This is a genomic window from Agrobacterium sp. V1 (assembly GCF_030518355.1).
Taxonomy (GTDB): domain Bacteria; phylum Pseudomonadota; class Alphaproteobacteria; order Rhizobiales; family Rhizobiaceae; genus Agrobacterium; species Agrobacterium cucumeris.
The window spans coordinates 1,426,994-1,878,992 of record NZ_JAULSF010000001.1 but is presented as its reverse complement, the minus strand read 5'-3'; the positions used below and the strand labels follow the sequence as shown (position 1 = coordinate 1,878,992).

Annotated in this window: 444 protein-coding genes, 8 tRNA genes, 2 other RNA genes, 2 pseudogenes and 1 riboswitch (2 of these 457 cut by a window edge); of the genes and pseudogenes, 258 read left to right on the top strand and 198 right to left on the bottom strand. The window is 59.1% G+C overall.

What is annotated here, in order from left to right; genetic code table 11:
- Together QSV77_RS09180 and QSV77_RS09175 are read right to left on the bottom strand one after the other, a co-directional pair.
- A protein-coding gene (locus QSV77_RS09180; RefSeq protein WP_302733214.1) for a hypothetical protein crosses the window boundary here: on the bottom strand, positions 1–135 show its start. It extends 174 nt beyond the left edge of the window; only the first 135 of its 309 coding nucleotides appear in the window; it begins with the start codon at positions 133–135; its stop codon lies off the left edge, out of view.
- A 146-nt stretch (positions 136–281) separates the two neighbouring features.
- Entirely contained in the window at positions 282–1,211 is a 930-nt protein-coding gene (locus tag QSV77_RS09175; protein WP_302733213.1) for an EAL domain-containing protein, read from the bottom strand.
- 211 nt (positions 1,212–1,422) lie between these two features.
- On the opposite strand from QSV77_RS09175, the gene QSV77_RS09170 reads away from it, so the two are divergent.
- Positions 1,423–2,625: a pyridoxal phosphate-dependent aminotransferase gene (locus QSV77_RS09170; protein ID WP_142840345.1), complete on the top strand. Its 1,203-nt coding sequence runs from the start codon at positions 1,423–1,425 to the stop codon at positions 2,623–2,625.
- Positions 2,626–2,678: 53 nt separating this feature from the next.
- Here the strand turns inward: QSV77_RS09170 and QSV77_RS09165 are convergent, their stop codons facing one another.
- Entirely contained in the window at positions 2,679–3,785 is a 1,107-nt protein-coding gene (locus QSV77_RS09165; protein ID WP_302733212.1) for a calcium:proton antiporter, read from the bottom strand.
- A 194-nt stretch (positions 3,786–3,979) separates the two neighbouring features.
- Here QSV77_RS09165 and QSV77_RS09160 point away from each other — a divergent pair, with 194 nt between their 5' ends.
- Positions 3,980–4,246: a DUF2188 domain-containing protein gene (locus QSV77_RS09160; protein ID WP_142840343.1), complete on the top strand. Its 267-nt coding sequence runs from the start codon at positions 3,980–3,982 to the stop codon at positions 4,244–4,246.
- Positions 4,247–4,354: 108 nt separating this feature from the next.
- On the opposite strand, the gene QSV77_RS09155 is transcribed toward QSV77_RS09160, so the two are convergent.
- A complete protein-coding gene (locus QSV77_RS09155) occupies positions 4,355–5,299 on the bottom strand; it encodes a LysR family transcriptional regulator (protein WP_142840342.1) in 945 nt (314 codons plus the stop codon).
- A 90-nt stretch (positions 5,300–5,389) separates the two neighbouring features.
- Between QSV77_RS09155 and QSV77_RS09150 the strand changes: the two genes are divergently transcribed.
- Complete coding sequence (locus tag QSV77_RS09150; protein WP_302733211.1) at positions 5,390–6,424, top strand: NAD-dependent epimerase/dehydratase family protein; 1,035 nt, start codon at positions 5,390–5,392, stop codon at positions 6,422–6,424.
- Entirely contained in the window at positions 6,424–6,813 is a 390-nt protein-coding gene (locus QSV77_RS09145; RefSeq protein ID WP_302733210.1) for a DUF6220 domain-containing protein, read from the top strand. The genes QSV77_RS09150 and QSV77_RS09145 overlap by 1 nt, the downstream gene beginning before the upstream one ends.
- 54 nt (positions 6,814–6,867) lie before the next feature.
- Here the strand turns inward: QSV77_RS09145 and QSV77_RS09140 are convergent, their stop codons facing one another.
- The 4 genes from QSV77_RS09140 to trxB form a co-directional block, all read right to left on the bottom strand.
- Positions 6,868–7,980 carry an alkene reductase gene (locus QSV77_RS09140; RefSeq protein ID WP_142840339.1) on the bottom strand — a complete coding sequence of 371 codons (1,113 nt, stop codon included), beginning with the start codon at positions 7,978–7,980 and terminating at the stop codon, positions 6,868–6,870.
- 127 nt (positions 7,981–8,107) lie between these two features.
- Positions 8,108–8,398: a helix-turn-helix transcriptional regulator gene (locus tag QSV77_RS09135; RefSeq protein WP_142840681.1), complete on the bottom strand. Its 291-nt coding sequence runs from the start codon at positions 8,396–8,398 to the stop codon at positions 8,108–8,110.
- Between the two features lie 602 nt (positions 8,399–9,000).
- Positions 9,001–9,897, bottom strand: a complete 897-nt coding sequence (locus QSV77_RS09130) for a LysR family transcriptional regulator VtlR (RefSeq protein ID WP_046798419.1) — start codon at positions 9,895–9,897, stop codon at positions 9,001–9,003.
- Positions 9,898–9,921: 24 nt separating this feature from the next.
- Positions 9,922–10,896, bottom strand: coding sequence for a thioredoxin-disulfide reductase (gene trxB / locus QSV77_RS09125; RefSeq protein WP_052818057.1), 975 nt, complete (start codon positions 10,894–10,896; stop codon positions 9,922–9,924).
- A 249-nt stretch (positions 10,897–11,145) separates the two neighbouring features.
- On the opposite strand from trxB, the gene QSV77_RS09120 reads away from it, so the two are divergent.
- Entirely contained in the window at positions 11,146–11,613 is a 468-nt protein-coding gene (locus QSV77_RS09120) for an Lrp/AsnC family transcriptional regulator (RefSeq protein ID WP_161991241.1), read from the top strand.
- A gap of 30 nt (positions 11,614–11,643) precedes the next feature.
- On the opposite strand, the gene QSV77_RS09115 is transcribed toward QSV77_RS09120, so the two are convergent.
- A complete protein-coding gene (locus QSV77_RS09115) occupies positions 11,644–12,699 on the bottom strand; it encodes a glycosyltransferase family 4 protein (protein WP_302733209.1) in 1,056 nt (351 codons plus the stop codon).
- Between the two features lie 87 nt (positions 12,700–12,786).
- Complete coding sequence (gene greA / locus QSV77_RS09110; protein WP_026363859.1) at positions 12,787–13,263, bottom strand: transcription elongation factor GreA; 477 nt, start codon at positions 13,261–13,263, stop codon at positions 12,787–12,789.
- A gap of 221 nt (positions 13,264–13,484) precedes the next feature.
- Here greA and QSV77_RS09105 point away from each other — a divergent pair, with 221 nt between their 5' ends.
- The 3 genes from QSV77_RS09105 (at position 13,485) to QSV77_RS09095 (ending at position 17,459) form a co-directional block, all read left to right on the top strand.
- Positions 13,485–14,717, top strand: a complete 1,233-nt coding sequence (locus QSV77_RS09105; RefSeq protein WP_302733208.1) for a putative DNA modification/repair radical SAM protein — start codon at positions 13,485–13,487, stop codon at positions 14,715–14,717.
- Positions 14,717–16,171 carry a UdgX family uracil-DNA binding protein gene (locus QSV77_RS09100; protein WP_302733207.1) on the top strand — a complete coding sequence of 485 codons (1,455 nt, stop codon included), beginning with the start codon at positions 14,717–14,719 and terminating at the stop codon, positions 16,169–16,171. The genes QSV77_RS09105 and QSV77_RS09100 overlap by 1 nt, the downstream gene beginning before the upstream one ends.
- A 148-nt stretch (positions 16,172–16,319) precedes the next feature.
- Positions 16,320–17,459, top strand: a complete 1,140-nt coding sequence (locus tag QSV77_RS09095) for a GGDEF domain-containing protein (protein WP_302733205.1) — start codon at positions 16,320–16,322, stop codon at positions 17,457–17,459.
- Here the strand turns inward: QSV77_RS09095 and QSV77_RS09090 are convergent.
- From QSV77_RS09090 to QSV77_RS09080, 3 genes are all read right to left on the bottom strand, one after another.
- Positions 17,456–17,644: a hypothetical protein gene (locus QSV77_RS09090; protein ID WP_271362211.1), complete on the bottom strand. Its 189-nt coding sequence runs from the start codon at positions 17,642–17,644 to the stop codon at positions 17,456–17,458. The genes QSV77_RS09095 and QSV77_RS09090 overlap by 4 nt on opposite strands.
- A gap of 287 nt (positions 17,645–17,931) precedes the next feature.
- Positions 17,932–21,420, bottom strand: coding sequence for a carbamoyl-phosphate synthase large subunit (carB, locus tag QSV77_RS09085; RefSeq protein WP_302733204.1), 3,489 nt, complete (start codon positions 21,418–21,420; stop codon positions 17,932–17,934).
- 157 nt (positions 21,421–21,577) lie between these two features.
- The gene (locus tag QSV77_RS09080) at positions 21,578–22,399 is read right to left on the bottom strand and encodes a LytTR family DNA-binding domain-containing protein (RefSeq protein WP_302733203.1); all 822 of its coding nucleotides are present in this window, start codon (positions 22,397–22,399) and stop codon (positions 21,578–21,580) included.
- 92 nt (positions 22,400–22,491) lie between these two features.
- Here QSV77_RS09080 and QSV77_RS09075 point away from each other — a divergent pair, with 92 nt between their 5' ends.
- Together QSV77_RS09075 and QSV77_RS09070 are read left to right on the top strand one after the other, a co-directional pair.
- Positions 22,492–22,980, top strand: a complete 489-nt coding sequence (locus QSV77_RS09075) for a DUF2306 domain-containing protein (protein WP_302733909.1) — start codon at positions 22,492–22,494, stop codon at positions 22,978–22,980.
- A gap of 98 nt (positions 22,981–23,078) precedes the next feature.
- On the top strand, positions 23,079–23,987 hold the full coding sequence (locus QSV77_RS09070) for a neutral zinc metallopeptidase (protein WP_142840329.1): 909 nt from the start codon (positions 23,079–23,081) through the stop codon (positions 23,985–23,987).
- A gap of 41 nt (positions 23,988–24,028) precedes the next feature.
- Here QSV77_RS09070 and QSV77_RS09065 read toward each other — a convergent pair whose 3' ends face one another.
- Entirely contained in the window at positions 24,029–24,508 is a 480-nt protein-coding gene (locus QSV77_RS09065; RefSeq protein WP_142840328.1) for a DUF2938 domain-containing protein, read from the bottom strand.
- Between the two features lie 289 nt (positions 24,509–24,797).
- Complete coding sequence (locus tag QSV77_RS09060; RefSeq protein WP_302733202.1) at positions 24,798–26,888, bottom strand: methyl-accepting chemotaxis protein; 2,091 nt, start codon at positions 26,886–26,888, stop codon at positions 24,798–24,800.
- Between the two features lie 329 nt (positions 26,889–27,217).
- Between QSV77_RS09060 and QSV77_RS09055 the strand changes: the two genes are divergently transcribed.
- Positions 27,218–28,615, top strand: a complete 1,398-nt coding sequence (locus QSV77_RS09055) for an MATE family efflux transporter (protein WP_302733201.1) — start codon at positions 27,218–27,220, stop codon at positions 28,613–28,615.
- Positions 28,616–28,704: 89 nt separating this feature from the next.
- On the opposite strand, the gene carA is transcribed toward QSV77_RS09055, so the two are convergent.
- A complete protein-coding gene (gene carA, locus QSV77_RS09050; RefSeq protein ID WP_142840325.1) occupies positions 28,705–29,910 on the bottom strand; it encodes a glutamine-hydrolyzing carbamoyl-phosphate synthase small subunit in 1,206 nt (401 codons plus the stop codon).
- Between the two features lie 338 nt (positions 29,911–30,248).
- Between carA and QSV77_RS09045 the strand changes: the two genes are divergently transcribed.
- On the top strand, positions 30,249–30,698 hold the full coding sequence (locus QSV77_RS09045; RefSeq protein WP_170979832.1) for a GatB/YqeY domain-containing protein: 450 nt from the start codon (positions 30,249–30,251) through the stop codon (positions 30,696–30,698).
- A 353-nt stretch (positions 30,699–31,051) separates the two neighbouring features.
- On the opposite strand, the gene QSV77_RS09040 is transcribed toward QSV77_RS09045, so the two are convergent.
- Together QSV77_RS09040 and QSV77_RS09035 are read right to left on the bottom strand one after the other, a co-directional pair.
- On the bottom strand, positions 31,052–31,381 hold the full coding sequence (locus QSV77_RS09040) for a BrnA antitoxin family protein (RefSeq protein WP_302733200.1): 330 nt from the start codon (positions 31,379–31,381) through the stop codon (positions 31,052–31,054).
- A complete protein-coding gene (locus QSV77_RS09035) occupies positions 31,344–31,625 on the bottom strand; it encodes a BrnT family toxin (RefSeq protein ID WP_302733198.1) in 282 nt (93 codons plus the stop codon). Before QSV77_RS09035 ends, QSV77_RS09040 begins: the two co-directional genes overlap by 38 nt.
- A 198-nt stretch (positions 31,626–31,823) precedes the next feature.
- On the opposite strand from QSV77_RS09035, the gene dnaG reads away from it, so the two are divergent.
- The 3 genes from dnaG (at position 31,824) to QSV77_RS09020 (ending at position 37,439) form a co-directional block, all read left to right on the top strand.
- Entirely contained in the window at positions 31,824–33,809 is a 1,986-nt protein-coding gene (gene dnaG / locus QSV77_RS09030) for a DNA primase (protein ID WP_302733197.1), read from the top strand.
- Positions 33,810–34,202: 393 nt separating this feature from the next.
- Positions 34,203–36,257 (top strand): RNA polymerase sigma factor RpoD, encoded by a 2,055-nt coding sequence (rpoD, locus tag QSV77_RS09025; RefSeq protein ID WP_142840321.1) that lies wholly within the window; start codon positions 34,203–34,205, stop codon positions 36,255–36,257.
- A 258-nt stretch (positions 36,258–36,515) separates the two neighbouring features.
- Positions 36,516–37,439: a DUF930 domain-containing protein gene (locus tag QSV77_RS09020; RefSeq protein ID WP_302733196.1), complete on the top strand. Its 924-nt coding sequence runs from the start codon at positions 36,516–36,518 to the stop codon at positions 37,437–37,439.
- A 164-nt stretch (positions 37,440–37,603) separates the two neighbouring features.
- On the opposite strand, the gene QSV77_RS09015 is transcribed toward QSV77_RS09020, so the two are convergent.
- Positions 37,604–40,156 (bottom strand): HWE histidine kinase domain-containing protein, encoded by a 2,553-nt coding sequence (locus QSV77_RS09015; protein WP_302733195.1) that lies wholly within the window; start codon positions 40,154–40,156, stop codon positions 37,604–37,606.
- A 266-nt stretch (positions 40,157–40,422) separates the two neighbouring features.
- Here QSV77_RS09015 and QSV77_RS09010 point away from each other — a divergent pair, with 266 nt between their 5' ends.
- Together QSV77_RS09010 and QSV77_RS09005 are read left to right on the top strand one after the other, a co-directional pair.
- Positions 40,423–40,845 carry a secondary thiamine-phosphate synthase enzyme YjbQ gene (locus QSV77_RS09010; protein ID WP_302733194.1) on the top strand — a complete coding sequence of 141 codons (423 nt, stop codon included), beginning with the start codon at positions 40,423–40,425 and terminating at the stop codon, positions 40,843–40,845.
- Positions 40,846–40,994: 149 nt separating this feature from the next.
- Positions 40,995–41,336: a hypothetical protein gene (locus QSV77_RS09005; RefSeq protein ID WP_142840317.1), complete on the top strand. Its 342-nt coding sequence runs from the start codon at positions 40,995–40,997 to the stop codon at positions 41,334–41,336.
- Between the two features lie 163 nt (positions 41,337–41,499).
- Here the strand turns inward: QSV77_RS09005 and QSV77_RS09000 are convergent, their stop codons facing one another.
- On the bottom strand, positions 41,500–42,243 hold the full coding sequence (locus tag QSV77_RS09000) for an SIMPL domain-containing protein (RefSeq protein ID WP_269703268.1): 744 nt from the start codon (positions 42,241–42,243) through the stop codon (positions 41,500–41,502).
- 181 nt (positions 42,244–42,424) lie between these two features.
- Here QSV77_RS09000 and QSV77_RS08995 point away from each other — a divergent pair.
- Positions 42,425–42,500, top strand: a tRNA-Ile gene (locus QSV77_RS08995).
- 96 nt (positions 42,501–42,596) lie between these two features.
- Here the strand turns inward: QSV77_RS08995 and QSV77_RS08990 are convergent.
- The 4 genes from QSV77_RS08990 to QSV77_RS08975 form a co-directional block, all read right to left on the bottom strand.
- A complete protein-coding gene (locus QSV77_RS08990; protein WP_302733193.1) occupies positions 42,597–43,436 on the bottom strand; it encodes a hypothetical protein in 840 nt (279 codons plus the stop codon).
- A gap of 64 nt (positions 43,437–43,500) precedes the next feature.
- The gene (locus QSV77_RS08985) at positions 43,501–43,872 is read right to left on the bottom strand and encodes a hypothetical protein (protein ID WP_302733192.1); all 372 of its coding nucleotides are present in this window, start codon (positions 43,870–43,872) and stop codon (positions 43,501–43,503) included.
- Positions 43,873–44,276: 404 nt separating this feature from the next.
- Positions 44,277–44,648, bottom strand: coding sequence for a hypothetical protein (locus QSV77_RS08980; RefSeq protein WP_302733191.1), 372 nt, complete (start codon positions 44,646–44,648; stop codon positions 44,277–44,279).
- Positions 44,649–44,864: 216 nt separating this feature from the next.
- Positions 44,865–45,497 (bottom strand): outer membrane protein, encoded by a 633-nt coding sequence (locus QSV77_RS08975; protein WP_302733190.1) that lies wholly within the window; start codon positions 45,495–45,497, stop codon positions 44,865–44,867.
- A gap of 442 nt (positions 45,498–45,939) precedes the next feature.
- Between QSV77_RS08975 and QSV77_RS08970 the strand changes: the two genes are divergently transcribed.
- On the top strand, positions 45,940–46,392 hold the full coding sequence (locus tag QSV77_RS08970) for a hypothetical protein (RefSeq protein WP_142840314.1): 453 nt from the start codon (positions 45,940–45,942) through the stop codon (positions 46,390–46,392).
- A 211-nt stretch (positions 46,393–46,603) separates the two neighbouring features.
- Complete coding sequence (locus QSV77_RS08965; protein ID WP_271362197.1) at positions 46,604–47,164, top strand: dual specificity protein phosphatase family protein; 561 nt, start codon at positions 46,604–46,606, stop codon at positions 47,162–47,164.
- A 144-nt stretch (positions 47,165–47,308) separates the two neighbouring features.
- Here QSV77_RS08965 and QSV77_RS08960 read toward each other — a convergent pair whose 3' ends face one another.
- Positions 47,309–48,568 (bottom strand): AGE family epimerase/isomerase, encoded by a 1,260-nt coding sequence (locus QSV77_RS08960; protein ID WP_302733189.1) that lies wholly within the window; start codon positions 48,566–48,568, stop codon positions 47,309–47,311.
- 179 nt (positions 48,569–48,747) lie between these two features.
- Between QSV77_RS08960 and metH the strand changes: the two genes are divergently transcribed.
- Positions 48,748–52,521 (top strand): methionine synthase, encoded by a 3,774-nt coding sequence (metH, locus tag QSV77_RS08955; RefSeq protein ID WP_302733188.1) that lies wholly within the window; start codon positions 48,748–48,750, stop codon positions 52,519–52,521.
- A 67-nt stretch (positions 52,522–52,588) separates the two neighbouring features.
- Here the strand turns inward: metH and QSV77_RS08950 are convergent, their stop codons facing one another.
- Together QSV77_RS08950 and QSV77_RS08945 are read right to left on the bottom strand one after the other, a co-directional pair.
- Entirely contained in the window at positions 52,589–53,920 is a 1,332-nt protein-coding gene (locus QSV77_RS08950) for an MFS transporter (protein WP_302733187.1), read from the bottom strand.
- A 79-nt stretch (positions 53,921–53,999) separates the two neighbouring features.
- Positions 54,000–54,776 (bottom strand): AAA family ATPase, encoded by a 777-nt coding sequence (locus QSV77_RS08945; protein ID WP_142840680.1) that lies wholly within the window; start codon positions 54,774–54,776, stop codon positions 54,000–54,002.
- A gap of 333 nt (positions 54,777–55,109) precedes the next feature.
- Here QSV77_RS08945 and QSV77_RS08940 point away from each other — a divergent pair, with 333 nt between their 5' ends.
- Positions 55,110–55,754, top strand: coding sequence for a hypothetical protein (locus QSV77_RS08940; RefSeq protein WP_271362193.1), 645 nt, complete (start codon positions 55,110–55,112; stop codon positions 55,752–55,754).
- A 42-nt stretch (positions 55,755–55,796) separates the two neighbouring features.
- On the opposite strand, the gene QSV77_RS08935 is transcribed toward QSV77_RS08940, so the two are convergent.
- The 6 genes from QSV77_RS08935 to QSV77_RS08910 form a co-directional block, all read right to left on the bottom strand.
- A complete protein-coding gene (locus tag QSV77_RS08935; protein WP_302733185.1) occupies positions 55,797–56,840 on the bottom strand; it encodes a zinc-dependent alcohol dehydrogenase family protein in 1,044 nt (347 codons plus the stop codon).
- 77 nt (positions 56,841–56,917) lie between these two features.
- A complete protein-coding gene (locus QSV77_RS08930) occupies positions 56,918–57,976 on the bottom strand; it encodes an ABC transporter ATP-binding protein (protein WP_302733184.1) in 1,059 nt (352 codons plus the stop codon).
- 13 nt (positions 57,977–57,989) lie between these two features.
- Positions 57,990–58,772, bottom strand: coding sequence for an iron ABC transporter permease (locus QSV77_RS08925; RefSeq protein WP_065113804.1), 783 nt, complete (start codon positions 58,770–58,772; stop codon positions 57,990–57,992).
- Positions 58,769–59,653, bottom strand: a complete 885-nt coding sequence (locus QSV77_RS08920) for an ABC transporter permease subunit (RefSeq protein ID WP_302733183.1) — start codon at positions 59,651–59,653, stop codon at positions 58,769–58,771. The genes QSV77_RS08925 and QSV77_RS08920 overlap by 4 nt, the downstream gene beginning before the upstream one ends.
- A gap of 102 nt (positions 59,654–59,755) precedes the next feature.
- Entirely contained in the window at positions 59,756–60,862 is a 1,107-nt protein-coding gene (locus QSV77_RS08915; RefSeq protein ID WP_271362190.1) for an ABC transporter substrate-binding protein, read from the bottom strand.
- A 290-nt stretch (positions 60,863–61,152) separates the two neighbouring features.
- Positions 61,153–62,031, bottom strand: a complete 879-nt coding sequence (locus tag QSV77_RS08910; RefSeq protein WP_302733182.1) for a MurR/RpiR family transcriptional regulator — start codon at positions 62,029–62,031, stop codon at positions 61,153–61,155.
- 177 nt (positions 62,032–62,208) lie between these two features.
- Here QSV77_RS08910 and QSV77_RS08905 point away from each other — a divergent pair, with 177 nt between their 5' ends.
- From QSV77_RS08905 to QSV77_RS08870, 8 genes are all read left to right on the top strand, one after another.
- A complete protein-coding gene (locus QSV77_RS08905) occupies positions 62,209–62,982 on the top strand; it encodes an N-formylglutamate amidohydrolase (RefSeq protein ID WP_142840304.1) in 774 nt (257 codons plus the stop codon).
- A 213-nt stretch (positions 62,983–63,195) separates the two neighbouring features.
- Positions 63,196–64,710, top strand: coding sequence for an amino acid permease (locus tag QSV77_RS08900; protein WP_302733181.1), 1,515 nt, complete (start codon positions 63,196–63,198; stop codon positions 64,708–64,710).
- Between the two features lie 63 nt (positions 64,711–64,773).
- Complete coding sequence (locus QSV77_RS08895) at positions 64,774–66,141, top strand: glutamine synthetase family protein (RefSeq protein WP_302733180.1); 1,368 nt, start codon at positions 64,774–64,776, stop codon at positions 66,139–66,141.
- Between the two features lie 18 nt (positions 66,142–66,159).
- Positions 66,160–67,548 carry an aldehyde dehydrogenase family protein gene (locus tag QSV77_RS08890; protein ID WP_302733179.1) on the top strand — a complete coding sequence of 463 codons (1,389 nt, stop codon included), beginning with the start codon at positions 66,160–66,162 and terminating at the stop codon, positions 67,546–67,548.
- A complete protein-coding gene (locus QSV77_RS08885) occupies positions 67,545–68,690 on the top strand; it encodes an iron-containing alcohol dehydrogenase (RefSeq protein WP_302733178.1) in 1,146 nt (381 codons plus the stop codon). Before QSV77_RS08890 ends, QSV77_RS08885 begins: the two co-directional genes overlap by 4 nt.
- A gap of 381 nt (positions 68,691–69,071) precedes the next feature.
- The gene (locus QSV77_RS08880) at positions 69,072–69,788 is read left to right on the top strand and encodes a ParA family protein (protein WP_302733177.1); all 717 of its coding nucleotides are present in this window, start codon (positions 69,072–69,074) and stop codon (positions 69,786–69,788) included.
- A gap of 145 nt (positions 69,789–69,933) precedes the next feature.
- A complete protein-coding gene (locus QSV77_RS08875; protein WP_302733176.1) occupies positions 69,934–70,581 on the top strand; it encodes a TetR/AcrR family transcriptional regulator in 648 nt (215 codons plus the stop codon).
- 46 nt (positions 70,582–70,627) lie between these two features.
- Entirely contained in the window at positions 70,628–71,833 is a 1,206-nt protein-coding gene (locus QSV77_RS08870) for an MFS transporter (protein WP_302733175.1), read from the top strand.
- 69 nt (positions 71,834–71,902) lie between these two features.
- On the opposite strand, the gene QSV77_RS08865 is transcribed toward QSV77_RS08870, so the two are convergent.
- Positions 71,903–73,294 carry a L,D-transpeptidase gene (locus QSV77_RS08865; protein WP_142840296.1) on the bottom strand — a complete coding sequence of 464 codons (1,392 nt, stop codon included), beginning with the start codon at positions 73,292–73,294 and terminating at the stop codon, positions 71,903–71,905.
- 156 nt (positions 73,295–73,450) lie between these two features.
- On the opposite strand from QSV77_RS08865, the gene QSV77_RS08860 reads away from it, so the two are divergent.
- From QSV77_RS08860 to QSV77_RS08850, 3 genes are all read left to right on the top strand, one after another.
- Entirely contained in the window at positions 73,451–74,284 is an 834-nt protein-coding gene (locus QSV77_RS08860) for an aldose 1-epimerase family protein (RefSeq protein ID WP_302733173.1), read from the top strand.
- Positions 74,285–74,411: 127 nt separating this feature from the next.
- Positions 74,412–74,750 carry a TIGR01244 family sulfur transferase gene (locus QSV77_RS08855; protein WP_065113791.1) on the top strand — a complete coding sequence of 113 codons (339 nt, stop codon included), beginning with the start codon at positions 74,412–74,414 and terminating at the stop codon, positions 74,748–74,750.
- Between the two features lie 49 nt (positions 74,751–74,799).
- On the top strand, positions 74,800–75,141 hold the full coding sequence (locus QSV77_RS08850) for a RidA family protein (RefSeq protein ID WP_052818029.1): 342 nt from the start codon (positions 74,800–74,802) through the stop codon (positions 75,139–75,141).
- 210 nt (positions 75,142–75,351) lie between these two features.
- Here QSV77_RS08850 and QSV77_RS08845 read toward each other — a convergent pair whose 3' ends face one another.
- The 4 genes from QSV77_RS08845 to QSV77_RS08830 form a co-directional block, all read right to left on the bottom strand.
- The gene (locus tag QSV77_RS08845) at positions 75,352–76,116 is read right to left on the bottom strand and encodes a HugZ family protein (protein ID WP_302733172.1); all 765 of its coding nucleotides are present in this window, start codon (positions 76,114–76,116) and stop codon (positions 75,352–75,354) included.
- A gap of 187 nt (positions 76,117–76,303) precedes the next feature.
- On the bottom strand, positions 76,304–77,956 hold the full coding sequence (locus QSV77_RS08840; protein WP_302733171.1) for a thiamine pyrophosphate-binding protein: 1,653 nt from the start codon (positions 77,954–77,956) through the stop codon (positions 76,304–76,306).
- Positions 77,953–79,155, bottom strand: coding sequence for a CaiB/BaiF CoA-transferase family protein (locus tag QSV77_RS08835; RefSeq protein WP_142840292.1), 1,203 nt, complete (start codon positions 79,153–79,155; stop codon positions 77,953–77,955). Before QSV77_RS08835 ends, QSV77_RS08840 begins: the two co-directional genes overlap by 4 nt.
- A gap of 168 nt (positions 79,156–79,323) precedes the next feature.
- Positions 79,324–80,304 carry an alpha/beta fold hydrolase gene (locus QSV77_RS08830; RefSeq protein ID WP_302733908.1) on the bottom strand — a complete coding sequence of 327 codons (981 nt, stop codon included), beginning with the start codon at positions 80,302–80,304 and terminating at the stop codon, positions 79,324–79,326.
- 147 nt (positions 80,305–80,451) lie between these two features.
- Here QSV77_RS08830 and ettA point away from each other — a divergent pair, with 147 nt between their 5' ends.
- The 3 genes from ettA (at position 80,452) to metF (ending at position 84,170) form a co-directional block, all read left to right on the top strand.
- Entirely contained in the window at positions 80,452–82,101 is a 1,650-nt protein-coding gene (gene ettA / locus QSV77_RS08825) for an energy-dependent translational throttle protein EttA (RefSeq protein WP_046798039.1), read from the top strand.
- A 160-nt stretch (positions 82,102–82,261) separates the two neighbouring features.
- Positions 82,262–83,275 (top strand): metalloregulator ArsR/SmtB family transcription factor, encoded by a 1,014-nt coding sequence (locus tag QSV77_RS08820; RefSeq protein WP_142840290.1) that lies wholly within the window; start codon positions 82,262–82,264, stop codon positions 83,273–83,275.
- A 1-nt stretch (position 83,276) separates the two neighbouring features.
- The gene (gene metF / locus QSV77_RS08815; RefSeq protein ID WP_161991240.1) at positions 83,277–84,170 is read left to right on the top strand and encodes a methylenetetrahydrofolate reductase [NAD(P)H]; all 894 of its coding nucleotides are present in this window, start codon (positions 83,277–83,279) and stop codon (positions 84,168–84,170) included.
- Between the two features lie 465 nt (positions 84,171–84,635).
- Here the strand turns inward: metF and QSV77_RS08810 are convergent, their stop codons facing one another.
- From QSV77_RS08810 to QSV77_RS08775, 8 genes are all read right to left on the bottom strand, one after another.
- Positions 84,636–85,862 (bottom strand): lytic murein transglycosylase, encoded by a 1,227-nt coding sequence (locus QSV77_RS08810; protein WP_046798042.1) that lies wholly within the window; start codon positions 85,860–85,862, stop codon positions 84,636–84,638.
- Between the two features lie 123 nt (positions 85,863–85,985).
- Positions 85,986–86,765 carry a GH25 family lysozyme gene (locus QSV77_RS08805; protein ID WP_142840289.1) on the bottom strand — a complete coding sequence of 260 codons (780 nt, stop codon included), beginning with the start codon at positions 86,763–86,765 and terminating at the stop codon, positions 85,986–85,988.
- Between the two features lie 252 nt (positions 86,766–87,017).
- A complete protein-coding gene (locus QSV77_RS08800; RefSeq protein WP_302733168.1) occupies positions 87,018–87,734 on the bottom strand; it encodes a class I SAM-dependent methyltransferase in 717 nt (238 codons plus the stop codon).
- Positions 87,731–88,981, bottom strand: coding sequence for a DUF3419 family protein (locus tag QSV77_RS08795; protein ID WP_046798044.1), 1,251 nt, complete (start codon positions 88,979–88,981; stop codon positions 87,731–87,733). Before QSV77_RS08795 ends, QSV77_RS08800 begins: the two co-directional genes overlap by 4 nt.
- Positions 88,982–89,239: 258 nt before the next feature.
- Positions 89,240–90,322 carry a lytic transglycosylase domain-containing protein gene (locus tag QSV77_RS08790; RefSeq protein ID WP_302733166.1) on the bottom strand — a complete coding sequence of 361 codons (1,083 nt, stop codon included), beginning with the start codon at positions 90,320–90,322 and terminating at the stop codon, positions 89,240–89,242.
- A 125-nt stretch (positions 90,323–90,447) separates the two neighbouring features.
- The gene (locus QSV77_RS08785) at positions 90,448–91,083 is read right to left on the bottom strand and encodes a LysE family translocator (protein WP_269703204.1); all 636 of its coding nucleotides are present in this window, start codon (positions 91,081–91,083) and stop codon (positions 90,448–90,450) included.
- A gap of 51 nt (positions 91,084–91,134) precedes the next feature.
- Complete coding sequence (locus tag QSV77_RS08780; RefSeq protein WP_302733165.1) at positions 91,135–92,346, bottom strand: pyrophosphate--fructose-6-phosphate 1-phosphotransferase; 1,212 nt, start codon at positions 92,344–92,346, stop codon at positions 91,135–91,137.
- Between the two features lie 24 nt (positions 92,347–92,370).
- Positions 92,371–92,640, bottom strand: a complete 270-nt coding sequence (locus tag QSV77_RS08775) for a hypothetical protein (protein WP_269703200.1) — start codon at positions 92,638–92,640, stop codon at positions 92,371–92,373.
- 37 nt (positions 92,641–92,677) lie between these two features.
- On the opposite strand from QSV77_RS08775, the gene QSV77_RS08770 reads away from it, so the two are divergent.
- The 21 genes from QSV77_RS08770 (at position 92,678) to QSV77_RS08670 (ending at position 114,012) form a co-directional block, all read left to right on the top strand.
- Entirely contained in the window at positions 92,678–93,418 is a 741-nt protein-coding gene (locus tag QSV77_RS08770; protein ID WP_035220735.1) for a DnaJ family molecular chaperone, read from the top strand.
- Entirely contained in the window at positions 93,415–94,194 is a 780-nt protein-coding gene (locus QSV77_RS08765; RefSeq protein ID WP_302733164.1) for an N-acetylmuramoyl-L-alanine amidase, read from the top strand. Before QSV77_RS08770 ends, QSV77_RS08765 begins: the two co-directional genes overlap by 4 nt.
- Before the next feature lie 247 nt (positions 94,195–94,441).
- Positions 94,442–94,981 (top strand): lytic transglycosylase domain-containing protein, encoded by a 540-nt coding sequence (locus tag QSV77_RS08760; RefSeq protein ID WP_302733163.1) that lies wholly within the window; start codon positions 94,442–94,444, stop codon positions 94,979–94,981.
- Between the two features lie 153 nt (positions 94,982–95,134).
- Positions 95,135–96,322, top strand: coding sequence for an FAD-binding oxidoreductase (locus tag QSV77_RS08755; RefSeq protein WP_302733162.1), 1,188 nt, complete (start codon positions 95,135–95,137; stop codon positions 96,320–96,322).
- A 59-nt stretch (positions 96,323–96,381) separates the two neighbouring features.
- On the top strand, positions 96,382–97,572 hold the full coding sequence (locus QSV77_RS08750; RefSeq protein WP_302733161.1) for an FAD-binding oxidoreductase: 1,191 nt from the start codon (positions 96,382–96,384) through the stop codon (positions 97,570–97,572).
- Between the two features lie 56 nt (positions 97,573–97,628).
- An RNA gene (gene rnpB, locus QSV77_RS08745) (RNase P RNA component class A) lies at positions 97,629–98,030 on the top strand.
- A gap of 124 nt (positions 98,031–98,154) precedes the next feature.
- Positions 98,155–98,412: a type II toxin-antitoxin system ParD family antitoxin gene (locus QSV77_RS08740; protein WP_302733160.1), complete on the top strand. Its 258-nt coding sequence runs from the start codon at positions 98,155–98,157 to the stop codon at positions 98,410–98,412.
- A complete protein-coding gene (locus QSV77_RS08735; RefSeq protein WP_302733159.1) occupies positions 98,405–98,695 on the top strand; it encodes a type II toxin-antitoxin system RelE/ParE family toxin in 291 nt (96 codons plus the stop codon). The genes QSV77_RS08740 and QSV77_RS08735 overlap by 8 nt, the downstream gene beginning before the upstream one ends.
- 380 nt (positions 98,696–99,075) lie before the next feature.
- Complete coding sequence (gene mraZ, locus QSV77_RS08730) at positions 99,076–99,516, top strand: division/cell wall cluster transcriptional repressor MraZ (protein WP_142840279.1); 441 nt, start codon at positions 99,076–99,078, stop codon at positions 99,514–99,516.
- A gap of 14 nt (positions 99,517–99,530) precedes the next feature.
- A complete protein-coding gene (rsmH, locus tag QSV77_RS08725; protein ID WP_302733157.1) occupies positions 99,531–100,556 on the top strand; it encodes a 16S rRNA (cytosine(1402)-N(4))-methyltransferase RsmH in 1,026 nt (341 codons plus the stop codon).
- Position 100,557: 1 nt separating this feature from the next.
- Positions 100,558–101,112, top strand: coding sequence for a hypothetical protein (locus QSV77_RS08720; RefSeq protein ID WP_271362167.1), 555 nt, complete (start codon positions 100,558–100,560; stop codon positions 101,110–101,112).
- The gene (locus QSV77_RS08715; RefSeq protein WP_142840277.1) at positions 101,112–102,854 is read left to right on the top strand and encodes a penicillin-binding protein 2; all 1,743 of its coding nucleotides are present in this window, start codon (positions 101,112–101,114) and stop codon (positions 102,852–102,854) included. The genes QSV77_RS08720 and QSV77_RS08715 overlap by 1 nt, the downstream gene beginning before the upstream one ends.
- A gap of 59 nt (positions 102,855–102,913) precedes the next feature.
- A complete protein-coding gene (locus QSV77_RS08710) occupies positions 102,914–104,374 on the top strand; it encodes a UDP-N-acetylmuramoyl-L-alanyl-D-glutamate--2,6-diaminopimelate ligase (RefSeq protein WP_302733156.1) in 1,461 nt (486 codons plus the stop codon).
- Positions 104,371–105,804: a UDP-N-acetylmuramoylalanyl-D-glutamyl-2,6-diaminopimelate--D-alanyl-D-alanine ligase gene (locus tag QSV77_RS08705; RefSeq protein WP_302733155.1), complete on the top strand. Its 1,434-nt coding sequence runs from the start codon at positions 104,371–104,373 to the stop codon at positions 105,802–105,804. Before QSV77_RS08710 ends, QSV77_RS08705 begins: the two co-directional genes overlap by 4 nt.
- Before the next feature lie 23 nt (positions 105,805–105,827).
- Positions 105,828–106,928 (top strand): phospho-N-acetylmuramoyl-pentapeptide-transferase, encoded by a 1,101-nt coding sequence (mraY, locus tag QSV77_RS08700; protein ID WP_046798061.1) that lies wholly within the window; start codon positions 105,828–105,830, stop codon positions 106,926–106,928.
- A gap of 3 nt (positions 106,929–106,931) precedes the next feature.
- Positions 106,932–108,341, top strand: coding sequence for a UDP-N-acetylmuramoyl-L-alanine--D-glutamate ligase (gene murD / locus QSV77_RS08695; protein WP_302733154.1), 1,410 nt, complete (start codon positions 106,932–106,934; stop codon positions 108,339–108,341).
- A gap of 5 nt (positions 108,342–108,346) precedes the next feature.
- Positions 108,347–109,501, top strand: a complete 1,155-nt coding sequence (ftsW, locus tag QSV77_RS08690) for a putative lipid II flippase FtsW (RefSeq protein WP_142840273.1) — start codon at positions 108,347–108,349, stop codon at positions 109,499–109,501.
- A gap of 6 nt (positions 109,502–109,507) precedes the next feature.
- Positions 109,508–110,644: an undecaprenyldiphospho-muramoylpentapeptide beta-N-acetylglucosaminyltransferase gene (gene murG, locus QSV77_RS08685; protein WP_269703154.1), complete on the top strand. Its 1,137-nt coding sequence runs from the start codon at positions 109,508–109,510 to the stop codon at positions 110,642–110,644.
- Positions 110,641–112,056: a UDP-N-acetylmuramate--L-alanine ligase gene (gene murC, locus QSV77_RS08680; RefSeq protein ID WP_142840271.1), complete on the top strand. Its 1,416-nt coding sequence runs from the start codon at positions 110,641–110,643 to the stop codon at positions 112,054–112,056. Before murG ends, murC begins: the two co-directional genes overlap by 4 nt.
- Complete coding sequence (gene murB, locus QSV77_RS08675) at positions 112,053–113,018, top strand: UDP-N-acetylmuramate dehydrogenase (protein WP_046798066.1); 966 nt, start codon at positions 112,053–112,055, stop codon at positions 113,016–113,018. The genes murC and murB overlap by 4 nt, the downstream gene beginning before the upstream one ends.
- A gap of 184 nt (positions 113,019–113,202) precedes the next feature.
- Entirely contained in the window at positions 113,203–114,012 is an 810-nt protein-coding gene (locus QSV77_RS08670; RefSeq protein WP_302733153.1) for a GGDEF domain-containing protein, read from the top strand.
- Between the two features lie 75 nt (positions 114,013–114,087).
- On the opposite strand, the gene QSV77_RS08665 is transcribed toward QSV77_RS08670, so the two are convergent.
- Complete coding sequence (locus tag QSV77_RS08665) at positions 114,088–115,392, bottom strand: MFS transporter (RefSeq protein ID WP_142840268.1); 1,305 nt, start codon at positions 115,390–115,392, stop codon at positions 114,088–114,090.
- 543 nt (positions 115,393–115,935) lie between these two features.
- Here QSV77_RS08665 and QSV77_RS08660 point away from each other — a divergent pair.
- The 9 genes and pseudogenes from QSV77_RS08660 to QSV77_RS08620 all read left to right on the top strand — a co-directional run bounded on the left by QSV77_RS08660 (position 115,936) and on the right by QSV77_RS08620 (position 128,236).
- On the top strand, positions 115,936–116,862 hold the full coding sequence (locus QSV77_RS08660) for a D-alanine--D-alanine ligase (protein WP_271362419.1): 927 nt from the start codon (positions 115,936–115,938) through the stop codon (positions 116,860–116,862).
- The gene (locus QSV77_RS08655) at positions 116,859–117,782 is read left to right on the top strand and encodes a cell division protein FtsQ/DivIB (RefSeq protein WP_269703289.1); all 924 of its coding nucleotides are present in this window, start codon (positions 116,859–116,861) and stop codon (positions 117,780–117,782) included. The genes QSV77_RS08660 and QSV77_RS08655 overlap by 4 nt, the downstream gene beginning before the upstream one ends.
- Entirely contained in the window at positions 117,779–119,110 is a 1,332-nt protein-coding gene (gene ftsA / locus QSV77_RS08650; RefSeq protein WP_003522206.1) for a cell division protein FtsA, read from the top strand. Before QSV77_RS08655 ends, ftsA begins: the two co-directional genes overlap by 4 nt.
- A 92-nt stretch (positions 119,111–119,202) precedes the next feature.
- Positions 119,203–120,954 carry a cell division protein FtsZ gene (gene ftsZ, locus QSV77_RS08645; RefSeq protein ID WP_302733152.1) on the top strand — a complete coding sequence of 584 codons (1,752 nt, stop codon included), beginning with the start codon at positions 119,203–119,205 and terminating at the stop codon, positions 120,952–120,954.
- A gap of 270 nt (positions 120,955–121,224) precedes the next feature.
- Positions 121,225–122,184 carry a UDP-3-O-acyl-N-acetylglucosamine deacetylase gene (lpxC, locus tag QSV77_RS08640; RefSeq protein WP_142840265.1) on the top strand — a complete coding sequence of 320 codons (960 nt, stop codon included), beginning with the start codon at positions 121,225–121,227 and terminating at the stop codon, positions 122,182–122,184.
- 235 nt (positions 122,185–122,419) lie between these two features.
- On the top strand, positions 122,420–123,286 hold the full coding sequence (locus QSV77_RS08635; protein WP_142840264.1) for an outer membrane protein assembly factor BamD: 867 nt from the start codon (positions 122,420–122,422) through the stop codon (positions 123,284–123,286).
- Positions 123,287–123,301: 15 nt separating this feature from the next.
- Positions 123,302–124,975, top strand: coding sequence for a DNA repair protein RecN (gene recN / locus QSV77_RS08630; RefSeq protein WP_269703144.1), 1,674 nt, complete (start codon positions 123,302–123,304; stop codon positions 124,973–124,975).
- 126 nt (positions 124,976–125,101) lie between these two features.
- Positions 125,102–127,276 (top strand): NAD-dependent DNA ligase LigA, encoded by a 2,175-nt coding sequence (gene ligA, locus QSV77_RS08625; RefSeq protein WP_302733151.1) that lies wholly within the window; start codon positions 125,102–125,104, stop codon positions 127,274–127,276.
- A 64-nt stretch (positions 127,277–127,340) separates the two neighbouring features.
- Positions 127,341–128,236, top strand: a pseudogene (locus tag QSV77_RS08620) (aminoglycoside phosphotransferase family protein).
- 4 nt (positions 128,237–128,240) lie between these two features.
- On the opposite strand, the gene QSV77_RS08615 reads toward QSV77_RS08620, so the two are convergent.
- Positions 128,241–128,777 carry a GNAT family N-acetyltransferase gene (locus QSV77_RS08615; RefSeq protein ID WP_302733150.1) on the bottom strand — a complete coding sequence of 179 codons (537 nt, stop codon included), beginning with the start codon at positions 128,775–128,777 and terminating at the stop codon, positions 128,241–128,243.
- A 293-nt stretch (positions 128,778–129,070) separates the two neighbouring features.
- Positions 129,071–129,997 (bottom strand): DMT family transporter, encoded by a 927-nt coding sequence (locus QSV77_RS08610; RefSeq protein WP_065113750.1) that lies wholly within the window; start codon positions 129,995–129,997, stop codon positions 129,071–129,073.
- 198 nt (positions 129,998–130,195) lie between these two features.
- Between QSV77_RS08610 and gcvA the strand changes: the two genes are divergently transcribed.
- The 3 genes from gcvA to QSV77_RS08595 are packed head-to-tail and all read left to right on the top strand — an operon-like array spanning position 130,196 to position 132,288.
- Positions 130,196–131,098 (top strand): transcriptional regulator GcvA, encoded by a 903-nt coding sequence (gene gcvA / locus QSV77_RS08605; RefSeq protein ID WP_302733149.1) that lies wholly within the window; start codon positions 130,196–130,198, stop codon positions 131,096–131,098.
- Positions 131,099–131,141: 43 nt separating this feature from the next.
- Positions 131,142–131,750 (top strand): 3'-5' exonuclease, encoded by a 609-nt coding sequence (locus QSV77_RS08600; RefSeq protein ID WP_174029814.1) that lies wholly within the window; start codon positions 131,142–131,144, stop codon positions 131,748–131,750.
- Positions 131,751–131,796: 46 nt separating this feature from the next.
- A complete protein-coding gene (locus tag QSV77_RS08595) occupies positions 131,797–132,288 on the top strand; it encodes a CreA family protein (RefSeq protein ID WP_302733148.1) in 492 nt (163 codons plus the stop codon).
- Positions 132,289–132,500: 212 nt separating this feature from the next.
- Here the strand turns inward: QSV77_RS08595 and QSV77_RS08590 are convergent, their stop codons facing one another.
- Positions 132,501–132,968, bottom strand: coding sequence for a chemotaxis protein CheW (locus tag QSV77_RS08590; RefSeq protein WP_003522339.1), 468 nt, complete (start codon positions 132,966–132,968; stop codon positions 132,501–132,503).
- A gap of 224 nt (positions 132,969–133,192) precedes the next feature.
- Here QSV77_RS08590 and QSV77_RS08585 point away from each other — a divergent pair, with 224 nt between their 5' ends.
- The 3 genes from QSV77_RS08585 (at position 133,193) to QSV77_RS08575 (ending at position 135,065) form a co-directional block, all read left to right on the top strand.
- A complete protein-coding gene (locus tag QSV77_RS08585) occupies positions 133,193–133,351 on the top strand; it encodes a hypothetical protein (RefSeq protein WP_302733147.1) in 159 nt (52 codons plus the stop codon).
- A 142-nt stretch (positions 133,352–133,493) separates the two neighbouring features.
- Positions 133,494–134,093, top strand: coding sequence for a cytochrome oxidase assembly protein Sco (gene sco, locus QSV77_RS08580; RefSeq protein WP_046798081.1), 600 nt, complete (start codon positions 133,494–133,496; stop codon positions 134,091–134,093).
- A 93-nt stretch (positions 134,094–134,186) separates the two neighbouring features.
- Complete coding sequence (locus QSV77_RS08575) at positions 134,187–135,065, top strand: 50S ribosomal protein L11 methyltransferase (protein WP_271362154.1); 879 nt, start codon at positions 134,187–134,189, stop codon at positions 135,063–135,065.
- Between the two features lie 148 nt (positions 135,066–135,213).
- Here QSV77_RS08575 and QSV77_RS08570 read toward each other — a convergent pair whose 3' ends face one another.
- Positions 135,214–135,387, bottom strand: a complete 174-nt coding sequence (locus tag QSV77_RS08570) for a hypothetical protein (protein WP_193559508.1) — start codon at positions 135,385–135,387, stop codon at positions 135,214–135,216.
- Between the two features lie 293 nt (positions 135,388–135,680).
- On the opposite strand from QSV77_RS08570, the gene QSV77_RS08565 reads away from it, so the two are divergent.
- Positions 135,681–137,522, top strand: coding sequence for an aminopeptidase P family protein (locus tag QSV77_RS08565; protein WP_302733146.1), 1,842 nt, complete (start codon positions 135,681–135,683; stop codon positions 137,520–137,522).
- Here the strand turns inward: QSV77_RS08565 and QSV77_RS08560 are convergent.
- On the bottom strand, positions 137,519–137,833 hold the full coding sequence (locus tag QSV77_RS08560) for an AzlD family protein (RefSeq protein WP_302733145.1): 315 nt from the start codon (positions 137,831–137,833) through the stop codon (positions 137,519–137,521). The genes QSV77_RS08565 and QSV77_RS08560 overlap by 4 nt on opposite strands.
- Positions 137,830–138,549, bottom strand: coding sequence for an AzlC family ABC transporter permease (locus tag QSV77_RS08555; RefSeq protein ID WP_302733144.1), 720 nt, complete (start codon positions 138,547–138,549; stop codon positions 137,830–137,832). The genes QSV77_RS08560 and QSV77_RS08555 overlap by 4 nt, the downstream gene beginning before the upstream one ends.
- A gap of 179 nt (positions 138,550–138,728) precedes the next feature.
- On the opposite strand from QSV77_RS08555, the gene QSV77_RS08550 reads away from it, so the two are divergent.
- Positions 138,729–138,965, top strand: a complete 237-nt coding sequence (locus QSV77_RS08550) for a DUF2164 domain-containing protein (RefSeq protein WP_046798086.1) — start codon at positions 138,729–138,731, stop codon at positions 138,963–138,965.
- 8 nt (positions 138,966–138,973) lie between these two features.
- Here QSV77_RS08550 and pncA read toward each other — a convergent pair whose 3' ends face one another.
- Complete coding sequence (pncA, locus tag QSV77_RS08545; protein WP_302733143.1) at positions 138,974–139,600, bottom strand: bifunctional nicotinamidase/pyrazinamidase; 627 nt, start codon at positions 139,598–139,600, stop codon at positions 138,974–138,976.
- 451 nt (positions 139,601–140,051) lie between these two features.
- Here pncA and QSV77_RS08540 point away from each other — a divergent pair, with 451 nt between their 5' ends.
- Positions 140,052–141,320, top strand: coding sequence for a DUF2778 domain-containing protein (locus QSV77_RS08540; RefSeq protein WP_302733142.1), 1,269 nt, complete (start codon positions 140,052–140,054; stop codon positions 141,318–141,320).
- Positions 141,321–141,336: 16 nt separating this feature from the next.
- On the opposite strand, the gene QSV77_RS08535 is transcribed toward QSV77_RS08540, so the two are convergent.
- The 5 genes from QSV77_RS08535 to QSV77_RS08515 form a co-directional block, all read right to left on the bottom strand.
- The gene (locus QSV77_RS08535) at positions 141,337–141,762 is read right to left on the bottom strand and encodes a DMT family transporter (protein ID WP_302733141.1); all 426 of its coding nucleotides are present in this window, start codon (positions 141,760–141,762) and stop codon (positions 141,337–141,339) included.
- Complete coding sequence (locus QSV77_RS08530; protein WP_302733140.1) at positions 141,759–142,241, bottom strand: DMT family transporter; 483 nt, start codon at positions 142,239–142,241, stop codon at positions 141,759–141,761. The genes QSV77_RS08535 and QSV77_RS08530 overlap by 4 nt, the downstream gene beginning before the upstream one ends.
- Before the next feature lie 285 nt (positions 142,242–142,526).
- Positions 142,527–143,339: a glycosyltransferase family 25 protein gene (locus QSV77_RS08525; RefSeq protein ID WP_302733139.1), complete on the bottom strand. Its 813-nt coding sequence runs from the start codon at positions 143,337–143,339 to the stop codon at positions 142,527–142,529.
- A 105-nt stretch (positions 143,340–143,444) separates the two neighbouring features.
- Entirely contained in the window at positions 143,445–145,919 is a 2,475-nt protein-coding gene (locus QSV77_RS08520) for an ATP-dependent helicase (RefSeq protein ID WP_302733138.1), read from the bottom strand.
- A gap of 102 nt (positions 145,920–146,021) precedes the next feature.
- Positions 146,022–146,432, bottom strand: coding sequence for a carboxymuconolactone decarboxylase family protein (locus tag QSV77_RS08515; RefSeq protein WP_302733137.1), 411 nt, complete (start codon positions 146,430–146,432; stop codon positions 146,022–146,024).
- Between the two features lie 225 nt (positions 146,433–146,657).
- Here QSV77_RS08515 and QSV77_RS08510 point away from each other — a divergent pair, with 225 nt between their 5' ends.
- Positions 146,658–147,824, top strand: coding sequence for an efflux RND transporter periplasmic adaptor subunit (locus tag QSV77_RS08510; protein WP_302733136.1), 1,167 nt, complete (start codon positions 146,658–146,660; stop codon positions 147,822–147,824).
- Positions 147,821–150,970 (top strand): efflux RND transporter permease subunit, encoded by a 3,150-nt coding sequence (locus QSV77_RS08505; RefSeq protein WP_302733135.1) that lies wholly within the window; start codon positions 147,821–147,823, stop codon positions 150,968–150,970. Before QSV77_RS08510 ends, QSV77_RS08505 begins: the two co-directional genes overlap by 4 nt.
- A 191-nt stretch (positions 150,971–151,161) precedes the next feature.
- Here QSV77_RS08505 and QSV77_RS08500 read toward each other — a convergent pair whose 3' ends face one another.
- Positions 151,162–152,064, bottom strand: coding sequence for a hypothetical protein (locus QSV77_RS08500; RefSeq protein ID WP_302733134.1), 903 nt, complete (start codon positions 152,062–152,064; stop codon positions 151,162–151,164).
- Between the two features lie 311 nt (positions 152,065–152,375).
- A complete protein-coding gene (locus QSV77_RS08495; protein WP_302733132.1) occupies positions 152,376–153,308 on the bottom strand; it encodes a hypothetical protein in 933 nt (310 codons plus the stop codon).
- Between the two features lie 263 nt (positions 153,309–153,571).
- On the opposite strand from QSV77_RS08495, the gene QSV77_RS08490 reads away from it, so the two are divergent.
- Both QSV77_RS08490 and QSV77_RS08485 read left to right on the top strand, forming a co-directional pair.
- Positions 153,572–154,984: an FAD-binding oxidoreductase gene (locus QSV77_RS08490; protein ID WP_302733130.1), complete on the top strand. Its 1,413-nt coding sequence runs from the start codon at positions 153,572–153,574 to the stop codon at positions 154,982–154,984.
- A gap of 91 nt (positions 154,985–155,075) precedes the next feature.
- Positions 155,076–158,777 carry an AsmA-like C-terminal region-containing protein gene (locus QSV77_RS08485; RefSeq protein WP_302733129.1) on the top strand — a complete coding sequence of 1,234 codons (3,702 nt, stop codon included), beginning with the start codon at positions 155,076–155,078 and terminating at the stop codon, positions 158,775–158,777.
- Positions 158,778–159,022: 245 nt separating this feature from the next.
- On the opposite strand, the gene QSV77_RS08480 is transcribed toward QSV77_RS08485, so the two are convergent.
- The 5 genes from QSV77_RS08480 to ssrA all read right to left on the bottom strand — a co-directional run bounded on the left by QSV77_RS08480 (position 159,023) and on the right by ssrA (position 161,243).
- Positions 159,023–159,352, bottom strand: a complete 330-nt coding sequence (locus QSV77_RS08480; RefSeq protein WP_302733128.1) for a hypothetical protein — start codon at positions 159,350–159,352, stop codon at positions 159,023–159,025.
- 213 nt (positions 159,353–159,565) lie between these two features.
- Positions 159,566–159,775, bottom strand: a complete 210-nt coding sequence (locus QSV77_RS08475; RefSeq protein ID WP_142840239.1) for a ribbon-helix-helix domain-containing protein — start codon at positions 159,773–159,775, stop codon at positions 159,566–159,568.
- Between the two features lie 106 nt (positions 159,776–159,881).
- Positions 159,882–160,085 (bottom strand): DUF4169 family protein, encoded by a 204-nt coding sequence (locus tag QSV77_RS08470; protein ID WP_269703085.1) that lies wholly within the window; start codon positions 160,083–160,085, stop codon positions 159,882–159,884.
- Between the two features lie 42 nt (positions 160,086–160,127).
- Positions 160,128–160,640, bottom strand: a complete 513-nt coding sequence (locus QSV77_RS08465; protein WP_046798099.1) for an SspB family protein — start codon at positions 160,638–160,640, stop codon at positions 160,128–160,130.
- A gap of 229 nt (positions 160,641–160,869) precedes the next feature.
- Positions 160,870–161,243: a transfer-messenger RNA gene (gene ssrA / locus QSV77_RS08460) on the bottom strand.
- Positions 161,244–161,385: 142 nt separating this feature from the next.
- Between ssrA and QSV77_RS08455 the strand changes: the two genes are divergently transcribed.
- The 7 genes from QSV77_RS08455 to QSV77_RS08425 all read left to right on the top strand — a co-directional run bounded on the left by QSV77_RS08455 (position 161,386) and on the right by QSV77_RS08425 (position 167,986).
- Positions 161,386–161,694 (top strand): DUF2853 family protein, encoded by a 309-nt coding sequence (locus tag QSV77_RS08455; RefSeq protein WP_035242256.1) that lies wholly within the window; start codon positions 161,386–161,388, stop codon positions 161,692–161,694.
- A 91-nt stretch (positions 161,695–161,785) separates the two neighbouring features.
- A complete protein-coding gene (locus QSV77_RS08450) occupies positions 161,786–162,580 on the top strand; it encodes a thymidylate synthase (RefSeq protein WP_142840236.1) in 795 nt (264 codons plus the stop codon).
- Positions 162,577–163,104, top strand: coding sequence for a dihydrofolate reductase (locus tag QSV77_RS08445; RefSeq protein ID WP_302733126.1), 528 nt, complete (start codon positions 162,577–162,579; stop codon positions 163,102–163,104). The genes QSV77_RS08450 and QSV77_RS08445 overlap by 4 nt, the downstream gene beginning before the upstream one ends.
- A gap of 143 nt (positions 163,105–163,247) precedes the next feature.
- Positions 163,248–164,369, top strand: coding sequence for an FtsH protease activity modulator HflK (hflK, locus tag QSV77_RS08440; protein WP_142840234.1), 1,122 nt, complete (start codon positions 163,248–163,250; stop codon positions 164,367–164,369).
- A gap of 1 nt (position 164,370) precedes the next feature.
- Positions 164,371–165,297 (top strand): protease modulator HflC, encoded by a 927-nt coding sequence (gene hflC / locus QSV77_RS08435; RefSeq protein WP_142840233.1) that lies wholly within the window; start codon positions 164,371–164,373, stop codon positions 165,295–165,297.
- Between the two features lie 305 nt (positions 165,298–165,602).
- Positions 165,603–167,147, top strand: a complete 1,545-nt coding sequence (locus QSV77_RS08430) for a Do family serine endopeptidase (RefSeq protein WP_302733125.1) — start codon at positions 165,603–165,605, stop codon at positions 167,145–167,147.
- Positions 167,148–167,236: 89 nt separating this feature from the next.
- Positions 167,237–167,986, top strand: a complete 750-nt coding sequence (locus QSV77_RS08425) for an SDR family oxidoreductase (RefSeq protein ID WP_271362134.1) — start codon at positions 167,237–167,239, stop codon at positions 167,984–167,986.
- A 24-nt stretch (positions 167,987–168,010) separates the two neighbouring features.
- On the opposite strand, the gene QSV77_RS08420 is transcribed toward QSV77_RS08425, so the two are convergent.
- Together QSV77_RS08420 and serB are read right to left on the bottom strand one after the other, a co-directional pair.
- Positions 168,011–168,583 (bottom strand): GNAT family N-acetyltransferase, encoded by a 573-nt coding sequence (locus tag QSV77_RS08420; RefSeq protein ID WP_302733124.1) that lies wholly within the window; start codon positions 168,581–168,583, stop codon positions 168,011–168,013.
- Positions 168,580–169,470 carry a phosphoserine phosphatase SerB gene (gene serB / locus QSV77_RS08415; RefSeq protein WP_302733122.1) on the bottom strand — a complete coding sequence of 297 codons (891 nt, stop codon included), beginning with the start codon at positions 169,468–169,470 and terminating at the stop codon, positions 168,580–168,582. The genes QSV77_RS08420 and serB overlap by 4 nt, the downstream gene beginning before the upstream one ends.
- On the opposite strand from serB, the gene miaA reads away from it, so the two are divergent.
- Positions 169,469–170,365 (top strand): tRNA (adenosine(37)-N6)-dimethylallyltransferase MiaA, encoded by an 897-nt coding sequence (gene miaA / locus QSV77_RS08410; RefSeq protein ID WP_302733121.1) that lies wholly within the window; start codon positions 169,469–169,471, stop codon positions 170,363–170,365. The two genes, serB and miaA, sit on opposite strands and share 2 nt — an antisense overlap.
- Positions 170,366–170,374: 9 nt before the next feature.
- Here the strand turns inward: miaA and QSV77_RS08405 are convergent, their stop codons facing one another.
- Positions 170,375–172,384 carry an ATP-binding protein gene (locus tag QSV77_RS08405; RefSeq protein ID WP_302733120.1) on the bottom strand — a complete coding sequence of 670 codons (2,010 nt, stop codon included), beginning with the start codon at positions 172,382–172,384 and terminating at the stop codon, positions 170,375–170,377.
- 381 nt (positions 172,385–172,765) lie between these two features.
- Here QSV77_RS08405 and QSV77_RS08400 point away from each other — a divergent pair, with 381 nt between their 5' ends.
- Positions 172,766–174,559: an acetolactate synthase 3 large subunit gene (locus QSV77_RS08400; RefSeq protein WP_269703068.1), complete on the top strand. Its 1,794-nt coding sequence runs from the start codon at positions 172,766–172,768 to the stop codon at positions 174,557–174,559.
- A 19-nt stretch (positions 174,560–174,578) separates the two neighbouring features.
- On the top strand, positions 174,579–175,151 hold the full coding sequence (gene ilvN, locus QSV77_RS08395) for an acetolactate synthase small subunit (protein WP_003507555.1): 573 nt from the start codon (positions 174,579–174,581) through the stop codon (positions 175,149–175,151).
- A 71-nt stretch (positions 175,152–175,222) separates the two neighbouring features.
- Here ilvN and QSV77_RS08390 read toward each other — a convergent pair whose 3' ends face one another.
- A complete protein-coding gene (locus tag QSV77_RS08390; protein WP_302733118.1) occupies positions 175,223–176,359 on the bottom strand; it encodes a hypothetical protein in 1,137 nt (378 codons plus the stop codon).
- A gap of 365 nt (positions 176,360–176,724) precedes the next feature.
- Here QSV77_RS08390 and QSV77_RS08385 point away from each other — a divergent pair, with 365 nt between their 5' ends.
- Positions 176,725–177,093, top strand: coding sequence for a helix-turn-helix transcriptional regulator (locus QSV77_RS08385; protein ID WP_302733907.1), 369 nt, complete (start codon positions 176,725–176,727; stop codon positions 177,091–177,093).
- Complete coding sequence (locus tag QSV77_RS08380; protein ID WP_302733117.1) at positions 177,086–177,619, top strand: SRPBCC family protein; 534 nt, start codon at positions 177,086–177,088, stop codon at positions 177,617–177,619. The genes QSV77_RS08385 and QSV77_RS08380 overlap by 8 nt, the downstream gene beginning before the upstream one ends.
- Positions 177,620–177,764: 145 nt before the next feature.
- Here the strand turns inward: QSV77_RS08380 and QSV77_RS08375 are convergent, their stop codons facing one another.
- Positions 177,765–178,610, bottom strand: coding sequence for an aldo/keto reductase (locus tag QSV77_RS08375; RefSeq protein WP_302733116.1), 846 nt, complete (start codon positions 178,608–178,610; stop codon positions 177,765–177,767).
- 163 nt (positions 178,611–178,773) lie between these two features.
- On the opposite strand from QSV77_RS08375, the gene QSV77_RS08370 reads away from it, so the two are divergent.
- Positions 178,774–179,367, top strand: coding sequence for a LysE family translocator (locus QSV77_RS08370; protein ID WP_302733115.1), 594 nt, complete (start codon positions 178,774–178,776; stop codon positions 179,365–179,367).
- 6 nt (positions 179,368–179,373) lie between these two features.
- Here QSV77_RS08370 and QSV77_RS08365 read toward each other — a convergent pair whose 3' ends face one another.
- Genes QSV77_RS08365 through QSV77_RS08355 form a run of 3 tightly spaced genes read right to left on the bottom strand, consistent with a single transcriptional unit; the run spans position 179,374 to position 181,074 of the window.
- Positions 179,374–180,162 carry an anti-sigma factor gene (locus QSV77_RS08365; RefSeq protein WP_302733114.1) on the bottom strand — a complete coding sequence of 263 codons (789 nt, stop codon included), beginning with the start codon at positions 180,160–180,162 and terminating at the stop codon, positions 179,374–179,376.
- Positions 180,159–180,716, bottom strand: coding sequence for an RNA polymerase sigma factor (locus QSV77_RS08360; RefSeq protein WP_302733113.1), 558 nt, complete (start codon positions 180,714–180,716; stop codon positions 180,159–180,161). Before QSV77_RS08360 ends, QSV77_RS08365 begins: the two co-directional genes overlap by 4 nt.
- Entirely contained in the window at positions 180,700–181,074 is a 375-nt protein-coding gene (locus QSV77_RS08355) for a hypothetical protein (protein WP_302733111.1), read from the bottom strand. The genes QSV77_RS08360 and QSV77_RS08355 overlap by 17 nt, the downstream gene beginning before the upstream one ends.
- Positions 181,075–181,222: 148 nt before the next feature.
- Between QSV77_RS08355 and QSV77_RS08350 the strand changes: the two genes are divergently transcribed.
- Together QSV77_RS08350 and QSV77_RS08345 are read left to right on the top strand one after the other, a co-directional pair.
- Positions 181,223–181,582, top strand: a complete 360-nt coding sequence (locus QSV77_RS08350; RefSeq protein WP_302733110.1) for a helix-turn-helix transcriptional regulator — start codon at positions 181,223–181,225, stop codon at positions 181,580–181,582.
- Positions 181,579–182,061 (top strand): SRPBCC family protein, encoded by a 483-nt coding sequence (locus QSV77_RS08345; RefSeq protein WP_302733109.1) that lies wholly within the window; start codon positions 181,579–181,581, stop codon positions 182,059–182,061. Before QSV77_RS08350 ends, QSV77_RS08345 begins: the two co-directional genes overlap by 4 nt.
- Positions 182,062–182,067: 6 nt before the next feature.
- Here QSV77_RS08345 and QSV77_RS08340 read toward each other — a convergent pair whose 3' ends face one another.
- Both QSV77_RS08340 and QSV77_RS08335 read right to left on the bottom strand, forming a co-directional pair.
- Positions 182,068–182,550, bottom strand: a complete 483-nt coding sequence (locus QSV77_RS08340) for a DUF2269 domain-containing protein (protein ID WP_302733108.1) — start codon at positions 182,548–182,550, stop codon at positions 182,068–182,070.
- Complete coding sequence (locus QSV77_RS08335; protein ID WP_302733906.1) at positions 182,550–183,836, bottom strand: SDR family oxidoreductase; 1,287 nt, start codon at positions 183,834–183,836, stop codon at positions 182,550–182,552. The genes QSV77_RS08340 and QSV77_RS08335 overlap by 1 nt, the downstream gene beginning before the upstream one ends.
- Positions 183,837–183,960: 124 nt before the next feature.
- On the opposite strand from QSV77_RS08335, the gene QSV77_RS08330 reads away from it, so the two are divergent.
- Positions 183,961–185,088 (top strand): ATP-dependent RecD-like DNA helicase, encoded by a 1,128-nt coding sequence (locus QSV77_RS08330; protein ID WP_046798120.1) that lies wholly within the window; start codon positions 183,961–183,963, stop codon positions 185,086–185,088.
- Between the two features lie 77 nt (positions 185,089–185,165).
- Here QSV77_RS08330 and QSV77_RS08325 read toward each other — a convergent pair whose 3' ends face one another.
- Positions 185,166–185,861 carry a MerR family transcriptional regulator gene (locus tag QSV77_RS08325; protein ID WP_302733107.1) on the bottom strand — a complete coding sequence of 232 codons (696 nt, stop codon included), beginning with the start codon at positions 185,859–185,861 and terminating at the stop codon, positions 185,166–185,168.
- Positions 185,862–186,095: 234 nt separating this feature from the next.
- Here QSV77_RS08325 and QSV77_RS08320 point away from each other — a divergent pair, with 234 nt between their 5' ends.
- Positions 186,096–186,851 carry a pyridoxine 5'-phosphate synthase gene (locus tag QSV77_RS08320; protein WP_302733106.1) on the top strand — a complete coding sequence of 252 codons (756 nt, stop codon included), beginning with the start codon at positions 186,096–186,098 and terminating at the stop codon, positions 186,849–186,851.
- A 71-nt stretch (positions 186,852–186,922) separates the two neighbouring features.
- A complete protein-coding gene (locus tag QSV77_RS08315) occupies positions 186,923–188,188 on the top strand; it encodes an NAD(P)/FAD-dependent oxidoreductase (RefSeq protein ID WP_271362125.1) in 1,266 nt (421 codons plus the stop codon).
- Positions 188,189–188,415: 227 nt separating this feature from the next.
- Here the strand turns inward: QSV77_RS08315 and QSV77_RS08310 are convergent, their stop codons facing one another.
- A complete protein-coding gene (locus QSV77_RS08310; RefSeq protein ID WP_142840213.1) occupies positions 188,416–189,462 on the bottom strand; it encodes an NAD(P)-dependent alcohol dehydrogenase in 1,047 nt (348 codons plus the stop codon).
- 189 nt (positions 189,463–189,651) lie between these two features.
- Here QSV77_RS08310 and QSV77_RS08305 point away from each other — a divergent pair, with 189 nt between their 5' ends.
- On the top strand, positions 189,652–190,590 hold the full coding sequence (locus QSV77_RS08305) for an AraC family transcriptional regulator (protein WP_271362124.1): 939 nt from the start codon (positions 189,652–189,654) through the stop codon (positions 190,588–190,590).
- A 60-nt stretch (positions 190,591–190,650) separates the two neighbouring features.
- Here the strand turns inward: QSV77_RS08305 and QSV77_RS08300 are convergent, their stop codons facing one another.
- Positions 190,651–191,535, bottom strand: coding sequence for an SDR family oxidoreductase (locus tag QSV77_RS08300; RefSeq protein ID WP_302733905.1), 885 nt, complete (start codon positions 191,533–191,535; stop codon positions 190,651–190,653).
- Positions 191,536–191,646: 111 nt separating this feature from the next.
- On the opposite strand from QSV77_RS08300, the gene QSV77_RS08295 reads away from it, so the two are divergent.
- From QSV77_RS08295 to ilvC, 3 genes are all read left to right on the top strand, one after another.
- Entirely contained in the window at positions 191,647–192,060 is a 414-nt protein-coding gene (locus tag QSV77_RS08295; RefSeq protein WP_302733105.1) for a helix-turn-helix domain-containing protein, read from the top strand.
- A 166-nt stretch (positions 192,061–192,226) separates the two neighbouring features.
- Positions 192,227–192,880, top strand: a complete 654-nt coding sequence (locus QSV77_RS08290; RefSeq protein ID WP_003507581.1) for a TetR/AcrR family transcriptional regulator — start codon at positions 192,227–192,229, stop codon at positions 192,878–192,880.
- A gap of 49 nt (positions 192,881–192,929) precedes the next feature.
- A complete protein-coding gene (ilvC, locus tag QSV77_RS08285; RefSeq protein WP_142840209.1) occupies positions 192,930–193,949 on the top strand; it encodes a ketol-acid reductoisomerase in 1,020 nt (339 codons plus the stop codon).
- Positions 193,950–194,072: 123 nt separating this feature from the next.
- Here the strand turns inward: ilvC and QSV77_RS08280 are convergent, their stop codons facing one another.
- Complete coding sequence (locus tag QSV77_RS08280; RefSeq protein WP_302733104.1) at positions 194,073–194,522, bottom strand: RbsD/FucU family protein; 450 nt, start codon at positions 194,520–194,522, stop codon at positions 194,073–194,075.
- Between the two features lie 276 nt (positions 194,523–194,798).
- Between QSV77_RS08280 and QSV77_RS08275 the strand changes: the two genes are divergently transcribed.
- From QSV77_RS08275 to QSV77_RS08255, 5 genes are all read left to right on the top strand, one after another.
- Positions 194,799–196,043: a PLP-dependent aminotransferase family protein gene (locus QSV77_RS08275; protein WP_302733103.1), complete on the top strand. Its 1,245-nt coding sequence runs from the start codon at positions 194,799–194,801 to the stop codon at positions 196,041–196,043.
- Between the two features lie 331 nt (positions 196,044–196,374).
- Complete coding sequence (locus tag QSV77_RS08270) at positions 196,375–197,358, top strand: ABC transporter substrate-binding protein (protein ID WP_302733102.1); 984 nt, start codon at positions 196,375–196,377, stop codon at positions 197,356–197,358.
- Positions 197,359–197,367: 9 nt separating this feature from the next.
- Entirely contained in the window at positions 197,368–199,062 is a 1,695-nt protein-coding gene (locus QSV77_RS08265; protein WP_302733101.1) for an iron ABC transporter permease, read from the top strand.
- Entirely contained in the window at positions 199,050–200,078 is a 1,029-nt protein-coding gene (locus QSV77_RS08260) for an ABC transporter ATP-binding protein (RefSeq protein WP_142840203.1), read from the top strand. Before QSV77_RS08265 ends, QSV77_RS08260 begins: the two co-directional genes overlap by 13 nt.
- Positions 200,079–200,137: 59 nt before the next feature.
- The gene (locus QSV77_RS08255) at positions 200,138–201,247 is read left to right on the top strand and encodes an endonuclease/exonuclease/phosphatase family protein (RefSeq protein WP_142840202.1); all 1,110 of its coding nucleotides are present in this window, start codon (positions 200,138–200,140) and stop codon (positions 201,245–201,247) included.
- Between the two features lie 91 nt (positions 201,248–201,338).
- Here the strand turns inward: QSV77_RS08255 and QSV77_RS08250 are convergent, their stop codons facing one another.
- The gene (locus QSV77_RS08250; protein ID WP_302733100.1) at positions 201,339–203,078 is read right to left on the bottom strand and encodes a GGDEF domain-containing protein; all 1,740 of its coding nucleotides are present in this window, start codon (positions 203,076–203,078) and stop codon (positions 201,339–201,341) included.
- 210 nt (positions 203,079–203,288) lie between these two features.
- Between QSV77_RS08250 and QSV77_RS08245 the strand changes: the two genes are divergently transcribed.
- Positions 203,289–203,364, top strand: a tRNA-Thr gene (locus QSV77_RS08245).
- A gap of 60 nt (positions 203,365–203,424) precedes the next feature.
- Here the strand turns inward: QSV77_RS08245 and QSV77_RS08240 are convergent.
- Positions 203,425–203,778 carry a nuclear transport factor 2 family protein gene (locus QSV77_RS08240; protein WP_271362118.1) on the bottom strand — a complete coding sequence of 118 codons (354 nt, stop codon included), beginning with the start codon at positions 203,776–203,778 and terminating at the stop codon, positions 203,425–203,427.
- Between the two features lie 397 nt (positions 203,779–204,175).
- Here QSV77_RS08240 and QSV77_RS08235 point away from each other — a divergent pair, with 397 nt between their 5' ends.
- Positions 204,176–204,778: a J domain-containing protein gene (locus QSV77_RS08235; protein WP_046798137.1), complete on the top strand. Its 603-nt coding sequence runs from the start codon at positions 204,176–204,178 to the stop codon at positions 204,776–204,778.
- A gap of 7 nt (positions 204,779–204,785) precedes the next feature.
- Here QSV77_RS08235 and QSV77_RS08230 read toward each other — a convergent pair whose 3' ends face one another.
- The 5 genes from QSV77_RS08230 to uvrB form a co-directional block, all read right to left on the bottom strand.
- Positions 204,786–205,397, bottom strand: a complete 612-nt coding sequence (locus QSV77_RS08230) for a DUF922 domain-containing Zn-dependent protease (RefSeq protein ID WP_302733099.1) — start codon at positions 205,395–205,397, stop codon at positions 204,786–204,788.
- Between the two features lie 160 nt (positions 205,398–205,557).
- Positions 205,558–206,013 (bottom strand): PRC-barrel domain-containing protein, encoded by a 456-nt coding sequence (locus tag QSV77_RS08225; protein ID WP_302733098.1) that lies wholly within the window; start codon positions 206,011–206,013, stop codon positions 205,558–205,560.
- A gap of 98 nt (positions 206,014–206,111) precedes the next feature.
- Positions 206,112–207,170 carry a DUF4917 family protein gene (locus QSV77_RS08220; RefSeq protein ID WP_302733097.1) on the bottom strand — a complete coding sequence of 353 codons (1,059 nt, stop codon included), beginning with the start codon at positions 207,168–207,170 and terminating at the stop codon, positions 206,112–206,114.
- 84 nt (positions 207,171–207,254) lie between these two features.
- A complete protein-coding gene (locus tag QSV77_RS08215) occupies positions 207,255–208,223 on the bottom strand; it encodes an alpha/beta hydrolase family protein (RefSeq protein WP_302733096.1) in 969 nt (322 codons plus the stop codon).
- A gap of 50 nt (positions 208,224–208,273) precedes the next feature.
- Positions 208,274–211,234: an excinuclease ABC subunit UvrB gene (uvrB, locus tag QSV77_RS08210; RefSeq protein WP_302733095.1), complete on the bottom strand. Its 2,961-nt coding sequence runs from the start codon at positions 211,232–211,234 to the stop codon at positions 208,274–208,276.
- Between the two features lie 256 nt (positions 211,235–211,490).
- On the opposite strand from uvrB, the gene QSV77_RS08205 reads away from it, so the two are divergent.
- The gene (locus tag QSV77_RS08205; protein WP_302733094.1) at positions 211,491–211,844 is read left to right on the top strand and encodes a DMT family protein; all 354 of its coding nucleotides are present in this window, start codon (positions 211,491–211,493) and stop codon (positions 211,842–211,844) included.
- Positions 211,845–211,950: 106 nt separating this feature from the next.
- On the top strand, positions 211,951–212,373 hold the full coding sequence (locus tag QSV77_RS08200) for a GNAT family N-acetyltransferase (RefSeq protein ID WP_302733904.1): 423 nt from the start codon (positions 211,951–211,953) through the stop codon (positions 212,371–212,373).
- 36 nt (positions 212,374–212,409) lie between these two features.
- Here the strand turns inward: QSV77_RS08200 and QSV77_RS08195 are convergent, their stop codons facing one another.
- Positions 212,410–212,793: a helix-turn-helix domain-containing protein gene (locus QSV77_RS08195; RefSeq protein ID WP_302733093.1), complete on the bottom strand. Its 384-nt coding sequence runs from the start codon at positions 212,791–212,793 to the stop codon at positions 212,410–212,412.
- Positions 212,794–212,950: 157 nt separating this feature from the next.
- On the opposite strand from QSV77_RS08195, the gene QSV77_RS08190 reads away from it, so the two are divergent.
- Both QSV77_RS08190 and QSV77_RS08185 read left to right on the top strand, forming a co-directional pair.
- On the top strand, positions 212,951–213,562 hold the full coding sequence (locus QSV77_RS08190) for an NAD(P)-dependent oxidoreductase (RefSeq protein ID WP_302733092.1): 612 nt from the start codon (positions 212,951–212,953) through the stop codon (positions 213,560–213,562).
- Between the two features lie 12 nt (positions 213,563–213,574).
- Positions 213,575–214,051: a nuclear transport factor 2 family protein gene (locus QSV77_RS08185; protein WP_302733091.1), complete on the top strand. Its 477-nt coding sequence runs from the start codon at positions 213,575–213,577 to the stop codon at positions 214,049–214,051.
- Between the two features lie 74 nt (positions 214,052–214,125).
- Here QSV77_RS08185 and QSV77_RS08180 read toward each other — a convergent pair whose 3' ends face one another.
- The 5 genes from QSV77_RS08180 to rlmB form a co-directional block, all read right to left on the bottom strand.
- On the bottom strand, positions 214,126–215,490 hold the full coding sequence (locus tag QSV77_RS08180) for a PepSY domain-containing protein (RefSeq protein WP_302733090.1): 1,365 nt from the start codon (positions 215,488–215,490) through the stop codon (positions 214,126–214,128).
- A 45-nt stretch (positions 215,491–215,535) separates the two neighbouring features.
- On the bottom strand, positions 215,536–215,937 hold the full coding sequence (locus QSV77_RS08175; protein WP_142840190.1) for a DUF2946 family protein: 402 nt from the start codon (positions 215,935–215,937) through the stop codon (positions 215,536–215,538).
- 70 nt (positions 215,938–216,007) lie between these two features.
- Positions 216,008–216,601: a hypothetical protein gene (locus tag QSV77_RS08170; protein WP_142840189.1), complete on the bottom strand. Its 594-nt coding sequence runs from the start codon at positions 216,599–216,601 to the stop codon at positions 216,008–216,010.
- Between the two features lie 5 nt (positions 216,602–216,606).
- Entirely contained in the window at positions 216,607–216,999 is a 393-nt protein-coding gene (locus QSV77_RS08165; protein ID WP_142840188.1) for an acyl-CoA thioesterase, read from the bottom strand.
- Positions 217,000–217,070: 71 nt separating this feature from the next.
- Positions 217,071–217,958: a 23S rRNA (guanosine(2251)-2'-O)-methyltransferase RlmB gene (gene rlmB, locus QSV77_RS08160; protein ID WP_271362108.1), complete on the bottom strand. Its 888-nt coding sequence runs from the start codon at positions 217,956–217,958 to the stop codon at positions 217,071–217,073.
- Positions 217,959–218,167: 209 nt separating this feature from the next.
- Between rlmB and QSV77_RS08155 the strand changes: the two genes are divergently transcribed.
- From QSV77_RS08155 to QSV77_RS08145, 3 genes are all read left to right on the top strand, one after another.
- A tRNA-Tyr gene (locus QSV77_RS08155) sits at positions 218,168–218,252 on the top strand.
- A gap of 25 nt (positions 218,253–218,277) precedes the next feature.
- A tRNA-Gly gene (locus QSV77_RS08150) sits at positions 218,278–218,351 on the top strand.
- Positions 218,352–218,860: 509 nt separating this feature from the next.
- Positions 218,861–219,550, top strand: a complete 690-nt coding sequence (locus tag QSV77_RS08145; RefSeq protein WP_142840186.1) for an alpha/beta hydrolase — start codon at positions 218,861–218,863, stop codon at positions 219,548–219,550.
- Between the two features lie 54 nt (positions 219,551–219,604).
- On the opposite strand, the gene QSV77_RS08140 is transcribed toward QSV77_RS08145, so the two are convergent.
- Complete coding sequence (locus tag QSV77_RS08140) at positions 219,605–219,931, bottom strand: BA14K family protein (protein ID WP_302733088.1); 327 nt, start codon at positions 219,929–219,931, stop codon at positions 219,605–219,607.
- Positions 219,932–220,265: 334 nt separating this feature from the next.
- Here QSV77_RS08140 and QSV77_RS08135 point away from each other — a divergent pair, with 334 nt between their 5' ends.
- Together QSV77_RS08135 and QSV77_RS08130 are read left to right on the top strand one after the other, a co-directional pair.
- Positions 220,266–220,715: a hypothetical protein gene (locus QSV77_RS08135; protein WP_142840184.1), complete on the top strand. Its 450-nt coding sequence runs from the start codon at positions 220,266–220,268 to the stop codon at positions 220,713–220,715.
- Between the two features lie 638 nt (positions 220,716–221,353).
- Entirely contained in the window at positions 221,354–221,722 is a 369-nt protein-coding gene (locus QSV77_RS08130) for an MliC family protein (protein WP_302733087.1), read from the top strand.
- Between the two features lie 481 nt (positions 221,723–222,203).
- On the opposite strand, the gene QSV77_RS08125 is transcribed toward QSV77_RS08130, so the two are convergent.
- Complete coding sequence (locus tag QSV77_RS08125) at positions 222,204–222,836, bottom strand: TerC family protein (RefSeq protein WP_142840181.1); 633 nt, start codon at positions 222,834–222,836, stop codon at positions 222,204–222,206.
- A gap of 401 nt (positions 222,837–223,237) precedes the next feature.
- Between QSV77_RS08125 and tuf (QSV77_RS08120) the strand changes: the two genes are divergently transcribed.
- Positions 223,238–224,413, top strand: coding sequence for an elongation factor Tu (gene tuf / locus QSV77_RS08120; protein ID WP_080824790.1), 1,176 nt, complete (start codon positions 223,238–223,240; stop codon positions 224,411–224,413).
- Positions 224,414–224,480: 67 nt separating this feature from the next.
- Here tuf (QSV77_RS08120) and QSV77_RS08115 read toward each other — a convergent pair whose 3' ends face one another.
- On the bottom strand, positions 224,481–225,068 hold the full coding sequence (locus QSV77_RS08115) for a histidine phosphatase family protein (RefSeq protein ID WP_302733086.1): 588 nt from the start codon (positions 225,066–225,068) through the stop codon (positions 224,481–224,483).
- 194 nt (positions 225,069–225,262) lie between these two features.
- On the opposite strand from QSV77_RS08115, the gene QSV77_RS08110 reads away from it, so the two are divergent.
- From QSV77_RS08110 to rpoC, 9 genes are all read left to right on the top strand, one after another.
- Positions 225,263–225,338, top strand: a tRNA-Trp gene (locus tag QSV77_RS08110).
- Between the two features lie 183 nt (positions 225,339–225,521).
- Complete coding sequence (secE, locus tag QSV77_RS08105) at positions 225,522–225,722, top strand: preprotein translocase subunit SecE (protein WP_003523719.1); 201 nt, start codon at positions 225,522–225,524, stop codon at positions 225,720–225,722.
- A gap of 32 nt (positions 225,723–225,754) precedes the next feature.
- A complete protein-coding gene (gene nusG, locus QSV77_RS08100) occupies positions 225,755–226,285 on the top strand; it encodes a transcription termination/antitermination protein NusG (protein ID WP_046798156.1) in 531 nt (176 codons plus the stop codon).
- Between the two features lie 142 nt (positions 226,286–226,427).
- A complete protein-coding gene (gene rplK, locus QSV77_RS08095; protein ID WP_027677153.1) occupies positions 226,428–226,859 on the top strand; it encodes a 50S ribosomal protein L11 in 432 nt (143 codons plus the stop codon).
- Positions 226,860–226,861: 2 nt separating this feature from the next.
- Positions 226,862–227,557, top strand: a complete 696-nt coding sequence (rplA, locus tag QSV77_RS08090; RefSeq protein WP_142840179.1) for a 50S ribosomal protein L1 — start codon at positions 226,862–226,864, stop codon at positions 227,555–227,557.
- 356 nt (positions 227,558–227,913) lie between these two features.
- Positions 227,914–228,432, top strand: coding sequence for a 50S ribosomal protein L10 (gene rplJ, locus QSV77_RS08085; protein ID WP_142840178.1), 519 nt, complete (start codon positions 227,914–227,916; stop codon positions 228,430–228,432).
- Between the two features lie 59 nt (positions 228,433–228,491).
- The gene (gene rplL / locus QSV77_RS08080) at positions 228,492–228,869 is read left to right on the top strand and encodes a 50S ribosomal protein L7/L12 (protein ID WP_142840177.1); all 378 of its coding nucleotides are present in this window, start codon (positions 228,492–228,494) and stop codon (positions 228,867–228,869) included.
- Between the two features lie 262 nt (positions 228,870–229,131).
- Positions 229,132–233,268: a DNA-directed RNA polymerase subunit beta gene (rpoB, locus tag QSV77_RS08075; protein WP_142840176.1), complete on the top strand. Its 4,137-nt coding sequence runs from the start codon at positions 229,132–229,134 to the stop codon at positions 233,266–233,268.
- Positions 233,269–233,446: 178 nt separating this feature from the next.
- Positions 233,447–237,655: a DNA-directed RNA polymerase subunit beta' gene (gene rpoC, locus QSV77_RS08070; RefSeq protein WP_269704007.1), complete on the top strand. Its 4,209-nt coding sequence runs from the start codon at positions 233,447–233,449 to the stop codon at positions 237,653–237,655.
- A 129-nt stretch (positions 237,656–237,784) separates the two neighbouring features.
- On the opposite strand, the gene QSV77_RS08065 is transcribed toward rpoC, so the two are convergent.
- The 3 genes from QSV77_RS08065 to QSV77_RS08055 all read right to left on the bottom strand — a co-directional run bounded on the left by QSV77_RS08065 (position 237,785) and on the right by QSV77_RS08055 (position 239,618).
- Positions 237,785–238,867 carry a helix-turn-helix transcriptional regulator gene (locus tag QSV77_RS08065; protein ID WP_302733084.1) on the bottom strand — a complete coding sequence of 361 codons (1,083 nt, stop codon included), beginning with the start codon at positions 238,865–238,867 and terminating at the stop codon, positions 237,785–237,787.
- A 97-nt stretch (positions 238,868–238,964) separates the two neighbouring features.
- On the bottom strand, positions 238,965–239,315 hold the full coding sequence (locus tag QSV77_RS08060) for a VOC family protein (RefSeq protein WP_302733083.1): 351 nt from the start codon (positions 239,313–239,315) through the stop codon (positions 238,965–238,967).
- Between the two features lie 9 nt (positions 239,316–239,324).
- Positions 239,325–239,618, bottom strand: a complete 294-nt coding sequence (locus tag QSV77_RS08055; protein WP_003523731.1) for a hypothetical protein — start codon at positions 239,616–239,618, stop codon at positions 239,325–239,327.
- Positions 239,619–240,146: 528 nt separating this feature from the next.
- On the opposite strand from QSV77_RS08055, the gene rpsL reads away from it, so the two are divergent.
- The 31 genes from rpsL (at position 240,147) to rplQ (ending at position 259,796) form a co-directional block, all read left to right on the top strand.
- Positions 240,147–240,518, top strand: coding sequence for a 30S ribosomal protein S12 (gene rpsL / locus QSV77_RS08050; RefSeq protein ID WP_003507760.1), 372 nt, complete (start codon positions 240,147–240,149; stop codon positions 240,516–240,518).
- Between the two features lie 77 nt (positions 240,519–240,595).
- Entirely contained in the window at positions 240,596–241,066 is a 471-nt protein-coding gene (gene rpsG, locus QSV77_RS08045) for a 30S ribosomal protein S7 (protein WP_046798164.1), read from the top strand.
- A gap of 34 nt (positions 241,067–241,100) precedes the next feature.
- Complete coding sequence (gene fusA, locus QSV77_RS08040; protein WP_052817949.1) at positions 241,101–243,200, top strand: elongation factor G; 2,100 nt, start codon at positions 241,101–241,103, stop codon at positions 243,198–243,200.
- 64 nt (positions 243,201–243,264) lie between these two features.
- Complete coding sequence (gene tuf / locus QSV77_RS08035; RefSeq protein ID WP_080824790.1) at positions 243,265–244,440, top strand: elongation factor Tu; 1,176 nt, start codon at positions 243,265–243,267, stop codon at positions 244,438–244,440.
- 310 nt (positions 244,441–244,750) lie between these two features.
- Positions 244,751–245,059, top strand: coding sequence for a 30S ribosomal protein S10 (gene rpsJ, locus QSV77_RS08030; RefSeq protein ID WP_003495158.1), 309 nt, complete (start codon positions 244,751–244,753; stop codon positions 245,057–245,059).
- Positions 245,060–245,227: 168 nt separating this feature from the next.
- Positions 245,228–245,869, top strand: a complete 642-nt coding sequence (gene rplC, locus QSV77_RS08025) for a 50S ribosomal protein L3 (protein ID WP_046798167.1) — start codon at positions 245,228–245,230, stop codon at positions 245,867–245,869.
- Between the two features lie 12 nt (positions 245,870–245,881).
- Positions 245,882–246,502 (top strand): 50S ribosomal protein L4, encoded by a 621-nt coding sequence (rplD, locus tag QSV77_RS08020; protein ID WP_010971963.1) that lies wholly within the window; start codon positions 245,882–245,884, stop codon positions 246,500–246,502.
- Positions 246,499–246,792: a 50S ribosomal protein L23 gene (locus tag QSV77_RS08015; protein WP_003495178.1), complete on the top strand. Its 294-nt coding sequence runs from the start codon at positions 246,499–246,501 to the stop codon at positions 246,790–246,792. The genes rplD and QSV77_RS08015 overlap by 4 nt, the downstream gene beginning before the upstream one ends.
- 43 nt (positions 246,793–246,835) lie before the next feature.
- Positions 246,836–247,672 carry a 50S ribosomal protein L2 gene (rplB, locus tag QSV77_RS08010; RefSeq protein ID WP_003507771.1) on the top strand — a complete coding sequence of 279 codons (837 nt, stop codon included), beginning with the start codon at positions 246,836–246,838 and terminating at the stop codon, positions 247,670–247,672.
- Positions 247,673–247,687: 15 nt separating this feature from the next.
- A complete protein-coding gene (gene rpsS / locus QSV77_RS08005) occupies positions 247,688–247,966 on the top strand; it encodes a 30S ribosomal protein S19 (RefSeq protein ID WP_003507772.1) in 279 nt (92 codons plus the stop codon).
- Between the two features lie 2 nt (positions 247,967–247,968).
- Positions 247,969–248,358, top strand: a complete 390-nt coding sequence (rplV, locus tag QSV77_RS08000; protein ID WP_006313972.1) for a 50S ribosomal protein L22 — start codon at positions 247,969–247,971, stop codon at positions 248,356–248,358.
- The gene (gene rpsC / locus QSV77_RS07995; protein WP_003516138.1) at positions 248,358–249,089 is read left to right on the top strand and encodes a 30S ribosomal protein S3; all 732 of its coding nucleotides are present in this window, start codon (positions 248,358–248,360) and stop codon (positions 249,087–249,089) included. The genes rplV and rpsC overlap by 1 nt, the downstream gene beginning before the upstream one ends.
- A gap of 38 nt (positions 249,090–249,127) precedes the next feature.
- Positions 249,128–249,541 carry a 50S ribosomal protein L16 gene (gene rplP / locus QSV77_RS07990; RefSeq protein ID WP_006313973.1) on the top strand — a complete coding sequence of 138 codons (414 nt, stop codon included), beginning with the start codon at positions 249,128–249,130 and terminating at the stop codon, positions 249,539–249,541.
- A 12-nt stretch (positions 249,542–249,553) separates the two neighbouring features.
- Positions 249,554–249,754, top strand: coding sequence for a 50S ribosomal protein L29 (gene rpmC, locus QSV77_RS07985; protein ID WP_003495193.1), 201 nt, complete (start codon positions 249,554–249,556; stop codon positions 249,752–249,754).
- Positions 249,755–249,765: 11 nt separating this feature from the next.
- Positions 249,766–250,002, top strand: coding sequence for a 30S ribosomal protein S17 (gene rpsQ, locus QSV77_RS07980; RefSeq protein WP_006313974.1), 237 nt, complete (start codon positions 249,766–249,768; stop codon positions 250,000–250,002).
- Between the two features lie 234 nt (positions 250,003–250,236).
- Positions 250,237–250,605, top strand: coding sequence for a 50S ribosomal protein L14 (gene rplN, locus QSV77_RS07975; RefSeq protein WP_003495199.1), 369 nt, complete (start codon positions 250,237–250,239; stop codon positions 250,603–250,605).
- A gap of 12 nt (positions 250,606–250,617) precedes the next feature.
- A complete protein-coding gene (gene rplX / locus QSV77_RS07970) occupies positions 250,618–250,926 on the top strand; it encodes a 50S ribosomal protein L24 (RefSeq protein ID WP_046798168.1) in 309 nt (102 codons plus the stop codon).
- Positions 250,919–251,473, top strand: a complete 555-nt coding sequence (gene rplE / locus QSV77_RS07965; RefSeq protein WP_142840172.1) for a 50S ribosomal protein L5 — start codon at positions 250,919–250,921, stop codon at positions 251,471–251,473. Before rplX ends, rplE begins: the two co-directional genes overlap by 8 nt.
- A 33-nt stretch (positions 251,474–251,506) precedes the next feature.
- A complete protein-coding gene (gene rpsN, locus QSV77_RS07960; RefSeq protein ID WP_003495202.1) occupies positions 251,507–251,812 on the top strand; it encodes a 30S ribosomal protein S14 in 306 nt (101 codons plus the stop codon).
- Between the two features lie 12 nt (positions 251,813–251,824).
- Complete coding sequence (gene rpsH, locus QSV77_RS07955) at positions 251,825–252,223, top strand: 30S ribosomal protein S8 (RefSeq protein WP_003507786.1); 399 nt, start codon at positions 251,825–251,827, stop codon at positions 252,221–252,223.
- A 42-nt stretch (positions 252,224–252,265) separates the two neighbouring features.
- A complete protein-coding gene (rplF, locus tag QSV77_RS07950; RefSeq protein ID WP_006313979.1) occupies positions 252,266–252,799 on the top strand; it encodes a 50S ribosomal protein L6 in 534 nt (177 codons plus the stop codon).
- Positions 252,800–252,811: 12 nt separating this feature from the next.
- Positions 252,812–253,174 carry a 50S ribosomal protein L18 gene (rplR, locus tag QSV77_RS07945; RefSeq protein ID WP_046798170.1) on the top strand — a complete coding sequence of 121 codons (363 nt, stop codon included), beginning with the start codon at positions 252,812–252,814 and terminating at the stop codon, positions 253,172–253,174.
- Positions 253,175–253,293: 119 nt separating this feature from the next.
- Positions 253,294–253,863 carry a 30S ribosomal protein S5 gene (gene rpsE, locus QSV77_RS07940; protein WP_046798171.1) on the top strand — a complete coding sequence of 190 codons (570 nt, stop codon included), beginning with the start codon at positions 253,294–253,296 and terminating at the stop codon, positions 253,861–253,863.
- Between the two features lie 11 nt (positions 253,864–253,874).
- The gene (rpmD, locus tag QSV77_RS07935; RefSeq protein ID WP_003495212.1) at positions 253,875–254,081 is read left to right on the top strand and encodes a 50S ribosomal protein L30; all 207 of its coding nucleotides are present in this window, start codon (positions 253,875–253,877) and stop codon (positions 254,079–254,081) included.
- A 16-nt stretch (positions 254,082–254,097) separates the two neighbouring features.
- On the top strand, positions 254,098–254,577 hold the full coding sequence (rplO, locus tag QSV77_RS07930) for a 50S ribosomal protein L15 (RefSeq protein WP_046798172.1): 480 nt from the start codon (positions 254,098–254,100) through the stop codon (positions 254,575–254,577).
- A gap of 334 nt (positions 254,578–254,911) precedes the next feature.
- Complete coding sequence (gene secY / locus QSV77_RS07925) at positions 254,912–256,252, top strand: preprotein translocase subunit SecY (protein ID WP_142840171.1); 1,341 nt, start codon at positions 254,912–254,914, stop codon at positions 256,250–256,252.
- On the top strand, positions 256,249–256,839 hold the full coding sequence (locus tag QSV77_RS07920) for an adenylate kinase (protein ID WP_142840170.1): 591 nt from the start codon (positions 256,249–256,251) through the stop codon (positions 256,837–256,839). The genes secY and QSV77_RS07920 overlap by 4 nt, the downstream gene beginning before the upstream one ends.
- 308 nt (positions 256,840–257,147) lie before the next feature.
- On the top strand, positions 257,148–257,516 hold the full coding sequence (gene rpsM / locus QSV77_RS07915) for a 30S ribosomal protein S13 (protein ID WP_003507791.1): 369 nt from the start codon (positions 257,148–257,150) through the stop codon (positions 257,514–257,516).
- Positions 257,517–257,654: 138 nt separating this feature from the next.
- Positions 257,655–258,044: a 30S ribosomal protein S11 gene (gene rpsK / locus QSV77_RS07910; RefSeq protein WP_003495225.1), complete on the top strand. Its 390-nt coding sequence runs from the start codon at positions 257,655–257,657 to the stop codon at positions 258,042–258,044.
- 195 nt (positions 258,045–258,239) lie between these two features.
- Positions 258,240–259,250: a DNA-directed RNA polymerase subunit alpha gene (locus QSV77_RS07905; RefSeq protein ID WP_003495228.1), complete on the top strand. Its 1,011-nt coding sequence runs from the start codon at positions 258,240–258,242 to the stop codon at positions 259,248–259,250.
- Positions 259,251–259,370: 120 nt separating this feature from the next.
- Positions 259,371–259,796, top strand: coding sequence for a 50S ribosomal protein L17 (gene rplQ / locus QSV77_RS07900; RefSeq protein WP_006313985.1), 426 nt, complete (start codon positions 259,371–259,373; stop codon positions 259,794–259,796).
- Positions 259,797–259,986: 190 nt separating this feature from the next.
- On the opposite strand, the gene QSV77_RS07895 is transcribed toward rplQ, so the two are convergent.
- The gene (locus QSV77_RS07895) at positions 259,987–260,859 is read right to left on the bottom strand and encodes a DUF817 domain-containing protein (RefSeq protein WP_271363571.1); all 873 of its coding nucleotides are present in this window, start codon (positions 260,857–260,859) and stop codon (positions 259,987–259,989) included.
- 55 nt (positions 260,860–260,914) lie between these two features.
- Between QSV77_RS07895 and QSV77_RS07890 the strand changes: the two genes are divergently transcribed.
- Positions 260,915–261,343, top strand: coding sequence for a DUF2809 domain-containing protein (locus QSV77_RS07890; protein WP_302733052.1), 429 nt, complete (start codon positions 260,915–260,917; stop codon positions 261,341–261,343).
- Here the strand turns inward: QSV77_RS07890 and msrQ are convergent.
- Positions 261,297–261,944 (bottom strand): protein-methionine-sulfoxide reductase heme-binding subunit MsrQ, encoded by a 648-nt coding sequence (gene msrQ, locus QSV77_RS07885; protein ID WP_302733051.1) that lies wholly within the window; start codon positions 261,942–261,944, stop codon positions 261,297–261,299. The genes QSV77_RS07890 and msrQ overlap by 47 nt on opposite strands.
- Before the next feature lie 2 nt (positions 261,945–261,946).
- On the bottom strand, positions 261,947–262,888 hold the full coding sequence (gene msrP / locus QSV77_RS07880) for a protein-methionine-sulfoxide reductase catalytic subunit MsrP (protein ID WP_142840166.1): 942 nt from the start codon (positions 262,886–262,888) through the stop codon (positions 261,947–261,949).
- A gap of 312 nt (positions 262,889–263,200) precedes the next feature.
- Between msrP and ilvD the strand changes: the two genes are divergently transcribed.
- The 3 genes from ilvD (at position 263,201) to QSV77_RS07865 (ending at position 266,495) form a co-directional block, all read left to right on the top strand.
- On the top strand, positions 263,201–265,036 hold the full coding sequence (gene ilvD, locus QSV77_RS07875) for a dihydroxy-acid dehydratase (protein ID WP_142840165.1): 1,836 nt from the start codon (positions 263,201–263,203) through the stop codon (positions 265,034–265,036).
- Between the two features lie 189 nt (positions 265,037–265,225).
- The gene (locus QSV77_RS07870; protein WP_302733050.1) at positions 265,226–265,441 is read left to right on the top strand and encodes a hypothetical protein; all 216 of its coding nucleotides are present in this window, start codon (positions 265,226–265,228) and stop codon (positions 265,439–265,441) included.
- A gap of 52 nt (positions 265,442–265,493) precedes the next feature.
- Positions 265,494–266,495, top strand: coding sequence for a serine hydrolase (locus QSV77_RS07865; protein ID WP_302733049.1), 1,002 nt, complete (start codon positions 265,494–265,496; stop codon positions 266,493–266,495).
- A 15-nt stretch (positions 266,496–266,510) separates the two neighbouring features.
- On the opposite strand, the gene QSV77_RS07860 is transcribed toward QSV77_RS07865, so the two are convergent.
- Positions 266,511–266,864, bottom strand: a complete 354-nt coding sequence (locus tag QSV77_RS07860) for a lysozyme inhibitor LprI family protein (protein WP_302733048.1) — start codon at positions 266,862–266,864, stop codon at positions 266,511–266,513.
- Positions 266,865–267,036: 172 nt separating this feature from the next.
- Between QSV77_RS07860 and QSV77_RS07855 the strand changes: the two genes are divergently transcribed.
- On the top strand, positions 267,037–268,443 hold the full coding sequence (locus QSV77_RS07855; protein WP_302733047.1) for a DegQ family serine endoprotease: 1,407 nt from the start codon (positions 267,037–267,039) through the stop codon (positions 268,441–268,443).
- Entirely contained in the window at positions 268,440–269,756 is a 1,317-nt protein-coding gene (locus QSV77_RS07850) for a replication-associated recombination protein A (protein WP_269703927.1), read from the top strand. Before QSV77_RS07855 ends, QSV77_RS07850 begins: the two co-directional genes overlap by 4 nt.
- A gap of 176 nt (positions 269,757–269,932) precedes the next feature.
- On the opposite strand, the gene QSV77_RS07845 is transcribed toward QSV77_RS07850, so the two are convergent.
- Positions 269,933–270,247: a DUF1883 domain-containing protein gene (locus tag QSV77_RS07845; protein ID WP_046798183.1), complete on the bottom strand. Its 315-nt coding sequence runs from the start codon at positions 270,245–270,247 to the stop codon at positions 269,933–269,935.
- Between the two features lie 252 nt (positions 270,248–270,499).
- Here QSV77_RS07845 and QSV77_RS07840 point away from each other — a divergent pair, with 252 nt between their 5' ends.
- From QSV77_RS07840 to QSV77_RS07820, 5 genes are all read left to right on the top strand, one after another.
- The gene (locus tag QSV77_RS07840; protein ID WP_302733046.1) at positions 270,500–272,314 is read left to right on the top strand and encodes a methyl-accepting chemotaxis protein; all 1,815 of its coding nucleotides are present in this window, start codon (positions 270,500–270,502) and stop codon (positions 272,312–272,314) included.
- Between the two features lie 397 nt (positions 272,315–272,711).
- Entirely contained in the window at positions 272,712–273,992 is a 1,281-nt protein-coding gene (locus QSV77_RS07835; RefSeq protein ID WP_302733045.1) for an extensin family protein, read from the top strand.
- A gap of 433 nt (positions 273,993–274,425) precedes the next feature.
- Complete coding sequence (locus QSV77_RS07830) at positions 274,426–275,247, top strand: sulfite exporter TauE/SafE family protein (RefSeq protein ID WP_035242351.1); 822 nt, start codon at positions 274,426–274,428, stop codon at positions 275,245–275,247.
- A gap of 104 nt (positions 275,248–275,351) precedes the next feature.
- Complete coding sequence (locus QSV77_RS07825) at positions 275,352–276,278, top strand: ABC transporter ATP-binding protein (RefSeq protein WP_142840157.1); 927 nt, start codon at positions 275,352–275,354, stop codon at positions 276,276–276,278.
- Complete coding sequence (locus QSV77_RS07820; RefSeq protein ID WP_142840156.1) at positions 276,275–277,036, top strand: ABC transporter permease; 762 nt, start codon at positions 276,275–276,277, stop codon at positions 277,034–277,036. Before QSV77_RS07825 ends, QSV77_RS07820 begins: the two co-directional genes overlap by 4 nt.
- A gap of 139 nt (positions 277,037–277,175) precedes the next feature.
- Here the strand turns inward: QSV77_RS07820 and QSV77_RS07815 are convergent, their stop codons facing one another.
- The 5 genes from QSV77_RS07815 to QSV77_RS07795 all read right to left on the bottom strand — a co-directional run bounded on the left by QSV77_RS07815 (position 277,176) and on the right by QSV77_RS07795 (position 282,316).
- Entirely contained in the window at positions 277,176–277,961 is a 786-nt protein-coding gene (locus tag QSV77_RS07815) for an SDR family oxidoreductase (RefSeq protein ID WP_302733043.1), read from the bottom strand.
- A 23-nt stretch (positions 277,962–277,984) separates the two neighbouring features.
- Entirely contained in the window at positions 277,985–278,944 is a 960-nt protein-coding gene (locus QSV77_RS07810) for a sugar-binding transcriptional regulator (RefSeq protein ID WP_046798190.1), read from the bottom strand.
- A 20-nt stretch (positions 278,945–278,964) separates the two neighbouring features.
- On the bottom strand, positions 278,965–280,434 hold the full coding sequence (locus QSV77_RS07805) for an FGGY family carbohydrate kinase (RefSeq protein ID WP_302733042.1): 1,470 nt from the start codon (positions 280,432–280,434) through the stop codon (positions 278,965–278,967).
- 116 nt (positions 280,435–280,550) lie between these two features.
- Positions 280,551–281,507: a transketolase family protein gene (locus tag QSV77_RS07800; RefSeq protein ID WP_302733041.1), complete on the bottom strand. Its 957-nt coding sequence runs from the start codon at positions 281,505–281,507 to the stop codon at positions 280,551–280,553.
- The gene (locus tag QSV77_RS07795) at positions 281,507–282,316 is read right to left on the bottom strand and encodes a transketolase (protein WP_302733040.1); all 810 of its coding nucleotides are present in this window, start codon (positions 282,314–282,316) and stop codon (positions 281,507–281,509) included. The genes QSV77_RS07800 and QSV77_RS07795 overlap by 1 nt, the downstream gene beginning before the upstream one ends.
- Before the next feature lie 229 nt (positions 282,317–282,545).
- Between QSV77_RS07795 and QSV77_RS07790 the strand changes: the two genes are divergently transcribed.
- From QSV77_RS07790 to QSV77_RS07775, 4 genes are all read left to right on the top strand, one after another.
- Complete coding sequence (locus QSV77_RS07790) at positions 282,546–283,526, top strand: ABC transporter permease (RefSeq protein WP_127758017.1); 981 nt, start codon at positions 282,546–282,548, stop codon at positions 283,524–283,526.
- A gap of 132 nt (positions 283,527–283,658) precedes the next feature.
- Positions 283,659–284,588 carry a sugar ABC transporter substrate-binding protein gene (locus tag QSV77_RS07785; RefSeq protein ID WP_065115989.1) on the top strand — a complete coding sequence of 310 codons (930 nt, stop codon included), beginning with the start codon at positions 283,659–283,661 and terminating at the stop codon, positions 284,586–284,588.
- A 117-nt stretch (positions 284,589–284,705) separates the two neighbouring features.
- On the top strand, positions 284,706–286,184 hold the full coding sequence (locus tag QSV77_RS07780; RefSeq protein WP_271363556.1) for a sugar ABC transporter ATP-binding protein: 1,479 nt from the start codon (positions 284,706–284,708) through the stop codon (positions 286,182–286,184).
- Between the two features lie 14 nt (positions 286,185–286,198).
- Positions 286,199–286,987 carry an SDR family oxidoreductase gene (locus QSV77_RS07775; RefSeq protein WP_065115987.1) on the top strand — a complete coding sequence of 263 codons (789 nt, stop codon included), beginning with the start codon at positions 286,199–286,201 and terminating at the stop codon, positions 286,985–286,987.
- 241 nt (positions 286,988–287,228) lie between these two features.
- Here QSV77_RS07775 and ribB read toward each other — a convergent pair whose 3' ends face one another.
- Positions 287,229–287,870 (bottom strand): 3,4-dihydroxy-2-butanone-4-phosphate synthase, encoded by a 642-nt coding sequence (ribB, locus tag QSV77_RS07770; RefSeq protein WP_302733038.1) that lies wholly within the window; start codon positions 287,868–287,870, stop codon positions 287,229–287,231.
- A 121-nt stretch (positions 287,871–287,991) separates the two neighbouring features.
- Positions 287,992–288,142: riboswitch (FMN riboswitch) on the bottom strand.
- A gap of 294 nt (positions 288,143–288,436) precedes the next feature.
- Here ribB and QSV77_RS07765 point away from each other — a divergent pair.
- The gene (locus tag QSV77_RS07765) at positions 288,437–289,039 is read left to right on the top strand and encodes a hypothetical protein (RefSeq protein ID WP_302733037.1); all 603 of its coding nucleotides are present in this window, start codon (positions 288,437–288,439) and stop codon (positions 289,037–289,039) included.
- 267 nt (positions 289,040–289,306) lie between these two features.
- Here QSV77_RS07765 and QSV77_RS07760 read toward each other — a convergent pair whose 3' ends face one another.
- From QSV77_RS07760 to QSV77_RS07750, 3 genes are read right to left on the bottom strand one after another with little or no spacing between them, the layout of a single operon-like run.
- Entirely contained in the window at positions 289,307–290,014 is a 708-nt protein-coding gene (locus tag QSV77_RS07760) for a TIGR02281 family clan AA aspartic protease (RefSeq protein ID WP_302733036.1), read from the bottom strand.
- Positions 290,011–290,202 (bottom strand): DUF1289 domain-containing protein, encoded by a 192-nt coding sequence (locus QSV77_RS07755; protein WP_302733035.1) that lies wholly within the window; start codon positions 290,200–290,202, stop codon positions 290,011–290,013. Before QSV77_RS07755 ends, QSV77_RS07760 begins: the two co-directional genes overlap by 4 nt.
- A 19-nt stretch (positions 290,203–290,221) precedes the next feature.
- A complete protein-coding gene (locus QSV77_RS07750) occupies positions 290,222–291,007 on the bottom strand; it encodes an adenosylcobinamide-GDP ribazoletransferase (protein WP_368045851.1) in 786 nt (261 codons plus the stop codon).
- Positions 291,008–291,159: 152 nt separating this feature from the next.
- Here QSV77_RS07750 and cobT point away from each other — a divergent pair, with 152 nt between their 5' ends.
- Together cobT and QSV77_RS07740 are read left to right on the top strand one after the other, a co-directional pair.
- Positions 291,160–292,194: a nicotinate-nucleotide--dimethylbenzimidazole phosphoribosyltransferase gene (gene cobT / locus QSV77_RS07745; protein ID WP_110757180.1), complete on the top strand. Its 1,035-nt coding sequence runs from the start codon at positions 291,160–291,162 to the stop codon at positions 292,192–292,194.
- Between the two features lie 8 nt (positions 292,195–292,202).
- Entirely contained in the window at positions 292,203–292,607 is a 405-nt protein-coding gene (locus QSV77_RS07740; protein WP_142840147.1) for a diacylglycerol kinase, read from the top strand.
- Between the two features lie 12 nt (positions 292,608–292,619).
- Here QSV77_RS07740 and pdhS2 read toward each other — a convergent pair whose 3' ends face one another.
- Positions 292,620–294,155: a two-component system sensor histidine kinase PdhS2 gene (gene pdhS2 / locus QSV77_RS07735; RefSeq protein ID WP_046798204.1), complete on the bottom strand. Its 1,536-nt coding sequence runs from the start codon at positions 294,153–294,155 to the stop codon at positions 292,620–292,622.
- A 107-nt stretch (positions 294,156–294,262) separates the two neighbouring features.
- Between pdhS2 and QSV77_RS07730 the strand changes: the two genes are divergently transcribed.
- From QSV77_RS07730 to QSV77_RS07720, 3 genes are all read left to right on the top strand, one after another.
- Entirely contained in the window at positions 294,263–294,856 is a 594-nt protein-coding gene (locus tag QSV77_RS07730) for a thermonuclease family protein (RefSeq protein WP_302733032.1), read from the top strand.
- Positions 294,849–295,502: a uracil-DNA glycosylase family protein gene (locus QSV77_RS07725; protein WP_302733031.1), complete on the top strand. Its 654-nt coding sequence runs from the start codon at positions 294,849–294,851 to the stop codon at positions 295,500–295,502. Before QSV77_RS07730 ends, QSV77_RS07725 begins: the two co-directional genes overlap by 8 nt.
- Before the next feature lie 70 nt (positions 295,503–295,572).
- Entirely contained in the window at positions 295,573–296,061 is a 489-nt protein-coding gene (locus QSV77_RS07720; RefSeq protein ID WP_003507846.1) for an Lrp/AsnC family transcriptional regulator, read from the top strand.
- Positions 296,062–296,379: 318 nt separating this feature from the next.
- Here the strand turns inward: QSV77_RS07720 and QSV77_RS07715 are convergent, their stop codons facing one another.
- The 5 genes from QSV77_RS07715 to QSV77_RS07695 all read right to left on the bottom strand — a co-directional run bounded on the left by QSV77_RS07715 (position 296,380) and on the right by QSV77_RS07695 (position 300,239).
- On the bottom strand, positions 296,380–297,204 hold the full coding sequence (locus QSV77_RS07715) for a class I SAM-dependent methyltransferase (protein WP_269699818.1): 825 nt from the start codon (positions 297,202–297,204) through the stop codon (positions 296,380–296,382).
- A gap of 83 nt (positions 297,205–297,287) precedes the next feature.
- Positions 297,288–297,554 carry an usg protein gene (locus tag QSV77_RS07710; RefSeq protein ID WP_142840668.1) on the bottom strand — a complete coding sequence of 89 codons (267 nt, stop codon included), beginning with the start codon at positions 297,552–297,554 and terminating at the stop codon, positions 297,288–297,290.
- A 168-nt stretch (positions 297,555–297,722) separates the two neighbouring features.
- Positions 297,723–298,553 (bottom strand): ABC transporter permease, encoded by an 831-nt coding sequence (locus QSV77_RS07705; protein WP_302733028.1) that lies wholly within the window; start codon positions 298,551–298,553, stop codon positions 297,723–297,725.
- A complete protein-coding gene (locus QSV77_RS07700; RefSeq protein WP_142840142.1) occupies positions 298,550–299,353 on the bottom strand; it encodes an ABC transporter permease in 804 nt (267 codons plus the stop codon). The genes QSV77_RS07705 and QSV77_RS07700 overlap by 4 nt, the downstream gene beginning before the upstream one ends.
- Before the next feature lie 112 nt (positions 299,354–299,465).
- Positions 299,466–300,239: an ABC transporter substrate-binding protein gene (locus tag QSV77_RS07695; RefSeq protein WP_142840141.1), complete on the bottom strand. Its 774-nt coding sequence runs from the start codon at positions 300,237–300,239 to the stop codon at positions 299,466–299,468.
- 341 nt (positions 300,240–300,580) lie between these two features.
- Between QSV77_RS07695 and QSV77_RS07690 the strand changes: the two genes are divergently transcribed.
- Entirely contained in the window at positions 300,581–302,818 is a 2,238-nt protein-coding gene (locus QSV77_RS07690; RefSeq protein ID WP_302733026.1) for an OmpA family protein, read from the top strand.
- A 179-nt stretch (positions 302,819–302,997) separates the two neighbouring features.
- Here the strand turns inward: QSV77_RS07690 and QSV77_RS07685 are convergent, their stop codons facing one another.
- Positions 302,998–303,921 carry a pseudouridine-5'-phosphate glycosidase gene (locus QSV77_RS07685; RefSeq protein WP_142840139.1) on the bottom strand — a complete coding sequence of 308 codons (924 nt, stop codon included), beginning with the start codon at positions 303,919–303,921 and terminating at the stop codon, positions 302,998–303,000.
- 29 nt (positions 303,922–303,950) lie between these two features.
- A complete protein-coding gene (locus QSV77_RS07680; RefSeq protein WP_302733025.1) occupies positions 303,951–304,892 on the bottom strand; it encodes a carbohydrate kinase family protein in 942 nt (313 codons plus the stop codon).
- 246 nt (positions 304,893–305,138) lie between these two features.
- On the opposite strand from QSV77_RS07680, the gene recA reads away from it, so the two are divergent.
- From recA to QSV77_RS07650, 6 genes are all read left to right on the top strand, one after another.
- A complete protein-coding gene (recA, locus tag QSV77_RS07675; RefSeq protein ID WP_046798211.1) occupies positions 305,139–306,230 on the top strand; it encodes a recombinase RecA in 1,092 nt (363 codons plus the stop codon).
- A 234-nt stretch (positions 306,231–306,464) separates the two neighbouring features.
- Positions 306,465–309,128, top strand: a complete 2,664-nt coding sequence (gene alaS, locus QSV77_RS07670; RefSeq protein WP_302733022.1) for an alanine--tRNA ligase — start codon at positions 306,465–306,467, stop codon at positions 309,126–309,128.
- A gap of 113 nt (positions 309,129–309,241) precedes the next feature.
- Positions 309,242–309,625: a VOC family protein gene (locus tag QSV77_RS07665; protein ID WP_302733021.1), complete on the top strand. Its 384-nt coding sequence runs from the start codon at positions 309,242–309,244 to the stop codon at positions 309,623–309,625.
- A gap of 225 nt (positions 309,626–309,850) precedes the next feature.
- The gene (locus tag QSV77_RS07660) at positions 309,851–310,102 is read left to right on the top strand and encodes a hypothetical protein (protein WP_302733020.1); all 252 of its coding nucleotides are present in this window, start codon (positions 309,851–309,853) and stop codon (positions 310,100–310,102) included.
- A gap of 44 nt (positions 310,103–310,146) precedes the next feature.
- Positions 310,147–310,581, top strand: coding sequence for a hypothetical protein (locus QSV77_RS07655; RefSeq protein WP_302733019.1), 435 nt, complete (start codon positions 310,147–310,149; stop codon positions 310,579–310,581).
- Positions 310,582–310,741: 160 nt separating this feature from the next.
- Complete coding sequence (locus QSV77_RS07650; protein ID WP_302733018.1) at positions 310,742–311,458, top strand: hypothetical protein; 717 nt, start codon at positions 310,742–310,744, stop codon at positions 311,456–311,458.
- A gap of 105 nt (positions 311,459–311,563) precedes the next feature.
- On the opposite strand, the gene QSV77_RS07645 is transcribed toward QSV77_RS07650, so the two are convergent.
- A complete protein-coding gene (locus QSV77_RS07645; protein ID WP_302733017.1) occupies positions 311,564–312,196 on the bottom strand; it encodes a glutathione S-transferase family protein in 633 nt (210 codons plus the stop codon).
- 350 nt (positions 312,197–312,546) lie between these two features.
- Between QSV77_RS07645 and QSV77_RS07640 the strand changes: the two genes are divergently transcribed.
- Positions 312,547–312,792 (top strand): hypothetical protein, encoded by a 246-nt coding sequence (locus QSV77_RS07640; RefSeq protein ID WP_302733016.1) that lies wholly within the window; start codon positions 312,547–312,549, stop codon positions 312,790–312,792.
- A 19-nt stretch (positions 312,793–312,811) separates the two neighbouring features.
- Here QSV77_RS07640 and QSV77_RS07635 read toward each other — a convergent pair whose 3' ends face one another.
- Positions 312,812–314,026, bottom strand: a complete 1,215-nt coding sequence (locus QSV77_RS07635) for an NADP-dependent isocitrate dehydrogenase (RefSeq protein ID WP_302733015.1) — start codon at positions 314,024–314,026, stop codon at positions 312,812–312,814.
- Positions 314,027–314,241: 215 nt separating this feature from the next.
- Here QSV77_RS07635 and QSV77_RS07630 point away from each other — a divergent pair, with 215 nt between their 5' ends.
- The 9 genes from QSV77_RS07630 to QSV77_RS07590 all read left to right on the top strand — a co-directional run bounded on the left by QSV77_RS07630 (position 314,242) and on the right by QSV77_RS07590 (position 321,290).
- Positions 314,242–314,772, top strand: a complete 531-nt coding sequence (locus tag QSV77_RS07630; protein WP_161991228.1) for a hypothetical protein — start codon at positions 314,242–314,244, stop codon at positions 314,770–314,772.
- 280 nt (positions 314,773–315,052) lie between these two features.
- The gene (locus QSV77_RS07625; RefSeq protein WP_302733014.1) at positions 315,053–315,898 is read left to right on the top strand and encodes an RNA methyltransferase; all 846 of its coding nucleotides are present in this window, start codon (positions 315,053–315,055) and stop codon (positions 315,896–315,898) included.
- Positions 315,882–316,703, top strand: a complete 822-nt coding sequence (gene murI / locus QSV77_RS07620; RefSeq protein WP_271363543.1) for a glutamate racemase — start codon at positions 315,882–315,884, stop codon at positions 316,701–316,703. The genes QSV77_RS07625 and murI overlap by 17 nt, the downstream gene beginning before the upstream one ends.
- Before the next feature lie 392 nt (positions 316,704–317,095).
- On the top strand, positions 317,096–317,335 hold the full coding sequence (locus QSV77_RS07615; RefSeq protein WP_302733013.1) for a hypothetical protein: 240 nt from the start codon (positions 317,096–317,098) through the stop codon (positions 317,333–317,335).
- A gap of 92 nt (positions 317,336–317,427) precedes the next feature.
- Complete coding sequence (locus QSV77_RS07610) at positions 317,428–317,706, top strand: type II toxin-antitoxin system RelE/ParE family toxin (RefSeq protein ID WP_271363542.1); 279 nt, start codon at positions 317,428–317,430, stop codon at positions 317,704–317,706.
- Positions 317,707–317,720: 14 nt separating this feature from the next.
- Complete coding sequence (locus tag QSV77_RS07605) at positions 317,721–318,008, top strand: HigA family addiction module antitoxin (RefSeq protein ID WP_302733012.1); 288 nt, start codon at positions 317,721–317,723, stop codon at positions 318,006–318,008.
- 74 nt (positions 318,009–318,082) lie between these two features.
- Positions 318,083–318,721 carry a LysE family translocator gene (locus QSV77_RS07600; RefSeq protein WP_142840129.1) on the top strand — a complete coding sequence of 213 codons (639 nt, stop codon included), beginning with the start codon at positions 318,083–318,085 and terminating at the stop codon, positions 318,719–318,721.
- 37 nt (positions 318,722–318,758) lie between these two features.
- Positions 318,759–319,646 (top strand): EamA family transporter, encoded by an 888-nt coding sequence (locus QSV77_RS07595; protein ID WP_142840128.1) that lies wholly within the window; start codon positions 318,759–318,761, stop codon positions 319,644–319,646.
- 126 nt (positions 319,647–319,772) lie between these two features.
- Positions 319,773–321,290, top strand: coding sequence for an ATP-binding protein (locus QSV77_RS07590; protein WP_302733011.1), 1,518 nt, complete (start codon positions 319,773–319,775; stop codon positions 321,288–321,290).
- A 238-nt stretch (positions 321,291–321,528) separates the two neighbouring features.
- Here QSV77_RS07590 and QSV77_RS07585 read toward each other — a convergent pair whose 3' ends face one another.
- A complete protein-coding gene (locus QSV77_RS07585; RefSeq protein ID WP_302733010.1) occupies positions 321,529–322,512 on the bottom strand; it encodes a TerC family protein in 984 nt (327 codons plus the stop codon).
- A 451-nt stretch (positions 322,513–322,963) separates the two neighbouring features.
- Here QSV77_RS07585 and rpsD point away from each other — a divergent pair, with 451 nt between their 5' ends.
- From rpsD to QSV77_RS07560, 5 genes are all read left to right on the top strand, one after another.
- Positions 322,964–323,581 carry a 30S ribosomal protein S4 gene (rpsD, locus tag QSV77_RS07580; RefSeq protein WP_046798221.1) on the top strand — a complete coding sequence of 206 codons (618 nt, stop codon included), beginning with the start codon at positions 322,964–322,966 and terminating at the stop codon, positions 323,579–323,581.
- Positions 323,582–323,650: 69 nt separating this feature from the next.
- Positions 323,651–324,580: a glutaminase gene (locus tag QSV77_RS07575; RefSeq protein WP_302733009.1), complete on the top strand. Its 930-nt coding sequence runs from the start codon at positions 323,651–323,653 to the stop codon at positions 324,578–324,580.
- 61 nt (positions 324,581–324,641) lie between these two features.
- Positions 324,642–325,580: a tRNA 2-thiocytidine(32) synthetase TtcA gene (ttcA, locus tag QSV77_RS07570; RefSeq protein WP_302733008.1), complete on the top strand. Its 939-nt coding sequence runs from the start codon at positions 324,642–324,644 to the stop codon at positions 325,578–325,580.
- Between the two features lie 19 nt (positions 325,581–325,599).
- Positions 325,600–326,427 carry an inositol monophosphatase family protein gene (locus tag QSV77_RS07565; protein ID WP_269699806.1) on the top strand — a complete coding sequence of 276 codons (828 nt, stop codon included), beginning with the start codon at positions 325,600–325,602 and terminating at the stop codon, positions 326,425–326,427.
- 29 nt (positions 326,428–326,456) lie between these two features.
- Positions 326,457–327,281 (top strand): inositol monophosphatase family protein, encoded by an 825-nt coding sequence (locus QSV77_RS07560; protein WP_302733007.1) that lies wholly within the window; start codon positions 326,457–326,459, stop codon positions 327,279–327,281.
- A gap of 227 nt (positions 327,282–327,508) precedes the next feature.
- On the opposite strand, the gene QSV77_RS07555 is transcribed toward QSV77_RS07560, so the two are convergent.
- From QSV77_RS07555 to QSV77_RS07545, 3 genes are all read right to left on the bottom strand, one after another.
- Positions 327,509–328,717, bottom strand: coding sequence for a multidrug effflux MFS transporter (locus QSV77_RS07555; RefSeq protein ID WP_269699839.1), 1,209 nt, complete (start codon positions 328,715–328,717; stop codon positions 327,509–327,511).
- A gap of 136 nt (positions 328,718–328,853) precedes the next feature.
- Positions 328,854–329,189 (bottom strand): Grx4 family monothiol glutaredoxin, encoded by a 336-nt coding sequence (grxD, locus tag QSV77_RS07550; protein WP_142840122.1) that lies wholly within the window; start codon positions 329,187–329,189, stop codon positions 328,854–328,856.
- 147 nt (positions 329,190–329,336) lie between these two features.
- Complete coding sequence (locus tag QSV77_RS07545; RefSeq protein ID WP_302733006.1) at positions 329,337–329,585, bottom strand: hypothetical protein; 249 nt, start codon at positions 329,583–329,585, stop codon at positions 329,337–329,339.
- A 210-nt stretch (positions 329,586–329,795) separates the two neighbouring features.
- Between QSV77_RS07545 and QSV77_RS07540 the strand changes: the two genes are divergently transcribed.
- Positions 329,796–330,944 (top strand): hypothetical protein, encoded by a 1,149-nt coding sequence (locus QSV77_RS07540; protein ID WP_302733005.1) that lies wholly within the window; start codon positions 329,796–329,798, stop codon positions 330,942–330,944.
- A gap of 134 nt (positions 330,945–331,078) precedes the next feature.
- On the opposite strand, the gene QSV77_RS07535 is transcribed toward QSV77_RS07540, so the two are convergent.
- From QSV77_RS07535 to QSV77_RS07525, 3 genes are all read right to left on the bottom strand, one after another.
- Positions 331,079–331,312, bottom strand: coding sequence for a BolA/IbaG family iron-sulfur metabolism protein (locus tag QSV77_RS07535; protein ID WP_003507909.1), 234 nt, complete (start codon positions 331,310–331,312; stop codon positions 331,079–331,081).
- A gap of 16 nt (positions 331,313–331,328) precedes the next feature.
- On the bottom strand, positions 331,329–333,563 hold the full coding sequence (purL, locus tag QSV77_RS07530) for a phosphoribosylformylglycinamidine synthase subunit PurL (RefSeq protein WP_302733001.1): 2,235 nt from the start codon (positions 333,561–333,563) through the stop codon (positions 331,329–331,331).
- 152 nt (positions 333,564–333,715) lie between these two features.
- Positions 333,716–335,134 carry a PLP-dependent aminotransferase family protein gene (locus QSV77_RS07525; RefSeq protein ID WP_302733000.1) on the bottom strand — a complete coding sequence of 473 codons (1,419 nt, stop codon included), beginning with the start codon at positions 335,132–335,134 and terminating at the stop codon, positions 333,716–333,718.
- A 93-nt stretch (positions 335,135–335,227) separates the two neighbouring features.
- Between QSV77_RS07525 and QSV77_RS07520 the strand changes: the two genes are divergently transcribed.
- Positions 335,228–335,533 (top strand): DUF1127 domain-containing protein, encoded by a 306-nt coding sequence (locus tag QSV77_RS07520; RefSeq protein ID WP_271363532.1) that lies wholly within the window; start codon positions 335,228–335,230, stop codon positions 335,531–335,533.
- Between the two features lie 240 nt (positions 335,534–335,773).
- On the opposite strand, the gene QSV77_RS07515 is transcribed toward QSV77_RS07520, so the two are convergent.
- From QSV77_RS07515 to QSV77_RS07450, 14 genes are all read right to left on the bottom strand, one after another.
- Positions 335,774–336,178: a hypothetical protein gene (locus tag QSV77_RS07515; RefSeq protein ID WP_271363531.1), complete on the bottom strand. Its 405-nt coding sequence runs from the start codon at positions 336,176–336,178 to the stop codon at positions 335,774–335,776.
- 78 nt (positions 336,179–336,256) lie between these two features.
- Positions 336,257–336,928 (bottom strand): phosphoribosylformylglycinamidine synthase subunit PurQ, encoded by a 672-nt coding sequence (gene purQ / locus QSV77_RS07510; protein ID WP_052819707.1) that lies wholly within the window; start codon positions 336,926–336,928, stop codon positions 336,257–336,259.
- 120 nt (positions 336,929–337,048) lie between these two features.
- On the bottom strand, positions 337,049–337,291 hold the full coding sequence (gene purS, locus QSV77_RS07505) for a phosphoribosylformylglycinamidine synthase subunit PurS (protein WP_003507918.1): 243 nt from the start codon (positions 337,289–337,291) through the stop codon (positions 337,049–337,051).
- Positions 337,292–337,346: 55 nt separating this feature from the next.
- Positions 337,347–338,111, bottom strand: a complete 765-nt coding sequence (purC, locus tag QSV77_RS07500; RefSeq protein WP_003516002.1) for a phosphoribosylaminoimidazolesuccinocarboxamide synthase — start codon at positions 338,109–338,111, stop codon at positions 337,347–337,349.
- Between the two features lie 202 nt (positions 338,112–338,313).
- The gene (locus tag QSV77_RS07495) at positions 338,314–338,877 is read right to left on the bottom strand and encodes an alpha/beta hydrolase (protein ID WP_142840116.1); all 564 of its coding nucleotides are present in this window, start codon (positions 338,875–338,877) and stop codon (positions 338,314–338,316) included.
- Between the two features lie 69 nt (positions 338,878–338,946).
- Positions 338,947–340,254 carry an adenylosuccinate lyase gene (purB, locus tag QSV77_RS07490; RefSeq protein WP_142840115.1) on the bottom strand — a complete coding sequence of 436 codons (1,308 nt, stop codon included), beginning with the start codon at positions 340,252–340,254 and terminating at the stop codon, positions 338,947–338,949.
- Positions 340,255–340,367: 113 nt separating this feature from the next.
- Positions 340,368–340,874, bottom strand: a complete 507-nt coding sequence (locus tag QSV77_RS07485; RefSeq protein WP_302732998.1) for a hypothetical protein — start codon at positions 340,872–340,874, stop codon at positions 340,368–340,370.
- 55 nt (positions 340,875–340,929) lie between these two features.
- Positions 340,930–341,607, bottom strand: coding sequence for a ribulose-phosphate 3-epimerase (gene rpe / locus QSV77_RS07480; RefSeq protein ID WP_302732997.1), 678 nt, complete (start codon positions 341,605–341,607; stop codon positions 340,930–340,932).
- Positions 341,608–341,739: 132 nt separating this feature from the next.
- Positions 341,740–342,819 (bottom strand): ABC transporter substrate-binding protein, encoded by a 1,080-nt coding sequence (locus tag QSV77_RS07475; RefSeq protein ID WP_302732996.1) that lies wholly within the window; start codon positions 342,817–342,819, stop codon positions 341,740–341,742.
- Positions 342,820–343,704: 885 nt separating this feature from the next.
- Positions 343,705–344,121 carry an NUDIX domain-containing protein gene (locus QSV77_RS07470; protein ID WP_142840110.1) on the bottom strand — a complete coding sequence of 139 codons (417 nt, stop codon included), beginning with the start codon at positions 344,119–344,121 and terminating at the stop codon, positions 343,705–343,707.
- A 13-nt stretch (positions 344,122–344,134) separates the two neighbouring features.
- Entirely contained in the window at positions 344,135–345,634 is a 1,500-nt protein-coding gene (locus QSV77_RS07465; RefSeq protein ID WP_269699799.1) for a DEAD/DEAH box helicase, read from the bottom strand.
- A gap of 219 nt (positions 345,635–345,853) precedes the next feature.
- The gene (locus QSV77_RS07460; RefSeq protein ID WP_302732993.1) at positions 345,854–347,152 is read right to left on the bottom strand and encodes a M23 family metallopeptidase; all 1,299 of its coding nucleotides are present in this window, start codon (positions 347,150–347,152) and stop codon (positions 345,854–345,856) included.
- A gap of 111 nt (positions 347,153–347,263) precedes the next feature.
- Complete coding sequence (locus tag QSV77_RS07455) at positions 347,264–348,091, bottom strand: ferritin-like domain-containing protein (protein ID WP_302732992.1); 828 nt, start codon at positions 348,089–348,091, stop codon at positions 347,264–347,266.
- Positions 348,092–348,108: 17 nt separating this feature from the next.
- A complete protein-coding gene (locus QSV77_RS07450; RefSeq protein WP_142840106.1) occupies positions 348,109–348,576 on the bottom strand; it encodes a peroxiredoxin in 468 nt (155 codons plus the stop codon).
- A gap of 235 nt (positions 348,577–348,811) precedes the next feature.
- Between QSV77_RS07450 and QSV77_RS07445 the strand changes: the two genes are divergently transcribed.
- Complete coding sequence (locus QSV77_RS07445; protein ID WP_302732989.1) at positions 348,812–352,195, top strand: DUF3971 domain-containing protein; 3,384 nt, start codon at positions 348,812–348,814, stop codon at positions 352,193–352,195.
- 195 nt (positions 352,196–352,390) lie between these two features.
- Here the strand turns inward: QSV77_RS07445 and tyrS are convergent, their stop codons facing one another.
- A complete protein-coding gene (tyrS, locus tag QSV77_RS07440) occupies positions 352,391–353,644 on the bottom strand; it encodes a tyrosine--tRNA ligase (protein ID WP_269712131.1) in 1,254 nt (417 codons plus the stop codon).
- Positions 353,645–353,792: 148 nt separating this feature from the next.
- Between tyrS and QSV77_RS07435 the strand changes: the two genes are divergently transcribed.
- On the top strand, positions 353,793–354,914 hold the full coding sequence (locus tag QSV77_RS07435) for an anhydro-N-acetylmuramic acid kinase (RefSeq protein ID WP_302732987.1): 1,122 nt from the start codon (positions 353,793–353,795) through the stop codon (positions 354,912–354,914).
- A 239-nt stretch (positions 354,915–355,153) separates the two neighbouring features.
- Here the strand turns inward: QSV77_RS07435 and QSV77_RS07430 are convergent, their stop codons facing one another.
- Positions 355,154–355,831: an alpha/beta hydrolase gene (locus tag QSV77_RS07430; RefSeq protein WP_020012833.1), complete on the bottom strand. Its 678-nt coding sequence runs from the start codon at positions 355,829–355,831 to the stop codon at positions 355,154–355,156.
- Between the two features lie 212 nt (positions 355,832–356,043).
- Between QSV77_RS07430 and QSV77_RS07425 the strand changes: the two genes are divergently transcribed.
- The 8 genes from QSV77_RS07425 (at position 356,044) to sufA (ending at position 363,605) form a co-directional block, all read left to right on the top strand.
- Positions 356,044–357,213 (top strand): cysteine desulfurase family protein, encoded by a 1,170-nt coding sequence (locus QSV77_RS07425; RefSeq protein ID WP_302732985.1) that lies wholly within the window; start codon positions 356,044–356,046, stop codon positions 357,211–357,213.
- A 198-nt stretch (positions 357,214–357,411) separates the two neighbouring features.
- The gene (gene sufB / locus QSV77_RS07420) at positions 357,412–358,881 is read left to right on the top strand and encodes a Fe-S cluster assembly protein SufB (protein WP_006698793.1); all 1,470 of its coding nucleotides are present in this window, start codon (positions 357,412–357,414) and stop codon (positions 358,879–358,881) included.
- Positions 358,882–358,936: 55 nt separating this feature from the next.
- Positions 358,937–359,278 carry a GIY-YIG nuclease family protein gene (locus tag QSV77_RS07415; protein ID WP_302732984.1) on the top strand — a complete coding sequence of 114 codons (342 nt, stop codon included), beginning with the start codon at positions 358,937–358,939 and terminating at the stop codon, positions 359,276–359,278.
- A 111-nt stretch (positions 359,279–359,389) separates the two neighbouring features.
- Positions 359,390–360,145 (top strand): Fe-S cluster assembly ATPase SufC, encoded by a 756-nt coding sequence (sufC, locus tag QSV77_RS07410; RefSeq protein ID WP_003522658.1) that lies wholly within the window; start codon positions 359,390–359,392, stop codon positions 360,143–360,145.
- 24 nt (positions 360,146–360,169) lie between these two features.
- Positions 360,170–361,441 (top strand): Fe-S cluster assembly protein SufD, encoded by a 1,272-nt coding sequence (gene sufD, locus QSV77_RS07405; protein WP_302732983.1) that lies wholly within the window; start codon positions 360,170–360,172, stop codon positions 361,439–361,441.
- Entirely contained in the window at positions 361,434–362,684 is a 1,251-nt protein-coding gene (locus QSV77_RS07400) for a cysteine desulfurase (RefSeq protein WP_302732982.1), read from the top strand. The genes sufD and QSV77_RS07400 overlap by 8 nt, the downstream gene beginning before the upstream one ends.
- Before the next feature lie 36 nt (positions 362,685–362,720).
- Positions 362,721–363,104 carry an SUF system Fe-S cluster assembly protein gene (locus QSV77_RS07395; protein WP_065115927.1) on the top strand — a complete coding sequence of 128 codons (384 nt, stop codon included), beginning with the start codon at positions 362,721–362,723 and terminating at the stop codon, positions 363,102–363,104.
- Positions 363,105–363,215: 111 nt separating this feature from the next.
- The gene (gene sufA, locus QSV77_RS07390; RefSeq protein ID WP_035224262.1) at positions 363,216–363,605 is read left to right on the top strand and encodes a Fe-S cluster assembly scaffold SufA; all 390 of its coding nucleotides are present in this window, start codon (positions 363,216–363,218) and stop codon (positions 363,603–363,605) included.
- Between the two features lie 21 nt (positions 363,606–363,626).
- Here the strand turns inward: sufA and QSV77_RS07385 are convergent, their stop codons facing one another.
- Positions 363,627–363,905 carry a hypothetical protein gene (locus tag QSV77_RS07385; protein WP_302732980.1) on the bottom strand — a complete coding sequence of 93 codons (279 nt, stop codon included), beginning with the start codon at positions 363,903–363,905 and terminating at the stop codon, positions 363,627–363,629.
- A gap of 390 nt (positions 363,906–364,295) precedes the next feature.
- Here QSV77_RS07385 and QSV77_RS07380 point away from each other — a divergent pair, with 390 nt between their 5' ends.
- Complete coding sequence (locus QSV77_RS07380) at positions 364,296–364,811, top strand: DUF6714 family protein (protein ID WP_302732979.1); 516 nt, start codon at positions 364,296–364,298, stop codon at positions 364,809–364,811.
- An 84-nt stretch (positions 364,812–364,895) separates the two neighbouring features.
- On the opposite strand, the gene QSV77_RS07375 is transcribed toward QSV77_RS07380, so the two are convergent.
- The 3 genes from QSV77_RS07375 to QSV77_RS07365 are packed head-to-tail and all read right to left on the bottom strand — an operon-like array spanning position 364,896 to position 368,123.
- The gene (locus QSV77_RS07375) at positions 364,896–366,104 is read right to left on the bottom strand and encodes an ABC transporter permease (RefSeq protein WP_142840097.1); all 1,209 of its coding nucleotides are present in this window, start codon (positions 366,102–366,104) and stop codon (positions 364,896–364,898) included.
- Positions 366,094–366,813: an ABC transporter ATP-binding protein gene (locus tag QSV77_RS07370; protein WP_302733903.1), complete on the bottom strand. Its 720-nt coding sequence runs from the start codon at positions 366,811–366,813 to the stop codon at positions 366,094–366,096. Before QSV77_RS07370 ends, QSV77_RS07375 begins: the two co-directional genes overlap by 11 nt.
- An 11-nt stretch (positions 366,814–366,824) precedes the next feature.
- Positions 366,825–368,123, bottom strand: a complete 1,299-nt coding sequence (locus QSV77_RS07365) for an efflux RND transporter periplasmic adaptor subunit (protein WP_302732977.1) — start codon at positions 368,121–368,123, stop codon at positions 366,825–366,827.
- A 238-nt stretch (positions 368,124–368,361) separates the two neighbouring features.
- On the opposite strand from QSV77_RS07365, the gene QSV77_RS07360 reads away from it, so the two are divergent.
- Positions 368,362–368,517: a hypothetical protein gene (locus tag QSV77_RS07360; RefSeq protein ID WP_302732976.1), complete on the top strand. Its 156-nt coding sequence runs from the start codon at positions 368,362–368,364 to the stop codon at positions 368,515–368,517.
- 381 nt (positions 368,518–368,898) lie between these two features.
- Here QSV77_RS07360 and QSV77_RS07355 read toward each other — a convergent pair whose 3' ends face one another.
- Positions 368,899–369,561, bottom strand: a complete 663-nt coding sequence (locus tag QSV77_RS07355; RefSeq protein ID WP_065115921.1) for a bifunctional 2-polyprenyl-6-hydroxyphenol methylase/3-demethylubiquinol 3-O-methyltransferase UbiG — start codon at positions 369,559–369,561, stop codon at positions 368,899–368,901.
- Positions 369,562–369,706: 145 nt separating this feature from the next.
- On the opposite strand from QSV77_RS07355, the gene QSV77_RS07350 reads away from it, so the two are divergent.
- Positions 369,707–369,925, top strand: a complete 219-nt coding sequence (locus tag QSV77_RS07350; RefSeq protein ID WP_302732974.1) for a hypothetical protein — start codon at positions 369,707–369,709, stop codon at positions 369,923–369,925.
- A 54-nt stretch (positions 369,926–369,979) separates the two neighbouring features.
- Here QSV77_RS07350 and QSV77_RS07345 read toward each other — a convergent pair.
- Positions 369,980–370,056: transfer RNA gene (locus tag QSV77_RS07345), tRNA-Arg, on the bottom strand.
- 49 nt (positions 370,057–370,105) lie between these two features.
- On the bottom strand, positions 370,106–370,411 hold the full coding sequence (locus QSV77_RS07340) for an ETC complex I subunit (RefSeq protein ID WP_010971882.1): 306 nt from the start codon (positions 370,409–370,411) through the stop codon (positions 370,106–370,108).
- 267 nt (positions 370,412–370,678) lie between these two features.
- Between QSV77_RS07340 and QSV77_RS07335 the strand changes: the two genes are divergently transcribed.
- Positions 370,679–370,755 (top strand) — tRNA-Pro (locus QSV77_RS07335).
- 53 nt (positions 370,756–370,808) lie between these two features.
- Here QSV77_RS07335 and QSV77_RS07330 read toward each other — a convergent pair.
- A complete protein-coding gene (locus QSV77_RS07330) occupies positions 370,809–371,951 on the bottom strand; it encodes a ceramide glucosyltransferase (protein WP_302732972.1) in 1,143 nt (380 codons plus the stop codon).
- 215 nt (positions 371,952–372,166) lie between these two features.
- Positions 372,167–372,436 carry a DUF982 domain-containing protein gene (locus tag QSV77_RS07325; protein WP_035224285.1) on the bottom strand — a complete coding sequence of 90 codons (270 nt, stop codon included), beginning with the start codon at positions 372,434–372,436 and terminating at the stop codon, positions 372,167–372,169.
- A 211-nt stretch (positions 372,437–372,647) separates the two neighbouring features.
- On the opposite strand from QSV77_RS07325, the gene QSV77_RS07320 reads away from it, so the two are divergent.
- Entirely contained in the window at positions 372,648–372,896 is a 249-nt protein-coding gene (locus tag QSV77_RS07320) for a BON domain-containing protein (RefSeq protein ID WP_003522642.1), read from the top strand.
- A gap of 61 nt (positions 372,897–372,957) precedes the next feature.
- Here QSV77_RS07320 and QSV77_RS07315 read toward each other — a convergent pair whose 3' ends face one another.
- Both QSV77_RS07315 and QSV77_RS07310 read right to left on the bottom strand, forming a co-directional pair.
- A complete protein-coding gene (locus tag QSV77_RS07315; RefSeq protein ID WP_302732971.1) occupies positions 372,958–373,440 on the bottom strand; it encodes a DUF192 domain-containing protein in 483 nt (160 codons plus the stop codon).
- The gene (locus QSV77_RS07310) at positions 373,440–374,018 is read right to left on the bottom strand and encodes a cold-shock protein (RefSeq protein WP_046798259.1); all 579 of its coding nucleotides are present in this window, start codon (positions 374,016–374,018) and stop codon (positions 373,440–373,442) included. Before QSV77_RS07310 ends, QSV77_RS07315 begins: the two co-directional genes overlap by 1 nt.
- 192 nt (positions 374,019–374,210) lie before the next feature.
- On the opposite strand from QSV77_RS07310, the gene QSV77_RS07305 reads away from it, so the two are divergent.
- The 4 genes from QSV77_RS07305 (at position 374,211) to QSV77_RS07290 (ending at position 376,954) form a co-directional block, all read left to right on the top strand.
- Complete coding sequence (locus QSV77_RS07305) at positions 374,211–374,651, top strand: VOC family protein (RefSeq protein ID WP_302732970.1); 441 nt, start codon at positions 374,211–374,213, stop codon at positions 374,649–374,651.
- Between the two features lie 158 nt (positions 374,652–374,809).
- Positions 374,810–376,057, top strand: a complete 1,248-nt coding sequence (locus QSV77_RS07300) for a YcbK family protein (RefSeq protein WP_302732969.1) — start codon at positions 374,810–374,812, stop codon at positions 376,055–376,057.
- Positions 376,058–376,217: 160 nt separating this feature from the next.
- A complete protein-coding gene (locus QSV77_RS07295) occupies positions 376,218–376,736 on the top strand; it encodes a glycosyltransferase family 25 protein (protein ID WP_302732968.1) in 519 nt (172 codons plus the stop codon).
- Positions 376,736–376,954 (top strand): hypothetical protein, encoded by a 219-nt coding sequence (locus QSV77_RS07290; RefSeq protein ID WP_271363509.1) that lies wholly within the window; start codon positions 376,736–376,738, stop codon positions 376,952–376,954. The genes QSV77_RS07295 and QSV77_RS07290 overlap by 1 nt, the downstream gene beginning before the upstream one ends.
- Before the next feature lie 148 nt (positions 376,955–377,102).
- Here the strand turns inward: QSV77_RS07290 and QSV77_RS07285 are convergent, their stop codons facing one another.
- From QSV77_RS07285 to QSV77_RS07265, 5 genes are all read right to left on the bottom strand, one after another.
- Complete coding sequence (locus tag QSV77_RS07285) at positions 377,103–378,383, bottom strand: TRAP transporter large permease (protein ID WP_302732966.1); 1,281 nt, start codon at positions 378,381–378,383, stop codon at positions 377,103–377,105.
- A 2-nt stretch (positions 378,384–378,385) separates the two neighbouring features.
- Positions 378,386–378,952, bottom strand: coding sequence for a TRAP transporter small permease (locus QSV77_RS07280; protein ID WP_302732965.1), 567 nt, complete (start codon positions 378,950–378,952; stop codon positions 378,386–378,388).
- 117 nt (positions 378,953–379,069) lie between these two features.
- Positions 379,070–380,164 carry a DctP family TRAP transporter solute-binding subunit gene (locus QSV77_RS07275; RefSeq protein ID WP_302732964.1) on the bottom strand — a complete coding sequence of 365 codons (1,095 nt, stop codon included), beginning with the start codon at positions 380,162–380,164 and terminating at the stop codon, positions 379,070–379,072.
- Positions 380,165–380,244: 80 nt separating this feature from the next.
- Positions 380,245–381,012, bottom strand: coding sequence for an SDR family oxidoreductase (locus tag QSV77_RS07270; protein ID WP_302732963.1), 768 nt, complete (start codon positions 381,010–381,012; stop codon positions 380,245–380,247).
- Between the two features lie 12 nt (positions 381,013–381,024).
- The gene (locus tag QSV77_RS07265) at positions 381,025–382,224 is read right to left on the bottom strand and encodes a mandelate racemase/muconate lactonizing enzyme family protein (RefSeq protein ID WP_142840083.1); all 1,200 of its coding nucleotides are present in this window, start codon (positions 382,222–382,224) and stop codon (positions 381,025–381,027) included.
- Positions 382,225–382,434: 210 nt separating this feature from the next.
- On the opposite strand from QSV77_RS07265, the gene QSV77_RS07260 reads away from it, so the two are divergent.
- A complete protein-coding gene (locus QSV77_RS07260) occupies positions 382,435–383,154 on the top strand; it encodes a FadR/GntR family transcriptional regulator (protein ID WP_302732962.1) in 720 nt (239 codons plus the stop codon).
- A gap of 170 nt (positions 383,155–383,324) precedes the next feature.
- On the opposite strand, the gene QSV77_RS07255 is transcribed toward QSV77_RS07260, so the two are convergent.
- Positions 383,325–383,400 (bottom strand) — tRNA-Lys (locus QSV77_RS07255).
- Between the two features lie 281 nt (positions 383,401–383,681).
- On the opposite strand from QSV77_RS07255, the gene QSV77_RS07250 reads away from it, so the two are divergent.
- Entirely contained in the window at positions 383,682–384,428 is a 747-nt protein-coding gene (locus QSV77_RS07250) for a cytochrome c biogenesis CcdA family protein (protein WP_271361397.1), read from the top strand.
- A 129-nt stretch (positions 384,429–384,557) separates the two neighbouring features.
- Positions 384,558–385,496: an AEC family transporter gene (locus tag QSV77_RS07245; protein ID WP_269699753.1), complete on the top strand. Its 939-nt coding sequence runs from the start codon at positions 384,558–384,560 to the stop codon at positions 385,494–385,496.
- On the opposite strand, the gene QSV77_RS07240 is transcribed toward QSV77_RS07245, so the two are convergent.
- Positions 385,480–386,688 carry a UbiH/UbiF family hydroxylase gene (locus QSV77_RS07240; RefSeq protein ID WP_302732961.1) on the bottom strand — a complete coding sequence of 403 codons (1,209 nt, stop codon included), beginning with the start codon at positions 386,686–386,688 and terminating at the stop codon, positions 385,480–385,482. The two genes, QSV77_RS07245 and QSV77_RS07240, sit on opposite strands and share 17 nt — an antisense overlap.
- Positions 386,689–386,897: 209 nt before the next feature.
- On the opposite strand from QSV77_RS07240, the gene pcsA reads away from it, so the two are divergent.
- The 10 genes from pcsA (at position 386,898) to QSV77_RS07190 (ending at position 398,141) form a co-directional block, all read left to right on the top strand.
- Entirely contained in the window at positions 386,898–387,623 is a 726-nt protein-coding gene (gene pcsA / locus QSV77_RS07235; RefSeq protein ID WP_174031711.1) for a phosphatidylcholine synthase, read from the top strand.
- A 211-nt stretch (positions 387,624–387,834) separates the two neighbouring features.
- A complete protein-coding gene (locus QSV77_RS07230; protein WP_302733902.1) occupies positions 387,835–389,394 on the top strand; it encodes an ABC transporter ATP-binding protein in 1,560 nt (519 codons plus the stop codon).
- Entirely contained in the window at positions 389,384–390,475 is a 1,092-nt protein-coding gene (locus QSV77_RS07225) for an ABC transporter permease (protein WP_302732960.1), read from the top strand. Before QSV77_RS07230 ends, QSV77_RS07225 begins: the two co-directional genes overlap by 11 nt.
- On the top strand, positions 390,475–391,395 hold the full coding sequence (locus tag QSV77_RS07220) for an ABC transporter permease (RefSeq protein WP_052819852.1): 921 nt from the start codon (positions 390,475–390,477) through the stop codon (positions 391,393–391,395). The genes QSV77_RS07225 and QSV77_RS07220 overlap by 1 nt, the downstream gene beginning before the upstream one ends.
- A gap of 38 nt (positions 391,396–391,433) precedes the next feature.
- The gene (locus QSV77_RS07215; RefSeq protein ID WP_142840078.1) at positions 391,434–392,507 is read left to right on the top strand and encodes a BMP family ABC transporter substrate-binding protein; all 1,074 of its coding nucleotides are present in this window, start codon (positions 391,434–391,436) and stop codon (positions 392,505–392,507) included.
- 213 nt (positions 392,508–392,720) lie between these two features.
- Positions 392,721–393,455 carry a FadR/GntR family transcriptional regulator gene (locus tag QSV77_RS07210; protein ID WP_302733901.1) on the top strand — a complete coding sequence of 245 codons (735 nt, stop codon included), beginning with the start codon at positions 392,721–392,723 and terminating at the stop codon, positions 393,453–393,455.
- Between the two features lie 213 nt (positions 393,456–393,668).
- Positions 393,669–395,030, top strand: a complete 1,362-nt coding sequence (glmU, locus tag QSV77_RS07205) for a bifunctional UDP-N-acetylglucosamine diphosphorylase/glucosamine-1-phosphate N-acetyltransferase GlmU (protein WP_302732959.1) — start codon at positions 393,669–393,671, stop codon at positions 395,028–395,030.
- 102 nt (positions 395,031–395,132) lie between these two features.
- The gene (gene glmS, locus QSV77_RS07200; RefSeq protein WP_302732958.1) at positions 395,133–396,959 is read left to right on the top strand and encodes a glutamine--fructose-6-phosphate transaminase (isomerizing); all 1,827 of its coding nucleotides are present in this window, start codon (positions 395,133–395,135) and stop codon (positions 396,957–396,959) included.
- On the top strand, positions 396,956–397,459 hold the full coding sequence (locus QSV77_RS07195; RefSeq protein ID WP_302732957.1) for a GNAT family N-acetyltransferase: 504 nt from the start codon (positions 396,956–396,958) through the stop codon (positions 397,457–397,459). The genes glmS and QSV77_RS07195 overlap by 4 nt, the downstream gene beginning before the upstream one ends.
- A 13-nt stretch (positions 397,460–397,472) precedes the next feature.
- On the top strand, positions 397,473–398,141 hold the full coding sequence (locus tag QSV77_RS07190) for a DUF502 domain-containing protein (protein WP_142840074.1): 669 nt from the start codon (positions 397,473–397,475) through the stop codon (positions 398,139–398,141).
- 2 nt (positions 398,142–398,143) lie between these two features.
- Here QSV77_RS07190 and QSV77_RS07185 read toward each other — a convergent pair whose 3' ends face one another.
- The 4 genes from QSV77_RS07185 to recG are packed head-to-tail and all read right to left on the bottom strand — an operon-like array spanning position 398,144 to position 401,227.
- Complete coding sequence (locus QSV77_RS07185) at positions 398,144–398,527, bottom strand: type II toxin-antitoxin system VapC family toxin (protein WP_302732956.1); 384 nt, start codon at positions 398,525–398,527, stop codon at positions 398,144–398,146.
- Positions 398,524–398,781, bottom strand: coding sequence for a type II toxin-antitoxin system Phd/YefM family antitoxin (locus QSV77_RS07180; protein WP_302732955.1), 258 nt, complete (start codon positions 398,779–398,781; stop codon positions 398,524–398,526). Before QSV77_RS07180 ends, QSV77_RS07185 begins: the two co-directional genes overlap by 4 nt.
- A gap of 53 nt (positions 398,782–398,834) precedes the next feature.
- On the bottom strand, positions 398,835–399,107 hold the full coding sequence (locus QSV77_RS07175; protein ID WP_302732954.1) for a hypothetical protein: 273 nt from the start codon (positions 399,105–399,107) through the stop codon (positions 398,835–398,837).
- A 14-nt stretch (positions 399,108–399,121) separates the two neighbouring features.
- Positions 399,122–401,227 carry an ATP-dependent DNA helicase RecG gene (gene recG, locus QSV77_RS07170; protein WP_302732953.1) on the bottom strand — a complete coding sequence of 702 codons (2,106 nt, stop codon included), beginning with the start codon at positions 401,225–401,227 and terminating at the stop codon, positions 399,122–399,124.
- Between the two features lie 189 nt (positions 401,228–401,416).
- Between recG and QSV77_RS07165 the strand changes: the two genes are divergently transcribed.
- The 3 genes from QSV77_RS07165 (at position 401,417) to QSV77_RS07150 (ending at position 406,031) form a co-directional block, all read left to right on the top strand.
- Entirely contained in the window at positions 401,417–401,728 is a 312-nt protein-coding gene (locus QSV77_RS07165) for a succinate dehydrogenase assembly factor 2 (protein ID WP_142840069.1), read from the top strand.
- Positions 401,729–401,731: 3 nt separating this feature from the next.
- Complete coding sequence (gene mfd / locus QSV77_RS07160; protein ID WP_302732952.1) at positions 401,732–405,229, top strand: transcription-repair coupling factor; 3,498 nt, start codon at positions 401,732–401,734, stop codon at positions 405,227–405,229.
- Positions 405,230–405,692: 463 nt separating this feature from the next.
- A complete protein-coding gene (locus QSV77_RS07150; RefSeq protein ID WP_142840067.1) occupies positions 405,693–406,031 on the top strand; it encodes a hypothetical protein in 339 nt (112 codons plus the stop codon).
- Positions 406,032–406,127: 96 nt separating this feature from the next.
- Here the strand turns inward: QSV77_RS07150 and QSV77_RS07145 are convergent, their stop codons facing one another.
- From QSV77_RS07145 to QSV77_RS07125, 5 genes and pseudogenes are all read right to left on the bottom strand, one after another.
- Positions 406,128–407,066, bottom strand: a complete 939-nt coding sequence (locus QSV77_RS07145) for an AraC family transcriptional regulator (protein WP_302733900.1) — start codon at positions 407,064–407,066, stop codon at positions 406,128–406,130.
- Positions 407,067–407,151: 85 nt separating this feature from the next.
- Positions 407,152–407,968, bottom strand: a pseudogene (locus QSV77_RS07140) (oxidoreductase).
- 126 nt (positions 407,969–408,094) lie between these two features.
- Positions 408,095–409,027, bottom strand: a complete 933-nt coding sequence (locus tag QSV77_RS07135; RefSeq protein WP_302732951.1) for a DMT family transporter — start codon at positions 409,025–409,027, stop codon at positions 408,095–408,097.
- A gap of 52 nt (positions 409,028–409,079) precedes the next feature.
- Positions 409,080–409,748: a DsbA family oxidoreductase gene (locus QSV77_RS07130; RefSeq protein ID WP_142840064.1), complete on the bottom strand. Its 669-nt coding sequence runs from the start codon at positions 409,746–409,748 to the stop codon at positions 409,080–409,082.
- A gap of 27 nt (positions 409,749–409,775) precedes the next feature.
- Complete coding sequence (locus QSV77_RS07125) at positions 409,776–411,623, bottom strand: extracellular solute-binding protein (protein ID WP_302732950.1); 1,848 nt, start codon at positions 411,621–411,623, stop codon at positions 409,776–409,778.
- Between the two features lie 327 nt (positions 411,624–411,950).
- Between QSV77_RS07125 and QSV77_RS07120 the strand changes: the two genes are divergently transcribed.
- A complete protein-coding gene (locus QSV77_RS07120) occupies positions 411,951–412,607 on the top strand; it encodes an invasion associated locus B family protein (protein WP_142840062.1) in 657 nt (218 codons plus the stop codon).
- Positions 412,608–412,697: 90 nt separating this feature from the next.
- Here QSV77_RS07120 and hspQ read toward each other — a convergent pair whose 3' ends face one another.
- From hspQ to QSV77_RS07100, 4 genes are all read right to left on the bottom strand, one after another.
- Positions 412,698–413,027 (bottom strand): heat shock protein HspQ, encoded by a 330-nt coding sequence (hspQ, locus tag QSV77_RS07115; protein WP_046798283.1) that lies wholly within the window; start codon positions 413,025–413,027, stop codon positions 412,698–412,700.
- 90 nt (positions 413,028–413,117) lie between these two features.
- The gene (locus tag QSV77_RS07110) at positions 413,118–414,038 is read right to left on the bottom strand and encodes a DMT family transporter (RefSeq protein WP_302732949.1); all 921 of its coding nucleotides are present in this window, start codon (positions 414,036–414,038) and stop codon (positions 413,118–413,120) included.
- A gap of 95 nt (positions 414,039–414,133) precedes the next feature.
- The gene (gene glnA / locus QSV77_RS07105; RefSeq protein ID WP_080816817.1) at positions 414,134–415,543 is read right to left on the bottom strand and encodes a type I glutamate--ammonia ligase; all 1,410 of its coding nucleotides are present in this window, start codon (positions 415,541–415,543) and stop codon (positions 414,134–414,136) included.
- 71 nt (positions 415,544–415,614) lie between these two features.
- Entirely contained in the window at positions 415,615–415,953 is a 339-nt protein-coding gene (locus QSV77_RS07100; RefSeq protein ID WP_003508042.1) for a P-II family nitrogen regulator, read from the bottom strand.
- Positions 415,954–416,042: 89 nt separating this feature from the next.
- On the opposite strand from QSV77_RS07100, the gene QSV77_RS07095 reads away from it, so the two are divergent.
- Both QSV77_RS07095 and QSV77_RS07090 read left to right on the top strand, forming a co-directional pair.
- Positions 416,043–416,315 carry a hypothetical protein gene (locus QSV77_RS07095; protein WP_302732946.1) on the top strand — a complete coding sequence of 91 codons (273 nt, stop codon included), beginning with the start codon at positions 416,043–416,045 and terminating at the stop codon, positions 416,313–416,315.
- A complete protein-coding gene (locus QSV77_RS07090) occupies positions 416,312–417,787 on the top strand; it encodes an NAD(P)H-hydrate dehydratase (RefSeq protein WP_302732945.1) in 1,476 nt (491 codons plus the stop codon). Before QSV77_RS07095 ends, QSV77_RS07090 begins: the two co-directional genes overlap by 4 nt.
- 241 nt (positions 417,788–418,028) lie before the next feature.
- Here QSV77_RS07090 and QSV77_RS07085 read toward each other — a convergent pair whose 3' ends face one another.
- On the bottom strand, positions 418,029–419,069 hold the full coding sequence (locus QSV77_RS07085; protein WP_142840059.1) for a GlxA family transcriptional regulator: 1,041 nt from the start codon (positions 419,067–419,069) through the stop codon (positions 418,029–418,031).
- Between the two features lie 271 nt (positions 419,070–419,340).
- A complete protein-coding gene (locus tag QSV77_RS07080) occupies positions 419,341–419,559 on the bottom strand; it encodes a hypothetical protein (RefSeq protein ID WP_302732944.1) in 219 nt (72 codons plus the stop codon).
- A 240-nt stretch (positions 419,560–419,799) separates the two neighbouring features.
- Here QSV77_RS07080 and QSV77_RS07075 point away from each other — a divergent pair, with 240 nt between their 5' ends.
- A complete protein-coding gene (locus QSV77_RS07075) occupies positions 419,800–420,738 on the top strand; it encodes a LysR family transcriptional regulator (RefSeq protein ID WP_170979853.1) in 939 nt (312 codons plus the stop codon).
- Between the two features lie 53 nt (positions 420,739–420,791).
- Here QSV77_RS07075 and QSV77_RS07070 read toward each other — a convergent pair whose 3' ends face one another.
- Together QSV77_RS07070 and QSV77_RS07065 are read right to left on the bottom strand one after the other, a co-directional pair.
- Positions 420,792–421,712, bottom strand: a complete 921-nt coding sequence (locus QSV77_RS07070; protein ID WP_302732943.1) for a methylenetetrahydrofolate reductase — start codon at positions 421,710–421,712, stop codon at positions 420,792–420,794.
- 88 nt (positions 421,713–421,800) lie between these two features.
- Positions 421,801–422,577, bottom strand: coding sequence for a formyl transferase (locus tag QSV77_RS07065; protein ID WP_302733898.1), 777 nt, complete (start codon positions 422,575–422,577; stop codon positions 421,801–421,803).
- Between the two features lie 190 nt (positions 422,578–422,767).
- Here QSV77_RS07065 and QSV77_RS07060 point away from each other — a divergent pair, with 190 nt between their 5' ends.
- Entirely contained in the window at positions 422,768–422,929 is a 162-nt protein-coding gene (locus tag QSV77_RS07060; protein WP_003495552.1) for an entericidin A/B family lipoprotein, read from the top strand.
- 107 nt (positions 422,930–423,036) lie between these two features.
- Positions 423,037–423,801, top strand: coding sequence for a phosphodiester glycosidase family protein (locus QSV77_RS07055; protein WP_302732941.1), 765 nt, complete (start codon positions 423,037–423,039; stop codon positions 423,799–423,801).
- A gap of 107 nt (positions 423,802–423,908) precedes the next feature.
- Here the strand turns inward: QSV77_RS07055 and QSV77_RS07050 are convergent, their stop codons facing one another.
- Entirely contained in the window at positions 423,909–424,259 is a 351-nt protein-coding gene (locus QSV77_RS07050; protein ID WP_302732940.1) for a hypothetical protein, read from the bottom strand.
- A gap of 407 nt (positions 424,260–424,666) precedes the next feature.
- Positions 424,667–424,972 (bottom strand): hypothetical protein, encoded by a 306-nt coding sequence (locus tag QSV77_RS07045; protein WP_302733953.1) that lies wholly within the window; start codon positions 424,970–424,972, stop codon positions 424,667–424,669.
- Between QSV77_RS07045 and QSV77_RS07040 the strand changes: the two genes are divergently transcribed.
- Both QSV77_RS07040 and QSV77_RS07035 read left to right on the top strand, forming a co-directional pair.
- The gene (locus QSV77_RS07040) at positions 424,971–426,374 is read left to right on the top strand and encodes an L-serine ammonia-lyase (RefSeq protein WP_142840054.1); all 1,404 of its coding nucleotides are present in this window, start codon (positions 424,971–424,973) and stop codon (positions 426,372–426,374) included. The two genes, QSV77_RS07045 and QSV77_RS07040, sit on opposite strands and share 2 nt — an antisense overlap.
- Positions 426,375–426,439: 65 nt before the next feature.
- The gene (locus tag QSV77_RS07035; protein ID WP_207134749.1) at positions 426,440–426,877 is read left to right on the top strand and encodes a DUF1489 family protein; all 438 of its coding nucleotides are present in this window, start codon (positions 426,440–426,442) and stop codon (positions 426,875–426,877) included.
- Between the two features lie 89 nt (positions 426,878–426,966).
- On the opposite strand, the gene QSV77_RS07030 is transcribed toward QSV77_RS07035, so the two are convergent.
- The 4 genes from QSV77_RS07030 to QSV77_RS07015 all read right to left on the bottom strand — a co-directional run bounded on the left by QSV77_RS07030 (position 426,967) and on the right by QSV77_RS07015 (position 429,707).
- Positions 426,967–427,572, bottom strand: coding sequence for a transglutaminase-like cysteine peptidase (locus QSV77_RS07030; RefSeq protein WP_046798293.1), 606 nt, complete (start codon positions 427,570–427,572; stop codon positions 426,967–426,969).
- 333 nt (positions 427,573–427,905) lie between these two features.
- Positions 427,906–428,247, bottom strand: coding sequence for a hypothetical protein (locus QSV77_RS07025; RefSeq protein WP_302732939.1), 342 nt, complete (start codon positions 428,245–428,247; stop codon positions 427,906–427,908).
- A gap of 100 nt (positions 428,248–428,347) precedes the next feature.
- On the bottom strand, positions 428,348–428,965 hold the full coding sequence (locus QSV77_RS07020) for a PilZ domain-containing protein (RefSeq protein WP_142840051.1): 618 nt from the start codon (positions 428,963–428,965) through the stop codon (positions 428,348–428,350).
- A gap of 184 nt (positions 428,966–429,149) precedes the next feature.
- On the bottom strand, positions 429,150–429,707 hold the full coding sequence (locus QSV77_RS07015) for a PAS domain-containing protein (protein ID WP_302732938.1): 558 nt from the start codon (positions 429,705–429,707) through the stop codon (positions 429,150–429,152).
- A 357-nt stretch (positions 429,708–430,064) separates the two neighbouring features.
- Between QSV77_RS07015 and QSV77_RS07010 the strand changes: the two genes are divergently transcribed.
- Together QSV77_RS07010 and QSV77_RS07005 are read left to right on the top strand one after the other, a co-directional pair.
- Positions 430,065–430,802 carry a rhomboid family intramembrane serine protease gene (locus tag QSV77_RS07010; RefSeq protein WP_142840049.1) on the top strand — a complete coding sequence of 246 codons (738 nt, stop codon included), beginning with the start codon at positions 430,065–430,067 and terminating at the stop codon, positions 430,800–430,802.
- Positions 430,803–431,002: 200 nt separating this feature from the next.
- Complete coding sequence (locus QSV77_RS07005; RefSeq protein ID WP_142840048.1) at positions 431,003–431,437, top strand: CBS domain-containing protein; 435 nt, start codon at positions 431,003–431,005, stop codon at positions 431,435–431,437.
- A 98-nt stretch (positions 431,438–431,535) separates the two neighbouring features.
- On the opposite strand, the gene QSV77_RS07000 is transcribed toward QSV77_RS07005, so the two are convergent.
- The 4 genes from QSV77_RS07000 to folE form a co-directional block, all read right to left on the bottom strand.
- On the bottom strand, positions 431,536–431,865 hold the full coding sequence (locus QSV77_RS07000) for a hypothetical protein (protein ID WP_302732937.1): 330 nt from the start codon (positions 431,863–431,865) through the stop codon (positions 431,536–431,538).
- Between the two features lie 79 nt (positions 431,866–431,944).
- Complete coding sequence (locus QSV77_RS06995; RefSeq protein ID WP_269699729.1) at positions 431,945–432,880, bottom strand: patatin-like phospholipase family protein; 936 nt, start codon at positions 432,878–432,880, stop codon at positions 431,945–431,947.
- 94 nt (positions 432,881–432,974) lie between these two features.
- The gene (hisI, locus tag QSV77_RS06990; RefSeq protein ID WP_302732936.1) at positions 432,975–433,427 is read right to left on the bottom strand and encodes a phosphoribosyl-AMP cyclohydrolase; all 453 of its coding nucleotides are present in this window, start codon (positions 433,425–433,427) and stop codon (positions 432,975–432,977) included.
- Between the two features lie 128 nt (positions 433,428–433,555).
- Entirely contained in the window at positions 433,556–434,182 is a 627-nt protein-coding gene (gene folE / locus QSV77_RS06985; protein WP_142840045.1) for a GTP cyclohydrolase I FolE, read from the bottom strand.
- Positions 434,183–434,463: 281 nt separating this feature from the next.
- Between folE and QSV77_RS06980 the strand changes: the two genes are divergently transcribed.
- The 4 genes from QSV77_RS06980 to thrS all read left to right on the top strand — a co-directional run bounded on the left by QSV77_RS06980 (position 434,464) and on the right by thrS (position 437,924).
- Entirely contained in the window at positions 434,464–434,910 is a 447-nt protein-coding gene (locus QSV77_RS06980; RefSeq protein WP_142840044.1) for an iron-sulfur cluster assembly scaffold protein, read from the top strand.
- Positions 434,911–434,913: 3 nt separating this feature from the next.
- Complete coding sequence (gene yidD / locus QSV77_RS06975) at positions 434,914–435,273, top strand: membrane protein insertion efficiency factor YidD (protein WP_142840043.1); 360 nt, start codon at positions 434,914–434,916, stop codon at positions 435,271–435,273.
- A complete protein-coding gene (locus QSV77_RS06970; protein ID WP_302732935.1) occupies positions 435,270–435,794 on the top strand; it encodes a DUF1697 domain-containing protein in 525 nt (174 codons plus the stop codon). Before yidD ends, QSV77_RS06970 begins: the two co-directional genes overlap by 4 nt.
- Before the next feature lie 126 nt (positions 435,795–435,920).
- On the top strand, positions 435,921–437,924 hold the full coding sequence (thrS, locus tag QSV77_RS06965; protein WP_302732934.1) for a threonine--tRNA ligase: 2,004 nt from the start codon (positions 435,921–435,923) through the stop codon (positions 437,922–437,924).
- 194 nt (positions 437,925–438,118) lie between these two features.
- On the opposite strand, the gene QSV77_RS06960 is transcribed toward thrS, so the two are convergent.
- On the bottom strand, positions 438,119–439,111 hold the full coding sequence (locus QSV77_RS06960) for a hypothetical protein (protein WP_302732933.1): 993 nt from the start codon (positions 439,109–439,111) through the stop codon (positions 438,119–438,121).
- Between the two features lie 110 nt (positions 439,112–439,221).
- Here QSV77_RS06960 and QSV77_RS06955 point away from each other — a divergent pair, with 110 nt between their 5' ends.
- The 3 genes from QSV77_RS06955 to QSV77_RS06945 all read left to right on the top strand — a co-directional run bounded on the left by QSV77_RS06955 (position 439,222) and on the right by QSV77_RS06945 (position 441,681).
- The gene (locus tag QSV77_RS06955; protein WP_302732932.1) at positions 439,222–439,803 is read left to right on the top strand and encodes a nitroreductase; all 582 of its coding nucleotides are present in this window, start codon (positions 439,222–439,224) and stop codon (positions 439,801–439,803) included.
- Positions 439,803–440,414 (top strand): flavin reductase family protein, encoded by a 612-nt coding sequence (locus QSV77_RS06950; RefSeq protein ID WP_302732931.1) that lies wholly within the window; start codon positions 439,803–439,805, stop codon positions 440,412–440,414. The genes QSV77_RS06955 and QSV77_RS06950 overlap by 1 nt, the downstream gene beginning before the upstream one ends.
- A gap of 112 nt (positions 440,415–440,526) precedes the next feature.
- Positions 440,527–441,681, top strand: a complete 1,155-nt coding sequence (locus tag QSV77_RS06945; RefSeq protein WP_302732930.1) for a DUF2336 domain-containing protein — start codon at positions 440,527–440,529, stop codon at positions 441,679–441,681.
- Positions 441,682–441,818: 137 nt separating this feature from the next.
- Here QSV77_RS06945 and QSV77_RS06940 read toward each other — a convergent pair whose 3' ends face one another.
- On the bottom strand, positions 441,819–442,244 hold the full coding sequence (locus QSV77_RS06940; protein WP_142840036.1) for a hypothetical protein: 426 nt from the start codon (positions 442,242–442,244) through the stop codon (positions 441,819–441,821).
- 106 nt (positions 442,245–442,350) lie between these two features.
- Here QSV77_RS06940 and QSV77_RS06935 point away from each other — a divergent pair, with 106 nt between their 5' ends.
- Entirely contained in the window at positions 442,351–442,806 is a 456-nt protein-coding gene (locus tag QSV77_RS06935) for a GNAT family N-acetyltransferase (protein WP_302732929.1), read from the top strand.
- Positions 442,807–443,061: 255 nt separating this feature from the next.
- Here the strand turns inward: QSV77_RS06935 and QSV77_RS06930 are convergent, their stop codons facing one another.
- Complete coding sequence (locus tag QSV77_RS06930) at positions 443,062–444,300, bottom strand: AI-2E family transporter (protein ID WP_142840034.1); 1,239 nt, start codon at positions 444,298–444,300, stop codon at positions 443,062–443,064.
- 231 nt (positions 444,301–444,531) lie between these two features.
- Between QSV77_RS06930 and QSV77_RS06925 the strand changes: the two genes are divergently transcribed.
- Positions 444,532–446,265, top strand: coding sequence for an ABC transporter ATP-binding protein (locus QSV77_RS06925; RefSeq protein WP_142840033.1), 1,734 nt, complete (start codon positions 444,532–444,534; stop codon positions 446,263–446,265).
- A 32-nt stretch (positions 446,266–446,297) separates the two neighbouring features.
- On the opposite strand, the gene QSV77_RS06920 is transcribed toward QSV77_RS06925, so the two are convergent.
- Together QSV77_RS06920 and QSV77_RS06915 are read right to left on the bottom strand one after the other, a co-directional pair.
- On the bottom strand, positions 446,298–446,525 hold the full coding sequence (locus tag QSV77_RS06920; RefSeq protein ID WP_142840032.1) for a hypothetical protein: 228 nt from the start codon (positions 446,523–446,525) through the stop codon (positions 446,298–446,300).
- 198 nt (positions 446,526–446,723) lie between these two features.
- Positions 446,724–447,089, bottom strand: coding sequence for a VOC family protein (locus QSV77_RS06915; protein WP_302732928.1), 366 nt, complete (start codon positions 447,087–447,089; stop codon positions 446,724–446,726).
- Positions 447,090–447,403: 314 nt separating this feature from the next.
- On the opposite strand from QSV77_RS06915, the gene QSV77_RS06910 reads away from it, so the two are divergent.
- On the top strand, positions 447,404–448,729 hold the full coding sequence (locus QSV77_RS06910; RefSeq protein WP_302732927.1) for an Nramp family divalent metal transporter: 1,326 nt from the start codon (positions 447,404–447,406) through the stop codon (positions 448,727–448,729).
- Between the two features lie 116 nt (positions 448,730–448,845).
- Here the strand turns inward: QSV77_RS06910 and QSV77_RS06905 are convergent, their stop codons facing one another.
- A complete protein-coding gene (locus QSV77_RS06905) occupies positions 448,846–449,589 on the bottom strand; it encodes a hypothetical protein (protein ID WP_302732926.1) in 744 nt (247 codons plus the stop codon).
- A 282-nt stretch (positions 449,590–449,871) separates the two neighbouring features.
- Positions 449,872–451,999: the 3' portion of a vitamin B12-dependent ribonucleotide reductase gene (locus tag QSV77_RS06900; protein WP_302732925.1), read on the bottom strand. It continues 1,691 nt past the right edge of the window; only the last 2,128 of its 3,819 coding nucleotides appear in the window; the start codon falls outside the window, past its right edge; it ends in the stop codon at positions 449,872–449,874.

Here is a 451,999-nt window from a genome sequence, read left to right as displayed (position 1 = left end):
CGCTGCATTGGCGGATGTCGCGATACCTGCGGCCATGGTGATGATGACAAGAAAAGCAGCCGCTGCCATCCAGAGGGAAAACAGCGTTCTCTGCGCCCTTAACCTTTCAACGGAAGTCCGGTCGTTGGTAAACATGGCGATTGCCTCTTGTCCCTATCCATGAAGGATAAAAGAGGCTTTGAAATGGACGGCTTGGAGACCGAATTCTGGCGTTCCGCGGCATTTATTGCGGCAATATTGTGGCAAGTGCGATTACAGGCGGCTGCTTGCCGCAGATAGCCTCAGAGGCCGCGTTTTCCAAAGGTGCGGGTCTGGCGCTGCGGATGCGGCTCAGCCGGGCGCTCTTCGCGCAAAAATGGCGGCGTCGTGCCGTTCCGGTCCGTCCGCGGCGCGGTGTTGAAATAGGCGCTGCCGAGTTCGGGAAAGCGTGCGTCGAAGCTTGTGGGTGCGAGTTCCGGTTTGGCGAGAGCATAACCCTGCATCAGCAGGACGCCGAGGTCCTCACACAGATCGACCTGCCAGCCGCTCTCCAGCCCTTCGAATACCGGCTCTATTCCATCGTCGCGAAACTGGCTGACGATGACGCGCAGAAGGGCGGCTCCGGCGGAATTCTGCATGAAATCGCGCACCCAGCCGGCTTCGAATTTGACATAATCGGGCTTGATGAGCTTTACCCGGTCGATGTCGGAATCGCCGGCGCCGTAATCGTCCAGCGCCACGCGAAAACCGATGTCATGCATGTGGTAGGCGAAGTCTGCGACCATCTGCGTGTCGGAGGCCTTTTTCTCGGAGATTTCGCAGACGATGCGCTCTGCCGTCATGCCGGCCTCGTGGGCGGCAAGACGCATGCGCTCCACTTCCTGGCGCATCTTGGCCGGGGTCTGGAACAGGCCCGGATGGAAGTTGACGAAGATACGGGCGCGGGATCGGTTGAGCCTGCCGGTATTGAGAATGTGAATGGTGCGCAGGATGCTGTCGATAGTCTCGATATCGTCAGGCTCCACCAGCGAGAAGAATTCGCCTGGCGTCACCGGTTCGCTGTTGCGATGGGGCCGCACCAGACCTTCGAAGGAATCGATGTCGAGCGCGCCGCTCGGTGTTCGACGGAAAATGGGCTGCAGGGCCGATTTCAGGTTGAATGTTTGGTAGGCCGTGGACCATGTGCCATCGACCTCGCGGACAAGACTGGAAAAGATGCTTTTGGGCGCCATTTTTCAACCAGCTATAGAGACACGACCCCTAGGCTCGCGAATGTAGCGTATCAAGCGTTACTTCCGGGTTAAGGAAGGTTTAAATTCTCTGCTACAGCACATAAGCCGGCTTTTGACCTTGAAAGACGGCCTTTCTTTCGACATAGAAAGTGCCGCAGAAAACAAGTTTTTCAGCTTCTACCGATGTCAACCCCAATAGGACCGATTAAAAATGGCCTTCCTTGCCGACATTCTCTCCCGCGTAAAGCCATCCGCCACCATCGCCGTTACCCAGAAAGCCCGCGAGCTTAAAGCGAAGGGCCGCGATGTGATCAGCCTTGGCGCCGGCGAGCCGGATTTCGATACGCCCGAAAATATCAAGGAAGCGGCCATTGACGCCATCAAGCGCGGCGAAACGAAATACACGCCCGTTTCCGGCATTCCGGAACTGCGCAAGGCTATCGCTGAAAAGTTCAAGCGCGAAAACGGCCTCGACTACAAGCCGGAGCAGACGATTGTCGGCACGGGCGGCAAGCAGATCCTTTTCAATGCCTTCATGGCCACCCTCAACCCGGGTGACGAAGTCGTCATTCCCGCACCTTACTGGGTCAGCTACCCGGAAATGGTGGCGATCTGCGGCGGCACGCCCGTATTCGTCGACACCACGCTTGAAGACAATTTCAAGCTGACGGCGGCAGCACTGGAAAAGGCGATCACGCCGAAGACGAAGTGGTTCGTCTTCAACTCGCCTTCCAACCCCTCGGGTGCCGCCTATTCGCATGACGAGCTGAAGGCACTGACGGACGTGCTGGTCAAGCATCCGCATGTCTGGGTGCTGACGGACGACATGTATGAGCACCTGACCTATGGCGACTTCAAATTCGTCACCCCGGTCGAAGTCGAGCCTGCGCTTTATGACCGCACGCTGACGATGAACGGTGTTTCCAAGGCCTATGCCATGACCGGCTGGCGTATCGGCTACGCGGCCGGCCCGCTGCCGCTGATCAAGGCCATGGACATGATCCAGGGCCAGCAGACCTCGGGCGCAAGCTCGATCGCGCAATGGGCGGCTGTTGAAGCGCTGAACGGCACGCAGGATTTCATTCCGACCAACAAGAAGATCTTCGAAGGTCGCCGTGATCTCGTCGTCTCCATGCTCAACCAGGCCAAGGGCATCAATTGCCCGTCACCGGAAGGCGCATTCTACGTCTACCCGTCCTGCGCCGGCCTGATCGGCAAGACCGCGCCATCTGGCAAGGTCATCGAGTCGGATGTGGACTTCGTCTCCGAGCTTCTGGAAGCCGAAGGCGTTGCCGTCGTGCAGGGATCGGCTTTCGGCCTCGGCCCGAACTTCCGCATTTCCTACGCCACGTCGGAAACCCTGCTGGAAGAAGCCTGCAAGCGCATCCAGCGTTTCTGCGCCGATTGCCGCTGATCGGTTTGTGATATCAATTGAAAAAGCCCGGCAGCGATGCCGGGCTTTTTTGTTTAAAGCCCCAGAAACAGCAGCATGACGAAGGTGGCGAATAGGATGAAATGCGTCATTCCCTCAATCGCATTGGTCTCACCATCATTGAGATTGATGGCGGCGGCGATGAGGGTGATGAAGACCATGACGGTTTGAACCGGTGTCATCGCCATGATGAAGGGCTGGCCGGTGTAGAGCGCGATGCCCTCCATGACAGGCACTGTGAGAATGACCGTCGACAGCGATGCGCCCATGGCGATGTTGACCACGGCCTGCATGCGATTGCGCAAGGCGGAGCGGAGTGCGGTGAGGATTTCCGGTGATGCCGAGATTGTCGCCACCACGACCGCCATCAGCGCCGGTGGCGCGCTGGTGCCTTCGAGGCTGACGCTCAAAAAGCTCGACATGAATTCCGCCAGCACGCCGATCAGCACCACACCGGCGATGATGAGGCCGATGGAGAGCGGCACGCTGCCTTCGTCTTCTTCCTCGGCATGGCTCTCCGATGGTTGACCGGCCGGATGTGTCTTGCGGGGATAGGCATAGCTGAAGAAATAGCTGTGCGGACCGACCTGCATTTTCAGGAACAGGGCATAAAGCGCGATCATGGCAACGATGGTGAAGGCGGAATAGACGTGCCAGCTTTCATCGGGAATGAATTCCGGCACGATCATCGAAATGCCCATGGCGGTAAGGATCATCACCCCGTAGGTCTTGCCGGAATCATCATTATAGGGCTGTTCGCCGTGGCGCAGCCCGCCGAGCAGGGCGGCTAAGCCAAGAATGCCGTTGATGTCGATCATCACGGCGGAATAGATCGTGTCGCGCACCAGTGTCGGTGAGCTGGATTCACTCATGATGATAGCGAGGATCAGCACTTCCACCGCAACTGCCGAGAGTGTCAGGATCATCGTGCCATAGGGATCGCCGACCTTGGCGGCGAGGATTTCGGCGTGATGGGCAACCCGCATAGAGACCAGAACGATGAGCCCGATCAGGGCGATCGCGGCAATGAGCGATGCCGTTTTCCCGCCCTCGAATATTGCATGTTCGGCCATATAGGCAACGATTGCTGCCGGTATCGCGAGCAGCAATATGCGCTCCTGCTTCAGAATAGAACCCACCATTGATTTCCCTTCCCCTGACAGCCGCAGGCTGTGACGTATCGTCCCTCAGATCAAGCAGGATTTGCGCTTGAGTGCTTTTGGTAGGATAGTGATGTCGCAGGACATGCTGCTCATGCCGCGGTGTCCCCGTTGGGTGCAATGCTTGAAACGCGGTTGTGGTTGCCATGTCGCCTACTGAAACAGGAGGAACATGCATGACCAAAGTGGTGTATGAAATCGTCGAACATGACGGAGGCTTCGCTTACCGCATGAACGGCGCTTATTCTGAAACCTTCCCTTCCTATGCGGATGCCGTCGAGGCTGCGCGTATCGTTGCCGCTGAACAGCAGGTGGGCGGCGATGACGAAGAAATCAGCTATCAGGACGAACGCGGCCAATGGCACGAAGAATATAGCCAGGGCGGCGACCGGCCGGAAGCTGAAGTCGTGGACAAGACTTTACCCTCGGCCAGACCGTTTTGATGACAGAGCCGGCATTTCCGGTCAAATCGGCATCACGTTACATGTTCCGCAAGTTGGTTTTACATCATCGCGGACCGAGGTCCGTGCGGCAACCGCTTCCCAATAGTCCTAGCGCCGTTGCGGCGGGGCGCCCGGGTCGGTCTCCTTGAGATGTGCCTTCAGGCCTTCGACGAGGGCGCTGAACACGGCACGGCATCGTGGCGAGGTTTTCAGGTTTTCATGCATCGCCACCCAGGTATGCAGCGGGATGTCGATATCAGGCAGAACCTGCACCAGCCGCGGGTCCTTGCGCGCAAGGCCGATCTGACAGACGCCGATGCCTGCGCTGGCGCGGATCATGGCAAGTTGGGCGAGATTGCTGTCGGCGCGGATTTCGAAGCAGATATCCTCAATATCGGGTATTTCCGGATCAAGGGCGCGCATCCGCTGGATGGCCGCCCTGATGAATGGCGTCTTGCGGTCGAAACCGACCATCCGGTGCTCGTTTAATTCTTCCATGACCTTCGGAATACCGGCTTTCGCCAGATAATCGCGCGTTGCATGAAAGCCCAGACGGAAATTGCCGATGTAGCGCATGACGATCGCATCCTGCTGCGGTTCGGTCATGCGGATGGCGATATCGGCCTCGCGCCGCAAAAGGTCTTCCAGCGTATCCGATAGCGAAAGCTCGATTTCGAGCCGGGGGTGAATTTCCTGCATGGCCGCAACGATGGGCGGCAGCATTTCCACGCCGATGATGTCAGATGCGCTGATGCGCACGGTGCCTTCGATCTTGCCGACTTCGCCGGATGCCGCACGCATGAGCGCTGCCGCTGTCGCTGCGAGATTTTCCGCATAGGGGCGGAGCGCAAGGGCAGCTTCCGTCGGCATCAACCCGTGCGGTGAGCGGATGAACAGCGGAAAACCGACCGCCTCTTCCAGCGCGCCGATATGGCGCCCCGCAGTCGGCTGAGTGATGCCCAGTTCACGCGCAGCCGCAGACAGCGAGCCGTCACGCAGCACACTGAGGAAGGTGCGGTAAAAATCCCAGCTGACATCCCGGCTCTTGATCATAAATTTTTGTATACCTGCTCCACCCATTTCGACAATTTCGTATATCGCAGGACGGGAGGATACTCCAGCCCACAAGAAGGAGTGATGGCGATGATATATGAAAAACACGCAGATACAGCAGAAAATCAGCCTCTGGCGCTGATCGTCGGGGCGAATGGCGGTGTAGGCAGCCATGTAGCAAAGATGCTGTTGCAACGCGGCTGGCGGGTGAGGGCGCTGACGCGCCAGCAGGCACCATCCGGTGCGACGGATGGTATTGAGCGCGTGACCGGCGACGCCATGAACCGGCAGGACGTGGTGGAGGCCGCGAAGGGGGCAACGCTCATCGTCCATGCGGTCAACCCTCCGGGATATCGCAACTGGGACAGGCAGGTGCTGCCGATGCTCGACAACACCATCGCGGCGGCTGAGGCCTGCGGGGCGAGGATCGTGTTTCCCGGCAGCGTTTATAATTTCGGGCCGGATGCTTTTCCGCTCCTGACGGAGGACAGCCCGCAAAAGCCTTTCACCCGCAAGGGCACGTTGCGGGTGGAGATGGAGCGGCGGCTGAAGATGGCGTCGATGCGTGGCGTGCCGGTGCTGATTGTCCGCGCCGGGGATTTTTTCGGACCCGATGCGAAAAACAACTGGTTTTCACAGATGCTGGTGCGACCGGGCAAGCCGGTGCGCAGCGTCCAGAACCCAGCGGCGCCCTATGCCGGACATCAATGGGCCTATCTGCCTGATGTGGCGGAAACGATCGGCCGGTTGCTCGACCGCTTGGGCGAACTTCCGGCTTTCGCCGTTTATCACATGGAAGGTTTCTGGGATTTCGATGGGTTACAACTGGTTGCGGCGATCGAGCGGGTCGTTGGCCACCCGGTCAAGATGCGTCGGCTTTTCTGGCCGGGCATAAGGCTGGCCGCACCCTTCGTTCCGCTGTTTCGCGAAGTGCTGGAAATGCAATATCTCTGGCAGATGCCGATCCGCATGAGCAACCGCAAGCTTGCAGATTTTCTCGGCGCGGAACCACGGACGCCGATTGATGCAGCCGTCTCGGCGACATTGGCGAGCCTGGGCTGCCTCCAGCAGGTGCCGCAACCGGCGAGCCAGCATCATACGGCGGATGCCGGGGGCAGGGTGTGATGGCCACCGCGGCAAATGGGATGTCAGCTCGGCGTCGTGTGTTCGCGGTGATTTCGGCAGGGGTGCCGGTGCTGATTTTTGCACAGGTGCTGCTGGCGGGGTTGTCGATCTATTATGACGGATCGCTGCTTTCGGTGCACAAGGGGCTTGGCATGTTTATCGCCATCCCCATCGCATCGCTGGTCTTTCTCGCGCTGCGTTACGGCGATCTACGGCCGAACCTCAATCGAGCGCTGGTGCTGCTTGCGCTCTATTGCCTGCAGGTGGTGCTGATGAGCATCGGTCGGGAAACGGGCAATGGCTTTCTGCAGGCGCTGCATGTGGCAAATGCCTTTGTCATGGGGGCGTTTTCCGATTTCGCCGCCCGGCAGGCACGCACCGCATCCTGAAACGGAAAACGCCGCACTGCGGAGAAGCAGTGCGGCGTTTGGTTTTATCAATGATCAGCCGAGCGCCGGATAGTCGGTATAGCCTTCTGCGCCGCCGCCATAGAAGGTCGGCTGGTTCGGCTCATTCAGCGGTGCATCGTTCTTGAAGCGGCGCACCAGGTCCGGATTGGCGATGAAGGCCTTGCCGAAGGCGACAGCATCGACCTTGCCGCTTTCCACGGCTTCGATGGCGCTTGCACGGTCGTAGCCGTTATTGGCGATCCACAGCCCCTTGCCGCCGGCATTGCGATACGCACCCTTGAAGGCGGCGTAATCGAAGGGCTTGTCGCCCTGCTTGAAATCACGCGGGCCGCCGGTCGCACCCTCAACGACATGGATGAAGGCGAGATTGCGCTTGCCGAGCTCTTCCGCAACGTAATTGTAAAGCGGCTGCGGATCAGCCTCGAAAATATCGTTGGCGGGGGTGACGGGGGAGAGGCGAATGCCGGTGCGGCCCGCGCCGATTTCTTCCGTAACCGCATCCACCACTTCCAGAAGGAAGCGGGCGCGGTTTTCGATCGAACCACCATAGTCGTCGGTGCGCTGGTTGGTGCTGGATTTCAGGAATTGCTCGATCAGATAACCGTTGGCTGCGTGGATTTCGACGCCGTCGAAACCAGCTTCCAGCGCGGCACGGGCGCCGCTGCGGTAATCCTCAAGGATGAGGCCGATATCGTCGATGGTGAGCGCACGCGGCTCGGAGGTTTCCGCAAAAGCGCCGGTGCCGTCATCATTGATGATATAGGTCTTCGATTTGGCAGGGATGGCGGAAGGGGCGACGGGCTGGCCGCCATGCGGCTGCAGCGACGTATGCGAAATGCGGCCCACATGCCAGATCTGCGCAACGATCTTGCCACCGGCCGAATGTACGCCGTCGGTGATCTTCTTCCAGCCTTCGACGGCTTCCTGCTTGTAGAGGCCCGGAACATCCGCATAGCCCTGTCCCTGCTGGGAAATCGGGGTGCCTTCGGTGACGATCAGCCCCGCCGTGGCGCGCTGCTCGTAATAGGTGGCGTTGAGATTGTTGGGAATTGCCCCCGGCGAACGGTTGCGGGTGAGGGGAGCCATGACGATACGATTGGCGAGTGCGATATCGCCGGCCTGTGCCGGTTCGAAAAGACTGGTCATGCGACTTCACTTTCTGGTCGGTTGGCGAAATTGCGCTTAAGGCGCGCTGTCTTTCGGTCTGGGTGCCGGAAGGAGAACCACTTGCTGGTTTCCAGTCCGGCACCCCAGGGCTCAAAGCTTGGGAGGCTCAGAGATTCGCGTGCAGATAATTTCGGAACGCGTCGATGGTTTCCTCGTTGCGTTCGAAAAACACCCATTGCCCGACCTTCTTCGACCTTATCAGGCCGGCTGCCTGCAACACCGCCAGATGCGACGAGACGGTGGATTGTGACAGGCCGCTGATCTGAAACTGGTTGGCGCACACACCCATGCTGAACGGATGGTCCTGACAGAAGTGATTTTCCGGGCACTTCAGCCATTCCAGAAATTTCAGCCTGGCAGGGTGGGAAAGGGCTTTGAGGACTTCCTCCGGGTTCATCGGTGTTTCTCTAATATCTGGCATGAACGATGTTTATATCGATGGTTTCCGATATACAAATCACGTATCCGTGAGGGCCTGTGGGGATGGCGGGGATACTTCCCAAAAAAGAAGGCCGCTGGATGTCTCCGCGGCCCGATAAGTTTGAAGGTTAAAACCTCCAGAGGGGAACAGCTGTCGCGTGCCTTATGGGAGCGTGACAGCCAGCTAAAATATGGGAGCGTCATTAATGCAAAACAAGGTTGCATCGTGCGATATTTCGCCAAATTGGGGAAAATTCTTGCGGGTAAAAAAAGAGGGCCGCCGGATAGATCCAGGGCCCTTTAAGTGTGAAGGTCAAAAACCTCCAGAGGGGAACAGCTGATGCGGTGGAACTGGGAGGAAAAGCCACCGTGTGCATCAGCTGAGAGCGATATGGTGCTTTTTTGTGCACGAAACAACTCTTTTTTGTGCAGGTCAGGCATGCGCGCGATGCAGGCCTCGATATTTCCGGTATATTTTATGTGCAATGCTGGTGAGGGCCGCCTGTCGGCAGCCCTCTTATCCGCATTTTCAAGTGTTTGAATTTAAACGGATATCCAGGTTTTCCGGCTAATTTAGCGTCAGAAGTTCCAGTTCCGCGCCTTGGCGACGATGAAATCGCGGAAAGCTTTCAGCTTTGCGGCATTTTTCATTTCATCGGGATAGCAGAAGTAGGTATCGAATGACGGAATATCTGCGGCCAGCGACAGCTGGATGAGACCAGGATCGCGCCCGACGATGTAGTCAGGCAAACAGGCGATGCCTATTCCCAGCAGGCAGGCGCGTTTGATCGAGGTCTGGCTGTTGATCTGCAGATGCGGGATGCGCGTATTATCTGAAGACCGTCCGGCGTTTTCCAGCCAGTTGACATCAAGAAGGTAGTTGGGCGCCGGTTCACCGAAGGAGATGATCCGGTGATTGTCCAGATCCTCGATCGACTGCGGTTCGCCGTGGCGATTGATGTAGGACGGCGCGGCATAGACATGCATGTGCACCGTAAACAGCTTGCGCTGGATAAGATCCGATTGCTGCGGCTGGCGCAGGCGGATGGCGCAATCGGCGTGGCGCATGTTCACGTCCAGCTCCTCATTGTCGAGGATGAGCTGGATCGACATTTCCGGATAGAGTTGCAGGAACTCCTGCACCTTGTCCGTCAGCCAGCCCTGGCCGAGACCAACCGTCGTCGTCACGCGCAGCTTGCCGCTCGGCTTTTCCGTCGTTTCGGTCAGCTGCATCTTCACCGTTTCGAGCTTCAGCAGCACGTCATGGGCGGTGCGGTACAGCAGCTCGCCCTGTTCGGTGAGGATCAGGCCACGAGCATGACGATGGAACAGCTTGACGCCGACATCCTGCTCCAGCGCGCTGACCTGGCGGCTGATGGCCGACTGGGACAAATGCAGCTTGTCGGCAGCGTGGGTGAAAGACCCTGCTTCGGCTGCGGCATGAAAAATGCGCAGTTTATCCCAGTCCAATGGCATTGCCATGCCTATCCTGCCTTTCGGTTATTCCGCTGCGACCGCGAGCGGTTGTTGCGCGGTGAGATAGCGTTCTGCTTCCAGCGCTGCCATGCAGCCCATGCCGGCGGCGGTGATCGCCTGGCGGTAAATGTCGTCGGTCACGTCACCGGCCGCGAAGATGCCTTCGACGTCGGTTGCCGTGGAATCGGGAGCGGTCCACATGTAGCCGTTGTCTTTCAGCTTCACCTTGCCCTTGAACAGTTCAACCGCAGGCGCATGGCCGATGGCGACGAAGACACCGTCGATGGGCGTATCGCTGATGACGCCGGTTTTGGTGTCGCGCAGGCGTACACCCGAGACGGAGGGTGGCATGGGTGGCTTGGCGGGCGCGCCGGTAATTTCGGCGATTTCCGTGTTCCACAGGATCTTGACGTTTTCCTTGGCAAACAGCCGTTCCTGCAGGATCTTTTCCGAACGGAAGCTGTCGCGGCGATGCACGACTGTCACGGATTTGGCGATATGGGCGAGATAGAGCGCCTCTTCCACGGCGGAATTGCCGCCACCGACCACGATCACGTCCTTGTTGCGATAGAAGAACCCGTCGCAGGTGGCGCAGGCGGAAACACCAAAGCCCTGAAAATGCTGTTCGCTCTCGATACCGAGCCACTTGGCCTTGGCGCCGGTGGCGATGATCAGCGTATCGGCAGTCCAGACCTGACCGGAATCGGTCTTGACCACAAATGGCCGGGTCGTGGTGTCAACTTCGGTCACGAGGTCGCTGACGATTTCCGCGCCCACATGGGTTGCCTGCTTCAGCATCTGGTCCATCAGCCACGGACCCTGAATCGGATCGGCAAAACCCGGATAGTTTTCGACATCGGTGGTGATCATCAGCTGGCCACCCTGTTCCATGCCGGCAATCAGCACCGGCTTCAGCATTGCGCGGGCCGCGTAGATCGCCGCCGTATAGCCGGCGGGACCGGAGCCGATGATCAATACCTTCGTGTGGCGGGCAGACATGGAAACATTCCTTCTCAATAACAGGGTCTTCGCTCAAGGGCCTTCCAGCCGTGGACGGCGGACGGGCCACAACCCCTTCGTTGGCAGGTATTTAAGGTTGTCTAGTGTCTTTATTCAAGGGCAGCCTTGCGTTACCAACAAGGCAGTTGTGGATGCGCGCGCAATTTTGTAACCGGCCGGCGGCATATTGTTGCGAATCCCGTGCCGAATAGTACAAGGAACTTCTACGGCTTAACGAGGAACTTCTCCGTGACCAGCGTCGAACTCGATGCCATCGATCTGAAAATCCTGCGCGAATTGCAGCGCGACGGGCGCATGACCAATGTGGAACTGGCCGAAAGGGTCGGTATTTCCGCGCCGCCATGCCTCAGGCGTGTCCGCAAGCTGGAAGAAGCGGGTGTGATCGAGGGTTATCACGCCATGTTGAACGCGCCGAAGCTCGGTTTTGATCTCGTCGCCTTCTGCATGGTTGGCCTCAAGCGCCAGTCGGACAGCAATCTGAAGGCTTTCGCTGCCGCGACGGGCGGCTGGTCGCTGGTACGGCAGGCATGGATGGTGTCAGGCGAAAGCGATTTCCTGCTGCATTGTGTTGCCAGAAACCTCACCGAGTTTCAGGATTTCGTCATCGAGGTTCTGACGGCTGACGAAAATGTCGACACGGTTCGCACCATGCTCACCATCCGTCAGGTCAAGCGCGTCGGCCTCGTGGAAATCTGAACGGCAGATTTGCAGTTGCTTTGCTAGGCGTTATGCGCGCCTTAGCGCGTCATAGACCGCACCGAGACTTGTCGCCTCTTTTTCCAGCGGGAATGTGGTGCGCACATGCGCAAGCCCGGCCAGCGCATGGTTTTTGGCCAGAGACGGGTCGGCAAGATAGGGCTTTATCGCATCCAAAAGTGCTGCGTAGTCACCCGCTTCGACCACCATGCCGGTCTTTCCCTTGACGATCATTTCCTCGTAAGCGCCGGCATTGCTGGCAACGACTGATGTTTCCGAGGCCATCGCCTCCAGCGGCGTCAGGCCGAAACCCTCATTTCGCGACGGTGCAACATAAAGCGTCAGCCGTCTGTACCAGGGTTTGATATCATTGACTTCGCCCTGAAACACGATCCGGTCGGAAAGGCCGGCTGCGGCAACATCGGCTTTTAGTGCGTCACCAAAGGCCTTGTGTTCCGCCGTCACACGGCCGGAAACCACGGCCGTCCATTCAGGGTGTGCGGGCAGAAGCTCGATCATGGCGCGTACGAAGAGATCGGTGCCCTTCTGGTGGCGCACCCGCCCAAAACAGCCGATCAGATAGTGTCCCGGCAGGCCGGTTGAGGCAATCGTGTCCTCGGGGCTTTCCGCCGGATGAAACAGATCGGTGTCGACGCCATGCATCACGACGCTATGGGGGACTTCGAGAAAAGAGCCGGAACGGCCGCTGGTTGCCACCACGGCATCCATCTTCGAAATCAGGAAACGCGTATAGGCGGAATGTCGCCTTTGCGCGGCCGAGGTGAAGAGCAGCTTTACCTTCATGCGCAGCACATCGCGCATGAAAATGCCCGGCAGCATTTCAAGATTGCGGCGGGCGTGCCAGATGCGGGGGCCGCCGAACGGCCCGTTTTGCCAGAGGCGCCACAGATCGCGGAAGCGCACATGCGGCAGATGCGGCGGCAGGCCGGGGCCGATGACGGCCACTTTTTGTCCCAGCCGGTTCTGCACCGGAATGAGCTGAACGATGGTGGAGGTGACGCCGGAGAGCCTGCGCTTGAAGTTCGGTGCAAGCACCTGCACATCTTTCAGACTGACGTGGGACAAGATGGGCTTCCGTCTCTGCGGCTGGTTTGGCGGTTTGATACGTCAAAAGGCAATGCGCCCGCGAGGGGCGCATTGCGGTGAGGCTCATCAGCCCCACTGTACCGCGAGGATTTCGTAACCCTTGGCGCCGCCCGGAGCATTGACTTCGATGCTGTCGCCAACTTCCTTGCCGATAAGAGCACGGGCGATGGGCGAGGAGATGGAAATGCGGCCAGCCTTCACATCGGCTTCCTGGTCGCCGACGATCTGGTAGGTCTTTTCCTCGTCGCTGTCCTCGTCCACCAGCTTGACGGTGGCGCCGAACTTGATCTTGGAACCGGACATCTTGGAAAGGTCGATGACCTCCGCGCGCGCGGTCAGGTCTTCCAGTTCGGTGATGCGGCCTTCGTTATGGCTCTGGGCTTCCTTGGCAGCGTGGTATTCGGCATTTTCCGAAAGGTCGCCATGGGCGCGCGCTTCCGCAATTGCCTCGATGATACGGGGACGTTCCTCCTGCTGGCGAAAGCGCAGCTCCTCCTGCAGCTTGACGAATCCACCCTGAGTCATCGGTACTTTTTCTACCATTTTTTTATCCTTCGCATTCCGGTCGCTTTACTTGCAGACACAAAAAGAAACAGGTTCCGGAGAGGAACTCCGGAACCATGCCAAAATCATAACTAAGCCGACTATATCAGAAGACGACAGCGAAATGCCAGCAAATTTGAGGCGGGCAATTTTATGCATTCATTCATGAAGTTAGGCGGCATGATTGACATTTCTCAATAGAACATATAGTGAACATAATTATGAAGAAGTCAATCAGGCAACGTCTGGCCATTCTCTCCGATGCGGCGAAATATGACGCATCCTGCGCCTCCAGCGGTACGACGAAACGCAGCTCGGCTGCATCCGGCGGATTGGGCTCCACGGAGGGATCGGGGATCTGCCATGCCTATGCGCCGGATGGGCGCTGCATTTCGTTGCTGAAAATCCTGCTCACCAATTTCTGCATTTATGACTGCGCCTATTGCATCAACCGTTCCTCCAGCAATGTGGAGCGCGCGCGATTTACCGCCGAAGAGGTGGTGTGGCTGACGCTGGAATTTTATCGGCGCAACTATATTGAGGGGCTATTTCTTTCCTCCGGTATTATCCGCTCTTCCGACCATACGATGGAGGAGATGGTGCGCGTGGCGCGTGAGTTGCGCGTTACTCATGGATTTCGTGGTTATATCCATCTGAAATCGATCCCTGAAGCATCGCCGAAGCTCATAGAGGAAGCGGGGCTTTATGCCGACCGGCTGTCGATCAATATCGAGTTGCCGACCGATAGCGGTATCGGCCGTTTCGCGCCGGAAAAGCAGCCCGCCAATATTCGCCGCTCCATGGCCGATATCCGCCTGAAAATCGAGGAGGCCGGCGAGCCGACGGTGCGCACGCGTCGGACCAAGCGCTTTGCGCCCGCCGGGCAGAGCACGCAGATGATCGTGGGTGCTGACGGCGCTGATGACAGCACCATTCTCTCCACCAGCGCCCGGCTTTATGGCAGTTATGGCCTGCGCCGCGTTTATTATTCCGCCTTCAGTCCCATTCCGGATTCCTCCAAAAACCTGCCACTGATCAAGCCGCCCTTGATGCGTGAGCACAGGCTTTATCAGGCCGACTGGCTTTATCGATTTTACGGTTTCGACATTGGCGAAATAACCGCGATTGGTGGCGATGGCATGCTCGATCTCGATATCGATCCGAAGCTGGCATGGGCGCTCAAAAACCGCGACCGTTTTCCGGTGGATGTGAATGCGGCGGATCGGGAAATGCTGTTGCGCGTTCCCGGTTTCGGCACCAAGACGGTGGCGTCCATCCTGTCATCACGGCGGTTCCGGCGGGTACGGCTGGAGGATGTTGCCCGTTTCGGGGTGTCCCTGAAAAAGGTGAAGGCCTTTATCGTCGCGGACGGCTGGACGCCGGGAAAACTGACTGAACGGCCTGATCTGCGGGCGATGTTTGCGCCGCAGCCTGAACAATTGTCGCTGTTGTGATGCATGGCCCGGTTCTCGAAGGGCGGGGCGATTTCGGCGAGTGGCGCGATGCGGCTCGGGCGGCGCTTGCCGCCAACATACCGCCAGAGGCGATTGACTGGCGGCTGCGGGATGACGAAGCCGGTCTGCTGGATTTTGCCGGTGAGCCGTTGCCGATGCCCAGGCCTGGGGAAATCCAGGTCTCCGTTCCGTCCGCTTTCGTGGCGCTGGCACAGGCGGTGATCTGTCACAGCGATAAGGGCCGTTTTGCGCTGCTATATCGGCTGTTGTGGCGGCTTAGGCAGGATCGCGCCCTGCTGCAATTCAAGTCTGATCCGGATGTTTCACAGGCACGACTGCTCGAAAAATCCGTCCGTCGTGACTGTCACAAGATGACGGCCTTCGTTCGTTTCAAGGAGTTACTCTTACCGCAGGGGCAGGGCGGGCGACGGCGCTTCGTTGCCTGGTTCGAGCCGGATCATTTTATTGTCGAGCGCGAGGCGCCGTTTTTTCAGCGGCGGTTCACCGACATGGACTGGTTGATCGCGACACCGCAAGGGTCTGCGCGATGGGATGGGAGCGTGCTGCAAACATCGCGAGAGGCCGCCGCCAAACCCGATTTGACAGACGAGACGGATGATCTCTGGCGGACTTATTACGCCAATATCTTCAATCCCGCCCGCTTGAAGATCAAGGCGATGACGGCGGAGATGCCGAAAAAATACTGGAAGAACCTGCCCGAGGCGGATCTCATTCCCGGCCTCATTCTGGGCGCGGAGGCGCGGGTGCTGGATATGGCGGCCAAGGCGGCAAGCCAGCCGCAACCTTTTCACCACCGCCTGCAGGCCGTTGCCGCCGCGGCGCGGGAAGAGGTCCTGTCGGCGGAACCGGACGGTTCGCTTGCCTCCTTGAGGCGGCAGGCAGGCCAATGCACCCGGTGTCCGCTGCATTGCAAGGCGACGCAAACTGTTTTTGGCGAGGGACCGGAGGATGCGGATGTCATGATCGTCGGCGAGCAGCCGGGCGATCACGAAGACCTTGCCGGAAAACCTTTCCTCGGCCCTGCCGGTCAGCTCTTTGACCGGACGCTGGGCGAGATCGGCGTGGATCGCAGGCGGCTTTACGTCACCAATGCCGTCAAGCATTTCAAATATGAAACACGTGGCAAGCGGCGCATTCACCAGCGGCCGGATGCGGGTGAGGTGCAGCAATGTCGCTGGTGGCTGAGCCAGGAAATTGCACTGGTGCAGCCGAAGCTCATCGTCGCCATGGGTGCAACGGCGCTTTATGCGCTGACCGGTGGCAAGGAGAAAGTCACCGACGTTCGCAGCCGCCCTCTGCCCATGCAGGAAGGGCGGACGCTGTTTGTCACGGTGCATCCTTCCTATCTGCTGCGCCTGCCGGACGCGCAGGCGAAGCACGCGGAAATTCTGCTCTTCAAAAAGGATATGGAGTTTATAAGATCATTCGAATAGATTGTTTTATTAATTTATGAAAATATTGTATTTTATTTTGATTTTTATGAATATAATTTACGATTTTTTGGTTTGCTATTTTTATTGAAATTTTATACTTATAGATGATAATTGAATTCGTTTTATTTATTTATTGCGTGGACATATTATGTTGGGTGAACTCGACCTCACGACAGTCATACTGATGCAAAAGTGCTCTTATATTGTAGGATTGCTGAGTTTCATCTATCTGAAGTTGTCAAATCGTGGATTGCGTGGCCCGGTTGCTCTTGCCGCGGGCTTTGCTGCCATGACAATTGGCTCCACCCTCGCCGGTTACGGCGAATGGGGGATAATGTCACCGGCTTTTTGGCAGCTCGGCAGTGTCGTTTTCGGCATCATCGGTTATGCGCTGATCTGGCTTGGTCTGAAAGTTTTGAGCGATGGACGCCCTGTGGGGCGCCGGACGGTGGTTGTCCTCTGTCTTGCCGCCCTGCTGGCGATTGTCGTCGCGCTGCAGGTGGCTGAAAACAATGCCTATCGTGCGGCGCTGTTCAATGGCTGCGCGGCTCTCGCCTATCTTGCGGGCGCGGGTGGTCTTTTCGCAAGGTGGCGCAAGGAGCGGCTTCTCTCCCGTCTGGCACTCGGCGCAATCACCGGGATTTCCGGTCTGATTTCGCTATCCGTGGTGAAAAGCATATTCTTTCCGGATTATGCCATCATCAATCTGGTCAATGCGTTTTTCTTCATCATCATGCTGAACTTCGCCATCGCGCTGTTCGTGATGATGCTGGTGGCCGAGCGGTCCGAACGGAAATTGCTGGTTCTCGCCAACACCGATCCGTTGACCGGCGTCAAGAACCGCCGCTTCTTTTTCCAGGCCATGCCTGCGGCTCCCGATCCCGCCGATGCGGCCATGCTGCTGGATATCGATCACTTCAAATCGATCAACGACCGTTTTGGCCATGCCGTCGGTGATAGCGTCCTTCAGGAAGTGGCAAAACGCATCGGTGGCAGCATACGCGGTGCCGATGTTCTGGCGCGTTACGGTGGCGAGGAATTCATCATCTTCCTGCCGGGAGCAGGTGGTCAGAAAGCCTCTATGATCGGCGAGCGTATTCGCAATGCGGTTGCCGTCAATGACGTCGATTGTGGTGGATTGCGCGTCGGCGTGACGATCAGCATCGGTGTTGCGACCACCGGCGAAATGCGCTGCGACCTGCAGACGCTGGCGGAAATGGCGGATCGCGCCCTCTACCGCGCCAAGAGCGAAGGGCGCAACTGCGTGCGCGAGGCGCTGGCTGCCTAGCCCTGCTGCTCGCTCACTTCATCCACCGCGGCGCGATGGTGCAGGGCTTCCTTGAGCAAGATCTCGATCTGGGCATTGATACTGCGCAACTCGCCGCTGGCCGTGTTCCTGATCACGTTCAATATTGCGGGTTCGATCCGCAGCGGAAAAGCCACCCGTTCCGGTCCCGGCGGACGTCCTGCCATTGCTTTAACCCCGCAAGGTTTCGGTGCTGATCACCGAGGTTGCGTCAACACGCGCGGAAATGCCCGCGATCATGCGGGCAAGCACAGGCGAAATATATCCGCCTGTGGCCGAGGGCGGTATGTTGGTCTTGGATAAGGGCATCATGAACCTCACGTCGGAATGATGCGTTTTTGATACCGGAAACGGATTGCAGGGGGATTACGCAATGCGAAACGCCGCGGATCTTGCGACCCGCGGCGTTTCGTTTTCACTCAGCACGTGACGGCGCGGATTTCCCGCGGGTCGCTTACTGGAAATAGCTCTGCAGCGGCTTCACTTCCAGATTGCCGGCCTTCAGGGCCTGGATGGCAAGGGCTGCAGCTTCGGCACCGGCCATGGTCGTGTAATAGGGCACCTTCTGCATCAGTGTTGCACGGCGCAGCGACTTGCTATCGGAAATCGCCTTGTTGCTATCAGTGGTGTTGATAACGAGCTGGACCTGACGGTTGCGGATGGCGTCTTCGATATGCGGACGGCCTTCCTGCACCTTGTTGATCTTTTCGGCGTTGATGCCCCGTTCGGCAAGGAAACGCTGTGTGCCGCCGGTGGCCACGACCTTGAAGCCGCTTTCCACCAGAATGCGGATGGCGGGGAGAACACCTTCCTTATCGTCGTCACGCACCGAAACAAAGACCGTGCCGGAGCGCGGCAGGTCAACGCCGGCGCCGAGCTGGCTCTTGGCGAAGGCGAGCGCAAAATCCGTGTCGAGGCCGATGACTTCACCGGTCGAGCGCATTTCCGGTCCGAGCAGGATGTCGACGCCGGGGAAGCGGGCGAAGGGGAAGACGGCTTCCTTGACGGCGATGTGCTTCAGGTTGCGCGGATCAGGCTTTTCGCCATAGGCGGCAATCGCTGTATTGAGCTTTTCACCGGCCATGACGCGGGCGGCGATCTTGGCAATCGGCGCGCCGATGGTCTTGGCGACGAAAGGCACGGTGCGCGAGGCACGCGGGTTGACTTCGAGAACGTAGATCGTGCCGTCCTTGATGGCATATTGCACATTCATCAGGCCGCCGACATTCAGCGCTTTTGCGAGAGCCGTCGTCTGGCGCTCCAGCTCGTCAAGAGTTTCCTTGCTCAACGAACGCGACGGCAGCGAGCAGGCCGAGTCGCCCGAATGGATGCCGGCTTCTTCGATATGCTCCATGATGCCTGACACGAAGACGTTTTCGCCATCGCAGAGCGCATCGACGTCGACTTCGACGGCGTTGGTCAGGTAGCTGTCGAACAGCAGCGGGTTCTTGCCGAGCAGGGTGTTGATCTGGCCGGTCTTGTCGTTCGGGTAACGCTGCTTGATGTCTTCGGGTACGAGGCCCGGAACGGTGTCGAGCAGATAGGTCTGCAGCTGGCCTTCCGAATGGATGATCTGCATGGCGCGGCCACCCAGAACGTAGGAGGGGCGAACAACCAGCGGGAAGCCGATTTCAGACGCGACGAGGCGGGCCTGCTCGACCGAATAGGCGATGCCGTTGTTCGGCTGGGCGAGATCGAGCTTCATCAGCAGCTTCTGGAAGCGGTCGCGATCCTCGGCAAGGTCGATCATGTCAGGCGCGGTGCCGAGGATCGGGATGCCGTTCTTTTCCAGCGCTTCGGCAAGCTTCAGCGGCGTCTGGCCGCCGAACTGCACGATGACGCCAACCAGCTCGCCCTTTTCCTGTTCGGCGCGCATGATCTCTATCACGTCTTCGGCCGTCAGCGGCTCGAAATAGAGGCGGTCGGAGGTGTCATAGTCGGTGGAGACGGTTTCCGGGTTGCAATTGATCATGATGGCTTCGAAGCCGGCATCCTTCAGCGCGAAGGCGGCGTGGCAGCAGCAATAATCGAACTCGATGCCCTGGCCGATACGGTTCGGGCCACCGCCGAGGATGACGACCTTCTTGCGGTCGGAAACCTGCGCTTCCGAGCGGGCTGCGCCAACGAAGGGAATTTCATAGGTCGAATACATGTAAGCGGTCGGCGAAGCGAATTCGGCAGCGCAGGTGTCGATGCGCTTGAAGACCGGGCGAACATTGAGGCTGTTGCGCAGTTCGGCCACTTCTTTCGGGCGCTTGGACGTCAGGCTGGCGAGGCGGGCGTCGGAGAAGCCCATGGCCTTCAGCATGCGCAGGTTTTCAGCATCCTGCGGCAGGCCATGCTCGCGGATACGGGCTTCCATGTCGACGATGGCCTTGAACTGGGCGATGAACCACGGATCGATCTTGGAGTTTTCGTGGACTTCTTCTTCGGTCATGCCCATGCGCAGCGCCTGGGCGACCATGCGCAGGCGATCCGGCGTCGGCGTGCCGATGGCGGCGCGGATGGCGTTCTTGGAGCCTTCGCCTTCCTCAAAACCGGGGATTTCGATTTCATCGAGACCGGTGAGGCCGGTTTCCATGCCGCGCAGCGCCTTTTGCAGCGATTCGGCGAAGGTGCGGCCAATCGCCATGACTTCACCGACCGACTTCATGGCGGTGGTGAGGATCGGCGAGGCGCCGGGGAACTTCTCGAAGGCGAAACGCGGGATCTTGGTGACGACATAGTCGATCGACGGCTCGAACGAGGCGGGCGTCGCGCCGCCGGTGATGTCATTTTCCAGCTCGTCCAGCGTATAGCCGATGGCGAGCTTGGCGGCGATCTTGGCGATCGGGAAACCGGTCGCCTTCGATGCCAGCGCCGACGAGCGCGACACGCGCGGGTTCATTTCGATGACGACGAGGCGGCCATCTTTCGGATTGACGGCGAACTGGACGTTCGAGCCGCCGGTTTCCACGCCGATCTCACGCAGCACCGCAATCGAGGCGTTGCGCATGATCTGGTATTCCTTGTCCGTCAGCGTCAGCGCCGGTGCGACCGTGATCGAATCACCCGTGTGGACGCCCATCGGATCGATGTTTTCGATGGAGCAGATGATGATGCAATTGTCCGCCGTGTCGCGGACGACTTCCATCTCATATTCCTTCCAGCCGAGCACTGATTCTTCGACCAGCACTTCGGTCGTCGGCGATGCATCGAGGCCGCCCGAGACGATGTCGAAGAATTCCGAGCGGTTATAGGCAATGCCGCCGCCGGTGCCGCCAAGCGTAAACGACGGGCGGATGATGGCGGGCAGGCCGACATGGTCGATGGCCTGGGCGGCAATCGCCATGGCGTGGGCCATGTAACGCTGCTTGCGATCGGTTTCGCCGAGGTTCCACTGGTTTTCGAGGTCGTCCAACGCCTTGTCGAGCTCAGGACCGGAAAGCTTGCCCTTCAGTTCGGTGCGGGCGATTTCGTGCTTCTTGCGGTCGGCATCCTTGATTTCGGTGGCGTTGGCGAGCATCGACTTCGGGGTTTCAAGGCCGATGCGGGCCATCGCTTCGCGGAACAATGCGCGGTCTTCCGCCATGTCGATGGCTTCGGGCTTCGCGCCGATCATTTCGACATTGTAGCGGTCGAGAACGCCCATGCGCTTGAGAGAAAGCGCGGTGTTGAGCGCGGTCTGGCCGCCCATGGTCGGCAGCAGCGCGTCCGGGCGTTCCTTGGCGATGATCTTGGCGACGACCTCAGGCGTGATCGGCTCGACATAGGTAGCGTCGGCAAGGCCCGGATCGGTCATGATCGTTGCCGGGTTGGAGTTGACCAGAATGACCCGGTAACCCTCTTCCTTCAGCGCTTTACAGGCCTGTGTGCCGGAATAGTCGAATTCACATGCCTGGCCGATGACAATCGGTCCTGCGCCAATGATGAGGATGGACTTGATATCTTGGCGCTTCGGCATGGCTCTCTCGTTCCGCTTTTTGGTTGCGCAAAACACCGGCCAGGGTGGAAGATCACCGGCCGGGGAGCGCAATTCAAATGTTTTCAGGCTAGAAGCGGCTTATAGGCAAATGTTTTTGAGAACGGAACCCCATAAATTCCGGAATCGACAGAAACTCTTAGCCGGCGGGGGCACGCGCGGCAAAACGGGCCTGCACCGCCGTGCTGTAAGAGCGGCTGACGGGAATTTCCGTGCCGTCTTTTGTGACGATGTGCAGACGTCCTGCCTGCCTGCGCAGCGAGACTATATCGGCATCGGCAACCCAGTGGGATCGGTGGACCTGCCAGCCCTCGGTCTGGCCTATTTCTTTAAGCGCATCGGAAAAACGCAGCAGAACGAGCTGGCGTCCGCGCGTGGTGACGATTTCAGTATAATGGTCCTGCACCGACAGCCGCAGTAATTCTCCGCGCTTTTGCGGCGGCAGCCGCTCCAGCAGCGGCGCGGTGCCTTTTACCTCGCATTTGCCGTCTTCCCCCGTGTCCGTTACGGCAACTGCCGTCGTTTCGAGGGGCTGGCTGGCGGTGAGATAACTCAAGAGGCAAAAGATAGCACAAAGAGGCAGGGACGACAGGCTGCTTTGCAGAAAGGGGCCGAAACCCATTTCCGTGCCTGAAAAGACCCGGTTGGTGATGGTAAGTAAGAGCCCTATTGGCAGCGCGGCCGTCAGCGAGCCGAGCATCATGCGCGCCAGCATGTTTCTGATGCTATCGGCGAAGATGCGGTTGGCGATGATGGAAAAGGATATGGCAAATGTCCAGGCGCCGGCCTGTATGATTGTCCAGTAAAGCAGCCGGTCGGCGAAACTCATGGTTTCGCTCGTCCCGAAGGGTCCGGTCACGATAAAGATCGCCAGCACGGCGAGAAATGTCAGCCACAGCCTGCGCGATTGCAGGATGGCGTGCATTTCACGAAGCGTGGATTGCATATATGGGTGATCCACGAAGTTTTCCTGCTGATGGCGCCAATCCGTTTTCCCTGGACGCATGTTTTGCCGAAATTGCCGGTGATTTCAACAGAGCCGAAACAGCGCCCATGTCATTCCAGCCTTTATTAGATGCACCGCTTGCCGTGCAGTTCCATGTCGCCACCGTCGTGCCCGCAGCCATTCTCGGGGCCTTCATCTTCCTGCGTCCCAAGGGCACCGCCATCCACCGGCTGCTTGGCAAGATCTGGGTGGTGCTGATGGTCGCGACTGCGGCTTCTACCTTCTTCATCCATGAATTGAAGGTGTTTTATGGTTTCAGCCCGATCCATCTGCTTTCCATCTTCACCATCTATGGGTGTCTGCAATCGGTTTATTTCGCCCGCCGCGGTGATATCAGACGGCATATGCGGATCATGCAGAGTGTTTATCTCGGCGGTATCGTGATTGCCGGCGGCTTCACATTCGTTCCGGGGCGCATCATGCATGAGGTTGCCTTCGACGACGGGAGAGCGGGTTTTGCTGCCCTTTCCGCTGGTGCACTGGTGTTCGCCTTCCTGTTTCTGGCGGTGTTGAAACAGAGACGTAGAGCCGTGTGAGAGGTTCCGTTTGCCGCCTCTGCTTTCTTCCGGAACAAGATGTATTATAGTGCCGTTATAAGGCAGCTTGTTGAGGCGGTATTCGCCGGGAGAAGAGCATGGAATGGAGAGGGCGTCGCCAGTCGGACAATATCGAGGACCGGCGCGGCATGTCAGCGGGATCGGGTGATCCTTTTTCCCGCGGCGGGATGCGGGTACCGATTGGACGTCGCGGCGGCGGTATCGGGATTGGCGGTCTTCTGGTCATACTTCTGATCAGCTGGGTGCTCGGCATCAACCCGCTGACGCTGCTGACCGGCGGCGATATGTCGATGGACGGCGGCGGCACGACGCAACAGCAATCCGGCACGCGCCCGCAGGGTCAGTCGTCGGATGAGACAACGGCTTTCGTACGCACCGTGCTGGCGGAAACCGAGGATACCTGGAGCGGTATCTTCCAGTCTGCCGGCGAGACCTATCAGAAACCGACGCTGGTGCTGTTCTCCGGTCAGGTGTCTTCCGCCTGCGGTAACGCCTCCGCCGCCAGCGGCCCGTTTTATTGCCCTGGCGACCGGAAGGTCTATCTCGATACTAACTTCTTCAAGGAACTGGACCAGCGTTTTGGTGCAGCCGGCGATTTCGCGCAGGCTTACGTGATTGCGCATGAAGTTGGCCATCATGTGCAGAACCTGACCGGCGTCCTGCCGGAGTTCAACCGTCGCCGCCAGTCGATGAGCCAGGTGGATGCCAACAAGATGTCGGTGCGGGTGGAGCTTCAGGCGGATTGTTATGCCGGCATCTGGGGCAAGTTCACCGAGCAGAAGGGGATTCTCGAAACGGGCGATCTCGAAGAAGCGCTGAACGCCGCCCACCAGATCGGCGACGACACGTTGCAGAAGCAGACCCAAGGTTATGTGGTGCCTGATAGTTTCAACCACGGCACTTCGGCGCAGCGCATGGAATGGTTCAAGCGCGGCTTCCAGAACGGCCGTGTCGAAGATTGCGATACCTTCTCGGCGAATATCTGAGACAAAGACAGGAGAGGGGGCTTTTCAGCCCCCCTTTTCATTTAGCGCATCAAAAGTGCCACGGCATACATGCCCAGCGCGAAGATCGTGTGGGCCACGAGGTTGAGAATACGGACTTTTGTCGGATTGGGCGTTTTTGATGCCGCCCAGCCGATGCCAAGACCCGGCTGCAACAGGAACCAGCCCGCACCAACCGTGACGATGCCAACGATCCATGGCTGGATGAAGGATGGGTTTGCAAACCATGCAGCCGGCACCACCAGCGCCAGAATAATGCCGTAGAGGATGCCGACGGCATAATGCGAAATCCAGCCGAGCGCCAGTTCATGCTCGTAAGGTGCGGCAGTGGCGATGCTGTCGTGAAAAATCGTGCCTTTTGGCACATGCCAGAACCAGCGGCCAACCGGCGCCCAGTTCGGTGCTGACTGGCCGAAAAACCGATGCAGCACAATCGCCCATATATCCATAAACACGGTGCCGCCAATGCCCATGGCAATGCCGCGCCAAATCAGTTCCAGCATGAATCCCTCCACATATCATGATCGATCAAGCTCTAGCGGATCGGGCCGGTAGAGAGAACGGGGTATCGTTCGCGCGCCAAATAAAAATGGCCGGATCGGTCCGGCCATGAAAGAGGTTGAAACCTTTCCTCCGTCATGCCGGACTTAATCCGGCATCCAGCCACGGCGCGTCTGCGCCGTGAGGAAATGAGTCTTTCGCGATCAAGGACTTGATCGCGCTGGACCCCGGATCTAGTCCGGGGTGACGGGGTTTGTATGCTTTGCCTCCACCAACTAGCAGGCGGTTCTCCTAAGCAGCCCGCCCATATTCCGCCTGCCGCCGCGTCGCCGTGGCAAGCTGGAATTGTGCCAGCAGTTCGTTGAGCGCCGCCGCTTCCGAAGCCAGTCCGTGGCTGGCGGCCGTCTGTTCTTCGACCATGGCGGCATTCTGCTGGGTGCCCTGATCGATGGTGTTGATGGCGGTGTTGATTTCCTGAAGCCCGGTCGACTGTTCGCGCGACGACGTCACGATGGCGTCGATATGGCGGTTGATCTCCTGGACTTCGCGGACGATGGTTTCCAGCGCCTTGCCGGCATTGCCGACGAGATCGACGCCGGATTGTACCTGCGATGTGGAGGCGTTGATCAGCGTCTTGATCTCCTTGGCCGCGTTGGCGGAGCGCTGGGCAAGTTCGCGCACTTCCTGGGCGACGACGGCAAAACCCTTGCCGGCTTCACCGGCGCGAGCCGCTTCCACACCGGCATTCAGGGCCAGAAGGTTTGTCTGGAAGGCGATTTCATCGATCACGCCGATGATGTTGCTGATCTCCGACGATGATTTTTCGATGCCTTCCATGGCGCGAACCGCATCTTCGACGATGATGCCGGATTGTTCGGCATTGCCGCGGGCGCGATCAACCAGACGGCCGACTTCCTCGGCGCGGCGGGCGGAGTCCTTCACCGTGGTGGTGATTTCCTCGAGTGCCGCGGCGGTTTCTTCCACCGAGGCGGCCTGCTGTTCGGTGCGCCGTGCCAGATCGTCGGCGGATTGGCGAATTTCACCAGCACCGGCGTCGATTGCGCGGGCATTCTGGCCAACGGTACTGAGCGCCACATTCAGCTTGGCGACGGAGTTGTTGAAATCGTCGCGCAGGCGGTCGATGCGGATCACGAAAGGCGTGTCGATACGGTAATTGAGATCGCCGTCCGAAAGATGCGCCAGGCCTTTGGCGAGCGAGTCGACCGCGAACTGGATGTCTGCGGCATCTTTTGACGCCAGTCTCTCGCGCTCATTGCGCTCCTGTTCGGAAAGCGTGCGGTTCTCTTCGGCATCACCTTCCAGACGCAGGCGCTCCATGGCGTTCGATCTGAAAACGGCAACCGCTGCGGCCATCGAGCCGATCTGGTCGGTGCGCTCCTGGCCGGGAATGACGACATCGAGATTGCCGGCCGCGAGGCCTTCCATGGCCGAGGTCATCTGCGTGACGGGGCGGACGATGAAACGGGAGAGCACGGTTGCAAGCAGCGCGATCATGATTGCGGCGGCAAGAACCGTGGCAATGGTCGCCGCCAGCCGGAACTGGCCGATTGCGCTGTAGGCGATATCGGAATCGACGACGAAGCCGAGATACCACTCGACCGAGGGCAGGCCGGCAACCGGTATGAAACTGGTGATCTTGCCCTTGCCGTCAATTTCAGTCTGGGAAATTGCCGAGGAGATTGTCGGTGTGTTGACCTTGAAAAGATCGCTCAGCGGCTTTTCGACGAGTTTCGGATCGGGATGAATGAGGATCTTGCCATCTTTGTTGACAAGGAAGGCATAACCGTCCGTGCCGGCATCCACGGACTTGATCATCGTGACCAGCGAATCCAGCGAGAAGTCGCTTCCCGTCACGCCAGCCAACTTGCCGTCAACGGAAACGGGCATGGCGGCAGTGATGACGAGGCCGCCGGTCGAGGCGTCGGTGTAAGGTTCGGTCAGCACCGGCTTGCCGGCCTTGACTGCATCCAGATACCAGGGGCGCTTGCGCGGGTCATAACCTTCCGGCAGCGGTGTTTTCGGGAATGTCGTGAAGACGCCGGTTTCGGCATTGCCGAAATAGGTGGACATGAACTGCGCTGTCAGCACGTCGTTCTGCAGGAACTGCAGCTTGGCGTCGTCCTCCGGAAGCTTCGCAAGCGTTTTCGCCACCGTGTCGGTGAGCATGATGCGGCCGCTCAGCCAGTTGGCGATGCTCTGTGCGGCCTGCTTGCCGGACGAATCGATGTTTTCCGCCACCGCTTCCGTGGTGACCCGGTGCTGAAGGCTATCGATATAGAAAGAAAAGCCCGCAAAGGCGGCGACAACAAGTGATGACGCCGCAAACAGGATGCGCGTCATGAGGTTGGATTTTTTTGGCAAGCTACACGTCCTTGAAACCAGATATGCCCGGTCGGGTCATCTTGGAGAATGGTGGGAAAGACATGCCTCTAAGGCGGGAGTATTCTGCGTCATGCAGCTTATGATTTAAAAGAACTATGCGATGTTCTAATAGGTAAAGCGAAATGGTAAAATTCGACTAAATTTGTTCAGGCTCATGCCGTTTCAGCCGGTGCCGGCAGGGTTTGGAATTCTGCGTAAATTTTGATCATCGGGCCGCAAAGGTTGCGTGCAGGAAGGGAATATTTTATTCATCACCCTGCTGCCGTTGCGCAATTCGCGGGCAATGGCCAAAATTCAGGTGAATTACAATGTCTTCGTCGGTTGTTGCAGAAACCGTTCCCTCCGGATCGGGGTCGTGGCTTTCGCATTTCAAGGCTACGCTTGCGCTTGGAATTCCGCTTATCGGTGCGCAGCTCGCCCAGCTTGGCATCCATACCACTGACATGGTCATCGTTGGACAGCTGGGGGCTGAAAAGCTGGCGGCCATGGTGCTGGCCGGGCAGTTCTTCTTCGTCGTCTTCATTTTCGGCTCGGGATTTTCCGTGGCCGTGGTGCCAATGGTGGCGCAGGCCTACGGGCAGGGCGATGCGACGGCGGCCCGCCGCTCGCTGCGCATGGGTATGTGGGTGGCGATCGCCTACTGGATTCTCGCTTTGCCGGTCTTCTTTAATGCCGAGCGGATTCTGGTCTATCTCGGGCAGAACCCCAACGTGGCGGCGCTGACTGGCCATTATCTCGCCATCGCCAAATTCGGCCTGCTGCCGGCTTTGCTTTTCTACGTGCTGCGCGGCCTTGTCAGCGCCATCGGCCGTGCGGGCATCATTCTTTATGTCACCATCATCATGTTGGTCATGAACGGTTTGATGGCCTATGCGCTGGTGTTCGGCCATTTCGGCCTGCCGGCAATGGGCATGAATGGCGCTGCCGTCGTTGCCGTCATCGTTAATGCCTTCAGTTTCATCTTCATCGTTATCTATGTGCAGACGCGTGAGGAGACGAAGAAATACGAGCTGTTCGTGCGTTTCTGGCGGCCGGACTGGCATGCACTTTTCGAAGTGTTGCGCTTGGGCCTGCCGATCAGTATCACCATCCTTGCCGAAGTGACGCTGTTTGCCGCCGCATCGATCCTGATGGGGCAGATCGGCACCGTGCAGCTTGCGGCGCATGGCATTGCCCTGCAGCTTGCCTCCATCGCCTTCATGATCCCGCTCGGCCTGTCGCAGGCGGCAACCGTGCGCGTGGGCATCGCCCGCGGTCAGGGCGATTTCAAAAACCTCATTCGCGCTTCGATCATGATCTACGCCATTGCCTGTGGCATTGCCCTTTGCGGCGGCATTTTGTTTGCGGTCGTTCCGGATTTTCTGGCGAAATGGTTCCTCGATCCAAAATTGCCGGAAGCTGCGGAAGTGCTCGCTTATGCCAGCAGCCTCGTTGTCATCGCCGGCGTCTTCCAGCTGGTGGATGGCATTCAGGCCGTGACGGCAGGGCTGCTGCGCGGGCTGAAGGATGCGCGCATTCCAGCGATGCTGGCGCTGATTTCCTATTGGCCGATCGGCCTGGCACTTGCCTGGACCATGGCCTTTCCGCTCGGCTTTGGCGGACGTGGAGTCTGGTTCGGTTTCGTGATCGGTCTTTCGACGGCGGCTGTTTTGCTCACCGTCCGCTTCGTCATTCTGGTGAAGCGCGAAATGCAAACGGCCCGCTGATAGCGGGCCGTTGTGTTCTTTCTGGAATGTAACGCTCTGTCGTCATCCTCGCCCTTGACCCGAGGATGACGTCGAACGCGAAAGGCCCATCAGCGCTCGGCGAGCGCTGCCTCACCCTGTCTTTCGCGCAGCAGATTAACGAAGCGGCGGAAGAGGTAGTGGCTGTCCTGCGGGCCGGGCGATGCTTCCGGGTGGTGCTGAACCGAGAAGACCGGCTTGCCGACGATGCGCAGGCCGCAATTGGTGCCATCGAACAACGACGTATGGGTTTCTTCGACGCCATCAGGCAGCGATTTGGCATCAACCGCAAAACCGTGGTTCATCGAGACGATTTCCACCTTGCCTGTCGTGAAGTCCTTGACCGGGTGGTTGGCGCCGTGATGGCCCTGATGCATCTTTTCAGTCTTCGCACCGACGGCGAGACCGAGCATCTGGTGGCCGAGGCAGATGCCGAAGATCGGCAGTTCGCTCTTGATGAGGTTCTGGATAACCGGCACGGCATATTCGCCTGTCGCGGCGGGGTCTCCCGGGCCGTTGGACAGGAACACGCCATCCGGCTTCAGCGCCAGAATGTCTTCGGCCGAAGTCTGGGCCGGAACCACCGTCACCTTGCAATCAAGACCGGCGAAAAGGCGCAGAATGTTGCGCTTGACGCCGAAATCCACGCAGACGACGTGATATTTGGCATCGGCTTCACCGAGCGTGCCGTAACCCTTGTTCCAGACCCACGGCGTTTCAGCCCAGGTGGAGGACTGGCCGGAAGTCGCCTCGATGGCGAGGTCGAGGCCGACGAGGCCGCTCCAGGCCTTTGCTTCCGCCTTCAGCGCCTCTATGTCGAAGACGCCGTTCGGATCATGGGCGATGACCGCGTTCGGTGCGCCGTTTTCGCGGATCCATGCCGTCAGCGCGCGCGTATCGATGCCGCAAAGGCCGATGACGCCGCGGGCCTTCAGCCAGGCATCCAGATGCTTGACGGCGCGGAAGTTCGAAGGGTCGGTGATATCGGCCTTGAAGATGACGCCGACGGCGCCGCGGCGGGCGGCGGGGGTCAGGTCTTCGATGTCTTCCTCATTGGTGCCGACATTGCCGATATGTGGGAAAGTGAAGGTGACGATCTGGCCGAGATAGGACGGGTCGGTGAGGATTTCCTCGTAACCCGTCAGCGCCGTGTTGAAACAGACTTCGGCCTGAACCTTGCCGGTTGCGCCGATGCCTGTGCCCTCAATCACCGTGCCATCGGCAAGAACAAGCATTGCAGTCGGTTTGCGGGTAGTCCAGGGCGCTGTCTCGGTCATCTCGTTCCGTTTCTGCCGCTTCGCACCCCGCCTCTTGAAAGGCAGGGGGTAAGGGGCCATTTTTGTCGCAGGCTTCGTGACATAAAGGGGCGCGCGATAAAGCTCGCGTTCCGACCCTTCGTTAAAATCTCGTGCAGGTGCCGGAAAATAACGAAAGCAGCCCAAGCGGTCAACCATGGGCCCAAGATTTACGCGGATTTAAGATGCCGTGGATTCAAGGGCTTATGCAATTGATTTGCTTGAGCGTAGTTGCTCGTTTATGTCGTTGCGAAAAATAAGGTGGAAAGTTTGCCTATCGCGAAGCTGCGGAATGGGCTTTCCCAAGGAGAAGAAAAATGATGCGCGACACGTTCGCAAATACTTTGAAAGATGCGCTGAAGGCTCGGGACGCCAGACGTACCTCGACCGTGCGTCTCATTCAGGCGGCCATCAAGGATCGCGATATCGCCAATCGCGGCGTGGGCAAGGACCCCGTCAGCGATGAAGATATCATGCAGATCCTGACCAAGATGGTAAAGCAGCGCGAAGAGTCCGCCACCATCTATGACGGTGCCGGCCGACCCGAGCTTGCCGCGCAGGAGCGCGAGGAAATCGTCATCATCAAGGAATTCATGCCGGAAGAGATTCCGGCCGAAAAGGTGCGCGAACTGTGCCAGGCTGTCATCAGCGAGACCGGTGCCTCCGGCCTGCGTGACATGGGCAAGTGCATGAACGCGCTGAAGGAGCGTTATCCCGGCCAGATCGACTTCGCCAAGGCCTCCGGCGTTGTCAAGGATCTGCTGAAGTAGGCTTCCAGCGTGTTGGAAAAAGTAAAGGCAGGGTAGCCACGGCTACCCTGCCTTTTTTCTGTCGACGAAAGCGCATTCCGGCGGATCAAAATGCGGTCCTCACAGGCTTTTTTAGGGGGACGTGCCTGTGGGCGTCGGCAGATTTATGGAAATGTTCACGCACTGCCTTTGACTGTGTTTTGTTTTTACACCGCCGCGACGGGGCGCTCAAATTACAAAAACATAATTTTTGGTGATGTTGCACTGCCATAAATTTGCCGAAAGCAGGCGCAATGGGGACCTACCGTCTCCCAATCGCTCGAAAATGATCCTCGCCTTCTGCGCCGAATTCGGGCAATCCGTGTCGAGACGTTTCAGCCCGGCCGCTTTTTCTGCTCATGCACATAGTGGCGCAGCACCGCATTCATGCGGGTTTGATAGCCTTTGCCGGTGGATTTGAAGAAATCGACGACATCCTGGTCGAGGCGAATGGAGATCGATTGTTTGGCTGTGGGGAAAACCACTTCGGCCTTTGACCAGTCGATGTCTTCAAAGCCGGCCCAGTCTGGATCGTCGCGCATGGCGCGGTTGATATCTTCGTCGGTCATGGCATCGATGCGGGCCAAATCGGTGCGATCTTCACCTTTGGCGATCTTTTCCCGGATCTCATCCAGGGAATATCTGACGATACGTTCTTCGCTCATTTTTCCTTGTCGCTCTTGCTGATATGATCCTGCAGACCTCGCCCCGCATCGTATAAACGATTGCGATGAGATCGTCCGTGTCCGGGCATATCGCCAGAATACGACATTCCCCGTTTTGGTCGGAGCGACTTTCTAGATGGGGTTGTGAAAGCGCTCGTGCCGCCCTTGGAAAGTCGATACCGTGCTTCTCGATATTGCTCAGCCGCTTGTTTTCATCCCAGTCAAAGGAAATGAAATCTTTCATCACGATATCCATGAGTGACCTACCGCTGCTTTCAGCTCACAGGCACTCATGCGTCGAGTTCGTATATATACTTGTATATTCGTCTGTATATACACTTATGTCAATGCCGCCTGTGAATATCGGGTATTATTTGCCTATCCATTTTGTATTGCGGCCTTTATGCGCTTATATGAAAGACTGGCCTCGAACAGGTAACCCATGCGCTTTTCCAATTCTTTTCTCGATGAGATACGCGACCGCGTGAACATCTCCGATGTGATCGGTCGACGTGTGTCCTGGGACAAGAAGAAGACCAATACGCCGCGGGGCGATTATTGGGCCTGCTGCCCGTTTCACGGTGAAAAAAGCCCCAGTTTCCATTGTGAGGACCGCAAGGGGCGGTATCATTGTTTCGGTTGCGGTGTTTCCGGCGATCATTTCCGGTTCTTGACAGACCTTGAGGGCTTGAGTTTTCCCGAGGCCGTGCAGCAGATTGCCGATATGGCCGGCATTTCCATGCCGCAGCCCGATCCGCAGGCGGAAAAGCGTGAGCGTGAGCGCACCTCGCTGCAGGATGTCATGGAAATGGCGACGCTGTTCTTTCAGGATCAGTTGCAGACGGCGCTTGGCGCGCCGGCGCGGGCTTATTTGCGCGATCGCGGGTTGACCGGACGCACCATCGAGACTTTCAGGCTCGGCTTCGCGCCGGATAGCCGTAATGCTCTCAAAGAACATCTGGCCAGCAAGGGTGTGGCGCGCGAGCAGATGGAGGCCTGCGGGCTGGTGGTGCATGAGAACGTGCCGGTTTCTTATGACCGGTTCCGGGATCGCATCATGTTCCCGATCCTGTCGTCGCGGGAAAAGGTGATCGCTTTCGGCGGCCGCGCCATGGCGGCGGATGCGGTGGCGAAATATCTGAATTCCAACGAGACCGAGCTTTTTCACAAGGGCAATGTTCTCTATAATTTTGCCCGCGCCCGCCGCGCCTCGCAGGCTGCCGGCGGTACCGTTATTGCCGTTGAAGGCTATATGGATGTCATCGCGCTTTATCAGGCCGGTGTCGAAAACGCCGTCGCGCCGCTCGGCACGGCGCTGACGGAAAGCCAACTCGATCTCCTCTGGAAAATGTCACCGCAGCCGATTCTCTGCTTTGATGGTGATGGCGCCGGCATTCGCGCCGCCAACCGTGCAGCCGATCTGGCTTTGCCGCATATCAAGCCAGACCGCTCCGTCAGCTTTGCGCTTTTGCCTGACGGAAAAGATCCGGACGATCTCGTGCGGCTGGAGGGACGGGCGCCCTTCGACCGGGTGCTTTCGGAAGCCAAACCGCTTGCCGCGATGGTCTGGAGCCGTGAAACATCCGCCGTTACCTTTGATACGCCCGAAAAGCGGGCCCAGCTTGAAAGCCGTCTGCGACAGATCGTTTCCGTGATCGGCGACGAGACGGTGCGCCGTTTTTACCAGCAGGATATGCGCGACAGGCTGAATGGCTTCTTCCAACCGCGCTTTCAGCAGGGCGGGCAACAGGGCGGGAACTTCCGTCGCGATGGCGGGCAGGGCGCCGGGCGCGGCTTCCAGCGCAATGCGCCGGGGCGGGGCGGGGCGATGTCGGCGCCTGCCAGCAGTATTTCGGACCGGTTGGCGCAATCGGGTCTGGTGAGGGGGTATCAGACCAAGCCCTCGCTCCGGGAAAGCGTTCTTGCCATCACCATCGTCAACCATCCCGAATTGCTGCTCGAGGAATATGACGAGATCGCTGCCATCGATTATGAAAACCGCGATCTGCAACGTCTGTGGTCGACAGTGCTCACCTATGCGGCGGAAAGTGCGGCGGAGATATCGCGGGCAGGGCTGATAGAGCGCCTGTCACAGCAGGACTTCGAGGCGCTGTTGAAGACCATGGACCAGCAGGTGCGCAATGCCCGCCTGTGGACGGCGACTGAACAGGCGGCGATGGAAGATGCGCGCGAAGGTTATGTGCAGGCGCTTTCCTTGCACAAGCGAACCAAATCCCTGCTCTGGCAGAAGCGGGAGCTGGAACGGGAAATCGCCGAGGCGACGGATGACGAGCGCGGCACGCTTCTGGTGCGGGCATTGGCGGAGGTGCAGCTTGAAATCGGCCGAATGGAAAATCAGGAGGCGATCATCGATGGTTTCGGGGTCATGTCCGGCCGGGTGAAGGGGCCGGCCTTCGGCCATGGCTGAAAGGGCTGGCCAAGAATTGAAAGACGTGTGGGGTTGCCTTTTGCGGCAAGCGTCCTAAATAGGGGATAGTCTGGTGATAACCGTGAAATGCGGCCTTTTTTGAGAATTTCCGTGGCTGTCTCGCCCTCAAAGGCTTGACGGGGCGGGAAATAGCGGGAATCACCATTTCAGGAAAAGTAAGGTGGAATGAGCCTTGGCGGATAGAAATTGCATGAGCAAGCATTTCCGGGTGCACTGTCTTTGCATTCTGCCTGAGGCTGCCGTGGTTAATCGGCAATTAAAGATCACTCCGTTAGGTGTCTGACAGTGATTCGCGGCAAACCGCTGGATGCTCAAGGGGCGGACGGCGATGCGGCGGAACAGGTGTTAGCGTCAGGGAAAGCGACGAGATAGATGGCAACCAAAGTCAAAGAAAACGAAGAAGCAGAAAACGAACGCGACGGTGCGACGGACGGTCCGCTTCTCGATCTTTCGGATGACGCGGTCAAGAAAATGATCAAGGCCGCCAAGAAGCGCGGCTATGTGACGATGGACGAGCTGAATTCCGTCCTGCCGTCCGAAGAGGTGACCTCCGAGCAGATCGAAGACACGATGGCGATGCTGTCCGATATGGGCATCAACGTCATTGAGGACGAGGATGCGGAGGAAGCGTCTGGCGAGGCCGAAAGCGACGATTCGGAGTCGGAAGATTCCGAAGGCGGCGAACTGGCGCCCTCCGGCGGCACAGCACTTGCGACCGCCAAGAAGAAAGAACCGACCGACCGTACCGATGACCCGGTGCGCATGTATCTGCGCGAAATGGGTTCGGTGGAGCTTCTGTCGCGCGAAGGCGAAATCGCCATCGCCAAGCGCATCGAGGCCGGCCGCGAAACGATGATTTCGGGCCTGTGCGAAAGCCCGCTGACGTTCCAGGCGCTGATCATCTGGCGCGACGAACTGAACGAAGGCACGACGCTGCTGCGCGAGATCATCGATCTCGAAACCACCTATTCCGGTCCGGAAGCCAAGGCTGCGCCGCAGTTCCAGAGCCCGGAAAAGATCGAGGCGGACCGCAAGGCTGCCGAAGAAAAGGAAAAGACCCGCAAGCTGCGTGCGCCGAGCGGCGACGATGACGTGACCGATGTGGGTGGCGATGGCCTGCCGCCGGAAGAGGAAGAAGAGGACGACGACGAGTCCAATCTTTCGCTTGCCGCGATGGAAGCCGAACTGCGCCCGCAGGTCATGGAAACGCTCGACACCATCGCTGATACCTACAAGAAGCTGCGCAAGCTTCAGGACCAGCAGGTTGAGGCGCGTCTGGCCTGCACCGGCACCCTGTCCTCCGGTCAGGAGCGCCGCTACAAGGAACTGAAGGATCAGCTGATCACGGCCGTCAAGTCGCTGTCGCTGAACCAGAACCGCATCGACAGCCTCGTCGAGCAGCTCTACGACATTTCCAAGCGCCTGATGCAGAATGAAGGCCGCCTGCTGCGCCTTGCCGAATCCTATGGCGTCAAGCGCGACAGCTTCCTCGAGCAGTATCACGGTGCGGAACTCGACCCGAACTGGATGAAGTCGATTGCCAATCTGGCCGCTCGCGGCTGGAAGGAATTCGCCCGCGAGGAAAGCAACACGATCCGCGAAATCCGTCAGGAAATCCAGAACCTCTCCACGGAAACCGGCATTTCCATCGCCGAATTCCGCCGTATCGTTTCGATGGTTCAGAAGGGTGAGCGCGAAGCGCGTATCGCCAAGAAGGAGATGGTCGAGGCCAACCTGCGTCTGGTGATCTCGATTGCGAAGAAATACACCAACCGCGGTCTGCAGTTCCTCGATCTCATTCAGGAAGGCAATATCGGCCTGATGAAGGCGGTCGACAAGTTCGAATACCGTCGCGGTTACAAGTTCTCGACCTATGCGACCTGGTGGATCAGGCAGGCAATCACCCGTTCGATCGCCGACCAGGCCCGCACGATCCGTATTCCGGTGCATATGATCGAAACGATCAACAAGATCGTTCGCACCTCGCGCCAGATGCTGCACGAGATCGGCCGCGAGCCGACCCCGGAAGAGCTGGCCGAGAAGCTGGCCATGCCGCTGGAAAAGGTGCGCAAGGTTCTGAAGATCGCCAAGGAGCCGATCTCGCTCGAAACCCCCGTGGGTGACGAAGAGGATTCGCATCTCGGTGACTTCATCGAAGACAAGAACGCGCTGCTGCCGATCGACGCCGCCATTCAGGCGAACCTGCGCGAGACGACGACCCGCGTTCTGGCGTCGCTGACGCCGCGTGAAGAGCGTGTTCTGCGCATGCGTTTCGGCATCGGCATGAACACTGACCATACGCTGGAAGAAGTCGGCCAGCAGTTCTCGGTCACGCGCGAACGTATTCGTCAGATCGAAGCGAAGGCGCTGCGCAAGCTGAAGCATCCGAGCCGCTCCAGAAAGCTGCGCAGCTTCCTCGACAGCTAAGCGTTTCGCTTCCTTTAAAATTGAACCCGGTCAGTCACCTCTGGCCGGGTTTTTTGTTTCCCGCACTGGCGAACTCTGCGACAAGCCTTATGTGTGAAAATAAAGCGCTCCGTTTTTCTCTGAAAAGCCAGATGCTTTATCCCTTTGTTTTTACGCATTGTCCTGATGTGACGGCGGTTCCGCATTTGACAGGCAATGCTCAGGTTCGATGAGATGGAACAGGTTTCGGCAGAAAAATGGCGGTGGAGAGGTTGGGCTGTGCCCGTCTCCGTGCTGCTGCATCTTGCCGTTGTCGCGATCTTCCTTTTCGAACTGCCGGAACGGATAGCCGAGCCGCAGGAGCCGGAAAGCATCAGCGTCGATCTGGTGCCGCCGCCTGAGGAGAAGAAGGCAGAGGAAGGCAAACCGCCCGGTGCGGAAGAGGCAAAGCAGGAGGAGAAGCCGCAACCTCCGCCACCACCGCCTGCACCGCCGGCAGAGGAAGCAAAACCTTTGCCGCCCATGCCGGCAACGTTGCCCGCCATCGCCATGAGGCCGGAAGAGGCGCAGTCGGACCCCGAAGACAAGCCGGGAAAAGCTGAAGAGGCGGAAAAGACCGAGCCTTCCGAGCAACCAGAAAGCCAGCCGGAAAAAACGGCAGAGGAGAAGCCCGCGCCTGCTGCCGCCAATAGCGACCTTCAGGCTTCCGCCGATCAGGGGGAGATTGCGGTTTCGCCCGCCAAGCAAGAGGCTGAGCCGGATCAAGCACCCGTGCCGCAAGCGAAGCCCACGGAGGAAAAGCCAGCTGACGTGGCGGAAGAAAAGCCCGCAAAACTTCCTGCTGCCAAAAGTCTGCTTTCCTCGTCGCTGCTTTCTCCCGCCCAGAGACGTCAGATGTTCGGTGATCTTCCACCGCGTCGCCGTGTCGTGCAGCTTTGCAGCACGGAGGCCCTGGCCCAAATTCAGGGTGCGGGTTTTGCCGCCAGAGGCATGATACCCTTTTCAGATACCGGTGGCAGGATCTCCGGGAACTCGATCGATGCTTCGGGCGGCGCATTCAACACCGGCAATAACTGGCACGATGTATCGTTCCAGTGCGAGGTTGATCTGGAGAATTATACCGTCACGGAATTCCGGTTTAAAATCGGCAATGCGGTAAGCCCGGATGATGCGAAAAAGCGCGGCTTCACGCGTTTCCAGTAAGGGCAGCAGATTCTGAGGTCGCCGGTGAAACTCCCAACATCTCTTTCGTCATCCTCGGACTTGTCCCGAGGATCTGCAATCGATTGATTTTGTTGGTGTGCTTAAATCCCTGGGACAAGCCCAGGGATGACGCAGTGCAAGGCACTTTTCGCGAACTAAGGACGTTATACCCTCTCCGGATCACCCACCAGCAGCCCGATACCCGCCATGAGCGCATCCTCGTCATAAGGCTTCCGGATCACCGGCACATTGCCGAATTCATCCGGTACCATGCTGCCATCCGCATAACCGGTGGCAAAGAGGAAGGGGATGCCGCGGCGGTGGAGTTCCCGGGCGACGGGGATCGAGGTGTCGGAACCGAGATTGATGTCGAGAATGGCGACGTCAGGCACGTAGCTCTTCAGCTTTTCGATTGCCATCGCCGATGAGGTTGCTGTTTCGATCGTCTTGATGCCGTTGTCTTCCAGCATGTTTTCGACATCCATGGCAATCAGCATCTGGTCTTCGACAAGCAATATCTTCAACGGTTCCTCCCGATTGTAACGTCTGGCCTGCGGCACGATTTCTTCCCCGGTTTTTGCGGTGGAGGCCGCCATGGCCGATGAAACGTGGCGGGAGGGCAGGAGAATGTCCGCCTCCAGCCCGTCCGGCAAATATCGCATCGTGCTGCGCCCACCGAGATCGTAGGGAATGCTGCGGCTGATGAGCGCCGTGCCGAAACCGGCGCGCGACGGCGTCGGCAACTTGGTTGGCAGGGTTTCACGCCACTGGATTTCGCAATCGCCGTTCTCGTTGACTTCCCAGTTTACGTGCAACTGCCCGCCGGTCTGCGAAAGCGCACCGTATTTGGCGGCATTCGTTGCCAGTTCATGCAGAACCAGGGCCATGACGGAGAAAGCGCGCGAATCGAGCGTGACCTGCGGACCTGCAAGCTTCACCGTCGTTTCCGGCGAGCGATGCGGCGACAGTTCAGCTTCCAGCAGATCGCGCAACGCGCCGCCGCCTTCACCGCGAATGATCTGGTCATGGGCAAATGACAGCGCCTGAATGCGGCCCTTCAGCGCGCTCACATATTCCTGCAGCGTCTTGCCCTCCTGCGAGGGATTGCCGACCAGCGATTTGATGATGGCGAGAACATTCTTGACGCGGTGATTAAGCTCCTCGTTCAGCATGCGCTGGCGCACTTCCGCGCGCTCCCTCTCGCCGGCCATCAACTCGCTGTGATGGAAGGCGACCTCAACAAGCGCAATTCTGGCCGCTTCGGCAATTTCCCGATCGGCTTCCGACCAGGGCTGCGCCTGCAGGCGAACGGTTTCTTTCCAGATGGCGAAACTCTTGCGCGGGGTGAGGCGGTCGCCCAACGGGCCGGTCTCATAGGATTTTTCGGGATTGCCGGCCCAGTTCAGATTTTGAACGATCTCCTTGCGGAAAAACAGCAGATAGTCGTTCTTGACCTGCGACAAGGGAATGGCAAGCATCCCGGCGGCGGTGCCGGCATAGATTTCCGCTTCCGGTATGGCGTGCGACAGCGCATGGGTGGCCCAGACCTTACTTTCGGAAGCCGAGGCGACGAAGCGCGCCAGCCTTGGAATGGCATCCTGCGGCGGCGTTGCGCCATGGCCGTGCCAGTTGTTGCCAACCCATAGCCCGACGCCATCACAGGGCATAAGCTCGGCAAAATCCTGGAAACTGTCGATCAGCAACTCTTCGATGTTGGCGTGATGGGCGGCGAGCCGCAGGAAGCGGTCAAGTGCGGCATGGGCGTGGTTGACGGTATCGAGCCGGCGTTTCTGCTTCAGAACCTGCAAATGCATGGAGAAAAACTCTCCGAACATTTCGGCGGCGATCCGGACCGGCATCGTCAGCACGCGCGGAGAATAATGGTGACAGGCGATGAGGCCCCACAGCGCACCATCGACAATCACCGAAATCGACATGGAGGCACCGACACCCATGTTGCGAAGATATTCGCAATGGATGGGCGAGACGCTGCGCAGATGCGCGAAGGACAGATCAAGCGGTTCGCCGGAGGCGTCGAGAGCGGGCAGCACCGCCACGCGCGCACCGCTGGCATCGGAAATGATGCGTAGCGTGTTCTTGAGATAAAGCGCCCGGGCTTGCTGCGGTATGTCGCTGGCCGGAAAATATTGCCCGAGAAAGCTTTCCAGTTCCGGCTGTTTTGCCTCCGACACCACCTTGCCGGCCCCGTCTTCCTCAAAACGGTAGATCATCACCCGGTCGTAACCCAAAGTCGCCTTTATCAGCCGGGTCGTTCTGGAAATCAGGCTTTCGACGCTGTCGGCCTCGCGGATGCGGTCCACCATCTTGCGCGCCGTGCCAAGCGGCTGCGTTTCGCCTTGCGATGGCTCGAACTCGATGATGGTGGTGGATTTGTAACGGTGCAGGGCAATATCGAAGCTGCGGCCATCGCTCATCTGCATGTTTGGAAGCATGGCAGGGCGGGTGGTTCTGCCGGTTACAGTCAGCGCGTTGCGAAGATCGTGGACGAGGTCCTTACCGAGCACCTCTTCGGCAGTCCTGCCGTTCAGATCTCCCTCGATGCCCAGAATGTCGCGGCAGTTTTCCGAATGCCGCAGGACCATGCGCAGGGCATTGTCGCAGGCGATCAGACAGCCATGCGGTTGAATATAACCTGGAATGTGGATGGGTTCGCGATCGCAATTGGTCAGGTCGACTTGATAGTCAGTGGATGCCATGAAGAAGTCTTTCGCACCCTGTGCCCGGCTTGGTACTTGTCTTGTGTCGAAAATAGTCTGTTCGTCGAGGAACGGGGAAGCCTGAATAATTCATTCTGATATTGCCAACCCTTCCCTGTTTTCTTGCAACCGTGACGTCGCTTTTCCGTTAGTTGTTACGGCCCGCCGTCGCGTTATTGTTTTATCTCTACCCCTATCGGATAGAATTTGACATGGCGTAACGTTCGCAGTGCCGATTTTGTTCCAGCCTGTTTGAAAGAAAAAATGTGCCGCAGAAGACAATAACCATCGCCACCCAAGGACAGGGGCTCTACGAGTTCACATCCGAAGCCAATGGTTTCGTGAGAGGGAGCGGTGTGGACGAAGGCTTGCTGACAGTCTTTGTCCGGCACACATCCTGCTCGCTGCTTATCCAGGAAAATGCCGATCCGGATGTCCGGCGCGATCTCTCGATGTTCTTTTCCCGCCTCGTGCCGCCTTCGGACGATGCCTCGATGCGCTGGGTCATCCACACACTGGAAGGCCCTGACGATATGCCTGCGCATATCAAATCGGCCCTGACGGCGGTTTCGATCGGCGTGCCGATCGGGCAGGGCAGGCTCGCGCTTGGCACCTGGCAGGGCATCTATCTTTTCGAGCATCGCGACCGGTCGCACCGCCGCGAAATCGTGCTGCATATCTCCGCCTGATCTTCCATTCATGAATGGGTGTTTTGCCGTTAATAACCATGAACCCCTGCTGAACATGCGGTTCTGTTAATGTTCAGACGGCTGGAACTAGGGTCTCCTCAATCGCTGAGGGACGTTCCCTGCCGGCGAAGAACAAATGGAGTGAGTTCATGTTCAACACCTTTGCAAAAGCCGGCCTTGCCGCTCTCATTGCCTTCGGCGGCATCTCCGCCACCGCTCCTGCGGCTTCGGCTGGCTCGGATGTTCAGTTCAGAGTTCAGGTTCAGGATGGCTATGGCCATGACAGAGGCCGCGGCTGGGGTCGTCCCGATCGCCCGCGCTTTGGCTGCTCGCCGCGCTTTGCGGAAGAAAAGGCAAGCCGCATGGGTCTTCGCCGTGCCCGCGTTGTTGACGTATCGCCGCGCCGCGTCGTGGTTGCGGGCTTCGACCGTCAGGGCCGTGACCGCATCGTCTTCGCCAATGAGCGTGGCTGCCCGGTCATCCGCCGCTAAAGCGGACAATATCGATCCGGTGACATCCCCGTCCGCCGGATGGATAAAAAATGCCCCTCGCTTGTCCGGAAAGGCAGGCGAGGGGCATTTCTTTTTTTAACCGGCCGATGCCGGATTTAAAACGGGCGGGAGGCGGCACGCAGGTGCCGCCTTTGACGTGTTCTTACTGTTCGAGGGCGAAGGTGACGTTGACCACCACGCTGTAATTGTTCTCACCCGAAGCGATCGGCACGCTGTCGGCTTCCTTCATCATCGACGCGCGCATCGCGCCGGCTGGCATCGGCATCGGGCGCTGCGAGTTTTCGCTGATCTGAATGACACGGCCGAGCTTCACGCCTGCCGCTTCCGTCAGCGTCTTCGCCTTGGCGATCGCATCGGCCACGGCCTGCTTGCGGGCCTCGGTAACCGTGGCTTCGGGCTTGTCATTGGTGAAGGTGATATCGCCGCCCTGATTGATGCCAAGCTTGACGGAGGTATCGAGGATCGCGCCGAGCTTCTTCAGGTCGCGCACCCGCACCGTCAGGCCGTTGGAAACCTGATAGCCGGTGATCTCAGGCGCAACATAAACGCCGTCCTTAGGCTCATAATGCTTGTAGAGCGGCTGTACCGAGAAATTGCTGGTCTGCAGATCCCGGTCTTCGATGGCGGCTTCTTTCAGCGCCTTCAGAACATCGGCAAGCGCCTTGGAATTCTCCGTAAGCGCCGCGGCCGCTGTTTCCGCCTGCTTGACGACGCTGAAGGACAGGATCGCCATATCAGGGGCAATGGCCGCCTGGCCTTCGCCGGAAACACTGATGGTGGCTTCGCGCGGGTTGGCTTCCTGTGCAAGCACCTGGCTGGCCAGCGGCACCATTGCTGCTGCGGTCAAAGCGGTGAGTGCGAAAAGGCGGGCCTTTTTTGTCGTCATGGTGTTTCCTCGTTGATTGTGTCCCTTTGGAGGGTATTGCCTTAGATTGTGTAGCTAATACGGCGGCGGTGCCTTGCGGAAGCATCAATGGCTTGTCGGGCTATAAAAATTACGTTAGAGCGTGACCCACCGGATTCGAACCATTGCGAAACCGGTATTTCGGATCACCTTGCTCCGATAAGGGCCTGTAGCTCAATGGTTAGAGCCGGCGGCTCATAACCGCTTGGTTGGGAGTTCGAGTCTCTCCAGGCCCACCAATTTTCTAACGTTTGAAAACAGTTATTTGCTTCCATTTTTATAGACGTCTGCTCGTGGATTCATGCATGCCACTAGCCGAAAGCGCTGACGTTTGCTCATTCTCCAAGCTTTTTTAGATGATCAGAGCACCTTAAATAGAAAAGGAAATATGGCTCTACAAAATCGAGTACATCATCGTTCCATTCTAGAACGGGAGAACTTGCATTAGATTCTTTCGACAGCTCGGTCATCTGTTGGAGCGCCGCGTTTACGCTAGACCCAACTGGGAAGTCATCCAGACATACTGCTCTTATTCGTGCGATAATCTCATCGTAACGTAAGGCGAGTTGGGCAGGCTCGGACGCCATTGCCAGCAGCACAGCGCGATAGACATCACCATTTGTGCCGTCAGCAAGCGCAAATGTTTTTCGTTCGGTTCCACGTTGACGAGGACCTGCATGGATTTTTTCTAGAAGAGATGACCAATCGGTAAAGGTGGAGGTTTGGAGAAAAACCGCTTTGAGATCTTCTTCAGAAACGTCCACGCGGACATGCTGAAGGAGAGTTTCTCGTATGTGTTTTTGGAAGCAAAGGTTCAGGCAAAGGCTTTGCATCAATTGCGGTGATCCAAATGCTTCCTCCGCCAAGCGTTCTATGATGGATGGTGCCAAATCGACATTTAGTTCACGAAAACCGGCTTCCGCAATCATTTTTAGATGCAAGAGCGACCAATAGCCCAAATCGATGGCGGCAAGTCTCCCGCGGAGTTCGGGGTTGGAACGAACGACGTCGTCCGAACGATGTGGTACCGACGCTGTGCAGAATTTAACCCCATTCTCAATTGCGGCCTTAATGTTCCTTCCAATCTCATCTTGATACTCATTGGAAATGTAGTGAAAATCGTCAATAAATACGACAAAATCGCTGCCACCGATTTCTTTGATGACGTCAGTCATTCCCGATTTAGAATAGGTCTTAGTTGTCGAGCTTCCGCTGCGCCTCTCGACTGACACCTCTCCTTCAGCAGACCCTTCGGTTATAAAACGGAATACCAGCCTTGCCGCCTGCTTTAACGGAGGTGCCGTAAGTCATTTCCTTGTCGCCAGAATGTTCTTCGCTCGAGGGAATATCCATCCACTTGAGTATTGTGAGCCAAAGATCGTCGGCTGATTTTAGGGAGGCACCATTGATGTTGATCAAAAGGTCTTTATCAATAACCTTTCGTAAAAGAACCGTTTTGCCCGATTTGGAAGGGCCGGATACTGAGACGGCCATATTTTTCATGGAAAATGCGTTTTGAAGACGTTGTTCAAGATCGAGATCTGCGCGCTCGACATATGTGTAAACTGGGCTGCTATTTGGTGTGAAGACGTCAGTTGCTGAAACTGTCAATGTACTACTCCGGATGTTTGGCCGAAGGTGCACGAAAGTTTTTTGATTCTCAATATCAACTTTAAATAGTGGATATTATGTCTCGTTCTACCGCTCTAAAACTCTGAGGCAGACCTCGAAAACTTCGGATTGCAAGCTGCGAGTTTCCCTTGAAATTTTGAGGCCCGCGCGAGTTTGATAATTGCGGACACTGGCTCGTATCCGCCGCACACAATGAGCGGGATATGATGGAAAGGTTGGGTGAGGCTCAAGCATCTGTCCGAGCGAACTGTTTCTTGTACACGCGAGCTCCGCAACGTCATGGACGCTTACATCATCCACCAGGGAATGGTTCCATCCAACAAAAAATCCGACCAGTCATTCAGACTGATCGGATCATCCGTTTATAAATCTCAGCGATGCGGTCAGTTACAAACCCGCATGCTCTCCGTATGCCAGCCACCGTCATAGGAATTGGGAACGCGGCGGTCTTCGAACCAGCAGCGCGGGCGGGGCGGCGGCGGGGGTTCGTAGTAACGGGGGGCGTTGTTGCTGTTGGCAATCGCGCCGCCGATCAGGCCGCCGATGACGCCTGCGGCAAGGCCGCCGGCGATTGCGGCGCCATCATTGTGGCGGCGGTGTTCGCGGTAGGGCGGTGGGGGTGGGCCGCCACGGTCATAACCACGGTCGTAGCGCGGACGATAGGGATAATCCTGCGCGGCAGCCGTGCCGTAGGATGCGAAAACGCTGCCGGTGGCGACCAGCGCGGCAAGGGTGGAAAGAATGATCTTTTTCATCGGGGCTACTCCATAAGCCTGCCTTGGGAGATAGAGGCTCATTATGCCCGCATGATGGCACGGCTCTGCTGAACGCTTTGTGAATGTTTCGTTGTTGAGGGGTTCATGTTTTTGGCGTCGCTAAGGTCGGCAGATTGAGGCGGCCATTGTTTTTTCAGTGAAGAAAAAGCCCGGCGAAGGGCCGGGCTTTTTTATGCTTGATCCGGTTGGGCAGGATCAGAATTTCACACCGAGGCCCACCTTGACGGTGTGCTGGTCGAAATCGGTATTGACGCCAAAAATGTCCTTGTCGCCATAATCATTGTAGCGATATTCCAGCCGGCCGAACACATTGTCGGTGAAGGCGTAATCAAGACCTGCGCCCACGGTGAAGCCGTTGAATGTGGTGCTGTCCTTGCCGGCGCCGGGGGTTTCGATGAAACCGCGTGTGGCTGTCCAGCCGGCGGTGCCGTAGAGCAGGGCGCGGTCGAAGGCATAACCGACACGGCCACGGACGGAGCCCTGCCAGTCGGTGCCGATCTGCACACCGGCATAGTCATTGTCATTCCAGTTATAATCGACGTCACCTTCGATGCCGACGACGAAATTATTGTCGAACTGATAATTGTAACCGGCAAAGGCACCCAGAATGCCGCCATCGAAATTATCCGAAGCGACGGGGCCGCCAGCCGAAAAATCGCCATTCGCCCAGCCCGCGCCGCCTTGAATACCAAGATAGGGACCAGACCAGGTGAAGACCGGCAGGGTTTCCTGCGCGAGCGGAGGTGCCGGCGTTTCGTAGACGGCATCCGCGGCCATTGCGGTGCTGGCGGAAAGGGCCAGAAGTGACGTTACGATCAGCGTTTTCATCGTTATTCTCCCTGAGCTACTGTCGTCTATAGCATATATTAGTCGCATTTAATATGGTCTCGGGCCTGGCAATTCCAAGAGGCGCTGTGTCCTCCGATGTTCTTGACCGTTGCGCCCGGATCGCGGCGATTTTTCTCGCCCCGCCATGCTGTTCTGATGCGGCGAACGTCCTCAGCGGCGTTTGGTTCCCTTTGTCTTTCCGTCAGTGGCCCGGCGAACTGTCAGTCCGGTGTCACGCTTGGTTGTCTTGACAGCGTGGGGCACGACCATAGAGTTGTGTCTGTCCGTGGCAGGACCGCTGCTTCGCCGCTCCAGCCGCTTCACATCGGAAAGGGTGTGGAGAGCGGTTGAAACGTCGCTATCACGCCGGGTCGCCATGGACGGAAATGGGTAAGGGAGGGCAGCATCGCATGCGGGTTTGTTTTTATGAGGGAGGGGCGACGTGATCGTCGGAGCCGTTCTCAGTGCCATTCTTCTGCTGGTCCTCATTGCATTTCCGCGGCATCTCAAACCCGTCGTCATCTGCCTGCTGCTGATCTGGGGGGCGACAGCGGCCTTTGTCATTTATGACTGGTGGCGTGGCAGCCAGCGGCTCGGTCATGTCATTGCGACAGCCAGTTTCGATGCGGCTTGCCCGGATCCGGCTTTGCCCATTCGCGTCAGCTTCCGCAACGACAATGATGTGGCGGTGCAGCGCCTGACCTATACGCTCGAAGGGTTCGAGCCCGCCTTCCGTGCCTCCGTCGCCTTCGATCCCTATCAGGTGAGCGAAAGACGCATCGAAGCGGGGGAGACTTTCGCTGCGTGCCGGGCTTTCCGGTTGCGCAACAATGAAAGAGTGGAACCGCAGCGGCTGGAATGGCGTGTCACCGTTATTTCGGCGGAGTTCGACTAGGCGGCCGGGCGCGGTTCCCATCATCACGGTATTTTGAGAATTTTCGCGCCGTTGCGCAGCCACCGGTAAACCCTTGCGGCGCAACGGGTCTGCGAGGGCTGTCATCGAGTCAACGGCCATGCCCATGCTTGGTTTGGCCGGTGCCGGACTTGTTTTCGCCGGTTTGCGATGCCATCTCGCCCCCGTCCGATGAATGTCGCGGGTTGATGTTTTGCGTATCGTTTTGAAGTTTTTGAAAATCACGGCCATCGGCCTTGTCGCCCTGCCTGTTCTGGCGGGCGCGCATATGGGTATCGGCCAGCTGACCGGAAATTTCCACGAGGTCATCCCCGGCGAACTTTATCGTTCGGCCCAGCCGAGCGGCAAGGACATAGCAGCCTACGCCAAGTCCTATGGCATCAAGACCATCATCAATCTGCGTGATGAAAAGCGTGAAGGCTGGTATGACGCCGAAAGCCAGGCGGCGAAGAAAAACGGTATCCGGCTGGTCGATTTTCCGATGAGTTCTAGCGAAAAGCTTTCGCCGGAAGACGCGGAAACGCTGGTGGCCGTGCTGCAGAATGCGGAAAAGCCGATCCTCATCCATTGCGAACACGGTGCCAATCGCACGGGACTTGCCTCGGCGATCTATGTGGGCGCCGTGGCCGGCAAGGGCGAGGCTGCGGCCGAATTCCAGCTCTCGCCCTATTACGGGCATGTTCCTATCCCCGGTATCGGCAGATATGAGATGTATCAGTCGTGGGATGATTTCGAGGAAACCATCGGTTTCTGAGGTTTAGCGCGTGGCAGTCACCCCGGACTTGATCCGGGGTCCAGCACTATCCAAGTCCTTGATCGTTAGAAACTCTTTTCACGTCGCAGACGCGCCGTGGCTGGATGCCGGCTCAAGGCCGGCATGACGGAAGGTGTTGACGCCTCAATAATCCCCGCCGTTTTCCGCAATCACCTTCGTCAGGCTTCCCGTGGCCGGGAAAAGCGGAATGAGGCAGGCCTGAAGCGCGTGGTAGATATCGCCCTTGCCGGGGAACAGCGTATGCGCCGGAACCAGATTTTCCGTCAGTTCCTCGTGCCAGCCGCCATTGTCATGGTCGATGAAGTTGTTGGCGATGGTGCTCCAGATGCGGCGGTAGCTGTCTTCATAGAAGGGGTCGGCCGGCAGGTTTTCATTGAGGAAGTGGGCGGCACCGGCTGCCTCGCACATCGGCCACCAGAGTTTTGACCGCTTGTCGGGATTGTCGTTCCAGTCGAGCGTATAAAAGAAGCCGCCCTTTTCGCGGTCCCAGCCCAGCGCCATGGATTGCACGAACAGCGATTTTGCGGCGACCGGCATCCAGTCGTGGCGGCGTTCGCCCAGTATCCATAATTGCAGGATGAGGCGTGCCCATTCCAGCCAGTGGCCGGGGGTGGAGCCGGAGGGGCGGAACATTTCATTGCCGCGATACGCCTTGTCGAGCGTCCAGTTCTCGTCGAAATGCTCCGGCACACGGAAGTCCAGTTCGCCGGCGCGGCGGCGGATGACAAGATCGGTGATGCGTTCGGCCTTGGTGAGATAGTTGCTGTCGCCTGTCGCCTCGTAGGCGGCCATCAGCGCTTCGGTCAGGTGCATGTTGGAGTTCTGGCCGCGGTAATTCTCGATGGGGGACCAGTCGCGGTTGAATTCCTCGGCGATGGCGCCGTGTTTTTCTTCCCAGAAACGGGTTTCCAGCACTTCGGTGATGTCTGCCAGCATCTTGTCAGCCAGCGGATGCCCGACGGTCTTGGCGGAAGAGGCGGCCAGAAGCACGAAAGCATGGCCGTAACCCTGCTTGGTGGCGTCGACAGGGCCGGCATCGTTCACCTGCCAGAAATAACCGCCATGCTCGTTGTCACGATGTTTGTTCCAGAGATAGGTCATGCCGTGGTCGACGATATCGCCGCAGCCAGGCCGGCCGAGCAGATGGCCGATGGAGAAGCAGTGCACCATGCGGGCCGAAGCGTGGATGCCGCGCACGGGATCGTTTGCCTGTAGCGGCGCGCCCTTGGCGTCGAGATCGAAGAAGCCGCCGGCGGAATTCACGGCGCGATACTGGAAGAAATCGAAAAGTCCCTCGGCCTGTTTCACCAGCCATTGGCGGTGCCAGGGAAGGGTGTTCCAGTTGCGGCTGTTATGATCTTCCTCGGGCATTTCGTCCTCCATGCGGTTTGCTGCATTGGCTTATATCCTTGCCGTATAAACCTGTCATCTGTCAGTGAAATTTCGTAGTCTGCCGCAACGGCGCAAAGCTATGCCTGTCCCTTGAAGATATATTGACATAAACATATCTTTATGTGACTTGACGGCTTGCGATCTTGCAAATCGAAATGAGGAGTGTGCCCGTGTTTGACGACCTGTTTGGCCCCGAAGGGGCAAAGCGCGACGGCGCGGAAATTTTCAAGGCGCTGCGCGAGGCCGCAAGCGAACGAATCCTCATTCTCGATGGCGCCATGGGCACGCAGATCCAGGGTCTCGGTTTTGACGAAGACCATTTCCGCGGTGACCGTTTTATCGGCTGTGCCTGTCATCAGAAGGGCAATAACGACCTGCTGATCCTGACCCAGCCGGACGCCATCGAAGACATCCATTATCGCTACGCCATGGCGGGCGCGGATATTCTCGAAACCAATACGTTTTCGTCGACGCGCATCGCGCAGGCTGACTACGAGATGGAAAATGCTGTCTACGACCTCAACCGCGAAGGTGCGGCGATTGTCCGCCGTGCCGCCCAGCGCGCCGAGCGGGAAGACGGACGCCGCCGTTTCGTGGCGGGCGCCATCGGCCCGACCAACCGCACGGCCTCGATTTCGCCTGACGTCAACAATCCCGGTTATCGCGCCGTCAGTTTCGATGACCTGCGTATTGCTTATGGCGAGCAGATCGATGGCCTGATCGACGGCGGTGCCGACATCATTCTCATCGAGACGATTTTCGATACGCTGAACGCCAAGGCGGCGATCTTTGCCTGCGAGGAGCGTTTCGAGGCGAAGGGCATCCGCCTGCCGGTGATGATCTCCGGCACGATTACCGACCTTTCCGGCCGCACGCTTTCCGGCCAGACGCCGTCCGCTTTCTGGAACTCGGTGCGCCACGCCAACCCCTTCACCATCGGGCTTAACTGCGCGCTTGGTGCGGATGCCATGCGTCCGCATCTGCAGGAATTGTCTGACGTGGCAGACACTTTCGTCTGCGCCTATCCCAATGCCGGCCTGCCGAATGAATTCGGCCAATATGACGAAACGCCTGAGATGATGGCGCGTCAGGTTGAGGGCTTCGTGCGTGACGGTCTCGTTAACATCGTCGGCGGCTGCTGCGGCTCGACGCCGGAGCATATCCGGGCGATTGCGGAATCCGTGAAGGGTTACAAGCCGCGCGAGATTCCCGCACATGTGCCCTTCATGTCGCTTTCTGGTCTCGAGCCTTTTGTGCTGACCAAGGACATTCCCTTCGTCAATGTCGGCGAGCGCACCAACGTTACCGGCTCGGCCCGCTTCCGCAAGCTCATCACCGCCGGCGATTACACGGCGGCGCTGGCTGTCGCCCGCGATCAGGTGGAAAACGGCGCGCAGATCATCGACATCAACATGGATGAAGGCCTGATCGATTCCGAAAAGGCGATGGTGGAATTCCTGAACCTCATCGCAGCCGAGCCTGACATCGCCCGCGTGCCTGTCATGATCGACAGCTCCAAGTTCGAGATTATCGAGGCTGGTCTGAAATGCGTTCAGGGCAAGTCGATCGTCAATTCCATTTCGTTGAAGGAAGGCGAAGAGAAGTTTCTCCAGCAGGCGCGGCTGGTCCACAATTACGGCGCGGCCGTCGTGGTCATGGCCTTTGACGAGGTCGGGCAGGCGGATACTTATCAGCGCAAGGTGGAAATCTGTGCGCGTGCCTATAAGCTGCTGACCGAAAAGGCTGGCTTGTCGCCGGAAGACATCATCTTCGACCCGAATGTGTTCGCCGTGGCGACGGGCATCGAAGAGCACAATAATTACGGCGTGGACTTCATCGAGGCCACCAAGACCATCCGCGAAACCATGCCTCTGACGCATATTTCCGGCGGTGTTTCCAACCTGTCCTTCTCCTTCCGCGGCAACGAGCCGGTGCGCGAGGCGATGCATGCCGTGTTCCTCTACCATGCCATTCAGGTGGGCATGGATATGGGCATCGTTAACGCCGGACAGCTTGCGGTTTACGACAATATCGATGCGGAACTGCGCGAGGCCTGCGAGGACGTGGTGCTGAACCGTCGCGATGATGCGACCGAGCGTCTGCTTGAAGTGGCAGAGCGTTTCCGTGGCACGGGCGCCAAGGACACCAAGGTGCAGGATCTTTCCTGGAGAGAGCTTGCCGTCGAGAAGCGGCTGGAACATGCGCTGGTCAACGGCATCACCGACTATATCGAGGCCGATACGGAAGAGGCGCGCCAGAAGGCTGCCCGTCCGCTTCACGTCATCGAAGGGCCGCTGATGGCCGGTATGAACGTGGTCGGCGATCTCTTCGGCTCGGGCAAGATGTTCCTGCCGCAGGTGGTGAAATCCGCCCGTGTGATGAAGCAGGCGGTTGCCGTGCTTTTGCCTTACATGGAAGAAGAAAAGCGCCAGAATGGCGGCTCCGAGCGCAGTGCCGCCGGCAAGGTGCTGATGGCGACCGTGAAGGGTGACGTGCACGATATCGGCAAGAACATCGTCGGTGTCGTTCTCGCCTGCAATAATTACGAGATCATCGATCTCGGCGTCATGGTGCCGACGACGAAGATCCTTGAGACGGCGATTGCCGAAAAGGTGGATGTGATCGGCCTTTCCGGCCTCATCACGCCATCGCTGGATGAAATGGTGCATGTGGCGGCTGAAATGGAGCGGCAGGGTTTCGATATTCCGCTGTTGATCGGCGGCGCGACGACCAGCCGTGTGCATACGGCGGTGAAAATCCATCCGCGTTACGAGGCGGGGCAGGCGATTTATGTGACGGATGCTTCGCGTGCGGTAGGCGTCGTGTCGGCGCTTCTCTCGGCCGAGCAGAAGCCTGCTTATATCGATGGCATTCGCAGCGAATATGCCAAGGTGGCGGAAGCCCATGCCCGCAACGAGCGCGAAAAGCAGCGTCTGCCGCTTTCCCGTGCCCGTGAGAATGCGCACAAGATCGACTGGTCGAGCTACAGCGTCGTCAAGCCGCAGTTCTTCGGCACCAGGGTATTCGAGACCTATGATCTGAAAGAGCTTTCCCGTTACATCGACTGGACGCCGTTCTTCCAGACCTGGGAATTGAAGGGCCGTTTCCCGGCGATCCTTGAAGACGAAAAGCAGGGCGAGGCGGCGCGGCAGCTTTATGCCGATGCGCAGGCAATGCTTGCGAAGATCATCGAGGAGAAGTGGTTCCGGCCGCGTGCGGTGATCGGCTTCTGGCCGGCCAATGCGGTGGGCGACGATATCAAGCTGTTTAAGGATGAAAGCCGCAGGCAAGAGCTCGCCACCTTCTTCACGCTGCGCCAGCAGCTTTCCAAGCGCGATGGTCGTCCCAATGTGGCGCTGTCGGATTTCGTGGCGCCTGTCGATAGCGGCGTTGCCGATTATGTTGGTGGCTTCGTGGTGACGGCGGGTATCGAGGAAGTGGCGATTGCCGAGCGCTTCGAGCGGGCCAATGACGATTATTCGTCCATCCTCGTCAAGGCGCTGGCCGACCGTTTTGCCGAAGCCTTTGCCGAGCGCATGCATGAGCGGGTGCGCAAGGAATTCTGGGGTTATGCGCCGGACGAGGCTCTTGGCGGTGATGACCTGATTGGTGAAGCTTATGCCGGTATTCGCCCTGCACCCGGCTATCCGGCCCAGCCCGATCACACCGAAAAGAAGACGCTGTTTGCCCTGCTCGACGCCACCAATGCGGCGGGTGTGGAGCTGACGGAAAGCTATGCCATGTGGCCGGGATCTTCGGTCTCCGGCATTTATATCGGTCATCCCGAGAGCTATTACTTCGGTGTCGCCAAGGTGGAGCGGGACCAGGTTCTCGACTATGCGCGCCGCAAGGATATGCCTGTCACAGAGGTCGAGCGCTGGCTCGGGCCGGTACTCAATTATGTGCCGACAAATGGCGCTGAGGAAATCGACAGCGCGGCCTGATGTTTCGGGCGTGTTGCTGCAAAAAAAAGCGCGGGTTCTGCCCGCGCTTTTTTGTTGCCCGTTGCGCTTACGATCTTAGCGCCGCCAGTTCCTCGATGCCGACATGGCTCTCAACCTCGCTGCCACGCAGATAGAGGTAAAGGCCGATGCAGAAGGCGAGCACGGCGATGAAGACCAGATACCAGGCATGGGCCATGGGATTGACGGCAAGCGCGGTCGTCACTCCGATCGGCGTCAGCCCACCGAAGACGGCATAGGAGACGTTGTAGGCGAAGGAGAGGCCGGAGAAGCGGACCGATGCCGGGAAGGCGCGGACCATGACATAGGGTACGGCTCCCGCCATGCCGACCGAAAGGCCCATGACGCCGTAGAGAATGAACATGGTTTCAAGCGACGCGCCGGCATAGCTGTAGAAGGTGAAGGTGGCGATGCCAAAGAAGATGCTGGCAGCCATGAAGAAAATGCCGGAGCCGACACGGTCGATCAATGCACCGGCGATAATGACGCCGAAAATCAGAAACAGCGTGCCGAAGCTGGTGCCAGCCAGCGCCTGCGTCGGGGTGTAGCCATAAAGCTTCTGCAGAAAGGTGGCCGTCATCAGCGTGGTCACCACGATGGCCGCCGACAGAACCCAGGTGAGCAGGGCGGAAATGATGACGCCGCGCATATGGTGCTTCAGCACCAGCCCGAGCGGCAGCTTGTCCGTCAGCGACTTCGATTTTTTCATCTCGTTGAAGATCGGCGTCTCTTCCAGCCAGCGGCGCAGATAGACGGCGATGAGGCCGAAAATGCCGCCGAGCAGGAAGGGAATGCGCCAGGCGTAACCGGCCACGTCCTCCGGTGTGAAGAGCGAGTTGATGGCGAAAGCGATCAGCGATCCCAGCATGATGCCGAAGGAAAGGCCCGATGTGAGGAAACCGCAGGCAAGCCCGACACGACGGAAAGGCACGTGTTCGGCAACGAAGGTCCAGGCGCCCGGCACTTCACCGCCAATGGCTGCACCCTGCAGCATGCGCAGGATGATGAGCAGGATTGGGGCGGCGACGCCGATGGTGGCATAGGTCGGCATCAGCGCCATGCCCAGCGTGGAGAGCGCCATCAGGAGGATGGAGAAGGCAAAGACGCGCTTGCGGCCATAACGGTCGCCATAATGCGCCAGAACGATGCCGCCGAGCGGTCGCACCAGATAACCGGCGGCGAAGATGCCGAAGGTCTGGATCATCACCAGCCAGTCTGGCATTTCCGGCGGAAAGAACAGGTGGCCGATGACGGTGGCGAAAAACACGAAAATGATGAAATCGTAAAACTCGAGCGCGCCGCCCAGGGCCGAAAGACCCAGAGTTCTGTAATCCTGGCTGTTCAGGGGCCGGGCAGCTGCCGGTGTGCTGGTGGGAGACATAGGCCTGCTTCTTTTTCTAATTCACATGTTGCTAATGGGCATGCTGCAAGAGAAGCGGGATTTCAAGCTTTATCGGTTCTCAATCGCTTATGAATTTTGATGGACGATCGAGAAAGCGCCGCAGGAAAGTGATGTTCTCCAGCTCGTCATAGAGGCGTTCGGTGATGCCATCCTCATCGAAATAATAGATCGTCGCTTCGGGAATGGCCAAAAGCACCGGTGAGTGGGTGGCGATGATCAACTGTCCGCCACTGTCGGCGGCGTGGCGGATGATGGCCGCAAGCTCCAGCTGTTTTTGCGGTGAAAGCGGGCTTTCCGGTTCGTCGAGGAAATAGAGGCCGGCACCATGTACCCGCTGCTGCATGATATCGAGAAAGCCTTCGCCATGTGACCGCCGGTCGATGGTGTTGTTTCTGACGATCCTTCGAAAGGTCTCCGGGGTTTCTTCCGGAAAGTCCTCGCCTTTTTTTAAGGCTTTTTCCCGCTCCCAGCGAAAGTCGTCCAGCGTCTCTTCATTCAGCCGGCGGACATAGCCAAGCACATCTTCGGCGCGCATGAACATGCGGATCTTCGGATATTTCTTGCGGGCGAAATAAAAGGCCCTTGCCACGGTCTCGGCATGCTGAAGATAAAGATCACCCGAAACCTGGCCATGGTTACCGATGGCATAGGCCGTCATTCCGGCCGCCAGTCCTTCCAGCAGCGTTGATTTACCCGAACCATTATTGCCGGCAAAAAAAGTGATCGGCGTTTTGAACTCGAGGCGTTCCAGATGGCGCACCGCCGGAACCGAGAAAGGATATTCATCCCGTCCGCCCGGGGTTTCTTTCATGGTTACGCTATCGAGAAACAGCATGTCGCGGTCCTTGCATCTCATCCGTCATGTTCACCGACGTTGCGCTCTGTCGCATCATCGCGGCGCTGTGCTCAAAGCAATTGCGTGTGATTGCGGCTTAACGTGGGGCGCTGTTCGCACCAATGGTTTACAGTGTTGGCGGAGATACGTCATGTCGCATAGTTAGAATTCCATTTTATTATAAATTAGTGGACCTAATTCCAAGTAAAAAATCGATATATATTAGATATATACAATATATATCTTAAAATTAAGATGTTATCGTAAGTATATACTTCAAATTAATTCAGTAATGCCAGTTGTCATCATTCTCGTTGTTGTTGGAGAGAGTGAATGAAGCATATTGCGCTTTTTTCGGTCGTATTTCTATTTTCCGCGATATTCGTGGGCGAAGCTGAGGCGCGGAAGTCTCGGTTTTTTGCCATCCCCGGATTCGGTGGCGGCGAGACCATCGATCTCGTTTATGATCTGCCGGACAGCGAGCCTTTTCTTCGCGACGGTGAAGCATTCGACGTTGGTTATCTCAACAGCGGGGATAGGAGCGGTTATGTGCTGTATCGTGACGAGCGTTACAGCAGGCTCAGCGATGCTGACATCGCCAGGCTGAAGGCGACGCTTGGTTTTGATCCGACGACAAAAGATCGCATGGAGCGGGCGGCGAGGGACAGTGACGCGCCCTGGAACCTCGTGATTATCATAGCGGTCGCAATTATTGGCATCTTTGTGCTTGTTCACAAGGGCATGCAGCTCGTGCGGTGGGTTTCGCGATTGGCGACGACCTCCGCAGTCACCGGAAGTAAGCAGCAGCAGGAGGAGGACGTCCCCGACCCGCTTGAGGTCCGCACGAAACAGCTGGTAAACCGTCAGTGGAGCGGTAGCCAGACGGATCACGTGACGCGTATCCCGGCAGCATCGTCGGTCCATGCATCTGCCCCGGGAGCCGCTCCGGTCCGGGCGTTCGGGCGCAGGGGTGCCTGACCTGGACGCAATTCGCGAATCAGGTGGTTGCGGGAGCCTGCACTACTCGAACCGGTCGATGATGCTGATGCCGCTTTCCTGGAAACTGTTCATGGCGGGCAGGGCCGTGATGGCGTCGGAGAGGCTGATGTGGCGGCCGATCAGTTTTTCCGGTGCGAGCTTGCCGCTTTCGATCATGGCCAGCATATCTTCGTAACGCCACGCCTGCATGCCGTGGCTGCCATAAATCTCCAGCTCGTGAGCGATGACCCGGGCCATGGGGATGGCGGGCATGGCATGATCGGCCAACATGAGGCCGACCTGCACATGCCGTCCGCGCCGGCGCAGATTGCTGATGGAATTGCAGCAGGTCTGCGGGTGGCCAAGCGCATCGATCGACACATGCGCGCCGCCGCCCGTTACTTCGCGCACCGCTTCCGAAACATCGGCGACCGAGCGGCTGTTGATGGTGGCCGTCGCGCCGAGCTGTCGGGCGAGTTCGAGCTTGTCTTCGGCAATGTCGATGGCGACGACCTGCGCGCCGAGACCTGCACCGATCATGATGGCGGAGAGGCCGACGCCGCCGCAGCCGTGCACCGCCAGCCATTCGCCACCCTTCAGACGTCCCTGATCGGTCACGGCGCGGAAAGAGGTGGCGAAACGGCAGCCGAGGCCGGCGGCAGTGGCGTAACTCATCGTATCAGGTAGATGCACGAGGTTCTGGTCGGCGTAATCAATCGCGACATATTCGGCGAAGGAACCCCAATGGGTGAAGCCCGGCTGGAACTGCGCCTCGCAGACCTGCTGGTTGCCGGAGCGGCATTCATGGCAGTGGCCGCAGCCGGAAACGAAAGGCACGGTAACACGGTCGCCTGTCTTGAAACGGGTGACGTTCTTGCCGACTGCGGCGATGACGCCGGCGAATTCATGGCCTGGAACATGCGGCAGGCGGATATCCGTGTCATGCCCCATCCAGCCATGCCAGTCGCTGCGGCAGAGGCCTGTCGCTTTTACCTCGATGACCACACCACTATCGGTCGGTTCCGGATCGGGCAGGGATGCAACGACAGGGGTCTCGCCGAATCGTTCGTAAAAAAGCGCGCGCATCATGGCCTCATATCGCTGGCATGCAGGTTCGAGTTCAATACCTGCTCTAGCCTCTTCCCCCAATGGAGAAAAGCGGTTTAGTCCCTGATCACCATCAGATCGCCGGCTGCGAATTTGAGCGTCACCTGTTCGCCAAGGGCAGGCGGCGCGGTGCCGGGATCATTGAACATGTCGAAAGACAGGGTCGAGCCGCCGAGATCGAGACGGGTGCGGATGACGGAGCCGAGGAACTGGCTGGAGGTGACGGTGCCGGAAATGGCGACATCGCCTTTCGCGTCGTTGCCGAGCGAGCCCGCTTCCGGACGAAGCGCGAGGGTGATCTTTTCGCCGTTTGCGGCTTCGACCGGTCTGTGCAGCGTCACGTTTTGCTCTCCGACACGAATGGTGTTGGTGGAGGAGTCCATGACCGTGGCGTCGATGAGGTTCAGCGTGCCGACGAAGGAAGCGACGAAACGGGTCGCGGGCTTGTTGTAGATGTCGAAGGGCGTGCCGATCTGGTCGGCGCGGCCGGAATTCATCACGACGATACGGTCGGAGATCGACAGGGCTTCTTCCTGATCGTGGGTCACGAAAATGGTGGTGATGCCGAGCTTTTGCTGGATCTGGCGGATTTCCTCGCGCAGCGATACGCGGATCTTGGCGTCGAGTGCAGAAAGCGGCTCGTCCAGCAGAAGCACTTCCGGTTTCGGCGCCAGAGCGCGGGCGAGCGCAACGCGCTGCTGCTGGCCACCCGACATCTGGTAGGGATAACGGTCCGCCAGATGTTCCAGATGGATGAGCTGGAGCATTTCCTTCACGCGGGCGTCGATCTCGGCTTTCGGTTTGCCAGCGACTTTCAGGCCAAAGGCGACGTTTTCATAAACATTCATGTTCGGAAACAGCGCATAGGCCTGGAACACCATGCCGATATTGCGCTGGTTGGGGCGCAGCGTCGTCTGGTCCTTGCCGTTGATGACAATCGATCCGCCGGTCGGGATTTCGAAGCCGGCGATCATGCGCAGCACGGTGGTCTTGCCGCAGCCCGATGGCCCGAGGAAGGAGACGAATTCGCCCTTTTCGATGGCCATGTTGAAATCATGCACGACCTGCACGGCGCCGAAGGATTTCTTGATGTTGCTAAGTGTCAAAAAGCTCATGAAAATCTTGTCCTCAGGCCTTGGGAGGCGCGCCCTTCTGGTAACGTGAAACGAGTTGGATCAGACCAAGGCAACCCCAGGTGATGCCGAAGGAAATCACGGCAAGGGCTGCCGGTTCATAGGCGCGGTTGGCGCCAAGCAGCTGCATGTAGGGGCCGAAGGCCGGGCGGTTCAAAAGCGCCGCCATGGTGAATTCACCGATGACGATGGCGAAGGTCAAGAACGCACCTGACAGCACGGCGACCAGAACATTGGGCAGGATGATGCGCGACAGGATGGTCGTCCAGCCGGCACCAAGGCTTTGGGCGGCTTCTGTCAGCGTCGAGACATCGATGGTTCTGAGGCCCGTATCGACGGCGCGGTACATATAGGGCAAAGCGAGCGTGGCATAACCAAACATCAAGAGCAGGTTGGTGCCGGAGGTGGTTCCGGTCAGCGGCAGCCAGCTGGAGGTGTTGTAAAGCCGGATATAACCGAAGACGATGACGATGGCCGGAATGACGAGCGGCAAAAGCGTGATGAATTCGATATAGGGCCGCAGGCCCGGCAGTTTCAGCCGTACCCAATAGGCGGTGGGCACGACCAGCAGGACCCCGAAAACGATGGTGAACAGCGCCATCACCACCGAATAGCTGAAGGTTTCCTGGAAACGCGGATCGGTCAGCACCTTGCCATAGGCGTCGAAGGAATATTCGCCGCGCCGCATTTTCAGCGAGAAGTTGGTCATGCCGATCAGCGGCAGGGCGAAATACAGGAGGCCGAAGATCAGCGCGCCCCAGGCGAAAAAACGCTTCATTTCAGCCACCTTTCGCTGCGGGCACGCAGCCAGATATACAGCGCATTGGCGATGCCGGTGACGACGATCATGCCGAAGGCGAGTGCGTAACCAAGATGCGGATTGCCGAGAACGTCGCCGCGAATCTGCGCGAAGAGCAGGATCGGCACGATGTTGAGCGAGGAGCCGGTGAGCGCGATGGCGGTTGCCACGGCGCCAAAGGCATTGGCAAACAGCAGCGACATGGTGCCGAGCAGCGACGGCAGCAGGATGGGGAAGGCCACCATGCGCCAGTATTGCAGGCCGGTTGCGCCGAGAATTTCCGCAGCCTCGCGCCATTCGCGCTTCAGCCCGTCCAGTGCCGGGGTGATGATGAGGATCATCAGCGGTATCTGGAAGAACAGATAGGTGACCGTGAGGCCCCAGAAGGACAGGATGTTGAAGCCGAGGAGCCTAAGATCAATGCCGATCTGCGTCTTCAGGAAGACGGTGAGCAGGCCGACAGGGCCAAGCGTGGCGATGAAGGCGAAGGCGAGCGGCACGCCGGCAAATTGCGAGGCGACGCCCGAGAAGGTCAGAAGCGGCCCGCGGATGCGCTGCGGCAGACCGCCCAGCACCACGGCGGCGGCCACGGCAAAACCAATCAGGCAGCCGAGAGCCGCCGAGGCGAGGCTGATCTTGATCGAAATCCAGTAGGCCGAAAGAATGGACGGGGTGAAAAGCCCGCCGATGTTTTCCAGCGTGAAGCTGCCATCGGCATGCTGAAACGCGCCGATGACGATCTTCATCGTCGGCAGGATCAGGAAGAGCAGAACAAAGACGGCAAAAGGTACGACGCCTATCCAGTGCAGCGGCAACTTTCTGCCCGCGTCGGATGGTCCGCCGGTGTTGGTTGATGGCATGCCTTGTCCCCAAACGCCGTTTTCGAACGGTCTGTCTATTAAGGTCTTTATTATTAGAGAAACACCCCGGCTTTTTGATCAGCCGGGGTGCGTTTTCAACAATTACTTCACGTTTGCGCCGACGACGCTGTCCCAGCCGGCCGTAACGGCGGCCTTGTTGGCATCAACTTCCTCGAGTGTCGGGAAGATCGCCTTTTCATAGGCTGCTGCCGGCGGCAGGCTGTCGATCAGTTCCTGCGGAACCTTGCCAGCCTTGACCATGGCGTTGAAGCGGATCGGGTGGCAATAGCCCTTCAACCAGCCGAGCTGACCGTCGTCGGAATAGAGGTGTTCCATCCACAGCTTGGCGGCGTTCGGATGCGGCGCGTAAGCGGAGATGCCCTGAACATAAACGCCAGCCAGAACGCCCTTCTCGGGGACGACGACTTCTGTCGGCGGGTTGTCGTTCAGCGTCTTCTTCCAGGACAGGGCGTTATAGTCCCAGGCGATGATGATCGGAGTTGCGCCCTGTGCCAGCGTGCCGGCCTTGCCGATAACTGGCAGGAAGTTACCGGCCTTGTTGAGGTCGGCGAAGTACTTCAGGCCAGCTTCACCGGCTTCCTTGCCGGATTTCGCACCGGTGGAAAGACCAGCGGCGAGAACGCCAAGGATTGCCTGGTTGGAAGCGCGCGGATCGCCTGCGAGTGCTACCTGACCGGAATATTCCGGCTTCAGCAGGTCAGCCCAGTCCTTGGGAGAGTTGGTGACGAGGTCCTTGTTCACGAACATCGACATGACGCCGTAATAGTCGCCGTACCAGTAACCGTCGGCATCCTTGACGTTGTCAGGAATTTCGTCCCACGTGGAAACCTTGTAGGGCTGCAGCAGGCCTTCGGCCTTCATCTGCGGGCCGAAAGCGAGGCCGACGTCGACGACGTCAGGAGCCTGCGGGCCCTTGTTGTCCTTGTTTGCCTTGATTGCTTCCACTTCGTCGGCGGAGCCGGCGTCGGGGTTCAGTTCGTTGACGGTGATTTCCGGGTACTTCGCCTTGAAGGCGGCGATGACGTCGCCGTATCCGCACCAGTCGTGCGGCAGCGCAACGGTTGTCAGCATGCCTTCCTTCTTGGCGGCAGCGATCAGTTCGGCGCTCGGTTCAGCGGCGGCGATCGCGGTGGAGGCGATGACCAGTGCAGTGGTCGTAGCAAGCAGTCGGCGGCAGTGAGAGATCACTTTTTTCTCCTCTTCGTGTTCTCATATTGCGGACGCTGATACGGATTCTAGATGAAGCTAATGTGACGGCTGGATTACAATTTATTTATCCGGATTCCGCCACTTTACGCCCATTTTCCGCCATCGTCAGGCTTTTTGCCTGCAATTGCGGGATAATCCCCTCATCATCCTATTGGCCAGATCTGTTCCCCAGCTTGATTATGTACCCTGTTTTTCGTGCTGGTAGCGATCACAGGTATCCAATCAGCGTGCGGCATTCTCGTCAAGCAAGTTGCCGGCTATATAATTTCTCATGTTCTGTCCGGTCGGCGAAACAGCCGCGTCTGCTCGAACAGGCCCTCCAGCGCGTTCATGCGCTGCTTGGTTTCATCCCAGGTGCCGCTTTGCACCGCTTCGACCAGCGCTTCGACCACGAATAATGTGACGACCGAGGAATCCCAGGCCGAAGGTGCCTCGATCTTCACACGGAAAGTGTGCAGCGCGTGGCGCGCCACCGGCGATGTCCATTGGTCGGTAAAGAGAATGATCTGCACGCCGTTTGCTTTCGCGACTTCGGCGAGCGTCGTCATATCGTGCTCGTAACGGCGGATGTCGAAAATCACCAGAACGTCGCCGGCGCTCATATTCAGCATATATTGCGGCCAGGCGCTGGAATTTGATGACATCAGCGTCGTTTTCGGCCGGATCACCTGCATGTGGGTGAAGAAATATTCGGCAATGGCGCCGGTGATGCGGCCGCCGACGAAATAGATGCTGCGTTTGCGGTCGGAAAGCAGGGCCGCGGCATTGTCGAAGACGGCGGTGTCGAGGTCGCTCAACGTGTCGCGCAGATTGCCGGTGATGGCATCGGCAAAGCGGTTGAGGATATGCAGCCCCGGCGCATTGGTGGCCCAGCGGTCGTGTTTGGCAACCGGGCCGGAGATTGTCGCTTCAAGCTCCTGGTGCAGATGTGCCTGAAATTCCGGATATCCCTTGTAGCCGAGTTTCTGCACCATGCGCGCCACCGTCGGCGTCGAAACGCCGGCATTTTCAGCGATGGTGGTGATGCTGCCGAGGCCGGAGACGGGATAGTTGCCGAGCAGGCTTTCCGCCAGCCGTTTTTCCGAACGGGTCAGCGCATCGTAATGGGCATGGATGACATCCGACACGGTCGCCGTCGTGCTGCGCAAATTTTTCCCCTTCCGGTCTTTCTGCCGGTACTTCCACTAAAATAAACATCTGTGTCGGCGATCGAGTCAATGGGAAAAATGAAGAGAAAATTTCAAAATTCCATTTGACACTGGCAATAATGTGAAGAATTCTTTTCGTCGTTGACGGAACAGCGGGTTTCCGGGTGGGGTTCGTGCATGACGGTGCGTTCACGGTTTTTCACAGAAATGGAAGGACAGGCGGTTGGCGTCGAGAACGCTGCGGGAAAGGGCGACGTCCTTCTCGTCTGCGAACACGCTTCCGCCACCATCCCTGAAAAATACGGTACGCTTGGTCTTTCGCCGGAGGTTCTCTCGAGCCATGCGGCCTGGGATCCAGGTGCCCTTGCCGTGGCGCGGCTGCTTTCGCAGAGCCTTGACGCCACGCTTGTCCATCAACGGTTTTCGCGTCTGGTCTATGATTGCAACCGGCCCCCCGAATCGCCTTCCGCCATGCCGGTGAAAAGCGAGATTTATGATATTCCCGGCAATCTCGATCTTTCCGAAGCGGAGCGATTTGCCCGCACTTCTGCGCTCTATGTCCCATTTCACGACCGCGTCAGCGAGATCATCGCCGAGCGGCAGGCCTCCGGGCGCAGGGTGGTCGTGGTGACGATCCACAGCTTCACACCGGTCTATCACGGCCAGTTTCGCGCCGTTCAGATCGGCATCCTGCATGATAGCGACAGCCGTCTGGCCGATGCGATGCTGGCGGGCGCCGAGGGGTCGGCGCTCACGGTTAAACGCAACGATCCCTACGGCCCGGAAGATGGCGTGACGCATACGCTGAGGCTACACGCGCTGCCGGACGGACTTTTGAACGTCATGATCGAGATCCGCAACGATCTTGTCACCAATGAAGGGGAGCAGGCGGCAATTGCCGGGTTCCTCCACGAGCTTATGGGGAAGGCGCTCTCATCAATCGATGAGTGAGGGAGCAAGGGCTGGCCAATGGTGAAAACACCGGGGCCGGCCACCAAACGAGACTGCCGACATTCAAGAAAAGCCGGAAAGGCATGAAGCGGCAAGGGAACAGCAAGTGCGTGCGGCACAGCGCGGAAACCTTCCGCAGGTGCTGAAAACTGGGGCACAATCGGCCAATAACGGCTGACTGGCTTGTTTTTTTCTTATTCAGGAGAGAAGGGCATGGACAGTTCATCGTCAGGCGTCAGCTATAAGAAGGCTGATGCATCCTATTTCGAAAAACGCGGACTTTCCCGTTATGCGGGCGTCTGGTCGCTCTGGGCGCTCGGCGTCGGGGCGGTTATTTCAGGGCATTTTTCCGGATGGAATTTCGGCTTTTCCACCGGCGGCTGGGGCGGCATGCTGGTGGCGGGCATCATCATCGCCATCATGTATCTCGGGCTGACATTTTCGATCGCGGAAATGAGCCCGGCCTTGCCGCATACGGGTGCGGCCTATTCCTTCGCCCGCACCGCGATGGGTCCCTGGGGCGGCTTCGTCACCGGACTTTGCGAGAATGTCGAATATGTGCTGACGCCGGCGGTCATCGTCACCTTCATCACGGCCTATATAAATTCCATTCTGGGGCTCGATCCGGCCTATTCACCATTTGTATGGATAGGTTTTTATGTGATCTTCCTTGCGCTCAACGTTTTCGGGCTGGAGCTTTCCTTCAAGGTCACATTGGTCATCACGCTGATTTCGCTTGGTGTTCTGGTGTTCTTCTGGATCAGCGCCATTCCGAACATGGATTTCTCGCGTTTTGCGCTGAATATCGGCGTTGGTCCCGATGGCAAGGCCGTGGAGCTGCCGGAGGGTGGCGGTTCGTTCTTCCCATTCGGTTTTTCGGGCGTTCTCGCCACGCTGCCTTTTGCGGTCTGGCTGTTCCTTGCGATTGAACAGCTGCCGCTGGCGGCGGAAGAATCGGTCGATCCGAAACGCGATATGCCGAAGGGCATCATTCTCGGTGTCATCACACTGATGGTTTCGGCCTTCATGATCGTGCTGCTCAACCCGTCGCTGCCGGGCGTCGGCGCCTTCCATCTCGGTTCTTCGCTCGAACCGCTGCTGGATGGCTTCAAGGCGATTTACGGTGATGGCGGCGTGGTGCTGCTCGGTCTCGTGGCGCTCACTGGCCTGATCGCCAGCTTCCATACGATCCTCTATGCGCAGGGTCGGCAGATCTATTCGCTGTCACGCGCGGGCTACTTCCCGACCGTACTGTCGATTACCCATCCGAAATATCGCACGCCTTTTGTGGCCAACATTGCCGGTGCGCTTGTCGGTCTGGCGGTCATGCTGGTCATCTGGTTCTCGCTGGGCGCGGAACAGGGCGGCAGCATCATCGGCAGCGTACTTTTGAACATGGCCGTTTTCGGTGCGATGTTCTCCTATATCCTGCAGGCGATTTCCTTCATTCTGCTCCGCAAGAACCTGCCGCATATCGAGCGGCCGTTCCGTTCGCCCTTCGGCATTCCGGGTGCGGTGCTGACTGTTATCATCGCCATCGTCACGCTGCTTTACCAGATCCAGGATCCCAACTTCAGCAAGGGCGTGCTGTGGGTAGCGGTCTGGTTTGCCGTGGCGATCGCCTATTTCGCCTTTGTCGGACGCCATCGCCTCATCCTGTCGCCGGAAGAGGAATTTGCGCTGGAGCACAAGCAGGCTGCCATGGCAGCGGCGGCTGCAAAGGCCTGATGCCCAAACAAACGGGCGGCCGTATCCGGCCGCCCGGCCAAGACAATAAAGGGAACGGACAAAATGACGAGCTACACATTCGACGCGCTTAAGATGGATGTCGCCGAGGGGCGCATCGACACGGTTCTGGCCTGCCTTGTCGACATGCAGGGGCGTCTGATGGGCAAGAGATTTCAGGCCGAATTCTTCGTTGAAAGCGCCTTTGAGGAAACCCATAGCTGTAATTACGTGCTTGCCACCGACATGGAGATGGAGACCGTTCCCGGCTATAAATCCTCCAGCTGGGAAAAGGGTTATGGCGATTATGTGCTGAAACCTGATCTTTCGACGCTGCGACGGGTGCCATGGCTGGAAGGCACGGCGCTGGTGCTCTGTGATGTACTCGATCATCACACCCATGAAGAAGTGCCGCATTCGCCGCGCGCGCTGTTGAAAAAGCAGGTGGCGCGACTGGAGGCCATGGGGCTGAAAGCCTTCATGGCGACCGAGCTGGAATTTTTCCTGTTCGACCAGACCTTCGATGCGGCGCGCGCCAGCGGCTACAAGGGGCTGAACCTCACCAGTGGTTACAACGAGGATTACCATATCTTCCAGACCACCAAGGAAGAGGACGTGATGCGGGCGCTGCGCAAGGGCCTGCAGGGCGCTGGCATTCCGGTTGAAAACTCCAAGGGTGAGGCGTCTCCCGGCCAGGCGGAAATCAACGTTCGTTATGCCGAAGCGCTGACCATGGCCGACCGGCACGCCATCATCAAGAACGCCACCAAGGAGATTGCCTGGTCCAAGGGCAAGGCGGTGACGTTCCTTGCCAAATGGAACTATAACGCCGCCGGCAGCTCCTCACACATCCACCAGTCGCTGTGGAGCCTCGATGGCAAGACGCCGGCCTTCCTCGACAAGGATGCCAAGCATGGCATGTCGGAACTGATGCGGCATTATGTTGCCGGGCTTCTGGCCCATGCCAGCGAGATAACCTATTTTCTGGCGCCCTATATCAATTCCTACAAGCGGTTCATGGCCGGCACGTTTGCGCCGACCAAGGCGATCTGGAGCCTCGATAACCGCACGGCCGGATATCGTCTCTGTGGCGAGGGCACTAAGGGCATCCGCATCGAATGCCGCGTCGGCGGATCCGATCTCAATCCCTATCTTGCGATGGCTGCTCTTCTCGCGGCGGGCATTGACGGCATCGAAAATAAACTTGAACTTGAACCCGCTTTTGTCGGTGACGCCTATGGCGGCAAGGATGTGCGCGAGATACCCAAGACCCTGCGTGACGCCACTGCCTTTCTGGACGGATCGAAAATGCTGCGCAACGCCTTTGGCGATGATGTGATCGATCATTACGTCCATGCCGGACGGTGGGAACAGGAAGAATACGACCGCCGCGTGACCGACTGGGAAGTGGCGCGCGGTTTCGAACGAGCCTAATCATTACGGGAAAACATCATGACCATGATCCAGAATATCTCGCCCATCGATGGCTCGGTTTATGCCGAGCGGGAGGCGATGTCGCTGGAGGCGGCGCGGGCCGCCGTTTCGAAAGCGCGCAAGGCGCAGAAAGACTGGGCTCGACGTCCACTTGAGGATCGCGTTCAGCTGGTTCTCAAAGGTGTGGCGCGCCTCAACGAAATGGTGGCGGAGGTTGTGCCGGAACTGGCGCATATGATGGGCCGTCCGGTTCGTTATGGCGGCGAGTTCAAGGGCTTCAACGAGCGCTCCAATTATGTCGCGTCGATTGCGGCTGATGCGCTGGCGCCTCTCGTCATCGAGGAAAGCGGCAATTTCGAACGTCGCATCGAGCGCGAGGCGCATGGCGTGGTCTTCGTCATCGCGCCGTGGAACTATCCTTACATGACGGCGATCAACACCGTCGCGCCCGCTTTGATGGCCGGCAATACGGTGGTCATCAAACATGCGGCGCAGACGTTGCTGGTCGGCGAACGCATGGTGCGGGCTTTTGTCGAGGCTGGGGTGCCTGACGATGTCTTCATCAACGTCTTCCTCGACCATGGCACGACCTCGGCGCTGATTTCCGAGGGCCTGTTCAACTTCGTCAATTTCACCGGTTCGGTGGAAGGCGGCCGTGCCATCGAACGCGCCGCTGCGGGCACCTTCACCGGCCTCGGGCTTGAACTCGGCGGCAAGGACCCCGGTTACGTGATGGAGGATGCCGATCTCGACGCCGCCGTCGATACGCTGATGGACGGCGGCACCTATAATTCCGGGCAATGCTGCTGCGGTATCGAGCGCATCTACGTCAATGAAAACCTCTATGACGAATTCGTCGAGAAGTCCGTGGCGTGGGTTTCGAACTACAAGCTCGGCAATCCGCTCGAGCATGAAACCACGCTCGGGCCGATGGCCAACAAGCGGTTTGCCAAGGTGGTGCGGGCGCAGATTGCCGACGCCGTTGCCAAGGGCGCAAAGGCGCTGGTTGATCAGACGCTTTTCCCGGCCGATGATGGCGAGAGTGCTTATGTTGCGCCGCAGATCCTCGTCAATGTCGATCATTCCATGGAATTCATGACGGAGGAGACTTTCGGTCCCGCCATCGGCATCATGAAGGTCAAGAACGACGATGAAGCCATTGCGCTGATGAATGACAGCAAATACGGCCTCACCGCTTCGCTCTGGACGCAGGATGCGACACGGGCAGCAAGGATCGGCCGCGAAATCGAGACCGGAACCGTGTTCATGAACCGCGCCGATTATCTGGATCCGGCGCTTTGCTGGACCGGTGTGAAGGAAACCGGCCGTGGCGGTTCACTTTCCGTCCTCGGTTTCCAGAACCTGACCCGCCCGAAATCCTACCATCTGAAGAAAGTCACGAAATGAATATCGTCGCCAACTGGAGCTACCCCACCGCCGTCAAGCTTGGCCGTGGCCGGATCAAGGAACTGGCGGAAGCCTGCAAGACGCTCGGCATCAAGAAGCCGCTTCTCGTGACGGATCGCGGCCTTGCCAATATGGCGATCACCGCGCATGCGCTGGATGTGCTGGAAGAGGCAGGCCTCGGCCGGGCGATCTTCGCCGAGGTCGATCCGAACCCGAACGAAATCAACATGGAAGCCGGCGTGAAAGCCTATCGCGATGGCGGCCATGATGGCGTCGTCGCCTTCGGCGGCGGCTCGGGTCTCGATCTGGGCAAAACCATCGCCTTCATGGCCGGGCAGACCCGCCCGGTCTGGGATTTCGAAGATATTGGCGACTGGTGGACCCGGGCGGATGCCGCCAAGATCGCGCCCATCGTCGCTGTGCCGACGACGGCCGGTACCGGTTCCGAAGTCGGCCGCGCCAGCGTCATAACCAATTCGCAGACCCATGTGAAGAAGATCATCTTCCATCCGAAGCTCTTGCCGGGCGTCGTCATCTGCGATCCGGAGTTGACGGTCGGCATGCCGAAGGTCATCACGGCCGGCACGGGCATGGATGCCTTCGCGCATTGCCTCGAGGCTTATTCGTCGCCGTTCTTCCATCCGATGAGCGCCGGCGTGGCGCTGGAGGGCTTACGTCTCGTCAAGGAATTCCTGCCGCGCGCCTATAAGGACGGCACGGATATTGAAGCGCGCACCAATATGATGGCAGCGGCAGCGATGGGGGCGGTGGCCTTCCAGAAGGGTCTCGGCGCCATTCACTCGCTCTCGCATCCGATTGGCGCTGTCTACAACACCCATCACGGCATGACCAATGCCGTCGTCATGCCAGCGGTGCTGCGCTTCAACCGCCCTGCCATCGAAGACAAGATTGCCCGCGCGGCCGCCTATCTCGGCATCTCCGGCGGTTTCGACGGTTTTTATGATTACGTGCTGGAACTTCGCAAGGAACTCGGCGTACCGGAAAACCTGACCGCCATGGGCATCAAGCCGGATCGTATTGACGAACTGGCGGCGGAAGCGATCAAGGATCCGAGCTGCGGTGGTAATCCGGTGCCGATGACGCTGGAAAATACCAAGGCGCTTTTTGAGGCTTGCTTTTAAGGATCTACCTTTATTCATCAGGTTTGTGAGAGGTTGAGAGGGTGCTGCTTGTTTCTTCTCCCCGCCGGGGAGAAGTCCGCGGCAGCGGGATGAGGGGGCAAGCTCTCCGAAATCCGGCAAGGTTGCCCCCTCATCCGACCCTTCGGGCCACCTTCTCCCCGGCGGGGAGAAGAAACGAGCGGCAACGTCGTGCCCTGCACCGGGAGCGAGCTACGTACGATCTCTAATCCAGCCCGCGACGACCCGGTCGCGGGCTTTTCGTTGCCCGGCATAACCGTTCTTAGCCTTTTATTAACCCTGTTCGTTAAGATTATGGAAAGCACCATGAATTGCTTCGGTGCGTGAATGAGCATGAAACGGCTCTGACCAACAGGGGGTGTCATGTCAGTCATCACTTTCGCCAACACCAAGGGCGGTGCCGGAAAAACCACGGCCGTGCTGCTTCTGGAAACCGAACTGGCCCGCAGCGGTCACCGCGTGACGGTTCTGGATGCGGATCCGCAATTGTGGATTTCCCGCTGGCACGAATTATCAGGCGATATCGAAAATCTTTCGGTGATTTCGCATGTGACGATGGCATCGCTTGAGGGCCATATTCGCGAGAATAAAACCAGCACCGACTGTTTCATCATCGATCTGCCGGGAGCTAAGACCCCGCTTCTGACCATGGCTCTCGGCATTTCCGATCATGTGCTGATCCCGGTTCAGGGCTGCGCCATGGATGCGCGCGGGGCTGCCGAGGTTCTGGACCATATCGAATTTCTGAACCGCAAGATGGGCAAGGAGATTGCTCATTCCATCGTGCTGACACGGGTGAACGCCATGGTGGCGACGCGTTCGCTGCTGCTGGTCAAGATGCTGCTGGCCGAGAAAAATGTCTCGGTTCTCAACACCCCGATCGTCGAGAGAGCCGCCTATCGCGATATTTTCGACCTTGGCGGCACGCTTCTCTGTCTCGATAAGACCAAGGTGAGCAATATCGACAAGGCGGTCGAGAATGCCAGAGCATTCGCGGGCGAAGTGCTTGGCCTGCTGCCGAAACGCCTGTTGCGGTTCGGCACGCCACCCGCGCGCCTTTTCACTCGTAAAGCCGCGTGAAATATTGCTTTCAACTTTCGATCCGTCTGCGGCGGTCATAACCGCAGACGGATGATGCTGCCTCGGACCATCGGCGGCCATCAGGCTTGCCGGCGTGTCAGCAGTCGCTTTTCAGCGATGGCTTCATTATTTGCTTGATTTGGAAATGATCATTTCCTATATTCCGGCCATGAGCAATGCCAGCCACAACCAGTCCGAGGAACAGCGCCATCGCGGCAGGCCGCGCGAGTTCGATATCGACCGCGCGCTCGATGGTGCGATCCGGGTTTTTTCCAGGCGCGGTTATCACGCCACTTCCGTCGGTGACCTTACCGATGCGATGGAGTTGGCGCAGGGCAGTCTTTACAAGGCCTTCAAGGACAAGAAGGCCGTCTTCATCGCCACGATGGAGCGCTACAGGATTGTACAGACCGAGCGTTTCGAGGCGGCGGTGGCCGGTTACGATACCGGTCGTGAACGCCTGCGGGCAGGGCTGATGTTCTACGCGGAACGGTCGCATGGCGGTGCTGGCTCTGATGGCTGTCTGGTTGTTGGTGCCGCTGCCGATCTGGCGGCGCTGGATGATGACATTGCCGTTGTGGTCGAACGGGCCGTGAAGGCGAGGGAGCGGATCGTCGCCCGCCTCGTTGCCGAGGGGCAGAAGGATGGTTCGGTGAATTCCAAGGCCGATCCCGATGATCTTTCCCGGGCGATGCTGTGCATGATGTACGGCATGCGCGTGGTGGGAAAGACAGGGCGTAGCCTCAAGGACATGGTGGCCGTGGTGGATATCGCCATGAAGCTTGCTGAGTGATTTCGTGTCTATTTAGGAAACGTTCGTTTCCATATTGGAGAAAATGATGACGACGCGTGTAATTGAAGGGGAGGATGTTGATGCAACATCCCTTTCTCCGGCTTTGACTTTTCTGCTGGCGACAGCCTGCGGGTTGATTGCCGCCAATCTTTATTATGCCCAGCCGCTTGCCGGCATCATCGGGGCGGAACTTGGTCTCTCCGCCGGCGCTACAGGCTTGATCGTGACCCTGACGCAGATCGGTTACGGTGTCGGCCTGCTGTTCGTCGTGCCGCTCGGCGATCTCGTTGAAAACCGCAAGCTGGTGGTCGGTTCCGTCTCGATGGCGGTGCTTTCCCTTGTGGCAGCGGCATTCGCGCCGCATGCGGCCCCGTTTCTGATTGCGGCCTTCCTGGTCGGCGTCAGTTCGGTGGCAGTGCAGGTCATCGTTCCCTATGCCGCCCACATGGCGCCGCACGCCATTCGTGGCCGGGTGGTCGGCAATGTCATGAGCGGTCTGATGGCCGGCATCATGCTGGCGCGGCCGGTCTCCGGTCTGCTGTCGGAAGTCGTTTCATGGCGCGGCGTCTTTCTGACGTCGGCGGCAGTCATGGCGCTTCTTGCCGTCGTGCTTTTCCGGCTTTTGCCGCCGCGCATGCCGGAGGCAAGGCTGGGTTACGGCTCGCTGATGGCCTCGATGGGCAGACTTGCCCTCCACACGCCGATCCTGCGGCGGCGGGCAATTTACCATGCCTTCCTGTTTGCCGCTTTCAGCCTGTTCTGGACCACGACGCCGCTTTATCTGAGCGGGCCGCATTTCAACCTGAGCCAGGGTGAGATCGCGCTGTTTGCGCTTGCCGGGGCTGCGGGCACCGTGGCTGCGCCAATTGCCGGGCGGATGGCCGATCGCGGCTGGACCCGTGCGGCGACTTTCCTGGCATTGGTGGCGGTAGCGCTCTCCTTTGCCGTCACGCATCTCGCGCCCGAAGGCTCGCATCTGGCGCTCGCCATTCTGGTAGTCGCAGCCATCGTTCTGGATTTCGGCGTCACCACCAATCTGGTGCTTGGCCAGCGGGCGATCTTCACGCTTGGGGCGGAATTCCGCAGCCGTCTGAACGGCATCTATATGGCGACGTTTTTCATGGGCGGCGCAATCGGTTCCGCCGTGGGTGGCTGGGCTTATGCTGTCGGCGAATGGCAAGCCGCCTCTTGGATCGGTTTCGCCTTGCCGGTGGCCGCCCTGCTGTATTTCCTGACGGAAAAGCGCGACTGAAACACCACTCAATGAAAAAAGCCCGACGGACCAAACCGCCGGGCTTTTTCTCTTTTACTCCGGTCGATCCTATTCCGCGAATTCGACCACAACGCCGGGACGGACCATCTTTGCCAGTTCGGTCGCATCCCAGTTGGTCAGGCGGATACAGCCGTGGCTGTTCGTCTTGCCGATCTTGGAAGGTTCCGGCGTGCCGTGAATGCCGTAGGTCGGCTTCGACAGGGCAATCCAGACCGTGCCGACCGGGCCGTTCGGACCCGGCGGGATTTGCAGGATCTTGTCGTTCTGGCCCTGCTTGAAGTTGATCTTCGGATTATAGGTGTAGCCGGGATTGAGCGCGATGCGCTCGACCGTGTGCGTGCCGCTCGGCGAGGGTGTATCCGTGGAACCGATGGTGGCGGGATAAGCGGCGATCAGATTGCCGTCCTGGCCATAGGCGAAGACCTGCTTGATGCCCTTATGTGCTACGATGCGGGCCACCTGTCCCTTTTTCGTCTCGCCCGGATTGACCACCTTGATGATGGTGCCGGGCACCGTGAAGTCGATGCCGGGGTTCAGTTCCTTCAGATAGTTCTCATCCATATGGAAGCGCTCGGCCAGCGCCTCGGAGGTGGAGGTGAAGGACAGAGCGGGCAGCTGCGACTTCTCGGCATAGTCGTCCGGAATGGAGGCGACATAGGGGCCGGCGGCATCGGCGGCGGTGATGGTGTAGTCGACGATCGGCATGCCGCCGGAAGAGCGCAGGCGTTCCAGAATGTCGTCGGAATTGTTCGGGTCCAGCTTTTCGCCGGTCATGTCCTGCCAGGCGGCAATGGCCTTGTTGACGTTGTCACCCATCTTGCCGTCGATCACGCCGGGCGAGATGCCTTCACGGTCAAGGAAAGTCTGCAGTGCGACGATTTCCTGACGGGAACGGTTGACCGGTGTCGTCACCGGTGTGTGGCGTTCGATCAGGTGATCCGGCTGCGGAACGGCGGCTGTGGTGCTTTCGCCCGGCATGGGCTGGCCGAGCGGTCCGCTTTCCACCGCGCCGGGGCCGGGAACGGAGCCGGTATAGACATTGTCGTCGGAGCCATCACCGCGATATTCGCGGTAATCACGCACGCTGCCATTGTCCTGATAGCCGTAGTCGCGCTGTGGTTCGCGATACTGGCCGCCGGGGGCGGGCGGATAATAGGTGGTGTCGCGCTGTTGGCGTGCCTGCTGCCGCTGCTGATAACCAGAGGGCATTTCGGTGGCGAGCAGATTGCCGTACTGGTCGTAAAACACCGTGCGGCCCATGGTATCGCGGCTGATAACGATATCGCCGCGCTCTGGCATGAAGTCGAGCACGCGACCGTCAGGTGTCACCAGCATCGTCTGCTGGTCGCCATAACGCTGCTGCGCGCCAGCCTGTAGCGGGGCGAAAGCTGCCACTACCGCGACTGTCAGACCCAGAGCTGCGTTAAGAAACTGTTTCACGATTCTGCTATCCTTGCTTTGTTCGCCCATAAACACACCGCAATCTTGACCCTATTGTGAAAAAGGTGAATTCGCGGTTAATGCAATCTTAATTTCCGTCACGACTAGTAGCGTTTCCGTGATTCATGCGTTTTTACTGCCACAGGAGAGGTTGTCTTGCGTTCGTTTCAGGCCGGCAGATCGCCCCGTATTTTCCTCGATGAAACCTCTGTTTTCGATATTGGTTCGTGTATCGTCGATGGCATCGACATTGCGCCTGGCCGCGCCATTCCCGATGATGGCGATGCGCGCATCGATCATTCGCTGGAAGGCTTTCTCTTCACCTGCGGTCCCGATCATATCCGCCATCCCGAGCCGATTGATGGTGACGGTGAGGGGCGTCGATATCCGTTGCATGGGTCCTTTTCCTCGCATCCGGCAAAGATAGTCGCCTTCGACGTTCATGAGACCAATGCACTGGCGCGCGTCGAGGTTCCCGTAAAGCTTGCCGATGGCGGCACTGCGTTGCTGGAGCGCACATGGCGCATTGATGGCGAAAGCGGCGAAGTCAGCCTTGAGGACAAGGTCGTCAATACGTCAGACCGGCCGATGCCGGTGTTCCTGATGTATCACATGAATGTCGGTGCCCGCCTGTTTGACGATGCGGTGCGGCTGGAAGGCGCAATGCTGGATGGCGGCGGCCATGGCTGGCGTTTCGGCGAGGAGCCGGGCAATGTTTTCTGTGTTCCTGCCGGTAATGACGAATGGGCGGAATTGAAGCTTGGTCCCGTCGCGGCCATTGGCGGGAAGACGCTGACCGTGCGTTTTCGCACGGAGACGCTGCCCTATCTGCAGATGTGGCGTAACCAGCAGGAGCCCGCCAATGTGCTCGGCATCGAGCCGGTTTCGCATCGCTGGGTGGGGCGGAGCGAACTTGAGGCTGCAGGCGAATTCAACATTATCCAGCCCGGTGAAAGCCGCTCCTTCGGCCTGCGCTTTTCCATCCTCTGAATGCCGTACCGAATGAGGACACCGCATCATTGACGCATGGGTTTTGAGCCCTTACATCGGATGCGGATTTCTAAGGGTGGCGAGAGCGTGCCAGCGGCGCGGATGCCGATTTCAGCGGAGGCATAAGATGGATATCAGGCGCATAGACGACGAATATTCGGTAACGGGACAGATCAGCGTCGCCGATCTGGATGAGGTCAAGGCACTCGGCTTCAAGTCGATCGTCTGCCACCGCCCTGATGGTGAAGAAGACGGCCAGCCGCTTTTCGCCGATATTGCCGAGCGCGCAGAGCAGCTCGGTATTACCATCATGCATGTGCCTGTCGGCCGTTATGGCGTCGACGCCGATGCCGTTGCCGGCATGGTGGATGCGCTGGACGAATTGCAGCGCCCGATGCTCGGCTATTGCCGTTCCGGCGCGCGCTCGACGGCGATCTACGAAAAGACCCATCACCTGCGCGGCTGATTTTTCGCGCTTCATTTTGTTTTCAAATGCCAATCAACAGGAGTTCTCCATGACCATCAAGCGTATCGAGCCGGGCAAGCGCATGAGCGGCGCCGTCGTTCACGGCAACACCGTTTATCTGGCCGGCCAGGTTGGCGAAGGCACCAGCGTGACGGAACAGAGCAAGTCTGCGCTGGCTGAAGTCGACCGCCTGCTGGCCGCTGCCGGCTCCGACAAGTCGAAGGTCCTGCAGACCATCATCTACCTCTCCGACATGTCCACCTTCGGCGAAATGAACGCCGTCTGGGAAGGCTGGATCGACCCGGCAAACCCGCCGGCCCGCGCCACCAGCGAAGCAGCGCTGGCAACGCCGGACTACAAGGTTGAATTCATCGTCACTGCGGCTCTCTGAGCATCAGTCTGATTTCCAAAGAAAGGCCGGGTCGCGGAATGCGGCCCGGCCTTTTTTGATGGGAAATTCGAAACGCTCGTTTCGTCATCCTCGGCTTGTCCCGAGGATCCACTCACGTATCACAACTTGATAGGTGGCAGATGCTCGGGACAGGCCCGAGCATGACGGAAGAGAGACGATTGTCCCAGGTTTGTGAATCGTTTGCGCCCTTCATTTCAGAAGCAAAGCAAGCGCCTTCTCAAACTGCTTCAACGTCTCCACCCGCTCCGCAAACCACAGCCGTGCCAGATCGCTGGCCGAGGCGAGATCGATACCATCCGGGTCGATGGAGGTGATCGTCCAGCGGCCGGCCTTTGCGCCGGCGAGAACTGCCAACCGCGACGCTTCGCCCTTGATGGCGTTGAGGCGGGTAGCTTCGCTTTCCGTCGCAGCCATCAGTTCCGCCGCGCCTGAGAGATCGGTGCGCAGGTCGGCCGGGGTGATGTTGCTGGCATTGCGGGCCGGGCCGCCATTGATCTGCACACCTTCCGTCCGCAGCCGGTAAAGCCTCGTGTCGGGAAGCGAGAGATAAAGTTTCGCTTTGGGGTAACGGGCAATGTAGCGCCTGATGGCGAGTTGCGTCTCATCCGGGCCGAGCTGTTCCACCTTGCCCACCAGTGTCAGCCGCGGCAGCGTCAGCGCATCGCCCTTGCCGAAGGGCGCGAGCGTCAGCGAGACGCGCGGGTCGGCCTCCATGTTGCGGGCGTGCAGCGTCAGGCCGGCCGCAAAGAAAAACGGCGTACCGTCCGGCTCGATACCGATATTGGTGGCGGTCGTATAGGGATAGCTGCTGACCGGATCGAGCGTGGCGAGCGCCGCCGTGCGGGATGTGTGCAGCACATCGCGGGCCACGCGCACCGCCTCGAAAGGTGCGCCGGCCGAGGGCTCGATCTTCGCGCCGCGTGGGGTGATGACGGGAGGGGCAACGTCCGGCATGTCTTATCCTGAGTTAGTGGATGCTGAGAGAAGCGTAAAACCTCTCCACGTCATGCCCGGGCCTGTCCCGTGCATCTGCAACCGATCGATTTAGCGCGACGTGGTTGGATCCTCGGGACAAGCCCGAGGATGACGTCAAGCGAGCGTCAGGATTTACACCATGCCGGAGGCATGTCCATGCGTCATGTCAGCTTTTTGTCCTGATCTGTGTCAGCGTGCGCGTTGGCGTGATCGCTTCCGGGTCCAGCGTCACCTCGATGATGGCGGGCTTGCCGCTTGCACGCGCCCGCTCGAAGGCAGCGGCGAAGTCTTGCGTTCTTTCCACCGTTTCGCCGTGGCCGCCATAGGCTTTGGCAAAAGCGTTGAAATCGGGATTGACGAGATCGGTGCCGCTGACACGGCCGGGATATTCGCGTTCCTGATGCATGCGGATGGTGCCATAGGTGCCGTTATTCACCAGTACGGTGATGATCGGCAGGCCATAGCGCACGGCGGTGATGAATTCCTGCCCGTGCATCATGAAGCAGCCATCACCGGCAAAGCAGATCACCTCCCGCTCCGGGAACAGGTGCTTTGCGGCAACCGCTGCCGGCAGGCCATAACCCATCGAGCCGGAGGTCGGCGCCGATTGCGTGTTGAAGCGGCGGAAGCGGTGGAAGCGGTGCACCCAGGTGGCATAGTTGCCGGCGCCATTGGTGAAGATGGCGTCCTCAGGCACATTGGCCTCGATCCAGTCCATGATCGGCCCCATCTGCACGGCGCCTGGGCCGGTCTGCGGCGGCGTGGACCAGTTGAGGTAAGCCGCGTGTATGGCGGCCGTGCGTTCGGCCCATACGGCGTTTGCCGGAAGCGAGATGGAGGAGAGGGCGGCGACGAAATCATCCGGCGCGGCGCAGATCGCGAGATCGGGACGGTAAACGCGGCCAAGCTCTTCGGCTTCCGGATAGATGTGGATGAGTTTCTGCGACGGGTAGGGGATGTCGAGCAGCGTATAACCGGAGGAGGGCATTTCGGAGAGGCGGCCGCCCAGCAGGACCACGAGATCGGATTCCTTGATCTCCTTTGCCAGCGCCGGGTTGATGCCGATGCCGACATCGCCCGCATAGGAAGGGCTCAGATGATCGAACAGCATCTGGCGGCGGAAGGAACAGCCGACGGGCAGCTTGTGGTTTTCGGCAAATGCCCTGAAGCTCACCACGCTTTCCTCGGACCAGCGCGTGCCGCCGATAATGAAGATCGGCCGTTTTGCCTCGCCCAGCATTTTCGCGAAGGCCGCGATCTGTGACGGGCCGGGATGCGCTTCGACTGATGTGTAGGGCTTTGCCTCGGGCGCTTCGACCTCTTCCACCAGCATGTCTTCGGGCAGCGTCAAAACCACCGGGCCAGGGCGGCCGGAGGTGGCGACAGTGAAGGCGCGGGTGACGAATTCGGGGATGCGGCGGGCATCATCGATCTCGCCCACCCATTTGGCGAATTCGGTGAAGGCGCGGCGATATTCCACTTCCTGAAAGGCTTCGCGCTCGCGGGCTTCGCGCTGCACCTGGCCAATGAACAGGATCATCGGAATGGAATCCTGCCGTGCGATGTGCAGGCCGGCCGAGGCGTTGGTGGCACCCGGACCGCGGGTCACCATGCAGATGCCGGGTTCACCCGTCAGCCGGCCCCAGGTATCGGCCATCATGGCGGCGCCACCTTCCTGGCGGCAGACCACGGTTTCGATGCCGCTTTCATAAAGCGCGTCCAGCACCGCCAGATAGCTTTCGCCCGGAACGCAGGAAACGCGGGAGACACCATTGGCCTTCAGCGCTTCGACGATCAGTTGCCCACCGGTTCTTTTCATGGCGTCGTGGTCCTTTCGATGTTTTCCAGTTCGGCCAGCACCTGCGCCTGATGTTCGCCGAGCTTCGGGCTCGGGCGTTCATAGTGCAGCGGCGTCTGTGACATTATAATCGGTGTTCGCACACCGGGGATGACCGTGCCATCCTGAGCTTCGAGATCAACACGCAGGCCGCGTGCCTGAACCTGTGGGTCGGCGAACATTTCCTCGATGGAGTTGATTGGCCCGGCCGGCACGGCATTCTGCTCGCAAGCGGTCAGAAGATCGCGCTTCTGCCATTTCAGCGTTTCGGTGGAAATGATCTGCCGGACTTCGACCTTATGCGCCACGCGGGTCTTGTTCGTCGCGTAACGCTCGTCATCCGCTATCGCGCCTATGCCGAGGATATTGCAGAGGCGGCGGAACTGGCCGTCATTGCCAACCGCGAGGATCAGGAAGCCATCGGCCGTCGGCACCACCTCATAGGGGGAAATATTCGGATGGGCATTGCCAAGCCGGATGGGCGGCTTGCCGGAAATCAGGTAATTCATGTTCTGGTTGGCGAGCACGGCCGACTGCACATCGAGAAGCGCCATGTCAATATGCTGGCCTTCGCCTGACCGTATGGCGTGGATCAGCGCGGCCTGAATGGCTGTCACGGAATAGATGCCGGTAAAGATGTCGGCAACAGCTACGCCAGCCTTCATCGGCTGGCCATCCGGTTCGCCTGTTATCGACATGAAGCCCGACATGCCCTGCACGATATAGTCGTATCCGGCGAAATCGGCATAAGGCCCGGTCTGGCCGAAGCCGGTGATGGAGCAATAGATCAGCTTCGGATTGAGCACCTTCAGGCTCTCGTAATCGAGGCCGTATTTGGCAAGCCCGCCGCGCTTGAAGTTTTCGATGACGACATCGGCGGTGCGCACCAGCCGGCGCACCAGCTCGCAGCCCTCAGGCGTCTTCAGATCGGCAATGATGGAGCGTTTGCCGCGATTGGTGGCGTGATAATAGGCGGCGGAGAGGTTTTCGCCTTCCGCGCCTTCAACGAAAGGCGGTCCCCATGTGCGGGTGTCGTCGCCGCCTTCGGGGTTTTCCACCTTGATGACGTCAGCGCCCATATCGGCCAGCATCTGCCCCGCCCAGGGACCGGCCAGAACACGCGCCAGCTCGATGACGCGAATGCCTGATAGTGGCGGTTTCCTGTTCGGCATGTCGGTCATCTGTCCCCCGGTCTTTTGTGCCTGCCGGTTATAGACCGCGCCTTGCCCCGCCGCATGTGATTTTATCTCATGGACTTATTCCGTTTTGGAACGGCACCAAACTGGGGCTGACACGGCAGCTTCGACATTCGTTTTGTTTTGAGACTCCCCTAATTCCGCCATTCCGGCTCAAGGCCGGAATGGCGGGGAGGGCGTTTTACTGTCATCCACGACGCGGCCGCACCAGGCGGCGAAATCCGCCGCTACCGCCTGCCAGCCGATCTCGTTCAGGGTCTCGTGCCGCATGCCCTTGTAGATGGTGTGTTCGACATGGCTGAAACCTGCCTCCCGAAACCGCTCTGCGAGCCAGACGATCTCCCTGCCATCATTGGTCGCGGCGTCCTGATCGCCGCTGACGAGCAAAAGCGGCAGTGTCTTCGGCAGGCGCTCAATGAGTTTCGGGGCGCGATAAGAGAGTTCGAAGACGTCCTGCCACAGGGAAACGCTGGCCTCGAACTGGCAGAGCGGGTCTTGCACATAGGCGTCCACTGCCAGCCTGTCATGGCTCAGCCAGTCGGCATGGGTGCGCTTTTCCGGCATTTTTGCATTCCAGGCGCGAAAGGTTGCTTTCGGCAGGATGGCGCTTGGCACATCGGAGCCTTTCAGCATTTTTTCAAGCCGCAGCACCACCTGCGCGAGGCGGCCCATGACACCGGGATTGAGATTGGAATTCCAGATCGACAGGCCATCGAAGGCATCCGGATTGCTGACGGCGGTGTTGAGCGCCACGAGGCCGCCCATGGAATGGCCGAACAGGATGACCGGCAGGCCGGGATGTCTTTCTCCGACCATGACCCGCATCGCCATGACGTCGGCGACCACTTTTTCGGCGCCATCCTTCCAGGCGAAGCGGCCGATCGGTGCGTCCGCCGCTTTCGTGCGGCCGTGGCCGCGATGGTCGTGGGCATAGACCTCGAAGCCCTGCTGCGACATGACGTCGGCAAAACGCCGGTAACGGCCCGCATGCTCCACCAGGCCATGGCAGATCATCAGCACACCGCGGGCCGGGACAAGGGCGGAAGGCTGGTGGCGAAAGGCGATGGATGCGCCGGAGGGAGCGTCCAGTCTCTGGATCTGGCTGAACGCGAAGTTATCGGTCGTCTCATTCATCATCGCACCCATCGTGTCATCACGCAGCTTGTCATAATCATGGGGTCATAATCGTGCCAGAGGTTGCCCCACGGTCCTATTTACCCTACATAGCGGCAAATTTCCCGATACGTACTCTTAAAAATCCGATGTGGAGCATTCGCTACAATGGCACGTCAATTCATCTATCACATGGCTGGGCTGAACAAGTCCTATGGCGCGAAGAAGGTTCTGGAGAACGTCCATCTCTCCTTCTACCCCGATGCCAAGATCGGTATTCTCGGCCCGAACGGCGCTGGTAAGTCGACCGTTCTGAAAATCATGGCCGGCCTCGACAAGGAATATACCGGTGAGGCCTGGCTCGCCGAAGGTGCGACGCTCGGTTATCTCGAGCAGGAGCCGAAGCTCGACGAAAACAAGACCGTGATGGAAAACGTCATGGAAGGCGTGGCGAGCAAGACGGCGATCGTCGACCGCTACAACGAACTGATGATGAACTATTCCGACGAAACGGCGGATGAGGGCGCAAAGCTTCAGGACATGATCGACAGCCAGAACCTGTGGGATCTGGAAAATCAGGTCGAAATGGCCATGGACGCCCTGCGTTGCCCGCCTGGCGATTCGCCCGTGACCGGCCTTTCGGGTGGTGAGCGCCGCCGCGTGGCGCTTTGCAAGCTGCTGCTTTCGCAGCCCGACCTGCTGCTGCTCGACGAACCGACCAACCATCTGGACGCCGAAACCATCGCGTGGCTGGAAAAGCACCTGCGCGACTATCCCGGCGCCGTGATGATGATCACCCACGATCGCTACTTCCTCGACAACGTGACCGGCTGGATTCTCGAGCTCGACCGCGGTCGCGGCATTCCTTACGAAGGCAACTATTCCGCCTATCTGCAGGCAAAAGCCAAGCGTATGCAGCAGGAAGCCCGCGAAGACGCCTCGCGCCAGAAGGCCATCAGCCGCGAACAGGAATGGATCGCTTCCAGCCCCAAGGCTCGCCAGACGAAGTCCAAGGCGCGTATCCGCGCTTATGACGAGCTGGTGGAAGCCGCTGAAAACCGTCGTCCCGGCGACGCACAGATCGTCATCCCCGTCGCCGAGCGTCTGGGCCGTGTCGTTATCGAGGCGGAAAACCTCACCAAGTCCTATGGTGACCGGGTGCTGATCGAAAACCTCACCTTCAAGCTGCCTCCGGGCGGCATTGTCGGCGTCATCGGTCCGAACGGTGCGGGCAAGACCACACTGTTTCGCATGATCACCGGTCAGGAACAGCCCGATAGCGGTTCGGTGACTGTCGGTGAAACGGTGCAGCTGGGTTATGTCGACCAGAGCCGCGATACGCTGGCGGGTGATAAGACCGTGTGGGAAGAAATCTCCGGCGGCAACGACATCATCAAGCTCGGCAAGTTCGAAGTGAACTCGCGCGCCTATTGCGGCGCCTTCAACTTCAAGGGCGGCGATCAGCAGCAGAAGGTCGGCAATCTCTCCGGCGGTCAGCGCAACCGCGTTCACCTTGCCAAGATGCTGAAGGCCGGCGGCAACGTGCTACTGCTCGACGAACCGACCAACGACCTTGATACGGAAACGCTGGCGGCGCTTGAAGAAGCGCTGGAAGCCTTCGCCGGTTGCGCCGTTATCATCAGCCACGACCGCATGTTCCTCGACCGTCTGGCCACCCACATCCTCGCTTTTGAGGGTGACAGCCACGTGGAATGGTTCGAAGGCAACTTCGAAGACTATGAAAAGGACAAGGTCCGCCGCCTCGGCCCGGAAAGCATCAAGCCCGGCCGGGTGAGCTACAAGCGCCTGACGCGCTAATCCTTTTCCACATCGCTTCAGAAAGGCCCGCCGCAAAGCGGGCCTTTTCTCATGTAATAAGTGGACTTGATGGCGGCGCACCACAGTTTGCGCTTGCATCCAGCCCCACATCGACATAAAGATATCTTTATATGTTGATTAGCTTGCGAGGCGCGGCAGAGTGGCGTTCGGTTTAGACAAATTGGTGGATCTTTTGAAGGCGGCGGGTGAACCGACGCGCTTTCGGTTGCTGGCGCTTCTGGCTGCCGGTGACCTGACGGTTACCGATCTTACCGAAATCCTTGGACAGTCGCAGCCGCGCATCTCCCGTCATCTGAAGCTTTTGACGGAAGAGGGGCTGATCGAGCGTTATCAGGAAGGTGCCTGGGCCTATTTCCGTCTGCGGCAGGATGGTGAGCCCGCCGTTGTGGTCAGGCAGCTGCTTGGTGCTGCATCGCCCTCCGATGCCGTTCTCCAGCGTGACAACGAGCGGCTTTCTACCGTCAAGCGGGTGCGGGCGGAGCGGGCGCAGGATTATTTCAGTCGCAACGCGTCCGCCTGGGACGAGTTGCGCCGGCTGCATGTGAGCGATGAAGCCGTGGAAGGCGCGTTGCTGAAGCTTGTCGGCACCACGCCCGTCGATTCGCTTCTCGACCTCGGCACGGGCACGGGCCGCATTCTCCAGCTTCTGAGCGGCATCTATCGCCGGGCGATCGGCGTCGATGCCAGCCGCGACATGCTGTCTGTGGCGCGCGCTAACCTCGACAAGGCGGGTGTGGTCAATGCGTCCGTCCGCCATGGTGATATTCTCAACCTGCCGCTGGAAGGACAGGATTTCGATCTGATCGTCATCCATCAGGTGCTGCATTTTCTTGACCAGCCGGAAATCGCGCTTTCCGAAGCCGCGCGTATGCTGCGTCCCGGCGGGCGGCTGATCGTCATCGATCTTGCACCGCATTCCTTTGAATATCTGCGTGACGAGCATGCGCATGTGCGGCTCGGCTTTTCGCATCCGTTGATGGAAGAATGGCTGAAAAAGGCCGGGCTTGCGCCTGACCGCGCCGTCGATCTTCATTCTGAAAGGGCGTCCGAGGAGTCTCTGGACGTGACGATATGGGTTGCCCGCGACCAGCGGCTGCTGATGGCAGACGATGTGGTGCAAGAGGCGGTTTTACTTGGCTCCCGGAGGGCATGATATGTTGAGGTCGGAAACCGCGCGCCGTGATGGCGATATCCGGTTATCTTTCGAGTTTTTCCCGCCCAAAAATGCCGAGATGGAGACCCATCTCTGGGAAACGGTTGCCGAGCTGAAAAAATGGAACCCGGATTTCGTGTCCGTCACCTATGGCGCGGGCGGTTCCACCAAGGCGCCGACGCTGGATGCGGTGCGCCGGATGATCGGCGACAGCCATCTGCCGACAGCTGCGCATCTGACCTGCGTGGATGCCAGCCGTGACGATGTGCATCAGGTTGTCGAAGAGTTTCGCAATGCCGGCGTTCGCCATTTCGTGGCGCTGCGCGGCGATCCCTCCACCGGCATCGGTACGGCGTACAAGCCGCATCCGGAAGGTTATGAAAACGCTGCTGCACTGGTGAAGGGCCTGCGCGAGATCGGCGATTTCGAGATTTCCGTATCGGCCTATCCGGAGAAGCATCCTGAAAGCGCAAGCGAGGCGGTTGATATCGACATGCTGAAGCGCAAGGCGGATAATGGCGCGACCCGCGCGCTGACGCAGTTCTTCTTCGATAATGACGTGTTCGAACGTTATATGGAGCGGGTGACGGCGGCTGGTATCACCATTCCGGTGGTGCCGGGCATCATGCCGATCCAGAACCTTACCCAGCTCAAGCGTTTTGCCGGTCGTTGCGGCACCAGCGTTCCCGGTTTTCTGGATGAGCGTTTCGAAGGTTATGATGAAGACCTTGAAGGGCGCGCTCGCGTGGCTGCCGAAGTTGCTGCCGAGCAGATCGCCGATCTGCAGCGGCGCGGCGTGAACGAATTCCATCTCTACACCATGAACCGCGCGCCGCTGGTTGAAGCGGTGCTGGAAAATCTCGGGCTGGAACGTCTGCGCCGCAGCGCCGCCTGATTTTTAAAAACTCTATTTTCGACATGAAAAAAGCGCAGACCCGAAAGGATCTGCGCTTTTTAAATTCGTGTCATCTACGGTTCTTATCTGCGTTTGGTCTTCACGTCTCGTCAGATGAAAAGCATCATCGCTACGAACAAAAACGCCAAACCGACTGCCAAGGCATTGAGAGATTTTGTAAGTCCCATGGGTGCCTCCTGTTGTTGACAGGTTCGATAATATGACCGTTTTGTGGCAGTTGAAAAGCGGTTTCTGTGATGCAGTGCAGCACGCTTTGAGGCGGCATAAAAAAGAAGATTCTGTAATTATCTGAAAATAAAAGATTATTTCTCTTTCACGCAGTGCTTCATACGTTTAAAAAAAGTAAATGACCGGGGTGTTATCCCCAGTCATCCAGTCGAGATTAACGATTTCGCCTTGATTCCGTCGGACAGATTAAAGGCCCGACGGCGTCGTTAAGATTGCTTAAAGCGCCTGCAGAAGTGCGGCTGACGGCCAGCCATCCGCGGGCATGCCGAGGCGCTGCTGTTCCTTCTGGATGGCGACACGGGTGCCGGAACCCAGAATGCCATCGACCTTGCCGACATTGTGCCCGCGAGCCTCAAGCTTGGTCTGAAGTTGCTTCATCGTCGCGTCATCGAAGCCCGGCTCGGGATTGCCCTTGTTGTAGACGGGAGAACCCATCAGGCGGGTGGCGAAATAGGCGGCCGAAGTCGTGTAGATGAACGACTGGTTCCATTCCAGATAGATGTTGAAATTCGGATAGGTGATGAAGGTCGGCCCCTTGCGGCCCTGAGGCATGATGAGCGCTGCGGGCAGGGAGGCAAAGTTTTTGTTGCCGTCACGCGGCGTCACGCCAAGCGCGAACCATTCACCGGCGGTGAGCGGACCGCCGAGGCCGGATTTTTCCCATGGCAGGTTCTCCGGCAGGGAGACTTCCTGAATCCACGGCTCGCCCTTCTTGAAGCCGAGATGCTGGATGAATTTCGCAGCCGTCAGGATGGCATCCGGGGCGCTATCCTTGACGTTGATGTGGCCGTTGCCATCACCGTCAACGCCGAAAGCAATGATGTCCTTGGGCAGCATCTGCACCTGGCCGATTTCACCGGCCCATGCGCCAGTGTTGGCGGCAGGGTCGAGATCGCCATGCTGAACCATTTCAATGAGCGCCAGCAGCTGCGGACGGAAAAGTTCCGGGCGGCGGCAATCATGTGAGAGGGTCACCAGCGCGTTGCGGGTGTTGAAGTCACCCTGGACGGCGCCGAAATCGGTTTCCATGGCCCAGAAAGCGGCGATGACGCCAGCCGGTACGCCATATTCACTTTCGGCGCGGGCGAAGGTGGAGGAGAGCTCCTGCAGCTTCCTGCGGCCGATATCCAGACGGGCCTGGCTGACGGTGCGCTGGGAGAATTCCAGGAAGGTCTGGCGGAAGACGCCCTGTGCCCGGTCACGCGAAAGCACTTTCGGATCGATCTGGGCGCCGGCAAGCGCCTTCTGGATCGCGTCGGCCGGAATGCCCTTGGCCAGCGCATCGGCTTTCACGCCCTCGAGAAATGCCCCGAGATCACCGCCGCAGGCGACCTGCTTGGGATCGTCAGGCGAGGCAACGGGCGGAGTGGCAAGGGCGGAGCCAGTGGAAAGGAGCGACAAAGCGGCGGCAAAAATGATGCTGCGCGACCGGAAGGTAGACATGGGAATTTCCTCAATGGGTTGTAGGCCCGCTTTACCCATATGTTTGCGACAAAAAAACGGGTCTCGCAGCCAGACGACAGGAGAGAACGCGGTTTTTTCGAATGTGTTGCTTCTTGGCCGTGTTTATTTGGCGGAAGCGACCCATTTCCGCCAGTTTTTCTCGCTGCCGGCAAAAACATTGATGTCGGTCGGGCCGTTTACGCCGGGCACAACGCCGGTTGCCGTATATTGCCAGAAGGCCCATTGGCGTTCTTCGTAGATCTTGGCCGGATGGGCTGCGACGGAGCGCACCCAGAAATGGTAATTCTTGAACTGGCCGACGAGATTGTCGCGGTGGAAATCTACCGACGTGTAGATGATCGGGCGCTTGCCGTAATGCGCCTCCAGGCGATCAAGGAAACGCTGCATCTCGGCACGCACGATGCCGGGGGCGGGCCTTGTCTTGCAGGTGGGGGAGGCGGGGTTCCATTCGACGTCGAGAACCGGCGGCAGGGTGACGGCTTCCTTCGGCACGTTGCGAATGAACCAGTCGGCCTGGGCATCGGCCGTTGAGCAGAAATAATAGAAGTGATAGGGCGCGTGGAGGATATCCGCCGCTGCGGCGCTGCGCCAATGGTCGCCGAATTTCGGATCGATGCGGTCCGATCCTTCCGTCGCCTTGATGAAGACGAAGGAAACGCCTGACTTGCGCACGGTCTGCCAGTCGACATCGCCATTCCATTTGGACACGTCGATACCGTGCACCTCGTGGCGATGCGGGTTGTTCATGCCGAAATCCTGCGGGTCGGTATCGGCGAATTTCGGCTTGGAAACGGACGCGGTTTCAAGCAGGTCGTAACTCGTGGACGTGCAGCCGCCGATCAATAGCAAAGCCGACAATAGTGCCGATAAACGCAGCCGCATTGGAACCCTGATGAAAGTGTTGTTGCCCATCCCGCAGCCGCAACATGGTGCGGCGCATCTCCCGATTTACCCATAACATGGTAAACAAACTGATATGGCAAGGGGCAACGGCCCTTTTAGGCTTCGCAAGTCGCTGTATTCGAAGCGATTTGTGGTGCGGTGGCGGGAATAACGGCAAAGCGCCGCAAAGGGGAAGTCGCGTTGGCGGGGCCACACCTTCTCTTGCCAAGGTGCCGGAATCTCTTTCGAGAATCAGGCGTCCGCCAGCATCCGGCTGATTTTCGGCTGCACTTCGGCGACCGGAAGCGTGATGACGGCCCGCCATGCGTAACCGCGGGCGATCTCTTCGAATTCAAGATTACCGTCAAAGCGGCCAGCCATATTCGCCATGATATAACGAAGATTGGCGCGCGGCGTGACGTGGAAGCGGGTGAGCCACGCCTGCAGAAGGCTGCGGAACCACTTCGGCAATTGTTCCTGCTGGCCAAAATCGACAATATGCAGGGAGCCGCCGGGTTTGAGCGCCATGAGCGCCTGTTCGATCGCCTTTTCCCACTCCGGTATCATGGAGAGTGCATAGGGGATCATGACGCGATCGAAACCGTCGGGCTGGCCGAATTCAGCGGCGCGGAAGGCGGTGGCATCGGCGACACGCAGAATGGGACGCTCGGCCTTGCCGGCAAAGTTTTCCGATGCGGTCAGCAGCATTTCGGATGAAATATCGAGGCCGAAGAGTTTCGCATGCGGAAATTTCCGGCTGGCCAAAAGCAGATTACGGCCGGTGCCACAGCCGACTTCGAGCAGCGTGCCGCCATTGGGCACATCGAGACCGGAAATGGTCCTGTCGCGGCCCAGAAGATAATATTTACGGGTCATATCGTAGATATGCCGCTGGTGGCGATACATGCGGTCCATCAGGCCCGCATGCGCGCTGTCTGCAAGACCCACATTCTCGCCGATGGTTTTCATGCCATAGCCCTCTGGTAGATATGGAAACCGCCGTAAATGGCCGATCGATCCATGGCGTTCAGCTCTTGCGAGCGCTCTTCGAGATAGACCCACTGGTTGCGGATGTCGGTGGAGAGCCGGCCTTCGATAACGCTCTTTTCGGCAGCGGTGCGGAAGATGACGCGTGCGCCGGGAGCGGCGGTGCGACTGATCTGTGACCACAATTCGTTGAGCTGCCCGTCTGTCATCCAATCCTGCGCGTCGAGGAGAATGTAGCGATCAACCCCGCTTGCCGGCTTTTTGGAAAGAAGCTCGGTATAGGTGGCGTGGTGCACAGCGACACGGGCGGTATTGTTGCGGATCGTCTCGTAATATTCCGGCTTCAGATAGGCGGGCAGGGCGCCTTCATGCGGCTCGGGATAACGGCGCGCAAAGGCCTGCCAGGCGAAATAATTGTCGCTGAGCGGGAAGTTGCAGGCAAGCTTTTCCAGCCGCTCCTTGAGCACGGCGGCAACCGTGCCGTTAGAGGAAAGGCTCGCCAGTTCGTCATATTGACGGGGCGGAATACCGAGGCCGAAGAGCGAGCTTTTGCGCTTCGTCAGCCAGCGCACCACCGGCTTGTCGAACAGGGGGGCGACCTTGCTGTCGAAAAACTGGCGTTGTTCGTCCAGCGTGCGGGTCTTGGCCATTTCGGTGAGTTTTACGCCGTGCAGGCGCGCCATCAGATGGCCGGCGCCTATGAAACGGCCGAGCAGGCCGGTGCGATAGATGTTCCGGTCGAACACCGAAATCCGGCGGCGGCCGGAGAGGGTGCGCTTCGACCAGTAGGCCTTGGTCGTATCATCGAGATGGTCGGCGATGAAGCGGTCGTAGCCATGGCTGTTGCTGCGCGTATTGGCGCGGCCGAAGTGGCGCACGACGTCCTGATGGGCGGGCAGGTGGCGGAAGGCTGCAAGCTTCAGCTTGTTGAGGGCAATATGATGCGGGTTCAAATCCACGACATCGATGCTGGCAGGGTTGCGAGAGAGATAGGCCAGCATGTTACAGCCGCCCGAACCGATGGTGACGACACGGTGGCCTTCGCCAAGCTCCATCGCTTCCATGTCGATTTCCGGGTCTTCCCAGATTTGCGGATAAACGAGACCGGAAAAAAGAACTCCGAAGAACCGTTCGGAAAGGCCGCTTTTCGAGAGTGCCTTGTGCTGGAGCAATGCGGACTTCAGTTTCGTGTTTTTGCTGAAGCCGGTCTTGGGTGCCGCACTCGTCATATGTTCACCTCTCAGTCGATTGAGAGGCGTCTACAGCCGTGACGCTACAGTTTGATGACAGGGGCTGTGGGTGAAAGCAACGAATCAAAGAGACTGTGGGAAACCATCGGCGTCTACGTTGCGAGCGGGACCTCGTTACACACGACGTCATTCTCGGGCTTGACCCGAGGATGACGGAGAGAAAATTTCAGGCGCTTTTGTCGCCGGCCTCGAGAAGCCGAATGAATTCAGGCGGCATTCTCAATGCAGCCGGAGCTATTACTTCCGCAGAACGTGCAGCATGCCCTTGCGCTTGGCATCGTAATAATAACCGCGGGCATAAAGACGGACCGCGTTGTCGCGGTTGTTATCGGCCACCACCCATGCGCCGCTCAGATATTTGACGGCGTATTTTAGGTTGGTTTCGGCATCGAACAGACCGGAGGCAGGGCCATCAAAGCCCATGGAGCGGGCCGTGGCGTGCCTGATCTGCATCAGGCCGAAGTTGCCGCTGTTATAAGCGCCGGGATTATACATGCTTTCACGCTGCACCACGCGGTGAACCAGATCTTCCGGCACATTATACATGACGGCATATTTGGAAATCAGCCCGCTCAGCTTTTCGCGCCCGGCCGGTGCCGCTTTGAGCGGCGTCGTCATCGCTTCGTTCTGCCGGATGGCGGCAAGGGCAGCGTTGGTGGGGCCGGAGGCGTAGGCGAGAACCGTGCTGTCGGGCTTCGGCAGCGGAATGACTTTCCGCTCCGCCGTCAATTCGGTGCCGATGGAGGGCGAGCCGGGCGGCGGCGGCGCGGGCGGGAAGCTGCCCTTCACGGCAACGACCTGCGGCAGATCGGCTGCGGCATTGTGGATGGTCGGCTGTGCCGCTGCACCAGCGGTTTCAATCGCGGCTGCTGCCGGAGTGACGCCTGTCGGTGCGAGAGCCGCGACCGTGGTCGGCGCGGATGTCATCACCGCAGCTTGAGCCATTTCATTCTGCTGCGGCTGCATCTGCGCGCTGATCGCGGCGGCCGCTGCGATTTCAGAGGCCGGCGGCAGGGCCACGCGTCCGCCCTTGACGGCGACTGCGGTGGGAAGTGCTGCAGGCTGGGAAGAGGTTGCCGCATCAGCGGTCTGGGTCGCCGGTGTGGCGGCTGTTGCGCCGGGTACCGTTTCGGCTGCTGCCGTCTGCGTCGATGCCTGGGCGGGTGCGGTCGCGGGGTTGACTGTTGCGATTTTCGGGCCGTTCGGACCTTCCTTCGCGGTATATTCGACGCTGGTACAGCCGCTTAATGCCAATGCCAGACCCACGGTGGAAGACAGAAGAAGTGCACTTCTTCCGCGGAATTTGCCCGAATTTCGCATGTTGCCGCCTTCGTTATGCCTGTCTCTCGATACCCCCGCGTCAAGCGAAGCAGGCAGTGTCCCGTCGAGCCTTCATTAACCTATTGTAAGGATAGCGGCAAGCCGGGACGTGGCATCGCGGTTTTTCAGGCTGCAATGCGCCTGTAACCGGCGCTGACGGCGCGGCCGGAAATGAAGTGCGTGCGGTACTTTGGCCGGATTTTTTTCTCGCCCGACATGCGGCGCACCAGCGCCAGCGTTGAGCCGGCAAACAGCGCCTGTGCGGTGAGAACGGCAAGTGCCAGAAGCAGGATTGCGGCCTGCGCCACCGCCAGCGTTTCCACGGCGTTACCAGAGGTGGAAATGAATTGCGGCAACAGCGCCAGAAAGAATGTGAAGTAACGCGGGCGCAACGCGGCAATGGCGTAACAATCGCGGAAAATGCCGCTCCATGATTTGCCCGGCAGATTGTCGTTATCGGCATTGGCCGCCTGGGCGGCGGGTGTCGCAAAAGTCCACAACAGGAACAGCATCAGCCAGCCGATGCCGGCCCATTGCACTATGCCTAAGAAGGATTGCGGCAGATAAGCCAGACCGGCCACTGGAATGGCCGAAATCGTCATGGCCGTGACGATGCCGAGCGCCCCGCCGCTGACGGAGGCGAAGATGGTTTTTTTGCCGCGGATGGCGGCATAGGAGGCGACAGAGAATACAAGTGGGGAGGGAAGTGCGAACACAACGGCACATGCTGCACAAAAAATCAGCCAGGCCTGTCCAGACATTCTCTTCCTCCTTGCCCTCCCTGTCACCGCATTAATTAGCCTATCGTAAAATTAGGCCGCTGTGAACGGTTGACCGACGTGTTCCATCACTTCGGTAAACCATTTTGCAGAAAGGTCGAAATGCTTTCCACCCTTGATACGCGGAAACTCGATGGTCCGCAATTTGCCGTTCTGGTCTTCGTCATGGCCGGTGACGCCGGAGACCTTGTTGAGCGCGCTTTCGACGGCGAGATCGACCATGCCCTGAATGAGGCGCAGATCATCGCCATTGGCGGGCGCGGAGCGGGCGAAGTAGCCTGACTTCTGCACCATGGAGCGTTCGGCGCCGATGAGGCCGGCGAATTGCTTCTGGAACCAGCCACCGACGTTGATGGTGTCGATCTTCACATGGCCGAAGGCGTCGCGCTTGACGGCTTCGCCCGAGGCTTCCCGTTCGGCAACGATCGAATCCAGGCCGGCACCTTCGGAAACGAACAGCGTAACGTAGCCGTGTCTGTCCATGATCTCCTTCAGGCGCTCGGCTTCCGCCTCTATGTCGAAAGCCATTTCCGGCAGGTAGATGCCGTCGATGTTCTTCATCTGCGTGTTCATCATCAGGCCTTCGACATATTCATTGCCGCTGGTCTTCTGGATATAGGCGCGGGCGGTTGCCGCCGTCAGCCAGCCGCAATGTCGACCCATCACTTCATGGATGACGAAAGTTTTCGGCGCAGCGCTCTGTTCGTTGCTGACATTGTCGAAGAACGACGCGCCAACTTCGGCAGCGGTCCAGGCGCCGAGAGACTGTTTGATCGGCACCACGTCATTGTCGACGGTCTTCGGCAGGCCGACGACGGTGAGGTCGTAACCATTTGCGCCGAGATAGGCGGCGAGGTCCGCGGCCGTCGTATTGGTGTCGTCACCGCCGATGGTGTGGAGAATGGTGATGCCGTCAGCGGCCAGCCGTTCGGCGGCGACGCGAAGCGGATTGTCGCCTTCCTTGACCAGGCCGCGCTTGGCGCAATCGGCGGCATTGGTAAGCTTGACGCGGCTGTTGCCGATCGGCGAGCCGCCATAACGGTGCAGCAACGGGGCCTTCTCACGCATGTCCCTGGTGATCTCGATGCGATCGCCCAGAAGCACGCCCTGATAACCGGAGCGATAGGCCACGATGTCGATTTCAGGCGCAATGTCGCTATAGCGCTCGATCAGGCCGCCGACGGCCGAAGAGAGACAGGGCGCAAGGCCACCCGCGGTCAGCATTGCGACTTTCTGTTTGGCCATCATGGCTCTCCTTTTTGCATAAACTCAAAGACATGTCTGGCAAATGGATGCGACAGCCGCGTGTAGGTGTAAAGTGAATTTATCAAGAAAAACGCCGATTTCTCGCGGCTTTTCAGCGGCTTGAGGAAACTGACCGAATATAATCGTTTCAATCCGCATCGAGGCCACCAGCTGCCTGTATCCGCTTGCGGCACCTGTGGAAAACCCCGGGCGTGCTGTTTGCCCCGCTCTTGTTCCTGAAGCAAAACTGTCGCAAAGATGAATAAAAGTTAATGCCGCCGCACTGCCGGACATATTGCATTCACGGCAATATCCCGTCATGCTTGACGGCATGATGTTCGATTTTGCCTGTCTGCAAATTTCATCCCTGTGGGAGCGGCTGCTCGGCGCAATCGGCGACGCGGCAGGTGGTGCGCTTGGGCGCGTGGTTGAAGCCATCCGCACCCTCTTTGAGGGGGACCCGGAGACGCGGCGCAAGGTTTCCTTTTCCGTAGCGATTATCGCACTCTCCGCCAAGATGGCGAAGGCTGATGGCGTCGTTAACGACGCCGAGGTGCGCGCCTTCCGGCAAATCTTCGATTTCCCCGAAGAAGAAGCGCGAAACGTTGCCCGTCTTTACAATCTCGCCCGTCAGGACGTTGCCGGTTACGAAGCCTATGCCGAGCGGCTGGCCGGTCTTTGCGGTTCCGGGCACGACAATTGCGAGATGCTGGAAAGCGTCATCGACGGACTGTTCCATATCGCCAAGGCCGATGGGCTGATCCACGAGCGGGAACTGGCCTTCCTTGGCCGTATCGCCGAGATATTCCATATCACCGAAGACCACTTCGAAACGATCATGGCGCGGCATGTCCATATGGACGGACGCGATCCTTATCGCGTGCTTGGCGTTTCGCCCTCGGACGACTTCCTGGATATTCGCAAGCGTTACCGTTCGCTGGTTGCCGAACACCATCCCGACAAGCTGATTGCGCGCGGCGTGCCGATGGAATTGCATGCTGCCGCCAATGAGCGTATGGCGGCTCTCAATGCCGCCTATGCGGCCATCGAGAAAGAACGCCGCGTCGCATGAGTGAATGTCTGCCGGATTTTACCCCGGATTTTCCGGGCGCAGCCGTTGCGCCGTCCCCTAACCATGGCGAAAGACTTGATGTGGCCGGTCCCGATATCATTCTTCTACATTATACCGGCATGACGACGGCGGACGGCGCGCTGTCGTGGCTCCGCAACCCCGAAAGCCAGGTCTCCAGCCACTACTTCGTCTTCGAGGACGGCCGCGTCATCCAGATGGTGCCGGAAGGCCGTCGCGCCTGGCATGCGGGCAAGAGCACCTGGGCAGGGGATCAAGACATCAATTCCCGCTCCATCGGCATCGAAATCGCCAATCAGGGTCATCCTGGCGGCCTGCCGGAATTCCCTGGAAAACAGGTGGCTGCGGTCATCGAATTGTGTCGCGATTGCGGCCAGCGCTGGAATATCGCGCCTGAACGGGTGCTTGCCCATTCGGACGTAGCGCCTGTCCGCAAGGTCGATCCGGGCGAAAAATTCCCGTGGGACATCCTGTCGCAGAACGGTGTCGGCCACTGGGTGGAGCCTGCGCCGATCCGCGGCGGGCGCTTTTTCCAGCGCGGTGACCATGGGCAGCCGGTGGAAGCACTTCAGTCGATGCTGTCCATTTATGGATATGGCGTTGAAATAACAGGCGCTTATTGCGAAAAGACCGAAGGTGCCGTTGCTGCCTTCCAGCGGCATTTCCGCCCGGCTCTGGTGGATGGCATCGCGGATTTTTCCACCATCGACACGCTTCACCGGTTGATTGCCAGCCTGCCGAAATTTTCGGCCGCCTAAACGCGAATTCTGGAAAATAGTTCCCCGTTTTCCGGGCGTTCAAGTCGCTTTTTTTGATGTGCCACAGTTAATCCGCATTGAGGAAGTTTAAGAACAGCACTGCATGCGGTGTCGTTCTTCAGGGGAACCAGCCGTCAATATCAATCAAGGAGACTGGACTGCGGAAGGTCGAGATCGACTTTCCGGGCGCTGAACATTTGTGTCGATTCATTGGTTCAGTCATCCGATCTGGAGACTTTTTCTACATATGAACAGGGTTGTTGTTGCTGTTGCGGCGGGCGTTGTTATGCTCGCTTCACAGGCGGGGATTGCTTTTGCCAAAGACGAGGACGTGAAGACCAAAACCGTGACGCTGGAGACCTTCTTCCGCAAGCCCGGTTATCCCATTCCGGAAAAGAGTCTGCCTGCGTCGCTGAAGAACGACTATTCCGATCTGATCGTCAAATATGCCAAGCGTTATGGCGTTCCCACCAATCTGGCACATGCCGTGGTTTCGGTGGAAAGCAAGTTCAACCCCAAGGCTCGCGGTAGTGCAGGCGAGGTCGGGCTGATGCAGATCAAGCCGGCAACGGCGCGCATGATGGGCTTTCGTGGCACGACAAAAGCGCTCTACGATCCCGAGACCAATATTCGCTGGGGCATGCAATATCTGGCGACCGCCCACCAGCTTGGCGGCGGCCAAGTGTGCAGCACGATCCTGCGTTACAATGCCGGCCATGGCGCCACACGGATGAACCCGGTGTCCAAGCGTTATTGTGGCAAGGTGCAGGCGCTGCTGGCCAGCTGAGGTCTGCGCGGATCTTTTCAGGAAGCATTGCCTGGAAAAGCTGAACCGGTTTTTCCGCCCGGAAATCCGACAGCACTCCACGCTTTTGCGAAAAGCGATTCCGGTTCGTGCGGGCATGCTGTAGTCAGGAATAAATCTGATACGGAGCATGTCATGCCGGATTTCAAATATATCGTGGTCGGGGCCGGGATGATGGGTGCGGCCGCGGCGCGGCACCTTTCGGCGCAAACGGATGGCGTTGCGCTGATCGGGCCGGCCGAGCCCGCCGATCGCAAGACCCATAAAGGCGTGTTTTCGAGCCACTACGACGAAGCGCGCATCACCCGTGGGTTTGACGGTGATCCGGTCTGGGCGGAACTGGCGCAACGTTCGATCCGCCGTTATGCGGAGATCGAAGCCAAAAGCGGCATCCGTTTCTTTACCGAATCGGGCTGCCTGTTCACCGGGAACGGCAAGGGGCTTGCCGGAGATTATGTGTCGCGGGCGCTCTCCTCTGCCAACCGTCTCGGTCTTGGTGTGGAAACGCTCGGCACCGACGCGCTGGCTGGCCGGTTTCCGATGTTCTCGCTGCCCGCCGATCACGGTGGCAGCTTCGAGGCCCGTAACGCCGGGCATATCAATCCCCGCGCCTTGGTAAAGGCGCAGTGCTCGATTGCCGGGGCGCAGGGTACGCATCTGGTGCGCGAGACCGCAGCGCATGTTCGCGATACCTCCCACAGCGTCGAGGTGGTAACGCGGGAAGGTACTGTTCATACCGCTGAAAAGGTCATCGTGGCCGCAGGCGGTTTCACCAACATGGCTGAGCTTTTGCCTTCCCCGGTCGATATGGCGGCCACCGGTCGCACCATCGTATTTTTCGAACTGGATGACGCAAGGCAGGCGATATTCGGCGCCATGCCGTCGACCATCGTGCTGGCGGAGACGGAGGATGACATCGTCTACATCCTGCCGCCGGTGCGGTATCCCGATGGCAAGGTCTATCTGAAGATCGGCGGCGAAAGCGAGAAGGGCAGGCTTGAGACACTGGCCGAGGCGGTGGACTGGTTCCATTCCGACGGCACACCGGGTGAGGTGGAATTCCTGACGAGGAAGGCCCTGTCGCTGATGCCCGAACTTGCCGGCTGCCCCGTGACTTCCGGCTCCTGTGTCGCATCCATTACCCGCAGCGGTTATCCCTATATAGGCTATACACAATCCTCCAATATCGCAGTTCTGACGGGTGGCAATTTCGTTTCCGCCAAGTCTTCGGATGAGATCGGGCGGCTGGGCGCAGTGCTGCTTGCGAGTGGTCAACTGACCGAGGATGAATTCGCGGCCGAAATGTCGCCGGTTTTCGTCTGACATCCTTCTATTAAGCGGCTACAAGGTTGCTACTGAACAGGGCGGATGAAGAGGGCAGCATGTCGGGACATTTCAACTATATCGTCGTGGGTCGCGGCATGATGGGCGCCGCCGCCGCCCGCCATCTGGCGGAAACGGTGGATGGCGTGGCGCTGATCGGCCCCGGAGAACCTGCCGATATCAAATCACATCAGGGCGTTTTCGCCAGTCACTATGATGAAGCGCGGATTACCCGCACCATCGATGGTGATGCCGACTGGGCGCTGCTCGCCAACCGCTCGATTGCGCGTTATGCCGATATTGCCGCGAGAAGCGGCGTGGAATTTTACGCGCCGGTCGGTTGCCTGATGGTGGGGCCTCAGCGGGGCGGCGGCAATCCCTTTATCGATGATGTTTCCAAAGCGGCGACGCGGCTCGGTGTTTCGACGGAATTGCTGGATGGCGAAAACCTGAAAAGCCGGTTTCCCTATTTCTCCTTCGAACCGGGCTGCGAAGGTGTGTTCGAAAGGGACAATGCCGGATACGTCAATCCGCGCGCGCTGGTGAAAGCACAGGCGGTTCTGGCGGAAAAGGCCGGCGTCACGCTGATCGACGATATCGTCGTCTCGACGCGGGAAGAGGATGGCCGGGCATCGGTTCAGACGGCTTCCGGTGCGGTTTACACGGCAGACCGGGTGCTGGTGGCAGCCGGCGGTTTCTCGATCACGAAAGGCCTGCTGCCGCAGCCGGTCGCGCTCAATGTCTATGCGCGGACCGTCGCCTTCTTCGAGATTGATGAAGCCGATCTTGGGCAATATGCGGCCATGCCGTCGCTGATCTACGAGCCGCGCGACACCACGAAACATATCTATCTTTTGCCGCCGGTGCGTTATCCCGATGGCAAGTTCTATCTCAAAATCGGCGGCGATCCCGACGACAAGGCGGTCGGCAGCGACCCGGAAATCCGGGAATGGTTCCGGTCCGGCGGACGTGAAAGCGTACGGGATCATCTGTCGGCCATCGTCGAAACACTGGTGCCTTCCGTCGATCTCTCGCGTGTCTCGATGGCCGCCTGCGTCGTCTCCAAAACCCGGAGTGGTTATCCCGCCATCGGTTTTACCGCCTCACCGCGTATCGCGGTTCTCACCGGCGGCAATGGCACCGCGGCGAAGAGTTCCGACGAGATCGGGCGGCTGGGTGCCACGCTGCTGCGGGATGGAAAAATCACCGATCGTGCTTTCACAACGGATTTCACGCCGGCATTTCTTTGATCCTTGATTGCGCTTTTCGGTGGCTTTCGCTCCGGAACATGGTTATGGAGCCCATGCCAGTTGGCCGGGCAGCCGCGCTTTACCAATGTCGAAAGACGGTAAGGTGAGGAAAGTCCGGGCTCCACGGAAATACGGTGCCGGATAACGTCCGGCGGGGGTGACCCCAGGGAAAGTGCCACAGAGAGCAAACCGCCATGCTTTGCATGGTAAGGGTGAAAGGGTGGGGTAAGAGCCCACCGCGCCGCTGGTGACAGTGGTGGCAAGGTAAACCCCACCGGGAGCAAGACCGAATAGGGATGACACGGGATGGGCGAAAGCCCGTTTACAGCCGGTTTCCGGGTCCGTCATCCGGGTGGGTTGCGAGAGGCGGCATGCAAATGCCGTCCCAGATGAATGGCTGCCACGTTCCGGGTCAAACCGGGGCCATACAGAACCCGGCTTACAGGCCAACTGGCGAATTTTCCCGTGTTTGTAATGCGGTTTGCGTGGCGAGGCGAGGATGCGCAACCTCGTCTGTTTCCTCGGTTTTGGCTGGCCTGATTATCAAAAACTGATAATATGTGTCTGACGAAAGGTGCTGCCATGCCATCCAGCTACAATATTGGTCCTCATTATGAAGGTCTTGTCCGTGCACTGGTGGAAAGTGGGCGCTATGCCAGCGCCAGTGAAGTCATGCGAGACAGCCTCCGTTTGCTCGAGCAGCGTGAGGAAATTCGCCAGATTGAAATTGCCCACCTCAAGAAGGCTTACGAAGACGGTATGGCAAGTGGTGAAGGCCGCGAAATCAAGGCCGATGCGTTTCTGGCCGAATTGAAAGCGGACGCGCGTTCGCGTGGCTAAGTATATTTTCAGCCTCGGTGCTGAAGAAGATTTGCGCAAAATCTGGCGTGATATTACCCATCGTAATGAACCGGCTGCAGATGCATTGCTGCGTCGAATCTTCGACAAGGTGGAACTGGCCGCCGGCCATCCTTTCATGGGCGCAAGCCGACCGGAGTTGAGCCCCACCGCGCGGATTTTGATCGAGGGGCGCTACATTATCATTTACGAACCCACGGCCTACGGCATCTTCATTGTCGCCATTGTCTATGGCCCTCGCGATTTGGACAATTGGCTGGATTAAGCGCGTATTTGGCATCGGCCTAGCCATTTCCTTGTTTCAAAAAAGAAAAACGCCAATTTCACCGCATTTTCTTGTGCCGTGAAAGCGCATCTGTGCGCCCGAAGTAAACCATTCGTTAAACTTAACGGCTTATGAATTTCCGATGCGAAGTCGGTATCGTGCCGGCTTCTCCCATTGACGCCCATAGTGTCCCATGATATCCCAAATACACACCACACTGGGTCGTGTTTTTGACCCGCAATCGCTGAAACGAGTGAGGAGCCTGCAAGGGGCTGCTGCAGGGCATGTTGCCCTGGCGCTTGGTGATGTGTCGTGCGTACCGGTGTTGTCTGTGGGGCGGATGGTTCGCCTGGCGGATTGCGGTTTGGGCGAGTTGAGTAATGGACCGCTTTTTATCGAACGTGACGAACAGGATCGACGCCAAGGGGCGCGTTTCGGTTCCGTCTCCGTTTCGTTCGGTGCTGGTGAGGCGCGGTATCCAGGAGCTTTATTGCCTTCAGGATTTCGCTTTCCCGGCAATCAGTATCGGCGGTCCGGATTTGCTGGAGCGCTACGAGCGGCAGATTGCGTCGATGGATGCCTTCTCGCCGCAAGCGAACGCGATGTCGCTGCTGGTTCACGGCGGCGGTGTCTTCATGAAGCTCGACCAGGAAGGTCGGTTGATGGTGACGGATTTCGTGCGGGAATTTACCGGCATATCCACCGAGGTCACCTTCGTCGGACGGGCGGATCATTTTCAGCTTTGGCAACCGCAGGCGTTTTTGGGCGCGCAGGCGGAAGCAAGAGCGGGGCGCGGTTTTTCGGCTGCTCGCCCCGCATAGGACGGGGACACGGAATGGCGGCGAATTCTGGTGGGCGATCTTCTGATGCCGATGGCGGACCTCAGCGTCACATCCCTGTCCTGCTTCGCGAAGTTATCGCCGCGCTTGAACCCGCATCCGGAAAAATCATCCTTGATGGCACTTTTGGTGCCGGCGGCTACACCCAGGCCATTCTCGATCAGGGTGCCAACGTCATCGCGCTCGACCGCGATCCGACCGCGATAGCTGGCGGTCAGGCGATGGTTGCCGCCAATGGCGGCAGGTTACACCTCATTCAATCACAATTTTCCGATCTGGCGAGGCACGCGCCCGAGGGCGGTCTTGACGGCGTCGTACTTGATATCGGCGTTTCCTCCATGCAGATCGACGAGGCAGAGCGCGGTTTTTCCTTTCAGAAGAACGGTCCCCTTGATATGCGCATGTCCGCCTCCGGCGTTTCGGCGGCGGATGTCGTCAATCGTGCCAAGGTCGGCGATCTGATTCGCATCTTCGGTTTTCTCGGTGAGGAAAAGCAGCCGGGCCGCATTGCCCGCGCCATCGAGAAGAAGAGGGCGGAAGAGCCCTTCCGCACCACGCGTGATCTCGCCGGTCTCATCGAGATCGTCACGCCGCGCAAGGCGAAGGACAAAATTCATCCCGCGACTCGGGTGTTTCAGGCGCTTCGAGTTTTCGTCAATGATGAACTCGGCGAGTTGGCGCAGGCGCTTTTCGCTGCAGAGCGGTCCCTGAAGCCCGGTGGTCGCCTGGTTGTCGTCACGTTCCATTCGCTGGAAGACCGCATCGTCAAGAAATTCTTCTCCGACCGTTCCGGCAAGGCTGCCGGTTCCCGGCATCTGCCGATGGTCGAAGACAAGCCGGCCATTTTCGACAATATCGGCAAGCCGATGATCGCCGCCAGCGACGCGGAGGCGGAGCTCAATCCGCGTGCCCGTTCAGCCAAGCTGCGGGCCGGTCTGCGCACGACCGCGCCAGCGCGCGCGGCGGATTTTTCGATCTTCGAGCTTCCCGATCTCGCCAGCCTTGAAAAGATGGGAGGCTGATATGCTGCGCACTTTCGATGTCATCTTGATGGGGGTCATGGTTGCTGCGGCCGTCGTGACCTATTCGATCAAACACAAGGCCGATCTGAAGCTCGAAGAGGTCCGCAAGCTCGAGGCCGAAATCAAGCTCGAGAAGGATACGATCGATCTGTTGCGGGCCGACTGGGCGCTCCTGACGCAGCCGAATCGTCTGCATCGCCTCGTCAATGCCTATCAGGACGAGCTTGGCCTTTCGCCGACGCTGCCGACGCAATTGGCGCAGCCGCGTGAACTGCCCATGCTGCGCTCGCAACTGCCGCAGCCGCCTGAGCCGGAAGGCATGAGCGTCGAGGATGTGATTGCCGCCGCCGTCAACGGTTCCAAGCCGGGCGCGACGCTTGGCGCAGCCACCAAAAAGAAATCGCCGCCGGCAGGCCAGATAGCCGCCAATGGCGCCCCGGTTCCGACGCCGAGGGCCCGCGTTTCCCGTCCCCCAGCGGCTTCGGCCGTCTCCGCCGTCGCCGGTGATGAAACCGATGACATGGATGACACGATAACAGGATCGGTGAACCGCTGATGTCTTTTCTCTCCCGCGTCATGGTTTTGAAGAGCAAGGCTCATTTTTCCGCCAGCACCACCGGTGTTTATACCGATCATGCGGCTTTCGAGGGTGCCCGCAAGAAGCGTGCTGCCCAGGCGAAAAGCCGGGTTGGCCTGATCATTTTCGGTTTCGTGGCCTTTTATGCCGTCGTTGGTGGGCGTCTCGTACAATATGGCATGGCGGAACAGGAAACCGTTTCGAGCATCGCGCCCGCAGACCGGTTGATGGCGTCGCGCCCGGACCTTCTCGACCGCAATGGCGAGGTTCTCGCCACAGACATCCGCACCGTCTCGCTGTTTGCCGAGCCGCATCGCATCGTCGATATCGACGAGGCGATCGAGAAGCTGCGCACCGTTCTGCCTGATCTCGATCAGCGCGGCACCTATCAGAAGCTCACCTCCAATTCCCGTTTCCAGTGGCTGCGCCGTCAGTTGACGCCCAAGCAGCAGAGCCAGATTCTCGCACTCGGCATTCCCGGTGTGGGGTTCCGTCCGGAAAAACGCCGGTTCTATCCGGGTGGGCCAACGGCTGCCCATGTCGTCGGTCATGTGAACATCGACAATCGCGGCGTGGCGGGTATGGAGCGGTATGTCGACAATCAGGGACTTGCCGATCTGACGGCACTTGGCATGACCAGCGATCAACCGCTGGAGCCGGTAAAACTTTCGATCGATCTGCGCGTGCAGTCCATCGTGCGTGAGGTCGTAACCTCCGCGATCGCCAAATTCCAGGCAATCGGCGCCGGCGCCGTGGTGCTGGACGTGCATACGGGTGAAGTTCTCGCCATGGCCTCGGTGCCGGATTACGATCCGAACAACCCGGCCGAAGGCGCAAAGGAGGGCTGGCTCAACCGCATGTCGAACGGCACGTTCGAAATGGGATCGACCTTCAAGTCCTTCACCATCGCCATGGGCCTCGATTCGGGTCGTGTGCGTCTGGGTGACAGTTTCGATGCCCGTTATCCGATCCGGATCGGCGGTTTCACCATCAAGGACTTCCATGGCAAGAACCGCGTTTTGTCGGTGCCGGAAATCTTCCAGTTTTCGTCCAACATCGGTACGGCCAAGATCGCCGACACTGTCGGTACCGAAGGCCACAAGGAGTTTCTGACGAAGCTCGGGCTTTTGACCCGCATGCAGACCGAATTGCCGGAGGTGGCGCTGCCATCGCAGCCGCGTGAATGGAAGAAGATCAACTCCATCACCATTTCCTTCGGTCACGGTGTTTCGACGACGCCGCTGCAGACGGCGGTTGCCGGCGCGGCGCTCGTTAATGGCGGCAAGCTGATCGAGCCGACCTTCCTGCCGCGCACCCGCGAACAGGCCGATCTGGTGGCCAAGCAGGTTCTGAAACCCACCACCAGCAAGGACATGCGTTTCCTGTTCGAGTGGAATGGTGTGAACGGATCGGGCCGTAATGCGCGCGTCGACGGTTTCAACGTCGGCGGCAAGACCGGCACGGCGGACAAGGTCGTAAATGGCCGCTATGTCCGCGACAAGAACTTCAACGCCTTCCTGTCAGCTTTCCCGATCGACGATCCGCAATATGTGGTGTTGACCTTTATCGATGAACCGAAGACGGACAAGGGCAATGGCGCGGCACTCGCCGGCACCTCCGCAGCGCCGATGGTGCGCGATATCATCGCCCGCACCGCAGCGGTGCTGGGCGTGAAGCCGAAGTTCGGCAAGGATGGCTCGGCCTTGCTCGTGTCTTATTGATTGTTAGAGCTTATGATGTTCCGGCGATTCGCGCCGGGGGGACAAGACGGACACAGTCGATGAATTTGCGAGATATATCCGGAAACGCGTTTCCGGAATTGAATGAATTGCTCCTGTCTGAGATCGGGGCGATCGAAATCGGGGGAATAACCGCAGACAGCCGCAAGGCTGCGCCAGGCAGCCTGTTCGTGGCGGTGGCGGGAACCAAGGCGGATGGCGCGACCTATGTGAAGGACGCGGTCGCCAAGGGTGCGGTTGCGATCGTTTCCGCACATGCGGTGGAGGCCGATGTACCGGTTCTCGCTGTCACCGATCCGCGTCTCTATCTCTCCCTTGCCGCTGCCCGGTTCTACGGAAAACAGCCTGAAACCATGGTTGCTGTGACCGGCACGGCTGGAAAGACGTCCGTCGCCTCCTTCGTGCGGCAGATCTGGGCCTTTGCCGGCCATGCCGCCGCACAGATCGGCACGACGGGTGTCATTGCGCCCGGCCGCGAGGATTATGGCGCGCTGACGACACCCGACCCTGTGACATTGCATGCACTTCTGGCCGAGCTTGCCGACGAAGGCGTAACGCATGCGGCGATGGAGGCTTCGAGCCACGGCCTTGACCAGCGCCGCCTCGATGGCGTGAAGCTTGCAGCGGCCGGTTTCACCAATCTCGGCCGCGATCATATGGATTATCATCCGACCGTTGAGGACTATATGGCCGCGAAGATGCGGCTGTTCGATACGCTGATGAAAAAGGGTGCACCGGCAGTGATCTTCGCTGACGATCCCTGGTCGCAGCAGGCCATCCGCGCCGCTGGTGATGCGGGCCTTGATGTTCGCACTGTTGGCCGCAAGGGCGATTACCTGACGCTGAAACGGGTGGAGCATTTCCGTCATAAACAGATGATCGAAGTGCATCATGACGGCGTGATTCACGAAGTCGATATTCCGCTTGCCGGCGATTTTCAGGTGGCCAACGCGCTCGTGGCAGCCGGTCTCGCCATGTCCACGGGCGTTTCCGCCACTGTGGCGATGAAGGCGCTTGAAAAGCTGATCGGTGCGGCCGGTCGTCTGGAACTCGTAGGCCAGACGAAAAACGGTGCGCTTGCCTATGTGGATTATGCCCACAAGCCGGATGCGCTGGAAAATGTGCTGACCTCGGTCAGGCCTTTCACTTCCGGCCGTATCATCACCGTCTTCGGCTGCGGTGGCGACCGTGACAAGGGCAAGCGCCCGATCATGGGTGAGGTGGCGACGCGGCTTTCTGACATCGTCATCGTCACCGATGACAATCCGCGCTCGGAAGATGCCGCAACGATCCGTTCCGAGGTCATGGCGGCGGCGCCGGGTGCAGTGGAAATCGGCGACAGATCGCAGGCGATCCACCATGCGGTGTCGCTGCTTTCAAATGGCGATACGCTGATCGTCGCGGGCAAGGGGCATGAAGAGGGGCAGATCGTCGGTTCCGTGACGCTGCCGTTTTCCGATCATGAACAGGTGCGCGCTGCGCTGGAAGGATTGAAGATTTGAGCTGGTTATGGACAGTCGCCGACATGATCGCCATCACGGCAGGACGCCCGGTGGGCAACCTGCCGATCGGAATCACCGGCATTTCCATCGACAGCCGGACCGTTAAACCCGGAGAGGCTTTCTTCGCCATCAAGGGTGATCGGGTCGACGGCCATGATTATACCAGCTTTGCCGTTGCCAATGGCGCCGGTCTTCTGGTGGTGGCCGAAGGCAAGCTGCCGGCTCTCGGCCGGCTGACCGTGCCGATGATCGTGGTGGAGGATGTTCTCGCCGCACTTGGCAAGCTCGCGATCGCGGCGCGTGAAAGAACCTCGGCACGCATCATCGCGGTGACCGGTTCGGTCGGCAAGACGACGACGAAGGAGATGCTGCGGCAGGCTCTGGAGCCGTCGGGTCGGGTTCACGCGGCAGTCGCTTCCTTCAACAACCATTGGGGCGTGCCGCTAACGCTGGCGCGCATGCCCGCCGATACCGAATTCGGTGTGTTCGAAATCGGCATGAACCATTCCGGCGAAATCCGGCCACTGGTGAAGATGGTGCGCCCGCATGTGGCGATCATCACCACCATCGCTGCCGCCCATCTCGGCAATTTCAAGAACATCGAAGAGATCGCTGCCGCCAAGGCGGAGATATTCGAAGGTCTGGAGGAGGGCGGCTCCGTCATCCTCAACCGCGACAATGCACAGTTCGAGCAGCTTGAAGAGGTCGCACAGGAGCAGGGCATAGAGCATGTTCTGACCTTCGGGCAGCATGCGAAAGCCGATTTCCGGCTTGCCGATTTCGAAAGCACGCCGTCGGGTTCAACCATCTGGGCGATCCTGAACGGTGAGACCAGCGAATTGCACCTGAACGTTCCCGGTCGTCACATCGCCGATAATGCCATGGCCGTGCTTGGCGCTGTTGCCGTGACCGGCGCCAATCTCGACCGTGCTTTTGAAGCGCTTGGAACACTCGAAGCGGTGAAGGGGCGCGGCCAGCGCCACCGCCTGACGATCGACGGCGGCTCCTTCCTGCTCATCGACGAGAGCTATAATGCCAACCCGGCTTCCATGCGGGCGGCGATTGCCGTGCTGGCGGAGACCGAAACGCAGGGCCACGGCCGACGCGTTGCAGTTCTCGGCGACATGCTGGAAATGGGTGAATTTTCCGCGCAGCTGCATGAAGAGCTGGCCGGGCCGCTGCTTGCGGCGGGTATCGAACATGTCTGGCTGGCGGGAGAGGCGATGGCCGCCCTTCGCGATGCGTTGCCGGACAGCGTCACCGTCATCTGGTTCCCGACGACGGCGGAACTCACCGATTTCGCCCTGCAATGGGTGCAACCGGGAGACGCGCTCATGGTAAAATCGTCACTGGGGCTTGGTTTCGGCAAGATTGTCGCCGCCCTGCTTGACAAGTATCCGGCATTCCCCGAGACGGAACGCCAAGTCTGAAATAGCCTTTTGAAAGGGCAAATATGCTGATCTGGCTCGTCGAACTGTCGGATAAAGTTCAAGTCTTCAACCTCTTCCGGTACATCACCTTCCGGGCGGGCGCCGCAATGTTCACCTCTGCGTTGATCGTCTTCCTGTTCGGACCGGCAATCATCAACTCGCTGCGCGTTCGCCAGGGCAAAGGCCAGCCGATCCGCGCCGATGGGCCGCAGACCCATTTCAAGAAGGCCGGTACGCCGACCATGGGCGGGCTGATGATCCTTGCGGGTATTCTCGGTGGTTCGCTGCTCTGGGGTGACCTGTCGAATGTCTATGTCGTCGCCGTTTTGATGGTGACGCTCGGTTTCGGCGCAATCGGCTTTTACGACGATTATCTCAAGGTGACGAAGCAGAGCGACAAGGGTTTTTCCGGCAAGGCCCGTCTCGGCATCGAATTCGTGATCGCGGCGATTGCCGTGTTTTTCATGATGAAGATGGCGCTCGCCTCCGCACCGCATGGCGGCACGCTCGGCAGCTCCATCGCCTTTCCTTTCTTCAAGGAATTCGTGATCAATCTGAGCTACTTCTTCGTGCTGTTCGGTGCTTTTGTCATCGTCGGTGCCGGCAATGCGGTGAACCTGACGGATGGCCTCGATGGTCTCGCCATCGTGCCGGTCATGATCGCTGCCGCCACCTTCGGCGTGATTGCCTATCTCGCCGGTAACGCGGTTTTTGCCAACTACCTGCAGATCAATTTCGTGCCCGGCACCGGCGAACTTGCGGTCATCGTCGGTGCGGTCATCGGCGCGGGCCTCGGCTTCCTGTGGTTCAATGCGCCGCCCGCCGCCATCTTCATGGGCGATACGGGTTCGCTGGCGCTTGGTGGTCTTATCGGCTCCATCGCAGTTGCCACCAAGCATGAGATCGTCATGGTCATCGTCGGCGGCCTGTTCGTCATGGAGACACTGTCGGTCATCATCCAGGTGTTCTGGTTCAAGCGCACCGGCCGGCGCGTCTTCCTCATGGCGCCGATCCATCACCATTTCGAGAAAAAAGGCTGGACGGAAAGCCAGGTGGTCATCCGTTTCTGGATCATCTCCGTGGGTCTCGCGCTGCTTGGCCTCGCCACCCTGAAGCTGAGGTGAACGATGATCCCGGTCACGTCGTTCAGAGGTAAGAAAGTCGCCCTCTTCGGGCTTGGCGGTTCAGGTCTTGTCACGGCCAGGGCGCTGGTTGCCGGTGGTGCGGAAGTCGTCGCTTTCGACGACAATCCCGACAGCGTTGCCAAGGCCGAGGCTGAGGGCATCGTAACGGCGGACCTTCGAACGATAGACTGGCCCTCGTTTTCGTCCTTCGTGCTGGCGCCCGGCGTGCCTTTGACACATCCAAAGCCGCACTGGTCTGTGGACCTTGCGAAAGCAGCGGGTGTCGAGATCATCGGCGATATCGAGCTTTTCATTCGCGAACGTCGTGCCCATGCGCCGGATTGCCCGTTTATCGCGATTACCGGCACCAACGGCAAATCCACGACGACGGCGCTGATCGCCCATATTCTCAAGGCCTCCGGCCGCGATACGCAGCTCGGCGGCAATATCGGCACGGCGGTGCTAAGCCTCGATCCGCCGAAAGCGCAACGTTTTTACGTGGTCGAATGCTCGTCCTACCAGATCGATCTGGCACCGACGATCAATCCGACTGCCGGTATCCTGCTCAATCTGACGCCTGACCATCTCGACCGGCATGGCACCATGCAGCATTATGCCGACGTCAAGGAGCGGCTGGTGGCGGGCAGCAACACTGCGATCGTCGGTGTGGACGACAGCCATTCGACGCTGATTGCCGATCGCATCGAGCGCGCCGGCGTCAAGGTGGAGCGCATTTCCAAGCGTAACATCGTTTCCGAAGGTCTTTATGCCGAAGGCAGCCGCATCCTGCGGGCACATGGCGGCACGTCTTCGCTGCTGGTCGATCTCGACGGTATCCAGACGCTTCGTGGCAGCCACAATGCGCAGAACGCGGCGGCGGCAATCGCTGCCTGCCTTGCGGTCGGGGTTTCCGAAGACGAGGTTCGCGCCGGTCTCAAATCGTTCCCTGGCCTCAAGCACCGCATGCAGCCGGTCGGCCGGCGCGGTAACGTCACCTTCGTCAATGACAGCAAGGCGACCAATGCCGATGCCGCGGCACCTGCGCTTTCGAGCTATGAGCGGATTTACTGGATCGCCGGCGGTCTTCCCAAGGCGGGTGGCATAACCAGCCTGTCGCCGCTGTTTCCTCACATCGCCAAAGCCTATCTGATCGGTGAAGCGGCGGCGGAATTTGCCGCGACGCTTGGCGAGGCGGTGCCTTATGAAATATCCGGCACGCTGGACAAGGCCGTGCAGCATGCGGCAGCCGATGCAGAAAAAGATGCGACGACCGGCAATGTCGTGATGTTATCCCCGGCTTGCGCAAGCTTCGATCAATATAAGAACTTTGAAATCAGAGGTGATTCGTTCGTCGCGCAGGTCGCGGCGCTCGACGGCATGACGATGCTCGTTCACTCTGGAAAAGGGGGCTGAAGGCCATGGTAAGCCGAGTTGATCGCGGTCCGGTCGCAGAGTGGTTCTGGACTATCGACCGTTTCTTTCTGGCGGCGTTCGTCGCACTGATGGGCATCGGCCTGATGCTGTCGTTTGCGGCGTCGCCTGCGGTTGCCGAGCGTATCGGTCTCAACAGCTTCTTCTTCGTCGAACGTCAGGCGATGTTCATGGTGCCGTCGCTGGCGATCATGGTCGGCCTTTCCTTCCTGTCGCCCCGTCAGGTCAGGCGTGTTGCGGTCATCATGCTGATCGCTTCGCTGTTGATGATGATCTTCGCGCTGTTCTTCGGCATCGAGGTCAAGGGTGCACGACGGTGGATTTCCATCGGCACCTTCTCGATCCAGCCTTCGGAATTCATGAAGCCTGCCTTTGTGATCGTCTGCGCCTGGCTGTTTGCCGAACGGGCGCGCCATCCTGAAATTCCCGGCAATCTCTTCGCCATCATCACCTTCGGCATCGTGGCAGCACTCCTGATCGCCCAGCCGGACTTCGGCCAGACGATCCTGACCTCGGTTGTCTGGGGCGGCATGTTCTTCATGGCCGGCGTGCCGTGGTTCTGGATCATCATGCTCGGCGGCGTTGGCGTTGGCGGCATCATTTCCGCCTATCTGATGTTGCCACACGTCGCCGGTCGTATTGACCGCTTCTGGACCGGCGAAGGCGATACGTTCCAGGTGGATACGGCGCGTGAGGCGATCATTCGCGGCGACTGGTTCGGGCGCGGCCCGGGCGAAGGCATCGTCAAGCGCATCATTCCCGACAGCCATACCGACTTCATCTTCTCGGTTGCGGCTGAAGAATTCGGCATCGTTTTCTGCATGTTCCTCGTTGCGATCTTCGCCTTCATCGTGCTGCGCGGCCTGTCGCACGCCTTCAAGGAAAAGGACGATTTCTGCCGCTTCGCCGTGGCTGGTCTCGTGCTGCAGATCGGCATGCAGTCGATGATCAATATTGGCGTTAATCTGGAGCTGATGCCCGCCAAGGGCATGACGCTGCCTTTGATTTCCTATGGCGGTTCGTCGATGATGGCGATCTGCGTCACCGCCGGCTTCCTTCTGGCGCTGACACGCCACAGACCTGAAAAGCGGGCGCAGGAGCGCAGCTTCTTCCGCGTCGGTTCCGGCGTTCCAGCGGAGTAAACGATCATGAGCAAGGGTATTGTTCTTCTTGCCGCCGGTGGAACCGGCGGCCATGTATTTCCGGCAGAGGCCCTGGCGCATACGCTGACGGCGCGTGGTTATCAGGTGCATCTCGTCACCGACAGCCGCGCCGAGCGTTATGCCGGCAAGTTTCCGGCCGATGAAATCCATGTCGTGCCATCCGCCACCATCGGCTCGAAGAACCCGATTTCCGTCGTGCGTTCGCTCTGGAAGCTGTGGGTGGGTCTTCGCGCAGCGCGTCGGCTGGTTACGAAACTGAAGCCGGTCGCGGTTGTCGGCTTCGGCGGTTATCCCACCGTGCCGCCGCTTCTGGCATCGACCGGGCTTGGCGTTCCCTCAATAATTCATGAGCAGAATGCGGTGATGGGCCGCGCCAACAAGGCGCTGGCTGCCCGCGTGAAGGCAATTGCCGGCGGTTTCCTGCCGCCCGCCAACGGCCAATATTCCGACAAGACGGTGGCGACCGGCAATCCGGTGCGCCCGGCGGTGCTGGCGGCCTCGGAAATTCCCTATACGCCGTCGCAGACGGGGGAGCCTTTCCAGCTGGTGGTTTTCGGCGGCAGTCAGGGTGCGCAGTTCTTTTCGAGCGCCGTTCCGGCGGCGATCTGCCTGATGAAGGACGAGCAGCGCAAGCGCGTCGTCGTGACCCAGCAGGCCCGACCCGAAGACAAGGACAGCGTGATAGCCTCCTACCAGAAGCTCGGTGTGAAGGCTGACGTTTCGCCCTTCTTCGGTGACATGGCCTCGCGCATCGCTGAGGCCGATCTTGTTATCAGCCGCTCTGGCGCTTCGACGGTGTCGGAGCTTTCGGTGATTGGTCGTCCGTCGATCCTTGTGCCCTACCCGCACGCGCTCGATCACGATCAGGCGGCCAATGCGGCCGCACTTTCGGCCGCCGGCGGCGCAAGCGTCATCAAACAGTCGGAACTGTCGCCGCAGAAACTGTCGAGCCTGCTATCGTCAGCACTTTCGGAGCCGGATAGGCTTTCGACGACGGCAGCGGCTGCCAAGGCAACCGGAAAACCGCATGCGGCGGATGTGCTGGCCGATCTGGTGGAAGCGATTGCCGAAGGCCGGTCCGTACAGGAATTTAAAAAGAAGAATGAAGGAGTTGGGGCATGAAGATGCCGAAAGCCATAGGCCTTGTCCATTTCATCGGCATAGGCGGGATCGGCATGAGCGGCATTGCCGAAGTGCTTCATAATCTCGGTCATCGCGTACAGGGGTCGGATCAGGCTGACAGCGCCAATGTGCAGCGCCTGCGGGACAAGGGCATCGAGGTATTTGTCGGACATACCGCTGACAATCTCGGTGATGCGGAAGTCGTGGTTGTTTCCACCGCCATCAAGAAGAACAATCCGGAACTGATCTCGGCGCGCGAAAAGCACCTGCCGATCGTTCGCCGCGCCGAAATGCTGGCCGAGCTGATGCGTTTCCGCAATGCCATCGCCATTGGCGGCACGCATGGCAAGACCACGACGACCTCCATGGTCGCGACCCTGCTGGAAGCCGGCAATCTCGATCCGACCGTCATCAATGGCGGCATCATCAATGCCTATGGCACCAATGCCCGCATGGGTGAGGGCGAGTGGATGGTGGTGGAGGCCGACGAGTCCGACGGTACCTTCCTGAAGCTTCCGGCCGATGTGGCCGTTATTACCAATATCGATCCCGAACATCTCGACCATTACGGCAATTTCGATGCCGTGCGCGCCGCGTTCCGGCAGTTCGTCGAGAATGTGCCGTTCTACGGCTTCGGCGTCATGTGTCTCGACCATCCCGAGGTTCAGGCGCTGGTTGGCCGGATCGAGGATCGCAAGGTCATCACCTATGGCGAAAACCCGCAGGCGGATGTGCGGTTTTCGAATGTGCGCATTGACGGCACGCGGTCCATTTTCGATGTGGAAATCCGTCGCCGCCGCACCGGCAAGATATTCTCGTTCACGGATCTCGTTCTGCCGATGCCCGGCCGTCACAATGTGTCGAATGCGACGGCGGCGATTGCCGTTGCCAATCGCCTCGGTATTTCGGAAGCCGACATCAAGAAGGGGCTTGCCTCCTTTGCCGGGGTCAAGCGTCGCTTCACGTTGACGGGCGAAGCCAATGGCGTGCAGGTCTTCGACGATTACGGTCATCATCCGGTTGAGATCAAGGCTGTGCTGGCGGCTGCGCGGGAAGCCTGCAAGGGCCGCATCATCGCCGTGCACCAGCCACACCGTTACAGCCGTCTTTCAAGCCTGTTTGACGATTTCGCGCATTGCTTTAACGATGCCGACACGATTATCCTTGCTCCGGTCTATGCCGCGGGCGAAGATCCGATCGAAGGCGCAAGTTCGGAAGCGCTGGTTTCGGCCATCAAGGCCGCCGGCCACCGCGACGCCCGTTTTCTTGAAAAGCGGGAGGACCTTGCGTCACAGGTTGCAGCCATTGCGAAACCGGGTGATTTCGTGGTTCTCTTGGGGGCTGGAAATATCACGCAATGGGCAGCGGTGCTGCCTTCGGAATTGAAGAGCATATCAGGAAAGTCTGAATGAGACAGGTCGATGGGGTAAAATTGCTGGGGAGGCTCGGCGACGGGGTAAAGGAATTGCGGGGACGTCTGACACCGGATGCGCCCATGGACCGCGTGACGTGGTTCAGAGCCGGCGGTCTGGCGGAAGTCATGTTCCAGCCGCACGACACGGATGATCTGATTGCCTTTCTGAAAATTCTGCCGGAAGACGTGCCGTTGACCGTGGTCGGCGTCGGCTCGAACCTTCTGGTGCGTGATGGCGGTATTCCGGGCGTCGTCGTCCGTCTGTCTGCCAAGGGTTTCGGCCAGGTGGAGCTTGCCGGCGAGAACCGTATCAAGGCTGGCGCGATCTGCCCGGACAAACATATTGCCGCCATGGCCATGGATAATGGTATCGGTGGGTTCCATTTCTTTTACGGCATTCCCGGTTCCATCGGTGGCGCGCTGCGCATGAATGCCGGCGCCAATGGCGGTGAGACGCGCGATCGCGTCGTGGAAGTCTATGCGGTCGACCGTCAGGGCAACCAGCATGTGCTGTCAAACGCGGATATGGGTTATAGCTACCGCCATTCCGGCGCCGATGCCGGCCTGATCTTCACCGGTGCGCTGTTTGAAGGTTATCCGGAAGACAAGGCGAAAATCCGCGCCGATATGGACGCCGTGCGCCATCATCGCGAAACCGTCCAGCCGATCCGCGAGCAGACGGGTGGTTCGACCTTCAAGAATCCCGAAGGTCATTCCGCCTGGGAACTGATCGACGAGGCGGGCGGCCGTGGTCTCGTTATCGGCGGCGCGCAGATGTCATCACTGCATTGCAATTTCATGATCAATACCGGCCACGCGACTGGCTATGATCTGGAATATCTGGGCGAGACCATCCGCAGGCGGGTGTTCGAGAAATCGGGCATCCGGCTTGAATGGGAAATCAAGCGCCTTGGCCTGTTCATGCCGGGCCGGGAAGTGGAGCCGTTCCTCGGGGCTTAAGTCTCGGCGAATGCTGCCAATTGCAAGAAAAACCTGCTGTTGATCTGGCCGTTTCGTGTATCGTAACGGTCAATCAACAGTTTTTCCGATATTATCGGGGTGAGGCGACGTCTCGTCCTTCAATATTAAATTACTTTTTATCAGGAAATACCAACGGCATTACGTGATCTAGGTGCTTTTGAGCATGATGTTGGGTCTTTGGAAAAAACCGATCGAAATGATAAGTTTTTCGGTCGCCACGTCGGAGGGCCGCAGGCGGCTCGAGCCGCTGGAATTCTCCATTCGTATCGCTTGTCTCGTGACGATCATTGTCATTCTGATGTGCATGGGTGGCCTGACGCTTCTCGCGCGATTCGGGCTGGTAACCGATCTCTTCAACGGCATCATGTTGAGTGTGACGCTCGGTGGTACGGTGGCGTTTACGATTACATTGCTGGTCTGCTGGCTGAATGCCAGGGAAGTGAAAATTCTCGTGCAATCCCACGAGCGCTTCCTGCATCTGAGTCATACGGACGCCCTGACCGGCCTCAGCAACCGGCTCGGCCTTTATGCCGCATGCGCTGAACTGGGCAGCGACTATTGCGTCGCCTTTCTCGATATCGATCATTTCAAGTCGGTGAATGACAGATACAGCCACCTTGCCGGTGATCTCGTCATCTCGAGTGTCGCCCGCAGGATAAGAGAGCAATTCGATCCTTCTGCGCACGTCGCCCGCCTGGGTGGCGAGGAATTTGTCGTTGTGCAGGAAACCAGTCCGCTCACCTTTCTGCAGATGTGTGAAAGGGTTCGCGCAGCCATCGAGACCACCCCGGTGGCGTATCAGGATTTACGGATCACGGTGACGATTTCGATTGGCGTGGCCTTTCGCGGCGACGCCGACATTTTCGACAAGGTCATGCACAATGCCGATCTGGCGCTCTATCGGGCAAAGGGAGGAGGGCGCAATCGCGTCTGCATGACCGGTCACGTCGAGCGACGCCAGGCCGTGGCGTAAGCGTTAAAGCAGGCAAACAAAAGCCCGCGAAACGAAGGTTTCGCGGGCTTTTTAATGTCTGGCAATCCGTTCGGATCAGACTTCGTCCTTGCGGGACAGAAGAATGCAGGCGAGCGTGATGATGGCGGATACGCAGAGGTAATAACCGACGTAACCCATGCCGTAATTCACCTGCAGCCATGTGGCGATATAGGGCGCCAGCGATGCGCCGAAGATGCCGGCCATGTTGAAGGTGATGGACGAGCCGGTGTAACGCACGCGGGTCGGGAAGGGGGCGGCGAGCGCCGTTCCGATCAGGCCATAGGTCATGCCCATCAGCGTCATGGCAAGAGCTGCGAAGATGAAGATCGAGCCTTCGCCACCGGTCATCAGGCTGGGCAGCAGGAAGGAGAACAGGCCGATCAGCACCGTCGTCAGGATCAGGATTTCACGACGGCCGAATTTTTCGGCAAGCTTGCCGGCGATCGGGATGAAGATACCGAAGACGATGGAGCCGAGGATCTGCACTTCCAGCGCGTCGAGGAACGGAATTTTCAGAACCTTGACGTTGTAGGACAGAAGATAGGCAGTACCGATATAGAACAGCACGAAAGTGGCCAGCGCCACGAAGGTGCCGAGCACGAGGCTGCGCTTGTGGTTGCGGAAGAGTTCGGCGACCGGCACGGCAACACGTTCTTCCTTTTCGATGGCCTTCTGGAAATCGGGCGTTTCGGTGATCGACAGGCGAACCCACATGCCGACCGCGATCAGGATGATCGAAGCGACGAAGGGAATGCGCCAGCCCCAGCTGAGCAGCGATTCCTGCGACATGAAGTGCAGGAGGATCCAGAACACGCCGGAGGAAAGGAACAGGCCGACGGGTGCGCCGAGCTGTGGGAACATGCCGTACCAGCTGCGTTTGCCGGGAGGAGCATTTTCGGTGGCGAGAAGCACGGCACCACCCCATTCTCCGCCAAGACCAAAGCCCTGACCGAAGCGGCAAATCGCCAAAAGCAGCGGGGCAAGAACGCCGGCCGTCTCATAGGAGGGCAGAAGGCCGATGACGACGGTCGAGACACCCATGGTCAGGAGCGCTGCGACGAGGGTCGTCTTGCGGCCAACACGGTCACCATAGTGGCCGAAGACCACCGCGCCTAGCGGGCGGGCGAAAAAGGCGATGGAGAAGGTGGCGAAGGACGCCAGAAGCGCCGTCATCGGGTCGTTGTTCGGGAAGAACAATGCCGGGAACACGAGCACTGCGGCCGTGGCGTAAACGTAAAAATCGAAAAACTCGATGGTCGTGCCGACCAGGCTGGCAGTGAGAACTCGTGCAGGCGAATTTGTCTTTACAGCGTTCGAATTGCCAGCTGTCGACGATACCGGAGATATCGCGTCAGTCATGGTTTGGGTTCCATTTCAGATGATTGGAATGTCATGCCTTGGGAGGCAGGGACTGCGTTAACGCAATTTTTGTTCTTATGGAATGCTAAAAAAGAAATAATGCAAATAATGTGATCTTTGAATGCGAGATCCCGACGGCGAAGCTTTTTCACGCGCTCCAGTGATTGAGAGACTGATTCAGGTCGCGGATTTAAAACGCTGAAACGCCATATAATTTTCGCTGGGGAAAAACGCCTTTCGTTAACGTTTCGACCTTGCCTTCAGCGGGGAGGCGCTGGCGCGCTGGCGCGGCTTTATTTCCGATCATTGAAAACCTGCATGTTGCAATCGGTGCAACTCTCTGATTCCAAGGAGGGAATCCGGATCGATGCTGATTCTTTAATGGAACTCGGCATGTTGGGCGCGGCGGTTAACGAAAGTAAACGATTCATTAACCTTAATGGCGTTTAACTGATCTCAAGGATCATGTGCCAGAATCACCGTCCGTCAAATTCGGTCGGTTCGGGCGTGGTTCGTAACGGAGAGTTGGTGTCAGAGGGTTCGATGGGCGGCAAGCACGTAGCTGTTCTTTTGGGTGGGTTTTCGTCGGAGCGGCCGGTCAGCCTCTCGTCGGGCAACGCTTGCGCGCTTGCGCTCGAGGGCGAGGGCTACAAGGTCACCCGGGTCGATGTAGGGCGCGATGTCGCTGCCGTGCTCGCGGAACTGCGCCCGGATGTCGCCTTCAATGCACTGCACGGCCCCTTCGGCGAAGACGGCACCATTCAGGGCATTCTCGAATATCTCGCCATTCCCTATACCCATTCCGGCGTGCTGGCTTCCGCCCTTGCCATGGACAAGGCGCAGGCCAAGAAAGTTGCTGCCGCCGCCGGCGTCCCGGTTGCCGCCGAGCGCGTCATGAACCGCTTCGATTTCACCAGCGAACATCCGCTTGCGCCACCTTATGTGGTGAAGCCGGTACGCGAAGGATCGAGCTTCGGCGTCGTCATCGTCAAGGAAGACCAGTCGCACCCGCCGCAAATCCTCACCTCGTCGGAATGGCGTTATGGGGATCAGGTCATGGTCGAGCGCTATATTCACGGGCGCGAACTGACCTGTGGCGTGCTTGATGGCGAGGCGCTGGGCGTCACCGAAGTGGTGCCGCTTGGTCACAATTTCTATGATTACGATGCGAAATACGCGGCTGGTGGCTCGAAACATGTCATTCCCGCAGAAATTTCACCGAAAATTTACCAAAAGATTCAAACATTGGCGGTTATGGCGCATCAGGCGATCGGGTGCCGTGGCGTAAGCCGTTCAGACTTTCGTTACGACGACCGTTTCTCAGAAGATGGCGAAGTTATCTGGCTTGAAGTGAATACACAGCCGGGCATGACGCCGACCTCCCTGGTGCCCGAAATGGCGGCCCATGCTGGCCGCTCCTTTGGTAACCTTGTCAGCTGGATGGTGGAGGACGCTTCGTGTTTGCGGTGACCGGCAAAAAGTCGACGGCAAAAAAGCGCGAGCAATATGCGGCGGCAGCCAATGCCGACGATCGCAGGGTGCTGCCGCGTCCGCTGCGCCGCTTCGTGCGTTTCGGTGTCAGCCTTGCGACCGGACGCATTCACATTCCCGCCCATACCGGTACGATTTCGGCCATTGCTTTTTACGCGGTGACCGGGCTTTACGGCATGTCGCTTGGCGGACACACCAACATCGTCACCCAGACCACGACATCTGCCGCGGGCTTTGCGGTTGAAGACGTGAAAGTCTCTGGCAATCGCCAGACCTCGGAAATCGAAGTCTTTCAGCTTCTCGGCCTCGATGGCAGCACCTCGCTCATCGCGCTCGATATCGATGCGGCGCGCCGCAAGCTCGTCCAGCTTCCCTGGGTGGAAGATGTCGATATCCGCAAGGTCTATCCGAAGACCGTCGAGGTTCGCCTGAAGGAGCGTGAAGCCTTCGGCATCTGGCAGCACGGAACGGAACTGTCGCTGATCGAAAAAAGCGGCAGCGTGATCGCGCCGTTGCGTGACAATAAATTCGCCGAGTTACCGCTGTTTGTCGGACGTGACGCGGAAACCGGTGCTGCCGGTTTCGTCGGGCAGCTGGCCGACTGGCCGGAAATCCGCAACCGTGTCCGCGCCTATGTCCGCATTGCCGGCCGTCGCTGGGATCTGCATCTCGATAACGGCATCGTGGTCAAGCTGCCGGAAGAAAACCTGCCGCAGGCGCTGCAATTGCTGGCGCGGCTCGATCTCGAGGAAAAGGTTCTGTCGCGCGATGTCGCCGCGGTTGATCTGAGGCTCGCGGACCGCACCACGATCCAGCTGACCGAGGGTGCCACGGAACGCCGTCAGGCCGCCGTCGATGCGCGCACCAAGGCTCTCAAGAAGGCGGAGAAGAACACATGAGCTTATTCGGTTCTTCCCATTTCGGTTTGCCTCGCCTGAAGCCGCTGTCCTCCAAGCGCAGCCACATCGTGTCGGTGCTGGATATCGGCTCGACCAAGGTCGTATGCATGATCGGCCGGCTGACGCCGCGTCAGGAAAGCGAAATTCTGCCGGGCCGCACCCACAAGGTCGAAATCATCGGCATCGGCCACCAGCGCTCGCGCGGCGTGAAGTCAGGCGTGATCGCCGATCTCGACGCGCTGGAAGGCGTCATCCGTCTTTCGGTCGATGCGGCCGAGCGCATGGCGGGTCTCACCGTCGACAGCCTGATCGTCAATGTTTCCGCCGGACGGCTGGCAAGCGATATCTATACCGCGAGCATCGATCTCGGCGGCCAGGAAGTGGAAGCCAGCGACCTGCGCAAGGTTCTGGTGGCGGCAAGCCAGCAGTCCATGCGTCAGGACCGGGCGATCCTGCACTCGCTGCCGACAGGTTATTCGCTGGATGGCGAACGCGGCATTCGTGATCCGCTCTCCATGTATGGCGACCTTCTTGGTGTCGACATGCATGTGGTGACGGTCGAGCGCACGGCGCTGAAGAACCTCGAGCTTTGCGTCAATCGTGCGCATCTTTCGGTCGAAGGCATGGTGGCGACGCCCTATGCCAGCGGCCTTGCAGCGCTGGTGGACGATGAAGTCGAACTCGGCTGCGCGGCCATCGACATGGGTGGCGGCACCACGACGATCTCGGTTTTCGCCGAAGGCCGGCTCATTCACACCGACGCGATCGGCCTTGGCGGCCATCACGTGACGACAGATCTTGCACGTGGCCTCTCGACACGAATCGAAGATGCGGAGAGACTGAAGGTGGTGCATGGTTCGGCTTTGCTGAATGGCGCGGATGAGCGCGACATGATTTCGATCCCGCCGATTGGCGAAGATGATCGCGATCAACCATCGCAAGTTTCAAGAGCCCTTGTAACCCGCATCGTGCGGGCGCGTATCGAAGAGACGCTGGAATTGATCCGTGATCGTATCCAGAAGTCCGGCTTCAGCCCCATTGTCGGCAAGCGCGTGGTCCTCACCGGCGGCGCAAGCCAGCTGACGGGGCTGCCGGAAACGGCACGGCGCATTCTCGCCCGCAACGTTCGTATCGGCCGCCCCATGGGCGTGGCCGGTCTTCCGGTAGCGGCGAAGGGACCGGCATTTTCAACCGCCTGCGGACTGATGATCTATCCGCAGGTGGCGGACATCGAAATTCATGCGGCGCAAGGCGGAATGTTCTCGCCGTTTGGTACGGGCAGCGGCCGGATAGCCCGGGTTGGGCAATGGCTGAAAGAGAGTTTTTGAGTGGCCTTGTGGCGTAAGCCGGAGGTTTCAGAGTTGAGTTTTCAAGAATCGGCCAGCGGGGCGATGCGGCCAGAGAAAGAAGGAATGCTAAAATGACGATACAGCTGCAAAAGCCTGATATCACCGAGCTGAAGCCACGCATCACCGTTTTCGGTGTTGGCGGCGGCGGCGGTAACGCTGTCAACAACATGATCACGGCTGGCCTCCAGGGTGTCGATTTCGTCGTCGCCAACACGGATGCCCAGGCACTGACCATGACGAAGGCAGATCGGGTCATCCAGCTCGGCGTCAACGTCACCGAGGGTCTCGGCGCCGGTTCCCAGCCGGAAGTCGGCCGCGCCGCCGCTGAAGAATGCATCGATGAGATCATCGATCACCTGAACGGCACCCACATGTGCTTCGTCACCGCCGGCATGGGCGGCGGCACCGGCACCGGTGCTGCCCCGGTCGTTGCACAGGCCGCCCGCAACAAGGGTATCCTGACGGTCGGCGTCGTCACCAAGCCTTTCCACTTCGAAGGCGGCCGCCGCATGCGTCTTGCCGAACAGGGCATCGAGGAACTGCAGAAGTCCGTCGATACGCTGATCGTCATTCCGAACCAGAACCTCTTCCGCATTGCCAACGACAAGACGACCTTCGCCGACGCCTTCGCCATGGCTGACCAGGTTCTCTACTCCGGCGTTGCCTGCATCACCGATCTGATGGTGAAGGAAGGTCTCATCAACCTCGACTTCGCCGACGTTCGCTCGGTCATGCGCGAAATGGGCCGCGCGATGATGGGTACCGGTGAGGCTTCCGGTCCGGGCCGCGCAATGCAGGCTGCGGAAGCGGCAATCGCCAACCCGCTGCTCGACGAAACCTCGATGAAGGGCGCACAGGGCCTGCTGATCTCCATCACCGGTGGTCGCGACCTTACCCTGTTCGAAGTCGACGAAGCGGCTACCCGCATTCGCGAAGAAGTCGATCCGGATGCCAACATCATCCTCGGCGCCACCTTCGACGAAGCTCTGGAAGGTCTCATCCGCGTCTCCGTCGTTGCCACCGGCATTGACCGTGTTGCCGGCATCGGCGAACAGAATGTTGCCGAAATGCGCGCTGCTGCTGCGAAGCCGCTTATCCGTCCTTCCGCGGCCGTTGCTCCCGCTCCGGCCGCAGTTCAGCCTGCACATGCAGTATCGCAGGCACCAAAGACCGTAGACCAGATCGCCCAGACCATCCGTTCGGCGGAAGCTGAAATGGAACGCGAACTCGGTTTTGCCGCTCACCAGCAGCCGTCTCAGGACTTCCGTCCGCAGAGCAAGCTGTTCGCATCGTCCCCGGCTGAAGCGCCGGCTGCTCTTCGTCCGGCCCAGCCGGTTCAGCAGGTCGCTCCGGCACCGGTTGCTCCGGCACCCGTCTACCATGCACCGGAACAGGTTGCCGCTCCGGCTCCGCGCATGCAGCAGCCGCAGGCCCCGGTCTACCAGGAGCCTGCTCCGGTTGCCCGCCAGCCAGAGCCGGTACGCATGCCGAAGGTCGAAGACTTTCCGCCGGTCGTGAAGGCCGAGATGGAACATCGCACCCATGCCGCTCCTGCCGCCCAGGAAGAGCGTGGCCCGATGGGTCTTCTGAAGCGCATCACCAACTCGCTTGGTCGCCGCGAAGAAGAAGAAGTTCCCTCCGACATGATGGATGCGCCGAGCATGGCGCCGCAGCGCCGCGCGCCGCTTTCGCCGGAAGCCAGCCTCTACGCACCGCGTCGTGGCCAGCTTGACGACCACGGCCGTGCAACGCCCGCATCGTCCAGCCACCATGACGACGACCAGCTGGAAATCCCGGCGTTCCTGCGCCGCCAGTCCAACTAAAGGCGATTCCATCTGCCTCTTAAAACGCCCGGGTTTCACGACCCGGGCGTTTTGTTTATTTTGCGTGATTAACACTAAATTAATTTGCGTTTTCAATAGTTTACGCGTGTAACAATCCGAAACGAACAGTGATTTGTCGTGGCACCTACATGTGCGTATGTATGAGGCTGGGTAAAGGAAAATACGGACTTGGCCGGTCGCCAAAACCGGCTTTAAAACTTGAACGGCGCTTCACCAAACGGCGCGGTTTGCAAAACAAGGCATATACGCATGACTATCGGACTGCTCGGATTTCAGACAACTATCGCAAATGCTGTTCAGCTTAAAGGCATTGGCGTGCATTCCGGCAATCCGGTCTCTATGACGTTCCAGCCCGCAGAAGCTGGGACGGGCATCGTATTCCATCGCCTTCATGACAATGGCAACGTCACCGAGTTGAAGGCGGTTTCGGCCAATGTCGGCAATACCGACCTGTGCACCGTGCTCGGCCGTTCGCTGTCCCAGTCAGTGGCGACGATCGAGCACGTCATGGCCGCCATCTACGCCATGGGCCTCGACAATCTCGTCGTTGAGGTTGACGGTCCGGAAGCACCGATCATGGATGGCAGCTCTGCTCCCTTCATCGAGGCCATCGAATCGGTCGGCATCAAGAACCTCGGTGCGAAGCGCCGTTATATTCGCGTCACCAAGCCGGTGCGCATCGACTCGGGCGCGTCCTGGGCGGAATTCCGTCCCTATGACGGCACACGCTTTGAGGTCGACATCGATTTCGACACGCCGCTGATCGGGAAGCAGTCCTGGAAGGGCGACCTGACGGCTGAGACGTTCAAGAACGAATTGTCGCGCGCCCGTACCTTCGGTTTCATGCGTGACGTGGAGCGCCTGTGGGCTGCCGGTTATGCGCTCGGCTCCTCGCTTGAAAATTCCGTCGTCATTTCCGACGATAACAGCGTCATCAACATGGAAGGCCTGCGTTACGCCAAGGACGAGTTCGTCCGTCACAAGACGCTGGACGCCGTGGGCGACCTGGCGCTTGCCGGCGCGCAGTTCATCGGCTGCTATCGCTCCTATCGCGGTGGCCACAAGGTCAATGCCAATGCGCTGAAGGCGCTGCTGAGCGACCGTACGGCTTACGAGATCGTCGAAGCACCGGCTGCCCGCAACCAGATGGTGCGCGCCCGCGAATTCGTACCGGTCAACATGCCGGAATTTGCGCCCTGGTCTGCTTGAGTTTGTTCGCAGGCTATCGATTGACAGAAAAAGCCGCTCCCCTGGGGGCGGCTTTTTTATGATGCAGGGCAAGATGTTTCGTCATATCGCCTGATATTCATGCGATTGCGCGCGCGGATGCCATAAAAATGCGTTAATGCGTCATCATTGCGTTGCCCTGCGGATGCTTTTATGGCTAGAAACGCCAGTGCAAAGCCGATGCTTATGTATTTGCGCGGGAAGTGGGAACTGTCGAATGAAGCATGTAGGGTCTGGTGCGATGAAGGGTACGATGCGGGGGATCGCCGTTTCGTTGTTGTTGGTCGGTGCAAGTGTCGCCGTCACGGCCTGCCAGTCCGATCCGGATATCGACATTACCAAGCTCGGTTTTGAATCCGATCCGCCTGACGTTCTGTACAAGCAGGGGCTTGCCAACATGAACGCCGGCAACATGACGGAAGCCTCACGCAAGTTCGAGGCGATCGACAAGCAATATCCATTCACCGAATGGGGCCAGAAGGCGCTTGTCATGCAGACGTTCATTGCGACGCGCACCAACAAGAATGATGTGGCCATCACCAATGGCAGCCGCTTCCTGCGGCAATATCCGCGTTCCAAGGATGCGGCTTATGTTCAGTACATGATCGGCCTTGCCTATTCGAAGCAGATTTCCGACGTGACGCAGGACCAGCGCGCAGCACAGCGTACGGTCGAGGCGATGAGCAAGGTCGTCAACGACTATCCCGATTCGGAATATGTCGCCGATGCGCAGGCCAAGATCCGTTTCGCCCGCGACCAGCTCGCTGGCCGCGAAATGCAGGTCGGCCGTTATTACCTTGAGCGCAAGGAATATCTCGCCGCCGTTTCGCGTTTCCGCATCGTCGTCGAGCAGTACCAGAACACCAACCAGATCGAGGAAGCGCTGGCGCGTCTGACGGAGGCCTATTATGCGATGGGCCTGGTGGAAGAAGCGCAGACCGCGGCCGCCGTTCTTGGCAACAACTATCCCGACAGCCAATGGTATGCGGACTCCTACAAGCTGCTGAAGGGCAACGGGCTGGAGCCGCGTGAAAACAAGGGGTCCTGGATTTCGCGCGCCGGCAAGAAGCTTATCGGCGCCTGAGACGGGGCATAGGCCATGCTGGTCCAGCTCTCGATTCGCGATATCGTCCTGATTGAAAGGCTCGACCTCGGTTTTGAGGCGGGCCTTTCCGTGTTGACGGGGGAAACGGGCGCGGGCAAATCGATCCTGCTCGACAGTCTTTCCCTTGCGCTGGGTGGTCGGGGCGATGGCGGCCTTGTACGGCATGGCGAGGACAAGGGGCAGGTGACTGCCACGTTCGAAGTCCCCAACAATCATCCGACGCGGCTTCTTCTGCGGGAAAACGGTCTCGATGACGACGGCGACCTGATTTTTCGCCGCGTGCAATCCTCCGACGGACGTACCAAGGCCTATATCAACGATCAGGCCATCAGCGTGCAGATGATGCGGCAGCTCGGGCAATTGCTGGTGGAAATTCACGGCCAGCATGATGACCGTGCGCTTGTCGATACCGATGCCCACCGCACGCTGCTGGATGCCTTTGCCGGGCTGAGCGATGAGGCCCGCGCCGTTCAGGGTTTCTACCGCACCTGGAAAGACGCCGAGCGCGCCCTGAAGACTCACCGCGCCAAGGTGGAGGCCGCGGCCCGCGAGGCGGATTACCTGCGCTCTTCCGTCGAGGAACTCGAAGGGCTTTCGCCGCGTGACGGTGAAGAGGAGGAGCTTGCCGAGCGCCGGGCGGTGATGCAGAAATCCGAACGCATTGCCGGCGATATCGCCGAAGCCAGCGAGTTTCTGAATGGCAATGCTTCGCCCGTGCCTGTCATTGCATCCATGATGCGCCGGCTTGAGCGCAAGAGCCACGAAGCGCCCGGCCTGCTGGAAGACACCGTGCAGTTGCTGGATGCCGCGCTGGACAGCCTTTCCAATGCACAGATGGAAGTGGAGGCGGCGTTGCGCCGCACCGAATTCGATCCGCGTGAACTGGAGCGGGTGGAGGAGCGACTGTTCGCGCTGCGCGCCGCCGGCCGTAAATATAATGTCGCTGTGCCTGACCTGCCGGCTCTAGCCGAAAAAATGGTGGCTGATCTTGCCGATCTCGATGCCGGTGAGGAAAAGCTCGGCAAGTTGGAGGCCAATCTCGGCGTCGTCAAAGCTGATTTCGACCGTGCCGCCCAATCGCTTTCCGACAAACGCCGCCATGCGGCGGATGCGCTTTCCGATGCTGTGATGGCCGAGCTGCCGGCGCTGAAGCTGGAGCGGGCACGGTTTACCGTCGAGGTCACCTCCGATACCGAGCAGGCGACGGCCGACGGCATCGATACCGTCGAATTCCACGTGCAGACCAATCCGGGCACACGGCCGGGACCGATCATGAAAGTTGCGTCGGGCGGTGAATTGTCCCGCTTCCTGCTGGCTTTGAAGGTTGCGCTGGCGGATCGTGGTTCGGCGCCGACGCTGGTGTTCGATGAAATCGATACGGGCGTCGGCGGCGCCGTGGCGGATGCTATCGGCCAGCGGCTGCGTCGCCTGTCGAAGACGGTGCAGGTTCTCTCCGTCACCCATGCACCGCAGGTGGCGGCGCGGGCGGCGACCCATCTCTTGATTTCCAAAGGCCCATCCGGCGATGGCAGCGAGCGCATCGCCACCCGCGTGGCGACGATGGAGCCGAAACACCGCACCGAAGAGATCGCCCGCATGCTGGCCGGCGCATCGGTGACCGACGAGGCGAGGGCGGCGGCGGCCCGTCTGCTGGCTGCCAAGGACTGATCGTTCGCCAAAGCGTTGCGAGAGCACCTTCGGCATTGTGGGTCTTGTGAGTCTGGCGGCAAAACTGATTTTATTGCTGTTTTATTTCGGCTAAAAGCGTTCGGTAATTCCGAAAAGAGGCTGCCCATGTCGAAAGATCAGATTCCCGTCGAAAACCTGACTGAACTTGAAGCCTCTTCCGAGCTGGCATTTCTGGCAGCCGAGCTTGCCCGTCATGACGCGCTTTACCACGGCAAGGACGCGCCGGAGATTTCCGATGCTGACTATGATGCGCTGAAGCGGCGCAATGATGCCATCGAGGCGGCTTTCCCGGCATTGGTGCGGGCTGACAGCCCATCGAAAAAAGTCGGTTTTACACCGCTGCCAACCTTTGCGCCCATCGTGCATGCCCGCCCGATGCTGTCGCTCGACAATACATTTTCGGAAGAGGACCTGCGCGATTTCGTCAGTTCCGTCTACCGCTTCCTCGGCCATCTGCCTGACGATTCCATCGCATTTACCGCCGAGCCGAAGATTGACGGCCTTTCCATGTCCATTCGTTATGAGAAGGGCAAGCTGAAGACGGCGGCGACGCGTGGCGATGGCACGACCGGCGAGAACGTCACCGCCAATATCAGGACCATCAAGGAAATCCCGAACGAATTGCCCTCGGACGCGCCCGATGTGGTGGAGGTGCGTGGCGAGGTCTATATGGCCAAGAGCGACTTCATGGCGCTCAACGCCCAGATGGAGGCCGAAGGTAAGCAGACCTATGTGAACCCGCGCAACACGGCATCCGGTTCGCTGCGCCAGCTCGACGCCAATGTGACGGCGAAACGCAAGCTGCGGTTCTTCGCCTATGCCTTGGGTGAAGTCTCGAATGGCGGCCAGCCGGCGCGGATCGCCGATACGCAATATGGCATCGTCGAGAAATTCCGGGAGTGGGGGTTTCCGGTCAATCCGCTGATGAAGCGATTCACCTCCGCCCAGCAATTGCTTGAGCATTATAATGAAATCGGCGTCGCACGGCCCGATCTCGATTATGATATCGATGGCGTTGTCTACAAGGTCGACCGGCTTGATCTGCAGGAGCGGCTGGGCTTTCGTTCGCGCAGTCCGCGTTGGGCTACAGCGCACAAGTTTCCAGCCGAACAGGCTTTCACCACGGTCGAGAATATCGAAATCCAGGTAGGGCGCACCGGGGCGCTGACGCCGGTGGCACGCCTGACCCCGATCACCGTCGGCGGCGTCGTCGTCACCAATGCGACACTGCACAATGCCGATTATATCGAAGGCATCGGCAATAGTGGCGAGCGCATCCGCCCTGAGGATCATGACATTCGCATCGGCGATACGGTCATCGTGCAGCGCGCTGGCGATGTCATCCCGCAGGTGCTGGATGTGCTGCTGGAAAAGCGCCCGGTCGAAGCGGTGAAATATGCGTTTCCGGAGAAATGTCCGGTCTGCGGCAGCCATGCGGTGCGGGAGCGCAATGAAAAGACCGGCAAGCTCGATTCGGTCACGCGCTGCACCGGCGGTTTCGTCTGCCGGGCGCAGGCGGTGGAGCACTTAAAACATTTCGTCTCGCGAAATGCCTTCGATATTGAAGGGCTGGGCACCAAGCAGATCGATTTCTTCTTCGAAAGCGATGATCCGGCGCTCTCTATCAAGACTGCGCCCGATATCTTTACGCTGAAGGCGCGTCAGGAAGCATCGCACCTGACCAAGCTCGAGAATATTGAGGGTTTCGGCAAGGTCAGCGTCAGGAAGCTGTTCGATGCCATCGATGCCCGCCGCGAGATCGATCTGCATCGGCTGATCTTTGCGCTCGGTATCCGTCATGTTGGCGAGACAACGGCGAAGCTTCTGGCGCGCTCCTATGGTACCTATGAACATTTCGAAGAGGCGATGAAGGCTGCGGCGGATCCGGCAAGTGACGCCTGGGCTGAGCTCAACAGCATCGACGGTATCGGCGAGGTGGTGGCCCGTGCCATCATCGAGTTCTATAAGGAACCGCGCAATCTCGACGTCATCGACCGGCTGATACGGGAGTTGCAGCCGAAGGAGGCCGAGAAGCCGTCTACCGAAGGCAGTCCTGTGGCGGGCAAGACGGTGGTCTTCACCGGTTCGCTGGAAAAATTCACGCGGGATGAGGCGAAAGCTCGGGCCGAAAGCCTCGGCGCGAAAGTGGCTGGTTCCGTTTCGAAAAAGACGGATATTCTGGTGGCCGGGCCGGGGGCGGGCTCCAAGCTTGCCAAGGCGACGGAACTGGGCGTGCAGACTATGGACGAGGATGAGTGGCTGGCGCTGATCGGCGGCTGATATGCCGTCATCGCCGTGTTGTCCTGCACCGCCAGAGGTTTGCGCCTGAAACGGGGAACGCATCATGGATGACCGCATTGTCGTCACCACGCAGCAGGCCCGCAGGCTTATTGCCAGCCAGTTTCCGCAATGGGCGGCGCTTGATGTTCAGCCGGTGGAATTGAGCGGCTGGGACAATCGCAGCTTCCGCCTTGGCGACGACATGCTGATCCGCATGCCAAGTGCTGAGCGTTATGTGGCGCAGGTGGAAAAGGAACATCGGTGGCTGCCTGCCCTTGCGCCGTTCCTGCCGGTTCCAATTCCCGCACCCTTGGCGCTTGGACAGCCGGGTGAGGATTATCCGTTCTGCTGGTCCGTCTATCGCTGGCTGAAGGGTGAACCTCTCGCCCGGCAGCTGGACGGCATAAATCTTTCGGCCATCGCCAGCGATGTTGCGGGGTTTTTGAAAGCCCTGCATAACATCGATGCTTCGGGTGGGCCGCATGCGGGCGCGCATAATTTCCATCGCGGCGGATCGCTGGCGGTCTATGATGGCGAGGCGAGAGCCTCGGCGGCGCGCCTTTGCGATGAGGTGGATCAGGGGCTGGCCATGGAGATATGGCAGCTTGCGCTTTCGAGCGTTGGCAGGGGCAGGGCGTGTGGGTGCATGGCGATATCGCCGAGGGCAATCTGTTGGTGCTGGACGGGCGCCTGTCGGCCGTCATCGATTTCGGCAGTTCCGGCGTGGGCGATCCGTCGTCCGATCTCATTCTCGCGTGGAATGTGCTTGATGCGGAAAGCCGGGCTGTTTTTCGCCAGGCGCTGGATCTGGATGAGGCCACATGGCAGCGCGGGCGCGGCTGGGCACTGTGGAAGGCGTTGATCGTGCTGGATGCCGAGCGCGGGCGAAACGAAGAAATGACCGAATGGTCGCGGCGGACCATTCGGCGCGTGTTTGAGGATCATTGCTTGGCCGTCTGAACCATTACCGCAGACGCGCCATGCAATAGGCATCGATATATTCGCCATCGCGGAAGGCGAAGGATTTCAGATGGCCCTCGACCTCGAAGCCGAATTTACGATAAAGCGCCAGCGCCGGCTCATTGTCGGTGAAAACGGTCAGTTCGATCCTTTTCAGGTCCAGCCAGCGATCCGCAATGGCGAGGATTTCGCCGATCATGGCGCTGCCGATTCCCCGTCCCGTATAGGCATCATGAACACCCATACCGATGCTGCCCGCATGGGCCCGGCGGTTGGTGTGGCGCGTCAAGCCGATATCGCCGACGATCTTGTCGTTGAGAATGGCGACCAGCGCAAAGCTGTTGGCCGACTGGGTTTCGATCCCTTTGCGAACATCTTCCGGATTCTGATGTGGCCAGCGCAGCGTCCCGTTGCGAAATCCGGCCATGTTGTGCAGTGCCGTTATCCCCGGAGCATCTGCCGGGGTGCGGGCGCGGATGCACAGGCCTTCGGGCCAGCGCGCATCGGGATCCAGGGGTGAGGGTATATCGCATTCCGGCATGTCTGCTCTCCTTGGATATTTCAGCCGAGGCAGAGCGGGAACACCAGACCCTGCCAATATGCGGCAGGGTGGTGGACGGATGACCAGTTGACTAACGCACTGACACCGCCACGCGCCCTGCGGGGCGAATGGTCACGGTGAGATGCATGTGGGTCGCAAAGCTGGTCATGGCGGCATAAGGCCAGAGGAGCCGCCGGGCGTCAAGACGGCACCGCAGGGCTCATTGCCGGAAAACACCGGGCTGAGAGGAAAAGAACGAGGCCGTCTCGCAAGTTGGCCTCGATCTTCCGGCCTCATTGCAGCCGCTGGCGCGGCTGGCGCAATCTGGAAAGCAATCTGCCATCGATTGCGGCAAGACCGGCAGCGATCATCGCCATGCCGGCGAAATGCTTCATTTCCAGTTGCTCGCCGAGAAGCAGCGAACCGAGCAGGATGGCGCTGACGGGAATGAGGAAGGTGACGAGGGCGAGATTGGTGGCGCCGGCGCTGGCAAGGATGCGGAAGAAGATGAGGTAGGCGAGGGCCGTCGACAACAGGGCGATGCCGATCAGCGCGCCCCAGGTGCCGAGGCTTGGCATGGTGAGTGTCCATGGTCTGTCGACGAGAAGGGCGACCGGGATAAGCATCAGCGTCGAAGAGGATATCTGGCCGGTGGCGGTCATCAGCGGCGGCACGCCCATGGCCTTGAAGCGGCGGCCGAATATGCCCGCGAAGGAATAGGAGATGGCTGCACCGAGAATGGCGATCTGGCCCCAGAGGCCGGATGATCCGCCAAAGGCTGCAGGGCCGATCATCGTCGCCACGCCGGCAAAACCGATCAGCACGCCGACGAGCTTGTTACCGGTCATCTTTTCGTCAGCGGTCAGGAAATGCGCGACGATGACGGTGAAAAGGGGCGTGGTGGCATTAAGGATTGAGGCAAGCCCGCTGGCAATATGGGTCTGGCCCCAGACGATCAGGCAGAAGGGAATGATGTTGTTAAGCAGCCCCATGCCGAAAAAGGCGCGCCACACCGCCCATTGGCGCGGCAGGTGAAGGCCCATGATACGGCAGACGATGAGAAGCGCCGCAGCGGCAAGCGTGACCCGCAACGTGACGATGGTGACGGGTGGCAGTTCCTTGACCGCGACGCCAACGAAAAAGAACGATCCGCCCCAGAGTAGTGAGAGCGCTATAAGCATTGCCCATTCTCGGGCATCCATCTGTTTTTGTATCGCCATCATCGTCTCCCACGCTATATGAATATCGACATGATTGCAGGAAGGCACGCTGCCATCCACCCGATATCGGTTGAGTTTACCTCAAGCCGATATTACGGCCTTTTCTCCGCCCCCATATCCTGTTGCGTCTATTTACTCCCTGTTTTATTGTGTTTTCAAACGATAGTTTCTCTCGCGATAATTGAGCCCAGCTAAATCATGGCAACGGAACTTCCATCGCTTAAAGGGTTGCAGGCCTTTGAAGCCGCGGCGCGGTATCGCAGCGTCACGCTTGCTTCCAACGAGCTGAATGTCACCCCTGGCGCGGTCAGCCTGCAAATCCGGGAGCTGGAGACGCGACTTGGCGTGCAGCTGTTTTTCCGCAAGCCGCGCAGTATCCAGCTGACGCGGGAGGGGGAGCGTTATTACGGCGCGCTCCGCACCGCCTTCCGGATGATGCGCGAGGCGACGGCGGAACTGACGGCACGCTCCGAAATCACGGTTCTGACCCTCAGCTGCACGCCGACTTTCGCCATACAATGGCTGATGCCGAGATTGCCGGCCTTTCAGCAGCAACACCCCTATGTGGACGTCCGCATCAGCGTGACCAACCGGCTCGTGGATTTTTCGCGGGACGATGTCGATCTGGCGGTGCGGCACGGTTTTGGCCGTTATGAAGGGCTGGAGAGCATCCGTTTCATCGATGACAGCACTTTGCCGGTCTGTTCGCCGCAGCTTCTTGAGAAATACGGACCGCTTCAGGAGGCGGGGGACCTGAAAGCCGTGCCGCTTCTGCATGATGAAAACCGCAATGAATGGCGGCGCTGGCTGGAGGCTGCGGGAGCATCCGATGTCGACGCCTCCGGCGGCACGGTGTTCATCGACAGCAATGGCGCGCTGGATGCGGCGAAAGCCGGGCATGGCATTGCGCTGACGCGACGCTCGCTCGTTTCCCGCGAGCTTGCGGAAGGTGCGTTGATCGCGCCCTTCGGGAAAGACATGGCCAGCACGCTTGCCTATTTTCTGGTTTATCCGCGACACATGCTTGATAATCCCGATCTGGTGACGCTCATCGAATGGATGCTTTCGCAAGCGCGTTCAGCCGAGGCCGGTTCTCTTTGATGACAATCCGGTCTATGCCGGAATGAAACAACGGGAATCACTCTTGAAAACCATCGCCATCGATTTCGAGACCGCCAATGAGGAACGGGGCAGCGCCTGCTCCGTCGGGCTTGCGTGGATAGAAGACGGTAATATCGTTCGTGTCGAGGAACGTCTTATCCGGCCGAAGGACATGCGGTTCTCGCCCTTCAACATTGCGGTGCACGGAATTCGGCCTGCTGATGTCGAGGATGCGCCGGAATTTCCTGAGGTGATGGAAGAGTTCATTGATGACTTCCATGGCGCCACCATGATCGCCCATAATGCCGCTTTCGATTTCAGCGTCATGCGGGCGTCCTTCGACAAATACCGGCAATCCTATCCTGATCTTTCCTATCTGTGCAGCGTCAAGATTGCCCGGCATGTCTGGCCACATCTGGAATCACACAAGCTGAATGTGATTGCCCACCATCTGCAACTGCGCTTCGTGCACCATAATGCTGCCGAAGACGCGGTTGTCTGCGCTGCTGCATCGATTGCGGCGGCGAAGGCCTTGCGTGTCGCCCATATCCGCGATCTGCCGGAAAAGATCGGCATGGTCGCCGGCCGTCTCACCTCCACCGGCTACCAGCCCTGCAGCATGAAAAAACGCGCCGTCGCCCGGGTTGCTTAATGGTGTCGCCCACCTATGTTTGAAGCAGCGTAACGGAGAAGATGCGATGACGATGAAAACTCTGTCGGGTTTGTTTGCGGGCTTTCTGGCATTGCTTCCGGTGACAGCGGCGCATTCGCAGGTCGTGGGTGAAGTCGGGGTCGACTGGATCGGCAATGATATCGTCATCGAGGCGATCGCCGATCCCAAGATCAAGGGTGTCACCTGCCACGTTACCTATTTCGAGCGTGGCGTTATCGACCGGCTGAAGAACGGTAACTGGTTCGAAGACCCTTCCAACAACGCCATTTCCTGCAGCCAGACGGGGCCGGTCGAGATCGGCGACATCGATCTGTCGAAGAGCGGGGAAGAGGTGTTCCGGCAGGGCATGTCGCTGGTCTGGAAGAAGCTCGTCGTCAGCCGCGTCTATGACAAGGCCAATGACACGCTGATCTATCTGGTGCATGCGCGGGAACTGACCGACGGTTCGGCCAAGATGGCGATTTCCACGGTGCCGCTCTATAATCAGCAGGTGACGTGGCAGAAGGGCAAGCCGTAAGCTTTTCCGGTATTTTGATAAGGAATTCCAAAGTACTATCCGTCATGCCGGACTTGATCCGGCATCCAGCCACGACGCGTCCGCGTCGTGAAGAGGTTCTTTCGCGATCAAAGACTTGATCGCGCTGGACCCCGGATCAAGTCCGGGGTGACGGGCGCTCAGGTGGTGCCAAACCCTACGGTTCTGCATGCAGCCCGCATGGCTTCAGCTGATCAAGCCGCTTCGCGCGCCAGTTCGTCCGCAATGACGGTATCGAGGTTGAGGAAGCAGACCATGCTCTTTTCCAGCGCCACGATGCCGCGGCAGAAGCTGCGCTGTTCTTCCGGAATGATATCCGGCGCGGGCTGCAGGTCTTCGGAGCGGATGGTCATCATGTCGGAGACCTGTTCTACCAGCAGGCCGACCAGCTTGCCGCCGATATCGGTGACGATGATGGCGGAGCGTTCGGACGGCTCGGTCATCTTCATGCCGAGGCGGCCGGCCATGTCGATGACGGGAATGACGGCGCCGCGCAGGTTGATGAGGCCGAGAACATAAGGCGGCGTGTGCGGCATCGGGGTAACCGGCGCCCAGCCGCGGATTTCGCGGATCGCCATGATGTCGATGCAGAATTCCTGATCGCCCAGATGGAAGGAAACGATTTCGAGATATGCGCCGGATTGCTTGATGGCGTTGGACATGACGGCAGGTTTCCTCTGATGGCTCTCTAACAGGCCCACGCAGGATTGAGCTTTATGCGGTGGCCGGCATGGACCGGGAGACATCATGTCGAGGCTTTAAAAACCGCTATGGTCATAATGCACAGCAAGATTTTAAACTTTCCCTAACAATTGCCGCGCTCTCCCACGCAAAACCCGGTATTTTGGCGGTTTTCGCGTCGGTGCAAAAAGGTTATGATGGCGGCATGAACACACTCGTTTCCAACCCGCTGAAGTTTGTTCTGGCAAGTCTTGCGGTCGTCGCTTCGCTTGCCATCGTGCTTCTTGCCTTCGACGGCTGGGTGCGGCACAGCACGGATATTTTCCTCTCCACCGTGCAGAGCGGTATCGCCTGGTGTCTGTGATCGTTTGGGCCGTCTGCGCTTTGTGACAAATCAGCGCGGCTCCCTGTAAATACGTCCAGTTGATTTGCCGTCGCCGTCGTCGTTCGTTATCAGTCTGCCAAGGCCTGCGATATGCTGCGGGCTTTCGGGGTAGGATTGGACAATGAGAAATATTCGCATCGTATTGTGGGCCGTGGTGGTCGTTCTCGCCGGTGTCGTCAGCTGGCTGACGATCGAAATGACGAAGACCCGTGAGGAGATGGTGGAAACGGCTTATGGCGTGCCTTTCGCGCTTACCGCGCAGGACGGCCAGCCGATCACCGAAAAGGCGTTTCAGGGCAAACCGACGGCCTTGTTCTTCGGTTTCACCCATTGCCCGGAAGTCTGCCCGACGACATTGTTCGAGCTGAACGGCTGGATGGAAAAGGTGGATCCGGCCGGCGACAAGATGCAGGCTTATTTCGTGTCCGTCGATCCAGAGCGTGATACGCCCGAGATCATGCAGCAATATGTTTCCAATGTTTCAAAGCGGATTACCGGCATTACCGGTCCGGCCGACAAGATTGCCGAGACGCTGAAAGGCTATCGCATCTATGCCAAGAAGGTGCCGGTGGATGAGAAGGATCCGAATGGCGATTACACCATGGATCATACCGCGTCCGTCATCCTGCTTGATGCCAAGGGCCGTTTTTCAGGCACCATCGCTTATGGCGAAAACCCTGAAGTTGCCGAGCAGAAGCTCCAGAATCTTCTGAAGGGCTGATAGAGCCGGCATAATTGCGCCAGGCTTATTGGACTGGCGCAGCTTTTGTGGCAAAGGCAAGACAACAACCTCAGCCAGAGAAAGCAGCCCGCCGTGAGCGAAATCCGACTTTACGTCACCACGACCGAAATCAAGGCCGGCGAAATCCTCGATCTCATGTCGGATTATTTCGGCGAGGAGGATGTTGCGATCGCCACGACCGAGGTGGATGAGAAGCGCGACATCTGGGAAGCCTCCGTCTATTTGATGGCCGAGCAGGAGGATGAGTTCCGCGAGCGTGTCAGCGCTTTGCTTGCGCCTGCGTTTCCCGGTCTCGTCATCGAAAAAGAGATCGTTCCTGATGTCGACTGGATCGCCAAGTCGCTCGAGGGGCTGAAGCCGGTCAGGGCAGGGCGGTTCATCGTGCATGGCGCGCATGATCGCGACAAGGTGCAGCCGCATGATCTGGCTATCGAGATCGAGGCGGGGCAGGCTTTCGGCACCGGCCATCATGGCACGACGGCGGGTTGCCTTGAAATGATCGAGGATGTTCTGCGGGCACGGACGGTCCGCAACGCGCTCGATCTCGGCACCGGCAGCGGCGTTCTGGCGATTGCCGTGCGCAAGATGCGCCCCATTCCGGTGCTGGCGACGGATATCGACCCCATTGCCGTCAAGGTGGCCAAGGAAAATGTACGGCTGAACGGCATCGTGTCTGGAATGGCGCTGGAAACCGCACCCGGTTTTCACTCCGATGCTTTCCGCAAGCATGGACCATTTGATCTCATCATCGCCAATATTCTGGCGCGGCCGCTGATCAAGATGGCACCGCAGCTTGTCACGCATCTGGCGCCCGGCGGCACTGTCATCCTGTCGGGTATTCTTGCGTCACAGCGCTGGAAGGTTCTCGCCGCTTATAATGGCGCGCGGCTTTCTCACATCCGCACCATCTGGCGCAACGGCTGGGTGACGCTGCATCTGCGCAAAGACTGACGCTTTTTCGACCTTGCTTTCGGGCAAAAGAAAAGGCGGCGCTTTCGCGCCGCCTGGAACCCGCGAGCATATGGGAGGAGCTTGCTCAAGCGGGTCGACGTATTCCTGTTCAGACGCGGTGGAGGGAGGATCGCCGCGCCTGACTTGATCAGAATACGTAGCTGGACTTTGCCTTGCGACGCAGATCGGCGCGGTTCATGCCCAGCGCTTCGAGCGACTTGTCGTCAAGGTTCAAAAGTGCTGCGTTGACGTGGCGGCTGACCTGACGCTCGCGTGCTTCAACAACACGATCGAAGGCGGCGCGGAGGAAAGATTTTGCCATTGCTTCAAATCCCTTTTTGCCAGGAGAGTGTTTCTCTCGCTGTGTTGATCTTGATATAAGCGATGTGATTTTGTTTGGTTAGATGGGATATTTCACGGTTGATATGCGTAAAATGCATGTCACTTGTTTTCTAGTATTACTTATTTCGCAAAATATGCACAATTTATCGCCGTAATCGGTTCTGTCATATATGGCTTGAAACCGGGTTTGCCCACGTGGCATTGTCGTTGTGCGCCAATGATTTGACGGCGTGAATGAACCGCTTTCCTCATGACAGTTCCCGAAAGACACCCATGTTCCAGACCTTCGAAAACAAATCCGCGCCGCAATTTGGCAAGGCCCGTGTCGAGGCGCTGCGCGCCGGTTTCGACGCGCTGGCTATCGACGGTTTTCTGGTGCCGCGCGCCGATGAATATCAGGGGGAATATGTGCCGGAATGCGCCGAGCGCCTGTCCTGGCTGACGGGCTTCACCGGTTCGGCCGGCATCGCGCTGGTGACACGCAGCGAGGCCGTGGTTTTTGTCGATGGCCGGTATACGACACAGCTCAAATCGCAGGTCGACCAATCCGTATTCACGGGCGGTGATCTGGTCGGGGCGCCGCCCTCTGTCTGGTTATCCGAACATGCAGCGCAGGGCTTCCGGCTGGGGATCGATCCGTGGCTGCATACCGGCGCTGAATTGAAGCGGCTGGAAAAGGCGCTTGCGGCCAAAGGCGGCTCCGTCGTGCTGCTGGAGCGCAATCCGCTTGATGCCCTGTGGCAGGACCGTCCGTCCGAGCCGCTGGAGCCCGTTATTATCCAGCCGGAAGCCTTTACCGGCAAGCTGGCGAAGGAAAAGATCGCGCTGCTGGCGGAGACGGTTTCGGCCAAGCAGGCAGATGCCCTGCTGGTTACCGATCCGTCTTCCATTGCCTGGATTTTCAATATTCGCGGCAATGACGTGCCGCATACACCACATCCGCTTGCCCGTGCCATCATCTATGCCGATGGCAGGACGGATATTTTTCTCGACAAGCGCAAGACCGGCATCGAGGTCGAGGCCTATCTGGCGCAACTGGCGACGCAACTGCCGCCATCGAAAATTGCCGACCGCCTGCATGCGATTGCCAGCGCCAAGGGCCGGGTCATGGTCGATGCCGATCTGACGCCGGTGGCGCTGACGGGCGCAATCACGGCAGCGGGCGGTATATTGGTGGAGACGTCCGATCCGGTCCGCCTGCCGCGCGCCTGCAAGAACAAGGCGGAGCTTGCCGGTTCGGCCGCAGCACACGTGCAGGATGGCGCGGCCATGGTCGAATATCTGAGCTGGCTGGATCGCCAGCAGCCGGGCAGCGTCACCGAAATCGCTGCGGTCAAGGCGCTGGAGGCGGCGCGGGCCAAAGTGGGGCAGACGATGCAGAACCCGTTGAAGGATGTGTCTTTCGACACGATTTCCGGCGCTGGCGAACATGCCGCCATCATCCATTACCGTGTCACCACCGACACGGATCGCACACTTGCCGATGGCGAAATGTTCCTCGTCGATTCCGGCGCGCAATATGTCAACGGTACTACTGATATCACCCGTACCGTCGCAATCGGCACGGTGCCGGAAGAGCAGAAGCGTTTCTTCACGCTGGTGCTGAAGGGAGTGATCGGCATCAGCACCGCACGGTTTCCGAAGGGAACGCGCGGTTGCGACCTCGATCCCTTGGCGCGCATCGCGCTGTGGAAGGCAGGCGCCGACTATGCCCATGGCACCGGCCACGGTGTCGGTTCCTATCTTTCGGTGCATGAGGGACCGCAGCGTATTGCAAGGCTTTCGACGCAGGAGTTGCTGCCGGGCATGATCCTGTCGAACGAGCCGGGTTATTACCGCCCCGGTGCTTTCGGCATCCGCATCGAGAACCTGATCTATGTGCGTGATGCGCAGGAGGTGGCCGGCGGCGACCAGCCAATGTTCTCCTTCGAGACGCTGACCTGGTGCCCCATCGACAACAGGCTTGTCGTCGTGTCACTCCTGACCGACGAGGAACTCGACTGGCTGAACGCCTACCACGCCGGCGTTCTGGAGAAGCTCTCTCCGCTGATCACCGATGAAGAGGTGAAAGCCTGGCTCGTTGCCGCGACCAGGCCACTGGAGAGGGTCGCTTAAAGCAGCCCGAAATGCCTGATGGCGATGACGACGGCCCAGCCGATTGCCAGCATCGTCAGGCCGGGAAACCGCAGGCAGACCAGAAGGGCTGCCACCATGCCGATCTTCACCTCGTATCCGCCTTCGAAAAAGGCGGGTGCGACAAGCGTGGTCAAAACCGCAACCGGTACGGCGTTAAGTCCTGCTTCCATGCGCGGCGGGATGGATTTCATCCGCGTCATCAGCACATAACCGCCGATGCGGGTGAGATAGGTGGCGACGGCGGCGAGCGCGATCAGGATCATCGTGTCGATATGGAGCATGTCACTCATGGCGTTTCCACCCTGTTTTCAGGATTGGCCTCGCCGTTGGGTTTGGGCGGATAAAGGACGGCAACGAGAATGCCGGCAATCGCCCCGAGGCTGACATGCCACGGCGAGCCGACGAAGTGATAGGCGACCGTTGCGCCGGCTGCGCTTGCCAGCATCACCGGGTAGAAATTTTCCCGCTGGCGGAAGCTCAGGACCATGCCCATGAAATAGATCGGCAAAAGCACGTCGAGACCGATGGCCTTGGGATCGCCGACGAGATTGCCGAGCGAGGCGCCGAGAATGGTCATGGCCAGCCACAGCACATAGACCGGTGCGGCAAAGCCCATATACCAGGAAAAGCCGACCGTGCCGGTGTTCTCATATTTGCGGACCGATTCGGCGAATTGCGGGTCCACCAGCACAAAGAAGCCGGCAGCTCTCTGCATCAGCGACCAGCCGGAGATCATTCGGGCAATGGCTGCCGAATAAAGGATATGGCGGAAATTGACGGCGAAGACTGAAAGAACGATCAGCCATGGGGCGACCTTCTGGCCAAACAGTTCGATGCCGACAAGCTGGCTTGCGCCGGCATAGACGGTACCGCTCATGATCGTGGCTTCGGTGACGCTCAGGCCGTTATCGACTGCAACCGCGCCGAACAGCGCGCCAAAGGGGGCGGCGGAAAGGGCGATCGGAAAACCGGTCCTCAGTCCCTCGCGAAATTCTTTATTGAACATTCTCTGGAAACTCCTTGCCGCCGCTCTATCGCCGTCCCGGCCGGCTGGCAAACGAATTGCATGAATGGATCGATTGATTCCCTTGAAGCTTCCGTTACGGTAACGCCGACAGTCAGCGCCGCACGAAAGACCTCATCGGGTTTTGTCTGCGCACCCACACCGTGAATCATGGAAGATCAATGCTCGAAAAGCAGGAAAAGGCGGTCCTGGCCGCGCGTATCAAGGACTATCTTGCCCGGGAGACCGAAACCGAGATGGGGCTTCTTGAGGCGGAAATCTTCGTGGAGTTTCTGGCCGAAGAGGTCGGGTATGTTTTCTATAATCAGGGGCTGAAGGATGCACATGCAGCAATCCTGCGGCGTCTTGAGGACGCCGCCGGTGACATCGACGTGCTGGAAAAACCGCGGCTACGTTGAAATGGCGGTCAGTCGCGCAATATGTCGCGGCTGTTGACGATTGCTGCGCCCTTTTCCCGCATGGCCGCAATCGCGGCCTTTATGCCCTGTGGATCGATGCCGCGGCTTGCATCCTCGATGAAACGGACCTTGATACCGGGCAACATGTCGATGGCATCGAGCACCGAAAAACTGACGCAATAATCGGTGGCGAGGCCGCATATATCGAGCTGCGTCACGCCCTGGCGGGCCAGATAATCGGCAAGGCCTGTCGTCGCCGACTGGTCATTGTCGCGAAAGGCGGAATAGCTGTCGACGGCAGGGTTTTCACCCTTCTGCTGAATATAGTCGAATGCGTCCGTCTTCAGGTCGGGGTGGAATTCCGCATCCTGCGTGCCCTGCACGCAATGGTCCGGCCACATCATCTGTGGTTTGCCGGAAAGCTCGCCCATGTCGAACGGTTTCCTGCCGGGGTGCTGGGAGGCGAAGCTGCCGTGGTTTTCCGGGTGCCAGTCCTGCGATGCGACGATGAGGTCATAACCGCCATTGTCGATGAGGGCATTGGCGGCGGGCACGACCCTGTCCCCTTCGGCAACGGCCAGATTACCGCCGGGGCAAAAGCCGTTCTGGATGTCGATGAGCAGCAGCGCCTTCATGATGTGCCTCCCTTTTGCCAGCAGGATGCCAAGCCGGCTTTGGCGGATCAAGTACCCATTCAACCTTTGTGCCCACACGCCTGGTTGCTGATGACGGCTTGTCCCGTCGCAGTCCTGCCGCATTTACAGCAAATTTCCGGCCAAGTCGGAATTTACCTGACGATGCGGCGACGGAAATTTTAAAGGCCGATGACGCCCCCAGGGGCATTTTTCAGGACGAGCGATGCAGTGCACGCCGTTCCCGCACAGTCATCGTTTCGCCTTCGCCTGACATGCGCAGACCTTAACGAAGTATTTTTGCAGGGACTCGTAAACACTTTGGTTACCATAATTCGTCATGCTTCGAACCAGTCAGTTCCGAAAGCGGCGTGGTGTTCACCCGCTCTTTGGATGCCCCAAAATCCCACCGGCATTGGCCGGGTGTGCGTGAACGGTTCGAGTAACGAGTATCATGGCGTTTTCTGCTGCGGCCTATAATGGCGCCGGTGTTGCCGGGTCGTCCTGCCTCAAGAAAGGCAAATCCTTTTCGCTTGGCCGAATGTCCGCGCTGCTCGGTGGCGGTGCCTTTGCCGGTCTTTTTGCCTTTGCTGCCTTCGCATCGCTGCATAGCATGGCGGCCGCCTCGCATGGCGTCGGGCAATTTGAAAAGACGCTGGTGGCGAGGCTCGATTCCGCCGAGACGGCGATCAGCCATGCGACGGGGCGGGATATTCACGTCCGCAAGTTTTCCCGCCTGAGTGATCACAGCCATGGCCCGCAGAAGGCCGTTCGCCTTGCCGGCATCATGCCCGAAATCGGTGCGAAGGAATTTCGCGAGCGCTTTGGCGCGGCGGCAAATGCCAAAGGGCAGGCGTCGGTGAAGGAACTTGCCGCGCTCAGGCCTTCGGCAATCGTCGATTCGGCGCTTGGGCGCACCACCGAGGTCGCCTATCAAAGCGCTGCCTCGCAACATCCGGCATTCGAAGTCGCGCTGGCACGCCCGCAGATCGAGGAAGAGGCGAGCAGCCTGCTTCCCGATGATGTGCCGCTTCCGAGCTTCCGGCCCGAAGTGGCGGCGGCCGAGACGGTGGAGCCGTCGCCGCGTCCGGCCCTCTCCAAGGCTGCGGTTGCGTCAGCCCCCGATTTTGATGCGCCGGTTCCGCTGCGCGCGCCGCAGCAGCCGAAGCAGAGCACCGGCGCCATGCTTGCCTTTGCAAAGCCTGATAATCCGATGCGCGAGCCGAGCAAGATGGATGCGGTTCCGTGGCCGGATCGCGGCAATGGCACGGCGATTTACGATATTTCCTCCGGAACGGTTCACATGCCGAATGGCGAGAAGCTGGAAGCGCATTCCGGCATCGGCAAGATGCGCGACAATCCCGACTTTGTTCACGTCAGAATGCGCGGCTCTACGCCGCCCTCCAGCTATCGTCTGACGATGCGCGAAGCACGGTTTCATGGCGTCGAAGCCATTCGCCTGACACCGGAAAACGGCGTCAACCCGCATGGCCGCGATGGACTTCTTGCCCATACCTACATGCTGGCGAAACGCGGTGAATCGAATGGCTGTGTCGTGTTTCGGGATTATTCGCGCTTCCTGGCCGCCTTCAAGCGCGGCGAAGTCAAGCGCATGGTCGTGGTGCCGAAACTGAACGGCAACCGCCCGACGCTTGCCAGCAGCGGCGGGAAAAGCGGCGGCAAGACGCTGCTCAGCATGTTCTCGCGCGGCAACGATTCCTGAGTTTATTTGAATTTCATCAACGGCTGCGCCGTTGCGTCAGCACCATGCCGGCGATGATGAGAAGAATGCCAAGCGCGCTTGCCCAGATTTTCGGCGGATGATCGCCGAAGAGATCGAGTACGACGCCTGACACCATCTGGCCGCTGATGACCAGAAGGGCGGTATTGACCGCGCCGATGCGCGGGATGAGCCAGCTTCCCGAGGCGATGAAGACGACGCCGATCGGGCCGCCGATAAAGGCAAGCCAGGGCGCATCGGCCGCGCCGGGCGGAATGAGGCCGCCGACGATGAGGCCGATGACGGTCAGCACGGCAAAGCCAACAATATGGTTCCAGAAGGAAGCTATAAGCGGTGAGTTCGACAGGCTCAAGCGGCCGTTGATCTGACGGCTCAGCGCCACGAAGACCCCGCCGGTAAAGGCCATGGCGATCCAGACGATCATGCCGTTCTCCCAACCAGAATGATGAGCGCGCTGCCGCAGAGGATGAGCGCCACCGCTGCCATGTCCCGCATATCTGGCCGCCGTTTCGGCAAGCCGAAGAGGCCGAAAAGATCGGCCAGCAGGCTGAAGATCACCTGTCCGCCGAGGCCTAGCGCGATGGTGCCGGAAAGCGCCAGCGGTGAATTGACGGCGGTGGAGGTGAGGATGACGATGGCCGCACCCACGACCCCGCCGCAATAGGCCCAGAACGGTGCCTTCGGTTTTGCCGGTGCCGTGGGGTCGTTCTTCGGGCGCATGATGGCGAGATAGATCAGCGCCGCCACCGTACCTGTGCCATGCGCCGTCCACGAGGAAAACAGCGCGCTGCCGTAATGGGCAAGCTGGCCGTTGAAATGCACCATCAACGTCAAAAGACAACCACTCGCGAAGGCGGCGGCAAGATGCAGCGGATTGAGGCGGGGATGCGTCATATCTGTCATGGCGGTCTGTTGTGGCGGGCCGGGAAAGCTGAAGAAGTATCCGAGCTTTAGCCGATATGTGCCTGAAGCGGAATCGAATTGCGCCGTTTCGCGGCTTCAGGTGGCATTATCCTGTGCGCTACGGAACCAGTGACCCTGCCGCGCATTATTCCAGCATGAAGAAAACGACACGCAAGCCATTGAACCGGATGACGATTTTCGTCATTTCGATTTTCATTCTCGCAGCCGTGATCGCTGCGGTTTATCTCATCGGCTTTACGCCCGGCGAGGCATGATCCAGCTGGTTTAATTGCCGGCGGGAGCAGTCTTGCCCTTGCCGCCTTCGAGCGTAACGCTCAGCTTGGCGATGGCGAAGCGGAGGCCGCGCAGAAGAAAACGGCTGGTTTCCAGATAGGCGCGATAGGGCAGCACGGTAAAATAACGCCAGCGCGGCAGTCGATAAATGCGCAGATTGTTCTGAATCTGGCTTTCGCCATCCGCATCCTGCGTGGCGCAGAGGGGATAGATGAAAGCCCCCTTCAGGCCTGCCAGATATTCCAGATCGAATGCGATATCATAGGCCAACCGCATGGGGATCAGTTTCGATATCCATTTTCCGGCGCGACGATTGACGAGATAGGCGCCTGAGCCTTTTTCCCGCGTCAGGGCAATGGCCAGCGAACGGCCATTGGAAAGCGGCCGAAACGGGAATTTGCGGCCGTTGCTGACCGTCGTCAGCCGCAACAGATCCCAGTCGTCGCCGTTCAGTACCGCCTCATCGATTGCATTCAGAAAATCATTGTCGAAAACCACGTCGTCTTCAAGGATGAGCGCGATATCGGCGTCGCCATCCATGAATTTATTGGCGCAGGCGACATGGCTGAGATAACAGCCGATTTCCGGCGGCGAAGTGCGCCGGCCATGCATGAGCATGTAGGAAATCTCGCTGAATTCCGGGATCGGATAATTGAGTTCGCGGCCATTGACGCCGGCGATACGCTCCGCCTGCAGCCCGATGGCGTCGAGCCTGGCGGTCATATCCTCAAGGCGCTTCGTGGCGCTATCCATGTTGATCAGGAAAACGGCAAGCTTGCGCTGGCTTTTCGGTAAAATATGCAAAGCGGTCCTCGCCCGGTTTTCGCTCTCGTGTAGCAATTTCTTTATTGCAACGATGTGACGCGGGCTATGGAAAAAGCTGTCTTGAACCTGTCTTAACCGTTCGAATCAAACCTTTTCCACAAATCCATCCAGCACGCGCTTTTGTCCTGCGCGGTCGAAATCGATGGTCAGCTTGTTGCCCTCGATGGCGGAGATGTTGCCGTTCCCGAATTTGAGGTGGAAGACGCGGTCGCCGACCACGAATTTCGACGGTGTGTCGGCAACGGATTTGGCCACCAGCTCGCCATCAATCGTGCGGGTCCGCGGGCCGCTTTCGCCATAACCAATCCGCTCGACCGCATGGCCGGAGCGTGTGCCCCAGTTGTCGCGGGTGGCATCTGATTTGTTGGCCTGTGCCCGTTTCCAGCCGGGAGTGGAATAATTATTGGCGAAGGGTTCCGCCTTGTCGAAGCGGGACTGGCCATAGCCGCCGCGCCCGCCATAACCGCCATAATTGCTGTCGGATGCCGCGACATCCACATGGGCGGGCGGCAATTCTTCCAGAAAACGTGAGGGCAGGGTGGATTGCCATAAGCCATGGATACGCCGGTTCGATACGAACCAGATATGGCAGAGCTTCTTGGCGCGGGTGATGCCGACATAAGCCAGACGGCGTTCTTCCTCGAGACCGGAGCGGCCGCCTTCGTCCAGCGCCCGCTGATGCGGGAACAGGCCTTCTTCCCAGCCGGGCAAGAAGACGGTGTCGAATTCCAGACCCTTGGCGGAATGCAGCGTCATGATGGATACGGCATCCAGCTCGGCATTCTGTTCCGCATCCATGACGAGTGCGACGTGTTCGAGAAATCCACGCATGCTTTCGAAGGATTCCATCGACCGGATGAGTTCCTTCAGGTTTTCCAGCCGCCCGGGTGCTTCCGCCGTCTTGTCGGCCTGCCACATGGCGGTGTAGCCGCTTTCGTCGAGGATCTGTTCGGCAAGCGTGGTGTGCTCGGTGTTTTCCAGGAGGCCCTGCCAGCGGCGGAAATCCTGCACCACGTCGAACAGCGCCTTGCGCGCCTTCGGTTTCAGCTCGTCGGTTTCGATAATGTCGGCCGCTGCCGCCAGCATCGGAATATCGCGGGCGCGGGCATAGTCATGCAGGTTGCGGATCGTCGTATCACCAAGACCGCGCTTGGGTGTATTGACGATGCGCTCGAAGGCGAGATCATCGGCCGGCTGGCAGACCAGCCGGAAATAGGCCATGGCATCGCGGATTTCGAGGCGCTCATAAAAACGCGGACCGCCGATGACGCGGTAATTGAGACCGAGCGTGACAAAACGGTCTTCGAATTCGCGCATCTGGAAGGAGGCGCGAACGAGAATGGCCATGTCGTTCAGCTTGTGGTTCTTGCGCTGGAGCTGCTCGATCTCCTCGCCGACGGCGCGGGCTTCCTCCTCGGAATCCCAGGCGGCATGCACCATGACCTTTTCGTCATCAGGGCTGCTGCGTTCGGTGAACAGGGTCTTGCCGAGACGCCCTTCATTATGGGCGATCAGATGGCCGGCCGTGCCGAGAATATGTTCGGTGGAGCGGTAGTTGCGTTCCAGCTTGATGACCTTGGCGCCGGGGAAATCCTTGTCGAAACGCAGGATGTTATCCACTTCGGCCCCACGCCAGCCATAGATTGACTGGTCGTCGTCACCAACACAGCAGACGTTCTGCGGCTCGCCCTTGGCGCGCTGTGCGAGAAGCCTCAGCCACATATATTGCGCCGTGTTGGTGTCCTGATATTCGTCCACCAGAATGTAACGGAACTTCTGGTGATACTCCTTCAGAATATCGGTGTGGCGGCGGAAGATACTGATCGGGTGCATCAGAAGATCGCCGAAGTCAGAGGCGTTCAGCGTCTTCAGCCGGTTCTGGTAGGCGGTGTAAAGCTCGCGTCCCTTGCCATTGGCGAAGGCGCGGCTGTCGCCTTCCGGAATATCCGGCGGCGTCAGGCCCTTGTTCTTCCAGCCGTCGATCATGCCGGCGAATTGTTTGGCGGGCCAGCGCTTGTCATCAAGACCTTCGGCCTGGATGAGCTGCTTGATCAGCCGCACAACATCGTCCGTATCGAGAATGGTGAAATCCGATTTCAGGCCGACAAGTTCCGCATGGCGGCGCAGAAGCTTGACGCCGATGGAGTGGAAGGTGCCGAGCCAGGGCATGCCCTCGACAGCGCCGCCGACCAGAACGCCGATACGTTCCTTCATCTCGCGGGCAGCCTTGTTGGTGAAGGTCACGGCAAGGATCTGGCTCGGATAGGCACGGCCGGTTGCCAGAATATGGGCGATGCGGGTCGTCAGAACGCGCGTCTTGCCGGTGCCAGCGCCTGCGAGCACGAGAACGGGTCCGTCAAGCGTCTCCACCGCATCGCGCTGTTCGGGGTTGAGGCCGGACAGATAATCGGGCGCGGCACGTGTCTGGTCGCGCGCCGCCATGGCGCGGGCGGCAATGCCAAGCCCGCCGCCGTTTTCCGAAGGGGCATTGTTCGTCGCCCTGCGCGGTGCGGCGGGTTCTTCATCGAAGAACGGCATATCGTCAAAACTGTTGCTCATGCGGCCCAATGTAGTGATTCGGGATATAAAGGCCAGAACCGTGTTCTGCTTTTATTCCGGTATCATCGGTCAAAACGCCTATTCCAAGGCATTTTCTTCGTCTCAAGCCCGCCTGTCGGCATCGAAAGCCGCGTCAACGGGCACTTGCAGCGCCACGGCAAGCTGGTTGGTCTTGGCTGCAAGCGCGATGATGCGCAACACATCGGCATGTTGTTCGCTGGTCATGCCCTTGGCTTTTGCGGCGGCCGTGTGGGAATGGGCGCAATAGGAGCAGCCATTGGTGACGGAAACGGCGATATAAAGCATTTCCTTGACCACGGGATCGAGCGCCGAAGGCGTCGCCATAACCGCCTTGACCTCGGCCCATGTCTTTTCCAGGAGATCAGGATCAAAGGCGAGGTAGAGCCACATATTATTGATGAAATCCGATTTGCGGGTGGTGCGGATATCATCGAACACGGCTTTGACGCGTGGGTCGGCTTCGGGATTTTCGGCTTTCGTCACGGTGCTCATGGCTTCCTCCGCAAATGGTTTTCGGCTTTTAGAGTAACCGATCGGCGGAGATTTGCGACAGAAACGGTTGCGCCATGCGTCCGACGAAAATTCATCACAAATTACAATTACGTAAGGAACGGTTTTGTGCGTTGCTTTCGTCAAGGCAAGCGGGAATACTTTGCACGTTCCAACAGGGTTCGGTTTGGAACTCCATTTTACTGCGCGGATCAACCGGAGAAATACATGCGGGTCTGGAAACAGGTGGGTGTCAGTGTTGCCGTGGTGGGAGCGGGGCTCTGTCTCTGGGGCTTTTATTCGCCCGATGCCCGCAATGTTCTCGCTGCCATCGGGCTTGGCAAAACGCCGGCCGGTGCGATCGAGGTTGCCGCATCCGGCGCCGGAGCCTCCGGCACGCCAGCGGGCCAGAATGCCGGCGGCGCGCGCGGCAACAGCAACGCGACCCTGGTGGTCATGGCTCCCGTCAAGAAAGGTACGGTCAATGACCGGCTGAACGCCATTGGCAATGGTGAGGCGATCCAGTCGGTCGTCGTCATGCCGCAGGCCTCCGGCACCGTTTCGGAAATTCGCACCTCCTCCGGTGCTCGCGTCGTGAAGGGGCAGGTGCTCGCGCGGCTCGATGATGAGGAGCAGGTGATCGAGCGCGACAAGGCGCAGGTCACACTGCGCAGCGCGGTTGAAAAATCCAATTCCTACAAGAACCTGAAATCCGTGTCCCGGCTTGACGTGCTGGATGCGCAGATTGCCGAAGAGGCTGCCAAGCTTGCGCTGAGCACCGCCGAACTCAATCTCAAGCGCCGCGACATCGTCGCGCCCATCGAAGGTGTGGCCGGTATCGTCGCTGCCAATATCGGCGACAACGTCACCACGCAATCGACCATCGTCAGCATCGATGATCGTTCTGAAATTCTCGTCAATTTCTGGGCTCCGGAGCGCTTCGCAACCGCGATCAAGGTCGGCATGCCGGTGGAGGCGACGTCGATTTCCCGCCCCGGCGAGGCCTTCAAGGGTGAGATCGAGGCCGTCGACAACCGTGTTGACGAGGCAAGCCGGACGATCCGCATCCGGGCGAAGTTCGGCAATGAGAAGGATGAACTGAGGGCCGGCATGTCCTTCGGTGTGACCATGCGTTTTGCCGGGGAGACCTATGCTTCGGTCGATCCGCTGGCCGTGCAGTGGGATGCGGAAGGCTCCTATGTCTGGCGCGTTGCCGACAACAAGTCGAACAAGGTGCGGGTGCAGATCGTGCAGCGCAACCCCGATGCCGTTCTGGTCAAGGCCGAGTTGGCGGAGGGCGAGCCTGTCGTGATCGAGGGTCTGCAGCGTGTGAGAGAAGGCGGCGCGGTCCGCGTCAACAATCAGCCGAAGCCTGAAGAGGTTGCCAGCCAATGACGACGCAGCCACCCTCCGGGCAGGATTCCAAGCTCGCCTTTACTGCCCTGTTCGTGCGCCGGCCCATTCTGGCGGCGGTTCTCAACACGCTGCTGGTCGTCGCCGGCCTTGCCGCGCTGGTTGGCGTCGAAGTGCGCGAATTGCCCGATGTCGACCGGCCGACGATCAGCGTCAGGACCACCTATGAAGGTGCCGCGCCGGAAACCATCGACCAGGAAGTGACGCAGACCATTGAAGGTGCTGTTGCCCGTGTCAGTGGCGTCAAGTCCATCTCGTCCAATTCGCAATTCGGCACCAGCCGCGTGACGCTGGAATTCGGCGACAATGTCGATCTCGCCGTTGCCGCCAATGATGTGCGCGATGCCATCGGCCGCGTCACCAATCAGCTGCCTGACGATGCCGACGAACCGCAGATCATCAAGGCGGATTCCGACAGCCAGCCGATCATGCGCCTTGCCGTCACCTCGACCACACTCAGCATGGAAGACCTGACCAAGCTGGTGGATGACGAGATCATCGACCGTCTGGCCGCCGTTGATGGCGTGGCGGATGTGGAGCTTTACGGCGACCAGGAAAAGGTTTTTCGCGTCGATCTCAATCAGGCGGCACTCGCCAGCCGTGGTCTGACGGTGACGGATGTCTCGAACGCGCTTGCCAGTGCTGCGCTTGACGTGCCGGCGGGGTCGCTGAAAAGCACGACGCAGGACATCGTCGTGCGCGCTACGGCCAGCCTGACGAAGCCCGAAGACTTCTCCAATCTTTTGATCAAGAACAATATTCGCCTCAGGGACGTGGCAACCGTCATGCTCGGGGCGGATGATGAATCCACCTCGCTGCGCTCCAATGGCGTGCAGGGTGTCGGTCTCGGTGTCATCCGCCAGGCGCAGTCGAACACGCTCAGTATTTCCACGGGCGTGAAGGCCGCTGTTGATACCATGTCGGCCAACCTGCCGGAAGGCACGCGTATCGTCGTGACCAGCGATGACGCCGTCTTCATCGAAGGCGCGCTGCACGAGGTTGAACTGGCACTCGGCCTTTCCGCGCTTATCGTCGTCGTGGTGCTTTACCTGTTCCTGCGCGACTGGCGCGCCACTCTAATTCCGGCGATCACCATGCCGGTGGCGCTGATCGGCACCATTGTCGCCATCTATATGGTTGGCTTTTCCATCAATATTCTGACGCTGCTTGCCATCGTTCTCGCGACCGGCCTGGTTGTCGATGACGCCATCGTCGTGCTGGAAAACATCGTGCGCCGCCGTACGGAAGGCATGGGGCCGCGGGCCGCTGCCGTTCTCGGCACGCAGGAAGTCTTCTTCGCGGTCATCGCAACGACGGCGACGCTTGCCGCCGTGTTCATTCCGCTCTCCTTCCTGCCCGGCCAGCTTGGTGGCCTGTTCCGTGAATTCGGCTTCGTGCTGGCCTTCGCGGTGGGCCTGTCCTCGATCGTTGCCTTGACGCTCTGCCCGATGCTCGCCTCGCGCATGCTGAAAGAGGGGCTGAAGGAACCGACGGGGCCGCTCGCCTGGTTCGGCAATGTCTTTGCCTCCACCTATAAGTCAACGCTTTCCGCCTGCCTCAACAATCCGCTGATCGTCATCGTCGTGGCGCTGATCTTCTCCGGCCTGTCGTGGATCGCCTTCGGCATGATCCAGAATGAGCTGACGCCGCGTGAAGACCGCGCCTCGCTCATGATGCGGGTGACAGCGCCGCAGGGCGTCAGCCTCGAATATACCCGTGACCAGCTGCAGCGGATCGAGGAAAACCTGCAGCCGCTGCGCGACAGTGGCGAAATCCGCAATATCTACTCCATCACCGGCATGAACGGTTCGTCCAATACCGGCTTCATGGTGCTGACGCTCGCCCCCTGGGCCGATCGTGAGCGTACGCAGAACCAGATCGCTGCCGACGTCACCTCCGCTGCCAACAGTGTGCCCGCGCTGCGCGGCAATGCGATGCAGCCGAACAGCCTCAGAATTCGCGGCGCCGGCAGTGGGTTGCAGATGGCGATGGTCGGCAGCAATTATCCGGCGCTGACGGCGGCGACACAGAAGTTGCTGCTTTCCATGGAAGAAAGCGGCCTGTTCGACACGCCGCGCTTCGACAACGAGCCCAATCAGGCGCAGATCTCCGTCTCCATCGACCGCGAACGCGCGTCGGATCTCGGTATCGATATCACCGGCCTGTCGCGTGCCATGCAGTCGCTGCTGGAGGGACGCTCGATCGTTGATGTCTTCGTGGATGGCGATGCGATCCCCGTACGGCTCCTGTCTTCGACCCGGCCGATCAATGATCCGACCGATCTGGAAAACGTCTTCCTGAAAACGGGCGATGGCAAGATCGTGCCGATGTCGGTTATTGCCACGCTCAAGGAAAATGCGGTCGCGCCGCAGCTGAACCGCGAGCAGCAGCTTCCCTCCGTTGGCTTTACCGCCAACCTCAAGGATGGCGTTTCGCTTGGTGAGGCCCTTCAAAAGGTGAATGAGCTTTCGCAATCGGTAATGCCGCCCGGCGCCCGCCTGCTGCCGCTCGGCGAAGCGGCGACGCTTGAAGAAAACTCGAGCGGCATGTTGCTGACCTTCGGTTTCGCCATCGCCATCATCTTCCTCGTGCTCGCCGCGCAGTTCGAAAGCGTTCTGAGTTCGGTCATCATCATGACGACGGTGCCGCTCGGCCTTGCCTGCGCAGTCATCGCCCTGCTGGTCACCGGGTCCAGCCTCAACGTCTATAGTCAGATCGGTCTTGTGCTGCTTGTCGGCGTCATGGCCAAGAACGGCATCCTCATCGTCGAATTCGCCAATCACCTGCGCGATCAGGGCGCCACCGTGCGCGAAGCCATCGAAAAGGCCACCAGCATCCGTCTGCGCCCCGTGATGATGACGATGATCGCCACCATTCTCGGCGGCGTGCCGCTGGTGCTGGCGCAGGGGGCAGGTGCGGAAGCTCGCATCGCGCTCGGCTGGGTCATCGTCGGCGGTCTCGGTTTTGCGACGCTGGTGACGCTATACATCACGCCGGTCTCCTATCTGCTGATTGCCCGCTTCGCCAAGCCGCAGGCGGATGAGGAAATCCGCCTCCACCGCGAACTGGAACTTGCAGCCCGTCGCAAGGCGCTGGAGGAAGACAAGCCGCTGCTTGCTGCCGAGTAGGAAGGCGATGGGCAAGCCGGTTGCGAGCTTCGCCATACTTGAGCGGAAGCCTGTTTTCTCAGGCCACCGACAGAAAGTCGGTTGCGGAAAGGTTTGAAACGTAAATGCCGATCAGAGAAAGGTTGTGCGACGGAGTGAGCGAGTTTTCAGAATATCGCGTGATATGCTAACTAAGCAGACCTGCCAGCTGATTAACCTCCGTTCGGGCGATAAATCTGGACACCTTTGTAAGACAGTTCAAAGGCTCCGACGCTGACTCTGCCGTTCGCGTCCGTTTCAATCAGGTTCCCTATTCTGTCATAGCTATTGAACAGGCTGGAAATCGTCCGGTCGAGTTGGTCTTTGGCGCGTTTTTTCCAGTAGTTACTGGTGTCTTCGAGCATTTTACGAGTTGCTCGCTGTTTATCTGTCAGAGTTTCCGAATCTACCTTCTGAATTTCAGTTTTGTGCGTGCTGTTGTAAAAATCGATTGCATTCTGAAGCGTTTGTATGCTTCCGGGAACGCCCATGGCTGCATAGGCCGGGTTGTCTACGCCTGCCACATAGGCGTCGAAATCGCGGCCGTGATATGCCCAACTCTCCCTCTGTTCGCGCTGCGAAGCGTTGTAGTATGCTTTACTTAGCTCAGCTTGATATGCCTCCGGTGTCAGTTCATACACACTCTCTTTGGTCATGCCTTCTGGAACGAAATTGCGAATAATATCTTGAGGCCGTACGCCTAGGATGTGGATAGCCTTATTGAACCGCAATTCCTCTCCCCATATGTCGCGTCTGCTGGAGGCCGGGGAAACATCAAGGCTGGTGGTTCGGATAATTTCTTCCTTCCAATCTGTTTCGCCCTCTGCGCCTGATTTGTCCTTTGCGTTTTCAACATCCGCGCTGCGTTTCTCTGGCATGCTTTCGATTTTGCCTGTCCTGTCGTAGGTGAGGTCGCCGGTTTCATTGTCCAGGTCGGACGCAAGCAGCACGGTAAGAGGATCGACGCCTTTCATGGCGTGTGAGGGGGAGCTTGCCTGGTCTCCGGGGGAAATGTTTTCGGTCAGCGGCCGAAAAGAATTCGATGCGGTGAAGGGCTGACTTGTAATTGTAGTCATCTTGAAACCCTGATGTTTGAACGCGGACATGCTTTTTCAGGATCCGCATTCCGGTTGTAATTCATATGCATTTATGAGTATCGATGAATAAATTCACGTATAAGGTGTATATGGGGCGGAGCTTGCTCGGGGCTGGCAATACGCCGAGCAACGAAGCCGCGGCGGTAGCAGTTCGTTCTTGCCGTTCGGGCGGCTGATCGGCTGGACAAAGCGTTAACCTTATCCCATACCACCTGACGGAATTTCGTAACGGATCTGCTCCGTTACGGGGCGGATGTTGCGGTGGAGCGCTTCGCTCGTTCGGAGACTATTCAATTATTGTTCGGACGATAAATCTGAACACCTTTGTACGATAGTTCGAAGCTTCCGACGCTCACGCGGCCAGCGGCATCCGTTTCAATCAGATTTCCTGTTCTGTCGTAGCTCCTGAACAGGCTGGAAATCGTCTGATCGAGTTGATCCTTGGCGCGTTTTTTCCAGTAATTATTGCTTTCCTCGAGCATTTTAAGTGTTGCCCGCTGTTTCTCCGTCAAGGTTTCCGGATCCACTTGTTGGGTTTTAGCTTTGTGCGTGCTGTTATAGAAATCGATTGCATTCTGAAGTGTCTCTATGCTTCCGGGAACGCCCATGGCGGCATATGCCGGGCTGTCAAAACCGGACCAATAGGCATCAAAATCGATGCCGTGTAACGCCCAACTTTCCCTCTGTTCGCGCTCTGAAGCATTGTGGCTCGCGTTACTTAGCGCAGTTTGATATGCCTCTGGCGTCAGCTCATAAACACTCTCCTTTGTCATGCCCTCTGGAACGAAATTGCGGACAATATCCTCAGGCCGCACGCCCGGGGCGTGCATAGCCTTGTCAAAGCGCAACCTTTCTCCCCACAAATTCATTCTGCTGGAGGCTGGGGAAAGGTCGAGGCTGGTGGTCCGGATGAGTTCTGCTGCCCAGTCATGTTCCCCCTCGGCGCCTAAGTTGCTTTTCACGTTATCAGCGTCAGCGATGATTTTCGTCGACATGGTGTCGATCCTGCCTGTCCTGTCGTAGGTGAGGTCGCCGGTTTCATTGTCCGGGTCGGACGCAAGCAGCACGGTCAGAGGATCGACGCCTTTCATGGCGTGTGAGGGGGAGCTTGCCTGGTCTCCGGGGGAAATGTTTTCGGTCAGCGGCCGAAAAGAATTCGATGCGGTGAAGGGCTGACTTGTAATTGTAGTCATCTTGAAACCCTGATGTTTGAACGCGGACATGCTTTTCCAGGATCCGCATTCCGGTTGTAATTCATATGCATTTATGAGTATCGATGAATAAATTCACGTATAAGGTGTATATGGGGCGGAGCTTGCTCGGGGCTGGCAATACGCCGAGCAACGAAGCCGCGGCGGTAGCAGTTCGTTCTTGCCGTTCGGGCGGCTGATCGGCTGGACAAAGCGTTAACCTTATCCCATACCACCTGACGGAATTCGTAACGGATCTGCTCCGTTACGGGCGGATGTTGCGGTGGAGACAGACGATGGCGCTGAAAGATGTGGTGGCGGGAAAGCGGAACGAAGAAGGTATTGCCTCAGTGCTCGCGATGCTGAAGCAGCAACTGGGCGAAAGGCTCCAGACCGGGCAGGCGTTTCGCGAACAGCACGGCCACACCACCACCTATCTGACCCTGCAGGCGCCTGACGGCGTTGTCTTTGCCGAAAACGCTGATGACGTGAAGGCCGTGGTGAAGGCTTGTGCACAGTACAAGGTGCCGGTCATTCCGTTCGGAACGGGGTCTTCGCTCGAAGGGCAGGTAAATGCGCCCAATGGTGGAATCTGCATCGATTTCAGCCGGATGAATCGCATCATTGAGGTGAATGCCGAAGATCTTGACGTGACGGTGGAGCCGGGCGTGACGCGCGAGGACCTGAATGTCTACCTGCGCGATACCGGCCTGTTTTTCCCGATCGATCCGGGCGCCAATGCCTCGATCGGCGGCATGGCCTCGACGCGGGCGTCAGGCACCAATGCCGTGCGCTACGGCACGATGAAGGACAACGTGCTGGCCGTCACCGCCATCGTCGCCAATGGCGAGGAAATCCGCACGGCACGCCGCGCCCGCAAGTCGTCTGCGGGTTACGATCTGACACGGCTTTTTGTGGGGGCGGAGGGGACGCTCGGCGTCATCACCTCGGTCACGCTGCGGCTGCAGGGCATACCGGAAAAGATCGCCGGCGGGGTCTGCACCTTCGATAGTATCAAGGCGGCCTGTGATGCCGTCATCATGACGATCCAGATGGGCGTTCCGGTTGCCCGCATCGAACTGCTTGATGAGGTGCAGGTGCGCGCCTGCAACGCCTATTCCGGCCTGAACTACGCGGAAAAGCCGACGCTGTTCGTGGAGTTTCACGGCACGGAAGAAACGGCGGCGCTGCAATCGCAGCAATTTGCCGAGATCGCGGCCGAATGCAGCAGCGTCGATTTCCGCTGGACGGGCGATGCTGCCGAGCGCAACAAGCTGTGGAAGGCGCGGCATGACGCCTATTGGGCGTCGCGGGCGCTTGCGCCCCATCTCGATGGGCTTTCCACCGATGTCTGCGTGCCGATTTCAAGGCTGGCAGATTGCGTAGTGGAAACGCAGCGGGATATTGCTGAAAACGGCTTTCTGGCGCCAATCGTCGGCCATGCGGGCGACGGGAACTTTCATGTCCTTATTCTGTTCGATGGCAAGGATGCCGAAAGTGTCGCGAAAACCGAAGCTTTCGTCGCCCGCCTCAACCGCCGGGCGATTGCCATGGACGGCACCTGCACCGGCGAGCACGGCATCGGCCAGGGCAAGATGAGTTTTCTGGCCGAAGAGGCTGGGAATGCACTGGATGTGATGCGTGCCATCAAAACGTCGCTCGATCCGGATAATATTTTCAATCCGGGCAAGCTGTTCCGGCTTGTCTGATCATTCTCACAATTGATTGGTACAAAAGGCTGCTTGCCGTTAAGGCAGAAAAGAATAGGTTTGCAGCGTTCGCGAAGGGAGATGCAGGTCAGTGCTCGGGCGTATTCTGGTTTTTCTGGGCGGACTGCTGGCCTTGGTGCTGTTTTCGGCGCTGCTCATTCCCTATTTCGTCGACTGGACGGATTTCCGTCGCGACTTTGAAGACCAGGCAAGCCGCATTCTGGGCAAGAAGGTGGTGGTGCACGGCCGGGTCGAGGCCCGTATCCTGCCTTTCCCTTCGGTAACCCTGCATGATGTGCGCGCCGGAACGGATGCGGATGGGTCGCCGCTCATCCAGGTTGCCCGTTTCTCCATGGATGCCGAGCTTGCACCTTTCCTTTCCGGCGAGGCGCGTATCTTTGACATGCGCATCGAGGAGCCCAAAGCCAAGATCAGGCTTTTGAAGGACGGCACGCTGGACTGGATGCGTGGCAGCCGGGCGGAAATTCCCGCCCGCACCGTGGTTCTGGAAAGCGTGCAGATCGAAGGCGGGCAAATCGAATTCATCGATGAACAATCCGGCCGCAACCGTGTCGTGACCGGCCTTAACGCCGACATGTCTGCCAATTCGCTGGCCGGGCCGTGGAAAGCGGAGGGGCGTGCTGCCGTTGACGGGCATCCGGGTTCCTTCTCCCTCTCCAGCAGCGAGCCCGATTATGCCGCCGGCCGCATGGGGCTCAGGGTGCGGGTGGTGCCGGATGAACATCCGGTCGAGGTCGATCTTGATGGCGCGATTGCCGCAACGGCGGGCAAGCCTGCCTATAGCGGCTCTTTCGCTTTCAGCTTCCGGGAAGACGAAAAGCAGAAACAGGCCGGACAATCGCTGTTTTCTTCGCCGCGTACACGCGGCAGTTTCGAGCTGACCAATGAAAGCGTGCGCATATCGAGCTACCGCATGGAGCTTGGTGGCAGCGAAAACCCCTATGTCGTGACCGGCGAGGCGACGCTGGATACCGGTGCGAAACCGGAATTCCTGCTGACGGCGGATGGCCAGCAGATCGATGTCGCCCGCTTTGCGCCACCCGTCGTGCAGACGGGCAAGACCTCGCGCCAGCCCACCGTCTCCGTGCGCCAGCGCATTGAGGCCTTGGCGGCGATGGTGGCGCGTATTCCGGTGCCGCAGGTGCCGGGCAAGGCCAGCATCAGCCTTCCGGCGCTGGTTTCCGACGATACGACCATCCGTGACATCAGGCTGGATGTGCGCCCGGAAGGCAGCGGCTGGCAGGTGGTGAATGCGGTTGCGACACTGCCGGGCAGGACGCAGCTGGAAGCCAAGGGATCGCTGACATTGCTTGGCGGCCCGGCCTTCAACGGCAATCTGCTTCTCGCCTCCAACCAGCCTTCGGGGCTTGCCAACTGGCTCTCCGGCTCGGTCGATCCGGCGATCCGGCAGCTGAATGCGGCCGGTTTTTCCGCCGATGTCTCGCTGACGACGCTCAACCAGCGTTTCAACAATCTCGAGCTTGCCATTGGCGACGCTTCGCTGAAGGGTGAGCTGGAGCGGCGCTCCGATGGCAAGACGTCCAATCTCTCCATCGATCTGGCCGGCAATGAAATCGATCTCGATGCGCTGAAGGCGCTCGGCAGTCTGGCGCTGGGCGATCAGGTTGGAAGCTCGGTTCTCGATCATCGCATCGACGCCAAGTTCAAGGCCGACCGGTTCAACATGGCCGGCGTAACCGCAAATCATGTCGAAACCGCCTTCACCATGGCCGGCGGTGTTCTGACGCTTGAAAAGATGACGGCTGGCGATATTGCCGGCGCTGAGGTCAAGGCCACGGGGCAGCTGCAGGGTTCGTTGCTGAAATATGCGGGCAAGGGCACGGTAAACCTGCATGCTCCGGATATGCAGCCGTTCTTCACCATGCTGCAGCAGAAATTGCCCAACCACCCCTTCCTCAGCCGTCTGGCCGCCAGCGCGCCGTGGTACGCCAATTCCGACCTTGCCGTCGATGTTTCGGTGAACAGTGAAAATGGCGGGGCCAATGTGGCCGTATCAGGTACCGTCAATGGCAGCCGCCTGTCGGCCGTTGCCAAGATGCCGGATTTCCTGTCGATCACCGATGATACGGCGATGTCGCTGGAAGCGGTGTTGAAAAACCAGTCGACGGCGATCCTGTTCGGGCAGGCGGGGCTTGATCCGCTGCCGTTCGACGCGGATGGTGAGGGGCTTCTTTCCGTCAAGCTCAATGGCACGCTTGGCTCGCCGGTCCAGACCGATATCCGCTTCTCAACGGAGCGTACGCATTTTTCGATGAGCGGCTCCTTTGCCGTTGCTGCCACCAATTTCGGTGAGGGCAGCGCGGATGTGGCGCTCGAAAGTGCTGATATCGAGCCATATCTCATCATGAACGCGGTGGGGTTGCCGCAACTCGGCGGCGGCATGGCTGTTAAAGCCAATGCGAAAGTGGCGGTCGATGCGCAGAAGATCGCTTTTTCCTCCGTTGGCGGGCAAGTGGGCGGCAATCCGTTCTCCGGCAATCTCGCGGTTCAGCGCGCCGCGCCTTATCCTGTCAGCGGTGATCTGTCGGTCAGGACCGCCGATCTCGCCTGGCTGGGCGATGCGATCTACGGGCCGGTGATCGATCCGGAAAGTGGTGCGCTCAACGCCAAGCCGCTGGCCATGGCCGCGTTCCCCCAGCTCAAGGCCTCGGTGTCGCTGAAAGCGGAGAATTTCGAAGCGGGTCCGTTTGGCACGATCACGGGTCTGGCGGCCAAGGTCACGCATGATTCGGGCAGTCTTTCGCTCGATGATGTCACGGGCGGCTTCATGGGCGGCAAACTGACGGGCCGGCTTGCCATGTCCACGGGTGAAGGGGCGGGGATTTTCCGCACCAAGATCGCGGTGACCGACGCCAATCCGGAGCCTATCCTGTGGGCGAACGCCAATGGCCCGGTGGCGACCGGCCGGGTTGCCATCGACCTGACGGCCGAATCGACGGGCAAGAGTGTCGGTGAAATTCTGAAATCGGCGGGTGGTTCAGGTGAAATCCGTGCTGGCGGCTTGGTGTTGAAGGGGCTCAACCCTGGCGCCCTGCCGCCGATCCTGCAGGCGGCGGATGGTTTGCAGCAGCCGATCGATGCGCCCAAAGTTCGGCCGCTGGTGGACCAGAACCTGTGGCAGGGCGAAATCGGGCTTGGCGATGTGGCCCTGCCGTTCTCGCTGAATGGCGGCGCGCTTCATTTCCAGAATCTGCGCGCCGGGATCGATCCGGTGACGCTTGCTGGCGACGCGACGGTGGATATTGCCGCATCGACCGTGAATGGCGATCTCGATCTTCTCCTCAATCCCGGCACCGAAGCGGTTGCCGGAGCCGAACCGTCTCTGCGCCTCAACTATAATGGCCCGCTGGCGGCGCCGGCTTTGACGATCGATGTTTCGACGCTCAGCAATTATCTCTCGCTCAGGGCTTTCGAAAAGGAGCGCCGTCGGGTGGAGGCCATGCAGGCCAGCGTTCTTGAAAAGCAGCGGCTGCGCCGCGAGGTGGCGCTTTACCGCTCCCAGGCGGCCGAGCGGCAGGCTGAAAAGGAACGGGTGGAGGCGGAAGCCAAAGCAAAGGCGGAAGAGGAGGCCCGGCTGAAGGCTGCGGCCGAGGAGCGTCTTCGCCAGGAAAAAGAACAGCAGGAGCGGTTGCAGCAACAGCAACAGCAGCAACCCGTGCCGGAGCGGCAATCGGCGCCGATTCTGGTCGTGCCGCCGACGGAAAATGCAATCCGGGACCTGGCGCCGGAAAATGCTCCGGTCAATCCATAGCTTGTTTGAAATCTGAGGGTGGATCGCCTTCAGATTTGCAGGATGTCTAGGCTGGTACCCAAAAACGGGGCCATTCCCTTCCCGGGCATGCATGGCCATCGTCGCACCCGGTCGCGCACCCTCGGGTCAAGTCAGAGGAGGGGTGTCTGGCAACGGCTCATGGCATTGCCTCAGAACAATTGTTGGTGCGGTGGTCTGGATAGCTGTGTTTTTTGGCGGCGTTTCCAGAGTTGCCGGGCAGCCGGTTAAATCCAGCTCTCGCGTTCGCCGAAAGGCGTGTCGGCATCGAAGTTTTTCGTGCCAATCCTGCTGCTCTCTCCCGAGAGGCTGGGTTTATCTGTACTGCTGCCCGACGCTGCCGATTTCTCGGCGCTGTTTTCGAGAGCTTCAAGCTGAGCCTTGAGCGAGGCGATGGCGCTCTTCAGTTCTTCCTGGGCTTTCGCTTCGGTCGTCTGGGCCAGCTCCGACTGCTTTTCGGCAATCTTCGATTTCAGCTCGGAAACGCTTGAAGAAGAGGTGGATGAAGAGGAAAGGACGGAAACAGCGGCGCTTGTTCCCGAAATGGCAGAAACCATGGGTCGCCTCGTGGCGGATGTGGGGATTGGAAAAACTATGAAACAAAGACTGAAAACAAGGCTACGCAATACGGGAATGCCTTGCAGCGCAGATTAGGCCGCGAATGTTTAATGAATGCTTTCGCGACGTTACGAGTTTTCTGGCCGGAATGTTTGTAGTCTGTGGGCTGGAAGATCAGGGCCGTTGACCATGTCGTCGGCTGGAGGGAAAGATTACCGGGTCTTCAGCCAGTTCAGCACATAAACGCGCAAAGACGAGGACAGATTGCTGTCGGCGGGCCGGTTGTCATCTATTTCCGCGAGCAGGGCGGCGAAGCTGATCTTGCGCCTTTCGGCAATCGTCTTCAGCTCTTCCCAGAAGGCATCTTCAAGTGAAATGCTGGTGCGGTGGCCGTGTAATGTGGCTGAGTGCTTGCGGATCATCAGATCGGCCTCCGGCTGGAAATCTGAATCATGTTTCGCCGGCAAGCCTCTGTTTCGCGATTGGTTTCCGATTTTGCGGGGGAGTTGGCTGCGGCAGGTCCGATCGTCAGTCCCTGTCGGTCCCGCCATCATCCTTTTCGAGTCGTCCCTGATCGAGTGCCTTTTCAGCTTTCTCATTAAGGGCCGATGTCAGGTTTTTTTCGGTCTTGCTGCGGCCGAAGGACAGGCGGTTCTGTTCCGCCTGTTTTTCCTTTTCGCTGCGGGCTTTCTGCTTCCGAAACTGACGCAGATTGACGATATCGGCGGCCATGCGGATATGTCTCCTTGGGTTTCGGGTGGCGGTAGAACGACCTTATTGCTTCTTGCGGAAGGCATCCAGCGAAACGACGGAGCCTTCCTTCTTTTCCTCGCCGGCCTTGGGGGCCTCGGAGGTGGAAGCGGGCTTTGCCTCGTTGGAAACGGGATAGGCGGTGATTTCGGCCTCTTCCATCTCTTCTTCATCGGCCAGAGGCACGTCGAACTCAAGCTCGAAGTTGACGGAAGGATCGTAGAAACCGCGAATGGCGTTGTAAGGGATAACCAGCTTTTCCGGCGTATCGGAGAAGGACAGGCCGATTTCGAAGCCGGTTTCCGTTACCTTCATATCCCAGAACTGGTGCTGGATAACGATGGTCATCTGCTCGGCATATTTCGACTTGAGGTGCTGGGAAATCCGCACGCCCGGCGCGCCGGTCAGGAATGTGATGAAGAAATGATGGTCGCCGGGCAGGCGGCCGGTGGCGGCCACTTCACCCAAAACCTTACGAATAACGCCGCGAAGGGCATCCTGTGCGAGAATGTCGTAACGGATATGATCCTGCCCCATGCGGTCCTGTCTTTCCCTTATTCGAACGTCTTTTAATGCGCTGCGCGCCTTGCGCGCCAAGGACGCTGTAACACTTTGAATCTTTGCGCAATCCTGAACCGGAGATCGAACTCGATCCAGACGGCTGCGCATTGCCCAAGTATACGCAATGTCCCGAACGGCAGCAACGGAAAAGCCGATGCCGTTCGCAAGTCAGCTATCATATAACCAATTCAGGCAAAATGGAGAAGGTGGAGGTTTCTGTTGCCAGGTACCTCCGAACCCCGCCTTACGGGGCTAACCGTAAGGACTTAGAGCGGAATTCCCGCACCGCCATTAGGCAGCGAGAGCATATTCCTTAGCGTTGTTGTCGTTTGCAACTACACTTGTGACCCGATAACGGCGGTATCATGCCGAGCAAAAGTTCGATCTTTACGCCCTTGTCGATCCTATTTCGCCCCCATCAAAAGCCGGCCTTCCCTTTAAAGAAGTCCGCCGGCTTTTGGTGGAGGCGCCGGGTACCGCCCCCGGGTCCAATAGGTTTATTACACCGACCGTTTATCGCCATAGCCGGGTTGCCCCGGCAAAGCTCATATAGGCGTTTCGCCCGGCGGAGAAAAGGGGGGCTGTGACAATTCCATGAAAAGGTTTCGTGTTTGACGTTGACGATTTAGACAATTCTTGACGACGAGAGATTGCTGTCACATTCTCCATGCAACCGGTCACCAGAAGCAACGTGGCGCCGGGGACACACGAAGGAGTTGATATGACCGACTATCTCGCAGATGTGAAGAAATACGATGCGGCAGCCGACGAAGCCATCGTTGGCAAAATCGTCAAGCATCTCGGCATTGCGTTGCGCAACCGGGATTCATCGCTGGTGTCCGCTTCCGATCCGGAAGAGCTTGCGCGCGTCAAGGCAAGCTGGTGCGGCAAGAAGCTCGGCGTGACAGACGACAGCGCCGACAAGGCGATCGACGCCACTGCGAAAGCCATGGCTGCTGACCGCTCCAAGTCGCGCGTGACCTTCTATTATCTGGTGGCCAAGGAACTGGGCAAACTCCAGTCGCTTTGATTTGAGCCGGGGATAGCCCGCATTAGGTGATTGGTTCTGCCGCCCTGTGCTATTATATTCTCCTGATATCAGGGAATCGGCGGCAGAACGCATGAAACAATATCTCGATCTTCTCCGGCATGTGATGGATACCGGCTCCGACCGCGGAGACCGCACCGGCACCGGCACGCGCTCGGTCTTTGGTTACCAGATGCGTTTCGACCTTTCGCAGGGCTTTCCGGTCCTCACCACCAAGAAGCTGCATCTGCGCTCGATCATCCATGAATTGCTGTGGTTCCTGAAGGGCGACACCAATATCGCCTATCTCAAGGACAATGGTGTTTCCATCTGGGATGAGTGGGCCGATGAAAACGGTGATCTCGGCCCGGTCTATGGCGCGCAGTGGCGCTCGTGGCCGGCACCGGATGGTCGTCATATCGACCAGATCGCGCTTTTGATCGAGGCGCTGAAAACCAACCCCAATTCCCGCCGCCACATCGTTTCGGCCTGGAACCCGGCGCTGGTGGACGAAATGGCGCTGCCGCCCTGCCATTGCCTGTTCCAGTTCTATGTTTCGGATGGCAAATTGTCCTGCCAGCTTTATCAGCGCTCGGCTGATATCTTCCTTGGCGTGCCATTCAACATCGCCTCTTATGCGCTGCTAACGCTGATGGTGGCGCAGGTGACCGGTCTGAAACCGGGTGATTTTGTCCATACGCTTGGCGACGCGCATATCTATGCCAATCATTTCGAACAGGCGCGGCTGCAGATGACGCGAACCCCGAAGGCCTTGCCGACAATGCGCCTTAACCCTGATGTGAAGGACCTTTTCGGCTTTAAGTTCGAAGACTTTACGCTGGAGAATTACGAGGCCGATTCAAGCATCAAGGCACCGATCGCAGTATGAGCGAGCCACGCGTCACCATCATCGTTGCCGTCTCGGAAAACGGCGTTATCGGCCGCGACCTCGATATGCCGTGGAAGCTTTCCACTGATCTCAAGCGCTTCAAGGCGATGACGATGGGCAAGCCGCTCATCATGGGCCGCAAGACGTTTCTGTCTGTCGGTGAGCGCCCCTTGCCGGGCCGGCCGCATATCATCGTCAGCCGCAATGCCGATTACAGGCCGGCGGGCGTGGATGTGGTCTCGTCGCTGGACGAGGCTTTGAAGCTTGCCAAAGACAAGGCTGCGGAACTGGGTGTCGATGAGGTTTTCGTGGCCGGCGGCGGCGAGATTTATCGCCAGGCCATGCCATTTGCCGATCAACTTTCCGTCACCCATGTGGCGGTAAAGCTGGATGGCGACACTTTTTTTCCGGATATCGATCCTGAGGTCTTCGAAAAAACCGACGAGAATGCCGTTCCCGCAGGGGAAAGGGACAATTATCCGGTTCTGTTCACCACTTATTTGCGAAGAGCCGCGTCAAAGTGAACTATTTACCCTGATTGGGTATTTAGTTACCACCTCTGCGTTGAAACGGACGCTTCTCCTTCCTATAACGGGTCGATATTCCCGCCGCACGCGAGCAATCGCTTTCGAACGGAACCGGGAGAGGCTTTTATAAAGAGGTATTGATGCCCTGGAGCAATCAGAATGGCGGCGGCGGCCCTTGGGGCGGCGGCGGTGGAGGAAACAACCAGGGCGGCGGTGGCGGCCCGTGGGGGCAGGGGCCTAACCGGCCTCGCGGCGGCGGTGGCGGCAACAATGGCGGCCCACCTGATCTGGAAGAGATCATCCGGCGCAGCCAGGACCGTTTCAAGAATGTCCTGCCGGGTGGCTTTAACGGCGGCGCGGTTGCGATCCTCGTTCTTGTCATCCTCGTTTTCCTCGGCATCCAGTCCATCTATACCGTCCAGCCGGACGAGCGTGGCGTTGAGCTGCGTTTCGGACGTCCCAAGGATGAAATCTCGATGCCGGGCCTGCATTTCCATCTGTGGCCGATCGAGACGGTTGAAATCGTCAAGGTCACCGAGCAGCAGCAGAATATCGGTTCGCGCGCCTCGTCTTCGTCGTCGAGCGGCGTGATGCTGACCGGCGACCAGAACATCGTCAACGTTCAGTTCTCGGTGCTCTATACCGTTTCGGATCCGAAATCCTATCTCTTCAATGTCGACAGCCCGGCGGAAACCCTGCAACAGGTTTCCGAAAGCGCCATGCGCGAAGTGGTTGGCCGTCGTCCGGCGCAGGATATTTTCCGCGATAACCGTCAGGCGATTGCCGGCGACGTCCGCACCATCATCCAGTCCACCATGGACGGTTATGGCGCCGGCATTTCCATCAATGCGGTCGCCATCGAAGATGCGGCACCGCCGCGCGAAGTGGCCGATGCCTTTGATGAAGTGCAGCGCGCCGAGCAGGATGAAGACCGTTTCGTTCAGGAAGCCAACCAGTATGCCAACCAGAAACTGGGTGCGGCACGCGGTCAGGCAGCACAGATCGTTGAAGAAGCGAACGCTTACAAGTCGCGTGTCGTCAACGAGGCTGAGGGTGAGGCGCAGCGCTTCATCTCCATCTACGACCAGTATCGCACGGCACCTGATGTGACCCGTCAGCGCATGTTCCTTGAAACCATGGAACAGGTCCTGAAGGGCTCCAACAAGGTCATCATCGACGAAAAGCAGGGCGTGGTGCCTTATCTGCCTCTGAATGAGATCATGCGCGGCAATACGGGCGCAGCACAGCAGGGAGGCAACTGATATGGGTAACCGTCTTACGGCCATTCTCGTCGGTCTCGCCGCCGTGCTTTTCCTCGGCTATTCATCGATCTTCGTCGTCAACGAGCGCCAGCAGGCCATCGTCGTGCGTTTCGGTCAGATCCAGGATGTGAAAACCGCGCCGGGCCTCTATTTCAAGCTGCCCTTCGCCTTCATGGATGCCGACCGGGTGCAATATGTCGAGAACCGGGCGCTGCGCTTCGATCACGACAATATCCGTGTTCAGGTTTCGGGCGGCAAGTTCTATGAAGTAGACGCCTTCGTCGTCTATCGCATTACGGACGCACGCCGTTTCCGACAGACGGTCTCGGGTGACCAGATGTCGGCCGAATCGCGTCTTCGCACCCGTCTCGACGCATCTTTGCGCCGGGTCTACGGTCTTCGCGGCTTTGAATCGGCGCTTTCGGATGCACGCGCATCGATGATGCAGGAAGTGCGTGATGATCTGCGTCCTGACGCGGAATCGCTCGGCATCAGCATCGTGGATGTCCGCATCCGCCGTACCGATCTGACGCAGGAAGTGTCGCAGCAGACCTTCGAGCGCATGAAGTCGGAACGTTTGGCTGAAGCTGAACTCATCCGCGCCCGCGGTAATGAAGAAGCCCAGCGTCGCCGCGCTATCGCCGACCGTCAGGTCGTCGAGTTCGAGTCCGATGCGCGTCGTCAGTCTGAAGTGCTGCGCGGTGAAGGCGATGCCAATCGTAACCGCATATTTGGCGAGGCTTTCCAGCGCGATCCGAACTTCTTCGAGTTCTATCGCTCGATGGCCGCCTATGCCAATTCGATGACCGGTACCGGCACGACGCTGGTCCTGTCGCCGGATTCGACCTTCTTCCGTTATTTCAACAACATCAACGGCGCGCCGTCTGCGGCTCCTGCCGCACCCGCGGCGCCCGCGCCGGCGAACTGATATCGGATCAAGAGAGTTTGAAAGGGCCGGTTTTACCGGCCCTTTCTTTTTGACAGCCCCCGCACGACGTCGTCCTCAGGCACGACCCGAGGGATGGCCGAGGAGAGGGCTTGGCGGCCGCTGTTGGTAATCTGAGGACTGGTTTTGGCCGGCCCTTTCTTTTCACTCCCGTTTCGTGCCAATGCTGTGGGCAGGGGCAAGGCATCATCCGCCTGTTCACGAAAAGGTATTTTTACACTTCATCATTCCGCCTTATGCTTTGTCGATATATGCAAGGCGAGACTATCTGAAACGCGAGGACGCTTATGGCCGTGACCCTTCTTTCGCCTTTTCGCAACAGCATTGCCGCAGTCGCGGGCATCGCGCTTGTGGCGGGCAGCCTTTCGGCGCCGGTTGCGGCAAGGGCGCAGAGCCATGGGCCGGAGTCTGTTGCCGATCTTGCCGAGCCGCTGCTGGATGCGGTGGTGAATATTTCGACGTCGCAGAACGTCAAGACCGAGGGCAAGGGTCCTGTTCCGCCAAAGTTGCCGGAGGGGTCGCCCTTCCAGGAATTCTTCAAGGATTATTTCGACAGCCAGAAGCCGGAGGGCGGTGAAAAGGTCAACTCGCTGGGTTCCGGCTTCGTGATCGATCCCGCCGGCTATGTCGTCACCAACAATCACGTCATCGAGGGTGCTGATGCCATCGAGGTGATTTTCCCGAACGGCTCGAAGCTGAAGGCAACGCTTGTTGGCACCGATACCAAGACCGACCTTTCGGTCTTGAAGGTAGAGCCAAAAACGCCGCTGAAGGCCGTCAAGTTCGGCGATTCGCGCAGCATGCGCATCGGCGACTGGGTAATGGCCATCGGCAACCCCTTCGGCCTTGGCGGTTCGCTGACTGTCGGTGTCATTTCCGCGCGCGGCCGCAACATCAATGCGGGCCCCTATGACAATTTCATCCAGACGGATGCGGCGATCAACAAGGGCAATTCGGGTGGTCCGCTCTTCAACATGAGGGGTGAGGTAATCGGCATCAATACCGCGATCATTTCGCCGAGTGGTGGTTCGATCGGTATCGGTTTTGCCGTTCCGACGGAGCTTGCGCAGAATATCGTGCAGCAGCTGATCGAATTCGGCGAGACCCGTCGCGGCTGGCTCGGCGTTCGTGTTCAGCCGGTCACCGACGATGTGGCCGCAAGCCTCGGCATGGAAAGCGCCAAGGGTGCGCTTATCTCCGGTGTGGCCAAAGGCGGCCCGGTGGAGAACGGCCCGATCCAGGCCGGCGATGTCGTGCTGAAATTCGACGGCAAGGACATTCATGAAATGCGTGATCTCTTGCGAATCGTGGCGGAAAGCCCGGTTGGCAAGGAAGTCGATGTGGTGATCCTGCGCGACGGCAAGGAGGAGACCGTCAAGGTCAAGCTCGGCCAATTGCAGGATACGACCGACGAAAAGGCCGCGACCGAAGACCCGCAAGCCGAAGACGGCGATGGCGGCGTGGTCGCCCCTGATGATGATGGCGGCACCGACGATCAGGCGCAGGACCAGACGCCGGAAGTGCGTGAAGCGCCGCAGAGCGTGCTTGGCATGAACCTGGTCGTTCTCAGCAATGAGTTGCGCACGGAAAAGGGCATTGCCGAAAGCGTTGAAGGTGTGCTGGTCGCAAGCGTCGATACGGGTTCGCCGGCCGAACAGAAGGGCATGAAACCGGGCGATATCATCGTCGAAGTCGGTCAGGATTTCATGGAAGTTCCCGGCGACGTGCTGGTTCGCATCAACGGCCTGAAATCCGAAGGCCGCAAGAATGCGCATATGATGGTTGCCGATGCACAGGGCAATCTGCGCGTGGTGGCGCTGCCGCTGGAGTAAGGCGCTTTCCATCCGGTTCGGCAGGAATCGGGTGGTTGTGATCCCGGCCCCTCTCTAATCCTTGGTCTCCATCAATGGAGGTCAAGGATATGAAATTACTCGAAAACAAGGTTGCCATCATCACTGGCGCGTCATCCGGCATCGGCCGGGCGACGGCGAGGTTGTTTGCCTCGCAAGGGGCAGCCGTCGTCATCAATGCGCGGGGTGCTGCGGCACTGGAAGAGGTTGCCGCCGGGATTCGCGAGATCGGTGGCCGTGTCCATGCCGTTGTCGGCGATGTCAATCTTGAGGAAACTCATTCCCGGCTGACGGATGCGGCCGTAAGCATTTTCGGCGGTCTCGATATCGCCGTCAACAATGCAGGCGCGGTCGGCGCCATGAAGCCGCTGGCGGAGATTTCCGCCGAGGAATGGGATCATGTAATCACAGCCAATCTCACTTCCGCATATCTCGGTGCGCGTCACCAGATTCCGTTGATGCTGAAGCGGGGCGGTGGCTCGATCGTCTTTATCTCGAGCTTCGTCGGCACCAGTGCCGGCATACCCGGCATGGCGGCCTATGGCACGTCGAAGGCGGCGCTGATGGGGTTGGTGAAAGGCATTACCGCCGATTATGCCGTGCAGGGCATTCGCGCCAACGGGCTGCTTCCCGGCGGGGTCGACACACCCATGGCCGGAGATGCGGCCCAGAAGGAATGGGCGGCAGGCCTGCATGCGATGAAACGCATCGCCGAGCCGGAAGAACTGGCGCAGGCAGCCCTTTTCCTCGCCAGCCCGATGTCGAGTTTCGTTGCCGGGGCGGCGCTGTTTGCGGATGGCGGCAATGCGGCGGTGAAGTAAGGTTCCAGACTGGCGGGAAGGGCGTTATTGCGACTGTCGTTCCCGCCATTCCGCCAGCGTCAGCGCATAGGTCACATGCGGACGCAGATGCGGATGGGTGTCATCAGGCACGCGCGGATGATCGAAATCGCGTGACGGATCACGCTTCAGGCCGATGCGCTCCATCACGCGGGTCGAGCGGTGGTTGTCGTGGACGGCGAAGGAGACGATTTCCGGCGTTTCCTTTTCATCAAAGGCCATGACGAGCAGCGATTGTGCGGCTTCGGTGACATAGCCGTGGCCCCAATAACGGGTGGCGAGCCGCCAGCCGATCTCCATGGTACCGAGCGGGAAAGGCGGATCGAGGTTCATGACGGGCGATATGCCGCAGAAGCCCATGACTTCGCCGGTTTCGCGCAGTTCCATGGCGTAGAAGCCATAACCGCTGCCACGGATCATGCCGTTGATGGTTTCCAGTACGGTGTCCGCTTCCGCGTGGCTGCGACGGAAGGGAAAAAACTCCATGACCTTTTCGTCTGCGTTGATTTCGCGGAACAGGTCGCGGTCGCTCTCCTTCCACTCGCGCAGAATGAGCCTTGGTGTTTCGCGGATGATCATGGAGTGACAAAATCCGTCTTGCGGTAACCCTGAATGTAAAGAAGCGCGGTCAGGTCGCCGTGGTCGATGCGCATCTGCGCCTCGGCCGCGACGGCGGGCTTGGCGTGCAGGGCAACACCCGCGCCGGCCAGATGCAGCATGCCGAGATCGTTGGCGCCATCGCCGACCGCCATCGCCTCTTCCGGCGAGATGCCAAGCTTTGCGGCGATGTCGTTCAGCGCGTCCACCTTGGCCTGCTTGCCGAGGATGGGTTCGGCAACGGTGCCGTCAAGCTTGCCATTGGCTTCGCCGAGCAGATTGGCGCGGTTTTCATCGAAGCCGAGCATCGCTGCGACGCGGCCGGTGAAAACCGTGAAGCCGCCGGAAACGAGGGCGGTGTAATAGCCCTTGGCCTTCATGGTGGCGATCAGTTCCTTGCCGCCTGATGTCAGCGTGATGCGCTTTTCGATGACGTCGTCGATGACCGAAACCGACAGGCCTTTCAGCAGCGCCACGCGTTCCCGGAGCGCCGGCTCAAAAGCGATCTCACCATTCATGGCGCGGGCGGTGATGGTGGAGACCTTGTCTTTCAGGCCGACTTCGGCGGCCAGCTCGTCAATGCATTCCTGGCCGATCATGGTCGAATCCATATCGGCGATCAGCAGTTTCTTGCGGCGCTGATCCTGTTCCTGAATGACGATATCGATCGGCTGGCCAGCGATCGCGCCGGCAATCGCGGTGCGGGCCTGCTGCGCATCGGTGCCGGAAGGCAGGGAGATATCGCAGGCGATGCCATCCGCCAGCCAGTAAAGACCTGACGCATTGACGGCCTTTGCGGCGGCTTCGCCGAGGGCCGGTGTCAGAACAGGATTTGACGGATTGGCGATAAGCGTGGCAACGAGAGCCATGATGAAAAACCTTGATGAGAATTTTGATGCGATCCTGATAACCGGCCCGACGGCAAGCGGCAAGTCCGCGCTTGCGCTTCGTCTGGCGCGGGAGCGGAATGGCGTCGTCATCAATGCCGATAGCATGCAGGTTTACGACACGCTGCGGGTGCTGACCGCCCGGCCTTCGGAAGATGAAATGCAGGGCGTGCCGCATCTGCTTTACGGCCATGTGCCGGCGAGCAGCCTTTATTCCACGGGGGAATGGCTGCGGGATATTTCGGTGCTGCTTTCGGATCTGAAGGGGCAGAGACGTCTTCCCGTCATCGTCGGCGGCACGGGGCTTTATTTCAAGGCGCTGACCGGGGGGCTGTCGGATATGCCTGTCATCCCGGGCGAAATCCGCGACAGGCTGCGCGGCCGGCTGATTGAATTGGGCCCGGCGGTTCTCCACACGGAATTGTCGAGCCGCGATCCCGAAATGGCAAAGGCTCTGCAGCCGGGAGACGGCCAGCGTATCGTCCGGGCGCTGGAAGTGATCGAAGCGACCGGAAAATCGATCCGGGATTACCAGAAAGCCAGCGGCCCGGTGATCGTTGACCCCGACCGGGCGCAGAAATTCGTCGTTCTGCCCGACAGGCCGGTGCTGCATGACCGTATCAACCGTCGTTTCGAGGCGATGATGGAAAGTGGCGCGGTGGAGGAGGTCGAGGCGCTTCTGGCTCTCAAGCTCGCGCCCGATGCGACGGCAATGAAGGCGATCGGCGTTTCCCAGATCGCCGAGATGCTGGCCGGACGCATGAGCGAGGCGGAGGTGATCGAAAAATCGGCGGCGGCGACCCGCCAATATGCCAAACGGCAGATGACCTGGTTCCGCAACCAGATGGGGGAGGACTGGACGCGTATCCAGCCCTGAAGGCTGGCGTCAGTCCTTGCGATAGAGGCTGCCGAGCGGCTTTTTCAGGAGGCTTTCGCGCAGCGACGGGCGTGTATCGGCCGGCGGGGGACCATTTTGCGTCTGCATCTGGAAACCGGCCCGGCGCAAGTCGTTGACGGCACCGGAGGCGCTGTCGATCCTCTCCGGATTTTGTGGCGGTGGCGCTGTGCGTCCGGGCAGCATGTCCGGGCGATAAGGCTCATAGCCCTCCGCTGCGGGTGTTCCCAATTCTCGCTTCCAGCGATCGATATCGTCCGCTTCTCCCGGCGCTACCAGCGATTCCGGCAGATCGGAAAAGGCCGCTTCGACACTTTGCTGGAAGCCGGTGATAACCGGCCGGGCGGTGGCGCGCATGCGGGTGACAATAGTATTGAGATCGACGGTATCGGGTGTTTCGTGCGGTACGTGGCTGACCGTGCCGCTTGCCTTCGGCAATTTGATTGTCGGCACCCGGTCAAAACGCATGCGCATCGGCACCCCCACGGCTTCACCGAAGGCGATGGCTTCACCATTGCCGATGGAGGACAGAAAGCTGGTGGTCGAGGCCGAGGCGTTGGGCACGGCCGACAGAATGATCTTCTGGTCAATCTCGTTTGACAGCCGCATGGCGAAAACGGTCGAGCATTGCGACAGGATGGTCTGATCCAGCTCGCTGGGCCGCTGACTGATGACGCCGAGTGAAATTCCGTATTTGCGGCCTTCCTTGGCGATCTGGGCGATCGCCTGCCGGGTCGGGAAAAAGCCGCGCTCGGGGTCGGCAGGAACATAACGGTGGGCTTCTTCGCAGACGACAAGCATATGCAGCGAGCCGCGTGCCAGCACCGCCAGCTCAAACGACATGCGGCAGAGAACGGAGACCACCGAGTTCACCACCTCGGAGGGGATGCCCGAGAGCTGGAACACTGAAATGGGCTTGCCTTCCCCGGGAATACGGAAAACATGCGCCACCGTCTCCAGAATGGTGTCGCTGATCGTATTGCTGGAGAACATGAAATTGTAGCGCGGATCGTTGATGGCCGAGAGGATCCGGCTTTTCAGGGAACGGAGCGCCGGCTTTTCACCGCGTCCTTCCAGCCGCCCGATACGCTCGTCGATGGAGGCCAGAAGATCGGCCATGCGGTAGGGCACAGGCGAATCCGGTGTGATCGCGCTCTTGTCGGAGGTGCGGCGGACGGCGGAACCATCCGTGCCGCGAAATGCCTTTTTCGCCTCGGGTATGACGTCACGCAGAACGTCCATCTCTTCCGGCACAGGCTTGCGGCCACGGAAAACCACTTCCGCAAATTCCTCAAGGCGCATCAGCCAGAAGGGAAGGTCGAGCGTATCGGTATCGATGACTACAGAATGATCGGGAAAAGCGGCTGCAAATTCGTTGTGCGGATCGAGAATGAGGACGCGCAGTTTCGGGTCCGTCTCGATTGCCTTGTTCAAGAGCAGCGAAACCGCAGTGGTCTTGCCGACCCCGGTTGAACCGACGACGGCGAAATGCTTCGAAAGCATCTGCGGAATATTGATGGCCGCGCCGATCGTATCATCCTGCGTCAGCTTGCCGATGATGCAGCTGTCACGCTTGCCGCTGTCGTAGATCCTGGCAAGGTCGCCGGTGCGGATGCGGTGGGCCACGGCACCAAGATAGGGATAACGGGAAATGCCGCTGGAAAACCGTTCGCTGCCGTCATCGGTGCGGTAAACCTCTCCCATAAGTTCGACGTCGATCAGCAACCTGTTCGACCTGTCCGAGGACCATTGTCTCTCATCGGTGCGCATGGCGAAGACGAGGGCCGCGACACGGCTCGTGCCCATTTCGATGGAGATCAGCCGTCCGACGGACCAGAGTTGCGCAACATCGGTGGAGCCCGGTTCCGTTTCCGCGGCGATGGTGGCATGGGCGCCGTCGCAGGCGATGACGCGGCCAAGCATGCGGTCTGCCGGTTGCAGAGCGGATCGCCGTTCGGTTTCGTCCATGCCGGACGCTTTATGAAACTCGTTATTACTCACATCTTATCCCGGGACATGCGGATGAGCGCGGTGGTTCGGGCAATACCTGCGCCCTCGATAATAAAAGATTATATTTAACAACAGGTGTATCAATTGCGTTCGAAAATTTCGTCGACTGGGGGTTTTAAGTAATAAAAGAAGCGGTCGCCGATTTTTTCCGCAATATGCGTTGACGGCTGGGGCTTTTGTGGCTAACACTCCGGCCCATGAAAAATCTTAACGTACTTATCGTGGTGGGACGGCGCATGGGCAGGATGGTGTAACCATCCGGCGAAAGCACCCATGCGCTGAACGAGGCTCCTTAAGGGGCCTTTTTTTATGTCTTCAAACAGGCCCTCGGGCTCCTCGATATCCAAAGCCAAAGCGGGATGGAAACAGGCAATGACGGATAAGGACAATACGGAAAACAGCAATCGCATGACAGGTGCGGAGATCGTGCTCCAGGCGCTGAAGGACAATGGCGTCGAGCACATCTTCGGTTATCCCGGCGGCGCCGTGCTTCCGATTTATGACGAGATTTTCCAGCAGGAAGACATTCAGCACATTCTCGTGCGTCACGAGCAGGGCGCCGGCCACGCTGCCGAAGGTTATGCCCGCTCCACCGGCAAGGTTGGCGTCATGCTCGTCACCTCGGGTCCCGGCGCCACCAATGCGGTAACGCCGCTGCAGGATGCGCTGATGGATTCCATCCCGCTCGTCTGCCTGTCCGGCCAGGTTCCGACATCGCTGATCGGTTCCGATGCGTTTCAGGAATGCGATACCGTCGGCATCACGCGCCCCTGCACCAAGCACAATTGGCTGGTCAAGGACGTCAACGAGCTGGCGGGCATCATCCATGAAGCCTTCCGCATCGCGCAGACCGGTCGCCCCGGTCCCGTCGTTGTCGATATTCCCAAGGACATCCAGTTCGCCACCGGCACCTACACGCCGCCCTCTGCCGCCGTTCAGCAGAAGAGCTACAAGCCGAAGGTCCAGGGCGATCTCAATGCCATTCACGCGGCCATCGAATTGATGTCCAAGGCGAAAAAGCCGGTTTTCTACACTGGTGGTGGCGTTATCAACTCCGGTCCGGAAGCTACCCGTTTGCTACGCGAACTGGTCGAGCTGACCGGTTTCCCGATCACCTCGACCCTGATGGGCCTCGGCGCCTATCCGGCATCCGGCAAGAACTGGCTCGGCATGCTGGGCATGCACGGATCCTACGAAGCCAACATGACGATGCATGATTGCGACGTCATGGTCTGCATCGGCGCGCGTTTCGACGACCGGATTACCGGTCGCATCAATGCTTTTTCGCCGAACTCCAAGAAGATCCATATCGATATCGACCCATCCTCGATCAACAAGACGGTTCGTGTCGATGTGCCTGTTATCGGTGATGTCGGCCATGTCCTGGAAGATATGGTTCGCCTGTGGCGCGCTTTGCCGAAGAAGCCGGAGAAAGCCCAGACGGCCGACTGGTGGTCGCAGATCGAGCGCTGGCGCGCCCGCAATTCCTTCGCCTACAAGAATTCCAAAGACGTCATCATGCCGCAATATGCCTTGCAGCGGCTTTATGAGGCTTCGAAGGGACGCGACACCTACATCACGACCGAAGTCGGCCAGCACCAGATGTGGGCGGCACAGTTCTTCGGCTTCGAGGAGCCGAACCACTGGATGACTTCGGGCGGTCTTGGCACCATGGGTTATGGCCTGCCGGCGGCCATCGGCGTGCAGGTCGCACATCCCGAAGCGCTGGTTATCGACATTGCGGGTGATGCCTCGATCCAGATGTGCATTCAGGAAATGTCCTGCGCCATCCAGTACGGTCTGCCGGTGAAGATTTTCATCCTCAACAACCAGTATATGGGCATGGTGCGGCAATGGCAGCAGCTGCTGCACGGTAACCGTCTGTCGAACTCCTATACCGAAGCCATGCCTGATTTCGTCAAGCTGGCGGAAGCCTATGGTGCAGTCGGCATGTATTGCGACGACCCGAAGGAGCTGGATGACAAGATCGCCGAGATGATTGCCGTCAACAAGCCTGTCATCTTCGATTGCCGCGTTGCCAATCTTGCCAATTGCTTCCCGATGATCCCGTCTGGTAAAGCCCATAACGAGATGCTGTTGCCGGATGAGGCGACGGATGAAGCTGTTGCCAACGCCATTGACGCCAAGGGCCGTCAGCTAGTCTGAGCCGGGAGAGGAAAAGGACATGAACGCACACCTACAACCCACCGGCTCCGCCTATTTCATCCAGAAGGAAACGGCTGCCGTCGAAAATCACACGCTGTCGGTTCTGGTCAGCAACGAGCCGGGCGTTCTCGCCCGGGTCATCGGCCTGTTTTCCGGCCGGGGTTACAACATTGAAAGCCTGACGGTTTCGGAAACGGAACACGAGGCGCATCTGTCGCGCATCACCATCGTCACGCGCGGCACACCGATCGTGCTGGAGCAGATCAAGGCGCAGCTTGAGCGCATCGTGCCGGTGCACCGGGTTCTCGACCTCACCGTTCGCGCCCGCGAACTGGGACAGGAGCGGCCGATCGAGCGCGAAGTGGCGCTGATCAAGGTCGCCGGTACGGGCGAAGTTCGCGCCGAAGCGCTGCGCCTTGCCGATGCGTTTCAGGCCAAGGTGGTGGATGCGACTGTCGAGCATTTCATCTTCGAAATCACCGGTAAGTCGTCGAAGATCGATCAGTTCGTGGCCATCATCAAGCCGCTCGGCCTTATCGAGATCTGCCGCACGGGTATTGCCGCGATGAATCGCGGCTCGCAGGGGATGTAAGCCCCGTACTCGAAGCAAGTGCCCCGGAATTATTCAAGCCCGCGCTATGTCGCGGGCTTTTGTTTTTCCAACTACCGTCCGGTGCGTTTTCCAAAAGGAATGATGCGTGCGGTTCCGCTCCGACCGGAAGGCTGCGGTGGCTCATCCGCAGGCCGGGTCACGACGAGACGGCCGCCTATACCTTCGGCAAGCGCTTCGCTTTCGCGCATTTTGCGAAGTTCGGCCCGTGCTTCCAGCGTTGCCGTGCCGATCAGCCGTTCAACGCCGTTGACGCCACCCGGAACCGCCAGCCGGCGTTTGGCATCCTGCGTCGTATAGCCATGTTCACGGGAGTGTCGAAGGGTTAGTTGGTAGTGATCTGGTAGGCTTTGTTCGGCGTTCGCTTCGACATGGCGAACCCGGAAGGAAACGGAATCGTCTTCTATCCCGAAGGTATCGTTATCGGGGATGATATAGCCGTTTTTATGGGTCGCGATTTTGATGAAACTCAAGGCGCCCGCATATAGCTCCGTCCAGGGAACCGGCGCGGCTTCCATGTGGATTTCCCGCCCAATATAGTCTGCTGCTCCCAGAGTGTGAATGCCGATGCATTGTTCCGTGGTGCCTCGCGGCGGCGTTTCACTGTAAATGCGGGGATGAACCGTCAGCGGACCTATCGGCTCTTCCACAAATGTCGTGAAACTCTCCGCAGGAAACACCATGTTGCTCTGCGTCCAGTGGACAAGGCGCGCCGGTGTGCTTGCGCAGATCGTTTCGCAGGCGATAGACAGGGCCCTGATCCGCTCGAGAAACTCGGCAAGCGAATGGCCCGGCTGGTGCATGCCGATCTGGTTGAACAGGTCAGCAATACCCTTTTCCTGCATCACTCCGCCAAACACACCGTGCTGGACATAGACCAGTATATGGGCTTTATGACGCCGGATCCGTTCTGCGGCATCGGGCACAAGCATGTTCGAGATTGGGGAGCCAAGAGTGGGGGCGAAAACGCCATGATCCGCCGGACCCGTCATGAACTCGACAGCGATCTGGAGATCGTTCGGCCCGAACATCTGCACATAAGCCGGCGATATTGCGGGGCACGTCAGGCCGATACCGAGCCGATTGAACACGGTCTGGAACTGCTTGGCCAGGTCCGGCAATGGTGAGGAGGCGATGTCGCCGTCCAAAAGGATGGCCGCTTGCATCTGGTTGGTATATTTCCCGATCATAATACTGGTGATCCTGATGAATCTTCCAGTATCATCACGCATTCCGGTTGCGTTCTTGTAAATATAAATCGCGCAATCTAATCAATCTACGTTTTTGTTTGCATTGCTTTATGCTTATTAGAACTTTTATATATTGGTGTGCACCCGCGCATATGTTTCACTCCTGCAATTCGATGTCTACATTTCAAAGCCGACACGGCTGGCAATGGAGTTTCTCGCAATCCGATAGCGTCCCGAAGGCTTGATCTGCTGTTGCCAGCCGTTTGGCCCGCGGTTTGCCGTCGCTATTCCAGTGCATTCCGTGAGTGGGATTTATATTCAACCATATGGTTGACTTTCTGGATCGGCAGCCTATATTCAACAACATGGTTGAATTATTTGTTCCACAACTCGACACTGTCTTTCATGCTCTTGGCGACGCGACGCGGCGCACGATGTTGCGCGAGCTTTCCCGTGGCGAGCGGACGGTCACCCAGTTGGCCGCGCCGTTCGACATCTCGCTTGCAGCAGCCTCCAAGCATATCAAGGCATTGGAGAATGCCGGGCTCATCCGCCGGGAGGTGAGGGGGCGCACCCATATCTGCCACCTAGCGCCGGAACCTCTGGCAAGCGCGCAGGAGTGGCTGGATTACTACCGGCAGTTCTGGAACAGCCGCCTCGATATTCTTGAGCAGATGCTCAGGGAGGAAGATCAGGGAAAATCCCCTGCAGATGGAGGAAATGACAATGACTGATATTGCAGTGCCTGACGCCTATGGCCAACTTGTCGAACCTGCGACGCTGAAGGTCGAACGGCTGTTGCCGGGGCCGATCGACCGGGTATGGGCCTTTCTGACACAAAGCGAGCTTCGCCGCCGCTGGCTGGCCTCCGGTGAAATGAAACTTGCGCCCGATGCACCGTTCGAACTGGTCTGGCGCAATGACGAGCTTTCCGATCCGCCGGGTCACCGCCCGGAAGGTTTTTCGGAAGAACACAAGATGGCCTCACGCATCATTACCGTCGTTCCGCCACATCGCCTCGTCTTCACTTGGGGTGAGGGCGCGGAGGTTTCGATCGAGCTTCAGGCTTTGGGCAAGCAGGTGCTTCTGACGCTCATCCACCGCCGGCTGGGGGATCGGAATAGCAAACTCAATATCAGCGCCGGCTGGCACACGCATCTCGATATTCTCGCCGCCCGTCTTCAGGAAAAAGAGCCAGGCCCCTTCTGGGATACATGGCTGGAGCTCAAGAAAGACTATGAGCACCGCATACCGTCATAGAACGGGTAGCGCATCTACCGGACGGCGCGGTTTGCCGCGCCGTCATTGCCGGTTTCTGTGCACGCGCGGTATCGATCTGGTTCTTATATTTCGATTCAACCGCTTCAGCACCTGATTCCGGAACGCCTCTTAAGGCCATGTTCTCTCAGAGCATTTCCAAGGCTGTCTTGCGCGTTGGCACCGGGAAGGCGGCGTCGAGAGCCGTCCAGTCTTCGTCGGTTATTTCAAGATCGGTTGCGCCGCGGTTTTCTTCTACGCGGGAGGCGCTGGCGGATTTCGGGATGGCGATGACGCCGTCTCTTTCCAGCAGAAAGGCCAGCGCCAGTTGCGCCGGCGTCGCCTGATAGGCCTTGGCGATGCGGATGAGTTCGTGGTTCTTCAGGATGCGACCCTGCTCGATGGGCGAATAGGCCATCAGCGGGACACCGCGCTCCTGGCACCATGGCAGCAGCGAAAACTCGGGGCCGCGCCGTGACAGGTTGTAAAGTACCTGATTGGCGGCGCAGTTTTTGCCATCCGGCACGGCGAAAAGTTCTTCCATGTCGTCGGTATCGAAATTGGAGACGCCCCAGTCGCCGATCTTGCCGTCGCGTTTCAGTCTTTCGAAAGCCGCCACGGTTTCGTTGAGCGGGTGTTCGCCGCGCCAGTGCAGCAGATAAAGATCGATATGATCGGTGCCGAGCCTTGCAAGGCTGCGCTCGCAGGCCTCCACCGTGCCTTTGGCGCTAGCGTTCCACGGATAGACCTTGCTGACCAGAAACACGTCGTCACGGCGGCCGGCAATTGCCGTGCCGACCACCTCTTCAGATCGGCCATCGGCATACATTTCGGCCGTATCGATCAGCGTCATGCCGAGATCGATCGCCTTGCGGATGCTATCGATCTCCTGAGGCGCCGACGGTCTGTTTTCTCCCATGTTCCAGGTGCCAAGGCCAAGGGCTGGAACCTCTTTTCCGGATGGCAGGGTAACGGAAGGAATGTCGTCATACATTGTTTCGCTCCAGCGGTTATCGGGGGAGAATAACCCTTTGTGCAGACTTCTCAAACCCGGCGCGGGCGGGATCGATCCATCAAAAAAATTGACCCCGGCCATCGGTCTGCCGGGCTGGTTTGATAGTGGTCGTGTGGCTAGGGTCTCTTTCACAGGAGAGATCATGACCGTTGAAACCTTCGCTGCACTGGTGTTGTTTGCCTTCACCACGTCCATCACGCCCGGCCCGAACAATATGATGTTGTTTACGTCAGGCGTGAATTTCGGGTTCCGCCGCACCATCCCGCATATGCTGGGTATCGGCGCGGGGTTTCTGTCGCTTTTGATCGGCGTCGGTTTAGGCCTTGGTGCGGTGCTGCATTCCGTGCCGTTGCTCTATACTGGGCTGAAATTCGCCGGCGGGCTATATCTCGTCTGGATCGCCTGGAAGATCGGCACTTCCCGCAGCCTGAATGAAGGAAAGGCCGCATCGCGGCCGATGAGCTTCCTTGCCGCCGCAGCCTTTCAGTGGGTCAATCCGAAAGCCTGGGTAATGGCGGTGACGGCGATGGCGACCTACACCAACGAGGCGCAATATTTCGTCACTGTTCTGGTGGTTGGCGTGGCCTTCGCCGCCGTCAATCTTCCCAGCGTGTCCACCTGGGCAGGTTTCGGCTCTGCGCTGCGCGACTGGCTGTCCGTGCCGGTCCGGCTCAAATGGTTCAACATCACCATGGCCGTGCTGCTCGTCATCAGCCTCTGGCCGATGCTGAAATAACAGCCTTCACGTGGGGAATTGCCGGTAACATTCCTCGGCGATTGCCTGCACCTCGTCGCGTGTCAGTTCGGCCGACACCGCGTAACCGAGTTCGTTGTCGATCCAGTAGAAAGTCTCGATACCGTCCGCACTTGCCATGCGGAAACTGGTGGTGCGGTTTTCCTCGTTGTGGCCGATCAGTACCGTCACCCGGCGGCCCGTCTTGTCCTGATACATCAGCATCGCGCCCGGCTTGCCGCTGACGGGAATGAGACGCCCGCCGACGAGATCGTATCCTATCTTGGAAAGATCAGGGATCGCAAAGGGATAACCGAGCCGCTTGCCGAGCCATGTCGCGAGATGCTGCTGCTCTCCCGCACCAACTTCGACGGGGTGGCGCACTTCGCTTGCATAGATGAGATAGGCGGATTTTGCCTGTGCCGGAATATCCGTCGTTAGCGACGCCAGCGTCACGTCCTGCGGTGTGGAGGCGGATGGCGGCAGAAGCCGGCCAGCTGTGGCGCCCGCAGCAAAGATCATGAGGGCGGCAGCTATTTTGGCAATAGCCGGTTTCAGCCGCCAGGTACGGTCCGCTTTCGGTGGGCTGAGCATCGATGCATCGTGCGGATGGGCGGCGGCATAGGAAGCGAAGGCATTGCGAAGAGTGTCGGCCTGCTGTTTCCAGTCCTGCACGCGGGCCTGCTCTTCAGGTCTTTCTGCGAGCCACGCCTCGACAGCCGCGCGGTCATCGTCGGAAAGAAGCCCGTCGACATAGGCGTGCAGGTCGTCTTCGGTTATGGCATCGGGCCGTTTCATCGTGGTCTCCGCAGGGGAATGATATTGTCCGCCGCCAGCTGCTGGCGAAGGGTTTCGCGGGCGCGGGACAGTCTGGACATGACGGTGCCGAGCGGGATCGATAGCATCTCGGCCGCCTCCTGGTAGCTGTAGCCTTCCACCGTCACCAGCATCAAAACCGCCCGCATATCAGGCGAAAGAAGCGCGAGCGCGCCGTGCAGCCGATCATTCTCCAGCGTATCGGACAACTGATCGGTGACGGCGATGGCCTCATGGCCATCAAGGCTTTCGGATGGGTGGCGTTTCTCGGCGCGGTGGCGGTTGCGATAAAGATTCGTCATTATCGTGTAAGCCCATGATTTCAAACCCGTTCCGCGCCATTGCCTTTTATTGACGAGCGCTTTTTCCACGCAGTCCTGCAAAAGGTCTTCGCCATCTGCATCCGAGCGGGAAAGGCTGCGGGAATAACGGCGTAGCATGGGTATCAGCGCCAGAACCTCCGCTTCGAAGGTGCCGGCTGCGGGGGAGAAGCTCCCCCGCGTTTTGCCATTCATGCCATCAGGGTTTTGCGGCATCCCATACACCGTTCATACCGTCACCGGTGGCGTCGCCCTTTTTCATGTCCTTGACCCAGTAATAGAGCGGCATGCCGTCCTTTGCCCATTGCATCTTGCCGTCCTTGCGCGTCACGATCGTATAGGCCCCCTCGGCCTTGGCGCCAGTGGCTGCGAAAAACGGCGGCCAGTTTACCGCGCATTTGTCATAACAATTGGATACGCCCTTCTTGTCGTTCTTGAAAGTGTAGAGCGTCATGCCTTTTTCGCCGGCAAGTACATTGCCTTTGTCGGTCTTGACCGTTTCGACCGCCGGGGCCGCATAGGCCGTCCCGGCAAAAGCCAGAATGAGGGCGGGAACGATAAAGCGGATCTTCATGGACATATCCTCCTTGGTTCGGGCGGGCTTTGCCGCCAACAGATCAAGAGACACCGCAGGCGGCGGGTTTATTCCCTGTCGCGACACGATTTTTGCGATTTTAAAACTTATCCATTGAGCTAAGTATTTTATCGTGATAGTTAGCCTTATGGAAAACTATTCAGACGCGCTCGACGATATCTTCCAGTCTCTTGCCGATCCGACCCGCAGGGCGGTGATCCTGAGGCTTGGCGGCGGGGAGGCGAGCATCGGAACGCTGGCCGAACCCTTCGACATGGCGTTGCCGTCCTTCATGAAACATATCCGCCACCTGGAAGAGGCGGGGCTGATCGTCACCCGCAAGCAGGGCCGGGTGCGGTTCTGCATGCTGGAGAAACAGCGGTTTTCCATGCTGGATGGCTGGCTGTCGCAACAGCGCGCCATCTGGGAGGGCCGCACGGACCGGCTCGAACAATTCGTCATGGCGCAACAGGATAGAGCGTCAGGCAAAGAGGAGAATGACCAATGACCGAGACTTTTAATCCCGATCTCGACCTGAAGATTTCGAGGATCATCAGGGCGCCGCGCCGGCTTGTGTGGAATGCGTGGGTCGATAAGAGCAGCCTTGAACAATGGTGGGTGCCACATCCCGGCCAGTGCCGCGTCGAGAAAATGGAGCTTCACCCCGGCGGCGCTTTTGAGACGCGCTACAGCGAGGACGGCACGGCATTCGGCGACCATATCAGCGGCTGTTTTCTGGCGGTGGATGATGGCGAGCGTCTGGTTTTCACCGATGCGCTGACGGCGGGTTTCCGCCCCTCCGCCCGTCCGTTCCTCACCGCCGTGATGACTTTCCGTGATCACCCGGAGGGCATGGAATATGTGGCCTATGCCATGCACAGAAACCCCGGGGATCGCGATAAGCACGCGGAGATGGGGTTCTTCGATGGCTGGAACACGGTCGCGGAGCAGCTGGCGCAGCTTGTCGAAAAGCAGGCGGCCCATTGAGCGGCATCAGCCGAACAGGGGAATATCCGGCTTGTTGAGCATCAGCCAGATGATGCCGAGGACCGCGAAGAAGGCGGGGAAACCGCAGGCGAACCAGATGCGGTAAAGGCGGAACCATTGCGCCGGCAGGGCCTGTCCCGTGGCGGCGCAGTCTCTGGCGATATTGCGCAGCCGGATCTGGATCCACACCACCGGCAGCCAGAAAATGCCGGTGAAGACATAAAGGCCAAGCGAAAGGGCGATCCAGCCTTCGGTCAGCGGCCAGCCGATGATGCGCGCGAGAAGATAGCCCGTCACCGGCTGAATGATCGCGGCCGTGGCGGTGAAGATCGTATCGGCGATAACGACGGTGCCTGCCACATGCGCGATCAGCGCCGGGTTTGCGGTTCGCCGCGCCATGACCATGAAAAATGCGATGCCCGCGCCGGTGCCGAACAACACCGTTGCGCCGATGACATGGGCAAGCCGCAGCAGTTCCTCAAGCGTCATCAGCGTTCATCCAGCGTGGCAAGGGCGACAAGTGTCAGGGCGATGGAAGGCAGAACCTTGACCAAGGGACCGAGCGGATCGAGCCACAGGCCCGGCTCCAGCAGGCTGCCGCCAGCGAGGTAAGCGGCGCTGACCAGCAGCATGCCGATGAGCGCCTTTCTGGCCAGCGGCCGCAGCAGGACGGTGACGCCGAGGGCGACATCGAGGAGGCAGGTGGCGAGTGTGAGTGCGACTGCCAGTGCCTGCGGCATGAAGGGCAGAAAATGCGTTGCCGCTCCGTTGATGTTCAGCAGCGGTACGAGGCCTGATAGCAGCCAGAATAGAGACAGGCAGAGGATGACCAGCGGTTTGAGCAGATAGGACCTGGCAAACCACAGGTCCTGCACGCCGGAAGGGTGGGCGGCCAGTGTCTGCGTCAGGGGCTTGAGCGACAACGTCCTCGCTCGCGCCTCATCCTCCGTCACGATGCCTTCCGACATCACTGTCATGGCGGTTGAACGCAGCGGCGAGCGCCAGCCGAGCGCGCCTGCGGCATCCGCCATCAGACTGACGGGTCGCATAAAGGCAGCCGGAAGGTTTACGACAGGGGCAGGGGGCAGGCCAAGCCATTGCCGGTGCGTGGTGACCACGTCCTGCAATGTCAGCGGCTCTTCTGCGGCGAGTTCGAGATCGCTGCCCGGCGGGATTTCACCTTTGATCGCCGCGTTGACGGCTGTGGCCACATCCTCGACTGCGACCGTGCGAACCGGCATCGCGCCATTGACGAGTGGCAGCATGAGGGGAAAGCCGGCAAGCGCGCGCACCAGTGCTGTGCCGCCATGGGCATTGCGCCCGACAACCAGCGCAGGGCGGAGAATGACATAGGGCAGGCCGCTTGCGGCCAGTGCTGCGTCGGCGCGGCGTTTGGTGGCGAGAAAGGGCAGGTCGGCTGCCGCTCCCGCCGTGCGGGCCGATATCTGGATCAGCAGCCTGCCGCCCGCCTGCGCCGCCGCCGCGTAAAGCGCCAGCATGGCTTTTTCCTGCGTCGCTGCAAGGTCATCCGAAAGACCGTCCTGAAGCGCGCCGGCGCAATTGACGATGGCGTCATGATCCCTCACCAGCACGTCCCAGTCTGGTGCTTGCGTCATGTGGGCGAGATCGGCGGATATCCAGTTGGCGAAAGGCCACTTGTCTTTGGCGCGTCTGACGGAGCGGGCCAGGCCGGTGATGGAATGGCCTCTGCCGTGGAGGCTGCGCATCACCTCCGAACCGATGAAACCTGTCGCGCCGAGAATCAATATCTTCATACGCGGCATGATAGCCGCCGTGGTTTAAAAACCAGCCGTGTTTTATTGCCGCATTCTGGTGTCACGATTCATCTTTCGTTCTTTTTCTGTTGCGCAGGGTGCTCGAATCCTGCGATGAGGGCGCATGTTATTTTCACCGCAACAGGACGAAGCGCTCAAGGCTGTTTCCCGCTGGCTGAAGGAAGGCCGGACGCCGGTTTTCCGGCTGTTCGGTTATGCCGGAACGGGCAAGACGACGCTTGCCAAACATTTCGCTGAAAATGTCGATGGTGAAGTGCTGTTTGCGGCCTTCACCGGCAAGGCAGCGCAGGTGCTGCGTTCACGCGGGGCGACCAATGCCCGCACCATCCATTCGCTGATCTACCGCCCGCGCGGTGAAGAAACGGTGGAAGACGAGGAAACCGGCAAGACCTCGGTCGCGCCGATGTTTTCCATCAACCGCCAGAGCCCGCTCGCCAAGGCAGCGCTGATCATCATCGATGAATGTTCGATGGTGGACGAGCAGCTCGGCAAGGATCTGATGAGCTTCGGCACGCCGATCCTCGTGCTTGGCGATCCGGGACAGTTGCCGCCGGTATCGGGTGGTGGTTTCTTCACCGAGCAGGAGCCGGATTATCTTCTCTCGGAAATCCACCGTCAGGCCAAGGACAATCCCATCATCCATCTTGCCATGGATGTGCGCGAGGGCCGCGAGATCATGCGCGGCGATTATGGCTCGGCGCAGGTGATCTCGAAGTCGGAAGTGACGCAGTCACTGGTGCTGGAAGCCGATCAGGTGCTGGTCGGCACCAATCGCACGCGCCGCCGCTACAATCAGCGGCTTCGTGAACTCAAGGGTTTTTCGGCCGATTATCCGCAATCCGGTGACAAGCTGGTCTGCCTCAGGAACGATCCGGCCAAGGGCCTGCTGAACGGCTCGCTCTGGCAGGTCATGAGCTCCTCGCGCGAGACGGTGAAGCCCGGCATCAACCTGATGATCCGGCCGGAAGACGACGATATGGATCGCGGTGCGGCCAAGATCAAATTGCTGAAGGCGGCGTTTGAGGATGTCGAGACCGAAATTCCGTGGTCGACCCGCAAGCGTTATGACGAATTCGATTTCGGCTATGCACTGACCGTGCACAAGGCGCAGGGTTCGCAGTGGAACAATGTGGTTCTTTTCGACGAGAGCTATGCATTCCGGGATTCACGTGAGCGGTGGCTTTACACAGCCATTACCCGCGCGGCCGAGACGCTTACGATCGTTCGTTGAGATTGGGCATTGGCTCAATCTCCTTGTCTGCGCATTGTCCGGGCGGAAAATCGCTACGCACTTTCCTCGGCAGGCTTTTATGCGCGGATAACACCAAGCAGGACTGCCTTGGCGACCGCCTGAAAGCGGTTGCTGGCACTGAACTTGCCGATGATCTTCGCCTCAAGCGCGTTGAGATCGCTGCCCGAAAGGCCAAGAGCCCGGGCGAGACGCACCGGCGCATAACCTTCTGCCATCAATTCCAGACATTTCCGTTCGGTATCGGTGAGGGCAATGTCCTTGGCCGGACCACGTTCAGCGCCGTCAAAGCCATCCGCATCGCTATCGATGACGAGCAATTCTTCAATCTGCTGTGCCTGACGCTGAAGGGTTGAAAGCTCGGCCGTCAATTCTCTCTTCCGCTGTCTCAGCGCGGCGTGGAAAATGTCGTCCGCCTCTTCCTGCGACAGGGAGCGGACGAGTTTTTCCATGATGTCGGTAATGGCGGCAACCGAAATGCCGACCTCGCGGCAGACATTGATGACCGCCATGCGCTGGACGTTGCGATGGGTGTAGACCCGCATCTGGCCGATGCGCTTCGATGTCAGCAGCGCCTTTTCTTCATAAAAATGAAGCGTTCGGTGGGTCACTCCGAAGATATTGGCCATATCGGCAATGGGCACCGGTTCGGCGGGCAGGGAAGAGGGCAGGCTTATGTCAGGTAAAAAGCTGCTGAGCCTTAGATTGGATTTGTCCTCGTCGCCGTGTTCAAACGGCATACGGCCATCCTGCATTGTTTCCCCCCTTTGCGCTCTTTGGCGGCGCGCCTGCTTTTAAAAGACGTCCGTTGCTTGTTCCCCCGCAACGGTCCGTCTCCTGATCAAGACATCATGCCAAACGCTACATAAGAACCGTAACGTGTATTGTGTGTTTTCGTTCCCGTGTTCCAAAAAATTTTATCGGCCTCCTTGCGGTCGGCGTCAACCTGCGTGAAACAGGATGCAGATTCCGAACCGGAGCCAGACGCCATGCCCGCAAAACTTTCCGTCAATCTCAATGCAATCGCCATGCTGCGTAACCGCCGCGATCTTCCGTGGCCGGATGTCGCGCATTTCGGGCAACTGGCACTCGCTGCGGGTGCAAGCGGCCTGACTGTACACCCTCGTCCCGATCAGCGCCATATCCGCTTTTCAGACCTGCCGGTGTTACGCGCATTGATCGATGACAGCTTTCCCAAGGCGGAATTTAACATCGAAGGTTATCCGACCGAGGATTTTCTCGTTCTTTGCGAAAAGACCCAGCCGGAACAGGTAACGCTGGTGCCGGATGATCCTTCGCAGGCGACATCCGATCATGGCTGGGATTTTCGCAGGCACGGCATTTTCCTGAAGGAAGTTGTCGGACGCCTGAAGGCTGGCGGCATGCGGGTTTCACTGTTTGCCGATGGTGACGGGGAACGCGAGCCGGTGGAACTGGCGGCTGAAACGGGTGCGGCGCGTATCGAACTTTACACCGGCCCCTATGGCGGTTGTTTTGACGATCCGCAAAAAGGCGAGGCGCTTCTTGAGAAGCTCGGACAGACGGCGGACCATGCTGCGGCACTCGGACTTGCCGTCAATGCCGGCCATGACCTGACTGTCGCAAACCTGCCCAGGCTGATGAAACGCATTCCTTATCTGGCTGAAGTTTCTATCGGTCACGGATTGACGGCGGATGCGCTGGAATATGGCATGGTTGAAACAGTCCGGCGTTTTTGTCAGGCCTGTGGTCAGCCTATTTCATAACCAAAGTCAATTTTTTCGCCTATGCTCTGGCTGCGCATGCTCCGTGCGCGAGCTTTTGAAGGCAGAGACATATGCAAGAACATCATGTTGTCGTCGTGGGTGGAGGCTTCGGCGGTTTACAACTGGTACATGGGCTGGAGGGGGCCCCTGTCCGCATCACACTGATCGACCGCCGCAACCATCACCTGTTCCAGCCACTGCTTTATCAGGTTGCGACCACGGCGCTGGCGACATCCGAAATCGCCTGGCCGATCCGCCATCTTTACCGCGACCGCAAGGAGGTAACGACCCTGCTTGCGGAGGTGACCGGCATAGACCGGGCGGCGCGGACCGTGCATTTAAGTTCGGGTCAGGTGATCGGTTTCGATACGCTGGTGCTGGCCACCGGCGCGCGCCATGCCTATTTCGGTCGCGACGAGTGGGAGCGTTCCGCCCCCGGTCTCAAGACGCTGGAAGATGCAACGACGATCCGCCGCCGTCTGCTTCTGGCTTTCGAAAGGGCTGAACTTGCCACCAGCGAAGAGGAGCGGCAGGCGCAGCTGACCTTCGTCATCATCGGGGCGGGCCCGACGGGCGTGGAAATGGCGGGCATGATCGCCGAGCTGGCCCATAAGGCGCTACCGGCGGAATTCCGCAATGTCGACACCCGCCAGACCCGCGTGCTGCTTGTCGAGGCCGGCCCGCGTGTCCTGCCGGTTTTCACCGAGGATCTTTCTGCTTATGCCAAGGAAGCGCTCGAAAAACTGGGTGTCGAGGTTCTGCTCGGTACGCCGGTGACGGCCTGCAGCGATGAGGGCGTGACGGTGGGCGACACTTATTATCCCTGCCGCACGGTTGTCTGGGCCGCCGGTGTGCAGGCGTCTCCCGCCGCGAAGTGGCTAGGGGCGGCGGCTGACAGGGCGGGGCGCGCCATTGTCGGCCCGCATCTCAATCTGCAAGACGATGCCGATATCTTCGTCATCGGCGATACGGCCGCCGTCAATCAGGAAAATGGCAAGCCGGTGCCGGGCATTGCGCCCGCGGCGAAGCAGCAGGGCGCTTATGTTGCAAAGGTCATCAGGGCGCGGCTGGACGGCAAACCATCGCCTGCACCCTTCCGCTACAGCCATCAGGGCAATCTCGCCACCATCGGCAAACGTGCGGCGGTGATCGATTTCGGCAGGTTCAAGCTCAAGGGCGTGCTGGCATGGTGGATCTGGGGCCTTGCCCATATCTACTTCCTGATCGGAACGCGTTCGCGACTTGCCGTGGCGTGGAGCTGGCTGTGGATTTATCTGAGCGGCCAGCACAGTGCGCGGCTGATTACCCAGAAAGAGACGCTGAAGGACGAGGCCTGAGGGCCGGGCAGGCAAAGGAAAAGGCGGGAAGCATGGCTTCCCGCCCTTATGTTATGGTAGCTGCGCCAAACTACTCCTCCGTCATGCCGGACTTGATCCGGCATCCAGCCACCGCGCTTCTGCGCGGCGAGAAGAGTTTTTCAGCCCAAGGACTTGAGCTGGCTGGACCCCGGATTTGGTCCGGGGTGACGGCGTGCGGATGGGGCGGGTTTGCCCCAATCCAAGACTCACGCGTCGAGCGACGCCATGTCGATGACGAAGCGATACCGCACGTCGCTCTTCAGCACGCGCTCATAGGCTTCGTTGACATCCTGGATGTTGATCGTCTCGATTTCCGAGACGATGTTGTGCTCGCCGCAGAAATCCAGCATTTCCTGGGTTTCCTTGATCGAACCGATCATCGAACCCGACAGGTTCTTCGCACCGAAGATCAGCGCGAAGGCGTGGACGGGGATCGGATGTTCCGGTGCGCCGACCACGACCATGCTGCCCTTGGGCTTCAGGAGGCCGAGATAGGCATTCCAGTCGATGGCGACGCCGGCCGTGCAGATGATCAGGTCGAAGGTGCCGGCCAGCTTCTCGAAGGTCGAGGCGTCGCTGGTGGCGTAATATTCCTTCGCGCCGAGCTTCAGGCCATCTTCCTTCTTCGACAGCGTCTGGGACAGCACGGTGATATCCGCACCCATGGCCGCGCCGAGCTTGACGCCCATATGGCCAAGGCCGCCCATGCCGACGATCGCGACCTTCTGGCCGGGGCCGGCGTTCCAGCGGCGCAGCGGCGAATAAAGCGTGATGCCGGCGCAGAGAAGCGGTGCGGAAGCGTCGAGCGGCAGGTTGTCCGGGATCGACAGGACATAACCTTCCTTGACGACGATCGAGTCGGAATAACCGCCATGGGTTGCGGTTTTCGTGAACGGATCGACGTCGTTATAGGTCTGGACGAGGCCGGGCATATAATGCTCGTTGTCGAGATCGCGGGTGGCGCAGCCGACGCAGGAATCGACGAAGCAGCCGACGCCGACATGGTCGCCGACCTTGAACTTCGTGACCTTGGAGCCGACAGCCTTGACGACACCGGCAATTTCGTGACCCGGCACGATCGGGAAGACGGCATTCTTCCATTCGTTGCGGACGGTGTGGATGTCCGAGTGGCAGATGCCGGCATATTTGATATCGATGACGACGTCGTCATCGTTCGGCTCGCGGCGTTCGAAGGTGAACGGGGTAAGCGGCTTGGACGCGTCGGTCGCAGCATAACCTCTTGCAATAGCCATCTGAATATCCTTTCGGGAGTTGGGGACGGCGGAATATGCAATGGAAGTGCGAGGCGGCGTTAGAGCGATCCTCCGAGCTTTTTGCACGATCCTGCAAAAATATGCGGGCATGCTCTTTGCGGAAGTCGGGTGGCTTTCTAGATAAGTGGCATCTAACGCATCTCTTCCTTCAGTTAAGGGATTCCCCTCATGTCCTTGCCGTTCAATGTCTATCAGGAGATCGCCTCCATCGCCGCACGGCATGCCACCCGTGACGGTGAGGTGCAGACGGCAATCGAATCCCTCGGCATCAGCCGGCGTACTGCGCCGAGCGCGCCGTGCCACGGTAGCTACCGTCCCTGTCTGGCGATGGTGATACAGGGATCGAAATGTGTTCAATTGGGAACGGATACCATCAATTACGGCGCCGGCGACTATCTGCTGACCTCGCTCGACCTGCCGGTCGCGTGGCGGGTGGTGGAGGCGAGCAAAGAGGTGCCGCATTTCTGCATCGCGCTTGCCATCGACAGCGAGAAGCTGCTCGATCTCATGCGCCGCGTGCCGATCGATACGCCGACGGAGCCCGCGAATGCGCAGCGCGGCATCGTCGTCAACGCTGCCACGCCGGAGCTTCTGGATGCGGCGATCCGGCTGCTGCGCTTGCTCGATCGTCCAACAGAGATTGCCGCCATGGCGCCGCTGATCGAGCAGGAAATCCTCTATCGCATTCTGACAGGGCCAGCCGGCGGGCAGCTGATGAACATCATTGCGGCCGGCAGCCAGGGCAACCGCATCGCCCGCGCCATTGCCTGGCTGCGGGAGAATTTCGCGCGCCAGCTGCGCATCGAAGACCTTGCCGAGCATATCGGCATGAGCGTGTCGTCCTTCCATCACCATTTCAAGACGATCACGGCCATGACGCCGGTGCAGTACCAGAAGCAGCTGCGGCTGCATGAGGCGCGCCGGCTGATGCTTGCTGAACGGCTGGATGCCGGCACTGCCGGCCATCGTGTCGGTTACCAGAGCCCGTCGCAGTTCAGTCGCGAATATAGCCGCTTTTACGGATTGTCGCCGTCGCGGGATATTGATGCTTCGCGTGAGATTATCGCGGCGGAACAGGCTGTTTCGCCTTCGACCCTTCGGGCTTGAGCAACGGTCGCTGTTTTAAAGCCCGTTCCGTCCCGGCGCGGGGTGGAACGGGCCGGCATTTCAGCCCAGCAGTGCGGATTTATGCGCGCTGAAGAAATCCGCTGCGGATTGCGGCGTTGCACCTGTCAGCGTTTCGAAGTCTCGGGTCACGATGTCGAAGTTTCCGGCGGCGATATTGGCGTCGGCGGAAGCGATCATGCCGGCAATGATCTCAGGCAATCCCGTCGCTGTTATGGCCTGCTTGAGCTGCTCGGGCGTGACCTGCACCACGGCAAGCGGCTTGCCCGTCACCTCGCTTATCAGGGAAGCCAGACCGTCGGCCGCCGATGTTTCCGCCCCGGTCAGCGTATAGGTCCGGTTTTCCGCCGGTTTCAGTAGTGCGGCGGCGGCAGCATGGGCGCAGTCTTCCCGGGAAATATCGGCGACCCTGCCGTTGCCGCGGGCCGTGAACCACTGGCCATTCTTCAGATTTTGCGGCATGCCGTGCAGGTGGTTGTCGAAATACCATGCATTGCGAAGAATGGTGTAGGGCAGGCCGCTTGCCTTGATCGCTGTTTCCGTTCCCAGATGATCGGGTGCGAAGCTGACGAGCGATTTGTCGGGGCTTGGCATCGACGTATAGGCGATATGCCGGATACCGGCTCTTGTGGCTGCCTCCACCGCCGTTTGGTGTTGTCTGAGGCGAAGGCCGGGGACCATGAGCGCATCGGTGGAGATGACCAGCAGCGTGTCGATGCCGGAAAAGGCGGCGTCAAGCGATGCGGGATCGTCGAAATCCGCGCGTCGCACTTCGGCGCCTTTTGCTGCAAGCGCGGAGAGCCGGGATACGTCGCGGGTGGCGGCGACGATATTGGCGGCCGGGACATTGTAGGTCTCCAGGAGGTGGCGGATGACGGCCTGTCCAAGCTGTCCGGCGGCGCCGGTCACCAGAATTCTGTTCATGATTTTTATCCTTTCGGTAGTCTCAAAAAGAGAGCAGCACTAAAATAGGAATTGCCGAAAGGCTGTAAAGAAGGCAGGTTCTGTGCGGATCGTTACCAAAAGGGAACCATGCTTATGAATGTTGTCGGGCCCGCGAGGCAGGAAAACAGGCTGGACGAGGCCTTCGGGCTGGTGTTTTCCGCCACCAGTGTTGCCGATTGCCCCGTGCGGGACGTCATGAGCCAGATCGGCGGCAAATGGTCCACTTTGCTGCTGGGGGCGATAGCATCGAAGCCCTACCGTTTCGGCGAGCTGCGGCGCATGGTGCCGGATATTTCCCAACGCATGCTGACGCAGACACTGCGGGATTTGCAGCGCGAAGGCTATATTCACCGGCAGGTCTTTCCGACGAAGCCGCCAAGCGTGGAATACAGCATCACCCCGCTCGGCGCATCGCTCTACACGCCGCTTAAAGTCGTCATTCAATGGGCGCTCGATAATCACGATGCGATACGCAAGGCGAGAAGCCGGTTCGACATCGAGAACTGAATGCCGGCGCCTGCCACGCTTCATGCTGCGGCGCATGGCGATGCCGCAGCGCGTCAATTCTCGTCCTCCTCCGAAGAATCCGCTTGACCGGGAAGCAGCCTCCGCTTAAATGGCGCTCGAACCGTACCGTACGGTACATTAATCGAGCCCCTGGAGTGGAAAAGACTTGGCTTCCGACCCGATCACAGCGCAGGAATTTTCGCCGCGTCAGAACGCCGTTCTGGACCAGGCATTGCGTCTATTGGTCGAGGGCGGCGAAAAAGCGCTCACCACATCCGGGCTGGCGCGCGCCGCCAACTGTTCCAAGGAAAGCCTCTATAAGTGGTTTGGTGACCGGGACGGCCTGCTGGCGGCGATGATTACATTCCAGCAGAGCAAGGTCCGCACCTTCGAAAAGGCAGGCGACCGCGTTTCCGCGCCGCAGCTTGCCGATCATCTCGAGGTTTTCGCGCATGATCTGCTGGATGTTCTGGCGGGTGATGTGTCGCTGGCGCTCAACCGTCTGGCCATCGGACAGGCGAGCCGCGACGGGTCGAAGCTCGGCGATCTGCTGCTCGAGCGCGGCCGTCGCCAGATCGACCGCCGCGCCCGTGGACTGATCGAGGCGGGTCGCCGTTCCGGCTACCTGCGTTTCGATGACGCTGAAGAGGCGTATCGCAGTTTTTACGGTCTCATCGTTTCGGATCTGCATGTGCGCATGCTGCTGGGCGAGGCGCCGGACAAGGATTTTTCCGCCCGGGCAAAGAAGGCGGTCGTCGCCTTTCTGACGCTCTACGGGACGGAAAAGGTACATTCGGAACTCAGCGGCAAACCCGCCTGAGATTCCGGTTCAGACAACTGAGAGACAAGCATTAGGGAAGGACCATAAAATGCGCGTTTATTATGATCGTGATGCCGATCTCAATCTCATCAAGGCGAAGAATGTCGTCATCGTTGGTTACGGCTCCCAGGGCCGCGCCCATGCGCTGAACCTTAAGGATTCCGGCGCCAAGAACGTCGTCATCGCCCTGAAGGCCGGTTCGCCGACCGTCAAGAAGGCAGAAGCCGACGGCTTCAAGGTCATGACCGTTGCCGAGGCCGCCAAGTGGGGCGACCTGCTGATGATGGCGACGCCTGACGAATTGCAGGCCGACATCTACAAGGCCGACATCGCCGGCAATATCCGCGATGGCGCAGCGATTGCCTTCGCACACGGCCTCAACGTTCACTTCGGCCTCATCGAGCCGAAGGCATCGCTCGACGTCGTCATGATCGCACCGAAGGGCCCCGGCCACACGGTTCGCGGCGAATACCAGAAGGGCGGCGGCGTTCCCTGCCTCGTTGCCGTTCACCAGAACGCTTCGGGCAACGCGCTTGAACTCGCTCTCTCCTACGCCTGCGGCGTTGGCGGCGGCCGTTCGGGCATCATCGAAACCAACTTCAAGGAAGAGTGCGAAACCGACCTCTTCGGCGAACAGGTCGTTCTGTGCGGCGGTCTCGTCGAGCTTATCCGCGCTGGTTTCGAAACGCTGGTCGAAGGCGGTTATGCGCCTGAGATGGCCTATTTCGAGTGCCTGCACGAAGTGAAGCTGATCGTCGACCTGATCTATGAAGGCGGCATCGCCAACATGAACTACTCGATCTCCAACACGGCCGAGTGGGGCGAATACGTCACCGGTCCGCGCATCATCACCGCCGACACCAAGGCAGAAATGAAGCGCGTTCTGCACGACATCCAGACCGGCAAGTTCACCACCGAGTGGATGCAGGAATGGAAGGCCGGCGGCGCCCGCTTCAAGGGCATCCGCCGCAACAACGACTCTCACCAGATCGAAGAAGTCGGCGCCAAGCTGCGCGGTATGATGCCCTGGATCGGCAAGAACAAGCTGGTCGACAAGGCTGTCAACTAAGCTTCATTGTTTGGTGGAAGATATGGAGGCCGGGGCGAAAGCTCCGGCCTTTTTCGTTCTGGGCGCAAGCGGTTGACGACAACGCACCCGAATTCGTGTGTCGTTTCCACTGTCAGCGTTCGCTTACTTCGGCGGGATGACGCCCTTTGTCAGCAGAAAGCAGCCATAAAACCGCGTTTCGCCTGTCGTGATGACGCAATAGGCCTGTTTGGCTCTTTCGTAAAAAGCGAAACGCTCGATGCCATACATCGGGGCGGGTTTTCCTTCCGCCGCGTCGATTTCCGCCTGCACTTCGACCTGTACCGGTTCCAGCTGATCGGGAGCACCCATCACCTCCATACGGCCGACGGAGGGCTGCAATGGCGTATCGAGCGGCAGGACGGACAGGATCGCCTGCATGGCGCGCGCGGCCGATACATTGTCGATGTGCAGCGCCTTGCCGACCGTGGTGTGACGGGAAACCGAATCGGACGGGAAATTGGTGTCGGAGATCACCAGCGTATCGCCGTGCCCCATGGCGCGCAGCGCGTGCAGCACATCGGCGTTCAGCGCCGGATCGATATTTTTCAGCATGTTGTCTCACTCCCATGGATGCTTTCGCCGCGTCACGGCGCTTGGCCGCAATCCAGCCGGAAAAGCTTGCCGCGTCAATCGCAAAGGTGAGATTGTGAAGCTTTGCGGGAGGGTGTATTTGGCTTTGTCCGCAAAAACGGGCCTCAGGGAGGGCCGGCTGCGGGCAATGTGCAGGGAGGCAGAAATAATTCGAAAAACTGATAAGTCAGTATTGCTGACATATCGACATTTCTGTAAAGATGCACGCATAAAAACGACACAAGAGGAAACGTACCCATGCTAGATTGGGAACAAATTTTCGCCACGCGCTCTTCGCGCATGAAAGCGTCTGAAATCCGCGAGCTGCTGAAGCTGCTCGAACAGCCCGATATCATCTCCTTTGCCGGCGGTATTCCGGACCCGGCTCTTTTCCCCGCAGAGGAGTTCCAGCAGGCTTATGCCGAAATTTTTTCCGGCGCGCAGGTCAATGCAGCGCTGCAATATTCGGTGAGCGAGGGTTACAAGCCGCTGCGCGAATGGCTGGCGGGCGAGATGGCCGATATCGGCATCGACTGCACCGCCGATAATGTTTTCATCGTTTCCGGCTCGCAGCAGGGTCTTGATTATCTCGGCAAGCTGTTCCTGTCGCCGAAGGATACGGCGCTGGTCACCTGGCCGACCTATCTCGGCGCGCTTTCCGCCTTCAACGCCTATGAGCCGAATTACGACCAGCTCAATCCCGGCGGCAACCGCACGCCGGAGGCCTACCGCAAAACCGCCGCCAAGCATGGCGGTGCGGTGAAGTTCGCCTATCTCTCGGCCGATTTTTCCAACCCGACCGGCGAGACCGTCGATCTGGCCGGCCGTGAAAAGGTTCTGGCGCTGGCCGACGAGCTCGACATCGCCGTCATCGAAGACGCCGCCTATCAGTCGCTGCGTTACGATGGCGAGGCGGTTCCGCCGATCATGGCGCTCGACATTGCCCGTTCCGGCGGCATCGAGAACACCCGCACCATCTATTGCGGCAGCTTCTCCAAGACACTCGCACCGGGCCTTCGCGTCGGTTACATCGTCGCTTCCGCACCTGTTATCCGCAAGCTGGTGCTGATGAAGCAGGCCGCCGACCTGCATTCCTCGACCATCAACCAGATCGCCATCGAACGTGTCGCCTCGCGCGGTTTCGACAAGCAGGTGGCCAAGATCAAGGCCGCCTATAGCGCCCGCCGTAATGCGATGCTGGCAGCACTCGACAAGTACATGCCGAAGGGCACGCACTGGACGAAGCCGGAAGGTGGCATGTTCATCTGGGTCACGTTGCCGGAAGGCATGGATGGCGCCGCACTGCTGGCAAAATCCATCGCCACGGAAAAGGTCGCCTTCGTTCCCGGCCGTGCATTCTTTGCGGATGGTTCTGGCACGAACACGCTGCGCATCAGCTTCTCCTGCGCCAACGAGGCGATGATTGAAGAGGGTATGAAGCGGCTTGGCCGGTTGATTACGACGGCTCAGGCGGAAACGGGTGAAGTGCTGCCGGCGATTTGATGTTGGCGGCTTACGGCAGCGGTGGAGGGTGCGGCTTCCCCCCTCTGTCCTGCCGGACATCTCCCCCTCAAGGGGGGGAGATCGACTCGCGGTTAAGGTATCGCCTATCTGAAGAGTTGAAAATGAAGTGATGTCAGTGCCTCCTGCCGATCTCCCCCCTTGAGGGGGAGATGCCCGGCAGGGCAGAGGGGAGTAAGCCGCGACTACCAGGGAACATTGTTCCTCTCAACCCCGCTGGCGCCAAGAGAACCCACCCCAAAAATCCTGTCTGTCACATACATGTTATGCAATCATGTTTAAGCGGTCCCACCAAACAACAGGGACTGGACCCATGAAAACGCTGCTTTCCGCTTTCACCGCCATCGTATCGCTCGGCTTCATCGCCACCGCTGCCAATGCCGCCGATCTGGTGCTCTATACCAGCCAGCCGAACGAGGACGCGCAGGCGACCGTTGATGGTTTCAAGGCCGCCAATCCCGGTCTTGAAGTCGAATGGGTGCGTGACGGAACGCCGAAGATCATGGCCAAGCTGATGGCCGAGATCAGCGCCGGCAATCCGGTTGCCGACGTGCTGTTGATTGCCGACACCGTGACGCTCGAGCGCATGAAGCAGGCTGGCCAGTTGCTGGCCCACAAGTCTGCCGAAGCCAAGAACATCGACGCCTCGCTCTATGACGCGGACGGCTTCTACTACTCCACCAAGCTCATCACCACAGGCATCATGTACAACACCGCTGCCGCGATGAAGCCGAAGAGCTGGAAGGATCTGGCGAAGGCTGAAGCCAAGGGTCTCGTGACCATGCCGAGCCCGCTGACCTCGGGTGCGGCGCTGATCCATGCGCAGACGCTTGCTGCTGCCGATGGTCTCGGTTGGGACTATTACAAGCAGCTGAAGGCCAATGACGCCATTGCCGGCGGCGGCAACGGTGCGGTTTTGAAGTCTGTTGCTTCGGGCGAAAAGGCTTACGGCGTGGTCGTCGATTACATGCCGATCCGCGAAAAGGCCAAGGGCGCGCCGGTCGAGTTCGTTTTCCCGGAAGAGGGTGTTTCGGCCGTCACCGAGCCGGTCGCGATCATCAAGGGCACCAAGCACGAGGAAGCCGCCAAGAAGTTCGTTGACTACGTGCTTTCGGAAAAAGGCCAGCAGGGCTTCGTCAAGCTCGGCTACATTCCTGTTCGTGCCGATGCCGGCATGCCGGAAGGTTTCCCGGCCCGCGATAAGATCAAGGTTCTGCCGCTCAGCGCTGCTGATGCGCTGAAGAACTCCGAGCAGGACCTGAAGACCTTCTCCGATATTTTCGGCTCCAAGGGCTGATATAGCGGCATGTCCCGTTCAAATGCCTATGGAAGCAGCCAGCCGCGCTGGCTGTTTCCTTTTGTGGTGAGTGTCGTCTTTGCCCTCAGTGCCCTGCCGCTCGGCCGGCTGGCCTATATCGGCATCATCTCATCACTCAATGGTGACATATGGCGGCTTCTTGCTGATACAGCCCTTTGGGATGCGGCGCTGAACACGCTCTCCACCTCGTTTTTCGGCATGCTGATCTCGCTGGCGATTGGCGGCGCCTTCGCGCTTTCGCTGACGCTTTGCGACATTCGCGGCAAGTCGATCTTAAGCTTCCTGTTCATGCTGCCGATGATGATCCCGCCGCAGGTGACGGCGCTGTCGTGGATCGGCATGACCGGCCCGTCGAGTACGCTGTTGAAGGCCATCGGCCTTGCGCCGCCGATGGGATCGCCGCAGCCGCTTTATTCGATAGCGGGCATCGCGCTGCTGCTCGGCGTGCAGCACGCGCCGCTTGTCTATCTGTCGCTGCGCGCCGGTCTGCTTGCGCTGCCGCAGGATGGCATCGAGGCTGCCAAGCTTTCGGGCGCTTCGCCGCGGCGTGTGCTGTTCGATATCATCCTGCCGCTTTCCACGCCGGGGCTGATCGCCGGGGCGGCGATTTCCTTCGTGTCCAATGTCGGCAATTTCGGCATTCCGGCAATCCTCGGCATACCGGGGTCGATCTTTACCCTGCCGACGCTGATCTACAGCCGTTTCGCCAGTTTCGGCACCAGCACCTTCGGCGATATCGCCATTCTCTCCACCATGATCGCCATCATCTCGGTCGCCGGGCTGGCGCTTCAGGAACGGGCGATGAAGGGCAGGGACTATCGTATCATCGGCCTTTCCGGCAAGGCCGCGACCTTCGGGCTGGCGCGCTGGCGGGTGCCGGTAGAATGTGCCCTGTGGTTGGTGCTGTTCTTCATGCTGGTTGCGCCGCTCGCGGCACTGGTGGCGAGTTCGCTCGCGCCTGCCTATGGCGTGCCGCTCAGTCTCAAGACCGCGACGCTGCATGCCTATGAGGAACTGCTCTACCGCCAGAGCGTCACCCGTACCGCCTTCCGCAATTCGCTGTTTCTGGCAACCGCCACATCGCTCTGCCTGCTGGCGGTAACTGTGCTGACCGCCTATTTCCTGGTGCGCGGCAAGAGCCGCTTCATGTTCCTGCTGTCGGCCCTGGTGGATATTCCCTATGCATTGCCGGGCGTGGTTATCTCGGTGTCCTTCGTGCTGCTTTTTGCAGCCCCCATTCCGTTGTTGGGCATCACGCTTTACGGCACGATCTGGATCATCCTGCTCGCCTATTTCTCCTCCTTCTTTGCCGTCAGCCTGAAACCCATGGTCAGCGCCTTCCTGCAATTCGATCCGTCGCTGGAAGAGGCCGCTCGGCTGTCCGGTGCCGGCTTCTGGCGACGGCTCACGGATATCATTCTGCCGCTGGTCGGCCCGGCGGCGGGCGCTTCGGTCATTCTTGTTTTCCTGATCGCCTGTAACGAGCTGACGGTCTCGGCGCTCCTGTGGTCGGCCGGCACGCAGACGCTCGGTGTGCTCATCTACAATCTCGATGACAGCGGCAGCTTCGATCTTGCATCCGCGCTTTCGGTGCTTGTCGTCATCATGGTGATTTTCCTCATGTTGCTGCTCGAAATTCTGGGGCGCTATCTGCCGAAAGGAGTGGTTCCTTGGCGAAACTGATTCTCAACCGCCTGTCGAAAAATTTCGCAGCCGGATCGAAGCCTGCCGTTGACGACGTGTCGCTTACCGTGCGCGATGGCGGCTTTCTCGCCTTGCTCGGCCCTTCCGGCTGCGGCAAGACGACGGTGCTGCGCATGATTGCCGGTTTCGAACAGCCGACCGACGGCTCCATCCTGCTTGGCGAACGCGTGCTGGCCGATGGGGGCAGCATGGTGCCGCCGGAGCGGCGCAACATGGCGATGGTGTTCCAGTCCTATGCCTTGTGGCCGCATATGTCGGTTGCCGACAATGCCGGTTACCCCTTGAAGGTGCGCGGCATTTCCGGTGAGAAATATCGCGAGAAGGTGCGTCAGGCGCTTGCCGCCGTTCGCCTCGAGAGCTTTGCCGATCGCCGCCCCGCCGAGTTGTCCGGCGGCCAGCGGCAGCGCGTGGCGCTCGCCCGCTGCCTCGTTACCGAGCCCGACGTGGTACTGCTCGACGAGCCGCTCGCCAATCTCGACCGGCATCTGCGCCAGGAGATGGAGGAGACGTTCCGCGAATTCCACATCCGCTCCGGCGCGACGATGATCTATGTTACCCATGATCAGGCCGAGGCGATGGCGCTGGCAACCGATGTCGCCGTCATGTCGCAGGGCAAGCTCTTGCAGGTGGCGGCACCGGCAGAGCTTTATGCGCGGCCGGAAGGCAGGCTTGTCGGTTCGCTGGTGGGGCAGGGGGCGATCCTGACCCTGCCGGTAACGGAAGGGGTTTCGCGCGATCTTGACTGGACGGCGCTTCGGGCGGCGATGGAGAGTGACAGGCACTTGCCGCAGGCGGATATTCTCGTGCGGCCACAGGATGTGGTGCGGGACGCGGAGGGTGTCAGCTGCACCGTCACCTCGGTCCTTTACGAGGGCGAGCGTTATGCTCTCCGTCTCGACCTGCCGGACGGGCAGGCGCTCAGGGCGTATTCGCGGGAAGCGGTTGCCATTGGTGATCGGCTGCCGGTTGCTATCAGGGCGGCGTGGCGGCTTTAGACTATTGGCGAGATAGGGCAGGAGCGGTTAAGCTTTTCTTCCAGCAATAGGAATGAACCATGTCGCTTCGGCTTGCCACCTTCAATATCGAAAATCTTCTCACCCGTTTTGATTTCACCGGCTTTCGCAACCAGACGCGGCGCGACAGGGCGATCCAGCTGTTCGATATCAGGGACGAGGCGACCTATCAGGCGCTGGAAAGCGCACGGACAGTCTCCTCCACCGACGATACCCGCCAGCTTTCGGCGCTCGCCATAGCGGACGCGGATGCCGATATTCTCTGCCTGCAGGAGGTCGATAACATGGCCGCGCTGCAGGCCTTCGAATATGGTTATCTTTACCGCATGGTCGGTAATGGCTACCTGCAGAAATATCTGGTCGAGGGCAATGACAGCCGCGGCATCGATGTCGCCGTCGTCATGCGCGAGCAGACCCGTGATGGTGACAAGATCGAGGTGGTCGACATCAAGAGCCATGCGGCGCTGACCTATCGCAATCTCGATCTCTTCAATCCGACGCTTTCGGCCACCAACCAGATCGATGACAAGATTTTCAAACGGGATTGCCTGGAAATCGACCTCCGGATCGGCGGCAAGCCGCTGACGCTTTACGTCACACACTTCAAATCCATGACCAATTCCCGCGATCCGGTCGATGCGCGGCTTGCCACCATGCCGATCCGCGAAGCGGAAGCCATGGCCGTGCGCCGTATCATCGAAAACCGCTGGGGTGTCGGCAATACGCGCAACAAGAACTTCGCCATCTGCGGCGATATGAACGATTATCAGGAGCGGGTGGCGATTTCCGGCGACCGGCGCAATGGCTATAGTTTCACGCCCGTCGAGGAGGCGAGGAGCGCGCTCGATGTCTTCACCGCCGATGATTTCGTTACCAATCCGATGATGCGCCGCGATGTCATGGATCGCTGGACGCTTTATCATTCGCGTGGGCCGCAGGAGCAGCATCTGTGCCAGCTGGATTACATCTGGCTTTCACCACGTCTGGCTGAAATCAACGCGGCAAGGGCTCCTGAAATCATCCGGGCGGGCCAGCCGTATCGCACCATCTTTCCGCCGGGGCAGGAGGTGGAGCGTTATCCGCGCACCGGCTGGGATCGCCCCAAGGCTTCCGACCATTGCCCTGTCGTGATGACGCTGGACCTGATCTAGAGATTTTTCGGGTTTTTTCGACGTAAGAAACGATTTCCGTTCTGACTGGAAATGCTCCAGCCACCGGCAGCTTGCCGTTCCATGCCAGCAGCTATCCGTTGGCGACCTTTGGGAAATAGGTGGCCCAGACGCGGTTGCGGCCGGCACGCTTGGCTTCATAAAGCCGGTCGTCGGCGATTGCGATCAACTCGTCCCAGCTGTTTATCGCCCGCGCTTCCTGCCACACCACGCCAAAGCTTGCCGTCAGCGACAGGCCGCTTTGCTCATCGATCATCTGCGCTTCGATCAGGCGGCGAAGGCGGTCGGCGGTTGCCGTCGCGGTGGCGTGGCTGACATTCTGCAGCACGACGACGAATTCCTCACCGCCGTAACGGGCCAGAATATCGTTTTTGCGCAACGCGCTGCGCAACAGCCCCGCTGTCTTTTGCAGCGCGAGGTCGCCCATGGTGTGGCCATAACGATCGTTGATCAATTTGAAGTGGTCGATATCGACAATCATCACGCCGAGCGACTGATATTGTTCCTCGCCGCTCAATATGGCACGGACGGCCCTTTCCAGCGCGCGGCGATTGAAGACGCCCGTCAAGGCATCGGTTTCAGAGAGCGTGCGAAGCTGCTCGGCCAGCGCGCGCTGCTGGTTTTCCATTTCGCCCTTCTGGCGAAGCTGCTCACGCAGGAAATCAAGTTCCTCGAACATCTTCTTCACTTCCGGAGCAACCCTGTCTTCACACCGGGCTTCGGAAAGGTCTCCGGCGGCGATCGCGGCGATCTGCGCCCGGACGGATTGCATGGGCTGGAACAGCGCCGTTCTATAGACGGAAGTGAGCCGCAGCAGGACCAGAACCGCGATGGCGGCGAGAAGAAGGGATGCTGCACCAAAGACCAGAGCCTCGTTCTTCCTTTTTTCGAGTCTTGCCCGGGTTTCGGCGAGAATGAGGTCGCGCAGCGTATCGGACGAGCGCATGCCGGCAATATAGTTCCTGGAGAATTCAAGAATGCTCGGCTGGGCGGAGGGCATGGCTATCACGATGGTATTCTGCGCATAACGCAGCGCCTGACCGAAATAATAGGTCTCCATATCCTGAAACGCCTTGTCCAGTTGCGGCGTCGACAGATAGGCGGCGGTGTAGTTGATCAGCGACGCTTTCAGCGACAGCAGGCTCTGCATCTCATTGTCGAATCTTGCACGATATCCCAGCTTTTCCTGCCTGTTTGCCCGCAGGCTCATCACCACATAGGAGCCGAGCCGCCCGATCCTGTCGCGCATCACGCCGGCGGTGCCGGTCATGGTGATATCGATCGCCACTTCAGGCGTGACCTTGATGACGGCGCGTGCCGCCTTGCCGCGCAGCAGGTTGACGCTGTCAGCTGTCTTGAACATCGATAAAATCGCGCTGGACATGGCGCTTTGGCTGCGTGTGGCAGGGGGCAGCGCGGCAACCCGATCCACGGCCTCGCGGGATTGCGCCAGTTTCTGGCGGGTTTCGGCGAGTGATTTGGCAAATTCAGGCTGGGCCTTGATTTCCTCGGTGAAGGAAACTTCAAGTTCCGACAGCTTGTCATCCGTCGCCTTGCGTGCAGCCGCAAGCCCTTCCACCAGCTTCGGATCGGGGGCGGATGCGCCCATCAGATTGTTTGCAGGGCCGCGCTCGGCCGAGATCAGCCATGCGGACTGAAGTGCAGTTTCGAAACGGGTGAGCTGGGCGGCATTGGTGCGGTAACGCAGGTAATTGGCGACACTTGGCACTGCGGCCAGAGTGGCCAGCAGTATCGAACTCGCGGCGATGACGATCGTGCCTGTCAGCTGTATTTTCTGTATGCTCGCGCGCATCTGAGGCGTCGTTCTCGCTGCAATGGTTATGTTTCATCGCCATCTTACCGCCGCTGCGTAAATACTTCGCTTATTTTCCGGGCCTTTGCCGCGATGATAGTCAAGGGGACGACGAGCGCAGGTGATGTGGAAAAGCTATTCGCTGATGCAGTGTCATCAATTTTTGCTTTACACCAAGTCAGAATCTGATAGTTGGCAAGGCACTGGATTGCCCTTGTAGCTCAGTTGGTAGAGCACCTGATTTGTAATCAGGGGGTCACGAGTTCGAACCTTGTCGGGGGCACCAGTATTTTCAATAGCTTGAACCTGCTCCCATCCGCACTTCCGTTGCTCTTCCGGACCGCACCTACCGCTTGATGTGGTAAAGCTTGTGCACGATCGACCAGTTGCCGTCGTGTTCCAGCAGGGACAGGTATTCGTAAAAATCCATGCCATCGAAACTTGTCGTCAGCTTCACCGAGGCGCTGTCGCCCTCCTTGTCGATGCCCATGATTTCGAATGTGGGGTCGTGATCCGGCAGGCCGCGTTCGTTTTTTCGCATCTGGTCCACGAAGTCCTCCAGGGACAGCCATTCGGTCTCCCCTTCGAAGGTGCCGACAATGCTGGCGCGCGGATCGAAAACGTCACGCATCAGGCCCTCATCGGCATAGGCCATGGCGTGCACATAGTCCGTGACGGTCTGGGTAATGGTTTGCGGCATCGGATCATCCCTCCCTTCAGATCCAAAAGCCGAGCTTACACCCGTTGGGGAGTTTCCACCATAACCTCCTGAAAACGCGCTCCTTACGCCTTCGCAAAAGTGTTTTACGGTGGCCTGCCGGGAAGGCGGCGGGTGGAGGGGCGGCATGTTTTGCTGCCGCTTTCCACAATTTTGTCCCGCCTGTCATTATAGTCGCCTTGGGTCCGACAAATTTCGGCATCAAGGGCTTTTTCGCCGGTCGTCCTGCGGCGTGGCATGAGGCTTTTATGTGGGCTTTGCCGGTTTAACCGCCGGTGCGGGGTGCCGTGCGGGGCGGATTTGGCCTATGATCCGCCCGCAGGTCTTGTAACGGTGGTATCGGGCATGCGGGTAACAGTTTGCGTTTGAAGGTGTTTTTGTGATCGATCCCTATGTTTTGCTTGGCGTGGAGCGTGATGCCGACGAGGCGGCGGTCAAGTCGGCCTATCGCAAGGTTGCCAAGGCGGCCCATCCCGACAGCGGTGGCGACGCCGATCAATTCGCCCGCCTGCAAACGGCCTACGAGCTTTTGAAGGATCCGGTGCGCCGCAAGGTGTTCGATGACACAGGTTACGATCCACAGCTTGCCGACGCCAAGGACCTGAAAGGCCTGCTGATGCTGGAAACGCTGGTCAACGAGTTCATTCTGGATGAGCGCGAACCCGGAAGTTTTGATCCCGTGGCGGCCATGCGTCGCAAGCTGACCGACGATATTCTCAAAAGCCGCTTCCACATTCTGGAACTTGAGCGGCACCGCACCCGGGTTCGCAAACACATGGATCGTCTCGGCCGCAAGCCGGAGACCGATGTGCTGAGTTCCATGCTGCGCGCCCGCAGCCAGTCGATCGCCGAAGCCATCCGCAATGCGGAGGCCCAGATCGAAGCGATCGAGCAGGCCTATACGATGCTCGAGGGCTATTCCTATGAGCTGGAGACCATGGTGCTGTCCGAGCCGCTGCTGAAGGGCGAGGCGGCGGAATAATCGCTCTTCAGGGCCCGTTGACCAGCGCGAGAATGAGCTTGTGCACCCGCCCGCCGGGGGAAAGCTCGTCGCGGTCGAAATCACGGCCGCGCTGGCGCTGCTCGTTGGAAAGCTCGCCCAGCCGTTGCTGCAGGACAACGCGCACCTTCTGGCATTTCGGATCGTTTTCCGCCCTCAGACCCGTGCTGAAGGCTTCGATCTTCTGCACCATGTCGAGAATATGTTCGCCATGGACACGCTCATGGGTCTCGACGCCGGAAATGAAGGTTTTCCAGCTGGCGGCAACGGCGGGTGGCAATTGCGCCGGTGCTTTCGGCCAGGTGTAGATGATGGTGAGATTGGGCCTTGCGGTGGCCAGCACACAGGCGCCGTCTGGCTGCGGACGATAATCCCGCCGCCAGGTCAGCTTGAAGGTCGTGTGGGCGATTGCCTGTACGCCGGCGGTCGGGCCGCGTTCGCCGATCGACTGGTACAAAGCACCGCCGGTATTGCCGCTGATGGCATAGTTTTTTATCTGCTCTGCGGGTTTCCAGCCGGTGGATTGCGCGGACAGCGGAACGGCGCTTAGCAACATCATGACGGTGCTGGTGGCGAGGGCGGAGACGGTCTTGGCGGGCACGCATGGATCCTTGGTGATTTGCGAGCCGAAGATAGGCGAGAGGCGGGCTGTCAGGCAAGGGTCTGTGCGATGGGATTACCAGATGCCCCGCCGGAATATAACGCAGGAAAAACCCCCGCGATGACGGATCGCGGGGGCAAGCTTGCGACTGCAGGGGTAATCAGTCGTCCAGCTTGTCGTAGTCGAGCTTCGGCGCATTTTGCAGCGCTTCCTTGGTGGTGTCGACATAGGCCTTCCAGGTGCCGTTGTCGTTGTTGACCGCGACCGAGGCCGGGTCGAGCACCACGTAGCTCTTGTCGATGCCGAGGAAACCGCCGACGCTGGCCACAAGGCCGATCACCGACTTGCCGTCGCCAATGACGACATCTTCGATTTCGCCGATGTTTTCGTTCTGGGCATTGTAGATGTCGAGACCGTCGAGCTGGGAGGCGGTGAGATCGGTCTTCTGGACATTCACGAACTTCAGCGGGCCGTTGGCCTTGGTGCCCATGGTGATGCCGGGGCCGGACAAAGCGGCATCCGCGCCGGCGGCAGGGGCCGTGGTGGCCGTCTGGGCAAAAGCCATGGAAGAGGAGAGCGCTGCCGCGGCAGCGAGCGCGATGACCTTGATTTTCATGATGTTTCTTCCCTTTGTATGCTGAACGTTGCGTTCGGGGAAGAAACGGGGGAGGGCGGATTTGGTTCCCCGCCCGTCTCGATTTTATGAGGCGCAGGTTAGTCCCATAGACTCGCCGTTTCGGCTTGAAAGAAAGTAAAATCGATGTCATTTTTCGATTTTGATCTGATGTATTTACATTTATCAAATATATCTTGATTTTTAGTTGATTTTTCTTCGCCGTATATCGATACGTAAACAGACTTAACTTTGCCTTTGTGGATTGCCTCCAGTATATGGTTGTCTGAATCGTCAAGGGAGTGTCCGTATATTACTAGGCAAGCCTTCTCTTTGTTGTTTTTATCTGAAGATTGACTCATCTCGGTGCTAAATTGCCTAAATCCTGTATAAAGGTAGGGATTGTGTAATATTTTCTCCTTTTTTTCGGCGCTTGTCCCCTCTGTTACAAAAATGGGAAAATAATCGTTGTCGAGTGCGGTTCTCGTTTGATCGATCAGCCCTACGTCGGTTCTGTTCCACGCATTTTTTTTAATTGACGTATCCGCATCAAAGATATGAAGTGCGCCGTGTAGAAACCATATATCGGCAAAGTGAGCACTGTATTCGCCACTCCATATCAAATACTCATCTGTATCTGGAGACGATGTGAAGCCATCGTTGCATTCCTTAGTTATGCCGACTTTGTTGATTATCCAATATAGCAATAGATCATAGTTTAATGTAAATATCTTCCCACCAGTCCATTCTTTCTTTGTTTTCCGAAAAAATTGCAGAAACTCGCCAGCTTTTTTGTACTTATCAATATCGATTGCATCTGGTCTATCCGGATGGCTGGCGGAAATAGTCTTAATTAGTATTTCTTTTAAAAATTCGATTTCTTTTCCAAAGTCAGTTGAACTATTACCAAATATATCTTGGGTCTTTTGCATGTCTGATAGATATGAAATAACCTTTTCAAAATCATGAGTATCTAGGCGCTCGAAGACTTTCCTGATTAGTTCGTGGCCCGAAAAATCGGCGTTTCGGAATATGTTCTGATACGAGAATTTTTCAGGGAAGGCCCCAATGCTGAACCCGTTGCCCAATAAGAGGTTTGCAGGAATACTACGGCGGGTTATGATTTTTTTTATATCTTCGAAGCTTTTTACCGAATCCATACCTAACTCCTATACATTGATTTTCTATTTTGTGGTTTGAAAATAGAAAATGCAACTAGTTAGTAGGTGGTGGCGCGACTAGCGCTATTCTGAATGTTGCTGTTGCCTAATATTTTGCTCCCCATCGATAAACTTCAGCGCGTCGATGATCGAAACTTTCCACACAGACCAGACGTGATCGCCATCGGTCACCCGCAGTTCGGATTTGCGCTTGTCAGCCTGTAGCGTCTCATGCAGGGCGATGGCGCCGCGCCAGAGGAAGAAGCCGTCATCATCCCCGACGGTCAGATAGGTGGCGGGAAGATCCTCGCTTTCGGCGACGTGCTGGGCGACCAGGGTGAAGACGTTTTTCTCGTTAAAGAGCCTTGCATCGAAGGGCGTGCCGAAGGCGCCGGAGAAATGGTCACCGGTGGAAGGCAGCACGATGCCGCTGGTGATGGTGGTGCGGTCGACCTGATGGAAAAAGGCGCTGTCCTGAATGAGCTTCAATTCGGCGGGTGTCTTGTCGAGATCGGAGGCGGGCACGTTCTGCCAGATCGCGCCGGACAGGCTGGCGACGGCGCCATAGAGGTCCTCGTGGCCATAGGCGAGATGCAGGGCGCCGAAACCGCCCATGGAAAGGCCGGCAATGGCGCGGCCTTCACGATCCTTGCGAACCGGCAGGGTTTTTTCGATCTGGTGGCGCAGATCGCCGGTCAGTGCCGTTTCATAGTCGCCGGGGCCGCCGACGGCGGCGGAATCGACGTACCAGCTGTTCTTGACGCCGGGCATGACGACCACCAGCGGACGGATGGTGCCTGCTTCAATGAGCGTATCGAGGGTCTTTTCGATGTTGCCGAGATCGCGCCAGCTATTCTGGTCGCCATCATGGCCATGCAGGAGATAAAGCACCGGCCAGCCGTTTTCGGGCGGCGTGCCGTCCGGGCGGTAGATATTGACGGGAAGCGGCGCGTTGAGGGCGGCGCTCTGGAAGGTGGCGTCTTCGATCTGTCCGGAGAAGGCTGGTCCGCAGGAAAGCAAAAGGCAGAAGGCTGTCAGGCGTTCTCTATGCATACCTGTTCTCCTTCGGCATTTAAATGAGATCGCCAGGGACGGCGTCCGCGTCAACGCCCCGGCCGGCCGGTCTTGCCCTTGGTTCGGCTTTTGCGCTTCTGTTCGCCGGCATCCTCATAGGAGCCCGCGCCGATCTTTCCACGCACCAGCGGTCTTGGATCGTCGGTCGCACGCTCCGGCTGGCCTTCCAGCAGCGGTGAGAACCGTTTGCCGGGCTCGGTTTCCGGTTTGTCGGGTACGGTGCCGCGAACGGGTTTTTCGGTTCTGCCCACTGTCATTTCGTCCAGCGAGTTTCTGCGGAACAGCGGCTTTCCAGCGTCCGAGCCGGGGCCCATCTCGTCCAGAGAGGGTTTGGCGAAGAGGGAGGTTGCGGCGGGTGGCTCATCCCAGTCTGTCCTGCCGGACATTTCCCCCTCAAGGGGGGAGATCGGCAAGCGGCTGCGTCTGTTGTTTTTTCCGCCGCCTTCGACAGCGCGGGCTTCTTCCTTGGCCATGGGGTCATCCATGGTGGCGAGTTCGGCGGCCTTGAGGCGTTTGATTTCGTCGCGCAGGCGAGCGGCCTTTTCGAAGTCGAGGTCGGCTGCGGCATCGCGCATGGATTTTTCCAGCGCGTTGAGGTGGGCCTGCAGATTGTTGCCGACGAGGTGGCCGCCATCGGCGAAGCCCTTGCCGGAAACGCCTGAAATATCAGCCCTTACGTGATCGCGTTCATAAACTGAATCAAGAATATCGGAGATTTTCGCCTTGACCGATTCCGGCGTGATGCCGTGTTCGGCGTTGTAGGCCATCTGTTTTTCGCGGCGGCGGGAGGTTTCCTCCATCGCCCGTTTCATCGAGCCGGTGATGTTGTCGGCATAAAGGATGACCTTGCCGTCGACGTTGCGGGCGGCGCGGCCGATGGTCTGGATCAGCGAGGTTTCCGAACGCAGGAAGCCTTCCTTGTCGGCATCGAGGATGGCGACGAAACCGCATTCGGGAATGTCGAGGCCTTCGCGCAGCAGGTTGATGCCGACAAGGACGTCGAAGGCACCGAGGCGCAGGTCGCGGATGATCTCGATACGCTCCAGCGTGTCGATGTCAGAGTGCATGTAACGGACGCGGACGCCCTGTTCATGCAGATATTCGGTCAGGTCCTCGGCCATGCGTTTGGTCAGCACGGTGCAGAGCGTGCGATAACCCTTGGCGGCGGTTTCGCGGATTTCGCCGAGAACGTCGTCGACCTGGCTGCGGGCGGAGCGCACTTCCACCGGTGGATCGATGAGGCCGGTCGGGCGGATGACCTGTTCGGCGAAGACGCCGCCGGACTGCTCCATTTCCCATGAGCCGGGGGTGGCCGAAACCGCCACGGTGAGCGGGCGCATCGCGTCCCATTCCTCGAAGCGCAGCGGCCGGTTGTCCATGCAGGAGGGCAGGCGGAAGCCATATTCGGCCAGCGTCGCCTTGCGCCTGAAGTCGCCGCGATACATGCCGCCGATCTGGCTGATGGAGACGTGGCTTTCGTCGATGAACAGCAGCGCGTTATCAGGGATATATTCGAACAAAGTCGGCGGCGGCTCGCCGGGGTTGCGGCCGGTGAGGTATCGCGAATAGTTTTCGATGCCGGCGCAGGAACCGGTCGCTTCCAGCATCTCGATGTCGTAGCGGGTGCGCTGCTCCAGCCGCTGGGCTTCCAGCAGGCGTCCGGCCTTTTCCAGCTCGGCGAGGCGGCCCTTCAGCTCTTCCTTGATCGACTTGATCGCGCCATTCAGCGTCGGGCGCGGGGTGACATAGTGCGAATTGGCGTAAATCTTGACCGATTGCAGGTCACCGGTCTTCTGGCCGGTCAGCGGGTCGAATTCGGTGATGGAATCGATCTCGTCGCCGAACATCGAGATACGCCAGGCGGCATCCTCAAGGTGGGCCGGGAAGATTTCGATGGTATCGCCGCGTACACGGAACGAACCGCGCTGGAAATCCATGTCGCGGCGCTTGTATTGCTGGGCCACCAGGTCGGCCAGAAGCTGGCGCTGGTCCAGCCGGTCGCCCACCTGCATCTGAAAGGTCATGGCGGTATAGGTTTCCACCGAACCGATACCGTAGATGCAGGAGACCGAAGCGACGATGATGCAGTCGTCACGCTCCAGCAGTGAGCGGGTGGCGGAGTGGCGCATCCGGTCGATCTGTTCGTTGATCGAGGATTCCTTCTCGATGAAGGTGTCGGAGCGCGGCACATAGGCTTCCGGCTGGTAATAATCGTAGTAGGAGACGAAATATTCCACCGCATTATCGGGGAAGAAGTTCTTGAACTCGGAATAGAGCTGTGCCGCCAGCGTCTTGTTGGGTGCGAGAATGACGGCGGGGCGCTGCGTCGCCTCGATGACTTTGGCCATGGTGAAGGTCTTGCCGGAGCCGGTGACGCCGAGCAACACCTGGCTGCGCTCACCGGAATCGATGCCTTCAACGAGATCGGCGATGGCGGTCGGCTGGTCGCCGGCGGGCTGGTAGTCCGAGGCCATGCGGATGGCGACGCCGCCTTCCGATTTCGGCGGCCGGGCCGGCCGGTGCGGCGTCCAGAGCTTGCCGTCCTTGAACAGTGGATTGCCGCTCTCGATCAGTTTGGACAATGCGTCCACCGTGGCGGTGACGGCGCCTGGCGCGAGATTGGCGGCTTCCTCCAGCGAGACGTCCATGCCGGCCACCGGATTAAGACCGGCGGCGGCACGGGTTTTCGGATCGCTCGACGCACCGATGGATACGCCACGCGCGGTTTTCGACGCGGTGGTGTTCTTGGCCGTCTTGGCGGCTGCCTTTTCCGCTTCCTTGCGGGCCTCTATCTCGATCTTCTTGCGGTGCTTGCCCGCTTTCGAGGCAATTTCGCGCTGGGTTTCCACCGAGCCCGCCTCGGCTTCCGCCTCCAGCTGCTTCACCCAGTCGGCGACGCTGCCGCTGAGCGGCGCGCCTTCGAACGACGATTGCGGGGCTTCCTCAAAGCCGGAGGGCGAGGACGGGGGATTTTTCGGTGATCTGGCCATGCGCGAAATATGGAGGGAGTCACGCGCAAAGGGAAGGGGAGGCCGTGAAAAAATGAGTACAAAAAGGAAACGAAGCGTCCGGAACAAAATTCAGGCGGATGCGTTGCATAGCGGCTGAATGCAGCTTTATCGAAACCTGTCGAAAATCGATTCCGGTTTTCGCTGCGATGCGCTAGAGCAAATCTCTACCGGCAGAATGATGGTTGCGTTTTCAAACTGCCTTTTATGACATCCCTCCCTATTTTCAGGAACCATCATGCCGTTCTCGATCAGTCCCGCCCACATCTGGCCTGTCCTGATGCTCGTCGCCTCAAATGTTTTCATGACTTTCGCCTGGTATGGCCACCTCAAGCACAAGGGCAGCGCGCTCTTCCTGGCGATCATCGCCAGCTGGGGCATCGCGTTCTTCGAATATATGCTCGCCGTGCCGGCGAACCGTATCGGCTCGGGGGTCTATTCCACGGCGCAGCTCAAGACCATCCAGGAAGTCATCACGCTTGCGGTCTTCGCGCTGTTCTCGATCTTCTGGCTGAAGGAGAGCATCACCATCAATCATGTGATCGGTTTTGCCCTGATCGCTTTTGGGGCATCCTTCATTTTCCGGTCCTGATCCGCATGGTGAGGCTCCGGTCCGGGACCATATGCCAGCAGTCGCAACCTATGAGGTCGATACATTGATGAAGATACGGCCTGCGAGAGACGATGATGCGGCTGGCATGGCGGCGGTCCAGAACGAGATATTCTCGGCAGGGCTCCGACAGGCACCGACTGATATCGGTGCGGTGCTGGAAAATTACATCCGGCATGCCGACCGTATCGAGTGTTCGGTCGCCGAGGACGAGGACGGGCGTATTCTGGGCTTCCAGTCGCTGCGTTACGCGCGGGCGGACAATCCCTACGGCGTGGCGGAAGGCTGGGGTATCATCGGCACCCATGTCAGCCCGCATGCGGCGCGAAGGGGCGTGGGGTCCGCGCTCTTTACGGCTACCCGAAAGGCGGCGGAGGCTCGCGGCCTGAAAAATATCGATGCCAGCATCGGCGCGGATAACAGACTCGGGCAGAATTATTACGAGGCAATAGGCTTCACGACCTATCGTCAGCCGGAGGGGCTGGTGTGCAAGGTCTATCGTCTGGCCTAGGTATGATTTGCGATTCTGCCCGTGCCGGCAGTGCGATCAGCCGCGATTGTCGTTTTCGGAATATTGCAGGCGCGCCTTGCAGATACGAACGTGGTTCTCGTCGGCCCATTGCACCAGCAATTGCATCGGCACCAGAAATGAGCGGCCGAGATTGGTGAGTTCATATTCCACCCGCGGCGGCACTTCGGCATAAAGCGTGCGGCGGATGAAGCCGTCTTCTTCCAGCCGTTTCAGCGTGCGCGACAGCATCTGCTTGGAAATATCGTCGATCCTGCGGTTCAGTTCATTGAAGCGTAGCACGCCGCCCTGCAGTTCTCCCAGAACCAACAGGCTCCACTGATCGCCGATGCGGTCCAGTACGTCACGGATCGGGCAGGGCTGCTCGAAGGTGAAGACTTCCTTTGTTTGCGTGTCCGACACTGTTTCTTACCCCTTGCCCTTTTTCACCCTTCAAGGTCATCGCCATGTGACCAGATCAGCCGCCGCTGACTTCTTGCGGCTATGGTTGCGATATCATAGCTCTCTTTCGCGGTCTATTATCTGGACCGATAACGATTGTGACGAAAGGACAGAAGCCATGGCTAAAATCGCGCTCGTCGGCGCTTCCGGCAATGCCGGCTCCCGTATTTTGAAGGAACTTTCCGATCGGGGGCATCAGGTAACGGCGATTGCCCGCGCTCCTGAGAAGATCGCCAGCCTGCCGAATGTGGTGGCCAAAAAGGGCGATGTCTTCGATCAGACGGGGCTTTCTGAGCTGCTTAGGGGTCACGATGCTGTGATAAGCTCGGTGCACTTCACTGCCAGCGATCCCCTGAAGCTCATCGAGGCCGTGCGTGCTTCCGGTGTTCAGCGTTATCTTGTGGTCGGCGGTGCCGGCAGCCTTGAAATCGCGCCCGGCCAGCGTGTGGTCGATCTTCCGGATTTCCCCGCCGCCTACAAGGCCGAGGCGACGAAGGGTGCGGAGTTTCTAGACCTGCTGAAACAGGAAAAGCAGCTCGACTGGACCTTCCTGTCACCCTCAGCCGAATTTGTGCCGGGGGAAAGAACCGGCAAATTCCGCATCGGCAAGGACAGCCTGCTCAGCAATGACGAAGGCAGCAGTATTTCCTTCGAAGATTATGCCATCGCGCTTGTCGATGAAATCGAGAAGCCGCAGCATTCCCGCCAGCGTTTCACCGTCGGTTATTGAGAGGTATTACCCATGAATTTTGTAACACGTCGTCTTGCCATCGCCGCTTTCGCCCTCGTGCCCGCTTTGGTGGCCGCGCCGGTTCTGGCGCAAACCGCAAATCGCGATCTGGCTCAGGAAGAAGCCAACCGCAAGCTGGTGATCGAATTTTACGACACCGTCTTCAACAAGCACGAGGTGGAGAAGGGCGCTGCCGTTGTCGTCGACAGCTACAAGCAGCACAACCCCAATGTGCCTGACGGCAAGAAGCCGTTCGTTGATTATTTTACGGGGCTCTTTAAGGAAAACCCGCAGTCGAAAGCACGGATTGTCCGCAGCGCCACGGATGGCGATCTCGTCTATCTGCATATTCATTCGACGAAGAGCGACGGTGATCGGGGCAGGGCCATCGTCGACATCTTCCGCGTCATGGATGGCAAGATCACCGAGCATTGGGATGTGATCCAGCCGGTGCCGGAGACGGCGGCGAACAACAATACGATGTTCTAAGTCGAGCTTTCGTCAATATTGAGGGAAACAGCCGGGATTTTCGCCCGGCTGTTTTCATTTTAGAGGACGTCTTTTTAACCGGCCCGCCGCTTCTGGCGAGACTGCACGATCAGGTCCAGCACCAGCATCACCAGCAGGCTGGCGCCCACCAGCGGGAAAAGGATGCCGCCGATGGCGAGTACAGCGAGGAGCCCGCGCAGCACGCGTTTTTGCTGCGGCAGGGGCGGAACGCCGAGCGAGCCTTGCGGGCGGCGTTTCCACCACATGATACCGGCGGAGACGGCAAGCAGCACGATGCCGATACAGGCCGCCAAAAGCACGATCTGGTTGGCGAGGCCAAATTGCTGGCCCAGATGCACGTTAATGCCCCATTCGAGCGCCTTGCCGAGCGGGCCGTAATCGGCGTAACTCATATCGATCAGCGGCTCGCCGCTATATTGATCGAGGTGGACGACGCGTTGTTTCGCCAGATCATCGGGATAGACGGAGCCGCTATAAACACCGGCCGGTTTTCCCGGCAGGGCGACAGCGTAACCGGCTGCAAAGCCGAGCGCGTCAAAGCGCGCGATCGCCTCGTCTATTCCAATCGGCTGGCCGGCAGAGGACGTACTAGATTCGGGAACTTTTGCCTGTTCCAGCGACCAGCTTGTTTTGGCCATATGATCGAGATGGTCACCGGACATCGGAACATCGGTGCGGACGCCCGCCGGATATCCGAAATTGCTGCCATTCGCCCATTCATTGACCTTCGCGCCCCAGACGCCCGACCAGGGCATGCCGGTGACGGCGAGGAAGACGATGAAAAAGCCGACGAAGATGCCGGTGACGGCATGGGTATCACGCCAGAAGACCCGCTTTTTCGGCGTACCGCGCACCGTTACGACACCGCCCGTCTGTTTTCGCGGCCACCAGAGATAGATACCGGTGGCGACGAGCAGGATGGACCAGCCGGCGGCGATCTCGATCAGGTAGCGGGCATAGGCACCGAAATATTTTAGGCTGTGGAGGTAGCGGATCGTCCACATGACGGTGCCGCGATCCGGCAGGGAGCCGGCAACCTCAGCCGTATGGGGATTGACGTAGACGGCGCGCTTGCCATCCGCCGTATTGACGGTGATTTCCGTCGACGCGCCGGGATCGGCCGGGGTCGTATATTTGACGGCAGTGCCTGGAACCGCAGCAAGTGCAGCGGCAACAATTTCGGAAGGCAGCGCTTTCGGTGCGTTTTGCACCACCTCTATCCGCTTCAGATCCGAATGGATGAGGTTATCGAATTCGTCCCGGAAAAGATAAAGGGCGCCGGTGACGGCGAGGGATATCATGAAGGGCAGGACGAAGAGACCGGCATAGAAATGCCAGCGCCACACGGCGCGGTAAAGATTGATGGACGAGGAATGCGCAGGCGCGCGCTCGCCCTCGAAAGAGGTCGTAACGGACATGGATGTCTCCGCAAGAAGAGTGATTTCCGGCAGGCCGGGCGTGTTTCAGTTCTGCGGAGGGGCGGGCGGTGCGCGGGGGCGTGATTCCAGATTGGGCGGCGATGGCGGCAATGCCGCATCGAAGTTCAAAAAGGCGACTTCGTCCGTCGTAACGACACTGTCTGCGCGTTCGACAGGTGTGACCGGAAGAGTGGCAATGGTGGCCGATGCCAGCCGGCACAGCGTTCCGCAGCAGTCGGCGGCAATTTTGCCCGCCGGGTCCTGCTTTGCGGGCCCTTCGGGCATGTGGCTGGAACAGATGACCTCATCCGCCGCAAGCGCGGCCATGGCCATGTTGCCGCTGGTCAGGCCGTTGGCGAGACCCTGCAGGAGGAAAAGCAGGACGGCCAGCGTGGCGATGGCGCCAGCCGAGCTTCTGTCCTGCATGATCCTGCGAATATGTCCCATAAGGCCGGAATGCCATAATCGCGGCGAAATGTCACCGCGACACAATGACGGCGTCAGGGCGTTACGGTCTTCAGGCCAGCAGGTCGTAGGTGCGGAAAATCCAGGCGATCTGGTAGATCAATGCGAAGATGACGAGGAACCGGTGGAAGCGGCGGTTGCCGATGAAGGCAGCGGACGTGAAAAGAACGACGTAAATGGCGGTACGGATGAGATATTCCGGGCCGAGCGTTGCAAGATAATCCTGTCCCTTCAGCAGTGTGTCGCCGACATCGGTGACGAAAAGCGCTGCCAGAAAACCGAAGAACCAGCTTTTGCGGGAAAAGAAGTAGTCCTCATATCCCTTATATTCCTTCATGTCGGTGGGAAACAGCAGCACGCAGAGGAAATAAAACAGCGAGCAGAACAGGATGAGGAACAGGAAAGCGCCGAAGCCCAGCACGTGGCCGGTGGCGGAAAGCCGGTGTTCCCACCACCAGAAATGCACCAGCATCAGAAACAGGAACGCCACCCAGCCGAGATGCAGCGGATAGATGCGTTCCTTCTTTGGATGTTGCACGAAACCGGCAAGGCCGGTCAGAAGGCGGGCGAGGCTGAGGCCGACCACCATGCCCATGACGGCACGGATGTGCGAATAGGCTTCCGCGGCGTTGACGGCGGCCTCCATCGTGCCTACTCCCCCGGAGGAATGGGCGTCGGCTGCCCGTTTTCGTCCATCGCCACCATGATGAAGGTACCGGCGGTGACCTTTTCCAGCTTGTCGAAACGCGACCGCTGTGCCCAGGCCTCAACCGTCAATGTGATGGAGGTGCGGCCGACGCGGGCGATATCGGTATAGATGGACAGCGTATCGCCGATCTTCACCGGCAGTTCGAAAGCCATTTCCTTGACCGCCGCCGTCACCACGCGACAGCGCGAGCGTTCGGCTGCGCGGATGCCGCTTGCCAAGTCCATCTGCGACATGACCCAGCCGCCGAAAATATCACCGGCGGGATTGGCGTCGGCCGGCATGGCAAGCGTCCTGAGCGTCAGCTCGCCGGTCGGTTTGATGGTCTGCTCGGTCATGTTGAAATTTGCTCCTTGCGAAAAAGCGCAGCATGCGTTGCGCTTTGTGATTTCGCAAGGAAGGGAAAGCGTCAGGACGACGCTTTGCCCAGAAATTGCTGCGTTGCGTAAAGGGCGATGGCCGCCGCATTGGACACGTTAAGCGATTTGATCTCGCCGGGCATATCGAGACGGGCGAGCGCGGAGACGGTTTCGCGAGTCTTCTGGCGCAGGCCCTTGCCTTCGGCTCCCAGTACCAGCGCGACTTTTGCGCCGCTGAAGGTCTGTTCGATAGGGGCGGGGCCTTCTGAATCCAACCCGACTGAGAAGAAGCCGAGCTTGTGCAGCTCGCCCAGAGCATCGGCCAGATTGGTGACCTGGATATAGGGAATGAGTTCCAGCGCGCCGGAGGCGGATTTTGCCAGGACGCCCGACTCGGTCGGGCTGTGGCGCATGGTGGTGATGACGGCACCGGCGTTGAAGGCCACCGCCGAGCGCATGATGGCGCCGACATTGTGGGGATCGGTAACCTGATCGAGCACGAGGACGAGTGGGCTGTCCTTCAGCGCGCCGAGCCTCTTGACCGGCAACGGCTTCGTTTCCAGCATCACGCCCTGATGGATCGCCTCGGGGCCGAGCACCTTGTCGATATCCTGCGGGGAAACCATCTCGACCGGGAAGGGCTGGGCGTCCGCCTCGCCGATGTCCAGACGCGCAAGCGCATTCTGGGTGACGGAGAGCTTGACGATCTGCCGTTCGGGATTGGTGAGTGCGGCGCGCACGGTGTGCAGGCCGTAAAGATGCACCTGATCCGGTGCAAGCTGCGGCGGCTTCCAGTCGTCCGCATCGCGGTTCCTGCGCCTCTGCTGCGGCGGAGTGGGGATTTCACCCCTTTCGCGCTTGGCGTCGCGTACGGCGCGGCGCAGGGTGGCGTAGTGCGTATCGCGGGTGGATTTGTTGTTTGGATCGTCTTTGCTCATGGCGCCTTATATCTCCGCTAGGAGGCGCGCACCAGCCCCCGCGATAATCCACAGGACTGTAAACATGTTTGAATTTTTTCCCGAAAATTCGTGAAAGGGCGTGTTGACAGAAACGAACGAGGCCGTCATATACGCGCCACAGACGACGCAACGGCGCTTCGCCGCGGCAAAATCTGAAGAGCTTGGTAGCTCGATCCTAGCAGAAAGCTGGAGGGATGCCCGAGTGGTTAAAGGGGACGGACTGTAAATCCGTTGGCTACGCCTACGTTGGTTCAAATCCAACTCCCTCCACCATTCTGCACGGATCGAAATCACCACCGCGGGTATAGCTCAATGGTAGAGCAGCAGCCTTCCAAGCTGAATACGCGGGTTCGATTCCCGCTACCCGCTCCATTTACTCTCCCGGTACAATGAAAGACGTTCATTAGATGCTGTTTGCAGCGTTTTCCTACGCGCGCAAGATCGTGCAGGGCATCCAGCAATTCTGGTGTTAGAAATCGCGGTATTGATTAAAGCGGTTGGAAGCCGGGCCGACCTCGCCCTCAAAATGTCACGACTTGAAGTCGCCCGTCAAAAATCTTGCTGGAAATCCAACGGCTCTTTCCAACATCGATAGAGTTTTTGGAGCAGGGGCCCATATGGGCTTGCCTGTCGACTATCTGATGTTAGTCTCAATTCACTCAGTTGCGTAATCAGCGCTCGCCGGGCCAAGCCCACAGGTGACGCTATCGTGTTTACATATGATTTCGACCGGCACCATAACGGCATGCTACATTGCTCTCGCGGGGTCAGGATGCGCCAATTATTCCTGTCCCGGCAAGTGCAGTAATCACTCGACGCCAGCGAATGTCCGACAAGAGCGGCCAACGACCGGTGTCGTAATTCCAACCGAGGAGTGACACATGGGTTCGAAGCCGACGATTATTCTCGTGCATGGGTTCTGGGGTGGGGCTGCCCACTGGAGCAAAGTAATCGTCGATCTTGCCGGCAGAGGTTACACTCTCAAGGCTGTCGAATTACCACTGACATCACTCGCCGACGATGTTGAGCGCACCCGCAAGATGGTTGCGCAACAGGATGGCCCCGTCCTGCTTGTTGGACACTCCTACGGTGGCGCGGTCATCACGGAAGTCGGCAATCTGCCGAATGTTGTCGGGCTTGTTTATATCGCCGCCTTCGCTCCCGATGCCGGCGAGAGCCCCGGAGGCATTACTCAGCAGCATCCGCCTGCGGCGGTTGCAAATCTTGCGCCTGATGACGACGGTTATCTCTGGCTGCGCGCAGACAAGTTCCATGAGAGTTTTTGCCAGGATCTCAGCGCTGATGAAGCGCTGGTCATGGCGGTGACCCAGAAGGCGCCGCTCGCCTCGACCTTTGGAAATGCTATCTCGAAGCCTGCCTGGAAGGCAAAACCGTCCTGGTATCAGATTTCAACCGATGATCGGATGATCTCCCCGGAGAACCAGCATCTGATGTCGGCTCGACTGGGGGCTCGTCAGGTTATTTCGCTTGAAGCAAGCCACGCATCCCTTGCGTCGCATCCTGCCGCCGTCGCCGGATTGATCGACGAGGCGGCTAAAAGCGTATCGTAACTGGAGCCAGCTCCGGAACCTGCGTGCGCAACAGGCTGTTCTCCCAGCCGGGCGTTAATAGGGAGAAAGACACTGGGTGCGTGCCCCCGCGGGGGCCATGTAGCTGTTATCGGTCGGATGGTAGGAGGTGTATCGCGCCGCACACCATTTGACGTGATTTATCTCCGCCTGCGACAGGGCGTAACCATTCGATGTGGCTTCCTCACCCTTGCCCGCGGCGAAGGCGGACGCGGGGTAGCCACGCTGGTTCGAATTCTGCGCCTGTTCCGGCGGTTCATAGGCCGGCTGTATAAGGCTCAGCGCGTGGGCGGGCATGACTGAAGCGCCAGATAATGCGACGCCAAGAGCGAGTGCGGAGATAGTCTTCGGCATCCTCAACATCGATAAATCCTCGTTATTCGTTCGGGATGCTAACGAAAATTTAGGAAATTCGTTCCGTGACAGGGTTGACGTCACACGAACACGTGATTCTTCGCGACTGGAAAAAGGTGAGGCGGCGGGATTGGAGAGGTCGCTTGCTGCGGCTGTTGGGCATTACGCTTCCACGCGCAAATGTGAGCCGGCATGATGCCGTCTTCATCAGGAAGATGCCGTGTCCTCTGAACACGTTTCATTTCCCCGTCAATTCGACTTTCCGTCCTTCCCGCACTGCTCGTTGACAAGCGAAAAATCCGGTCGGATAGTCGGCCGGCAATCATGCAAACGGGAGTCTTCAATGTTTAACAGGGTTGTCATTCTCTCATCCTTTGCGCTGCTGGCATCGGCAGCGTTCGTCTCCCCCGCAGCCGCACTCACCATGAAGGAGTGCAGCGTGAAGTATCAGGCGGCGAAAGCCGACGGGTCCGCGAAGGACGTCAAGTGGAACGACTATCGCGCCAAATTCTGCGGTGCCGATGCGGCGGCCGAAGATGCGGCCGACGACAAGCAGGTCGCGGCCACAACCGACAAAGAACCCGAAAAAGCGACGACAAAGGCCCCGAAGGGCGTCGCTTTTCCGAGTGCTGTCGATAAGAAATATTCAAGCGAAACGCCCGGCAAGGCACGCCTGAAGACCTGTGTCGACTCCTACCACAAGAACAAGAATGACGGCACGCTCGGCGATCTGAAGTGGATTCAGAAGGGCGGCGGCTACTGGAGCCTGTGCAACACGGCGCTGAAGAGCTGACAAGCGACGGGGCGGCGGCCGACTGCCGTCGCCCGACCATCAGACTGATTCCAGAATCATATTGGCAGGCCGGAACCGTTTCAGCCGGGGAGGGTGTGTTCATGCGCTCTCCATCGCCACCACCAGATAGGGCAAAGGTGTGAAGGTTTCTTATGGCCATGCAAGATGGTCAGGCGTGGCCGGGAGTTAACTCTTACAGCCGGTAACATCCGGAGCCCTGGGGCAACCCCGTTTTCGGGCGGGTAAAATCTGTGAATAGTCCGTGATTCAGTATCTTGGTAGAAAGAGTTGATCCTGCGGTTCGACCCGCATCCAGCAATTCAACGGTAAGCGCTGTCCCGTGACGGCCGACCGGCAATGTGGGCGGATGACCAGACGATTTCGAAACTATCTCACAGTGCTGGCCATATCATTGCTGATGTGGGCGGTTATCCTTGGCGCCGCTTATTGGATGTATCGATAAGGGCACCGGGTGTGCCTTCCGGCATGAGCTGACAGCGGATGGACGTGTCGTCGATACGCTTCGGCATGTCCCCGTCGTTCATGTTCCCGCAAATTCCAAAAGTCAGGAATGGTCCGCCCAATTTTGGCTTTGCTGTCGTGACCTTATGTTTCGACTGGATCAGGAAAGGGTCATCATGAGAAAATCCATCGCCATCACGTGTCTCGCAATCCTGTCGCCGATGGTCGCTTCCAGCGCTCTGGCCGAAGACTTGGTGATTCCGCTTCCGAAGGACGCGACGATTGAAAAGGTCGAGGCTGTCTATCAATGCGACGCCGACACGGTGGATGCCGTTTATTTCAATGCCGGCGACATCAGCCTCGTGCGGCTGGGGCTGAAGGATGGCGTCATCGTTGCTGCGAATGTCATTTCAGGCTCAGGCGCCAGATATCAGGGAGGCGTTCACGTCTGGTGGTCGAAGGGTGAGGAGGCCGATCTTTATGATCTGATGGCGGATCCGGAGATGAAGAAGCCGGTTCACTGCGTGGAAAAGAAGAAGTCCTGATCGGCAGCAGTAGCCTTTAAAGGAGCGGCGGCAGGGCGGTTATGAAACCTTGCCATGCCGCCGGTCAGTGTTGGTCTGCGCTTGCGGCGCGTTCAGACGAGAACGAGCGACGCCAGCAGCGCGAGAAGGATGAGGGAGCTTGCGACAACGCCGAGTTTCACCCTTCGAAGGCGACGGGTACGACCGCCGCTCCAGTCATAAGCCATTGGCAGCTTTACCTTTCTTTTTATTATTATGACTTATTACTAGCTCCCTAGGCTTGCTTGTGGCTGACCTCAATTGCCAGAACCCATAGGCGAGAAATTACGATTTCCCTGCCTTGCCCGGATGTTGCAGCGGTTGAATCGCGTGATTCTCGAGGTGTGCCTGCCGGTGGGTCGAAGGGGTTTTCGAAGACGTTCATCGCACTCGGCAGCGCGTAAAAAAGGCCCGGAAACCTTCACGTTTCCGGGCCTTTCAAATGGCGCTCCTGCGGGGCGGCTCAGCCCAGATAGGCCTTGATATAGGGCAAGACTTCGATCACGCCGTGATAGAGCATGTTGAGCGCCACATAGATGATAACCATCAGACCGAGATAGGAAATCCAGCGATAGCGGTGCAGCAGCTTGGCGACGAAGTTGGCGGCAAGCCCCATGAGGGCGATCGAAACGATGAGGCCGATCACCAGGACGGTCACATGTTCCTGTGCGGCGCCGGCAACAGCCAGAACGTTGTCCAGCGACATGGAGACATCGGCGATGACGATCTGGGTTGCGGCCTGAAAGAAAGTCTTGTGGCCTTTGGTCAGATCGGCTTCGTCGTCGGTCACCTCGTCTTCGATGGAGCCGGCAGCTTCGCGCAGTTCAGACCACATTTTCCAGCACACCCAGGCGAGCAGCAGGCCGCCGAACAATTGCAGCCCCACAATGGCGAGAAGCTGCACGGTGACGGCGGCAAAGGCGATGCGCAAAACGGTGGCGGCGATGATGCCCACCAGGATTGCCTTGCGGCGAAGATGGGCGGGAAGACCGGCGGCGGCAAGGCCGATGACGATGGCATTGTCGCCCGCCAGAACGAGATCGATCGCGATGACCTGTAAGAATGCCGTGAAACCGGCGGCTGTGAAGATTTCCATGGAATGGTCCTGAAACGGATAGAAAGGTCGCGGGGGAAAGCGACGCAACGAGATAAGGCATGGGATGGCGCCCGGCGCCGCATCGGGATCGCCCGTCTCCCCCGGCGATGGATTGTCCTTAAGCCATCATGGCGGTGCAGGTAAAGAAGTTGTGATGGAAATATCTTAATTAGTGATCGAGAATAGCAGAAAGGCACTCCGCGCGGCTTGCGTCGATGTCATCCTTCCAAGGGTTTAAATGTCGCAAACGGCACACCATATGCGGGCCTCGGGGCACGCTTGAAGCGCGTGCGCAGGCGCTTTCGCAATTAAGTCTTGCGCATTCGCTTACAAAGCCTTAAACGGCGACACCAAACCGGTTCGCCGGGGAAACTACTTCACGTTCACAGGAAGCAATTCACATGGCAAAGAGCAAGTTTGAGCGCAATAAGCCGCACGTCAACATTGGCACGATCGGTCACGTTGACCATGGCAAGACGTCGCTGACTGCCGCGATCACGAAGTTCTTCGGCGAATTCAAGGCGTATGACCAGATCGACGCCGCGCCTGAAGAAAAGGCCCGTGGTATCACGATTTCGACGGCACACGTTGAGTATGAGACGCCTGCCCGTCACTACGCGCACGTCGACTGCCCCGGCCACGCCGACTACGTGAAGAACATGATCACCGGTGCTGCCCAGATGGACGGCGCGATCCTGGTTTGCTCGGCTGCTGACGGCCCTATGCCGCAGACCCGCGAGCACATCCTGCTTGCCCGTCAGGTTGGCGTTCCGGCAATCGTCGTGTTCCTCAACAAGGTCGACCAGGTTGACGACGCCGAGCTTCTCGAGCTCGTCGAGCTTGAAGTTCGCGAACTTCTGTCGTCCTACGACTTCCCGGGCGACGATATCCCGATCGTCAAGGGTTCGGCACTTGCCGCTCTTGAAGATTCTGACAAGAAGATCGGTGAAGACGCGATCCGCGAGCTGATGGCTGCTGTTGACGCCTACATCCCGACGCCTGAGCGTCCGATCGACCAGCCGTTCCTGATGCCGATCGAAGACGTGTTCTCGATCTCTGGCCGTGGTACGGTTGTGACGGGTCGCGTTGAGCGCGGTATCGTCAAGGTTGGTGAAGAAGTCGAGATCGTCGGCATTCGTCCGACTTCGAAGACGACGGTTACCGGCGTTGAAATGTTCCGCAAGCTGCTCGATCAGGGCCAGGCTGGCGACAACATCGGTGCTCTGGTTCGCGGCGTTACCCGTGACGGCGTTGAGCGTGGTCAGATCCTGTGCAAGCCGGGTTCGGTCAAGCCGCACAAGAAGTTCATGGCAGAAGCCTACATCCTGACGAAGGAAGAAGGCGGCCGTCATACGCCGTTCTTCACGAACTACCGCCCGCAGTTCTACTTCCGCACGACGGACGTTACCGGTATCGTTTCTCTGCCGGAAGGCACGGAAATGGTTATGCCTGGCGACAACGTCACGGTTGAAGTCGAGCTGATCGTTCCGATTGCGATGGAAGAAAAGCTGCGCTTCGCTATCCGCGAAGGCGGCCGTACCGTCGGCGCCGGCATCGTGGCTTCGATCGTCGAGTAATCTTTTCCCGTAAGGGATTTGAGAAAACCCCGCTGGAGACAGCGGGGTTTTTTATTGCAAAAAAGCCTCAGCAATCGACCCGGACAATGTCGCCGTGCCTGAGATGGAAGAACGCGTCTTGCGGTACTTCGAGGCGCAGTGTCTCGTCTTTCGGGAGGCTCGCATAAACGCCGCGTAATATCCGGCTGGTGATGCCGTGGCAGATGATGATCGCGTCGCGGGCCTGCCTCTGTTTGATCGTCTCCAGGCTGCGGGCAACGCGGTCCGTCATTTTCTCAAATGTTTCACCCCCAGGGGCGTGAAAAAACCACTCATGCCGGTCCAGTCCGTCGCGCATGCCGGGATATTCGTGATCGATCTCGTAATCCGTCATGCCATCCCATGCACCCATGCCGATTTCCATCAGACCCGGATCGAGGGTGATACCGTCGATCATGCCGATCTCGCCGGCTATGATCTCGCAGGTCTGCCGTGCCCGTCCGAGCGGGCTCGAGAAAACATGCGCTTCACCTGTGCCGGTCAGCGCGGCGAGCTTACGCCCCATGCGCGCCGCCTGTTGTCGTCCCAGCTCCGTCAACGGCGAATCGATCTGACCCTGCCAGCGCTGGACGGCATTAAATTCGGTCTGGCCGTGACGGACGAGATAGATGCTCATGGGTTTTTCCTGTTGGGGAGTGTGAGAAAGATCAAGGGAATAGGTATTGTGCCGGGTGGGGCAGGCGGCTCGTCCGTGTATTTTGCCAGACATTGTGAAAAAACGAAAAACACCCTTGCCATTCTTTTCCGTGCACCTTAAAGGAACGCATATCGAACTGGCCAAGCGATTTTCGCGGTCAGTTACGGTGATGAAGGGGTATAGCTCAGTTGGTAGAGCGGCGGTCTCCAAAACCGCAGGTCGTAAGTTCGAGCCTTACTGCCCCTGCCACTTTCCATTCGCAAGCGCGGTCTTCGCTGCACGGCAGATGGATACCGGATTTCCGGTGAATTTCGCGGAATGTCGATTTCCTCTTGTTAAAAGTGGAATCGGTGTTTATGTAGGTCAAAACAGACACGCGGTGCGTGGGGCTGATTAGTTCGGCTTTACGCGCCGTAATTGCGTGGGCAGTCAATGGCATCCAAAACCAATCCGTTTACGTTTCTGCAGCAGGTTCGCGCCGAAGCGTCAAAAATTACTTGGCCGTCGCGCCGCGAGACCATGATTTCGACGGCTATGGTGCTGGTGATGGTCATTTTTGCGGCTCTGTTCTTCTTTGCTGCAGACCAGCTCATCGGCTGGCTGCTCAGCCTCGTGCTGAACGTAGGCCGGTAACGGCCTGGTGAAGGATTGAACGGAGAATAAAAATGGCAGCACGCTGGTATATCGTTCACGCATATTCGAATTTCGAAAAGAAGGTCGCCGAGTCGATCGAGGAAAAGGCCCGCCAGAAGGGTCTTGATCATCTTTTCGAGAAAATCCTCGTGCCGACCGAAAAGGTTGTCGAGGTGCGTCGCGGCCGTAAGGTTGATAGCGAACGCAAGTTCTTTCCGGGTTACGTGCTGGTGCGCGCCAACCTGACGGATGAGGCCTATCACCTCATCAAGAACACGCCGAAGGTTACCGGTTTCCTCGGTTCGGACAATAAGCCTGTTCCGATTCCCGATTATGAAGCCGATCGTATTCTCGGTCAGGTTCAGGAAGGTGTCGAGCGTCCGAAGTCTTCGGTTTCGTTCGAGATCGGCGAGCAGGTTCGCGTTTCCGACGGTCCGTTCGCGTCGTTCAACGGCGTGGTGCAGGATGTTGACGAAGAGCGTTCGCGCCTGAAGGTGGAAGTTTCGATTTTCGGCCGCGCTACGCCGGTCGAGCTGGAATACAATCAGGTCGAGAAGGTCTGATTGGAGGGGTGAAACCCCAAGCGCGTGGAAGGCAATCTGGCTCTCAAAGCCGGGGCAGGGCGCCGCACCACGCAACCGCAGCCGCCGGAGCGATCCGGCCAGAGAAGCCGGGTAACCGGTTTGAATTGAAAGGCAGAGAGATATGGCTAAGAAAGTTGCAGGCCAGCTCAAGTTGCAGGTAAAGGCTGGGTCGGCCAATCCGTCCCCGCCGATCGGTCCGGCACTTGGTCAGCGTGGCATTAACATCATGGAATTCTGCAAGGCGTTCAATGCCGCCACGCAGGAAATGGAAAAGGGTATGCCGATCCCGGTCGTCATCACCTATTACCAGGACAAGTCCTTCACCTTCGTCATGAAGCAGCCGCCGATGACCTATTGGCTGAAGAAGGAAGCTAAGATCACCTCCGGTTCCAAGACGCCTGGCAAGGGTGCCAAGGTCGGCTCCATCACCAAGGCTCAGGTCAAGACGATCGCTGAAGCCAAGATGAAGGATCTGAATGCAGCCGATATCGAAGGCGCAATGGCAATGGTTGAGGGCTCCGCCCGCGCCATGGGCCTGGAAGTGGTAGGTTGATCATGGCCAAGGTAGCAAAGCGCATTCAGAAGATCCGCGAAGGCGTGGATCCCAACAAGCTTTACGTTCTCACTGACGCCATTTCGATGGTCAAGGAACGTGCGGTTGCCAAGTTTGACGAAACCGTTGAAGTTTCGATGAACCTCGGCGTTGACCCGCGCCATGCGGACCAGATGGTTCGTGGCGTTGTCAACCTGCCGAACGGCACCGGCCGTGACGTTCGCGTCGCCGTTTTCGCCCGTGGCGTCAAGGCTGATGAAGCCACGGCTGCCGGCGCTGACGTTGTTGGCGCGGAAGAACTGGTTGAAATCGTTCAGGGCGGCAAGATCGACTTCGATCGTTGCATCGCGACCCCGGACATGATGCCGCTCGTCGGCCGTCTCGGCAAGGTACTCGGCCCGCGTGGCATGATGCCGAACCCGAAGGTCGGTACGGTGACGATGGATGTCGCCGGCGCCGTCAAGGCGTCCAAGGGCGGCGCTGTCGAATTCCGTGTCGAAAAGGCTGGTATCGTGCATGCCGGTATCGGCAAGGCTTCGTTCGACGCCAAGGCTCTTGAGGAAAACATCAAGGCTTTCGCCGATGCAGTCATCAAGGCAAAGCCGACGGGTGCCAAGGGCAACTACGTCAAGCGCGTTGCGATTTCCTCGACCATGGGTCCGGGCGTCAAGATCGACCCTTCGTCGGTTACGGCTTAATCAATTCTCGCGCGTCTTTCGGGGCGTGTGACTAAAAGAATTTCCGGCTCTCAGGGAGCCGGAGATTTCCGGGGAAACCCGGAACTCCTGTCCGAGATTGCAGGTGGCCATGTCTTTCGGGATCTGGCCTTAATCATTCAACCTGCATGAGACGGGTGAGGCTGGATTTGAGACATCCAAGCATGTCTGACTGTCCGGTTCGAACCTGGTGTGCCTGTGCCTGGAGCCGTTTGCGGCGACAGAGCGGGGGACAGGATCCTCGAGCGTCGCTCGGGATCTTTGTAAGAAGGTCCCCTGGGGCAAAGGCAAACCCGACGGGTTCACAATCATGTGGTCCCGTCTACTGGAGACAGACAGTGGAAAGAGCGGAAAAACGCGAATTCGTCACGGAGCTGAACGAAGTCTTCAAGGCTTCCGGTTCGGTTGTCGTGGCCCACTATGCTGGTGTCACCGTTGCGCAGATGAACGACTTCCGTTCGAAGATGCGCGCTGCCGGAGGCACCGTCAAGGTCGCGAAGAACCGCCTGGCCAAGATCGCTCTTCAGGGCACGGAGTCGGAAGGGATGACAAATCTCTTCAAGGGCCAGACGCTGATTGCATACAGCGTCGACCCGATGATCGCTCCGAAAGTCGTCATGGACTTCGCAAAGACCAACGATAAAGTCGTTGTTCTCGGCGGCGCCATGGGTGCAACCACGCTCAACGCCGAAGCAGTCAAGTCGCTTGCGACCCTGCCTTCGCTGGACGAGCTTCGTGCAAAGCTGCTGGGCCTTCTCAATGCCCCGGCAACTCGCGTCGCTACGGTTGTCGCCGCACCTGCAAGCCAGCTTGCACGCGTGTTTTCGGCTTACGCCAAGAAGGACGAAGCCGCTTAAGGCGGTTTTTCGCTGTAATTATTCAAACTGGTTCGAACTGAACAAAAGGAACTATCAAAATGGCTGATCTCGCAAAGATCGTTGAAGACCTCTCCACCCTGACCGTTCTGGAAGCTGCAGAACTGTCGAAGCTTCTTGAAGAAAAGTGGGGCGTTTCTGCTGCTGCTCCGGTAGCTGTTGCTGCTGCTGGCGGTGCTGGCGTTGCTGCTGCTGTTGAAGAAGAAAAGACTGAATTCGACGTGATCCTGGTTGACGCTGGCGCCAACAAGATCAACGTCATCAAGGAAGTCCGCGCTATCACGGGTCTCGGCCTGAAGGAAGCTAAGGACCTCGTTGAAGGCGCTCCGAAGGCTGTCAAGGAAGCTGTTTCCAAGGCTGAAGCTGCTGACCTCAAGAAGAAGCTTGAAGACGCCGGCGCTAAGGTCGACGTTAAGTAATCTTGCGATTGCTGGCGGGAAGGGGCTTCATGCCCCTTTCCGTCGTCATCGTTTTTAAAACTTATTACCCAAAAGCCGCGTGAAAATGGCTTTTGGGTAATGGGTTCTTCAAGAGAATGGTTCCGAACCGGCTCATCTAGGCAATCCGGCCTGATCGATCCGGGATGTGGAACGAGATTGATGATACCCATTGCTTGACGGGGTCGACTGGCCATCGGTTCCCGTCCGTTGCAGGCCCGGATGCAATTTTAAAGGAGCGACGATGGCTCAGACCCTTTCGTTTAACGGTCGCAGGCGCGTACGCAAGTTTTTCGGCAAAATTCCAGAAGTAGCGGAAATGCCGAACCTCATCGAGGTTCAGAAGGCTTCGTATGACCAGTTTCTCATGGTTGACGAGCCCAAGGGTGGCCGTCCCGACGAGGGATTGAATGCCGTATTCAAATCCGTATTCCCGATCACCGATTTTTCGGGCGCATCCATGCTCGAATTCGTATCTTACGAATTCGAAGCGCCGAAGTTCGACGTCGAGGAATGCCGTCAGCGCGATCTGACCTATGCAGCGCCGCTGAAAGTGACGCTGCGCCTCATCGTGTTCGATATTGACGAGGATACAGGCGCGAAGTCCATCAAGGACATCAAGGAACAGTCCGTCTACATGGGCGACATGCCGCTCATGACCAATAACGGCACGTTCATCGTCAACGGCACCGAGCGCGTCATCGTTTCGCAGATGCACCGTTCGCCGGGCGTGTTCTTCGATCACGACAAGGGCAAGAGCCATTCTTCCGGCAAGCTTTTGTTCGCTGCCCGCGTCATCCCGTATCGCGGTTCCTGGCTCGACATCGAGTTCGACGCCAAGGACATCGTCTATGCGCGTATCGACCGTCGCCGCAAGCTGCCCGTGACCTCGCTCCTGATGGCGCTTGGCATGGATGGCGAAGAAATCCTGTCGACCTTCTACACCAAGGCTTCCTACGAGCGCTCCGGCGATGGCTGGCGCATTCCGTTCCAGCCTGAGACGCTGAAGAATGCCAAGGTCATCACCGACATGATCGACGCCGATACCGGCGAAGTCGTTGTCGAGGGTGGCAAGAAGCTGACCCCGCGCCTCATCCGCCAGCTCTCCGAAAAGGGCCTCAAGGCGCTGAAGGCGACCGACGAGGACCTGTACGGCAACTATCTGGCCGAAGACATCGTCAACTACGAGACGGGTGAAATCTATCTCGAAGCCGGCGACGAAATCGACGAGAAGACGCTCGGCATCATCCTGCAGTCCGGCTTCGACGAGATTCCGGTCCTCAACATCGACCACGTCAATGTTGGCGCCTATATCCGCAACACGCTGTCTGCGGACAAGAACGAGAACCGTCAGGAAGCCCTGTTCGACATCTACCGCGTCATGCGTCCGGGTGAGCCGCCGACCATGGATTCGGCGGAAGCGATGTTCAACTCGCTGTTCTTCGATGCTGAACGTTACGATCTCTCGGCTGTCGGCCGCGTGAAGATGAACATGCGTCTCGACCTCGACGCGGAAGACACCGTGCGCACGCTGCGCAAGGAAGACATCCTCGCGGTCGTCAAGATGCTGGTCGAACTGCGCGACGGCAAGGGCGAAATCGACGACATCGACAACCTCGGTAACCGCCGTGTTCGTTCTGTCGGCGAGCTGATGGAAAACCAGTATCGTCTGGGCCTTCTGCGCATGGAACGTGCGATCAAGGAACGTATGTCCTCGATCGAAATCGACACCGTGATGCCGCAGGACCTGATCAATGCGAAGCCGGCAGCTGCCGCGGTTCGCGAATTCTTCGGTTCCTCGCAGCTGTCGCAGTTCATGGACCAGGTGAACCCGCTTTCGGAAATCACCCACAAGCGTCGTCTTTCGGCTCTTGGACCGGGTGGTCTGACCCGTGAGCGCGCCGGCTTTGAAGTCCGTGACGTTCACCCGACCCATTACGGCCGTATTTGCCCGATCGAAACGCCTGAAGGCCCGAACATCGGTCTGATCAACTCGCTTGCAACCTTTGCCCGTGTGAACAAGTACGGCTTCATCGAAAGCCCGTACCGCAAGATCACCGACGGCAAGGTGACGACCGATGTGATCTACCTCTCCGCCATGGAAGAGGCCAAATACTACGTCGCACAGGCCAATGCCGAACTTGATGGCGAAGGCGCCTTCGTTGAAGAGTTCGTTGTTTGCCGTCATTCGGGCGAAGTCATGCTCGCACCGCGCGACAACATCAACCTGATGGACGTTTCGCCGAAGCAGCTCGTTTCGGTCGCAGCGGCTCTCATTCCGTTCCTGGAAAACGACGACGCCAACCGCGCTCTCATGGGCTCGAACATGCAGCGTCAGGCCGTTCCGCTTCTGCGGGCGGAAGCGCCGTTCGTCGGCACGGGCATGGAACCGGTTGTTGCTCGCGACTCCGGCGCTGCCATCGCGGCTCGCCGCGGCGGTGTAGTCGACCAGGTGGATGCGACGCGTATCGTTATCCGCGCTACGGAAGACCTCGATGCCGGCAAGTCGGGCGTCGATATCTACCGTCTGCAGAAGTTCCAGCGTTCGAACCAGAACACCTGCGTCAACCAGCGTCCGCTGGTCTCCGTCGGTGACGCCATCTCCAAGGGTGACATCATCGCGGACGGTCCGTCGACCGACCTCGGCGATCTGGCACTTGGCCGTAACGCGCTCGTCGCGTTCATGCCCTGGAACGGCTATAACTACGAAGACTCGATCCTGATGTCGGAACGTATCGTTTCCGACGACGTGTTCACCTCCATCCACATCGAAGAATTCGAAGTGATGGCACGCGACACGAAGCTTGGTCCGGAAGAAATCACGCGCGACATTCCGAACGTTTCGGAAGAAGCGCTGAAGAACCTCGACGAAGCCGGTATCGTTTACATCGGTGCGGAAGTTCAGCCGGGCGATATCCTCGTCGGCAAGATCACGCCGAAGGGCGAAAGCCCGATGACGCCGGAAGAAAAGCTTCTGCGCGCCATCTTCGGTGAAAAGGCTTCCGACGTTCGCGACACCTCCATGCGCATGCCTCCGGGCACGTTTGGTACGGTCGTCGAAGTCCGCGTCTTCAACCGTCACGGTGTGGAGAAGGACGAGCGCGCGATGGCTATCGAGCGCGAAGAGATCGAACGTCTGGCGAAGGACCGCGACGACGAACAGGCAATTCTTGACCGTAACGTCTACGGCCGCCTGATCGACATGCTGCGTGGCCACGTTTCCATCGCCGGTCCGAAGGGCTTCAAGAAGGGCGTCGAGCTTTCCAACGCCGTCGTCTCCGAATATCCCCGCTCGCAGTGGTGGATGTTCGCGGTCGAAGACGAGAAGGCCCAGTCCGAACTCGAAGCGCTTCGTGGCCAGTACGACGAGTCCAAGTCGCGCCTTGAACAGCGCTTCATGGACAAGGTCGAAAAGGTCCAGCGCGGCGATGAAATGCCTCCGGGCGTCATGAAGATGGTCAAGGTCTTCGTTGCTGTTAAGCGCAAGATCCAGCCGGGCGACAAGATGGCCGGCCGTCACGGTAACAAGGGCGTCGTCTCGCGTATCGTTCCTGTCGAGGACATGCCGTTCCTCGAAGACGGCACGCATGTCGACATCTGCTTGAACCCGCTCGGCGTGCCTTCGCGCATGAACGTCGGCCAGATCCTCGAAACCCACCTCGCATGGGCATGCGCAGGCATGGGCAAAAAGATCGGCGAGATGCTCGAAGAGTATCGCAAGACGATGGACATCAGCGAGCTTCGCAGCGAGCTGACGGAAATCTACGCGTCTGAAGCCAATGACGAGGTTCAGCGTTTCGACGACGACTCGCTGGTGAAGCTTGCCGAAGAAGCCAAGCGCGGTGTTTCCATCGCGACCCCGGTCTTCGACGGTGCGCATGAGCCCGACGTCGCCGCGATGCTGAAGAAGGCAGGTCTGCATGAATCCGGTCAGTCCGTCCTTTATGACGGTCGTACCGGTGAGCCGTTCGACCGCAAGGTCACCGTCGGCTACATGTACATGATCAAGCTGAACCACCTTGTCGACGACAAGATCCACGCTCGCTCGATCGGTCCTTACTCGCTCGTTACCCAGCAGCCGCTGGGCGGCAAGGCGCAGTTCGGCGGACAGCGCTTCGGGGAAATGGAAGTCTGGGCTCTGGAAGCATACGGCGCGGCCTACACGCTGCAGGAAATGCTGACCGTCAAGTCGGACGACGTGGCCGGCCGCACCAAGGTCTACGAAGCGATCGTCCGTGGCGACGATACCTTCGAGGCCGGTATTCCGGAGAGCTTCAACGTTCTCGTCAAGGAAATGCGGTCGCTCGGTCTTTCGGTTGAGCTGGAAAACTCGAAGATCGAGAACCAGCCAGAAGACCAGCTGCCCGACGCGGCGGAATAAAAATGAGAGAGGCGGGCGCCTTCCGGGCGCCCGCCGGTTTCCCGTCAGCCCGGCTGGCGTGGGACACTTTCGCCGCATTGTGCGGTTAATCCGTATTTAAAGCTCTGGACGGCGACCCGGGAAGAAACCGGTCCGGATGCAAACAGGGGCAGCAGCTAGCCTCTCAAGGAGACAAGGCATGAACCAAGAGGTCATGAATCTTTTCAATCCTCAGGTGCCTGCGCAGCATTTCGATTCCATCCGGATTTCGATTGCTTCGCCGGAAAAAATCCTGTCGTGGTCCTACGGCGAGATCAAGAAGCCGGAAACCATCAACTACCGTACGTTCAAGCCGGAACGCGACGGCCTTTTCTGCGCGCGTATCTTCGGACCGATCAAGGACTACGAGTGCCTGTGCGGCAAGTACAAGCGCATGAAGTACAAGGGCATCATCTGCGAAAAGTGCGGCGTCGAAGTCACGCTGTCGCGCGTTCGCCGTGAGCGCATGGGCCATATCGAGCTCGCAGCGCCGGTTGCCCACATCTGGTTCCTGAAGTCGCTTCCCTCGCGTATCTCGACCCTGCTCGACATGACGCTGAAGGATGTCGAACGCGTTCTTTATTTCGAGAACTACATCGTCACCGAGCCTGGCCTCACTTCGCTGAAGCAGAACCAGCTTCTGTCCGAAGAAGAGTACATGATCGCCGTCGACGAGTTCGGCGAAGACCAGTTCACCGCCATGATCGGCGCTGAAGCCATCTACGAGATGCTGGCTTCGATGAACCTCGAAAAGATCGCTGGCGACCTGCGTGCCGAACTTGCTGAGACCACGTCTGATCTCAAGCAGAAGAAGCTGATGAAGCGCCTGAAGATCGTCGAGAACTTCATGGAGTCGGGCAACCGTCCTGAATGGATGATCATGAAGGTCGTTCCGGTCATTCCGCCGGACCTGCGCCCGCTGGTTCCGCTGGATGGCGGCCGTTTCGCGACGTCCGACCTCAACGATCTCTATCGCCGCGTCATCAACCGTAACAACCGTCTGAAGCGCCTGATCGAGCTCCGCGCGCCTGGCATCATCATCCGCAACGAAAAGCGTATGTTGCAGGAATCCGTCGATGCGCTGTTCGATAACGGCCGTCGCGGTCGCGTCATCACGGGTGCCAACAAGCGCCCGCTGAAGTCGCTCTCCGACATGCTCAAGGGCAAGCAGGGCCGCTTCCGCCAGAACCTTCTCGGCAAGCGCGTCGACTATTCCGGTCGTTCGGTCATCGTGACCGGTCCGGAACTGAAGCTGCACCAGTGCGGCCTGCCGAAGAAGATGGCGCTCGAACTGTTCAAGCCGTTCATCTACGCCCGCCTCGACGCCAAGGGTTACTCCTCGACCGTCAAGCAGGCCAAGAAGCTGGTTGAAAAGGAAAAGCCGGAAGTTTGGGATATCCTCGACGAGGTCATCCGCGAGCATCCGGTTCTTCTGAACCGCGCACCGACGCTGCACCGTCTGGGTATTCAGGCTTTCGAACCCATGCTGGTCGAAGGCAAGGCCATCCAGCTGCACCCGCTCGTCTGCACGGCCTTCAACGCCGACTTCGACGGTGACCAGATGGCTGTTCACGTGCCGCTTTCGCTGGAAGCCCAGCTGGAAGCACGCGTGCTGATGATGTCGACCAACAACATCCTGCATCCGGCGAACGGTCATCCGATCATCGTTCCGTCGCAGGACATGGTTCTCGGCCTCTATTACCTGTCGATCATGAATCAGAACGAGCCGGGCGAAGGCATGGCCTTCTCGGATATCGGTGAGCTGCATCACGCGCTTGAAAACAAGGTCGTGACGCTGCATGCCAAGATCCGCGGCCGCTTCAAGACCGTGGATGCCGATGGCAAGCCGGTTTCGAAGATCCATGAAACGACCCCTGGCCGTATGCTGATTGGCGAACTTCTGCCGAAGAACGTCAACGTGCCTTTCGACGTCTGCAACCAGGAAATGACCAAGAAGAACATCTCCAAGATGATCGACACGGTCTACCGTCATTGCGGTCAGAAAGACACGGTCATCTTCTGCGACCGCATCATGCAGCTCGGCTTCAGCCACGCCTGCCGCGCCGGCATTTCGTTCGGCAAGGACGACATGGTCATTCCGGACAGCAAGGTGAAGATCGTTGGCGACACCGAAGCCTTGGTGAAGGAATACGAACAGCAGTATAATGATGGTCTCATCACCCAGGGCGAAAAGTACAACAAGGTTGTCGACGCCTGGGGCAAGGCAACCGAAAAGGTCGCCGAAGAAATGATGGCACGCATCAAGGCTGTCGAGTTCGATCCGGAAACGGGCCGCCAGAAGCCGATGAACTCCATCTACATGATGTCCCACTCGGGCGCCCGTGGTTCTCCGAACCAGATGCGTCAGCTGGGCGGCATGCGCGGCCTGATGGCGAAGCCGTCGGGTGAAATCATCGAGACGCCGATCATCTCGAACTTCAAGGAAGGCCTGACCGTTAACGAGTACTTCAACTCGACCCACGGTGCCCGTAAGGGTCTGGCAGACACCGCCCTGAAGACGGCGAACTCGGGTTACCTTACCCGTCGTCTCGTCGACGTCGCGCAGGATTGCATCGTCGTTTCCACCGATTGCGGCACCGACAAGGGCCTCACCATGACCGCCATCGTCGATGCCGGTCAGGTTGTTGCCTCGCTCGGCGCGCGTATCCTTGGCCGTACGGCTCTTGATGATATCGATCATCCGGTTTCCGGCGAAAACCTCGTCAAGGCCGGCACGCTCATCGATGAAGCCGATGTGGCCGTCATCGAAAAGGCGGGCATCCAGTCCGTGCGCATCCGCTCGGCCCTGACCTGCGAAGTGCAGGTTGGCGTCTGCGGCGTGTGCTACGGTCGTGACCTTGCACGCGGTACGCCTGTCAACATGGGCGAAGCCGTTGGCGTCATCGCCGCACAGTCGATCGGTGAACCGGGCACGCAGCTCACCATGCGTACCTTCCACCTTGGCGGTACGGCGAACGTGGTTGACCAGTCGTTCCTCGAAGCCTCTTACGAGGGCACGATTGCGATCAAGAACCGCAACATTCTGCGCAACTCCGAAGGCACTCTCATCGCGATGGGCCGTAACATGGCCGTCACCATTCTCGATGAGCGCGGCCAGGAGCGGTCTTCGCAGCGCGTTGCCTATGGTTCGAAGATCTTCGTGGACGATGGCGACAAGGTAAAGCGTGGCCAGCGTCTGGCAGAGTGGGACCCCTACACCCGTCCGATGATGACGGAAGTGGAAGGTACCGTTCACTTTGAGGACCTCGTCGACGGTCTTTCCGTTCTGGAAGCCACCGACGAATCCACCGGCATCACCAAGCGTCAGGTTATCGACTGGCGTTCGACGCCGCGCGGTTCGGACCTCAAGCCCGCGATCGTCATCAAGGACGCTTCCGGCGCTGTTGCGAAGCTTGCCCGTGGTGGCGAAGCCCGCTTCCAGCTGTCCGTGGACGCGATCCTGTCGGTTGAGCCGGGTTCGAAGGTCTTCCAGGGTGACGTGCTTGCACGTTCGCCACTGGAAAGCGCCAAGACGAAGGACATCACCGGTGGTCTGCCGCGCGTTGCCGAACTGTTCGAAGCACGTCGTCCGAAGGACCACGCCGTCATCGCCGAGATCGACGGTACGATCCGCCTGGGTCGCGACTACAAGAACAAGCGTCGCGTGATGATCGAGCCTGCGGAAGACGGCGTTGAGCCGGTCGAATACCTGATCCCGAAGGGCAAGCCCTTCCATCTTCAGGAAGGCGACTACATCGAGAAGGGTGAATACATTCTCGACGGCAACCCGGCGCCGCACGACATTCTGGCAATCAAGGGCGTGGAGGCTCTGGCTTCCTACCTCGTGAACGAAATCCAGGAAGTCTACCGACTGCAGGGCGTTGTGATCAACGACAAGCACATCGAAGTGATCGTTCGCCAGATGCTGCAGAAGGTCGAAATCACCGATGCCGGCGACAGCCAGTACATCGTTGGTGACAATGTCGACCGTATCGAGCTGGACGACATGAACGACCGCCTGATCGAGGAGGGCAAGAAGCCGGCTTACGGCGATCCTGTTCTGCTCGGCATCACCAAGGCTTCGCTGCAGACGCCGTCCTTCATCTCGGCCGCATCCTTCCAGGAAACCACCAAGGTTCTCACGGAAGCTGCGATTGCCGGCAAGACGGACACGCTGCAGGGCCTCAAGGAAAACGTCATCGTCGGCCGTCTCATCCCGGCCGGTACTGGCGGCACCATGACGCAGATCCGCCGCATCGCCACCTCGCGCGACGACCTCATCCTCGAGGAACGCCGCAAGGGTACGGGTGCAGGTTCTGCGAACCAGATGCTGCAGGACATGACGGATCAGGTTCCGGCCGCCGAATAAGCTTGGGGCAGGGGCTTTACGAAGCCCCGCCAAAATTCAGTAAAACGCCCGGAGCAATCCGGGCGTTTTTTGTTTGGCGGGTGGGAGAGCTGATCCGATCTTTCAGATCATCAGTGTCGGCGCGCGTTCTCAGCCCTGTTCGCCGATGGTGTAGCGCGTTAGAACGGAGAGGCGGCGGACGAGATCGGTCTGGCCGGTACTGCCGGTTTTGGCATAGATCGACTTGGCGTTGCTGCGCACCGTTTCGTGAGAGATCCGCAATTGCTTTGCCACGGCGGGAAGGGAAAGCCCTTTCATGATTTCCAGCGCAACACGGGCTTCGCCCTTGGTGAGGTCATAAAGCCCCTTCAGCAGCGGCGTGGCGTCGAAGACCGTGTCTGAGGGCTGGGATATCAATATGATGGCTGAGCCGTTCGGGGAAAGGTCCAGCGCGTCCTTTCGTAGCGGTATGACGTGCAGTATGCATGCCCTGTCTTCGGTCGGCAGGGGGAAGGAGCTGACCCCGCGTCCGGCAAGTGCATTGTAAAGCAGCCGGTTGACCCTTTCATCGGAAATCAGAATCCTGTCACGGGCGCGGATCGAGATACATTTCTGAAGTGAAAGAAACAGGTCATTGGCGGAGAGAAGGCGTCCGCTTGCCTGAAGCACTGCCGCCGGCGCGCCGATGGCGTTGAGGCCAAGCGTCATCGCATCGGCTTTCTGACGCTGCAGCCGGGTCGCCAGCGTGAGGCTGCGGGCGATATGCGGTCTCAGCCCGCCGAGAGCCGCCATCGTCTCCGGGCCGATGATACCGCTGTCGAGCTTGCGTTCGAAAATCACCGTCATTTCTGGATGATCGGGTGGAGCGACTTGGGTCGCCACACCATAGCCGAGCCCGCGCGGCATCAGGAAGTCCCGCACGATCGGCAGCCCGGCCCATTCATCATGGGTAAAAACATCAAAATCATGCACGAAGGAAAATTGTCCCTCGCGGATTGCGCGGGTGAGGCGGTCATTGCGATGATTCCAGCCGCCCTCCATGAAGGCCTGCATCAATTCCTGGAAATTGGGCGTGAAAAGCCAGGCTTCTTCCTCTCCCTTGCCCCAGGTAAGGGCGCCGCCCCAGAAATCCAGCTGTTGACCGATTGTGGCGATGACTTTCGCCCAGCGGTCGGGAAAAAGCGCCGCTTCGTAAATGTCATCGATGATGTCTGCCGAAGATATATGATCCAACCTGCCACCGGAGATTCATGTCAGGATTGTTTTACGCCAATATATTCGCGTTGTTCAACAGAAATGAAATAATACTACTGAACTTAAAGTATATAACCTATAAGTGACTTAATATGTTGATCAGTCTGCCAAAGGGATCGCGCAGGAACAGGCGGCGCACGCCCCATGTTTCGGTGGCCGGGCCGTATTCGACCGGCAGTCCGGCTTCAATTATCCGGGTGTGAACCTCGTCGAAATTGTCGACCTCGATGGAGATGTCGGGGACCGCCGTGCCGGAGCCGCCTTCACGGGCAAAGCTGATCTGGGCAGGTGTTTCAACCGGGCTTGCATAGGTCACGATCCAGCCGTGATCCATGGCGATGGTCATGCCGAGAATATCGCCATAAAAGACACCCGCCCGTTCAAGGTCGGGTGTCGCGATGTTGGTGACGATGCGTCTCACCACCATGGCCGCGCCTCAGGCGAAGCGGATGATGGCCACTTCGCCTTCCAGTGCGCCCTGATAGGCGGAAGCGTGTGGCTCTTCATCGGGGATTTCGGTCAGCATGCCGATCTGGTCGAGGTCGGCCTCGATGAAGCCTTCCTCGGAAAGCGCGTTCAGCGTTTCACGCACGGCGGTGTCGTCGTCCGGGGCGCGAAGGATGACGTGGATGTCGATGCCCTCGGAGTTATCGGTCTCGTAAGCCTTGCCGATGACGATGAAGACCATCGGCTCGTCGCGTCCATTGTCGTTGTCGGGGAGGGTGCTCATGACGCGGTTCCTTGATCTGTCGTTGCTATGTACGCGGGTCGACCGGAGCGGGTCTTGCGCGTGGCGGGCCAAGTCTGGCCGCTTGAGGGAATCAATAGACGGATTTTATGAAAAGCCAAAGGCCGGAGCGCAAAATCGCTGTTGCCGATGGTGACTTCTGTTAGAAGGAGGGCGAAATGGCCCGCCTGCGGGCTTTGTGGCCGCGGGCGCGGGCGCAAAATGCGGATTCGGCCTTGACGAAAGCTGGCTAAAACAGTAGTACGCCCGCCATCGGAGCCTCTGTGGGTGCTGGCCGTTCGGAAACCTTTTTTCCGAACATCATCTCAAACAAGACTCCATTGCACGTAGAAGACACGAATGTTGCATGCAAGACGCCTCGTTGAGGTGTCCTCTGCTCTTGGTGGTCCATCCGTGAAAACGGATCGGGCCACGTTTTGCGCATGAGGATATATACGTGCGTCGTCGCCGGCAACGGCATAGCCGCCACCCGTTCGGGTGGCTAAAGTAGTTTTTGCAAGGGATGGTTATATGCCTACCGTAAACCAGCTGATCCGCAAGCCCCGCCAGGCACAGGTAAAGCGCAACAAGGTTCCTGCTCTTCAGGAAAACCCGCAGAAGCGTGGTGTTTGCACCCGCGTTTACACGACGACCCCGAAGAAGCCGAACTCGGCTCTGCGTAAGGTTGCCAAGATCCGCCTCACCAACGGCTTCGAAGTCATCGGCTACATTCCGGGCGAAGGTCACAACCTTCAGGAACACTCCGTGGTCATGATCCGCGGCGGCCGCGTAAAGGACTTGCCGGGTGTGCGTTACCACATCATTCGCGGTGTTCTCGATACTCAGGGTGTCAAGAACCGCAAGCAGCGCCGCTCCAAGTACGGTGCGAAGCGTCCGAAGTAATTCGGTTTAAACAAATTCCGGCGCTGCGCGAGGTTCTCCGCGTGGTAAAGCGTCAATAACATTGAGAGACAAAGAATATGTCCCGTCGCCATAGTGCAGAAAAGCGTGAGATCAACCCGGATCCGAAGTTCGGCGATCTGATCGTTACCAAGTTCATGAACGCCATCATGCTTCACGGCAAGAAGTCGGTCGCAGAAAGCATCGTTTACGGCGCGTTCGACGTCGTTCAGGGCAAGACGAAGCAGGAGCCGCTCGGCGTGTTCCATTCCGCCCTCGACAACGTTGCTCCGCACGTTGAAGTGCGTTCGCGCCGCGTTGGTGGTGCTACGTATCAGGTTCCGGTCGACGTTCGTCCCGAGCGCCGTCAGGCTCTGGCCATCCGCTGGCTGATCACCGCTGCGCGCAAGCGCAACGAAACGACCATGGTCGATCGCCTTTCCGGCGAACTCATGGACGCTGCGAACAACCGTGGTTCGGCTGTCAAGAAGCGCGAAGACACGCACAAGATGGCTGACGCCAACCGCGCATTCTCGCATTACCGCTGGTAATCTTAACCGGTCGCATATCGAAAGGCAGTCCATTATGGCTCGCGAATATAAAATCGAAGACTACCGCAATTTCGGTATCATGGCGCATATCGACGCCGGCAAGACGACGACCACCGAGCGTATCCTTTATTACACCGGTAAGTCGCACAAGATCGGCGAAGTCCATGATGGCGCTGCCACGATGGACTGGATGGAGCAGGAGCAGGAGCGTGGTATCACCATCACGTCTGCTGCGACCACGACCTTCTGGAAGGGCCGTGACGGCAAGATGCGCCGTTTCAACATCATCGACACCCCCGGCCACGTTGACTTCACCATTGAAGTCGAGCGTTCGCTGCGCGTTCTCGACGGCGCCATCGCGCTGCTCGACGCCAACGCCGGTGTGGAGCCGCAGACGGAAACCGTCTGGCGCCAGGCTGAGAAGTATCATGTTCCGCGCATGATCTTCTGCAACAAGATGGACAAGACCGGTGCTGACTTCTACCGCTCGGTAGAAATGATCAAGACCCGTCTCGGCGCCATTGCCGTCGTCATGCAGCTGCCGATCGGCGCTGAGACCGAGTTCAAGGGCGTTATCGACCTGATCGAGATGAACGCACTCATCTGGCGCGACGAATCGCTCGGCGCTCAGTGGGACGTCGTCGAAATTCCCGATGACATGAAGGCCAAGGCTGACGAATATCGTGAAAAGCTGATCGAGACCGTTGTCGAGATCGACGAAGAAGCGATGGAAAACTACCTGAACGGCATCATGCCCGACAACGAACAGATTCGTGCACTGGTTCGCCGCGGCACCATCGACGTGAAGTTCCACCCGATGTTCTGCGGTACCGCGTTCAAGAACAAAGGCGTTCAGCCGCTTCTCGACGCCGTCGTCGACTACCTGCCTTCGCCGCTGGACATTCCGGCGATCAAGGGCATCGACTTCAAGACCGAAGCCGAGATAGAGCGTCATGCTGACGACAGCGAGCCGCTTTCCATGCTCGCGTTCAAGATCATGAACGACCCCTTCGTCGGTTCGCTGACGTTTGCGCGCATCTACTCGGGCAAGCTCGAAAAGGGTACGTCCGTCATCAACACGGTCAAGGACAAGCGCGAGCGCGTCGGCCGTATGCTGCAGATGCACTCCAACTCGCGTGAAGACATCGAAGAAGCCTTTGCGGGCGACATCGTTGCTCTGGCCGGCCTCAAGGAAACCACCACTGGCGATACGCTCTGCGATCCGCTGAAGCCGGTTATCCTCGAGCGCATGGAATTCCCCGAGCCGGTCATCCAGATCGCGATCGAGCCGAAGACCAAGGGCGACCAGGAAAAGATGGGCCTCGCGCTCAACCGTCTGGCTGCTGAAGATCCTTCGTTCCGCGTCAAGACCGACGAAGAGTCCGGTCAGACGATCATCGCGGGCATGGGCGAACTTCACCTCGACATTCTCGTTGACCGTATGCGTCGCGAGTTCAAGGTTGAAGCAACAGTCGGCGCGCCGCAGGTTGCCTATCGCGAAACGATCACGCGTCAGCACGAAGAAGACTACACGCACAAGAAGCAGTCCGGTGGTACCGGTCAGTTCGCGCGCGTCAAGATCATCTTCGAACCGAACCCTGAAGGCGAAGACTTCAAGTTCGAATCCAAGATCGTCGGTGGTGCCGTTCCGAAGGAATACATCCCGGGCGTTCAGAAGGGTATCGAAAGCGTTCTGTCTTCCGGTCCGCTCGCTGGCTTCCCGATGCTCGGCGTCAAGGCGACGCTAATCGACGGTGCATTCCACGACGTCGACTCGTCGGTTCTCGCGTTTGAAATCGCATCGCGTGCCTGCTTCCGTGAAGCAGCCAAGAAGGCTGGTGCACAGCTTCTCGAGCCGATGATGAAGGTCGAAGTCGTAACGCCGGAAGACTATGTCGGCGACGTTATCGGCGACCTGAACTCCCGTCGTGGTCAGATCCAGGGCCAGGAAAGCCGTGGTATCACCATCGTCATCAACGCGCATGTTCCGCTCGCGAACATGTTCAAGTACGTCGACAACCTGCGCTCCATGTCGCAGGGTCGCGCTCAGTACTCGATGACGTTCGACCACTACTCGCCGGTTCCGTCGAACGTGGCGCAGGAAATCCAGGCAAAGTACTCCGGTCAGAAGTGATCGGGGTACGCCCCACCAGATTTGAAGATTATTCCCGTCAAGGGACAAGAATGGAGAGCCACTAATGGCAAAGAGCAAGTTTGAGCGCAATAAGCCGCACGTCAACATTGGCACGATCGGTCACGTTGACCATGGCAAGACGTCGCTGACTGCCGCGATCACGAAGTTCTTCGGCGAATTCAAGGCGTATGACCAGATCGACGCCGCGCCTGAAGAAAAGGCCCGTGGTATCACGATTTCGACGGCACACGTTGAGTATGAGACGCCTGCCCGTCACTACGCGCACGTCGACTGCCCCGGCCACGCCGACTACGTGAAGAACATGATCACCGGTGCTGCCCAGATGGACGGCGCGATCCTGGTTTGCTCGGCTGCTGACGGCCCGATGCCGCAGACCCGCGAGCACATCCTGCTTGCCCGTCAGGTTGGCGTTCCGGCAATCGTCGTGTTCCTCAACAAGGTCGACCAGGTTGACGACGCCGAGCTTCTCGAGCTCGTCGAGCTTGAAGTTCGCGAACTTCTGTCGTCCTACGACTTCCCGGGCGACGATATCCCGATCGTCAAGGGTTCGGCACTTGCCGCTCTTGAAGATTCTGACAAGAAGATCGGTGAAGACGCGATCCGCGAGCTGATGGCCGCTGTTGACGCCTACATCCCGACGCCTGAGCGTCCGATCGACCAGCCGTTCCTGATGCCGATCGAAGACGTGTTCTCGATCTCTGGCCGTGGTACGGTTGTGACGGGTCGCGTTGAGCGCGGTATCGTCAAGGTTGGTGAAGAAGTCGAGATCGTCGGCATTCGTCCGACCTCGAAGACGACGGTTACCGGCGTTGAAATGTTCCGCAAGCTGCTCGATCAGGGCCAGGCTGGCGACAACATCGGTGCTCTGGTTCGCGGCGTTACCCGTGACGGCGTTGAGCGTGGTCAGATCCTGTGCAAGCCGGGTTCGGTCAAGCCGCACAAGAAGTTCATGGCAGAAGCCTACATCCTGACGAAGGAAGAAGGCGGCCGTCATACGCCGTTCTTCACGAACTACCGCCCGCAGTTCTACTTCCGCACGACGGACGTTACCGGCATCGTTTCTCTGCCGGAAGGCACGGAAATGGTTATGCCTGGCGACAACGTCACGGTTGAAGTCGAGCTGATCGTTCCGATCGCGATGGAAGAAAAGCTGCGCTTCGCTATCCGCGAAGGCGGCCGTACCGTCGGCGCCGGCATCGTGGCCTCGATCGTCGAGTAATTTCGACTTTTAAAATTCGCTCCGACGGCGGTGTCACAAACACCGCCGTCGGGCTTTTAATAAAAAGCCTGGCGGCGTTGCATTTTTAGTGCTTGAAAAATTCGGTGAAAGCGCGTAAACGCGCACTCACACTCACCGCTGGATTCGCAAGCATTTGCGAAACGCGGTGTTTTAGCAATACAGACTACTGAAATGATTGGGGTGCGAGGCGCATCTCTCTCGATTTTTGAAAATCTGCGGCGCCACGATCAATAGAAGTTCATGTGTTTCCGCGTGCGGAAACGAATAACAAAGAACAAGGACAAGACGAATGACCGGCCAGAATATCCGTATCCGCCTCAAGGCGTTCGATCACCGGATCCTCGATGCCTCTACCCGTGAAATCGTGTCGACCGCAAAGCGCACCGGCGCCAGCGTTCGCGGCCCGGTTCCACTTCCTACCCGCATCGAAAAGTTTACCGTCAACCGCTCTCCTCACGTTGACAAGAAAAGCCGTGAACAGTTCGAAATGCGGACGCACAAGCGTCTTCTCGATATCGTTGACCCCACCCCGCAGACTGTCGATGCTCTTATGAAGCTCGACCTCGCTGCTGGCGTTGACGTGGAAATCAAGCTCTAAGACCCGGCCCGATCCATCCAAGGTGAGGGCTGAAATAACAAGGAAGGTACGTGGAGCAATCCAACGACTTCCAAACCGGAGACCGGAAACATCGTGAGATGTCGAAGGGCACTCCTTAACAAAGGCCAGAGAGGGTTTTCCCTTCAAGGCTCGCAAGAGGATGAACCAATGCGTTCAGGTGTGATTGCACAGAAAGTGGGTATGACACGCGTCTATAACGACGCAGGTGAACATATCCCCGTAACAGTATTGCGACTGGATAACGTACAAGTCGTTGCCCAGCGCACGGAAGACAAGAATGGCTATACCGCAGTTCAGCTCGGTGCCGGCCAGTCCAAGGTCAAGAACACGACGAAGGCGCTTCGCGGTCATTTTGCCGCTGCCAATGTCGAACCGAAAGCCAAGCTCGTCGAGTTCCGGGTTTCCCCCGAGAACCTGATCGACATCGGTGCAACACTGACCGCAACTCATTTTCAGAACGGCCAGCTGGTGGACGTCACTGGAACCACGATCGGTAAAGGTTTTGCCGGTGCTATGAAGCGTCACAACTTCGGTGGTGGCCGCGCTTCGCACGGTAACTCCGTATCGCACCGTGCACACGGTTCGACCGGTAACAACCAGGATCCGGGCCGCGTCTGGAAGGGCAAGCGCATGGCTGGTCATATGGGCCAGACGCGCGTTACGACCCAGAACCTTGAAGTCGTTTCGACTGATGAAGACCGTGGCCTCATCCTCGTGAAGGGTGCAGTTCCCGGTTCCAAGGGTTCCTGGATCATCGTCCGCGACGCCGTCAAGTCGGCTGCGAAGTAAGGGAGCCTTATCATGGAATTGAACGTCAAGACCCTCGAGGGAAAAGACGCCGGCAAGGTTTCTCTGTCGGATGAGATCTTCGGCCTCGACCCCCGCCAGGACATTCTGGCCCGCATGGTTCGCTGGCAGCTTGCAAAGAAGCAGCAGGGAACCCACAAGACCAAGAACCGGTCGGAAGTTTCCCGCACCGGCGCCAAGATGTACAAGCAGAAGGGTACGGGCCGCGCTCGTCACCATTCGGCTCGCGCACCGCAGTTCCGCGGCGGCGGGAAGGCCCACGGCCCGGTCGTTCGCAGCCACGCCCATGACCTTCCCAAGAAGGTTCGTGCGCTTGCTCTGCGTCACGCCCTGTCTGCAAAGCTGAAGGCTGAAGAACTGATCATCGTTGATCAGCTCGTTGCATCTGAAGCAAAGACCAAGGCTCTGCTGGGCAGCTTCGCTTCGCTTGGCCTGACCAACGCTCTCGTTATCGGTGGCGCTGAACTTGATGGCAACTTCAAGCTCGCAGCCCAGAACATCCCGAATGTGGACGTTCTGCCGGTACAGGGCATCAATGTTTACGACATCCTGCGCCGTGGCAAGCTGGTGCTTTCCAAGGCTGCTGTAGAGGCTCTGGAGGAGCGGTTCAAATGACGGATCTTCGCCACTACGATGTGATCGTATCTCCTTCGATCACGGAAAAGTCGACGCTGGTATCCGAACAGAACCAGGTCGTATTCAACGTCGCCAAAAGCGCTTCCAAGCCTGAAATCAAGGCTGCCGTGGAAGCTCTCTTCGGCGTCAAAGTCACGGCTGTGAACACGCTTATCCGCAAGGGTAAGACCCGTCGTTTCCGTGGGTTCGCCGGTAAGCTGAAAGACGTCAAGAAAGCCGTCGTTACGCTCGCCGAAGGTCAATCCATCGACGTGTCCACCGGACTCTAAAGGTTAGGCCCAAGCGGGCAAAGACCCAAAAGGGAACAATAAAATGGCATTGAAAAGTTTCAATCCGACCACGCCAAGCCAGCGCCAGCTGGTTATCGTGGACCGCGCTTCGCTCTACAAGGGCAAGCCGGTAAAGGCTCTGACCCAGGGCCTCAGCTCCAAGGGTGGCCGCAACAACCAGGGCCGGATCACCGTCCGGTTCCAGGGTGGCGGTCACAAGCGGACCTACCGTCTGGTGGATTTCAAGCGTCGCAAGTTCGACGTTGAAGGCACCGTTGAACGTTTGGAATACGACCCCAACCGCACCGCGTTCATCGCGCTGGTTACGTATACCGACGGCGAACAGGCTTACATTCTCGCGCCACAGCGTCTCGCTGCTGGTGACAAGGTGATCGCCTCCGACAAGGCAGTGGACGTGAAGCCCGGCAACACCATGCCGCTTCAGTACATTCCGGTCGGTTCGATCATCCACAACGTCGAGATGAAGCCGGGTAAAGGCGGTCAGATCGCCCGCTCCGCCGGTACGTATGTCCAGCTCGTCGGCCGCGATGCCGGTATGGCCATCCTGCGTCTCAACTCGGGCGAACAGCGTCTGGTGCACGGCTCCTGCCTCGCATCGATCGGCGCTGTTTCGAACTCGGATCACGGCAACATCAACGACGGCAAGGCTGGTCGTTCGCGTTGGCGTGGCAAGCGTCCGCACGTTCGCGGCGTCGTCATGAACCCGGTCGACCACCCGCACGGTGGTGGTGAAGGTCGCACGTCGGGTGGTCGTCACCCGGTTACTCCGTGGGGCAAGCCCACGAAGGGCAAGCGCACCCGTTCGAACAAGTCGACCGACAAGTTCATCATGCGCTCGCGCCATCAGCGTAAGAAGTAAGAGAGGTAGTCACTAATGGCTCGTTCAGTATGGAAAGGTCCGTTTGTTGACGGCTATCTTCTCACCAAGGCTGAGAAGGTACGCGAGAGCGGACGTAACGAAGTAATCAAGATCTGGAGCCGTCGCTCCACGATCCTGCCGCAGTTCGTTGGTCTGACCTTCGGCGTTTATAACGGCAGCAAGCATGTGCCCGTCTCGGTCAACGAAGACATGGTCGGACACAAGTTCGGTGAATTCTCTCCGACCCGTACCTATTACGGTCACGGCGCGGACAAGAAGGCAAAGAGGAAGTAATCATGGCGAAGGCTAAGACCGAACGCCGGCTGAAGGACAATGAGGCTCAGGCCATTGCCCGTACGCTCCGCGTCAGCCCCCAGAAACTGAACCTGGTTGCCGCTCTTATCCGTGGCAAGAAGGTTGATCGCGCTCTCGCCGAGCTCGAATTCTCCCGCAAGCGCATTGCAGGCACCGTCAAGAAGACGCTTGAATCTGCAATTGCCAATGCGGAAAACAACCATGACCTCGACGTCGACGCTCTCGTCGTCGCCGAGGCCTATGTTGGCAAGTCCATCACCATGAAGCGTTTCCACGCTCGTGGCCGTGGTCGTGCGTCCCGCATTGAAAAGCCGTTCGCTCACCTCACGATCGTTGTTCGTGAAGTTGAGGAAAAAGGGGAGGCCGCATAATGGGTCAGAAAATCAATCCAATCGGCTTCCGCCTCGGCATCAACCGTACCTGGGATAGCCGCTGGTACGCTGACACCGCGGAATACGGCAAGCTGCTGCATGAAGACCTGAAGATCCGGGCATACCTGATCAAGGAACTCAAGCAGGCCGGTATCGCCAAGGTGGTCATCGAGCGTCCGCACAAGAAGTGCCGCGTTACGATCCACTCGGCTCGTCCGGGTCTCATCATCGGCAAGAAGGGCGCGGACATCGAGAAGCTTCGCAAGAAGCTTTCCGAGATGACCAACTCCGAAACGCACCTCAACATCGTTGAAGTGCGCAAGCCGGAAATCGACGCAACTCTGGTTGCCCAGTCGATCGCCCAGCAGCTCGAGCGTCGCGTGGCTTTCCGCCGTGCAATGAAGCGCTCGGTTCAGTCTGCAATGCGTCTTGGCGCCGAAGGCATCAAGATCACCTGCGGCGGCCGTCTCGGCGGTGCTGAGATCGCTCGTACCGAATGGTACCGCGAAGGTCGCGTTCCGTTGCACACGCTGCGTGCGGACATCGACTATGGCACAGCTGAAGCTGAAACCGCATTCGGCATTTGCGGCATCAAGGTCTGGATCTTCAAGGGCGAAATCCTTGAGCACGATCCGATGGCTTCTGAGCGTCGCGGTCTCGAAGGCGATGCGCAGGGCCCTGCAAGCCGTGAGCGTGGCGATCGTCCCGATCGTCGTCGCGAAAACGCTTGATTGACGCTGGCGAAAGATAAGCTCGGAGAAGTAAGAAAATGTTGCAGCCAAAGCGTACTAAGTACCGTAAGCAGTTCAAGGGACGCATCAAGGGCGTCGCCAAGGGCGGCTTTGACCTGGCATTCGGTGAATTCGGCTTGAAGTCGCAGGAACCGAACCGTGTGAATGCACGCGAGATCGAAGCGGCCCGCCGCGCGATCACGCGTTACATGAAGCGCGCAGGTCGTGTGTGGATCCGCGTATTCCCTGACGTTCCGGTAACGGCAAAGCCGACCGAAGTTCGTATGGGTAAGGGCAAGGGTTCGGTCGAATACTGGGCATGCAAGGTCAAGCCCGGTCGTATGATGTTCGAGATCGACGGTGTTACCGAGGAGATCGCCCGTGAGGCGCTTCGTCTCGGCGCTGCCAAGCTCTCGGTCAAGACGCGCTTCGTACAGCGCATCGCAGAGTAAGGAGCAAGGCACATGAAAGCCGATGAAGTTCGCGGCCTCAGCGCCGACCAGCTCAAGGACAAGCTCGCCGATCTGAAGAAGGAGCAGTTCAACCTGCGCTTCCAGAAGGCGACCGGCCAGCTGGAGAAGTCCTCGCGCATCAACGAAGTCCGCAAGGACATCGCCCGCGTTAAAACCATTGCCCGCCAGAAGGCGGCAGAAGCCAAGGCCTAAGGAAAAATAATATGCCGAAACGCATTCTGCAGGGCGTCGTAGTGTCCGACAAGAACGAGAAGACTGTCGTGGTCCGGGTTGAGCGTCGATTCGCTCACCCGCTCATGCAAAAGACCGTTCGTCGTTCGAAGAAGTACAAGGCACACGACGAAAACAATCAATACAAGGTCGGCGATGTCGTTTCCATCGAGGAATGCGCACCGATCTCCAAGGACAAGCGCTGGACGGTTGTCGCCGCCCAGGCTTAATTTCATCAGAATCGCGCCAGGCATCTTGTACTTGGCGCGAATTCCTGTATGAAGCAGCGCAAGGACGCTCGTGAATCGAGCGTCTTTTGCTTTGATGCGCACGGAAGGTCCTTCGGGAAACCACCCTGTCACGACATTTCCGCGCAAAAAAAGAGATATTCATAAGCTGGAGCAGGGGGCTCACTCGGGAGAGTTTGCCCAACCGTTCCGGTAACAACAAGAAGGCGACCTGACATGATTCAGATGCAAACAAACCTCGACGTGGCGGATAATTCCGGCGCACGTCGTGTCATGTGCATCAAGGTGCTGGGCGGCTCGAAGCGCAAATATGCTTCTGTTGGCGACATTATTGTCGTTTCCATCAAGGAAGCTATTCCGCGCGGCCGCGTCAAGAAGGGCGATGTGATGAAGGCGGTTGTCGTGCGCACCGCCAAGGACATCCGTCGCGCTGACGGCAGCGTCATCCGTTTCGATAACAACGCAGCCGTTCTTATCGACAACAAGAAAGAGCCCATCGGCACCCGTATCTTCGGACCGGTTCCGCGCGAACTTCGCGCCAAGAACCATATGAAGATCATCTCGCTGGCTCCGGAAGTACTGTAAGGAGCAATCGCGATGCAGAAAATTCGTAAAGGCGACAAGGTTGTCGTATTGACCGGTAAGGACAAGGGCCGTACCGGCGAAGTAATCCAGGTTTTGCCGAAGGAAGACCGGGCTGTTGTGCGTGGCGTAAACATGGTGAAGCGTCACCAGCGCCAGACCCAGGGCCAGGAAGCCGGCATCATCAACAAGGAAGCATCCTTGCACATCTCCAACATTGCCATCGCCGATAAGGATGGCAAGCCGACCCGCGTTGGCTTTTCTGTTGTAGAAGGCAAGAAGGTCCGCGTGGCCAAGCGTTCGGGAGAAGTGATCGATGGCTGACAAGTACGAGCCGCGTCTCAAGACGGAATATGTGTCGCGTATCCGCGGCGCCATGCAGGAGAAGTTCTCCTACGCCAACGTGATGATGATCCCGAAGATCGAAAAGATCGTGATCAACATGGGTGTTGGCGAAGCGACTGCTGATTCCAAGAAGCCCACCATTGCTGCCGGTGACCTAGCTGCGATTGCCGGCCAGAAGCCGGTCGTTACCCGCGCTCGTAACTCGATCGCTGGTTTCAAGCTTCGCGAAGGCATGCCGATCGGTGCGAAGGTTACCCTTCGTGGCGCACGCATGTATGAATTCCTTGATCGTCTGATCAACATCGCGCTGCCGCGCGTTCGCGACTTCCGGGGTCTGAACCCCAAGAGCTTTGACGGCCGTGGCAACTTCGCCATGGGCATCAAGGAACACATTGTGTTCCCTGAGATCAACTACGATAAGGTTGATCAGATGTGGGGCATGGACATCATCGTTTGCACGACGGCGACGTCGGACGACGAAGCTCGGGCTCTGCTTACAGAGTTCAACTTCCCGTTCCGTCACTAACCGTAACGACGAGCGTAGAAAAGGAACTCCGATATGGCGAAAACAAGCGCAGTTGAAAAGAACAAGCGCCGCCGCAAGTCGGTCGCCCAGCAGGCTACCAAGCGTGCTGCACTCAAGGCGATCGTAATGAACCAGTCCCTTCCGATCGAAGACCGGTTCAAGGCCACTCTGAAGCTCGCTTCGCTGCCGCGTGACGGCTCGAAGACGCGTATCCGCAACCGCTGCGAAGTAACGGGCCGTCCGCGCGCGTTCTATCGCAAGCTCAAGATGTCGCGTATCGCGCTTCGTGAGCTGGGCAATTCCGGCAAGGTGCCGGGTATTGTCAAGTCGAGCTGGTAAGGAGACGGGCACATGACCATGACTGATCCTTTGGGTGATATGCTCACCCGCATCCGCAATGGTGCCGCTCGCCGCAAGTCTGCGGTCAGCACGCCTGCTTCCAGCCTCCGCGCACGCGTTCTCGACGTGCTGCAGGCTGAAGGCTACATTCGCGGTTATTCCAAGGTCGATTTCGAAAACGGCAAGTCCGAATTCACCATCGAACTGAAGTACTACGAAGGCGCGTCCGTGATCCGTGAGATCGGCCGCGTTTCCAAGCCGGGCCGCCGGGTTTATGTCTCGGTAAAGTCCATTCCGCAGGTCGCGAACGGCCTCGGCATCACCATCCTTTCGACTCCGAAGGGTGTGATGGCCGATCACCAGGCTCGCGAACAGAACGTTGGTGGCGAGGTTCTTTGCTCGGTCTTCTAAGATCGAGTACGGATCTCCATAACGAACAGACAGGATTGAACAATGTCTCGTATCGGTAAAAAGCCCGTTCCGGTTCCCGCAGGTGTGACGGCCAATGTCGACGGCCAGAAGGTCACTGCGAAGGGCCCGAAGGGTGAACTGTTTTTCGTCGCAAACGACGATATTCAGCTGAAACTCGAAGATAACGGCGTTTCCGTAACGCCGGCCAATGGCACCAAGGAAGCTCGCTCGAAGTGGGGCATGTCCCGCACGATGATCGAGAACATCTTCAAGGGTGTTAAGGACGGTTACGAACGCAAGCTCGAAATCAACGGCGTTGGTTATCGTGCCGCCCTGCAGGGCAAGAACCTGCAGCTGGCGCTCGGTTTCTCCCACGATGTGGTTTATGAGCCTCCGGTCGGCATCACCATTGCCGTACCGAAGCCGACGGAAATTATCGTTTCCGGTATCAACAAGCAGCAGGTCGGTCAGGTAGCCGCGGAAATCCGCGAATACCGTGGTCCCGAGCCCTACAAGGGCAAGGGCGTGAAGTACGCTGAAGAGCGTATCGTCCGCAAAGAAGGCAAGAAGAAGTAAGGATCACGCGAAATGGCTAGCAGGAAAGAAGCACTTGCACGTCGCGCGAGCCGTGTGCGCCGCCAGATCAAGGCGGTTGCCAACGGCCGCCCGCGCCTGTCGGTTCATCGCTCGTCGAAGAACATCTACGCCCAGATCATCGATGATGTTGCTGGCAAGACGCTTGCGTCTGCCTCCACGCTCGAAGCTGATCTGCGCGGCTCGCTCAAGACCGGCGCCGACGTTGCTGCGGCATCTGTCGTGGGCAAGCTGGTTGCCGAGCGCGGCGTCAAGGCTGGCGTCAAGGATGTCGTATTCGACCGAGGCGCGTTCATCTATCACGGCCGCGTCAAGGCCCTGGCAGATGCTGCCCGCGAAGGCGGTCTGAACTTCTGATATTTTTCCGCCCGGGCAACGATCCGGGCGGAATTTCACCGGGCCATGCGGATCTCTTCATCGAGGCCGCTGGTCTTTTCGTTTGCCGTTCCACCCGTAAAAGAAAAAGGACAAGGACAATGGCACAGGATAAAAGAGGTTCTCGCGAAGATCGCCAGAACCGCGAAGAGCGCGATAGCGAATTCGTCGACAAGCTGGTCGCGATCAACCGCGTTGCAAAGGTTGTTAAGGGTGGCCGTCGCTTCGGCTTCGCCGCTCTCGTCGTCGTCGGCGACCAGAAGGGCCGCGTCGGCTTCGGCCACGGCAAGGCTCGTGAAGTTCCGGAAGCGATCCGCAAGGCAACTGAAAGCGCAAAGCGCGATCTGATCTTCGTTCCGCTGCGCGATGGTCGCACGCTGCATCACGACGTCAATGGCCGTCATGGCGCAGGCAAGGTTCTGCTGCGTTCGGCCAAGGCCGGTACCGGTATCATCGCCGGTGGTCCGATGCGCGCTGTTTTCGAAACGCTGGGCGTTCATGACGTCGTTGCGAAGTCGACCGGTTCGTCGAACCCTTACAACATGGTTCGCGCAACGTTCGACGCTCTGAAGCATCAGGTTCATCCGAAGGACATCGCTGCACAGCGCGGTCTTAAGTTTGCGACCCTTCAGGCTCGCCGCGCCGCGTCCGGCAACGCTTCTGAAGAATAAGGAGCTGGATCATGGCCAAGAAAACTACTGAAGCCAAGAAGACTGTTACGGTCGAACAGATCGGCAGCCCTATTCGCCGCCCGGCAATCCAGCGTCAGACGCTGGTCGGTCTGGGTCTCAACAAGATGCATCGTCAGCGCACCCTGGAAGATACTCCGGCGGTTCGTGGCATGATCCGTGCGGTCCAGCATCTCGTTCGCGTCGTTGACGAGAAGTGAGACGGAGTAACCTATCATGAAACTCAATGAAATCAGAGACAACGAAGGCTCCTCCAAGGATCGTATCCGCGTAGGTCGCGGTATCGGTTCTGGCAAGGGCAAGACCGGTGGTCGCGGTGTGAAGGGTCAGAAGGCTCGTTCGGGCGTCGCCATCAACGGCTTCGAAGGCGGTCAGATGCCAATCTACCGTCGCCTGCCGAAGCGCGGCTTTAACAACATCTTCGGTTCCGAATATGCTGTTGTGTCGCTCGGCCGCATCCAGACCGCCATCGACGCCAAGAAGCTCGATGCTTCCGCAACGATCGATGCTGCTGCTCTCAAGGCAGCCGGCGTTATCCGCCGCGTCAAGGACGGTGTCCGCATCCTCGCCGACGGCGAGCTGAAGGCCAAGGTTGCCTTCGAAGTTGCCGGCGCTTCCAAGCCCGCGCTCGAAAAGATTGAGAAGGCCGGCGGCTCGATCAAGCTTCTCGTGGTTGCAGCCGAAGCTTCCGAGTAATATATAGACTTCAGGCGCCCGGGGCTTCGTGCTCCGGGCGTCTGCGCTCCCTGGCCAATGTTGCTTTCGATCTAAATCGATTTAGAGATGCACCATGGCAAACTCTTCGCGGTGCAGCTGTTATGCGCGCCGCTTGCGGCATAAAGTGCTGCAGGGAGAGCCTCACAGTTCTTGAACTTCCGTAGGGGAGGGGATAGGACATAAAAAAACAGGGTGAGGCATGATGGCGGCGCAAAGCCGTGTTCGTCCGAAGCCCGGTTTTTGAACCGGTATCTTTTAGACCTTTCCGCATCGGCCGGTTTTGCTGGCTGGCAAGGGTCATTCGGAGAAATTTATGGCTTCCGCAGCGGAACAACTGGCTTCGAACCTGAATTTTTCGACCTTCGCTAAGGCGGAGGATCTGAAAAAGCGTCTCTGGTTTACTCTTGCCGCACTTCTCGTCTACCGTCTTGGCACCCATATTCCGCTTCCGGGCCTGAACCCAGAAGCCTATGCGCAGGCCTTCCAGGGCCAGGCCAACGGTATTCTCGGTCTTTTTAACATGTTTGCGGGTGGTGCTGTCGAGCGTATGGCGATTTTCGCCCTCGGCATCATGCCTTACATCTCCGCTTCTATCATCGTGCAGCTCATGACCTCGGTCGTGCCCTCGCTTGAAGCGTTGAAGAAGGAAGGCGAAGCCGGCCGCAAGATCATCAACCAGTACACCCGCTACGGCACGGTGCTGCTCGGTACGCTGCAGGCCTATGGCATTGCGGTCGGCCTTGAAAGTGGCAGCGGCCTCGTGGTCGATCCGGGCTGGTTCTTCCGTATCTCCACCGTCATCACGCTGCTCGGCGGCACGATGTTCCTGATGTGGCTCGGTGAGCAGATCACCTCGCGTGGTATCGGCAACGGTATTTCGCTGATCATTTTCGCAGGTATCGCTGCAGGCTTGCCCAAGGCGCTTGCCGGCACGCTGGAACTCGGCCGCACCGGTGCGCTTTCGACCCCGCTCATTCTGATGGTAGTCGTCGTGGCTATCGGCGTCATCGCGCTGATCGTCTTCGTGGAACGCGCCCAGCGTCGCCTGCTGATACAATATCCGAAGCGACAGGTCGGCAACCGGATGTTCCAGGGCGATACCTCGCATCTGCCGCTGAAGCTCAACACTGCCGGCGTTATTCCCGCGATCTTCGCATCCTCGCTGCTGCTTCTGCCGGCGACGGCTGCCGGTTTTGCCGGAAACACCAATCTGCCCGGCTGGGCGACGTCCATCATTGCGTCGCTGCAGCATGGACAGCCGCTGTTCATGGCGCTCTACGGCCTGCTGATCGCGTTTTTCGCATTCTTCTACACGGCTATCGTCTTCAATCCGAAGGATACGGCCGATAACCTCAAGAAGCATGGCGGCTTCATTCCGGGCATTCGTCCGGGTGAGCGCACCGCGGAGTACATCGATTACGTCCTGACCCGTATCACAGTGGTCGGCGCTGTTTATCTTGTCTTCGTGTGTATCCTTCCTGAGACACTTATCGCACGCACGGGCATTCCATTAGCCCTTGGTGGTACTTCGCTTTTGATCGTTGTCAGTGTAACTCTGGACACGGTTGCGCAAATCCAGGGCCACCTGATCGCGCAGCAATATGAAGGGCTGATCAAGAAGTCGAAGTTGCGTGGAGGAAAGAGGGGACGATGAGACTGATATTTTTGGGTCCGCCGGGTGCGGGCAAGGGAACCCAGGCCAAGCGGCTGACTGACAAGTACGGGATCCCGCAGCTTTCCACCGGTGACATGCTTCGCGCTGCGGTCAGCGCGGGCACCGAAATCGGCAAGCGCGCCAAGGCCGTCATGGACGCCGGCGGGCTGGTTTCCGACGATATCGTCAATCAGATCGTTTCCGAACGTATCGAGGCACCTGACTGTGCCAAGGGCTTTATTCTCGACGGCTATCCGCGCACCGTTCCGCAGGCCAAGGCGCTTGCCGAGAACATGCGCAACAAGAATCTTGCCCTTGATGCCGTCATCGAACTGAAGGTGGACGAAGAGGCGTTGATTCGCCGAATCGAAAACCGCGTCGCAGAAACCATTGCCGCCGGTGGTACGGTTCGTTCGGACGACAATCCGGAAGCCTTCCGCAAGCGCCTGACGGAATATCGCGAGAAGACCGCGCCGCTGTCGAACTATTACAGCGAACAGGGTGAACTTGTGACGCTGGATGGCATGGCGGATGTCGATGCCGTGACCGAGGCTATCGAAAACGTCCTCGAAAAAGCTTCTGCCTGACGGCTGTGGCAGGGTGGCAAAATCTGCCGGCGATTTTCGCCCGATTTGCCGCTCTCATGATTTAGCTCGTCCTTTGGATGGCAAAAAGAATCTTGGCGGAGCCGGTTGCTTTTTTGCGCTGATTCCGTTAAACACCGCGCCAACTCGCGACATCCCAAGCGACTGGCGCGGATTTCCCTTAAGGGAGGGAGATCCGGGTTCGGTCGTTTTGACCTGTCACGGACATCAATTTTGAACTGGCGACCCTGTTGGTCGCTCGACTGGAATCACCACTTGCCGGATGGCAACTGGAACCAAGGAGAAAAGACGTGGCACGTATCGCTGGCGTCAACATCCCGACTGCGAAGCGCGTTGTTATTGCGCTGACCTACATTCACGGGATTGGTCCGAAATTCGCGCAGGAAATCATGGACAAGGTCGGTCTTCCGGCTGACAAGCGCGTTCATCAGCTGACGGATGCTGAAGTTCTTCAGATCCGCGAAGCCATCGACCGCGACTACCAGGTCGAAGGCGACCTGCGTCGCGACACGTCGATGAACATCAAGCGTTTGATGGACCTCGGCTGCTACCGCGGCCTGCGTCACCGTCGTGGCCTTCCGGTCCGCGGTCAGCGCACGCACACCAACGCCCGCACCCGCAAGGGTCCGGCGAAGGCTATCGCTGGTAAGAAGAAGTAATTTTTCGGTTCTCCGGAAAGGGGAGGCTGGTGCAGTCCGCGCCAGCCTTTCTGAGTTTGGCGAAAAGCTCGAATACGGGCTGATCGCCGGTGTAGCCGCTGGTGTTACGGCGGTGAAGAGATCAATGAAAGGTATAACATGGCCAAGGAAGCCGCACGCGTCCGTCGTCGCGAACGCAAAAATATCACGTCGGGCGTCGCGCACGTCAACTCGACCTTCAACAACACGATGATCACCATCACCGACGCACAGGGCAATGCTATTGCCTGGTCGTCCGCTGGTGCCAAGGGCTTCAAGGGTTCGCGTAAGTCGACCCCGTTCGCTGCCCAGATCGCTGCTGAAGATTGCGCGAAGAAGGCTCAGGAACACGGCATGAAGTCGCTTGAAGTTGAAGTTTGCGGTCCGGGTTCCGGCCGTGAATCGGCACTTCGCGCTCTGCAGGCTGCCGGTTTCATGATCACTTCCATTCGCGACGTGACGCCGATCCCGCACAATGGTTGCCGTCCGCGCAAGAAGCGCCGCGTCTGACGCGACCGTGGTTCGGAAATTCCGCCTTACCTCAGGTCTGGCGGAATTTTCGTGTATCTGGCGTGTGCGCGTCGATTTCGATCGACGGACTTGCGCTCAAGAACCCACTGATGAACCACTGAATTAGGTTCCTCTCGGTGTTTTCATGCTCGGTCCGTCACGATTGGATGGTGGCGGCGAACGGAAGGTTTAAAGATGATTCAGAAGAACTGGCAGGAACTTATCAAGCCGAACAAGGTCGAGTTCACCTCGTCCAGCCGCACCAAGGCAACCCTGGTTGCCGAGCCGCTGGAACGTGGTTTCGGTCTTACCCTCGGCAACGCGCTGCGTCGCGTTCTGTTGTCTTCTCTGCGTGGCGCCGCTGTAACGGCCGTGCAGATCGACGGTGTCCTGCATGAATTCTCCTCCATCCCCGGCGTTCGGGAAGATGTGACGGATATCGTGCTCAACATCAAGGAAATCGCCATCAAGATGGATGGCGACGATTCCAAGCGCATGGTCGTGCGCAAGCAGGGCCCTGGTGCCGTAACCGCTGGTGACATCCAGACGGTTGGCGACATCGAGATCCTGAACCCCGACCACGTGATCTGCACGCTTGATGATGGCGCTGAAATCCGCATGGAATTCACCGTCAACAACGGCAAGGGTTACGTACCGGCTGAGCGCAACCGCGCGGAAGATGCCCCGATCGGCCTCATTCCGGTGGACAGCCTCTATTCTCCGGTCAAGAAAGTGTCCTACAAGGTGGAAAACACCCGCGAAGGCCAGGTTCTCGACTATGACAAGCTGATCATGACGATCGAGACCAACGGTTCCGTTTCCGGCGAAGACGCCGTTGCCTTCGCCGCTCGCATTCTTCAGGACCAGCTGGGCGTCTTCGTCAACTTCGACGAGCCGCAGAAGGAAGCAGAAGAAGAATCGGTTACCGAACTCGCGTTCAACCCGGCGCTTCTCAAGAAGGTCGACGAGCTCGAGCTGTCCGTTCGTTCGGCAAACTGCCTGAAGAACGACAACATCGTGTACATCGGCGACCTGATCCAGAAGACCGAAGCCGAAATGCTCCGCACGCCGAACTTTGGTCGCAAGTCGCTGAACGAAATCAAGGAAGTTCTCGCTTCCATGGGTCTGCACCTCGGCATGGAAGTGCCGGCATGGCCGCCAGAGAACATCGAAGATCTCGCCAAGCGTTACGAAGACCAGTACTAACAATCAAAAAGGCAGACCCTTTAAAGACTGCCTTTCCCCGTCAAACAGCAGATAAGTCATCTGCATGTGCCAGGAAACGGCAGGCCTTAGAGAAGGAACCTGCGTAGAAGGAGAATAGCAATGCGCCACGGAAATTCAGGCCGCAAGCTCAATAGAACCGCCAGCCACCGCAAGGCAATGTTTGCCAACATGGCTGCTTCGCTCATCACCCATGAGCAGATCGTCACCACCCTTCCGAAGGCGAAGGAAATCCGTCCGATCGTCGAGCGTCTCGTGACCCTCGGCAAGCGCGGCGACCTGCACGCTCGTCGTCAGGCGATCTCGCAGATCAAGGATCAGGACGCCGTTCGCAAGCTGTTCGACGCGATCGCTTCGCGTTACGCAACCCGCAATGGCGGCTACCTGCGTATCATGAAGGCCGGCTACCGCCAGGGCGACAACGCGGCTCTCGCCGTTGTGGAATTCGTCGAGCGCGACGTTGACGCCAAGGGTGCAGCCGACAAGGCTCGCGTTGCTGCTGAAGCTGCTGCTGCCGAAGCTGCGTAATATGTGACGCCTTCGGGTGTCGTGAGTTAAAAAGCCGGGTGAGAGATCGCCCGGCTTTTTTGCGTTTGGTATCGGGAGGAGGGGCAGGCGCGGATCTCGCGACCTTGAGCACATTCGTGCGGGTACATTTGCGAATATTGCCGCAGCCGTGAGCTGCCCAGCCAGTTGCTTGGCTGCAGAGAATCCTCTTTCACTCCGGAACGTGGATACGGGCCTTGATGTGCTTGAGATGCGCGACGATGGTGAAGGTCATGATGACCAGCAGCGACCATGAGCTCCATTTGCCGATATGCACCACGGACCAGGCGCCGAGTTGGTCGGGATATTTCCAGATGCCGAAGAAGGTGGAGATGTTTTCCGCCAGCCAGACGAAAAATCCTATTAGGACGAATGAGAGGAGCAGCGGCATCTTTCGATCCCGATCATAGGGGCGGTAAATCACGGTCGCGCGGGAATAAAGCCCTATGGCGCAGGCGGCGATGTACCAGCGGTAGTCGCCGATGAAGTGATGGGTGAAGAAGTTGGCATAGATGGCGATGCCGATCAGCGTCGCCATCCAGTAGGTTGGATAGTGGCGAATGCGCACATCCAGCAGCCGCCATGCCTGAATGATGTAGCTGCCAACGGCGGCATACATGAAGCCGGAGAAAAGCGGCACGCCGAGGACCTTGCTATAGGCGAAATCCGGATAGGACCACGACTGGATGGCGCTGGATGTCTTGAACACCTCCAATGCGAAACCGACGACGTGAAACAGCAGGATGGCCTTGGCCTCATCAAGCGTTTCAAGCCTGCTCCAGATCATGAAGAACTGGATGGCGAGCGCAATGATCAGCAGTACGTCATAACGCGGGATGCCGAACAACCCGCCATGCGGCACGACGAAGATGGAGATGAAAAACAACCCCGCAAACAGGCAGGCGCGGGCCTCCTTGATGCCGAAATAGAGAAATTCGACAATAAAGCGCCTGAAGCCCTTGAGTTCGCCCCAGGGATAGGTATCGCAGAGCAGATTGTCCAGGACGGAGAGGCGACTTGCGGCCGGGCTTGTTGATGTGCTCATTTCCGTCCCCGATCTCACTTCGTCACCTTTCATACGAAAACCCGAAGGAAGCCGTATGGGCCTGCCGCGCGTATCCCCATCTTATTTCACCCGCATCCGGCTTCTGGCGGCGGCGATCGTGGTGATCGTCTGCGGCCTTTGCCTGCGCAGGTTCGGTTATGACGTTGGGTTACCGTTCGTGGCGGTAAAATATGGCGGATCCGTGCTGTGGGGAGCCATGGTTTTTCTGTTGCTGGCGGCGGTATTTCCGTCCGGTTGGCGTGGTCATGAGGCTCAGGCCGCCATTCTCGTCGCTATTGCCGTGGAATTCATCCGGCTTGTCCATTTTCCGGCGCTGGACGCGTTTCGATCGACGACCGCCGGAGCCTTGCTGCTCGGTCGCGTTTTTTCCCCATGGAATATCGTCTGTTACATCGCGGGCATTGTGGCCGCATTCTTCATGGCCGGGCGGCTTTCGCGCGTTTCGCCCTCTTCCTCGCCATGATCGTCGGCCGCACCAGCCGATATCCAAGCAATACCACCATGGTGCTGATGTAAAACACCGGCTCCAGCGTGATCGATTTTCGTGCCAGCACGAAATGCAGCACGCCAACGATGAGCACGAGATAGACGAGCTTGTGCAACGTGTTCCAGCGGCTGCCAAGCTTGCGGATGGACCAGCGGTTGGAGGTGAGCGCAAGCGGCGTGAGCATGACAAGCCCGGCCATGCCGAGCATGATATAGGGGCGTTTGAGAATATCTCCGGCGATGGAGCCCAGCATCAGGCCGCGATCCAGCACCAGATAGACGGTGAAGTGCGCGAGCACGTAATAAAAGGCAATCAGGCCCAGTGCCCGGCGATAGGCGATGAGGTTGATGTTGAAGAGGTCGCGCAACGGCGTCACCAGCAGGCCAAGGCAGAGAAAGCGCAGCGCCCAGATGCCAAGCAGGTGCTCGAAATCCTTGACCGGGTTGAAGCCGAGGCCGCCGGTTGCGGCGAGATAGAAATACCAGACGGCCGGACAGAGACCGATCACATATAGCGACCAGATGGTCGCCGGCTGGTAACGCTTCGGCAGCGATGGAAGCGACAGGGCAAAGGCCATGGTCAATAATTCGCTTTCAGGTCCATTCCGGTATAAAGGCTTGCCACCTCGTCATACCCGTTGAACATCAGGGTAGGGCGGTTCTGGGTGCCGAAAAAGCCGCCTTCGCCGATGCGCTGTTCGGTCGCCTGGCTCCAGCGGGGATGGTCCACATGCGGATTGACGTTGGAATAAAAGCCGTATTCGCGGGCATTGGAATTTTTCCACGTCGTTTCCGGCTGCTTTTCGACCAGCGAAATCTTGACGATGGATTTGATGCCCTTGAAGCCGTATTTCCATGGAACGACCAGCCGGATCGGCGCGCCGTTCTGGTTGGGCAGCGTTTCTCCGTATAGGCCGACGGCAAGCAGGGTCAGCGGGTGTCGCGCCTCATCGAGGCGCAGGCCTTCGATATAGGGCCAGGACAGCGGCTGGAACAGGCCGGTTTGGCCCGGCATTTCCTCCGGCCGCACCACGGTTTCGAAGGTGACGTATTTCGCGCTGCCAAGCGGCTCAACCTTGTCGAGCAGGCTTGCGAGCGGGAAACCGATCCATGGAATGACCATCGACCAGCCTTCGACGCAGCGCATGCGATAGGTACGTTCTTCAAGCTGGTATTTCATCAGCTCTTCAATGCCGAATTCCTGCGGCTTGGAGACGAGGCCATCCACCTTCACCGTCCATGGGGTGGGCTTGAACTTGCCGGAATTTTCCTTCGGGTCGGATTTTCCGACGCCGAATTCGTAGAAATTATTGTAGCTGGTGACGGCATCGAGCGGGGTGAGCTTGTCATCCAGCTTGTAGGCGCCGGGTTTTGCGGAAAGCGGTGCGGCGATCGCTTCGCGACCGGTAAGTCCAACTGCCGCAAGTCCGGCCGCCGTGCCGAGAAAGCCGCGTCGGGACAGGTAGGTACTCTTCGGCGTGATTTCACTTGCCGCGATGAGGGGCGGACGATAGGCGGGCATTTCAACCTCCACAAAAGCCGGGTGCATCGGCGATAAATCGATTATGATAACCAATACGACCGCTGCACAGATATGTTTCAGCGCTGTGCGAAAAAACAACGACCGCACGGTGAAAATCGCGCATTTGTGATGAGCCAGTGCCGGAATGGCAGCAGCAGATGGAGCGTACCGTACCGAACCGTACTGTTTTGCCTGAAGGTGACAGTGACAGGGCTTGCGGTTTGCGCTAGAAAAACCGCAAAATAGGGCAGAGGCTGTTTTGACCGTGCTGCGGAAGACGGCCCTTCTGTTCAAGAGATCGAGGAAAACACCATGCCAGCCTATCGCTCCAGAACGACAACCCACGGCCGCAACATGGCGGGCGCGCGCGGCCTTTGGCGCGCCACCGGCATGAAGGATAGCGATTTCGGCAAGCCGATCATCGCGGTAGTCAATTCCTTCACGCAGTTCGTACCGGGCCATGTGCACCTGAAAGATCTCGGCCAGCTGGTTGCCCGCGAAATCGAAGCGGCGGGCGGCGTTGCCAAGGAATTCAACACGATTGCGGTCGATGACGGTATCGCCATGGGTCATGATGGAATGCTTTATTCGCTGCCGTCGCGCGAGATCATCGCTGACTCTGTCGAGTATATGGTCAACGCCCATTGCGCCGATGCGATGGTTTGTATTTCCAACTGCGACAAGATCACTCCCGGCATGCTGAATGCGGCGATGCGCCTCAACATCCCCGCCGTCTTTGTGTCCGGCGGCCCGATGGAAGCGGGCAAGGTGGTTCTGCATGGCAAGACCGTCGCGCTTGATCTGGTCGATGCCATGGTGGCGGCTGCCGACGACAAGATTTCCGATGAGGACGTCAAGATCATCGAACGCTCTGCGTGCCCGACCTGCGGTTCCTGTTCCGGCATGTTTACCGCCAATTCGATGAACTGTCTGACCGAGGCGCTGGGTCTCTCGCTGCCCGGCAACGGCTCGACGCTTGCCACCCACTCGGATCGCAAGCGTCTGTTCGTCGAGGCCGGTCATCTGATCGTCGATCTGGCCCGCCGTTATTACGAGCAGGATGACGAGACCGTTTTGCCGCGCACCATCGCCAACAAGGCGGCGTTTGAGAACGCCATGTCGCTGGATATCGCCATGGGCGGCTCCACCAACACGGTTCTGCATATCCTGGCGGCGGCCCATGAGGGCGGCGTCGATTTCGGCATGGAGGACATCGACCGTCTTTCCCGAAAGGTTCCATGCCTTTCCAAGGTCGCGCCGGCCAAGCAGGACGTGCATATGGAAGACGTTCACCGCGCCGGCGGCATCATGCGCATTCTCGGCGAGCTGGAGCGTGGCGGTCTCATCAACCGCGATACCTATACCGTGCACGAGGCGACGCTGGGCGATGCCATCGATCGCTGGGACATTACCCGCACCAACAGCGAGACGGTTCGTGAATTCTTCAAGGCGGCCCCGGGCGGCGTGCCGACCCAGGTTGCCTTCAGCCAGTCTTCGCGCTGGGATGATCTGGATACCGACAGCGATAACGGCGTCATCCGCTCGGTCGAAAAGCCGTTCTCCAAGGATGGCGGTCTGGCCGTGCTTTATGGCAACATCGCGCTTGACGGCTGCATCGTGAAAACGGCGGGTGTCGATGAATCGATCCTGAAATTCAACGGTTCGGCCGTCGTTTACGAAAGCCAGGACGCCGCGGTGAAGGGCATTCTCGGCAATGAGGTCAAGGCGGGCGATGTCGTCGTCATCCGTTACGAAGGGCCGAAGGGCGGACCGGGCATGCAGGAAATGCTCTATCCGACCAGCTACCTGAAATCCAAGGGTCTCGGCAAAGCCTGCGCGCTGATTACAGACGGTCGCTTTTCTGGTGGCACGTCAGGTCTTTCCATCGGTCACGCCTCGCCGGAAGCGGCGCAGGGCGGCGCCATCGGCCTCGTGCGTCAGGGCGACCTGATCGAGATCGATATTCCCAATCGCACCATCAACCTCAAGGTCACGGATGCGGAACTTGCAGCGCGCCGGGCCGAACAGGAAGAGCTCGGCTGGAAGCCGGTAGCACCGCGCAAGCGCAATGTCACGACGGCGTTGAAGGCCTATGCGGCCTTTGCGTCGAGCGCGGACAAGGGCGCAGTGCGGATTTTGCCGGAGTAAGCCCGGCACAGAGTGAGAGGGGAGGTTGCGCCCAGTGCGCATTTTCCTTCTTGGGTTTCGCAGAGCGATAACAAACACACTCCGTCACCCCGGACTTGATCCGGGGTCTAGCGCGATCAAGTCCTTGATCGCTAGAGGCTCTTCTCACGGCGCAGACGCGCCGTGGCTGGATGCCGGATCAAGTCCGGCATGACGGAGGAGAAGGTCTCGCACGTCCGTCTGCAAGGTGAGCCGTTTTCGAGCGGCTTTTTTCTTGCCCAGGTACAGATCCTGCTTTCCGCTAAGAAAGAGATTCAATTGCTTCAGAAGGCGATTCTCTTAGGCCCTGCAACATGCTGTTCTAACATCGTAATTTCGCATGTTTCCGACAGTTTTCCGGTCATCCCGGCAGTCACATTGGAGTGATGTTCGTCCATCGGCTCTTTTCCGTAGCGTAGCGATGCCTAACTTCATCAGCATGAAAAGACGAACCGCACTCGCCCTCATCGCCTCGCTGCCTTTCGCCCCGCTTGCCCGCGCGCAAAGCTCCGGAAATGGCGCCCGTTTTGATCCATTGCTGAGGGACGCGGATGCGCTTTCGAGCCTCAAGGCCGTCATCGTCAGCATCGACGGGGCGGAGGTTGTCAGTCGCGCCTATCATGGCGCGAGCCTTAACGGCTCCACCAACATCAAGTCGGCATCGAAATCGGTCATTTCCGCACTGGTCGGCATGGCGATCGACCGGAAGATACTCTCTGGTGCCGATCAGCCGATTGCGACCATCCTGCGCGGCGATTTTCCGCCGAATCCCGATCCACGGCTGGAGAGGGTCACCATCGGCAACCTGCTTTCGATGCAATCCGGTCTGGAGCGCATGTCCGGCCCGAATTATGGGCGCTGGGTTGCCAGCCGCAACTGGGTGCGCATGGCGCTGGGGTCCGGTTTTGCCGGAGAGCCTGATGGTGGCATGCTTTATTCCACCGGCTCCACACATCTGCTCTCGGCGATATTGACCAAGGCCTCCGGCCGCTCGACGCTCTCTCTGGCGCGAGACTGGTTCCGGCCGCTGGAGGGATTTGCCATTGGTGGCTGGGAGCGTGATCCGCAGGGGATTTATCTCGGCGGTAACCAGATGGCGATGACGGCGCGCTCATTGCTGGCCTTTGGCGAGCTTTACCGGCGGGGCGGGGTGACACCCGGCGGTGAGCGGCTGATCTCGCAGGAATGGATCGACCAGTCCTGGCAACAGCGCACCAACTCCGTCTTCAACGGTGATGGTTATGGTTATTGCTGGTTCATCAAGGAGATGGCGGGAGAAATGGTCTATTATGCCTGGGGTTATGGCGGGCAGATGCTCTACATCGTTCCCGCCAAGCGCTTGTCAGTCGTCATGACCTCGCGTGAGGATGCGCCGTCGGCCAGAACCGGTTATCGCGATCAGCTGCACGGTCTCATGGAGAACATCATCCGTGCAGCCTGATAATCACCGTATCGATCAAAGGGGTCTGTTGATGCTCTGGAAAGCTTCTCCGAGCTTCTTCATACGCTCGTCGTAAGCGCCCGTCAGGCAGGCGACATCCGCTGCGCATTCCTGGCGTTTCTTCAACCATTGGCTCTGCTCGTCGCGCAATGTGTCGCGGGCGCCCATGGCCATCAGCTGGGTAAGGATGTCGAAGGTGGTGGCCATCTTCACGTCCTGGTCGTTCAGGGCGCGATTGTCGCAGATCGCCTTTTCATCCGCCGCCAGGTCGGTCTTGGTGCAATCAAAGCTGGCTGCCGAAGCTGGCGAGCTGAGAGTGGAGGCGCAGAGGAGGAGGCCGCAGGCGAGAAGAGTCTGTTTCAGATGCATGGATCGTTTCTTTCAAGGATAATCGATGCGGATGAAACCAAAAAGGGGCGTTGGTGGTTCCAATTGCCGGAACCGGCCTGCACAGGGAAAAGGCTGGCCATCATCTTGCCGCTCTTTGCTTTACAGGCTTTGGCGTTATAACTCCATCATACTGATGACGATGAGGAATCACATGCGAAGCGTGTTGAAGTATCTGTCCACCGGCTTTCTCGCCGCGCTCATTCTCCTGCCCGCGGGTGCGCAGGCGCAGGACAACAAGACCGTACCGTCAAGCCACACGGAAATGCAGCTTTCCTTCGCGCCGCTGGTCAAGCGCACCGCGGGTGCTGTGGTCAACGTCTATGCCGAACGTGTCGTGCAGCGGCGCCTGTCGCCCTTTGCCGGCGACCCGTTCTTCGAGCAGTTCTTCGGCCAGCAGATGCCGAACCGCACGGAAAAGCAGTCGTCGCTCGGCTCGGGCGTGATCGTCACCGCCGGCGGTCTGGTCGTGACCAACAACCATGTCATCGATGGTGCCGACGACATCAAGGTAGCGCTGGCGGATGGACGCGAGTTTTCCTCCAAGGTGCTGATGAAGGACGACCGTATCGACCTCGCCATTCTGCAGATCGATGCCAAGGAGCAGTTCCCCGTGCTGTCGCTTGGCAATTCGGATTCTATCGAGGTCGGTGATCTGGTGCTGGCCATCGGCAACCCCTTTGGTGTCGGCCAGACGGTGACGAGCGGCATCGTTTCGGGTCTGGCGCGCAATCAGGTGACGCAGGGCGATTTCGGCTTCTTCATCCAGACCGATGCTTCCATCAACCCCGGCAATTCCGGTGGTGCGCTGACGAACATGGCCGGTGAGCTGATCGGCATCAATACCGCGATCTTCTCCAAGGGCGGCGGGTCTAACGGTATCGGCTTTGCCATTCCCGCCAATCTGGTGCGGGTATTCGTGGCTGCGGCCGAACGCGGTGATGCAAACTTTCAGCGGCCCTATATTGGCGCGACTTTCGATCCCGTGACGTCTGATGTCGCCGAGGCGCTGGGTCTGCATCGCGCCCGTGGGGCGCTGGTCGTCAGTGTCGTCAAGGATGGCCCGGCGGAGAAGGCGGGCATCGAGCCAGGACAGGTTGTTACCGCAGTCAACGGTTTCGAGGTCGAGCATCCCGATGCGCTGGGTTATCGCCTGACGACGGCGGGCATCGGTAAATCCGCCGAGCTTACCGTGATGGACAAGGGCAAGGAAAAGAAGCTGACCATCGCACTCGATACGGCGCCGGAAACCGCGCCGCGGGATGAGCGCTTGGTCGAAGGCCGCAATCCCTTCGCTGGTGCCACCGTCGCCAATCTTTCGCCGAAGCTTGCCGATGAGCTGCGCATGCCGTCGCAGGTGACGGGCGTGGTCATCACCGATGTGAAGCGTGGTTCGCCAGCCTATCGTGTCGGTTTCCAGCCGAAGGACGTGATCCTGTCGCTGAATGGCGCGGATATCGGCTCCACGGCTGCGGTCGAGAAGGCGCTGGATGACAATCCCGGTTTCTGGCGGGTCGAAATCTTGCGCGACGGCCAGCGCATCCGGCAGTTCCTGCGATGAGTGACGACCTCTTCGCCCCGCAAGTGCCTGTCGAGGTCGCCAATCGGCGGCCTCTTGCCGATCGCCTGCGTCCAAAGACACTGGCCGAGGTAAGCGGGCAGGCGCATCTGACGGGCGAGGAGGGCGTGCTGCGCCGGATGATCGACAGCGGCTCACTGGGATCGATGATCTTCTGGGGGCCGCCCGGAACCGGCAAGACCACAGTGGCCCGCCTGCTTTCGGGTGAGGCGGGGCTGGCTTTCGAGCAAATCTCGGCGATCTTTTCCGGGGTCGCTGACCTCAAGAAAGTATTCGAGGCCGCGCGCACCCGCCGGATGAACGGCCGGCAGACGCTGCTGTTCGTTGACGAGATACACCGTTTCAACCGCGCCCAGCAGGATAGCTTCCTGCCGGTGATGGAGGATGGCACCATCATTCTGGTCGGCGCCACCACCGAAAACCCGTCCTTCGAACTCAACGCCGCTCTTTTGTCGCGGGCGCGGGTGCTGACATTTGGTTCGCATGATGAGGATAGTCTCAGTGAACTTCTGAAACGCGCCGAGGAAGCGGAGGGCAAACCTCTGCCACTGACGGAAGACGCGCGGGCGAGCCTCATCCGCATGGCGGATGGCGATGGCCGTGCCGTGCTGACGCTCGCCGAAGAGGTCTGGCGGGCGGCGCGCAAGGATGAGACCTTCGATACCGAAGGGCTGACACGCATCGTGCAGCGACGCGCCCCGGTTTACGACAAGAGCCAGGACGGTCACTACAATCTCATTTCGGCGCTGCATAAGTCGGTGCGCGGCTCGGATCCGGATGCGGCGCTTTATTATCTGGCCCGCATGTTCGATGCTGGCGAAGATCCGCTTTATCTAGGGCGGCGGCTGGTGCGCATGGCGGTGGAAGATATCGGCCTTGCCGATCCGCAGGCGCTTGCCGTCTGCAATGCCGCCAAGGATGCCTATGATTATCTCGGTTCACCCGAGGGCGAGCTGGCGCTGGCGCAGGCCTGCGTTTATCTCGCCACCGCACCGAAATCCAACGCCGTTTACACCGCCTTCAAATCGGCAATGCGGGCGGCCAAGGAGAACGGCTCGCTGGTGCCGCCGAAACATATCCTCAATGCTCCGACCAAGCTGATGAAGGGCGAGGGGTACGGTGACGGTTACCGTTATGACCATGACGAGCCGGATGCTTTTTCGGGACAGGATTATTTCCCGGAAAAAATGGGTCGCACGACTTTTTACGATCCGCCCGACAGGGGGTTCGAGCGGGAAATCCGCAAACGTCTCGACTGGTGGGCGAAGCTGCGCCGTGAGCGTGGGGGGCGTTAGGCGGCGTTCTTCACAAACAGAATCATGTGCTTGGCAAAAAGAGTCGCAAAGCCGCGCTATCTCTTTGTTTATTAGTGAATTTCCGTCAAAATGCGTGGTGCTTTTACGCTCGGAAAATGTGTAAAGCTCCGAGAGCGTGTGGCGTTTCCGAGAAAAGCCGAAATGCTTTGAAGAAATCAGGACGCTTTGCGCTGTGGCGCGACCTGCGGCTGCGCCGGCAGCATCTTCACCGAGGATTCCGCCAGGCCACTATGCCCCTCGGCGTCGATCACCAGGTGCCAGTGCATCGTTTCCGGAATGGCGATGCGGATCGGCGATTTTTTCGCGACACCGCCGAGATATTTGAAGTCGAGCAGTTCGGTGAAGCGCTGAAAATTCGCGCCTGTCATCAGCCGCACATTGTTGACGGCCGACAGCGATATTTCAATGGTCGTCCCAGCCCGCAATTCCTTCAGGTCGTAATGCGTAAAGCGGAAATTCGGCCGTGCCATCGCGTGCTTCCCATACCGTATATTTGGCAAAGGAGGATAGGACGCCAGAGTTAACGAGCCCTTTAAAGCCATGGGCGCGCTTGTCGAATTTCGGACAGCCGTGCCGCTTTTGAGTGGCTGCGGAGAGTATTGGCGGTTTTCACGTGGACGGTAGGGAATAATACTAACGTATAAGATGCGTATTTAATGATAATAAATTTTTCAACTTTAACATCGGCTGATGGGAATGCCATCGTCGGCGTTGGGGGGAATATGAAAAACGTTACGATATCTATGCGTCTTTATGCGCTAGTCGCATTGTTTCTGACAATATTGACCGCGGCGCTGACATTCAGCCTTTTTGAAACCTTCCACGAGATGGAGCGCGAGCGCAAAGCCGGGCTTGCGGCGATGAACGAAACCGCCGTTGCCATTCTCGAGCAATATTATCGTCTGGAGCAGAGCGGCAGCCTGACACGGGAAGCCGCGCAGCAGCAGGCCAAAACCACAATCGCGGCGATGCGTTATGGCAATGGCAGCGGTTATTTCTGGATCAACGACATGCATCCCAATATGGTGATGCATCCAATCAAGCCTGAAATGAACGGCACCGACCTTACCGCCAACAAGGATCCGAACGGTAAGGCGCTGTTCGTCGAATTCGTGAACACGGTGAAGGCGGGCGGTCAGGGTTTTGTCGATTATTATTGGCCGAAACCCGGTGCGCCGGACCCGGTGGAGAAGTTTTCCCATGTCGCCGGTTTCGCCCCCTGGGGATGGATTGTCGGCACCGGTGTTTATGTGGACGATCTTGAGGCGGTGTTCTGGAGCGATGCCTATTTCAACATCGGTCTGTGCGTTCTGTCTGCCCTTCTGGTCATCGGCGTGGCAGCCGCCGTCGTGCGCAGCGTGACGCGACCGATCGACCTTATCCGCCAGAGCATGAAGCGGATCGCCGATGGTGACGGCGCGGCCGAAATCCAGTTCGCTGACCGCCGCAACGAAATCGGCGCGATTGCCAAGACGCTTCTGGTCTTGCGTGACAGCGTCAATGAGCGCAGCGCCCTGCAGGCCCGCGAGGCTGACCAGCAGCGGGCACTGGAAGAGGCGCGGCGGGGCAATGAAACGGTTCTGCGCTCCGCGTCTGAACGTCAGGCCCATGCCATGACCCAGCTCGGCAATTCGCTGGAGGCGCTTGCCAATGGCGATCTGACCGTCGAGCTTGCCGATATTGGCGCGGATTATGAAAAACTGCGCATGGATTTCAATCGTGCGGTTGGCGCATTGCACGGCGCCATCGAGGCGATTGCCCGAACCGGCGATGTCGTCAATGACAGCGCCTCCGATATCAGCGGCGCGACGGGTAATCTTTCACGCCGGACCGAACAGCAGGCGGCGGCGCTGGAGGAGACGGCAGCGGCCCTTGACGAGATCACCGCCACCGTACGCACCGCTTCTGAGCGGGCCAATGAGGCGCGGCAGATGGTGCAGGACACGAAAACCAGCGCCGGCCGCTCGGGCGAGATCGTTCGAAACGCCGTTGATGCCATGGGCCGTATCGAGGATTCCTCCAAACGCATCGGTCAGATCATCTCCGTCATCGACGAGATCGCTTTCCAGACCAATCTGCTGGCGCTGAATGCCGGGGTTGAGGCCGCACGGGCGGGCGAAGCGGGACGTGGTTTTGCCGTGGTGGCGCAGGAGGTTCGCGAACTGGCACAACGCTCCGCCAATGCGGCCAAGGAGATCAAGACCCTCATCAACCGTTCGGCGGAAGAGGTCGGCGGCGGTGTCGCGCTCGTGCGTTCCACGGGCGATGCGCTGGAAGAGATCGTGGCGCTGGTCAACCGCGTCGAAGGTCATGTGAATTCCATCGCCACGGCGGCGCGGGAACAGGCGACCGGCCTGCAGGAGATCAATACCTCCGTCAACCATATGGATCAGATGACGCAGCAGAATGCCGCCATGGTGGAAGAGACAACGGCCGCCAGCCAGACGCTTGCCGAGGAAAGCCAGCAGCTGCGCTCGCTGCTTTCCCGTTTCGAACTTGGACAGGGAACGGGACGCGAGGTTTCACGGGCGGCGTGATTTTGTCTGTTTCGGGCAAACTGGAGGGCGTGGTTTTGGCTGCGCCCTTGGGTGACTGACAAGCTCTTTTCACACTCGACGTCATCCTCGGGCTCGACCCGAGGATCTACAACCGGGCGTGACCATGGATCCTCGGGTCAAGCCCGAGGATGACGGAGGAGAAGTTTGCGCGCCGGGTGACGCAAGGAGAGGTTTCGTTGCTGGATGTTGGAGGAGAGGCTTCAGCATTTCTGTCATCGCCTTCGACCCAATTTCGATCGCGCCTCCTTCATCTGCAGCGTCATGCAACAGCCAGGTTCGTTATTTCCGGCAACCAATAAGGTTTCGTTTACCTCATTTCTTTAAAATTTATCCTGTATTGCCGCGAGTAGCGGCCGCTGAAGGTACAGGTTCTCGTATGGCGTATGTTTCCCTTCCGCGTCGTCTTGTGACGTTGCTGATGATTTCCACGGTTATGGTGTCGTGTTCGGCGGAAGGCCTCGTGCCGCCGGCCGAGGTTGATGGCACCACGCGTGTCAGCGCCATCCGGTCGTCGCGTCAGCAGGGCTACAGCGCACCATCAGGCGCGGTCTATCAGGCCGAGCGGGTCGGGCAGTCCACCGATTATCCAGCGGCCGTGTCGCAGCCAATGCCGGAGCCTTACGCTTCGCAGGACCCCCTGCTGCAATCGCCGCAGGGCGGGCAGGGTTACTCAACGCTTGATACCCAGCATCAGGCGCGCATGGCGGCAAGCGGCCACAGCGTGCCAACCCAGACCATGCAAAATCAGGCCATGCCCAACCAGCAGGTCGCCTCCAGCCAGATCGCCGAAGGCGAGGGTGGGGTGAACATGGATTCCATGCTGGGCGTGGAGCCGGTGCGCGGGCTCGCGGAAGAGCAGGATGCCGATATTGCCGAAGGTGTTTCGGAGCAGCCGGTGGTGGATGGTATCGGCACCGACAATCCGGTCGCCGTCGTTCCGCCGCGCCGGCAGCAGAGCGCCGGGCAATCGCGGCTGATACCGCCGCCGCCCGTTGGCGCGTCTTCCCGCCGCCAGCCGGTGGAGGAGGTGGCCATGTTGATGCCAAACGATCCCATGGCGCGGGGTGGGCCGCAAAGCGACCGCTCCATGCCACCCGGCGTCATGCCGTCCTCTGAAGTCGCCTGCCGCTCCGAACTACGCCGCCTCGGCGTCGCTTTCCGCGACGTCGCCCGCATTGCCGATGGTCCGACCTGCGGTATCGATTATCCGATCGAACTCAGTGGTCTGGCAAGCGGCGTCGCGATCCGCCCGGCGGTGAAGCTCAATTGCCAGGTCACGCTTGCCTTCGCCAAATGGGTGAAGTTCGAACTCGTGCCATCCTCGCGCTTCCGTTATCTCTCGGGCGTCGGCCGCATCACGCCGATGGGTGGTTATTCCTGCCGCAAGATGAATTCGCGCTCCAGCAATCCCTGGTCTGAACATGCGCGCGGCAACGCCATCGACATCGGCACCATCACGCTGAAGAATGGCAAGGAGATCGACGTTCGCAGCAAAAGCTTCTTCGCCTTCCGCGAGAAAGCGCTGCTGAAGGCGGTGCGGTCCGATAGCTGCAAATATTTCTCGACCGTTCTCGGGCCGGGCAGCGATCCCAATCACTGGAACCACTTTCACTTCGACCTGCGCACCCGCAAGTCAGGTTACAGGCATTGCGATTAGCGGATTTCAAAGGGTGTTCAGCTTCATTTCCCAGTATTCCGGCGCTGAGCCGAAATCCGGTCGACGCAGCTCTCGCGTGGCGGGAAGAGTGTTTTCAGCCCAAGGGCTTGGGCTGGCTGGATTCCGGCTCAAGGCCGGAATGACGGAGGTGGGGGAGGCGGCTGCATGAGAAGCTCCGCTTGCCTACTCTCGGTCTTCGCAAAAAAAGACCGGCCCGAAGGCCGGTGAAGAAGACTGCCTTATCGGGGGGATATCGGCGTCTTTGCAAGGGCATGCAATGGGACATGGTCCCAAGAAGCGGTCTATCCGGCGCGGGATAGGCGGCAAAAGACATCGCGCCGTACTGACCTGCGGCCAACATGGCTTGCCGCCCGTCTCTGATACGCTATGAGGGTCACATGTTTGTGACAACGGACCCCGGGAGCCCGCCTTCATGCCCCCTGTTTCAGAGATAATGGTCTTTGCCGCGGCGCTTGCGGCGGCCGGTGTGATCGCCGGTCTTCTGGCGGGGCTGTTCGGCATCGGCGGCGGCGCGGTGCTGGTGCCCGTCTTCTACCAGGTCTTCGGGCTGCTGGATGTGCCGGAGGCGGTGCGCATGCATCTGTCGCTCGGCACGTCGCTTGCCATCATCGTGCCGACCTCCATCCGTTCGTTTCTGACGCATCGCCAGAAGGGCGCCGTCGATATCGATCTGCTGAAGGGCTGGATCGTCGCCGTGCCGCTCGGCACCATCCTCGCATCTGTCGTGGCCGCCCATGCCTCCAGCGTCGCGCTCCGGCTGATCTTCGCCTTCATCGCGCTCGCGCTCGCCTTCCGGATGATCTTCAACCGGGCGAGCTGGCATCTTGGTTCAGACCTGCCGAATAATCCGGGCCGGTTTCTGGTGGGCACGGGCATCGGGCTTTTTTCCGGCCTGATGGGCGTTGGCGGCGGGGTGATGAACAATACCTTCATGACGCTCTACGGACGCACCATCCATCAGGCGGTTGCCACGTCTTCCGGTGTCGGTGTGCTGATTTCGCTGCCGGGTCTGTTGGGTTACATCTGGGCCGGCTGGGGCGATGCGGGCCTGCCGCCATTTTCCACCGGCTTCATCAACTGGATCGCCGTGGTGCTCTTGATCCCCATCACGCTTGTCGTTGCGCCCTATGGCGCGCGGCTGGCGCATGCGCTCAGCAAGAAGCAGCTGGAACGGGCCTTCGGGGTGTTTCTGGTCTTCGTTGCAGCGCAGTTTTTCTATAGTGTCTACGGCTGATTTTCCTTCCCCGTGGAACGCAGTGTTCAGGCTCTCGGGCTGGCATTTGCACGTTTCACGGCCTATATGGCGTGCATCTTACTCGGTTTTTCGAAAGATTCGCGATGAATGCCATTGTTTCGATACGGAATCTGACCAAATCCTACGCAAATGGCTTTCAGGCGCTCAAAGGCGTCAGCCTTGATATCAGAGAGGGAGAAATCCTCGCTCTTCTGGGTCCGAACGGTGCCGGCAAGACAACGTTGATCTCCATCGTTTGTGGTCTCGTCAATCCGGGTGAAGGTTCCGTTTTTGTCGGCGGGCATGATGTGGTGAAGGATTTTCGCCAGACCCGCGCCCTGATCGGTCTCGTGCCGCAGGAGTTGACGACTGACCAGTTCGAAACTGTGTGGAACACCGTCAGCTTTTCGCGCGGCCTGCACGGGCAGAAGAAGAACCCGGAACTGATCGAGCGCATCCTCAAATCCCTGTCGCTGTGGAGCAAGAAGGACAACATGCTGCGGGAGCTTTCCGGCGGCATGAAACGGCGTGTGCTGATTGCCAAGGCGCTGGCACATGAGCCAAAAGTGCTGTTCCTCGACGAGCCGACCGCCGGTGTGGATGTGACCCTGCGCCGTGACATGTGGAATGTCGTCTCCGAGCTGCGCGCCAAGGGCGTCACCATCATCCTTACGACGCACTACATCGAAGAGGCGGAAGAGATCGCCGACCGCGTGGGCGTCATCAATGGTGGCGAGTTGCTGCTGGTCGAGGAAAAGACGGCGCTGATGAAGAAACTCGGCCGCAAGCAGCTTTTCCTTGAACTCGCGCAGCCGGTGGAGCAGTTGCCGGAAAGCCTTGCGCCCTTCGGGCTTACGCTTTCAGACGATCGCTGCACCATCACCTATGAAATCGAGGATAATGGCGAGCAGGGACGCATGGCCGATCTTCTGGGCGCTCTTTCCGCCGCCAACATACACTTCAAGGATATTTCCACGCGACAGAGTTCGCTGGAGGATATTTTCGTTTCGCTGGTGGGAGACCAGAAATGAATTTCGAAGCCATCAAGGCCATCTATCTTTTCGAAATGGCGCGCACGCGGCGCACCCTGTTGCAGAGCGTGGTGTCTCCGGTCATTTCCACCTCGCTCTATTTCATCGTGTTTGGAACCGCGATCGGCTCGCGGATTCAGGAAGTTGGCGGCGTTTCCTATGGCGCTTTCATAACGCCCGGCCTGATCATGCTGACGCTTCTGACCCAATGTATCAGCAACGGCTCCTTCGGCATCTATTTCCCGAAATTCACCGGCACGGTCTATGAGATATTGTCTGCGCCCGTCTCGATGACGGAAATCGTCGCCGGTTATGTCGGGGCGGCGGCGACCAAGGGGCTGATGATCGGCACGATCATTCTGATCACGGCCACGTTCTTCGTGGATATCCACATTGCCCACCCGTTCATGATGGTGCTGTTCTTCGTGCTGACGGCTGTCAGTTTCAGCCTGTTCGGTTTTATCATCGGCATCTGGGCGACGAATTTCGAGCAGCTGAACCTCATTCCCATGCTGGTGGTGCCGCCATTGACCTTCCTCGGTGGCAGCTTCTATTCCATCGACATGCTGCCGCCCTTCTGGCAGACGGTCAGCCACTTCAATCCGGTGCTTTATCTCATCAGCGGTTTCCGCTGGAGCTTTTACGAGATCGCCGACGTCAATCCCGTCATCAGCCTTGCGATGATCACGCTGTTTCTGGGGCTCTGCCTTGGCGTTGTCGCCTGGATGTTCAAGACGGGGTATCGGCTGCGTAACTGACATTGCGGATTACTGCCTGTCACTGAAGACTTCTCTACAGTGCCGTCATCCTCGGGCTTGACCCGAGGATCCATGGTTGCGTGGGGATGGATCCTCGGGTCAAGCCCGAGGATGACGGGAGCAGAGAGGTCGCGAGCCCTCAAGACATGATCAACCCACCGTCGACATTGATCGTCTGGCCGGTGATGTATGCCGCATCCTCGGACGCCAGAAACGCCACCAGTGCGGCCACTTCCGCGGGCGTTCCAGCGCGGCGCATGGGGATGTTGCGTACCCATTCGGCCATTAGTTCGCCCGGCTTGTAGTCGCCCAGCATCTGGCCCCAGACGCGGTCGTTATAGTCCCACATTTCGGTATGGATGATGCCCGGGCAAATGGCGTTGACGGTGATGCCCTCAGGCGCCAGTTCCTTGGCAAGGCTTTGGGTCAGGCCGATAACGCCGAATTTCGAGGCGGCGTAATGCGGGGTATAGATGAAGCCCTGACGCGCCTGGCCGGAAGCGGTGTTGACGAGACGACCTTTGATGCCGCTTTCGCGGAAGCGGCGGATCGCCTCCTGGCAGCAGAGGAACGCGCCTTTGGTGTTGACGTCGAGATTGAAATCCCACTGTTCCTGCGTCAGTTCCTCGATCTTGGAAATGGTGATGACGCCGGCATTCTGGACGGAGATGGAAAGCGGGCCGATCGCTTCTTCGGCGGCACCATAGGCGTCGCGCACCGCTGCCGCGTCGCGCACATCGAGGATGACGCCGTGGGTGGCCGCGCCAGTTTCGTCCGCCAGTTTTCTGGCGGCGTCATGAGTGTCCCTGTCGACAGAGGCGATGGCGACTTTCGCGCCTTCCTCGGCAAAACGGCGGGCGATGCCGTATCCGATGCCCTTATTGCCTCCGGTCACGAATACGGATTGACCTTCAAAGCGCCTCATGTCTCCTCCTTATGGGATTTTGGCTATGTTTCCTTGCCGACCAGTCGTTCGGCGGTGAATTTATCGGTGACGAGCACGTCGATCACACCGGTTCTGAGTGCGCCAGCAATCGCCTCGGTCTTTTTCGAGCCGCCGGCCAGCGCAATGACGCGGTCGACATTGGAGAGGTTTTCCAGCGGCAGGCCGATGACCCGGTCGTCGAGCGGCGTCTTCACCGGCTTGCCGTCCTTGTCGAAGAAGCGCAGCGAGATGTCGCCCACCGCACCCGCCTGGGCGAGATCGGCCAGTTCCTTGGCGGAAAAAATGTTGCCGGAACGGGCGAGAAGCTCCGATGGTTCAACCGCGCCGACGCCGACGATGGCGAGCGTGATCGACCCGAAAAGATCGATGGTTTCGCGCACGAAGGGATCGGCGAGCATCAAGAGCTTGGCTTCGCGCGAGGTGGCGACGCCCGGCACCGGCAGCAGTTTCGGTTCGGCTTCCGTCAGCCGCGCCAGCCGGGTGGTGATCTGGGTCGCATGCGTCTGAACGGAAGGATCGCCCATGCCGCCCAGCGTCTGGACGATGTAGCGCGCCTTGGCACCTTTAAGCGGGTGGATGTTTTCCACCATCTTGAAGATCGTCTGGCTCCAGCTGGAAACACCGATGATCTCGTTCTGCGACAGCGTCACCTCGAGGAAATGGGCCGCTGCCTCGCCGATGCGGGCCATGATCGCACCGTCGCGATCCTCGCTGCAATCGACAACGATGGCTTCCGGCAGGTCGAAACGTTCGCGCAGCTGCGCTTCCAGATCGCTATAGGTGCCGGGCGGCGGAATGATGCTGGTGCGGACGATGCCTTCGGCCTCGGCACGCTTCAACATGCGCGAGACGGTGGCCTGCGACAGGTTGAGATGCTGCGCAATTTCCGCCTGCCTTTTGTGCTCGCTGAAATACATCTGCGCCACGCGGGATATCATTCGAAGTTCGTTTAGCCTGCCCATAAGCCCTCCAGGGTGAATTTTTATTCACCATTACCCGAGGTTACAGGCAAGGTCGAGCGGGCAATCGCATCGCGCCAGACGCTGAGCCGCTGGCTGTTTTCGCTCGCGGACGGCGCGATGGTGTTGCCGTTGCTGTTCAACGCCGCGATGGCGTCGAGGTCGCTCCAGACACCGAGGGCGAGGCCGGCGAGATAGGCGGCACCCAGTGCCGAGGCTTCCGGCGCGTCACGCTGGATGACGGGGTGTTGCAGCATGTCGGCGACACATTGCATCAGGAAACGGTTCTGGCTCGGGCCGCCATCCACGAACAGCCGTCCAAAACCCGAAGGCGACTGCGCGCGCATGGCGGCGAAGACGTCATGGACCTGAAAGGCAATCGAGTCAGTGACGGCGCGGGCCATCTGGGCACGCGTGGTGCTGAAATTGATCTGGGAGAACAGGGCGCGCGCATTGGTATCCCAATAGGGCGCACCGAGGCCAACGAAGGCCGGCACGAAACCGGGACCGTTTGGCTCGGCAGTGGCGGCGAGTTCCACCAGCGCGGCGACATCCGGCAGGCCGAGAATCTCCGTCATCCAGGGCAGGGAGGCTGCCGAAACGAGAATATTGCCTTCAAAGGCAAAGGTTGGTTTGCCGCCGAGCCGCCATGCAACGGTGGTGGTGATGTCGCGTTCGGGCGCGATGAAATGCGGCAGAGTGGTCATCACAGATGAGCCGGTACCGAAAGTGACCTTACCATCGCCGGGGTTGAAGGCGCCGTGACCGAAGAGGGCTGCGTGGCTGTCGCCGATGGCGGCGAGGATCGGTGTGCCGTCCTTGATACCGGGAACGCCTGATGTGGTGCCGAAGTCGCCGCTGCTGTCGCGCAGATCGGGCAGGGTGTTGATATCGATGCCGAAGAGCTCGCAAAGCTCATCGCTCCAGACCTGCCGGTTGAGATCGAGCACCTGGCTGCGGGCGGCGTTGGAGGCGTCGCAGGCATGCACCTTGCCGCCGGTGAAGCAATGGATGAGCCAGCTATCGATGGTGCCGACACGGAGCCTGCGCCCCTTCGGCGCGCGCTCCAGAAGCCAGCGCATTTTTGCGCCGGGAAACATGGGGTCGATCGGCAGGCCGGTCAGCGCCATGACGCGCTCGGAATGGCCCTTTTCGATCAGTTCGGCGCAGTCCTGCGCCGTGCGGCGGCATTGCCAGCTGAGCACCGGGCCGAGCGGCTCGCCGGTTTCGCCATCCCAGATGGTGACGGATTCGCGCTGGTTGGAAATGGCGATGGCCGCGACATCGATCACAGAGGGGGCGGCGGCGAGGCAGGTGGAGATCGCTTCACGGACCGAGGCCCAGATGCGGTTCGGATCCTGTTCCACCCAGCCGGGCTGCGGATAGGCGATGCCGACGGGAGATGAGCCGCGCGCCAGCAGCTCTCCGCTTTCCGAGACGAGTATGGCCTTGGAATTGGTGGTGCCCTGATCGATGGACAGAATGGCGCGCATTACGTGAGTCTTTCGTCGGCAGTTTTTCGTTTCGGCCTTGCGGCGATTAAACGACGATATTGCAGAAAGGGTGTCGCCGCGCATCCGAAGACACGCGACGACTCTGGGAGGAGACCTTATTTTCTCTTGATCAGCGCTTCGGCCGCATCCGCAATGGCGGCCGGCGCCATGCCGAATTCATCCAGCAGCCATTCGGCCGAACCGGTGTGGGCAAAGACACCGGGAACGCCGAGACGTTTCATCGGTACGGGGGCCTGCTCAACCACGACTTCGGCAATGGCCGAACCAAGGCCGCCGAAGATCGAATGTTCTTCAGCCGTCAAGATCGCGCCGGTTTCCTTCGCTGCGGCGACGATCGCCGCCTCATCGATGGGACGTACGGTCGCCATGTTCAGCACCCGCGCCTTGACGCCACGGCTGGCCAGAATATCGGCGGCCTTGACGATGCGGTGGGTCAGCGTGCCATTGGCGATCAAAGTCAGGTCGGAACCTTCACGCAGCAGGTTAGCGCGGCCGAGTTCGAAGATATGGCCTTCCGGCAGCAGATCCGGCACGCCGACGCGTGACAGCCGCAGGAAGCAGGGGCCGGCATAGTCCGCCGCCCATTTGACGGCAGCGGCCGTTTCGATGCGGTCGCAGGGCGCGATGACCGGCAGGTTCGGCAGAACGCGGGTCCAGGCGAAATCTTCGATGGAATGATGCGTCGGGCCGAGTTCGCCATAGGCCATGCCCGAGGAGATGCCGATCAGCTTCACATTGGCGTTGGAATAGGCGAGGTCGGCCTTGATTTGCTCCAGCGCGCGGCCGGTGAGGAAGCAGGATGCGCCGCAGACGAAGGGCAACTGGCCGCCATTGGCGAGACCAGCGCCGACGCCGACCATGTTCTGTTCGGCAATGCCGACATTCACGAGGCGCTCGGGGAATTTCGACTTGAAGCCGCCGAGCTTCGAGGAGCCGACCGAATCGTTGCAGACGGCGACGACCCTGTCATTGCCGGCGGCCAGCGCTTCCAGCGTTTCGGCGAAGGCGTCGCGGCAGTCATAAAGCTTGGCGGCGGTTACGGGCGCGTTCATTACAATGTCTCCGAAAGTTCTTTGACGGCGATTTCATATTGTTCCCTGCTCGGAACCTTATGGTGCCAGTCAACGCGGTCCTGCATGAAGGAAATGCCGTGACCCTTGTTGGTGTGGGCGACGATGCAATGCGGGAGGTTGCCGCGATGCTCCAGCGCCGACACGACTTCCGCCATGGCGTTGCCGTTGATTTCGCTGACTTCCCAGCCGAAAGCCTCGAGCTTCGGGCGAAGCGGCGCGACATCATTGGTTTCCGAAAGCGCCGCACCCTGCTGGAAGCGGTTGTGATCGACGATCAGCGTCAGATTGTTGAGGTCGAATTGCGCAGCGGACATGATGGCTTCCCAGTTGGAGCCTTCCTGCATCTCGCCGTCGCCGGTCATGACATAGGTGTGGTAGTCCGCACCGGAAAGCTTGGCCGCCTTGGCCATGCCGACGGCAACCGGCAGTCCGTGACCGAGCGGGCCGGTATTGGTTTCCACGCCCGGCACCTTGTTACAGTTCGGATGGCCGTTGAGGCGCGAATTCGGCTGCAGGAAGGTCGAGATTTCCTCTTCCGGGATGAAACCGCGCTTGGCAAGCGTCACATACAGCGCGCAGGCCGTATGGCCCTTGGAAAGCACGAAGCGGTCGCGGGCAGGGTTCTTCGGATCATCCGGCCAGATACGCAGGACGCGGAAATAAAGGGCCGTCATGATGTCGATGGCCGACATTTCGCCGCCGACATGGCCCGCACCCGCTTCAAAAACAGCCTGTACGTCGCGAAGGCGAATCTGGCGCGCAATGCGCTCTAGCTCCTGGGACTGCATGGAATCCTCTTCAAAACATGCGTGTGAATATTTATGCATCTATTTATATAATTGCAGAGATGGCGTTTCTGTCAAGATGGAATTGCGGATGTTTATCGCCAGGCGGCATCGGCATTGCCGTGAAAGCCCTATTGACAAGCTTCTCTCAACTGGCTTATGCATGTTTCGCCGATGATGAATAATTATTCTAATCGGTTTAAAAAATGCAAGACAGTCATCGGGAGGAGCCATGTCCGCGCTTGAACGCAATGAGGGGGTCACGCACACCAGGAGCCCGCTTGCCTGGCTGAGTGGTGCGACCGGACCGCTTTTGGGCCTGCTGCTGCTGTGTGTCTTTTTGACTTTCGCCAGCGAGAACTTCCTGTCGCTCCGAAACGGGCTCAACATTCTCGACCAGATCACCGTGCTCGGCATCATGGCCGTCGGCATGACCTTCGTGATCCTGCTTGGCGGCATCGACTTGTCCGTCGGCTCGGTGCTGGCGCTGTCGATGATGATCATGGGCTGGACGGCCAATGTCGCGGGCATGCCGATGGGCATGGCCATCGTGCTGGCGCTTGTCGCCTCTGCCGCCTGCGGCCTCGTGGTCGGTATTCTGGTGACGGCCTTCCGGGTGCCTGCTTTCATTGCCACGCTGGCGATGATGTCGGTGGCGCGCGGTCTCGCCAATATGATCACCGATGGACAGCAGATCGTCGGTTTTCCTGACTGGTTCATGATGCTGGCGATAGAGCGTCATTTCGGCGTGTTGACCGCAACCGTGCTGCTGATGCTCGTTGTGGTGCTTGTCACCTGGATTTTCCTGCGTTTCCGCTCCGAAGGCCGCACGGTTTATGCTGTTGGCGGCAACCCGGAAGTGGCGCGTCTTGCCGGCATCAACGTGCCGCTGGTGACGATCTGCGTTTATGTCGCCTGTGCGGTTCTGGCCGGTCTGGCCGGCATCGTTCTTGCGGCACGTCTCGACTCGGTGCAGCCCTCCAGCGGCTTCGGTTACGAGCTGGATACGATTGCGGCTGTCGTCATCGGCGGAACCTCGCTTTCGGGCGGTGCGGGCGGCATTGGCGGCACCCTGATCGGCGTGCTGATCATCGGCGTGCTGCGCAATGGCCTCAATCTGCTCAACGTTTCTCCCTTTTTGCAGCAGGTCATCATCGGTGTGGTCATCGTGCTGGCCGTGGGTGCTGAAACCTTGCGTCGCCGCAGAAGCTGAATTTGCCTGCGGATGGCGAAGAGCCGTCCGCGCAATAAACGACCCTCCCGGCATGGGAGGCGTGAAAAACGGCCGGAGGGGAGGAGGTTTGATCTGCCCGAAGGTCAACAATCAACAAATGGAGGAATAATCATGAAATTTTCACGCATTCTGCTGACATCCGCCGCCCTTCTCGCCATGTCGCTCGGCCAGGCCAATGCCGCCGAAGTCAAGAAGATCGGCCTTGCCGTCGCCAATCTGCAGGCGAACTTCTTCAACCAGATCAAGCAGGCCGTTGAAGCCGAAGCCAAGACGCGCGGCATTGCCGTCGTCACCGTTGACGCCAAGGGCGATGGTCCGACGCAGGTCAATCAGATCCAGGATCTGCTGACCCAGAACATCGATGCGCTGATCTACATTCCGGCCGGTGCCGCCGCTGCGACCGTTCCGGTAAAGCTTGCCAAGGCTGCGGGCGTCCCGGTCATCAACATCGACCGCAATGCCGATGGCGCGCCCGGCGATACCTTCCTTGCCACCGATTCCGTCGCCTCCGCCAAGGCGGTTTGCGATTACATCATCAAGCAGGCCGGTGGTTCGGGCAAGATGGTCATCATCCATGGCCAGAAGGGCACGACACCGGAAGTGGACCGCACCAAGGGCTGCATGGAATCGGTAAACGCCAATTCCGGCGTGAAGATCGTCGCCGAACAGTGGTCCAACATGTGGAGCCAGGATGAAGGCTTCCAGATCATGCAGAACATGCTGCAGGCCAATCCGGATGTTTCCATCGTCTTTGCACAGGCCGACGGTCTGGCGCTCGGCGCTGCACAGGCAATCAAGGTCGCCAACCCTTCGCAGAAGATCGTCGTTGGCGGCTTCGATGGTGATACGGCAGCCCTTGAGGCGCTGAAGAACGGCGTGTTCGACGTGACCGCGACGCAGCAGACCCAGAAGATGGGCCGCATGGCTGTGGAAATGGCCGTCAAGATCGTCGGCGGGGAGAAGGTTCCGGCCGTGCAGCTCTCCGATGCGACGCTGACGACCAAGGAAAATGTCGAAGGCTTCATCGCCAACCATCCCTGATCCTGCTGCCCCGCGCGACCCATGGGATGCGCGGGGCATTCACTGGTTTGTCTTTAGGTTATTTCGGACGCAAGGCTTGGGCATTGCCGCTGCTTATGTGTCCTGGGAGGTCCCGTCATGCGCGAGCCGGTTCTTTCGCTCCGTGGCATCAGCAAACGTTATGGTCCGCTTGAGGTTCTGAAAGCCGTCGATCTCGATGTCTATCCGGGCGAAGTGGTGGCGTTGCTGGGTGAAAACGGCGCGGGCAAATCCACGCTGTCAGGTATCATCGCCGGTTCGCGTGAGCCGTCCGAGGGCAAGATGACATGGCTTGGGCAGCCATACGCGCCTGCATCGCCGCGCGAGGCGATCGATAAGGGTATCGTGCTCATCCATCAGGAGCTGAAGCTTCTGCCGGAGCTTTCCATTGCCGAGAATGTGTTCATCGGCCGCTGGCTGATGAAGAACGGCGTTATCGACCGCGCCGAGATGGTGCGCAGAGCCCAGCAGCAGCTGGCGCGCCTCAATCTCCACATTCCCGCCACCCGCAAGGTGGCCGGCCTTTCCACCGCCAACCAGCAGCTGATCGAAATCGCCAAGGCGCTGGCGCTGGACGCGAAACTTCTGATCCTCGATGAGCCGACGGCGGCACTTGGCGGCGCGGAAACGCAGGCGCTGTTCGAGCAGGTGCGCAAGCTGCGCGCCGAGGGCGTCGGCATCATCTATATTTCCCACCGCATGGAAGAGATCAAACAGATCACCGACCGCATCGTCGTGTTGCGCGACGGCGAGCGGGTGCATGAATTTGCCGATAGCGCGACGCCGGTGCGTACCATCGTTGAAAGCATGGTCGGCCGCTCGCTGGAGCGCCTGTTCCCGGCATTGCCGGAACCGCAGGACAAGGTGGTGCTGGAGGTCAAGGGGCTGACTGGCGCGACCAATGCCTTCCGCGACATCAGCTTCGGCGTTCGCGCCGGTGAAATCCTTGGTATCGCCGGTCTTATCGGCGCGGGACGCACCGAGCTGGTGCGGGCGATATCCGGTGCTGACCCGACGAGTGCGGGTGAGGTGCTGCTGGATGGCAAGGTGCTGACGCTGAAAAGCCCGGCGGATGCTATCGCCAAGGGCGTCGTCATGGTGCCGGAAGACCGCAAATTGCAGGGGCTGGTGGTGGAGCACGAGATCGGTGAAAACCTGATCTATGCCAATCTCGACCGCGTCGGCACCGGCTGGATCACGCCGCGCATCAAGCGCGCCTTTACCAGAGAGGCCATCGCCAAATTCGGGGTGAAGGGCCGCAGCGAACAGCCGGCGTCCGATCTTTCCGGTGGCAACCAGCAGAAGGTGGTCATTGCCAAATGGCTTGCCCGCAATCCGCGCGTGGTGGTGCTGGACGAGCCGACCCGCGGCATCGATGTCGGCGCACGCGCGGGCATTTACGACATTATCGTCGGTCTGGCGAAAAGCGGCGTGGCCGTCATCGTCGTCAGTTCCGATCTCGAGGAAGTGCTGGGCGTATCGAACCGCATCCTCGTGCTCGCGCAGGGAAAACAGGCCGGCATTCTCAACCGTGACGAAGCAAACGACGTTTCGGTCATGGAACTGGCTACCATTTGAAGAAGGAAATACCGATGTCCACCATCACGCTCAACGCGCCGAAACTGTTCGATCTTTCCGGCCAGGTGGCACTTGTCACCGGTGCCGGCTCCGGCATCGGCCAGCGCATCGCCATGGGGCTTGCCCAGTCCGGCGCCAATGTCGCGCTGCTTGATCGCCGCACCGATGACGGTCTGGCGCAGACCGCCGATTTCATCGCCAAGGCCGGGCGCAAGTCGATCCAGATTGCGGCTGACGTCACCAGCAAGCAGGCATTGACTGAAGCGGTTGCCCGTACTGAGGCCGAGCTTGGCGCGCTTTCACTCGCTGTCAATGCCGCCGGCATCGCCAATGCCAATCCGGCCGAGGAGATGGAGGAAAGCCAGTTCCAGACGATGATGGACATCAACCTGAAGGGTGTTTTCCTCTCCTGCCAGGCGGAAGCCAATGCCATGCTGAAGAATGGCCGTGGCGCGATCGTCAACATCGCCTCCATGTCTGGCGTCATCGTCAATCGCGGGCTGATGCAGTGCCATTACAACGCCTCGAAGGCCGGCGTCATCCACATGTCGAAATCCATGGCGATGGAGTGGGTGGGGCGCGGCATTCGCGTCAACACCATCTCGCCGGGTTACACCGCAACGCCGATGAATACACGGCCGGAAATGGTGCACCAGACCAAGCTGTTCGAAGAACAGACGCCGATGCAGCGCATGGCGGGCGTCGATGAGATGGTTGGTCCGGCGATCTTCCTGCTGTCAGATGCGGCGAGCTTCGTGACGGGCGTGGATCTGCTGGTGGATGGCGGTTTCTGCTGCTGGTAGGGTTTTGGCGTCGTGGAAGTACTGACTTACTGGTCTGATGAACATAAACGTCCGCGCCAACCGGCGGTTCACTACACTCCACGTCATCCTCGGGCTTGACCCGAGGATCCATGGACGGCCGAGTTGTGGATCCTCGGGTCAAGCCCGAGGATCACGGAGCTGAGAGGTTTCAGCGCTTCAGTTACCCATTTAACGCCCGGCTTGCGCCGGGCGTTTTTGTATTCACACCACAAGCAGCAGTTCACGCAACCTGCTTCTGCACCACGTCTTCGACAATCTCGCCCTTGAGGTAAGCAACGAGATCCTTGATCGTCACGACGAGCAGGCCGTGGCGTTCGGCGAAGACTTCGAGCTGGGGCAGGCGGGCCATGGTGCCGTCGTCATTGGCGACTTCGCAGATGGTGCCGGATGGGAATTTCCCGGCGAGGCGGCAGAGGTCCACGGCGGCTTCCGTGTGGCCGGTGCGGCCGAGAACACCTTGCGGATTGGCGCGCAGCGGGAAGATGTGGCCGGGACGGGCGAAGTCTTCCGGGCGCGAACCCTCCGACACCAGCGCACGCACTGTCTCTGCCCGGTCGGCGGCGGAAATGCCTGTCGTGGTGCCCGGAATATAGTCCACCGAGACGGTGAAGGCCGTCTTGAGTGATTCGGTGTTGCGCGACACCATCAGCGGAATGTCGAGCGCATCCAGACGCTCACCCGGCATGGCGACGCAGACCAGCCCGCGGGCATGGTTCATCATGAAAGCGATCTGCTGCGGAGTGATGCTGTCGGAAGCGGCGATGATATCGCCTTCGTTTTCGCGGTCTTCATCGTCAACCACAATCACCATCTCGCCACGGGAAATGGCATCGATCGCGTCTTCAATTTTAGCAATGGTCATTCTATTTCAAGCCTTTCAAGGGGTTATGCCGTTTTGCGGCATTTTCGCGCTTCAAGAAGCGCCAAATATCCCTTGGGCGAACAATGCAATGCGAAGCCCGCTCACGCGCGGGCGCCTTATGCCTTGTCCTCTTCCATCCGGACTATACCGTCGGCTCCGGCCTCTCACCGGATCTGCTGACCTTCCGGCTTTGGAGACCGGAAGCGCTCGCGGGCTCCGGGAAAAATCCCGATACCGCCGGTGGGGAATTACACCCCGCCCTGAGAACAGCACCAACATAAATTATCAAATGGGAAGGAATCAAGGGGCAATGGTTCGCTGAGCGGGGGCCGGGCTGAAAGAAATCTCTCGGAAGGGTGTTTCTACGAGTATTTTAATTCGCCGATTAATATGGTCGCACCCTTACCGTGTTTTCCCATCGTGACCGATCTGACATCGAGAATGCAAGTCATAGCCCCGCTTACGATTTGAAACGGCGTCTTAGTATTGTTAATATTGGCGAATTATGATTTTTATATTGTCGTTATTACAAGGTTTATTTTTATTATATTTATGGAGATCGTTGCATGTCAGCGACGCAGCAAATATCTGAAACCCCGCAATTGCTCGCTGCAGTGGTCGCGGCTTCCACAGCCTTCACGCTCTGGATACTTGGTCAATTCGTAGCAGTGGGCGTCGGCGTCTGGAAAAAAGCGCGAGAAAAAGAGAAATCTATTCGATCCCTGTATGCTGAAATCGACTTTAATACAGCCGATATGGCGATCTTTCTCGCAGCGCCTATTTCTTATGTGACCTTCAGGGAGCGCATCAAGGAAAACAAAGATTTCGTGCCGCATATTACAGATGCACGTCACACCCATTTCTATCTGAAGAATATCGATTCCATATCCGCCACCGGGCGAGAGTACATTGGAGATGTCGTCTACTTCTATGGTGTTCTGGATAAAATCCGCGCCAAGATAGATGGAATATACCGCAAGAGCTTCACCAATATTTCGCTCGAGGGGCGAGAAAGTGCTATTCGGAGCCTCTATGAACATGCGGATGAGGCAAAGAAAACCGGCGAGAAACTTTTGGAGACGATGGAACGAAAATACAGGGGATATAAACTGAAGCGAAAAATTCGTTCGCCAGGCATTTCTAAAAACCAAAAAGCGCCGAAACCATAGTTCGACGCTTCGCTTCTCGCAGTGGAAAGACGTTCAGATCAAAGTAGGATGGGATCAGGACCGATCATGTAGAGAACTCCTGCGTTGAACATGTAATCTTGTCTCATGGCCAATGTGGGATGTCAATCATTTGCCGAGGTGGCGAGATTTTCCGGAAAATCCACTGTCTCCAGCGGTTCTGCGTCGCCCAAAGTTCTCGTTGTTGCTTCACATATATTGTGGCGAAAGCCTTTGATTTCAAGATGAGATGGCTTGTCCGAGATGAGTTTATCGATCCCGCAACCGCAATTCGTCCGTCTGCATCTGCAGCGAACCGAGCGTTGACAGGAAGCTCATGCCGAGCAGGCTCTGGCCCAATTGGCCGTCTTGGGCGACGAGGGCAGGGATGTTGCGGCGCACGATCGGACCGATGCCGATTTCCGACAGGGTGACGGGGGCTGCTGCCGTGCGGCCATTTGCGGTCATGACCGGTACGGTATAGCGCAGGCTGCCGGTGTCGATGCCGATTTCGGCGGCGTCGGCATTGGCCAGCACCACGGAGCTAGCGCCGGTATCGACGAGCATGTGGATGGTCTTGCCATCAACGCTGACATTCGCCTCGAAATGGCCGCTCATCGATTTGTGTAGCACGATTTCCTGTTCGCCGCCGGCGGTCGTCACCACCACGGCGCGGCCCGGCATCAGGCCACCAAGCAGCCGATCACCGAAGGATTGCAGGTCGTAGCGATAGAGATAGAGCGACACGAGGCCGAGGATGATGACGAGCCAGACGGCGAGCTGGCGGATGACGGTGCCGAAGCCACCGCGTCTTCCGGCCAGGATGCCGACCGACAGGAGGCCGGCAATGGGCACGAGATAGAGGGCCTGTGCGAATTGATCATTATCGATGCCGAGCGTGCGGCCACCATCGTGATTGATGAGAAGTAGGCCGAGGCCCACGGCGAGGACAAGGAGAACGATGGTCAGCCTGTTCATGCGGTATGCGTCTCCTTGGCGGTCTCGCTCAAATTTTCCAATCTTCGCGGCAGCGCCTGCATGATCGCGCGGCGCTTCTCGTCGCTATAGCCTGCCCAGCCGCCGATTTCATCCAGCGTGCGGCCGCAGCCGATACAGAGGCTGTTGGTCGCATCGAGGCGGCAGATATGGATGCAGGGTGTTTCCATGACGATCTATATCAGACCGTTACGTCGCAAGGGCAAGGGCGACGAGAGTAACGATCTCCGTGATCTGCTGGCAGGCGCCGATGGTATCGCCGGTATGGCCGCCGATCTTCCTGTCGCACAGCCGGCCGAACAGCACGGTGGCCAGAATGGCTGCCGCCAGCACAAGTGCAATCGACAGAAGAGGCAAAGCGTGCAGTGTGAAGAGAATGAAGACCAGCAGCCCGATCGCCAGCGCAATATTGCGCTCGGTGTTTCCCGGTTGGCCGGCGCCGGCGGCAATGCCGGAGGTTTTGGCGGTGGGCATGGCCTGCCAGTGCCACACCATCAGGGAACGGCTCAGGACAAGTGCGGCGATAAGGCCGGCGGCGGCAGTTTTTGCGGGAAGTGTCTCGATCAGCGATGCGAGTGCGGTGGCGCGCAGGGCAAAGGACAGCACCATGGCGATCGTGCCATAGCTGCCGATGCGGCTGTCCTTCATGATCTCAAGCGTGCGTGCCTTGTCCTTGCCTGCGCCAAAACCATCAGCCATATCGGCCAGTCCATCCTCATGCAGTGCACCTGTCAGAAGCGCCGTGAGGGCGATGGCAAGCCAGCCGGTGAGCTGCGGCGAGGCATCGAAAGTAGCGAAAATCACCACCAGAAAAGCCGCGGGCAGGGCGATCAGCAGGCCGGCGGCGGGAAAGGCGCGGGCGGTGCGGCGCATCGACACGCCATCGGCATTTTCGAAAAACCGCGAAGGAACCGGCAGGCGGCTGAGAAAGGCAACGGAATGCATGACATCTGTTATAAAATCCCGGGCCTTCATGCTCTCTCCGTTGCTGCACTTGCATTTCCGGTTGTTCCGCGGCGCATCCGCGATTATGAGAGGCGCAACAAAGACCGATTTGCCGGAAAACACAAGTTCCGGACGCATGAGCCGATGCGACAGCCAACCCGGCTACGAAAGAGACCGACACCATGAGCATGAGCGGATTGCCCTTCGACGATTTTCGCGCGCTGTTGCGTGAGCTTCCCGGCCCGGAGACGCACGCGCTGGTGGCGGCCAAGGAGCGCAATGCGCAGCTGACCAAGCCTGCCGGTTCGCTCGGCCGCCTTGAGGAAATCGCCATGTGGCTGGCCGCGTGGTCAGGCCGTTCGCCAGCCGTCACCCGTCCGCTGGTGGCGATTTTTGCCGGCAATCATGGTGTCACCCGTCATGGTGTTACGCCCTATCCGACTTCCGTGACCCAGCAGATGGTGGAGAATTTTGCAGCCGGCGGTGCTGCCATCAACCAGATCTGCGTCGCCAATGATCTCGGCCTGAAGATATTCGACCTGGCGCTTGATTATCCGACCGGCGACATCACCTGCGAGCCGGCGCTTTCGGAGCGCGACTGTGCGGCGACCATGGCCTTCGGCATGGAGGCGATTGCCGGCGGCACCGATCTTCTCTGCGTCGGCGAAATGGGCATCGGCAACACCACGATTGCCGCGGCGATCAACCTCGCGCTCTATGGCGGCACGGCGGAAGAATGGACCGGCCCCGGCACCGGTTCGGAAGGCGAGGTCATGGCCCGCAAGATCGCGGCGGTGAAGGCCGCTGTCGAGTTCCATAAGGACCACCTGTCCGATCCGCTGGAAATCATGCGCCGTCTCGGCGGACGCGAGATTGCGGCGATTGCAGGCGCTATCCTCGCGGCGCGCGTGCAGCGTATTCCCGTGCTGATCGACGGTTATGTGGCAACCGCCGCTGCGGCTCTCCTGAAAGCCGCCAATCCTTCGGCGCTCGATCATTGCCTGATCGGCCATGTCTCGGGTGAGCCCGGTCATCTGGCCGCTGTCGAAAAGCTTGGCAAGACGCCGCTTCTGGCGCTTGGCATGCGGCTGGGCGAGGGTACCGGGGCAGCGCTTGCCGCCGGCATCGTCAAGGCTGCGGCCGCCTGCCATTCCGGCATGGCGACTTTCGAAGCGGCGGGTGTGGACACCCGCATCAGCCCCCGCACCGATCATTGAGGCCGAAGATGGACGCGACGCCGCAAAAGAAGCAACCCGAACCGGCATTCCGCAAGGAAAAAGGCTGGCGGCATCTTTTCGCCGCTGCCCGCTATTCCGTGCAGGGGCTGGGCCGGCTGTGGCAGGAAGCGGCGTTCCGGCATGAGGTTCTGGCCTTCGGCGTCGGGCTTGGCCTGCTTCTCATCGTCGCTGCGCCCTTTGCGCATCTTCTCGTCTTCACTGTGCTGATGTTGCTGCTGTTTGCGGTCGAGGCGCTCAATACCGCGATTGAGGAGCTGGTGGACCGCATTTCGCCGGAAATTTCCTCGGTCGGGCGACATGCCAAGGACCTCGGCTCCTTCGCCGTTTTCTGCCTGTTGATGGCGAACGGATTCTTCGTGCTTTATTCGCTGGTAACGACGTTGTTCTTCTGAGGCCTTGAGCCCTTATGCGAAGGATCGGCGGCGCGGCTGGATCGCGTGGGTTTCCTCCACGGCCGGCAGGCTCTGCAACACGCGTTTTGCCGGCAGGATGGCGATGCCTTCGGTGCCTTCGCGCAGCTTCGATTTCAGGATGAACTGGCCGTCATGTTTGGCAAGAATGGCCTGAACGATGGGCAGGCCAAGCCCGGTTCCCTGTTCGGCGCTCTTGATGGCGATCGATCCCTGACCGAAGGCCGACAGCACCACGGGGATTTCGTCTTCGGGAATGCCGGGGCCGTTATCCTTGATCGATACATATTGTCCGCCGCCCGCCGTCCAGCCGGCTTTCACAAGGATTTCACCGCCCTGCGGCGTGAATTTCACGGCATTGGAGAGAAGGTTGAGAATGACCTGGCGGATCGATTTTTCGTCAGCCCATACCTGCGGCAGGCTGCTTTCGAACTGTTGCGAAATCCTGATCGTCTTGGCGCGGGCGCGCAGCTGGATCATGCCGATGCAATCCTCGGCGATTTCCAGCATCGAGATGGATTCCTCATTGAGATCATAGCGACCGGCCTCGATGCGCGACAGGTCGAGGATTTCATTGATGAGATCGAGCAGGTGCTGGCCGGAGCGATGGATATCGCCGGAATATTCCTTGTAGAGCGGATTGTTGAGCGGGCCGAGCACTTCTGAAGCCATGACCTCGGAGAAGCCGAGAATGGCGTTGAGTGGGGTGCGCAGCTCATGCGACATGGAAGCGAGAAAACGTGATTTGGCCAGATTGGCCTCTTCGGCGCGGCGTCGCGCTTCATCCGAAACCGAGTTGGCGACTTCGAGCTCGGCGATCAGGTCGTCCTTTTCCGTCTGGGAGGACAGGAGCTTGACGCTGGTCTGGTAGAGCCGGCTGGTGATGCGGTGACAGAAGAGGATCGCCATGCCAAACATCAGCGCAAGGCCGACATCGAATGGATCACGAGAGATGGCCGAGGTGACGCACAGAGCCGCCATAACCGGCAGGAAGGTCATGAAAGTCGCTCGCCGCAGCATGAAATTGGCCATGGCGGTCAGCGAAAGCGCGATCAGCAGCGTTGCGCCCTTGAAGAAGAGGACAAGCGTCGGGTCGTTGCGCGCCGGTTCGGCCAGTGCGAACATGGCCCATGCGCAGCCGATGAGGATCTGCATGCCGAGGAACAGGTTTTTCCAGTGCTGGAGATTTTCTGGCGTGATCTCCTGTTTCGCCGCTCTCTTGGCCAGTACCAGAGCCATGGCGTGGAAGCTGAGCGCAATCAGCGACCAGATGATCAGCCCGATGTCGCGGGTGATATAAAGACCGATGACGGAGGCGAGCACGATGAAAAGCGGCATGAACATCGCGCCCTGAAGGGTCTCGGCGATGTGCATGGTCAGCATTTCGCGTTCATAGGCTTCGGTTCCGCCAGCACCTTGCTGCAGGCGTTCACGCGTCGTCTTCACCGTGTCGAAAACCGCCTTGTTGCGGTGTTTTTTCGAGCGGTCGACGATGATCTTGTCGGTGGACGTGCTGACGCTTTTACTCATTGTTACAACGCAGGTGACATGAACCCTTGCAGGCTACGCTCAAAATCTTAAGAAGATGCTGCCGTGAAAGGATTTGTTTGCCATTTCTGACAAGGGTTTGTTGTTACATGGGACGAAACGGAGGCAGGCGCAGGGGTTTTTCGGCGTTTCGCGACGGCGGGCTGTTTCTTGCCGCGGTTTTTCTCGGCATCCTCATCGCCGCCAAGCTCGACCAGATCAACAGCGAGACGTATAGCGGCCGTTTCTTCGTGATCGATGGCGATACGCTTTCAAAGAGTGAAGAGCGGTTTCGTCTGCTGGGTATCGATGCGCCCGAACTGTCACAGACATGCCGGCGCGGCGCCGAGACCTGGCCCTGCGGGGAGGAGGCGCGCCGTGTGCTGCAACGGCTGGTCGTGGCGCAGAATTTTTCCTGTTCCGGCAGTTCGAGGGACCGTTACGGCCGGCTGCTCGTTTATTGTGCCGCCGGCGGCAGGGATGTTTTGGCGGAAATGGTGTCGGCGGGTTTTGCTGTCGCCTCCGGTTATTTCCAGTTTTCAGGTGAACAGGCCGCAGCGCGCCGGGATGCGCGGGGCATCTGGGCGGGCGAATTCGAAAAACCTTCGCAATGGCGGCGTGAGCACCGCGCAGCGGATATCGAGACACCGGCGGCGGGGTTCCTGACCGTCATCCGCCATCTTCTGGGATGGTCGCATGGCTGAGATGGATCAATCCATGCCGAGGTTCGATGACGGGCTGGATGCGTTGCGCGGCGAGATTGCCCGCTGTCGCCTCTGTCGTGACGCGCCTGTCAGGGGCATGGCCGATCGCCTGCCGCATGAACCGCGGCCGGTGGTTATCATGTCGAAGAAGGCCCGCATCCTGATTGCCGGGCAGGCGCCGGGCCTGCGTGTGCACGAGACGGGACTGCCGTTTAACGACGCTTCAGGTGACAGGCTTCGGCAATGGCTGAATGTCGACCGCGAGACCTTTTATGACCCCGACCGTTTCACGATTGTGCCCATGGGTTTCTGTTTTCCGGGTTACGACGACAAGGGCAGCGACCTGCCGCCCCGGCGCGAATGTGCGCCTGCATGGCGTGAGCGGGTGATGGAAGCGATGCCGCAGGTGGATCTGATCCTTGCTGTTGGCCAATATGCGCAGGCTTTTCATCTGGGCGAAAAGCGACGCAAAACCATGACCGAAACCGTGCAGAACTGGCGCGGCTACCTGCACGCCAATTCCGGCCCCGGCATTTTACCGCTGCCGCACCCCAGCTGGCGCAATACCGGCTGGCTGAAAAAGAACCCATGGTTCACGCAGGAGCTGCTTCCAGTTCTGCGGCAACATGTGGAAATGCGGCTTTAGTGAAACAATTTTCTGTTTTTCTGCAAAAATTAGTGTATTGAAAGGAAATTAATTCAGGAGGATAGACGCATTGGATCGCCTTGACCGTAAGATTTTGCGCATTCTGCAAGAGGATTCCACGCTGGCCGTCGCTGATCTGGCGAAAAAGGTCGGACTTTCCACGACGCCCTGTTGGCGGCGTATCCAGAAGATGGAAGAGGACGGCGTCATCCGCCGGCGTGTGGCGCTGCTTGATCCGGTCAAGGTCAACACCAAGGTCACGGTTTTCGTCTCCATCCGCACCGCCTCCCATTCCATCGAATGGCTGAAGCGCTTCTCCGAGGTGGTTTCCGAATTTCCGGAGGTCGTCGAATTTTACCGCATGAGCGGCGATGTCGATTATCTCCTGCGCGTCGTCGTGCCTGATATTGCTGCCTATGACGCCTTCTACAAGCGGATGATCGCCAAGATCGAAATTCGCGACGTGTCGTCTGCGTTTGCGATGGAGCAGATCAAATATACGACGGAACTGCCGCTCGATTACATGCTGTTGGATAATCCGAAATCCGGCGAAGAGTGATACGCCGCTCATCCGGTTTTTGAGCAATGCCCTTTCCGGTTGCCGGGGAGGGCATTTTTATTTGCGGGTTGTTGCGACGGAAAGTCGAATCTCTTCAACTGGCTGGGCGATCTTGATGAGATATTGATTCAGCACGGCAGAGTTCGTCGCATTGGGCCGAGCGGACGCCACTTGTTTCTTCTCCCCGGCGGGGAGAAGTCCGCGGCAGCGGGATGAGGGGGCAAGCTCTCCGAAATCCGGCAACGTTGCCCCCTCATCTGACCCTTCGGGCCATCTTCTCCCCCTCGGGGAGAAGAAATATGCCGCAATGTCGGGGCCTCAGCCCTTGAGCTTGGCAATCACCAGATGGCCCGGTGTCGGGTTGCCGTCCTGCATGCGGACGTTGATATCGGTGACTTCGAGGATATCGAAACCGGTCGCAGCCAGTCTTTCGCGAACGTAATTTTCCGCATGGGCGAAACGGTGATGCGGGCCGACCATATAGGGACGTCCGGCCAAGGTCTTTTCGTCCAGGGTTTCCGACGAGAAGATCAGCAGGCCGCCGGCATTGAGGTTTTCGGCGGCGCCGAAAAACAGCGGTTCCAGCGCGCCGAGATAGGGCAGCACGTCTGTGGCTGTGATGATATCGAAGGCTTCGTCGTCATTATCTTCAAGGAAATCTTCGACTTCGGCGACGTAAAGCGTCTCGTAGAGGTCCTTCTCATGGGCGATTTCGACCATGTTTTCGGAGATGTCGATGCCGGTAATGTCCTCGGCCATGTCGCGCAGCGCCTCGCCCGTGAGGCCGGTGCCGCAGCCGAGATCGAGCAGGCGTTTGAAAGGGCCGAGGTTCAGCGTCTGCAGCCGTTGGCGCACCATCATCGGTACGGCATAACCCAGCTGTTCGACAAGAATGTCCTCGAAGGCTTCGGCGTGCTGATCGAACAGGGTCTCGACGTAGGCGTCTGGCGCTTTCGGCGGCGTTTCGCCCCGGCCCATGGCGGCGATACGCACGGCGGCGCCACCGTGATCTTCCGGATCGATCGCCAGAACTTCCTGATAGGCTTTTACCGCCGCTTCCACATCGCCGGCTTTTTCAAGCGTCAGTGCGCGGTTATAGGCCTCGGCAAGCGCCTCTTCGTCGATTTTCTGGTTCTTCGTCATCGTGCGGTATCCATAACGTCTTCGGTTGACGTTTGCTGTAAGCCGCAACGGTGGTTGGCGCAACGTTTATGTGGGAACAGTTCTCAGTGGATGATGAACTCCCCTTTCAGGGCACGCCATTCCTGCGCCGAGATCACCTGCCGGTGCACGTAGCGGACGGAATGTAGCGGTCCGTCGAGCTTTTCCTGCCAGAATTTGAGGAAGCCGTGCATTTCGGGAAAATCCGGGGCGAGATCATAGTCCTGCCAGACATAGGTCTGCAGAACCAGCGGATGGTCCGGCATGCGGTAGAATATCTGGGCGGTGGTGAGGCCGTAGCCTCTCAGCATCATTTCCATGTCCTTGTTCATGACGGCGGTTCCCGTTTCCATGATTGCCGATCACAGCGTTGCCGCTGTATCTGACATGGGAACACGACAGGGTTAATCCAACCTTGCCAAAGCCATGGACTGTCACAAAATAGTTATATTTTTCAAAATGTTGGCAGCCTCAGTTGATGAGTGCTGCCAAGCTTTGACTTAACGCTTGAGGTGGCGTGTCAGGCGGGCTTCCAGCCAGGCCCAGACGTGCCTCAGCGTCTCGACGATCGTCAGGTAGAAAATCGCGGCCCAGAGATAGGCCTGGTAATCGAATGTGCGGGAAAAGGCGTAGCGGGTCTGTCCCATCAGGTCGAAAACCGTGACGATGGAGACGACTGCCGAACCCTTGATCATCAGGATGATCTCGTTTCCGTAAGGACGCAGCGCGACGATGAGTGCCTGTGGCAGGATGACCTTGCGGAAGGTGATGAATTTCGAAATGCCGAGCGAGGCGGCGCCCTCATGCTGGCCGAGCGGCACGCTGCGGATTGCGCCGCGCAGGATTTCGGCCTGATAGGCGGCGGTGTTGAGGGTCAGCGACAGGAGGCCGCAATACCAGGCTTCACGGAAGAACCACCACAGACCAACGGCCTCCAGTTGCGGGCGGAAGCTGCCGAGGCCGTAATAGATCAGGAAAAGCTGGGCCAGAAGCGGCGTGCTGCGGAAGACATAGACATAGGCATAGGCCAGCGCGCCGAGGGCGCGGTTTTTCGACATACGCGCAAAGGCGATCGGCACTGACAGGATTGCGCCGAGAATGATCGAACTGCCAACCAGCGTGATGGTGGTGATGAGGCCGTCAATATAACGCGGCCCGTAGCGTTCGAATTTCGCCCAGTCCCACCCTTCGATCATGGCGAAGATCAAGCCGGCGGCGAGCAGCAGCCAGAGCATGATGACGGCGATGCCGACGATGCGCGATATGTTGAGCGGCTTGTCGGCTATGGCTGGCGCCGGGCGCGGCGGAATGAGTTCATTGATATGGCTCATCGACGTGCCTCCGACTTGCGAGACCAGCGATCGATGAAGCCGATCCCGATGGAGGAGAGAAGTGCGAGGATGAGGTAAAGCAGGCAGGCGATGCCGTAGAAGAAGAATGCTTCCTTGCTGACCCGGGCGGCGATGCCGGTCTGACGGATGATATCGGCAAGTCCGATGATCGAAACGTAGGACGTGTCTTTGAGCAGGATGACCCAGAGATTGGTCATGCCGGGCAGGGCGATCCTGACCAGTTGCGGAATGATGATGAGCACCATGGTGCGGCCGCGCGACAGGCCAAGCGCATGGCCTGCCTCATATTGGCCCTTGGGAATGGCCTTGAAGGCGGAGAGCAGCACTTCGGAAGCGTAGGATGAAAACACCACCGATAGCGCGACCATGCCGGCCACGAAGGCATTGATCTCGACCGGGCCGGTGATGCCGACATAACCCGCTGCTGATTGCAGCAGCATCTGAATGCCGTAATAGACGATGAAGAGCGTCAGCAGTTCCGGCAGGCCGCGGAAGATGGTTGTGTAGATGCCGGTTGCCAGCCGCAGCGACTTTTCTTCCGATTGCGCCGCAAGCGCGATGAGGAAGCCGATCAGCAGGCCGACAGGCAATGTCGCAAGCGCCAGCGAGATCGTGACCTTGACGCCGAAGGCGATTTCATCGCCCCAGCCTGCATCACCACACGCAACAAGGGTGCCGTTTCCGAAAAGCGAGAAGAGACCGACCGGACCGCAGAAGGGGTCGAGAAGTGTCGAGACATAGGTCCAGAACGCACCTATGGCGGAAAATGCTCCGCTCATGCCAGTTTTCCCCCGCGGTCTTAAGCCGCCGTGATTGTTATGGTGACGTTTTCAAACAAAAATGGCGGAAGGGCAAGCCTTCCGCCACCAGATTTCAACAGATCGAGCAGGCTTACTCGCCGTAAACGTCGAAATCGAAGTATTTTTTATTGATCTCCTGGTATTTGCCGCTGGCGCGGATACCGGCGATGGCAGCCGTGAATTTATCGGCGAGCGCTGTGTCACCCTTGCGGACCGCAACGCCTGCGCCATTGCCGTTGATTTCGACATCGACCTTGAGGGGCGTCAGGATCTTGCAGCAGGCGCCGGCATCCGTCTTCAGCCATTCCGAAAGCACGACGATATCGTCGATCACGGCGTCGATACGGCCATTGGCGATGTCGAGTTTATATTCGTCGGCGGTCGGATACATCTTCACGTCGGCATCCGGAAAATGCTTTTCAGCATAGTTGGAGTGGGTGGTGGAACCCTGTGCGCCGAGCGACTTGCCCTTCAGGTCGTCGAGGGACTTGATCGGCGAATCCTTCGGCACGGCGATGGCCGGCGGGGTGTTGTAATATTTCTTGGAGAAATCGACCTTCTCGAGACGCTCGGGCGTGATCGACATGGACGCGATGATGGCATCGAACTTCTTGGCCTGAAGGGCGGGAATGATGCCGTCCCAGTCATTGGTGACGAAGGTGCATTCGGCTTTCATTTGTTCGCACATCGCCTTGGCGATGTCGATGTCGAAGCCGGTCAGCGTGCCGTCGGCTTCAAGATTGTTGAAGGGCGGGTAGGCGCCTTCGGTGCCGATGACGATCTTGTCCTGTGCAAGGGCGGCACCTGAAAACAGCGAGATAGCGGCAATCGATACGGCTGCGAGCAGACGGGTGGAAATAGGCATTTCGATCCTCTCTTTTGGTCGTTCATCCGCAGTCTGTTGTTGTTTTCAGTGCGGACGCCATAAGCGCAAGGCGCGACGGAATGTTTTTTTGTTTTCCGTGGCCTTCAGCGCCGGGGCAATTATTCATCCGGTTGGTCAAAAAATGCAACTGCAATATTAGTCACCTCGATTGCGCCGCAGAGCTTTCACGAAAACGCCTTGATCTGTTCATTTCCGGTACACAAGGCTTTGTCCATCATGGGAACCGAAGCGTGTGCAAGGCGTTGACCAGCGCCTGCATGCGCAGCCGGTTCAAGATGTCGCGATACAAGCGACCAATAATGGCAGATGAGGAAGCACCGATGCTGAAGAAGAACAGATTGCTGACGGGGGTGGTTTTCCCCCTCATGTCGCTGGCGATTGCGGTGGAGCCGGCTGCTGCCGGTTTTGCCGGAGCCGCGCGGGCGCAGACCCAGATGCCCAAGTTGCAGAGCCCGCTGATTCTGGCGCAGGCGCAGCCCGAAGGCCAGGTCGCCGAGGAACAAAACCCGGAGGAGCTTCTGCGCAAACAGCGCCAGCAGGCCGAAGAAGCGCAGCCGCAGGCCGAGCCGCCGAAGCAGGCCCCCGAGCCGCCACGTGAACGCCCGCCCGAGCCGAAGCCGGAAGCCGCACCTGCCGAACCGCGCCCGGAGCCACAACGTGAAGCGCAGCCCGAACCCAAGCGTGAGGCACCGCCGGAACCTCAGCGTGAGCCGCAGCAGCAGCGCGAAGCCCGCCCTGAACCGGCGCCTGCCGAACAGCCGCAGGAACGCCCACGCAAACCCGAGCGGGCACAGGAGCCTCAAGGGGAAGGCGAGCAGCGGCCCGCACGCCAGCGCCCGGAGGCCGCCCCCGAAGCCGCGCCTGAGGCAGCGCCGGCTGAACAGCAGCCGAAGGAGCGCCCGCGCAAGGAACGTGCGAAAGAGCCTGCCGCCGAGCAGCCGGCCGCACGTCCTGACAATGCCGAGCAGCCTGCCAAACCGCGTGAGAAAAAGCCGCAGGTAGAAGAAAAGGCTCCGGAACAGAAATCCGAACCGGCCGAAAAGGCTGTTCCGGAGAAAAAGCCCGACGCTCCGGAACCGGCCGCGAAAGAAGCGCCTGTTCCAACGGAAGCGCCGACACCTGCACGTCCGCCGGCGCCAGAGGCACAGCCCAACCCCGCACCCGGCCAGCAGCCTTCCGAGAAGCCGCCAGTCGAAGGTCAGGGCAAGACAGAGCCTGCAGCGCCGCTGCCGGGCACGCCGACGCCCCCGCCGCCAAGCGGCGCCACGACCGGACAGGCGCCTGCCGGCGAGCCCGTTCCCAACCAGGTTGCCGTTCCGCAGACGGAAGCACCGCCCATGACGAAGGAGGAGCTGGACAAGGCCAAGGCGGTTGCCAAGGACCCGTCCAAGACCGCCGATACCGTCATCCTGCCGGTCGACAAGGGTGCGGCCGTTCTCGACAGCGACAAGGAAGTGGAACGCTCCGGCAACAATCAGGCCCGCGAGCAACGTCGCCGGGAGCGTGAACAGGCCGGTGACGTGAAGGTTCCGACCTCCGACGCCGAGGCGCAGCGCGCCGGTGCCGCCGAAGGCAAGACCCCGCCGCCGCCTGTGAAAATGGAGGCGATCACCTCCCAGCAGGGCGAGCGCATCGACCGTCGTCCGCAATATGAGCGGCCGGAAGGCGTGCGCGAATGGCAGCCACGTGAGGGCCGCCCGCGTGACCGGGATCGTGATCGCGATGCGCCGATCATCCTGCAATTCGGCGATCGTGTCGTCGTGCGTGGCGATGACAATCAGCGCTTCATTCGTGATGGCGGCGAGCCCTATTACGAGCGTCTGCCGGGCGGTCGCGTCCGCGAAACCGTGGAGCGCCGTGACGGCACGCAGGTGGTGACGATCCGCAATCGTTATGGCGACGTGATCCAGCGCTCGCGCATCGATGATCGCGGCCGGGAATATGTGCTGTTCTATGCGCCGGAGCTGATGGACGATCCAGACCGCGATTATGTCTATCGCGATCCGGGCCTCGACCTGCCGCCGATGCGCCTGCGCATCCCCGTTCGTGACTATATCATCGACACGTCGAGCGATCCGGACCGCGATTATTACCGCTTCCTCGAGCAGCCGCCGGTCGAGCCGGTGGAGCGTGTCTATTCGCTGGATGAAGTGCGCTATTCGGCCCGTATCCGTGACAAGGTGCGCCGTATCGACCTCGATACGATCACCTTTGCCACCGGCAGCGCCGAAATTCCGATGGCGCAGGCTCGATCACTGCGCAAGGTGGCGGACGCGATCAACAAGGCACTGGACAAGAACCCCGGTGAAACCTTCCTGATCGAAGGCCATACCGATGCCGTGGGTTCGGATGAAAGCAACCTCGTTCTTTCCGACGAGCGTGCCGCATCCGTCGCCAATGTGCTGACCGATGTCTATGGCATTCCGCCGGAAAACCTTGCGACGCAGGGTTATGGCGAGCGTTACCTTAAGGTCCAGACACTCGGTCCGGAACAGCAGAACCGCCGCGTCACCATCCGCCGCGTCACGCCGCTGGTAAAGCCGGTCGCGCAGAACTGATCGGGTTCTGGCAGGAAAACAAAGGCCCGGAGAGCGCAAGCTTTCCGGGCTTTTTTGTTGGTTTCGAGCTTGCTACTTTCGCACCGTCATCCTCGCCCTTGAGGCGAGGATCCATTTCTGCTGTCGCAACGTGGATCCTCGGGTCAAGCCCGAGGATGACTGAGAAAACTGAATGCTCTTCAGTCCAGCGCCACGGCGATCTCCGCCGCCAGCCGCGCATTGTTGCGCACCAGCGCAATATTGGTCTCCAAACTGCGGCCATCCGTTAGGCGGAAGATATCGCCGAGCAGATAGGGCGTGACCGCCTTGCCGGTGACTTCGTCGCGCTCGGCATGGGAGATGGCGCGGTTGATGTAGATTTCCATTTCTTCGCGGGGGATTTCGTCTTCTTCCGGGACGGGGTTGGCGATCAGCATGCCGCCATCGATGCCGAGCTGTTCGCGGGTTACCTGGAAATTGGCGATTGCTGCCGGGCTGTTCAGCGAAAGCGGGCTCGCCAGGCCGGAGGAGCGCGACCAGAAGGCCGGGAATTCTTCCGAGCCGAAGGTGACGACGGGCACGCCGTTGGTTTCGAGAACCTCGAGCGTCTTCGGAATATCGAGGATCGCCTTGGCGCCGGCGCAGACGACGATGACGCCGGTCTTGGCCAGTTCGGTCAGATCGGCGGAGATGTCGAAGGTCTCTTCCGCGCCCTTGTGTACACCGCCGATGCCGCCGGTGGCGAAAACGCGGATGCCGGCGCGGGCGGCGGCGATCATGGTGGCGGCAACCGTGGTGGCACCGGTGCGGCGCTCGGCAATTGCGAAGGCGATATCGGCGCGCGAGACCTTCATGGCGTCAGTGGTCTGGGCGAGCGCCTCCAGCTGGTCCTTTTCGAGGCCGATATGCAGGGTGCCGTGAATGACGGCGATGGTCGCCGGAACGGCGCCCTGGTCCCGAATGATCTGTTCGACGCTTTCGGCCATCTCGATATTGCCGGGATAGGGCATGCCATGGGTGATGATGGTCGATTCAAGTGCGACGATCGGCGCACCGCGCTGCTTGGCGGCGGCAACTTCCTGTGAATAAACGATGGGCAGGAGCGGGGAGATTGGGCGGGTCATTTATTCTGTTCCAGTTCTTGAAAGCGGGTTCATGCCAGTATTTCAGCTGCGGGAACAAGTCCCAACATGGAATCGACACTGTCTTTTGATAAATCCTGCGAGGTGGCGAAGGGCGATTGTACGGTGATGGCCGCCGCCGCCGCACCCTGTCTCAGCGCTTCCGCGATGGTCTTTCCCTCGGCGATCGCGGCAAGATAACCGGAGGCCATGGCGTCGCCGGCGCCGGTCACGTCCTTCACCTCGCGAATAAGGGGCGGGTTGAGCGTTACGGTTTGCGTCCTATCGAAAGCAACGACCTCGCTTGCGCCGCGGGTGACGACGCCGCCGGCAAGCCCGGCCTTGCGCAGAATGCCGGGCCAGTCGCGAACATTTTCCGCCGTCTCTCCGGTGAGCGCGCGTGCTTCTGCCTCATTCATGAAGAGGATGTCGATATCGGCAAGCGCGCCCTTCAGTTTCACCGCCTTGGCGGGTGAAATGGCGATGGCGGCGAGCGGCTTTTCGCAGGCGCGGGCGACGAGGCCGAGCGCCGTCAGCGTGTCATCTGGCAGATTGGCATCGCAGAGCAGAAAGTCGCTTGCCGTGATCGCCTCGCGCACGGCACGCACTTTCAGGCGGCGCGGGGTAAAGAGCCTGTAGAGGTCCATATCGGCAAGCGCGATGACCAGATTGCCGTCACGCTCCAGAATGGCGGTGTAGCTCGGCGTGCGGCGGTCAAGGAAAATGAAGGGCGTATCTTCGACGCCGGCATATTTTGCGGCCCCCGCCACCGCTTCACCCGTCACGTCGCCGCCGCGTGGCGCGATGATGCGGACGGCAAAACCGAGCCGGGCAAGATTGCGCGCCGCGTTGAAACCGCCGCCGCCTGCCTCCTCCATCCAGGAGCCGGGATTGCTGGCGCCGGGCGCCGTCTCAGTCTCGATCATGCCGCGTCTGTCGATATGCGCGCCGCCCAGAACGAGTATTTTCTTCACGCTTGCGTTTCCCTCTTTGGCGGATGGAAAGGCCGGACGATTCGGCCGAACCTCCTGTCCGTTTCCCTGTCACTTCCCGTTTGCGGCGATAGGCCGGAGCCGAAAAACAAAGATAGAACAAACCACTTATCGCTATTTGTTTTCAATATGCTGGCTGCGCCTTGCGAAATGAGAACAAATGGAGTACATACCATTTCCATACTGCTTCATTGCCTGTGCGGCTTCAATAACCTAAAGGTGGTTCAGATGGCACAAAATTCTTTGCGTCTCGTAGAGGATAAATCCGTGGATAAAAGCAAGGCACTGGAAGCGGCGCTCTCCCAGATCGAACGTTCGTTCGGCAAGGGATCGATCATGAAGCTCGGTTCCAATGAAAATGTGGTTGAAGTGGAAACCGTTTCAACGGGTTCGCTCAGCCTGGATATCGCGCTCGGCATCGGCGGTCTGCCGAAGGGGCGCATCGTTGAAATTTATGGTCCGGAAAGCTCGGGTAAAACGACGCTGGCGCTGCAGACCATTGCGGAAGCCCAGAAGAAGGGCGGCATCTGCGCTTTCGTGGACGCCGAACATGCGCTTGATCCGGTCTATGCCCGCAAGCTGGGTGTGGATCTGCAGAGCCTGCTGATTTCGCAGCCGGATACCGGCGAGCAGGCGCTGGAAATCACCGATACGCTGGTTCGTTCCGGAGCGGTCGACGTTCTGGTCGTCGATTCGGTCGCGGCGCTGACGCCGCGGGCGGAAATCGAAGGCGAGATGGGCGACAGCCTGCCTGGTCTTCAGGCACGTCTGATGAGCCAGGCGCTGCGCAAGCTGACCGCTTCGATCTCCAAGTCGAAGTGCATGGTGATCTTCATCAACCAGATCCGCATGAAGATCGGCGTCATGTTCGGTTCGCCGGAAACGACGACGGGCGGTAACGCGCTGAAGTTCTACGCCTCCGTGCGCCTCGACATTCGCCGTATCGGCGCCGTCAAGGAACGCGAAGAGGTGGTCGGCAACCAGACGCGCGTCAAGGTCGTCAAGAACAAGATGGCACCGCCCTTCAAGCAGGTGGAATTCGACATCATGTATGGCGAAGGCGTTTCCAAGACCGGTGAGCTTGTCGATCTCGGCGTGAAGGCCGGTATCGTCGAGAAATCCGGTGCATGGTTCTCCTATAACAGCCAGCGTCTGGGGCAGGGGCGTGAGAACGCCAAGACCTTCCTGCGCGACAATCCGGAAACGGCCAATGAGATCGAGCTGGCGCTGCGCCAGAATGCCGGTCTGATCGCTGACCGCTTCCTGCAGAATGGCGGTCCGGATGCCGGCGATAGCGACGGTGACGGCGACGAGGGCTGACACCTCAAAAGCGGCCGGGCATGAATTGTCGGGCCGTTTTGCTGAAATGAGCTGATCGAAACGAAATGGGCCGTGCGATTTTCCCTCGCCTGGCCCTTTTTGTTTGTCGATGCGCCTTGGTTTACCTGCATGGCTGGACAGGGCAGGATACGGACGATAAAAGCCATTGATTTTGCAATATAGCCGTCATTTGTGATGGCAATGATGGACTCCAGCTGTGAGCGGTGTGTGGGCATGAGCGGTGTAAATGAAATTCGGTCGACCTTTCTCGACTACTTCAAAAAGAATGGACACGAGATCGTGCCCTCCAGCCCGCTGGTGCCGCGCAACGATCCGACATTGATGTTCACCAATGCCGGCATGGTGCAGTTCAAGAACGTCTTCACCGGTCTTGAAAGCCGTCCCTATTCCACCGCCGCTTCGGCGCAGAAATGCGTGCGCGCCGGTGGCAAGCATAATGACCTCGATAATGTCGGTTATACCGCCCGTCACCATACGTTCTTCGAAATGCTCGGCAATTTCTCCTTCGGCGATTATTTCAAGGAAGAGGCGATCACCCATGCCTGGAACCTGATCACCAAGGAATTCGGCATCGACCGCAACCGGCTGCTGGTCACGGTCTATCACACCGATGACGAGGCCTTTAATCTCTGGAAGAAGATCGCCGGTTTTTCCGACGACCGCATCATCCGCATTGCGACCAGCGACAATTTCTGGGCGATGGGCGATACCGGTCCCTGTGGTCCCTGTTCGGAAATCTTCTACGATCATGGCGATCATATCTGGGGTGGCCCGCCCGGCTCGCCGGAAGAGGATGGCGACCGGTTCATCGAGATCTGGAACCTCGTCTTCATGCAATATGAGCAGCTGACGAAGGAAGAACGCATCGACCTGCCGCGCCCGTCGATCGACACCGGCATGGGCCTCGAGCGCATTTCGGCACTGCTGCAGGGCAAACACGACAATTACGACACGGACCTGTTCCGTGCATTGATCGCCGCTTCCGTTGAGGCAACCGGGGTTCCGGCCGAAGGCGAGCACCGCGCCAGCCACCGGGTCATCGCCGATCATCTGCGTTCGGCCTCCTTCCTGATTGCCGATGGCGTTCTGCCATCGAGCGAAGGTCGTGGTTACGTTCTGCGCCGCATCATGCGCCGCGCCATGCGCCATGCCGAGCTTCTCGGCTCGCGCGAGCCGCTGATCTACAGGCTGCTGCCGGCGCTGATCCAGCAGATGGGCCGCGCCTATCCCGAACTGGTTCGGGCCGAGGCGCTGATTTCCGAGACGCTGAAGCTTGAGGAAACCCGTTTCCGCAAGACGCTGGAACGCGGCCTGTCGCTGCTGTCCGATGCTACTTCCACCCTGCACAAGGGCGATATGCTGGATGGCGAAACCGCCTTCAAGCTTTACGACACCTATGGTTTCCCGCTCGATCTGACACAGGACGCGCTGCGCGCCCGCGAAATCGGCGTCGATATTTCCGGTTTTACCGATGCGATGCAGCGCCAGAAGGCGGAAGCCCGCTCGCACTGGGCCGGCTCCGGCGATACGGCAACGGAAACCGTGTGGTTCGAGCTGAAGGAAAAGCTCGGCGCAACGGAGTTCCTGGGTTACGACACCGAAACCGCTGAGGGCGTCATTCAGGCGATCGTCAGGGATGGCAAGGCAGTCGATAGTGCTGCCGAGGGCGAGACGGTGCAAATTATCGTCAACCAGACACCATTTTATGGTGAATCGGGCGGCCAGATGGGCGATACCGGTGTCATCGTCGGCGAAACTGGCAGCTTTGATGTCACCGGCACCCACAAAAAGGGCGAAGGCCTTTTTGTGCACTCCGGCACGGTGTCCAAGGGTGGATTGAAGGTCGATGAAGCCGTACAGCTGACGGTCGATCATGATCGCCGTTCGCGTCTGCGCGCCAACCACTCCGCAACCCACCTGCTGCATGAGGCGCTGCGCGAAGTGCTCGGCACCCATGTTGCCCAGAAGGGTTCGCTGGTTGCGCCCGAGCGCCTGCGCTTCGACGTTTCACATCCCAAGCCGATGTCGGCCGACGAGCTGAAGATCGTTGAGGACATGGCGAACGAGATCGTGCTGCAGAACTCGCCTGTTGTCACCCGCCTGATGAGCGTTGACGATGCCATTGCCGAAGGTGCCATGGCGCTGTTCGGCGAAAAATACGGCGACGAGGTTCGCGTGGTGTCGATGGGCACCGGCCTGCATGGCGCAAAAGCCAACCGTCCCTATTCCGTTGAGCTTTGCGGCGGCACCCATGTGGCTGCCACCGGCCAGATCGGCCTTATCCGCATTCTCGGCGAAAGCGCTGTCGGTTCTGGCGTGCGTCGTCTTGAAGCCGTCACCGGTCAGGGTGCGTTCGCCTATCTTGCCGAGCAGGATGAGCGGGTGAAGGCTCTGGCGTCGTCGCTGAAGGTTCAGCCGGGCGACGTGCTGTCGCGCGTTGAAGGGCTGCTTGACGAGCGCAAGAAGCTGGAGCGTGAGCTTGCGGATGCTCGCAAGAAGCTCGCGATGGGCGGCGGTTCGTCGGATGCCGGCGCAAACGATGTGCAGCAGGTCGCGGGCGTCAATTTCCTTGCGAAATCGCTTGCTGGCATCGATGCCAAGGATCTCAAGGGTCTTGCCGATGAGGCCAAGGCCAATATCGGCTCCGGCGTCGTGCTGCTGATTGCGGTTTCCGATGATGGCAAGGCAAGCGCCGTTGCTGCCGTTACCGAAGATCTGACGGCCCGTTTCAGTGCTGTCGATATTGTCCGCACCGCTTCGGCCGCACTTGGCGGCAAGGGCGGCGGCGGACGCCCGGATATGGCACAGGCCGGCGGCCCGGATGGCGCCAAGGCGCAGGAGGCCATCGAAGCAGTGGCCGCGGCACTGGCGGCCTGATCCGGAAAGATTGAGGAAGGGGCGGGGTCTTACCCCGCCTTTTTTCATTCTGCGCTGAGGCTGGCAAGAGACGGCATGGCCCATCGAGCGCTGGAGACGGGGGAGGTCATGCGATGCGCTTTGTAAATCCCATCCCTTTCGTGCGCGATATAGGCCGATCCAAGGCGTTTTATCGTGACCATCTCGGCCTCCGAATATTGCGGGACTTCGGGAATTTCGTTCTCTTTGAAGGCGGCTTTGCCATCCATGAGGGGCGGTCGCTTGAGGAGACGGTGTGGCAGGCACCATCCGGCATGGAAGAGCCCTATGGCAGGCGAAACCTGCTGCTGTATTTCGAGCACGCTGATGTGGATGCGGCTTTTCTAAATATCGCACCGCATGTGGAGCTTATTCATTCCGTGCAAGAGCAGGCCTGGGAGCAGAGAGTATTCCGCTTTTATGATCCGGACGGGCATGCAATCGAGGTCGGAGAACCGCTCGGCCAATCCGATGAATAGACCCGCCGCAAAGACCGACCCTATGGGCGACTTTCGGACGGGCCGTGGTTCGTTTTTTTGCAATGTCGCAGGCCGATTATCCGGGCTCCTGCTCTCGGCCGGCGAACATAGAGGTGATCATCATGCTCCCCCGTGTCGGAGATTTGGCCGTTGATCCACAGGCAATCGCCACAGTGCAGGACCAAGTTGCCGTCACGATCGCGCCAGGCACCGTGGCCGCGTACCATGTCGGCCGATGACCAGACGCCGGGTTCTCTGCAGGCGGCATACAGCGCACGCCGTACCATTTCGCTTTTCCAGCCGGACAAAGCCATGGCTTATGCTGACAGCAAGGGTGTCGCCCAACGGGCACCCGTAGATGAAATGAACCTTTCCGTTTTTGATGAAGACGATCGCGTTTTTGGAAAGGGTAAGGTGAAGGTTTACAAGGCGACGGGCCCCCGCAGTCGGTCCATACAGATCGCCCCGAAAATGTAGGGTCGATTTTCGAAGAATGTCTTCAGGCCCTCGGCGTCATCATCATGGCCGTTGGCGAAGATGACCCGATGGAAAAGAATCTCTGGCAGGGGCTTCCCAGTGGCCGGGCTGGACCGCCCAAAACGAAATCCAAAAACACAACGGAAAAGCCTTGTCAGAATAGGTATCATGGCTTGCGCCCCTTTTCAGACTCACGGCAAAAGAGTGTTTTTAAGCTGGGGATTTTCGCGGTGACTGAAGAAGAGATCGCTTGGTACGTAGAGACCGTTGCTGCTGCCACGATGGCGAACAAAGCCGTTCTGACCCTTTCGATGGCTGGTATTCCGGTCAGCCGCGAGAACGCGGCGCAGGCGTATGGCAAGTGGATCAGCCCCAACAGCCCGCATTTTGAGCGGCTGGTGCTGGCGATCGACAAACAAATTGGAGAGATGCTAGCGACGGCGGAAATTCTCGCTGACCCGCCACAGGGGCGCGCTTGATCATTTTCAGAGGCGGCCTTGCGAGCAAGTTCAACGATGTATGCGCTGCTCGGGGCGGCTGCAGGCGGAATGATTGCCAGGAACGAGTATCGCATCACAAGGCCTCCCTTGAGAGGCCTTTGCCGGCAGAGAACAAATTTTCATTCGCGGGGGCGAGAGAGTGAAGGATAACAGCAGGTTCTACATTCCCGTGTTGTCGTTTTTGGTGCTTGCATCCGTTGTGCTGCTCGCGAGATACGTCAGCGGACTTCCAGACGACATTCAAGCCTATGTGTGCAAAGCTGAAGACTGCACGGCGCAGGAGTGGCTTTCGGCGACTGCTGGATGGATAGGCTTCGCTGCCGCAGCGGTCGGCGCTTACATTGTTTTCGGCCAGTTGGAAGAACAGAAAAAGCAAACTGCTTTCATGCTGGGTGATGCGCCGCCAAGTATCGAGCTTTTTCGGACGGCTACAAAAACAAGGGTTGCGCAGTTTGACGTAACCAATTGGAATAGACGGCGCATATCTATTGCGGGTGTGAAAATTTTTTGCGCGGGATATGATATACCGCAGCCTAGTCACGTTACGTTCAAGCATCCGGAGATTGAGAGAAAGCGCGTCGTAAAATTTACGATCGATGAGAAACACCGTATTCAGTACACAACGCTTCTCGGCGGGTGGCTTGACCGCGGGTCGCCCCCTCCATTCATCAGATATAATCTCCATTTCGATAATGAAACTGTGATCGACTACTCGAAAGTTATTGGAGATGAACAAGCCAATTCGATTTGCGTCGTCGCACTTGCAATAAAGGTGGAGGGGAAGAGGACGAAGATCGAATTCGAAGCGAGAGTGAGGGATTTGCTTCATTACTCCGACAACCCTCGACTCGACTAAAATGGGAGAATTTTTTCCGCTTATGGCGTTTCTCCCTCGTCGAGGTTGCGCAAAGCGGCTTCCGGATGACGCGCTGCGAGAGAAGCCAGAACCTTACGTTCACGTTCAGCCAGGACGCGTCCGATACAAATCCTTCGCCGCATCTTCATCAAGCTGGGCAGCGCGTTTGAAGGCCGGGCGTTCGGTGAGATGCGCCATGTAGTCGATGAAGGCCGGGCGTTTTTCGATCGTGCCGAAGTGTAGCCCCCAACCGATATGGGCACCGACATAAACATCGGCCGCGGTGAAGAGATCGCCGGCGATGAAGCGGTTTTCGCTAACGGCGCGCTCAAGCGTGTTCATCACATCCGCATAGCTGCCGCAGCCCGCCATGCGCAGCTTGTCGGCCGGTACTTCAAAACCCATTGCCTTCATGCTGGCCGCCATTTCCAGGGGGCCGGCAGCGAAAAACATCCAGCGATAATAAAGTCCGCGCGCCTTCGGCGTCGGAGCAAGATTTGCACCCGGAAAGGCGTCGGCCAGATAAGCGCAGATCGCCGCCGCCTCGGTGACGATGGTATCGCCATGTTTGATGGCCGGCACCTTGGCCATCGGGTTTATCAGCCGGTAAGCGGGTGATTTCATCGAGGTTTCGAAACTCAATATTTCCGTTTTATACGGAACACCCACTTCTTCGAGCATCCAGCGCGCGATGCGTCCGCGCGACATGGGATTGGTGTAGAAGATCAACTCACTCATAGTTTTGCCTCCCCAAGCAAAATAGCCGCAACCTCATGGGGAAACCCTGCGGGTCCCTCACTGGCGCGGTGTGTTTTTATAACCCGCGGCATCATTCTCACGCTCGTTGAGGATCGTACTGACGCTACGGTAAGTTTTGACTGCGCCGGGCAAGTTATCTGTAAGTAGATGCTGTTTCAGCTTTGTCTTATTGTTATACTGGCCACGGCACGGTGCAGAATCGAAGTCTGCGCCTAGTGCAACGTCTAATCAAGATACTGTGAACAAAAAAAGAAAACCGGGCGTTTCGGCCCGATTTTTCAGTTTTTCCACGTTTTTCTGCCCAATGCAGCCCGGATCGTGACCACGTCATGCCGAAGCTCGCGGCCTATTTTCATGCATTGGAAGAACGCGGTGTCATATGCGCTGACATGCCGGAAGGGCCGGGCGAGATCTGGCTGTCGCTTCTGGTCGGAGATTTGCAGGTCAGGCGCGCGACGGGTGCACTCGGTCTCCCAGTGCAGGAGGAGGTGAGGGCGCGCTCGGCCCGTGCCGCGGCGCTGACGTTGCAGCTTTGTGGCGCAAAGAAAAAACCCGGCGCTGAAGCCGGGTTTTAATGTCGTTGAGTGAAGAGGCTTAAGCCGCCATTGCCTTCTTGAGGTTTTCGTCGATCTTGTCGAGGAAGGCGGTGGTGGAGAGCCAGGGCTGGTCCGGTCCGATGAGCAGCGCCAGATCCTTGGTCATGTAGCCGCTTTCGACGGTGTCGACGCAGACGGTCTCGAGCGTTGTCGCGAATTTTGCGAGTTCGGCATTGTCGTCCAGCTTGGCGCGGTGGGCGAGGCCACGGGTCCAGGCGAAGATCGAAGCGATCGAGTTGGTCGAGGTTTCCTGACCCTTCTGGTGCTGGCGGTAGTGGCGCGTCACCGTGCCGTGTGCCGCTTCGGCTTCGACCGTGCGGCCATCCGGCGACAGGAGAACCGAGGTCATCAGGCCGAGCGAGCCGAAGCCCTGGGCAACCGTGTCGGACTGAACGTCGCCATCGTAGTTCTTGCAGGCCCAGACGTAACCGCCGGACCACTTCAGCGCGGAAGCGACCATGTCGTCGATCAGGCGGTGCTCATAGATGATGCCGACTTCGTCGAACTTCGCCTTGAACTCTGTCTGGTAGACTTCTTCGAAGATGTCCTTGAAGCGACCGTCATAGGCCTTGAGGATGGTGTTCTTGGTGGACAGGTAAACCGGCCACTTGCGCATCAGGCCGTACATCATCGATGCGCGGGCGAATTCGCGGATGGATTCGTCGAGGTTGTACATGGCAAGTGCCACGCCGGCGCTCGGAGCGTCGAAGACGTCCTTCTCGATGACCTGACCGTCTTCACCAACGAACTTGATCGTCAGCTTGCCCTTGCCGGGGAACTTGAAATCGGTTGCCTTGTACTGGTCGCCGAAAGCGTGGCGGCCGACGACGATCGGCTTGGTCCAGCCGGGAACGAGGCGCGGAACGTTCTTGCAGATGATCGGCTCGCGGAAGATGACGCCGCCCAGAATGTTGCGGATCGTGCCGTTCGGGCTCTTCCACATCTGCTTCAGGCCGAATTCCTCGACGCGGGCTTCATCCGGCGTGATCGTGGCGCACTTGATGCCGACGCCGTGCTTCTTGATGGCGTGTGCCGCATCGACGGTGACCTGGTCGTTGGTGGCATCACGGTTTTCAACCGAGAGGTCGTAATATTCGATATCGAGATCGAGGTAAGGCAGGATCAGCTTGTCCTTGATCAGCTGCCAGATGATACGGGTCATTTCGTCGCCGTCGAGATCAACGACTGGATTGGCTACCTTGATCTTTGCCATGAATTCCTCACCTTCGAAGCTGTGGCGCCTGATGACGCCGGTATCCGGAAAAATATCCGGTGCGGCTATAGCATCGCGAGCGTCTGAGGCAAAGCCATGGGGGGCGCTTTTTTGGCGCAGCGCAACAGTGGATTGCGCATTGCCAAACCACAATGCCGGAATACAGTCAGGCGAATCGCTTCGCCCGCCTGTCGGGCCTATCCCGGGATCACATCATGCGGAATATTCTGCTTCTGACTGCCGCCGTCCTCTTTTCGCACAATGCCCTTGCGGCGGGGCCTGCCGATCCCGTTCAGAAGGTGATGGACATCACCGTCAAGAACTGGTCTGGCGACGCCGAAAACTGGAAATATATTTTTGACGAGGACATGCTGACCAGCCTGTTCAGCAAGGACTTCGTCACCCAGTATCGCGAAGCATCCAAGAAGCCGGCATATGAGGCGGAAAGCGGCGAGACCGGCGATCCCTTCGGTTACGATGTGGTGACGAACTCGCAGGATGGCTGCCCGTTGGCGGATGTTTCGGTGACGCCGGGCGCGGTGAAGGACGGCGTGACTGATGTGACGGCGAAATTCAAGCTGTGGGCCTGCATGGATGAGGCGGAGATGAAGGCGACGGTTGACGAGGTGCATTTCGATGTCATCGAGGAAGACGGGCGGCCGGTGATCAGCGACATTCACCGCGTTGGCGATGAGGGCAGGGATTCGCTGCGCGAAGAGATGGCGAATATCATCAAGGGCGAGTGAGGGGTCGCGTTTGAGCCCGTTGAGGGTGATGCGAGGCTTTCGCCACAATCGGCGTCATCCTCGGGCTTGACCCGAGGATCGATTGATTTCAACGGTTTGTGGATCCTCGGGTCAAGCCCGAGGATGACGGGGTAGTGGTTTTGCTCTCATCTTCAGCAAAGCCGAGCGGGATGCGTGCTCCCTCCGACTTTGATTTTAGCGCCGATCTGTGCCAGTGAAGCGCGCTTTACAGTATCGGCGTTAAAGTCGATGCGGCGCTTTTGAAAACGGACAAACGACGATGGCAGGCACTAACAGCGAGCTTGAACTTCTGGTGGAAGGCCCGGCGATCATTCTGGTCGAACCGCAGCTCGGCGAAAATATCGGCATGGTGGCACGGGCGATGGCCAATTTCGGCCTTTCCGAACTGCGTCTGGTCAATCCGCGTGATGGCTGGCCGAGCGAGAAGGCGCGTGCTGCCGCTTCCAAGGCCGATCACGTCATTGACGGCACCAAGGTATTCGAGACGCTGGAAGAGGCGATCAAGGATCTCAATTTCGTTTATGCCACGACGGCGCGCGAGCGTTACGGTTTCAAGCCGGTGCGGGCGCCGGTAACTGCTGCCGATACGCTCAGGGCAAAATTCAAGGCTGGCGAAAAGACCGGCATCCTGTTCGGGCGGGAGCGCTGGGGGCTGACCAATGAGGAAGTGGCGCTGGCCGACGAGATCGTGACCTTCCCCGTCAACCCTGCTTTTGCCTCGCTCAATATTGCGCAGGCTGTGCTGCTGATGTCCTATGAATGGATGAAATCAGGCATGGATGACCTGGGGGAGACGCTTTTCCAGTCCGTCGAGCAGCGACCTTCGACCAAGGAGCAGGTTTTCGGCCTGTTCGAACATATCGAGGAAGCGCTGGATGCGCGCGGTTATTTTCATCCTGCTGAAAAAAAGCCGAAAATGGTCGACAATCTGCGTGCCGTGCTGTCGAGACGGGGTTTTTCCGAGCAGGAAATCAGCGTTGTCCGCGGCGTGATCAATTCGCTCGACCGTTTCCCCCGGCAGTGGCCAAAGCAGGCCGGCCGGGCGGCGCCGTCGGCTGAGGGCGCCAATTCGGAGAGGACCGGGGAGAATGCTGAAGACGAGTGAGGCCGCGGCCGATGTGCTGAAACCGGTGCTGGTGTTTGATTCCGGCATTGGCGGGCTGACTGTGCTGCGCGAAGCGCGCGTGCTGATGCCCGAGCGCGGTTTCATCTATGTGGCCGACGATGCGGGTTTTCCCTATGGCGGCTGGGAAGAGGAGGCGCTGAAGACGCGTATTCTCTCGCTCTTCGAAACGCTGCTACAGGACTACAGCCCGGAAGTCTGCATCATCGCCTGCAACACCGCCTTCACACTGGCCGGGGCCGATCTTCGCGCCCGGTTTCCGGACATGACGTTTGTCGGCACCGTTCCCGCCATCAAGCCGGCTGCGGAGCGCACCCGCTCCGGCCTCGTCTCCGTGCTGGCGACGCCGGGTACCGTCAAGCGTGCCTATACGCGTGATCTCATCCAGTCCTTCGCCACACAGTGCCACGTCCGTCTCGTGGGCTCTGAAAATCTGGCGCGCATGGCGGAAAGCTGGATCAGGGGTGAGCCGGTTTCGGATGAGGCGGTTCTGGCCGAAATCGAACCCTGCTTCATCGACAGTGACGGCAAGCGCACCGATATCGTCGTTCTCGCCTGCACCCATTACCCCTTCATGGCCAATGTGTTTCGCCGGTTGGCACCCTGGCCGGTGGACTGGCTTGATCCGGCGGAGGCGATTGCAAGGCGGGCGCGCCATCTGGTGCCGCTGCCGCAGGATGCGGAACACCCCGACGGCTTCGACTTTGCCGTCTTCACGTCAGGCAAGCCGGATTTCGCCACACGGCGGCTGATGCAGGGGTTCGGTCTCAGCGTTTCGGCAGCCTGAGTTTTGTTGCCTGAGCGCCTGTTGTATTTTTGCATCTATCTCATTTGACTTTTGCAATTCGAGATTGCGACCACTTGTCGTGCCTGGCATCTCGTGTAAGATGCCCCTCGTCTGTAACCGCTATAAAAGGAGGCGTGGAATGACTGACGATTTTAATATGCGCCTTAACGGCATGTCTGGCATTTCCGGCATGGTCATCGGTGGTTACATGGTCCGAGGCATCAACCTCCGATAAGGCTTATCGCCTGATTTCCTTGCCGTTTGGCATTTTCACTTCGTTCGACATCTGAAATTGCGCGTTCGCGTGGCCTGAGTGCTGCGCCCGTCGTTCCGGCATGTCGTTTTCCATCGATAAAGGACCTGGCTGCTTCGCTGCGCCGGGATGGATTTCCATGCAAAAAAATCAACCATTGGTAGCATATGCGCTGCCGGATGCGGTCGACCATTTGTTCGTCACGTTCGGCGTCTGGAAAACTCTAAGGGCGGTTCTCGTTGCGGCCATGGTGCCGCGTGCACCGCCGACGGATATCACCGATCTACCCGAACGTATGCTGGATGATATCGGCCTCGAGCCATCCGAGCGGAAGATACATCGGGACTGGGCGCCCCCTTACTGGGCGCCGCGGTTTTGAGTGGGGCAGCCTCTTCGGTAAAAACATGTCCTGGAGGCTGATCTGGCGTTCGGTGTGTTGTATAGCGACGCGATACAGGATAACGTTATTCCATGATCGTGAGTTTTCGTCACAAAGGGCTTGAAGCTTTTTACCGCTCGGGGACGACGAAGGGTATTCAGCCGGCCCATGCCGCCAAGCTTGGCCGAATACTCACCTTGCTTGAGGTCGCGGCAAGTGCGCCCGATCTTAATCTTCCTGGTTTCAAACTTCACCCGCTAAAAGGCGAGATGAAGGGTCAATGGTCGATCTGGGTGAACGGAAACTGGCGGGTGACATTTCGATTTTTGGATAGCGATGTCGAGCTTGTCGACTATCAAGACTATCACTGAAGGGATTTGTTCCAATGATGAAGTTTCCTGTTCACCCCGGTGAGCTTTTGCGGGAGGAGGTCATTACCGCGCTTCAGCTTTCCGTGACAGAAACCGCTGAAAGGCTCGGCATGTCCCGTGTGGCGCTTTCGCGCGTCCTTAACGCACGGGCGGGCGTCAGTCCTGACCTTGCCGTGCGGCTGGAGCGGGCAGGCGTCAGCACGGCCCGCGCATGGCTTGCCATGCAGTCGAATTACGATCTTGCACAGGCGATGAAGCGTGAGCAGCCGCCCGTTCGTCCGTTGGATGACAGGACGGCATAATCTTCGAAGATTACGCTTGATACCTCGTGGGTTTGGTGGCTTGCTCACCGCATCGAGTGAAGGGAGATTTCATCATGCCTTTGGAGAACTGGCTGGCCTTCGTGGCCGCATCCGCCATCATGCTCGCCATTCCGGGACCGACGATCCTGCTGGTGATTTCTTACGCACTCGGCCATGGCCGCAAGGCGAGCACCGCGACGGTGACGGGCGTGGCGCTGGGTGATTTCACAGCCATGACGGCCTCGATGCTGGGGCTCGGCGCGCTGCTTGCCACATCGGCTGCTCTTTTCACCGGTCTGAAATGGATTGGCGCCGCCTACCTCATCTATCTCGGCATCAAGCTGTGGCGTTCACCGATCAGCGGCGAAGGCGCGGACGGCAAGGGTGTGACGGGCCGTGAAAGACCGCTCAAAATCTTCCTGCATGCCTATATCGTCACCGCGCTGAACCCGAAAAGCATCGTGTTTTTCGTCGCCTTCCTGCCGCAATTTCTGGTGCCGACATTGCCCTTCTGGCCGCAGGTGCTGATATTCGAGGTGACCTTCCTGGTGCTTGCCACCGTCAATGCCGCCCTTTATGGACTTCTGGCAAGTGCCGCCCGCAACACGATCCGCAAGCCGAATGTTCAGCGCATCGTCAACCGCACGGGCGGTGGCCTCCTGATCGGTGCCGGTCTCATTGCCTTTGGCTGGAAGAGGGCGGTCGCGCCGTAAGGTAGCTCTCGATCGCCTGAAATTCGGACATAACAAAATGGCATTGCCGCATATACTTCTCGCCCTGATCACCGTGTTTTTGTGGGGCTTCAACTTCGTCGCCATCAAGGTCGGCGTCACCGACATGCCGCCTTTGTTTCTGACGGGTGTGCGTTATTTCTTTGCAGCCGTGCCGTTGGTGTTTTTCCTGCCGAAACCCAATGTGCCGTGGCGGCATATGATCGTGTACGGCATGGCGATGGGTTTCGTGCAGTTCGGCCTGCTTTACCCGGCCATCAAGCTCGGCCTGCCGGCGGGGCTCGCTTCGCTCGTCATGCAGTCGCAGGCCTTCTTCACGCTGGCGCTTGCCGTGGTGTTTCTCGGCGAGCGGCCGTTGCCTTCACAGATCATCGGCGCGATCATTGCTTTTGGCGGGCTGGCGGTCATCGGCGTGGAACGCATGACGGTCGCAGCCCTGGTACCGCTTCTGATGGGCGTCGGGTCGGCAATTGCCTGGGCCTGCGGCAACATCGTCAACCGCCGCATCGGTCAGGTGAATGCGGTTTCCTTTGTCGCATGGACGAGCCTTGTGCCGGTTCTGCCGTTGATCCTGCTTTCGCTGGTCGTGGAAGGACCTGAGGCGATTGCGGAAGGCGTGCTCAATGCGACGCCGACGATGGCTCTCGTGGTGATCTACATGGCCTATGGTGCGACGATTGTCGGCGCGGGCATCTGGAGTTACCTGCTTCTGCGTTATCCGGCCGGAACGGTGGCGCCGTTTTCACTGCTGGTGCCGATTGTCGGTTTCATCAGCGCCTATCTCGCTTTCGCAGAGCATATCACCGTCTTTGAAGTGGTCGGCGCCGCATTGGTCATCATCGGGCTGATGCTGAATGTGTTCGGCAGACGGCTTGCATTTTTGCGGGTCTCGTCCGGGGCGGCTTAGAGGCGGTGCAATTGCCTGTGCATTATCGGCACGGGGCAGACGCAACCGGCGATTTTTTGGTAAAGAGCATGTTCGGCCGCCGCCAAGAGAATCGGCCGGATCAGATGCAGCACGAGGAATTGAACATTGCAGGTCGGCATCGACATGGGAACCCTATCGGGCGGGCAGCAGGCCAAGCTTGATATCGAGGAATTGCTTGCGACGCGTTTGCTGGTGCAGGGCAATTCCGGTTCCGGCAAGTCGCATCTGCTGCGCCGGCTGCTGGAGCAATCGGCGTCATGGGTGCAGCAGGTCATCATCGATCCCGAGGGCGATTTCGTCACGCTTTCCGACAGGTTCGGTCACGTGGTGGTGGATGGCGAGCGCACGGAAGCCGAGCTTGCCGGCATTGCCAACCGCATTCGCCAGCATCGCGTTTCCTGCGTGCTGACGCTGGAAGGCCTTGATGTCGAACAGCAGATGCGGGCCGCCGCCGCCTTCCTCAACGGCCTGTTCGATGCCGATCGCGAATTCTGGTATCCGGTGCTTGTGGTGGTGGATGAGGCGCAGATGTTTGCGCCCTCCGTCGCCGGCGAGGTGACGGAAGATGCCCGCAAGGCGTCGCTGGGCGCCATGACCAATCTGATGTGCCGTGGCCGTAAGCGCGGTCTTGCCGGCGTCATCGCCACGCAGCGTCTGGCGAAGCTTGCCAAGAACGTGGCAGCGGAAGCCTCGAACTTCCTGATGGGCCGCACCTTTCTCGATATCGACATGGCGCGCGCGGCTGACCTTCTTGGCATGGACCGGCGACAGGCGGAAATGTTCCGCGATCTGCAGCGCGGCAATTTCGTGGCGCTCGGCCCGGCGCTTTCGCGTCGCCCGCTGCCCATCGTCATCGGGGCGGTGGAAACGTCGGCGCGCTCATCCTCGCCAAAGCTGATGCCGCTGCCAGATGCGCCCCAGGATGTGGAAGACTTGATCTTCACGCCGGACCCGGAAGAATTCACGCGCGCCGCCGTGCGCCGCACGCCGCCCGCGCCGCGCCCGACCACGGATATTCTGGCAGAACTCTCCCGTTCCACGCCCGCCGCCGTCGGCCCTACACCGGAGCAATCGCCGCGTGCAGGTCAGCCGGAACTGACGCCGGAAGAGCGTGAGGAAAAGATCGGTGCGGTTCTTGTGGAAATTCTCGACGATCCGCAATCGGCCTATCGCACGGATGCCGTGCTTTATCAGGATTTTCTGGTGCGCGCCCGTATGCGTCGCATTCCCGGCACGCCGATGACATTGGCGGAATTCCGCCGACAGGTGGCGATTGCCCGCTCCGGCGTCGATGTAGCCATGGCGGCAAGCGAAAGCTGGCAGAAGGCGCTGGAATTGTCGATGTCGGTTTCCGATGACTTGCAGGGGGTCTTCCTGCTGCTCGTCAAGGCGGCGCTGGGTGAAGAGCCTTGCCCGTCGGATGCCCGCATTGCCCGCGCCTATGGCACCCATTCCGCCCGCCGCGCGCGGCGCCTGCTCGGCTATTTCGAAGAGAAGGAGCTTGTGGTGGTGCATGCCGATTTCTCCGGCAAGCGCATCGTGGCGTTTCCCGATCTCGACGCAAAAACCGCACCCGGCGATGCGGATGCGGCTGAGGATGATGCGCGGCTTGCGGCGGAGTGAGGTTGGCAGGGTTTCCTGCTTGGGATAACCTTTCCGTCATGCCGGACTAGATCCGGCATCCAGCCGCGGCGCGACTGCGCCGTGAGAAGAGTCTATTGCGATCAAGGACTTGATCGCGCTGGACCCCGGATCTAGTCCGGGGTGACGGCGTGTATATTATCTAGCTGTGGCAACCCATCCGTCAGCGGAAATCCTGAACGAGGCTGAGGAGGCCTCACCGCCTCCTCCTTGCTCATCATTACTCGACTGCCTTCGCTTCCTTTCGCGTCGCGATCAGCGAACCGATGATGCCGGTTGCGAGGATGGCGACCGTGACGCCGAGTGAGACGGCGGGCGGGATTTTGGCGATGCCGAGCATATCGGCGACGAAGATTTTCGAACCGACGAAGACCAGAACCGCAGCCAGCGCATATTTCAGATAAGCGAAGCGGTGGATCAGGGCGGCGAGCGCAAAATAGAGGGCGCGCAGGCCAAGAATCGCGAAGATGTTCGAGGTATAGACGATAAACGGATCGGTGGTGATCGCGAAGATCGCCGGGATCGAATCGACCGCGAAGATCAGGTCGGCGATTTCAACCATGATGAGCGCCAGGAAGAGCGGTGTCACGAAGGTCTTGAGCTTGCCGGTGGCTGCATCCGTTTCCTTGACGAAGAATTTCTCGCCATGCAGCTTCTCCGTCACCGGCAGGCGGCTGCGCAGGAATTTCAGGATGCGGTTATTGCCGATATCGGCCTCGTCATGGTCGGACGAAAACAGCATCTTGAGGCCCGTGAAGACGAGGAAGGCCGCGAAGAGATAAAGTACCCAGTGGAAGTTTTCGACGATGGCCGCACCGCCGGCGATCATGATGCCGCGCAGGATGATGACGCCGAGGATACCCCAGAGCAGCACGCGGTGCTGGTACTGACGGGGAATGGCGAAATAGGAAAAGATCATGGCGATGATGAAGATATTGTCCATCGCCAGGCTTTTTTCGACCACGAAACCGGTAACGTATTCCATCGCCGATTGCTGGCCGGACTGATACCAGATCCAGCCGCCGAAGGCCAAACCGATGGCGATGTAAAAGCCGGACATCAGCAGGCTTTCGCGAATGCCGATTTCCTTGGAATTCTTGTGCAGCACGCCGAGATCGAGCGCCAGGAGGCCAAGGACAAGAGAAATGAAGACCGCCCACATCCATGTGGGGGTACCGAGAAAATCGTTGAGGAGGAACTCCATCAGTCAACCTTTAGCCGGACGAGGTTGGCTTTGCGGATGGGGAACGTGTGTCAAGAATATACGTGGCCCCAACCTAAAGAAACTCGACATCACGTGTTGTCCGGTAACACGTCAGAGGGGCCCGAGTTCTGATCACGATGGGTAAATGGGTGGCCGCTCGATGTTTTCAAGGGCAGGCTCAAGAAAAAAATCGGCAGGCGCTGTTTGACAAATTTGTAAAACGACTATAGAAGCCGCCCCAACGCCGGGCAGTGATGTCCGGTGTGTTTTGTTGACTGCCTTGCAGTTTAAAGGCTGACGTTCGGCGGTCAATATCACCGACATGTCCCGTGGTTTCTCCATTTGCATGTGAGAAGCCTGTCAGAGGCCCTGAAACGGGCTTCAGAGGAGGGCGTGTTTCCTTAAACCGGTTTGGCAACAGACCGGCATAACCTTTTGAGAAGGAAATACGATGAGCAAGCGCGAATCGGCTAAGTACAAAATTGACCGCCGCATGGGCGAAAACATCTGGGGTCGTCCGAAGTCCCCGGTTAACCGCCGCGAATACGGCCCGGGCCAGCACGGCCAGCGCCGCAAGGGCAAGATGAGCGACTTCGGCACGCAGCTGCGCGCCAAGCAGAAGCTCAAGGGCTACTACGGCGAACTGCGCGAAAAGCAGTTCCGCGCCACTTTCGACGAAGCAAACCGTCGCAAGGGTGACACTTCCGAGAACCTGATCGGCCTGCTCGAGTCGCGTCTGGACGCCATCGTCTACCGCGCCAAGTTCGTTCCGACCGTTTTCGCATCGCGCCAGTTCATCAACCATGGCCACGTCACGGTTAACGGCGTTCGCGTCAACATCGGTTCTTACCGTTGCAAGGCTGGCGACGTTATCGAAGTTCGTCAGAAGTCCAAGCAGCTGGTTACGGTTCTTGAAGCCGTTCAGCTCGCTGAGCGCGACGTTCCTGACTACATCGAAGTCGACCACAACAAGATGGTTGCGACCTACGCCCGCGTTCCGTCGCTTTCCGACGTTCCGTACCCGGTCGTCATGGAACCGCATCTGGTCGTCGAATTCTACTCGCGTTAATCGACGCGTTTCAGTATTGAGAAAGCCGCCCCTCGGGGCGGCTTTTTTGTTTGCTGGGGAAGGCTTTGCATGCAGGATATTCAGGCGATCGTCGATTCCATCTATGACAGCATGCTGCCAAGACTGGGCGAGGGGAAGGTTGCGGATTACATTCCCGAACTTGCCAAGGTCGATCCCAACCAGTTCGGCATCGCCATCACCACCGTCGATGGAACCACCTATACGGCCGGCAATGCGCTTGTACCGTTTTCGATCCAGAGTATCTCCAAGGTCTTCATGCTGACGCTGGCGCTCGGCAAGGCCGGCGAGACGGTGTGGAACCGGGTGGGACGCGAACCTTCAGGCTCTTCCTTCAACTCCATCGTCCAGCTGGAACATGAGCACGGCATCCCGCGCAATCCCTTCGTGAATGCCGGCGCAATCGTGGTGACCGATATCGTTCTTTCCGGCCACCAGCCGCGTGAGGCGATCGGCGAGCTTCTGCGCTTCGTGCGTTATCTCGCGGACGATGACACGATCAGCATTGACGACACGGTGGCGAAATCCGAGCAGGCGACGGGTTTCCGCAATTTTGCGCTTGCCAATTTCATGCGTTCCTTCGGCAATCTGCATCATCCCGTGGAACATACGCTCGGCGTTTATTTCCATCAGTGCGCGCTTTCCATGACCTGCGCGCAGCTATCCCGTGCTGGCCTCTTCCTCGCCAATCGCGGCCGCAATCCGCTGACCGGCCATACGGTCGTCTCGGACCGCCGGGCGCGGCGTATCAATGCGCTGATGCTGACCTGCGGCCATTATGACGGATCGGGCGATTTCGCCTATCATGTCGGCCTGCCGGGCAAGAGCGGTGTCGGCGGCGGCATCATGGCGGTGGCGCCGGGCAATGCGTCGATCGCGGTCTGGTCGCCGGGTCTCAACAAGGTGGGTAATTCGGCGCTCGGGTCACTGGCGCTGGAATTGCTGGCGACGAAAACCGGCTGGTCGGTATTCGGGGCTTGATATTGCCAGCGGATGGGGGCATTGCCTGCATGAAGAACGGCAGTCGTGCCGGAGCGAGCGGATGATGAACATTCTCACCAAGATCGATGACTTTGTAGATCAGGCCGGGGCCGCACCAATCGGGGCGGATCAGGACGCGTCCGAGGAAAACGGCAGCTCGCATCCGCTGTTCGACAATGCACCGCGATCGGTCTCGTTCAACAAGCTGCGCAAGCGGCTGCTGCGCAATGTGCGCCAGGCGTTTGAAGATTTCGGCATGCTGAACGGCCAGAAGCGCTGGCTGGTCGGCCTTTCCGGCGGCAAGGACAGCTACGGTCTTCTGGCGCTGCTGCTTGATCTCAAATGGCGCGGGCTTTTGCCGGTGGAGCTGGTGGCCTGCAATCTCGATCAGGGCCAGCCGAATTTTCCCAAGCACGTGCTGCCGGAATATCTGGCGAAGATCGGTGTCGCGCATCGCATCGAATATCGCGATACCTATTCGGTGGTGAAAGAAAAGGTGCCTTCCGGCGGCACTTACTGTTCGCTCTGTTCGCGGCTCCGGCGCGGCAATCTCTACCGCATCGCGCGGGAGGAGGGCTGCGACGCACTGCTGCTCGGCCATCACCGCGAGGATATTCTCGAGACCTTTTTCATGAACTTCTTTCATGGCGGCCGTCTCGCCGGCATGCCGGCCAAGCTTTTGAATGACGAGGGCGACCTGATGGTCCTGCGCCCGCTTGCCTATTGCGCCGAAGACGATATGGCGAAATTTGCGGCGGCGATGGAATTCCCGATCATTCCCTGCGACCTCTGCGGCTCGCAGGACGGGCTTCAGCGCAATGCCATGAAAGAGATGCTGGCGGATATCGAACGGCGCATGCCGGGCCGCAAGGATGTGATGCTGCGGGCGCTTTCCCACGTCAATCCGTCGCATCTGCTTGATCCCAGGCTTTTTGATTTTTCGGCGCTTTCTGTCACCGGGGCGTCACCTGAAGAGCGTAGTGAGGCCAGCCCTCCCTGATGAAAAAGTGCCCCGCGCCATGAGCCTTTCCGATAAAGATATCGAATTCCTCGTTTCCACCGTCGCCGCTGCCGGCGCCCAGGAAATTCTGCCCCGCTTCCGAAATTTGAATGCAGGTGCGATCTCCGAGAAAACCTCCGCCGTCGATCTCGTTACCGAGGCTGATATTCTGGCGGAAAAGGCAATTACTGCTGCTTTATTACAGCGGTTTCCGAAAGCCCACATCGTCGGCGAAGAGACCTATGAGGCGGACCCATCAGTCATTCCCGCCCTTGCCGATGCGCCGCTCGCCTTCGTGATCGATCCGATCGATGGCACGTTCAATTACGCTTCCGGCTTTCCCGCTTTCGGCACGCTGCTTGCAGTCACCGTCAAGGGTGAGACGGTGGCGGGCATCATCCATGATCCTGTCATGGGCGACACCATTGTTGCGCTGAAAGGCGAGGGCGCTTATCTCCATCGCAGGAACGGCTCGCAGGCCAAGCTCAAGGTCGCGGATCCCGCGCCGCTATCCGAGATGGTAGGCATTTTTTCCTGGGGCCACAGCCACGAGGATCGCCGTCCTGTCATCGCCGCCAACATGGCGAAGATCAAGATGGCGTTTTCGCTGAATTGTTCTGCACATGAATATTGGCTTGCCTCGGCCGGCAAACTGCATTTCATCGGCCATGAAAAGCTGATGCCGTGGGATCATCTTGCCGGCGTGCTCGTTCATCAGGAAGCGGGTGGTTACACAGCCCGTTTCGACAATACGCCCTATCGGCCGGGCCAGACGGCGGGCGGCATCCTGTCGGCGCCCGACAGGGAAAGCTGGAAGATGCTGCGACGGGAAATCGTCGCCTTATAGCAGGTACATCACAAGGAAGGATATCGCCCATGGCTCTCGAACTCGACATCGCCTCTCTTGCCAACGCGCTTCAGGAGGCGGCGGCAGTGGAAATCCTGCCGCGGTTTCGCAATCTGGGCGATGGCGACGTCAGGATAAAGTCCGAGGCGATCGATCTTGTCACCGAGGCTGACGAGGCTGCCGAGCGGCTGATCCGTGCCCGCGTGCAGGACATCATGCCTGATGCGCTGTTCATCGGCGAAGAGGCCGTCGCGGCGGATGCTTCGCTGCTCGGCAAGCTTGCCGATGCCGATCTGGCCGTGGTGGTGGACCCCATTGACGGCACCTATAATTTTGCCTCCGGCCTGCCGCTGTTCGGCGTGATGATGAGCGTCATTTCCAAGGGCGAGACCGTGGCCGGCCTGATCTTCGATCCCATGGGCAATGACTGGGCAATCGCCGAAAAGGGTTCCGGCGCTTGGCTTTGTGGCGCAGATGGCACCCAGACGCAGATGTCGGTCGTGACGGCGCCGCACCTGTCGCAGATGGTCGGCATCGCCAATACCGGTTATTTCGATGTGGAAACACGCCGCAAGATTTTGATGAACCTTGCGGATGTGCGGCTGTTCACCAGCTATCGCTGCGCTGCGCACGAATACCGCCTGTTCTGCGGCGGCCACATGCATTTCCTGATGTATAACAAGCTGATGCCATGGGACCATCTGGCCGGTACGTTGATCTCGCAGGAATCGGGCGCCTATGCTGCCCGTCTCGATGGTTCGCCCTATCTGCCGCGTCATGTGGATGGCGGGCTGCTGCTGGCTCCGGATCAGGAGACCTGGGAATTGCTGCGCGAGAAGATTTTTACGGTGTGAAGCTTCAGATTCGTGGGGATGACGCAACACCTTCCACCGTCGTGCCGGACTTGATCGGCCCAGCCGCGGCGCGTCTGCGCGGCGGAAAGACTTTTCTCAGCCCAAGGACTTGGGCTGGCTGGACCCCGGACCAGGCCCGGGGTGACGGCGGGTGGATGAGGTCGCTTGTATCCAAACAAAAAGGGCGCGGAACAGAATTCCGCGCCCTTTCTTTTTTCCAATGGCTCTCACCGTGTCGGCTTGTTGTGAGCCTGAAACAGCATGCCCTTTTCGCCGATCAGCACGAAGATCAGACCGATGATGGAGACGACGAAGAAGCCCGCCACCATCGGCAGCGCAGTGCCGTCGAAAGCCTGGCCGATGCCGGCGCCGATCAGCGAACCGCCGACGGTTCCCATGAAGCCGATGACGGAGGAGGCGGTGCCGGCAACATGGCCGAGTGGTTCCATGGCGAGCGAGTTGAAGTTCGAGCCGATCCAGCCGAACTGGAACATGGCCAGCGCAAAGAACACGATGAAGATGGCAAAGGGCATTGGCTCCGGTCCCAGAACCTGCACCACGAGCCAGATAAAGGTGATGGCTATGAAGCCGAGCAGCGATCCGTGCGACAGCTTGCGCATGCCGAACCTGCCGACCAGCCTTGCATTGATGAAGGACGAGAAGGCCATGAACAGCGCAACGCCGGCAAAGGCCGCCGCAAACCAGGCGCCGAGGCCATAAATGCCCTTATAGACCTGTTCAGCCGAGTTGATGAAGCCGAACAGCGCGCCGAAGATGAAGGTGCTCGAAAGCGTATAACAGAGCGCGATACGGTTGGTGAGCACGATCTTGAAGCCGCCGAGCACCGAACGGGCGGTGAAAGGGCGGACATCGTCGGGATGCAGGGTTTCCGGCAGGCGGAAATACATCCAGGCCGTCACGACGGCGGCGATGCCGGCCATGAAGGCAAAGATCAGATGCCAGTTGCCGAAGAAAAGCACGATCTGGCCGGTGCCGGGCGCGATGACCGGAACGACCATGAAGACCATCATGATCAGCGACATGACTTCCGCCATCTGACGGCCGCCATAAATGTCACGGACGATCGAGATGGTGATGACACGCGTCGCCGCCGAACCGATGCCCTGGATGAAGCGCAGGACCAGCAGGCCGGAGAATGACGGCACGAAGACCACGGCAATGGCGGAGATGATATAGATGGCCAGACCGACGAGCATCGGCTTGCGGCGGCCGAAACGGTCCGAGATCGGTCCATACAGAAGCTGGGCGACGCCGAAGCCGAGAAGATAGGTGGAAATCACGTATTGGCGGTGGTTTTCATTGACGACGCCCAGTGATGCGCCGATTTCCTGAAGACCGGGCAGCATGATGTCGATGGCAAGCGCGTTCAGCGCCATCAGCATGGCGGCAAGCGCGATAAATTCCGTGCGCCCCATCGAGCCTGCGCGCGAAGTGGTGGATTGTGAAAGTTCTGTCACAGGATTGCCCCAAAAAGAACGGCAAAGGCGTTGCTTGAAGCAACGCCTGGCATACATTTCTGACAATCAGGGTGGGCCGGTTAACCGGCCGAAATCAGGCCGCGCCGCGGACGCTGATACCCTGTTCTTGGAAGTGGTTTTGAAGTTCGCCGGACTGGAACATCTCTTTTACAATGTCACAGCCGCCGACGAATTCGCCCTTGATATAGAGCTGCGGGATGGTCGGCCAGTTGGAATAGTCCTTGATACCCTGACGGATGTCAGCATCGGCAAGTACGTTGATGCCTTTGTAGTCGACGCCGAGATAATCGAGAATCTGTACCACCTGGCCGGAAAAACCGCACTGCGGAAATTGCGGGGTGCCCTTCATGAAAAGAACGATGTCGTTGCTCTTCACTTCGCTGTCGATCATGTCGTTAATGCCGCTCATAGGCTTATTCCTTTCACATGCGGTTCAAGGCCGCTGCTTTCTGTTTGTCCCTAGATAACATGTCGCGGCGCGATTTCCACCCGGAAAGCGTAAAAAATGCGCGGGTGTTGCAATGCACGACATGCCAAAAACGTGGCTTGAGAAGCCTTAGCGATATCTCTGCCGGCTGCGGGCGGCTGCGGTGCGTCTTTTGCTCACCTGCTTCTTGGCCGACGTCGGTTTGACGGCGGCGTTGATCGCGGCTTCGAGAACGGATCCGACGATGCCACCAGCCAGCGAGCCGGTGCCTTTCGTCCGGCGCGTGCGGCGGGTTTTGCGGATACCGGTCTTGGTGAGGATTTCAGAGAGAGCGCCCTTGACGACGCCGTTGAGCACTTGATCGACGATCCCAGACAAATTTCCCTCACCGATAAATAAATCATATTTCCGTCGCGATTTTTACTATACGTGCATCGCCCACTGTATCAAGCGATCCTTTCGGGTGTCTGTAGAGCATTTCCGCTTTTCTCTGAAACGCGAAAACGCTCTATCTATTTGTTTTTACGCATTGTCCTGACGTAAAAGCGTACCGCTTTTACTGGAAATGCTCCGCCCGAAGGTTTGTGCATGCCGACCGTCAAGTCACGACTTGTTCTTTATTTCCCCGGTTTCGATCCGCTTGATGCGGCGGCCCACCATCTGCGTTACCAGCGGGCGGCGGCACTGGCCGGCAAGACCTGGGATGTCGATTATGCGGTGGGGCCGCTGGAGAATGCGCCGGGAGGTGAAACATTCACGGTGGAGGCCTCGGCCGGCGACTGGCGAACCCGTTCGGAGATTTTTGTCTATGATCATAATGGGGTCATCTCCGAGCTGCGGGATGAACCGGTCTGGCGGCAGATCTGGCTCGGATTCAAGGCCGGGGCGGGTATCGTCAGTGAAGGGGGTGCGACGCGCTACTTTCGCCATGCCTGGCGTTTCGGCCTGTTCTTCATCTTTCCGTTCCTGCTGATGCTTGTCGGTGGCGGGCTTGCTGCCGCTATTGCCCTTTTGCCGTGGCTTTTCGCTTTGCCGCTCTGGCTGTTTGCCCTCAGCCTTCCCGCTGCCGCGCTGTTTTTTGTGAAGGCGTTTCTGCCGTTTGCCGAGCGGTTTCACACCCTGCATCTTTACGCGGACTGGCGGTTCGCGCTTGCGGTCGGCCGCGATGAGCTGATCGCCCGCGACTGGATCGAGGAGAGGGCGGCGCTTGTCCTGACGGCGCTCGAACAGCCCTCGGACGAGGTGCTGGTCGTTTCGCACAGCATGGGCGCCAGTCTTGCGCTCGCCACCATCGGCCGCGTGCTGGAGCTGAAGCCGGACGCGCTGGAAGGCCGGAAACTGTCTTTCGCCACCTTGGGTGGGGCGGCGCTGCAATGCGCGTTCCTGTCGAGTGCGGACAGGCTGCGTGAGAGCGTCGGCACGATCGCACGTCACCAGCAAGTGACGTGGTTCGACATCCAGTGTCTGACCGATCCAATCCATCTTTACCGGTGCAATACCGTGGCCCTGACCGGTCACGCAGATGCGCCGCAGCCCAAGATCGTGCCGATCCGTTTCAAGCATTCGCTTTCGCCGGAGCGTTATAAAAAGAACAAGCGCAACTTCCTGCGCATGCACCGGCAATATGTTCTCGGTCCGGATCGGAGGTCCGGTTACGATTTTACGCTGCTGACGGCAGGGCCTGTGCCGGCCTCGTCTTTTGCCGATCTGGATTCCCAGACGCCGCCTGCCTTGTAAGCAGCGTTTTGCCATTCCATCGATGTGAAAAGGCCCGCGTGAGAGTGTCACGCGGGCCTTTTATTTAGTCCGGAGCCTTTATGCGTCGGCGGAACAGTGAAACTGTCTCGCCGGCATCGCTTTCACGGTCGCAATCATTCGGGAGCCGAGGTCTGCAGGGCAAGGGCATGCAGAACGCCGCCCATATTGCCCTTCAGCGCGTCATAGACCATCTGGTGCTGCTGCACGCGGGTCTTGCCCTTGAATGCTTCCGCAACGACTTCGGCCGCGTAATGGTCGCCATCACCGGCCAGATCGCGGATCGTGACCTTTGCCCCGGGAATTCCCGCCTTAATCATGTCTTCAATGTCGCCGGGTTTCATGGGCATGGTGTTTCTCCTTAATTCATTCTGCGGCGAGCAAAGTTTCGCCGTCCATGAATTGAGGGAACCACGATTCATAGGCCAAGTGCAATTCTTTAATCTCGACAGCGCGCGCCGTGCCCAGCTTTACGGTGGAACCGCCGGTAACGCCGATGGCCACGCAGGAAACGCCCGCCGTCTTGGCTGCCGCCTGCACCTTGTCGAGATCGCTTTTCTTGACGGTGAGGACATACCGGCCCTGATCTTCGCCATAGAAGGTGAGGACCGGATTGTGGCCTTCGACCGCATCGATCGTTGCGCCGATACCCGAGGAAATCGCCATTTCGCCGATCGCAAGCGCCAGACCGCCCGAGGAGCAATCGTGAACGGCGGTGGCCAGGCCGTCGGTGATGACGCCACGAACGAAATCGCCGTTTTGCTTCTCGGCAGCCAGATCGACATGCGGCGCCGGGCCATCGATACGGTTGTGGATGTCACGCATGTAAACCGACTGGGCGATATGCGTGCCGAGACCGGCAGGTGCGCCGACCAGAAGCACCACTTCGCCCTCGGCAGCGAAACGGATGCGTGCCATGCGGCCCCAATCCTTCAGCAGACCAACGCCGCCGATGGTGGGGGTGGGCAGGATCGCCTGGCCATTGGTCTCGTTATAGAGCGAGACGTTGCCGGAAACGATCGGGAACTCCAAGACGCGGCAGGCTTCGCCGATGCCCTTGATGGCATGGACCAGCTGGCTCATGATCTCGGGCTTTTCCGGATTGCCGAAATTGAGGTTGTCGGTGGCCGCCAGCGGCAGAGCGCCTGTCGCGGTGATATTGCGCCAGCATTCGGCAACCGCCTGCTTGCCACCCTCGAAGGGATCGGCCTCGACATAACGCGGGGTTACGTCGGAGGAGAACGCGAGCGCCTTCTTGTCGTGGCCTTCAACACGCACCACGCCGGCATCGCCACCCGGCAGCTGCAGGGAATTGCCCTGGATCAGCGTGTCATATTGCTCATAGACCCAGCGGCGCGAGGAGTTGTTGGCCGAACCGAGCAGCGATACCAGTGCATCGGCAATATCGGCTGCGGGAACGTCAGCTTCGGCCAGCGGCGCCGGCACCTTGGCGGGCGTCCATGGGCGGTCATATTCGGGAGCCTCGTCGCCGAGTTCCTTGATCGGCAGGTTGGCGACTTCCTCGCCATTGTGAATGACGCGGAAACGCAGATCATCGGTGGTCTTGCCAACGATGGCGAAGTCCAGACCCCACTTGACGAAGATCGCCTTGGCGACTTCTTCCTTGGAGGGCTCTAGAACCATGAGCATGCGCTCCTGGCTTTCCGACAGCATCATTTCGTAAGCTGTCATGCGCTCTTCGCGCACCGGCACGGCGTTCAAGTCAAGCTCGATGCCGAGATCGCCCTTGGCGCCCATTTCGACAGCCGAGCAGGTGAGGCCGGCCGCACCCATGTCCTGAATGGCGATGACCGCGCCGGTCTTCATCAGTTCAAGGCAGGCTTCCAGCAGGCATTTTTCGGTGAAGGGGTCGCCGACCTGAACGGTGGGGCGCTTTTCTTCAATGGATTCGTCAAACTCGGCCGAGGCCATGGTCGCACCACCGACGCCGTCGCGGCCCGTCTTCGCACCGAGATAAACGACCGGCAGGCCGACGCCCTTGGCTTCCGAGAGGAAGATTGCATTGGATTTGGCAAGGCCGGCTGCGAAGGCGTTGACGAGGATGTTGCCGTTATACCGCGGGTCGAATTCCACCTCGCCGCCAACCGTCGGCACGCCGAAGGAGTTGCCGTAACCGCCGACACCGGCGACGACGCCGGCAACTAGGTGGCGGGTCTTCGGGTGGTCAGGCGCGCCGAAACGCAGCGCGTTCATGGCCGCGATCGGGCGGGCGCCCATGGTGAAGACGTCACGCAGGATGCCGCCGACGCCGGTTGCCGCACCCTGATAGGGCTCGATATAGGACGGGTGGTTGTGGCTCTCCATCTTGAAGACGACGCAGTCGCCATCGTCGATATCCACCACGCCGGCATTTTCACCGGGGCCCTGAATGACGCGCGGTCCTGTTGTCGGCAGGGTCTTCAGCCACTTCTTGGAAGACTTGTAGGAGCAGTGCTCGTTCCACATGGCCGAGAAAATACCAAGCTCGGTAAAGCTCGGCTCCCGTCCGATCAGGTCGAGGATACGCTGGTATTCGTCGGGCTTCAGCCCGTGGGATGCAACGAGTTCCGGGGTGATCTTGATGGAGTTTGAGATAGACATAGGTCTCACGCGGTTCGAGCCGAGGAAAGTTTCCGGTTCTTTAGCGCAAGAGGCTCAATGGTGCGACAGGAAAATGCGTGGATTCACCCGCTAATTGGCGGTTTGTGCCGTTCGCGGCGGCTCATGGGTGATGCCTGCGGGTCCAGAAAGGACTACGCCACGCTTTCGTAACCCACCGACCCATTGTCGAGCAGATGTCTGAGGATGCCGAAGGCCTGCGTCATTTCCTTTTGTTCGGATGGGCCGGAAAAACTGATGCGGATGCGGTGGAAAACCTTGTCCGTCCGTCCGGCCTTGAACTCGTCCTCGTCGTCGATCAGCACGCCTTCCTTCATGGCCGCGCTGCGGAAGGTTCCCGAAAGCCAGGGTTCGGGCAGTCTCAGCCACAAAAAGGCAATATCGGGCAGCGAATTGAATTCCAGCCCGGAAAAGACGCGTCGGGCGATCGCTTCGCGCTGGTTGATTTCGGCAATGCAATCCTTGCGGATATCGTCGGCGTCGCCGCTATTGACGAGGCGGGCATTCAGTTCGGCCAGCATGAAGGGCAGGCCGCCGGTCAGCATCGAATGCGAAATCCGTATTCTCGATGAAAATTGCGAAGGGCAGGCCACCCAGCCGCCCCTGGTGCCGGCCGAAACGGATTTCGACAGGCCGCCGACGACGAAGGTGATGTCGGGTGCAAATTCCGCGATGAGCGGGATCGCATCCCGGGTCATAGCGCCGTAGAGATTGTCCTCTACGATCCATACGCCGTATCTGCGGGCGATATCGGCGATAGCCCGCCGCCGATCTTCAGGCAGGGTGGCGCAGGTGGGGTTCTGGCCCGCCGACATCAGGAAGATCATTTTCGGATGCTGTTGGGCGCAAACGCGCTCGAAATCATCGGGAACAATGCCCTTTTCATCCGCTTCCACCAGTGTCACGCGGCGTCCGGCAAGGGCGGCGCTGCGGCTGATATGGGAATAGGTGACCGGTTCGAAGACGATGCGGTCCCCCGGCGCGGTCATTGCCGTCACCACGCTCATCACTGCGGCATGGGCGCCGAGCGTCGAAACGATGTTTTCCGGTTTGGGTGACCAGCCGTTCTGGGACAGCCAGCGAGCGCCCGCCATGCACCAGTTGTCTGGAAGGGTGCGGGTGTAGTTGGAAATTTCGAAGGGATGCTCTTTCGCAAGCGCCTCGATGTACTTGCCGATCAGCACGCTTTGGCCAACATCGGGTGCCGCCGTGGTGTTCAGGCGGAACTCGGCGCTGGTGTCGATGGCATAACGCGTGCCACCAAATGCCACCGCCGCCGGTTCTACCCGCGACAACGGGGCGGGGCTCTTGCGCTCGTTGACATAAGTGCCGCGGCCGACTTCGCCGCTGACGAGACCACGTTCATGGATCAGCGCGTAGGCGCGGCTGATTGTACCAATTGTCACGCCCAGATCGTAAGCGAGATTGCGCTGAGGCGGCAATTTCGAGCCGGCCTGCAGGGTGCCGTCGGAAATCGCGCCTTCGATACTGTCCGCAAGGCGCAGATAAATCGGGCCGTCGCCCTCGGTGAGATCAGGAAGCCAATTTGTCATGGTGACAATTTATGCATTGTATCTGTCAGTAAGTCAATTGTATTTATTGTCTGCATTGATTGAGATTAAACGCACGGAGACAATAGGTGCAATATGCGCAAGATGGATCAATACCTTTCGACAGCGGATACGCTTTATCCTGATGGCTACGAACGGGAACGCGTGTTCCGCGATGCCGGCGACATGGTCGCACCGGCGCCCTTTCCGGCCGAGATCGCCCGCACGCTTATTGGTCGCCTGATTATGGGCATGTTGCGCTGGCAGCAGAAACGACGGGGACGGCTCGCCTTGCGGGAATTGCCTGACGATCTTCTGGAGGATATCGGCGTTACACGGGACGAAGCCTTGAAGGAAGCCGCGAAATCGCAGCTTTTCTCCTGGCCGTCGCGGTTTTTATAATTTTTGTCGAAGAGCGGTGCCTTCTTTCCCCGGCGCCATCAAGCCATTCGGCAGCCCGCCACGCCACTCCCAACCGGCGTCGGCGGGTTTTTTTATTGGATTGGCGCGGGGATGGAGGCAAATGGCGCCCCGTCATCCTCGGGCTTGTCCCGAGGATCTGCGACGGATTGATTTTATTCGAGGTGATCAGATCCTCGGCACGGCGGCGAGACTGACGTCTTTGACGTAGACGTATCTGGGTCAGCAGCCCTTGCCGCCATTCGCCCAGCGCTTCACGTCGGTTGCGATGCGGCCGGAGATGGCTTCGTTCATGACGGGTCCGAAAGCATCGAGCTTTGCCGGATTGCCTTCTGCCTGAACGACCAGCATGGGGCGTGATTCCGGGCTGTTGCGTGGTACGAGCAGGATGCGCGGACGGCCGGAGAAAGAGTTGAGTTCCGGGGCCAGACGATAGGCCTTGAACGCCGCATCACCCGATTTGAACCAGCAGGCATTCGCGCCAAGAGCAATCCGTTCCATCGTCGGCAGGGCGGCACGGGATACGGAGGCAGCCGGCTGCGTTTTCGGCTGGCAGGCGGCAAGCGCGGCTGCCGCGAGCAGCAATGCGGTGGCCTTATAGGCATTGTGGCGAAGAAGACGAGGCATCAGGTCATCCAGAAAAGAAGCCGAAACTTAGCCGGAAGCCGGCATTAAAAAAGGCGGGCCCGAAGCCCGCCCGGTCTATCAGGCTGCGATGACGCCGAGCGCCGAAGCAAAGAGGCCACGCCCGTCATTGCCGCCATGGGCGGCTTCGATGAGGTTTTCCGGATGCGGCATCATGCCAAGAACGTTGCCCTTTGCGTTGATGACGCCGGCGATGTCGTTCAGCGAGCCGTTGGGGTTGGTGCCTTCAGCATAACGGAACACGACCTGACCGTTGTCTTCCACCGACTTCAGCTCATCCGTATCTAGGAAATAGTTGCCGTCGTGATGGGCGACGGGGCAGCGCAGGATCTGGCCCTTGTCATAAGCGCGGGTGAATTCGGTGTCGTTATTGGTGACTTCGAGCTTCACTTCCCGGCAGACGAATTTCAGCGAGGCGTTGCGCATCAGGGCGCCCGGCAGCATGCCCGCCTCGACCAGGATCTGGAAACCGTTGCAGACGCCGAGAACCTTGACGCCCTTTTCCGCCTTTTCGCGGATGGCCTGCATGACCGGCATGCGGGCGGCAATCGCGCCGCAACGCAGATAGTCACCATAGGAAAAGCCGCCCGGAATGACGATCAGGTCGACGTCGGGAATATCTGTTTCCGTCTGCCAGATGGTGACGGGCGCGCTTCCGGAGATTTTCGTCAGCGCGGCGATCATGTCGCGGTCGCGGTTGAGGCCGGGAAGTTGGACGACAGCGGATTTCATCGGGACGGCTCCTGCGGCTTAGAGCGTTTCCAGTAAAAGCGGAAACGCTTTTACGTCCGGACAACGCGCAAAATCAAAGACATAGGTCGGTTTGGAGATTCGAAGAAAAGCCAAAACGATCTAGAGGATGGCGATAGCGTAGTTTTCGATAACCGTATTGGCCAGCAGCTTTTCGCACATTGCCTTCAGGTCGGTCTCGGCCTTGGCCTTGTCGGCGCCTTCCAGTTCCAGATCGAAGACCTTGCCCTGACGGACATGGCCGACGCCGCCGAAACCGAGGCTGCCGAGCGCGCCTTCGATTGCCTTGCCCTGCGGATCGAGAACGCCGTTCTTCAGCGTAACAGTCACCCGTGCCTTGATCACCTGATCTTCTCCTGATTTTACCTTAAGAGGCCAATATTACTTCACGAGGCCGATATTACTTTACCAGGACTGGGCCGGTGCCGCGGATCGGTTCGTTTTCATTGATGATGCCGAGACGGCGCGCCACTTCGGAATAGGCTTCCACAAGCCCGCCCATATCGCGGCGGAACAGGTCCTTGTCCATCTTTTTCTGGGTCTCGATGTCCCACAGGCGGCAGCTGTCGGGCGAAATCTCGTCGGCCAGAATGATGCGCATCATGTCGCCTTCGAACAGGCGGCCGCATTCGATCTTGAAATCGACGAGCTGGATGCCGACGCCGAGGAACAGGCCGGACAGGAAGTCGTTGACGCGGATGGCAAGCGCCATGATGTCGTCAAGCTCGGCGGGGTTGGCCCAGCCGAAAGCCGTGATGTGCTCTTCGGAGACCATCGGGTCTTCCAGCTCATCCGACTTGTAATAAAACTCGATGATGGAGCGCGGCAGCACCACGCCCTCGTCAATGCCGAGGCGCTTGGAGAGCGAGCCGGCGGCGACATTGCGCACGACGATCTCAAGCGGGATCATTTCCACTTCCTTGATCAACTGCTCGCGCATGTTGAGGCGGCGGATGAAATGGGTGGGAATGCCGATCTTGTTCAGATGCGTGAAGACATATTCGCAGATACGGTTGTTCAGCACACCCTTGCCGTCGATGACTTCGTGCTTCTTCTTGTTGAAGGCGGTCGCATCGTCCTTGAAGAACTGGATAAGCGTGCCTGGCTCCGGACCTTCGTAGAGGATCTTGGCCTTGCCTTCGTAAATACGGCGGCGACGGTTCATAATGGCAGGTCTCTTGGTTGACGCCGATTCTGGTGGCGTTACGTTTCTGTCTTTGAGCGGTCCCATAAAGGAAAAGAGTGCATTCTACAATGCAGCTCGCATATCTTCCCTTCAATTCTTGTGTCGGGCCGGAAGGTTGTCCGGCCGGAAACCGGCCGGTACAACTGGCAAGTGGCGGGACGGGTCTTGCCTCAGCCCCTCGTCAGGGTTCGTTCGCCTTCAGTCGGCTCAGGAACTGGGCGAAGACCATGCCGCCCTCCGGCCATGGGCCGTGGCCGGACTCGGCGTTGATATGGCCGGACATGCCGGCATCGATCAGCAGCGAACCCCAGGCGGCGGCAATGTCATCGGCATGTTCGTAAGTGCCGAAGGGATCATTGCGGCTGGCGATGGTGATCGTCGGAAATGGCAGCGGATCGCGCGGATAAGGGCCGAAGGTCATCAGATGTTTCGGGCGGATATCGGGATTGGCGACATCGGGCGGCGCGACGAAAAGCGCGCCCGAGACCTTCTTGCCGATTTCCGGCAACGCATGGATCACGGTCGGCACGCCGAGTGAATGGGCGACGAGGACTATGGGCTTGGTGGAGGCATTGACCTCTTCCACCAGCCGGGCGACCCAGTCTTCCTTCACGGGTTTTGTCCATTCCGCCTGCTCGACCCGGCGGGCGGTGGAAAGCTTGCGCTCCCAGCGGGTCTGCCAGTGGTCGGGGCCGGAATTGGTATAGCCCGGTACCATGAGGATATCTGCTTCTGAAACTTTCATGCGCCCATATCTGTGTTGTGATGCCGCCGCGATCAAGGCCGCGACGGCATTAACTTTGGAGACCCTGCCTTATGCCTTGCCGAAGACGCGCGCGAAGATCGTGTCGACATGCTTGGTGTGGTAACCGAGGTCGAATTTCTCGCGGATGGTCGCTTCGGGAAGGGCGGCGCGCACTTCCTCGTCACCCAGCAGTTCCTCAAGGAAATCTGCGCCCTGTTCCCAGACCTTCATGGCGTTGCGCTGGACCAGACGGTAAGCGTCCTCGCGGGAAACGCCGGCCTGCGTCAGCGCCAAAAGAACGCGCTGCGAATGCACGAGGCCGCGGAATTTGTTCATGTTCTTCAACATGTTGTCCGGATAGATCACCAGCTTCTCGATGACGCCGGCAAGGCGGTTCAGCGCGAAATCCAGCGTGACGGTCGTGTCGGGACCGATGGCGCGCTCCACGGAGGAGTGGCTGATATCGCGCTCATGCCACAGCGCCACGTTTTCCATGGCCGGCACGACCGACATGCGCACCAGACGGGCAAGGCCGGTCAGGTTTTCGGTCAGAACCGGGTTGCGCTTGTGCGGCATGGCGGAGGAACCCTTCTGGCCGGGAGAGAAGAACTCTTCGGCTTCCAGAACCTCGGTGCGCTGCATGTGGCGGATTTCGATGGCGACGTTTTCGATCGACGAGGCGATGACGCCGAGAACGGCAAAGAACATGGCGTGACGGTCACGCGGGATGACCTGCGTGGAGACCGGCTCGGGGATGAGGCCGAGCTTTGCGCAGACATGCTCCTCAACGCGCGGGTCGATATTGGCGAAGGTGCCGACGGCGCCGGAGATCGCGCCGGTGGCGATTTCCGCGCGGGCGTTAACGAGGCGCTCGCGGTTGCGGTGCATCTCGGCGTAAAAGCGGGCAAAGGTCAGGCCCATGGTCGTCGGCTCGGCATGGATGCCGTGGCTGCGGCCGATGCGCACCGTGTTCTTGTGCTCGAAGGCGCGGGTCTTCAGTGCTGCGAGCACACGATCCATATCGGCAAGCAGCAGGTCGGCTGCGCGCACGAGCTGGATGTTGAGCGTGGTGTCGAGCACGTCCGATGAGGTCATGCCCTGATGTACGAAACGGCTGTCGGGACCGACAAATTCGGCAAGGTGGGTCAGAAAGGCAATGACGTCATGCTTGGTGACGGCCTCGATCTCGTCGATGCGGGCGACGTCGAAGGTGGCGCTGCCGCCCTTTTCCCAGATCGTCTGGGCCGCCGATTTCGGAATGACGCCGAGCTCGGCCAGTGCGTCACAGGCATATGCCTCGATCTCGAACCAGATGCGGAACTTTGTTTCCGGCGACCAGATGGCGACCATTTCCGGCCGGGAGTAACGAGGGATCATGGCAATGACTTTCTTCGTAGAGAGGCTTGGCTTGGTGGAGGAACTTGGCTTTGTGGGAGTTTTGCTGCCCGTTTAGCAAAGTGTTCCGGTAATCTCAATCTAAAGCTACATGGCTATGTAGCGCGATGGGCCCGCCGGCAAAGGATTGCGCCCGCCAGGGCCAGCGGAACGGCGGCATAGGGCAAATAGAGGCCGAGGCCGAGAATGCAGAACTGGTAGATTGCGCCGAGCGAGGTGAAGATCTGCTGGAAAAACCAGATGCGGGAAAACGCCGGCGCATGCCACTGCGCATAAAAGATGCGGTACTGAAAAGCGAAAAATATCGCCGCGACCGCCTGGGTGAAGAATGCGATGGCGAGACAGCTTGCCACAAAGCGCAGCGTCAGGCTGGTAGAAGCGGGCAGGAAGCGCAGCGCCACCATGGCCAGCGGCCAGCCGAGAAGACCGCCGCAGAAGAACAATATCCCGATATCAGCGGCATGGTCGGTTTCCAGCCGGTTTCGGAGATAGAGGCCGAGGGCGGCGGTGGCCGCCGAACAGACGGCCCAGACAGGCGGGGCAAGGAGAGGGAACAGCGATGCCGATACTGTATTGCGGAAATCCTGCCTGTCGCTGTCCATCAAGCCCTCATCCAAACGCCCCGTAGTCCTGCTTCCGGCGTGTTTTCTCCGTGGGTCAGGACCTTCCGGCCTCCGCCGCCGTGCGCAACAATGACACTGTCTTGCGGTAGTCTTCGACACCATCGCCCTTGAAGACCGCCGAGCCGGCCACCAGCGCATTGGCCCCGGCAGCGATGATCGCGCCGGCTGTCTGCGCCGTTACGCCGCCATCCACTTCAAGCTCGATCGGCCGGTCGCCGATCATCGCCTTTGCCGCGCGGATCTTGTCGAGCATGGCGGGAATGAATTTCTGGCCGCCGAAACCGGGATTGACGCTCATGATCAGGATGAGATCAACATCATCAAGCACGTTTTCGATAACGGAAAGCGGCGTGGCGGGATTGAGGGTCACGCCGGTCTTCCGGCCGAGTGTGCGGATGGTCTGCAGCGAGCGGTGCAGATGCGGCCCGGCCTCCGCATGCACGGTGATGCCGTCGCAACCGGCCTTGGCGAAGGCTTCGAGATAGGGATCGACGGGGGCGATCATCAGATGGCAATCGAAAAAGGCGTTGCTGTGCGGGCGAAGTGCCTTGATGACGTCAGGCCCGAACGAGATGTTGGGGACGAAATGACCGTCCATGACATCGAGATGGATCCAGTCGGCACCTGCTTCCGTGACATCGGCGACCTCCTGTCCGAGCTTGGCGAAATTGGCAGCCAGGATCGACGGGGCTATCCGGATGGGCAGGGACATGGGGCAAACTCCTCTCGACGCGTTGCGTAAGCTGCCTTTAGCACCAAGTATCCGGGTTTGAAACGGCCTGCCACGCGGTTGGCGGCGCTTTTCAGCCCCGCTTCCTCAAATTTCCCGCCGCACTGGCTTTGCCTATTGTTTTTCGGCCTTGTCCGCCGGTTCGAAGCGCTGGCCGTTCCAGCGCTGCAGGCGGTAGGGATTGTCGGCAAGTTCGTGCGAGGGATTAAAACTCAGATCGCCAATCACGGTTTTGAAGACGGTGCCGGTCGTCAATATTTCCGGCGCGGGTTTCGATTGCGCCTGCGCCGCTTCCGAAAGCGCTGCCGTCAGTTCCGCGGCCGCATAGGCGGGCAGGACATAACCTTCCGGTTCAATGCCAGCGGCGCGCAATTCGCCGGTGACGGCCTGGGCCGATGGCAATGTGTCATAGGCCGGGCGGGTGATGGCGAGCACATTTGCCGTAAGTGCTACCGGGGCGTTGGCCGCATTCATGGCATCGCCGCCCATGATGGTGAGGGGGGAATTTTCCGAGGCGGCGTCACGGGCGACAATGGCGACGTCGTTGCGTTCCGCGCCGATGAAGACATGGGTGATGCCGGTTCGCGCCAGCCGGCGCACCAGCGCCACCTGCTGTTCCTGGTTGGGGCGCATCGTGTCGGTGAAGGTGGGTTTCAGCCCGTTTTCCTCCAGCTTGGAGCGAATCCTGTCCGCCAGGTCGCGGCTGTAGATCGTGCCGTCATCCACCAGTCCGATGGAGTGACCTTTCCAGTCGCGCAGCATGATTTCCGCTGCCCTTTCCGATTCGGCCCTGTCGGAAGGGGCGAGGCGGAAAAGCGGCCAGCCATATTTCAACGCATCTTCCATCAGGATAGGTGCGCGGCTGGAAAGCGTGATTGCCGGGATGGCGGCCGCCTTCAATGGCGGCAGAACATCCTGGAGTGTTTCAGTGCACAGGAAGCCGATCGCCGCGCTGACTTTGGCGGCCACAAGGCCATCGGCGATGGCGCCGCCGCTGCCATCCTCGCAGCTTTCGTGGATTTCGACGACATCAAGCCCGAGTTTGGCGGCAGCGGCCTTCGCGCCCTGCCGCACCTGCTGCCCCAGAAGCTCATATGGCCCGTTCTGCGGAGCAACAATGCCGATCGACGCCGCGCTTGCTGAGCCCGCAAAGGCAAAACCGGCGATGATCGTTAGCAGGCGAAGTGAAAGCATGACGTGAGCGAAATCCTGTTGTCCCGCTTGATGTTTATCGGCAACAAACGGTTTTCCAAAGGAAAAATCGCCGGAACCCCAGCATAATCGCATATCGCGGTGCACGAGGCAGCGGTTTTGATCGCCAGTTGTCCGATTCAAGCAAACCGGGCCTAAAGACACGTTGTAGTTGCTGCTATTCAATATGATTGTGCGCTACTGTCTTGATTGCGGATTCATTTTTGCTGATCGACAAGTCGCTCGTGAGAAGCGTGACGGAAGAAGTATCTCCATTACTTGTTGAGAGGATTTTTACTTTATAAAACTGTAACACGCGATGCGTATAAGCACAGTTTAGCAATGGCTTGTGCGCTATTTTGCCCTCTAAAGTGCAGCCGCGAAAAGTGCCCATTTTATTTTCATATATTTAAATTATTGATATTAAAAGAAAAAAACTAGTTTTTTAGCCTTCGGTCAATTTTTCTTCGTGTCTTTTTTCGCATTTGCGAGAAGATTTGCTTGACGGAAAGTAAATGTTTAGCTTAGATATACGTGTTTCAGGGGACGACTGAAATTGGCTGTAACCAGCCTCGGAAAGTGTTCCGATTATAAGCACTGCCAGACTATATTACATTCTATATTCTATTATTTTCATTACGTATAAACCGCTTCGGGAAACTGGGGCGGTTTTTTACATAAAGCTAATTTAAGCAATTTAAAATTGAATCTGAAAAGCTTCACGCAAAGCTGTTCTCTTATTATTATATTTGTCGAAAAGAAATCGCTCTGCCGGCTTGCCTTCATTGCAGGCAGGAGAGGCTTCCGCCGTTTTCGACGCTCCCGTTCCAGATTTTAAAGATGCCCGGCCTGCGGCAACCGTCGCACTTGCCGGTCCCTTATTCGGCTTCATTTCAGGGCGGCCAGCGCGTCCTTCGCGAAGGCGGAAATGGGTGCGGGAAGATTGTCGGGATAAAACCAGCCAATATCGGAAAGCTTGTCCGGTTCGGTCAGTGCCGGCTCGCCACGTGTATCGCGGGCGACGAAGATCAGCGACACCCAATGGTGCCGCTCTTCGGTATCGATATATTCGCTGTGACAGAGAAATTCGACCTTGCCGATCGTCAGCCCGGTCTCTTCTTCGGCCTCTCGCCGTGCTGCGGCGAGGGAGGATTCGAGGTGATCAACCTTGCCGCCCGGAATACTCCAGTATCCGGCTTCCGGCGCTTTCAAGCGCCGGCAGAGAAGCAACTGGCCATCACGCAATATCGCAAGGCCTACGCCGACACCCGGAAAATCGAGCCCTGGTTTGATTGTCGGCGTCATATTGGTACTGGCCTCAGCCCTTGGCGTTGGCCACGATCAGCATGAAGGCGGGAATGTCGTCGCCGAAGCCGACCGGGGTCGGGCCGTCATCATGGTCGCGATAGTGGCGGCGGCGCTCGCGGTTGTCGTCATTGGCGTGCAGCGGATTACGGATGTTGCGGTCGGAATTGCGCGGGGTCTTTTCCGGTCTGCGTTCTGCTTTCACCTTGTCGTCTCCGTGAGCCACGATCTCGGTAACCGCAGCGGATTGTACATCCTGATTAATGTTTTCGACCGGAGCCGCATCGCGACGGTTCCTGTCGCGACCCCTGCCACCCCGTTCCTTGTTGCCCCGGCGGCCGGAATTGCTTTCAAAGCTTTCCATGGGTGCGGGCAGCGAGGAGAGGTCGCCATTCAGCCACTCGATCTTTTCGCCGATCAGCTTTTCGATCGCGTCGAGATATTTAGCGTCATTTCTGGTGACGATGGTGAAGGCCTTGCCCGAACGGCCTGCACGGCCGGTGCGGCCAATGCGGTGGACATAGTCTTCGGCATGAATGGGAACGTCGAAGTTGAAGACGTGGCTGACATCGGGGATATCAAGTCCGCGCGCCGCAACGTCGGAGGCGACGAGCAGCGTCAGATTGCCATCCCTGAAGTTCTGCAGCATCGTGGTGCGCGAACGCTGGTCCATGTCGCCATGCAGCGCGCCAACGGAAAAACCGTGACGGTCGAGCGAACGGAACAGGTCGGCGACATCTTTCTTGCGATTGCAGAAAATGATCGCGTTCTTGAGTTCGGCCTCTTCGGCGCGGACGAGATCGCGCAGGACAGCGCGCTTCTCATAGTCCTTGTTATGCGCAGCGACGATGTTCTGCGTAACGGTTTTCGCGGTGGAGGAGGGCTTGGCGACCTCGATCCGTTCCGGGTTCTGAAGGAAGCGGTCGGCCAGCTTCTGGATTTCCGGCGGCATGGTGGCCGAAAAGAACAGCGTTTGCCGGGTAAAGGGAATCATCTTCACGATACGTTCGATATCGGGAATGAAGCCCATATCCAGCATGCGGTCGGCTTCGTCGATGACGAGGATTTCAACGCCGGTCATCAACAGCTTGCCGCGCTCGCAATGGTCAAGAAGACGGCCGGGGGTGCAGATGAGAACATCGGCGCCACGCTCGAGCTTGCGATCCTGATCTTCGAACGACACGCCGCCGATAAGCAGGGCGACGTTCAGCTTGTGATTCTTGCCGTATTTCTCGAAATTCTCGGCCACCTGCGCCGCAAGCTCACGGGTGGGCTCAAGGATCAGCGTGCGCGGCATTCTGGCGCGGGCGCGACCCTTTTCGAGCAGGGTGAGCATCGGCAGCACGAAGGACGCGGTTTTGCCCGTGCCGGTCTGTGCGATACCGCAGATATCACGCTTTTCCAGTGCGGGCGGAATGGCGCCGGCCTGAATGGGTGTCGGCGTCGTGTAGCCGGCATCTGCAATAGCGGAAAGAACTTTTTGGCTCAGGCCAAGATCAGAGAATGTTGTCAAAGGAAGAACTTTTTCCGTTCTGGTTCGGTAAGAACACCTGCGTGCCGCTGCGACACTTGCAAAGACTTGGCGCGGGGATATGCCCAAATTGCCGGAAAGTCAAGGAAACAACGGGAAAAGCACGCGAAACGTCGCGGTTCTGACGAGGCTTTTCAGCCTGTGGCGCAGTTTCGTGCGATTTATCGTAAAAAGCGCAAAAAAAGCGTTAAATCTAGCGTGTCATTTTAAATAGGTTTTAAGCTCGGCACCGGCGATCAGGAACCGCATCGGATCGACCGGCGTATCGTTGCGGCGCACCTCGTAATGCACATGCGGACCGGTCGAACGGCCGGTGCTGCCGGCGCGGCCGATGATGTCGCCGGCCTCCACCTTGTCGCCGGCCCTGACGAGGATTGCGGAGAGATGGCCGAATCGCGTCGAGACACCCTGACCGTGATCGATCTCGACCATATTGCCGTAACCGCCGGAATTTTCCGCTACTGTTACCTTGCCCGCCCCGGTGGCTTTGACGTCGGCGCCGGTTTCGGCACGAAAATCGATGCCGGTGTGCAGAGCCGGCCGCCCGAGAAACGGGTCCATGCGATTGCCGAAGCGGCTGGTGATCGTCCTGCCGGGAGCGGGGTTGCCGAAGGGCAGGGCGGTTGCGGTTTCCTTGACGATGTCCAGCCGGTTCAGCGCATTGTCGAGATTGTTCAGCGACAGGTTGAACGGGTCAGTTTCGCTGCGTTCGGGCGCCGCATAGGGGCCGCCAATATCGTCCGTGCCGCTTTCGTCGATTTTCAATCCGGCCTGCCGGATGATGTCCTGCATCGCGCTTGCCTTGTCTTCGGCGTCGTTGGTCAACCTGGCAATGCGCGATATCTGCTGGCGCTCGATATCCTTCAACGAAATGGTCACTTTGGAAAACACCCGATCGGCCCGGTCCGAGGGTGTTTCGCCGGACTGAGGCACGTAAGCGGCGCGTCTGTCGGTTGCGGCGGGGGGGTCCGGCTGCGGCTTGCGCGGCGCCATAAGCTTTTCGATTGCCGACAGGCCGCCCGTCAGATCGGCGCGTTTTTCCGGCGCCATGGCGTTTGAAAGGGAAGAGGGCGTGGCGGGTGTGGCAGCGATGCCGGAATTTTCGGCGCGCTCCAGCAACTCGCTCATTCGCCCGTGCCTGGAGGTCAGCGCCGCCTGCTGTTCCAGCAGTTTTTCCACTTTCTTTTCAACGACCTGCTGGTCGAGCAATTGCCGGGAGGTGACCCGGTCCACCTGCGCCCTCAGTGCTGCGATACGGTCTTCATAATCGTTCTGCATGCGGGTCTGGCGCGCCATGGTCGCACCGATCAGGTCGTCACGCAGGATAAGGTAGCCAGTAGCGCCGAGATAGCCGAGCGAAAACAGGCCAATGGTGCAGCCGGCAAGGGCGGCCATCCACGGCAGAATGGTCATGTGCCGAACTTTTTCGCCGCTCGCCAGTATGAGGACGTGCTGCGGCCGCTTTTTGCCGAATACCCGGTTTTCCGCTGTATCAGTCAAAATCTCTCTCCGGACTGGCCGATTTCTCACAGGAAATCATAATTCGTTAAGGTTAACGAAGTTTTGCCGGAAGCATCTATCTGCGCTTGTGCCGTGTTGCCTGGTGCGGTTTTAGCTGTGGCTGACGGAGGTCAGCGAGCGATAAAAGGACGGTGTCAGGCCGGCCTCGGCGCGGGCGAGGTCGTTGAAGGGCGGTTTCAGGGGGCCGCGGAAATTGGCACGCACCAGTTGTCTGAAGGTTGCGGCCGGATCCTTCTTTTCACGGGCGCACAGGAAGCGGAACCATTTGGCGCCGATGGCGACATGGCCCTTTTCGTCGTTATAGATGACATCGAGGACGGCAGCGCTTTCGAGATCGCCGGTTTCCCGCATCCTGGCCTGCAGGGAAGGGGTGACGTCCAGTCCGCGCGCCTCCAGAATGAGCGGCACGACGGCCAGCCGCGCGGTCAGGTCGTTGCGGGTGGAATGCGCCGCCTGCCAGAGCCCGTCATGGGCGGGCAGATCGCCGTAATCCGCCCCGAGGCTTCTGAGCCGGTCGCGCACCAGCCGGAAATGTTTCGCCTCCTCGAAGGCAACCTGCATCCAGCCGTCGAAAAAGGAGTGCGGCACCGGTTCGCTTGCATAACGGGCGACGATGTCGAGCGCGAGATCGACGGCGTTGAGTTCGATATGGGCGATGGCATGCAGCAGGGCGATGCGGCCCTTTACGGTGTGAAGCGAACGGCGCTCGACGGCGGTCGGCGGCACGAGTTCCGGCTTCTCCGGTCTGCCCGGACGTTCGGGCAAGGGCGGATCGAGCGGAGAGCGCAACGACAGCCGACGCTCGAACCACCGTGTCGCCGTTTCCTGTGCCAGCGCGGTTTTACGGTCGAGATCGGCGCTCGCAATGGCATCCGTCGCTCCGCCGCGCAGCGAGATGATTTTGAACGCGGGCGTCACATAAGATCCGTTTTTTTTCAGAGCTTTTTTGCAGCCTCGAGAACGGCCTGCGCGTGGCCTGCAACCTTCACCTTGTTCCAGATTTCCGCGATTGTGCCATCCGGTGCGACGAGGACGGTGGTGCGTTCCACACCCATGTATTTCTTGCCATACATGCTCTTTTCCTTCCAGACGCCATAGGCTTCGAGAGCCTTGCGGTCTTCGTCGGAGGCCAGCATGACGGAAAGCGCGTGTTTGGCGGCAAATTTGTCGTGGCTTTTGACGCTGTCGGGCGAAATGCCGATGACGACGGCGTTGGCAGCCTCGAATTCGCCGCCCAGCGCGCTGAAGTCGATCGCTTCTGCGGTGCAGCCCGAAGTATCGTCCTTCGGATAGAAATAGAGAATGACGGCCTTGCCTTGAAGTTTGGACAATGTCACCGTTCCTTCACCGTTACGGGGCAAAGTAAAATCCGGAGCCGGGCTGCCAATCGTCAAGTCTGTCATAATCTACCTTTCTTTCGCCGGGATGTTGAGTGAAAGTCGCCACATTCGATATATAGCGAAACCGCGCGTCGTCCAGATCACGATTGAGATTTCAGGTCTAATCGGTCCGAAATCTCAATCGTGATCTGGATTAAAGAATTAAAGCGGGATTCCAGACGAAAACCGCTTACACTTTTCGCCATCCCGCTCCGGTGTTGCGGCGAAACAAAAGCTATTCAGGGGCAAGCACGGGCGTATGGCTGAAGTCAGGGGTGAAAAGGTCAAGTTCGGCAGGCGCGATATCATTGCCCTGCACGATCTTCCTTCGGCACAGGCCGAAGATCCCATCATCGTGCATTGCCCGGCGCCGCGCTCCATGCTGCGCGCCTTTATCAAGATTTTCGCGGCTCTTTTCGTGCTGGCCTTCCTGTCCATCGGCGGTATCATTCTTTCCGTCGAGACGGGATCGATCGACAAGACGCTCTCCAGCCAGGCGCAACAGGCGCTGGAGAGGGCGCTTGGACCGCATTACAGCGCCCGGATCGGCTCTTCGGCCATAAGGTTCTCCACCGGGCTGCGGCTGGCGCTGGTGGCCGAAGATGTGGATATCGTCGAGAAGGATTCCGGCCAGCATCTGAGCAGGGCCCGGGCGATCGGCATGGCGCTTGATCCGCTTGCGCTGCTGACCGGCCGCATCTCGGTACAGAGCCTTGAAGCTGACGGCATGGAGCTCGACACGGCACTTTTGCCCAAGGGTAACGGTTTTGATCTTTCCAGCATCAAGCTCGACGCCGTACCGCAGCAATTGCAGGCTGCCTTCGGACAACTCGACAAGCTTGCCCAGGCTTTCCTGAGCAGCGGGACCGAGGAAATCGATATTTCCAGCGTTTCGGTGCATCTGCCGCCCGGCGAGCTTGGAAAACCACGCACCATCGAGATACGCGAGCTGTCGCTCACGCCCGACCAGCAGGGTGGATATTCGCTTGACGGGGAGACGCTGTTTAACGGCGAGATCGCCAGTCTCTCGCTGACGACATCTGGAGCCGGCGGCGTGATCGACGGTTTTCAGGCGCGGATCGACGGTTTCGATATCGGGCCGTTTCTGGAAAAATTCGATCCGCAGGGCAATCTGCATGAGGGGCTGAACGTCAAGACCGGTGTCAGCATCGTCGCCCGGCGTGCTGCGGAAGGGCATGAGCCGCAGCTGGAAGTTTCTGTCGGCATGGGCAACGGAACGCTTCTGATTGGTGGCGAAGCCCAGCCTTTCACCGCCGGCAGCGTCAATGCGCGCTATGATTTCGAAAAAAGTACCCTGGTAATCGCCAATTCGCGGCTGGAGCTGGGACGGACGATTATACCGGTTACCGGTGAAATCCGCGATACGGAGGAGGGTTTCGGTCTTTCACTCCGGGTCGACAACGGAATTGCTTCGGCCGAAGCCTCGGGCGAGGAGCCGGTTCCCTTCAGCCTGAAGGCGGATGGGCAATTTACGGCGGCGACAAAGCAGCTCGACGTTCCCTCGCTCTACGTTACCGGTCCGCTTGGAGACATGGCGGGATCGCTGAAAGTCCGCTTCGGTGAAGGCTCGCCGGAAATCAGCTTTGGTGGCCAGATTCCGAAGATGGAGGCCACGGCGGTCAAGCAGCTCTGGCCGTTCTGGATGGCGCACAAGCCGCGTGAGTGGGTGGTAACCAACCTTTATGGCGGCACGGTCACCAATGGCTCGATTGCGATCTTCATTCCGCAGGGGCGGATGTGCGGTCCCGGCTGCCCGCTGGTGCTCGGCGAGAGCGAAATGCAGATCCGCTTCGATATTGACGATACGCGGCTGAACACCACGGGCGATATTCCGCCGCTTCGGGATGTCGATGCACATTTCAATATGGTCGGCGGCGGCATGACCGTCGACATCGAGCGGGCGACATCCTATTTCCCGTCCAACCGGTCGCTTGCGCTGGAGAACAGCCGGTTCCTCATCTCCAATGTTTATGACAAGCCGCTGCTCGGAAATGTCGAGTTGAATGTTGCCGGTGCGGCCGACGCCGTTGCCGAGCTTGCGACGCTGAAGCCGATCAATGCGCTGAAGGATACGCAGTTCAAGCCGGAAGATTTCACCGGTGACGTGAAGGCCAGTGCGAAACTGACCGTTGGCCTGCTGTCCAGCCAGAACCCGCCTCCGCCGGTGTGGACGGCCGATCTCGATTTGAAGAACCTGGCGCTGACGAAGCCCTTTGCCGGTCACAAGGTGACGGCGCTGGACGGTTTCATGGCGTTGAACGACCGGCAGCTCAAGCTTCAGGGCAAGGGCCGTGTGGACGATGTGCCGATGGATATCGAGATGACGGAGCCGGTGCGCAAGAACGGCGATGTCCCCTCGACGCTGTCGCTGAAGGCGACCCTGAACGAAACGCAGGTTGCCAAACTTGCACCAGAACTGTCTTCGGTTCTTGGTGGTACGACGGTGATCGAAGTCGATGGTGCGGATCCGAAACGGCAGGACATCAAGCTTGATCTGACCAAAGCGTCGATCATTCTGCCGGGGCTTGGCTGGAGCAAGGGTATCGGCATTCCGGCAAAAGCCGCTTTCACCACCGAGACTGTGGATGGCCGCACGACGATCAGTGATTTTTCCCTCGACGGGGACGGTTTCGGCGCCGCCGGCGATATCGCCTTCAGCAAGAACGGGCTGATTTCAGCCGATCTCAGCCGTGTGCAGCTGTCGCCCTCCGACAATTATGCCGTTTCCGTCGCGGCCTCCAAAAACGGCTATATCATCAACGCCTCGGGAAAATCCGCCGATGTCCGGCCGTTCCTTTCGAAACTGCGCAGCTCTTCCGGCGGCGGTGACGGCACGTCGCGGTCGCAGCCCTCGCTTGCCATCAAGACACAGTTCGACAAGGTCTATGGTTTCAACGACGAAATCCTTGCCAATGTCAGTTCCGATATCAGCGTGCGCGACGGCAAGGTGCGTTCGATCGATTTTCGCGGTGTCACCGGCAACGGCCAGGCGGTGGTGGCGCAGACCACCAATCGCGGCGCGACGGGAACCGTGACGCTGACCAGCAGTGATGCCGGTTCGCTTGCCCGTTTCGCCAATATCTACAGCCGCATCCGTGGCGGTCTTCTCAATCTGGCGCTGACGACCGCCAATGGCAGCGACTGGAGCGGTTCGCTTGACCTGCGCAATTTCGCCGTGGTCAACGAAGCGAAATTGCAGGATATCGTCGCCACCCCCGCCGGTGAAGATGGCAGAAGCCTCAACAATGCGGTTCGCCGCAACATCGATGTCAGTTCGGAGAAGTTCCAGCGCGGTTTTGCCCGGGTGGTTTACGTCAATGGCTCGGTTGCGGTGGAAAACGGCGTGGTGCGCGGTGAACAGATCGGCGCGACGTTCCAGGGGTTGCTCAAGGACCAGAGTGGCCGCATGGACATGACCGGCACCTTCATGCCCGCTTATGGCCTGAACCGGCTGTTTGGCGAGTTACCCTTCATCGGCATCTTCCTCGGCAACGGCCGCGACCGGGGACTGCTCGGCATTACCTTCAAACTATCCGGCCAGACGGACCAGCCGAAACTGACCATCAACCCGCTGTCGCTGATCGCGCCGGGTGTCTTCCGGCAGATTTTTGAGTTTCAGTAACAGGGCCCGCATCACAAGGCGGCCACACACTCGACGTCATCCTCGGGCTTGACCCGAGGATCCATCATTGCGCCGGGCTGTGGATCCTCGGGTCAAGCCCGAGGATGACGGGGAGGGGTGAATTGATGACGGGGAGGGGTGGAGTTGTCCCGGGAGATGCTTTCGTTCCCCCGGAAGAACATCTCTCCGTTGCCTTTACGCCGGGCGAACCAGAACGTGCTTCTTCTTGCCGACCGACAGCTTGATGACGCCGTCGCCGGTCACTTCACCGGTGCCGATCATCTGGCGCTCGTCGGAAACACCCTGATCGTTGATCTTCACCGCGCCGCCCTGAACGTGGCGGCGGGCTTCGCCGTTCGAACCGGCAAGGCCGGCGCGGACGATGAGGGAGAGGACGCCGACGCCGGCTTCGAGTTCGGATGCCGGAACCTCGATGGAGGGCAGGTTTTCAGCCAGTGCGCCTTCCTCGAAGGTCTTGCGCGCGGTTTCGGCAGCTTCTTCCGCAGCAGCGCGGCCATGCAGGATCGCCGTCACTTCGGTTGCGAGGATCTTCTTCGCTTCGTTGATTTCCGATCCGCCAAGCGCCGCAATGCGGGCGATTTCGTCCATCGGCAGGGTGGTGAAGAGCTTGGCGAAGCGCACGACATCCGCATCTTCGGTGTTGCGCCAGTATTGCCAGAAATCATAGACCGGCAGGAGGTCCTTGTTCAGCCACACGGCGCCCGATGCCGACTTGCCCATCTTCGCACCCGAAGAGGTGGTCAGAAGCGGCGAGGTCAGCGCGTAAAGCTGCGGTGTCCCCATGCGGTGACCGAGGTCGATACCGTTGATGATGTTGCCCCACTGGTCCGAACCGCCCATCTGCAGCCGGCAACCGGTGCGCTGGTTCAGCTCCACGTAATCGTAGGCCTGCAGGATCATGTAGTTGAATTCGAGGAAGGACAGCGACTGCTCGCGGTCGAGGCGCGTCTTCACGCTGTCGAAGGACAGCATGCGGTTGACCGAGAAATGGCGGCCGACATCGCGCAGGAATTCGAGGTAGTTCAGACCACGTAGCCAGTCGGCATTGTTGATCATCAGCGCCGGATTATTGGCGCGGTCATAATCGAGGTAGTTGGCGAAGACATGCTTGAGCGAGGTGATGTTGTCCTCGATCATGTCGATCGTCATCAGCTTGCGGGCCTCTTCCTTGAAGGAGGGATCGCCCACCATGCCGGTGCCGCCGCCCATCAGGGAGATCGGCTGGTGGCCGGTCTTCTGCATCCAGTGCAGCATCATGATCTGGGTAAGGTGGCCGACATGCAAACTCGAAGCCGTCGGGTCATAGCCGATATAGGCGGTCACGGTTTCCTTGGCGAACAGTTCGTCGAGACCTGCCTCATCGGAGATCTGGTGAATGAAGCCGCGCTCATCGAGCGTGCGGAGGAAATCGGACTTGAACCTGGACATAACCTTTTACTTTCTGGTTTGATCTTTGCTGTCATCGAGAACCAATGAACGTCGCGGCTTTATCATTGTTTTTTGAAATGTGCACCCGTTTCGGCCATGAATATCGGGATTCACATCATCATGATTCGATATTGCAAGGGAGCGGCGCGTGGGCGAGGTCAAAACGGCAATCGGGCTGATGAGCGGCACATCGATGGACGGCATCGATATCGCGCTTCTGCGCACGGATGGTGAAAGCGTGGTGCGCCACGGGCCGAGCGGTTATTTTCCCTATGATCCCGGCCTTCGCGCTATCTGGCAGAAGGCGCTCACGACAGCCAAATCCATCCGCGAACGGCGTGAGCGTCCGGGTGATTTGGGCGAGGCCGAGCGCAAGCTGACGCTTGCCCATGCGGCGGCGGTGAAATCCTTTCTCCATCGTCACCGGCTTCTGCCCGGTGATATCGATGTCATCGGGTTTCATGGGCAGACCGTGCTGCATCGGCCGGGTGAGGCACTGACCGTACAGATCGGCGACGGCGCGCTGCTGGCCTCCGAAACCGGCATCGACGTGGTGTACGACATGCGGGCCAACGACATGGTGCATGGCGGGCAGGGCGCGCCGCTCATTCCCGCCTATCACATGGCGCTTTCCGCCAACTTGCCTGACGGGTTCGAAACGCCCGCCGTTTTCGTCAATATCGGCGGTATCTCCAATCTGACTTATATCGGTGAGGCGGGGCGGCTTGCCGCTTTCGATAGCGGCCCCGGCAACATGCTGATCGACCAGTGGATCGAGGCGCATACGGGTAAGGCCTTCGACAAGGGCGGCAGAACGGCTGCGGGCGGCAGCGTCGTGGCCTCGCTGGTAGCGCGTTATATGGAAAGCCCGTTCTTCTCGGCCAATATCCGCCGCTCGCTCGATCGCGGCGATTTCGCGCCGCCGAAAAAGGGTGAGGTCTCGCTGGCGGATGGGGCACGGACGCTGGCGCATCTGACGGGTGCTGCCATTCTGAAATCGGCGAGCTATTTGCCGGAAACGGCGAAGACGTATGTGGTTTGCGGTGGTGGGCGGCTCAACCCTGTGATCATGGGGGAATTTGCCGAGCTTGCAGCAAAGTCCGGTGCGCGGGTGATCGCGGCGGAAGAGGCGGGCTTTGATGGCGGTGCGATGGAAGCGGAGGCCTGGGCCTATCTGGCGGTGCGTTCGATGAGGGGGCTGCCGCTGACTTATCCTGGGACGACGGGGGTGAAGGAGCCGGTGACGGGTGGGGTTTTGGTGAAGGTTTAATAGAAGACGGTGGGTGTGGCTTACCCCCCTCTGCCCTGCCGGGCATCTCCCCCTCAAGGGGGGAGATCGAATCGTGGCGACCTTCTGGCCATCTTTAACCTGGCAGTCTAGGCGAGGAGCAGGCGTCTTGCCAATCTCCCCACCTGTGGGGGAGATGCCCGGCAGGGCAGAGGGGGGCAAGCCCAGCCCGCCGGATATCACTATAGGAATTCAAGCCTGCCCGGATACCGGGCAGCCAATCACCGAATACGCTTCGCCGCCGGTTCCGGCACAAGCTCACCGTTCAGGCGGCGGTCGAGGTAGTCCTCGCATTCGCCCATCAGCTCATCCACCTTGCCGTTGAAGAAGTGGTTGGCGCCGGGAAGGGTGCGGTGGGTGATGAGGATGCCCTTCTGGGTCTTCAGCTTTTCGACCAGACCGTTGACGTCCTTCTCAGGCGCGACCTTGTCGCTATCACCATTGATGATGAGGCCGGAGGACGGGCAGGGAGCGAGGAAGGAGAAGTCGTAGGTATTGGGCTGCGGCGCAATCGACATGAAGCCTTCGATTTCCGGACGGCGCATCAGAAGCTGCATGCCGATCCAGGCGCCAAAGGAATAACCGGCGACCCAGCAGCTTTTCGAATCGGGATGCAGGCTCTGCACCCAGTCGAGAGCGGAGGCGGCATCGGAAAGCTCGCCGGCGCCGTGGTCGAACTCACCTTGGCTGCGGCCGATGGAGCGGAAATTGAACCGGAGCGTCGTGAAACCGCGCTTCTGGAAAAGATAGAACAGCTGATAGACGATCTGGTTGTTCATCGTGCCGCCAAACTGCGGATGCGGATGAAGGATGATCGCGATCGGCGCGCTCTTTTCCTTGGAGGGTTGATAACGGCCTTCGAGGCGACCCGCAGGGCCGTTAAAGATGACTTCGGGCATTGGTACTCCGGTCCGTGTTTTTTCGTTCCCGAACCGCATTCTGCCAATGAGAAGACTTGACGAACTGTGTCAGCTTTTCTAGAACGCAGTTTAGAACAATTCGAAACTTTGCGTGTGCTTAAGCACTCGGGTGGTGTCATAAGGCAAGCGCAACTGTAATTTCAAGAAAAATGCGTTTTTGCGCATTGAAGATTGGATAAAGCCTCACCGCCATGACGGTTTTGACGCGCACATATATGGACTGGAACGCCACGGCGCCGCTTTTGCCCGCCGTGCGTGATGTTCTTGTGGCTGCGCTCGATCTTGCCGGCAACCCGTCTTCGGTTCACCGGGAAGGGCGTGCGGCCCGCGCTGCCATCGAGACCGCCCGCCGCGAGGTTGCAGCGCTTGCCGGTGCGCAGGCTGCCCATGTCACCTTCACCAGCGGGGCGACGGAAGCTGCCAATCTGGTGCTGACACCCGAATTCAAAATGGGGCGCAGCCCGGTGCGGGTCAGCCGCCTTTACGTTTCGGCCATCGAACATCCGGCTTTCCGCGAAGGCGGACGGTTCGGCAAGGATGACGTTGCGGAAGTTCCCGTTACGTCAGCGGGTGTCCTTGACCTTGCGGCGCTTGAGGTGCTGTTGGCGTCACACGATGCCGCTGCCGGCCTGCCGATGGTTGCCTGCATGCTGGTGAACAATGAGACCGGAATAGTTCAGCCGGTGGCGGAAGCGGCGCGGCTGGTGCACGCGGCCGGCGGATTGATGGTTGTCGACGCCGTGCAGGCGGCAGGCCGTATTCCGCTCGATATCAATGCGCTCGATGCCGATTTCCTCGTCGTCTCGTCGCACAAGCTTGGTGGACCCAAGGGTGTCGGCGCTCTCATCTCGCGCGGTGAGGTGATGATGCCGAAGCCGCTGATCCATGGCGGCGGGCAGGAAAAGGGACATCGCTCGGGTACGGAAAATACCCTGTCCGTCATCGGTTTCGGTGCTGCGGCGGCTGTTGCAACCCTGACTGTGGGTGCTGAAGCGGCGCGTCTTGCGGTTTTGCGGGCGCGACTGGAAGACGGCATGCGGGTGAGTGCGCCCGACGTGATCATTCACGGCGAGGATGTCGCCCGTGTCGGCAATACCACGTTTTTCACCCTGCCTGGCCTGAAGGCAGAAACGGGGCAGATCGCCTTCGATATAGAGGGTATTGCGCTGTCTGCCGGTTCGGCCTGCTCATCCGGCAAGGTGGGGGAAAGCCATGTGCTGAGCGCGATGGGGCGTGATCCGAAGCTCGGTGCGCTCAGGATTTCGCTTGGCCATGCGACTGACGAGGCGGACATAGACAGGACGCTTGCGGCGTTCACGAAAATTGCCGGGCGGCGCAAGCTTTCCGGTCAGGCCGCGTAAAATGCGGCAAAGAATTGCGGAATCGCAAATTTCCGCTTGCCGGGATGTGTGAAAAGCGCCATCCCGCACCTACATGGGTATAAGCTCCGCCCCGGCTGACGGCTCGGAACGATTTGCCCGAAGATGAATAAGGCGGCTTTCCGCCTTGATACGTTGACAAGCCACCGGACCTTGGCTCCGGCGAGATTGGAGAACGACATGGCAGCGGTTCAGGAAACGATCGATCAGGTACGCCAGATCGATGTGGACCAGTACAAATACGGCTTCGAAACCAATATCGAAGTCGACAAGGCCCCGAAGGGCCTTTCGGAAGAGGTGATCCGTTTCATCTCGGCCAAGAAGCAGGAGCCCGAATGGATGCTGGAATGGCGTCTTGAGGCTTACAAGCGCTGGCTGACGATGGAAGAGCCGACCTGGGCGCGCGTCAGCTATCCCAAGATCGACTTCAACGATCTCTATTATTACGCGGCGCCGAAAAGCACGCCCGGCCCGAAGTCGCTCGATGAAGTCGATCCCGAGCTTCTGAAGGTCTATGAAAAGCTCGGCATTCCGCTGAAGGAACAGGAAATCCTCGCCGGTGTTGAAAAGCGCCAGGTGGCGGTGGATGCCGTGTTCGACAGCGTCTCGGTCGTCACCACCTTCAAGGCGGAACTGGCCAAAGCCGGCGTCATCTTCATGTCCATCTCGGAAGCCGTGCGCGAGCATCCGGAGCTGGTGAAGAAATATCTCGGCTCGGTCGTTCCGACGACGGACAATTTCTACGCGACGCTGAACTCCGCTGTCTTTACCGACGGTTCCTTCGTGTTCGTGCCGAAGGGTGTTCGCTGCCCGATGGAGCTTTCCACCTATTTCCGCATCAACGAAAAGAACACCGGTCAGTTCGAGCGCACGCTGATCATCGCCGAAGAAGGTGCCTACGTCTCCTATCTGGAAGGCTGCACCGCACCGCAGCGCGACGAGAACCAGCTTCACGCCGCCGTGGTCGAACTCGTGGCGCTTGATGATGCCGAAATCAAATATTCCACCGTCCAGAACTGGTATCCGGGCGACAAGGAAGGCAAGGGCGGCATCTACAACTTCGTGACCAAGCGCGGCGATTGCCGTGGCAACCGTTCGAAGATTTCGTGGACGCAGGTGGAAACCGGCTCGGCCATTACCTGGAAATACCCGTCCTGCATCCTGCGCGGCGATGACAGCCGTGGCGAATTCTATTCGATCGCGGTCTCTAACGGCCACCAGCAGATCGATAGTGGCACCAAGATGATCCATCTCGGCAAGAACACGTCGAGCCGCATCATCGCCAAGGGCATTGCCGCCGGTTTTTCGGAAAACGTCTATCGCGGCCAGGTGTCTGCCCACCGCAAGGCGACCAACACCCGCAACTTCACGCAGTGCGACAGCTTGCTGATCGGCGACAAGTGCGGCGCGCATACCGTGCCTTATATCGAGGCGAAGAATTCCTCCGCTCATTTCGAGCATGAGGCAACGACGTCGAAGATTTCCGAAGACCAGCTGTTCTACTGCCTGCAGCGCGGCATCCCGGAAGAAGCGGCCATCGCACTGATCGTCAACGGCTTCGTCAAGGAAGTCATTCAGGAACTGCCGATGGAATTTGCCGTGGAAGCGCAGAAGCTGATCGGCATTTCGCTGGAAGGGTCTGTGGGATAAGTTTTCCTCGTCATCCTCGGGCTTGTCCCGAGGATCTGCTGCGGTAGCTGTTAGAATGAGTGGCTTCGTCTACATGATGTCTGACAAACCGCGCGGGGTAATTTACACCGGTGTCACTGGCGATTTATCGGGACGGGTATGGGAGCATCGAAACGCTGAACGGAAGGGTTACACAGAAAAATACCAGGCGAAAAATCTCGTCTGGTTTGAAACCCACCCAAACATCGTTTTGGCAATCCAGCGGGAGAAATCGTTGAAGCGCTATCTTCGTGAATGGAAAATCAAGTTGATCGAAGAGCTTAACCCAACGTGGCTCGATCTTTTTGATCGTATCGACGAGATCGAAAACGCTTATGTGCCGCATCCGAGTACACCGGCCTTTGAGGACTATAATTGACGTGATTAGATCCTCGGGACAAGCCCGAGGATGACGGATGTGAAAGTTGAGACGGGCCCATAGGGTCTACGAGGCGGTCCTTGAAACCGCACCATGAACAGGAACAAAACCATGCTTGAAATCATCGACCTGCACGCAAAGATCGCCGATACCGAAACCGAGATCATCAAGGGTCTCAACCTGAAGGTTGCCGCTGGTGAGGTTGCCGCCATCATGGGGCCGAACGGTTCCGGCAAGTCGACGCTGTCCTACATCCTGTCGGGCCGCGAAGATTATGAAGTCACCTCCGGTGACATTCTTTACAACGGCGAAAGCATTCTGGAACTGGATGCCGCCGAGCGTGCGGCCAAGGGCATCTTCCTTGCCTTCCAGTATCCGGTTGAAATTCCCGGTGTCGCCACCATGCAGTTCCTGAAGGTTGCGATGAACGAGCAGCGCAAGGCGCGCGGCGAGTCCGAGCTGACGACGCCGGACTTCATCCGCCGCGTCAAGGAAGCGGCCGGCGATCTGAAGATCGACATGGAGATGCTGAAGCGTCCGCTGAACGTCGGCTTCTCCGGCGGTGAGAAGAAGCGCGCTGAAATCCTGCAGATGGCGCTTCTGGAGCCGAAGCTCTGCGTTCTCGACGAAACCGATAGCGGTCTCGACATTGACGCCCTGAAGATCGTGGCTGACGGCGTCAACGCGCTGAAGTCGCCGGATCGCGCCACGGTCGTCATCACCCACTATCAGCGCCTGCTCGATTACATCGTGCCTGACAGCGTTCACGTTCTCTACAAGGGCAAGATCATCCGCTCGGGTGACAAGGCGCTGGCGCTGGAACTGGAAAACAATGGTTACGCCGACATCATCGGTGAAGCGGCCTAAGCCAGAGGCCAGGAGGTGATGTCCATGAACATTCAAGCTACCAACCGGCTGACGCCAGCGGAAACCGCGCTGGTCGACGCCTATACCGCCAAGTTCAGCGAATTGCCCGGTGACGGTGCTGTTGTTGCCGCCCGTGACGTGCTGTTTGATGATCTGAAGACCGGTGGTCTTCCGACCCGCCGCATCGAGGCGTGGCACTATACCGATCTGAAAAGCCTGCTGCGTGCCGTTCCGGAAGACCGGCCCGCGCCGGTCATCGAGAAGCAGGCGCCGACGGTTGCCGGCTCTCTGGTTGCCTATATGCAGCACGGCACGGCCGATATCGGCAAGATCGAAGACATCCGCGTGTCGCGCTTTGCCGAAAGCCTGGCTGACGGTTCCGCGGCCGCAGGCCTTGCGGAAGCCAGCAAGGATGACGCGATCGGCCGCATCAACGGCAGCTTCGTGCGCGATGGTCTGGTGCTCGATATCCCTGCCGATGCCGAGATCGAAAAGCCGATCGAATTGCAGGCGGTCCATGGCGCAGGCCAGGTTCACAGCCGCTTCCCGGTTCGTTTCGGCAAGGGTTCCAAGGCAACCGTCATCGAGCGTCACCTTTCGGTGACTTCGGATGCAGCCTTTGTTTCCTCCGTTACCGACATCGCCGTTGAAGACGGTGCGGAAGTGACCTGGATCATCCTGCAGCAACAGGGTGCAGCCGATATCCATCTTGCCCAGCTGCGCATGAAAATCGGTGCGGATGCCAAGATTCGCCTGTTCATTGTCAATGCCGGCGGCAAGCTGGTGCGGCAGGAACTGCGCATCGACGTGGAAGGCGAGGGCACGGACCTCATCGTTCGCGGCGTCAACCTTTTGGGTGGCGAAACGCATACCGACGTGACGATGGTTCTTGGCCACAACGTGCCGAACACGACCTCGACGGAAGTGTTTCGCAACGTGGTGTTCGACCGTGCCAAGGGCATTTTCCAGGGCATGATCCGGGTGGCGCCCGATGCCCAGAAGACCGACGCGAAGATGGCATGCAATACGCTGCTGATGTCTGACTATGGCGAGTTCTCGGCCAAGCCAGAACTGGAAATCTTCGCCGATGACGTTCAATGCGGCCATGGTGCGACGGTTGCCGATATCAGCGACAACCATCTCTATTACCTGATGGCGCGCGGCGTGCCGCGGGCAAAGGCGCGGGCGATGCTCGTCAACGCCTTCGTCGCCGAGATCGTCGAGGAACTGGAAGAAGAAAATCTGGTAGAGGCGCTGGAGACGATCATCTCCGGCTGGCTGGAACATCATGCCTGAGAGCGAACGCGCCGCAGTGGCGGCCCCTTATGACATCGAAGCCGTGCGCCGGGATTTCCCGATCCTGTCGCGCGAAGTCTATGGCAAGCCGCTGGTCTATCTCGACAACGGCGCGTCCGCTCAAAAACCGCAGGTGGTGATCGACGCCGTTTCGCATGCTTATGCGAACGAATATGCCAATGTGCATCGCGGCCTGCATTTCCTCTCCAATGCCGCAACCGACGCCTATGAGGCGGCGCGCGAAAAGGTGCGCCGGTTCCTGAACGCCGGTTCGGTGGACGAGATCGTCTTCACCAAATCCTCCACCGAGGCGATCAATACGGTTGCCTATGGTTACGGCATGCCCAAGATCCGCGAGGGTGACGAGATCGTCATCTCGATCATGGAGCATCATTCCAACATCGTGCCATGGCATTTCATCCGCGAGCGGCAGGGTGCGAAGCTCGTCTGGGTGCCTGTTGATGATGACGGCGCGTTCCACATCGAGGCTTTCGAAAAGAGCCTGACGGAGCGCACCAAGCTCGTTGCCATCACCCATATGTCGAATGCGCTCGGCACCATTTTGCCGGTCAAGGAAATCTGCCGCATCGCCCATGAGCGCGGCATTCCGGTGCTGATCGATGGTTCGCAGGGCGCTGTTCATATGCCGGTCGATGTGCGCGATATCGATTGCGACTGGTATGTGATGACCGGCCACAAGCTTTACGGCCCCTCGGGGATCGGCGTGCTCTATGGCAAGGCGGATCGCCTGCGCGAGATGCGGCCGTTCCAGGGCGGTGGCGAGATGATTCTCGACGTTTCCGAAGACAATGTGACCTATAACGAGCCGCCGCACCGCTTCGAAGCCGGCACGCCGCCCATCGTGCAGGCGATCGGCCTCGGTTACGCGCTTGATTACATGGACAATCTCGGCCGTGCCGCGATTGCTGCTCACGAGGCCGATCTTGCCGCTTATGCCGCGGAGCGCCTGCGCGAGATCAATTCGCTACGCATCATCGGCAATGCGCCAGACAAGGGCGGCATCTTCTCCTTTGAGCTTGCGGGCATCCATGCCCATGATGTCTCGATGGTGATCGACCGGCGCGGTGTTGCCGTGCGGGCCGGCACCCATTGCGCCATGCCGCTCTTGAAACGGTTCGGCGTCACCTCCACATGCCGGGCATCGTTCGGCCTTTACAATACCCGCGCCGAAGTAGACTCTCTTGTTGAGGCGCTGGACTATGCGCGCAAATTTTTCGCCTGATATCGTCATCAAGAGATCAGGATTGAGGATCAGACCATGACTGCGGAAGCCACTGCAAAGACACCCGATGCGACCGAAGAAGCGGCAAAGCCGTCTTCCATTCCGCCTGACGAGCTGGCGCGTCTTAGCGACGACGTGATCTCGGCACTGAAAACCGTCTATGACCCGGAAATCCCGGCCGATATTTTCGAACTCGGTCTGATTTACAAGATCGACATCGAGGACGACCGGATGGTCAAGATCGTCATGACGCTGACGGCACCCGGTTGCCCGGTGGCCGGTGAAATGCCGGGCTGGGTGGAAAACGCGGTTGGTGCTGTCGAAGGTGTTTCCGGTGTTACCGTCGAAATGACATTCGATCCGCCGTGGACACCGGACCGTATGTCCGAAGAAGCGCAGGTCGCCGTCGGCTGGTATTAAGTCTGACGCGATTTTGACAGGTGTCATCTCTTGATGACATTGTCGGGTGCACTTAAATTGAATTCCATAAGCATCGAGCCTTGAACTCGATTGTCGAAGGAGAATGGGCCCATGGGCTTTGCGATCATGACCATGACCGGGGCTGCGGCCTCGCGTGTTAAAGCAATCGTCGAAAATTCCGGCCCGGACGCCAGGGGCGTGCGCGTCGGCATCAAGAAGGGCGGCTGCGCGGGCATGGAATATACCATCGACCTCGTGACCGAGCCGGATGCGAAAGACGATCTGGTCGAATTCGAAGGCGCCAGGGTCTGGGTTCAGCCTTCCGCCGTGCTTTATCTGCTCGGCACCCAGATGGATTTCGAAGTGACCAAGATGCGCTCTGGTTTCACCTTCAACAATCCGAACCAGACATCCGCCTGCGGATGCGGTGAATCGGTTGAGCTGAAGCCCGCCGATCTGGCGGCGCTGGCGAAACAGCGTGAGGCTGAAGCCAGCGTTTGATTGCTCGCACTGCATTTCCGGTCAGCGGGATTGCTGTTTCAGCGTATCGATAAAATCCGCCAGTGGATGAACCGATAGCGTCGTCATCAACAGCGACTCGAGAGCCGCAGCGATCGTCCCGCAATCCTCCCCGGCAAGTGACCGAAGGCTTGAGCTGACTTTGTTATAGTCGGGTGTCCCGCGTGACGCGAGGGAGCGATCGATCACAAACCGCTCCGTCTGTCCGTCAATCCGTTTGACGAAGAGGGCGAGCGAACCGCCGTCTGCGGCAGCGGCGCTGTCCGATACCGATTTGAACATCCAAACTCCATCCGGTAAACTTGAGGGCGAGCGTATCCGATTAGCGCCCTGACGCACTATCAGCGAGCTTGTCGGATATTTTGCTAGGTTTGGCGGAGATGCGGAACCGCAAGCCTTCCATGCTGTGGGAAGGCGTTTCGGGCCGCCGGCAGGACTGATCGTGGGAGTGGACCGGGATGGACATCAGCAGCGCCTCGAGTGATATCTGGACGATAGGTGTGATCGTCGCCAGCGTCGTGGCTGGCCTGACGCTGATTGCCGGTATTGTTTGCCTTGCGTTTTACTGGGAGGAGACAAAGGGATCTGCGGCATCCAAGGGTGACGCGTTGAATAGCCCGCCACTCGAACGGACTGAGGGTGGAGACTGGCCGACAGCGCACGGCGACGGGAGTGGGGGAGCGCATCATTGAACAGGCAGACTACGTGATGAGGCCGGAACCCGATATGATTGCGAATGCAAAAGCCACGGTGCGAGCGGCATTTGCGGGTGTCACTTTGGGTGGCGGCGTCGGCCTCTCCGAGGCGCAGGCGCTTGACGAGTACGCGAGCAATGAGGTTCGCGGCGCATGTCGTGCTGGCGATGAGAAGAATGATTGGGCGGCGATCCCGCTGAAGGACCTCAACAGACATTCCGGCAGCCCCGCCTTCCTTGATGCTGAAGGGATGCGATTTCATCTGCCTGCCTATATGATCGCTGATCTTGATGGCGACTACAGGCATGAATTCGCACCCTATTTATGCGGATGCCAGGAGACGTTTTCCTTATTGACCCCTTTGCAGCGGAATGCCGTGGAAATGTATCTCCGCGCCATCAGTGAAAAGGAAAACCTGCCGTCCTATCAGGACGATGTGGAGCGCGCGCTCGAAGAATGGGCGGATAGTGCACATTCCCCGGCGAGCGATTAGAGCGGATCGGGTCAATCCACCAGGAAGACGTGGAGGTTGCGAATTCTTCTCACAAAAAGCCGGTTGCCGTTTGAACGCCGGCTTTCATTCATGTCGCAATGCTTCGATCGGGCTTAAACTTGCCGCCCGCCGCGCCGGGAAATAGCCGAAAATCACGCCGATGGCCGCCGAAAAGGCAAAGGCAAGGAAGATGATTGACGGGCTGGTGACGAAGGGCACGTTGAGATAACCGACGACGGCATAAGCGAGGCCGAGGCCGGTCAATATGCCGACGAGGCCGCCGAAGGCCGACAGCATGACGGCTTCCACCAGAAACTGAGTCAGCACCTGTTTTTCGAGCGCGCCGATGGCGAGACGAATGCCGATCTCGCGGGTGCGTTCCGTCACCGAGACCAGCATGATGTTCATGATACCGATGCCGCCGACCAGAAGGCTGACGGCGGCGACCGCGCCTAAGAGACCGGTCAGCAGCGTCGTTGTGCCGGTCATGGCCGAGGCGATCTGCGTCATGTCGTTGACGGTAAAATCATCCTCGCGGCCAATGTTGATGCGGCGGCGCTCACGCAGCAGGTTCTGCAGGTCGCTCTGCACCTTGGCGGTCGAAACGCCGTCCTGCGCCGAGACCATGATCGAGGAAATGGTGGTGGTGCCGCCGATGCGCCGCTGGTGGATTTTCAGCGGCATGATAATCGTGTCGTCCTGATCGTCACCGAGGCCGGACTGGCCTTTTCTGGCGAGAACGCCGATGACGGGGCAGGAGATGTTGCTGACGCGGATCGTCTGCCCGACGGGGTTTTCCGCACCGAACAGTTCCTGGCGCACCGTTTCGCCGATGATGCAGCCGATCTGGCCGCCGCGATCTTCTGCCGGCTGGAAATCGCGCCCGAGCGCGATGGTCCAGTCCTGCGCGATCAGATAGTCGTTGGTGGTGCCGATGACGCTGGTCTGGTGGTTCTTGCCGCCGAAAATGACCGTTGCGGCCGAGCTGCGGTTTTGCGGCGCAACGGCGCGGATGCCCGATATCTGGTTGCGGATGGCCTCGACATCACGGTCGTCGAAGCGCTTCGCCTCGGTGCTGGCACGGCCGGGGCCGAACTGGCCGGGGCGCACGAACAGCATGTTGGTGCCGAGCCGCGACAGTTCCGATTTCACCTGTTCCGTGGTGCCGTTGCCGATGGTGACCATGGCGATGACGGCGGCCACACCAATGACGACGCCGAGCACGGTGAGGAAGGAGCGCAGGAGGTTGCGGCTGATGGCGCGCAGCGCCAGACGCGACGTTTCAAAGAACATCGGAGCTCTCCTTTTTTTCCGCGGCGCTATCGGAGGCGAGGTGTCCGTCAACGAAGCGCAGCAGACGCCCCGCATGGGCGGCGATATCCTCTTCATGCGTGACCATGACGACCGTGATGCCCCGGTCGCGATTGAGCGCGGTGATGAGGTCCATGATCTCGTTGCTGGTCTTCGTGTCGAGGTTACCGGTCGGCTCGTCGGCCAGCAACAGGGCAGGGCGGGTGACGATGGCCCGTGCGATGGCCACACGCTGTTGCTGGCCGCCGGAAAGCTCCTGCGTGGTGTGATCCTCGCGGCCCTTCAAACCCACCTGTGCCAGCGCCTCCATGGCGCGGGCGCGCCTTTCAGACGCCTTCATGCCGCGATAGACCAATGGCAGCTCGACATTTTCCACCGCCGAGGTGCGTGACAGAAGGTTGAAGCCCTGAAACACGAAACCCAGCATGTGGCGACGCAGCAGCGTCAGGTGCTCATTGTCGAAGCCGCTGGTCGGCACGCCCTGAAACAGATATTCGCCAGCCGTTGGCACATCCAGACAGCCGATGATGTTCATCGACGTGGATTTGCCCGAGCCTGACGGCCCCATGATGGCGACGAATTCCTTCTCGTGGATCGACAGGCTGACGCCAACGAGCGCGTGAATGGTTGCTTCGCCGCGGCCATATTGCTTGACGACGTTGCGGAATTCGATGAGCGGCGTTTGCATCAGGTCTTCCTCCGTCAGCCGGCGTTGCGAGCCGTTGCGTCGGTAATCACCTGATCATCGGCTTTCAACTCGCCCGATTTGACCACGGTGTGCTGGCCGTCAGTGGAACCGGTTTCGATGGAGACGGAGACGGGATTGTTGTTGCGCAGCACCCACACCGTTCTTTTGCCCGTCGCGGCTTGACCCGCATCGCGGTTCTGCGAGCGGCCCATGCGGGGCGGGCGGAACAGGCTCATCAACCCGCCACTACGCGAGGCGGATTCGCGCGGCGGCGTATAACGGAGCGCTGAATTCGGCACCAGCAGCGTGTCCTTGATTTCCTCGACAATGATATTGGCCGTCGCCGTCATGCCCGGGCGCAGCAACAGCTCCTCGTTATCGACGGTCAATATGCCCTTGTAGGTCACGACATTGGATACGGTTTCCGAGGCGAAGCGCACGGTCTCAATTTCGGCCGGGAAGCTGCGGTCGGGATAGGCATCGACATTGAACGTCGCTTTCTGCCCAGTCTCGACCTTGCCGACATCGGCTTCATCGACCGAGACCTGCAGTTCCATATGACGCAGATCGCCGGCGATGGTGAACAACACCGGGGCATTCAGCGAGGAGGCGACGGTGGCGCCGGGATCGACGCTGCGGGTGAGGATGACGCCATCGATGGGCGAAACGATCTTGGCCTTGCCGAGATTGACCTCGGCGAGCCTCAGATCCGCTTCCGCCGAAAGCACGGTCGCCTCGTTGACGTCAAGCGTGGCGGCGGCGGCATCGTGGCTGAACTGGGCCGCATCCAGATCCTGCTGGCTGGAGACCCGGTTCTGCACCAGTGATCTCAGCCGCTCCATGGAGGTTTTCGCCGAACCGAGATCGGCGCGCGCCTTCAGCACGCTGGCCTTGGCGGAGGCAAGCTTGGCGCGGGCGCTCTGCACGTCGGCTTCGAGCTTGTTGGTGTCGAGCTCGGCCAGAATATCGCCGGACTTTACCGGGGTATTGTATGTGACGTTGACCTTGCGGACCGTGCCGGACAATTCGCTCGATATATCGACCTGATCGGTTGGCTGGACCGAGCCGGTGGAGGTGACGATGACGGAAAGATCACCCTGTTTTGCCGGTTCCGTGACATAGTTGTAGGCGACGCCTGCGGCACGCGACTGGTAATAATAACCGAGACCGCCGCCGATCAGCACGATGGCAGCCACGGCATAAAGATACCGACGCGATTTCTTCTTCCTGCCAGATTTGTTCGTGCCCAGAATCTCCCGCAGATCGGGCTGGCTGTTTTCCGTGTCGCGGCCTTGGCTGTTGGCGTCATTCATTCTTGTCACCTGCAAAATTCAAAACACCACAGGGGATTGTCGCCACCCCTGTGTTTTCCGCTCGGTCCATTGCTATTTGTATTCCTCTGATTGTGGGAAGTGACATAGCTTGCCCAAAGGGTGAAGTGAAAACTTGGTAATATTTATGATAGTTCTGGTCTGTTAGAGATAATTCCGGAAAGGCCGATGCCAGCGATACGGCTGAGGCTTCAGCAGCGACATTCAGGACGATGATAGAATGAACGACAATGTGGTGAAGTTCCGCAAACCGGTGCCGCCGAAAAAACCGCGCGAACCGCTGGGGCCGAAAGCGAAAAAGACGCTGACGATTGTGGTTGTCATCGCGCTTTTTGTGGCGGCTTGGGGGTATTTCACGCTGATGGGGCAGGGGTAGGGCATAAGGCCGGCGTTGGCGCTCCTGCTTGGGGCGGAATGGACGGCGTAAGTATTCAAGACGGCCAAGACGGGTGTCTCTGGAGACGATTTGGACCTAGGGGTGGCGTTGCTGGTTCTGTTGCCGGCTATTGGCCCATAGCGGTCATGACCTTCATACACGAAGCGGCCATTGCAGGAGGGGTTAGCTCATCTCAGGAGGGGTAGCCGGCTTCCTTTTGCATAACGATTAAGGCAGGCATCGATTACGCAGTACGGCGGTGTCCATACCAAGGCCTCCGCCACTCTTCCCACCGCGTCGCCTCCGTCAGGCAATCGGACTATAGCACGCTAGTCGCTGTGTGGCCCTGAACGGATATCATTTGCAAGAAATTATGTTCGCTCATGCGTAGGCTACCCAGCCGCGGAAACTGATTGCTTGATAAAATTGTGTGATGCTCGTGAAACCTGCTTCCTGTAGATATTCTCGCTCTTCTTCCGGTGACCTTATGAAGGCTTTTCTCATCCCTATCTTAGCTGCGTTACGTCTATCGGCGTCCATCTGTGAAGAAGCGCCAAATTTGACATGCCGTTCGATCCAGGTTGAGTAAGCTGGTTCACTCAATGGGAAACTGACGTGAGCTAGCACGAACGGCGAGCCCGGTCGTAGACGCTGGCGAATGCCATCAAGCGTGACCTTCCTATCCTCGGGCGAGATATGGTGGAATACGAGCAGACATACTGCACCATCGAAAGGCCCAGCGGGTGCAACAGAGATGTTGCCATTGTGAAGAGCTATGCGCTCACTAAGGTTTCCAATCGTTTTTTGTGCCAATGCAAGCATGTCCGATGACGGATCGACACCATCAAATTTCCAACCTGACTGCTGTTCAGACAGTGCTTTTAGCTCAAGGCCACCACCCGCACCGACCACGAGCACTCGCCCGTCCTGGGGCACCCGTTCGGCCAAAAGCAGTCCTGCCATGCGATGAAGTCCATCGAGCCCTGGAACGTTGCGTCTAGCTCCTTCGATATAATCAGCCTGCCTTCCATCAAATGTACCCACAGCGACAACTCCTTTTTTGCGTCTATCGTAACAACATAAGTTACGTAATACGCCGGTGCAATACCTCATATCAGGACAGCGAGCACCGCGGCGACGGCTATGGTACAATACCGCCCAATCAACACGGCCAAGGGAGATGGAATGTATGAAAGGTTTTCGCGACAGTGTGCTTTTTCCGATCACCCTCCTGATAAGCGGCGTGGTCGTGTTTTTTCTCTTCCTCTACGTGACAGGCCACGACCCTGATGAGCGACCCTTGACGCTCGCCGAGTGGGTTATCGGCGGCATGCTGATCGGACCGGGTTTCGGTTATCTCGTGAAATGGAGAAACATGAGGAATAGCCGCGATACTAACGCAGACTGATCGCGCGCTGCGATCGGACCCAAACCAGTCATTCATGGATGATGTGAGAAGCGGTGGCGACCCCTGCAGGACTCGAACCTGCGACCTACTGCTTAGAAGGCAGTTGCTCTATCCAGTTGAGCTAAGGGGCCGTTATGCCGGGCAAAGATGTTCCGGCAGAAATATCAAAATGATCGTGTTTCAGTGCGTCCAGGGCTGGGTGCGGTTGAAACGGAAATTGTCGGTGTAGGAAACCACCTTGCGGGTCGCTTCCTTCGGCAGGATGACGCGGTATTCGATGCCCTTGCGCTGCGCATAGGCTTCGGCCTGCTCCTGCGTTTCGAATGTCAGCTTGACCTGCTGTTTCATGTCGGAACTGGAAGTGTAGCCCATGATCGGATCGATCTTGCGCGGAACTTCGGCGTCGAATTCCAGGACCCAGACATTGGTCTTCGCCGTGCCGGATTGCATGGCGGTTTTTGCAGGGCGGTAAATCTTCGCAGACATGTCGAAACTGCTCCGGTTGGGCGGTGGGGCGTAACACCCCGGATTATTCTTCACGTACCTGAATAGAATAACCAAATCGTGTCAGGAACGCTGAATTTGGAATGGACTGACTTACCCTGAGAGTCAAGATGAATATCCCCTCGCTTTCCCGTGGTGATCCTCCCGCATCAGCACCGTGCTCCGCCGATCAAGACAATGGCTGAACAAAGATGAATTTCCCTGTTGCGGACTTCAGGTGAACCGTGTATTCCCCAGCCATCGCCTCGGCGGAGTGTAGCGCAGTCTGGTAGCGCATCTGGTTTGGGACCAGAGGGTCGGGAGTTCGAATCTCTCCACTCCGACCATTTTAAAGCAGAACATCAGCTTTCCGGCGTAACCCCTTCAAACACGTTTCTTTTCAGTCTGCGGATGGCCCGGCCAATGTGCTTTCTGCCGTGCCGATCGTCATGACATTGCCGCGCCATGCCACCGCGCTGCCGATCCAGCTGCGGGTCCAGACGACTGGCATGATCATATCCCGGGCGATCATGGCAGGCAGCGTATAGAGGGATAGCGGCCAGCCATTGAGGGCTGCGAGCACCAGTTCCGGCACATACATGATGGCAAGCACGGCAAAAGCGGTAATGGCGAGGTTCATCTCCATCATCGCAGCGGCAGCGAGCGCAAGGAGGAGCGGGGGAAGGGCGCCGGTCAGGATTTCCGGTGCGAAATATTGCGGGAAGGTCACGCGCCTCAGCCGCGCCCAGCGGGTTTGGCGTGACCAGATTTCACTGGGGTGGCGCTGGCCGAGCGGCTGCTCGAAAGGCGGCGAGACCAGATGCACCCTGCGGCCGGCGTTTCGGACCAGTTTGGTCGAGGCGGCGTCTTCGGCGATTTCGGCAGCGAGTGCGCGGATGCCGCCATGGTCTTCGAGGAATGGCTTGTTCCACAACATCGATTTGCCCTGTGCGAAACCGATGCCGATCGCTTCCGCTGCATATTGCCAGCGGCCCTGCGAGCCATTGAGGAAAGCGCATTCTACATGTGCCCAAAAGCCTGCCGGACGTGAGCCAAGCGGCGGCGAGCAGACCAGCCCGCTATCTGGCCGCCAGGCTGACATCATGGTCGCTATGTAGGATTTCGGCATCAGCACGTTCGAATCGGCAAGGATGACCCATTCGTGCCGGGCGGCGCGCCAGCCCTTGACGCAATTGTTCAGCTTCGGATTGGCGCTGATACGGTCGTCGCCGAGCAGCACCTGCGCCGAGACCGCCGGGAAGGCGGCGCTCGTCCGGCGCACCTCTTCGATCACCGGATCGAATTCATCGGCGATGCAGAACAGCAATTCATAATCCGGCCAGTCGAGTTCAAACGCCCGCGACAGCGTCAGCGATGTGAAGTTTTCGACACCGCGCAGGGGCACCACGATCGAGACGGGTGGCTTTTGTCGCACAAGTGCGTTTTCCGTGTCGCGCCGCCTCAGGCGCCAGCCGGCCAGACCAATGCCGAGAAGATTGAAGGCAAGCAGCAGAATTGCGCAAAGAGCAAAGACAGTTTCCATGCTGGCCAGTTCCACTCCCTAGCTTCCGGCGGTTCACCCGCCAACCGATTCCATGGAATTCGTCTTTGCCGATTATAACGTTTAGGTGACAGTTACATGTCATCATCGGCGGGCGGGCAGGCTGCGTGGCGTGGGGAAAGGCGCTTAAGCATGTGGCGTGCCGCAAAGAAAAGCCCTTCGCGGAGAAGGGCCCAATCGTCACCATGGCATGAACTTTAGTGGATGTTCAGAATATGTGCGTGACTGCTTGCGACGAGAAACGATTCCCGGGCTTTTTCGATGTCGCATCTGCCGGCGATCGCATCGAGACAGTTTCTGCGCGCTTCTTCATATTCCGGCCCATGTTCTTCCGGCCAGCGGTACATCAGCATGTCCAGCGCCACTAGCGGGCTGTAGATTTCCACGGCTACGCACAGCGGCAGATGAATGGCAACGGGCTTCATCCACGAGGCGTGGTGACACGGCTCCGTCCTGTTAATCAGCATGTCATTCCTCCCTGTTTTCAGCGCCTTCATGGCGGTTTTCACTCCCATGCGCGTAATGCCCGCCTCACGAAATGGTTCCCGATCACCTAAAATGTGATCGATTGGGGGGTTCCAATTTTGCAAGATGAATGGAAGATGAACGGAATGATGAACCGGAGATGAACAAAACCGCTACTGGCGCGTTGTAAAGTCCATAAGAAGGAGAACGCACATGTTCAATTTGTCAGGCATTCAGGAAAGCTTCTTCGGAGACCGCATGGCAGGCGTTTGCCAGGCGATCACCTCGGCTCTTGCCTTCGAATCAGGTCTCGAAAAGTCGCGTATTTCCGCAACCGTTGAAAACGATGTGATCTATCTGGAAGGCACAGCTGATTCGGTCGAGGCGATCGATATCGCCATCAATCTTGCTGCTTCCATCTCCAATTGCCGGATTCTGAGCCATATCGAGCCGGTTTACTGAACATTGCACCAGCCGGTCGAAACATCGTCCGGCATCATTCAGATGCAATAACGCGGCAACGTTATTTCCGGTTGCCGATTTGCCCGCTGCGGACCATATCGCCCGGCTTGATGCCATAGCGCTTTGCGGTGCCGCCATTCAGTTCAAGCACAAATTTAACCGGACCACGGGAGCTGATGATTGCTTCCGAATGCGGAACTGCATTTTCGTGAATATGGGTGATACGCCCATCACGGGCGATGAACAGCATGTCGAGCGGGATGAGCGTGTTGCGCATCCACATGGCCACGTCGCGTTCCTGGCCGAAATCGAACAGCATGCCGCTTTCAAGCGGCATGGCTTTGCGGAACATCAGGCCCTGTTCGCGCTGGGCATTGCTAAGCGCCAGCTCCGCCGTGAAATCGTGGTTTTTCCCTGACGTGGTTTCGATCGTCAGCGGCTCGGTCGTGAAAGTCTGTTGTTGGGCCTGAACGGCGCCTGCGAGCGAGAAAAAAAGAAGCGCCATGACGGCGCCCTTCATTATTTTAGGCACCAAGCCGGCCATCAGTGCGACATCCCGACTGAAACCGGGTTGTCGGGGTGGATTTCAGCCGCCATCAAACCCTTGTCGCCATCGCCGAAACGCACCAGCACCACCTGGCCCGGGCGCAGTTCCGTCAGGCCGAAACGACGCAGCGTTTCCATATGCACAAAAATGTCTTCCGTTCCTTCGCCACGCGTCAGGAAGCCGAAACCCTTGGTGCGGTTGAACCACTTGACGATGGCGCGCTCCAGCCCGCTTGAGGGTGTGACCTGCACATGGGTGCGCACCGGCGGCAGCTGCGAGGGGTGAACGGCGGTCGATTGATCCATCGACAGGATGCGGAAAGCCTGGAAGCCGCGGTCGCGCCGCTGGATGAGGGCGACGATGCGGGTGCCTTCGAGAATGGTCTGGTATCCATCGCGGCGCAGGCAGGAGACGTGCAGCAGCACATCCTGCGTGCCGTTATCAGGCACGATAAAGCCGAAACCCTTGGCGACGTCGAACCATTTAACGACGCCGGTAATTTCGGTCAGGTCCACGGCATCGCCCGAAAGGTCCTCGACATCGACTATCGTCTTCGATGACATCCTATCAGCCATATCCTGCCAACCCCTCGATTACGCGCCATACACCGGTCAACTGATTCCTGTGTACCAGATTAACATCTTGGTAACGGTTCCACGCAAGCCCTAGTTTTTGATTTGCGCAGCTGCTTTTATGTCGCCGTCCTTGTCCGGGGCTTGCGATCATGCGTTTAACGGCTCCGGACCCGTGTATTGGAGAGGAAGAAAATGCGGTATCTGCACACAATGGTTCGTGTCAAAGACCTTGGCGAATCAATGAAATTCTATTGCGACCTCATGGGTCTCGAAGAAATACGCCGAATCGAAAACGAAAAAGGCCGATTCACTCTGGTTTTTCTTGCCGCGCGTGATGACATTGCTGTGGCCAAGGAAAAAAAGGCGCCGAGCCTCGAACTCACCTATAATTGGGACACCGAAGATTACACCGGCGGCCGCAATTTCGGCCATCTGGCTTACGAGGTCGACAATATCTACGACTTCTGCGCCAAGCTTCAGCAGAATGGCGTCGTGATCAACCGGCCGCCGCGTGACGGGCACATGGCCTTCGTCCGTTCGCCTGACGGTATTTCTTTCGAGATTCTGCAGAAGGGCGAAAGCCTCGCACCAGCCGAACCGTGGATATCTATGCAGAATACCGGTTCCTGGTAAGGGATTTTCCCGGCCAATAGCGGCGTTTTCGGGCGCTCTTGCCTTGTCCTGACGGGATGAGGCATAGTCCGCGAATCGAAACGGCCCGTCCCGTTTGGGGAAAGCACACGCGCCCGTTCCCGTGCTGCTGTTGGAAATGCAAGATACGGAGGCCATCCATGAAAACTGTCGAGGGCGCGAAAGGACGCGTTTCCTGTCAGCGTCTTGTTATTGCGGTTTCGCTGCTCGGGCTTTCCGGCTGCGTTTCGGCGGTGACGGATGATGAGATGGCCGCCAACACCAAGAAGCCGGAAATCGCCGGGCAACAGCGCCCGCAGACGGCTGCAGCGGCCGTCGCGGCACCCGCGGCCGGTGCCCAGCCGGGGCATTATGTGGATCCCGCCGTTGCATCGGCATCCGGTGGCGCCGTGCCGGCTCAGCCGCAGACACCGGGTGGCCCGGCGCAGGTTTATGGTGCCGCCGCCGATATTGGCGGGCTGACGACGCAGCCAACGGCAATTTCCGCCGGCACATCCAGCATCTATTCGACCGCCCGCGCGGCAACCCCCTCCGTAGCGGCAGATGGTTCCGCTGCCACCGCGCCATCGCAGAAGATCATTCCCGCCGTCAGCAGCGTTTATTCAGCGCCGGCGCAGCCGCAACTCCAGCCTCAGCCTGTCTCGGCGCCAGTTCCGGTACCGGTGGCGGAACAGCACAGCGAAAACCGCCAGCCTGTTCCTACACCCGCGCCGCAGCAGCTTGCAGCCGCCGCCGCTGCGCAACCCGCGGCAAACGCGGTGCCCGCAGGCGAGAAACAGGAAAGCGAAGGCACGGGCGTAACGCTTGCGGCATTTTTCGCCGGCGCCGCCAAAAAACGGCTGCCGAAAATGATCGAGAGCGGCTCGGCCGCGACGACCGAGGTTGCGTCACTGCCCGGCGGGTCGGACCCGACAATGGGCATCGCGCTTTCCGGCCGTTCGATGATGTCTGAGGAATTCGACGATGCGCACCTCGAAGATGAGGATGACCAGCCGACCGGCCTCATGAAGCTGGCGTCGCTTTCCGGGCTGACCCGTGTTTCCCCGAATGGTCTTTTCCTGCAGACGGATCGCGTCGAAGTTGGCTGCTTCAAGCCGGAACTGGTCCGCATGATCAAGGATGTCGAGCGGCATTATAACAGCCCGGCGATCGTCACTTCGGGCTATCGTCCGCCAAAGGGCGTGAGGCAGGGTTCCAAGCATTATACCTGCGATGCCGCCGATATTCAGATCAAGGGCGTCTCCAAATGGGAGCTTGCCACCTATCTGCGTTCCCTGCCTGAACGCGGTGGCGTCGGCACCTATTGCCACACCGAATCAGTTCATATGGACACGGGCGAGCCGAGAGACTGGAACTGGCGCTGCCGTCGCACCGCCGCGCGCAAGTAAAAACCAGCGACTGCCTGTGTTTCGGGTCTGAAACCTCCTGTCGCCGTAAATCCCGGTATTCCGCCTGACGAGATCGCGCCTCTTCGGTGTCCGAATGGACGCTGCACGCGCCTTGCTGTAGGAGACGGTCTCCCGTCTTCATGCGCATGGTGTGTTCTGAATGCTGCCGATTTCCACTTTCCCCATCTACATCATTTCCATTGCACGGGCACGGGCGCGGCTTGAGAAGATGCTGGAGGGCGCTGCCGGCCTTGGGCTGGATCTGCGCCCGGTGGAAGGTGTCGACGGCAAGACTGTTCCACCCGCCGAATGGGCAGATTTTGACCGGCGCGGTTTCGAGCTGCGCGACGGCCGCCATGCGCTCGCCGGTGAATATGGCCGCTATGCCAGCCATATAAAGGCACTGGAGATATTCCTTGCCACCGATGCGCCGGTGGCTGTGATCGTCGAGGACGATGTTGCCTTCACCCCGGAGTTTTCCGAACGGGTCAAGGCAATGGTTGCGGTAATGCCGGAAAACGCCATCGTCAAACTGACCAATCACCGCCGCAGCGGTTTCAAGGGCCGGAAAACCAGCGCTCGGCGATACGCTTGGCCGCTGCATTTACGGTCCGCAGGGATCCTCCGCCTGCTACATCATCTCGCGGGGCGGAGCGCTTTCTCAAAACGGCAAGGGTGATGACGCTGCCTTTCGACCGCGCCCTGGAATGCGGCTGGGGCTATGGCACGAAAGTCTATGTCACTGACAGGGACTTCCTGCCGTTCGGCGACCCGGACACGCTGGTCGGCACCCGGGCAGAATATCGCGGCAGCAAGTTCGCCCGTATTAAACGGATTCCGGCCTATCTCTCGAGCTTCTATGACAATATTGCGCGGTATGTGTATGCGTATCGGTAGGTCGCTGCGATTGATTTGCCGAGGAAAACGCCGAGGCCTGCTCTTGCCCTGATGTCTGCGCCGCCGTTCGCATGCAGTCGAAAACAACGCAAAACTCGCTCGACCAGTTTTGCTGGCGGAGCGAGTTTTTTGTTTGTAATGCCGAGACCTATTTTGACATCATTTCGAGCGGCCACAGCACGATCTGCGGAAAGATGACCAAAAGAACAAGCACCGCAATCTGCGCGACCATGAAGGGCACCACGCCTTTGATAACCCCGGTCATTGGTGCGCGGGCAACACCGCACACAACGTTGAGGACGGTGCCGACCGGCGGCGTCACAAGGCCGATGGCATTATTCATGATGAACAGCACGCCGAAATAAACAGGGTCGATACCCGCCTGCTTGACGATGGGCATCAGCACCGGCGTCAGAATCAGCACTGTCGGGGTGAAGTCCATCGCCGTGCCGACGATCAGCACGATGACCATGAGGATCGCCATCAGGAGGATCTTGTTATCCATGAAGGGCTGGACCATGTCGGCCAATTGCTGCGGAATACTTGCCGTCGTGATCAGCCAGGCGGAAACACCTGCTGCGGCGACGAGGAACATGACGACGGCAGTCGTCTCGGCCGCGCGATACATGAGGCCGAAGAGATCCGAGAACTTGATCTCGCGATAGACAAAGACGCCGACGAACAGGGAATAGACTGCGGCGATTACTGCTGCCTCCGTTGGGGTGAAAGCGCCGGCTTTCAGGCCGCCGATGACGACGACGGGCATGACCAGCGCCCAGAGCGCCTTGCGGGTTTCAGTCAACCGCTCGCCGAAGGTCTTTTTCTGCTCCACCCGCGGATTGTCTCTGCCGATGCTCCAGCGCCAGGCGAGCATGATGGCAACGCCCATCAATAGACCCGGGACGATGCCTGCCAGAAAAAGCTTGGTGATGGAAACACCGCCGGCAACACCAAAGATGATCATGCCGACAGATGGCGGAAGCACCGGCGCGATGATGCCGCCGCAGGAAATGAGGCCGCACGAGCGATTAATGTCATAACCGGCGTTTCGCATCAGCGGAACAAGTACGGCGGCGAGTGCTGCCGCATCGGCAACCGCCGAGCCGGAGAGCGACGCCATGACGACGGCGGCCAGAACCGCCACATAACCCAGCCCACCGCGGATATGGCCAATCCAGGCCATGGCCATGGTGATGATGCGCCGCGTCATGCCGCCGGCGTTCATCAACTCGCCAGCCAGCATGAAAAAGGGCACCGCGAGCAGCGGGAAACTGTTGGCGCCGTCCCACATGTTCTGGATTATGATCTGCGGATCGGTGATGCCCATGTAGAACATCATCACAAGGCCGCATCCGATCAGCGCGAAAGCAACCGGCATTCCAAGCGCCATCAGGCCGAGGAGAGACGCGATAAATACAAATACGATCATGATCAGCGTCCCTTGTGTTGGTCCGCAGCGCGTGCGGCCTGAAGACCTTCGTCGAGGCCTTCCTCGTGAACGCCGATGAGTTCGTCATCCGAGAGGCGGCCGCTTGCCAGGCGCAGCAGATTTGAAATGCAGATAAGAGCGATGGCCGCGCCGGTGACGTAACTGACGCCGTAAACCCACAGCATGCTGATCTCCGCCACGGGAGATTCCGTAATTTTCAGGATATCGTGCTGAAGCCAGGTTCCGTAGAAGATGAAGATGGCGCAGACGAGCATCACCACCTGGCTGATGGCCCAGCACACTTTCCTGCCCAGAAGAGGCAGCGCCAGCACGACGATATCCACGCCGAGATGGCTGCGCCTGTGAAGGCCGATGATGCCGCCGAGGAATGTCATCCAGACAAAAGCAAATCTCGGAAGTTCCTCCGAAATATCGATGCCGGTGTTAAAAAACAGCCGCAGGACGACATTCCCGAAGACCATTACCAGCATCGTTGCCATGCAAAGGACAAGGATGATTTCGATGGCCCGGTAAAAACCGTTGACCCCCGCATCCAGAAATGCACGCATTTTTTTCTCCCAAACGAGACGGGCCTCCGCACGCCTGTGCGTCCGCCTCAAATTTCACGCGTCCCGATCAAATCGTAGAAAAGAGCCGGCTCTCGGCCGGCTCTTTCAGATGAAAATCTATTTTCTCTGTTTTGCGATCTCGGCGTAAAATTGATCGACAAATGCCGGACCAATCGTCTCTTTATTCTTGGCAATGACGGGCTCTATGGCGCTTCTGATGGCATCGAGTTCTGCAGCCGGCATCACGGTCGCCGCCATGCCTTCTGCCTCAAGTTTTTTCAGAGCTTCGCCGGCTTCGCGCAATTCTGCCTCGCGCTGGAATGTGCGGGTCTTTTCCGCTGCCGCCTGCAAGGCCTTTTGCTGATCCGGCGTCAGCGAATCGAAGAACCGGTTGGAGGCGAGCAGTGCGACCGGCGTGTAGACGTGATTTGTCACCGTAAGGTGTTTCTGCACCTCGTACATCTTGTTGGCATACATATCGACGAAGGGGTGTTCATAACCGTCGAGTGCGCCGGTCTCCAGCGCCGTATAAACCTCCGTAAAGGCCATCGGCACGGCGTTCATGCCAAGCGCCTTGAAGCTTGCAAGCGCCATTGGGCTCTGCATCACACGAACCTTCAGGCCCTTCATATCGGCCAGTGCGCCGACAGCATGCTTGCTGTTGGAGAGGTTGCGGAAAGCGCCGCCAGACCAGACGAGACCGTGGATTTTCAGGGCAGAGAGATTGTCGAGCAGACGCTGCCCCTCCGGGCCATCCAGCAGGGTTGCCGCTTCGGCATCGGTGGCGAAGAGGAAGGGGAAGTCGAAGATCTGCAGTTCCTTCTGGTGCGTCGCAATGGGTGCAAGCGCGCCCATGTAAAGATCGACCGTTCCAGATTGAACGGCCATCAGCATTTTCTCTTCAGAGCCGATTGCGGAGTTGCCGAAAATATCGATCTTCACGCTGCCGCCGGTTGATTTCGCAACTTCCTCGGCGAAATATTTCATCGCTGCCGAACGCGGATGTGTATCGGCAAATCCGTGGCCAAGCTTTGCCACCTTGGCATCCTGCGCCAGGGCAGGGGCCACCGGCACCAGCGACAGCGCCAGGGTCGCGCACATGCCGAAGGCGACCGCGCGACGCGATAAAACGGGCGTGGCTGCCATGCGCACGCACGACATCAATTGGCGCTCTCCTGCACGCAGGATGCGCTTAAACGACAAGAATTCCATGCATTCCTCCCTTTGTTACAGGAACCTGTGACGCCGTTCCCAGAGCGTTTGATAGTTGAAGCGCGCGCTCCCGACGGCGCTTACAACACAGAGATCATGCCGCCATCGGCATAGACGATCTGCCCGTTGACATAGTCCGATGCGGCGGAGGCAAAGTAGATGACGGTGCCCGCCAGCTCTTCGGGCCGGCCCCAACGGCGGGCAGGTGTCCTTGCCTTGACCCAGGCGTCGAATTCCGGATTGGCGAGCAAGGCCTCGTTCATGTCCGTGATCATGTAGCCTGGGCCGATCGCATTCGCCTGAATGCCCTTTTCCGCCCATTCGGCCGCCATCGCCTTCGTCAACATCTTGATGCCGCCTTTCGCCACCGTGTAAGGGGCGACAGTTGCGCGCGCGAGTTCGGAGGTGAGCGATCCGACATTGATGATCTTGCCGGAGCCGCGCTTTGCCATCCGCCTTGCGGCCTCCCTGCCCACCAGAAAGGCCGAGGTCAGATTGGTGTCGATCACCCTTCGCCAGTCTTCCGTCGCCAGTTCGAGCATGGGCTTGCGGAACTGGATGCCCGCATTGTTGACGAGGATGTCCACCTCGATGCTGTCGCGATCAAATTGCTCGAAAGCTGCGATGACGGCCGCTTCGTCGGTGACGTCGAACGCAGCGGTCAAAACGTCACGGCCGGTCGCGCTCATCGCTGCAGCTGCATCCCGAAGCCTGACGGCGTCCACACCGTTGAGGATTACTCTCGCGCCGGCATCAGCCAGGCCTTCTGCAAAGGCGCGGCCCAAACCACGGGAAGAACCGGTCACAAGAGCGGTCTTGCCGCTCAGGTCAAACAGCGAAATACTCATGGCGATCTACCTTCAGAGTTCGGATACGCGCACGGTCAGATCCGTGCGCTCGAAGAAGGATGGCTGCAACTCGGTGCCGAGGCCGGGACCTTCCATTGGATAGACAAATCCGCCTTCGATACGCGGAACCTCTGTCACCAGTTCGCGATACCAGCCCTTGTAGAAAGCGCGCACGCTCTCCTGAATGAGCGTGTTGGGCTGCGAGAAGCTCATATGGATCGCAGCTGCGAAACCAACGGGGCCAATGCAATCATGCGGGGCGAACGGACGGTGATAGGTTTCCGCCATGGCGGCGATCTTGCGGCCTTCCGTCAGGCCGCCTGTCCAGCAGAGGTCGGCCATCACGACATGGGCGGCGTTGCGGTCTAGATATTCCTTGTACGCAAAGCGGGTGCCAAGCGTCTCCGACGCGCAGGTCCACACATCCGTCGATTGCGCATATTCCGCCAGCGCCTGCGACGAGTTCATCCTGATCGGATCTTCGTACCAAGTCGGTTTGAAAGGCTCGAGCGCCCGCGCGATCTGTTTGGCGACGGGCAGGTTCCAGAGTGAGTGGAACTCGACCATGATGTCCATCTTGTCGCCAACGGCCTTGCGGATCAGCTCAAAGGGGCGGATCGCCGTCTTCATCTGTTCCGGCGTTATGAACAGTCCACGGTTCTCCATTGCGGCAGGATCGAACGGCCAGATTTTCATGGCCGTGATGCCGTTGGAGAGGAGGTCTTCGGCAAGCTCGCCGGCCCGGTTCATGAAGCCGTCAAGATCCTCATAGGGTCCGGTTTCTTCACCGAGGTTCCAGGTGTCTACCGGCTTGATCTTTTTCGTGCGCACATAGCGGCTTCCGGCGCAGGTGTTGTAGATTCGCATCTTGTCGACGCACAGCCCGCCCAGCATCTGGTGCACTGGCTGCCCGCAAACCTTGCCGAAGACATCCCACAACGCGATGTCGACTGCAGAGGCCGCCCTGTGTTCTGCGCCCGTCGAGGCGTGCGCCATTGGCAGGTTGAGCATCTCCCGGTGAAGCGCCTCGATGTGAAGCGGATTGCGGCCCACCAGCCGGCTCGCCAATGTGTCGTGAATGTGGGCTTCGACGGCAGCAGCGCCGTAAAAAGTTTCCCCCAGGCCCGTCACGCCTGCATCGGTCTCCACATGGACCCAGAGAACATTCGAGAACTCCTCCGCCCGAAACGTCTTGATCGCCGTAATTTTCATCATTGCTTCCGTCAATTGTCCGGACATTGCCGGGCTGCCCTACGAGGCCTGAAAGCGCAAAGACAAAGGAAATCCGTTGACCGTCCACTGGAGCGAGCGGCCATATCTACTTTTAGTCTGAGTTGCTAATCTTTCTGCCTGATATTCTGTTATAGGTCTGACAGTTCGGAGTTATGCTGTCAACCGAAATATTAAAAGGGTTGTTCCGAAATGGATAAAGCTGTAGGACAGGTTGAGAGTGTTCCCGACGGTCTCGTGGAGCGTGCGGTCGTCGGCATTCGGCATTATATGCGTGAAAACGAGCTGAGGCCGGGTAGCCTGATGCCCAGCGAAACGTCGATGGCGGCGGAGCTCGACGTGTCGCGGTCCGTCACCCGGGAGGCGTTTCGCGCCCTTGCGGCGCTTGGTATCTTGGAGGTGAGCTCGGGGCGGCGCGCCCGCGTGGCCGCGCCGGATGCTGCGCCGCTCAGCATGATCCTCGACCACACGGTGAGCATGAAACAACTGACTGTTCAGCAGGTCCTGGACGTGCGCCGCACGCTGGAATTGCGCACGGTAAGCCTTGCTTCCCTGCGCAGAACGGATGCGCAAGCACAGGAACTTCTTCAAATCGTGGAGGACATGTTCGCATCGCTCGATACGCCAGATGTTCTGATGGAACTCGACATCCGTTTTCACGAGCTAATTGCCCAGGCCTCAGGAAACTCGCTTTACGGAATCATCGTCGGCTCGTTCCGGGTCATAACGCAGCAGACATGGGACATCGGCTGGCGCAGCCGTGCAACGGTGGAGAACCGCACGGAAAACATCCGCTGCCACCAAAGGATCGCCCAGGCCATCAGCCTCCAGAACATCGATATTGCGGAAGCCGCCATGAGCGAACACTTCGATTCGGCAACCGGCGTTTTGATCAGGGCCGGAGTGACCTGAAAGGATGGGAAGACCGCATTGTGAGACGTTGCCTTTCGGCCAGATAATTCCATTCCGCAAGATGACAGGCGGTGACGACTTCTTGCCATAAAAGTGCGCGTGCGCCGACAAGCGCATTGATATCTACGCGTTATCCGCTTAGGCGATCATATGCTAAGGTATTGAAATGATGGTGAGAGCGCAGGGATTCGAACCCTGGACCTACTGATTAAAAGTCAGTTGCTCTACCGGCTGAGCTACGCTCTCCCGTGTCGGGGCTGATTTGCCCTTCGGAAGTGCGCGGAACATATGTAGAGCGATCCGTTCGGTCAACCCAAAAAAAGCGCTTTCGACAATCAATCTGGTTTTTTTTGTCGCACCCCCAAAAAGGTGATTGGAGAGAGGGGGCGGCTGGGGATAAAACCGGCTTCAGGCGTGTCGCGCAAACGGATGAAATCGTTTTGCAGCAATGACATGCGCGAAAATGAAGCGTGAAGTGCCGGCGAATCTTCAAAATCGTGGCGGCTTTGCGGGATGCGGAGTTCCTCTTGTCGATTGCCGATATTTCCCTGTTCACCGCGCTCCTGGCCGGCGCTCTTTCGTTTCTGTCACCCTGTGTGCTGCCGCTGGTGCCACCCTATCTCTGTTATATGGCCGGTGTTTCCGTCGAGCAGTTCAGGACGGAGGAGACGGCGCCGCGGCCGGAGATTCGCAGGGCCGTGATGTTTTCGGCTTTCTTCTTCACCCTCGGTTTTGCCACTGTTTTTGTGGCGCTCGGGGCAGGCGCCTCGACGATCGGTACCTTGCTGCGCCAGAACCTCGATATTCTCGCCAAGATCGGTGGTTTCATCATTATCCTCATGGGCCTGAATTTTCTCGGCGTCTTCCGCATCGGCCTGTTTTCGCGCGAGGCGCGGTTTCAGGGGGCGGGCAAACCGGCAACGCTTTCCGGCGCCTATATCATGGGCCTTGCCTTCGCCTTCGGCTGGACACCCTGCATCGGTCCGGTTCTGGGGGCCATTCTCGGGGTTGCCGCCTCGCGCGAGACGGTTGGCGACGGCGCGATGCTGCTTGCCGTTTATTCGCTTGGTCTTGCGGTGCCGTTCTGGATTGCGGCGGCGTTTTCCGGTTCCTTCATGCGTTTCCTCGTGCGCTTCCGCCGCCATCTCGGTCTCGTCGAAAAGGTGATGGGTGTGCTTCTGGTGCTTACCGGTATCGCTTTCATGTCCGGTTTTATCACCAATGTGGCGATCTGGTTCCAGGAGACCTTTCCGATCCTGATGAAAATCGGCTAAGCCTCTCGCGGACTTGGAGCATTTCCGTTTTTCCCCGAAACACGAAAACGCCCTGCCTCTTTGTTTTACGCATTTTCCGGACGTAAAACCGCTACGCACTTTTACTGGAAATGCTCTTGAGGAACGACCGTGGCTGATATCGTTGGATTGCTGTTGCCGTTTTTCGGTCTGATCTTCATCGGTTACGGTGCGGCGCGCATCACCAGGCAGCCGGTCGAGGCGATGGGCTGGCTGAACACCTTCATCATCTATGCGGCCTTACCGGCGCTGTTTTTCAAGCTGGTGTCGAAAACGCCGGTGGAAGAGCTGGCGCGGATGGATTTCGTGGCGGCCAGCCTTGCCTGCACCTATGGCATTTTTCTGCTGGTGTTCCTGATCGGCCGGTTTATCCGCAAGAACAGCCTCGCCGAAACCACGATCCAGAGTTTCGCGGCAAGTTACGGCAATATCGGTTACATGGGGCCAGGGCTTGCGCTTCTGGCGCTTGGCGAAAAGGCGGCGGTGCCGGTGGCGCTGATCGTCTGCCTTGAAAACGCCGCGCATTTCATCGTCGCACCGGCGATGATGGCGGTTGCGGGCGGCGACAAGCGCTCGGCTGGAAGGCTCGCGCTGGATGTGGCGCGCAAGGTCATTACTCACCCGTTCATCGTCTCGGTGATTGCCGGATTTCTTGCCGCTTCGCTGTCATGGCAGCCGCCGGAGGCGGTGCAGCGGCTGGTGGATTATCTGGCGCAATCGGCAGCTCCCTGCGCGCTGTTTGCCATGGGCGTGACGCTGGCGCTTCGGCCCATGAAACGGGTGCCGGTGGAGATCAGCTATATCGTGCCGGCCAAGCTGATCCTGCATCCGCTTGCCGCTTATCTCGTCCTGTCGTCGCTCGGGCGGTTCGAACCGGTGTGGATTTATTCCGCCGTGCTATTGGCGGCGCTGCCGACCGCGACGAATGTCTTCGTCATCGGCCAGCAATATCATGTCTGGCAGGAGCGGGCTTCGGCGACGATCCTGATTTCGACGGTGCTGTCTGTCTTCACGCTGACCGGCGTGGTTTATTTCATCCAGCCTTTTTGAAGCTGCCGAACAGCAGCGAGGGCAGGGCCTTCAGCCCACGACCCGGTTCGATGCCTTCGCGCATGACCATGCTTCTGAGCGTGCCGATGCCGGAGAGCACATGCAGGCCCGCCGCGCGCACCATCTGCACCGGCAGGAAATCCGATAGCAGCGAGCGATTCAGGAGATCGACGCTCAGGGTGCGGCTATAAACATCCGCCCGCCGTTTGCGGTCGAAGCTGCTGCCGGCGTCCGCCGCGATCGGCCGGTCGGAGACGGCGCCCAGCAGTTCCGTCAGCGCGATGATGTCGCGCAGGCTGAGGTTCAGTCCCTGCGCGCCGATGGGCGGAAAACCATGCGCGGCCTCGCCGATCAGCGCCACGCGGCCCTTGCCGAAGCGGTGCGCCGTCATGGAAGACAGCGGCCATGCCTGCACGCTGTCTTCGACGGTAACCGCGCCGAGCATGGATTGCATGCGTTCCTCGACCTTCAGGCTCAGCGCTTCCAGCGGCAGCGCCGTCAGTTCCTCGGCCTGCTCCGGCGTCACGACCCAGACGAGGCTGGAACGGTTGCCGGGCAGGGGAACCTGGGTGAAGGGCCCGGTGGGGGTGTGGAATTCCGTCGAGACATTGCCGTGCGGCCGGCTATGGCCAAAGTTCAGGACGATGGCGGTCTGTGGGTAGGACCAGGATTTGACGCCGATACCGGCCGCGTCCCGCACCATCGATTTCCTGCCATCGGCGCCGATCAGAAAATCGGCCGATAGCGTTTCGCCATTCGCCAGCGTCACCGTTATGCGATCGTTACCGATGTCGATCGTTTCGGCGAAAGTGTCGAGACGGGTAATATTGTGTTCCTGCTCGACTGCTTCCGAGAGAACACCGAGCAGTGCCTCATTGGGAATATTCCAGCCGAAAGCATCAAGCCCGATTTCGGAGGAGCGGAACTGCACCGTCGGCGCGCGCAGCAGGCGGTCCGTGCCGTCGATGATCTGCATGGTGGAGAGACGCGCGGCGGCAGGCGCGATGCGTGACCACAGGCCGAGACGGTCCATGAAACGGATTGACTGGTCCATCAGCGCCGTGGTGCGCTGGTCCTTCTTCTCGCTTGAAGGAGCAACGAGCGCCACGTGGCGGCCGGCCCGGGCGAGTGCTATGGCGGCGATCTGGCCCGCAAGTCCCGCACCGGTGATGGCGATATCGAAGTGTCTCATGGTCCTGATCCGTTGTTATTTCTAGAGCATCATAGAGGCTTTGCGCAGGTAAATCCACTTGGACGCCGGAACATCCGGGCGCAAACATTCGTTGGTTGCGCCACTATATTAGTCTTAGGATAAGCGGATTGAGCCGGTTGCAAAGCGTGGTGAATGGCCGCATACCGGAATGAACAGGGCGGATGAAAAGCGGGGCGCAGACGCTGACCATGAAAATTTTCAACTACAAGCGTGTTCCCTACGCGGAAATCCGCGCCTTTTCCGTGCATATGCTCACGGCGTCCGGTTCGTTCCTGGCTTTTCTCGGCGTCGTCGCCGCTGCCGAGCATCGTTTCGTCGATATGTTCTGGTGGCTGGGGCTTGCGCTTCTGGTCGATGGTATCGACGGACCCATCGCCCGTAAGGTGCGGGTGAAGGAAGTTCTGCCCAACTGGTCCGGCGATACGCTCGACAATATCATCGACTACGTCACCTATGTGCTGTTGCCTGCCTTTGCGCTTTACCAGAGCGGCATGATCGGCGAGCCGTTGTCATTTGTGGCCGCCGGCATGATCGTGGTCTCTAGCGCCATTTATTATGCCGATATGGGCATGAAGACGGATGAATATTTCTTCTCGGGTTTCCCGGTGGTGTGGAACATGGTGGTTTTCACGCTGTTCGTCATGGATGCGAGTGCAACCACGGCCATGACTGTCGTCACCGTTTCGGTTTTCCTGACATTCCTGCCTATCAACTTCCTGCATCCGGTGCGGGTGAAGAGGTTGCGTCCGCTCAATCTGGCCGTCGTGTTCGTCTGGTGCGCGCTTGGCGGTTATGCGCTGCTGGCGCATTTCGAAACGCCGACATGGGCGGTGATCGCATTCGTTGTGAGCGGCATCTATCTTTATTGCATCGGTGGAATCTTGCAGTTCTTCCCCTCGCTCGGTGCGAAGTAAGAAAAATCTAAAGCCGTTTATTGCTTGTGCAAATTGCATTTAAGCAGTTTCTTTTTCTGTTGTGCGCAGCAGCAAAACGGTTATCAATAAATCATGGTCCCGTAGCATTGCATACGCATTGCTGCCGGATTGGGAACAATGACCACTGTTGTTGAAATGCTTCGAAGAAAGCGTGGACAGCCGGTGAAAGAGGGGATCAGTGACTGGAAATCTGGCGCCAGAGGCCACGCCTCTCCTGTCGGTTCGCAAGCTGACAAAGCTGTTCGGCAATTTCGCCGCCTGCAACGGTATCGATCTCGATATTGCGCCGGGCGAAATCCATGCGCTTCTGGGTGAAAACGGTGCCGGCAAGTCGACGCTGGTCAAGATGCTGTTCGGCGTCCTTGCGCCGACGGAAGGCGACATCATCTGGCAGGGCCAGCCGGTTTCCGTGGGCTCGCCCAGCGAGGCCCGCAGGCTCGGTATCGGCATGGTGTTCCAGCATTTCTCGCTGTTCGAGGCGCTGACGGTCGCTGAAAACATCGCCCTGTCGCTCGATCCGAAAATTTCATTGAAGGAAATCGCCAGGGAAGCGGAAACGCTGTCGCGGGCCTACGGCCTGCCGCTCGATCCCAATGCGCATGTGGCCGATCTTTCGGTCGGTGAGCGCCAGCGGATCGAGATCGTCCGCGCTTTGTTGCAGAACCCGCGCCTGATCATTCTCGACGAGCCGACCTCGGTTTTGACCCCGCAGGAGGCCGACAAGCTGTTCGAGACGCTGGAGAAGCTGAAGGCCGAAGGGCGCTCGGTGCTTTATATCAGCCATCGCCTCGAAGAGGTGCAGCGCATCTGTGATCGCGCCACCGTCCTGCGTCACGGCAAGGTGACGGGGGCGTGTGATCCGCGCAAGGAAACGCCGGCATCGCTGGCGCGCATGATGGTCGGCAGCGATGTCGCAAGCGTTTCGCGGGCAACGGGGGAAGCGCTCGGCGCGCCGCAGATCGAGGTTATGGCGCTTTCGGTTGCGCCGCGCACGCCTTTTGCCGTGGCGTTGAAATCGATTTCAATGAATGTGCGTGCCGGTGAAGTGCTGGCGATTGCCGGTGTGGCCGGCAACGGGCAGGGCGAACTGTTCGATGCACTTTCGGGCGAATATCCCGTTTATAATAATGACGCCATCCATCTGCGTGGCAAGCCGGTTGGCCGCATCGGCATCAATGGCCGGCGGCTGATGGGTGCCGGTTTCGTGCCGGAGGAGCGCCACGGTCACGCTGCGGTTCCCGGCATGAGCCTTTCCGACAATCTGTTGCTGGCGCGGGCGCGTTCCGACCGCAAGGCGTTTCTGACCGGCGGTTTCCTGCGTATCATCCGCGGCTCGTCGATCCGGGCGGCGGCGCGGCGCATTTCGGAAACCATGGATGTGCGCAAGAGCGGTGCAGATCCGCTGGCGGGATCGCTTTCCGGCGGCAATCTCCAGAAGTTCATCGTCGGGCGCGAGCTTGACCGTCAACCGGCGGTGCTTGTTGTCAACCAGCCGACCTGGGGGGTGGATGCGGGTGCCGCAAGCCGTATCCGCCAGGCGCTGGTCGATCTTGCCAAGGCTGGCTCGGCCGTCATCGTCATCAGCCAGGATCTCGATGAAATCTTCGAGGTCGCCACCAATATCGCGGTCATTTCCGATGGCAAGCTCTCCGATGCCCATCCGGTGGAAGAGATGACGCTTGAAAAGATCGGCCTTTTGATGGGCGGCATTCACACGTCACATTCGGGAGCCGCCCAGCATGCGCATTGAGCTTGAAAAACGCGCGGGGGTCTCGAAGCTTTTCACCCTGCTTTCGCCGCTTCTGGCGCTGGTGCTGACGCTGCTTGTCGGCGCTGTCATGTTCGCCATGCTCGGCAAAAATCCGGCTCATGCTCTTTACGCTTTTTTCGTCGAGCCGCTGCTCGAGGTCTGGTCGCTGCATGAGCTGGCGATCAAGGCTGCGCCGCTGATCCTGATCGGCGTCGGCCTGTCGATCTGTTATCGCTCCAATAACTGGAATATCGGCGCGGAAGGGCAATTCACCATCGGCGCGATTACCGGTTCCATCCTGCCGGTGCTTTATCCCGACTGGCACTCGCCGCTCATCCTGCCGCTGATGATGGTGATGGGCGCTGTCGGCGGCGCGCTTTATGCCGGTATTCCGGCGCTGTTGAAAACGAAGTTCAATACCAATGAAATCCTCGTCAGCCTGATGCTGGTCTATGTCGCGCAGCTTTTCCTCGACTGGCTGACGCGTGGCATCTGGCGCGATCCCGGCGGTTACAATTTCCCGCAGACCAAGCCCTTCAACGAAAGCGCCGTGCTGCCGGAAATGCTGGCCTCGGGCCGGGCGCATTGGGGTTTCGTCTTCGCCATCGTCGCGGCCATCGCGCTGTGGTTCATGATGCGCTACATGCTCAAGGGCTTTGAAGTTACCGTACTTGGCCAGTCGGCGCGGGCAGGGCGCTTTGCCGGTTTTTCCTCCAGCCGCATGGTGTGGTTTTCGCTGCTGCTATCGGGTGCACTGGCCGGGCTTGCGGGCATTTCGGAAGCTTCCGGTTCCATCGGCCATCTCCAGCCCAGCATTTCGCCGGGTTATGGTTTCACCGCCATCATCGTCGCCTTTCTCGGCCGCCTCAATCCACTCGGCATCATCCTTTCCGGGCTGGTGCTGGCGCTGACCTATCTCGGGGGTGAGGCGGCGCAGCTTTCGATCGGCGTCTCCGACAAGGTGACACGGGTGTTTCAGGGGCTGATGCTGTTCTTCGTTTTGTCCTGCGATACGCTGATCTTCTATCGCATCCGGGTGGTCTTTGCCGGCAAGACACATCGTAAAGAAGGAGCGGCATGATGGATATGCTTCAGGCCATTCTTCTCACCGTCATCACCGCTGCCACGCCACTTGTCATTGCCGCTTCGGGCGAGCTTGTGGCGGAACGTTCAGGCGTGCTCAATCTCGGCGTTGAGGGCATGATGATCATGGGCGCGGTCTGTGCTTTCGCCGCCACGCATATGACGGGTTCACCCTATCTCGGCATTCTGGCCGGCATTGCCTCGGGTGCGGTGTTTTCGCTGCTGTTCGGCTTCCTGACGCTGACGCTTGTCACCAACCAGGTGGCAACGGGTCTTGCGCTTACCATTCTCGGCCTCGGCGTCTCCGGCATGCTGGGCGAGAGTTTCGTCGGCCTGCCTGGTATCAAGCTGCAGCCGATCGTCTTTCCTGTCTTGTCGGAGATCCCGTTTTTTGGTCCGCTGCTGTTCCGGCAGGACCTGATCTTCTACATGTCCATCGCGCTGGTGTTCGGCATCAGCTGGTTCCTGTTCAAAAGCCGCACGGGTCTGAAAATCCGCGCCATCGGTGACAATCACGCCTCGGCCCATGCGCTTGGCATCAACGTCATCCGCACGCGGTATCTGGCGGTCATGTTCGGTGGCGCCTGCGCCGGCCTTGCCGGCGCACAGCTGTCGCTGGTCTATACGCCGCAATGGGTGGAAAACATGTCGGCCGGGCGCGGCTGGATTGCGCTGGCGCTCGTTGTTTTCGCCTCATGGCGTCCGTGGCGCCTGCTGGCGGGCGGTTATCTGTTCGGCGCCGTCACCATCGGCCAGTTGCATGCGCAGGCCTTCGGCATCGGCGTACCGTCGCAGCTGCTTTCGGCGATGCCTTATCTCGCAACTATTGTCGTGCTGGTCATCATCTCGCATAATCGCCGCACGACCTTGATCAACACACCGGCATCTTTGGGCAAATCCTTCGTGCCGGACAGGTGAAGAAGAATCCTCAAGTCTCCAAACCAACAGGGGTAAAAATGAAAAAACTGGTCATCGCACTTGCCGCGTCCGTCGCGGCGCTCGGCGGCGTCGTTTCCTCGGCGGAAGCCGCCGACGCCAAGAAGGTCTGCTTCATCTATGTCGGCAGCCGCACCGATGGCGGCTGGACACAGGCGCATGAAATCGGCCGCGAAGAGCTGCAGAAGCACTTCGGCGACAAGATCGAAACGCCGTTCCTTGAAAGCGTTCCGGAAGGCCCGGATGCCGAACGCGCCATCGAGCGTATGGCCCGTTCCGGCTGCGAACTGGTGTTCACCACCTCCTTCGGCTTCATGGATGCGACCGTGAAGGTTGCCCAGAAGTTCCCCAAGGTGAAGTTCGAGCACGCCACCGGCTTCAAGACCGCTGAAAACGTCGCGACCTACAATGCGCGCTTCTATGAAGGCCGTTACATTCAGGGCCAGATCGCCGCGAAGATGTCGAAGAAGGGTCTCGCCGGCTACATCGCGTCCTTCCCGATCCCGGAAGTGGTGATGGGTATTGACGCCTTCGTGCTCGGCGCACAGTCGGTCAACCCGGACTTCAAGCTCAAGGTCGTCTGGGCCAATACCTGGTTCGACCCCGGCAAGGAAGCCGATGCCGCCAAGGCGCTGATCGACCAGGGCGTCGATATCCTGACGCAGCACACCGACACGACGGCTCCGATGCAGGTTGCCGCCGAGCGTGGCATCAAGGCCTTCGGTCAGGCTTCCGACATGATCGCCGCCGGCCCGCAGACCCAGCTCACCGCCATCAAGGACACCTGGGGTGCTTATTACATCAAGCGCACGCAGGCTTTGCTTGACGGCACCTGGAAATCGGAATCCATCTGGGATGGCCTGAAGGACGGTATCCTGACCATGGCGCCCTACACCAACATGCCTGACGACGTGAAGAAGATGGCTGAGGAAACCGAAGCCAAGATCAAGTCGGGCGAGCTGCATCCCTTCACCGGCCCGGTGAAGAAGCAGGACGGCTCGGAATGGCTGAAGGCTGGCGAAAAGGCCGAGGACAAGGTTCTGCTCGGCCTCAACTTCTACGTTGCCGGCGTGGACGACAAGCTGCCGCAATAATGCGGATTATCTATCGCTACTGAAGCAAGGCCGCACATGAGAAATGTGCGGCCTTGCTTATTTTCATGCGTTTTACTGCATGGATGCAGTTTACCTTTGCTTTTCATGCGACTTGATGTTTTTCACTATAATCTGACTTGAGATACACACGTCTGGCGCGATTTTTTTAAAGGTCGCCAACCGAACGGAAGGACATGGCACTTGCAGCGCGGAATGCTCGATGCGGCGATTGGTTTTCGAAAGCTGCGGACAAATCATGCACAGGTCGTTCACAAGCTCGGTCTCGATATCGTCTCCGGCACCTTCAAGACGGGCGAGATATTGCCTGGGGATGCCGAGCTGATGGAGCGGCTGAAAGTATCTCGCACGGTGCTGCGCGAAGCGATGAAGACGCTGACCGCCAAGGGCATGATTTCTCCCAAGGCGCGCATCGGCACAAGGGTGACGGAGCGCGAAAGCTGGAACATGTTCGACAGCGAAGTGCTTCTCTGGCACTTCGAGGCAGGTGTCAGCGACGAGTTCCTGCTGCATCTCTATGATATCCGTCAGGCTTTCGAACCCTATGGCGCAGGGCTTGCCGCCATCAGGGCAAAAGACGCCGATATCGCCAAGCTCGCTGCTTACGCCAACGAGATGGGCAATACGGCTTATTCCAAGGAAAAACGGGCGCTGGCGGATATGAATTTCCATGTGCTCATCACCGAAATGTCCGGCAATCCGTTCATGCGCACCGTCGGTTCGCTGATCAAGGCGGCGCTGGCGGGCATTTTCCGGATGAGCAATCCGGAAGCCGATCCCAACGAGATTTCCGATGTCTCCGCCTCTCATTTAAGGCTTGTCGAGGCGTTTCGTCTGCGTGATGAGGCCGCGGCGCGCCGCGAAATGGGCAGGCTGATTGAAAATGGTCGTCAGCAGGTCCTGCAATTCACCGCCCGTCACCCGCGCTGAATAAATCACTTCTTCCCGCCGCTGATCACGTTTGATGAAAATCGGTGCGGAAATTTTGGTGCGGATTTGCATGGTTTCTTAAGTGGGCCGCCGTTATAGCAATGCCGGAACGTAATTACCGATGCGCCTGTCTGTTCAACCGGCTGGCGTTAAGTCAAACACATGCCACTGTCCCGGCTGCCCTGCGGCCGGTAACGGGGTGTTGGAGGTCTTATGGAGCGCAGCTCTCTAGCCGTTATTCTCGCTGCGGGCGACAGCACGCGCATGAAGTCGTCGAAATCCAAGGTGCTGCACACGGTTGCCGGGCGGCCGATGATTGCGCATGTGGTGGAGGCTGTGGCTGGATCGGGCGTTGGTGCCGTGGCGCTGGTGGTCGGGCGCGATGCTGACAATGTTGCCGCGGCTGCCAACCTCAGGGGTCTTGAGGTCGAGGCTTTCGTGCAGACGGAGCGCAAAGGCACCGGCCATGCGGTTCTTGCCGCACGCGCAGCCATCGAGCGCGGCTTCGATGACCTGATCGTCGCTTATGGCGACGTACCGCTCATCACGTCGGCGACGCTCGATCGGGCGCGCGAGGCGATTGCCGCCGGTGCCGATGTGGCCGTGATCGGCTTCCACACCGAGCGTCCGACAGGTTATGGCCGGTTGCTGGTTGAGAATGGCGAGCTGGTGGCGATCCGCGAGGAAAAGGACGCAACCGACGAAGAGCGCAAGGTAACCTGGTGCAATAGCGGCCTGATGGCGATCAACGGCCGTAATGCCCTTGATCTGCTCGACCGGATCGGCAACAGCAACGTTAAAGGCGAATATTACCTCACCGATATCGTTGAAATCGCCCGTTCGCTCGGCCGTCGCGCCGTGGCGATCGATGCACCGGAAACCGAACTGGTCGGCTGCAACAACCGTGCCGAACTGGCTTTTATCGAGAAGCTGTGGCAGGAGCGCCGCCGCCATGAACTGATGGTGGACGGCGTTTCTATGATCGCGCCGGAGACGGTTTTCCTCTCCTTCGATACGAAGATCGGGCAGGATGCCCTGATCGAGCCGAATGTCGTGTTCGGTCCCGGCGTGACGATCGAGCCGGGTGCCGTCATCCATGCGTTCTCGCATCTGGAAGGCGCTCATGTTGCTGAAGGTGCGACCGTCGGTCCCTATGCGCGGTTGCGTCCAGGCGCCAACCTGCATGCCAATTCCAAGGTCGGCAATTTCTGTGAGGTCAAGAAGGCCGAGATCGGCGAGGGCGCCAAGGTCAACCATCTGACCTATATCGGAGATGCCTTCATCGGTGCCGGCAGCAATATTGGTGCAGGCACCATCACCTGCAATTACGACGGTTACAACAAGGCTGAAACGCGGATTGGTGCGAACAGTTTTGTCGGGTCGAACTCGTCGCTGGTTGCGCCCGTGACGATTGGAGAAGGCGCTTACATCGCATCCGGCAGCGTGATTACCGATGACGTTCCCGATGATGCGCTGGCTTTCGGGCGCGCGCGCCAGGAAGTGAAGCCGGGCCGGGCAACAGTGGTGCGCGAGCGGGCGAAAGCGCTGAAAGAAGCCAAGAAAAAGGCCTCTTGAAAGACGTTACCGAGCGATACCGAAAGTGACCGGCGGGATAATTGCTGATTTCGGAGAAACGGTTAGTAGTTTCGGCGAAGAGATCGCCGTCTGGAGAAATATATGTGCGGAATTGTCGGAATAGTCGGAACCCAGCCTGTTGCTGAACGGCTTGTCGATGCGCTGAAGCGTCTCGAATATCGTGGTTACGATTCGGCTGGTGTCGCCACCATCGACAATGGCGCGATGGACCGCCGCCGGGCGGAAGGCAAGCTGTTCAACCTGGAAAAGCTGGTTTCGGAAAAGCCGCTGCCGGGCGTGGTGGGTATTGCCCACACCCGCTGGGCGACACATGGCGTGCCGAACGAGACCAATGCCCACCCGCATTTCGTTGAAGGCGTTGCCGTTGTTCATAATGGCATCATCGAAAACTTCTCCGAGCTGCGCGAAGAGCTGACCGCCGAGGGCGCGACCTTCACCACCCAGACGGACACCGAAGTGGTGGCACAGCTTCTGGCGAAATATACCCGCGAAGGGCTTGGCCATCGCGAAGCGATGCTGAAGATGCTGAACCGCGTTACCGGCGCCTATGCGCTGGTCGTCATGTTTCAGGATGATCCCGGCACGCTGCTTTCGGCGCGCTCCGGCCCGCCGCTTGCCGTCGGTTATGGCCGCGGTGAAATGTTCCTCGGTTCGGATGCCATCGCGCTTTCGCCCTTCACCAACGAGATCACTTATCTGGTGGATGGCGATTGCGCCATCGTGACCCGGCAGGGTGCGGAAATCATCGATTTTTCCGGCAAGCCGGTGAAGCGCGAGCGGCAGATTTCGCAGGCGACGGCCTATGTGGTCGACAAGGGCAATCACCGCCACTTCATGGAAAAGGAAATCTACGAGCAGCCGGAAGTCATTTCCCATGCGCTCAGCTACTACGTGGATTTCGCCTCCAAGACGGTGAAGGATGCCGACAAAGCCATCGACTTTTCCAAGCTTTCCGGCCTTGCCATTTCCGCCTGCGGCACAGCCTATCTGTCGGGTCTGATCGGTAAATACTGGTTCGAGCGTTATGCGCGCCTGCCGGTGGAAATCGATGTCGCCTCGGAATTCCGTTATCGCGAGATCCCGCTCGTTTCCACGCAGGCGGCGCTGTTCATTTCACAATCGGGCGAAACCGCCGATACGCTGGCGGCCCTGCGCTATTGCCAGCAGGAGGGGCTGAAGATCGGCGCCGTCGTCAATACGCGTGAATCGACCATGGCCCGTGAATCGGATGCGATCTTTCCGATCCTCGCCGGTCCGGAAATCGGCGTTGCTTCCACCAAGGCCTTCACCTGCCAGCTTGCCGTGCTCGCTTCGCTGGCCGTTGCCGCCGGCAAGGCGCGCGGCACGATCACGCCTCAGCAGGAAACCGAACTGGTTCGCCATCTGACCGAGATGCCGCGAATCATGAGCAAGGTTCTCAACAGCATCCAGCCGCAGATCGAGGCGCTCTCGCGTGATCTGTCGCGCTTCAAGGATGTGCTTTATCTCGGCCGCGGCACCAGCTTCCCGCTAGCGCTGGAAGGCGCGCTGAAGCTAAAGGAAATCTCCTATATCCACGCCGAAGGTTATGCTGCCGGCGAGTTGAAGCACGGGCCGATCGCGCTGATCGACGAGAACATGCCTGTTATCGTCATTGCGCCGCACGACCGCTTCTTCGAAAAGACCGTGTCGAACATGCAGGAAGTCGCCGCGCGCGGCGGCAGAATCATCTTCATCACCGACGAGAAGGGGGCTGCCGCCTCCAAGCTCGACACCATGGCGACGATCACCCTGCCGACTGTTGATGAACTCATCGCACCGATGGTCTTCTCGTTGCCGATCCAGCTGCTCGCCTACCACACCGCGGTCTTTATGGGCACGGATGTGGACCAGCCGCGCAATCTGGCGAAATCGGTGACCGTGGAATGATCATCCGGCCGGAACGGCAGGGTGATGAAGGGGCAATTGCCCGCGTTACGGAAGATGCCTTCCGTAACGTAGATTACAGTGACAAGACCGAACATCTGATCGTTGCGCGGCTGCGCGCCGCCGGCGCTCTGGTGGTTTCGCTGGTGGCGGAAGACAGTGAAGGCATTATCGGCCATGTCGGTTTTTCACCGGTCACGCTGAGCAGCGGTGAGAGCGGCTGGTTCTGCCTTGCGCCGCTCTCCGTGGCACCGGAGAGGCAGGGGCAGGGCGTCGGTTCACGGCTGGTGCAAGAAGGGCTTGCTGCACTGGACCGGTTGAGTGCCTCGGGCTGCGTTGTCGCGGGTGATCCGGATTATTATGGACGCTTCGGTTTTCGCCACCTCGAAGGCTTGAGTGCGGCGGGGATTCCTGACGAATATTTCACAGTTCTTCGCTTGCATGGCGGAACTCCATCCGGCATTGTCGGTTTTCATCCGGGTTTCGATGGCGAAAACGCTTAATTCCGAACGGTAAATGACTGAAATTCCAGTAAAAATATCCTTCGCAGCCCGTCTGCGCAACAGCTTCCTCACGGGCGTTCTCATTCTCGCGCCCGTCACCATCACCATGTGGCTGGTGTGGAGCTTCCTGCAATGGGCGGATAGCTGGGTGAAACCCTATATCCCCGCCCGTTACGATCCCGAGCAATATTTCGATGTGGCGATCCCCGGCTTCGGGCTGCTGATCGCCGTCGTTGGTATCACCCTCATCGGTTTTCTCGGCAATAACCTCATCGGCAAGTGGATCGTCGGCGTCGGCGAATCCATTCTCAACCGCATGCCGCTGGTGCGGCCGATCTACAAGAGCATCAAGCAGCTGTTCGAATCCGTTCTGAAGGAGCATGCGAACTCCTTCAAGAAGGTCGGCCTGATCGAGTTTCCATCCCCCGGCACCTGGGCAATGGTCTTCGTTGCCTCCGAGGCGAAGGGCGAGCTTGCCCACCGGTTCAACGAGATGGGCCAGGAGATGGTCGCCGTCTTCCTGCCGCCGACCCCTGTGCCGACGGCGGGCTTCCTGCTGTTCGTGCCGAAAGACAAGATCGTGATGCTGGACATGACGCCGGAAGATGCGGCGAAACTGTTGATATCAGGCGGTCTGGTAGCGCCGGATTTCACGCCGCCGAAAGCGATTGCGCCGGTTTGAGGTTAAAGAACGCCTGATATGTCTGTCTGCGAAAAGTCGTTGCCGACATAAAGCAAAGGGCAGTCTTCGGTTTTCGCAAGCTCGTAAGCAAAACAGTCGCCGAAATTCAACCCGGCGGGATGAATGCCCTTGCCCCAGATACGATAGGCTTCGGAGATGCCGTGCGTTGATTTCGGGGTGACGTTCCTGATTTCAACGCCGAGGCCTTCGATCAACATCTCCAGTTCCCGGCTGCGTCCACGTCGCTGCGCCACGATCAACGCTTCTGCAAGTGTGCCTGCGGAAATGAGCAGAGGCTCATCCGTCTCGAGTGCTGCGGCGCAGGCATCTGCTGTGGATTCATCAAACAGGATCGCCATAAGAGCTGACGTGTCGATGACAATCATTTTGGAAGGCCGTGTTCGTCATAGAGGAAATCTTGGCTGTGTGCGGCATCCGGACCATTACCGTCTTTGTTGGCGGCTGCCGCGCGTACTTTATCAAGCACCGCCCTGCGAGATTTTTTATCTGCCACTAGGCTGACCGGAACCAGCCGCACGGCTGCGTGCCCGTGCCGTGTAAGAATGATCTCATCGCCAGCTTCTGCTCGGCGCACCAGTTCGGTAAGCTGGCTTTTTGCATCCGTCACGGATATCTGCATGGCTGACCTCAAGTACAAAACTTGATATAAATTAGTCCATTCAATGGACCAAATCAATCCTCGTCATCCAGATCCTCCACCTCAGTGCCCGTCGTCGTCGCGTGAAACACCGGGACGAAAAGCCGCATATAGACCAGCTGCACGCTCCAGCCTTCTTCCAGCGCCTGGCTCCAGGCTTTCTTGCGGCCGGGTTTCTTGAAGGCCTTGCCGATCGCCTTTTTTGGGCTTTTTGCAAAGGTCTCAGGCTGCAGGATATTTTGCGGCGAGCAGAGCGCGTAGCCCTTGCGGAAGGCGGGTGGCGGGCGGCGTGGGTCGATCATGTTCATGATGGTCAAAACTTTCAGCCGGCGTGCAGGAAGCGAATCGCTTCGTCGCGGCGGTGCAGATAGAGCAGGGTGCGCAGGCTTTCGCCGCGCGGACCTGTCAGTTCGGGGTCGCGCTCTATGACATAGGCCGCGTCCTTGCGGGCGATTTCCAGAAGGTCGGAATGGGCTTCGAGGCTGGCGATGCGGAAACCGGGCGTGCCGGACTGCCGGGTGCCGAGCAGCTCGCCTTCACCGCGTAGCTTCAAGTCCTCTTCCGCGATCAGGAAGCCGTCTTCGCTATCGCGCAGGATGGAGAGCCGGGCGCGGCCGTTTTCGCTGAGCGGTCCCTTGTAGAGCAGGATGCAGGTGGAGGCCTCGTCGCCGCGCCCGACGCGGCCGCGCAGCTGGTGCAGCTGGGCGAGGCCGAAACGTTCGGCATGTTCGATGACCATGATGGTCGCATCCGGCACGTCGACGCCGACTTCCACCACCGTCGTTGCCACCAGCAGCCGGGTTTCACCACTCTTGAAGGCGAGCATGGCGGCGTCTTTTTCCGGGCCGCTCATGCGGCCATGGATAAGGCCGATATTGGCGCCGAGCATCTGCGACAAAACCGCGTGGCGTTCCTCCGCAGACATCAGGTCGGACTCTTCCGTTTCTTCCACCAGCGGGCAGATCCAGTAGGCCTTTTTGCCGTCCTTCAGCGCTGCGCGCAGCCGCTCGACAATGTCGCCGATGCGTTCGGTGGGGATTGTGACGGTCTGGATGGGTTTGCGACCGGCGGGTTTTTCGGTGAGCTTGGAAACATCCATGTCGCCGAAGGCGGCCAGCACCAGCGTGCGCGGAATGGGCGTGGCGGTCATGACCAGCATATGCGGCGTGATGCCCTTGGCGGTGAGACGCAGGCGCTGGTGCACGCCGAAACGATGCTGTTCGTCCACTACGGCGAGCACGAGGTTTTTGTAAGCGACGCTATCCTGAAACAGCGCATGCGTGCCGATGACGATCTGCGCTTCGCCTGACGCCACGCGTTCTTCGATCTCGCGGCGCTCCTTGCCCTTGGTGCGTCCGGTGAGAACCTCGACGGTGATGCCCGCCGCATTGGCGAGTTTGGAGATAGTGGCGAAATGCTGGCGGGCGAGGATTTCGGTCGGGGCCATCAGCACCGCCTGTCCGCCGGCCTCCACTGCGGTCGCCATGGCCATCAGCGCCACCAATGTCTTGCCCGCGCCGACATCGCCCTGCAGCAGCCGCAACATGCGGTCTTCGCCGGCCATGTCGGTGAGGATATCCTTCACCGCAGCACTCTGGCTTGCGGTCAGCGAGAAGGGCAGCTGCGACAGGATTTTTGCGGCGATATCACCCTTGGCACGGATTGGCTGGCCCGCCACCTTGCGCAGCCGCTGGCGCACCAGTGCCAGTGACAGCTGCCCGGCAAGGAATTCGTCATAGGCCAGCCTCCTGCGCGCCGGGGCTTGCGGATCGATATCGGCGCTGTCGCGCGGGTCGTGCAGCTCGCGGAAGCTTGAGGCCACATCGCCGAAGCCCTGCCTCGTCTTCAGTGTCTCGTCGATCCATTCGGGAAAAACCGGCAGCTTTGACAGCCCGCCTTCGATTGCCTTGCGCAGCACCTTGGCAGACAGCCCGGCGGTCATCGGATAAACGGCTTCCACCAAAGGCAGGTTTTCCGCCTCTGATAGCTTCACCATGAAATCCGGATGCACCATCGAGGCGCGGCCGTTAAACCAGTCCACCTTGCCGCTGACGAGAACCTCTTCGTCCACTGGCAGGGCCTTGGACAGCCAGTCACCCTTGGCGCGGAAGAAGGTCAGCGCCAGTTCGCCGGTCTCGTCATGCATGAAGACGCGATAGGGCGCGTTGCGGTTTCCCGGTGGCGGCGGCTGATGGCGGTCAACGCGTCCCTGAATGGTGACAATGGCGCCGGGGGCCGCCAGCGCAATACCGGGGCGATTGCGGCGGTCGATGACATTGGATGGCGCGTGAAAAAGGAGATCGATGACGCGGGTGTCGTCGGCGCTTTCCCGGCTCAATAGCTTGGCCAGGAGATCGGCAAGCTTCGGCCCCACACCGGCAAGGGTGGAGACGGAGGCAAACAGCGGATCGAGAATGGCCGGGCGCATGGGTCAGCAAAATCGGGGAAGGGGACGCGTTATGCAAGACTTGAGGGCTGACAAAGGCGGGTTATCACCGGCAGATTTTCGCTGCCGTGGCATTATTTCGATAAAAACCGGTTCCCAAGCGTTCGCCTCCTGTTCTATAGGAGGTCGCAGTCAACATCCTGTTGAATAGCCAACCGAAAGGTGAATGCGATGACTGGACTGGTGCGCACGAGTGCCGACCTTGATCCGAGACGCCGGCGGATACTTTACCGCTGCTGGCACCGGGGCATTCGCGAGATGGATCTGGTGCTCGGGCAATTCGCGGAAGACAATATTGCCGGGCTTTCCGATGATCAGCTCGACGAACTCGAGATCATCATGGCGGAAGAGGATAACGACCTCGTCCAGATGGTGACAGGCGCGCAGCCGGTGCCGGAAAAATTCCGCACACCGTTGTTTGAAAAGATCGCCTCCTACCGTCCCGATTTCGATCTCGTCACCGCCGAAACCCTGAAGGCCTGAAACATGATAGCCGGATTCGATGCAAAGCTGGTGATGTCGGCCGATACGCCGCTGACCATCGGAAATGTGCCTTCCGGCATGGAAGCCCTTTTGCTTGCCGACATGGCACGGGCAGGCACATCGGTGGCTTACGTGATGTCGGATGGCCAGCGGGTCGCCGATCTCGAACAGATCCTCGGTTTCGTCGCACCTGATATTCCCGTCATGACGCTGCCGGCCTGGGACTGTTTGCCCTATGACCGCGTGTCACCGAGCGCTGACACTTCGGCGCGCCGGCTGGCGGCGCTCTCCGGCCTCATCGCTCACGCGAAGAAGCCGCATCCGGCCATCGTGCTCGTCACCGTCAACGCCATGCTGCAGAAGATGGCGCCGCGGGATATCATTGGGAACCTCGGCTTTTCGGCGAAGCCCGGCAACCAGATCCGCATGGAAGAGATTGCCGCGCGGCTGGAGCGCAATGGTTTCGACCGGGTGGCGACGGTGCGTGAAGTGGGCGAATTCGCCGTGCGCGGCGGTATTCTCGATGTTTTCGTTCCCGGTACGGAAGAGCCGGTGCGGCTCGATTTCTTCGGCGATACGCTGGAGAGCATCCGCACCTTCGATCCGGCCAGCCAGCGCACCATTGCCCAGGCGCGTTCGCTCGACTTGAACCCGATGAGCGAAGTGACGCTGACGCCGGATACGATCGGCCGGTTCCGCAAGAATTACCTGTCGCTGTTTGGCGCTGCGACCCGCGACGACGCGCTTTATCAGGCCGTCTCCGAAGGCCGTCGTTATGCCGGCATGGAGCATTGGCTGCCGCTGTTTTACGAGAAGCTGGAAACCGCTTTCGACTACCTCGAAGGTTTCCGCATCGTCACCGATCACACAGCAAGGGAAGCCGCGAAAGAGCGCTCCAAGCTGGTGCTTGATTATTACGAGGCGCGCCGGGCTTCCGGCGAAACCAAGGGTTCGACGCAGGGCGCGCCCTACAAGCCGGTATCGCCGGGCCAACTTTATCTCGACGGCAAGAGCTTCGATGCCCTGCTCGCCGGCGTCAATGCGGTGCGGCTGACGCCCTTCAATGAACACGATAGCGAAGGCCACCCCGTCGCAACGCTCGATGCCCATGTCGGGCCGCGCTGGGCGCGCCAGCCCACCGAGGGCGAGAGCGAAGAGCGGGTCAATGTTTTCGATCTGGCGGTAAAGCATATTGCGGATCGCCGCGCCAAGGGCTGGAAGGTGCTGATAACAGGCTGGTCGGAAGGTTCGCTCGATCGGCTCTTGCAGGTCCTGAACGAACACGGGCTTGAGAACATCAAGCCGGTGACATCGCTGAAAGAGGTGGAAAAGCTTGGCAAGGGTGAGGCGGCCGCAACGGTTCTGAGCCTCGAAGCCGGGTTTGAAACCGGAACGCTGGCGGTCATCGGTGAGCAGGATATTCTCGGCGACCGCATGGTGCGCCGCTCGAAACGCCGCAAGCGCGGCGCGGATTTCATCTCCGAAGTGGCGGGTCTGGACGAGGGGTCGCTGGTTGTTCACGCCGAACACGGCATCGGCCGTTTCGTCGGGTTGCAGACCATCGAGGCGGCGGGTGCGCCGCGTGCGTGTCTCGAACTGCATTATGCCGACGACGCCAAGCTGTTCCTGCCGGTCGAAAACATCGATCTTCTTTCTCGCTACGGTTCCGATGCGGCGGAAGCGACGCTCGACAAGCTGGGCGGCGGCGCATGGCAGATGCGCAAGGCCAAGCTCAAGAAGCGCCTGCTTGACATGGCCGACGAGCTGATCCGCATTGCGGCGGCGCGTCTGGTGCGCCACGCGCCGGCCTTGGTTGCGCCGGACGGGCTTTACGACGAATTTGCCGCCCGTTTCCCCTATGACGAGACCGAAGACCAGCTGAACGCCATCGAGGCGGTGCGCGAGGATCTCGGTGCCGGCCGGCCGATGGATCGCCTCATCTGCGGCGATGTCGGTTTCGGCAAGACCGAAGTGGCGCTGCGCGCCGCCTTCCTTGCCGCGATGAACGGTGTACAGGTGGCGGTGGTGGTGCCGACCACGCTGCTTTCCCGCCAGCATTTCCGCACCTTCTCGGAACGTTTCCGTGGGTTGCCGATCCGGGTGCAGCAGGCTTCGCGGCTTGTCGGTTCCAAGGAGCTGACGCTGACGAAAAAGGAAGTGGCCGATGGCAAGACGGATATCGTCGTCGGTACCCATGCGCTGCTTGGCGCGGGCATCAGCTTCGCCAATCTCGGCCTGCTGATCATCGACGAAGAGCAGCATTTCGGCGTCAAGCACAAGGAACGGCTGAAGGAACTCAAAAGCGACGTGCATGTGCTGACGTTGTCAGCCACGCCCATTCCGCGCACGCTGCAGCTGGCGATGACGGGCGTGCGCGAGCTGTCGCTCATCACCACACCGCCTGTCGATCGCATGGCGGTGCGCACCTTCATTTCGCCCTTCGATCCGCTGGTGATCCGCGAAACGCTGATGCGCGAACATTATCGCGGCGGCCAGAGCTTTTATGTCTGCCCGCGGCTGGCCGATCTCGCCGATATTCATGCTTTCCTGCAATCGGACGTGCCGGAGCTGAAGGTGGCCGTGGCGCATGGCCAGATGGCGGCGGGCGAACTTGAAGATATCATGAACGCCTTTTACGACGGCAAATATGATGTGCTGCTGTCGACCACCATCGTCGAATCCGGTCTTGACGTGCCGACCGCCAATACGCTGATCGTGCACCGCGCCGACATGTTTGGTCTCGCCCAGCTTTATCAGCTGCGTGGCCGTGTCGGCCGCTCCAAGGTGCGCGCCTTTGCGCTGTTCACCCTGCCGGTCAACAAGGTGCTGACGACGATGGCGGAGCGGCGGCTGAAGGTGCTGCAATCGCTCGATACGCTGGGCGCCGGTTTCCAGCTGGCGAGCCACGATCTCGATATTCGCGGCGCGGGCAATCTGCTCGGCGAAGAGCAGTCCGGCCATATCAAGGAAGTCGGCTTCGAGCTTTACCAGCAGATGCTGGAAGAGGCCGTTGCCGAGGTGAAGGGCGACGAAGAGGTACGCGACAGCGGCTGGTCGCCGCAGATATCGGTCGGCACCTCCGTGATGATCCCGGAAGATTACGTTCCCGACCTGCATCTGCGCATGGGCCTTTACCGCCGTCTCGGCGAGCTTGCCGATATCAGCGAGATCGATGGTTTCGGTGCGGAAATGATCGACCGTTTCGGCCCGTTGCCGAAAGAGGTGCAGCATCTCCTCAAGATCGTCTACATCAAGTCGCTCTGCCGTGTTGCCAATGTCGAGAAGGTGGATGCCGGGCCGAAGGGCGTGGTGCTGCAATTCCGCCACAAGGAATTCCCGAACCCGGCGGCACTCGTGTCCTATATCGGCAAGCAGGGCTCCATGGCGAAGATCCGGCCCGACCACAGCCTGTTCCTGACCCGCGATCTGCCGACGCCGGAAAAGCGTCTGGCGGGTGCGGCGATGATCATGACGCAGCTGGCGGAGCTGGCGCGGTCGTAGATGTGAGCTTTCCGGGGCGGGCATTGGTCATAGGGCGTGTGTCGCTTTACCCCCCTCTGCCCTGCCGGGCATCTCCCCCACAAGGGGGGAGATCGATCTGTGGCAAAGGTATCGCCCATCTCAACGTCGGCGAATGAAGCTGTGGTAGTGCCGCTTGCCGATCTCCCTCCTTGTGGGGGAGATGCCCGGCAGGGCAGAGGGGGGTAAGCCCCACGCGCGTCGCCCGCCGTCAATGAACAAGCTCCCGAAAACCAACACCTAAAGCACATCCAGACAAACCAACATCGAAACCTCCGACATCCATCTGCTTTACCGGACCTCCCAGCCCCCGGAGGCTCCGCAAACATTACCGGGATGTAATGAAACGGACATGCGCCGGTAGCTTCGGCGGGCGTAGTCTTATCCCCATCTCCTGCATTGCGCTCAATATGATGCGTCAGTGGGAAGACGAAGGAGCAAGACAATGTGGACCAGGATGAACAGGTTCGCCTCCGCAGGTCTGGTTGCTTTGACAATTGCGGGCACCACAATTGCCACCACCAACCAGGCGGAAGCACGCAACCACTTTGGACACGGGCATGGCGGCGGCGGCATTGCCGCAGGTATCGCCGGAGCGATTATCGGTGGCGCCATCGTCGCCGGGGCGCGGCATTCCTATGGCGGCCCCTATTATGGAGAGCCATTTTACGGCCCGCCGGTTTATGGCCCGCCGGTGATCTATCAGCCCGCCTATCCGCGCTGCCACGTCGTCTGGCGACAGAATGGCTGGGGCGATATGTATCGGGCCAGGGTTTGCGACTAGGTCGTGAAATCCGACAGGCGCAATGAGCCGCGCGACGCGGAAAGCGAGAGGCAGCTTCCGGCCTTTGGCCGGTAGCTGACGACGCTCTGTTCAATGTCAGTGTCTCACTCGCCACTGGGCTGGCGTCACGCCTTCCCAGCTTCGAAACGCTCGATAGAACGAGCCGGTGTCCTGGAAACCGAGCAGGAAGGCTATCTCTTCAATTCCATTGCGTTTGTCTGAAAGCAGGTCGCGACCGAGTTCCTGCCGCGCTTGCTCGATGAGCGCTCGATAGTTCGATCCCTGTTCGGTAATACGACGCTGCAGGGTTCTTTCGCTCATGCCGAGTTCACGCGCCACCTCGGAAATCTCCGGTTTGCCGCTTGCGATGCGGCGTTTGATCAGAATCTTGACCTGCTCCGGCAGCGAGGATTGCGCCTCGATATCGTGAAGGGAGGCCGCAAGTGCGGGCTCCAGTATAGCCAGCAGTTCGGGATTATGCCCGGCAAAGGGAAGATCGAGATCGTCGCGTTTCAGCACCATGGCATTCTGCGGACAGCCGGTGCGGATGGGTGCATTGAAATAACTCCGATGGACGTCGGAAACAGGTCCACGGCGAATCATCTCCACCCGAACCGGGGTGACGTGTCTGCCGGTGCCCCGCCGCCCCAACTCGAGAAGGGCCGCGAAAGTCACGTCGGCCGCAGCATCCGGTTCGGCCTCGTCAGTGTGCAACCATCTTACGGCGATCCGGGCCTCGCCGCCGCTTTCCGTTACCGAAAGCTCTTCCGGGGTGCACAGTCGCTTGAAGCGGGCCAGCCGGTGCAGCCCGTCGCGATAGTCGCGGGCGAAGAAGGCTGACATGGTGGCGGGTGGATGCATCGCCGTGTCTGTCTCGACCGTCATCCGCAGGCCGATGGCTGAATCCTGCGACAGGGCCTCGACCGCCCGCCACAGGTCGAAATATTGCGCCGTGGTCAACCACGCGTCCGGGGCGATGTGCAGCGTTGCGGGAAGCTTCGCCTGCCGCAGCAGGGCCGGAGCTGGCAGCCCCATACGCTCTGCCGCCCGCCAGAAAGCCTGGGGCAGCCTGCATCTGTCGCTCAAATCCCTGCTCATGATCCGACCTCCGGCCTTCTTTCTACATCTGGCTTCTGATCAGCCTGTCGAAGGCCCGGTCGCCGAACCATTTGCGCACGCCGATCATCAGCCGGGCGTATTTGCCGGCCGCATAACGTGTCTTCGGGCGGGCGGACCTGACCGCCGTCGGCAATGACCTTGGGATCGGTGCCCATACCCTTACCGTAGCTTCGGTCCATGGAAGCCGCAACGCTCTGCGCCATCTTCGCATAAGGGCCGTTTGCCGAGCGTTCGAGGAGACCCTGCGCTGCGGCCGCACCGAAACCGGTCTCGATCAGGCCCGGTTCGATCACCACGACGCGGATGCCGAATGGCTCGGCTTCCAGCCGTAGACTGTCCGACCAGCCTTCCAGTGCGTGTTTGGTCGCGTGATACCAGGCACCCAGAACGGTGTAGATCTTGCCGCCCATCGACGTGATGTTGACGATCGTGCCTTTGCCCCTTGCGCGCATGGCCGGCATAAGGAGCTGTGTCAGACGGGCGGTGCCGAAGACGTTGACCTCAAACTGGTAGCGCGCCTCGTCGAGCGGGATCTCCTCGACCGGGCCGTAGAGCCCGTAGCCGGCGTTGTTCACCAGCACGTCGACGCCACCGGATCGTGCGGTAATCGCGGCGACAGCGGCGACGATGTCCTCGTCGCTTGAGATGTCCATGCGCAGCGCAATAGCGCCAAGCTTTTCCAGGTCCGCCATCCTGTCGATGCTGCGTGCGGCGACATAGACGAGATAGCCATCGGCGATCAGGCGTTTGGCGATGCTTTTGCCCATGCCGGATGACGCGCCGGTAACGAGGGCGGTCGGTTGGGTTCGTATGTTCATGTCGGCACCTCTTGCTCTTGGAGAGTGCCAACATAAGTCGCGCATCGTGCCATCGCAGTGGCGGAACACGCCATATTTATGGTGCAAGCCGCCAGGTCTCGTCTTTCTGACTTGTGAGGGGCAAACTTATGAGGGATTTTCCGGCGTGATGCCGACGGCAACGTTCTGGTCGGTGGCAGCGATCGAAGCGGGCAGCGGCACCTTTCTCTGCTTCTCGCGGATCAGCGTCAACAGGCCGGAGCCGACGATGAGGGCGATGCCGACGAGCATCCATCCGTCGATACGGTCGCCGAAAATCAGGTAACCGAACAGGATGGCCCAGAGCATCTGGCTATATTGCGTCGGTCCGATCATGGCGGCGGGCGCATATTGGGCGGCATACATGACCAGTACGTTGCCAAGCGCGCCGAGCAGGCCATATCCCGCCAGCAGCAGCCATTGCTCGCCGGCTGGCATGACAAAAGTCGGTACCATGGCGATGCCGCTTATGGTGAGACAGCCGAGCACACCGGCACCATAAAGCGAGACATTCTTTTCCGACGGTCCCATGGCGCGGAAGATGACGATGCTGAGTGCACCGCTGAAGCCGCCGATGATGGCGCCGAGATGGCCGATGCCGAGTTCGCGGAAGCCCGGCCGCAGGATGACCAGCACGCCGAGGAAACCGATGATGACGGCCGACCAGCGCTTGATGCCCACCTGTTCCTTCAGGAACACCACCGACATGATGGTGACGAAGGAAGGGAGCAGGAAGATCAACGCAAAGGCTTCCGCCATGGAAAGATGGGTGAAGGCGGTCACGCTGCCGACTGCGCCGGTGCCGGCGGCAAAAAAGCGGATGATCCACAAGGGGCGGTTCGTCGTTCTGACGATATCCACCCAGCGGTCGTTGCGCTTGCGGATGAAGGGCAGGGCGGCTAAGCCGAACAGGGCGCCGAAGAAGGCCGATTCGATCGGCGAAATCTGGCCTTCTATAAGTTTAACGCTCGCATCGCTCCATGCGTAGGCAGCGAAGGCGGCAAAGGCAAGCAGAATGCCTTTCAGGGTCTGGTCGGACACGGGAAAACACCAACAGTTTATCGGTTAGGGTAAGCTGCCGGTAGTTCGACCGTCAGTTCATCGACTTATGCTCGTCCGCCTTGATTTTTGCAATATCCCGCAGTGCAGCAATCAGGACATCAGGCGTTTGCGCACCGCTGATGGCGTATTTCTGGTCGAGGATGAAAAACGGCACGCCGGCGACGCCCATTTGCTGCGCCGCATCAATTTCGGCGACAACCGTATCCTTGTCCGCATCGGATGCCAGAAGCCGCGCCACCACCTTGGCGTCCATGCCCGCCTTTTCGGCGATATCGGTCAGCACGGCGTGATCGCCGATGTTGCGGCCTTCCTCGAAATTCGCCTTGAACAGACCGGTGACGATCTTTTCCTGAACGTCGCGGCCTTCCGAATGGGCCCAGAGCGACAGGCGGTGCGCATCGAGCGTGTTCGGGCCGATCTTGATCGCATCGAAATCATAGTGGATGCCGACTTCCTTGCCGAGCTGCACCAGCGTGACATGTGCCTGCTCCAGACGCTCCTTGCCGAGCTTTTCCTCAAGGGCGGCCTTCTGATCTACGCCCTCAGGCGGATAATCCGGATTGAGGCGATAAGGACGCCAGTTCACGTCGACGCTGATCTCGTCCTGCACCTCGGCAATGGCAAGATCGAGCCTTGCCTTGCCAAGATAACACCAGGGGCAGACCATATCCGATACGACGTCGATAACGATGCGTTCCATGGTTTCATCTTCCCTTGTCTGGACCGGTTATTGCGCCCGCGCATCCCACCAGGTCTGTTTCTGATTGCCTGATATCGGGGTGATATCCGGGCGGTCGATATATTTCCAGCGGGCGATCCATTGCGCACCGATGTAATAGAGCGGAATGACGTAGTGACCGGCAACCAGCAGACGGTCGTAACCGCGCACGGCTGCCTGGAAATCTTCCGTCGAACGGGCCTGCAGCAGGGCCTCGATCATCCGGTCTATATCGGGACTGGCGGCCCCGGCATAGTTGAAGCTGCCCTGCGCGTCGCGTGACAGCGAACTCCAGCGATTGAGCTGCTCCGCCCCCGGCGAAAGCGAGGAGGGCAGGGAGCGGATGATCATGTCATAATCGAAACTGTTCGAACGGGCCTGATATTGACCGTCATCGACCGAGCGGATGCCCATGGCGACGCCGATGAGGTTGAGCGAGCGTTGATAGGCAAGCGCTATGCGCTCCTGCGCCGGGTTCTGCGTCATGATCTCGAAGGCGAGCTGACGGCCATTGGCATCGGACATTCTGCCATTCTTGATGCTGTATCCGGCCTCTTTAAGCTTATCGACGGCCAGTTTCAGCACCTTGCGGTCCGCACCGGTGCCATCGGTGGTGGGCATGGCGTAGGTTCCCGCCAAAAGCTCTGGCGGCATGGTTTTCGCCGCGTCGCCCAGCAGTGCCAGTTCGCGCGCATCGGCGGCATTGCCGAAGGCGCCGAGCGGTGAATTCTGCCAGTAGCTCTGCGTGCGCTTGAAGGCGCCTCCGAGGATATTGCGGTTCATCCACTCGAAATCGAGGACATAGGACAGGCCCTCGCGCACCTTTTCATCGGCAAAGACGGCGCGGCGGGTGTTGAACACCAGGCCGAACATGCCGGAAGGCAGCTGCGGCTGGAACACATCCTTGACGATATCGCCACGATGCACGGCCGGGAAATTGTAAGCCTGCCCCCAATGCGAGGTATCGGAAGTGCCGTTGATGGCGTCGCCTTCCGGGTAAATGTCGATATCGCCCTTCTTGAAGGCCTCGAACATGGTGGTGACCTGAAGGAAATAGGTGACGGTTATCTCGTCGTAATTCTCAAAGCCGACCTTGCTCGGAATATCCTTGCCCCAATAGTCCGGGTTTCGCTCCCAGGTGATTCGCTCTCCAGGCCGCAGGGTCTTGATTCGGTATGGACCCGAGCCGACGACCGGACCGAGACCCGCCTGTTCGAATTTTTCCGGATCGATCGCATGTTTCGGCAAAATGGGGGTGGAGGAGGCGAGAATAAGCGGCGTTTCGCGGTTTGCCTTCTCATTGAAGGTGAAACGCACGCCATGATCGCCGACTTTTTCCAGCTTCGCCACGCCGTCCAGACGGCTGTTGAAGGGCGGGCGGCCTTTCTCCTTCAGGAGATTGAATGTGAAGATCACGTCATCAGGCGTTACCGGCTCGCCATCCGTCCATTTCGCCTTCGGATTGATGTTGAACTGGATGAAACTGCGCTCCTCGTCCCACTCTGCCGTTTCAGCCAGCAGGCCGTAGAGACTGAAGGGTTCGTCGGTGGAGCGCTGCATCAGCGGTTCGTAGAGCAGGTTGCCGAATTCCGGGTCCCAGACGCCGCGCGCGGTGGTGCGCATTCCCTTGAGAACGAAGGGATTGAGGCTGTCGAAGGTGCCGACGACGCCATAGGAGATGCGGCCGCCTTTTTTTACGTCCGGATTGACGTAAGGGAAGTGCCGGAAATCAGCCGGCAGTGCCGGTGTGCCGTGCATGGAAATGCCGTGAAGCGGCTGCGCCTGGGCGCTCCCGGCGGGAAGCAGGGATGAGCCCAAAAGAAACAATGCGGGGATGAGGGCCGCAAGGTTGCGCATGTTATTATCCTGTCTCAACTGTCCGTCCGATTTGTCATGATGATCGGTTTATCGTCATGATTTGGCTTTTTCGTTATGATTCTGGCAAATATGTAGCACAGGCCCTTGGCGGGACCCATGCGAGGGTGGGAAATCTTGGCCCACCTCAAGAAAAAGTTAAAGAAGTGCTGGATATCGCCGCGATCGGCATGTAACAGGGTGGCCGGAAGAGACGGGTCACGCATTTGCCTCATTTAAACGACAGTTGAACGGGCAGAAGGATACCGCCATCGGCGAACAGGATCTTAGCGGTTCTGTTCTGGCAGACATTCAGGAGACGGAACTCTTATGATGCAAAAGGCAAACACATTCACCCGGACGGCTCTGTCCGCTCTGGTCCTTTCTCTCGGCGCAGTGTCCGCTCCGGCCATCTCGCAGGCACAGGATGCTGCTCCCGCCGCTCAGGGCGCCGGCGCTCCGCCGCTCGGCTGGTTCAAGACCTGCTCCAAGCAGGAAGACAACGATGTCTGCGTCGTGCAGAACGTGGTTCTTGCCCAGAACGGCCAGATGATCACCGCTGTCGGCCTCATCACCGTTGAAGGCAAGGTCAATCGCAAGCTGCTGCAGGTTTCCGTTCCGACCGCGCGTCTCGTTCCTCCGGGCGTGATGATGCAGATCGATGGCGGCAAGGGCCAGAAGCTCGATTACGCCGTTTGCCTTCCCGACAAGTGCACGGCTGAAGTGCCGCTGACGGATGCCATGATCGCTTCCCTGAAGAAGGGTAGCGAGGTGGTCTTCACCTCCATCAACTTCCGCCGCGCGCCGAACCCGATCAAGATCGCACTCTCCGGTTTCACCGGCGCTTACGACGGTGCTGCCATCACCCAGTCGCAGCTGGCCGAAAGCCAGCGCAGCCTGCAGGAAGGCATGCAGAAGAAGGCAGAAGAGGCCCGCAAGAAGCTGGAAGCCGCTCAGGACGCCGCCAAGACCGCGCCGAAGCCCTGATCGCTCCACCAGTGTCAAGAATGACAAAACCGGTCTGGAGACAGACCGGTTTTTTTATGCCCTGGGAGGGGTGGGTATTTCAGGCTTGCGTCAATGCGCCGTCGACATCTTCGGACGCCATTCACCGTTCGGCGCCTTGTCAAAGATACGGCCGATATTGGGATTTCTAAGCGGCGTCTCGTTTTCGTCGTGGACGAGGTTCTGCTCGGAAACATAGGCGACATATTCCGTCTCCTCGTTTTCGGCCAGAAGATGATAGAAGGGCTGGTCGCGGTCCGGCCTGATATCGGCGGGAATGGCGTTCCACCATTCTTCGGTATTGGCATATTCCGGGTCCACGTCGATGACCACGCCGCGGAACGGAAACACCTTGTGGCGGACGATCTCGCCAAGCGTGAATTTTGCGTCTCTTTGTTTCATGGCATGAACTTCCTTTCCCACTAATAGTTGGGGGCGGAATGCGAAATATCAAGGGCTAGGGGTATCCCGCCCGTATTACCGTCCCGCCGCTCAGGTCCTTCGGCCGATTGGCGCGGTGGCGATGACCACGCCGCCGGTGACCAGCACGATGCCGATGGCGTGATAGGTCTCGAAGCTCTCCCCAAGGAAAAACGTTGCCATGAGGATCGAGACCGGCGGCATCATATAAAGCGTGATGCCGGCCGTGGCCGGGCCGAAAACGCGCACCGTATGGGTGAAGCAATAAAAGGCGAGCAGCGAGGCGAAAAGAATGATGCCGCCGATCTTCGCCCAGGCCATCGGTGTCGCCGGCAGCATTCCGCCCTGCGCCAGTTCGAGGGCCGCCGGCGGCAGCAGCACCAGCGCGCCGGAGAGCGCAATCAGGCCGAAGAGGCTGAAGGAGGCCATCTGCCGGGCTGCCGGATCGCGCAGCAGCAGCGAATAGATCGCAAAGGCGATGGCTGCCGTGAGGATCGCGAAATCACCAATGTTGAAATTCATGTGCCAGAGAGCGGACATATCACCCTTGAGCACGATGGCCGCCACGCCGGCAAAGGCGATGATCATGCCTGCCACTTCGAGCTTTCTGATGCGCCGGCCCTGAAAGATGCGCTGGAAGAGGATGATGAACAGTGACGATGTCGTGTAGATCAGCGTGCCGTTGGCAGCCGTCGTCATGGTCAGACCCCAATAGACCACGCCGCCGCAGATGCCCATGCCGAGAATGCCGAGAACGAGCCACAGCAGCGTTTTGTGGCGCAGGAACGCCAGGCAGTTGCGCCAGTCGGCAATCATGAAGGGCGCGATGATGAGGGTCGATCCGATCCAGCGGATGAAGGCGGCGATGAAGGGTGAGACCTCGCCGACGACGCCACGGCCGAAAATGACGTTGCTGGAGAAAAAGAACGGCACAGCCAGAAAGATGAGCCAGTCCGTAAGGCGGGTTTGCTGAGAGGCTGGCTTGTTCGACATCGTTCGCGATATGGCTGGGCTTCAAAAGAAAACGGCGGCCTCCGGAGAGGCCGCCAGACTGGAGTGGACACCTTGCAGAGCGTCCGGATTACGACTTAGGCCGAGTAGTACATGTCGAATTCGACCGGATGCGGGGTCATTTCGAAACGCATGACTTCCTGCATCTTCAGCTCGATGAACGAGTCGATCTGGTCGTCGTCGAATACGCCGCCGGCGGTCAGGAACTTGCGATCCTTGTCGAGGCTTTCCAGCGCTTCGCGCAGCGAACCGCAGACCGTCGGGATCTTCTTCAGTTCCTTGGCGGGAAGGTCGTAAAGATCCTTGTCCATCGGCTTGCCGGGGTGGATCTTGTTCTTGATGCCGTCAAGGCCGGCCATCAGCATGGCCGCAAAACCGAGATAGGGGTTCTGGGTCGGATCCGGGAAGCGGACTTCGACGCGCTTTGCCTTCGGGTTGGAGCCGAAGGGGATACGGCAGGAGGCCGAACGGTTGCGGGCGGAATAGGCCAGCAGAACCGGCGCTTCATAACCCGGCACCAGACGCTTGTAGGAGTTGGTGGTGGGGTTGGTGAAGGCGTTGATGGCCTTGGCGTGCTTGATGATACCGCCGATGTAGAAGAGGCAGTTTTCAGACAGGCCAGCATATTCGTCACCAGCGAAGGTCGGCTTTCCGCCTTTCCAGATCGACTGGTGCACGTGCATGCCCGAGCCGTTATCGCCGAAGATCGGCTTCGGCATGAAGGTTGCCGTCTTGCCATAGGCATTGGCGACCTGGTGCACGACGTACTTGTAGATCTGCATCTTGTCGGCGCTGGAGACCAGCGTGTCGAACTTCACGCCCAGCTCGTGCTGCGCGGCAGCCACTTCGTGGTGGTGCTTTTCAACAACGACGCCCATTTCGGCCAGAACCGTCAGCATTTCGGAGCGCATGTCCTGCAGGCTGTCGATCGGCGGAACCGGGAAGTAGCCGCCCTTGACGCGCGGACGATGGCCGAGGTTGCCGGTTTCGTAATCCGTGTCGTCGTTGGACGGCAGTTCGGACGAATCCAGCTTGAAACCGGTATTGTAGGGGTCTGCCTTGTACTTCACGTCGTCGAAGACGAAGAATTCAGGCTCGGGGCCGACAAAAACGGTGTCGCCAATGCCGGATGCCTTGAGGTAGGCTTCGGCCTTCTTGGCGGTGCCGCGCGGGTCGCGGTTATAGGCTTCGCCCGAGACCGGGTCGAGAATGTCGCAAAGGACGACCAGGGTGGACTGGGCAAAGAACGGGTCGATGTGGGCGGTAGCCGGATCGGGCATCAGCACCATGTCGGACTCGTTGATGGCCTTCCAGCCGGCGATCGAGGAGCCGTCGAACATGACGCCATCGGCGAACATGTCTTCGTCTACGCACACCACATCCATGGTGACGTGCTGCAGCTTGCCCTTGGGGTCGGTAAAGCGCAGGTCCACGAACTTGATGTCGTTATCCTTGATCTGCTTCAAGATATCGTTTGCGGTCGTCATTTAAACGTTTTCCTTGAGTGTGATGATGACGAGGTGAAAACCCAAGCCTCCCCGGCCCGGGACCTTCTTGATTATATGGCGTCCACGCCTGTTTCACCGGTACGGATGCGGATGACTTCCTCGATATTGGAAACGAAAATCTTTCCGTCGCCGATACGTCCGGTCTGGGCCGCATTGCGGATCGCCTCGATGACGGCTTCCGCATTCTCGTCCGCCAATACGACTTCGACTTTCACTTTCGGCAGAAAGTCCACGACGTACTCCGCACCGCGGTAAAGTTCCGTGTGGCCCTTCTGACGACCAAAGCCTTTTGCTTCCGTGACCGTGATTCCCTGAAGTCCGACTTCCTGAAGGGCTTCCTTCACTTCATCGAGCTTGAAAGGCTTAATGATCGCTTCGATCTTTTTCATGAGAAAATATCTCTCCGCTTCTCCCGTTAAAGCAGGTAACTCCCGCTCTGCCACAAGAATGCACGTATTGTGCCAGATCGGAAGCGGGCTTGAAGAAAAAACTTCGCTCCCCCGGCTTTCCGGCACAAAATGCATTCGCTTTTGGCGGTTTTCCGGCGAATTTCTCTCGAAAATCCGAAAAATCCGTCCGCATTTCTGTTGATTTGTATTATTTTAGCGATCTCTTATATTTTGAGTTTCAGTACACGTGTTTTGCTGGTCTGTTTATATTTTATGCATTTGACTATTATTCGATCAGGGTGATTTGCTTATTTTTGTATCGATTGCCTTTCCGGCGTTTTGAAGGGATGATCGGTCCATGACATCCCTTTCGCAGCTTTTCCTGATCGACCCGGTTGTGATGGCACGCATCGATGCGGCGGCCGGGCAGTCCGGCATTCCACTATATGACCTGATGGAGCGGGCGGGGCAGGCGGTTGCCGCCTCGGCCCTGCGCCATTATCCACAGGCGCTGCGTTTCGTCGTGCTTTGTGGTGGCGGCAATAATGGCGGCGACGGTTATGTGGCGGCGCGGGTGCTTTTGCAGAGTGGCGCAGCCGTTGCGATTTATCATCTTGGCGATACGGCGGCGCTCAGGGGCGATGCGCGAACGGCATTCGAGCGGAGCGGGGTGACGCCACTGCCGCTTGGCGATTATGTGCCTGTTGGCGGCGACATGGTGATTGATGCGGTTTTCGGGGCTGGCCTGTCGCGTGATATTCCAGGCGAACTTGCCGATGTGATCGCGGCGGTGGCAAAGGCGGGCGTGCCTGTGCTTGCCGTTGATCTGCCCTCGGGTCTCTGCGGCCGGCGCGGGGTGCCTCTCGGTGCATCGTTCAGGGCAGATCGAACCGTGACTTTCATGGCGCGCAAGCCCGGTCATCTGCTGATGCCGGGGCGCGAGCTGTGCGGGGCGCTTGAGGTCTTCGATATCGGCATTCCCGCCCGCATCCTCGCTGCCCATGCGGGTTCAATTTCGGAAAACGATCCGCTTGTCTGGCGGCATGCGTTGCCGCGCGCCGATATGGAAACGCATAAATTCCGCCGCGGGCATTTGACTGTCTTTGCCGGACCGGCACATGCGACCGGGGCAAGCCGCATGGCGGCGCTTGCGGCGTTGAAGGCGGGGGCGGGGATCGTGACCGTCGCTGCCCCGCAAGCAGCGCTGGACGTGTTATCGATGACGCTGACGGCGGTTATGAACTCGCCTTTGGACGATGCCGATGATCTGCGGCTGTGGCTGGATGACCGGCGTCACGGTACTTTCGTTCTTGGCCCGGGTTTCGGCGATTTAGAAAAGGCGCGGCAGTTCGTGTCCCTGCTTGGAGACAGGGCGGTTGTGCTGGATGCCGATGCGATCACCGCTTTCAGGGATTGCCCGGAGACCCTGTTCGCGCAAGTTACATCCGGTACGGGCAAATTCGTGCTGACACCGCATGAGGGCGAGTTTGCGCGGCTGTTTCCCGATCTCGCTGCAGATGCCGAATTGAGCAAGATCGAGAAGGCGCAGGTTGCTTCGGCGCGCAGCGGTGCGGTGCTGGTCTATAAGGGTGCGGATACGGTGATCGCCGCACCCGATGGCCGGGCGCTGGTCAACACCAATGCGCCGGCAAGCCTTGCGACAGCGGGCTCCGGCGATGTGCTGGCCGGTATCATCGGCGCATTGCTGGCGCAGGGGACCCCCGCCTTTGAGGCCGCTGCTGCCGGTGTCTGGTTGCATGGCGAAGCGGGCCAGAGGGCGGGCATTGGCATGACGGCGGAGGATCTTGCCCACGCGGTTCGGCCGTTTAGGTGAATTTGTCTGATTGTGTTTGCTAGCCGCTGACAGATTCGGTGGTTTAGCAAAGTTCCATCATCCCCACTCCGTCACCCCGGACTTGATCCGGGGTCCAGCGCGATCAAGTCCTTGATCGCGAAAGACTCTTCTCACGGCGCAGACGCGCCGTGACTGGATGCCGGATCAAGTCCGGCATGACGGAGGAGAGGTTTTTTATCCTGAAACAAGCTCCGTCGCGTTTGCGGCATTCAGCCCGCATTCAATGGGCGGCTTTGCCACCCTGGCTCGCCATTGCCATTCGCGAGGCACTGATCAGCAGCTTGCGTTCGGCGCGCTCCTGCTGCGGTGTGCGATTGTAGATTTCGCGATAACACTTGGAGAAATGCGAGGCCGAGACGAAACCGCAGGCGACGGCGACTTCGACAACCGGCATGGCCGATTGCACGAGCAGGTGACGGGCGCGGTCGAGACGGATTTCGAGGTAATAGCGGGCGGGCGAGCGGCCCATTTCCTGACGGAACAGGCGCTCCACCTGCCGGCGTGACAGATCGGCGGCATCGGCTATGTCAAGCAGCGACAGCGGCTCGGCGAGATTGCCTTCCATCAATTCGATAATCGACAGGACCTTGCTGTTCTGCACGCCGAGGCGGGCGCGCAGCGGCAGACGCTGGCGGTCATTGGGGCTGCGCACCCGGTCGGTCAATTGCTGTTCGCAGACGCGGTTGACGAGATTTTCGCCGAAATCCTGGCCGATCAGGCTCAGCATCATGTCAAGCGAGGCCGTGCCGCCGGCGCAGGTGTAGATGTTGCTGTCGACTTCGAAGAGATCGGCATAAACTTCCACCTGCGGAAAGGCTTCGGAAAAACCCGGCAGATTTTCCCAGTGGATCGCGCAGCGCTTGCCGTTCAGCAGGCCTGCCTGTGCAAGGATATGGGCGGCGGTACAGAGGCTGCCGATGGCGATGCCGCGATTATAGGCTTCGCGCAGCCAGGCATTGACGGACTTGTTGATGTGCTGATCCACATCGATGCCCGAACAGATGATGGCCATTTCTGCGCGGTTCTCGCCGCTCACATACCGCCGCTCGTCGGCGAGACAGGTGTCGACCTCGAGACAGATGCCGCTTGAAGACATGACCTTCTGGCCATCGAGCGAAGCGATGCGCCATTCATAGGCCTGATAGCCCAACATTCGGTTGGCGATGCGAAGCGTTTCAACCGCTGCGGCGAACGGCAGCATGGTAAATTGCGGAATGAGAAAAAAGACGATTGAGCGTTTCTTCTGGGAGTTTTTGCTCATTTGCCCGTGCTCCGTTGCGAATACGCAATTCCTCCCTTGGAATCGGTCTTCTGGATGTCCTGTTTCCGACATCTTTAACGAAAAATACGCCGTGGAATCGGGCCTGTCAAAAAATCGCTTTTGAAATATGCAAAATTTGCGACAAGCCTTTTAAAAAGGCGTCGTGTCGCATGTAAAACAGGCAGGCTTTTTTACGCCGTTGCCGGAGCGTATTGGCACGGGAAGAGATGGCTCGCAAGTCTCAAAATGGCTGCGAGCCACCGGTCAGAGGTCATTTGCGAATGGCGCTTGTGCGATAATTGTCTGTGGTCGGCCATCCGATATCCTTCAATGTTTCAGGCGGCAATGCCTCAAGCGCACGCAACATCCGGGCACGACGCCATGATCTGTAAAGAGCAGAAACGTGGCCTGACAGGCGATAAAGCCAGCCATTGGAAGAGGGACGATGCGGGGAGCGGTTCGCCGCCGGGAGATAGTGTATCATGGTCATGTCCTTGATCCTTTCCTGAACCACGATTGATTTGCGCCGTCGATATGCGCCTGGATATTTCATCAAACAAGAGAATGAATTTCATATCATTCATCAATTATCGGAATGACTGACGGATTGCCTGCCGGCTGCGCGTGGATCCCATGGGGGCAGTTCGGCGCTTCATCACAGCAGGGCTTTTTTCCGCCCTGTCATTCGATATCCGGATGGTGCGCGCTTGTTGACATTCAATCAAACGAAATGATATCCATCTATAAATCAAAATATTTGAAGGTGCGTGCCATGACCGTGACTTTCCGCCAACCGCTGCCGTTGCTGGATAACGACATATTGAGAACCTTCGTCGCGATTGCGGAAACGGGAAATTTCTCCACCGCCGCGGAAGTGGTGTTCAGGACGCCCTCGGCCGTTTCCATGCAGATCAAGAAGCTTGAGGAACAGTTGAAGACGACATTGTTCCTGCGCGATGCCCGCTCGGTAACATTGACCGCGCATGGCGAGACGCTGCTGACCTATGCGCGCCGCATGATCGCGCTCTCCAATGAAGCCGTGTCACGTTTCGTCATGCCCGAGCTTTCCGGCGTGGTGCGTCTCGGCGCGCCGGAGGATATCGGCGAGCGCGGCCTGCTGCCAGGCATTCTCAAGCGCTTTGCCGAGGCTTTCCCCGGCATCATGATCGACGTCACCATCGATTCCAGTTCCAATCTCTACAAGCGCATGGACGAGCAACGGCTTGATCTGGCCCTCGTCAACTGTGCCTCGCATCCCCTCAGGGACACGGGCGAGGTGCTGATGCGCGAACGCCTCGTCTGGGCGGGTGCGAAATGCGGCACGGCTTATCTGCGCGATCCGCTGCCGATTTCGATCTGGGAAGAAGGCTGCATCTGGCGTTCGGAGGCGATCAATTCGCTGGAGAGGCGCGGGCGCAATTTCCGGGTGGCTTATCTCAGTGGTCATACGATGGCGCAGCGCGCGGCGATTGCCGCCGATCTTGCCATCGCGCCTTTGCCGCGATCCTATGTGTTGAACGACATGGTCATTCTGGGCGACAAGGAAGGCCTGCCGGAACTTGGCTGCTTCGATATCCGCCTGATCATGGGCGACAAGGCGTCGCGTCCGGTGCTTGCGGTGGCGGAGAGCATTCGCAGCGCCTTTGTCGAGGTTGCCAAGGCGGCGTGACATGGCCAGGCCTGCACGGTGGTCTTAAGGCCGGGCGCGCGGGCAGGCATGTTTCAGACCGCGACGGAATCCGGTGATGCCGAACGGTCTGCAATGCCCGTTTGCCAGCTTCCGCGATTAACCAGCCAGTCGGCCGAATTCTGCAGGCCGCCAAACGGAAAGACATGAATTTGCCGGATCGGCCCTTGCGGATTGGCCTGCCAGTGCCGCTCGATCGGTCCGACGACGCTTTCCGGCGAATGGCCCTTGGCCAGCGTCGTGAGGGAGAGCGCGTTTTTCTTCAAATAGGCAATGGAATTGCCGACACCGCATAGTGCTGCATATTTCAACAGCGTCGTGATCTTGGCCGGGCCGGAAACGCCGATATGCACCGGCAGATCGATGCCTGATGCGGCAAGCCCTTCCGCCCAGGCGATGAAACGGGCTGCATGGAAACCGAACTGGGTGACGATGCGCATCGTCGCATCGCTTCTTTGCGCAAAATCACGCTTCAGCCGCAGCGCGGCAATTGCCGCCTCCTCGCTGAAATCCGGGCTGCCTTCGGGATGGCCGGCGATGGCGATCTGGCTTATTCCATAACGGTCGAAAATGCCGGTGGACAGCATATCCATGCTGGACGCGAAGGGGCCGGCCGGCCTGTCGACGCCGCCGCCGACAACCAGCACATCCGATACGCCGGCTTCGCCCGCCAGCCGCTTCACCTGCTCTTCAAACTCCGCGCGTGACCGGATGCGCCGCGCCGCAAGATGCGGCACAGGCTCATAACCGAGATCGCGCAGATGTCTTGCTGCATCGACAAGCTTCACCTGCGAGGCTGTGCCGGTGTCGGTCAGATAGACGCGCACGCCCTGCGGAAAGAGACCGGCAAGGCTTGCCGGGCCAAGCACCTGTGCGGGTGAGGCTTCGATGGAGGCGGGGATGATGGAGGAGGCGGAAATGTCGGGCAATTTGTGCATGGTCCTTTTAATTATCATGCATCTTTTTTTCGGTGCCGTCTGTGCCTGATGCGGCAATACAGCCCTGCATCTGCGACGAAGCTTGGCAACACGATGCAGCGCGAGATCACCAGATCCGTTTTGTCAGGCCGTTCCAGAGCCAGGTCCAGATCGTCGGCGGAAAGCGCAGTACCGATTTTCCGGGTGAGGGCGGCTGTGGTGCGAGGCTGCCGGATAATGCGTCTTCTACCGCGTTGACGGCGATATCCACCGAGGCTGCGGTGAGAAGCAGCGGATAGGTGGCAATCGTATCTGAAGGCGAGGGTTTCAGCCGTTTTTCGTAAAGCGTGGCGCCGGTATCCACGCCCTTGTCAACCAGATGTACGGTTGCACCGAAGTTGCCGCGGTCCTTTTCCACCAGTGCCCAATACCCGCCCATCTGGCCGCGATAGGCGGGATTGATGCCGGCGTGGAAATTGATGACCGGGCATTGCAGGGCCTGCAGCGTCGCGGGCTTCAAAAGCCGGCAGGAAATGGTGAAAATCGCCGCCGGCTTCAACTGATTGGCGGCCCTGTGGCATTCCTCGTCGTTCAACGAGGCAAATTGCGTGACGGGAACGGTATCGCCAAGTTCGGCGGAAAGACCGTGCTCGGCGATGATCTGATGGCTTCTTTTAACCGTGAAGCGTTTGCCGAGCCGGGAGGCGACCATCGTCGCCAGCTGGCCGGCGGCGACAAACCAGCCGAGCCGACGCGCCCGCCGCCTGAGAATGACCGATTTGCTTTCGGGTTGTTCGACAAAGACGTGAATATCCGGGAAACGGTCGGCCAGCGCGTTGATCATGATATTGGGGTTCACGCCGCCTGCCGTCATCACCAGAAGCCGATTGTTGATGTCAGTCATATCACCCACGGTATTTTCCTCAGCCATGATCCAGGTGTGGAGTTTCCCTCGTGAACTTCAACACCCTGTTAATTTTCATCGACGGGATTTTTTGAAATGCCGCTGGAACCGATTTTCGGGACTCACGTTATTGTGACGCATATCACATCGGCGCTTGCCTTGGACGGCAAGTCATAGGGGAGTTATTTCAATGATTACACGCATTCTTTCGACCGTTTTCGTGGCTCTGTTGACCGTCGTGACGCTCAGCTCTTGCGGCAACACCATTCGTGGCATGGGCCGGGATACGGCGAATGCCGTTGATGCGACGCAGGACGCCGGCCGCAATGTGGACCGCGCTGCCCGCCGCTAAAGGCACTCCCCTTAAATGTTGCGGCGTCACCCTGAAACAGGGGTGACGCCTTTTCTTTGACTGAATTTCCCTGCGAATGTTCCCCTGACGAGAATCACGGGGTGGGCATGAACAGATCGATGAAAAGACTGGCGAAGCTGCTGTTGTCATTGTTGCTGCCGTTTTCGGCGCAGGCTGGCGGGCAGGCGGATTTTTGCAAAAGCATGGACCATGCGGGCGGTCGCTACACTGTGTGCAATTTCGATCCGGGAAAGAACACCATCCGGATCTATGATCGCGATCACGTTTCCGGGCAGGGATATCGCTCCTTCGCCGACCTGTCCTCCGCGCTCTGGCGGCAGCATATGTTCAGCATCTTCGCCATGAATGGCGGCATGTATCATTCCGACTATTCGCCGGTTGGTCTGTTTGTCGAAAATGGCGTGGAACGTTCGTCGATCAGCACCCGCGGCGGCTGGGGCAATTTTCACCTTCTGCCGAATGGCGTGTTTTATCTGAAAGACACGACGGCCGCCGTGCTGGAGACTGAGGCCTATCTGGCGGCAGACCCCAAGCCGGATTTCGCCACCCAGTCAGGGCCGATGCTGGTGATCGACGGCAAACTGCATCCGCGATTTCTGCCCGACAGCGACAGCCTGAAGCGACGCAACGGCGTCGGCGTCTCCCGCGATGGCATGGTGCATTTCGCCATTTCGGAAAATTCCGTGCGCTTCTACGATTTTGCCACACTGTTTCGGGATGTGCTGGATGCGCCGAACGCACTTTATCTCGACGGCACGATTTCGAGCGTCGACATTCCCGCAATGAAGCGACGCGACACGCTGTTTCCCATGGGGCCGATCATCGCCGTTGTTGACCGGGTGCCGGATTAGATGTTCGCTTTCAGGAGGTTGTCCAATGGGCAACCTCGTGAAAGCTAACAAATAGAGCAGGTTTTCGACCGAAATCCCGCTCCAATCATCATGCTCCAGCCGGAAGATCAGATCGGCGCTTTAGGGTAGGCCTTTTCAAGACCCGCCGATGCGGTCAGCCCTTTGCGGAAGGCCAGATAAGCGGGGTGCTGGCTGGTTTTGGCGGTTTCCGCGAGGCGAATCTGCAGGCGGGCGGGGGCGTTGGCGCCAAGCCATTCACCGGCGGCTTCCAGTTTCAGGCTGTTGAGGAAGCGGGCATTGGCCTGCTGGTCGAGATATAGATTGAGGCCGGCCAGCAGGTTTTCATCCTGCAAGGCGTTTTCCATCAGCAACGACACCCATGCCTTGTCCTCGCTTGCAAGCGACGTCAGTTTCGAAGCGACCGTTTCGCGATCGGGAAAAGAGGATGCCTGCTGCATGAAGTGAGTCCCGTTGTCGTTATCCGTCGTCGTTAAAGCAGAGGTGTTGCGCTTTCAAGGCGCGGCGACTGCGGAATAAATTCGACTTTGCCGTGCCGGCGACCAAGGTTTTCAACAGGTGTTTGTACGAAAGCTTTAAATAACGGTTACACTTTAGCCTAAATTGAGGCGAAGGCCGAAATGCCGGTTTTGAAAGCCGCGCTCTAACACCTTGTTTTTTCATGCACCTATGCGCGGGGCGAATGGCAGCCCGGCGAAAAAGCCTTCATTTAGCCGCTTTTTGCATTTGCGTTCGTCGCCGGATTTTAATAAATGCTTCTTCCAACGGGCCGGGTCTTGAAGATCCCCCGGAGAGTGAATAGCTGGAGTAATCATGGAAGAAACCGCTCAGAAATCTTGCTGGGGCGTTACCTTGCGCGCACTTGCAGGCTTTGCCGCTTTTCTCGCATTGACGTACATTTTTGGCAGCCCATAAGCACTTCTCCTGAATTGACGGGTTTTGAAAACGGCGCGGTTTCCTCTGGAAACCGTGCTGTTTTCGTTTCAGCGACCTGCATGTCGCAGCCGCAAAAGCCGGTGACGCTCTTCGTTCTTGCCGAAGCGCCGGATTTCTCCGAAAATCCCGACAGATTTTGCATCCGATGCTGTGGTGGCGATCCGTCGCGGCTTTGGATATGATGATGGTGGAATCCATCAGTCAGGAAAAACTTCATGTTTCTTTCGGTCTTTGACGTCTTCAAGATCGGTATTGGTCCTTCAAGTTCCCACACGATGGGTCCGATGACGGCGGCCAACCGCTTTCTGGCGCTGATCCTCAGCGATGAGTGGCCGCGCCCGGCCGGCGCCAGCGTTTCGCGGCTGAAGGTCAGCCTGCATGGTTCGCTCGCCTTTACCGGCATTGGCCACGGCACCGGGCGTGCCGTCATTCTCGGCCTGACCGGCGAGCGGCCGGACCTTGTTGATCCCGACGCCATGGATGCGATCATCGAGACGGTGGAAAAGGCTGGCACGGTTACGCCGCCCGGACACCCGACCTACGAGTTCCGGGCTGCCGAGGATCTGGTGTTCGACAAGAAGAACCCGCTGCCCGGCCATGCCAATGGCATGACCTTTTCCGCCTTCGACAATCAGGGCAGGCTGCTGGTCAAGCGCATCTATTATTCGGTCGGTGGCGGTTTCGTCGTGACGGATACCGAGTTGGAGGCAATCAAGCAGCGCGGCAAGACCATCGATAATGGTCCGCGCGTGCCCTATCCGTTCGCCTCGGCAAAGGAAATGCTGGAAATGGCGACCCGTTCCGGCCGCACTATCGCCCAGATGAAACGGGCGAATGAGGAGACGGTGGTTTCCCGCGACGAGTTGAACGACAGGCTCGACCAGATCTGGGAAGCGATGGACGGCTGTATCGAGCGCGGGCTGAAAGTCGACGGCATCATGCCAGGCGGCCTGAAGGTGCGCCGTCGTGCCCGTTCCATTTATGAAAAGCTGAATGCGGAATGGCGCAGCAACCGGTTCAATCCCGTCATGGCAAATGACTGGCTGAGCGTCTACGCCATGGCCGTCAACGAGGAAAATGCCGCCGGTGGCCGCGTGGTCACCGCGCCGACCAATGGTGCGGCGGGCGTCGTGCCGGCCACTGTCCGATATTTCCGGCATTTCCATGAGGATGCAACGGTTGACGACGTGCGTGACTTCCTGCTGACGGCGGCGGCAATTGGTGGCATCATCAAGCACAATGCCTCGATTTCCGGCGCGGAAGTGGGCTGTCAGGGCGAAGTCGGATCGGCGGCGGCCATGGCGGCGGCAGGTCTTGCAGCGGTCATGGGCGGCTCGCCCGAACAAATCGAAAATGCCGCTGAAATTGCGCTCGAACATCATCTCGGCATGACCTGTGACCCGATTGCCGGGCTGGTGCAGGTGCCCTGTATCGAGCGCAATGCGCTGGGGGCCGTGAAAGCTGTGACGGCGGCGTCGCTGGCGCTGAAGGGTGACGGCCAGCATTTCGTGCCGCTCGACGCCTGCATCGAAACCATGCGTCAGACCGGCAACGACATGAGCGAGAAATACAAGGAAACCTCCACCGGCGGCCTTGCCGTCAACGTTGTGGAGTGCTGAGCGGGCAGGGCGGCCGGCATCGTCCAGATGCTTGACGCCTGCCGCAAAAAGGCATTGATAGGGATATGCCTTTACATCTCATCAAACTTTGCGTTGGCGCGGATTCACTCCAGGATTTGAGAGACTGGGTCGCGCAGCGCTCGCTGACCGCGATGGCCGCAGGTCTGGAACCGCACAGCGTGCACACCACCCGCATGATCCCCAAAAGGGCCGAGGAATTGCTGGAAGGCGGCTCGCTCTACTGGGTCATCAAGGGGCAGGTACAGGCGCGGCAGAAGCTTCTCGATCTCCGTTCTTTCAAGGGCGATGACGGGATTACCCGCTGCGATCTCATTCTCGGCCCCGAAGTGATTGAGACTTCACCCGCGCCGAAGCGGCCGTTTCAGGGCTGGCGTTATCTCAAGGACGACGAAGCGCCCCGCGATCTCGGTGGCGGTGGTTTCGGCGGTGAGGACATGCCATCCGATCTGAGGCGCGAACTTGCCGAGCTTGGACTGCTCTGACACTTGTAGCTCTTTACGACAATGAAAAAGCCGGCCTCCTTGCGGAGCCGGCTTTTTCATTTGGGGAGACTTTAGTGGGGTGGCTGGTGTTAGCGGATGCCGCCAACCGCATTGGTGGCGCGGCCATCCTGAATTTTCACCCAGCGACCCGGATTGGCGGTGTCCTGACGCTTCAGGTAGGTATACTCGGTTTCCGACCAGTTCATGACCTTGTTGCGCATGTTGTCGAGTACGAAATCGCCGCGATCGGTACGAACGGTCAGAACGGCATGGCCTTCGCCATTCGGCTGCAGAACGACGGTGATAAGCAGGTTGGAAGCGGAGAAGCCCTTGTTCATCAGCATCTTGCGCTTCAGAAGCACGAAATCTTCGCAATCGCCAACCGTGGTGGGGTATGCCCAGCGCTCTTCAACGCCGTAGATTTCCATGTCGGTCATCGGCGTGATCGTGGTGTTGGCGGTGTAGTTGACGTCGAGCATCGCCTTCCAGCGCTCTTCGGTCAGCTTCATCGGGCCGGTATCAACCGAGGTCGCCTGGCACTCGCTCTGGTAGGTCTGGCAAAATTCATAGTGGCCGATCGGCGGATTGGCCTTGCCGATGACGCGCATGACGGCAGCCGGCGATGCGCTGGCCTGCTGGGCGAAGGCGCTGACGATGAATGCGATCAGGACGAAAACGATACGGTTGTTGTTCATTGCTTGTCTCCCCGTGTTGAGGAGACATTCGCAGGTATATTTTGATCCGGCGGAAATTTGCGAGAGGCAATTTGAGCTTAAATTTCAGCAAATTAGCCGTTGTTTTGAATTGTATTTGAGTCAAATTTTACGGGTATTCGAAGCAAATTTTACTACAATTTTATGGATCGCGGCCTTAGGTTTTTGGTAGCCATTTATGCCGCTGTATTGACAGCGATTTTCTGGGCGGGGCGATTTTCACAGCCGCGTGAAGTCTTCAGGAGAAGCCGGGCGGGGGAGCGGATTTCCCGTTTTGGGATGGATGTTTCAGGTTGGGACGCCATGGAAAAGCGGCTAAAAAAACTTCAAAAAAACTGCTTTTTTTGCGGAAAAATGTTTTGAGCGAGCGCTTTGCGTTTCGATCTGCGCCATTGCCGAGCCGGAATTGAAGAGTTTGGTGTGCCACCACCGCGCATCCAAAGGGATGGGAAGTGGGGGCTGGGACGGCATCCCGCGCTGAAGTGTTTCAATTTCGCGGCGTCGTCCTTGCATCGGAAGCCCGTCGAAGCGGGTTGACGCGACGGGGGGGACTTCTCCGAGATCAAGGGTTTTGCTGGCTGGATTCTGGCGTAAGGTCGGACGGTGGAAAAGAAAAGCCGCACAGATGCCCATCAACACCGGGCGCACAGCCGTCACACATTCAGCGTGACGGAAGTGGGCTTGCCAGGAATGTTGGGCATTCCTGACGTCATGGATTTTCGGCTGTTAATGGCTGCGCAGGTGTCGCGGCGGCGACTTAGAGAAATTCGATCAGCGCGTCGGGAGACTGGACGCGGTCGAATTCGACTGCGACGCCTTCCATGAAGTGGCGCACAATCTTGCCGCTCATGTTCTTGCCGAGCTGGACCCGGCTGCCGAGCGGCGGACGGTTTTCGACTTCGATGGCCGCACCGGACAGGGAAAGGTCGATCAGCCGGCAGGAGACGAGCACGCCATCTTCCAGAACCAGATGCGCCTTGGCATTGCGCGGCGTCAGTCGGTCGTGGCGGCGGTCTTCCGGAAGGCCGAGAAGTTGACGCTTGGCGATCCATGCCAGCTGGGCGGCGAGCTTTTCCCGCTTGCGCTCCGGCGCATTGATGCTGATGACGAAGCCGGAGGCGGTGAGTGACGTTACCGAGCCTTCGATCCGGCCGATATGCTGGAGATAAGCGATGACGCGGTCACCATTGCGGGCCATGCCCGAGCAGGTGAACTGCGCTCTTTCGGCGGTCATCTCGGTTGCGGTGCAGTCATATTCTTCATGGTCGGGCAACATGAGGCGGCCGGAAAAGGACACGACGACGGCGTCGTCAAGCGGAACCTCTTCAACCGGACGCAGGATTTGGGCAGTGTTGACCGAACGAGATGAAAACATGGACAGCGCAATTGTAACGGATGATGATGACAAATCTCTACTCTGCGCGGGTTAACAGACTGTATTACTTGATATCTACAATTCTTACGATCGGCGATATCGTTACAGCTTTGACCTATTTTCAGCAAAGATTCCTGGTTGCAGGGCGCCATCCGTCCTCACATTGAAGGAGGGATGGGCCCCGTCAACAGCTCCCCGCGAATGGTGTGAAAGCCGTATGCGTGTTTTCCGAATGTTGCGTCTGCGCGATATCCATCTGCAGCAGGCGGCTGCTCTTCATCCAAAGGCAATGGATGGGGGTGGCGAATTCGTGACGCGGATGTGCCGGAAGCAAGGCGCCGAGCAGCCGCGGGGCGGTACCTTCGTCCGGACGCAGCGGCAGCAGCAGCATTTCGAATGCCAGCGGTGCTGCGCCATAGTCATCCTCCGCCTCGACATCGAAGACGACGGGCAATTGATGTTGCAGGATACCGCGCGCGACGCGGCAGGGGAAAACGGCTTTTGCCGCCGGCCATAGTTCCGAAAACGGGCGGTCGCGCAGTTCCCGGCCAAACAGGTCACAGATGCGCGTGCCGGCGAGGCGGAAGAAAGGCGCTTCCTCTCCCTTTTCCGTCAGGATGAAGAGATCACCGAGATGATGTTTCAACTTTGCGGGATCGATGTCTTCGCGACGGGGTGCGGGCCTGTTGCCGCGCAGTTCGTCCCAATAGTTATATATGTCCAGTCCGGCCATGCTTTTCATAGCGCCGTTCTCCATGTTCGCTTTTGGGACATCATGTCCATTCGAACGCCTGTATGGGAAGGTGTAGCGATTTTCGTGCCAGCCGGTTTTGTTAAGGTTAACAAAGAGTTGATATTGCGCGGCGACGAAGCCCGTGGCATCGGTGCGGCCATGTCGGGGATAAACTCCGGTCAGCACAATTGATGGCAGCGCCCGTGATTTTTCGGCGTAGCCAAAAGCCGGACTGCCTTTGGCGGCGGCGCTTGAACCGACCCCGGTTTTGGCGTCAGCTGCCGGAAAGGCAGGACGGCTTTTTTTTCGTCCGGGCTTCCTATATTGCTCGGAAGATAGAAATTTCGACAAGACAGGGATGCGATCATGTCCTACGGGGACGGCGAACAGCCGCCGGTTTCGGAAACGCCGGAGCCGAAAGACGACACGAACAATCCCGTCTTCAACCTGCCGCCGCTTCTCGTCGGCATATTGGCGGCGCTGCTGGTTGCCTATGTGGTTCCGGCCTATCTGCTGTCGGAGGATGGCAACGGCTGGTTCATCTTCACCTTCGGCTTCATTCCGCTGCGTTACGCCGTGCCTTTCTCCCAGCAGGGTCTGGAATGGCTCTGGACGCCGGTCAGTTATTCTTTTCTGCATGGCGGCATCGAACATATTCTGTTTAACGGATTGTGGCTGATGGCCTTTGGCGCACCGGTTCTGCGCCGGATCGGAACATTGCGCTTCGTGCTGTTATGGTGCATTTCCGCCGCCGTTTCGGCCTTCGGCCATGCGGCGCTGAACTGGGGCGATGTCACGGTACTGATTGGCGCGTCCGGTGTTGTTTCGGCACTGATGGGAGCCGCCTGCCGTTTCGTTTTTCCCGCCCGTGGTGGCTACAACGCCTCTTTCGGCCATCTGATGCCGCGGCAGGGCATTCTGGAGGCGCTTTCCAACCGCACCGTGCTGATCTTCACGCTCATGTGGCTGTTCGGCAATGTGCTTATCGCGGTCGGCATACCGCTGTTCGGCGATGTCGGTGGTGAAATCGCCTGGGACGCGCATGTTTTCGGCTTTCTGCTGGGCTTCCTGTTCTTCGGCCTGTTTGATCGCCCGCTGCGCTAAAGCGGGCCCGGCAGAGGCGCGCCACGGTTTGTGGCGGCGCATCGAAGCGATCACGCTCCTTGTCGGCCATGGCGCAAATTTGCTTGGGCGCGTCCCATCCGGGATTGCATTCACACGGGCCTCAGCGCACCATGCTTCATGATTTGCAACCGCCGGGGGAGACTGCGGCGTGCTGTGATCGCTGAAAAGAGGAGGAAGGCATGCCAACATTCGTAAAGGATCTTCTCGACCGCAAGGGCCGGGATGTCGTGACCGTGGGGCCGGAGGTCAGCATCGGCGAGGCAGCGGGAACGCTGCATGCGCACAAGATCGGTTCGGTCGTCGTGACGGATGCCGATGGTGTCGTTCTCGGCATTTTCACGGAACGTGATCTGGTGAAGGCCGTGGCGGGCCAGGGCGCCGCTTCCCTGCTGCAATCCGTCTCCGTGGCCATGACCAAAAACGTCATCCGCTGTCATCACAATTCTACCACCGACGAGCTGATGGAAATCATGACCGGTGGGCGTTTCCGCCATATTCCGGTCGAGGAAAACGGCCGCCTTGCCGGTATTATCTCCATCGGTGACGTGGTGAAGGCGCGGATCGGCGAGATCGAGGCCGAGGCGGAACACATCAAGGCCTATATTGCAGGATGACTTCGCGTCCCGGTTGGAGGCGGCCGGGAAATGCGTAAAAACAAAAAGGTAGAGCGTTTTCGCCTTTCGTAGAAAAGCGGAAATGCTCTAGCCGGAACTCATGCGTCGTCTTGCGTCACAAGCCGCCATTGAAGGAAGTCGGCTATTTTAGTGGATATTTCCACGTAGAACTCCTGCCGCTCATCATCGGAGCAGACGATTTCAATCCGATTGAACTGCGAAATGAATGTGCCATTGCTGGACCAGTTGCCCTCGGCCGTTTCTTTCACAATGGTGATGTCGATCCATGGCTGACCGTTTGCCGATCCAAAACTGACGGCGTTTCTGCGTCTGAGCTGAGGCTGCCCTTCCAGAAATCCGATCAGCAGAGCCGTGTCGCATAGTGTGCTTTGCGCGGCTGGAGGCAGGATTGAGATATACCAATACATGGGCTCACGACAGCTCGGCGTTTCATCCGTCCGTTTCGCATGATTTATGAAGCTGGAGACGTGTCAGCAGTGGCCGGCGCTAACGCCGGAACGCCTGCTGCATGCGCTCCAGTTCCGGAATGCGCGCACGCGTTTCCTGATATCCCCTGTCGATGGCTTCGCTGGCGCGATGGAATTCCGACAGGCCGATATCGTTGATGCGCGGATGCAGCATGAGATCGGGCGGATCGCCGGCGAGACGCGAGCGTGAAATCCGGTCCTGAATGATGTTGAAGGCCTGTACCATGACGCCCGGCAGGCCGGGGCGCGGTGTGCTTTCCACGGCCGGAGCGGAGCCTGCATGTGGTGAGGCTGCATGCTTGACCACGGCGGAACGGCCAAACAGATCGTAATTGAGATTGACGGCAACGACCAGCGCCTGCTCATAAGCCCGGCAAACCGAAACCGGCACGGGATTGACCAGCGCGCCGTCGATCAAAGTGCGGCCATTGCATTGCACCGGTTCGAAAATTCCCGGCAGCGCATAGGATGAGCGAAGTGCGGTGACGAGGTCGCCCTGATGGATCCAGACCTCATGGCCGGTGCGCAGTTCCGTGGCGACTGCGATGAAGGGATGTTCGAGGTTCTCGACGCGCAGGCCTTCCAGATGTTCCTGCATGCGCTTGGTCAGCCGCATGCCGCCAAACAGGCCGCCGCCACCGATCGTAAGGTCCAGCAGGCCGGCGATACGGCGCATGGTCAGCGAACGGGCGAATTCTTCCAGCTCATCGAGCTTGCCTGCGAGATAACACCCGCCGACCAGAGCGCCGATCGAGGTGCCGGCAATCATGCCGATTTTCACGCCTGCCTCGTCCAGCGCCCGTAGGACACCGATATGGGCCCAGCCGCGTGCGGCCCCGCCACCGAGCGCCAGCGCGATGCGGCGCGTATCAACGCGCTCGCTGACGATGGGCGGCTCCATGTCTTCGGGGTTTCCAGCCGCGAGCTGATTGCGACGATTTCCCCATCCCAACATGATCGCACTCCCTGCCAGTTCCGTGAGGCTCCGTCCTATCCCCGGAACCTGCTATATTGGTAGCAAATTGGTGCGGCCGATGGAAGCCGGCCGTTTAGGTGCCGGAATAGGTGGTTGCCGGATCGAAATGGCGGGTATCATCGGTGATTTTGGTCACGGCTTCGCCATCAGACATTTCCACGGTGCGATAAAAGCAGGAGCGGCGGCCGGTATGGCAGGTGGCATCATGGCCGGCGACGGAGACTTTCAGCCACACGGCGTCCTGATCACAATCGGTGCGGAATTCCTTCACCGTTTGCAGGTTGCCTGATGTTTCGCCCTTCTTCCAGATCTTGTCGCGAGAGCGGCTGTAATAGTGGGCGATGCCCGTTTCCAGCGTCAGCGACAGGGCTTCGGCATTCATATGGGCGACCATCAGCAATTCGCCGTCGCGAGCGTCAGTGACCACGGCGGTGACGAGGCCGTCGGCATCGAATTTCGGCGAAAAAAGACCTGCGTTTTCGAGCACTTCCTTATCCGCTGGCGCGGATGGAAAGGGAATGGACATGGTAACCCCGGAAACTGAACTGGCGGAACGATCAGAGCGGCGAAAGAACGTAAATCGATTCCGCCACTCCAGGTCTTATCTGATCACCGGATTTTCCGAAAACCGCGCTGTGCGATTCGGTCCGATGCCTAGCGGTTCCGCACCATGGTCATGAAGCGGACCTGCTCGGCTGGGTCGTTCTTGAACGAGCCGGTGAAGCTGGTGGTCAGCGTTGTCGACCCCTGCTTGTTGACGCCGCGCATCGACATGCACATATGTTCGGCGTCGATCATGACGGCCACGCCACGCGGTTTCAGCGTTTCCTCGATGGATCTGGCGATCTGCGCGGTCATGTTTTCCTGCGTCTGCAGGCGGCGGCCGAAAATCTCGACAACGCGGGCAATCTTCGACAGACCAAGCACGCGGCCAGCCGGAAGATAGGCGACATGCGCCTTGCCGACGATCGGCACCATATGGTGTTCGCAATGGGAGAAGAACGGGATGTCGCGCACCAGCACCACATCGTCATAACCGCCGACTTCCTCGAAGGTCGTGCCGAGCACGTCCTGAACATTCAGCTCATAACCGGCGAAGAGTTCCCGATAGGCCTTGGCGACACGCTTCGGTGTATCCAGAAGTCCTTCACGGGCAGGATTTTCTCCCGCCCAGCGCAGAAGAACGCGTACTGCTTCTTCAGCTTCCGCCTGGCTTGGGCGAGCCTCGGCCACGTCGGGTTTTGTGCCAGCGCCGGGGAAATTCTTCACGATCGCATCCATTTCGTCTCTCCCGATGCGGGTAAAGGCCGCACCTGAACTCGTTTTTCATCGCGAACTCATGTTCGCAGTTGCTGCTATCTGGTTGTTTTACAGCATTTTGGCAAGGCCGCTGCTGATAATTCGGTATCGAAGCCGTTAATTTCATCATGGCTTGATGTCCAGAAAGCTCGTTAGCATATAATGAGAATGAAGGGCAGGAAAGCTTCACTGCGACAAACGCTGTGTTTGAAAAATCTGACCTGTCCCGTTTTGGGCATTTTGAGCGCGCCGGACACCTGACGATGGATGACATCTACAATAACCGCATTCTGGACTTTGCCGGGAATATTCCGCTGATCGGTGTTCTTGAGGATGCCGATGCCAGCGCCGAAAAACACTCCCGGCTATGCGGCTCGAAGCTCAAGGTCTATCTGAAGGTGAAAGACGGCATCGTGACCGGATTTTCGCACGAGGTTCGTGCCTGCGCGCTCGGTCAGGCGTCTTCTTCCATCATGGCGCATCATGTCATCGGCGCTTCCAGCGGTGAAATCCGCCAGGCGCGGGAAGATATGCTGGCGATGCTGAAACAGGGCGGCGAGGGGCCGACGGGCCGTTTTGAGGATATGCGGGTGCTTTCCCCCGTCCGGGATTTCAAGGCCCGCCACGCCTCCACCATGCTGACTTTCGAAGCGGTGGTCGATGCGCTCGACCAGATCGAAGGCCGGCCGGTTCTGAACGCTGCGGGTTAGACGATGTGCGGCGAACCGGGCTGCCGGCACCAGCAGACAGCGGTGAAAGCCGGACGATCCCGCAACTGGGCTGGCGCTTTCGCCAAAACACCGGGACGGCTTTTCGGCGTCGGTTTTATCAGGCTTTATCAGCTCACACTTTCCGGTTTCATTGGCAATTCCTGCCGCCATATCCCCACCTGTTCCGAATATGGTTATGAGGCGATTGCCCGCCACGGGCTCTGGGCAGGCGGCTGGATGACGCTGTTTCGCGTGGCGCGCTGCGGCCCGGGCGGCACCAGCGGGCTCGACCCGGTGCCGGAAACGCTCGGTGAAAAGCGACGCTGGTGGGCACCCTGGCGTTACTGGAGCCTGCGCCGATGAGTGAGTATGTGGCGCTGCTGCACAGCATCGTTCTTGGCGCCGGCAAGCGGCTGGTGATGGCCGATCTGCGGGCGATGGCCGGGGAACTGGGATTTCAGGACTGCAGAACGCTGGTTGCCACCGGAAATCTGGTCTTTCGTGGTGAGGCAGCTCCCGTTCGCGAGATCGAGGGCAGGCTTGAGCGCGCTTTTGAGGCGCGGTTCGGCAAACATGTCGATATTCTCGTTCGCGCGGGTGGCGACTGGTTGAGGCTGGCGTCAGACAATCCGTTTCCGCATGGCAATTCTCCTGACGTCTGCATTCGGGTGATGCGGGAGCCGCTTGGCGAGGACGTTCTCGGATCATTCGAGAAATATCGTCAGCAGGAAAAGATCGCCGTCGTCGGCGGCGATCTTTGGATCGATTTTCAAGGCAAGCCAAGCGAGAGCCGGTTGCTGTCAGTCCTGACCACGAAAAGGCTTGGCATAGGCACGACCCGTAATGCCAATACCGTCAACGGGCTGGCGAAAATGCTCGGCTGAAATGCCCTTCACCTTTGACTGGAATGGCAAAAGCCTTTATCAGCCTGCCTGTTCGCTTATCGCGGGCAAATCATTATTCCAACACCACCCGCATTCGTTGGCGGGACTGGACAGGAGCACTAGACGATGTCTGAAGCCATTTCCCTTACATTTCCCGATGGATCCGTGCGCAGCTACCCCGCCGGTACGACCGGCCGTGAGGTCGCCGAATCCATTTCCAAATCGCTTGCCAAGAAGGCTGTCGCCATTGCGCTTGATGGCACCGTGCGCGATTTGTCCGAGACCATCACCGATGGCAAAATCGAGATCGTCACGCGTGAAGACGGGCGTGCGCTGGAGCTCATCCGCCACGATGCCGCGCACGTGATGGCTGAGGCCGTGCAGGAACTGTGGCCCGGCACGCAGGTGACGATCGGTCCGGTGATCGAAAACGGCTTTTATTACGACTTCGCCAAGAACGAACCTTTCACGCCGGAAGATCTGCCGAAGATCGAAAAGCGGATGAAGGAAATCATTCAGCGCAACAAGTCGTTTACCCGCGAGATCTGGTCGCGCGAAAAGGCCAAGGAAGTTTTTGCCGCCAAGGGCGAGAACTACAAGGTCGAGCTGGTCGATGCCATTCCAGAAGGCCAGGACCTGAAGATCTATTATCAGGGTGACTGGTTCGATCTTTGCCGTGGCCCGCATATGGCCTCCACGGGGCAGATCGGTACGGCCTTCAAGCTGATGAAGGTGGCCGGCGCCTATTGGCGCGGTGACAGCAACAATGCGATGCTGTCGCGCATCTATGGCACCGCCTGGGCGACGCAGGAAGAGCTGGACAATTATCTCCACATTCTGGCCGAAGCTGAAAAGCGCGACCACCGCCGCCTCGGCCGCGAAATGGACCTGTTCCATTTCCAGGAAGAGGGTCCGGGCGTCGTGTTCTGGCACGGCAAGGGCTGGCGCATGTTCCAGACACTGACGGCTTATATGCGCCGCCGGCTCGCCAATACCTATCAGGAGGTCAACGCACCGCAGGTGCTGGACAAATCGCTGTGGGAAACGTCCGGTCACTGGGGCTGGTATCAGGAAAACATGTTCGCGGTGAAATCCGCCCATGCCTTTACCCATCCCGATGACGAGGAAGCCGATCAGCGCGTCTTCGCATTGAAGCCGATGAACTGCCCCGGTCACGTTCAGATCTTCAAGCATGGCTTGAAGTCTTACCGAGAAATGCCGGTTCGCCTTGCGGAATTTGGCAATGTCCATCGCTACGAAGCATCGGGCGCGCTGCATGGCCTGATGCGCGTGCGTGGCTTCACGCAGGACGATGCGCATGTCTTCTGCACGGAAGAGCAGATGGCGGCGGAATGCCTGCGCATCAACGACCTGATCCTCTCGGTTTACGAGGATTTCGGTTTCAGCGAGATTGTCGTCAAGCTGTCCACGCGCCCGGAAAAGCGCGTCGGTTCCGACGATCTGTGGGACCGCGCCGAAAGCGTGATGACGGATGTTCTGCATACCATCGAGGAACAGTCCGGCGGCCGCATCAAGACCGGTATCCTGCCGGGCGAGGGCGCTTTCTACGGGCCGAAGTTCGAATATACGCTGAAGGACGCCATCGGCCGTGAATGGCAGTGCGGCACGACGCAGGTGGACTTCAACCTGCCGGAACGCTTCGGCGCCTTCTATATCGACCAGAATTCCGAAAAGACGCAGCCGGTGATGATCCATCGCGCCATCTGCGGTTCGATGGAGCGCTTCCTCGGTATCCTGATCGAGAACTTTGCCGGCCATATGCCGCTGTGGTTCGCGCCGCTTCAGGTGGTTGTCGCCACCATCACCTCGGATGCCGACGATTACGGCCGCGAGGTTGCTGAGGCGCTGCGCGAGGCTGGCATGGTGGTGGAGACCGATTTCCGCAACGAGAAGATCAACTACAAGGTCCGCGAGCATTCGGTGACCAAGGTTCCGGTCATCATCGTCTGCGGCCGCAAGGAAGCGGAAGAACGCACCGTCAACATCCGCCGCCTCGGTTCGCAGAACCAGACGCCGATGTCGCTGGAAGAAGCGATTACCAGCCTCGTGGACGAGGCAACGCCGCCGGACGTCAAGCGCAAGCTTGCGGCGAAGAAGCAGGTTGCCTGATGAAGATGACGGCCCCTTCGGGGGCCGTTTTCGTTTTTGGGTGAGGGGCGCTAAAAGCTCTCTGCACGTCATCCTCGGGCTTGACCCGAGGATCCATTCTCACCGCCGAACTGTGGATCCTCGGGTCAAGCCCGAGGATGACGCGGAGTGTGATGGGATTTCAAGGCACTTCGTCTCTGAACAGGCAGCGAAACCTACTCAAAATCCCCGGTCATATCTTCCGGCGCCTGATCCTTCATCAGCACTTCCACGTCGGAATCCCGACCGGACGTGACCTTGAAGTTGCGCTGGAAGACCTTGTCCTTGTTGCGGGCAATGGCGGTATATTCGCCTTCCGCCAACACCATCGTCGAAAAAGCGCTCACACTTTCATTCACCACGTCGCCGCCGCCGTTCAGCACCGACCAGGCCGTATCGGCGATCGCCTCGCCGCCTTCTTCGGAGACGAGCTTGAGGGTAATCTGCGCTGCCTGATGCTGCAGGGTCGCTTCGGTGAGCTTGCCGGCTTCCACCTGGATATCGGCGCGCACCACTGCATTGACGTTGCCGTATTCGGAAACCACGTGATAGGTGCCGGCGTTGAGGCGAACGACGGTATTGGGCTTGATGTCGGCCATCACCAGGCCGCGCTCGCCATCCGGGCGGGCATCGGAGGAGTAGACCGAGAATTTCAGCTGGTTGCCGGAGATCTGCTTGTCGGACCCCGCAACTGCATTCAGCACGAAACCGCCGGCATCGAGAATCAGCACCTGCTTCTGGACGTTGCCTGATGTCGGAATATTGAGTTTCTTGGTGACGCCGGCGCGGCCGAAGGCGACGTTGACGAAATATTCGCCGGGTACCAGATGGAATTCCGCCGAGCCGCCCTCCGAGCTTGCCAGCATCGGCAATTTGCCATCGGCACCCGGAATGGGGCTGAAGACGCGCCAGGACAGACCTTCCTTCACGGCTTCGCCGCCGCTCGTCAGCTTGGCTTCCATGGCGATATCGCGGGCGGTGCTTTCCGGGGCGTTGGGTGCTGTCGGTGCGGTGAAAGCGTTGAGCTTCGGCATTTTCGGCGTGCCGCGGAGCTGCTTGAAGTCCTTAAAGGCGTCCTGCGAAAAAGCGGCTTGTGATAAAACGCCGAGCGCGGCGCACGCAATGGCCAGACGTGTCGCGAATTTCGCCGCGAATTTGATTGCCGACATTTTCGATACCGATTGACTTCTTGATTTTCCCGGATCACTTCAAAACCAATGCCATGGCTATTTCAAGGCCCATAATTTCGCGATGACAGCAGAATGGAAGATTTTTGATCATGACTAGCGATATCAAGCTCCTCGACTACCTCAAGGTTCGCCGCTCCACGCCCGCTTTGCAGCTTGCCGAGCCGGGGCCTTCCAAGGGGCAAATCGAGGAAATCCTGCGCCTTGCCGTGCGCGTGCCCGACCATGGCAAACTCGCCCCCTGGCGTTTCGTGGTTTATCGCGGTGAAGATCGTGTGCGTCTCGGTGAGACCGCGCTCAGGATCGCGCTTGAGAAAAACCCGGAGCTGGACTTGCAGCAGCAGGATGCCGAGCGCACCCGCTTTACCCGCGCGCCCGTCGTCATTGCCGTCATCAGCACCGCCAAGCCGCATTTCAAGATTCCGGAATGGGAACAGGTCATGTCGGCCGGCGCTGTCTGCCTCAATGTCATCTTTGCCGCCAATGCCAACGGTTTCGCCGCGAACTGGCTGACAGAATGGCTTGCCTTCGATCCGGCCTTTCTGGCGGAAATCGGGGTCAGCGCGGAAGAGAAGGTGGCGGGTTATATCCATATCGGCTCGACGACATTCCCGCCGGTGGAGCGGCCGCGTCCGGAGCTTGCCGATATCGTCACCTGGGTTGGGGACGTCTGATGTTCTACACCACCGACACCAACCGGCATGGCCTGCCGCATGACCCGTTCAAGGCCATCGTTGCGCCGCGGCCAATCGGCTGGATCGGCTCGAAGGGCAGGGAGGGCGTGCTGAATCTCTCGCCCTATTCCTTCTTCAACGCGATTTCGGACCGGCCGAAGCTTGTGATGTTTTCCTCCAGCGGCCGGAAGGACAGCCTGCGCAATGTCGAGGAGACCGGTGTTTTCACCGCCAACCTCGTCAGCCGCCATTTGATCGACCGGATGAATGCATCTTCTGCAGCGGTTGCCTACGATGTGGATGAATTCGCCCTTGCCGGATTGACTGCCGTTGATGGGCAGGTGGTGGATGCGCCCTTTGTGGGCGAGGCGCTGGCGGCACTGGAATGCCGTGTGACCCAGATACAGCAGCTGAACGATATCGATGGAAAGCCGTCGGAGTCGTGGATGGTGATCGGTCAGGTCATGGCGATCCATATTGATGATGCGATCATTCGCGATGGCCGCATCGACATGGGGCTTGCACGCCCCGTGGCGCGCATGGGGTATATGGACTACTGCGATGGCGGCAGCGATGTATTCCAGCTGCAGCGTCCCTCTACTGCGCCGTAAATATATTCCTTCGCCGGCAAGGGTTAAATTTTATGGTGAACCAAACGTAAACCATTTGCGCCTAGAGTTTTATACATGGTGGCGGCGATGATGCCGTCATCCATTGTTGCGAATGTGTTTCGAGGCTCAGGTGATCGTACAGGCATTTCTTCGCTGGTCTGAAAAGGCTGGATCGACCGAGCGGGCGAAAGCCGCCAATGCTCTTGGCCGTGCCTATCTGCATTCCGACATGGCGCGGGAAAACCGCGACGCTGCCTATATGGCGATGACCTATCTGCTCGACGACCCGTCGCCGCGTGTGCGGCTGGCGCTTGCCGAGGCGCTGGCGGATGCCGATGACGCGCCGCGCGCCATTCTCGTTTCACTTGCCGAAGACCAGCCGGAGATCGCCTGCACGGTGATTGCCCGTTCGCCCGTCCTCACCGAGGCCGATCTGGTTGATCTTGCCGGGCGCGGCGAAAGCCTGACGCGCGCCCTCATCGCCGCAAGGCCGGGCCTGCCGCGCGGGGTTTGCGCGGCGCTTGCCGAAGTCGGCGATCTCCCGGAAACCATCATTCTTCTCGAAAATGACGACGCCTTCATCACGCCGTTCTCGCTGCGGCGCATTGCCGAGCGCCATGGCTGCGACGCCGATATTCGCGATCTCTTGCTTTGCCGTGAGGCGCTGCCCGCTGATGCGCGGCACCTGTTGATGGCGCGTGTCAGCGAAGCTCTGGCGGGTTCGGCGCTGGTTCATGCGCTCATCGCACGCAACCGCGCCGACAGTATTTTCCGCGAGGCGGAGGATTCTGCCACCATCCTCATCGCGGCAGCCGTTTCGTCGCCCGAACTGCCGGCGCTGGTGGAGCATCTGCGCCAGAGGCTGGAATTGACCCCGGCGCTGCTCATCCACGCCGTCTGCTCGGGCCGGCTGGAATTCTTCACGGCGGCTATCGTCAACCTCTCCGGTCTCGAAGACCGCAAGGTGCGCGCCATCCTGGCCACCGGGCGGCCGCATGCGTTGAAGGCCCTGTTCCAGTCGATCGGTCTTTTCGGTGACGTCGTTGACGTCTTCATCGAGGCGACGCTGATGTGGCGGCGCGCCGCCCGCTCGCAGCTTTCAGAGGCGGCCGCGTCCGTCTCTGCCGAGTTGCTGGCGCATTTCCGCAACGTCAACGGTTCCGAAACGTTGTTCGAACTGCTGCACGCCGTGCGCAAGCTGGCGATTGCGGAAGAACGGCAGAAGGCCCGGTATTATGCCGAGGCGCTGACGGTTGAGGCTGCGTAACGTCCGGTTTTCCGCGGGTGCATCCTCTCATCCTCATTCCTGTGACAAGCACAGGAATGAGGGCAGTGGCCGCTTTCCTCTCACAGGAAACCTCTGCATTGCAGCTGGAAAGAAAGCGGACGGGACATTTCCCGCAATCATTTATCGAACCGCTTTGCGATCCATGAATAGCTGTTTTCAACCATCCTCACCGGCGTTCCCAGGAAATGCTTTATGCCTTCGGTGGAGGGCAGGATACGGCCGACGCGGCTGATTGCCTGTTTGGTGAGGCTTTCCTCTTCCTTCGGCGTAACCGCTGCCGATGCCTGCGGTGCCGTATCAGCCGGTGCCGTCGCGGCAGGGGGCTGCGTGCCGGCCGTCTGCGGCGTCTGTTCGCCCGGTGTCTGGCAAACGGCCACCACGACCGGGTAGGAGGCATTGGCGTAGCGCTCCAACTCCTTTTCCGAGACCGCGTCGCAAAGCTCGATGCTTGTCCAGCGCTGCTGCGAGGTGGCAAGGTAGTGGCAGTCGGTGGCGCTGTCGTCGCAGCCAAGGAAGGTCATGAGAACGAGGGCTGTTTTCATGGGGTGTGTTGCCTCTGTCGGGAATAATGCTCTAGAAACTCATCTATCGGGATTGCAGTGACATTACGACGAAATACGCATTTTTTGAGAGAAAGCAGGCATCGCATTGGGCACCGAAATCAAACTTGAAACACCCCGGCAGGAAGCGGTTCTGCGCCTTATTGATCTTTCCAATGCCTATATGGCGTCGCTTTATCCCGCCGAGAGCAATCATCTGGTCGATATCGGCCTGCTGGAGAAGGACAACGCCTCGTTTTTTGTGGCGCGCCATGAGGGGCGTGTTGTCGGATGCGGCGCGCTGGTGGAGGCGGGTGACGGTACGGCAGAAGTGAAGCGCATGTTCGTTGATCCCGACGCGCGGGGATTGCGGATCGGCAAGCTGATCATGGATACGCTTGTTGCGCGTGGCGTCGAACTTGGCCTTACCGCCATCCGGCTCGAAACCGGCATCAGCCAGCCGGAAGCGATCGGTCTATACCGCAAGGCGGGGTTTGTGGAAATCGAGGCCTTTGCGCCCTACAGGCCGGATCCGCTCAGCATGTTCATGGAAAAGGCGCTTTAGGGCGAAGGCATGAATTTGCCGGATGGACTGGCGATGGTGACGTTTAAGACGTCGCCATAACATCCGCCCACGTCACCCCGGATTAGATCCGCGGTCCAGTGCGAACAAGTCCTTGATCGCGATAGACTCTTTTCACGGCGCAGACGCGCCGTGACTGGATGCCGGATCAGGTCCGGCATGGTGGAGGAGAGGTGAACGATCTTCGTCTGCCATCCGGTGTTTCAGGCAATCGCCTTTCGCCGCAGGTTTCTGCAATTAAAACGCCGCTTTTCGAAACGCCGTCGTTTCGTCGCTTTCGTCTTCACGCGAGATGGCATCGGCGACCGGGTCGTCCTGTGTGGGCGGTGGGGGCGGGGTCTCGGTGCTTACGGCGGCGGAGATTTCCACTTCACGCACCCATTCACGCCAGATTGCCACCAGCAGCGCCATCAGCACCGGGCCGATGAACAGGCCGAGGAAACCCATGGTCTTGACGCCGCCGACGAGGCCGAAAAAGGTCGGCAGGAAAGGCAGCTTGATCGGGCCGCCCACCAGCTTCGGACGAATGGTCTTGTCGACGATGAAAAGTTCGACCGAACCCCAGACGAATAGCGCCAGACCGTAAGCCGGGGAGCCGCTGGCAACCAGGTAGATCGACACCAGCGTAAATGAGAGCGGCGCGCCGCCCGGAATGAGCGCCATGACGCCTGTCAGTACGCCGAGCGTGACGGGCGAGGGCACGCCGGCGATCCAGTAGGCGATGCCGAGGATGATGCCTTCGCCGATGGCGATCAGTGTCATGCCCGTGACGGTGGAGCTGATGGTGGCGGGCACGACGCGGGAGATGCGCTCCCAGCGTGTCGGCAGGATGCGTTCACCGACGAGATCGACCTGGCGGGAGAAGCCGGCGCCGTTGCGATAAACGAAGAACAGCGCGATCAGCATGAACAGCAGGGTGAGGACAAGGTGGAAGGCACCGTTGCCGGCGGCAAGGATCGCCCTATAGATATTGCCGATATTGGCGCCGCTGACGAGCTGGATGACTTCACCGATGGCGCCCGGCGTGCCGATATATTTCACCCATTGTTCGCTGAGCCACGGGCCTATGCCGGGCAGCGCGGCGATCCAGTCCGGCACGGGAGCACCCGCCTTGTTGACGTGCACTGCCCAGCCGAACCATTCGCGGATTTCGCTTGCCGTATAGGAGGCGGCGATAAAGATCGGCACCACGAGAAAGGTAAGGATGAGGACGATGGCGATGGATGCGCCGAGTGTGGTATTGCCGCCCACCTGCCGCAGAAGCCGCGTATAGACCGGCCAGCTGGCAAAACCGATGACGAGGGCGGCGAGCACCGGAACCAGAAAGCCGTGGAAGAAATAGGTGCCCGCAAGGGCAACGAGAACGAGCAGCCAGCGCGCAGCCGAGATGGGCGGGATCAGGGCGATCCGCGTCGGACTGGCGGGACCAAGCCATCTCGGTTCGCCACTCTGCTTACGACTGTCATTGTTACTCACGGCAGGCTCTTTCTCGCATTCTCCCCCGAAGGGATGCATTCACTCTGTCACACCGATACATATAAGTGCAATATAACCCGATCACATTACCGTTGTGTGTTTATTGCCGAAGCTATTGAACGATTTTGGTAAAAATAGAACATCGGTCTTGGCGCGCGCATTGAAATATGACAATTGAACTCCCGTTTTCTGCGGCGCAAATTTTGCCGCACCCGCTCTCCAGGTCATGCCATGCTTCGCCGTTTCTTCGCCTATTATCGTCCCTATCGCGGTCTCTTCATCCTCGATTTTTCCTGCGCGGTCCTGTCGGGCGTGCTCGAACTCGGTTTTCCCATGGCGGTGAAGGCCTTTGTTGACGTGCTTTTGCCGGGCGGTGAATGGGCGATCATTCTTGCCGCCTCGGTAGGCCTGCTGGTCATTTACGTGCTGAATACCGGGCTGATGGCGACAGTCACCTATTGGGGACACATGCTCGGCATCAATATCGAGACCGACATGCGGCGTCTGGCCTTCGATCACCTGCAAAAGCTCTCCTTCCGTTATTTCGACAACCAGAAGACCGGCCATCTGGTCGGTCGGCTGACCAAGGATCTGGAAGAGATCGGCGAGGTGGCCCATCACGGGCCTGAGGATCTGTTCATCGCCATCATGACCTTCATCGGCGCGTTCCTGCTGATGATGTCGGTCAATGTGCAGCTGGCGCTCATCACCGCCGCCGTCGTGCCCGTCACCGCCTGGGTGACCAGCCGTTACGGCGGCCGCATGACGCAGAATTTTCGCGCGCTCTACGGTCGTGTCGGTGATTTCAACGCCCGCATCGAGGAAAATGTCGGCGGCATGCGGGTGGTGCAGGCCTTTGCCAATGAGGACCACGAGCGCGCGCTGTTCGAGAAGGACAACCAGAAATACCGCCGCACGAAGCTCGACGCCTACAAGATCATGGCCGCCAGCACCTCCCTGAGCTATATGAGCATGCGCCTGACGCAGATGATCGTGATGATCTGCGGTGCCTGGTTCGTGCTGACGGGCAGCCTGACGGAAGGCGGTTTCGTTGGCTTCCTGTTGCTGGTCGGCGTGTTTTTCCGCCCGGTGGAAAAGATCAATTCGGTCATCGAGACCTATCCGAAGGGCATTGCCGGTTTCCGCCGGTTCACCGAACTTCTGGACACGGCGCCGGATATTGTCGATGCGCCCGACGCAATCGAGGCGCCGGCGCTTTCCGGCAGCATCGAATATCGCCATGTCGGTTTCGCTTATGCCGAGGGCAAACAGGTGCTCGCCAATATCGACCTGAAGATCAGCGCCGGCGAGACGGTTGCCTTCGTCGGGCCTTCGGGGGCGGGCAAGACGACGCTCTGCTCGCTTCTGCCGCGCTTTTACGACGTCTCCAGCGGGGCGATCACCATTGACGGCATTGATATCCGCAAGATGAAACTTGCCTCGCTGCGCAACCAGATCGGCATCGTGCAGCAGGATGTCTTCCTGTTCGGTGGCACGATCCGTGAGAATATCGAATATGGCAGGCTTGGCGCCTCTGACGAGGAGATCATGGATGCGGCGCGGCGTGCGCGGCTGGATGGCGTGATCGAGGCCATGCCGCTCGGGCTCGACACCGTCATCGGTGAACGCGGCGTCAAATTGTCCGGTGGGCAGAAGCAGCGCCTCGCCATTGCCCGCATGTTCCTCAAGAACCCGCCGATCCTCATTCTGGACGAAGCGACCTCGGCGCTCGATACGGAAACGGAGCGGGCCATCCAGCAATCGCTGACGGAGCTTGCCAAGGGGCGCACGACACTCGTCATCGCCCACCGGCTGGCAACGATCCGCGATGCCTCGCGCATCGTGGTGGTGGACCAGACTGGCATCGCCGAAACCGGCGCCCATGCCGAACTTCTGGCTGCCAAGGGCCATTACAGCCGGCTGCATGAGGCGCAGTTCAGCGGGCACCTTGCGGGCCTGAGCTGAGCTGATGGAGAGCAGCGCTTCCTGCGCTGCCGCTATCCGCCGTTTTCCGCTGCCTGTTCCTCGACGATGCCGGGATTGGGTTCCGGCTTGCCGGGGTGGCTGGTGACGAGATAACCCATGGCGACCGCGGCGGCGACCACGAACAGCAGCACGATGCCGCTGATCGTCATCAGCCAGTCACGCGGCCTTCTATGTGCCATGATATATCTGGGCCATCGCCTCGGATGGTTCACCAGGCTGAATTTGCTGCCGTCTCGCATGAACTTCCCCGGAATTGGATTGCTTCTCTGGAGATCAACGCAGGCGCGCGTGCCGCTGTTCCGTAACGGCAGGGGCAGGGGTGATGACAAGGCCGTGAGGGCGGTTACCTGAACGGCATACCTTCGTCATCGAAGGCCGGGCATCGAAGACGGAGTGATGCGCCGGCCATTCTTCAATTTACAATGCATGCTGCCGGGTCAGGCGGATTGCACCGCGATGCGGTTTCCTTCGCTATCGGAAATTTCGGCGACGAAGAGATTGTCATCGACCGGCGTTTTGGGAAACAGGATTTCGCTGCCCTGCTGCACGGCTCTCTCAAGCGCATCGTCAATGTTTTTCACGCCAAGATAGATGATGGCCCCGTCTTTCGTCGGAACATAGGTCTCTCCCTCGGCAAGCGCGCCGCTTGCGCCATCCTTGCCTTCCTCGAAGGGGAAATAGGCCATCCTGTTGTCGTGGATCGTGACGATCTCCGCAAAGCTCACATCAAAAACGGCGCTGTAGAAACGCATCGCCCTTTCAATATCAAGCACGGGAATTTCGACATGGGCAATCAGGTTCACGCGGTTGCTCCTTCTGGAATATCTCTGACCGGTATCGGCGATCTGTGTACACGCTACGACATCGATGCTGTCAATGGTCAGGTGCAATCCGGACGCCTGACGGCCGGCCCCTCCTGGCGCGGCTGATGCTGTCGGCTTTCATGCCGCGGCTTCCCGTCGATACGAGGGCATCCGGCTTGGCGATCCCGACGACGCAATACCCGGCAATCTTTCGTGATGGCGCAGGCGCCTAAAAGCCCGCTTGCCAGCCCATTCCGTTTATGCGAATGATTTGCAATTGCATAAACAGAATCTCCCAATTGAAAGTTCTTGGAATGGACAAGCCAGTCTTTGGATGGCGGCGGAATGGCGACGATCTGTCGTTGTCCGACGTACACGGTTCGATCAAGGTCAAGCCGAATGCCGGCACGTTTCGCCGGGCGATGGCCTTTTTCGGGCCGGGATATCTCGTTGCCGTCGGTTATATGGATCCCGGAAACTGGGCGACATCGCTCGCCGGCGGCTCCAAATTCGGCTATACGCTGCTCACCGTTGCACTGGTTTCCAACATTATGGCGATTGTCCTGCAATCGCTCTGCGCCCGTCTGGCGATTGCTTCCGGCCGCGATCTCGCCCAGGCCTGCCGTGATGCCTATCCGAAGCCGGTGGCGATGCTGCTGTGGGTGCTGGCCGAGATCGCCATTATCGCCACGGATATTGCCGAGGTCATCGGCACGGCCATCGGCCTCAACCTGATTTTCGGCATTCCGCTTGAACTCGGCGTTCTCATCACCGCGCTTGATGTGTTCCTGATCCTTTATCTGCAGAAGCTCGGTTTCCGCTGGGTCGAGGCGATGGTCATCACGCTGCTTGGCGTCATCGCCGTGTGTTTCGCCATTCAGGTGGCGCTTGCCGACCCTGACTGGGGGCAGGTGATCCTTGGTTTTGCACCGACGACCGAGATCGTCACCAATCCGGACATGCTGTATCTGGCGCTCGGCATTCTTGGCGCCACTGTCATGCCGCATAATCTCTATCTGCATTCGGGCATCGTGCAGACCCGCGAAATCGGCGAGACGATTGCCGAAAAACGCGAGGCGCTGAAATTCGCCACGCTCGATTCCACCATCGCGCTGATGTTCGCCCTCACCATCAACGCTTCGATCCTCATCCTTGCGGCAGCGACCTTTCACAAGACGGGGCAGACCAGTGTCGCCGAACTTGGCGAAGCGCATAATCTGCTCGCGCCGCTTTTGGGTCTTGCCATTGCGCCGACGCTGTTCGGCGTGGCGCTTTTATGCTGCGGCATCAATTCCACCGTCACGGCAACACTTGCCGGCCAGATCGTGATGGAGGGGTTTCTGAAGATGCAGCTCGCCCCCTGGCTACGCCGCCTCATCACCCGCGGCATCGCCATCATCCCGGCCGCCGGCGTCACCATCTTTTACGGAGACAGCGGTACGGCGGAACTCTTGATCCTGACGCAGGTGGTGCTGAGCCTGCAACTTTCCTTCGCCGTCTTCCCGCTGGTGATGTTCACCTCCGACAAGGCCAAGATGGGTGCACTCCGCGCGCCGCTCTGGCTCTCGGCTTTTGCGTGGCTGATTGCGGTGGTGATCGCGGCGCTGAATGTGAAGCTGCTGCTGGATTTTATGGGGTGAGGCGGGTCAGGCCGCGCCTTTTCGAAGCGCGGCAGCCGTTCCCTCTGGATCGACGGCGATGACCTTGAGGTAATTGGATGGATTGGCCAGATATAGTAAATGGCCAACCTGCGATCCTATTGGTGTGCCGAAGAAAACCGGCTTTCGTCTCTTTCTTGTAAACGATCAGAGATGGGCTCCCACCGATCCGCGATTTCCTGTGCTAGTGCTTCGAGTTGTTTTCTTCGTTGCTTATAGCGTCTGGCCCCGAGGTACGTCTTTTCGGCAAACACATCCGCAGCGATACACATACTTGAATCTGCGGTGCCTAAGAAACTCAAATTTTCTTCCGCAAACCAATGTAGAAGCGTCCCAAAAAGCACGCCTCGTTCGCCGTCATTTCCGACGGCAAGTGGATTGGTCTTGCCGAAATATGTCTTCAAGACACCAACAAATGGGTACCGGAAGCCACTCTGCCGTCTTTTTAGTATGACGGATGGCCTAATGCGAATTGTCACGCCGCAAAATGTCATGTCTGTCGGCAATCCTTGCGCGCTCTCCAAGCTCCAAGTGTCGCTTAAAGGCCAATTCATTGCTTTGACGTGAGAAATTGCATCCATTGCATTTAGCAGACGCTGCTCGTGATGATCACTATGAGCGTCCCGCGTCTGGTAGATTTCATCCAATTTGTCCAGATGACTTGAGTTGTTGCGGTTCGAAATCAGGAAATGTCCAGCCGCTCTTTCGACATCTGGATACATTGTGTCCATAATGAAGGTTGGAGGCTGGAGTGCATTTTGGATAATTGCTAGCCGCTTTTGCGGACTGGCAAAAGCGTAGTCAATTAGTTTGTGTGCACTAATTATCTTTCTTGTGTCCATTTGCGTTCTTCCTGCGCTTTGCGCATAGGGATAACGCTGAGCCCAACTCGACTCCAAGACAGACTCTTCGTACAATGACCTTGCTACAGGGCGAAGAGCTCTCTTTTTGCCCCACGAGAGCGTCAGCTTATTCGTGGTATCCAAAGCCGAGACCATTAGGTCTCGGCTTTGGTGCTTCAGGAGGGCGAAAACTGTCACATCCTGCCACCTGAACAAAAAAAGCCCAAGGCTGTTAGCCTCGGGCTTTCAAGACTTCTTATCCTACGATCTTCGTTCCCCCAATCAAGAGCAACCGCTCGTCGCACCGCACGTATCGCACTTCTCGCAGGTGCCATTCCGCACCATCGTGAAGTTCTGGCATTCCGAGCACATGTTGCCCGTATAGCCCTGCGCGATCGAGCGCATGCGGCGTTCGTTTTCCACCTTTTTGGCTTCCGCCTTGGCCGATGCGGCATCTGCGGCGGCCTTGTCGGAGAAGAGGGCGGTGGCGGTCTGCTGGGATTCCTGAACCACCTCGTCGATCACTTCTTCGGCGATCTCTTCGGCCAGTTCCTTGGCGCGCTCTTCATAGTCCCGCTTGAAGGAGACGATTTCGGAGGTTGCGATGGCGACCGTCGGTTCCAGCTTGCGGGCGGCGGAGCCGGCAAAGGAGGTGACGTTGGCGGAGCCACGGGCAGGGGTGGCCGTTGCCGAGCCCTTCGGCTCGGAAGACGAACGTTCGCCGCCATTGCTGGAAACCAGCGTCGGCTTGTAACCGCGGGTCCAGCCGGTGGAAACGAGGTTGGTCTTGCCTTCCTGGATGCCCTTGCCGAGTGCCGTGTTGGAGAAATCCGACGTATCGACATGGGCCAGATCGTGGCGGCCGAGATAGGAGACGGCGAGTTCGCGGAACACGTAGTCGAGGATCGACGTGGCGTTCTTGATTGCGTCGTTGCCCTGCACCATGCCGGCCGGTTCGAACTTGGTGAAGGTGAAGGCCTCCACATATTCTTCCAGCGGCACGCCATATTGCAGGCCGAGCGAAATGGCGATGGCGAAGTTGTTCATCATCGCACGGAAGGCGGCACCTTCCTTGTGCATGTCGATGAAGATTTCGCCGATGCGGCCGTCACCGAATTCGCCGGTGCGCAGATAGACCTTGTGACCACCAACGGTTGCCTTCTGGGTGTAACCCTGACGGCGGTTCGGCAGCTTTTCACGCTCGCGCGAAACACGCTCGATGACGCGTTCGACGATCTTTTCGGTGATCGTCACGGCCTGCTGGGCGAGCGGCTGCTGGATCAGTTCTTCGACGAAATCCTCTTCGTCGTCATCTTCCACCAGCGAAGCGTTGAGCGGCTGAGAAAGCTTGGAACCATCGCGGTAAAGGGCGTTGGCCTTCAGCGCCAGCTTCCAGGAGAGCATGTAGGCCGCGCCGCAATCTTCCACCGTCGCATCATTCGGCATGTTGATCGTCTTGGAGATCGCGCCTGATATGAAGGGCTGTGCCGCCGCCATCATGCGGATATGCGATTCGACCGAGAGATAACGCTTGCCGATCTTGCCGCAGGGGTTGGCGCAATCGAAGACGGGCAGGTGCTCGGCCTTCAGGAACGGTGCGCCTTCCAGCGTCATCGCGCCGCAGACGTGCACGTTCGCTGCTTCGATGTCCTTCTTGCCGAAGCCGAGATGCTCGAGCAGGTTGAAGCTCATGTCGGAGAGCTGCTCGTCGGAAACCTTCAGCGTGCCCTTCAGGAAGTCGGCACCCAGCGTCCACTGGTTGAAGACGAACTTGATGTCGAAGGCGCTTTTCAGCGCGGCGTTGACGGCTTCGATCTTCTCATCGGTGAAGCCCTTGGCCTTCAGCGTCGAGGGGTTGATAGCCGGCGCCTGGTTGAGATTGCCATGGCCGACGGCATAGGCCTCGATCTCGGCGATCTGGCTTTCGGAATACCCAAGCGAACGCAGCGCATCCGGAACCGCGCGGTTGATGATCTTGAAATAACCGCCACCGGCAAGCTTCTTGAACTTCACCAGCGCGAAGTCGGGCTCGATGCCGGTCGTGTCGCAATCCATGACGAGGCCAATCGTGCCTGTCGGCGCGATGACGGTGGTCTGGGCGTTGCGGTAGCCGTGCTGTTCGCCAAGCGCCAGCGCCTTGTCCCAGGCGGCTGTTGCGTGGGCAATGAGGTCCTGATCCGTGCAATCGGCATGGATGAGAGCGACCGGGTTGACCGACAGGCCCTCATAACCATCCGACAGGCCATGGGCGGCGCGGCGGTGGTTGCGGATGACGCGCAGCATGTTGTCGCGGTTCGGTGCAAAGCTCGGGAACGGGCCAAGCTCGCCAGCCATTTCAGCCGAGGTTGCATAGGAAACACCGGTCATGATGGCGGTCAGCGCACCGGCAATGGCGCGGCCCTCATCGCTG

Bases quoted from the DNA above. Each gene is read 5' to 3' on its own strand.
- QSV77_RS07415 (WP_302732984.1), top strand. From the start codon at position 358,937: ATGAGTGGCTTCGTCTACATGATGTCTGACAAACCGCGCGGGGTAATT.
- QSV77_RS07775 (WP_065115987.1), top strand. From the start codon at position 286,199: ATGTCCACCATCACGCTCAACGCGCCGAAACTGTTCGATCTTTCCGGC.
- QSV77_RS09150 (WP_302733211.1), top strand. From the start codon at position 5,390: ATGATATATGAAAAACACGCAGATACAGCAGAAAATCAGCCTCTGGCG.
- carB (WP_302733204.1), bottom strand. From the start codon at position 21,420: ATGCCGAAGCGCCAAGATATCAAGTCCATCCTCATCATTGGCGCAGGA.
- QSV77_RS08495 (WP_302733132.1), bottom strand. From the start codon at position 153,308: ATGTCCGCGTTCAAACATCAGGGTTTCAAGATGACTACAATTACAAGT.
- rpoC (WP_269704007.1), top strand. From the start codon at position 233,447: ATGAACCAAGAGGTCATGAATCTTTTCAATCCTCAGGTGCCTGCGCAG.
- QSV77_RS07525 (WP_302733000.1), bottom strand. From the start codon at position 335,134: ATGACAAATTGGCTTCCTGATCTCACCGAGGGCGACGGCCCGATTTAT.
- QSV77_RS08340 (WP_302733108.1), bottom strand. From the start codon at position 182,550: ATGACGCTTGAGGAACTGCTGCGGCTTGCCCATGTCATCGGCGCAACG.
- QSV77_RS07785 (WP_065115989.1), top strand. From the start codon at position 283,659: ATGAAATTTTCACGCATTCTGCTGACATCCGCCGCCCTTCTCGCCATG.
- QSV77_RS07015 (WP_302732938.1), bottom strand. From the start codon at position 429,707: ATGAAAAGCATGGCCGGACTGGACATATATAACTATTGGGACGAACTG.
- hflC (WP_142840233.1), top strand. From the start codon at position 164,371: ATGGGTAACCGTCTTACGGCCATTCTCGTCGGTCTCGCCGCCGTGCTT.
- QSV77_RS07755 (WP_302733035.1), bottom strand. From the start codon at position 290,202: ATGGAAACACCCTGCATCCATATCTGCCGCCTCGATGCGACCAACAGC.
- rpsL (WP_003507760.1), top strand. From the start codon at position 240,147: ATGCCTACCGTAAACCAGCTGATCCGCAAGCCCCGCCAGGCACAGGTA.
- rpsN (WP_003495202.1), top strand. From the start codon at position 251,507: ATGGCGAAAACAAGCGCAGTTGAAAAGAACAAGCGCCGCCGCAAGTCG.
- miaA (WP_302733121.1), top strand. From the start codon at position 169,469: ATGATGAAAAACCTTGATGAGAATTTTGATGCGATCCTGATAACCGGC.
- rplV (WP_006313972.1), top strand. From the start codon at position 247,969: ATGGCGAAGGCTAAGACCGAACGCCGGCTGAAGGACAATGAGGCTCAG.
- QSV77_RS07535 (WP_003507909.1), bottom strand. From the start codon at position 331,312: ATGCCCATGAAACCCGGCGACATTGAAGACATGATTAAGGCGGGAATT.
- QSV77_RS07890 (WP_302733052.1), top strand. From the start codon at position 260,915: ATGGGCCTGCCGCGCGTATCCCCATCTTATTTCACCCGCATCCGGCTT.
- QSV77_RS07800 (WP_302733041.1), bottom strand. From the start codon at position 281,507: ATGAACGCGCCCGTAACCGCCGCCAAGCTTTATGACTGCCGCGACGCC.
- QSV77_RS07215 (WP_142840078.1), top strand. From the start codon at position 391,434: ATGAAAAAACTGGTCATCGCACTTGCCGCGTCCGTCGCGGCGCTCGGC.
- QSV77_RS08220 (WP_302733097.1), bottom strand. From the start codon at position 207,170: ATGGATTCGGTAAAAAGCTTCGAAGATATAAAAAAAATCATAACCCGC.
- QSV77_RS06970 (WP_302732935.1), top strand. From the start codon at position 435,270: ATGAGTGAGTATGTGGCGCTGCTGCACAGCATCGTTCTTGGCGCCGGC.
- rplE (WP_142840172.1), top strand. From the start codon at position 250,919: ATGGCTGACAAGTACGAGCCGCGTCTCAAGACGGAATATGTGTCGCGT.
- rplX (WP_046798168.1), top strand. From the start codon at position 250,618: ATGCAGAAAATTCGTAAAGGCGACAAGGTTGTCGTATTGACCGGTAAG.
- QSV77_RS08755 (WP_302733162.1), top strand. From the start codon at position 95,135: ATGCCGGATTTCAAATATATCGTGGTCGGGGCCGGGATGATGGGTGCG.
- rpsS (WP_003507772.1), top strand. From the start codon at position 247,688: ATGGCTCGTTCAGTATGGAAAGGTCCGTTTGTTGACGGCTATCTTCTC.
- QSV77_RS08530 (WP_302733140.1), bottom strand. From the start codon at position 142,241: ATGACAGATATGACGCATCCCCGCCTCAATCCGCTGCATCTTGCCGCC.
- QSV77_RS08200 (WP_302733904.1), top strand. From the start codon at position 211,951: ATGGCGGCGGTCCAGAACGAGATATTCTCGGCAGGGCTCCGACAGGCA.
- QSV77_RS08940 (WP_271362193.1), top strand. From the start codon at position 55,110: ATGAAGCATATTGCGCTTTTTTCGGTCGTATTTCTATTTTCCGCGATA.
- QSV77_RS09135 (WP_142840681.1), bottom strand. From the start codon at position 8,398: ATGAACCCGGAGGAAGTCCTCAAAGCCCTTTCCCACCCTGCCAGGCTG.
- msrP (WP_142840166.1), bottom strand. From the start codon at position 262,888: ATGCCCGCCTATCGTCCGCCCCTCATCGCGGCAAGTGAAATCACGCCG.
- QSV77_RS08590 (WP_003522339.1), bottom strand. From the start codon at position 132,968: ATGTCCAACGCCATCAAGCAATCCGGCGCATATCTCGAAATCGTTTCC.
- tuf (WP_080824790.1), top strand. From the start codon at position 243,265: ATGGCAAAGAGCAAGTTTGAGCGCAATAAGCCGCACGTCAACATTGGC.
- QSV77_RS08920 (WP_302733183.1), bottom strand. From the start codon at position 59,653: ATGCCATCAACCAACACCGGCGGACCATCCGACGCGGGCAGAAAGTTG.
- QSV77_RS08125 (WP_142840181.1), bottom strand. From the start codon at position 222,836: ATGGAAATCTTCACAGCCGCCGGTTTCACGGCATTCTTACAGGTCATC.
- QSV77_RS08870 (WP_302733175.1), top strand. From the start codon at position 70,628: ATGACGACGCGTGTAATTGAAGGGGAGGATGTTGATGCAACATCCCTT.
- QSV77_RS07320 (WP_003522642.1), top strand. From the start codon at position 372,648: ATGTTCAATTTGTCAGGCATTCAGGAAAGCTTCTTCGGAGACCGCATG.
- lpxC (WP_142840265.1), top strand. From the start codon at position 121,225: ATGACTATCGGACTGCTCGGATTTCAGACAACTATCGCAAATGCTGTT.
- tyrS (WP_269712131.1), bottom strand. From the start codon at position 353,644: ATGTCCAGGTTCAAGTCCGATTTCCTCCGCACGCTCGATGAGCGCGGC.
- rpmD (WP_003495212.1), top strand. From the start codon at position 253,875: ATGGCCAAGAAAACTACTGAAGCCAAGAAGACTGTTACGGTCGAACAG.
- QSV77_RS08420 (WP_302733124.1), bottom strand. From the start codon at position 168,583: ATGATCATCCGCGAAACACCAAGGCTCATTCTGCGCGAGTGGAAGGAG.
- uvrB (WP_302733095.1), bottom strand. From the start codon at position 211,234: ATGGCCAGATCACCGAAAAATCCCCCGTCCTCGCCCTCCGGCTTTGAG.
- QSV77_RS06920 (WP_142840032.1), bottom strand. From the start codon at position 446,525: ATGCGAGACGGCAGCAAATTCAGCCTGGTGAACCATCCGAGGCGATGG.
- QSV77_RS08165 (WP_142840188.1), bottom strand. From the start codon at position 216,999: ATGACCGAGCAGACCATCAAACCGACCGGCGAGCTGACGCTCAGGACG.
- QSV77_RS07830 (WP_035242351.1), top strand. From the start codon at position 274,426: ATGCCCCCTGTTTCAGAGATAATGGTCTTTGCCGCGGCGCTTGCGGCG.
- QSV77_RS07075 (WP_170979853.1), top strand. From the start codon at position 419,800: ATGATATCCATCTATAAATCAAAATATTTGAAGGTGCGTGCCATGACC.
- QSV77_RS08925 (WP_065113804.1), bottom strand. From the start codon at position 58,772: ATGAAGCGTTTTTTCGCCTGGGGCGCGCTGATCTTCGGCCTCCTGTAT.
- carA (WP_142840325.1), bottom strand. From the start codon at position 29,910: ATGACCGAGACAGCGCCCTGGACTACCCGCAAACCGACTGCAATGCTT.
- rpsQ (WP_006313974.1), top strand. From the start codon at position 249,766: ATGCCGAAACGCATTCTGCAGGGCGTCGTAGTGTCCGACAAGAACGAG.
- serB (WP_302733122.1), bottom strand. From the start codon at position 169,470: ATGGCTCTCGTTGCCACGCTTATCGCCAATCCGTCAAATCCTGTTCTG.
- rpsK (WP_003495225.1), top strand. From the start codon at position 257,655: ATGGCCAAGGAAGCCGCACGCGTCCGTCGTCGCGAACGCAAAAATATC.
- QSV77_RS08935 (WP_302733185.1), bottom strand. From the start codon at position 56,840: ATGCGCGCGCTTTTTTACGAACGATTCGGCGAGACCCCTGTCGTTGCA.
- QSV77_RS08390 (WP_302733118.1), bottom strand. From the start codon at position 176,359: ATGATCGGGAAATATACCAACCAGATGCAAGCGGCCATCCTTTTGGAC.
- QSV77_RS08880 (WP_302733177.1), top strand. From the start codon at position 69,072: ATGTCAGTCATCACTTTCGCCAACACCAAGGGCGGTGCCGGAAAAACC.
- QSV77_RS08980 (WP_302733191.1), bottom strand. From the start codon at position 44,648: ATGAAAAAGATCATTCTTTCCACCCTTGCCGCGCTGGTCGCCACCGGC.
- purQ (WP_052819707.1), bottom strand. From the start codon at position 336,928: ATGAAATCCGCTGTCGTCCAACTTCCCGGCCTCAACCGCGACCGCGAC.
- QSV77_RS08330 (WP_046798120.1), top strand. From the start codon at position 183,961: ATGTTATTTTCACCGCAACAGGACGAAGCGCTCAAGGCTGTTTCCCGC.
- QSV77_RS07585 (WP_302733010.1), bottom strand. From the start codon at position 322,512: ATGGAGTTCCTCCTCAACGATTTTCTCGGTACCCCCACATGGATGTGG.
- rpsG (WP_046798164.1), top strand. From the start codon at position 240,596: ATGTCCCGTCGCCATAGTGCAGAAAAGCGTGAGATCAACCCGGATCCG.
- pncA (WP_302733143.1), bottom strand. From the start codon at position 139,600: ATGAAGGCGCTGCTGCTCATCGACATCCAGAACGGCTTTTGCCCCGGC.
- glnA (WP_080816817.1), bottom strand. From the start codon at position 415,543: ATGACGACCGCAAACGATATCTTGAAGCAGATCAAGGATAACGACATC.
- QSV77_RS08885 (WP_302733178.1), top strand. From the start codon at position 67,545: ATGAATATCGTCGCCAACTGGAGCTACCCCACCGCCGTCAAGCTTGGC.
- QSV77_RS08845 (WP_302733172.1), bottom strand. From the start codon at position 76,116: ATGCCGGACGTTGCCCCTCCCGTCATCACCCCACGCGGCGCGAAGATC.
- QSV77_RS08280 (WP_302733104.1), bottom strand. From the start codon at position 194,522: ATGCTGAAAAATATCGATCCGGCGCTGAACGCCGATGTGCTGCACGCG.
- QSV77_RS07815 (WP_302733043.1), bottom strand. From the start codon at position 277,961: ATGAGGCGCTTTGAAGGTCAATCCGTATTCGTGACCGGAGGCAATAAG.
- fusA (WP_052817949.1), top strand. From the start codon at position 241,101: ATGGCTCGCGAATATAAAATCGAAGACTACCGCAATTTCGGTATCATG.
- QSV77_RS08540 (WP_302733142.1), top strand. From the start codon at position 140,052: ATGGCGTTTTCTGCTGCGGCCTATAATGGCGCCGGTGTTGCCGGGTCG.
- pcsA (WP_174031711.1), top strand. From the start codon at position 386,898: ATGAAAATTTTCAACTACAAGCGTGTTCCCTACGCGGAAATCCGCGCC.
- mfd (WP_302732952.1), top strand. From the start codon at position 401,732: ATGATAGCCGGATTCGATGCAAAGCTGGTGATGTCGGCCGATACGCCG.
- QSV77_RS07400 (WP_302732982.1), top strand. From the start codon at position 361,434: ATGCCTGAGAGCGAACGCGCCGCAGTGGCGGCCCCTTATGACATCGAA.
- QSV77_RS08795 (WP_046798044.1), bottom strand. From the start codon at position 88,981: ATGACGAGTGCGGCACCCAAGACCGGCTTCAGCAAAAACACGAAACTG.
- QSV77_RS08515 (WP_302733137.1), bottom strand. From the start codon at position 146,432: ATGAGCACCGTGACGAAAGCCGAAAATCCCGAAGCCGACCCACGCGTC.
- QSV77_RS08175 (WP_142840190.1), bottom strand. From the start codon at position 215,937: ATGGGACATATTCGCAGGATCATGCAGGACAGAAGCTCGGCTGGCGCC.
- QSV77_RS07315 (WP_302732971.1), bottom strand. From the start codon at position 373,440: ATGGCCGGCTTGGTGCCTAAAATAATGAAGGGCGCCGTCATGGCGCTT.
- QSV77_RS08430 (WP_302733125.1), top strand. From the start codon at position 165,603: ATGGCCGTGACCCTTCTTTCGCCTTTTCGCAACAGCATTGCCGCAGTC.
- QSV77_RS08840 (WP_302733171.1), bottom strand. From the start codon at position 77,956: ATGAAAAGAACCGGTGGGCAACTGATCGTCGAAGCGCTGAAGGCCAAT.
- QSV77_RS08775 (WP_269703200.1), bottom strand. From the start codon at position 92,640: ATGTCCGGCAGTGCGGCGGCATTAACTTTTATTCATCTTTGCGACAGT.
- QSV77_RS09130 (WP_046798419.1), bottom strand. From the start codon at position 9,897: ATGCCATTGGACTGGGATAAACTGCGCATTTTTCATGCCGCAGCCGAA.
- QSV77_RS08535 (WP_302733141.1), bottom strand. From the start codon at position 141,762: ATGATCGTCTGGATCGCCATGGCCTTTACCGGCGGGGTCTTCGTGGCG.
- ilvD (WP_142840165.1), top strand. From the start codon at position 263,201: ATGCCAGCCTATCGCTCCAGAACGACAACCCACGGCCGCAACATGGCG.
- QSV77_RS07780 (WP_271363556.1), top strand. From the start codon at position 284,706: ATGCGCGAGCCGGTTCTTTCGCTCCGTGGCATCAGCAAACGTTATGGT.
- QSV77_RS07790 (WP_127758017.1), top strand. From the start codon at position 282,546: ATGTCCGCGCTTGAACGCAATGAGGGGGTCACGCACACCAGGAGCCCG.
- QSV77_RS07330 (WP_302732972.1), bottom strand. From the start codon at position 371,951: ATGGAAACTGTCTTTGCTCTTTGCGCAATTCTGCTGCTTGCCTTCAAT.
- QSV77_RS07395 (WP_065115927.1), top strand. From the start codon at position 362,721: ATGACTGCGGAAGCCACTGCAAAGACACCCGATGCGACCGAAGAAGCG.
- QSV77_RS07710 (WP_142840668.1), bottom strand. From the start codon at position 297,554: ATGAACAAGGACATGGAAATGATGCTGAGAGGCTACGGCCTCACCACC.
- QSV77_RS07495 (WP_142840116.1), bottom strand. From the start codon at position 338,877: ATGAAAGTTTCAGAAGCAGATATCCTCATGGTACCGGGCTATACCAAT.
- QSV77_RS08385 (WP_302733907.1), top strand. From the start codon at position 176,725: ATGGTTGAATTATTTGTTCCACAACTCGACACTGTCTTTCATGCTCTT.
- QSV77_RS07575 (WP_302733009.1), top strand. From the start codon at position 323,651: ATGCAGGATATTCAGGCGATCGTCGATTCCATCTATGACAGCATGCTG.
- QSV77_RS09105 (WP_302733208.1), top strand. From the start codon at position 13,485: ATGAAGAAGTCAATCAGGCAACGTCTGGCCATTCTCTCCGATGCGGCG.
- QSV77_RS08855 (WP_065113791.1), top strand. From the start codon at position 74,412: ATGGATATCAGGCGCATAGACGACGAATATTCGGTAACGGGACAGATC.
- rpoB (WP_142840176.1), top strand. From the start codon at position 229,132: ATGGCTCAGACCCTTTCGTTTAACGGTCGCAGGCGCGTACGCAAGTTT.
- QSV77_RS08990 (WP_302733193.1), bottom strand. From the start codon at position 43,436: ATGACTGACGTCATCAAAGAAATCGGTGGCAGCGATTTTGTCGTATTT.
- QSV77_RS07485 (WP_302732998.1), bottom strand. From the start codon at position 340,874: ATGGACAGCGACAGGCAGGATTTCCGCAATACAGTATCGGCATCGCTG.
- QSV77_RS07290 (WP_271363509.1), top strand. From the start codon at position 376,736: ATGACGCTGCCTTTCGACCGCGCCCTGGAATGCGGCTGGGGCTATGGC.
- mraY (WP_046798061.1), top strand. From the start codon at position 105,828: ATGCTGATCTGGCTCGTCGAACTGTCGGATAAAGTTCAAGTCTTCAAC.
- QSV77_RS09055 (WP_302733201.1), top strand. From the start codon at position 27,218: ATGTCTTCGTCGGTTGTTGCAGAAACCGTTCCCTCCGGATCGGGGTCG.
- QSV77_RS08250 (WP_302733100.1), bottom strand. From the start codon at position 203,078: ATGCGCGCGAGCATACAGAAAATACAGCTGACAGGCACGATCGTCATC.
- QSV77_RS08570 (WP_193559508.1), bottom strand. From the start codon at position 135,387: ATGGCAAAATCTTTCCTCCGCGCCGCCTTCGATCGTGTTGTTGAAGCA.
- QSV77_RS08375 (WP_302733116.1), bottom strand. From the start codon at position 178,610: ATGTATGACGACATTCCTTCCGTTACCCTGCCATCCGGAAAAGAGGTT.
- QSV77_RS06980 (WP_142840044.1), top strand. From the start codon at position 434,464: ATGGATGACATCTACAATAACCGCATTCTGGACTTTGCCGGGAATATT.
- QSV77_RS07020 (WP_142840051.1), bottom strand. From the start codon at position 428,965: ATGTTTTCATCTCGTTCGGTCAACACTGCCCAAATCCTGCGTCCGGTT.
- ttcA (WP_302733008.1), top strand. From the start codon at position 324,642: ATGATGAACATTCTCACCAAGATCGATGACTTTGTAGATCAGGCCGGG.
- QSV77_RS07055 (WP_302732941.1), top strand. From the start codon at position 423,037: ATGAACAGATCGATGAAAAGACTGGCGAAGCTGCTGTTGTCATTGTTG.
- QSV77_RS07100 (WP_003508042.1), bottom strand. From the start codon at position 415,953: ATGAAAAAGATCGAAGCGATCATTAAGCCTTTCAAGCTCGATGAAGTG.
- QSV77_RS07175 (WP_302732954.1), bottom strand. From the start codon at position 399,107: ATGAACATGATCGACCCACGCCGCCCGCCACCCGCCTTCCGCAAGGGC.
- QSV77_RS08310 (WP_142840213.1), bottom strand. From the start codon at position 189,462: ATGGCTATTGCAAGAGGTTATGCTGCGACCGACGCGTCCAAGCCGCTT.
- QSV77_RS08785 (WP_269703204.1), bottom strand. From the start codon at position 91,083: ATGTCTGGACAGGCCTGGCTGATTTTTTGTGCAGCATGTGCCGTTGTG.
- QSV77_RS09175 (WP_302733213.1), bottom strand. From the start codon at position 1,211: ATGGCGCCCAAAAGCATCTTTTCCAGTCTTGTCCGCGAGGTCGATGGC.
- QSV77_RS07470 (WP_142840110.1), bottom strand. From the start codon at position 344,121: ATGACGCCGACAATCAAACCAGGGCTCGATTTTCCGGGTGTCGGCGTA.
- murI (WP_271363543.1), top strand. From the start codon at position 315,882: ATGCTGAAGACGAGTGAGGCCGCGGCCGATGTGCTGAAACCGGTGCTG.
- folE (WP_142840045.1), bottom strand. From the start codon at position 434,182: ATGGATGCGATCGTGAAGAATTTCCCCGGCGCTGGCACAAAACCCGAC.
- QSV77_RS08355 (WP_302733111.1), bottom strand. From the start codon at position 181,074: ATGAAGATCCGCTTTATCGTTCCCGCCCTCATTCTGGCTTTTGCCGGG.
- QSV77_RS08905 (WP_142840304.1), top strand. From the start codon at position 62,209: ATGACGGTGCGTTCACGGTTTTTCACAGAAATGGAAGGACAGGCGGTT.
- QSV77_RS07475 (WP_302732996.1), bottom strand. From the start codon at position 342,819: ATGCTTTCACTTCGCCTGCTAACGATCATCGCCGGTTTTGCCTTTGCG.
- QSV77_RS09075 (WP_302733909.1), top strand. From the start codon at position 22,492: ATGTCATTCCAGCCTTTATTAGATGCACCGCTTGCCGTGCAGTTCCAT.
- QSV77_RS08345 (WP_302733109.1), top strand. From the start codon at position 181,579: ATGACCGAGACTTTTAATCCCGATCTCGACCTGAAGATTTCGAGGATC.
- QSV77_RS08370 (WP_302733115.1), top strand. From the start codon at position 178,774: ATGACCGTTGAAACCTTCGCTGCACTGGTGTTGTTTGCCTTCACCACG.
- QSV77_RS07805 (WP_302733042.1), bottom strand. From the start codon at position 280,434: ATGCGCGCCATTCTGTCCATCGATCAGGGCACCACCAATTCCAAGGCC.
- QSV77_RS08320 (WP_302733106.1), top strand. From the start codon at position 186,096: ATGCCCGCAAAACTTTCCGTCAATCTCAATGCAATCGCCATGCTGCGT.
- QSV77_RS07450 (WP_142840106.1), bottom strand. From the start codon at position 348,576: ATGACAGACTTGACGATTGGCAGCCCGGCTCCGGATTTTACTTTGCCC.
- sco (WP_046798081.1), top strand. From the start codon at position 133,494: ATGAGAAATATTCGCATCGTATTGTGGGCCGTGGTGGTCGTTCTCGCC.
- metF (WP_161991240.1), top strand. From the start codon at position 83,277: ATGTTGAGGTCGGAAACCGCGCGCCGTGATGGCGATATCCGGTTATCT.
- QSV77_RS07110 (WP_302732949.1), bottom strand. From the start codon at position 414,038: ATGTCGAACAAGCCAGCCTCTCAGCAAACCCGCCTTACGGACTGGCTC.
- QSV77_RS08380 (WP_302733117.1), top strand. From the start codon at position 177,086: ATGACTGATATTGCAGTGCCTGACGCCTATGGCCAACTTGTCGAACCT.
- QSV77_RS06910 (WP_302732927.1), top strand. From the start codon at position 447,404: ATGGACAAGCCAGTCTTTGGATGGCGGCGGAATGGCGACGATCTGTCG.
- QSV77_RS07540 (WP_302733005.1), top strand. From the start codon at position 329,796: ATGCCGACCGTCAAGTCACGACTTGTTCTTTATTTCCCCGGTTTCGAT.
- QSV77_RS08060 (WP_302733083.1), bottom strand. From the start codon at position 239,315: ATGGTGGTGAGACGCATCGTCACCAACATCGCGACACCCGACCTTGAA.
- QSV77_RS09035 (WP_302733198.1), bottom strand. From the start codon at position 31,625: ATGAAAGATTTCATTTCCTTTGACTGGGATGAAAACAAGCGGCTGAGC.
- QSV77_RS07090 (WP_302732945.1), top strand. From the start codon at position 416,312: ATGACATCCCTTTCGCAGCTTTTCCTGATCGACCCGGTTGTGATGGCA.
- QSV77_RS08270 (WP_302733102.1), top strand. From the start codon at position 196,375: ATGAAAACGCTGCTTTCCGCTTTCACCGCCATCGTATCGCTCGGCTTC.
- greA (WP_026363859.1), bottom strand. From the start codon at position 13,263: ATGGTAGAAAAAGTACCGATGACTCAGGGTGGATTCGTCAAGCTGCAG.
- QSV77_RS08875 (WP_302733176.1), top strand. From the start codon at position 69,934: ATGATCATTTCCTATATTCCGGCCATGAGCAATGCCAGCCACAACCAG.
- QSV77_RS08670 (WP_302733153.1), top strand. From the start codon at position 113,203: ATGATGTTGGGTCTTTGGAAAAAACCGATCGAAATGATAAGTTTTTCG.
- QSV77_RS07840 (WP_302733046.1), top strand. From the start codon at position 270,500: ATGAAAAACGTTACGATATCTATGCGTCTTTATGCGCTAGTCGCATTG.
- QSV77_RS08215 (WP_302733096.1), bottom strand. From the start codon at position 208,223: ATGCATAGAGAACGCCTGACAGCCTTCTGCCTTTTGCTTTCCTGCGGA.
- murC (WP_142840271.1), top strand. From the start codon at position 110,641: ATGAAGATGCCGAAAGCCATAGGCCTTGTCCATTTCATCGGCATAGGC.
- QSV77_RS08115 (WP_302733086.1), bottom strand. From the start codon at position 225,068: ATGAGCATCTATCTCGTCCGTCACGGCCAGACCGAATTTAATGCCGTC.
- ilvN (WP_003507555.1), top strand. From the start codon at position 174,579: ATGAACGCACACCTACAACCCACCGGCTCCGCCTATTTCATCCAGAAG.
- glmS (WP_302732958.1), top strand. From the start codon at position 395,133: ATGTGCGGAATTGTCGGAATAGTCGGAACCCAGCCTGTTGCTGAACGG.
- QSV77_RS07685 (WP_142840139.1), bottom strand. From the start codon at position 303,921: ATGACCCGCCCAATCTCCCCGCTCCTGCCCATCGTTTATTCACAGGAA.
- QSV77_RS08265 (WP_302733101.1), top strand. From the start codon at position 197,368: ATGTCCCGTTCAAATGCCTATGGAAGCAGCCAGCCGCGCTGGCTGTTT.
- dnaG (WP_302733197.1), top strand. From the start codon at position 31,824: ATGCGCTTTTCCAATTCTTTTCTCGATGAGATACGCGACCGCGTGAAC.
- QSV77_RS07150 (WP_142840067.1), top strand. From the start codon at position 405,693: ATGTGGACCAGGATGAACAGGTTCGCCTCCGCAGGTCTGGTTGCTTTG.
- QSV77_RS07085 (WP_142840059.1), bottom strand. From the start codon at position 419,069: ATGAGCAAAAACTCCCAGAAGAAACGCTCAATCGTCTTTTTTCTCATT.
- QSV77_RS07325 (WP_035224285.1), bottom strand. From the start codon at position 372,436: ATGCTGATTAACAGGACGGAGCCGTGTCACCACGCCTCGTGGATGAAG.
- QSV77_RS07690 (WP_302733026.1), top strand. From the start codon at position 300,581: ATGCTGAAGAAGAACAGATTGCTGACGGGGGTGGTTTTCCCCCTCATG.
- QSV77_RS07445 (WP_302732989.1), top strand. From the start codon at position 348,812: ATGGCTGAAGTCAGGGGTGAAAAGGTCAAGTTCGGCAGGCGCGATATC.
- QSV77_RS07080 (WP_302732944.1), bottom strand. From the start codon at position 419,559: ATGACCATGATACACTATCTCCCGGCGGCGAACCGCTCCCCGCATCGT.
- QSV77_RS07295 (WP_302732968.1), top strand. From the start codon at position 376,218: ATGCTGCCGATTTCCACTTTCCCCATCTACATCATTTCCATTGCACGG.
- QSV77_RS07850 (WP_269703927.1), top strand. From the start codon at position 268,440: ATGAGTGACGACCTCTTCGCCCCGCAAGTGCCTGTCGAGGTCGCCAAT.
- QSV77_RS07275 (WP_302732964.1), bottom strand. From the start codon at position 380,164: ATGGAATTCTTGTCGTTTAAGCGCATCCTGCGTGCAGGAGAGCGCCAA.
- tuf (WP_080824790.1), top strand. From the start codon at position 223,238: ATGGCAAAGAGCAAGTTTGAGCGCAATAAGCCGCACGTCAACATTGGC.
- QSV77_RS07305 (WP_302732970.1), top strand. From the start codon at position 374,211: ATGCGGTATCTGCACACAATGGTTCGTGTCAAAGACCTTGGCGAATCA.
- QSV77_RS08710 (WP_302733156.1), top strand. From the start codon at position 102,914: ATGAATTTGCGAGATATATCCGGAAACGCGTTTCCGGAATTGAATGAA.
- rpsH (WP_003507786.1), top strand. From the start codon at position 251,825: ATGACCATGACTGATCCTTTGGGTGATATGCTCACCCGCATCCGCAAT.
- rplL (WP_142840177.1), top strand. From the start codon at position 228,492: ATGGCTGATCTCGCAAAGATCGTTGAAGACCTCTCCACCCTGACCGTT.
- hflK (WP_142840234.1), top strand. From the start codon at position 163,248: ATGCCCTGGAGCAATCAGAATGGCGGCGGCGGCCCTTGGGGCGGCGGC.
- QSV77_RS07340 (WP_010971882.1), bottom strand. From the start codon at position 370,411: ATGTCTGCGAAGATTTACCGCCCTGCAAAAACCGCCATGCAATCCGGC.
- QSV77_RS07765 (WP_302733037.1), top strand. From the start codon at position 288,437: ATGTCAGCGACGCAGCAAATATCTGAAACCCCGCAATTGCTCGCTGCA.
- QSV77_RS07555 (WP_269699839.1), bottom strand. From the start codon at position 328,717: ATGGGGCGCACGGAATTTATCGCGCTTGCCGCCATGCTGATGGCGCTG.
- alaS (WP_302733022.1), top strand. From the start codon at position 306,465: ATGAGCGGTGTAAATGAAATTCGGTCGACCTTTCTCGACTACTTCAAA.
- ilvC (WP_142840209.1), top strand. From the start codon at position 192,930: ATGCGCGTTTATTATGATCGTGATGCCGATCTCAATCTCATCAAGGCG.
- QSV77_RS07185 (WP_302732956.1), bottom strand. From the start codon at position 398,527: ATGATTGTCATCGACACGTCAGCTCTTATGGCGATCCTGTTTGATGAA.
- recN (WP_269703144.1), top strand. From the start codon at position 123,302: ATGCTGGTCCAGCTCTCGATTCGCGATATCGTCCTGATTGAAAGGCTC.
- QSV77_RS08360 (WP_302733113.1), bottom strand. From the start codon at position 180,716: ATGCCGCAAAACCCTGATGGCATGAATGGCAAAACGCGGGGGAGCTTC.
- QSV77_RS07860 (WP_302733048.1), bottom strand. From the start codon at position 266,864: ATGCATCTGAAACAGACTCTTCTCGCCTGCGGCCTCCTCCTCTGCGCC.
- QSV77_RS07375 (WP_142840097.1), bottom strand. From the start codon at position 366,104: ATGTTCTTTGAAACGTCGCGTCTGGCGCTGCGCGCCATCAGCCGCAAC.
- ettA (WP_046798039.1), top strand. From the start codon at position 80,452: ATGGCACGTCAATTCATCTATCACATGGCTGGGCTGAACAAGTCCTAT.
- QSV77_RS08450 (WP_142840236.1), top strand. From the start codon at position 161,786: ATGAAACAATATCTCGATCTTCTCCGGCATGTGATGGATACCGGCTCC.
- QSV77_RS07740 (WP_142840147.1), top strand. From the start codon at position 292,203: ATGGACGCGACGCCGCAAAAGAAGCAACCCGAACCGGCATTCCGCAAG.
- purC (WP_003516002.1), bottom strand. From the start codon at position 338,111: ATGAACCGTCGCCGCCGTATTTACGAAGGCAAGGCCAAGATCCTCTAC.
- QSV77_RS07600 (WP_142840129.1), top strand. From the start codon at position 318,083: ATGCCTTTGGAGAACTGGCTGGCCTTCGTGGCCGCATCCGCCATCATG.
- QSV77_RS08365 (WP_302733114.1), bottom strand. From the start codon at position 180,162: ATGAAACGGCCCGATGCCATAACCGAAGACGACCTGCACGCCTATGTC.
- QSV77_RS09015 (WP_302733195.1), bottom strand. From the start codon at position 40,156: ATGGCATCCACTGACTATCAAGTCGACCTGACCAATTGCGATCGCGAA.
- QSV77_RS08565 (WP_302733146.1), top strand. From the start codon at position 135,681: ATGTTCCAGACCTTCGAAAACAAATCCGCGCCGCAATTTGGCAAGGCC.
- QSV77_RS07920 (WP_142840170.1), top strand. From the start codon at position 256,249: ATGAGACTGATATTTTTGGGTCCGCCGGGTGCGGGCAAGGGAACCCAG.
- QSV77_RS07565 (WP_269699806.1), top strand. From the start codon at position 325,600: ATGAGCCTTTCCGATAAAGATATCGAATTCCTCGTTTCCACCGTCGCC.
- QSV77_RS08455 (WP_035242256.1), top strand. From the start codon at position 161,386: ATGACCGACTATCTCGCAGATGTGAAGAAATACGATGCGGCAGCCGAC.
- ftsW (WP_142840273.1), top strand. From the start codon at position 108,347: ATGGTAAGCCGAGTTGATCGCGGTCCGGTCGCAGAGTGGTTCTGGACT.
- QSV77_RS07165 (WP_142840069.1), top strand. From the start codon at position 401,417: ATGACTGGACTGGTGCGCACGAGTGCCGACCTTGATCCGAGACGCCGG.
- glmU (WP_302732959.1), top strand. From the start codon at position 393,669: ATGGAGCGCAGCTCTCTAGCCGTTATTCTCGCTGCGGGCGACAGCACG.
- murB (WP_046798066.1), top strand. From the start codon at position 112,053: ATGAGACAGGTCGATGGGGTAAAATTGCTGGGGAGGCTCGGCGACGGG.
- rpe (WP_302732997.1), bottom strand. From the start codon at position 341,607: ATGTCCCTGCCCATCCGGATAGCCCCGTCGATCCTGGCTGCCAATTTC.
- QSV77_RS08890 (WP_302733179.1), top strand. From the start codon at position 66,160: ATGACCATGATCCAGAATATCTCGCCCATCGATGGCTCGGTTTATGCC.
- QSV77_RS08740 (WP_302733160.1), top strand. From the start codon at position 98,155: ATGCCATCCAGCTACAATATTGGTCCTCATTATGAAGGTCTTGTCCGT.
- rplC (WP_046798167.1), top strand. From the start codon at position 245,228: ATGCGTTCAGGTGTGATTGCACAGAAAGTGGGTATGACACGCGTCTAT.
- rlmB (WP_271362108.1), bottom strand. From the start codon at position 217,958: ATGAGCAAAGACGATCCAAACAACAAATCCACCCGCGATACGCACTAC.
- QSV77_RS09040 (WP_302733200.1), bottom strand. From the start codon at position 31,381: ATGAGCGAAGAACGTATCGTCAGATATTCCCTGGATGAGATCCGGGAA.
- QSV77_RS08185 (WP_302733091.1), top strand. From the start codon at position 213,575: ATGAATTTTGTAACACGTCGTCTTGCCATCGCCGCTTTCGCCCTCGTG.
- QSV77_RS07300 (WP_302732969.1), top strand. From the start codon at position 374,810: ATGAAAACTGTCGAGGGCGCGAAAGGACGCGTTTCCTGTCAGCGTCTT.
- QSV77_RS07285 (WP_302732966.1), bottom strand. From the start codon at position 378,383: ATGATCGTATTTGTATTTATCGCGTCTCTCCTCGGCCTGATGGCGCTT.
- QSV77_RS07210 (WP_302733901.1), top strand. From the start codon at position 392,721: ATGCTCGATGCGGCGATTGGTTTTCGAAAGCTGCGGACAAATCATGCA.
- QSV77_RS08720 (WP_271362167.1), top strand. From the start codon at position 100,558: ATGCTGCGCACTTTCGATGTCATCTTGATGGGGGTCATGGTTGCTGCG.
- QSV77_RS08800 (WP_302733168.1), bottom strand. From the start codon at position 87,734: ATGAAAACCATCGGCGAGAATGTGGGTCTTGCAGACAGCGCGCATGCG.
- QSV77_RS06925 (WP_142840033.1), top strand. From the start codon at position 444,532: ATGCTTCGCCGTTTCTTCGCCTATTATCGTCCCTATCGCGGTCTCTTC.
- QSV77_RS09100 (WP_302733207.1), top strand. From the start codon at position 14,717: ATGCATGGCCCGGTTCTCGAAGGGCGGGGCGATTTCGGCGAGTGGCGC.
- QSV77_RS07280 (WP_302732965.1), bottom strand. From the start codon at position 378,952: ATGCGTGCATTTCTGGATGCGGGGGTCAACGGTTTTTACCGGGCCATC.
- QSV77_RS08505 (WP_302733135.1), top strand. From the start codon at position 147,821: ATGACGACGCAGCCACCCTCCGGGCAGGATTCCAAGCTCGCCTTTACT.
- QSV77_RS08335 (WP_302733906.1), bottom strand. From the start codon at position 183,836: ATGAAGATATTGATTCTCGGCGCGACAGGTTTCATCGGTTCGGAGGTG.
- QSV77_RS08275 (WP_302733103.1), top strand. From the start codon at position 194,799: ATGCTAGATTGGGAACAAATTTTCGCCACGCGCTCTTCGCGCATGAAA.
- rplB (WP_003507771.1), top strand. From the start codon at position 246,836: ATGGCATTGAAAAGTTTCAATCCGACCACGCCAAGCCAGCGCCAGCTG.
- QSV77_RS07610 (WP_271363542.1), top strand. From the start codon at position 317,428: ATGATCGTGAGTTTTCGTCACAAAGGGCTTGAAGCTTTTTACCGCTCG.
- QSV77_RS07265 (WP_142840083.1), bottom strand. From the start codon at position 382,224: ATGAAAATTACGGCGATCAAGACGTTTCGGGCGGAGGAGTTCTCGAAT.
- QSV77_RS08900 (WP_302733181.1), top strand. From the start codon at position 63,196: ATGGACAGTTCATCGTCAGGCGTCAGCTATAAGAAGGCTGATGCATCC.
- QSV77_RS08255 (WP_142840202.1), top strand. From the start codon at position 200,138: ATGTCGCTTCGGCTTGCCACCTTCAATATCGAAAATCTTCTCACCCGT.
- QSV77_RS08490 (WP_302733130.1), top strand. From the start codon at position 153,572: ATGGCGCTGAAAGATGTGGTGGCGGGAAAGCGGAACGAAGAAGGTATT.
- yidD (WP_142840043.1), top strand. From the start codon at position 434,914: ATGTGCGGCGAACCGGGCTGCCGGCACCAGCAGACAGCGGTGAAAGCC.
- QSV77_RS08830 (WP_302733908.1), bottom strand. From the start codon at position 80,304: ATGAATGAGACGACCGATAACTTCGCGTTCAGCCAGATCCAGAGACTG.
- rpsJ (WP_003495158.1), top strand. From the start codon at position 244,751: ATGACCGGCCAGAATATCCGTATCCGCCTCAAGGCGTTCGATCACCGG.
- nusG (WP_046798156.1), top strand. From the start codon at position 225,755: ATGGCAGCACGCTGGTATATCGTTCACGCATATTCGAATTTCGAAAAG.
- QSV77_RS07000 (WP_302732937.1), bottom strand. From the start codon at position 431,865: ATGTATTGGTATATCTCAATCCTGCCTCCAGCCGCGCAAAGCACACTA.
- QSV77_RS07630 (WP_161991228.1), top strand. From the start codon at position 314,242: ATGCGGAATATTCTGCTTCTGACTGCCGCCGTCCTCTTTTCGCACAAT.
- QSV77_RS08790 (WP_302733166.1), bottom strand. From the start codon at position 90,322: ATGCGAAATTCGGGCAAATTCCGCGGAAGAAGTGCACTTCTTCTGTCT.
- QSV77_RS08470 (WP_269703085.1), bottom strand. From the start codon at position 160,085: ATGGCCGCCGATATCGTCAATCTGCGTCAGTTTCGGAAGCAGAAAGCC.
- QSV77_RS06995 (WP_269699729.1), bottom strand. From the start codon at position 432,880: ATGTTGGGATGGGGAAATCGTCGCAATCAGCTCGCGGCTGGAAACCCC.
- QSV77_RS07605 (WP_302733012.1), top strand. From the start codon at position 317,721: ATGATGAAGTTTCCTGTTCACCCCGGTGAGCTTTTGCGGGAGGAGGTC.
- QSV77_RS08810 (WP_046798042.1), bottom strand. From the start codon at position 85,862: ATGTCTACCTTCCGGTCGCGCAGCATCATTTTTGCCGCCGCTTTGTCG.
- QSV77_RS08445 (WP_302733126.1), top strand. From the start codon at position 162,577: ATGAGCGAGCCACGCGTCACCATCATCGTTGCCGTCTCGGAAAACGGC.
- QSV77_RS07655 (WP_302733019.1), top strand. From the start codon at position 310,147: ATGGCCGTTGGCGAAGATGACCCGATGGAAAAGAATCTCTGGCAGGGG.
- purB (WP_142840115.1), bottom strand. From the start codon at position 340,254: ATGATCCCTCGTTACTCCCGGCCGGAAATGGTCGCCATCTGGTCGCCG.
- QSV77_RS07760 (WP_302733036.1), bottom strand. From the start codon at position 290,014: ATGAACAGGCTGACCATCGTTCTCCTTGTCCTCGCCGTGGGCCTCGGC.
- QSV77_RS07810 (WP_046798190.1), bottom strand. From the start codon at position 278,944: ATGGGCAGGCTAAACGAACTTCGAATGATATCCCGCGTGGCGCAGATG.
- QSV77_RS07310 (WP_046798259.1), bottom strand. From the start codon at position 374,018: ATGGCTGATAGGATGTCATCGAAGACGATAGTCGATGTCGAGGACCTT.
- QSV77_RS09095 (WP_302733205.1), top strand. From the start codon at position 16,320: ATGTTGGGTGAACTCGACCTCACGACAGTCATACTGATGCAAAAGTGC.
- sufC (WP_003522658.1), top strand. From the start codon at position 359,390: ATGCTTGAAATCATCGACCTGCACGCAAAGATCGCCGATACCGAAACC.
- QSV77_RS07125 (WP_302732950.1), bottom strand. From the start codon at position 411,623: ATGCGCAACCTTGCGGCCCTCATCCCCGCATTGTTTCTTTTGGGCTCA.
- QSV77_RS07560 (WP_302733007.1), top strand. From the start codon at position 326,457: ATGGCTCTCGAACTCGACATCGCCTCTCTTGCCAACGCGCTTCAGGAG.
- QSV77_RS07645 (WP_302733017.1), bottom strand. From the start codon at position 312,196: ATGAGTGAGTTGATCTTCTACACCAATCCCATGTCGCGCGGACGCATC.
- rplR (WP_046798170.1), top strand. From the start codon at position 252,812: ATGGCTAGCAGGAAAGAAGCACTTGCACGTCGCGCGAGCCGTGTGCGC.
- QSV77_RS09140 (WP_142840339.1), bottom strand. From the start codon at position 7,980: ATGACCAGTCTTTTCGAACCGGCACAGGCCGGCGATATCGCACTCGCC.
- secY (WP_142840171.1), top strand. From the start codon at position 254,912: ATGGCTTCCGCAGCGGAACAACTGGCTTCGAACCTGAATTTTTCGACC.
- QSV77_RS08760 (WP_302733163.1), top strand. From the start codon at position 94,442: ATGAACAGGGTTGTTGTTGCTGTTGCGGCGGGCGTTGTTATGCTCGCT.
- QSV77_RS08770 (WP_035220735.1), top strand. From the start codon at position 92,678: ATGATGTTCGATTTTGCCTGTCTGCAAATTTCATCCCTGTGGGAGCGG.
- ftsZ (WP_302733152.1), top strand. From the start codon at position 119,203: ATGACGATACAGCTGCAAAAGCCTGATATCACCGAGCTGAAGCCACGC.
- rplN (WP_003495199.1), top strand. From the start codon at position 250,237: ATGATTCAGATGCAAACAAACCTCGACGTGGCGGATAATTCCGGCGCA.
- QSV77_RS08930 (WP_302733184.1), bottom strand. From the start codon at position 57,976: ATGAGCTTTTTGACACTTAGCAACATCAAGAAATCCTTCGGCGCCGTG.
- QSV77_RS08225 (WP_302733098.1), bottom strand. From the start codon at position 206,013: ATGAAAATCAAGGTCATCGCGCTCGCTGCCGCGGCAGCGCTCTCCTCT.
- QSV77_RS09155 (WP_142840342.1), bottom strand. From the start codon at position 5,299: ATGATCAAGAGCCGGGATGTCAGCTGGGATTTTTACCGCACCTTCCTC.
- QSV77_RS07595 (WP_142840128.1), top strand. From the start codon at position 318,759: ATGGCATTGCCGCATATACTTCTCGCCCTGATCACCGTGTTTTTGTGG.
- QSV77_RS08615 (WP_302733150.1), bottom strand. From the start codon at position 128,777: ATGCCGGAATGCGATATACCCTCACCCCTGGATCCCGATGCGCGCTGG.
- QSV77_RS08180 (WP_302733090.1), bottom strand. From the start codon at position 215,490: ATGTCCGTTACGACCTCTTTCGAGGGCGAGCGCGCGCCTGCGCATTCC.
- gcvA (WP_302733149.1), top strand. From the start codon at position 130,196: ATGGCAACGGAACTTCCATCGCTTAAAGGGTTGCAGGCCTTTGAAGCC.
- QSV77_RS07895 (WP_271363571.1), bottom strand. From the start codon at position 260,859: ATGAGCACATCAACAAGCCCGGCCGCAAGTCGCCTCTCCGTCCTGGAC.
- QSV77_RS07705 (WP_302733028.1), bottom strand. From the start codon at position 298,553: ATGAGCCATATCAATGAACTCATTCCGCCGCGCCCGGCGCCAGCCATA.
- QSV77_RS08350 (WP_302733110.1), top strand. From the start codon at position 181,223: ATGGAAAACTATTCAGACGCGCTCGACGATATCTTCCAGTCTCTTGCC.
- QSV77_RS07385 (WP_302732980.1), bottom strand. From the start codon at position 363,905: ATGTTCAAATCGGTATCGGACAGCGCCGCTGCCGCAGACGGCGGTTCG.
- QSV77_RS08945 (WP_142840680.1), bottom strand. From the start codon at position 54,776: ATGCTGTTTCTCGATAGCGTAACCATGAAAGAAACCCCGGGCGGACGG.
- QSV77_RS08240 (WP_271362118.1), bottom strand. From the start codon at position 203,778: ATGCCGCAAACCATTACCCAGACCGTCACGGACTATGTGCACGCCATG.
- msrQ (WP_302733051.1), bottom strand. From the start codon at position 261,944: ATGGCCTTTGCCCTGTCGCTTCCATCGCTGCCGAAGCGTTACCAGCCG.
- QSV77_RS08315 (WP_271362125.1), top strand. From the start codon at position 186,923: ATGCAAGAACATCATGTTGTCGTCGTGGGTGGAGGCTTCGGCGGTTTA.
- QSV77_RS07820 (WP_142840156.1), top strand. From the start codon at position 276,275: ATGAATTTCGAAGCCATCAAGGCCATCTATCTTTTCGAAATGGCGCGC.
- QSV77_RS07430 (WP_020012833.1), bottom strand. From the start codon at position 355,831: ATGCCCGAAGTCATCTTTAACGGCCCTGCGGGTCGCCTCGAAGGCCGT.
- QSV77_RS09070 (WP_142840329.1), top strand. From the start codon at position 23,079: ATGGAATGGAGAGGGCGTCGCCAGTCGGACAATATCGAGGACCGGCGC.
- rsmH (WP_302733157.1), top strand. From the start codon at position 99,531: ATGGCGGCGAATTCTGGTGGGCGATCTTCTGATGCCGATGGCGGACCT.
- QSV77_RS08205 (WP_302733094.1), top strand. From the start codon at position 211,491: ATGCCGTTCTCGATCAGTCCCGCCCACATCTGGCCTGTCCTGATGCTC.
- QSV77_RS08135 (WP_142840184.1), top strand. From the start codon at position 220,266: ATGTTTAACAGGGTTGTCATTCTCTCATCCTTTGCGCTGCTGGCATCG.
- QSV77_RS07635 (WP_302733015.1), bottom strand. From the start codon at position 314,026: ATGGCAAAGATCAAGGTAGCCAATCCAGTCGTTGATCTCGACGGCGAC.
- QSV77_RS06905 (WP_302732926.1), bottom strand. From the start codon at position 449,589: ATGGACACAAGAAAGATAATTAGTGCACACAAACTAATTGACTACGCT.
- hisI (WP_302732936.1), bottom strand. From the start codon at position 433,427: ATGTCCATTCCCTTTCCATCCGCGCCAGCGGATAAGGAAGTGCTCGAA.
- QSV77_RS07225 (WP_302732960.1), top strand. From the start codon at position 389,384: ATGCGCATTGAGCTTGAAAAACGCGCGGGGGTCTCGAAGCTTTTCACC.
- QSV77_RS07750 (WP_368045851.1), bottom strand. From the start codon at position 291,007: ATGAAGGCCCGGGATTTTATAACAGATGTCATGCATTCCGTTGCCTTT.
- QSV77_RS07010 (WP_142840049.1), top strand. From the start codon at position 430,065: ATGTCCTACGGGGACGGCGAACAGCCGCCGGTTTCGGAAACGCCGGAG.
- QSV77_RS08465 (WP_046798099.1), bottom strand. From the start codon at position 160,640: ATGGGGCAGGATCATATCCGTTACGACATTCTCGCACAGGATGCCCTT.
- rpoD (WP_142840321.1), top strand. From the start codon at position 34,203: ATGGCAACCAAAGTCAAAGAAAACGAAGAAGCAGAAAACGAACGCGAC.
- QSV77_RS08975 (WP_302733190.1), bottom strand. From the start codon at position 45,497: ATGAAAACGCTGATCGTAACGTCACTTCTGGCCCTTTCCGCCAGCACC.
- QSV77_RS08765 (WP_302733164.1), top strand. From the start codon at position 93,415: ATGAGTGAATGTCTGCCGGATTTTACCCCGGATTTTCCGGGCGCAGCC.
- QSV77_RS09165 (WP_302733212.1), bottom strand. From the start codon at position 3,785: ATGGTGGGTTCTATTCTGAAGCAGGAGCGCATATTGCTGCTCGCGATA.
- QSV77_RS07240 (WP_302732961.1), bottom strand. From the start codon at position 386,688: ATGAGACACTTCGATATCGCCATCACCGGTGCGGGACTTGCGGGCCAG.
- QSV77_RS08475 (WP_142840239.1), bottom strand. From the start codon at position 159,775: ATGATCCGCAAGCACTCAGCCACATTACACGGCCACCGCACCAGCATT.
- QSV77_RS09005 (WP_142840317.1), top strand. From the start codon at position 40,995: ATGTTCAACACCTTTGCAAAAGCCGGCCTTGCCGCTCTCATTGCCTTC.
- QSV77_RS08560 (WP_302733145.1), bottom strand. From the start codon at position 137,833: ATGAGTGACATGCTCCATATCGACACGATGATCCTGATCGCGCTCGCC.
- QSV77_RS09045 (WP_170979832.1), top strand. From the start codon at position 30,249: ATGCGCGACACGTTCGCAAATACTTTGAAAGATGCGCTGAAGGCTCGG.
- QSV77_RS07045 (WP_302733953.1), bottom strand. From the start codon at position 424,972: ATGAAGTTTTTCCTGACTGATGGATTCCACCATCATCATATCCAAAGC.
- QSV77_RS07180 (WP_302732955.1), bottom strand. From the start codon at position 398,781: ATGCAGATATCCGTGACGGATGCAAAAAGCCAGCTTACCGAACTGGTG.
- QSV77_RS08550 (WP_046798086.1), top strand. From the start codon at position 138,729: ATGCTCGAAAAGCAGGAAAAGGCGGTCCTGGCCGCGCGTATCAAGGAC.
- QSV77_RS07855 (WP_302733047.1), top strand. From the start codon at position 267,037: ATGCGAAGCGTGTTGAAGTATCTGTCCACCGGCTTTCTCGCCGCGCTC.
- QSV77_RS07060 (WP_003495552.1), top strand. From the start codon at position 422,768: ATGATTACACGCATTCTTTCGACCGTTTTCGTGGCTCTGTTGACCGTC.
- QSV77_RS08015 (WP_003495178.1), top strand. From the start codon at position 246,499: ATGACGGATCTTCGCCACTACGATGTGATCGTATCTCCTTCGATCACG.
- QSV77_RS08850 (WP_052818029.1), top strand. From the start codon at position 74,800: ATGACCATCAAGCGTATCGAGCCGGGCAAGCGCATGAGCGGCGCCGTC.
- thrS (WP_302732934.1), top strand. From the start codon at position 435,921: ATGTCTGAAGCCATTTCCCTTACATTTCCCGATGGATCCGTGCGCAGC.
- rplP (WP_006313973.1), top strand. From the start codon at position 249,128: ATGTTGCAGCCAAAGCGTACTAAGTACCGTAAGCAGTTCAAGGGACGC.
- QSV77_RS08715 (WP_142840277.1), top strand. From the start codon at position 101,112: ATGTCTTTTCTCTCCCGCGTCATGGTTTTGAAGAGCAAGGCTCATTTT.
- hspQ (WP_046798283.1), bottom strand. From the start codon at position 413,027: ATGAAACAAAGAGACGCAAAATTCACGCTTGGCGAGATCGTCCGCCAC.
- QSV77_RS08425 (WP_271362134.1), top strand. From the start codon at position 167,237: ATGAAATTACTCGAAAACAAGGTTGCCATCATCACTGGCGCGTCATCC.
- QSV77_RS08500 (WP_302733134.1), bottom strand. From the start codon at position 152,064: ATGACTACAATTACAAGTCAGCCCTTCACCGCATCGAATTCTTTTCGG.
- rplA (WP_142840179.1), top strand. From the start codon at position 226,862: ATGGCCAAGGTAGCAAAGCGCATTCAGAAGATCCGCGAAGGCGTGGAT.
- QSV77_RS07640 (WP_302733016.1), top strand. From the start codon at position 312,547: ATGCCGAAGCTCGCGGCCTATTTTCATGCATTGGAAGAACGCGGTGTC.
- QSV77_RS09065 (WP_142840328.1), bottom strand. From the start codon at position 24,508: ATGCTGGAACTGATTTGGCGCGGCATTGCCATGGGCATTGGCGGCACC.
- rplF (WP_006313979.1), top strand. From the start codon at position 252,266: ATGTCTCGTATCGGTAAAAAGCCCGTTCCGGTTCCCGCAGGTGTGACG.
- QSV77_RS06960 (WP_302732933.1), bottom strand. From the start codon at position 439,111: ATGTCGGCAATCAAATTCGCGGCGAAATTCGCGACACGTCTGGCCATT.
- QSV77_RS08520 (WP_302733138.1), bottom strand. From the start codon at position 145,919: ATGAGCAACAGTTTTGACGATATGCCGTTCTTCGATGAAGAACCCGCC.
- QSV77_RS09145 (WP_302733210.1), top strand. From the start codon at position 6,424: ATGGCCACCGCGGCAAATGGGATGTCAGCTCGGCGTCGTGTGTTCGCG.
- QSV77_RS07145 (WP_302733900.1), bottom strand. From the start codon at position 407,066: ATGGGGCTGCCAGCTCCGGCCCTGCTGCGGCAGGCGAAGCTTCCCGCA.
- QSV77_RS07825 (WP_142840157.1), top strand. From the start codon at position 275,352: ATGAATGCCATTGTTTCGATACGGAATCTGACCAAATCCTACGCAAAT.
- grxD (WP_142840122.1), bottom strand. From the start codon at position 329,189: ATGAGCGGCATTAACGACATGATCGACAGCGAAGTGAAGAGCAACGAC.
- QSV77_RS08145 (WP_142840186.1), top strand. From the start codon at position 218,861: ATGGGTTCGAAGCCGACGATTATTCTCGTGCATGGGTTCTGGGGTGGG.
- QSV77_RS07795 (WP_302733040.1), bottom strand. From the start codon at position 282,316: ATGCAGTCCCAGGAGCTAGAGCGCATTGCGCGCCAGATTCGCCTTCGC.
- QSV77_RS07665 (WP_302733021.1), top strand. From the start codon at position 309,242: ATGCGCTTTGTAAATCCCATCCCTTTCGTGCGCGATATAGGCCGATCC.
- QSV77_RS08660 (WP_271362419.1), top strand. From the start codon at position 115,936: ATGGGCGGCAAGCACGTAGCTGTTCTTTTGGGTGGGTTTTCGTCGGAG.
- rplD (WP_010971963.1), top strand. From the start codon at position 245,882: ATGGAATTGAACGTCAAGACCCTCGAGGGAAAAGACGCCGGCAAGGTT.
- rpsC (WP_003516138.1), top strand. From the start codon at position 248,358: ATGGGTCAGAAAATCAATCCAATCGGCTTCCGCCTCGGCATCAACCGT.
- QSV77_RS07035 (WP_207134749.1), top strand. From the start codon at position 426,440: ATGCCTTTACATCTCATCAAACTTTGCGTTGGCGCGGATTCACTCCAG.
- sufA (WP_035224262.1), top strand. From the start codon at position 363,216: ATGGGCTTTGCGATCATGACCATGACCGGGGCTGCGGCCTCGCGTGTT.
- recG (WP_302732953.1), bottom strand. From the start codon at position 401,227: ATGCGCCCGGCCATTCTCGATCCGCTGTTTGCCTCCGTCTCCACCCTT.
- QSV77_RS07065 (WP_302733898.1), bottom strand. From the start codon at position 422,577: ATGACTGACATCAACAATCGGCTTCTGGTGATGACGGCAGGCGGCGTG.
- QSV77_RS07350 (WP_302732974.1), top strand. From the start codon at position 369,707: ATGAAAGGTTTTCGCGACAGTGTGCTTTTTCCGATCACCCTCCTGATA.
- QSV77_RS08960 (WP_302733189.1), bottom strand. From the start codon at position 48,568: ATGGAGGACGAAATGCCCGAGGAAGATCATAACAGCCGCAACTGGAAC.
- QSV77_RS08610 (WP_065113750.1), bottom strand. From the start codon at position 129,997: ATGGCGATACAAAAACAGATGGATGCCCGAGAATGGGCAATGCTTATA.
- QSV77_RS06955 (WP_302732932.1), top strand. From the start codon at position 439,222: ATGACTAGCGATATCAAGCTCCTCGACTACCTCAAGGTTCGCCGCTCC.
- QSV77_RS08635 (WP_142840264.1), top strand. From the start codon at position 122,420: ATGAAGCATGTAGGGTCTGGTGCGATGAAGGGTACGATGCGGGGGATC.
- QSV77_RS08170 (WP_142840189.1), bottom strand. From the start codon at position 216,601: ATGGAGGCCGCCGTCAACGCCGCGGAAGCCTATTCGCACATCCGTGCC.
- QSV77_RS09000 (WP_269703268.1), bottom strand. From the start codon at position 42,243: ATGACGACAAAAAAGGCCCGCCTTTTCGCACTCACCGCTTTGACCGCA.
- QSV77_RS08305 (WP_271362124.1), top strand. From the start codon at position 189,652: ATGTCCTTGCCGTTCAATGTCTATCAGGAGATCGCCTCCATCGCCGCA.
- QSV77_RS08585 (WP_302733147.1), top strand. From the start codon at position 133,193: ATGAACACACTCGTTTCCAACCCGCTGAAGTTTGTTCTGGCAAGTCTT.
- rpmC (WP_003495193.1), top strand. From the start codon at position 249,554: ATGAAAGCCGATGAAGTTCGCGGCCTCAGCGCCGACCAGCTCAAGGAC.
- rplQ (WP_006313985.1), top strand. From the start codon at position 259,371: ATGCGCCACGGAAATTCAGGCCGCAAGCTCAATAGAACCGCCAGCCAC.
- murD (WP_302733154.1), top strand. From the start codon at position 106,932: ATGATCCCGGTCACGTCGTTCAGAGGTAAGAAAGTCGCCCTCTTCGGG.
- cobT (WP_110757180.1), top strand. From the start codon at position 291,160: ATGAGCATGAGCGGATTGCCCTTCGACGATTTTCGCGCGCTGTTGCGT.
- QSV77_RS07520 (WP_271363532.1), top strand. From the start codon at position 335,228: ATGCGCAAGATGGATCAATACCTTTCGACAGCGGATACGCTTTATCCT.
- QSV77_RS07515 (WP_271363531.1), bottom strand. From the start codon at position 336,178: ATGCCTCGTCTTCTTCGCCACAATGCCTATAAGGCCACCGCATTGCTG.
- QSV77_RS07660 (WP_302733020.1), top strand. From the start codon at position 309,851: ATGTCGGCCGATGACCAGACGCCGGGTTCTCTGCAGGCGGCATACAGC.
- QSV77_RS07625 (WP_302733014.1), top strand. From the start codon at position 315,053: ATGGCAGGCACTAACAGCGAGCTTGAACTTCTGGTGGAAGGCCCGGCG.
- QSV77_RS06945 (WP_302732930.1), top strand. From the start codon at position 440,527: ATGTGTTTCGAGGCTCAGGTGATCGTACAGGCATTTCTTCGCTGGTCT.
- QSV77_RS08555 (WP_302733144.1), bottom strand. From the start codon at position 138,549: ATGTTCAATAAAGAATTTCGCGAGGGACTGAGGACCGGTTTTCCGATC.
- QSV77_RS08665 (WP_142840268.1), bottom strand. From the start codon at position 115,392: ATGACTGACGCGATATCTCCGGTATCGTCGACAGCTGGCAATTCGAAC.
- QSV77_RS07865 (WP_302733049.1), top strand. From the start codon at position 265,494: ATGAAAAGACGAACCGCACTCGCCCTCATCGCCTCGCTGCCTTTCGCC.
- QSV77_RS07365 (WP_302732977.1), bottom strand. From the start codon at position 368,123: ATGAATGACGCCAACAGCCAAGGCCGCGACACGGAAAACAGCCAGCCC.
- QSV77_RS07715 (WP_269699818.1), bottom strand. From the start codon at position 297,204: ATGACGAAGAACCAGAAAATCGACGAAGAGGCGCTTGCCGAGGCCTAT.
- QSV77_RS08750 (WP_302733161.1), top strand. From the start codon at position 96,382: ATGTCGGGACATTTCAACTATATCGTCGTGGGTCGCGGCATGATGGGC.
- QSV77_RS09090 (WP_271362211.1), bottom strand. From the start codon at position 17,644: ATGGCAGGACGTCCGCCGGGACCGGAACGGGTGGCTTTTCCGCTGCGG.
- QSV77_RS07695 (WP_142840141.1), bottom strand. From the start codon at position 300,239: ATGCCTATTTCCACCCGTCTGCTCGCAGCCGTATCGATTGCCGCTATC.
- QSV77_RS07195 (WP_302732957.1), top strand. From the start codon at position 396,956: ATGATCATCCGGCCGGAACGGCAGGGTGATGAAGGGGCAATTGCCCGC.
- QSV77_RS07260 (WP_302732962.1), top strand. From the start codon at position 382,435: ATGGATAAAGCTGTAGGACAGGTTGAGAGTGTTCCCGACGGTCTCGTG.
- QSV77_RS09160 (WP_142840343.1), top strand. From the start codon at position 3,980: ATGACCAAAGTGGTGTATGAAATCGTCGAACATGACGGAGGCTTCGCT.
- QSV77_RS07220 (WP_052819852.1), top strand. From the start codon at position 390,475: ATGGATATGCTTCAGGCCATTCTTCTCACCGTCATCACCGCTGCCACG.
- QSV77_RS08510 (WP_302733136.1), top strand. From the start codon at position 146,658: ATGCGGGTCTGGAAACAGGTGGGTGTCAGTGTTGCCGTGGTGGGAGCG.
- secE (WP_003523719.1), top strand. From the start codon at position 225,522: ATGGCATCCAAAACCAATCCGTTTACGTTTCTGCAGCAGGTTCGCGCC.
- QSV77_RS07130 (WP_142840064.1), bottom strand. From the start codon at position 409,748: ATGGAACGCATCGTTATCGACGTCGTATCGGATATGGTCTGCCCCTGG.
- QSV77_RS06950 (WP_302732931.1), top strand. From the start codon at position 439,803: ATGTTCTACACCACCGACACCAACCGGCATGGCCTGCCGCATGACCCG.
- pdhS2 (WP_046798204.1), bottom strand. From the start codon at position 294,155: ATGAGTAAAAGCGTCAGCACGTCCACCGACAAGATCATCGTCGACCGC.
- ligA (WP_302733151.1), top strand. From the start codon at position 125,102: ATGTCGAAAGATCAGATTCCCGTCGAAAACCTGACTGAACTTGAAGCC.
- QSV77_RS07270 (WP_302732963.1), bottom strand. From the start codon at position 381,012: ATGAGTATTTCGCTGTTTGACCTGAGCGGCAAGACCGCTCTTGTGACC.
- QSV77_RS08950 (WP_302733187.1), bottom strand. From the start codon at position 53,920: ATGTCTCCCACCAGCACACCGGCAGCTGCCCGGCCCCTGAACAGCCAG.
- QSV77_RS07005 (WP_142840048.1), top strand. From the start codon at position 431,003: ATGCCAACATTCGTAAAGGATCTTCTCGACCGCAAGGGCCGGGATGTC.
- QSV77_RS07040 (WP_142840054.1), top strand. From the start codon at position 424,971: ATGTTTCTTTCGGTCTTTGACGTCTTCAAGATCGGTATTGGTCCTTCA.
- sufB (WP_006698793.1), top strand. From the start codon at position 357,412: ATGGCAGCGGTTCAGGAAACGATCGATCAGGTACGCCAGATCGATGTG.
- QSV77_RS07870 (WP_302733050.1), top strand. From the start codon at position 265,226: ATGACGGAGGAGAAGGTCTCGCACGTCCGTCTGCAAGGTGAGCCGTTT.
- QSV77_RS07360 (WP_302732976.1), top strand. From the start codon at position 368,362: ATGAACGACAATGTGGTGAAGTTCCGCAAACCGGTGCCGCCGAAAAAA.
- QSV77_RS07030 (WP_046798293.1), bottom strand. From the start codon at position 427,572: ATGAACAACAACCGTATCGTTTTCGTCCTGATCGCATTCATCGTCAGC.
- QSV77_RS08595 (WP_302733148.1), top strand. From the start codon at position 131,797: ATGACGATGAAAACTCTGTCGGGTTTGTTTGCGGGCTTTCTGGCATTG.
- mraZ (WP_142840279.1), top strand. From the start codon at position 99,076: ATGGACCGCTTTTTATCGAACGTGACGAACAGGATCGACGCCAAGGGG.
- QSV77_RS07725 (WP_302733031.1), top strand. From the start codon at position 294,849: ATGGCTGAGATGGATCAATCCATGCCGAGGTTCGATGACGGGCTGGAT.
- rplO (WP_046798172.1), top strand. From the start codon at position 254,098: ATGAAACTCAATGAAATCAGAGACAACGAAGGCTCCTCCAAGGATCGT.
- recA (WP_046798211.1), top strand. From the start codon at position 305,139: ATGGCACAAAATTCTTTGCGTCTCGTAGAGGATAAATCCGTGGATAAA.
- QSV77_RS08325 (WP_302733107.1), bottom strand. From the start codon at position 185,861: ATGCAGGATGGCCGTATGCCGTTTGAACACGGCGACGAGGACAAATCC.
- trxB (WP_052818057.1), bottom strand. From the start codon at position 10,896: ATGTCTGCCCGCCACACGAAGGTATTGATCATCGGCTCCGGTCCCGCC.
- QSV77_RS08295 (WP_302733105.1), top strand. From the start codon at position 191,647: ATGAATGTTGTCGGGCCCGCGAGGCAGGAAAACAGGCTGGACGAGGCC.
- QSV77_RS08400 (WP_269703068.1), top strand. From the start codon at position 172,766: ATGACGGATAAGGACAATACGGAAAACAGCAATCGCATGACAGGTGCG.
- QSV77_RS08190 (WP_302733092.1), top strand. From the start codon at position 212,951: ATGGCTAAAATCGCGCTCGTCGGCGCTTCCGGCAATGCCGGCTCCCGT.
- QSV77_RS09170 (WP_142840345.1), top strand. From the start codon at position 1,423: ATGGCCTTCCTTGCCGACATTCTCTCCCGCGTAAAGCCATCCGCCACC.
- QSV77_RS07190 (WP_142840074.1), top strand. From the start codon at position 397,473: ATGACTGAAATTCCAGTAAAAATATCCTTCGCAGCCCGTCTGCGCAAC.
- QSV77_RS08895 (WP_302733180.1), top strand. From the start codon at position 64,774: ATGACGAGCTACACATTCGACGCGCTTAAGATGGATGTCGCCGAGGGG.
- QSV77_RS07425 (WP_302732985.1), top strand. From the start codon at position 356,044: ATGACGGTTTTGACGCGCACATATATGGACTGGAACGCCACGGCGCCG.
- QSV77_RS07615 (WP_302733013.1), top strand. From the start codon at position 317,096: ATGCAAAAAAATCAACCATTGGTAGCATATGCGCTGCCGGATGCGGTC.
- ribB (WP_302733038.1), bottom strand. From the start codon at position 287,870: ATGACCATTGCTAAAATTGAAGACGCGATCGATGCCATTTCCCGTGGC.
- QSV77_RS07730 (WP_302733032.1), top strand. From the start codon at position 294,263: ATGGGACGAAACGGAGGCAGGCGCAGGGGTTTTTCGGCGTTTCGCGAC.
- ftsA (WP_003522206.1), top strand. From the start codon at position 117,779: ATGAGCTTATTCGGTTCTTCCCATTTCGGTTTGCCTCGCCTGAAGCCG.
- QSV77_RS07835 (WP_302733045.1), top strand. From the start codon at position 272,712: ATGGCGTATGTTTCCCTTCCGCGTCGTCTTGTGACGTTGCTGATGATT.
- QSV77_RS07070 (WP_302732943.1), bottom strand. From the start codon at position 421,712: ATGATAATTAAAAGGACCATGCACAAATTGCCCGACATTTCCGCCTCC.
- QSV77_RS08140 (WP_302733088.1), bottom strand. From the start codon at position 219,931: ATGTTGAGGATGCCGAAGACTATCTCCGCACTCGCTCTTGGCGTCGCA.
- QSV77_RS07905 (WP_003495228.1), top strand. From the start codon at position 258,240: ATGATTCAGAAGAACTGGCAGGAACTTATCAAGCCGAACAAGGTCGAG.
- QSV77_RS08805 (WP_142840289.1), bottom strand. From the start codon at position 86,765: ATGCGGCTGCGTTTATCGGCACTATTGTCGGCTTTGCTATTGATCGGC.
- rpsE (WP_046798171.1), top strand. From the start codon at position 253,294: ATGGCACAGGATAAAAGAGGTTCTCGCGAAGATCGCCAGAACCGCGAA.
- QSV77_RS07050 (WP_302732940.1), bottom strand. From the start codon at position 424,259: ATGCAGCAGGCATCCTCTTTTCCCGATCGCGAAACGGTCGCTTCGAAA.
- QSV77_RS08480 (WP_302733128.1), bottom strand. From the start codon at position 159,352: ATGGTTTCTGCCATTTCGGGAACAAGCGCCGCTGTTTCCGTCCTTTCC.
- murG (WP_269703154.1), top strand. From the start codon at position 109,508: ATGAGCAAGGGTATTGTTCTTCTTGCCGCCGGTGGAACCGGCGGCCAT.
- rpsD (WP_046798221.1), top strand. From the start codon at position 322,964: ATGAGCAAGCGCGAATCGGCTAAGTACAAAATTGACCGCCGCATGGGC.
- rplK (WP_027677153.1), top strand. From the start codon at position 226,428: ATGGCTAAGAAAGTTGCAGGCCAGCTCAAGTTGCAGGTAAAGGCTGGG.
- QSV77_RS07120 (WP_142840062.1), top strand. From the start codon at position 411,951: ATGATGCAAAAGGCAAACACATTCACCCGGACGGCTCTGTCCGCTCTG.
- QSV77_RS08130 (WP_302733087.1), top strand. From the start codon at position 221,354: ATGAGAAAATCCATCGCCATCACGTGTCTCGCAATCCTGTCGCCGATG.
- QSV77_RS07845 (WP_046798183.1), bottom strand. From the start codon at position 270,247: ATGGCACGGCCGAATTTCCGCTTTACGCATTACGACCTGAAGGAATTG.
- QSV77_RS08780 (WP_302733165.1), bottom strand. From the start codon at position 92,346: ATGGCCAAACAGAAAGTCGCAATGCTGACCGCGGGTGGCCTTGCGCCC.
- QSV77_RS08835 (WP_142840292.1), bottom strand. From the start codon at position 79,155: ATGACCGACATGCCGAACAGGAAACCGCCACTATCAGGCATTCGCGTC.
- QSV77_RS08055 (WP_003523731.1), bottom strand. From the start codon at position 239,618: ATGAGCACCCTCCCCGACAACGACAATGGACGCGACGAGCCGATGGTC.
- purL (WP_302733001.1), bottom strand. From the start codon at position 333,563: ATGTCTATCTCAAACTCCATCAAGATCACCCCGGAACTCGTTGCATCC.
- QSV77_RS07700 (WP_142840142.1), bottom strand. From the start codon at position 299,353: ATGAGCGGAGCATTTTCCGCCATAGGTGCGTTCTGGACCTATGTCTCG.
- QSV77_RS06940 (WP_142840036.1), bottom strand. From the start codon at position 442,244: ATGAAAACAGCCCTCGTTCTCATGACCTTCCTTGGCTGCGACGACAGC.
- sufD (WP_302732983.1), top strand. From the start codon at position 360,170: ATGAACATTCAAGCTACCAACCGGCTGACGCCAGCGGAAACCGCGCTG.